This window comes from Pseudomonas sp. B21-056, from assembly GCF_026016325.1.
Taxonomy (GTDB): domain Bacteria; phylum Pseudomonadota; class Gammaproteobacteria; order Pseudomonadales; family Pseudomonadaceae; genus Aquipseudomonas.
Genome location: NZ_CP087203.1, coordinates 2,290,253 through 2,751,625, shown reverse-complemented (window position 1 = coordinate 2,751,625; position 461,373 = coordinate 2,290,253). Strand labels below are relative to the sequence as shown.

Here is a 461,373-nt window from a genome sequence, read left to right as displayed (position 1 = left end):
TCGATGGAACTGGTCAACCTGGTGGATGCCGGCGAAATCGACATGGCAGTCATCATCCGCCCGCCCTTCTCTCTCCAGAGCGATCTGCGCTGGACAACCTTGGCCCTTGAGCCCTATCGCCTGATCGTTCCCCGCGATGTTCCGGGAGAAGACTGGTCAACACTGCTTTCCAGCCAACCCTTCATCCGGTACGACCGATCGTCCTTCGGTGGCAGGCAGGTCGATCGTTTCCTGCGGCAGATGCATTTCACCCCGCGTGAAGTCTGTGAGCTGGATGAACTGGAGGCCATCATCAAGCTGGTGGAAAATGGCGTGGGTGTAGCGCTCGTGCCGCAGACCGTGTCCCATCGGGAGTGGCCAGAAGGGATACGCGCGCTTGACCTGGGGCAACATACGTTCCATCGCGATATCGGACTGGTGCACAGGCCTGGGCAGACCTTCACCGAGCCGGTTCGGATACTGGCCCGGCTTATCAGTGATCAGGTAAAGGGCGGTTCCGAATAAGGGGCAGGCATAAAAAAACCACTCGCTCGAGTGGTTTTTTTATCAGCTATTGATCAGCCCTCGGACACATCGATCCAGATCGTCTTGATCTCGGTGTACTGGTCGTGAGCCCAGATGGACTTGTCACGCCCACCAAAGCCCGACTCCTTGTAACCGCCAAACGGTGTAGACGCGTCGCCTTCGCCGAAGCAGTTGACGGTGACGATGCCGGCGCGGATTTCCCGCGACAGTTTGATGGCATTGCGCAGATTGTCGGTGTAGACCGAAGCCGCCAGGCCGTAGACCGAATCGTTGGCCAGGGCGATCGCTTCTTCCAGCGTATTGAACGTGGTGACCGCCAGCACCGGGCCGAAGATTTCTTCCTGGAACAGCACGCTGTCGGCACCGACGCCATCCACCACCGTAGGCTGTACGTAGATGTCGGCCTCGGTGTTCCCGCCGAACACCACGCGCAGGTTTTCGCTTCCGGCTTTTACCAGGTACGAACGGACCTTCTCGAAATGCGCCTTGCTGACCATCGAACCCAGGCGGTTCTCCGGGTCCAGCGGGCTGCCCATCTTCCATTCCTGCAACTGCACCCCGATGCGCTTGAGCAATTCGTCCTTGATGTCGGCATGCACGATCAGGCGCGAGGAGGCCGAGCAGTTTTCCCCCATGTTCCAGAACGAACCATTGACGACGTGCCCGGCCACCAGGTCGAGATCGCCGACGTCGTTCATGACCACGGCCGGGTTCTTGCCACCGCACTCCAGGACGATCCGCTTGAGGTTGGAATCGGCGGCATACTTGAGGAAGAGACGGCCGGTATCGGTCGATCCGGTGAAGCTGACCATGGTCACGTCCATATGACGACCCAGTGGCTCGCCAACCTCACGACCACCGCCCGACAGCACGTTGAACACGCCGTCCGGAATGCCCGCCTGGGAAGCCAGCTCGGCGACCCGCAGCGCGGTCAGGGTGGTTTCCTTGGCCGGCTTGACCACGATTGAACAGCCTGCCGCCAGGGACGGGCCGATTTTCCAGGCCAGCATCAGCAGTGGGAAGTTCCACGGCAGGACCAGGCCGACCACGCCAATCGCCTCGCGCACCACCAGGGTCAACGCCCCCGCACCGGTAGGCGCGGTATTGTCGTAGATCTTGTCGATCAGCTCGGCGTGCCAGCGGATCATGTGGATGGCTTCGGGAATGTCGGTCAGCTGGCATTCGCGAATCGGTTTGCCGCTGTCCAGGCTTTCCATCACCGACAGCTCGACGGCGTTCTGTTCCAGCAGGTCGGCAAAACGCAGCAGCACCTTCTTGCGTGCGCCGGGGCTCAGCTTGTGCCAGCGGCCATCGTTGAAGGCTTCGTTGGCCTTGGCCACGGCGTAATCGACATCCTCGCTATTACACGCGGTGATTTCGGCGAGGACTTCGTCGGTGGCAGGGTTGGTGGTGGTGAAGGTCTTGCCCGACACCGACGTGTAGAACTTGCCGTCCACGAACGACTGCGTCGGCAGCGTCAGTTTTGCGGCAATAGCGCAATATTCGGCGGCGCTCAGTAAATCGCTCATTTGCTGCTCCCGATGATGTCGGCCACTTCACTTTTCAGGGTGGTGATGATGGTCTTGAGGTCGTGTTTTTCATTTTCGTAAAGGGGTTGCAGCGGCGAACGGACGCTGCCGGTACGCAGGCCGTTCAGTTCGCAACCGGCCTTGATCGACTGGACGAACTTGCCGCCCTCGAGGAAATCCATCAGCGGCATCATGGCGCTCATGATCTTGCGACCCTTGTCGAAGTCTTTCTCGATCACGCAGGCTTCATACAGGGCCACATGTTCACGCGGGATGAAGTTGGAACCGGCGCAGACCCAGCTACGCGCGCCCCAGGCAAAGAACTCCAGGGCCTGGTCGTCCCAACCGCAGGACAAGGCAATGTTGGGGAAATTGCGCGACAGGTTATGCACCTGCGCCATATCGCCCGAGCTTTCCTTGATCGCCATGACGTTCCTGGACTTCGACACCAGCTCGAAGTACTCGGTCCCCATGCTCACGCTCATGCGACCCGGGTAGTTGTAGAGCATGATCGGCAAGTCGGCAGCGCGATCGACCGTCAGCGCGTGCGCGGCGTTTTCCTGTTGGGTGGGCAGCGCGTACGGCGGCGAACCGACCAGGATGGCGTCCGCCTTGATGGCGCGAGCGCCCTTGGCATATTCCACGGAGTCTTCGGTGCGGATCGCACCGGTACCGATGATCAGTGCGGTACGGTTGCCGATGACATCCTTGGCCTTGGCCGCCAACTCGATTCGCTCTTGGGGTGTATGGGCGTAATACTCGCCGGTGGAGCCGCCAATGATGATGCCGTGGACCTTCGACTCGATCAGGTACTCGAGCACGTCAGCGAACGCAGCCTGGTCAATTTCACCAGCAGTGGTCAACGGAGTGATTGCCGGGGTGTAGATGCCTTCGAATTTCATGATTGCCTCTTCATCAATGAGGGGAGTGCTCCCCGACTCAACGTCCACCACCAGCGGTCGGAGGACATCCAGGTTGGATAAATCAGTGACTCAAAGCCGCGGCGTCGCGCAGGCTCAATGAACGGGTTTCAGGTGCGAGTGCCCAGGCAGTCGCCAGACCGATGAAGGTCACCGCCGCGGCGATGTACATGGTCGCGCCGATACCCAGGGTGTGCAGCGACACAGGTACCAGGTACGTGCCGACGGCCGCGCCGACACGGGACAGCGAGGTGCCGATGCCCATGGCGAAGGTGCGGATTTCCGTGGGAAAGATTTCGTTTGGATACACCAGTTGAAGCACCTGCGCGCCGCCAATGAACAATGCGTAGGCACCAAAAAGCGCCAGCACCACCAGTTCATTGCCGGAAGAGAACCGGGCCAACAGCAGCAAGGCCACGCCCGACCAGAGGAAGCTATGGATCAGCATGCTCCGCCGGCCCATCGTGTTGATCAGGCGCGTGGCAGCGATGCAGCCGATCACAAAGAGGAAGGTAATCGCGATCGAGCCGTAAGCAGCCCATTGCCCTTTCAGATTCAGAGCCTGCAGCACCGTCGGAGCGAATGCGTAAACGGCGAATACCGGGATGATCGAGCAGGTCCAGAACACCGAGACAAAGAACATGCGCTTGCCATAACCGGAGTGCAGCAGATCACTGAACGACATTTTCTTCTGGTCGTTTTCCTCCGGCAGATCGCGCAGCGAGTAGCCCGCGCCGTATACACGCTTGATCACCGCTTCCGCCTCGACGGCCCTGCCCTTGCTCAACAACCAGCGTGCCGATTCGGGCGTGCCCATCCTCAGGATAAACAGCGCGAGGCCAATGATTGCGGCGCTGGCCAATACATAGCGCCAGGCCTCATCACCGCCGACATTGAGGATGGCATTGCCAACCATGTAGGCAAACGCCGCACCGGCAAACCAGAGGATGGTCAGTGCCGCGAGACGCGGGCCGCGCTGCCTCTTTGGCAGGAACTCCACCAGCAACGAGGTGGCAACCGGGTATTCGATACCCACCGCCATGCCAATGGCGAAGCGCAGCGCGAACAGTACGGGGGCCGATTCGACCCATAACTGCGCCAGCGAACAGAGGATGAACAGCGACGGGCCGACGAAATAGACCTTCTTGCGGCCCAGCCGATCGGTCAACCAACCACCGATGAAGCCGCCAAAGAACACCCCGATCAACGCCGAGGCGGCAACCATGCCTTGCCAGAATTCACTCAGACTCAACGCGTCAGTAATCTGCAACATGGCGATGCCGATGATACTGAGTACATACCCGTCAACAAACGAGCCACCACCAGAGCGAACCGTCAATAACCGGTGAAAGTTGTTAAGCGGTATATCTTCAATCGATGTATTAGGACTTGTCATTATTATCTCCTGCGCTCGCCTCGGTACTTCAGCAGACAGTAGCCACCTGAAATCCGGGCGAAACAAAGCCGTCTCGATCAAAAAAGCTCAACCTGGCTGGGCATGCCAACAGGGCTCACATTCTTCAACCGATCGTTTGAATCAAGCTTTTCCATTTACCAATGTTGCGAACTAACTTTCCTTGCCGGCGCGAGTTTGTCCCCACAACAGATTCATGTTGACGCCCGCCGATAGAAACGGCTCAGGCGGATTCCGGCTCGGGCCCGGGGAGTTGAGCAGGAAATCAATGAGTGGATTTGTCTTGCCTGCCAGCCAGTCGGCCAGCAACGTTCCGGTTACCGTGCCGCGGGTGATACCCAGGCCATTGCAGCAGAGCGCGCCATAGACATTGTCGGAAAGCGGCCCGAAATGCGCCTCGTGATTACGTGACATGGCCAGGGAACCGCCCCAGGTGTATTGAAAGTCGACCTCGGGGAGCATCGGGAATCGCCGGGCGAAGGATTCCTTGTGGCGCTTGATGAACCGCTGCAGGTATTTAGGGTTCGCGCGCCCATCGGTATTGAAACTGAAACTGTTGCGCACCAGCAGACGATTGTCGACGGTGCGACGCAAGGTCGTGCCGAAAGGATCGGCGGGAATGACACCCCAGTAGGGTTTGCCACCCAGGCGTGCCTGCTCGGCGCTGCTCAATGGCCGGGTCAGGCTGGCATAGGTGAAAATCGGCAGCATCCGCCCCTTGAGAAAACCGAAGCTCATGGCGAAGGCGTTGTTGGTCAGCACCAGCTTGTCGGCGATGATGCGCCCCAGTTTGTGGCTGAGAACGGTTTTGTCGCCGTATTCAACCTCAGTGATCGGGGTATTTTCATACAACGTCACATTGGAAGGCAGGCTATCGGCCAGGCCTTTTACCAGCGCAGCCGGTTGAATCAGCGCCGTGCCGGGCGTGAACAGTGCCTTGCGATAGAAGCGAGTACCGATATGACCCGGCAAGTCCTGCTGGTCGATCATCTGGTATTCCTGGCCCAGTTTGTCCAGGCCACTGCGATAGGCATCGAGCACCGCGATACCCCGATCTTCAATCGCGGCCTGATACTTGCCACACTCACGCAACTGGCAATCGATCCCATGTTGCTCGACCAGTCCCTTGAGGATGTTCTGGCCGGTGAGGTTCAACTCAAGGCTGATCCTGGCCGTGGCGATATCACCGATGTAGTCGGCGGCACCGATATCGTGCGGCAGATCGATGGCGAATCCGGCATTACGTCCCGAAGAGCCGAAACCCACTTCCTGCGCCTCGACCAGGACAATCTCATCGTCCGGAAAATTCAGCGCCAGCTGACGTGCCGCGGCCAACCCGGTAAAGCCTGCGCCCAATACCACCCAGCGGGCGGTGCGAGTGCCGGAGTGCGATGGCCGAGCCACGCGAGGCTTGCTGAGATGAAACCAGCCGCAACTTGAGTCGTCTGCCGGCGTGTTGGTGACTGTTAGCATTTATACGACCTGGACTCTTGTAGTTGTTAGTCTGAACCTCCCCTTTCGGCGCGGCTCGATAGCAGCGCCGATGCAACCAGGGTCCTGCGTGTCAATACGTCAGTGTTACATCCAGCCCTTCCGGTGCCGCATATTCGGACATCCGGCGACGGGACAATTCCATGTGCGCACGAGCGATATCGCCCGCCAACGCAACTTCGTGGCTTTCAATCGCGGCAATCATCTCGTCATGCTGTTGGGCGGCGATTTCCAGATCGGCCTGCATATCCACAGTGGTGGGATGGCGATAGAAAATCTTGCCCAGGCGCGCATGATCGATCAGCAAGCGTTGCAAGCTCGGCATCAAATAAGGGTTATGGGCCATCCGCCCGATCTGCAGGTGAAACTCATCGTTGTAAAGCACCCGGTTCTCGACGTGCTTCTGTTCAATGGCCTCGCGAAACAGTCGCTGGATACGCTTGAGCTCGGCGATTTCCGCGGATGTCGCGTGCGTGGCGGCGAGCTGGGTGGTGGCGCAGTAGATCAGCGGCGCGGCGAGAAAGAAGCTGCGCAGCGACTGGTAGTTCATGGACGACACACGCGCCGCCCGATTGGCTTCCAGCTCGATATAACCTTCGGCCGCCATCTGCCGCATCAGTTCGCGCACGGGGGGACGGGACAGGCCGAACTCCTCGCACAAGGCCAGCTCGTCGACCACCGCACCCGGTGCCAGCTCCATGCTCAGGATGCGCCGACGCAATGCATCGCCCAACACAGCCTTGCGATCGATTGGCGCTTCTGCGGCGACTGGCTGGCCAGCTTGATTGACAACCTTCATAGAAACCTTCGTACCCGTTGAGTGAGCTAGGTCTACTACCTGTAATCCGACTATAAAACAACAAAATACATTGTGTCTACAATTGAAATACACATAATTCTGCGTTCCATCGGACGTCCTCAGGAAGCGTTGAACCTCCGATAAATCGGGGCTTTGCGCTTCGTTCAAGCGAATGTCCAAATGCGCCATCAATCGGTTCGGAAACGACCTGCCAGGTGATCTACTTGACCAGCCTGACCTCCTTTGACGGGCGATAACCAAAATAAGAGCTGTAGCACTTGCTGAAGTGGCTCGGGGAAACGAAACCACACGCCACCAGGACCTCGACCTGGGACAACTCGGTATGTTGCAGAAGCCTGCGTGCTTCGGTGATACGCAGTTCCATGTAATACCGTTGTGGCGTCGTTCCCAATTGCTCCTTGAACAGCCGCTCCAGTTGACGCCGTGACCGGCCGGCATAGACGGCCAGTTGCTCCAGTTCCAAAGGCTCCTCGAGGTTGGCGTCCATCAACTTCACCACCTCGCGCAGCGGTGCACTCAGGCAGACATTTTCAGTCGGCTTGATGCGCCGGTAGCGTGACTCTTCGAATGACAGGATGTCCTCGATCCCCTCGACCAGCGCTTTGTCGTGAAGCCCCTTGATCCAGTCCAGTGCCATGTGGAAAGCCCCGGAGGGACTGGACGCGGTAAGGCGGTCCCGATCGATCACATAAGGCTCGCTGCTGACCTGCGTCGCCTTGCAGAATTCCGCAAGCGCGGGCCGGTGTTCGGGATGAATGGCGCACCGGTAGCCGTCCAGCAGCCCGGCGCGCCCCAGGAACCACGCGCCATTCCACAAGCCGGCCAGGCCGATCTCCAGCTCGGCGGCGGTCCTGAGCAGATGGACCAGTTCTTCCGATGCCTTCAGTTCCGTCCGGTAGCCACCACAGATGACCAGCAGATCCAGGTCCTTGATCAGCGAGCAATCGATACGGGTGTCCGGCCGGATGACCAGGCCCAGATCGCTGATGACCTCCCCTTCGCTCAGACCGAAAGTCCGCGATGAGAACAGCTTGGGGCGCAACAGGTTCGCCGTGACAATCGTATCCAGGGCCTGAGTGAATGCCGGCAGCGAGAAATGTTCGAGCAGCAGAAACCCCACGCGCACCATCCGGCTCATCTTGTCGGGGTTTTCATTCAGATAGCGGAAATTCTTGCCTTTCATGCCTCCGCTAAATTGGCGTCGTTCGATCAATTTCTGCCTACTCTTCTACGTGACGAATACGATGTCGGGTGTGTTGCGGGTCAAGCGAGCTGGAAACCGTGACGCAACGGATCCTTGTCATCGACAAAGATCGTGTTGTGCCCGGTGATCTGCGCCCAGCCTCCAATGCTCGGCCTGATGCCTTCAAACGGCCCGACGCTGACCGATGCTTCGACGCGACCCTCGAAGATGGTTCCGATCAGGCTTTCATTGCGGAACGTGTCGCCCACCTTCAGCCGCCCCTTGGCGAACAGTTGGGCCATGCGCGCCGACGTACCGGTGCCACCCGGAGACCGGTCGATCGCCTTGTCGCCATAGAACACCGCACCGCGCCCATCGGCTGCGGTGCCCTGTCCGTCGTCGCACCAGATCACATGGTGAACACCTTCGATCCTGCTGTTCTCGGGGTGCACAGGAACGGATACATGCGCCAGGGCCGCGCGCAGTTTCTGGCTCATGCCAACGATGTCCGCCGTCGTCATGCCCGTCAGGCCGGCCCAGTTCGCCTGCGGTTCGACCACCGCGTAGAAATTGCCACCGTAGGCAATGTCCACGACGAGCTCGCCAACCCCCGGCACCTCGACCCGCACGTCGGCGCTGTGCAGATAGCTGGCCACGTTGAACAGGCGGATGGCGTCGACAAATTCGCCATTGAGGGTGTAGTCGACATCCACGCGACCGGCGGGTGTCTCGATGGCCAACTTGCCGGGCTCGCGTGGTGTGACCAGCCCCTCTTCGATCACGACGGTCGACAAGCCGATGGTGCCCGCGCCGCACATGGGCAGACAGCCGCTGACTTCGATGAATAACGCCCCGAAATCGCAATCATCGCGCGAAGACGGATAGATGATGACGCCGGACATGATGTCGTGGCCCCTGGGCTCGAACATCAACGCCGTGCGCACCCAGTCATGCTCACGCACGAAGATCTCACGGCGCTCCGCCATCGATACGGACGGCAACAGAGGCCCGCCGCCCGTCACCACCCGAACCGGATTCCCGCAGGCATGGGAGTCGACACAAAAAAAGCTACGTCTCATCGGGGCGACTCTCTCAGAGCGTGCGTGGGGAATGACGCTGCAACGCGCCACGGGACAGTCGGTCCAGCAACAGCGCCACGGCGACGATTGCCAGGCCGGCTCGCAACCCGAGCCCCATCTCCATCCGGGTAAGGCCGCGAGTCACTTCCGCCCCCAGGCCACCCGCCCCCACCAGGCCCGCCAACACCACCATGGCGAGGGACAGCAGGATGCATTGGTTCAACCCGACCAGCAGCGTGGGAGCCGCTGTCGGCAGTTCGATCTTGAACAGGATCGACCTCGGGGATGCACCAATGGCCTGGCCCAGTTCCAACAGGTCTTTGGGCAGTTGCTTGAAGGCCAGCGTGGTCAACCGGAGCATCGGCGGGATGCCGTAGACGATCGTCGCGATGATCGCGGGCACGCGTCCGAGACTGAACAGCATGACCGCAGGGATCAGGTAAACCCAAGGCGGAACGGTCTGCATGATGTTGAGGATCGGCAGGAACGCCTCATCAACCCGCTTCACCCGTGCCGCCAGCACACCCAGCGGGAAGGCAATCGCCACCGAGATCAACACCGCCACGGAAACCAGTGCAATGGTCTGCATGGAGGCAACCCAGAGTCCCGAGAACAGGCAGAACGCCAACATCGCGGCGGCAAACAACGCCACTTTCTTGTTGGTGAAAAAGAATGCCAGGGCGACGACAATGCCGATCAGCACGTAGGGGTTGGGGGCCAGCAGCACGCCCTCCACGGCGCCCAGGACCGCTTCGATGACCTGGCTGATCCCTTTGAAAAAACCGTGAAGATTGGCGTTCAGCCAGTCCACGCCGGGGGCCAGGAATTCACCTGGAGAAAACTGGATTTGCGTGGTCATTGGGAATCTCCCATCCGGGATCGCGCAGCGCTTTGCGCCAATCGATCCAGGATCATGGTCAGGATGACGATGGCAATGGCGGCGTTGATCGACTTGGCGATATCCAACGTGCGGACGGCACCATAAATGGCTTCACCCAGGCCGCCGGATCCGACGATGCCGGCAATGACGACCATGCCGAACGCCATCATCAGGCTCTGATTGACCCCGGCCATGATGCTCGGCATGGCGAAGGGCAAGCGGATCTTGAAGAACATCTGCCAACCGGTGACGCCGCTGGCGTCTCCCAACTCGATGAACTCCCGGGGCGTCATGCGAATCCCCAGGGAGGTCAAGCGCATGGCCGGTGGCACCGCGACGATGAACGTCGCCAGCAGCGCGGTGGCCGGGCCATAGCCGAGCAAGGCAATGGCCGGCAGCAGATAGATGTAGGGCGGCAGGGTTTGCACCAGGTCCAGGCAAGGGTCCACGACGCGATCGATGGACGGTGCCAGGCCTGTGAGTACGCCCAACGGAATGGCCACGACCAACGCCAACACGGTCGCTGCCAGCACCAAGGCCAGCGTACTGACCGTCTCCGGCCACAAACCGATGACGTCGCAGAACAGCAACGCCAGCCCGGTGAGAATTGCAAACCGGATGCCGACCATGCGCCAACCCATCAGGGCCAGGATGCCTGCGACGACATAATACGGCGGATAGGCCACGCACCACTGCACGGCGTGGTAAACACCCGTCAGCAACCCATTGGCCGCATCGAACAGGAATTCGCCGTGATCCGATAGCCATTCCAGGCTGGCATCGACAGTCGAATCGAACTGGGCGGAAAAGTCTGGCGTGCTCATGTCGACGCCTCCAGCTCCGTGACAGTCGACGTTGCGAAGTCATTCGCAATACCCTGGACGCCGCGCAGCAGATCACGGATCGTGACGATCCCCACCACCACGCCGTTATCGACCACCGCGAGTGCGTCGCGATCGGATTTCACCGTCAAGCCGATGAGTGCGTCGATATCCGCGTCGACCGTGGTTTTGGCGAACCTTGCGATATCACATCCGGGGTTCGCCGCCTGATACACCTCGACCGGCGTCATGACCGACTGGGCCTTGACCAGGTGCAGCCTGGAAATCCCCGCCACGAATTCGGCGACGTAGTCGTCAGCCGGGTTGAGGACGATCTCCTCGGCGGTACCGACCTGGATGATCACACCATCCTTCATGATCGCGATGCGATCCCCGATGCGGATGGCCTCCTCCAGGTCGTGAGTAATGAATACAGCGGACTTGCCCAGTTCCTTGGTCAGTTGGCGGAACTCATCCTGCAACTGCCGACGAATCAATGGATCAAGGGCACTGAAAGGTTCGTCCATCAGAATCACTTCCGGATCGGCGGTGATCGCACGCGCCAGCCCGACCCGTTGTTGCATGCCACCGGACAACTCGCTCGGATAGCGGGACGTCCAGTCGCTCAAACCCACCTTGGCCAATGCCTGTTCGGCCACCTTGTAGCGCTCGGCCTTGCCCACGCCCTGCACTTCCAGGCCGAAGGCGGTGTTTTCCAGGACCGTCCGGTTAGGCAACAAAGCCACGCTTTGAAAAACCATGCCGATATGACGCGCCCTGACTTCCCGCAGTTGCGCAGCAGTGAGGGACGACAGATCCTTGCCCTTGACGAGGACCTTGCCCGCACTCGGCGTGATGAGTTTGTTGAGAAGCCTGATCAGTGTAGATTTGCCGCTGCCGGACAAGCCCATGATGCAAAAGATTTCTCCACGTCGAACCTGGAGATTGACGTCGGATACCCCGACCACGCAGCCGTAGTTCTGCAGGATTTGAGTCTTGGTCAGCCCCTGCTTGACGACGGCATCCATCGCCGCAGGTGCGTTCTTACCGAAGATTTTCCAGACGGACTGGCAATCCACCAGCACTTCGTTCGTGTCTATTTTGGGCGTTGTCATTTTCGTAACCCGTCGGACCAGTTGTGCCTGGTCTCTCTGATGAATCAAAAGGCGGCAGTAGCGTAAAACCAATGTGTGGCCTGTGCGGCCCGACTCCATGGACCCGGGCGCACAGGCCTGCTCATTGTTATTTCTTCACGTTTTCCCAACGCTTCAGCAGATCGGCATGACCGTCGGTCCAGCCTTTGATGGCCTGTTCCATGGTCTTGCCATCCTTGACTTCACCGTTGATCGCGGTGATATCGCCAATCGGCACATACACGCTGGCCATCAGCTCACGCGCTTGCGGATAGCTCTTGGAGAAATCCTTGTGGCCGATCCAGTAGTAACCTTGTGGTGGCGGGAAAATGCCTTTTGGATCCTTGAGGAACTTCAGGTCAAACTTCTGCGCCATCCACGAAGGTTCCCAGATCGCTACCGCGACCCATTCCTTGCGATCGACAGCCGATTTCAGAGCAGCGGTCATCGCAGCGGTACTGCCTTCGAGCAACTTCAACTTGATGCCGTAGGCACTGACTGCATTGGTCGCGTCGTTCATCAAGCCCGAACCCGGCTCGATACCGATGATCTTTCCACCAAACTTGTCAGCGTTGGCATTAAGTTGGTCGAGAGAGTCGATATCGACATATTTCGGTACGGCAATGGCCTGGTACAGTCCATAGGAAACAGGCGACAGTTTTTCCAGACGGTTCTTGTTTTTGTTCCAGTAGTCGTTCGCGGCGTAATCCGTTTGAGAAGCCAGGACCTGGATATCACCCTTGCTCAAGGCGGCGTAGGCAATACCCCATTCGGAAAACTCAACGACTTTTACCGTGTAACCGGAATCCTCAAGTACTTTCTTGGTAATACCGGTAATGGGCGTCAAGTCCTCCCAGGACAGCGTACCCATGGTGATGGTTTTTTCTTCAGCGTGGACAGGCATCATGACCATGCCCAACATCGCGACCGCGCAGACGGCCTTCCAGATTTTTTTCATGGTGTTCCTCGATCAACGTTTAAACTTATTATATTGGCCTCCAGACAACAGAAACCCGTGGATACAACAACAAGTTCACCCTCTGTTCCAGCTATTATTGCCTGTCAATCCAGGACTGGATTGACACTCAATTCCCTCGCCTCTTCGGCATCAAAGTTCGTATCGTTCCTTCGCTCATCCAGCGCGGCCCAATATCATTTAATCTGGAATGACAGGTCTGCGCTCATTCCATGAGGAGCAATAAACATTTCCATGTTTTCCCGAGAAAGTTCCCAGTGTTCAAACACCAGATCGACGACTGCACTTTCATCACGGTTTTCAATCGCCACGATAAAAGCGTCGTGATGCTCGGCAGAAAGTTCCAGGCGTTGTTCCATATCCGCATCACGGGGACGGAAGAAAGTGTGACCGATACGGGCATGATCAATCAGCAATCGTTCCAGGCTGGGTTCCAGGTACTGGTTGCCTGACATCTCACCCATGATGGCGTGGAACCGGTTGTTCTCGACCACCATCATCAGTGCATCACGGGACACCGTCGCCGCACGAAAACGCCGCTGGGTTTCCTTCAGCTCAGCCAGTTGATGAGCCTTGAAGTTGAGCACGGCCAGACGGCCGATCGCGGCATAGACCATGGGCGCGACCAGGAAAAAATTGCGCAAGGTCGAGTGGTTCATGGGAATCACCCGGGCACCGCGGTTCTCCCTGATCTGGATATACCCCTCGCCGGCAAGACGCCTGAAAACTTCCCGTACCGGAGTCCTGGAGAGGCCGTAGCGCTCGCTGATGGCAACCTCGTCCAGCACCTCGTCCGGATCCAGCTCCATCGTGAGAATCTGACGCTTGAGGTCGTCATAAAGTGTGCTTTTGCCGTTTTTCACGATGACCTCCCGAGGCAGTCAAATAAGCGTACGGCTTCTTGTTGAATCCAGCCTCGCACGGGTGGCCAGCATCGTCAACGCTTTTGTATTTTGTATGTATACACAGAAAATACTGTAAAAACACACATAGAAAATAGAGATATTCCTTTAAAAACAGCCAGTTATGTTAGTAATGCTCGCCATCCAAGGTCGTTAACAGGAATGTTTCCTGTCGCAATTTGAATGTCCTGGTCATTGAGGTTCGACGCAGTCCTCAGGGGTGGTTGTCCGAGAACGCCGCCACGCGGGCCGTGTGCGACACGTCGTCTTCAGGTAAACGCAGCCCACAATGGACGGGAGCGGCACACATATGGACAAACGGCCTGGACGGCCGCAAGCGTCCTTCCTTGATAGCCGTTGCCCGCAACCGTATGATTCAGCGATTCCCACACCAGAGGCCTCGACCGCATGAGCCGTCCCGGAGATCGACTAGCTGGACGCGTTGCCATGATCTCGGGCGGAGCCAATGGTGCCGGCGCGGCCTCCTCCCGATTGTTTGCGCGCGAATCTGCCAAGGTCGCCATCGTCGACAGGGATGCCGAGGCGGGCCGAAAGCTGGAACAGGAACTCCTCGCCCAGGGCCTGGCGGCGTTCTTCGTCGAAGCGGATGTTTCCAAACCCGATCAAGCCGAGCACGCCGTCACCGCAACCATCGCGAAATTCGGGCAGATCGACATTCTGTTCAACCACGCCGGCACCATCATCGTGAAACCCTTCCTGGAGTTTTCCATCGACGAATGGGACGAGATGATGGAAAACAATGCCAAGAGTGCGTTCCTGATGACCCGCCTGGTCCTGCCGGACATGCTCAAGCGTGGTTATGGCGTGCTGATCAGCACCAGCTCTTCCGGCGTCAAGGCGATTACCCATCTGGAATCGCTCTACTGCGCATCGAAATCGGCCATGCACCAACTGGCACGCGCCATCGCCGTCGAGTACCGGGACAAAGGCATCCGCAGCAATACCATTTGCCCCAGCTTCGTTCGCACCCGCCACGGCGAACACGAAATCGCGCAGTTGCGCGCCTATGGCGTCTTCGCCTCGGAACAGGATCTGAACATCATGCAGGGAAGGATTTGTGAGCCGGAGGAAGTCGCCAACGTGGCGCTGTTCCTGGCCAGCGAGGAGTCGAGCTTCATCAACGGAGCCGAGATTTTCGTGGACAACACGTTCACGGCCATTTGACGGATGCTCTGGGGCCTTCAAGCAGTCGAGCAGCAATCCGCCTACGGCCTGACGGTCGAGGTACTGCGCCGTCATGTCCACCTCGGGCTGCTGTTGCCCGGCGAAAGACTGCCGCCGGAAAGAACCCTGGCCGACCAGTTGAGCGTCTCGCGGGTTACCTTGCGAGAAGCGCTTCGGGTGATGGAAACCGAGGGCTACTTCGTGGTGCGTCGGGGCGCGAGCGGCGGTGCGTTCGTCAACGACCTTGAAGTGCTCCGGGAGATATCGTCCCGCCGCCTGAGCCGCGACCCGGCGATGGTCATGCGCATGCTCGAGTTTCGGGAGGCCGTCGAACCCACTGCTGCCCGGCATGCCGCGGCTCGCCGCACGCCGACCGATCTTGCCGCCCTGGAGTCAGCCTTCAGTGCAATCAAGGCAGCCGATAACTCGGCCATGCTACGGCGCGCCGAATCCATGTTCTACCTGGCCCTCGGTGCCGCTTCCCATAACCCGCTGCTGTCCAAATCCATCGAAGACGCCCAGCTCGCAGTCTTTGTGCTTCCCGCCATCGAACCCGATCTGGACGCGGTCCGGAAGCTGTTGGAAGCGATCAAGGCGCGCAACGGCGATCAGGCGCAGGACGCCTCTCGCGCACTGATCGCCACCGACAGGGTTCGGCTGGGCGACATAGTCGGTTTTGTCTAGAAAAATCCCTTCCCGTCATATTTCTCTTTTATTACAGTCAGTTAAGGCCATCACCTGGCCGGTGCCTTTACGCCCGTTTACCTGATAACGACACCCTTCCCGTTGCCGATTGACAGGCATTTTTCGCGATGGTCTATTGGTATTAACTCCAGACCAATAGACCGATAGCAAAAATTCCAACGGCACAACGGGAGTGATCGATGAGAAACAAACCAAGATTGGATCAACAGAAAGTCCTGATTACGGGGGGCGCCGGCGGCATGGGGAAAGCCGCCGCCGTGATGTTTGCCGAGCAGGGAGCGGAGCTGGCGATCATCGACAGGGATCTTGTCGCAGGCACCCAGGTGGTCGAGAGCATTCGCGCACAGGGCGGCAAAGCGAATTTCTTCCAGGCCGACGTCGGCAACGCCGAACAGTTGATCGCCGCCATCGATGCCGCAACCGAGGCATTGGGCCGGATCGATGCATTGTTCAATCACGCCGGCACCATCGTCGTGAAGCCCCTGCATGAAACCAGCGTCGAAGAGTACGACGACCTGATGGCGATCAACGCCCGGTCGGCCTTCATCGCCTGCCGCGCCGTATTACCCGGGATGCTGGCACGCGGCAAGGGCAGCATCGTCATCACCTCTTCCATCGGCGGCGAAAAAGGCTTTGCCCTGGAAAGCGTGTACTGCATGACCAAGGGTGCCGTCCTGCAACTGGCGCGTTCCATCTCGGCCGAATACCGCGACCAGGGCATTCGTTGCAATGCGATATGCCCGGGTTTCGTGCGTACCGCCCACGGCCTGCGCGAACTCGACCAGCTCGATTCCCAGGGACAGACCTGGGAAGACTCGGGGCTGGCAAACACCCAAGTGCGAATCTGCGAAGCCAAAGAAGCCGCCGCGGCCGCGCTGTTCCTGCTCTCCGACGAAGCCAGTTTCGTCAACGGCGCCGCGCTCTATGTCGATAACGGCTGGTACTCGAAAGGCTGACCCCACCCGCCCCTACCTCATACGCCTGAACGCGTTTAGGGAGTTGAACATGTCAAACGCTACCAAACCCGGTTCCTCAGTGGACCAAAGTGAAGACGCACGGCTGTTGGCGCTGGGTTACCGCCCGGAGTTTCGTCGTGTCCTCGGATTGTTCGCCGACTTTTCCCTTGGCTATTCCTACATGAGCCCGATGGCCGGGGTGTTTGCACTCTTCGCCACCGCCATGATCGCCGCCGGCCCGCCCTTCTTCTGGACCATGCTCGCGGTGCTGGCGGGCCAGGTGTTCGTCTGCCTGGTGTTCGCCGAAGCGGCATCGGCCTATCCCATTGCCGGCGGTATCTACCAGTGGGCACGGCGCCTGGGTGGCGAACGCTGGGGGTTCCTGACGGCCTGGATGTACCTGTTTGCCCTGGTCGGCACCGGTGCCGGTATCGCCGCCGGAGGTGCACCGTTCCTGGCGATCATCCTGGACGTACCGGTCTCGCCGCAATTCAACGCACTGGCCGGCATCTCCATTGCGATGATCGCGATCCTGGCCAACTTTGCCGGCACCCGCGTATTGGCGAAGCTGACTGAAATCGGCGTCTGGGCCGGGTTGATCGGCCTGGGGATCTGTGGCGGCTACATGCTCATCTTCGGCCATGTGCAGCCCATCTCGATCCTGTGGGACAACTTCGGGCGCGGTGACGGCAACTACACCGCTGCATTGTTCTTCGCCAGCCTGATCGGCGTCTGGATCTTCTACGGCTTCGAAGCCTGCGGCGACCTGGCCGAAGAAGTCAGCGGCGCCTCGAAGGCCGTGCCTCGCGCCATGCTGCTGACGATCGTCTGTGGCGGTGGTTCGGCATTGCTCATGACGCTGGGCCTGCTGTTGGCGGTCCCGGACATCAGCGCGGCCGCCGACGGCTCGCTGGCCGACCCCATCGGTGCCGCCCTGTTGCAAGTGATGGGCCCCCTGGGCATGAAGTTGACGCTGGTGTGCCTATTGGCGGTGGTGGTCAGTGCGGTCACCTCGGTCATCGCCTCGGCCAGCCGGCTGTTCTTCTCCCTCGGTCGCGACAACATGATTGTCGGCGCCAGTGTCCTGGGACGCCTGAGCACCCGCCGTCGCCAGCCTGTCGCAGCCCTCTGGGCCACCGCGGTCACCACTTTGCTGATCCTGTCGATCGGTTTCGTGTCGAGCAACGCCGCCACCCAGATCATCAGCTTCACCACCACCGGCATCTACCTGTCGTTCCAGATGGTGGTGATCGTCTCGCTGATCGCCAGCCTCCGTGGCTGGCGTCCCGACGGTGACTTCCGGCTGGGGGCCAGCGCCATCGTGGTCAAATCCATTGCCCTGCTGTTCGGCGTTGCATCGATCATCAACCTGGCATGGCCGCGCACACCCGAGGCCGGCTGGCTCAGCAACTGGCTGATCGTGATTTCGATCGGGGTGATCATGGTGTTGGGCCTGATCCAGATGCTGACCCTGGACATGACTCCATCGGTACAAACCAGACCAGAGGCCGGCAGCCAGGACGCTTGCAGATAACATTCTCAAGCTGCAAAAAAACCCCGATGTACGCCTGCTGTTACCGGCGCGCATCGGGGTTTCCTTTGACCGCTTACCGGTCAGGGTCGTGAATGACTTCAGCGCACTACTGCAAGGGAAGGACTGCTGACGCCTGGCGCTTCATGTGCGTTGACCATGGCTTCCGCCAGCCGCCGCAGCGTCACGGCACCAATGGGTTTGCCCGATGCATCGACCACGCAAACCTCTCCATCCGGTGCCGATGCCAGCTTGCGCATCGCGTCCTCGACGGTGGTGCCCGCGGTGATCGTCAGGCCGCTCGAAGGCGCGCCCGCGGACGGTTGCACCATGACGGTTTCGACTTGCAGCACGCGCCCCCGGTTGACCTCCTTGACGAAGTTCGCGACGTATTCATCGGCAGGCCGCAGGACGATATCCTGGCTGGAGCCCTGCTGGATGACCTCGCCATCGCGCAGGATCGCAATCTGGTCACCCAGGCGCAACGCTTCATCCAGGTCGTGGGTGATGAACACGATGGTCTTCTTGATCTCCTTCTGCAGGTCCAGCAGCACGGTCTGCATATCCACGCGGATCAGCGGGTCAAGGGCCGAATAGGCTTCGTCCATCAGCAGCACCGGCGCGTCGTTGGCCAGCGCCCGGGCCAGGCCCACACGTTGCTGCATGCCGCCCGAGAGTTGGTTGGGATAGCGCTTCTCGAAACCTTTGAGCCCTACCCGTTCGAGCCAGCGCATGGCGATATCGATACTCTTGGAGCGCGGAAGCTTCTGGATATCGAGGCCATAGACAGTGTTTTCGAGCACGTTGCGATGGGGCAGCAAGGCGAACTTCTGGAACACCATCGCCGTCTGCAACCGGCGGAACTCGCGCAGGTCACTCTGGTTCATCTTGGCGACATCCACGCCGTTGACCAACACTTCACCTGCCGTCGGATCGATCAACCGGTTGATGTGGCGGATCAACGTGGACTTGCCTGAACCGGACAGCCCCATGATCACCTGGATCTCCCCGGAGCGCATTTCCAGATTGATGTCCTTCAGGCCGAGGACGTGGCCGTAGCGCTCGATCAGCTCGGTTTTCGTCAGGCCTTTTTTCACCGCCTCGATGTGCTTGGCCGCATCGGGGCCGAAGATCTTGTACAGGTGACGGATCTTGATGCCGTCGAAGTGTTGATTAGCCATGGACGATCTCCCGGTGTTTCTGGAGCCTGTGCCCATAGGCCTGGCTGACGCGGTCGAAGATGATAGCGATGCCGACGATGGCAAGGCCGTTGAAGATACCGAGGGTGAAATACTGGTTGGCAATGGCCTTGAGCACCGGCTGGCCGAGGCCTTGCACGCCGATCATCGAGGCAATGACCACCATCGCCAGGGCCATCATGATCGTCTGGTTGATGCCCGCCATGATGGTCGGCAACGCCAGCGGCAACTGCACGTTCTTGAGTTTCTGCCAGTTGGAGGAACCAAAGGCATCGGCGGCTTCGAGCACGTCCTTGTCCACCAGGCGAATGCCGAGATTGGTCATGCGGATCATCGGCGGAATCGCATAGATCACCACCGCGATCAGGCCGGGCACCCGACCGATGCCCAACAGCATGACCACGGGAATCAGGTAGACGAAGCTCGGCATGGTCTGCATGACGTCGAGCACGGGATTGACCATCCTCTGGAAACGCTCCGAACGGGCCATGAGAATGCCGATCGGCAAGCCCATGACGATCGACAGGATGGTGCAGACGAAGATCATCGAGATCGTGCGCATCGAGTCGTCCCACATGTCCAGGTAGCCGATGGCGAGCAGCGTGACGAGCGCACCCAGCACGACCTTCACACTCCGGCTTGCAGCCCAGGCGATGGCCAGGACGATGAGAATGATGATCGGCCACGGCGTCTGTGTCATGAACTGCTCGGACAGCAGCAAGAACTTTTGCAGGGGTGCGAAGAAGCTTTCAATGCCGTCGCCGTAGCCGCGTGTGAATGACCGGAACCCATCGTCGATAGCCTGTTTCAGGCTACGGAGGGAGTCATCGTTCATATGAGGAAACTCATGAAACCAGCTCATTTTTGATACCTTTTTCCAATATTGCCGGGCTCATTCCTGTTGCTTCCCGGCCGTGATGACGCAGTGGCCGGAGCCACTGCGTCACGCTGCAAACTACAAGGCTGACTTGATCTTCCCGGCGGCTTCAGGCGACACCCACTTGGCCCACACATCCGGGTTCTTCTTCAGGAACTCCTTCGCGCCGTCGGCACCCGTGGCCTGGTTGTCGGCCATCCAGGCCAGCATGCGGCTGACCATTGCGTTCGGCCAGGAACGGTGCTGGAGGTATTCGTAGGCTGGGCCGGAACGACTGGCGAACGACTTGGTCACGATGGTGTTGACCTCATCGGCTGGCCACTCGTTAGGCTTTGGATCCGGGCACTTTTCCACCTTGTTGCAGCGGTTCCACTCGGTCGCGTCGTAAGGCGCGCCGGAAGGAAGGCGCACCATCTCGTACTTGCCGAGCAGCGACGTGGGCTCCCAGTAGTAGCCGATCCAGCCCTTCTTGCGCTCATAGGCGCGCACGAGCGAGCCGTCGTGTCCGGCTGCCGAGCCGGTATCGACCAGGTTGAAGCCCGCTTCCTTGGCCTTGTAGGCCTTGTAGTATTGGCTGGCGATGATGGTACCGCCCCAGCCTTGCTGACCCGCGGACCAGGCACCTTTCGAGCTGTCCTCCGGATCCGGGAACAGTTCGGGATGCTTCAGTGCATCGGCGATGGTCTTGATGTCGGGGTGAGCATCGACAATGAACTTGGGAATATAGATGCCCTGTACACCCCCTTCAGCCAGGGATTTGCTGGCGATCAGCAACTTGCCTTCTTCAATGTTCTTCTGGGTGATCGGTGGGCGCAGGCTGGTCCAGGACTCGGGGGCCACGTCCGGCTTGCCCTTTTCAGCCATGGAGGTCAGGGTCGGCACGGTATCCCCCAGCACGACGCTGGCATCACAGCCATAGCCGTTCTGCAGGATGAATTTGTCCACTTCGGCCAGCAGCTCGGCCGATGCCCAGTTCATGCTGGCGATGGTGACAGCGCCGCATTGCGCGGCATTGGCAGCCGATACACCGGCAGCCAGGCCGAACACCAGGGGCGTGGCGAAAAGGAACTTCTTGACCCCACCTCCTTTCTTGCTGGCTGCGCCCGCCCCGGCGCAAGGTGTCTGGCTGTTGAAGGACACGTCGTTTGTTTTTTTCATTTGCGGTCACCCTCTTGTGTTTTTGTTAACAGTGCATCTAGAACAATTTCACAAGCAGCGCTCCATGCTGCATTCGCCTGGTGCAGGTCCAGCATCTCGAGGCCAAGCGCCGTATAGGTGCCCGACGTGGCAATGGACTTGCCGAGATTGGCGAAAGACTGGTCTTCTCGAAGCCTGGCGTATGCAATGCAGTCGCTCAGGCTGCCGAGAATCAACTGCCTGCTCTGAGCCGGATCGAAGCCCTTGTCGGCGATCCAGCGATGCAGGTCATGCAGGAGGAAATAGAACCAACCGTTCATGCAGGCCGCGACGGTCGCCAGTTCGAACTGGTCTTCGCGCTCCACCGGAACCAACGTTCCCAGTGAGTCGAACAGCGCCGTGATCTCTTTCGACGGTGGGTTCAGGACCACGTTGGTGCTGTTGGTTTCGGCGGCATAGGAGAGCATCGAACGAATGGTCTTGTCGGTGCCGAACAAGCGCATCAACTCGCGATGACTGACGCCCGAGATGAAGGACACCAATTGGTGCCGGGGGCCGATATCGACGCTATGGGCGAGCGATTCCAATTGGTCGGGACGAACACCCAGCAGCAGAATGCGCGAGGCATCGACCACCGCCTGATTGTCCGCCAGTACGTCGCAGTCGTAATCCCTGGCGAGACTTTCCGCCCGTTCCACATTGCGGGGGCTCAAATAGATAGGGGCCGAGAAACCACCTCTGCGCAAGCCTCTCACCACCTTCTCGGTGAGAGCACCCACCCCGAGCACGCCGATCGCCTTCATCAGTTCACCTGTTTTTCTTGTTGTTGATTTTCCGGACGGACCGGGCCTTGCTCTGCCCTACCGGGTCACGGCACCGGAACGCAAGCAAACAGAAGGGAGTGGCGGCTCCTGACCAGGTGGCCGCTGGGACAATCGTCAGCAGGGAGTTCTTGTATTTTCATGATCGACTCTCCATCGCATGAGTCGATTTTGAGACCGCGGCAATTTGCCGCCTATAAGGAAAAGGACGATTGCCAGCAGGATTTGTACTGTGGCGAGGGATCTTGCTCCCTCGCCACAAATTGTTGCCTGCTGGGTATCAGCGCTGAGCCCAGCCCTGGATCTCAATCAGGTAATCGGCACTGGCCAATTGCGAGCCGACACAGGCCCGCGCTGGCTGGTGCGCGCCACCGACCCAGGCGTCGTACACCACATTCATCGCCTCGAAATCCTTCATGTCGGCCAGCCAGATCTGTACGCGCATCAGGCCTTCCCGACCGACATCGGCCTTTGCCAGCAACGCGTCGAGCTGCGCCAGCACATCCCGCGTCTGTCCGGCGATGCCGACTGAACAGTCGTTGGCGACCAGGCCGGAGGTTTCGACCCGATCACCGGCGATGACCAGCTTACTGGCGCGGTGGGATGCATCAATTCGAGTGATCATTCGCGTATCCCTTTAGAAAATCACATAGGTCTTGCGGAACTGCTCGCGAATGTCCCAGATGCCTTCGCAGTTGGCCGGGAAGAACACCGCGTCGCCGGCATGCAACTCGACGGGCTCGCCGCCATCCGGGGTGAAGATGCACCAGCCGGAAATCACGTGGCTGAATTCGCGGTTCATAATGTGCCGGCGGAAAACACCAGGGCTGCATTCCCAGACACCGACCGAGGCGCCGGACGCTTCGAGTGTGCTGTCCTGCCCCAGGCGCGACTGGGCGACGACATCGCCGATAGGCAGCTTGGCCGGGGCCAGCTCGCCCATGGGGGATTGTTCGGCCTGTTTGATTACGGTTGGTTTGATGGACATTTGCAGGGTTCCTCGTAAGTGTTCAGGGGTGCCCCAATATCACTGGCCAGTATCGGGGCGGTTGATCATCAATCAGCTTTCCCGACCCGCCCGGTACTGTCCCCAGCGCAGGTTGGTATTGATGCCCAAGGAGAGCAGTGGCTCCGGTGGATTCGCATTCGGACCTTCGGAGCACCGCAGAAACTCGATCAGGTCGTTGCTCTTGCCGGCCAACCAATCGGCCAGCAGCGTGCCCGTGCCGGTACCCCGGGTGATGCCCAGGCCATTGCAACCGAGGGCGCCGTAGACATTGCGTGCCAGCTCGCCGAAATGCCCGGCATGGTTACGGGTCATGCACAGCGCACCGCCCCAGGTGTATTCGAACCCGACGTCGGGCAGCATGGGGAAGCGCCGCTCGAAGGACTTGCGCTGCGCCTGCTGCGCTTTCGCGAGCAGGCCCGGGGTGGTCTTGCCGTTGGGGTGGTAATCGAAACTGTTGCGCACCAGCAGGCGTTGATCAGGCGTGCGGCGCAGCGTACTGCCGAAAGGGTCGGCGGGGATGATGCCCCACTGCTCCTTGCCACCTAAGCGCGCCTGCTCTTCTTCAGTGAGCGGGCGGGTCATGCTGGCGTAGGTGAAGATCGGCAGCAGTCGCCCCTTGAGAAAACCGAACTGCGTGGCGAAAGCGTTATTGGCGAGCACCAGCTTGTCGGCCACGACGGTGCCCTTGGCGTGGGTCAGCACGATGGGATCGGCATATTCAACCCCTGTCACCGCGCAGTTCTCGAAGAGTGAAACGTTGTCGGGCAGGCTGTCCGCCAACCCCTTGACCAGGCTCGCGGGTTGTAAAAGCATCGTGCCGGGCGTGTATAACGCCCTGCGGTAGAACGACGTGCCCAGATGCGCCGGCAGGTCCTGGCCTTCGATGATCTCGAACGCCTGGCCGAGTTTTTCCAGCCCGCCCCGGTAGGCCTCCAGAATCCTCAGGCCCTTGTCCTCGACCGCCGCCTGGTATTTGCCCACCCGGCTCAACTGACAGTCGATGCCGTACCGGGAAACCAGCGACGCCAGGAGATCCTGGGCGTACAGGTTCAGCTTCAGGTGCATGCAGGCGATGGCTGGATCGCCGATGTAGTCAGGCGCGCCGATATCGTGAGGCAGGTCAATCGCAAAGCCCGAGTTGCGCCCCGAAGTGCCGAAGCCGACCTCCTGGGCTTCCATCAGAACGATTTCATCGGTGGGAAAGTTCAGCGCCAACTGCCTCGCCACGGCCAGCCCGGTGAAGCCTGCCCCGACAACGGCCCAACGGGCGCGAACCTGGCCGCTGCGGGCAGGACGCGGGGCTCTCTGCTTGCTGAGGTGGAACCAGCCGCAGGCGTCGTTATCGGCGGGTATTTCTTTTATTTTCACGGCGTTGAGGTCTCCAGATCGTATAGCGATTCTGGAGCGAGCCCGTTTTCAATCCTATAACGATAATGACGATTGCCAGCAGGTTTCCTCCCTCAGAGAAGCAAAAACGTTGACCTCCGGACCTATCCTGCCGAGCCGCGCCCCCGAACCTCCCATCAGCTGTCCCTCCCGTTATATGGCCGTCGCACAATCGGATGCGATAGTGAAAAACCGCTCATGAATGCTTCATAGAACAACGAGGTAGCAAGCAAAATGGCCAAGGCCGCCGATGTGGTTGTGCAATGTCTGGAGAACGAAGGCGTCGAGTATGTGTTCGGCATTCCCGGCGAAGAAAACCTCGACCTGCTGGAGTCCCTGCGCAAGTCGAAGATCAAGCTGGTGCTGACGCGCCACGAGCAGTCCGCCGGTTTCATGGCCGCCACCTACGGCCGACTGACCGGCAAGACCGGGGTCAGCCTGTCGACCCTGGGGCCTGGCGCGACCAACCTGGTCACCGCCAGTGCCTACGCGTATCTGGGCGGCATGCCAATGATGATGATCACCGGCCAGAAGCCGATCAAGAAGTCCAAGCAGGGCCGCTTCCAGATCATCGATGTGTGCGGCATGATGGCGCCCATCACCAAGTACACCCACCAGTTCGCCTCGGCCGATAACATTCCGGCCCGCATGCGTGAGGCGTTCCGCCTGGCCGAGGAAGAGAAACCGGGCGCCGTGCACCTGGAGTTGCCGGAAGACATCGCCGCCGAGCAGACCGACAGCCTGCCGATCCCGCCGAGCCTGCACCGTCGTCCGCTGGCCGAGCACAAGGCCGTCGAAGCCGCCGTCGAAAAACTCAAGACCGCCCGCAGCCCGATCCTGGTGATCGGTGCCGGCGCCAACCGCAAGATGACCGCCAAGGTCCTCAAGCAGCTGATCGACCAGACCGGCATCCCGTTCATCACCACCCAGATGGGCAAGGGTGTGGTCGACGAGCGCCACCCGCGCTTCCTCGGCAACGCCGCGCTGTCGTCCGGCGACTTCGTCCACCGCGCCGTTGAAGCTGCCGACCTGATCATCAACATCGGCCACGACGTGATCGAGAAGCCACCGTTCTTCATGGTCCGGGGCGGCACGGAAGTCATCCACATCAACTTCCGCTCGGCGGAAGTTGATGCCGTGTACTTCCCGCAGATCGAAGTGATCGGTGACATCGCCAACGCCGTGTGGCAGATCGGCGAAGCCCTGGGCGACACCTCGCATTGGGATTTCACCCGTTTGATGGCGATCCGTGAGGCGAACGAAACGCAGATCGTCGAAGGCGCCGACGACGACCGCTTCCCGGTCTACCCGCAACGCCTGGTTGCCGACGTCCGTCGCGCCCTGCCGTCCGAAGGCATCGTGGCCCTGGACAACGGCATCTACAAGATCTGGTTCGCCCGCAACTACAAGGCGCACAAGCCCAACACCGTGCTGCTGGACAATGCCCTGGCGACCATGGGCGCCGGCCTGCCATCGGCCATGGCTGCGCATCTGGTACACCCGGATCGCCCGGTCGTTTCGGTGTGCGGTGACGGCGGTTTCATGATGAACAGCCAGGAACTGGAAACCGCGGTGCGCCTGAAGATGAACCTGACAGTGATCATCCTGCGCGACGACGGCTACGGCATGATCCGCTGGAAGCAGGCCAATATGGGCTTCACCGACTTCGGCCTGGACTACGGCAACCCGGACTTCGTCCAGTACGCCCAAGCCTACGGCGCCAAGGGTCACCGGGTGGAGAGCGCCGAGGGTTTCCTGCCGCTGCTGCTAGATTGCCTGAACACGCCAGGCGTACACGTGATCGATTGCCCGGTGGACTACTCCGAGAACGATCACATCCTCAACACCGAGCTCAGAACGCGTAGCGCGCAAGTCTGACCCCCTCGATCCGTTCACAGAACCGAACCCGTGGCGAGTCAGCGCCCTCGCCACGCATGACCAGGAACGCCCCATGCAACTCAAAGACACTTCGCTGTTCCGTCAGCAAGCCTACATCGACGGAACCTGGGCCGACGCCGACAGCGGCCAGACCCTCAAGGTCAGCAACCCGGCCACCCTCGAAACCATCGGCACCGTGCCAAAGATGGGCGCCGCCGAAACCCGTCGCGCCATCGAAGCCGCCGACAAGGCGCTACCGGCCTGGCGTGCACTGACCGCCAAGGAGCGCGCCGGCAAACTGCGGCGCTGGTTCGAATTGATGATCGAACACCAGGATGATCTCGCGCGCCTGATGACCCTCGAACAGGGCAAGCCATTGACCGAAGCCAAAGGCGAAATCGTCTACGCGGCTTCGTTCCTGGAATGGTTTGCCGAAGAAGCCAAGCGCGTCTATGGCGATGTGATTCCCGGTCACCAGCCCGACAAGCGCCTGATCGTGATCAAGCAACCGATCGGCGTGACCGCCGCCATTACCCCGTGGAACTTCCCCGCCGCGATGATCACCCGCAAGGCCGGCCCGGCACTGGCCGCCGGCTGCACCATGGTGCTCAAGCCCGCCTCGCAGACGCCCTACTCCGCCCTGGCTCTCGCCGAGCTGGCGGCACGCGCCGGTATCCCGAACGGTGTCTTCAACGTCGTCACCGGCAGCGCCGGGGACGTGGGTGGCGAGCTGACCAGCAACCCGATCGTGCGCAAGCTGTCCTTCACCGGTTCGACCGAAATCGGTCGCCAGCTGATGGCCGAATGCGCCAAGGACATCAAGAAGGTCTCCCTGGAGCTGGGCGGCAACGCGCCGTTCATCGTGTTCGACGACGCGGACCTGGATAAGGCCGTCGAAGGCGCGATCATTTCCAAATACCGCAACAACGGCCAGACCTGCGTCTGCGCCAACCGCCTGTACATCCAGGATTCGGTGTACGACGCGTTCGCCGAGAAACTCAAGGCCGCGGTCGCCAAGCTCAAGATCGGCAACGGTCTGGAAGACGGCACCACCACCGGTCCGCTGATCGACGAGAAAGCCGTCGCCAAGGTCCAGGAACACATCGCCGATGCCGTGGGCAAAGGCGCGACCGTACTGGCCGGTGGCAAGCCGATGCAAGGCAATTTCTTCGAGCCGACCATCCTGACCAACGTCCCGAAAACCGCCGCCGTGGCCAAGGAAGAGACCTTCGGTCCGCTGGCGCCGCTGTTCCGCTTCAAAGACGAAGCCGAAGTGATCGCGCTGTCCAACGACACCGAGTTCGGCCTGGCCTCGTACTTCTATGCCCGCGACCTGGCTCGTGTATTCCGTGTGGCCGAGGCCCTGGAATACGGCATGGTCGGCGTCAATACCGGGTTGATCTCCAACGAAGTCGCGCCGTTCGGCGGCATCAAGGCTTCGGGCCTGGGCCGTGAAGGCTCCAAGTACGGCATCGAGGACTACCTGGAAATCAAATACCTCTGCCTCGGAATCTGACGACCCGGGAAGCCCGAAACAGGTGGCAAAACGCCTTCGCAGGCGCTGTCCGGCACGTTCCGTCCGCCAGTAGGAACCTCCTATAAGCCGTCAGACCTGTTATATGGCCCTATCAGGCGAGGTGCGATAGTACCGGCCACCGATCACACACAACTCTAAAAAAGATACTCCCTGCTTATTGCACGAGCGTCGCACTGCGAGGCTTCTACAATAAGCAGGCATGCCTAAGCGTTAAGGAGGCAAGCATGCCTGACAATTACAAGATTTCGCTGGAAGACGCACCGCTGAACAGTTTCCACAAGAAGCTCGCCGTCTATTCGTCCGGCGCTCCATTCCTGGACGGCTACATCCTCAGCATCATCGGCGTCGTCATGGCGCAGATCAGCCAATCGCTGCAAATGAGCACCCTGCAAGAGGGCATGGTTGCAGCGGCGGCGCTGGTGGGCATGTTCCTCGGCGGCTTCGTCGGTGGTCTGTTTACCGACAAGCTTGGCCGCAAGACCCTGTACGTACTGGTGCTGGTTGCACTGGCAGTGTTCTCGCTCGCCCAGTTCTGGGTGACCACCGCCTGGTCGCTGATTGCGTTGCGGTTGCTGCTGGGCATTGCCATCGGCGCGGACCATCCACTGGCAACCTCCTTGCTGGCCGAGTTCCTGCCCAAGAAACAGCGCGGCTCCATCCTGGCGAGCCTGGTCCTGATGTGGTTCGTCGGTGCCGCCGTGGCCTATGTGGCCGGTGAACTCATCCTCAGGAGTGGCGAGCCCGATGCCTGGCGCTGGGCGCTGGCGAGTGCAGTGGTTCCGGCCGTGCTGTTCCTGATCATGCGCGCAGGCACCCCGGAATCGGCGCGCTGGCTGCTGAGCAAGGGCCGCACCCAGGACGCGGACCAAGTGATCAAGAAGGTCTATGGCAACCAGTACTCCATCGCCAATCTTCCGGAAAAGGCCCCGACCCGCAAGATCTCGGTCTGGTCACTGTTTCATTCGACCTACGGCAAGCGCATCTTCTTCGTCAGCATCTTCTGGACCTGCTCCATCATTCCGCAATTCGCCATTTATGCCTTCGCACCGCGCATCCTGAACGCCATGGGCCTGACCGGTGACATGGCCGCCTGGGGCGCAGTGGCAATCACGGTCATGTTCGTTTTCGGCTGCCTGGCAGGCGTGAAGCTGATCAATCCCTTGGGTCGGCGCAACATGCTCATGCACAGCTTCTTGTGGTCGGGCCTCGCCCTGCTGGCGCTGGGGCTGTTCCCGGAAGGTTCGGCGCAACTGACACTGATCCTGTTCGGCAGCTATGCCCTGTTCATCGGCGGCGCCCAGGTTCTGCAATACGTCTATCCGAACGAACTGTTCCCGACCGAGATCCGCGGCTCCGCCGTCGGCCTGTCGACCTCGCTTTCGCGGATCGGCGCCGCAGTCGGCACCTATCTGGTACCGCTGTCGCTGACCTCCATCGGGATTGCCAACACCATGATCGTCGCCTTCGGCATCTCCATGGTCGGCCTCTTTTTCACCTGGCTGATGGCACCGGAAACCCGCTCCCTGGACCTGCAACAGGCCAGCGCCGCGAGCTACTGACACCCTGAGCGGCAAGGGTCGTGCATGCACGGCCATTGCCGTAAGAACAACTGGAAGCCCTGGGCTTTCGCACATTGTGAGCAGGTAGAAACATGACCTTCAAAAGAACCATTCACGCAGTCGATACCCACGCCGGCACGCCAATGCGCGTGGTCACCGGCGGGATCCCTCACATTCCCGGCAATACCGTCCATGACAAGATGAAATGGATGGAAGCCAACGATGACGGGCTGCGCAAGCTGCTGCTGCGTGAGCCCCGTGGCTATCCGGCGCACTGCTGCAACATCATCGTTCCGCCCGGCCACCCGGAAGCCGATGCCGGCTACATCATCCTGGAGCAGATCGAATACCCGGTGATGTCCGGCGGCAACACCATTTCAGTGGTCACGGTGCTGCTGGAAATGGGCATGCTGCCAATGAAGGAACCGGTCACCGAGCTGACCCTGGAAGCCCCCGCCGGCCTGATCCGCATCCGCGCCGAGTGCAAGGACGGCAAGGTCAAGGGTGTCACCTTCAAGAACGTCCCCGCCTTCGCCGCTCACCTGGACGCAGTCATCGATGTACCGCACTTGGGCAAGGTCACCGTGGATGTGGGCTGGGGCGGCATGTTCTACGTCATTGCCGACGTTCGCCAGTTCAAAGGCCTGGAGCTGATCCCGCAGCACGGCGCCGAGATTGCCCGGGTTTCTTCGATGATTCGCCAGGCGGCCATCGAGCAGTTGCCGGTCGCGCACCCTGATTACCCAGGTGTAGGCATCACCATTTCCCAACTGTCCGGCCCGAGCGAAGACCCGAAAGCCGATTGGAAGAACGCCGTGACCATGGCCTCCGGCGCCTTCTCCTGGGACGATCCGACCACCTGGACCGGTGCACTGGATCGCTGCCCTTGCGGCACCGGCACGTGCGCCAAGATGGCTACCCTGCACGCCAAGGGCGAGTTGCCGCTGAACCAGGATTTCCGTCACCAGAGCCTGATCGGCAACATCTACACCGGGCGCCTGCTGGAAGAGACCAGCATCGGCGATAAAAAGGCCGTGGTGCCGACCATTACCGGCAAAAGCTGGATCTATGGCCTCAACACCCTGGTGCTGGAACACGACGATCCGTTCCCGGAAGGCTTCACCATCGGCGACATCTGGGCCTGATCCGTTACACCGCTGTTTCGCGGAGTGCCTGAACGGGGCTCCGCTCCTCTCCATCCAACCTTTGGGCGCGCATCAGTCTGTACCGATGGCGCTCTTTTTTTTGACCGGCCTTTTTTTGCAGGTCTTTTTGAAAGGAACGCGCGATGCGAATCATCCCGGCTCAGGACATCCGTGCATCGATCAACTGGGGCGACATACTGGATGCCCTGCGCACGGCTCACCTGGGGGAACGCCCCCTCGGTGACAGCTTCTTCATCGGTGACGCCGACTATGGCCTGCTCAGTCGGGGCGTGGTCCTGCCGGGCCTGGGTGCCGGCATCAAGGTTGCGTCCATGTACCCGGCCAACAGCCGCGCAACCCCTGCCCTGCCGACCGAACATGCGGCGTTCGTGGTCATCGACGAAGTATCCAGGGCCATCAGCGCGATTCTGGACGGACCTGAAATCACCCGCTGGAAAACCGCCGCCGACTCCGCCCTGGCCGCACAGCGCCTGAGCCGGGAAGACAGCTCGGTCCTGCTGGTACTGGGCGCAGGCCCCATTGCCCAGGCACTGATCCAGGCCTATCTGCACATTCGTCCCTCGATCAATGAAGTTCTGCTGTGGAACCGCACGGCGTCCAAGCTCTGCGATTTCCATGACGAACTCAGCGGGCAAGGCCTGAACGTGAGCATCGTGAGCGACCTCGACGCTGCTGTGCGCAAGGCCGACATCATCACCTGCGCCACCAGCAGCACCACGCCTCTGGTTCGCGGGGAATTCGTCCGCCCCGGCACTCATGTCGACCTGGTAGGCGGCTACCGTGCCGACATGCGCGAGGCCGATGACGAAGCATTGAAAGGCGCACGCATCTTCGTCGACGATCACTCGACATCAGCCTGCTCAGGGGACATCCAGGGGCCGCTGCAAACAGGCGCTATTACCGAGGCGCAGATTGAAGGCGACCTGTTCGCTCTTTGCCAGGACACGTCGTTCTCGCGCCAGGCCAGCGACAGGACGGTCTACAAGAATGCCGGCGGCGCGCACCTGGACCTGATCGTTTCGCAGTATGTCATCGAGAAGTTGAAAACCTAGATATGACCCTAATGCTGTTCACCTAAGACTTGCCCGGTTCATTGTGGCGAGGGGATTTATCCCCTCGCCACAGGTTCATCGTTTTTCTTAAGTGAACAGCATTAGGCCATGACCCTGGTGGACTCAGCAGGTCCTACCTCGCCCGCACCGCATAGATCCCGCCGGCGAGGATCAGCAGCCCGCCGGCAATGGTATGCAGATCGGGAAATTCACCGAAAACCAACAACCCCACCAACGTCGCAAAGACCAGCAATGAGTAATTGAACGGTTGCAGGACGGCGGCCGGGGCAAACTCCAACGCCTTGATCAGCAACAGGTGCCCTGTCATCCCGGCGACTGCATACACCCCGAGCAGGCCCCACTGCACAGGCGTTGGGGCCTGCCACGCGGGAATCCCGAAGCAGGTGGAAGCGATGGCGCCGATCACCGCCATGTACAGCATATTGGTAGCGAATGAATCGGTCTGGCTTATACGTCGGGACAGCAGGTTGTACACGGCAAAAGTTGTCGCCGCCAGCAACGGAATCAACGCCGCCGGATCGAAAATGCCGAAACCGGGCCGCAGGATGACCAGGGTACCGACGAAGCCCACCAGCGCGGCGACCCAGTGGCGCAGGCCAATGAACTCGCCGAGAAAGACACCTGCCAACGCCAGGGTCAACAACGGGAACACCGCGAAAAGCGCATGGCAATCGGCAAGCCCGAGGTACTTCAGCCCCCAACCGAAAATCGCCGCCTCGCCCAGCGCCAATAGCGAACGCACGACCTGGAGCCTGGGGAGTTTGCTACGCACCGCGCCGCGTAACTCGCCTTTCCATGCCAGGTAGCCAACGACACACACCACGAACACCCAGTAACGCACCATCAGCAGTTGCGCGACGGAGAACTCCTTGACGAGGAATTTGGTGATCCCATCCTGGGAAGCGAACACCAGCATCGAAGTCAGGCACAGAGCGATTCCGCGACTGTGATGAGTCGAGGCCGCCTCGGCAAACTGTCTGGACATGAATAAAGCCACCTCAGCCCCATAGGAGGGCGCAAAAAAAAATGCTGCATTCCCTTTCGGGTTTGCAGCATAAACGTGTGAAGCCTACCGCATTCAGCTCAGTTGATAACTGGTTTTCACTCGGGTGAAGAATTCACGGGCATAGGTCCCCTGCTCCCGTGGCCCGTAGCTGGAGCCACGGTTACCACCGAACGGTACGTGGTAATCCACCCCCGCCGTGGGCAGGTTGACCATGACCATGCCGGCGCTGGAGTTGCGTTTGAAGTGCTCGGCATGCTTCAGGGAAGTGGTGACGATGCCTGCCGAGAGCCCGAACGGCGTGTCTTCGGCAGCCGCAAACGCCTCCTCGTAGTTGCGCACCTTGAGGACGCTCAGCACTGGCCCGAAGATTTCTTCGCGATAGATGCGCATCTCCGGCGTCACATCGACGAACAGCGCCGGCTCGAGGAAGTAACCGCCACCTTCGCGCACCAGACGCTCGCCACCGCAAGCCAACGTGGCGCCTTCGGCAATCCCCGAACGGATGAAGTCCAGGTCGACTTCCAGCTGTTTCGCATCCGCCACCGGGCCGATATCGGTCGAAGCGTCCAGCGCATCGCCAACTTTCAAGGCCCGGGTGCGCTCGGTCAGGCGTGCGATGAACTCGGGGTAGATCCCCTCGGTCACGATCAGCCGCGAACTGGCGGTGCAACGTTGGCCGGTGGAGAAGAACGAACCCTGGAGCGCGACGTCCAGCGCCACTTCCATGTCCGCATCGTCCATGACGATCAGCGGGTTCTTGCCACCCATTTCCAGTTGCACCTTGGCCATGCGCTCCACGGCAATGGCCGCGATCTGGCGACCGGTCTGCTCCGAACCGGTAAAACTGATGGCCTTTACCAACGGATGGCGCATCATCGCATCACCGACGCTGCGACCCGGACCGATCAACATGTTGAACACGCCCGCAGGCAGGCCGGAACGAGAGATGATCTCGGCCAGTGCCCAGGCCGACGACGGCACCATTTCCGCCGGTTTGAACACCACGCAGTTGCCGAAGCACAGGGCCGGGGCAATCTTCCAGGCCGGAATGGCAATGGGGAAGTTCCAGGGACTGATGATGCCCACTACGCCCACCGGTTGACGGCTGGTGTCGATGCCGACACCAGGACGAACCGATTCGTACTTCTCGCCCGATGCCCGCAATGCTTCCTGGGCGTAGAACTTGAACGAACGTCCGGCACGGTCCACCTCGCCCATCGCCTCGCGCAGCACCTTGCCTTCCTCGCGCGCCAGCAAACGACCGAGCTCTTCACGACGCGCCAGGATCTCGCTGCCGATGCGGTCCAGCACGTCGGCGCGCAGCTGCGGATTGCTGGCAGCCCAGGCAGACGCCGCGGCATTGGCAGCCTCGACGGCAACGTGGGTCAGTTGTTCGTCGGCACGGGCGAAACGATCGACGATGTCGCGCGGGTCGGACGGATTGCGGTTTTCCAGGATCTGCTCGGCACCGCTCGGCTCGACGAACGCGCCGTTTACAAAGCTGCTTTTGAGGGGGCTGGTCATCGTGCGGCTCCTGAGCGCAAGGCTGGGCTATGTGTCGAGTTGACGAACTGGGCAATGTTGCCGAGTGCCTGGTTGATCAATCCTTGCATGGCGTCCTGGCTGCTCCAGGCCACATGGGGGTTGAGGATGAAATTGGGGTGGTCGATCAGCCGGAAGATCGGATTGTCCGGCTGCGCCGGCTCCTGCTCGAGGACATCCACCGCGGCGCCGCCGAGCTGGCCGCGCTCCATGGCGTCGATCAACGCGGCCTCGTTGACCACACCACCACGACCGGTGTTCACGATCACCGCATCCGGCTTCATCTGCGCCAACTGCGCGGCACCGACCAGATCTCGTGTCTCCTCGGTGAGCGGGCAGTTGATCATCAGCACATCGCTGTTGCGCAACAGCTCATCCAGGGAGACGAAACCCGGCCCGGAATAACGTCCGCCACGGTCATGAAAGCTCACCTTCATGCCGATGGCCTTGCCCAGTTCGGCGACACGCTTGGCAATCGGGCCATTGCCGACGATGCCTAGCAGGCGGCCACGCAAATCGCGAATCGGGAAGTCGAAGTAGATGTTCTTCGGCTCATGGGTACCGGCATGCACCTGTTGCATCAGGCGGTGGTAGCTGGATGCCCGGCGAAACAACTCGAACATCATGGCGACGGAATGTTCGGCCACGGTGTTGGTGGCATAACCCGGCACATTGCCAACCTTGATGCCGCGGGCCTGGCAGTAGTCCACGTCGACGATGTCGGTGCCGGTCAGCGCCAGGGAAATCATCTGCAAGTCCGGCAACTGGGAAAGATGCTCCTCGCGCAGGGGGACACTGCAGGTCAGGGCGACGGTCGCCCCTTTCAGGCGTTCGACCAGTTGTTCCGGTTGGGTGTAGTGATAACTCACCCACTCGTGCTCGAAGGGCAAGTCAGGGATGACGACGCCCGGCCCGATGCCCTCGTCATCGAGAAATACGACGCGATGCTTCATGAATACTTTCCTATTTTTTTTGTGCTGGGACGTAGCCGGCCGGTGCCAGCGAAGCGAGTTGCGTGGTCAGGAAACTGGCATCCTGGTTTTCGTCCTCCAGGGACTCCTTGCGCACCAGCGCGTCACGCACCATATGAGCCCCGATGAAACGGAACGGCTCTGGCGGGAACATCTTCATTTTCTGGTTCACCAGGCCACAGTTGGACCATTCGTCATTGGCATCCTCGACCAGCGACTTGATGATCCGGCTGGCAAACACCGTGGTGGCGACACCGTTACCCGAGAAACCGATACCGAACACGATGTTCGGGTGCCCGCCGAGCCGGCCGAAGTTCGGCAAGCCCTTCATGGCGCGGTCGATAGGACCGGTCCAGCTGCTCACCACCGGGACGTCCTTGAGCTGCGGATAGAAGCTGTACATCTCGGCCGCGACTTTCTCCGCTGCGGGCGTTGGCCGCTCATACAGATCACCGATCTTGCCGGCGAACGCGAACTGGCCCAGGGGCTTGCCGAATACGATGCGGCCATCGGGGGTGTTGCGGTAGTAGTTCAGCACCGTGCGCGAGTCGGTGATGCATTCGCCGCCGCTGAAACCGATCTGGTCCAGACGGTTCTTGACCGGCGCGGTGGCGACCATGTCGCTGGACATGATGGCGACCATGCGACGCAATTCCGGGAACTGCGCGCCCCAGGCGTTCATCGCCACCACCACTTTCTTCGCCTGGATCCGGCCGCCAGCGGTGTGCACCACAGGCTGCTCGCTGCGCTCCAGGTGCGTCAGCGGCGAATTCTCGTAGATCACCACGCCCAGCTTCAGGGCCACACGGCGCAGACCACGGGCCAGCATGGCCGGCTGCACGGTGGCGGCGTTGGGGTCGAAGATGCCGCCCATCATCCGTGGTGAACCGGTGCGCTGGCGCACCTGCTCCGGGGTGAGGGTCTGGAACGGGTTGACCCCGTGCTGCTCCAGGCTATCGGTCAGCACCTTCCAGGAGTTGACCTGGCGCTTGTTGCTGGCGGTCCACAGCCAGCCGTCCTTGCGGTACTGGGCATCGATATCGTGCTCACGGCAGAAACTGCCGATCTCGTCGATGGCGGACTCGGCAGCCTCACAGATCCGGCGTGCTTCCTTCTCGCCGCAGATGCTCATGACCGACAGGTACTTGGCCCACCAGTTGGTGGCGATGCCGCCGTTGCGTCCACTGGCGCCGGAACCGCAGCGGTCGCGCTCGATGATCACGATCCGCCAGGTCGGATGAGCCTGCTTGAGCCGGATGGCCGACCACAAGCCGAGATAGCCACCGCCGATGATGCAGACATCGGCCTGTTCATTACCTTCAAGCGTCGGAGCGAGATGACTGTCGAGATCGAGCGCCTGTGCATACCAGAAGCCACGGTACATATCTTGTTAACCCAATATGAGTGAATTGTTGGAAACCATGGTGCCGAGTTGGCCTGGGGGGCACTATCAGGTTCAGGACAATTGCTGGAAGGTTACTGCCGAAGAAGGTACTCAGAACCGGTGGGCGCATCCGGAACCACGCGCAAATCCCCCTGCGGGAGCGAGCTTGCTCGCGAAAGCGTCGTGCCAGTCGCCACCGAAGTCGATTGATCCACCGCTATCGCGAGCAGGCTCGCTCCCACAGGGGCTGTCGTGAGTCATAGAGGGTGCGGAAGACCGGCTGTCCGAATTCTTATACAGGTTGTGCTCCCTGTTATATTTAAGACATTCGATCAGGCCTATTCTTACCCCAGTGACAGCTGCACCCAGTGCCGATCTTGGCCCTTGCGCAGGGACGCCATCAGGTACGTGAGGACAACAATAATGAAGACAATCAGCACATACGAAACGCCCACGGACGAGAACACCGAAGTCGCGGTGAAGCCTGACCTGCGTGTCGGTTTCATTCTGATGAATCAGTTCACCCTCGTTCCGGTGGCCGGCCTGGTGGACTCCCTGCGATTCGCCGCGGATAAATCGTTCCGCAGCCAGCAGATCTTCTGCAAATGGGACTGGATGACCTGCAACGATCAGCCGATCACGGCCAGTTGCGGCATGCCGATCTCACCGACCAAACCCCTGAGCGTCATCGGCGAATACGACTATGTCGTCCTGGCCGGGGGCCTGCTGAGTGAAACCCGCGATCCGCCGGACTGGCTGCTGGACCTCCTGCGTGAACTGCATGCGGCCAAGACGCCCATCATCGCCCTGTGTTCCGGCTCTTTCGTGCTCGGCAAGGCCGGCCTGCTGGACGGACGTCGCTGCACCGTGCACTTCACCATCCGTGAAGAGTTCACGCAGCGTTTCCCCAAGGCCGAAGTGCTGGTGGACAAGAGCTATGTCGATGACGACGGCATCATCACCTGCCCCGGTGGCACGGCCATCGACCTGGCGGCCAACCTGATCAGCCACCATTGCGGCACGATCCGCGCCCAGAAAGGCCTGGAATACCTGCTGGTGGACGACGAGGAAATCCAGCGGCAGACGCCGAACGAGAAGTCCCGTGTCACCGAACTGCATGTCTACAAGAACGACATGGTCGAGCGCGCCATCAGCTACATGCGCAGCCACATGGATGCCCCCGGTTCGCTGCGCTCGGTGGCGGAAAGTGTCGGCACCAATGAACGCCAGCTCCATCGCGCGTTCATGTCCAGCACCAACGAATCACCGGCGCACTACTGGCGCAAACTGCGTCTGGACCATGCGAAAAAGCTGCTGATGAACACCAACCAGCACGTCACCCAGATCGCCTACGCCACAGGCTTTTCCGATGCGTCGCACTTCATCCTGTGGTTTCGCAAGCAGTTCGGCGAAACGCCGTGCTCGTTCCGCAAGCGCCGGCATGATGCGGAGAAGTTGATCAATACGGGACACTGAAACGAGCCGGACGAAAGCGGTCCACCACCAATCCCCTGTGGGAGCGAGCCTGCTCGCGATGAATGCCTGTCAGTCGCCTCAACATTGACAGGTCCACCGCGATCGCGAGCAGGCTCGCTCCCACAGTTTCTGCGGTGTTCACAAAAGTGCTATCCGCCATCAGTCCCTTATCTGCTCGCAAGAATCTTGAATCATCCCCACAGGCAAACGCAGGATCAGCCCTCGCCTGAAGCCCGACAATCCCTCCAGACCTCACGCATCAACTGCTTCAACATCAACGCCTCATCCCAGCGATCGGTGATATCGCGCCCGTCGGCCCCAGTAATCGCGTAGGGCGGCGGGCCGAGTTCGCAGGTGAAGGACAGGCTGGCGGGGGTGTTCGGGCGGGCCAGCCAGTCCTCGATTCCGTAGCGCCACCAGCCGAGGAATCGCTCCAGCCAGGGTCGGTGCTGGGCGAAACCCAAGGGCACCTGGACCTGTTCGCCGTTGCTGACACGGCCATGGAAGCCCCAACTGTGGCGCAGGATACGCTGGATGTATTCGTCATCTTCGGCGGCGGCTGGTTCTGGCATCTCGCGCCCCACGACGTAGTGGGACAGGTCCGCCAGCAGTTTCAGGTCGGGCATCTGCTCGAGCAGGTCCAACGTGAACAGCAAGTCATTGCTCAGGCGGTAGCGATGGGTTTCCAGGAGGATCGGAAAGTCCACCTGCTCGGCCAGGCGTTGCCAGCCCTCGATCAGTTCGACCGCCTGACTCAGCGTGCGCGGCCGGATGTCGGCTTGCAGCGTGAGATGATGACAGCCATGGCGCACGGCGACGTCGAGTGCGGCCTCCAGGTCATCCACGCTACGGGGAAAGAGCTGGCCTTCGATGTGCAGATCGAGTGCCTTGGCAGCGGCGTGCAGACGCGCAGCGTGGGAAGGCACCCAGAAATGATCGGTGATGCCGTCGAAGCCAGCGGCGGCAATTTTTTCCAGCTGCGCCTCGAGGGCAAGCGTGCATTCGCCACGGTGATCCTGCATGGCCCAGAGCGATTGAAAGATCAGGAATTCACGCATGTCAGGTCCTTAGTAATTGTTTGAGCGACACGTCAGCATCGGCCAGGGTGTCCACGGCGAGGCGGCTTCGGCTGGCGATCAGCCGCTCACACAGCTTGATGTCCTTGGCAATGCTGTTGCCCAGGCCCCAGCCGCAGGCGCCTTGCAGGCGTTGCTCGGTATCGAGGTAGAACATCAGGAAACCACCGTTTGCGAGGGCCCGGCTCGTCGTCGGTTGCGTATTTGAAATCACGCCCACGGTCTGGAGCCCCCAGTCGTACTGGTCGGACCAGAAGCCGGGGATCACCTCGAAGGGCAGTTCATGGCCCAGCAGGTTCAGGGCGGCGTGACGCCCCTGGTTTTCGGCATTGCGCCAGGTTTCCTGACGCTGAAAAACACCCTGTGGATGCAGCCGAAACTCGCAGACATCACCGGCGGCGAAGATGTCCGGCGCACTGGTGCGTAATTGGGCGTCGACGCGGATGCCCTGGCCGACGGCCAGTCCGGCGGACACCGCCAGTTCAATGTTGGGTTGCATGCCGATACCGATGACCAGCAGGTCGCACGGCAGCAGCTCGCCGTCGACCAGCTGCACCGACTCGACGCGGGTGTCGCCCTGCACCGCCTCAATGGCGACGTTCAGCCGTACCTCCACACCCTGACTGCGATGCAACGCCAGCAGCGCGTGGGACAGTCGCTCCGGCAGGACGCGGCCCGCCAGCCGTGGTCCGGCTTCAAGCACAGTGACGGCGCAACCCAAGGCTCGGGCGGTGGCGGCCACTTCGAGGCCGATGAAGCCGCCGCCGATGATCACCAGGCGCGTGCCCGGTTGCAGCCCAGCACGCAACCTCAACGCTTCGTCATGGGTGCGCAGATAAAGCACATTGGCCAGATGCTTGGGCACCCTGGGCAATCGCCGCGCCCTGCCCCCGGTCGCCAGCAACAAGCGTGCATAATCCAGCCAGCGACCGTCGGCCAACTGCAACCGGTGTTGTTGCGGATCGAGACTCTTCACCGGGTTGCCAGCCAAATGTTCGATGTCCAGTTCGGCGAGCCGGCTGCCGTCACACAGGCTGAATCCCGCCAGTTCGGCCGTGCCCTGCAACAGCCCCTTGGACAGTGGTGGACGCTCATAAGGTGGATGAGATTCATCGCCAATCAGGATCAAACGACCCGCATAACCTTCCTCGCGCAGGGTCAGCGCCGCGCGGCCACCGGCATGCCCGGCGCCGACGATAATCAGTGGAGCGTTGGCAGCATTCATGGCACAGCCTCCGCGCCGTTAAACGTCGATGCCGAGCAGGACACGCCCCGCCTCGACCCGGATCGGATAGGTCCTGAGGTTGACGCACACCGGTGCGCCCAGGGCCTTGCCGGAGCGGTAGTCGAAACGCCCGTTGTGCTTGGGGCATTCGATGACATGGTCCATCACCAGGCCATCGGCCAAGTGAATGGATTCATGGGTGCACAGGCCGGCGGTGGCGAAAAACTCATCGTCCGCGGAGCGGTAGACGGCATAGGTGTGCGGGCCGTGGTCGAAACGAATGACATCCTCTTCGTTTATTTCGCCCACGGCGCAAACGTCGATCCATTGATCGGTCATGGCGCGTTCTCTTGTAGTGGTAAAAACGGGAAGTGTCAGGCCGGTGTCGCTTCAGCCTGGGTGCTGGCGGCCGGCGCCGTGCGTTGTGGCAAAGGGCGACGGACGAAATAGCCCGGATCCTTGCGCTGCTTCCAGATGGTCGGGAGGATTTCCTTGAACGTCGCGAACAGGCTGGTATACGGCGGCGGACAATCGTGGCGGATCTCTGCGTGAAGCTGCGCCAGCGCATGAAACGGCACCATCGGATACATGTGATGCTCGAGGTGATAGTTCATGTCGAGGTAGAGAAAACGCAGCACCGGATTCATGTAGATGGTGCGGCAGTTGCTGCGATGATCGAGCACGTCTTCGGCCAGCCCGACATGCTGGGAAAGGCCGAACACATAGGACAGCCAGCCGCCATACAGCGTCGGCAGGCCGATGAACATCAGCGGCAACCAGCTCTGCAGGTACAGTGCAGCCGCCACGGTCAGTCCATAGATCACCAGCCAGATGCGCGCCGCCGTAAAGATCTTCGGCCATTCGGATTCGGGGATGAAGGTCCGCTCCTCTTCCGCCATCCGCCCGACCGCATGCCGGCAGACCGACCCCATCGTCTTGATCGCGTAGGGCATCCTGAACAGGCTGAGCACCATGTTGATCAGGCTTGGCGGGCGCGGCTCGACGATCTCCGGATCGCGACCGACGATGATGGTGTCGGTGTGGTGCCGCGCATGGCTCCAGCGCCACACATGGGGCTCGAACATGAACATGAAACTCGACACCTGGTAGACCACGTCATTCATCCAGCGAGTCTTGAACGCCGTGCCGTGACCGGTTTCGTGCCAACGGGCATTCGACGCCGTGCCGTAGAGCAGCCCATAGGCGAAGAAGAACGGCACGCAGGCCCAGGATCCCCAGAACCAGTAGCCACCGAACCCGGTGACGGCCATCGACAGCAACCAGATCGCGGTGTCGCGCAATGCCGGGCCATCGCGGCGCTGCATCAATTCCTTCATGCGTTTGCGAGAAATCGGCGATTGGTACCAGTTGGCCGATACCAGGCCTTGTTGCGCCGCCTTGGCGGCTTCGGGTCCGAGCAGTGAATAGTCCCGGCGGGCGGGTTTATCGCGGTGTCCGGAGGCTGAGTTTTGTTCGGGCATTTTATTGTTCTCCGCAAGCTTGATGGTTTTGAACACTTGCTTGATGCAGGTTCGCATCGTTGGAGAAACCATAGAGAGCGCATTGATCAGCCTCAAGCCCTTGAATTCATTCCCTATCAAGCTATCATCCAGTCCCATCGAAGCTTGATAGTTTTCTATCAAGGCGCTGTGGGGCCTGCCATGAACAACCGCACCAAACGCCCAACCATCGCCACCGTCGCCGAGCACGCCGGGTTGAGTGTCGCGACCGTGGACCGGGTGCTCAATGCCCGGGCGCCGGTCAGCCCGGCCACGGCCGAACAGGTGTTCCAGGCCGCGGAAAAGGTCGGCTATTTCGCCGCCCGGCTGATCGGCCAACGGATCCGTGAGCGCCGTCCCAGCTACCGCTTCGGCATTCTCCTGCTCGGCACCGCCCAGGCGTTCTATGGCAACGTGGCCGCTGCCATCACGGAAGCGGCGCAGCGTCAGGCCGGCGCCAATCTGAGCATTCAGTTCGAATACGTCTTCGATCGCACACCCAGCGCGATCATTGCCCAGATCGAACAACTGGCGGTGCAGTGCGACGGCCTGGCCGTGGTCAGCTTCGCGCACCCGTTGATCAACGCCTGTATTGCCCAGATCAGAACCGCCGGCGTGCCGGTGATCGCGCTGCTGTCCGATATCCATGAGATGGCCGATGAACCTTACGTCGGCCAGGATAACCATGAAGTCGGGCGCACCATGGGTTGGCTGATGGCCCACACCTGCGGCACCCATGAGGGCAGTGTCGGGGTGCTGCTCGGTGGTCATCGCTTCCTCGGCCACCAGGCCCGGATCGACGGGCTGCGCAGCTACCTGGCGGCGCATGCCCCCGGCCTGCGACTGCTGGAAGCGGTAATCAACCTGGACAATAACGACATCACCGAAGAGGCGACCCTGGACCTGCTGGCGCGGCATGACGACCTGTGTGGCTTGTGTGTGGTCGGCGGAGGTGGCGACGGCATCATCACCGCCCTGTCGCAACTGCCGAACCGGCCGTCGCTGTGCAGCATCCTGCAGGAGTCCACCGAGCTCTCGCGCCAGGCCCTGGCGCAGGGCCTGATCAGCCTGGTCATCGATTCCCAGCCGCGATTGCTGGCGCAAGCGCTGGTTGATCTACTGGTGGAATTGCAGACCGCGCCAGCCTTCGATCCGGTTCGGCATCGCATCCATATCCCGTTGCAGATCATGACCTCAGAGAATGCTCGTCCCTGAGCGGAATGCTGTTCACTCAAGACGTACCCGGTCATTGTGGCGAGGGGATTCATCCCCGCTGGGCTGCGCAGCAGCCCCAAAATCTTAGGGCCGCTTCGCGCCCCAGCGGGGATAAATCCCCTCGCCACAGGTTCATCTACTTACTTAAGTAAGCAGCCCCCTGAACGAAATGTTTCGGCGCTCAACCCGTACCGATTCATCTTGTTGTACAGCCCACCCCGGGACACGTTCAGCTGTGTGGCGGCCAGGCGGATGTTGCCCCGGGTGGCCTCGAGAGCAGCGACAATCGCGTTCATTTCATGGGCATCGAGGCCCAGGGCTGCTGGTCGCTCAGGCACACCCCTTGGAGATGACGGCCGTGCGCCCTGCCTGATTTCAAGCGGCAGATCATCCGCCTGGATCAGCTCGGTGGTCGCCAGATTGGTCGCCCGTTCGATGATGTTTTCCAGCTCACGCACGTTGCCTGGCCAGTGGTAGGCCGACAGCACATCCAACGCCTGGGGCGAGATGCCCCGCACCGACTTGCGCAATGAACGGGCACAGCGGCTGAGAAAATGCTGCGCCAGCAAAGGCACGTCCTCCAGGCGCATGCGCAGCGGCGGTACCGTCAGGTTCAGCACGTTGAGCCGATAGTAAAGATCCTCACGAAACGCCCCGTCGGCCACCGCCTGACTCAGGTTGCGGTGGGTGGCGGCGATGATGCGCACGTTCACCCGCTGGGATTTCTTCGCCCCCACACGAGTGACTTCGCCTTCTTGCAGGACCCGCAACAGACTGACCTGGGCGCCGAACGACATGTCGCCGATTTCATCGAGAAAGATCGTGCCACCGTCAGCCAGTTCGAACTTGCCGGCCGATCCACCGCGAGCCGAACCGGTGAAGGCTCCCTCGACATGCCCGAACAATTCGCTCTGCACCAGATCCCGTGGAATCGCCCCGCAATTGACCGCCACGAATGGGCCACGGCAACGCTCGCTGGCGTTGTGGATCGCCTGGGCGAACAGTTCCTTGCCGGTGCCGCTTTCACCGAAAATCAGCGTGGTCGAATCACTGCGACTGGCGATTCGGCCAAGGTGCAACGCGTCCTGGATCGCTCGGGAATTGCCTTGAATGGTGTCGAAGGTGTAGCTGGCCTGGGTGCCGATGATCCGTCGGGTGATTTCGCGGATGCGCCGATTTTCCCGCAATGAAACGATGCGTCCGCCCTGCTCCAGTGAACACACCGACACCAGGCATGCCAAGTGGCTGCGATCATGCAGCTCGAAGGTGCAGTCCAGGTCACGCAGCCCTTCCCCGCCACGCAGCAGAACCTCATCGGTCAGCTCACTTTGGCCGAGCAGTTGAAAGGGCTGGCCCAGCAGGTCGCGACCGACGCGAAACAACTGTCGGGCGTAGCCGTTGATGGCGCGGATGCAACCACGCTCGTCCAGCACGACCAAGCCTTCGTTGAGCACTTCAAGCACGGTTTGCTGTTCTTCCAGCAGCGCCTGCAACGCCATCTGCCGCGAAACGGCTTCGGCCGCGGCCTGCACGGTGCCCAGCGTGTGGAAGTGAAACCAGCCAGGCTCAGCGGTCAGGGTCAGGATCGCCAGTGTCCGCCCCTGGGCATCGCGAATCGGGGCAGCGGCACAATGCATGCGTCGCCTGCGCAGGCCAACGCCGAAGTTCTCTTCGGCCAGCACATAGACCAGGCGATCTTCCGCCAACGCCAGCCCCGTACAGTTGGTGCCCTGCACCGACTCCAGCAAGCGGCTGCCTACCGGAGTGAGATCACTGCCGCAGAAATACAACGTCGTGCCGGCGGCGTCGGTCAGGTTGATATGCCCCCTGGGGTTGTAGGCCAGCAATCCGCCCATGACCTCGGCCGCTGCGGTGACCAGCACGCGATGGGCGGCCTGGGTAGCGGCCAGTTCGACAGGATCGACAAAACGATACGCGCCATCCTCTGGATCGAGGCCGGCGCCGACGCTGCGCAGCCAGGAGTTCCAGATCACCGGCCTGACGTTGGCCGGTCGATCGGTTCGTCCATCCAGGCACGCCAGCCAGGCCTGCTCCAACGCCACGATCGGTCCCTCATTCAACGACGCCGGACCGAGCGATGTGATGTAGTCCAGATCGTGCTCACTGACTGCGATAGGCGCTGGGATCACTGTCATTTCCTATGTTCATATTTTCGACATGTCAGTATAGGCATGTCTAAAAAATCAACACTTATCTAACGCCATCAATTAAAAATCAATTATCTATCAATGACTTAACCTTTGGCATAGCCCTTGCTCCCTCTGTACCAGCGAGGAAACCCTGCTGAACAATAAAAAAGGAAGTCATTGTCATGAATACATCCAGGAACATCCGCCTCGGCCTCATCGGTGCCGGGCGCATGGGCAGTTTTCACGGGCTGACGGCGGCCCGACACATTCCCGGCGCCAGCCTGGCCGCCATTGCCGACCCGACGGCCGGCCAAGCCGCTCGCCTGGCCGCTGAGCTGGAGGTGACGCGGGTCTACAGCGACCCGCAACAATTGCTCGACGACCCCGACATTGACGCTGTGCTGATCGCCGCCCCGGCGCGCAGCCATGCCGAACTGGTGATCAGCGCCGCCCATGCCGGCAAAAGTGTGTTCTGTGAAAAACCCATGGCTATCACCCTCGACGAAGCCGACCGCGCCATCGCCGCGGCGGCCGATGCCCGGGTAACCTTGCAAGTCGGCTTCAATCGCCGGTTCGCCAGAAGCTTTCGCACCGCCCACCTGGACGTGTCGGCCGGCCGGATCGGTACGCCACAATTGCTGCGCTCACTGACCCGTGACCCGGCGCTGAACAATCCGGCCAACTCGCCGCAATGGGTGATTTTCCTCGAAACCCTGATCCACGATTTCGACACGTTGCGCTACCTCAATCCCGGCGCCGAAGTGGTCGAAGTCTTCGTGATGGCCGATGCGCTGATCGCCCCGGACTTCAAGGACAAGGGTTTGCTCGACACCGCCCTGGTGACCCTGCGCTTCGACAACGGCGCCCTCGCCACCGCCGAGGCGAATTTCCAGGCGGTGTATGGCTACGATGTCCGTGGGGAAGTGTTCGGCAGCGCCGGCATGTTGACCATGGGCGCCGTCAATGACTCCGACCTGGTTCGCTACCTCGCCAACGGTGTCCAGGCTGACACCCAACGCCTGGACACCGACCTGCTACGGGATGCCTATGTGGCCGAACTCAACCATTTCGTGCATTGCCTGCGCACTGGCGAAAAACCCCTCGCCAGCGGCGAAGACGCCCGCGCCGCCCTGGCCATTGCGCGTGCCTGTATCGAGTCGTACCAACAAGGCAAACCGGTGCGCGTGCAGGGAGGCCGCCCATGAGCTTCACGCCGTTCAAACTGGCGATCAGCGCCGAGATGGTCTTCCTCGACCTGCCCTTCACCGAGCGGGTCAAACGGATTCACGGGCTGGGTTTCAGCGCTGAAATCTGGGACTGGACGAAGAAAGACATTGCCGCCCTGATCGCCACCGGCGCTGACTTCACCTCGATGACCGGCTACATCGCAGGCAACCTGACCGACCCCGAGGGTATCCAGCATCTGCTCGACAGTGCGCGGGAGTCGCTGGCTGTCGCGGCCCGGTTGAACTGCCCCAGCCTCAACCTGCATGGCACCGGCCTGGGCGACAACGGCCTGCCGGTCAAGCCGGTGGCCCTCACCACTGGCCGCATGTGGCTGAGCGCCTGCAAGACCCTGGAGAAAATCGCCCGCCTGGGCGAAGACGCCGGCCGGGTGTTCCTGCTGGAAAACCTCAACACCGAGGTGGACCACCCCGGCACGCCGTTCGCCCGCGCCGACGATACCCTGGCGCTGATCGAAGCCGTGGGCAGCCCGCATCTGAAGCTGAACCTGGACCTTTACCATGCGCAGATCGGCGAAGGAAACCTGATCGAACTGATCCAGCGCGCCGGCAGCGCCATCGGCGAAATCCAGGTGGCCGACGTCCCTGGACGCATGGAGCCGGGGACCGGCGAGATCCATTACCCGGCCATTGCCAAAGCCTTGTTCGACATGGGATACACCGGTGTCGTCGGCCTTGAGGGCTGGGCCAGCGGCGACAGCGAGGTGGCACTCCAGCGTTTCCGGCAAGCGTTTACCCTGGATCGATGAAACGGCGGCGCCCTGGAGCATTGAATCGAGGTGCGCCGGCAACCTTCACGCCTGATCGACTCATAACAACAAAAGGAATATCACCATGCGTCGTTGCACACTGCTTCTTGCCACGCTGCTCCTCATCTTCAGCCAATGGGCCAACGCCGGTTATCGCATCGGCGTCAGCATCGCCAGGGTTGACGACAACTTCATGACCTATGTGCGCAGCGGCCTGGAGGACGCCGCCAGAAAAGACCATGTCCAGATCCAGTTCGAGGATGCCCAGGGCGACGTAGTGCGCCAGCTCAATCAGGTCCAGGGTTTCATCAACCAGAAAGTGGACGCGGTCATCGTCTTGCCGGTGGACACCGCCGCCACCAGCAACATGACCCGCGCCGCGGTCGATGCAAAGATGCCGCTGGTGTATGTCAATCGGCACCCGGACGAACGCGTGCTGCCCAAAGGCGTAGTCACCGTGGCCTCGAATGACATCGAAGCCGGGCAGCTGCAAATGCGTTACCTGGCGGAGAAACTGAACGGCAAAGGCACCCTCGCGATCATCATGGGTGACCTTGCGCAGAACTCCACCCATGACCGCACCGAAGGGGTCAAGCAGGTGCTCAAGGATTACCCCGGGATCAAGGTCGTCGAACAGCAAAGTGCCGAATGGCAACGCGCCAAAGGCATGGACCTGACCAGCAACTGGCTGCTGGCCGGCACCTCTTTCGATGCCATCGTCGCCAACAACGACGAGATGGCCATCGGCGCGGCCATGGCCTTGCAGCAGGCGGGTAAAGCCAAGGGTGAGATCGCGATTGTCGGCATCGACGGCCTGCCCGATGGCCTGGCGGCGATCAAGCGCGGGATGCTGGTCGCCTCGGTCTTTCAGGACCCCAAGGCCCAGGCCACGACGGCGCTGCAATCGGCGGTGAAAATGATCAAGGGGGAACCCGTCGAAACGGATGTCTGGGTGCCCTTTGAACTGATCAAGCCGGAACAGGTGGCGGTGTTTGAGCAGCATTACAAATAGCGTCTGAGGCTGAGCGGCATAACGTTGCTCCGTCTCCTGGAACAGGACGGCCGTTACAGAGCCTCCGAGACCGTTCGAAGGGGAATACTCACGCGTACACATACTCCCTGCCCGGGGGCGCTGTCGATGGTGAGTGTTCCGCCGAGCATGTGTCCTCGTTCGCGCATGCCAAGTATTCCAAGCGTGCGCTTGGACAGCCGTTCCGGATCGAAGCCCCTGCCGTTGTCCTTCACCTCGATCAGAATGCATTCAGCGTTGCTTTGCAGTTGAAGATCCACCTGAGTCGCTTGCGCATGACGAGCGACATTGGTCAAAGACTCCTGGATCACTCGAAAAACCGCGGTGGCGCGTTCATCATCCAGTTCCAATCGAACGTCCACAGCATTGAGCTGACAGCGAATACCCGTGTTGCGTGAAAATTCGGAGACAAGCCATTCGAGCGCCGAGGTCAGTCCCATGTCCAGCGCGGAAGGACGCAAACTGGTCGCGACGTTGCGCACGACCTGAATGATTTCGTCGATTCGGCTCATCAGCGTCTGGACGCGTTCCACCAACTGCGGCTGCTCGCTGCCGAACTGCAGGCGCAGCAACGAAACCCCTATGCGCAGCGCCGTGAGTTGCTGCCCAAGTTCATCGTGAATTTCCCTGGCAATGCGCTTGCGCTCCTCCTCCCGCGCGGTCTCACGATGGCTGGACAGTTGACGCAGTCGCGCGTGGGATTGCTTGAGTCGTTCCTCTGCCGCGCGCATGGCACTGACGTCACGCCCGACAGCGAGAATGGTGACGAGTACGCCGTGTTTATCCCGCTCAGGCACCAGGCGAAACTGGTAGCAGGCCACCTGGGTGCCCTGTTGGATCGGGACATCCAGGGACAGCTCTTCTTCGGTCGCTTTGTCGGCACGAATGATCGCTTCCAGCCGGTCTTGAAGGTACCTCGCCGCCTCCAGCCCAGGCGATACCTCGCAAGTGGTTTTGCCAGACAAAAAATCCAGAGAATGGCCAAGCACTTCCTGCGCCACGGGGTTGGCATATTGAAACCGGCATTGCAGGTCGAAGCGAGCAATCATATCCGGTGTGTTTTCTACCAGTGCGCGAAATTCCTGCTCCCGGGCATGGATGACCCGTTCTGCGTGTTTGCGCTCGGTGATGTCTCGGGCAATACCGACAACTCTCTGAAGGCGCCCACAAGCGGCCCGCACAGGAATCAACGTGGTATGAAAGGTCCGACACCCGGCGGGCAAATCGACCTCATCCTCCTCGTCGAGCGCAGCCCCCTTCTCGACACAGCGTTGATACTTTGCAATAGCGGCAGCGACTGCCTGTGGTGGCAACATTTGCTCGACCATGCTGCCGAGCAGCTCGGCCCGCCCTACCCCGACGGCACGCTCAAGGGCAGGATTGACCTCGATGCAACGCAACCCTGTATCTGTCACCTCGAGTAGAAATATCGGATCCAGGGAGTAGTTGAAAATGTCCCGGCAACGTTGCTCACTCTCCTGCAGTCGTTTTTCGGCACGTTCGTGCGCTATGGCCAGGACAGCCAGATGCTGTGCCTGGCGGGTACTGTCGCGCACCTTGAGTTCGAGGTGCTCGTGGGCGTCCTGCACCCTATCGGCCATCGTGGCAAAGGCGCGGGCCAGCTCGCCTATTTCATCCGAAGACTGGGCCGGTAGCTGCTCGGGACGCAGGCGCTCCTTGCTCGTACCGAGCAGTTGGGTTGCCTGGATCAACCGGAACAGAGGAAGCGCGACCTGCTTTTGCAGGATGGAGCGCAGAATCAATATCTCGACCAGCAGAGTCAGCAACCCAAGCACAACCACGATGATCAGGTTATCGGTAATGGCCGGTGTCATCAGCGATCGTGGGTAATGGACCGCGAGCGCCCAGGGGGTATCGGGAATGAGGCCCACCGCGACAATCTCATCCGGTGTATGGATGATCCGCGCGTGCCCGGGCACCAGCGCAGGAACGGCTTCGATCAATGGGTAATACTGAGCCATCTTGAGCGACCGGATGGAGGCATGGCCCGCAGTGCTTTTGACTTGCTCCATGGCATCTGGGTGGTAGATCAGCGTGCCTTCGTCGTCAGCGATGAACAGCGTGCTGTACGCGCCTTGCATCGCAGGCTTGGCAGTGCGCATCATCAGGTCACCCAACAGGACATCGACGCAGGCCAGGATATGGTGCTTGCCGAAAGTATCGACGGCATCGGGCGTGGCGATGGTCGTCATCCAGGCATTGTTGGAATAATCCCAGTACATCCGCGTAAACAGCGTGTCGTTTCCAGGCGAAGAGAAACCGCGCGCATAGAATTCATAGGTTTCGAGCTTGAGGGCATCCGGCCCCGCATAGCTGAATACCTTGGCAATATCGGCGTCTTGGTAAATGGGGAAACCTTTTTCAGGCACCACACCGTAAAAATTGAAGAGTCGGCCCTGACTGCTGGAGCCGTATTTGTAGGACAGCAGATAAGACAGGGCAAACCGCGCCCGGGTATCGTCGTTGGGCGCAATGTCCGGCGCGTAGGTCGCTGACATCCCGGCAAAACGACGCCCGTCAGCCAGCGGCTGGCCTTCGAACAACAGCGGACGCTGTGTATAGGAGCCATCTTCGTGGCGATAGAAAATCTGCTGAAAGTCGTCCACCAGTCTGGACTTCATGCCTGGTAGCGCCAGGGTTTGCTTGAACTCCTTCAGGAAGTTGCGCTGCAGATCCTTGATTTCCCGGAACGGCAAGGATTCGCGCTGCAAAGTCTGCTCGGTAGCCAGGAGCAATTGCTCGGTCACGTCCCGTTCGATCATCGTGGAGTTGACGTAGTAGGAAATCACCCCCGCGCTCAGCGACACCAGGCCGACGCGCAATATGGCAAGACGCAGCGCACGCGTAGCGAGTGAACGCTTATGAGATACGACCCCAGGAGTTTCTCGTGTCATCTACCGATTTCCTTTGTCCCGTCTCTCTTGTTTGCTTTCTCTGCATTGCTATCGGCACCGAATGCATTTGCTGAAAGTCAGCTGTCATTCTCCACCCAGCCGATTCGCATGGTTCACCAGGTTTTCCAGATTGCAGAGCTCGATGGACCTATACCCCTGAACGAGCAACCCCAAACCCTCCAACCTGGCAAGTGCAGCATTGATGCTCTGGCGGGTGCTGCCCATCATCTGAGCCAGGTGCTCCTGGGAAACACTCAGTTGCAGGGATGGATTCTGCATGCGCGATCCGAACCCATGGGCCATGAGCCATAGCCGCCTGGCCAGTCGGTGGTGAAGTGCACCTGGTTCGCCAATGACCTGATAGGCCACTCGCAGTTTGTTGGTGCTCAGGCGTGCGATATCCCGCCAATGCTTCGGGTTCTGGTCCAGCCATTGGGTGAAGGATTGCATGGGAATGCAGAGGATCTGAGAGTCCACATCGGCAATTGCGTCGCGAATATAAGGACTGCCGTCAATCAGCGAAATATCACCGAACCAGTGACAGGGCTCCAGATATACCAGCAGCGAGGGGGAACCATCATGCAGTGCACTGCTGAACCGGACGGCGCCCTCGACGACACAGAAAAGGGCATGCCGTGCGGACTCGCCGTCTCGGTAAACGGCTTCTCCGGCAAGGCATCGGAGCAACCTGGCATCGCGAACCAAAGCGAGTTTCAGGTCGCTGGCACAGGAGGAAAACCACTCATCCCTGTCCAGTACGGCCAGTAAGGAATGGATGTCGGGTGGTGCGTCCATGGCATGGACTCAAAATTCAATTTTTTGACAGACTGCTCTCTTTGCCCATCATAGCCTAGTCCCCGCCGACAAAAACAAGTGCCGTATCGCCCGATGGAAGCGCCTCGCTGGCTGACCCTGGGTTGTTTGGCTCCCTGGTTTGTTGTTCAACCAGATCCGCTCACCTGAGAAGGAAAAACAACAATGAAGAACGCCGCCGACTCAAGCTACAAGCGCGCGCTCGCGCGTGGCGACCTCGAGGCACCCTTCGACACCATCATCATCGGCTCCGGAGCCGGCGGGTTAACCGCAGCCGCGCTGCTGGCCCTGGACGGCAAGAGGGTTCTGGTGCTTGAGCGCCATGCTGTTATCGGCGGCTGTCTACAGGTGTTCAAACGCCCCGGATTCGAGTGGGATGTCGGCCTCCACTATGTCGGCGAAGTTCATCGCCCCGGCACGCTGCAGCGCCTGTTCGACAAAGTCACCCGGGGGCAATTGAAATGGCAGAAGATGCCTGACATCTACAACACAATTGCCGTTGGTGAGACCCTGTTCGAGTACCACGCCGGGAGCGCCGCCTTCAAGGAGCGGATGAAGGCATACTTTCCGGAAGACGCAGACGCGATCGATCGTTACATCGAACTGGTGAACGAGGCCAGTCGGCCGGCGGGCGAGTTTCTTGCGGTGCGGGCGATGCCAGGGCATTTCGCGGATAAGGCATTCGATCATGTCGCCCCGCGCTTCATGCCGCTGGCCGAAAAAACCACCCTGGAGGTCCTGCGTTCGATCACCCGCAACGAGATGTTGATCGCCGTACTCTGCGGGCATTTTGGCGACTATGCGAGCTTGCCCAGTATCGCCTCCTTCTGCGTGCACGCTGCGGTCATTCGTCACTATCTCGATGGGGCAAGCTACCCCATCGGCGGCGCGCAAGTCATCGCAGACCTGATCTCGGAGACCATCCACGCTGCGGGCGGCAAGGTACTGGCGGGGGCCGATGTCGTGGCGGTCGTCGAGCACGCTGGCAAGGTCGTCGGTGTGCGCATGGCGGGAGGCGAGACACTCGAGGCGCCGCAGGTTATCAGTGGCGTCGGCATCCGCCAGACACTGAGCTTGCTTGAAAGCACAAGCCAGGATGTCAGCGACATGAGCGCCAAGGCGCAAGCCATGCCAAGTACCCTGCCGGCCGTTGTGCTCAACGTGGGGCTGGATGCCGACAACGCTGAGCTGGATGTCGGGCCAGCCAATATGTGGATTCACAAGAGCGCCAGGCAGACCGAAGACTGGCAGCATTACATCGAAGATGCCGCGCACCGCTCGATGCCGCTGCATTTCATCTCGCAACCTTCAGCCAAGGACCCGACCTGGACCCAGCGTTATCCCGATCGCAGCACGATGGATATCTGCAGCTTCACCGACTGGAACCTCTGGAAACCTTTCACGGGTACGCAGTGGAAGCGTCGCGGTGACGCGTATGAAGATCTCAAGGCGCGCCTTACCGAGGAAATGCTCGAGCAAGTCTATCGTTTCTATCCGAAAGCGCAGGGCCACGTGGTACATGCCGAGCTGGCCACGCCGCTTAGCTTCAACGATTTCCTGGGTCGCACGCGTGGCGATTTCATGTCTTTCGCGCCGACGCCGGAGCGCTACCAGCAACGCTGGACCCGCGCTTTCAGCCCGGTGAAAGGGCTACTCTTCACCGGCCAGGATATTGCGATGGGTGGCGTCAGCGGCGCCATGGTCGGCGGATTGCTGGCGGCATCGGCCGCACTGGGCCGGGACATGTTTCGTGAGCTGTGATAACACGCCGAACCCACCTCAACCGAACTTCACCCTGCGGAGCCCGCCATGATTGGAGTGACTGTTTCATACCCACCCAGCGAAGCGGTCTGGTTCGATCACAGGTATTACCAACAAACGGCCCGATGCTCATGCCGGAAGGCCTTCTTGTGTCGAGGACTGGCTCAACGCACGCAGTATCACGGAGTCGCTGGCCATTAATCCTCGGCCGATATCCAGCAAGATCACCTGGTAATCGTTGAACGTGACGGTGCCGAGAAGGAATCCGTTTTTGATCGTGTTGCCGGGGGTCGTGGGAACCTGGATTCGCGTTAGAGGGACCTCCAGTATCTGGCCGACGGCATCTGCCAGAACGCCGACCTTTTGCAGGTGATCGCCAACGGTCACTTCGAGGATGACGATTCGGGTACTCGAGCCAATCCTGATCGGCCGTCCACCAAGCTGCACACCCAGATCAATCACCGGCACCAGTGAACTGCCTTGTCTGATCGCCTTGCGAAAATGTGCTGCCTGGCCTTGCTTGCCGATGAGTGGAGTGGCCTCTACAACGGTCTCGACACTGGCTGTGCAAATCGCGAACGACACACCATCGAGCGAAAAGCAAAGGTACTGCCTGTTGGGTGTCGTTCTATTACCGATCACCCGTGGATCCAGAGTGATGCGGGTAAGCGTCTGCTTTTTTTCGAGCATGAGCGCAGTCATGTCAGCCAGGTACTGCACCTTGTCGGCAAGTTGCGCAAAGTCTCCATCAAGTCTCTTGTCAGGGCTCACTCCGTTGGCAGTGCTGGCCGGTTCGGCCTGGCCATCTGTGGACGGATAGCGCCGGTAGTAAATGATCAACATAACCAGCATCACACTACCGGGAGCGATCGCCAGCCAGAACCAGGCGGAGAGCTTCGCCCAACCAGTGAGTGTAGACAGCGCGGCCGTCAGCAGTAACACCAGAACCAGCACCAGCGCAGCGTAACCACCAGCCAATCCGGGGAGAGACTTGAGGTCGTTGAAATACTTCATTGCAGGCGTCACCTTGAGAAGAGGACTACGGTTGTTCACGCATCAACTGATAGGTCTTGCGCCAGGTACACGGCGCGCTGTCGGGATTTCTGTCGTGTTCAACTGGCTCACAGCATTACTCCTGGAAGCGCACGAAACCGGCCGGCACGACCAGATCCCGGGTTCTGGCGGGCGTCCTGTCCGGAGTAACCACGGACGAGGCCGGTTTGACTCGCGGAGCAGGCGCGTGGCGCTCGCTGTCACCGTTGCCGGCGAGGGTAAAAAAGCTCATCAGTTGCTGCAGTTGCTCGGCCTGGCCGCTCATTTCCTCGGCAGTGGCCGCCAGCTCCTCGGAAGCCGAGGCGTTCTGCTGGGTGATCTGGTTGAGCTGGTTCATCGCAGTGTTGATCTGGCCGACGCCAGAGGACTGTTCTTCGGAAGCCGCGGAGATTTCCTGCACCAGGTCGCTGGTCTTGGCGATGCCGGGAACGATCTCGTCGAGCAGCGTGCCGGCGCGTTCGGCCAACGCGACCGAACCCTTGGCCACTTCACCGATCTCCTGGGCCGCGACCTGGCTGCGCTCGGCCAACTTGCGCACCTCGGCAGCCACCACGGCAAAGCCCTTGCCATGCTCGCCGGCCCGAGCAGCCTCAATGGCAGCGTTGAGCGCAAGCAGATTGGTCTGGTAGGCAATGTCGTCGATGATGCCGATTTTCTCGGCAATGCTCTTCATCGCATTGACCGTATCCTTCACCGCCTCGCCGCCTTCGCGGGCCTGTCTGGCGGCGTTGCCTGCCATGCCATCGGTGACACGGGCATTGTCGGTGTTCTGCTCGATGGAGGCGGACATCTGCTCCACCGACGCAGAGGTTTCCTCGACGCTCGCGGCCTGTTCGCTGGAGGCCTGGCTCATTGACTGCGCGGTGGCGGAAACCTCTTCCGAGGCGCTGCTCAAGGCGTTGGCCGAACCGCGTACCTCGCCGATGATCTGTGAAAGCTTCGCTACCATCCCTTGCAGGGCACCTTTCAACTGACCGGTCTCATCGCGGCTGTTGACTTCAATAACAACGCCCAGGTCACCTGCCGCCAGGCGATTGGCGGCCTGTACCGACTCCTTCAACGGACGCGTAATCGAACGGGTAATGAAGAGCGCACTCAGCCCGCCCAGCAAGATGGCGGTGCCGAGCAAGATGAAGGAAAGCAAGCGGATTCGGTCGTACTCAGATTGTTCCTGTCTGTCGTTTTCGGCGAACGCGGCTTCCTGCATGTCAATCATTGTGTTCAGCTGCTTTGAATACTCTCCCTGAACCTGCGCCATTTTACCGTAGAGCAATTCGACGGCCTGATCATTCAAGTTTGCGGCACCGAGTTCGATCACGCGATCAACGATCTGGCGATAGTTCTCCCTGGACTCTTTCAGGGCCTTGAACAAGTCCCTCTCCTCAGGCTCATTCACCAACTTCTCCAGGGTATCCATCCGTACGGCCTGCTCCTGGCGGTTCGCCTGAAGGTCTTTCAGAAGTTGCTGCAGTTGTTGTGGGTCGGTCTTGATAATCAGGTCGCGAACCAGGAGGTTGGTGTCGCCCAGACCACTATCGATATCGTTGCTGATTTGTACCTTCGGGTAAGCATTGTCTGTGATGTCGCTTACGATCAGGTGCACGTTCGACAGGCCACTCATACTCATGACGACCAGCGCCAGCATCAGCAGAAGCACGAAGGCGTAGCCCAAGCCGATCTTGGTACCGACCTTCATGTTTAAGAAACTACTCATTGTTGAACCTTTTTCTGTGTATCAAATAGAAATGCCGTCGATGACGAACAACTCGCGCAGGCGGATGCGCGGCGTGGTGCCCTGCCCCCGCCCTCGCCGATCAGTTCATCCAGCAGATACGGGACGCCAGTAGTCTCGTGCCGAAAAAATTAGTATCAAATTGCTACCCCGCAATGATGCAGGGCAGGCGCAACGGGCAACCATCGGGGCATGCCGTTTTTTGGGTAGGCTCTCCAGTGCGTGCCGTAGGGGTAGCCTTACTTTGCATAGCCATGGGCTGGCGGCACTGTGGCGAAACTGGCGGAGGAGTCGACCAAGGTCCGGTCGGGGGGGAAATCTATAGGGTATCGGCCAGCACTGCCCGGTTGCGCCCCTGGACCTTGGCACGTTGTTTCAGCAACGCGGGTTCATCGTCAAGCGAGCGGCGTTGCGCCTGCCCGCGTTTCTTCGAACATCACTGCTCAGAGCAGCCGTTGGCTTATCGCGTAGCGGACGATATCGGCCGTGCTGGTGAACCCCATCTTTTCCATCAGCCGAGCCTTGTGGGTACTGACGGTCTTGTGGCTGATGGCCAACTCCGTGGCGATTCGCGAGACGCTGAGGCCTTGGGCAAGCAGGCGCATGATCTGCAACTCACGGTCGGTAAGCCCGTCATGTTGATTGCACGGACCCAGGCCGCTGGCGGCAAAAGCCATCTGTTCAGCCAGGCCGGCGTCAATATAGCGCCCGCCCGCCGCTACACGGCGAACGGCTGCCAGCAGCGCCTCGGGATCGCGGTCTTTCGTCAAATAGCCCGATGCGCCCGCCCTGAACGCACGCTGGGCGATCTGCACTTCGTTGTGCATGCTCAGCACCAGGATCGGCAGTTGTGGATAGTGGCAACGGACCCGCGCCACCAGATCGTCGCCGCAGATGCCGGGCATGCTCATGTCGAGCAGCAACATGTCGATGTCACTCTGGCGTAGTTGTTCGAGCAATGCGGCACCGTTTTCCGCCTCGGCGGCGACACGCAGATCGCCGGCCAGGGCAAACAGCTGTTTCAGACCTTCGCGCATGATGGCGTGATCGTCGGCAATCATCATTCGGATCATAAGAGCGCTGGACCTACTTGAAAGGGAATGTTCACCCGCACGCGTGCGCCCTGCCCGGGTGTGCTGTCTATCGTAACCGTGCCGCCAACCATGTGCCCGCGCTCACGCATGCCGAGCATCCCGAGTGTGCCCTTGGGCAGTTGCGCGGGATCGAAGCCTTTGCCGTTGTCGCGCACCTCGATCTGGAGATGCTCGGCGTCCTGCTCCAGATGAATTTCTACCCGGCTGGCCTGGGCATGCCGGCAGACATTGGTCAGGGACTCCTGGATCACCCGAAAAATCGCCGTGGCGCGTTCATCATCGAGCAGCAGTCGAGCCGACGGCGCGCTCAGCCGGCAGTCGATGCCGGTGTTCTGGCTGAACTCGGAAACCAGCCATTCCAACGCCGAAGTCAGGCCCATGTTCAGCGCCGAGGGTCGCAGGCTGGTAGCGACGTTGCGCACCACCTGGATGATTTCATCGACCCGGGTCATCAGCACCTGGACCCGATCCACCAGCAGCGGCTGCTCAGCACCGAATTGCAGGCGCAGCAAGGAAATGCCCATGCGCAGGGCGGAAAGTTGTTGCCCTAGCTCGTCGTGAATTTCCCGAGCAATGTGTTTGCGCTCCTCCTCTCGCGTGGTTTCGCGATGACTGGAGAGCAGGCGCAATTGTGCATGGGAGTCTTTCAGGCGCCGCTCGGCGGCACGCTCGGCACTGACATCACGGCCAACGGCAAGGATACTGACGAGCCGCCCGGACTGATCGCATTCCGGAACCAGGCGTGCCTGGTAGCAGGCTGCCTCCGCGCCTTGGGCTACCGGCGTATCCAGGATAAATTCCGCTTCGCTGGCCTCGCCGGTTCGAAGAATGTCTTCGAGCTTGCGCTGGAACGATCGCGCAGCCTGCGAAAGAGGCGAAACTTCGCTGGAGGTCTTTCCGAGCAGGTATGCCTGCGATCGGCCGAGCAAGCTTTGTGCCGCCGGGTTGGCATAGAGAAAGCAACACTGCGGATTGAAACGGGCGATGACATCCGGGGTGTTTTCCACCAGGGCGCGGAATTCCTGTTCACGAGCATGCAGGACACGCTCCGCGTGCTTGCGTTCGGTGATGTCACGGCAGATGCCGACAATACGCTGAACGCTGCCGAACGCGGTACGTATCGGAATCAACGTCAAATGGAAGACGCCAGGGCCCGTGGACAGCTCGTACTCGACTTCCTCATCAATCGCAATGCCACCATCAACGCATCTGCGATACCGCGCGATGGATTCAGCAGCGACAGACGGTGAAAGCGATTGCTCGATCGTCTTGCCGAGCAGCTCAGCGCGCTCGCGGTCCAACCTGCGTTCCAGGACCGGGTTGACTTCAATGATACGGAAGCTGTCCTTTGCGGCGACCTCCAGCAAGAACATGCAATCCGGTGAACTGTCGAAGATCTGCCGGTAGCGTTGTTCGCTCTCGAGGAGCAGGCGCTCATGGTGTTTCAGGGCGGTGATGTTGTAGCCCTCGACCAGCACGCTGACTACCGCTCCGTCCACACCACGTTCGGCAATCATTTGAACGGCGTGCACGACGATGGCCGCGCCATCCTTGCCCGGCCATTCGAGCACGGTTTCCACACACGTCCCAGTGGCTATCACCTGACATAACAACGCCCGGTACTGCGCCACCGACATGCTCGCGGTCCAACTCTCCTCAAGGGGCACCTGCAACGCGCGGGTCGCTGGTATATCTGTCTCTCGCTCAAAGGCCGGATTGACATAGATACGCTGGCAATTGAGGTCGTAGCGAATGATCAGGTTCTGGGAGTTCTCCGCCAACGCGCGGAACTGTTGCTCGCTGGTGAGCAACTTTGTCTCCATCCGTTTGCGTTCACTGATGTCGCGGGCGAGCCCCAAGCAGTAGTTCTGGCCGTCGAACTCCAGATAGGTGATGCTGACCTCGACCGGAAAAATACGCCCGTCGCGGGTTCGGTTCCGACTTTCAAATATTTCTGGAGGATGTTCCGGATTGGGGTCCCAGCCTTCCAGGATCTGCTCATTGGTCACATCAGGATCTATGTCCGCTATCGTCATGCCGAGCAGAACATCACGAGCGAAGCCCAGACTTCGACAAGCTTCATCATTGACGTAGCACACACGGCCCTGATGGTCGAACAGGTAGGCGGCCTCGCGCATATGGCTGAGGGTGAAATCCAGCAGCGACAGGCGCTCCTCGCTTTTGCGCAAGGCCAGTTCGGTACGTTTACGCTCGCTGATGTCATGCAGGAAGCCGAACCAGATAATTGAACCGTCCGTCTCCAGGCTCGGTTTGGATCGCCCCTCCAGCCAGATCTCACCCTTGATCGGATGGCGTACACGATATTCACACTGCCAGGGAGAAAGCGTGCGTCCCGATTGGACAATTGACTCCTGGACCCGGGCGACGTCCTCCGGATGGATGCGCTCAAACAGAATAGTAGCGTCGCGCATCAACTCGTCTGCCGTCAGACCGTAGTATTCCTCGTAGCCCGGAGAAGCCCAAGGCATTGAAATATCACCCTTCGGACCTAAACGAAAAATGCCGATGATGCCCGGTGCGGTCTCCACGATCCGTTGCAGCCACTGATTCTGCTGCATGGACCGCCCCAGACTCTGCGGGTCTTCAAGTGGGACGATTTCAATAAGCAGGTGCTCATCAACGGCAACCAGTCTGCTGCGCACGGGCAACAGGCTGCCGTCCATGTGCCGCAGTTCCAGGCACCGGTCGGTGAGTACGGCCGATAAACCCGGGCCATCCATGCTCTGCTGGCGATTAACCTCAGCACAATGAATCAGCACCTGGAAGTGAATACCGGGCAAATTCCGCGGAACGTGGCCAAGCAGCTCGGCGAAAACGTTGTTAGCCTTCAATATCCGACCCTGGTCATCAAGGAGAACCAGAGCGCAGGACACCAGGTCGAACATGGCTTGGGCCAGTTGGGATTGCGCCGTCCATGGGGTTGAAACGCCCGTTTCCATAGAAAGCATCATCAGTACTTCGCTCAAAATCGCCTATAGCGAAAAAGACCTGGCGGCAGCTCGATTAGCGACGACATAGCTATCCGCCGAATTTTCAGGACCGATTATCCCGTATCAATAGATCATTTGTTATACGACCTAAGGTGTAGGATCGCCCTGCGGCGGCCTGGGGCTAGCCTTTGTTCCTTTCGGCTCGTACAAGTGATAATTGTTCTTACCGGTGCCTTTGGCGTGATACATGGCAATATCCGCGTTGCGCAGAAGCGTTGCCGTATCCGATGCATGATCAGGGCACAGGCTGATACCCAGGCTGGCGCCAACACCGATCCGTCGACCGTCGACGACGAAGGGGCTGGACAATGTGCTGACGATACTTGAGGCGACTTCCTTGGCCTGGGCGGCGCGAGCCCCATTTTCAAGGATCACGGCGAATTCGTCGCCGCCGATCCTGCACACCACATCATCACCGCGCAGGATGCTGCGCAGACGCTCGGCGACAAGGATCAACAACTGGTCCCCGGTTTCGTGGCCAAGGGTATCGTTGACGATCTTGAAGTCATCCAGATCGATGAACAATACCGCGCAAGACGTGGCGTGGTGGATCACCCCTGCAACCGCGGTTTCCAGTCTTTCCTTGAAGTAGTGGCGGTTGTACAGTCCGGTCACCGGATCGTGATAGGCCAACTGGTTGAGCTGTCGCTCGGCCAGACGGCGTTGTTGCAACTCGGCGCTCATCTGCCTGTCGTGACATTCGAGCTGTACCATCATGTCGTTGAAGCTGCGCGCAAGACGGCCGGTCTCGTCGTTTCCGTATGCAGTGGCCCGCAGGCTGAAATCCTGTTCAGACCGCACCTGCTCGGTCAGCTGCACCAGGTTCAGTAACGGCTGCGCAATGCCTGACGCGATACGGCGCGAGAGCACCAATGACAGGAACAGGGCCACTACAGCCGCGAATCCACCGAACATGGCCTGCAGCGCCAGGCCCCGGTAGAGGGACTCCAGGCTCACCTGCACCGCGACACTGCCAATGAACTGACCATGAAGCATTACCGGTCGGCGCACCAGCAGCGAACGCCAGCCGATTTCGTCAGCCATCGGGTGATCGTCACCCGACACCACCGGCTCACGCCTATAGACAGCCAGCTCATGCCCATTGGGCAGCACAAACGCCGCCCAAGTGATATCCGGTATGTATTTCAGAGACGCAAGCGTTTCATGGGCCTCGCGAGCATCACCAAACATGATTGCCGCTGCGCCGTTGCTGCCGACCACCATGGCGTGGGCCCTCATCTCCTCTTCCAACGCCCTGCGTTGCATGATCAATTGGTAGGCCAGCAACGTCACCAACAGGACGGTCATCGCGACGCTCGTCAAAAGAAGGCCTGTTTGAGTCAACTTGTCGCGTAGCGGCCGATCCTTGAAGGGTACGGAGCTCATACCTAGGACCTGTCGGCAACGAAGCTGGCGAGCTTAAGCAGGCGGGAGCTGAAATTGAGGTGTGCGCGCCTCGCCGCCAATAGATTGATGTCGAAGACGATGCGTTGGTCCTGCCGCCGCATCTCGATCATTACGCCCCTGTCGGCAAAGCCGGCCGCATCGGTGATCGTCAGTACCGGAGTTGCGGCAAGCTGTTGGAGCAGCGTGTCGAGAGAACGCCGGTTGTGCTCGTCGATATAGAGTACCTGACAGCCAGTGAGCGATTCCCCGGGAAGAATCCATCGCATGACAATCGGTAGGCCATCCTGGGCACGCTTGCCTTGCAGGAGGGCGAGCTCGTCGTCCAGCGGTGTAGTGCCGAGCACGCAGAGCTGAAAATCGGCATCAGGCAAAGAAGGCCACTGCGCGAACAGCGCGAAATTATAAAGATAGGCAGCCTTCATGGCGCGTTCATCCACCGCAGCATCAGCCCTTGCCACCTGGCTGAGCAAATAGAGGACCGCAACAACCAAAGTGTGCAGGATACCGGTCTTCATTCGAACGAGTACCCCAGGCTCAACCACAGGCTACGCTCACCGCGCCAAGACAGATCGGCGCTGATCCCTCCCGCGAAGAGCGAGGCATCCTGGTACTGTCGGTCGAAGAGATTCCGCACCGCCGCGGTTACGTTCACCCCTGGCAGGATATTCCGACTGGTGAAGGTGAGGTCAGCTATTGCATAGCCATTCGCATCGGCCCCCGGAGCTACCAGACGGCTACCCACGTAGCGGACGGCAATGCTCGCACGCAGGCGCTCCCCAGCCAGCGGTATGGATACCTGCATCTTGCTCAGATGACGAGGCGAATTGATCAACGCACGACCCAGGTTGTCTTGCGATTGCTGCCAGGTATGACTGCCCCGAATCTGAACGTCATGCCATTGCCACTGAGCCTCGAGCTCAGCGCCTCGAGTGTCAATGCGCTCCAGCGTGGGATCCGAGAATCGATTGATTGGATCGGTGATACGGTAGCGGTAGAGAGTGCCGAGCAAGCGGAAGTCACCGCGACGATGATCAGCCACAAACTCGGTGGTAGTGACCCGCTCCGACTCGACACTCGGGAGCTCGTACAGGTTCTGCTCGTTACTGCTGGCGAAGCGGGTTGCGGTTCCATGGGACAGCGACAGGCTGGTATTAGCCAAGCCGGTGTAAAGCAACGCAGTCCGGGGGTTGGTGCGCACCTCAGAATCCTGTGCGCTATGCCGGTCGGCACGCACTCCCAGGTTCAAACTCAGGTCGTGACGCAGTGCGATCTCGTCCTGGGCATAGAGACTGAAAGTCTGGGCAGAATCCGAGATGTGATTCTCTTCATGCTCATCGCGACGGGGGAAATACCGTCGCATTTGCTGGTTCTGCTGATAGTCGTCGCGGTACTCGCTGCCCAACACCAGGCGGTGCCCAGAGAAGGCAACGCTACTGACAGTGCCGTCCAGATCCCACCAGCGCCCATCGGCGCTGATGTCTTCAAGGAAGTGGCGCCCGTCTTCAATGGGTTCGCGATAGGCGCTACGGTAAAGATAGCGGCCATGGGAGAGACGAACGGAGGAGCGAAAACTACCGAAATCGACGTCGTGACCCAGTTTCAAGAAATCGTTCCGGTCGGTGAAGTTCCAATCGTAAGCAAGGGGGATCGCCAGTTCCTGCTGGGTACGCTCGGCAAATGCGCCCTCAACGCTCCAGGCATCTTTGGAGCCCTTGATGAACAGCCGCCGCCCGCTCTGGTCGTCGCGCAGCACCCCGTCTCCGGTTGGAATATCAGGAAGATCGGCTTGAGATGACGAGGCCGAAACCAGCCATTCGGCACCATTGACCAGACGCCTGCCTCCACTGACCCTTACCTTGCGGTCCTGGCTCGAGCCAACGGTCACCGCTGCCTGACTGCCATCCAGATCACGCCCCCGGAACGTGACGACATTGATCACGCCAAGAAAAGCACCGTTACCGTACAAGGCCGATCCCGGGCCCGGCGCGTACTCGACCCGCTCGATCATCTCGGTGTCGAGCAGACCATCTTCGCCGAGGTAGATCTGGTTGAAAATATTGTCGGCCACAGGCTGGCCATCGATGCGCAGCATGACTCGCCCGGCATATTCGCCTGGCGCGCCGTAGCCTCGCCCCCCAAGAAAGGAATAGGCGCCGTTGGAGCCGACATTCAGGCCTCGCATATTGTTCAGAATCTCGCCGAGGGTCCTGTAACCGAAACGACGTATCTCCTCCGAGGTAATTACCGAAACGGCCGATGGGGCGTCAGTGAGCTGCTGAGAGAACTCGGCGGCGCCGACAACCTTGGTTTCGAGCAACTGCTCGAATGGAATACTGGTCAGATCCTCGGCTACGGCCAGCCGCGATAGCAACCATAAACCCGATACGCAAAATGACCCACGCAGACTCTTCAATGGATACCGGGGTGCCGGCAGACCGGCGAACAGGGATAACATAATCTGAACTTGACTCTTGGAGGGCTTGGAGCTGAAGTCTCTGCGCTTGGATCAACTCGTCTTCAGGGTGGCCTGTCTCGTCAGTGCTGGCCTTTGGAATCTACGAAAATTTGTCACAGCCAGACTGATCACTTTCATGCGTCCGCTCTGGCAAACAGAATAAGTGCAGAGTGCCTCTTACCGCATCGAAGTACCATCGACCCAAGTCCATATCTATCTAAGGACCATAACGCAAGAATGTAGGAATCCCGTACAAACAATACATACCCTCGCACGAATGAACGATGCTTTCGTTGCCGTCCAGTCTGATAGGTTGTGCGAATATTCTCGTTGAATAGATTGAAATTAAGTTATCTTCCTAAGAATGCCGACGCATCCTTAGGAACGATACCGAAGTGGTTAGACTTCACCCCTGGCGCCTCAACTCGGTGGCATTGCAAGGGAGCCTGCAAGCTTCTTCTCTGCAGTCGACAACTTCATCTCATTCTGGACTTTGTTCAGATCGTTGAAGCTGGAGGAAAGCTGGCTGTTCAGCGTAGCCAATTCGACCTGAAGGCTTTTCATCTTGGATTCGCGCTCCTTGTCACTCAATGATTGATCCTTCATGACCGCGCTCAACTCCTCCATTTTCTTTTGTATCTGCTCCTGAATTTCCCGGATAGCTTTGAGTACCTTCTTTACACCTTCCGGTAAATTGCTTGCGTCAATATCAGCATTTTTTCCACCTTCTTCGGCGGCCTTCGCTTTTCCTTCAAGTGAAAGCGTTACTTTGACGCTTTCCTGAGGAGCGGCCTCTGTGCTTTTGGTGGCGATCTCCGACTGTCCATTTTCAGGTGGCAAGGCCGATTTTGCGACAGAGGCCGAAGCCGTGAAACGGGTTGGGTCTGAAGCACTAATGAGCATGGATTCTCTCCTTGATCTTGCAGGTTAAGCAGCTGGGAATGGTTATAGAGATGAAGGGAGAATGCCTTTTGTCGAGCCGTAGCACCATCGGCCCAACCCCAATTTTATTCAGGGGACCCCTCCGCATCGTAGGCCTCCCCCTACAAAGCTTCCGACAAGGAGCCGTCGCGGCTCGGGTATCACACAGATAACGAAGTCAATGTTGCTGCCACGCGAATAGTCACGTGACAGCAAATTTGAACGAGGGCGTTACTTTTGTGGAGTTAGCAAGGGAAACACCGTCCACCTACACAGCAAACGCTCTGATCATCCTTGGAGTCGTTCGCTCTTAAGCCAGAACGTGCCCGTGCCAATTGGAGCGTGCCCGCGTTGGATGTCGATTTGGCAGTCTCCGTCGTAACTTGGTATTTGGCGTCCACGCTGTTCACAGAGGAGAAACTCTGGTTTGGAACTGCAAAAGCGGCCGACTGAAGTCCGAACACAGCAAACATGCCCACAAAGATGTTCCTGCTCATTGGAGTCATGATCCTTCCTTATTAAAAAATACGATTGGCGAAACACGAAGCCTGTTCTCTACTCCGTAGAGGGCTCCAGATACTTGTGCGATGAGCACAGGTTCACCATGACGCGAATCGGAGTTTCATGACATCAGAGTTGGATGATTTTCTTGTAGGGTGTCAGGCCTTACTGATAGGGCAAAGGACTACCCTATCTCTCGAACACGACGCAGCGTGAATTATGGCATGTTGCCATCTTCCATTGACTCTTTCCAGTTTGGATTCTTGATATCTCCCAAGGCTGCGAATACAACGTCGCCGACGGTCACAAGATGACATCCATTGTTCGTCGCGCCTCGAAGTGAGACATCTGCCTGACGCATACGCTTTGAGCCCACATGGAGGCGTTGGCAATGAAGCACACCCGTTTTTTCGGAAAAACCGTACTGGCCTGCACGTTCATCCTGGCGATGATCGGTTGGGGGATCGGCTTCTATGGGCCGCCGATCTACATGCAAGCAGTCATGGAGCGCACCGGCTGGCCCGTCGCCCTGGTCTCGACTGCCGTGACGCTGCACTTCCTCAGCGGCACGGTCGTCATCGCCAACCTGCCAAGACTCTACGCACGCTTCGGCATTCTCCTCATCACCCTGCTGGGCGGCATCGTCCTGGGTATCGGCGTGAACATCTGGGCCCAGGCCAACCAGCCCTGGGTGCTGTATGCCGGAGCCGTGTGCTCGGGTATCGGCTGGGTGACCCTGGGCGCTGCGGCCGTCAATAGCCTGATCGCGCCGTGGTACATCAAGGAAAGGCCCCAGGCCCTGGGCAAGGCCTACAACGGCGCGAGCATGGGCGGGGTGATCTTTTCGCCGCTGTGGGCATGGCTGATCGAGGATTTTGGCTTTGCCACGGCGGCGCTGGTGATCAGCGTCACAGCCGTGCTGCTCATCGGCACGTTCGCCTTCCTGGTTTTCAACAAAAGTCCACACAGCGTGGGCCAATATCCCGACAACCTGGACCAGCCGGAGCCCGTGACGACCAATGCCAGCGCCACGCCATGGACCGCCAGGCAGACGCTCAAGTCGGCCGGTTTCCGCAGCCTGGCAGCCGGCATGTCCCTGGGCCTGTTCGCCCAGATCGGCTTGATCGCGCACCTGTATTCGATCCTGGCGGGACGCATGGGGGTTCACGACGCCTCGTTCGCCATGGGCCTGGCCACCGCCAGTGCCATGGGCGGGCGCTACATCGCCGCACGCCTGATGATCCAAGGCATCAACCGCAGGCGACTGGCCTGCCTCGGTTATGCCATCCAGTTGCTCGGCACCCTGATGCTTCTCGGCCTGGACCTTCATCCGGCAGTGGCCTGGGTGGCCGTGATGCTGATCGGTTCAGGCATCGGCAACGCCACCTCCCTGCCGCCGCTGATCGCACAGACCGAGTTCAGCCGTGAACACACCGCCCGGGTCATCGCGCTGATGGTCGCGATCAGCCAAGCCACCTACGCCTTCGCGCCCGCGTTCTTCGGCCTGGTGCGAGCCGCCTTCAGCCCTTCGAATCAAGCCATCGTCGCCGTCGTGGCCGCCGCCGTCGTCGTGCAGATGCTCGCCATCCTGTCGTTCTACCGAGGGGTGTCCGCCCGCCCCTTCGGGATCAAACCAATCGAGCACCGCCATCAACGTTGAGCACGGCACCGTTCATGAACGTGTTGGTCATCAAGAACAGCGCCGCAGCACCGGCTTCCTCTGGCGTGCCAAGGCGATGCAGGGGCAGAGCCTGCTCCAGGGCAGCCACGTATGAGTCACGGCCTTCACCCAATGCCTTGCTGAAGATCGGTGTGTCGATCGGGCCGGGTGACAGGGTGTTCACCCGAATCGGCGCCAACTCCAGGGCCAGGCCACGGGCCAGCGCCTCCATGGCGGCCGATGCCGCGCCGATGACGGCAGTGCCATGGGCATTGGGGCGGTCGGCGAGCGCACCCGAGATGAAGGTAATCGATCCGGCCTTGGACAACCTGTCACCCAGGGTACGGATAGCGTTGATGGACGCCCAGATCCGCTCATCGAAGGCCCGGCGCAGATGATCGACGTCAGCAGTCAGGATGGTTCCGGTGACAAATGTACCGGCGAGCAGCATCAGGTGATCGACCACCGGAATGTCCGCCAATGCGGCTTCGACCGCCTCACGACGGGTCACGTCGGCCGCGCGCCATTGATCCAGGCCATGGTCTTTTGCAGCCTGCTCGGCACGGGCCGCATTCGAGCCGATGACCACGACCTTGGCGCCGGCTGCCTTCGCCTGTATCGCCGCCGCCAGGCCGATGCCCGATGTGCCGCCGAAGAGGACGACCGTACGGCCGGTGAAATTGGATGCAAGTACTGGGGTGATGGTCATGTCGGGTCTCCAGTGAACGCCTGGATGGCGTTCGATGGAGCAAGCGTAAGGCTGTGCACATGGATTGATAATTGGGGCCGAAGTCGCTTTACTAGTGCCATGAAGGCACAAATTGGTTTAGACCGTCTTACCGGACTTATCGCATTCGCGCGCGCCGCTTCCCTGGGCAGCTATACCGCTGCGGCGCGGGCGCTCTCGGTGTCCCCTTCCGCCGTCAGCAAAAGCGTGCAGCGGCTTGAAGAGCATTTTGGGCTGATGCTGTTCACCCGCACGACGCGCTCCCTGACCCTCACGCCTGAAGGGCGGGATCTTTACGAACGGGCGTTGCGAATCCTGCGGGAAGTCGAGGAGATCGATCAGGCCGCCGTCGCATCCCGCGCCGAGCCTGCTGGCGTCTTGAAAGTCACAGCGCCCCTGCCCATCGGCGTGAACATCCTGGCGCCTGAATTGCCCAGGTTCCGTGAGCAATACCCCAACCTGGCAATCGACCTGCGGCTCGGCGATCAGTATTCCGACATCATCGAACAAGGGATCGACGTGGCTATTCGCGTGGGGAACCTCAGCGATTCACGCCTGGTTTCACGCCCCCTGGGGCCTCATCGGATCGGCGCGTTTGCGTCGCCCCAATACCTCCAACGCAAAGGCATACCGGCGACCGCTGAAGATCTTGCCGAACACGAGTGCGTGAACTTTCGTTACCAGAGTACCGGGCAAAGCCTGCGCTGGCCCTATCAGGTGGGCGACAGACAGCTTGAGTGGAACCTCGACGCCGCATTCACCGTGGATGTCAGCGACGCGGTAGCGGCCATCATGGCGGCGGGAGGCGGCATCGGTATCACGCCGCACTACGTGGCTGCGCCCTATGTTCGCCGGGGAGAACTGATTCCAGTCCTGCCCCAGTTCACCGCGGAACGCTTCTCCATCACCGCCTTGTGGCCGGAAAGCCGACGCGGGAGCCCCAACGTAAAAGCCTTCATTGCCTTTCTGCTTGAGCTGTTCCCTGCTACGCCGGCCTGGGATGAGGCGGTGGCTCAGCACATCGCGAGCGCCATCCAGCAGAAGCAAGGCGACAGCCTCTAGGAAGGCGCCCCTCGATTCCACCGTCCGCGTCGCGGAAAAAAGTCGATACACCAATGGAATCAGCGCCCAGGTCGGCTATGGCGATTGAAAATGCCGAAAGCCGCCAGTCATGGGTGGCGGCTTCGGGGTATAGCACGTTACTTCAACCAAGCATCAACCGTGGCCCTGTTGGCATCGATCCAGGCTTTAGCCCCTTTTTCAGGTGTGCTGGTGCCGTTTTCATTGATCGTCGCCATCAGCTCACCCAGGGATTTCTCGTCCATCTTCCACTGCTGCAACCAGCGTTCGGCTTCTGGATGGTCGGCCTTGAATGATTGGGCTGCAATGCCGTGGATCGAATCCGTTGTCCCATAGACCTTTTTCGGATCATCGAGGTAGCGCAGGTTCTTCTTGGCCCATACCCAATGTGGTTTCCACAGCGTCACCACGATAGGTTCCTTGCGCTTCATGGCGCGATCCAGCGATTGCAGCATCGCCGCTTCGGAGGACGGCAACAGGGTGTAGTCCAGCTTGTATTCCGCCATCGCCTTGTCGGTCAGGCCCATCAACCCGGTGCCGGCATCGATTCCGAAGATGGAGGCCCTGCCGCGCCATTGAAATTCATCTTTGTGGGCATTCAACTCGTCGATGCTCTTGATATCCACGTAATCAGGGACTGCCAGCCCCAGGTTCGCTTCGCTGAGCCAGGGCCCGATCAACTGGACCTTGTCCTTGATGCTCTGATAAGCCGCGTTGTCGGTGGTTGGGAGCCACACCTCGAAAGTGACGTCAATTTTTCCTTGTGCAACGCTGTTGTAGAGGATGATCTTCCCGGCGTTCTGGAGCGTGACTTTATAGTCTTTCTCCTCCAGGAGAATTTTCCACATGTTGGCTACCGCGATGTTTTCCGCCCAACTGTTAACGCCGATGCTGATCGCCTTGGAGTCGGCCGCATTGGATGCGGCGCTGCAAATCAGACAAAAACCCAACAGCAGCGCCTTTAGTATTTTGTTCATGAATCGCCCCTCTGTTTTTTTAGTCGTTGTATGGAGCCTTATCGAAGCAGTGCTTCTTCAAACGGGAACATCGAAAGCAGTTGCGTACCGGTTTCCGTAACCAATAGTTGCTGTTCCAGCTTCACCCCTTCATTGCCGCCATCCGCGCCCATGTAACTCTCGACACAGAGCGTCATGCCAGGCTGGATCTCACCGTCATAGCCAGACGCCGGGTAGTCGGCATGGTGGTAGAGGTAGGGATACTCGCCCGTCATGCCGCAACCATGGGCAGAGAGGTAGTAGCGATTGGCGTGATATTCCGGCGGGATGTTCCAAGCCTTTTCGCTGTACTCCTTCAGCGTCATGCCTGGCTTGATGATCTCCATGTTGTGATGCACCTGCTCGTAAGCGAGCTTGTACAGGGTGCGTTGGTGATCGCTCGGGGAGCCTGGCCCCGCATGGAACGTGCGGGAAAAGTCCGAGTAGTAGCCGTGACAACCCACGACATCAGTGTCCAGCGCGATTAGCTGGTTCTCGCCGATCACGTTGTTCGAGGTTTCCTGGAACCATGGATTGGTGCGATTTCCCGCGCTCAGTAATCGGGTTTCAACGTAGTCACCATCTTGGGCGATCACCGATTGATGCAACACCGACCACAACTCATTTTCGGTGATGCCCGGGCGAATGGCTTCGCGAAGTTTACCGACAGCGATTTCCGTCGCCCGGAGAGACGCCACGATGCACTTCATTTCTTCGGGAGACTTGATGGCGCGAGCCATTTCAATGGGTTCTTGCGCGTCAACGATCCTGACACCCGCGCTCGCCATGGCTATCGATGTGCCGGCGTTCATCCGCTCCATGCCGATGGTCGCGTTAGGCCCCACCAGTTCAGTCAGGATACCCACCATCTCGACGACCCAGGCCTTCTCACGCTCGGCGATCTGGGGCCCCGCGGCGACGAAGCTGGCGGTGGAAGAAGCACGGACTTCGTCAATGGTTTCCAGGCCGTTGGCCAGGTGCTCGCAGCCGGTGAATTCGAACAGGATCGTCCGGTGCTCAGTGACGATCAGGTAACGAGAAGGCGTGTTGCGAGCGCAAAAAATCTGCATGTTTCGAGCGCCGGTTGCATAGCGGATGTTGACCGGATCCCTACAGCGGGATGGCCGCCAGTCACTCACAGAGTTGGCCGAGCGCGTAGGGCTAAGCTTGTCCCCTTGCCATCGACGTGTTCGGGCCTTGGAGGATGCTGGAGTTATCAAAGGATACCGCGCCCACCTCTCTGCACCTGACGTAGGGCTCAATTTCTCTTCGCTTGTATTCGTGACGCTACGGGAAGGGCATCAGCAGGCCGTAGCGGAATTCGAGAATGCCTTACCTGGCGTCCCCTATATCGTTCAAGCGCAACGACTGTTTGGTGATCCAGACTACCTGCTCATGGTGGTAACCGCAGATCTGCCGGCGTTTCAGAAGCTCTATGACGAGGAGCTGTCGAGACTGCCAAACGTACAGCGGTTGACCTCGACGTTAGTGATGAAGCACGTCATCACAGATCGCCCTCTACCTTTGGTATGAAATTCTCGAATTCCGGTGAATCAAGACCACTTCGCCGGCGCGCACTCCGAAGCATGGTTTCGACCTTTGCGCCAATTACTTGAGCGACACCTGCTTGCGCAACTCGTCGGCAAAATGCTGCACGGCTATTGGCACTTCGTTATTGCCAAGCCGCAGCTCGATCATCACATTCCCAAGCACAGGAAGATGGTGGGTGGTTGCATCCAATACCTGCCAGCTTGGCTGCATCAGCGCGGTCGAAGTTGCAGCAATAGCGAGGCCACTGTCGACAGCAAGCTGAACGCCTGCGACGCCAGTACACTCGAACGCGATTTCATATTCCCGCTGGCTGTCGCTTAACGCGCTCAGTATCTGGCCCCGGTATCCGCACCCATGGGGATACAGCGCCAACGGAAGGGGGGCGTCCGGCACCATCACAAACGTTTCACCCGCAACCCACTGCAGCTGGTCGCAGCGCAGGATCTCCCCATTACCATCGTTATTGCGCCGCGTGACCAACGCCAGATCCAGCTCACCTTTTTCAAGGGCGGAAAACAGGTTCTGGCTGATGTCGTTACGGATCTGCAGCCGTACATTGGGGCAACGCTGGATGAAGTCGCGAAGCACCGGTCGAAGAAACGCGTTCGCATAGTCGTCCGGAATCCCAAAGCGAACAGTGCCGCAAATTTCCTCCTTGATGAACAGATCCATCGCCTCGTTGCTCAGGGCGAGCATCTTGCGTGCGTACTGCAGAAGCAGCTCTCCGTGGCTCGTCAGTTCGGCGGTTTGATGGCCCCTGTCGAGCAGCCGCTTGCCCACCTGATCCTCGAGCTTCTTGAGCTGGATGCTGATGGCGGCCTGGGTCTTGTGCAGGCGCTGCGAGGCAAGCGAAAGGCTCTTGCACTCGGCAATGGTCTTGAAGGTATGCAGGAGGGACAGATCCAGTTGCCGCACAACAGTCGTCCTCGAATGGGGTTGAGATCAGAAAAAACGACAGCGGACTGCCCGGATGCCAGGAGCATTAAGCGAGCAAATCCTGAGGTTGTCAAACGAGGTCGGGACGAGCGGACAGGTCTGTTTCAAGGCCTGCGAATGAGCAGACACCTCGGCTTAAATTTTATTTAAGCCCGGCATTTTTTTTATTAAATATCGGCCCTCCAGACCTTCCGATACGTTATGTGCAAAGCAGTTATCAAGCTCAAGAAACACAACAAGAACTGCATTGCCCGATGACGGTGGTAGCCGATGGGCTTCGCCGAGGAATAACAAATAATGACCGAATTCGATTACGTGATTGCTGGTGCTGGCTCCGCAGGCTGTGTCTTGGCCCGTCGACTTTCCGATGCCGGTCACAAGGTTTTGCTGCTGGAAGTAGGCCCATCGGACAAGTCCTGGATCATTCGCATGCCGGCCGGGTTGCGTTCGGCCTTCAAGCCGAGCTCGAAGTACAACTGGTGGTATTACACCGAAGAACAGGCCCACCTCAACAAACGACGCATCCAGCAGCCTCGTGGTCGGGTGCTGGGTGGGTCCTCTTCCATCAATGGCATGACCTGGTTAAGAGGTCATCCGATGGACTATGACCGATGGGAAACTGAAGGCGCCAAGGGCTGGAGCTGGGCTGATTGCGCACCTTATTTCAAGAAGATTGAATCCAGCGTTGTCTCAAGCAGCTACCGCGGTCAGGACGGGCCGATCAGGGCTCAACGGCAGGAGAAACTCAGCCCGCTCAACGCAGCGTTCCTGGACGCCGGCCAGCAAGCCGGGGTTCCACTCACCAGCGACGTCAACGGTTATCAGCAAGAAGGCGTCTCACGTTTTGAAATGAGCGTCAGGGACGGCATCCGCAACAGCGCCGCGTACGGCTACCTTCACGCCATGGGCGCACATCCGAACCTGACGATCTGGCTGGGGTGTGAAGTCCAGAAAGTCACCCTGGAGGGCCGTCGCGCCACGGGCTTTGAAGTCCGCTACAAGAACCGCCTCGTCAAGGTTCGGACGCGGCGTGAAGCCATTGTGTCCTGCGGCGTTTTTGGCTCCGCCCAGTTGCTCATGTTGTCCGGTATCGGTCCCGCGGATCATCTGCGTGAGCATGGCATCGAATGCCGCGTGGATTTGCCAGGTGTCGGCCAGAACCTGCAGGACCACCTCGAGTGCCACATCCAGATCGAGACCAAAGAACCGATTTCCTTGAACCGGGAACTGCAACCCCACCGGATGTTGTGGGCAGGTGCGCAATGGTTCGGTCTGAAAAAGGGCGTTGCCTCGGTCAACCAATGTCACGTCGGAGCGTTCCTCAACAGTTCTGCGGCCACACCGCATCCGGATATCCAGTTCCACTTTTTCCCGGTGTTCTTCGACAAGAACTGGATCCCCGTGTCGACGACCTACGGGTATCGCATCGGAGTCGGCCCGATGCGCCCGACCAGCCGTGGAACGGTCAGGCTGCGCAGCGCCAAGGTGTCCGATCCGCTGCTGATCGATCCCAACTACATGGCCACGGATGAAGATTGGCGTGTCATGCGTGAAGCGATGCGACTGGGCATCGAGTTCGCCAATCAACCGGCCCTCAAGCGCTACAACCATCGCGAAGATACCCCTGGGACTCACATCCGCAGCGGCAAGGCGATGGACGAATTCATCCGCGAGGACGCGGCCAGCGCCTATCACCCATGCGGCACCTGCAAGATGGGTCAGAAGAAGGATCCCATGGCAGTGGTGGACAGCCAATTACGGGTGCTCGGCGTGGATAACCTGCGAGTGATCGACGCATCGGTCTTCCCTTCAGTCCCAAGTGCAAACATAAACGCAGCCACGATCATGCTCGCTGAAAAAGCCAGCGACATCCTGTTGAAAAGGCCTGCGTTGCAACCTGAGGCCCTGCCCTTCCACAGCCAGGTTTCTCCTTCACTCGCGCGGACATCCGCATAGCCGCTTCGCCACCAGGCAGTCAATCAGAGGAAAAGCAACATGTCACACATTACTCAGCGCCAAGCCAGCGCCAGTGAGAAAGAGCAGAGCCAGGGTTGGGAACTTTGGGAAAGTGGCGAGACGGACAGTTTCGAATACACCTACGACCAGGATGTCCAGTTCGTGGTGCAAAGCGGCAAGGCGGTTATTCACAGCACCACCCATGAGCCGGTGGCAATCAGCGCGGGCAACCACGTCACCATTGGCAAGGGTGTCGAGGCGAAGTGGGCAATCAGTGAACCCATCGTCAACCGCTACCAATACCTTTGAGGGAACAGTTTGCTGACTCAGCAAAGAAATAGCATGGCCTGCAAGCACTGCTGATTAATAAAAACACGCGCCCTGGGACAGGCTCCAATCATCTATCTGCCAAACCTAATAATTACACTTATTGGAGATTATTCGATGATCACTTTTTCGTTCACGCGAAAAGCAACTACTTGGCTGGCGGGCGCCGCACTGTTGAGTGCGACAATGCTCGCGCAAGCCGACGACCCCAAGCCTGTCGTCATTGGCTGGGTGAACTGGTCGGATGCCGAGATCACCACCAAGCTTGCGACAACGGCGCTGGAAGATCAGCTCAAGCAGCCCGTAAAGCTGGTCCAGGCCGATATCGGCATTCAATTCCAGGCACTGGCGACAGGCAAGGTCGATCTGATACCGATGGCATGGCTGACCTTCAGCCACAAGCCCTTCTGGGACAAGTATAAAGACCAACTGGAAGACCTTGGCGTGTTGTACGAGGGGCGCCTCGGCCTGGCAGTGCCTACCACGATCCCGGTCAGCGAAATCGCCAGCATCGAAGACCTCAACAAGCCTGAGGTCAGGGAGAAACTCGGCGGCAAGCTCCTCACTTCTGAAGTCGGCAACGGCCAGTACAAGACCGCCACCCGCGCCATCGCAGAATACAAGCTTGAAGGCTACAAGCTCGTTGCCTCTTCCGAAACCGGAATGCTCAACGAACTGGATCGAAACCTGAAGCGTGACAAGTGGTCGCTGATCAATGCCTGGAGCCCCCACTGGATGTTCTCCACATGGTCGCTGCGTTACCTGGATGACCCCAAGGAAGTCTACGGCAAGACCGAACAGATCCACGCTGTGGCTCGCAAGGGATTCACTCAGGACTTCCCGCAGGTCGCGAACTTCTTTGCACACTTCACCATTCCAATGAAGGACCTGGAAACGATGATGAAGCAGGCGCGTGAATCGTCGGCAGACAAAGTGGTTGCCGAATACTACGCCGCGCACAAGGACACTTATAAAGCCATGTTCCAGGCCGGACCTGCTGTAACGGCTCAGTAATACTCCCCGCAATGAGAATCTGTCGGGCCATCTTCGCGACGCGGATGGCCCGATGCAGATTCAACTCATATGACCTCGCGCTCTAATCCTCCAGTTTGCAAGGTGTTAGCCAACCTTCGAAAGCGCATGTCGATGTTCAGGATCTGGGATTCCTCACATACCGCACAACCACAAAACAGGCGATCAGGATCAGCGGCGCAATGGAGAGCATGCCCATGTAGGTGGAGCCGGACAGGTCGTTGATCTTGCCCACCATCACCGGGGCCACAATGCCGCTGAGCTGGCCGATGGAGTTGATCGCCGCAGTCCCCGTGGCAATCGCCAGACCCGAGAAGGTCGACTGCGGAATCGTCCAGAAGATCGGGATGGCGATGAAGGTGCCGGCCGTTGCCAGCAGCAAGGCAGCCATCATGGCCCAGGAGGAGTCGGAGAACAGGCAGGCCAACAGGTAGCCAACGGCGGCAGCCGCCAGGCACAGGACGAGGTAGGTTTTACGATCACCGGAACGGTCCGAGCGCCGGGTCAGCCAGACCATGCCGACGCAGGCAACGATATACGGCAAGGCCGACAGCATGCCGACCCAGAACAGGCTTTGGACGCCGGAGGATTTGATCAGGTGCGGCATCCAGAAATTGAGGCCATAGGACGCGCTTTTGATCACGAAGTAGATGAACGCCATGATCGCGACTTCCCGCGTCAGCAGCACTCGCCACAAGGACCCGAGCACGGGTTTCTGGTTGGCGTTGTCCTGCTGGAGATTGGCCGCCAGCAGGTCTTTCTCGCTACGGCTCAGCCACTTGGCCGATTCGATGTCGCGATCCAGTTTCCACAGCACCAGCAGACCCAGCACGACACAGGGCAAGCCGGACATCAGGAACAACCAGTGCCAGCCCGCCAATCCCAACACACCGTCCATCGTGCCGAGCAGGACACCTGCCACCGGACCACCGATGGCACCGGCTAACGGCACTGACAGGAACCATAGGCCGTTCATCTTCGCCAGGTGCTTCTTGGGAAACCAGCACGCCAGGTAGAACAGGATGGCCGGGCCGAAACCGGCCTCCATGACACCGATCAGAAAGCGCAGGAAGTAGAGCGTGTATTGGGTGTAGGCGAACACCAGCGCCGCGGTGGCAAGCCCCCAGGAGATCATGATGCGGCAGATCCACGCCGGCGCACCGTAGCGCTTCAGGCCCAGGCTGCTGGGCACTTCAAACAGCACGTAGCCGACGAAGAACATGCTCGCGGCCAGGCCATACGCTGCATCGGTCAAGCCCAGTTCCTGCTGCATCTGGGTCTTGGCGAAACTGATGTTGATCCGGTCGAAATAGGAGAACAGAAAGCAGATTATCGCCAGCGGCATGATGCGCCAGGCCACGCGTCGGTAGAGCAGCAGCTCGTTGATGTCTTCGCTGCGCGCAAACGGGATTTCGCCAGTCATGGCAACCATGATGTTTCTCCATTGTTGTAGTTATTGGAGAGCGGCAGCGCCTGGAGACGCTGCTGGACGGTTTAGCTGATTCGAATCAATTTGTCCCGGTAAAGCTGACCCTTGAGGACATAGTCCTCGGCGTTACGGTGCATGCCGGCGATGGCCTCGGGCGTCAGCTCGCGCACGACCTTGGCCGGCGCGCCGAGAATCAGTGAGTGGTCAGGGAACACCTTGCCTTCGGTAACGATGGCGCCGGCACCGACCAGGCAATTTCTGCCGATCACCGCCCCGTTGAGTACCACCGCCTGGATCCCGATCAGCGCACCGTCGCCGATGGTGCAACCGTGCAGCATGGCCTGGTGCCCGATGGTGACGCCCTCACCCACGGTCAATGCAAAACCGGGGTCGGCGTGCAGCACAGCGCCCTCTTGCACGTTGCTGTGCTGACCGATGCGAATCGGCTCGTTGTCACCGCGAAGAACCGCCTGGGGCCATACGCTGACGCCCTGGGCCAGGGTCACATCGCCAATGACCGTGGCGTCCTCGGCGACGAACGTCTCGGCATGGATGGCGGGGATAAGCGTGTCGTATCGATAGATCGCCATGGCAGTTTCTCCTCAGGCGTGAGCCTCTGTTTTCAGGACACCGGCGGCACACAGCTGGGCAATGTGTGCATCGCTATAGCCCAGTTCGCGCATGACCTGATGGGTATGCTCGCCGATGCGCGGAATCGATCGACGGGGTTGCAGGCGTTCGCCGTCCAGGGACAGGGGCAGCAATGGCATGGCGGTGAACGACCCGTCTTCAAGCTCCAGGTTCGCCAGCCCACCGCTTTGCAGCAGGTGGGGATCTTCGAACAACTCTTCCGGACGACGAATCGGCGCGAAGGGAATGCCGTGGGCTTCGAGCTGTGGCGCCAGGGCCTGGGCATCCAGGGTCGCAAAGACTTCAGCCAGATGAGCCAGCAACCGTGGGCGTTGCAGCACCCGGTCGTTGTTGGTGGCAAGCGTCTGGTCATCGAACAACGCGGTTTGCCCCAGCAACTGGCAGAGCGCATGCCACTGCCCTTCGCCGGTGGCGGCGACAAACATCTGCTCGCCGTTGGCGAACTCGAACACATCGTAAATGGCCCAGGCGCTGATGCGGTTCGGCATCGGTGCGGCCGCCTCGCCGGTCACGATGTATTGCTGCATATGCTGGGCCGCCAGCAACACGCAGTTTTCATACAACGCGCTTTGCACCTCCCGGCCGACGCCGGTGACGTTACGCTCGTTGAGCGCGGCCAGCACGCCGATGGCGCCGAACATGCCGCCCATGATGTCGTTCACCGAACTGCCCGCCCGCAACGGTCGCCCCACGGGACCAGTCATGTAGGCCAGGCCCGCCATCATCTGCACGACTTCATCCAGGGCCAGGCGATGGTCATAGGGACCGCTCAGGAAGCCTTTATGCGAGGCATAGATAATGCGCGGGTTACGCTCGCGAATCGCCCCGTAGCCAAAGCCCAGTTCCTCCATGCGGCCGGGTTTGAAGTTCTCGATGAACACGTCGGCGGTGTCGATGAGCTCCAGCACGGCAGCGCGCCCCTGGGGCGTGTTGACGTCGATGGCAATGCATTGTTTGTTGCGGTTGAAGGTGCGAAAGAACCCGGCACCGGCTCCCAGCAGGCGACGTGTCCCGTCGCCACGGATCGGCTCGATCTTGATCACCTCGGCACCGAGATCCCCCAGGATCATCCCGCAGGTCGGCCCCATCACCATGTGTGAAATTTCGACGACACGAATGCCGTCCAATGGAAGTCTGGACATGACTGTTTTTCCTCGATCGGACCGGTTCAGGCGCGGCGGACAGCGGACGGGTAATTCAGCGGCAGGCCGGCGCGGGCGATGCAGCCGTAGAGGGCTTCGTCCGGCAGCGCGGCACGCAAGACTTCCCGCGACTCGATCAGTGCAGCCAGATCGATGCCGGTGTCGTAGCCCATGCTTTGCAACATGAACACCAGGTCTTCGGTGACGGTGTTGCCGGACGCACCCGGTGCGAACGGGCAGCCACCCAGCCCGGCCAACGATGAATCGAGTTCGGTGATGCCTTGTTGCACCGCCACCAGGCTGTTCGCCAGCGCCAAGCCCCGTGTGTCATGGAAATGCGCGGCCCTGAGCTTGTCGCCGGCAATGGCGCGAACCGCCTGCAAGGTAATTTCTACCTGGGCGGGATTGGCGTAGCCGGTGGTATCGCCGAGGGACACCAGGTCGCAGCCGGCCTCAAGGACGTGCCCGATCAATTCACAAAGGTCGCCCAGGGGCACCTCGCCCTGGCGGGTACAGCCGAATGCGACGGACATCCCGGCAATCACCTGGACCTGATGCAAGCCCAGCTCGCTACGCAACTGGCACATGCGCGCCAGTTCCTCGACCATTTCCAAGGGCGTACGGCGCACATTCGCCAGGCTATGGGCGGCGCTGACCGACACCGGCGCAATGATGCGATGGGCGCCGGACTCGAGGGCATCGCGGCAGCCACGCAGGTTCGGCGCCAGCACCGAGACCACCAGTTCCGGGTAACCCAAGGCATGGGCCACCACTTCCCTGGCATCGGCCATCTGCGGCAACAGCTTGGCGGGAACGAACGACGCGACTTCCATATGGCGCACACCGGCGGCATAGGCGGCGTCGATCCATTGGCATTTGGCGCGGGTCGGCATGATGGCTTGCAGGCTCTGCAAACCATCGCGCATGCCGACTTCGTTGATGGTTATTGTTGTCATGAACAGGCTCTCACAGGCGGAAGCGTGATTTCAGACTAGAGAGCCCGGGGTTTGATGAAAAGACGCCATTGGCGCGTTGATCCATCGTCAACCGCGATGGATAGGATCGGTCGTGGAAGGACGTGGCGGTGAGCGTGACAGCAGGTGGTCCAGGAGCCGACGCGCCGACAGCGACAAGGCCTCACGATCACGCACGCAGATCACAAATTCGCCCCGCGCCCACGCGTCAGTCAGGGGAATGATGCGCAGGTCGAACAGTTGCGTGTAGCGCTGCACCGCTTCGAGCGGGATCACCGCGACACCCAGTCCGAACTGGATCAGCCGAAACGCGGCGTCGAACGATGACACGTAGGAGCGGAATCGCAGCTCCCGACCATGCTTCTGCGCATCCTCGCGCATGAAGGTATTGATCGTGGCAAAGGCCGACATGCCCAGGTGCTCAAAATCCAATGTCTCTTCGAACGCTACGCTGGAGCGATCGGCCAGGGAATGACCGGCGCCCACCACCACCGCGAGATGGTCCAGGCGGTAAGGCAGGAACTCCAGGTTGCCCACGGCCATCGAGCGTCGACAGATACCCAGGTCGGCGGAGCCCTCGGTGACGCCACGCACCACATCAGGGCTTATACGCTCTTCGATGTCGATCTGGACGCCTGGATGCTTCAACATGAAGTCAGACAGTTCTTCCGGCAGAAACTCCATGATCGACGAGACGTTCGCCCATATGCGGACATGCCCGCGTGCACCCTCGGCGTATTCGCTGAGCTCGCTGTCGAGCCGCTCCATGGCCCGCGTCAGGGACCGGGCATGCCGCAGCAGCGCCAGGCCGGCCGGCGTCGGTTCCACCCCGCGCTTGCTGCGCTTGAGCAGCGGCGTAGCGAAGCGTGCCTCGATGTCGGAAAGTCGCTTGCTGACCGCCGAGGGCGCGATGAACGCCCGTTCGCTGGCCCGTGCGATCGTCCCCTCCTCGCAGACCAGGATGAACAGGTGCAAGGACAAATGATCCAGGTGCTGCGTCATGTCCACCCCTCAAGTCGCAACGTGGCACGCACCAGGCGCTGCTCTTCGCTTTCGATTTCCCTGAGGTTGTCGCAGATGCTCTGGATATGCGCAACGGCGGCCTTGCGCGCTTGCTCGGGAAGCCGCCCGGTCACCGCGTTGTAGAGCCGTGCATGTTGGCGGTCGATCTGGCGCTTCTGTGGTTCGCGGTGATAGAGGTTGTTGACCGAGGCGAACACCGTATTGAGCAGCAGGTCCGTCAGCGAGCGCAAGGTCTGCACCAGCACCGGATTGTGCGACGCCTCGCAGATCGCCAGATGAAACGCATGATCGAGCCGGGCGTGTTCAGAGGGCTCCAGTGAGCGGGCGTGGGCATCGAGCAACGCTTCGTAGCTGCGGGTGATCAGAACGAAATCGGCCTCCGTGCCGCGCAAGGCCGCCAACCGCGCGGACTCGCCTTCGAGCAGGCTGCGGACCTCGAACAGATCGTAAAGCGTGCGGGGCTGTGAGCTGAACAGGTGCATCAACGGTGACGCGGCGCTATTGCCCGACAGGTCGGCGACAAATGAACCCTTGCCCTGCTCGGTCGTGATGATCCCGCGCGCGCGCAGCAGCTTCAGCCCTTCGCGCAATGCCGTGCGTGAAACACCGAGCTTTTCCGTCAACCGACGCTCCGACGGCAACAACTGTCCCGTCTTGAGTACACCGTCCACGATCAGGCGCTCGATGCGCTCGCACACTACGTCGGCCACTTGCAGATTACGCCGGGCCTGGGTGTCGTCCATTGCGCCTCCAACTGGTATGACCAGCCAAGCCATGCCTTTCAGGCATGCTTACCGATCAGTTCAACTCATTGTTTTTAAATGTCTTATAAAAAATATCAAAAAAACAGCCTGTCAAAAACTGGTTCGACCATATCAACAATGGATAGACAGTAGATCGCCCCGGACCAATGATGCAAGTCAGAACCTGACCTCAAATAAAAACAACCGAGTGTCGCCGGCCGACTATGAACATTCTCTACGATGAACGCGTTGATGGCGCCCTGCCTGCCGTGGATAAAGCCACGCTGCTGCAGGCCTTGCAGGCGCGCTTGCCGGACCTTGAGATCCTGCACCAGCGCGAAGAACTCATGCCCTATGAATGCGACGGGCTTTCCGCCTATCGCACCACCCCCCTGCTGGTGGTCTTGCCCCGCCATCTCGACGAGGTCCGGGGCGTGCTGGCGCTGTGTCATGAACGGCGGGTGCCTGTCGTCGCCCGGGGTGCCGGGACCGGTTTGTCCGGCGGTGCGCTGCCATTGGAAAAGGGTGTGCTGCTGGTGATGGCGCGCTTCAACAACATTCTGCACATCGACCCGGCCGCCCGTACCGCACGGGTCCAGCCCGGGGTGCGCAACCTGGCGATTTCCCAGGCGGCCGCGCCGTTTGGCTTGTATTACGCGCCGGATCCGTCCTCACAAATCGCCTGTTCCATCGGCGGTAACGTTGCGGAAAATGCCGGCGGCGTGCATTGCCTCAAATATGGCCTGACCGTGCACAACCTGCTCAAGGTCGACATCCTCACCGTCGAAGGTGAGCACCTGACCCTGGGCAGCGATGCGCTCGATTCGCCGGGGCTGGACCTGCTGGCGCTGTTCACCGGTTCCGAGGGCATGCTCGGGGTGATCACCGAAGTCACGGTCAAGCTGCTTCCCAAACCCCAGACCGCAAAGGTGTTGCTGGCGGCGTTCGACTCGGTCGAAAAGGCCGGCCGCGCGGTGGGTGACATCATTGCCGCAGGCATCATTCCCGGCGGACTGGAAATGATGGACAACCTGGCGATCCGTGCCGCCGAAGACTTCATCCACGCCGGTTACCCGGTGGAGGCCGAAGCCATTCTGTTGTGCGAACTCGATGGTGTGGAAGCCGACGTCCATGATGACTGCGACCGCGTGCGCCAGGTGCTGGAGCTGGCCGGCGCCACCGAAGTGCGCCAGGCCCGCGACGAGGCCGAACGCGTGCGTTTCTGGGCCGGGCGCAAGAATGCGTTTCCAGCAGTGGGCCGCCTCTCGCCGGATTATTACTGCATGGACGGGACCATCCCGCGCCGGGAGCTGCCCGGCGTGTTGCACACCATCGCTGCGTTGTCGGCCGAGTACGGCCTGCGGGTCGCCAACGTGTTCCATGCCGGTGACGGCAACATGCACCCGCTGATCCTGTTCGATGCCAACCAACCGGGCGAACTCGATCGCGCCGAAGCCCTGGGGGGCAAGATCCTCGAGCTGTGCGTGAAAGTCGGCGGCAGCATCACCGGTGAGCACGGGGTGGGCCGCGAGAAAATCAATCAGATGTGCGCCCAGTTCAACAGCGATGAGTTGACCGTGTTCCACGCCGTCAAAGCGGCCTTCGATCCGAGCGGCCTGCTCAACCCCGGCAAGAACATTCCGACGCTGCACCGCTGCGCCGAGTTTGGCGCCATGCATGTGCACCTGGGGCAACTGCCCTTCCCTGAACTGGAGCGTTTCTGATGCACAGCGCACTCGATAGGGACGCCAGCGATACGTTGCTCGAACAGGTCAACCAGGCCTTGGAAAACGCCACGCCGCTACGGATCCAGGGAGGTGATAGCAAGGCCTTCCTGGGACGTCCGATGGCAGGTGAAAAACTCGACACCCGCGCCCACCGGGGCATCGTCAGCTACGACCCGACGGAACTGGTGATTACCGCTCGTTGCGGTACGCCCCTACAGGAATTGTCCGACGTGCTGGACGCCTCGCAGCAAATGCTGCCCTGCGAACCGCCCTCCTTCGGCGACGCCACGGTGGGCGGCATGATTGCCAGCGGACTCTCCGGGCCGCGCCGCCCGTGGGCCGGTTCGGTGCGGGACTTCGTCCTCGGTTCGCGGGTTATCACCGGCCAGGGCAAGCTCCTGCGCTTCGGTGGCGAAGTCATGAAGAACGTCGCCGGTTACGACCTGTCACGCCTGATGGCCGGCAGCTTCGGCACCCTTGGGGTGATCACCGAGGTGTCGCTCAAAGTCCTGCCCAAACCTCGGCAAGCCTTGAGTATCAGCCTGGAAATGGACCGCGATCGCGCCTTGCTGCGCCTGGCGGAATGGGGCCAGCAGCCGCTGCCGATCAGTGCCGCCTGCCACGATGGCCAACGCCTGCACCTGCGGCTCGAGGGTGGCGAAGGCTCGGTGGCGGCGGCCCATGACCGATTGGGCGGCGAGTTACTGGACGCCGCGTATTGGGATGATCTCAACGAACATCGCTTGAGCTTCTTCGCTGAGGACTTGCCACTGTGGCGCTTGTCCGTGCCGCACAACACAGCGTGGCTGCCCTTGCCCGGCAAGCAACTGATCGACTGGGGTGGGGCCCAGCGCTGGCTCAAGTCCGGCGCCGAAGCCACGTTCATTCGCCAGATCGTCGAAGGCGTCGGCGGCCATGTGACCTGTTACGGCCATGGCCTGATCGACAGTCCATTCCAACCGCTGCCTGATGCGCTGATGCGTTATCACCGGAACCTGAAGCAACGGCTCGACCCACAGGGGATCTTCAACCCCGGTCGCCTCTACGCGGAGCTTTGAACCATGCAGACCACCTTGAGTGAAGAGGCCCGCCAACTGCCCCGCGCCGAAGAGGCCGAAAGTATCCTGCGCACCTGCGTGCACTGCGGTTTCTGTAATGCCACGTGCCCGACCTACCAGTTGCTCGGCGATGAACTGGATGGCCCGCGAGGGCGCATCTACCTGATCAAGCAAGTGCTCGAAGGCAACCCGGCCACGGCGAAGACCCAGCAGCACCTGGATCGGTGCCTGTCGTGCCGCAACTGCGAAACCACCTGCCCTTCCGGGGTCGACTACCACAACCTGCTGGACATTGGCCGCGCCGTGGTCGATGCGGCGGTCGGACGCCCTCTCGGCCAACGCCTGTTGCGCGAGGGGCTGCGTGCGATCGTGCCCAACCCAGGCGTGTTCAAAGGGCTAGTGGGTGGTGGCCGGGTGTTTCGGCCATGGCTGCCCGACACCCTGCGCGAAAAGGTGCCTCGCCAGGTACCTGCCGCCAAACCACGACCGGTGACCCGCCATGCCCGGCAGGTGCTCATGCTCGAAGGCTGCGTGCAACCAAGCCTGTCGCCCAATACCAACGCGGCCGCCGCCCGGGTCCTGGATCGACTGGGGATCAGTGTGACCCCCGTTGCCGAGGCCGGCTGCTGCGGCGCCGTGGACTATCACCTGGACGCCCAGGCCGTGGGCCTGGATCGTGCCCGTCGCAACATCGATGCGTGGTGGCCGGACATCGAGAACGGTGCCGAAGCCATCGTGCAAACCGCTAGCGGTTGCGGCGCGTTCATCAAGGACTACGGGCACTTGCTCGGCAGCGATCCGGCCTATGCCGAGAAGGCGAAAAAAGTCAGCGCCCTGGCCAAGGACCTGGTTGAAGTGCTGCGCGAAGAACCGCTGGAACCACTGAGCATCCACAGCGACCAGCGCCTGGCCTTCCACTGCCCCTGCACCTTGCAGCACGCGCAGAAACTGGGCGGCGCCGTTGAGGCGGTGCTGACGAAACTGGGCTTCAACCTCACGCCCGTGCCCGACGGCCACCTGTGCTGCGGCTCGGCGGGCACCTATTCGATCACCCAACCCGAACTGTCCCGACAACTGCGCGACAACAAACTCAACGCCCTGGAAAGCGGGCGCCCCGACGTGATTGTCACCGCCAATATCGGCTGCCAGTCCCACCTCGACGGTGCGGGTCGGACCCCGGTCCGGCACTGGATCGAGTGGGTCGAAGCCGCATTGCCTTAACCGCCCCCTGGAGTCACCCATGAGAAGCAAAGCCATACTCGGCCAGAACGAAGTCAGCCGGATCCTCGCGGCCGCCCGCGACGAAGCGCACGGCAATCAATGGGCCGTCACCATTGTGATTGTCGATGACGGCGGTCACCCGCTGGCCCTGGAGCGCCTCGATGGTTGCGCGCCCATTGGTGCCTACATCGCCACCGAAAAAGCCCGCACATCGGCCCTCGGTCGGCGTGAATCCAAAGGTTATGAAGAGATGGTCAACGGTGGACGCCAGGCCTTCCTGTCGGCGCCGCTGCTGACGTCCCTGGAAGGTGGCGTCCCGATCATTGTCGACGGCCAGGTGATCGGCGCCGTCGGCGTGTCCGGGGTCAAGGCCGAGCAGGACGCCCAAGTCGCCAAGGCCGGCGCGCAATGCCTGAACTGAAGAGGGCGCAGTCAGCGCCCGATAGACACTGTGTGATGGAGATAGCCAAGTGACCGATTTCGTCAACTGCCAAGGCCTGAAGGTGGCCCCTGCCCTGCAACGCTTCGTTGATTGCGACGTGCTGCCTGGCACCGGCCTGGACCCGCAAGCGTTCTGGAGCGGCTTCGCCGCGCTGGTGCATGAACTGGCGCCGATCAACCGCGCGCTGCTGGCTGAACGTGATCGCCTGCAAGCCGAACTGGACACCTGGCATCGCGCTCATCCGGGGCCGGTGACGGACATGTCGGCGTACCGCGACTTCCTGACCCGCATCGGTTACCTGCAACCGCAACCTGACAGCGTCAAGGTCGGCAGCGACCCTGTCGACACGGAAATCAGCGTGCAGGCAGGACCACAACTGGTGGTACCGGCCGCCAACGCCCGCTATGCGCTGAATGCGGCCAATGCCCGCTGGGGGTCGCTGTACGACGCGCTCTATGGCACCGATGTGATCGCCAACGACGGCGGTGCCGAGCCGGGACCGACCTACAACCCTGTGCGCGGTGCAAAGGTCATCGCCTTCGCCAGCGACTTCCTCGATCAGGCGTTCCCTTTGAGCAGCGGCTCCCATGCCGACGTGACGCGTTACCAGATCGAAGCCGGAACATTGCAGGCCACGTTGGAAGACGGCCGCCAGATCGGCCTGTCGGACCCCAGGCAGTACATCGGCTACCAAGGCTCGCTCACTGACCCTGCGGCCATTTTGCTGAAGAATAACGACCTGCACGTAGAGATCCAGATCGATCGGCAGAGCGTCATCGGCAAGACCGACACCGCCGGCGTCAAGGACCTGCTGATCGAAGCGGCCCTCTCGACCATCATCGATTGCGAAGACTCGGTGGCGGCGGTCGACGCCGATGACAAGGTCCAGGTGTACCGCAACTGGCTGGGCCTGATGAAAGGTGATCTCAAGGAAGACCTGGAGAAAAACGGCCGCACCCTCACCCGTTCCCTGAACCCGGACCGCGAGTACACCACGGCCGATGGCCGCACGCTGACGTTGCACGGACGTTCGTTGCTGTTCATTCGCAACGTCGGCCACCTGATGACCAGCCCCGCCATCCTCGACAATGACGGACTGGAAATCCCGGAAGGGATTCTCGACGGCGTCATCACCAGCCTGATCGCCCTGCATGACCTGCAACGCCGCGGCAATTCCCGCACCGGCCGCGTCTACATCGTCAAGCCGAAAATGCACGGCCCCGCCGAAGTGTCCTTCGCCGACCAGTTGTTCAGCCGCATCGAGGACCTGCTCAAGCTCCAACGTCACACCCTGAAAATGGGCATCATGGACGAAGAACGCCGCACCAGCGTCAACCTCAAGGCCTGCATTGCGGCCGCAGCCGAACGGGTGGCCTTCATCAACACCGGTTTCCTGGATCGCACCGGCGATGAGATGCACACCGCCATGCAAGCCGGCGCGATGCTGCGCAAGGGTGACATGAAAAGCACGCCGTGGATCAGCGCCTACGAGCGCAACAACGTCCTCGTCGGCCTCGACTGCAACCTGCGCGGCCGGGCGCAGATCGGCAAGGGCATGTGGGCGATGCCGGATCGCATGAGCGACATGCTCGAACAGAAGATCGCCCATCCGCAAGCAGGCGCAAACACCGCCTGGGTGCCCTCGCCCACGGCCGCGACACTGCACGCGCTGCATTACCATCAGGTCAATGTGCGGCAGGTGCAAACGGCACTGGAAGACGTCGATCTGGATGGGATCAGCCAGGCGTTGCTGGAAGGCCTGCTGAGTGTCCCGGTTAGCGCCGACAGGCCGTGGACAGCGGAAGAAATCCGCCAGGAAGTCGAGAACAATGCCCAAGGCCTGCTGGGCTATGTGGTGCGCTGGGTCGAACACGGCATCGGCTGTTCGAAGGTGCCGGATATCCATGACGTGGGACTGATGGAGGATCGGGCAACGCTGCGCATTTCCAGCCAGCACATGGCGAACTGGCTGCGTCACGGGGTGATCAGCCGGGATGAGACCCTGGACATCCTGCAACGCATGGCACGGGTGGTGGATGAGCAAAACAAGGGCGACCGTCTCTACAAGCCGATGGCGCCCGAGTTCACACAATCACTCGCGTTCCAGGCCGCCTGCGCCTTGGTATTCGAAGGCTGCGACCAGCCCAACGGGTACACCGAGCCGCTCCTGCACAGGTTCAGGCAGACGTTCAAGGGGTTGTAATCCGGATCTTGGCCAGCGCGCTCAAGCGCAAGCCCGATGCCCCCATGGCAATATCAGACGGTACCTAGTGCCCGCATCAGGACTGCCAGGACTAACCCTTCCAGGATGACAGCTTCACGCCCTGTCAGGCGCTATAGACCGGATATCGCTCGCACAGCGCTGCAACCTGGCGAGCGATACGAGCCTCTACGTCGCTATCGCCAAGGCTGTCGAGGATGTCGCAGATCCAGTTCGCAAGAGCGCCGCATTCGAGTTCCCGAAACCCACGGGTGGTCACCGCAGGCGTTCCGATCCGCAGGCCGGAGGTTACGAACGGCGATTGTGGATCGTTCGGAACGGCGTTCTTGTTTACCGTGATATGAGCCCGGCCCAAGGCAGCATCGGCATCCTTGCCCGTCAGGCATTGGCGGATCAGACTCACCAGGAACAGATGGTTATCGGTGCCACCGGAAACCACGTCATAACCACGCTGGATGAATATGTCCGCCATCGTCCTGGCGTTCTTGATGACCTGCTCCTGATACGTTCTGAAACCCGGCTCCAGGGCCTCCTTGAAGCACACCGCCTTGGCTGCAATCACATGCATCAGCGGGCCACCCTGACCGCCGGGAAAGACCGCGGCGTTGAGTTTTTTCCACAGGTCTTCATGCCCCTTGGCGAGGATCAAACCGCCACGAGGTCCGCGCAGCGTCTTGTGCGTCGTCGTGGTAACCACATGAGCATGGGGCAGCGGATTCGGATACAGACCAGCCGCGACCAGTCCGGCAACATGAGCCATGTCAACGAACAGATATGCCCCGACCTTATCGGCAATCGCACGAAAGCGCGGGAAATCCAGGGTTTTCGAATAGGCTGAGAAGCCGGCAATGATCATCTTCGGCTGATGCTCTAACGCCAGCCGTTCGACTTCGTCGTAATCAATCACGCCAGTCACCGTATCGATACCGTACTGCACCGAATGGTAAAGCCTCCCGGAAAAACTGACGCTGGCGCCATGGGTAAGATGTCCGCCGTGAGCCAGGCTCATGCCCAACACCGTGTCCCCCGCCTGAAGGAGTGCGAGGTAGACAGCCGCGTTGGCCTGGCTACCGGAATGCGGTTGGACATTGGCGTAATCAGCACCAAAAAGCGTCTTTGCCCGATCGATGGCCAGTTGCTCGACCTGGTCGACATGCTCGCAACCGCCGTAGTAGCGCTTGCCAGGATAACCCTCAGCGTACTTGTTGGTCAGGCCGCTGCCCTGGGCTTCCATGACTCGCCGGCTGGTGTAGTTCTCCGACGCAATCAGCTCGATATGCAGCTCCTGACGGCGTTCCTCGGCGTCGATGGCCCTGCACAGTGCGTCGTCGTAACCCTGGATTTGATCGTGCTGGCTGAACATAGCGGGTTTCTCCTACTACTTTTTCTTGTTGTTGTCGGGTCCAGGAATCGAACACGCCGGAGCGGGTCGAGGAAGACCACTAATGTCTGGAAGATCGGAAAGGGAGGATGCGATCAGTTGAGATAGGCAGTAAAAGCATTGACACCGGCCTGCGCCACCATCTCATCCTGATCAGGGGTACCGGAGCTGCAGCCGACGCCACCGACGATGAACTCCTGCATGAACAGCGGCAGCCCGCCAGCGACGATGGAAAATCGCCCTTGGTTGCTGGTGTTGATGCCGAACGCCGGTTTACCCGGCACGCTGATGTCGCCATAGGAACGCGTCGACTTGCGGGCAGCAGCGGCCGTGAAGGATTTGCTGATGGCGATATCGATACTGGTGACGCGCGCGCCGTCCATGCGCTGGAACATGATCAGATGACCGGCATCATCGGTAATGGCAATGTCCATATCAACGGCCAGTTCCCGGGCTTTAGCCAGGCAAGCCTGCATGATGTGATGAGCATCGGCCAATGTCAGTCGGGGTACCATTTTCATTTGTCTTCACCTCAAAGTTGATGTCTGCAAACAACCGGGTTCAGATGCCTCACCCATGAACCCAGGCCAGCTCACAGCCCGGGCCGGCATCAATCGAAGTCGCCCAGGCGTCGAACGCCTGGGCATGTGCTATCGGGAAAGGGATTACTTGGTCAGCCAGGCATTGAAGCGCTCATTGAGTTCATCAGCGTGATCTCCCCACCATTCGGCATTCATTTGCACGGCCGTCTTGAAGTTTTCCGCAGAGGTCGGCAGATGTGGCTGCATCTCGGCACTGACCAATGCCTGTGAGGATTTACGCGTCGGCCCATAGGCGATGTATTGGCTTTGCTGCGCCAGAACCGGTGTGCTGGTGGCGAACTTCAGGAACTCCATTGCCCGTGCCTTGTTCTTGCTGCCTGCCGGCACGGCCCAGACGTCCATGTCGTACAGTTGTCCATCCCAGATAATCTTGAACGGCTGTTTCTCTTGAGTCTGGGCAGCCCAGATACGTCCATTCCATGCCGAGGTCATCACGACTTGCCCGTCAGCAAGCAGTTGTGGCGGCTGTGCGCCCGCTTCCCACCAGATCACCTGGCTCTTGATCGTGTCCAGTTTTGCAAAAGCACGCTCGATCCCGGCCTCGGTTTCCAGCACCGAATAGACTTCCTTGCGAGGTACCCCGTCGGCCAACAGTGCCCACTCCAACGTCCCCTGGGGAGACTTGCGCAGGCCACGTTTGCCAGGAAATTTATTGATGTCGAAGAAATCCTTCAGGGCGACAGGCTGCTCACCCTTGAAGGCGTTTACGTTGTAGGCAACGACTGTCGACCAGATGATGCTCGCCACGGCACAATCGGTCACAGCCCCCGAGATGAAGTCCACATCGGCAGGGGCCCCGTTCGCTCCCGGCTCCAGATCCTTGCTCGGATTGATGCGTTCGAACAGCCCCGCGTTACAGGCTCGTACTGCGTCCGGCAGCTCCATATCGACAACGTCCCACGTGACGCTTTTGGTCTCGACCTGGGACTTAAGCTGGGCGATGCCACCGGAGTAATCTTCCAGCGTGGTCTTCACGCCGGTCTTCTCGCTGAATGGTTTGATAGCCGCCTTGGTTTGAGCGGCCGCCAACGAGCCACCGTAGGTGACAATCGTCAAGTTATCTTGTGCCATCGCCGATACGCAGGCGAGGCTTGTCAGCGCGCACATCAACATCTTTTTCATAGTGTTTTCTCAGAGTTCAGATCAGTGATTGATTCCGCGGATGCGGAGCGAACGGCGACGCAGGACTTCGATGGACAACAACAGCAGGACAGACAAAGCGATCAACAACGTTGCAGCAGCGAGAATCGTGGGGCTGATCTGCTCACGCATCCCGGACCACATCTGACGAGGGATGGTGCGTTGCTCGACGCCCCCTAGAAACTGAACGACTACGGCCTCGTCGAACGAAGTGATAAAGGCGAACAGCCCCCCTGAAATGATCCCGGGACGGATGAGCGGGAACGTCACCCTGAAAAACGTGTAGGTGGTGGAGGCCCCCATGCTGGCGGCGGCGCGAGTCAGGGAATGATCAAACCCAACGAGCGTCGCGGTGACGGTCAGAATGACGAAGGGCGTACCCAGGACGGCATGCGAGAGAATCAACGCGAACAGGCTCTGGCCGATCCCCAGTTTGCTGTAGAAAAAGTACATGCCGGCGGCTGAAATGATCACTGGAACGATCATCGGGGAAATCAGGATGCCGGTGAGCAGGCGCTTGCAGGGCAGGTCGGAGCGACTCAGCCCGATAGAGGCAAGTGTCCCCAGCGCTGTTGCAATCACCGTTGCACCCGCCGCCACCAGGAAGCTGTTCTTGATTGACAGTATCCAAAGCGGGTCGTTGACCAACTGCCGATACCAGCGCAGGGAAAACGCCTCAGGATCCAGGTGCAGCATGTCCGTGGTGAAACTGAAGTAGGGTTCCACGTTAAAGGACAAGGGGATGATCACCAGAATCGGCACGACCAGGAAAAGCAATACGAGCAAGGCAAACCCACGCACGGTGAAAAACCAGCAGCGCTCGACAGGCCCGATGTAGTTTGGAAGGCTCATGAATCACCCCAACTTCATATTGGTAATGCCTACGAATCGGTCGTAGACCCAGTACATCAGCAACACCACCACCAGAAGCAGGCTGGCGATTGCGCACGCCAGGCCCCAGTTCAATGACGTCTGCATGTGATAGGCGATGAAATTGCTGACCATCTGGCCGGTCCGGCCCCCCACCAGCGCAGGCGTGATGTAGTAACCCACCGCAAGAATGAACACGAGAATGCCTCCAGCACTGACCCCGGGCAGGGAAAGCGGGAAGTAGATTCTGAAAAATGTGCGCATCGAGCTGGCACCCATCGAGTGCGCCGCACGGATGTAGGTCTGATCGATCCCTCTCATGACGCTATAGAGGGGAAGCACCATGAAGGGCAGCAGGATATGCGTCATGGCGATGATCGTGCCGTACAGGTTGTACATCAGATCCAGGGGCTGATCGATGATGCCCAGGCTGCGCAGGACCTCATTGAAAACCCCGTTGGACTGGAGAATCACGATCCAGGCGCTCGTCCTCACCAGCAACGATGTCCAGAAGGGAAGCAATACCAGGATCATCAAGAGGTTGCTGAGGCGATCCGGCAGGCACGCCAGGAAGTACGCCAGCGGATAGCCCAGCAGAAAACAGATCACCGTGATTGCAGCACTGACGGCGAGTGTTCTCAGCAGATTGTCGACATAGATCTGCCGGCTTTCGGGCTGCTTGACGACGTCACCGTTGTCGTCGAACTGGCGATCCAGCGCGGCCAGGTAATGCACCGCGGAAATCGAAGGTGCCATCACTTTGAGCTGGGACCAGGTCGCCGTCTCTCCCCACCGCTTGTCGATGCCGATCATCAGCGGCTTGAACTCGACGATACCGGCCGGGCCCTGTTTCTCCAGCCCCCTCGCCGTCTTGTTCAAGAGCAGCTTCATACCGCTCTGGACACGGTTCAAATCGGTACCGACCCGATCCAGCTCCTGGGAGCTGAGAAGACCGAGGATCTCGCTGCCGACGATCGCAAACATCTTTTCCTCGGGCAGTGCCTGCCGATCCCACTGTTTCAACTCGACTGCACTTTTCGGCATGTAGGTGGCGAGCGTTGCGTTCTGCACGCTGCGCATCAGCATGTCGCCGATAGGCATGAGAAAGAAGACGGCGATAAACGCCAGCAATGGCAAAACCAGGAGCACGGATTTGAATTTGTTGCGACGCTCGGCCTTATCCAGGCTTTCCTTTATTGATTGACCCACCTTCGGCGGCACATACAGCCGATCCGCAGGCCCTTCAGAAATTACAGGGCGATTCATGGAGTGATCTCCGTGCAGGCGGTGACGAAAGTTAGATAACCGTGTTGAGCGCTCGACAATCATCTGCGCGCCAACCGACAGTCACGTGAGAGCCGGGAGTCGGCCGGAGCTGATTGACGCCGTTGACGACTTTCACGACGAAATCATTTTGGTCGGCGACGCTGAGGCGCAGGCGCAGGTGATCCCCGTGATAGATCAACTCCTGGATTTTCGCTGGCAGCCGGTTATCGCATTGGCCATCGGCCGGATCGAGATACACGCGCTCGGGGCGAATCGACAAGGTGGTTTTCGTTCCTCGGGCAGTGCTCGCGGACTTGGCTGCCACAGCCTTTACCCGCAGGTTCCCGACCTGTACCTGGCAATAGTCGCCATCACGCTCGACGACCTCCCCCATCAACTTGTTGTTCTCTCCGATGAAGCTCGCCACGAATGCCGTTTCAGGCTTCTCATAAAGGTCGGATGGATTGGCCAGTTGCTGGACCACTCCGTCGTTGAAGACCGCAATGCGGTCAGACATGGTGAGCGCTTCGCTTTGATCGTGGGTCACATAGACGACGGTGATCCCCAACTGTTTTGAAAGACGCTTGATCTCGTATTGCATCTGTTCACGCAATTGCTTGTCGAGCGCACCCAGCGGTTCGTCCATGAGCACCAGGTGAGGCTCGAAGATCAGTGCCCGGGCCAGCGCTACACGCTGTTTCTGACCGCCTGAAAGTTGTGCGGGCATGCGATTGCCCAAGGCGCCCATGGCAACCATCTCCAGGGACATCTTGACCTTGTCCTGGATATCGCTCGAAGACAGTCCTCGAACCTTGAGGGGGAAAGCCAGGTTCTCCGCAATCGTCATGTGCGGGAACAATGCATAGTTCTGAAAAACCATGCCGATACCGCGCTTCTGTGGCGAAATATCGTTGACCGGTTGGCGGTCGATGGAGATTTCTCCATGGGTAACGGTTTCAAAACCCGCCAGCATCATGAGGCACGTTGTCTTACCCGAGCCCGAAGGGCCAAGCATGGTGATGAATTCGCCGCGCTGAATATCCAGATTGAAGTTCTTGACCACGAGGTTTTCACCGTCGTAGCTCTTCTGGACATTGCGAAAACTCACAAAGGATTCTGCTTGCATGTGACCACCTTTCTGCAACTCTCTGATCGGCTATGTACGAAGTCGTCGTGAACGGCACTCGTACGTTTCTCTTGCTCGCGATATCGTGAGACGGAATCAATCAGGCGTATGGACGCCCGCAGCTGATCGTCGGCACGGCAAGCTCAAGAGGAATCTTTCGGCAGAAAGGGCTCAGTGCGAACCCGAAGTCGATAGGGTGTGATGGAACGGCACAAAGCTGCGAACCCGACCGGGTTGTCGACGACTTCGCCCTGGCGATGCATTTTGCATTCATTGTTGTCTCCGCGATTTCTTGCCTGGCCCGGAGCAGGATCTCCGGGCTCTGCACGACTCAATCGACTTGTTGTTATGAGATTTTCGAACCGGGTCTACTCAGCGCCGGCCCAGCTGATTCAGCACTTGATCCGACTCATTTCCGGGTCGTAGAAGGCACGAAGGCTGGCCTCGACCTCATACCGTTTCGTGGCTACTTCAATCTCGTATTTGCCTTCCTTTACCCAATCGGTCGTTGCGCCTTCATCGTTGCAAACGTAACCCATGGCAACGTTGCCGCCGATGTAGTGGCCGTACATGCCCGAGGTGGTGCGACCAACAATTTCTCCGTTCCGATAGATCGGCTCCTCGTGATAGTTGGTGGCCTCGGGATCAAGGAACTTGAACAGCACCATGCGTTTCCTGACGCCTGCGGCTTTCTGCTTGAGCAGTGCCTCTTTGCCAATGAAACCGCCCGCTTTACTGAAGTCGGAAGCAAACGACAACCCGGCTTCCAGAGGTGTGTCTTCTTCCATGACATCGTGACCAAAATGGCGATAGCCCTTCTCGATCCGCAGGGAGTTGAGCGCGTGGTAGCCGCACAACTTCAGGCCATGGGGCTCACCGGCGGCGACGATCCGGTCGAAGACATCCGGGGCGAATTCGGTAGGGATGTATAACTCCCAACCCAACTCCCCAACATAAGTGATGCGCGAGGCACGTACACGGGCGTAACCCAGTTCGATCTCCCTGGACGTAGCAAACGGGAAACCTTCGTTGGAAAGATCGTCCGTGGTCAGCGGTTGCAGCAAACTTCGGGCATTGGGGCCCATCACGCTGATCACCGCCATCGACGAAGTCACATCGGTGAACACCACATTCGCTTCTGCCAGCGTGTTGCGACGCAGCCAGGCAAGCTCACGGGCCTGGGTCCATGGTCCCGTGACGATGAGAAAGGAGTCTTTCTCAAGGCGCGTGACGGTCAGGTCCGCCTCGATACCACCGCGCTCATTGAGCCACTGGGTGTACACGATCCGCCCCGGCTCGACATCGATGTTATTGCTGCAGATGCGGTTCAGCACCGGCATTGCATCGCGCCCCTGGACGAGGATTTTTGCAAAGGAACTCTGATCGAACAGCCCGACCGCATTACGCACCGCATTGTGTTCGGCGGCCGACCACGCGAACCAGTTCTGCTTGCCCCAGCTGTAGCCGTATTCCGGCTTCTCGCCCTCGGGTGCAAAGAAGTTGGCCCGCTCCCAACCGACAACCTCGCCGTAGCAGGCATTGGCGGCCACCAGACGATCATGGAGGATACTTTTGCGAGCGTTACGCGCCGTCTCGAACTGACGGAACGGCCAATGCATGGCGTACAGCAGGCCCAGCCCCTCAGTGGTGCGGTCATACAGGTACTGGGAGTTACCCTGGAAGGGAAGATTGCGCTTGATGTCCACGTCCCACAGATCCATAGGGGCGTGACCTTTGGCAATCCATTCGGCCAACACCTTTCCAGCGCCACCCGCAGATTGGATACCCACGGAATTGAAGCCCGCGGCGACAAAATAGTTACGTAGCTCAGGTGCTTCGCCCAGGTGATAGCGGTCATCGGGGGTAAAGCTTTCCGGACCATTGAAGAAGACCTGCAATCCGGTTTTTTCCAGCGCCGGGATACGACGGATTGCCGCTTCCAGATAGGGTTCCAAATGGTCGAAATCAGGCGGCAACTCATCAAAGCTGAAGCTATCGGGAATACCTTCATGTCCCCACGGCTTGGCATTGGGTTCGAAGGTGCCGATCAGCAACTTGCCGGCGTCGGTCTTGAAGTAGTTGTAGTAATCCAGGTCACGCAGGGTCGGCAGCATGATGCCGTTGATCTGCTCCATGGGTTCCGTAACCACGTAATAGTGTTCGGCAGCATGCAGCGGAATATTGACGCCCGCCTTCTTGCCGAAATTACGCGCCCACATGCCCGCACAGTTGACGACGAACTCAGCGTCGATATCGCCCTGTGCCGTGACAACGCCGGCCGCCTTGCCATCCTTGATCTTGATATCCAGGACCTGGGTGTTTTCAATGATTCTTGCGCCGCCCATCCGAGCCCCCTTGGCGAGCGCCTGGGTGACATCGACCGGATTGACCACACCATCCAACGGCAGGTACACGCCACCGACGATGTCCTCGATGTTCAGCAGTGGCCAAAGCTCGAGTGCCTGCTCAGGGTTAACCACTTCGCACGGAAACCCACACAGTTTGGCCATTGACGCACCACGCTTGAGCTCAGTGAAACGTTCCTGGTGAGTTGCGACGCTCAACGAACCGTTGCGAACGAACCCCGTGGCCTGGCCCGTTTCGGCCTCAAGGCCTTCATACAGCCCGGCGCTGTATTTCGCCAACATGCTCATGTTGTAAGTGGCGCGCAAGGTCGGCACCAGGCCGGCAGCATGCCAGGTCGTACCGCAGGTCAACGTCTTGCGCTCCAGCAGTACAACATCCTTGATGCCCAGTTTGGTCAAATGATAGGCAACGCTGCAGCCGATAACCCCACCACCGACGATGACGACTCGAGCCGAACTCGGAACGGTATTGCTCATATAAAACTCCAGGGCCAGCCCCCACGCAGGGCCGCTGGCTCGACGATTGGGGTGTCCTTAGAACACGATGGTTTTGTTGCCGTACACGAGCACACGATCTTCAAGATGGTTTCGAAGCCCACGAGCCAATACGGTTTTTTCAACGTCTTTGCCCAATCGGACGAGATCATCGACGTTCTGTTCGTGGCTGACTCGCGCGACGTCCTGCTCAATGATCGGCCCTTCGTCGAGGTCCTCGGTCACGTAGTGACAGGTTGCGCCGATCAGCTTCACCCCGCGCCTGGATGCCTGGTGATAAGGCTTGGCGCCAATGAACGAAGGCAGGAAGCTGTGATGGATATTGATCACTTTGTGGCGATATTTTTCGCACAGGTTCTGCGGAAGAATTTGCATGTAACGCGCGAGAACGATGCAGTCTGCACGGTACTCGTCGATCAGTTGCTCGGTCTTTGCGAACCCTGCGGCTTTGTTGTCCTTGTCGACCGGTACGTATTCAAACGGAATGCCATACCACTCGACCAGACTGCGCAGATCCTCGTGGTTGGAGATCACGCAGGCGATATCACAGACCAGGTCGCCGGTTTTCCAGCGATCCAGCAAATCAGTCATGCAGTGCGAGCCCTTGCTGCACATCAACACCACTCGCTTACGCTGGTCACTGTCGACAAGACGCCAGTTCATCGCCATTTCCTGCGCGAGAGGTTCGACCTTGCGCCTCAGCACATCGATGTCAAACGGCAGGGACTCGGCACGCACCACCATGCGGCTGAAGAAACGATTGCTCTCCTCGTCCGAGAACTGCGAGGCTTCCTCGACCCACCCGCCATGACTGGCGAACAAGCCCGCCGTGCGAGTGATGATTCCCACCCGGTCAGGACAGTCGAATGCAAATGTATAGGTACGCCTGGTGGTCATTTCAGACTCCTCAAGACAGCGCGGCTTCAAGCGCTGGAACGGCTTCGAACAAATCGGCAACCAGACCGTAGTCCGCTACCCGGAAGATGGGTGCGTCCTCGTCCTTGTTGATCGCGACGATGATTTTTGAATCCTTCATGCCAGCCAGGTGCTGAATGGCGCCGGAGATGCCGACCGCGATGTACAAGTCGGGCGCAACGATCTTGCCGGTCTGACCCACCTGCAGGTCGTTGGAGACGAACCCTGCATCGACGGCCGCACGAGAGGCACCCACAGCGCCCCCCAGCTTGTCGGCAACTTTTTCCAGCATCGCGAAATTCTCACCACTGCCCATTCCGCGGCCGCCTGAGATGATGACCTTGGCGCAAGTCAGTTCGACCCGGTCGGACACGCCGAAATCGGCGCTCAGGAATTTGGACAGACCGGTATCGTGAGCAACGGAAGTGGTCTCGATGGGGGCCAGTTGCATGGCCTTTTCGGCGGCTGCGAACGCAGTGGTGCGCACGGTCATTACTTTCACGGCGTCAGAACTTTCAACCGTCGCCAGGGCATTGCCGGCGTAGTAAGGCCGAACGAAGGTGTTCGCGGAAAGAATTTCCACAACATCACTGATCTGGGCCACGTCGAGCAACGCGGCAACGCGGGGCAGCAGGTTCTTGCCATACGCCGTGGAGGCTGCAACGACATGACCATAGGCGCAGGTTTTCACCCGTTCAGTGACCAGGGCAGCGGTATTCTCCACCCCATGGTCTGCATATGCGCGAGCATCGGCAATGAGGATGCGGCTTACGCCTGCAAAAGCGGCCAGTTCCTCTGCAACGCTGCCCGCGCCCTGCCCCACCACCAGGATCTCGACTTCCGTTCCCAGGCTCGATGCAGCCGAGAGCGCGTTCAAGGTGCCTGATTTGAGAACCCCTTCGTGATGCTCGGCAATCAATAAAACGCTCATCAGATCAACCCCGCTTCGTTCTTCAGTTTCTCGACCAGTTCCTCGACGCTACCCACGCGAATACCTGCCTTGCGCTCAGGAGGCGCGGTAACCTTGATGACTTTCAAGCGAGGGGCGATATCGACGCCCAACTCGCCAGCGTCAATGATCTCCAGGGGTTTTTTCTTCGCTTTCATGATGTTGGGAAGCGAGGCGTAGCGCGGTTCATTCAAGCGCAGATCCGCAGTGATCACGGCCGGCAGGCGCAGGCTTCTGGCTTCCAGCCCACCGTCTACTTCGCGGGTTACGTTGACCCACTCACCGGTTATGTCGATTCGTGAAGCGAAGGTACCTTGAGCGCTGCCCATCAACCCGGAAAGCATCTGGCCGGTCTGGTTGTTGTCACCATCAATGGATTGCTTGCCCAGCAACACAATGCCTGGAGCCTCACGCTGGGTGACTACGTGGAGAAGCCTGGCAATCGCAAGGGGTTCGAGATCACCGCCCGCCTTGATCAGAATCGCCCGGTCCGCCCCCATTGCAAGCGCGGTTCGCAACTGCTCCTGACAAGCGTCAGGCCCCACGGAAACCGCAATGACTTCACTCGCCTGGCCGCTTTCCTTTAATTGCAGAGCCGCCTCTACAGCGATCTCGCAAAAGGGATTGATCGACATTTTCACGTTGCTTAACTCAACGTCGGATTCGTCCGCCTTGACCCGGACTTTGACGTTGGCATCTACGACGCGCTTCACCGCCACCAGCACCTTCATAGCTATCTCCAAACAGGTTCAGAACCTCTGGAGTCCGATGCTATAAGCCCCTATGGCCGCCTACAAACGATCTATATGAGGCATATAGATAAGTAGCACTTATCCATGGAAATACCTGACGCTCCCCCAGAACGAAAAAAACCCGACGCAAGCGTCGGGTAAAAGCGCACCAGGCAGAGGACAGGGCTGTTTTTTTCTTTCGCTTGTGCGGCCCAAATCCGGCCTCAATCGCATAGCGACTCTTCCTCCCCTACATGCTGGTGTAATTGGGGCCCCCGCCGCCCTCGGGTGCACGCCAGACAATGTTTTGACTCGGATCCTTGATGTCACAGGTTTTGCAGTGCAGGCAGTTCTGCGCATTTATCTGGAGTCGACTCTGCGATGCCTCCTGCACAACTTCATACACACCGGCAGGGCAATATCGTTGCGCAGGCTCGGCATAGTTGGGCAGGTTGAAACCGATGGGTATCGAGGCGTCCCTGAGGGTCAGATGACAAGGCTGGTCTTCTTCATGGTTGGTATTCGACAAGTAGACCGAAGAGGACTTATCGAAACTCAGCACGTTGTCCGGTCTCGGGTACTGAATAACCGAAGCGCTGCCTGCAAGGTCCAGGGTTGAGTGGTCGGGACGACTGTCGCGCAAAGTCCAGGGCAATGTCCCGTTGAAAAGATTCAAGTCAATCCAGGCGTATGCTGCGCCTAGCAAGTTCCCGAACCGGTGCATGGCAGGCCCGAAGTTACGTTGCTGGTGAAGCTCCTCATAAATCGATGAGGCCCTGAATTTACGCGCATACGCAGACAAGTCCTGCCCTGCCGACTCATCGACAGCAAACGCTTCATAGATCGTCTCCGCCGCCAGCATTCCAGACTTCATCGCGGTGTGGGAGCCTTTGATCTTGGCAAAATTCAGCGTGCCGGCATCACACCCGATCAGCAGCCCCCCCGGGAAGTGCATTCTAGGCAACGACTGCAAACCGCCTTTGGCAATGGCTCGCGCACCGTAGCTGATCCGAGAACCACCACGCAGATACTGCTCGTAAAGCGGGTGATGTTTAAGTTGCTGGAACTCATCAAATGGCGACAGGTGAGGATTGTGATAGTTGAGGTCCACCACCTGCCCGATTACCACCGTGCCATCTTCCAGGTGATACATGAACGCGCCACCCTGAGTATCCGATCCGGTCAAAGGCCATCCGGTGCTATGGATCACAAGGCCGGGAACATGCTGCTGCGCAGGAATGTCCCAGACTTCCTTGATGCCTAACCCATAGTGTTGAGGGTCTGAGTCGACGTCGAGGTGGTACTTGCTTATCAGCTGTTTCCCCAGGTGTCCGCGACAGCCTTCGGCAAAAACAGTCTGCTTACCGATCAGCTCGATACCTGGGGTGAAGCCCATCTTCTGCTCGCCGGTGCGACCAGCCCCCATATCGGCGGTCACAACGCCTCTGACCCTGCCCTCTTCGTCATACAGGACATCGGACGCAGGAAACCCCGGGAACACATCGACGCCCAGGGCCTCCGCTTGTTGTCCCAACCAACGGCACAGGTTACCGAGACTGACAATGTAGTTCCCATCGTTGTGCATCGTGCGGGGTACGAATACCCCAGGCACCCTGATGGACAGTCTCGAAGACGACAGATAGAAGATTTCGTCAGACTGCACCGGGGTGTTCAACGGGGCCCCCATGCTTTGCCAGTCGGGAAATAACTCGTTCAGCGCTCCAGGTTCAAAAACAGCGCCGGACATGATGTGCGCGCCAACCTCTGCACCTTTTTCGACGAGACATACACTCAGCTCCCGTCCTTCTGCTATCGCCAACTGACGCAGGCGAATCGCGGCAGACAATCCGGCGGGCCCTCCACCCACGACGACGACATCAAACTCCATGGCTTCGCGTTGCATCAAAACCTCCACAGGCATCAGAAATAGCCTTTGGAGCCCAGAGTACGAGCGACTTCGTGCCCACAACAAACAATGTATAAGCCACTAATTAATAAGTTGCGCTTATTCGTGAATACGCAAGGGGCCGTCTCTGACGGGCCCCTGTTCTTTTCAAACTCGGTCAATCAGTCCGATACATTAACGAAGCTCCGACTCCAACCAGGTGCAAAAAGCTTGAGCAGCCCCTGACAGCGGTTTGTTATGCGGCTTCAACAGGTAGAAGCCGGCGAGGCATTCGATGCTTTGATCGAGGGGTGAAACAAGCTGCCCACGCAGCCTGGATTTCTCCACGAGTTCTTCGTTGAGCAGGCACACGCCCGCGTTTTCAATGGCCATGCTTGCCGAAATCGCGTAACTGTCGACGTAGAATCGCTGGTAGTTCTCCGCCTCCCCTTGCGGATAAGTAGCCAACCAGTCGCTCCAGCCATTGGGGGTACCCAGAACATCGATCAAAGGCAGGCTGAGCAACCCTCCTGCGTTACGCAGTTTGGCGGCAACGTCGAGTGAGCAGTACGGCTTCAGCTCGGTCGAGAGAAGCTGCTGAATATCGTATTGCTGCCAGTTACCCGCACCATAACGAATCTCCAGTTCTGCACTGGTAGGTGGAGCATCGGCTTCCCAGTTGACACCGTACATACGCAGGGATATTTGCGGATACAGCGCTGCAAACCGCTCCATGCGCGGGGCCAGCCACAGTTGTGCAAAGGAGTTGTTCACACTCAACTCGAGAACACCCTGGGCAACCGAACTGAAGATGTTGTTCATCCCTTGGTGCATATGCCAAAGACCTTCCCGCACGACTGCCAGGTAAGCGCGCCCCGACACGGTCAGTTGGATGGAACGGGTTTGCCTCAGGAATAGCGCTTTGCCAAGTTTGTGCTCAAGCAATTTTATCTGCTGACTGACCGCAGACTGGCTCATGTTCAATTCAATCGCCGCCGCCGAGAAGCTCAAATGTCGCCCGACCGATTCAAAAGTCCGAAGCCAGTTGAGCTGAAGATTGGTCAATGACATTGCGGCACCTTGGCATAAGCTCTACTTATAAATGAGACTGGTATACATCGTTTGTAGTGCCTTCTCAAGCGTCTTAGCATCCCATCCAGAGGCCCGGAGTCCCGGCCACACACTCCCCAACAGCCCGTCAAGGATCCCCCCGAAATGAAATCGGAAGCCAGAGTTCTGGTGGTAGGTGGTGGTATTACCGGTGTGAGCACGCTTTATCATCTGGCCAAGTCCGGCTGGACCGATGTCATGCTGGTGGAGAAGCTGGAGCTGACGTCGGGTTCGACCTGGCACGCGGCGGGCAACCTTCCTTCGTTCAGCACCAGCCTGAACATCATGAAGCTTCAGAAAAACAGCATTGAACTGTACCGGCAACTCGCCGAGCAGACCGGGCAATCGGTCGGTCACCACCAGACAGGGTCAATCCGTCTTGCCCATACCCAGGAACGCCTGGACGAGTTCAAGCGCGTGGTCGGCCTCGCCGCACTTGCTGGGCTGGAGGGCGTCGAGGTCGTCACCAATGAACGCTTGAAGGAACTACATCCCTTCCTGGACACCACCGGGTTGTTGGGCGGTCTTTGGGATCCTTACGACGGCCATATTGACCCCACCAGTATCACCAACGCCATGGCCCAACTGGCGCGCGGTTATGGCGCGACGATCATTCGGCACAACCCCGTCACCGCGATTACACAGCTCGCGGACAAAAAATGGAAAGTGACGACCGAGCAAGGCGTGATCCATGCTGACATCATCGTCAACGCCGCAGGCTTCAGGGCGAACGAAATCGCGGCGATGATCGGCCACCAGTTTCCCATTTGCTCCCTGGAGCACCAGTATCTGGTGACCGACAATATTCCGGCCCTGTTGGATAGACCCGACCACCTCCCCCTGCTGCGCGACCCGGACATTTCCTACTACCTTCGCCAGGAAGGAAAGGGTCTGATACTCGGCCCTTACGAACATGAGCCAGTGGCCTGGGGAGTAGATGGCGTCCCCGCGACATTCGGCCAGGAACTGCTGCAACCGGAACTGTCCCGACTCGAAGACATCATCGGTGCGGCAATGGAACAGGTGGGTATCATCGGTGACGGCGGTATCAAGACCGTGATCAACGGTCCGATCGTGTACACGCCAGATGGCCTTCCCTTGCTTGGCCCGGTACACGGCTATGACAACTACTTCGCCTGCGTGGGTTTCAGTTTCGGGATTACCCAGGGCGGAGGCGCGGGGCGTTACCTCGCCCAGTGGATCATCGACGGCCACCCGGAGGTCGATCTCTGGGAGCTGGACTCCCGTCGCTTCGGCACCTATGCCGACCTTGCCTATACCGTCACCAAATCGCTGGAGCTGTACGCCAACGAGTATCAGTTGAGCTGCCCGAATGAGTATGCGATGCGCCCAGCGTGCCGTGAAATCAAGACCACGCCGATATACGAGTTGCTCAAGCACAAGAGCGCGGTGTTCGGAGCCTATTACGGTTGGGAGCGTGCCAGTTGGTTCGCACGCACTACCGAAGAGCCGGCCGAGCAATTCACCTATCGCCGTGGTAATTGGGACGCGGCGGTACGAGCGGAATGCGAAGCCGTGCAGCATCGCGTAGGCATCCTCGACCTGAGTGCCTTCACGAAATTCGAAATCTCCGGGGAAGACGCTCGTCTGTTCCTGGATCGAATCAGTCCCAATCGGGTCCCCGCTCACCCCGGGGATGTAGCGCTCGCCCATGTCCTCACGCCGTCGGGTAGTATCGCCTGGGAGTTCTCCATGACGTTGCTGGAGAATGGCACGTTTTACCTGATGTGCCCGGCAGCTTGCGAACTGTTGATTGAAGACTGGTTACGACAACGAGCGACCAAATACACTGATGTATCGATTGCGAACATCACAAGGGCCTACGGCACGCTTGTCCTGGCGGGCCCCGAAGCCCGAACGGTGCTGTCGAAACTGACCGACGCCGATCTGGGCAATGAAGCATTCCCCTGGTTTACCGGACAGGAGATCCAGATTGTGGGGGCGCCGGTGCGCGCACTGCGGATGAATTTTGTCGGGGAGTTGGGATGGGAACTGCACCACCCCATTCAGCATCAGCAGGCACTTTATGAAGCCCTCGCCTGGGCAGGAGAGCCCCATGGAATTGTCGACTTCGGGCTCCGGGCAATGGACTCGATGCGTCTCGAAAAGGGTTACCAGATCTGGGGGCGTGAGTTGAGCACCGAGTACTCGGCGCTGGCTGCCAATCTGGGCCACTTCATAAAGACCGATAAGGGTGAATTCGAAGGACGCGCTGCGGTGCTTGCTGAAAAAGAGCAGCCCGGTACGCACCGTCTGGTCCTCATGGAGGTACAAAGTGGCGCCGCCGACGCGTTGGGCAGCGAGCCGGTTTTCCATCAGGGGCGTCCCGTGGGCCTGACGACATCGGGAGGCTACGGCTACCGTGTGCAGAAAAGCCTGGCAATGGGCTTTATCAAGCGCGATTTTTCGCTCCCGGGTACTGAACTCACCCTGTGGATCCTGGGTGAAGAGCGCTCCGCGAAGGTTGTCCGTGGGTGCCTTTACGACCCTGAAGGCAAACGCTTGAAATCCTGATTATGCGACTGCCTTCATGCAGATGGAGGCAGCTATCTGACTGTTAATGGGTAGGACGAAAATGACCGTGACACACGCTTTGGATAACGCGCCCAACGCGCAGGCCACCATCATTGATGGGAAAGCATTTGCCGAAACATTGCGCAAGGATGTCGCCATCGGCGCAAGGGCCTTCCGGGAGAAACGCGGCCGGGCGCCCGGGCTGGCTGTCGTACTCGTAGGCAGCGATCCTGCGAGCCAGGTCTATGTGAGAACCAAGATGAAAAATGCCCTGGAGTCCGGAATCGATTCGTTTCCGCATCTGCTGGAGAGGGACACCTCCGAAACGCAGCTGTTGAGCTTGATCGACAAGCTCAACAATGACCGTTACGTACATGGGATTCTCGTTCAACTTCCGTTACCTGAGCATATCGATGAGTCAAAGGTCATCGCGGCCATCGACCCGGCCAAGGATGTCGACGGTTTCCATCCGGTGAATGTGGGTCTGCTGGGTCAGGGCAGAGCCAAATTGATTCCATGCACGCCGCTGGGATGCCTGATGATGCTGAAAGATCAGCTTGGCGACCTTGGCGGCAAAAAGGCGGTAATTGTCGGCAGGTCAAACATCGTTGGAAAGCCAATGGCGAATCTGCTGCTGCAGGAAAACTGCACCGTCACGATTGTCCACTCCCGCACGCGGGATCTGAACAACGAATGTCGCCAGGCCGACATCCTGGTGGTCGCCATCGGTCGGGCGGAATTCATCGACGCAACGGCGATCAAGCCGGGAGCCATCGTGGTTGATGTAGGCATCAACAGGGTCGAGAAAAATGGCGCACCGCTTCTGGTGGGCGACGTCGACTTCAACTCTGCCAGGAATGTCGCAGCAGCCATTACACCCGTTCCAGGCGGTGTCGGCCCGATGACTGTCGCCTGCTTGATGAAAAATACACTGGCGGCGGCAGAAGCCATCGAAAGCGATGCGGCTGTTCGGTTCTGAAGGCCTGCGCTACCTGCTGAGGCGGCGCCCGGCCTTGATGTGTGGTGCGAGCTCCTCCTTGGGCAAGTGGATAATGCCGAGCCGCGCCACTTCGGCATCGGCCTGATCCCACCGGCAAGCCGCAGGACTGGTCCGCGCTGCTCGACACCAAGACCTGCCCCGGCAAACGCGCCCAGTCCCAATCTGCCGCTTGCCTACGCCAAGGATCAGATGGCATCAGCTCAATGGTTATAGGCACGCTCGTTATGCTCGGCCAGGTCCAATCCCATTTCTTCCACCGATTCCTGCGCACGCAAGCCCACCAGCGCCTTGACCACTTTGAGAATGATCCAGCTGACGGCGAAACAGTAAACGGTCGTCAGTGCCACGCCTTTGACCTGCGCCATGACCTGCCCTCCCAAGGTCACGCCGTCGACCAGCCCGCCCAGCGACGGCACGCAGAACACGCCGGTGAGTACCGCACCGATCATTCCTCCGATGCCATGCAAGCCAAACACGTCGAGGCTGTCGTCGTAGCCGAAACGACGTTTCAGCACCGTAACGCTCAAGTAGCAAAACACGCCACACAACAGGCCGATGGCCAAGGCGCCACCGACGCCGACATAGGCGCAGGCCGGGGTGATTCCGACCAGGCCTGCCAGGGCACCGCTGGCCAGGCCCAAGGCGCTGGGTTTGCCAACCTTGAACCATTCGGTGAACATCCAGCCGAGAATGCCGGCGCAGGCACCCAGTTGGGTGTTGAGCATGACAATGCCGGAGGTGCCATTGAGGCCGCCGCCGGAGCCGATGTTGAAACCGAACCAGCCGACCCAGAGCATGCCCGCGCCAGTCATGGTCAGGCTCAGGTTGTGGGCCGGCATTGGCGCGTTCTGGTAGCCCTTGCGCTTGCCGAGGACCAGGCAGGCGGCCAACGCGGCGACGCCAGCATTGATATGCACGGCGGTGCCGCCGGCAAAATCGAGCACGCCCCAGTTGTGCATCAAGGCACCGGCGCCACCCCAGACCATGTGCGCCACAGGGGCGTACACCAGAGTGAACCAGAGAGCCATGAACAGCAGCGCCGCCGAGAACTTCATGCGCTCGGCGAACGCCCCGGCGATCAGCGCAGGAGTGATGATGGCGAAGGTCATCTGGAAGGTCACGAACACCCCTTCAGGAATATCCCCCACCAGGCTTTCTGCGGTCATGCCCACCAAAAAGACCCGACTCAAACCGCCGACAAAACTGTTGAAGGTCACCTGCCCTTCGATCATGCCGCTGCTGTCGACCACCAGGCTGTAGCCGTAAATCACCCATAGCACACCCACCAGGCCGGCGATGCCGAAGCATTGAGTGAACAGCGAGAGCATGTTTTTCGCCCGCACCAGACCACCGTAGAACAACGCGAGGCCCGGCAGGCACATGAACAACACCAGCACCGCGGCAGTGACCATCCAGGCGGTGCTGCCGGTATTGAGGGTGGGCGCTTCGGCGGCCTGGACCATCGGCGCGATTGCGCCGACGGATAACAGACCAAGGAGGAATTTGCTGAGAAGACGATTGACCATGTTCAAAGCTCCTGCAAAGAAAGGGATGTTTCGGCAGTGAGCAAGTGACAAATAATGGGCCTTGAAGGCCTCTTCGAATAAAGGGACGCAGAGCGTCCCGTGAGGCATCCCCACGCCAGAGCGTGGGGACGATCTTCAGTAACCCGATCCAGGCACCCAGTTGGTTCCCGCCAACGGCACCCGGGCCATGGCCGCCGACTCGACGGTCAGTGCCACCAGGTCCTCGGGGTCGAGGTTGTGCAGGTGCGATTTACCGCAGGCACGGGCCATGGTCTGCGCCTCCAGCACCAACACCCGCAGGTAGTTGGCCAGCCGGCGCCCGCCTTCCACCGGGTCCAGGCGCTTGGACAGCTCCGGGTCCTGGGTGGTGATCCCGGCCGGGTCACGGCCGTTTTGCCAGTCGTCGTAGAAACCGGCGGCCGAGCCGATCTTCTTCAGCTCCTCGTCCAGGTGTGGATGGTTGTCGCCCAGGGCGATCAACGCCGCGGTGCCGATGGCGACCGCATCCGCGCCCAGCGCCATGGCCTTGGCGACGTCGGCCCCGTTGCGAATACCGCCGGAGACAATCAACTGCACCTTGCGATGCATGCCCATCTCTTGCAACGCCTGGACCGCTTGCGGGATGGCCGGCAGGATCGGGATGCCCACGTGTTCGATAAACACTTCCTGGGTGGCCGCGGTGCCGCCCTGCATGCCGTCAAGCACGATCACGTCGGCGCCCGCCTTCACCGCCAGCTTGACGTCGTAGTACGGTCGGCTGGCGCCGATCTTCACGTAGATCGGTTTTTCCCAATCGGTGATTTCACGCAGTTCAGCGATCTTGATCGCCAGGTCATCCGGGCCGGTCCAGTCCGGGTGACGGCAGGCGCTGCGCTGATCGACGCCAATCGGCAAGGTACGCATGCCGGCGACGCGCTCGGTGACTTTCATGCCTAGCAGCATGCCGCCGCCACCGGGTTTGGCGCCCTGCCCCAGCACGATTTCGATGGCGTCGGCCTTGCGCAGGTCGTCCGGATTCATGCCATAGCGCGACGGCAGATACTGGTAGACCAGATGCTGCGACTGACCTCGCTCTTCCGGGGTCATGCCGCCGTCACCGGTGGTGGTGCTGGTGCCGGCGATGGTGGCGCCACGACCCAGGGCTTCCTTGGCATTAGCCGACAACGCGCCGAAACTCATGCCGGCGATGGTCACCGGGATCTTCAGGTGGATCGGCTTCTTGGCAAAACGGTTACCGAGGATCACATCGGTGCCGCACTTCTCCCGGTAGCCTTCCAGCGGATAGCGCGACACGCTGGCGCCGAGCAGCAGCAAGTCATCGAAATGCGGCACCTTGCGCTTGGTGCCACCGCCGCGGATGTCGTAGATGCCGGTTTCGGCGGCACGCTGGATTTCCTGGATGGTCAGGCGGTCGAAGGTCGCGGACTCGCGCAGCACTGGAGGGGCTTTTTGGCTAGTAGGGTCGCTCATGTGAATCTCCTGGATCAGTACGCGGAGGCGTTATCGACTTTGAAGTTGTACAGCTGGCGGGCCGAACCGTAACGCTTGAAATTCGCCGGGTCGGCGCTGAAACCGGCCTGGTTGAGCAGCTCCTGCAACTCTTCCAGGTGCTCGGCGCGCATCTCTTTCTCGATGCAGTCGGAGCCCAGGGACTGCACGCTGCCCTGCACGTAGATACGGGTTTCATACAGCGAATCGCCCAGCGCATCGCCGGCATCGCCGCACACCACCAGGCGACCGGCCTGGCCCATGAAGCAACTCATGTGGCCGATGCTGCCGCCGACCACGATGTCGATGCCTTTCATGGAAATGCCGCAACGGGCACCGGCATCGCCTTCGATCACCAGCAACCCGCCATGGGCAGTGGCACCGGCGGCCTGGGACGCGCTGCCCTTGATCCGCACGCTGCCGGACATCATGTTTTCCGCAACGCCGACGCCGGCGTTGCCGTGCACGGTAATGTTGGCTTTCTGGTTCATGCCGGCACAGTAGTAACCGGCGTGCCCCTGGATATCGATGCTCAGGGCCTGGTTCACCCCGACCGCGAGGTTGTGCTTGCCATTGGAATGGGTCACTACCCACTCGGGTTCTTCCAGGTGGTCGACCTGGTTGTGCAGCGCCTGATTGAGATCACGCACGGTGGCAGTGGAAAGATCGATGGTTTTCATGTGTGCTCCTTTAGGCAGACTCGCGTTCCCAGATGTACATGGTGGCCGGTGCCGGCTCCCAGACCTTGGCGTGCTCGATACCCGGCAGGCTCGACAGGGCCTGGTACTCGGAAGCCATGGCCACGTAGTCGTCAGTCTCGGCGAGGATCGCCGGCTTGCAGGCAATCGGATCGCGGATCACCGCGAAGCCATTGCGGGTGCCGATGGCGAACGTGAAGAAACCGTCCAGGTCTTCCAGGGAATGGTCCAGCGCCTCTTTCAGCGAGTCGCCTTGTTGCAGGCGCCAGGTCAGGTAACCGGCGGCCACTTCCGTGTCGTTCTCGGTCTCGAACTGAATGCCTTCGCGCTTGAGCTCCTGGCGCAGGCGGAAGTGATTGGACAGCGAACCGTTGTGCACCAGGCACAGATCGGCACCGGTGGAAAACGGGTGGCTGCCTTCCATGGTCACAGCGCTTTCGGTGGCCATGCGGGTATGACCGATGATGTGGCTGCCCTTCATTCCGGCGAGGCCGAAGCGTTGGGAAATTTCCTGCGGCAAGCCCATGCCCTTGAGGATTTCGATGCTCTGCCCGGCACTCATGATGCGCACGCTCGGCGCCAGTTCGGCCAGCGCCTGGCGCACCGGCGCTTCTTGCGCCTGGATTTTCAACACCGCGGCGCTGGCGTTCTGAAACCAGTCCAGGGAACAGCCGAGACGGCCTTCCAATGCACCCATCAAGGCGTTCCAGTCAAAGCCTTCGGTGGTCGCCTGCAAGGTCAGCTTGACCCAGCCATCGGCGACTTCATCGCCATAAATGGCGAAGCCGGCGCTGTCCGGGCCACGGTCGGTCATGGCCTGCAACATGGGTTCGAACAGCTTGCCGAGCTGGGATTCCAGCTGCGGGTTTTTCAGGTAAAGGCCTACGATTCCACACATATCAAGTCTCCTTCGGAGGCAGTGAACAGCCGACGCAGTGCCGGATGCCCGAATGGTTGTTGAGGGAACAGTCAGAAGAATTCGGTGTAGCGCTGGATCTCCCAATCGGAGACGTGGCGGCTGTACTCCACCCACTCCATGCGCTTGAGCTTGATGAACTCGCCGACAATCTGCGGCCCCAGCACTTCGCTGAACAGCGGGTCGGCTTCCAGCGCGTCACAGGCTTCCTTGAGCGATTGCGGCAAGGTCTTGATGCCCCGGGCGGCAATCTGCTCCAGGCTCAGGCTGTAGAGGTTTTCATTGCAGACGTTGTCGATTTCCAACTGACGGTCGATGCCATCGAGGCCTGCCGCGATGATCGCCGCGCTGACCAGATAAGGATTGCAGCCGGCGTCCGGCAGGCGGAACTCCAGACGGCCGTAGGGCACCCGCACCATGGCGGAACGGTTGTTGGCGCCGAAGGCGATGAAGGCCGGTGCCCAGGTGGCGCCGGACAAGGAGTTACCCACCACCAGGCGCTTGTAGGAATTGACCGTCGGTGCGGCGAAAGCGCAGAGCGCCGGGCCGTGAGCCAACAGCCCGGCGGCGAAGTGATAGGCCAGTTTCGACAGGCCCATGCCATTCGGGTCGCTGGCGTCATGGAACAGGTTCTTGTTCTCGGCGCTGCTGATCGACAGGTGAAAGTGCATGCCATTGCCGGCCCGCTTGGGGTCCGGCTTGGGCATGAACGAGCAGATCATGCCCAGGTCGTTGGCGATCTCGCCGGCGGCCATGCGGAAGAACGTGAAGCGATCCGCCGAAGTCATGGCATCGCTGTAGGTGTAGTTGATCTCGAACTGGCCGTTGGCGTCCTCGTGATCGATCTGATAGATCTCGAAATCCACTTGCTGCAAGGCTTCGGTCAAGCGCTCGAGGAACACCCGGGAACGGGACAGGCCCTTGTAGTCGTAGCAAGGCTTGTCCAGGTTGTCGCTGGCATCGACCAGTTGCAACTTGCCCTGCTCGTCGCGCCGCATCAGGTTGAATTCCGGTTCCAGGCCGGTGTTGAGGGTCCAGCCCTTCTCCTGCAAACGCTGGATCTGCTGCTGCAACACATAACGGCTGTCGTAGGGATGCGGCTTGCCATCGACATGGCCGATGCACACGACCCGGCCATAACCCGGCTGCCATGGGACGGGCGTCAGCGTAGACAGGTCCCCCCGAGCCATGAAGTCCGGACCGTGGGGCTCCATCCCCATGCCGCTGATGGCGAACCCGGCAAAACCGGCGCCCTCCTCGGCTACCGTCTTGAGCCCGCATACCGGTACCGATTTGGTCTTGGCTGCACCATGAATATCGACAAACTGTGCAAGCACGTACTTGATGCCGTGCTTGTCGATAATGCGCTGTGTTTCTGCTGGCAACATTGCTCGTCACTCCTTGCGAATGCAAAACGGTGGGTGGCTGCTGGCTCTTTTTATTTCTAAAAAGAAAGCTAGACGTTTTATTCCTAAAAGGAAAGATATTTTCTCAGCAGGAATGCAAGGGCCTTGCCAGATTCGCCAGAGGGGGTCGAATTGCCGTAGAAAGCGCTTTCGTGCGGGTTATATGGGAATATTCTTTTCCCTAAAGGAATGTTGCACGGTGCATGGACGGCACACCTGATTCGCACTTTCCTGGTGCGAAACTAATATTACCGAATAGAAAGTGTGCAGGACCTGATGACTATGCCGACCGAAACCGCCCCGCGCCTCAAGCTGGAGCAATACCTGGGCTTGCAGATCAAGCGTCAGCGCCAGGAGCAGGATCTGAAATTGTCCGATGTGGCCAAGATGGCCGATATCAGCCAGGGCATGTTGAGCAAGATCGAAAACGCCCAGGTTTCCACCAGCCTGGACACCCTGAGCCGCTTGTGCGACGTGCTGGGCCTGCCACTGTCCAAGCTGTTCGGCGAATACGACCAGCAAGGCGGCAGTGCGCTGCTGGTGAAGGCCGATCAGGGCATGGAGGTGGTGCGCCGTGGCACTGAAAAAGGCCACACCTACCATTTGCTCAACCACACCCGCGGGCCAAAGAAAAGCTTCGAGGCCTACATGGTCAGCATGGATGACGCCAGCGAGGAGTTCCCGACGTTCTCCCACCCCGGCACCGAATTCCTGCACCTGCTCCAGGGCGAACTGATCTATCGCCACGGCAACCAGCTATACCGCATGGAGGCCGGCGACAGCCTCACTTTCGAGGGCGAAATCCCCCATGGCCCCGAGCAACTGGTGCAAGTGCCGATTCGCTTGCTGTCGATCATGAACTACGGCAACGACAAGGGCTAAAGCCTTCCCCGCCCTTCCCGCCTTACTCCTGACCGGGGCCGATTTTCATCGGCCCCGGTCATTTTCCGACAGTAAAAAACTTTCTCGAAAGTCTGGACGCGCTGCGGGCATTCCCCTATAAAGTCACCACAAGGAATATTTTATTCCTCAGAAGAAAATAATCTCATGCATGAGATTGCTGTCTGCCCTGGTTTTTTCGCCCTGCGATGAGCTGCCGCCATCTTCCCGAGGACGTGTCATGCAACACGAAAAAAATCATTTCATTATCAAGATCACCTGTCCGGCGGTGTCCGGCATCGTCGCCGCCGTCACCACCTACCTGGCGGACAACGGTTGCTACATCGGGGAGATGGCGCAATTCGACGACGAGTTCAGCGGCCGGTTCTTCATGCGTGCGGTGTTCCGCTTCAACGACGGTCATCCCGGTGATATCCAGCAGATCAAGAACGGTTTCAGCGATGTCGCCAACGCCTTCGACATGAACTGGGAACTGCACGACACCCGCGAGCCGATGCGCGTGCTGTTGATGGTCAGCAAATTCGACCACTGCCTGACCGACCTGCTCTATCGCTATCACAAGGGCGAGATGGACATGACCATCACCGCCATCGTGTCCAACCACCTCGACCTGCGGCCCATGGTCGAACGTGAAGGCATCCGTTTCATCTACCTGCCGGTGACCAAAGAGACCAAGGCGCAGCAGGAAGCCGAACTGATGAAAGTCGTCGACGAGACCGGCACCGAACTGGTGGTGCTGGCGCGCTACATGCAGATTCTCTCCGACGATCTGTGCAAGCAGTTGTCGGGCCGCGCAATCAACATCCACCATTCGTTCCTGCCCGGTTTCAAGGGCGCCAAGCCCTATCACCAGGCCTATCAGCGCGGGGTGAAACTGATCGGCGCCACCGCCCATTACGTCACCAGCGACCTCGACGAAGGGCCGATCATCGAGCAGGAAGTGCAGCGTGTCGACCACGCCTATTTGCCTGACGACCTGGTCGCCATTGGCCGTGACACCGAAACCGTGGCCCTGTCCAAGGCGGTCAAGTACCACCTGGAACATCGGGTCTTCCTCAACCAGGACAGAACGGTGATTTTCCGGTGAGCGCGCCCCGACTGATTGACGGCAAGGCTGCCGCCGCCCAGGTGCTGATCCAGGTTCGCAAGGACGTGGAGAACCTGCGCGAACAAGACATTCAACCGGCGCTGGCGGTGATTCTGGTGGGCAGCGACCCGGCCAGCCAGGTCTATGTGCGCAACAAGATCCTGCGTGCCGAAGAGGTGGGCATTCGCTCCGTTGAGCATCGGCTTTGCCCCGACACCAGCACGGAACAACTGCTCAACCTGATCGCCACGCTCAATGCCGACCGCTCGATCAATGGCATTCTCCTGCAGTTGCCATTGCCGGCGCACATCGACGAGTTACGCGCCCTGGAGGCCATTGCCCCGGGCAAGGATGTCGACGGATTCCACAGTGAAAACGTCGGCGGGCTCAGCCAGGGCCGCACGGTGCTCGCCCCCTGCACCCCCAGCGGTTGCCTGTACCTGCTGGAGCAGACCTGTGGCGATCTACGCGGTAAACACGCGGTGGTGATCGGCCGCTCGAACATCGTCGGCAAGCCCATGGCCGCCTTGCTGCTCAAGGCCGACTGTTCGGTGACCGTGCTGCATTCGCGCAGCCCCGATCCACAGGCGCTGTGCCGGCAGGCGGACATTGTCATTGCCGCCGTGGGACGCCCACGGTTGATCGACGCCAGTTGGCTCAAGCCCGGCGCCGTGGTGATCGATGTCGGCATCAATCGCATCGACGACGATGGCCGTAGCCGCCTGGTGGGCGATGTGGACTTCGACAATGCCCTGCCCCATGTCTCGGCGATTACTCCGGTACCCGGCGGCGTCGGCCCGATGACCATCGCCTTCCTGATGAAAAACACCGTGACCGCCGCACTTATGCAGCAGCAGGCTCAACGCAGCCAATCGGAGGCCCTATGCCGTTCAATCTATTGAAGTACGGGCTGAGTTCGGAATACCCGGTGGAGGTCGACCTGCCGCCACCCCGAGAACTCAAGCCGAGCTATGACGTGGTGATCATCGGCGCCGGCGGCCACGGCCTGGCCACCGCTTATTACCTGTCCAGGTACCACGGCATCACGAACATCGCGGTGCTGGAAAAATCCTATCTGGGCGGCGGCAATACCGCGCGCAACACCGCAGTGATCCGCTCCAACTACCTGACCAGCGAAGGGGTGCGTTTCTACGCCGAGTCGGTGCGGATGTTCCAGGGGCTGTCCAACGAATTCGATTTCAACATCATGTACTCCGAGCGCGGCCAACTGACCCTGGCCCATACCGATGCCACCGTGCGTTCGTTCCGCCAGCGAGCCGAGGTCAACAAGCACTTCGGCGGGCGTACCGAGATGATCGATCGCCAGCAGATCCGCGAGCTGGTGCCCACCTTGAACCTCGATCCAGGTCACTTGCCGGTCATCGCCGGGCTCTGGCACATCGACGGTGCCACCGCCCGCCACGACGCCGTCGCCTGGGGCTATGCCAAGCAGGCGGCCAAGCGCGGCGTGGAAATCCATCAGCTCACCGACGTCCAGGACCTGATCATCGAGAACGGCGCCATCACCGCCGTCAAGACCAATCGCGGCACCATCAAATGCGGTTGCGCGGTGCAGGCGATTGCCGGGCACAGCTCCTTGCTGATGGCGAAAGCCGGGATCCGTTCGCCGATCCAGACCTTCCCGCTGCAAGCGATGGTCACCCAGCCGTTCAAACCTTTCCTCGATCCACTGGTGAGTTCCTCCGCGCTGCACTGTTACGTGCAGCAGACCAGTCGTGGCGAAGTGGTGTTCGGCGGCGGCTCCGATCCGTATCCGCTGTTCAACACCCGCTCCACGCTGGACTTGAAGGAAAGCCTGTTGGCCCACGCCATCGAGATGTTCCCGTTTTTGGCGAACGCCAAACTGATGCGTCAATGGGCCGGCATCACCGACATGACCCCGGACTACAGCCCGATCATGGGCCTGTCGCCAGTGAAGAATTATTACCTCGATGCCGGCTGGGGCACCTGGGGCTTCAAGGCCACGCCGATCTGCGGCAAGACCATGGCCGAGCTGGTCGCCAGCGGCGGTAAGGTGCCGGAGCTGATCAGACCCTTCGGCCTGGAGCGGTTCTCGACCTTCCAGCAAGTCAACGAAATGGGCGCCACGGCGGCCAGTCACTGACGGAGAGCGGACTATGAAAATCATGATTTGCCCGCTCAACGGGCCGCGCAACATCAGCGAATTCACCTATGGCGGCGAGTTCAAGCCAATGCCCGATCCGGTCAACTGCAGCGACGCCGAATGGGCCGACTATGTGTTCAACAGCGCCAACCTCGCCGGTGTAGTGCGCGAATGGTGGATGCACACCCCGTCCAGCTACTGGTTCCTGGCGGAACGTCATACCGTCAGCGACGAAATCCTGCGCACCTTCGACCCCAAGGAGCTGTTCAGCAGCCGTGTCGAATTCAGTGCAGCCACCCAGGAGATTGCCGGATGAACCGCCTACCCGCCCCCATGGGCCTGCTGATCGACCGTGATCGGCCACTGGATTTCAGCTTCGACGGACAACACTATCAAGGCCTGCAAGGCGACAGCATTGCCAGCGCCTTGTTGGCGAACGGCCGCTTCCTGATCTCCCGCTCGTTCAAATACCACCGCCCGCGCGGCCCGCTGACCATGGCCGGCCAGGACGCCAACAGCCTGGTGCAGCTGCCTCGCGAACCAAATGTGCTGGCCGATGCCCAGGCACTGTCTGCCGGGTTGAAGGTCACGGCGCAGAACGTCAACGGCTCGCTGGACAACGACCGTGACGCCTACCTGGGCAAGTTCTCGAAGTTCATGCCAGTGGGTTTCTACTACCGCTCCTTCTACAAGCCCAAGGGCATGTGGAAGCTCTGGGAGCCGATCATTCGCAAAAAAGCCGGCCTTGGTGTGCTCGACCTGACTTTCCAGCCCGAGTATTACGACAAGGCTTACCTGTTCACTGACGTCGCGGTGATCGGCGCCGGACCGGCGGGCCTGCAAGCGGCCCTGACGGCGGCCAATGCCGGAGCCCAGGTGTTGCTGATCGAGCAACAACCGATCCTCGGCGGTTCGCTGACCTATGCCCGCTTCGACATCGAAGGCACCCGGGCCGCAACCCTGCGCCGCGAACTGCTGTCGGCGGTGGAGCAGCACGCCAATATCCGGGTCCTCACCGAGGCCACCTGCAACGCCTGGTTCACCGACAACTACTTGCCGGTGATCCAGGGCAAGCGCCTGTACAAGGTCCGCGCCAACCAATGCCTGGTGTGCAGCGGCGCCTTCGATCAACCGGTGGTGTTTCGCAACAACGACTTGCCCGGAATCATGCTGACCAGTGCCGCGCAACGGCTGATGAAGCTGTATGCGGTCAAACCCGGCAAGCGCGCCGTGGTGCTGACGGGCAACGACGACGGTTACCTCGCCGCGCTCGACTTGCATGACCAGGGCGTGGAAGTCGCCGCCGTGGTGGATCTGCGTCATGGCCCCAGCGATGAAGACCTGTTGCAGGCATTGTCCCGGCGCAACATTCCTTGCCAGCGCGACAGCACGGTGTATGAGGCGCTGCATGAAAAAGGCCTGCGCCACGTCAACGGCGTCGACGTGCGCAAGATCACCGCCCAGGGCCAGGTGGCCGAAAACGGACAACGCATCGACTGCGACCTGCTGTGCATGTCCGCCGGCTACATGCCGGTCTATCAACTGTTGTGCCAGGCCGGCGGCAAACTGGCCTATGACGATCAGCGTGCCGAGTTCACCCTCAGTGGCTTGCCGCACAACCTCGCGGTGGCTGGCTCGGTCAATGGTCGTCACCGTCTGGACAACGTGCTCGTCGACGGCGTGAATGCCGGGACGGATGCCGCGCTCGCACTGGGCCTGGTGGTTGGCGCACAGCGCTCGCCATACAGCGGCGAGGTTCAAGTCAACTTCAACTGGCCGATCTTTCCCCATCCCAAGGGCAAGGACTTCGTCGACTTCGACGAGGACCTGCAAGTCGCCGACATCGTCAACGCCACCAAAATCGGCTACCGCGACGTACAACTGGTCAAGCGCTACTCCACCGTCGGCATGGGCCCGTCCCAGGGTCGTCATTCGGCATTGCCAACCGCGCGGTTGGTGGCCTGGGCCACCCAGCGCAACATCAGCGAAACCGGTGTCACCACGGCCCGGCCGCCGTTCGTGGCCGAGAAGCTCGCTCATGTGGCCGGCAGGGCTTTCGACCCGTACCGACAAACGCCGATGCATGCCCGGCATGTCCAGGCAGGGGCCAAGATGATGCCCGCCGGCATCTGGCAACGCCCGGCCTACTACGGCAGCGCCCAGGATCGCGAGGCCTGCATGCAAGCCGAAGCCCTGCATGTGCGCAACAAGGTCGGCATCATCGACGTCTCGACCCTCGGCGGTCTGGATGTGCGTGGCCCGGACGCCGCCGAACTGCTCAACCGGATGTACACCTTTGCCTTTCTCAAGCAGCCGGTCGGCCGTTCCCGCTATGCGTTGATGACCAATGAACACGGAGTGGTGATCGACGACGGCGTGTGCGCGCGTTTCGCCGAGAATCACTTCTACGTCACCGCCACCACCAGCGGTGTCGACCGCATCTATCAGCAGATGCTCAAGTGGAACGCGCAATGGCGCCTCGACGTGGACGTCGCCAACGTCACCGCCGCGATTTGCGCGGTCAACGTTGCCGGGCCGGACTCGCGCAAAGTGCTGGAGCAGCTCTGCACCGACCTGGACCTGAGCGCCGAAGCCTTCCCTTATCTGGCTGTGCGTCAGGGGACGGTTGCCGGCATCAAGGCACGACTGCTGCGGGTCGGTTTTGTCGGTGAACTGGGCTATGAAATCCACGTGCCGGCGCGCCACGGGCTCAAGCTCTGGGACGCCCTCATGGAAGCCGGCAAGGCCCACGACATCCGCCCGTTCGGCGTCGAAACCCAGCGCCTGTTGCGCCTGGAAAAAGGCCACGTGATCATCAGCCAGGACACCGATGGCATGACCCATCCGGCGGAAATCGACATGGGCTGGGCGGTCAGTCGCACCAAGCCGTTCTTCGTCGGCCGGCGCTCGGTGGACATCCTCGAAGCCCAGCCGCTGAAACGCAAACTGGTGGGCTTCGCCCTGCCCAAGGGCAGCCCGCAACCCCTGGAAGGTCATCTGGTGCTCAACGGCCCGGACATCAGCGGCAACGTCACCTCCTGCGAATATTCCGCAAGCCTCGGCAAGATCATCGGGCTGGCCTACGCCGCCAGCCACCAGAGCGCGCCGGGGCAGCAGATTCCGATCCGCGTCGAGGGCGGGATCGTCGTCCAGGCCACGGTGGTGCAATTACCCTTCTTCGATCCTGAAAACCAACGGCAGGAGCTTTAAGTCATGTCCAGTCTGAATGCACAAGAGATGATCAGGCCGTGCCCGGTCGTCCACCCGCAGGCCTGCACACTGGTGGACCTGACCGACCTGCCCCGGGTGGGCTTTCGCGGAGCGCAAGCGGCCGACTACCTGGAGGCTCGCGGCTTTGTCCTGCCGCAGTCCCCCAATCGGTCGGTCCTCCAGGCTGACGGTAGCCAGGTGGCACGTCTGTCACAGACCGAATACCTGCTGCTGGGCAGCGTCGAGGATCAAGGCGAGCGGATCGCCGACGAAGAAGCGCGCTGGGAACTCGACCACCGGGCCAACTACCTGCTGCCACGCCAGGACAGCCATGCCTGCTTCCTGCTGAGCGGCGCCCCCATTGCCCAGGTCATGGCCAAGCTGTGCGGCGTCGATCTGAGCCGACAGGCCTTCGACCCGGGTGCGGTGGCGCAGACTTCGGCGGCGCGGATCAATGTGATCGTCATCCATTGCGGAACCGACGACAGCCCGGCGTTCCAGATTCTCTGTGACCGGGCTTCGCGGGCCTACTTCCACGAGGCGATGCTCGATGCGCTGGAGGAGTTTTCAGCGTAGCAATAGACCTATGCTGTGGTTGTCGGGGTAAATCAAACCAAGGCATTGAAAATGGAGGGCAGCACCCCAGCGCTTTTGAGCGTATGCCAAGAAAAGCCACTCATCCGGGTGGCTTTTTTCTGAGTTCTGGAGCGGGGGACGAGACCTGTATCTGCGCTCGACACCGCACTGAAAGTGATCATCGAATTTTATAGACCCCAGGCACTACCATCGTCAGCCAGCTTTGACAGTTCTCGCACGGAGGCTTTATGCGACCGCCTCTATCGCAAGTGGATACCCTGATGTTCGTCGGTTGAATACCGTCCCATAGTAATTTGTCGACGGCATCGACTTCTGCGCAATTGGTGATGCTCCAACCTTCCAGCCTATCGCTGTTGCCAAGGAGCCTTTTTAACGTGTCATGGAGTGCAGCCAGTGTTTTTCCATGAGCGTTGACCCCTTTCTTCTTTCTGCTTGCCGGGTCGGTGATGTCGACGGCGGCGCTGATGGTGTTCGTGGTCGCGTGCTGTTGACCTCCACAAAACTCCAGGCAGACGGACTGAGAAGTAACGGCTCGGGGCGCAGCAGGGGCGGCAGGCGCTAAAGGCTCCATGTTCTTATGGATGAGGCTGCCGTAGCAACGATCATTCTTCCCTTGCAAAATGGTAGATATCTTGGGCATGCCAGGCTCGGGATCACCAAGCTGGATATCCCGGTGGGTCACCAGCCTTCCCGTGAGAGGATTCATCGCACCTGTATGGTCAATGATCACGTTTGAGTGGCAAATATTGCAGGTATAGGTGTGTCTGAACATGATTCGGTCCTTCGTCGATCCCGCGGCGTCCATCCTCGTAAAGGTATAGTTGAGCTTCGGCGAATTGGCTTTCCTGGTTGCTGACAATGCCACCTGGCTTGAATCGAACCATCAGTTACGTTAAATCTATCTTTTCCTTCGCTCAGTTATCGGAATTCTCACATGAAAACGAAAACGCCACTGCATCAGGTCAGTGATTTCGATCTCCGATTGCTGCGCGTATTCAAGACCGTGGCCGAGTGCGGCAGTTTTTCCGGTGCCGAGAGCGCGCTGGGCATCACCCGTTCGGCCATCAGCCTGCACATGGGCGACCTGGAGAAGCGCTTGGGCATGCGCCTGTGCCAACGCGGCCGGGCCGGTTTCGCCTTGACCGATGAAGGCCGCGAAGTGCTGCGCGCCGGTGAAACCGTGCTGGTGGCTATCGAGGGTTTTCGCAGTGAAGTGAACCAGATGCACCAGCAGTTGCGCGGCGACCTGAACGTGGCCATCGTCAATAACCTGGTCACCCAACCGAGGATGCGCATCACCCACGCGCTCAAGGCCGTGCGGGCCGAAGGCAGCGGCGTGCGAATCAATCTCAGCATGAGCACGCCGGGGGAGATCGAGCGGGGGCTGCTCGACGGGCGTCTGCATGTGGGGGCCTTGCCGTTGATCACACCGCTGTCGGGCCTGGACTACAACCTGCTCTACGAGGAGCGGTCGAACCTGTACTGCAGCCATGAGCACCCGTTGTTCGCCGAGGCCGCGACGGTCACCGACACCCAGCTGGCCCAGGCAGACGCCGTCATCCCCGCCTACCGGATGACCGCTGAAGCGATCGGCCTGCATCAATTGCTCAGCTTTGCGGCCTCGGCGACCGACCGGGAAGGCATTGCATTCCTGATTCTGACCGGCGCCTACATCGGCTTTCTGCCGGACCACTACGCCGCGACCTGGGTAGAAAAAGGCCTCATGACCGCCCTCGATCCCGACAGGCTTCACTTCGACTCCAAGATCGCCATCGCCATGCGCAAGGGACGTAGACAGAACCTGATCATCGAGCGTTTTCTCAATGAACTGCACCTGACGGACAGCACCGGCTGACCCGCCTGCCCCGGGCTCAGCCAAACCATTGAGCTTCCGGCTGCTTATGGATTGACGCAGGAAGCGTCTTCCTCCCATGCTGAGGGTCGAACAGCGGATTGTGCTGAAATACAAGAAGGCTGGCTTGTATGATACCGGCCAGACCAACCGGGACCTGATGATGGCAAAAGACAACGACACCGAAAGCGGCCCTCGTCGCCATAGCGGACGCTATATCTATGAAGAACTGCGCAAGCAGATCCTGACCCTGAAGCTGAAGCCCGGGGTACAGCTCGATGAAGTATCCCTGGCCGCACAGTTCGGGTTGTCCCGCTCCCCCGTCCGTGATGCTCTGGCACGCTTGATCACCGAAGGCCTGGTAGTCATTCTTCCGAACCGCACCACGCTGGTAACACCCTTCGAAATCGAAGAGTTCCCCAACTACATTTCCGCGCTTGATCTGATTCAGCGGGCCGTGACCCGCCTGGCAGCCCTCCAGCACCGCGCGGAGGACCTGGAAGCGATTCGCAAAGCGGATGAGGCGTACCTCAAGGCCGTCACCAGCGGTGACTTCCAGGCCATGTCCGAACTGAACAAAGCCTTCCACATGGCCATTGCCCATGCCGGGCGCAACCCTTATTTCATCAACTACTACGAGCGCCTCCTGGGTGAAGGGCAACGCTTGCTGCACCTGCACTTTGATCACGTCGTCAGCTCCGCCAGTACCCACCGACTGGGACGGGACCACGACGAAATCATCGAGGCCATCGCTGCGCGAGACGCGGAGGCAGCGGAGGCCGCCGCGCATGAGCACACCATGCTGTTTCAACGCCGCTTCCTCGACTACATGCAGCAGAATCTCACGGCACGCATGTCAGTGGCTTAACCCCAATGTCAGTCAGTTAAGCCACAAACCTATGGGAGCAAAGCGTGCTCCCATAGGTAACGCACGCAGACACCCTGTCGACAGCCCACCGCAATTGCACTCAACACTGCACTCAGAATTGCAATCAGTCTTTCCCCTTTCTACCTTCGGGAGCCAACGACGATGGAGGCGTCATGCCCTACATCTTGAAGTGGCCGATCAGCTCATACAGGTTGCGCATCAGCCTTTACAGGTTGAACAGGCTTCGAAAAGCGTGATGATCCACGGCGGCCGGACGGCTCAGCGGATGGAAATACCCTTGGTCAGGTTTTGCCGCATGTAATCCAGGAAGCGGTCGCGGAACAGCAGCGTGTGCTCCTGCGAAGCCGCTTCGGCGGCATCCGCTTGCCCCAGCTCAATGGCTTCGATGATGCAGTCATGGTCATGATCCGGGCTGGTCAGGGTCTGCGAGCTGACGATGAAGTCGAAGTGCAGGTGCAACAGCCGTTGCCCCTCGCCCAGCAAGCGCTCGTAGTAGCTGGTCAGGTAGGGGTTGCGAGCGGCCTTGGCGATCTCCATGTGGAACGCCTTGTTGGTCTCGGACATCTGCTGGAAGCTGCCTTTGGCCAGCGCTTGAACGTACACGTTGTTGGCCTGGTGGATGCGCGCCAGATCCTCCTCGCTACGATGGAGTGCGGCCAGGCGCGTCACCGCTCGCTGGGTCAGGTCCAGGGCGGTGATGTACTTGGGAAACTCCTCGATCTCGAAAGGCGTCACCAGGGTCGTGCGGTTCGGCAGGATCGTCACCAGCCCCTCGCTGATCAGGCGCGCCAGGGCATCGCGAACCGGCGAACGGGATACGCCGAAGTGCCCCGCCAGGGACACCTCATCCAATTGCGAACCGGGCTTGAGCTGCAATGTCAGGATCCGCTTGCGCAGCTCTTCATAGACATGGCGGCCGCCATGCCGGCGTACTTTATCGACTGTTTTTGTTTTTATTGTCATGACGCCCATTGCATTGATCTCTGCTTAAAAAGCCGGGCCCCAGGTGTCGCTGAGCATGAAACCGGCCGCCAATGGATCATCCGGGTCCACACCCAATTGCTGGATGCCATACACCCAGGCCCGCCCGGTAACCCGTGGCAGTACCGCCGGCCGGCCGGCGACGTCGGTGCGGCCCAGCAACTGGACCTGGAACTCGCCGTTGATGGTCGAGCGAGAGGTCAATCGGTCACCGACTTCCACCAGGCCACGCGCGGCCAGGGTGGCGAGGTTCGCCGAGCTGCCGGTGCCGCACGGCGAACGGTCCACCCGTCCGGGCGGCAACGTGGTGCAGGTCTGGTAGGTGCTGGCGTCCAGGCGATTGCGGAACATCACATAGGCCACTTCATTGACCGTCTCGAACAGCGGATGGCGCACGCTGACCTGGCGGTTGATCACCTCCCTGAGCGCGACACCGGCGTTGGCCAGTTCACGGGCATTTTGCGGGGCGATGCTCAAGCCGACCTGATCGACATCGATCAGCGCGTAGTAGACACCGCCGAACGCGATGTCGGCCTTGATCGTGCCGAACGCTTCGGTTTCGATGGCGACGTCCAGGTGTTCGACAAAAGCCGGGATCATGTCCAGGGACACACTCAGGCAACGGCCGTCCTCACAGCGCGCCCTGGCGGTGACCAGCCCCGCCGGGGTGTCGAGCACCACGGTGGTTTCCGGCTCCTGCATCGGCACCATGCCCAACTCCAGCAGCGCGGTGACCACGCAGATGCAGTTGCTGCCGGACATGGGGTGGGCCTTGTCGGCCTGCAACACGATGAAACCGGCCTGGGCTTCCGGCCGTGTGGGCGGCAGGAGCAGGTTGACCGACATCTGCAGGCAGCCACGGGGCTCCAGCACCACCAGTCGCCGCAGGCTGTCGTCGACTTCATTGATGTAGTTCATCTTGTCCAGCATGGTCTCACCGGGGATGCCCACCACCCCGCCGGTGATGACCTTGCCGATCTCGCCTTCGCAATGGACATCCACCAGTTGCAGCGTTTTTTTCCAGCGCATGACGGCCTCCTTACTTGATGTACCAGCCCCAGGGCTGATCGCTGTCGAAGCGGGTGATCTGCTTGGTTTCCAGGTAGTTGTTCAACCCCCACTCGCCCAGCTCGCGACCGATGCCACTCTGCTTGTAGCCACCCCACGGCGCTTCGGTGAAAGTCGGCTGCGAGCAGTTGATCCAGACGATCCCGGCGCGCAGTTTGCGGGCCACGCGGTCGGCACGTTCCAGGTCCCTGGACATCACCGCTGCCGCCAGGCCGAAGCGCGAGTCGTTGGCCGAACGCAGGGCCTCCTGCTCATCGTCGAACGGCCGCACGCAAACCACTGGGCCGAAGATTTCCTCGGTCCAGATCCAGCTGTCCTCGGCGACATCGGCAAAGACTGTCGGTTGCAGGTAGAAGCCCTTGTCGAACCCGGCCGGGCGCTCGCCGCCACAGACCAGCCGTGCGCCCTCCTCCTTGCCCCGGGAAATCGCCGCGCGGACCTTGTCGTACTGGCCCTGGCTGACCAGCGGACCAAGCAGCACGCCGTCCTGTTGGCCATTGCCGATGACGATTTTCGCCGCCTCGGCCTTGAGGCGATGCAGCAGCGGCTCGTAGAGATCGCGCTGTACCAACACGCGTGAAGTAGCCGAGCAGACCTGGCCCTGGTTCCAGAAAATGCCGAACATGATCCATTCGACAGCCGCTTCGAGGTCACTGTCATCGAAGATGATGAACGGCGACTTGCCCCCCAGTTCCAGGCTGATGTTCTTGATGTCCCGTGCCGCCGCCTGCATGATCCGGCTGCCGGTAGGCACACTGCCGGTGAAGGCCAGCTTGTCGATACCGGGATGCTCGGCCAGAGGCGCGCCGGCGTCCGGACCCAGGCCCGGCACGATGTTGAGCACACCCGCAGGCAGCCCGGCCTGGTCGGCGATACGCGCCAGTTCCAGGGCTGTGAGCGGGGTCAGTTCCGAAGGCTTGAGCACCATGCAGCAACCGGCGGCCAGGGCCGGGGCGACTTTCCAGGCGGCCATCAGCATCGGGAAGTTCCACGGGATGATAGCCCCCGCCACGCCGATGGCCTCCTTGCGCGCCACACTGCTGAAGCGGTCGTCCGCCAAGGGCACCGGTTGTTCGGCATGGCCGTCGAGGTCTTCGGCCAGATCGGCATAGAAATCGAAGCAGCCGGCGGTGTCGCCGATGTCCCATAGGGCTTCCGGCAACGGCTTGCCGTTGTCACGCACCTCCAGCTCGGCCAGCTCCTGCTGACGCTCGCGGATGCCCTGGGCGATACGCCGCAACACCACGGCACGCTGGGCACCGCTGGTCTGCGACCAGGGACCTGCATCGAAGGCCTGGCGTGCGGCCTTGACGGCCAGGTCGATGTCTTCGGCAGTGGCGGCAGCCACTTCGGCAATCAGGGCCTCGCTGCTGGGGTCGAAGGTCTGGAAGGTGCCTTTGCGGACCGGGGTGACCCACTGGCCGTTGATATACAGCTGGTTGTACGTGTTCATGCATGTCCTCCAATCAGGGCGAAGCGCTTGGCACTGAAGGGCTTCAGATTTTGTGCGGTGGGCCTGCCTGCGGCCATGTCGGCGATCAGCCGGCCAGTGGTCGCCCCCAGGGTCAGGCCAAGCTGGCCGTGACCGAACGCCATGTAGACGTTGGTCAGCCGCTCGGAACGGTCGATGATCGGTTTGGTGTCTGGCAGGAAAGGCCGGTAACCGACGCCGTATTGCAGGTTGTCGGTGTTGAGTTGCGGCAGCACGCGACGGGCCTTCTCCAGGATGATATCGGCGCGCTTGAAGTTGGGCTCGGCACCGGCGGCGGCGAACTCGATAGTGCCGCCGATCTGCAGTCCACGGGTCATGGGGCTGAAGCAGAAACCGCCATCGGCATAGATCACCGAATGGCGGAACTCCACGCCCGACTGCGGCAGCACCACCTGGTAGCCGGCGATGCCCGCCAGGGGCACGCTGACGCCCAACTGGCTGAAGAACTCCCGGGAACCGGTGCCTGCGGCGACCACGACATGCTGCGCGGCAATTCGTGCGCCGTCGGCCAGGGTCACGCCGGTGGCGCGATCGTCCACGCTGTCGATGCGCTTGACGAGTTCACGAACCCGAGCGCCGCCTTGTTCGATAAAGCTCTGGGTCAAGGCAGCGATGAAACCTTCGGTGTCGCTGACGGCGCGCCAATCGGGAAACAGCAGGCCGTGCTTGAATTTTCCGGCCAGGCTGGGTTCCAGGTCGGCAATCTCGTCCGCGCCCAATTCCTCGGACTGGAAGCCCAAGGCTTTTCTCAATTCCAGATGGGGACGCTCATGGGCAACGCCATCCGCCGAGTCGAACACCTCGATGATCGGACGCTGGCCGAGCAGGGTCTTGTCTGGGCAAGCCTCCAGCAGCGGCGCGTAGTCTTCGTAGACATGTTCGGTCAGGGTCGCCATGTCGCCGGCGATCTCGACGATCCTGGCATGGCGGGCGCAGGCCAGGAAACGCAGGAACCAGGGCAGGATCCCCGGCAGTGCGCTGGGACGCAAGGCCAATGGTCCCTTCTGGTCCATCAGCCAGCCAGGGATCTTTTTAAGAATACCGGGTTTGGACAACGGGATGACTTCACTGACCGCCATCTGGCCGCAGCTCCATTTCGCCGTGCTGTCCCCCGGAGCGGCAGGGTCCACGAGGATCACCCGGTGCCCCTCGCGTTGCAGATAGAGAGCACAACAGACCCCGACGATGCCCCCGCCGATGACGACCGCCTGTTGTTGAGTGGATGTTTGTGGAGAATTCATAGAGTGCTCTCTTGATGCAAGTGTCGTTAAGTCTTTGCCGCCGTTGAGCGAATAAAAAGTCGTGCAGCAATTTGTGGCGAGGGGATTCATCCCCGCTGGGCTGCGTAGCAGCCCCATTGAGGCTGATCTCAGTTCAACCTGACACACCGCGGAAGCCCGTTTTGGGGCCGCTACGCAGCCCAGCGGGGATAAATCCCCTCGCCACAAGAGCGGAGCACAACCCTACCTCCTTTGACTGCCGCGCCAGTCCGGAGTCATCTCAACCCTGAGCCACTTCAAACACCCGGCGGAACTCGGCTTTTTCAGCGTCGGTCAGCGGCAGCAGTGGCGCGCGGGCGTTGCCGGCCTGGAAGCCTGCCAGCTCGGTGCCGTACTTGACCTTCTGCACGAACTTGCCACTTTCCAGGTTAGACATGATCGGGAACAGATTGCGCATGACATTCTGCGCACCGGCCAGGTCGCCCGCGGTGAACTTCTGATAGAAGTCGACGACTTTTTCCGGGAAGACGTTGGCCGGGCCACAGATCCAGCTGGTCGCGCCCCAGATGAAGAAGTCCAGCGCCTGATCGTCGGAACCGCAGGACAGTTGAATTTTGCCTTTGTAGTTCTCGCCGATCTCGATACCGCGCAGCAGGTTGCCGCTGCTTTCCTTGATGCCGACCACACGCGGATGATCCTTGAGCGCTTGCATCACGTCGAAACCGACCTCGACGTTGGTGCGCACCGGGTAGTTGTACAACACGACGTTGATCTGCGGGAACGCTTCGAGAATCGCGTTGTAGTGGCTGAGCAGCTCTTCCTGGGAAGGCAGCGCGTAGTACGGCGGAGCAATCAGCAGGTTGTTGTAGCCGGCGTCCACCGTCTGCTTGACCTGCTCCAATACTTCACGGGTGCAGGAGCCGTTGGCACCGGCAATCAGGGTCCCGCGATCACCAACCACTTCCTTGACCGTCGCCAGGATCTGGCGACGTTCCTCGTTGGTCAGCGCGTAGTATTCACCGGTGGAGCCCAACGGTACGAAACCATGGACGCCCGCTTTCAACTGGTGCTCGATGATGTCGGCGAGCATCGTGTGGTCGACCGCACCGGATTTATCGAAAGGGGTCACGAGCGCAGGCAGGATGCCTTTGAGTTCAAGCATGTTGATTCTCCTGAAAGAGAGTGGGGTTAGTAGGCATAACGCCGGAGCATGCGGGCTTCGACCACACCGACCAGACGCGTCAGCGGGAAAGCCACGAGGAAATAGATCACCGCGACGGCCGAGAGGAACTCCACCGGCCGGGCCGTGCTGTTGGAAATGTTCTGGCCGACGAACATCAGGTCCGCCACGCCGACCGAGGAGATCAAGGCACTCTCCTTGAACAGGCTGACCACGTTCGACAGCAACGGCGGGACCGCACGCAACAGGGCCTGGGGGAAAATCACGTAGACCACCTTCACCCGCGGGGTCAGCCCCAGGGCGGTACAGGCGTCATGCTGCTCGCTGGCAATGGATTTCAGCGCGCCACGAAAGGTTTCGCAGGTGATCGCCGCCATGTACAGGGTCAGGGAGATCAGCACCGAGACATAGGGAGGAATGTCCAGGCCGAACACCACCGGCAGGCAGAAGAAAATCCAGAACAGCTGGATCAGCAACGGCGTGCCACGGAAGAACTCCACGAACAGCGTGGTGGGCAGGGTCAGCACCCGGACACGGCTGTTGCGCAGCAGGCTGAGGACAAACCCGCCCAGGCTGCCGATGATGGCGCAACTGAGGGTGAAAGCCAGGGTCAGCGCGAGGCCCTTGAGCAGCACCTGCCAATAGGAAAGAACGATGGAAAAGTCGAGCGTCATGGCGTTCTCCTCAGCGTGCCGTCGCTGCATCCTGGCGACGCTCGACGTACTGCACCAGTTGGGCAATCGGCAGCGACAGGACGAAGTAGATCAAGGCGATCAGGGTGTAGGTCTCCAGCGGGCGGTACGCCTCGGTGGCCAGGCTCTTGCCCACGTACATCAGGTCCGAGACCGCGACGATGGCGACCAGGGCGCTCTGTTGCAGCGTGCCGATGCCGTTGGTCATCAGCACCGGCAACGCACTGCGCAAGGCTTGGGGCAGTACCACGTAGAAGGTTCGATGAAACGGTCGCAAACCCAGGGCCACGCAGGCATCCAGATGTTCGCGAGGCACCGCCTGGACGCCGGCCCGATAGGCTTCGGCATTGAAGGCGGTGAGGTTCAGGCCCAGCGCCAGGAAGCCCATGGCAACCGGATCGATGAACACGTTGAACAGCATCGGCACGCAGTAGAAGAACCAGACAATCTGCAGCAACGCCGGGGTGCAACGGAAAAACTCGATGAACAATTGCGCAGGCCAGCGGATGAAGAACCAACGGCTCATGGCCAACAGGCACAGGCCGAAACCGAGCACCATGCCGATGAGGTTGGAGACCAGCGCCAGCTCCAGGGTTACTTTCAAACCCTCCCACAAGGCGCCGAAACTGCCGTTGAGGAAATGAAAGTCGAATTGATAGTTCATGGCGTCAGCCCCTCAGTCCAGGTGCAGGACTTTTTCCAGGAATTCGCGGGTACGGGCTTCTTTGGGCTGGGTGAAAATCTGCTCCGGCGGCCCCTGCTCCACCACCTTGCCGTTGGCACAGAACACCACCCGGGTCGCGATGTGACGGGCGAAATGCATGTCGTGAGTGACGATGATCATCGCCATCTTCTGCTCCGCCAGCTGCAGCATCACGTTCTGCACTTCGATGACCATTTCCGGATCGAGGGCCGAGGTGACTTCATCGAACAACATCAGCTTGGGTTCGAGCATCAGCGCACGGGCAATCGCCACGCGCTGTTTCTGTCCACCGGACAACTGGCTCGGATAGGCGTTGAGTTTGTTTTCCAGGCCAAGACGCGCGAGATAGGCGCGGGCCTTCTCGGTGGCCTGGGCCCTGGACAGGCCATGGACCTTCATCGGCGCCAGGGTCAGGTTGCTCAATACCGACAGATGCGGGAACAAGGTGTAGTGCTGGAAGACCATGCCAATCTGGGTATGCAAGGCCGCGTCCAACGGTTTGCCTTGGCGCTTGCTGCCGCAAATGTAGGGCTTGCCCTGGAAATCGATGGTGCCGTCCTGGATCCCCTCCAACCCCATCAACACCCGCAATAGCGAACTCTTGCCGCTGCCGCTCGGGCCAATGATCACCAGCCTGTCGTCGGCACGCATGTTCAGATTGAGGTTGTCCATTACCACAAGCTGCTCGCCGTAGGACTTGCAGACACCGCGAAGCTGGATGAAGTCGCCGACAGAAGCCGCATTATTGGCGTGCGCCGGCTGTGGCTGGGCAGCCACCAGATGAGGAGTGTTCATGAAAGTGCCTCCAGGAGAGCTGCCCCGCTGGGCAGCCCTCGGATTGAGCAGGGATTACTGAGCTTTGTTGGCGGCGTTGACCTGCGCGGAGGCCTTGTCGACCAGCGCATCGATCTCGCCCGCCTCGCGGCGCTGACTCAGGTAGATGTTCAGCACCTGGAGGTCGGCGGGTGAAACGTCGCGACGGATAGCGAAGGAAACCCCTTGCTTGGCAATGGCCGGCTTGGGCATGACTTCCTTGGACCAGTCGGGGTTGGCCAAGGCAAACAGATGGTTGGTATCGCTGGCGTCGGCCAGCACATCGGCACGCTTGGACATCAGGGCCAGGCGGGTTTCATCCGAACCCGGCAGACGCACGATGGTCGCTTGCTTGATCAGGGCCGAAACCGCTTTGTCCGCGGCACTGCCGGACATCACGGCGATGGTCACGCCGGCCTTGTCATAGTCGGCAATCGCGGTGCCGGCACCGGTCAGCTTGGGGTTGTCCTTGTTGACCAGCAGCGAGATCTGGTAGTCGGTAGCCGGCACGGTGAAGGCCACCGCCAAGGCGCGTTCCGGCGTCTGGTTCAGGGCCATGGACAAATCCCACTTGCCGCTCTGCAACCCTGCCACCTGGTTGTCCCAGACCGTATCGACGAACTCGACCTTGACCTTGAGCACCTTCTCGCCGAAGTCACGGCACAGGTCCACGAAATAACCGCTGTACTGGGCCGATGCGGCATCGCGCATCACATAAGGCGCCGCCACCGCCGCGCCGCAACGCAGCACACCGGCTTTCTGCACATCTTTCCAGATCTGGGATTCAGCGGCCTGGACAGACGTCAGGGCGAGCGTGGCACCCAGGGCCGTGGCACCGAGAATTGCACTGCGGATGGAGCGAGTAAGGAACCGAGTCATTTTAAATCTCTCCGTAACATTGTTGTTTTAGGCAGAAGAGGTTTTCACTGCATGTTTTTATGTGTGTTCGTTTGTGCGCATTGCTGCATACAGATTAGAACCGGCGAAAAGAAGGTGTCAACAGGCTCGATAAAACTTTTTTCAGGGCCGATTAACGATAAGGCGAGCCGTTGAATCGATTGGCTCGGCGGGTACCAGGGAAGACAGAGATTGATGCCGCGCAGGGTCAGCGGGGTGTGGGAGAGCATCCGGGCAGCCGGTGCAGCTTCCAGTCGAAATGAAAAAGGCAATGCCCTCGCCGTCTGTGCTGGAATGGCGAGCTTGGGTACCTTCTGTAGGCCTACGGTCTTCGAGAATCATTCGATAACAGGGCACGACGATATCGATGGCCAGTTATTCGTCCGCAGACACCCGTCGAAAGCACCGACGTGGATCAAGGAAGGGTTTAGGAATGGGTGAGCTTTTCAATACGTTAAATAAAGCAAATATAGATTTAACTCACCCATAATTACGATACAAGCTAGGGCATCCTATCCAGTAGTGCTCGTCGATATAGAGCACCCGGCAGTCGGTGAGCGGACTGCTGGGCAACCCGCCCTCGAACCGTAACCCGGCACTAAAAGCACCGGGGCACGATAGTTACTGATGAGTCTTGATTGTGGTCCAGGTGCGCGTGCGAATCCGTTCAACTGACGCCGGCATCGGCTCCAGGGGGAACAGCGTCTTGCGTGCCTCGTCCGGTATGTACATGGCGGGATTGTTGCGTATCTCGGCATCCACCAGCGCGGTGGCATCCTTGTTCGGATTGGGGTATCCGATCCTGTTGCTGATCCGGGCGATCACGTCCGGGCGCAGGATGTAGTTGATGAACTCATAGGCTTCTTTTGTATGCGGAGCATTGCTCGGCACCATCATCACGTCCGACCACACCGGCGCGCCCTCCTTGGGCAACGCCATCGCGACCTTGACGCCCTTGCCAGCGGCATCGGCCAGTTGCTTGGCCAACGCCACGCCGCCGGACCAACCCACGGCTACGCAGACATCGCCGTTGGCCAGGTCCATGCCGTAGCGCGATGAACTGAAGTAGTTGATGTAGGGGCGAATCTTCAGCATCGCCGCCTGGGCCTGCGGATAGTCCTCACGCTTCTGGCTATTGGGGTCGAGCCCCTTGTAATGCAAGGCGATGGGGACAATCTCGTTGGCCGCATCCAGGAAGCCGACCCCGCAACTGGCCAGTTTGGACAGGTTCTCTTCGTTGAAAATAATGTCCCAGGTATTCATCTGCACATCGGCGCCGAGCACGTTGCGAACCTTGTCGACGTTATAGCCAATCAACGTGGTGCCCCAAAGATACGGCACGGCGTAGCGGTTACCGGAGTCACCAACGGCTTCCAGGGACTTCATGAACTCGGGGTCCAGGTGCTGCCAGTTGGGCAACTGGCTGCGATCGAGGGGCTGGACGGCACCGGCGGCGATCAGGTGGCTGACGTTGGAGCTGCTCGGATACACCACGTCATACCCGGAGTTGCCGGTCAGCAGCTTGGACTGCAGGGTCTCGACACTGTCGAAAACGTCATAGATCGGGCGGATGCCGGTCTCTTCCTGGAAGCTTTTCAGGATTTCCGGCGGCAAGTACTCGATCCAGTTATAGATCCGCACCGTGCGCTCGTCGGCCATGGCAGCGCCACTGACCAGGCAGGAAACCAAGCCACTCAGCAATGTGTTGCGCAAAAACTTGTTCATGAGGAAACACTCCTGCGCGGCCGCGAAGGCTCGCGACACTTAATAGCGATAGGTAAAAGAGAATTCCAGCGCACTGAACTTCTGATCGTCGCCAAACACCTGCTTGGCCGCTGCCATCGGCTTGACCCAGTTATAGGACAGCGACGTCAACAATGCTTTCGAAGGTGCCCAATCAAGGAAAACGACACTCTCATCGGCAAAACGCCGCGCACTGACCGCAGTCCCCATGTAGTTTTTTTCGTCCAGCCAGAATTGATAGTGGATCGCCCCCAGGGTCAGTGCTTCGTTGAGGTGGGTCCTGAGGGAAAACTGCTGAACGTTTTCGTTGCTGTTGAACAGCAGGTAGTTGCCGACGACATCGCCCACCAACCAGGTTCCCCAGTCGACATAGCCTTTGCTGAGCGGGTCCCAGGACTTCTGGCGATTGTCCGCGAGGTTGTCGTCACCGGAAAAACTTGTGTAGCGGTAACCGATGATCGGCGTCAACGGCAAGGTATCGAAGGCGTAGTCCGCCTGCCCGTACCAGGCCTTGGCATCGTAGTCGACGCCTTCGCCATTGCCGCGTTGCAACGCATATTCGGCATTGAGTGTCAGCGCCGGCAGGCCCGGCACCTTGGCGTTGAGCGCCCGCAGGTTATAGACCTGCATGCCGTCCCGGCGCAGCGGCGTGGCGCCCTTTGGGCCGAGGGAATTGACCTTCATGGCCATGGCCCCCAGCGTCACCTGGTCGTCGAGGTTGTAATCCAGGTTGGCCCCGGTCATCCGGAAGTCGCCCAGATCATCGTCGGTGCGCAAGGTGAATGCCTGGGTTTTCAGCGCGCCATGCTCCCAGGCCAGCACCGCCGAATCCTTGAAGGCGCTTCTCGGCGCAAGCCAGTAGGCGCCGTCCTTGAGCTGGTCGAGGTTGCCGTCCATGACGATGAAGCCGGTGCCGATCATGTAGTTCTGGCGGCCGGCGGTGAATGTCCACTCTCCGGCCCGGAAACCACCGTAGAGTTCTTCGGTGGCCACCTCGCCATCGGAACTGCGGGTGAAACCGCCGGCATCGCCATCACCGAAGGTCGTCGCCCCGACCAGCGAGCCGCCGGCCAGCAGGCTGAAGTCCGGCTCCAGGGCGTATTCCAGCTTGACGCCGGGCTTGACGTAGAACTCCTGCCAGTCGATTTTGCTGCCGCCATTCTTGCGGTTGCGCATGTCGACACGGCCAGCGCCAAAGTTGACGTTGCGCGTGGAAATGGCCGCACCGCCGGCGGTGACGTTGACTTCACCCTTGAGGTTGCCGTCCTCGAAGGTGTAGCCCGCCAGCGCGGCCTGGGTGGTCAAGGGGAGTCCGAACGCTAAGAGCGTACGAGACAGACGCGTCTTGGTAACCATGTGAAGCTCCTGTGTGAGTTATTGTTGTTACAGGGCAGAATGGCGGCGCAAAGCGTCGCCAACACCTGGCCGGGCCAGGTGAACGGAACGCACGATTTCTTGTAGTTGGAGGACGTCAGTCGCTTAGATGCATCGCGATGGCACGCAGCATGCGCACGCTGTCGGCATCGAAAGGGCCGACGGCTTCATTCAGCGAAGACTGCTTGACGATCACCACGCCGGATGGCTTGTCGATGAACAGGTATTGGCCGTGAATGCCACCGGCCATGAGCGCCTGGCTGTGGTCGTTGAAGACGTACCACTGGCTGCGGTAGGAGGCGCCGGGGGTCCAGGCTTCAAAGTCGGGGGATGTGGCGTAGATCGCCGGGTCGGCGCCGGCGGCGATGCGAGCGACCGTCTCGGCCGAGAGCAACTGGCGCCCGTCGTGACAACCGTCATTGGCCAGCAGGCGCCCGAAACGCGCCATGTCGCGCAAGGTGGCGTTAAAACCGGCACCGGCCACGCTGCGACCCCACGGGTCGGCCATGAAGTAGCCGTCGCGCTCACATCCCAGTTGGCTCCAGACATCTTCCAGCAGGTGATGGCAGGCCTTGCCGCTGGCGCGCTCCATGACCCAGGCCAGGGCTTCGGTAGTAGCCGTCACGTAATGAAAGAAACCGCCGTGGTCGCCCTGCTTTCGAAGCGACGGCAGGAATTGGTACAGCGACTCGAACTGGGCGTACTGCGTGGGTGCCGGTTGAAAACCGCAGGCATAACCGTACTGGGAACTCTCTGAGTCCGGGTCCTCGTACACCTCGCTGTAGTGGATGCCCACGGCCATGTCGAACAACTGACGCACGGTTGCGTCCGCGTATGCGCTGCCTTTGAATTCCGGCACGTAGTGGGCGGCGGGGAGCGCTGGATCCAGCACACCGTCGCTGACCAACTGTTCGCCCAGGGTGCCGATCAACGATTTGGTGACCGAGAACATGACATGCCGGTCCTGGGGCTCCTGGCCGTTGAAGTAGCGCTCAAACAGCACGGTGTCGCCCTGCAGGACCACAAAGGCGTCGGTCTGGCTGGCCACCAGATGCTCGAGCACGCTGATGCTCAAGCCGCACTCGCTGTTGAAGTGCAACTCATCCAATGCTTGGGGTGCCTGTTTCAACAGGCTGGCGGCTCCGCCTCCTGCCCGCACATCGATGGAAGGCCGCAGACGCGACAGATTGCGAAACCCCCATTGATTGAACGGCGGTTGCATCCAGTTCTTCCAAGTGACTCTGTATTGCGGTTCAGGTGGGAAACCTTGCATCAGCGAGGGTGCGGTACGTGTGTCGGAGGACGACTCATGAGTCTCCACGTAGAGACTGGCCAGTGAAGGCGCGGTGTTCTGATTCATCAGGTTGGTCCCTGAAAAAATGACTCTGCGTTAAAGCAGATGCAGGCAAATAATTAATCCTCATTTATTTTTTAGTCAATAAATTTTTTAAATCTGGAAAAACAGACCACAGTCCGGCACTCTATGCCGATTGCGCCTTTGACGCTGGATGAGGATGACCGTGAGCGGACTTCGAGAACGCCAGAAAGCCCAACGCCGCCAAGCTATCAGCCAGGCAGCCGTTCAACTGTTCGAACTACAGGGCTTTCAGAACACCACCATTGAGCAGATCGCCAGCCAGGCTGGTGTCTCGGCACCCACGGTATTCAAGTACTTTGGCAGCAAGCAGGAGATACTCCTGGAAATGCTCCAGGAAGCTGACGAACGCGCGCTGCGAGACACACGTAGACTGATCCCCGACATCGAGGATCCAGTCGACACCCTTTGCCACCTTGAAAAACTGTTGACGGGCTATTCCCTGGAGGTCCTGCCAGCAAGCTTATGGCGCGAACTACTGCCACTGATTCTCAGCGGTGGGGATACTGGACTGCCCCAGCGCTACAGGGTCATGAACGATGCCTTACGCGGGGCAATCGCCGACCTGCTGCTGGATCTCCAGAAGGCCGGCAAATTGCGCGCAGACCTGGATGTAGACCTCACAGCCTTCCTGCTCAATGATTACTCGCATCTGCAACTGTTGCGCCTGGTGAGTCAGGACAAACCGGATATCGAGTCTCACTCGTTGCAGGTGCGGCGCGTCACCACCCTGCTATTCCATGGCATGCGCATCTGAGCGAGGCCGTGAAACAGGCAAGCGCCCAGGCTTGCCGGCCCTGACAACCTAGCGAGCATGAAGCTCGACAGCAACGTTTCCCTGCTCGGAAAGTTGAGTGAGGCGCACATCAACAGCGATGAACTGCTGGATCACCGCGGCGTTCATTCGGATGTGATTGCTCAAGCGCTCCGTTGTCAGTTTGCCAGCGCCGGCAATGGCCATCGGCAACATCAACTGATCCGCCAGGCGATGCCCAACCGCTGCATTCGATTGAGCCCACGCAGTGAATTCGTCTACCGCCACGTCAGCTACCTGCTCCGCGCGCTCACGCTCTTGCCCGATGCTCGCGAACACCTCGGTAACGCCAGCTTTCGTGGCAATGATCGACACCACATTACCGGGTCCCGCCTGGTCACCCAGATCGGTTACAGACAGTTCGCGCCGCTCAAGCTTCAGCCTTGCCGAGAGTCGATCGAGTTCTCGATTCCCAATCGAGACAGGAATGCCTGAAACCAGCGCTCCAGCCGAAACGATTGTGACGGGGTCTTGCCCCCCGTCCAGCTCCAGTGGCTTGAGGGTCGAAGGTCGGATAGTGGCTTCAATCTGCCCCCCTCCGCAGGGAACAAAACCATGCTTGATTAGCGCCAACTCCACTTGTGCGCCCATGCGCCGGATCAAAGGCAGCCACGCCTGCTCTATGAAATCGAAAGGCGGAGCCGCTGGATTATGGGTTCCGCCTGTAATCCGGACTGTACTCGGCCCATGAGCTTGCAACAGTGCGGGTAACAGCGTCTGCAATACCAGCATCGTGCTACCCGCCGTACCGATCGCGAACGAATATTCCCCAGCCTTCACGGCCCCAGGACGGAACTCAATAGCTGTCGAATTGAGTTCCGCTCCATGGATCTCAGCGCCGCAGATCTCAGCCGCCGCCCGTACTGCGGTCAGGTGCTGGCGCAACAAACCGGGACGGGAGCGCTTGCCGCGTATCCCTGTCATCCGGAACGCCTGGCCGGTGATCATGGAGAGGCTGAGGGCGGTACGAAGCACCTGCCCTCCTCCATGGGTGCCGTCGATGAGAATCAGATCCTGGCTCATCGGCTCACCCCTTCACGCATACGACTTGGCGCAAGGTATGGACCACTTCAACCAGATCGCGCTGGGCCGCCATTACCGCATCAATGTCCTTGTAAGCCATCGGGATCTCGTCGATGACCGCCGCATCCTTACGGCACTCGACATGGGCGGTCGCCCGCACCTGGTCCGCAACCGTGAACAGCGCCTTCGCCTTGGTACGGCTCATCACCCGACCCGCACCGTGCGAACAACTGCAAAAGGCTTCCTCGTTTCCCAGGCCGCGCACGATGAAACTCTTTGCGCCCATCGACCCGGGAATAATCCCCATCTGCCCCTTCTGCGCCGAGACGGCGCCTTTACGGGTGAGAAGAATGTCCTCCCCGAAGTAGGTGCCCCGCTCCACGTAGTTGTGGTGACAGTCGACGGCGATCAGCCGCGACTCAAAGGGTTTGGTGATAACCGATCGCACGGCATCCAGCACCGCCAGCATCATGACCGCGCGGTTCTGCCTGGCAAAATCCTGGGCCCATTCAACAGCCTCAACGTAGTCATCGAAGCTGGATGTTCCTTCCCGCAGGTAGGCCAGGTCCCGGTCAGGCAGGTTCACCCTGTGGCTGCGCATTTCCTCGCGGGCCTTCTCGATGAAATAGGTACCGATCATGTTCCCTACGCCACGGGAACCGGTATGCAGCATCACCCACACATGCTCGGCTTCGTCCAGGCACACCTCGACGAAGTGGTTACCTGTACCCAGCGTTCCGAGGTGTTTGCGGTTGTTGGATTTTTCAAGGCCAGGATGCTTTTGGGTAATGAGGTCGAAACGCCCTTCAAGTGCTGACCAGGCCTGATCAACGATCGCCGGTGCGGTTTCCCAGGCCCCTTTGTCACGACCACTATGCCCCGAGGTGCGTCCGTGCGGAACAGCCTTCTCGATTGCAGAACGCAGGCCGAACAGATGATCGGGAAGGTCGCTGGCGCGCAGCGAGGTGCGGACAGCCGACATCCCGCAACCGAGGTCGACCCCGACGGCGGCGGGAATGATCGCGCCCTTGGTAGGAATCACGCTCCCGATAGTCGAGCCCTTGCCTAAATGAACGTCGGGCATGACAGCCATGTGCTTGAACACGAACGGCATCTGCGCAGTGTTCATCAGTTGCTGCTTGGCCTCTGGCTCAACAGGGACGCCCCGGGTCCACATTTTGATGGGCTTGCCGTTTTCAACTTCAAGCAGCTCGAAGGTTTGAGTGGTCATTGTTTTTCGCTCCTGTGATTTCTGTTTGGAGCCCTATAGCGAGCGGCATGCCAACGCTACGACTGGCGGATTATTTTTCTTCTATCCAGTTGATACTAAAGGATTTTAGTTAAAGCCCTGTTGATTCCGAGAGGTTGACACTGTCCACTATCAGACCGGATAAATATACTCAGTTATCGTTACCTATCTTTTGAGATATTCAGCAATGCAGGTCAAAAAGACAGTCGCCATTGGAATCCTTGGATCAAAGCTCGACCGCGTCGGCAAGGGGGAGCAGCGCTGCAACAAATGGCGTCCCACCCCCTCGCTTTGCCAACAGCCCGACCTGGTGATTGATCGCCTTGAACTAATTCACGGTGAAGCGCGCCGGGACACCGATCTCGCCCTGAAAGTGGCGGCTGATATTGCCCAAGTCTCGCCAGAAACCGAGGTTCGCCTGCACACCATGGCGATGCGAAACGCCTGGGACTTCGAAGAGGTTTACGCCGCATTACATGACTTCGCAGCTGACTACCCCTTTGACACAGAGGGTGAGGATTATCTCGTTCACATCACAACGGGTACCCACGTCCAGCAAATCGTATGGTTCCTGCTGGCCGAATCCCGGCATATCCCCGCCAGGCTGATCCAGACACAGCCAAGTGGCTTGCGGGATGATGACTCGGCGCCGGCAGGCAAACACGTTATCACCGACCTCGATCTTCAGCGCTACGACCAGATCGCAAAGCGATTCCAAGCGGAGCGACTGGAAGGTACAGAACTGCTCAAGTCCGGCATTGCGACCCGCAACGCGGCGTTCAACCGGACGATAGAACAGATCGAACGGGTCGCCGTGCGATCCCGGGCGCCGATTCTGATCAGCGGCCCTACCGGGGCAGGCAAGTCTTTTCTCGCACGACAGATCTACGAACTCAAACGGGGTCGACATCAGATCGAGGGGCCGTTCGTCGAAGTGAACTGCGCCACGTTGCGCGGTGATACTGCCATGTCGACGCTGTTCGGCCATACGAAAGGCGCGTTCACCGGCGCCCAACAGGCTCGTGAGGGCTTGTTACGCTCGGCTCACAAGGGCGTCTTGTTCCTCGACGAGATCGGAGAATTACCGCTCGACGAGCAGGCGATGCTCCTGAAAGCGATTGAGGAGAAGAGGTTCTTGCCGATGGGGTCTGACAAGGAGGTCGAGTCTGGCTTCACGCTGATAGCGGGCACCAATCGAGACCTGCACGAACGCGTTGTTGAAGGCCGGTTTCGCGAAGACCTGTTGGCCAGAATCAACGTCTGGACTTTTGTGCTGCCCGGGCTCGCCGGCCGGAGCGAGGACATCGAGCCGAACATCGATTTCGAACTGCAGCGGTATGCCCGAGACCACGGCCACATGGTCCGCTTCAACACCGAAGCCCGGCGCCGATATCTGTCCTTTGCTACCACCAGGAATGCCGCCTGGCCAGGAAACTTCCGACAGCTCTCTGCTTCGATCACTCGCATGGCCACACTGGCTGATAGCGGCCGCATCGACATGGCGCTGGTGGAGGACGAGCTGGAACGACTGCGCCTGGATTGGCGGATACCAACCACCTCGGACCCACTGTCCGAGCACTTGGCAAAAGCCGGCCTTGAGATCGACTTGTTTGATCGCCTTCAACTGGAGTCGGTCCTGAAGGTCTGCAGCACAGCGTCAAGCCAGGCGGATGCCGGTCGCAAGCTTTTTTCACAGAGCCGATCAGCCAAGGCCTCGAGTAATGATTCCGATCGAATCCGAAAATTCCTGGCCAGGTTCAACATCACCTGGAGCCAAATCCAGGAGCTTCTGGTGCATCGTCATGGGGGAAGTTGATACGTCACTTTTTTCAATGCCGAGTAAAGCGTCACGCATCGAGTAGGAGGACCGGCAAACATCCTCAACCGAGGGACGGTCATGAGCTGCAATGCACCTTGATAATGCTGCCCGAGGTCACTTTATGCCTGGGCTTGGCCACTCGAATAACCTTGTGGTTACCATCAGCAGTCGTCTCAACGAGCATGCCGTCCATGACCTCCATCACGCTGCGTCCGGCAGCTAGCGCATTGATATAAGCTGAATTGACCGCGCCTTCAGCCAAACCGGATGCACGTTTCCCATCACGGTAAGGCGACGGCACCGTTCCCCATGCAACGGCTCGACGCCTAAAGCTTGTGACTCCCCAATGCCAGATAGCGCTCCGGCGATACCTTGCGAAGTCGAGCCGCCAGATACACGCCAGCCAGCAGGGCCGCGGGAATGATCGCGCAGAGACCGTACGACAAGGCCTGGCTGGCGCCTGTCAGCACATCGAAATGCATCACCGCGATAACCATGACCGCCAATAGCGCAAGGCAAGAGAAACCGGGGAAGATCCGGCCACGCCAGACTCCCAGCTTGAGCTCTGGGTGGCGGCGGGAAAAGGCACATACCGCTGCGGAAGTCAGCGCCATCAGCAAGATCACGCAAAGCGTCGCAAGGTTGGACAGCCAGGCAAACAGTTGCAGGATCGGATCGGCATCCATGGCGGCGAAAATCAACACGACCACGGCGGAGATCAGGCTTTGCAGCGCCGACCCCATATGAGGGCTCTGGTGGACGCGATGAGTCGTCCCCAACTGGCGCGGCAACAAGCCGTCACGTCCGATGGCATAGAAATAACGGGCGGCTGCGTTATGAAAGGCCAGCAGCCCGGCATAGATACTGACCATGAACAGCACCCGGATAATCTGGGTCAGGTACGGGCCGACAAAGTGATCGGACATACCGTAGATAAAGGTCGTGGGGTCCTGCAACGCCTGCAGCATCGGCACGATCTTGTCCGCGCCCACCCCCACCACCATCGACCAGACCGACAGCGCGTAGAACCCACCGATCAGCAATACCGAGCAGTAGGTGGCAACCGGGATGGTCCGTTGCGGGTTCCTGGCCTCTTCGCCATAAATAGTGGTGGCCTCGAAGCCGATGAACGCCGCGAAGCAGAACAGCAAGCCGATCGAGGGTGTGCCGCTGAGCACATGGCTGCGATCAAACGCGTCGAGATTGATTCCGCTGTCACCACCGGATTTCAGAATGGCGAAATCCAGCGCCAGAATCGCCAGGTACTCGGCAATCACAATGACCGACAGTACCCGGGCGGACAGATCGATTTTGCGATAACCCAGAATCGCGACGCTGGCCATCGCCATCAGCGAGTAGGACCACCAAGGCAACACCAGACCGAAGACGCTGGCCATGGTCCCACTGACTACACCACCGAACATGCCGTACAGCCCCACCTGGAGGATGTTGTAGGCAAACATCGCCAACACCCCTGCCGCGCCACCCGCCAGCCCACCCAGGCCCCGGGAGCTGAACGCATAGAAGCCACCGGCATTGGTGACGTGCCGGGACATGGTGGTGTAACCCACCGAGAACATCAGCAAAACCGCCAAGGCCAGAATCAGCAACGCCGGCGTACCGGCGCCGTTACCCAGCATGATGCCGATGGGAAAGCCACCGGCGATGACACTCAGCGGACTCGCCGCCGACACCACGAAGAAGATGATGAAGCCCACACCCAGGGCGCCACGCTTGAGCTCCGTGGAGCTGTTGACCGGCATAAGTACACTCATGTTCTTGACCTTATTGTATGAGGCAGTCGCTGTAGGATCGATGCAGTCATCCACTCACCGGCACCGAATGGCTTGTGTTCACATGCTGGAGCGATCCTATGCCTGCCCATCAACGTCCCACTAACCCAAATCGGTCATCAGACAGCGCTTCCCATGAAAATCCCGGACATGCCTTTCAATACTGTGGCGAGGGAATTTATCTCCTCGCCAAAGGGGTTGTTGTGGGACTTGAATGCGCGCTCAGGCAAGGACGCAATCGGGAATGGTTGCGCGCTTGGTATGGGACGGCAGCTCTGCGAACAGCTCCTGGTATTGCGCCGCGAAGTGGCTGAGGTGATAGAAGCCCCATTGGGCCGCGGCATCGCCGATCGAGAGATGCGACGCCTGGGTGGACATCAAGGTGCGGCGCACGCCATTGAGCCTGACGGAACGCAGGTAGTTCAGCGGCGTCGTCTCGGCCACCGCACGAAAGCTGTTCTGCACGGTACGCCGACTCACCTGGAGTCGCTGGCACAATTCGTCCACGCTGGGCACGTTGTTCATTTCAGCGGTGGTCAGGCGGTGGCATTTCTCGACGATAAAGCTGCGGGTGGAGCTTGTGGTGCGCTGGTACTTGTCGCAGGCCGGATCGGTCATGAGCTGCAGCATTTCGCCGAGCATGGCCTGTTCCAATTCCTGTTCCCATACATTGTCGAGCTCTTCGCTCGCCAGGGCCTGGGAGAATAACGCCAGCAATCGACGACGCGCCTGTGCAAAGTGTGAGGTGGAAACCCTGATCACCGGTTGACGCAGCAACTGGCTGATTTCCTTTGCCGAAGCCGTTTGCGCCAGCGCCTGCTCGAACAATTCACGCTCGAAGGTAATGGACAGCAGTTCCATGCCCATCGGCATATGGAACATGAACTCTTCGCCACCGTGAAGAAAGAACAGGCTGCTGTCATCCACCTCACGCCCTTGCATCCGAATCGCACCTGGGACGTTGATCGGCACCGCGAAGCACATTTTGCCCCGAGGGGCCACGCCGTGCTGCACGACACGCTGATTGATCTGCTCGCGAAAGATGTGGCAATGGGCAGTGGTCAACTGCATGAGCGTACTCTCGGCCGAACCGGCGGTGAGCTGACTGTAGTCTTGACTCCACTCCTGGACGGTAGCGGCATGGAGCTGAACGTCGCGAAAGTGGTTTACATGGATATTTCTCATAATATGAGAAAGCCTCTCAAATATTATTGTTTTTATCCTTACTTATTTGCCGATATTCGCAAAATAAAGGAATTAAGCAAAATTCCATAACGGAATATCACTTGCCACCTTCAGCGCGGTTCACCCATGTGCCGATTCGGGCTACCGCCTGGAGACGCACGCTAGAGATGATCGGCCCACTCCAACCGACATCCAGAGAGACCGTCATGAGTGAAGCCAAACTTGAATCCCTCCACTTCGCGGATGCCCCGCGGATTATTTCGAGCACCCTCCCCGGTCCAATGACCCGCGAGGCCCTGGCGCTGTCGGCGCGTACCGAGTCCATGGCCCGCGGCGGTGGACGCATGCCGGTGGCCATGGACCGGGCGTTCGGCGCGACCTTCAAGGACCCGGACGGCAACACCTACATCGACCTGTCCGCCGGCGTGGGCGTCAGCAGCGTAGGCCGCTGCCACCCGAAAGTGGTGCAGGCCATCCGTGAACAGTCCGAAGTGTTGATGCACGCCCTGGAAGTCAACAGCACCCGACGCACCGAGCTGGCAGCCAAGATATCCGAGATCGCGCCCGATGGCTTGCGCGGCGATTGCACCACCTTCTTTACCCAAAGCGGCAGCGATGCATTGGAGGCCGCGGTCAAGTTCGCCAAGCGCATCACCGGGCGACACCAGATCATTGCCTTCCACGGAGGCTACCACGGCGTGTGGAACGCATCGGGCGCGCTGACGACAGGTACGGCCTACCGCAAGGGCTATGGCGCCATGATGGGCGGTGTCATTCACGCGCCCTACCCTTACGCCTATCGTTTCCCCTTCGACACCACCCATAAAAGCGCCGAGCAGATCGCCGGCGACTACGTCGACTACCTGCTGAACACCCCCTACACCGCCGCCGATGACGTGGCCGCCGTGATCGTCGAGCCGGTGCAGGGCGAAGGCGGCTACGTGCCGCCCTCGCCTGAGTTCCTGCAGCTCCTGCGCAAGGCCTGCGACCGCAGCGGCGCGCTGCTGATCGTCGACGAAGTGCAGTCTGGCGCCGGGCGTACCGGCAAGATGTGGGCGGTCGAGCACTCGGGCGTGAAGCCTGACATGCTCACTTTTGGCAAAGGTATCGGCAGCGACCTGCCCATGGCGGGCCTGATCATGCGCTCGGACCTGGCTGCCGCGATTCCTGACGGCTCGGTGCCCAATACCTTCGCTGCCAACTCGTTGTCCGCCGCCGTGGCGCTGACCAATATCAGCATCCTGCAGGATCCGGAGCTCGACCTGCTCAACCGTGCGCACACCCTGGGGCTGGAGGCGCAAGAGCGGATCCGTGGCTTCAAGAGCCCGTTCGTGGGTGAAGTGCGCGGGCGCGGCCTGATGATCGGCATCGAACTGGTGGAAGACCCGGCCACCAAGGCCCCTCTGGAAGGCGCCAGGATCGGCCAACTCATGGGTTACCTGCTGAACCACGGCGTGCTGATGATTCCCTGCGGTCGCTACAGCAACGTGATGCGTGTCATGCCCTCGCTGACGATCTCGCGCTCGCTGTTCTTCAAGGCGCTGGACATCTTCGGCGACGCCCTGGCCTCCCTCAAGGCATGAAACGGGTCTACCTGACCATTGCACAACATTCGTGGATCCAAACATGACACAGCATCTGAATCACTTCATCGAAGGCGGCTCCTTCGAGGCCTCCGACGGCCGTCGAACGAACCTGATCAACCCCGTGACGGAACAGGTCTACGGCAGCGCCGCGCGCGGCACGGCCGAGGACGTGAGCCGTGCCGTGGCGGCCGCCCGCAATCAGCTTGAACGTGGCGCCTGGAGCCAGCTCGACGGCGCCCAGCGTGGCCGGTTGCTGCTGAAACTGGCGGACCTGGTGGAGCGCGACACCGACTTGCTCGCCGACATGGATGCCGACGCCATCGGTCGCTCGCCGATCGAACCGCGTCGCCTGGATATCCCCAACGTGCTCGCCAACCTGCGTGCCGCCGCCGGTTGGGCCAATCAGCTCGAAGGCCGCACCATCCCCTCCGGTGGCTACTTTGGCACCAGGACCCTTTCATACACGGTACGCGAGCCGGTGGGGGTGGTCGGGGCCATCGTGCCTTGGAATTCACCGCTGATGATTACGGTCTGGAAACTCGCCGCGTTGCTGGCGGCAGGTTGCACCGTGGTGATCAAGCCATCGGAAGAAACACCGCAGTCGGCCCTGCACCTGGCGGCCCTGGCCCAGGAAGCGGGCTTTCCCGACGGTGTGATCAACGTGGTCACCGGCTACGGCAAGGAAGTCGGCCGCGCCCTGTGCGAGCACCCGGATGTCGCCAAGATCAGCTTCACCGGCAGCCCCGAGGCCGGACGCGAGATCCAGCGCACCGCCGGTGTGCTGTTCAAGCGCGTGGCTTTGGAACTGGGCGGTAAGAGCCCACAGATTGTCTTCGACGACGCCCCCTTCGACGATGCGCTGTTTGGTTGTACCCTCGGCCTGTTCGCCAACCAGGGCCAGGTCTGTGCCGCCGGCTCACGCATCCTGGTCCAACGCAGCCTCGCAGAGCGCTTCGCCGCCGCGCTTGCCAATGCCGCGTCTGCCGTCAAAGTGGGTGATCCCCGGCAGCCCGATGTGCAGATGGGACCGGTGGCCAAGAAGGCGCAGTTCGATCGGGTCAACCGCTACATTCAACTGGGCATCGAACAAGGCGCTACGCTGCTGGCCGGCGGAGTATCGAACCCTGAGCAAGGCTGGTTCGTGCGGCCGACGATCTTCGCCAATGCCCGCAATGACATGGCAATCGCCCAGGACGAGATTTTCGGTCCGGTCGGCACGGTGATCGCCTTCGACACTGAAGATGAAGCTGTCGCGCTGGCCAATGACTCCACCTATGGCCTGGCGGCCACGGTGTGGACGAACGACCTGGTGCGAGCGCACCGCGTCGCCGCCGCGGTGAAGGTCGGTGCCGTGGGCGTCAACTGCTGGAGCCCGCTGGATGCCAACCTGCCCTGGGGCGGCGTCAAGGACAGCGGTATTGGCCGTGAAGGAGGGTTTGGCGGCGCACTGGCCTACACCGAGGAAAAGGTCATCACCGTGCTGCTGCCTGCCTGAAAACGATAGTGCATTGAACGAACCACCCTCCAAACCTTGTGAGGCGCCGGGGGTGGACGTTCAGAAGTGCATACCTGATGTTTTTGACGATTGATGAGGCGACTGCGATGAACACCACAAATCAAGAGATAATTGATCGGTATCCGACGTCCCTGCTGCTGTTGCACTGGGTACGCGCCGTGCTCGTAGCCGGCCTCCTCTGGGCAGGCTGGCATATGACCGGGATGAATGACGAAGTGGCAAGCAAGTACGAGCTCTATTACCCCTGGCACAAATCCTTCGGGGTGTTGACGTTCCTGGTCGTGCTGGTTCAGATCGCCCTGCGCTACATGACGCCCAGGTTGCCGAAGCCGCTGCACACGCTGACCGGGCCTGAACAGGTGATGTCAAACCTTGTGCAACGGGCCATGTATGGGCTGCTCGTGATCGTGCCGTTGATGGGTTACTCCATGTCCAGCACTTACACCATGAGCGACGGGGTGTTCTTTTTCGGGGTCAACCTACCGGAGCTCCTGTCGAAAAATGACGATTGGTTCGTCGTGTTCCAATGGCTGCACAAAGTCCTCGCGTATACCCTGCTTGGCCTGATCCTGCTGCACATTGCGGGCGCCCTCAAGCACCGGTTCCTCGACCGTGATCCTCGAAAAGACGTGCTGCGTCGCATGATTTGACTGGATAAGGCGTGGGCGCAAGACGTCCACGCCTTTATGTGCAAAGCGCTAGCCGACCATCACCTTCCGGCCCTGGGCGTCTCCGAGGGCGACTCACCGAATAGCTCCTTGTAATGCGTAGCGAAGTGGCTCAGGTGAAAGAATCCCATCGCCACGGCGATCTCACCGACGTTCTGCGTGTTTGCCTGGGTGCTGATCAAACGCCGCCGTACTGCATTGAGCCTCAGGTTGCGCAGATATTCGACCGGACGTATCCCGGTCACTGCCTGGAAGCTGTTTTGCAGGGTCCTGCGGCTGACCCGCAGTTGCTCGCACAAATCGAGAATGCTCAGTGATGTATCACCGCTGTCGCCGACCAGCTCCTGGCAGCGCTTGACCAGATAGGCGCTGACCGCAAAGTTACCGCGCCGACCCCGGACTTCGTCCGAGGCATGGCTGAACAGATCGAGGAAGGCGTTGAGCAGGACGTCCTCGAGCATTTTTTCCGAGGCCGGATTCACTGCGTCTGCCTGTGCCAAAAGGTGACGAAACAGCGGATGAATGCTCTGTTGTACCCGCAGCAGGACCGCTTCATCCACGCTGACCTGGGAGACGTTTTTCAAGCGCTTGAGCTGGTCCTCTGGCAATTCATAGGCCGCCAGCCTGGCGAACCGCACCATGTCGACATTGATCGCGAAGAAGCGCGTCCCTTGCGGGGCATGCAAGACAAAGTCTTCTTCATCGCGCAACAGCACCACGTTGTGAGCGTCGACCTGATGCCCCTGGACCACCGGGGCGCTGCCCAGCGACATGGCAATGCACAGGCGTCCCTTTGGCGCGCAGCCGCGCTGCACAACGCGTTTGTCCAGCACTTCCTGGAAGATCTGAAAGCGCTCGGCGCAAATGTGCTGCAGCTCACTGGAAAGACAGCCGCGACCAAGTTGGTCATAGACCTGCTGCCAGCCCAGGATCGAACCGGCATGCTGTTGAGGATCATTGAAGGTACGGACTTCGGCGAGCATGATCAGTGTTCCTCGCTGGCCGGCATTTTTTCTACCGGCCGTTCATAAGGTGCTCGATCGTCCATGACAGCGAAAGGGTCTACGGGGCGCCAGCGCCGGCCTGGAAAATCAAAGCCAGTTCCGTGCCAAGCATGTGCAGACGGTACTCGGCGGGCAGGATGTCCATCGGCGGCAGCAATGCGCCGGACAGTACGACCTGTCCCGCTTCAAGGTGCTGCCCGTCCGCCAGCAATCGCCGGATCAGCCAGCAGAGATTGACCTGGGGTGTGTCTTCCCGCGCGTGGGTATCACCGCTACCGCAGGCCACCCCGTCTCGTTCCAGGCAATAGCTCAGATGGGGCATCTGGCCCGGCTCGAACTCAATGCACGGGCCCACGCAGTACAACGCCGCCGCCGCGTTGTCGGCCAGAAACGCCCCGACGCCGAAGCTCCAGCCCTGCCATCGACAATCGGCGATCTCGAAGGCCGGGGCGACCGCTGAGACACAGGCCAGGATTTCCTCGTCGCTGTGCTCGCCCGGCTCCAGGGTGCGCCCCAGGAAACACGCCAGCTCGATCTCCAGCTTGGGCTGGATCAGACTCGCCAGGTCCACCGAACGGCCTGGCTCGACAACCATGGCGTCGGTAAGGGCACCCAGCACTGGTTCGTCGATACCCATCCGCTTCTGCGCTGCGCTACCAGCGAAGGCCACCTTCCAGCCGCTCAGTTGCTCGCCACGGGCCTGACGCTGATGCAACGCTTCGCGCTGCATGGCGTAGCCTGTCGGCAGGTCGAACGCCTCGGGGCGCAAGGCCGGCAGCGCCTGCGCCGACACTGTTGCCTGGTGGAGCTGGCCCAGCAGTTCATCCCACTGCTTCATGAGAGTTGCTCCGCCAGTTTGCGCAGTACGCCGTCCAGTCGCTCAGGCGTGGTAATTGCGGCAACGAAGCGGTCCGGCCGCACCACCACGACGCAATCCCGCACCTTGGCAAACCATTCTCCGAGACGGTTATCGACGTCCTCGACGCAGATGGCTTGGGGGGCGGACAACGGTTGGTTACGGCCTTTTCCGCTACGGGAACGGTTGATCTGAATGAAGCGGGTGTCCCAGCGCGCCCAGTAGGCCCTAGTTTCCTCGCTGAGGGGCTCGCTCGGATTGACCCGATAGCCCAGCACCGCATAGGAGTGGCCCAGCACCTCGTCCAGACGCCGTCGCTGGCCTTGCTCATCTTCGATGGTCGGTTGGATGAACAACTGCCCTACGAGGTCATCTTCGTGCAGTTCCGCACGTTCGTGATGCACCAGGCCCTTGGTAATGGTCGCCTTGGGTTTGAACTTGAATTCCAGCAAGTGCGAGCGCAGGTTGTCGACGCTGTTGACGGCCTGGAACAGCCAGTCCCGCACGCCCGCCATCAGCGGATTGGTCAGGCCCAGCACCGCGCCCATGTTGTCGGCCAGGGCAATGAGGTCGGTCGCATGCCCGCGCCGCTCCTGATCATAACTCGCCAGAATCGATGCCGAGGCGCGTCCCTGGATGATGGCGGCGATTTTCCAGGCGATGTTCGCGACATCCCGCAGGCCCGAGTTGAGCCCCTGCCCGGCCCACGGCGGGGAAATGTGCGCCGCATCCCCCACCAGTGCCACGCGCCCCTCGACAAACCGCGCCGCGACCCGGGAGTTATGGGTGTAGGCGCGGATGCGGATGATTTCCAGTTGATCGACAGCATTGCCGATGTGCCCGCGGATCAGCTCGCGGATGGTCGCTTCCTCGCACATCGTGTTTTCATCTTCGCCCTCCAGGAGCATGAACTCCCAGCGGCGTTGCTGATACGGCAGGTAGATGCAGACGAAGGGCCGTTGAGGATCGGCATGCAAGGCCGTATAGGGCGCATCCAGGGTGTCGTTGGCCGTATCGACCACCACCCATTTGCGCGGATGGGTCAGGCCCAGCAATTCGATGCCGAGTTTCTTGCGCACGCTGGAACGCCCGCCATCGGCGCCGATCACGTATTGCGCCTGCAACTGGTACAGCTCGCCCTGGGCATCGCGCACCTGCAACGTCACCCCTTGCGCATCCTGCTCCAGATCGAGCATTTCGTGCCCCTGGCGCAACTCGACGCCCGGATGCCGGCCCAGTTGTTCGCGCAGCGTCCCTTCCAGCAACTGCTGCATGAAGATATTACGCATCGGCCAGCCATAGTGGGCGGTGCTCGGCTTGACTTCGGCAAAGCACACGCCGCGGGCGTTGTAGTAGCGCAAGGGCACGTTGCAGATCATGTCCCGCGTAGCCAGCTCGGCGATGTCGATGCCCTGCAACACACGCAGCGCCTCATCATCCATGCCCACCGCTCGGGGATACGGCAGTATGCCGTCCGCCAGCTCGAGGACGACGCAGTCGATGCCGTACAGCCCCATGTAATGCGCGGCGGTGATCCCGTTCGGGCCTCCGCCCACGATGACCACCTGGGTTTTGTCCTGCTTCATCACGCTTCACCGCTTCGTTGTTGTGGTTGTAGGTGTTGGCCGTGCAAGTAGTCCCTGACGACACGGTTGAACGCCGTTCCCTGGTCATCATGGACGTAATGACTGGCGTCGGCGATCTCCGTGGTGTGCACCCGCGGATTGGCGACCTTCATCGCCTCCAGGGTCGCCGCCGGAAGAAAGTCGGAGCGCCCGCCACGGATGAACAGCGTCGGACAATCCAGCGCCCGCACCGCCGGCCACAGGTCCGTCGGTGTGATACTCAGGCGCGCCTGGGCAATGCCCTGTTGATCGTGACGCCACTCGATGCCTTCGAGGGTTTCTTTCATGGAATACGTCAACCTGGACGCCAGCGCTTCCAGGGACAGCCCCGGACGCGCCTTTTGCCAGAACTGAGCGGCACTTTCCCAGTCGGGAAAACACAGGGGCGTGTCGCTCATCTCGCGGCGAATGCGCTCGGCACCGTCGCCGCTGATCGAGGAACCGGGGCCGATGTCCTCGATCACCAGCGCCTGGAGCCGCCCCGGGTTAAGCCGGGCATACTCCAGCGCATTGGTACCACCGAGGGAGTGCCCCACCAGGACAAACTGCTGCAACCCCAGGTGTGCCACCAGGTCTTCCAGATCGCTGACGTAGGCCTCGGTCCGGTAGGTGCTGGCAGGCGCCCACTCACTGTGTCCACGACCGCGCTGGTCCAGGGCATAACAACAATAGTGCTCACCCAACGCATCGGCCAGGGCTTGCCAGGTCTGGGCATAGGATCGCAGCCCATGGAGCAGCACCACCGGGATGCCTGACGGGCTGCCCCAGGACAGATAGTGCAGGCGCATCCCCGTTCGATTGCTGAAGAAATGGCTGTTTGTGGACATTCGCTTGGCTCCCACGGTCAACGCCCTCAATACAAGCCGTCGTTGCCCTTGACGTCCTCGGCTTGCAGGCCGCCCAGACGCGCATGCAAACGCCCACGGGTGGCGAAGGCCCAGATGATGACCAGTTCGTCAGCCGAAGGACCGTCGCCAAACGAAAGCGAAATGCTGTCGTAGTGAGAGCGCACATACAGTGCATCCTTATGAGCCAGCGGCACGTCGATGGTCACGCCAGGGCCACCGCGCTTGCCGGTGGACGGTACCCAGGACTTACCGCCGCCCAGGGCGACGCGAATCGGATCCGCCGCCGGATTGGTCAGCAGCGCATTGCCATGCTCGTACTCACCCTGGCTGCCCACCAGGCACGCCTTGCCGTAGCTGACGATCTCGTGCTCGCCGGCCAGTGCCTGGATGCGCCGACCGAACTCCTGGCCCAGCAAGGGTGACGGCTCGATCAACTCGGCCAGGCTTTCGCTGTAGCGTCCGGCATAGGGGTTGGCGATCACGGCGCCAATGGCGTATTTGAACAACGGTTCGCCGTCGGCCAGCCGGCCACTTTCGTTGGCCAGGGTTTCTTCGACAAAGCTGTACCATTTGCGGATGTGGTAAGTGGCGAAGTTTGCGGTTTTCATTGATCGGTGCTCTTTCAAAGTGGATCGAGATCGAACTTGCGGCTCGGCGCGCCGGCGGCCTTGAAACGGGCCTTGCCGCGCTCATCGTCGTGTTCGGTTTCGAGGAAGAATTCCATGCGGTTGCCGTCGGGGTCGTTGAAGTACACACCGTTGCCGATTTCGTGATCGGTGATTTTCACCACTTCGATCCCCTTGCCGAGCAACATGCCGTAGAGCTGGCGCAGTGTGGTCATGTCACCGGCGATTTCCAGCCCGTAGTGCTGCAGTCCCAGGCCGCCCTGATGGGCCCCCGGCTCGGCACGGAGCAACGCGATGTCGTGGTGCTTGGCACCGAACGCCATCATGATCCAGCTGTCCCCCCGGGCACTTTCATGCATGCCCAGAACATCGGCGTACCAGCGTGCCGATGTTTCCGGGTCGCGCACGAACAGCGACAGGTGAGTACGAACGACCTCGACTTTCATCGCGCGATACCTCAGTTCTTGATGATGGATTGATGCCCGGACTTGATCTGCGCCACCGCCGGTGTCCAGAGCACATCGGCGATTTCACTGAACTCACGCCACTGCTTCTGCCAACCGTCACCGCCGTTCTCGGAAGTGAACAGGTGCCCGTACTTGGTGCCGGCGACGATCTGGCGCGGGTCAGCCGGGTTGCAGGCAATCGCCCAGATGCACGAGTTGGGTTGTTGCGACAGTGGCAACACCTCCCAACTGACCGCCGCATCGCGGGAGATCAGCACCTTGCTGGTGGTACCGGGGGTGCCGTCGGAAATGCTCAGGTACAGCGTGCTCTCACTGCCCAGCGGTGCGTTCATGGCCCGCACGTAGTACAAGCCGAAGGTTTCGCGGGCCACGATGCCGGTCCAGGTCTGTCCTTCATCGAGGCTGCGGTAGACCGCGTTGACGCACACCACCACGATGACCTTCTGCCCGTGGTTGGGCAGCACCAGGATGTTGTGAACGTCCGAGTTGAAGTCCCACAACAGCCGGTCGTCGACACGGGTCCAACTGTCGCCGCCATCGCGGCTATGGAACAGACCGCCCTCCTCCAGGCCGAACCAGAGCTGGTTACGATCGGTCGGGTCGTAGGCGAAGGCCAGCAAGCGCGGCCGACTGACACCCTCGCAGAACTCTGGAATGTCTACCGGGGCACGGTCCCAGCTCTGGCCGCCATCGAGGGTGCGCCAGAGCACGGCACGGGAAGGTGCGCCCGTACCGACGAAAATACGCTGGGCATCCGCAGGGTCCACGGCGACCTTCCACACGGTCTGGCCGTTGAACGGCGAGTCCACCCGCTGCCAGTGACCACCGGTGTCATGGCTGACGCACAGGCCGACGTCGGTGCCGGCGTAGATCACTTCGGGCGTACCGGGATGGACGCTCAGGGACCGGGTGATTGCATCGAACTCCAGGTCCTGTCCCAGGCCCAGGCGGTGCCAGGTGCGGCCGTCGTCGGCGCTGCGGATCACCGCCTGCCCGATGGTGGCGACCAAAAGGGTTCCGTTACTCATCGCTGCTGCTCCTCAAATGAAGATGCCACGTGTCAGGCCGCCATCGATGCCGATGGACTCGCCCGTCACCGCGCCGGCCTTGGGCGATGCCAGGAAGCCGATCAGCCAGCCCATTTCGATGGGCGCCAACGTGCGGCGGATCGGCGTCGCGTCGATGTAGCCCTGCTCGACCTGCCCCGGCGTCTTGCCCTGCTTGATCCCTTCGCGTTCGTACAGCTCCTGGATGTGCGGGGTGTCCACCACACCGGGGTGGATCAGGTTGACGGTGATGCCGGCAGGGCCGAGCTGATCGGAGAGCGTCTTGGTCATGTGGGCGATGGCCAGGTTGCGCATCCCCGAAAGCACCTTACTGCCGCGACCGGTCAGGCCACCGATGTTGATGATGCGACCGAAGCCGCCCGCCTTCATGTGCGGCGTCACAGCCTTGGCACAACGGAAATAACCGATGACCTTGGTGTTGAGGTCCGAGAGCAGCTCATCGTCGCCCGCATGTTCGATGTCATTGCGCACCACGCCGGACGGCGCCGCGGCACCGTTGACCAGGATGTCGATACGGCCGAAGTGCTTGTGGGCGGCCTGCACCATATCGGACACGGCCGACATCTGGTTGGTGTCACAGTACAGCGGCAGCACTTCGTTGCCGGTCTCTGCGCTGATTTCCTCGGCAGCTTGCTCGAGGTATTCCATGCGCCGCGCGCAGATCACCACCTTGCAACCTTCCTGGGACAGAAAGCGTGCGACTTCCTTGCCGATGCCCATGCCACCGCCGGTGACGATGGCCACGCGGCCTTGTAATTCCAGATCCATAGCAGTTCCTCTTGTGATTGTTCGGCTCAGGCGAGATCGACAAAGACACTTTTGGTTTCGGTGTAGGCATCGATCACGTTCTTGCTCATTTCCCGTCCCCACCCGGATTGTTTGTAACCACCGAATGGCGAGGCCGGGTCGACGACGTTCCAACAGTTGATCCACACCGAGCCGGCCTTCAGCTGCGCGGCCACGCGATGGGCAGAGCGCAGGTCGCGGGTCCAGAGACCGGCCGCCAGGCCGTAGGGCGAGTCGTTGGCCCGCAGGACCAGCTCATCGACTTCGGTCCAGCTCATGACGGTCAGCACCGGGCCGAAGATTTCCTCACGGGCAACGCAGGCCCGCTCGGCACGGTCAAGGAACACGCTGGGCTGGATGAAGTGGCCGCGCTCCAGGTGGGCCGGACGGTCGCCGCCGCAGATCAGCTCGGCGCCTTCTTCCTGGCCCCGTTGCAGGTAGCCACGGACCGAGCCCAGTTGGCGGGCCGACACCAGCGGCCCCATGCTGTTGGCCGGATCCAGCCCGGGGCCCAACACATGGGCGGCGGCGTGGCGCTGGAGTTCTTCCAGTACCTGGTCGAGGACGCTGGCGTGCACGTAGAGACGTGAACCAGCGGTGCACACCTGTCCCTGGTTGTAGAAAATGCCATCGGCGGCACCCTTGGCGGCGCGCACGATATCGGCGTCCGGCAAGATGATGTTGGGCGACTTGCCCCCCAGCTCCAGGGAGACCTTTTTCATGTTGCCGGTGGCCGCTTGAGCGATCAGCCGACCGACCTGGGTCGAACCGGTAAAGGCGATCTTGTCCACATCCGCATGCCCGGCCAGCGGCGCGCCGGTATGGGCACCAAGCCCGGTGACCAGGTTGACCACCCCGGCCGGGAAGCCGGCGGCTTCGATCAACTGCACCAGACGAATCGCAACCAGGGGCGTCTGTTCCGCCGGCTTGAGCACCGCGACGCAACCGGTCGCCAGCACCGGGCCGAGCTTCCACACGCACATGGTCAGCGGGAAGTTCCACGGCACGATCAGCGCGCAGACGCCCACGGGCTCCCGCACGGTGTAATTGAGCATCGGTGCGCCGCTGGCGGGCGACACCGGATGCGTGCTGCCTTCGATCTTGGTCGGCCAACCGGCAAAGTAGCGGATGATGTTGGCCGCACTGGCTGCCTCACCACGGGCGTTGGCAATCGGCTTGCCGTTCTCCAGCGTGATCAACTGGGCCAGTTCTTCGCGGTGCTGATCCAGCAATTCCGCCAAGCGGAACAGCAACAGGCCCCGCTGGGCCGGTGAATGCTGCGCCCACGGTCCGGTGAAGGCAGCGCGAGCTGCCGCGACCGCAGCGTCGACATCGCGTTCGTCGCCCTCGGCCACTTCAGCCACGCTGGATTCGCTGGCCGGGTTTTCCACGGCAAACCGGCGACCGCCGGCGGCGTCCTGCCAGGTGCCGCCAATGAACAGGCGGCCGGGTTGCGATAGGAACTTCTCGACGGCAGGCAACAATTGGATCTGGCTCATATCCCCTCCTTCACAGCGCCATTTCAATCAGGCAAGGACCGCCATCGGCGGCAGCATTGGCCAAGGCGCGTTGCAATTCGGCATTGGTGTGTACTGTGCTCGCCGCCAGGCCGTAGCCCTTGGCCAGGGCCTTCCAATCGATACGAGGACGGTCGAGCACGGTCAGGCTCAGCGCTTCGGGACCGAGGTCGGTCATGCCAAACCGGCGCAATTCGTTCTGCAGGATCGCGTAGCGATGGTTGGCCGCGATCAGGATCACCACCGGCAGCTGTTCGCGGGCGATGCTCCACAGGGTTTGAATGGTGTACTGGGCACTGCCGTCCGATTGCAGGCAGAACACCCGGTTGCCCCGCTCGGCCAGCGCTGCGCCGAACCCCACCGGAATGCCCTGGCCGATGGCGCCCCCGGTGTTGGTCAGCACCCGGTGCCGCGCGGCACGGGCCGAAGCGGTGAAGAACGGGTAACCGCAGGTGCCACCTTCGACCGAGACAATGCAGTCGTCCGGCAGCGAGGCGGCCAACACCTGCCCTATCGACTGCGGGGTCAGCTCAGCGGTGGCGGGCGGCAACTCGACCCCCATCGGCGTCGGCACGAAGGCCGGTGCTTCCAATGCGTCGGCCAGCGCGGTGAGCGCACCGGCAACGTCATCCCCGACGTCAGCCAGGTAAAGCAGGCGATCACGTTCGGCCAGGCGAGAAGGAATACCTTCGTAACCGAAATAACTGATCGGTTCCGGGATACCGGCACACACCACCGCGTCGTATTGGTCCAGGACGCCGATGGCCACCTCGGGGAAATAGGGCAAGCGGTCCAGGTCCGGCAGGCCGCCGCCGCGATAGCTCATGCGCGGGAAGGTTTCGGCGAACAGATGCACACCGGGCAGTTGCGCCAGGCGCCCTGCCGCTTCAAGGCCTGCGACCGACAAGCCCTGGTCGCCGACGACGAACACCAGGCGCTGACCATTGCGCAGCGCCTGGGCGACGGCTTCGATCCGATCACCGGCAAACCGCCGAACCGGTGCGTGCAAGGTCGTGAAGGCCCGTTCCTGCGCCACTTCGTTGGCTTGCAGGTCCATCGGCAGGATCAGGCTGGCGATCTGGCCCTTGGCTTGCCAGGCAGACCGCACGGCCTCCTGGAAATCTTCGCCAATGCCCGATGCCGTGCGCGAGGTACGCACCCAACCGGAGACACTCCCGGCCAGTGCCTGGATATCACTGGCGAGCGGCGGATCGTAGTTGACGTGCCATGACGCGTGATCGCCGATGACGTTGACAATCGGCGTGTTGGCGCGACGGGCGTTGTGCAGGTTGGCAATGCCGTTGGCGAAACCAGGCCCCAGGTGCGTCAAGGTCATCGCCGGCTTGCCGGCAATCCGCCCGTATCCGTCCGCGGCGCCGGTGCACACACCTTCGAACAGTGACAGAACCGGCTTGAGGGCCGGAGCGCTGGCCATGGCGGCCACCAAGGGGATTTCGGTCGTTCCGGGATTGGCAAAGCAGTACTCGATACCGCTCGCCACCGCCGCCTTCACTATCAATTGCGCGCCATTCATTTCCAGCCCTCTTGTTCGAGCGTTTGCAATGGCTGAGATTTATCACACACAAAAACCAACATAACAAGCACTTTATTTTCATAAAACTCGTATTTTGAGATTAATGTGTATTTATTGAGCGTACAAACTGGCAAATACGCTTGCATTTCTCAAGCCCTGGGGTAACGTGGCAGCGCATCTGTCAGCCGCTGAGCAGGCTTTCCATCCCAGGCGCGTCTACCTATAGTGCTCACCAAACGGCCAGCCACGCGCCCTTCCCCTTTAGGAGCCAAATGAGCAGTCTGAGTAAAATGTTGAGTGTCCTGGACCTGTTCGGCCCGCAACGGCTGAAGATCGACCCCGACACCATTGCCGAGCACATGGGCCTTTCACGGGCGACCGTGTATCGCTACGTCAAGGACCTGTGCGACGCGGGTCTGCTGAGCCGGGTGGACGCCGGCAGCTACGGCCTGGGGCCTCGGATCATCGAGCTGGACTGGATGATGCGGCAGTACGACCCGATCCTCGTAGCCGGTCGCGAGCTGATGCACCAGCTGTCCGAAGAAACCGGCCTGGCGGTGTTCGCCAGCGTTTTCTATGACGGTCACATCATCAACACCTACATTGCCGAGCCCACCGACACCTACCAATTTGCATTCGGTCGCGGCCAACCGCTGCCGTTTTTTCGCGGTGCGCAGTCCAAGGTCCTGATCGCCTTTCAGAAGAGCCGGCGCCTGCAACGCCTGTACGACGAGCACATGGCCAACGACCCGGAAAACCCCTATGACTGGGCAAGCTTTTCCAAAGCGGCGAAGAAGATCCGCAAGGACGGTTACTGCCTGACCCACGACGAACTCAACCAGGGGCTGACCGGTATCGCGGCGCCGATCATCAATCCCGGGATCGACGAGGTGGTGGGCAGCCTTTCTGCGGTCGGCAGCAGCCAAAGCTTCAAGCTGCTGCGCCAGGAAACGGTGGTTGAAATGGTGATGGACACCAGCCGGCGTATCGCCGAAAAAATGCAACACCCACCCGCTCCTCTCCAGCGCTAGGCTGCGGCGCGACTCATAACCGCAGCCCCTGCATCAAAATGGAACAGCCACGGTCACCTGGCTGTACAGGTTGGTGCCGTTGCCTGTCGCTTGATTACCGCCGCTTGTCGAGTCCCGGTCCGGTTTGTAGAGACCTACGAGCGGGGTGATGATCAGGTGTGGATTGACGGCCCACTCGGCATAGACATCCAGCTCCCGGGCATCGAGGTTCAACGCATTGCTTTTACGCACCGTGTTGAAGTCGAAGAACAGCACGCCGAGGGTCAGGTTTTCCAGCGGCGTCGCCTTCAGGCCGACGTGGTGAATGGCCGTATTGCTGTTGAATGGCCCGGCGTAGTTACCGGCGACTTCGCCCTGGAACCAGGTCCCGTAGCCGGTACTCTGGCCGGTAAACAGCGAGTCCCATTTCTGCGAGTAGCGGGTATAGCGGTACGTCAGCTTCGGCGCCCAGGCCACGTCCGCAAAGGTGTATCCGGCCTCGGCGTACCAGGCTTTCTCGGGACCGGCGTCCTTGTCTTGCCAGGCGTATTCAAACGCCAGGCTGGCGTTCTCGATGCCAGCATCCCCCTCACCGCGAACGCTGTAGATATCCATCCCTTCGCGTTGCTTCTGAAAATCACTGGCCCAGCGGTCATTCACGTCAAGGCCATGCACCCACGTCAGCCCTAGCGTTCCGGCCTTGGCGGTGTAGTCCAGGGTCGCGGCGGCCAGTTCGGTTTCGGCCTGGGCGCGGTTGTCGGACTTGAGCCACGCCACGCTGCCATGCACGCCGTCCTGCCCGCCCAGGCGCACCACGGCGGTTTGATCGAAAGCGTGTCGGGCGGCCAGGTAATAGGCACCACCTCGGTTCAGGCGTCCATCGGCGGGGCCTTTGCCCAGGTTCGGTCCGTCATCGTTGATCAAGAATCCCCTGCCCAGCTTGACCACCTGGCGCCCGCCCGAGATGTCGACGCCGTCCTGGCCCAACAGCGGGAACAGATCGGCGGAACGCCAGCCCAGATAGGCATCTTCAATTTTCGTGGTCCGTTCGGTTCCCAGGCTGTTTCCTGCTGCGTCACCGTCCCCCCAGGTCGCGGAACTCACCAGGCTGAATGCACCGTAGGCGGTTCCATGGCCGGCCAAGGCCTGGTCGCCACTCAAGCCATATTTGATGAAACCTTCCCGCCAGGTGGATCCGCCCGGCGTACCGTCGTAGTTCTTGCGGCTGTTGAAATGGCCGAATACCGCCAGCACGTCGGCGTTGAGATGACTGTCGTCGTCGGCATACAGCTCATAGGCCTGGGCCTGGCCCATGGTGCAGAACGCCAATGTGCAGGCGAGACTGCCGCCGAAAAACTCAATACGCGATGGATACCGCATGGCTGAAGCTCCTTGTGGTGCGCCTTTCAAAGGCTGTCTTGGTGATTCGTGAAGCCGGCGCAGCTCACTGCGCCGGCTTTGCAGGGTCAACGGCAGGTGGCGAAAGCGCTGTCGAGGGCCTGAACCATTGCGCCAGCTTCTTCAGAGGTGAGGGTCAGCGGCGGCGACAGGACGATCTTGTTGCCTATCGGGCGCACCAGCACACCGCCACGGCGCGCTTCGTCGGCAATGCGACTGGCAAGGCCCGTCGCCGGATCGAGGGGTTCGCGGGTAGCCTTGTCGACCACCAGGTCGAGGGCAATCATCAATCCCTTGCCCCGAACCTCGCCGACCAGCGCGTAGCGATCGGTCATCGGTTGCAATTGCTCCAGCAACTGGGCACCGATTTTCCCGGCGTTGCCCGGCAAGTCCTCGGACTCGACAATATCCAGCACCGCCAGGGCCGCGGCACACGCGGTTGGATGGCCGCTGTAGGTGTAGCCGTGCATGATCACACTGCTGAACCCCGGCCCGTTCTCGATGGTATCGGCGATGCGTTGGTTGAACACCGTGGCCCCCATTGGGATGTAACCGGCGGTGATGCCTTTGGCCAGGCACAGCACGTCCGGCGCGACGCCCCAACCACGACTGCCGAGCATGCAGCCGGAGCGCCCGAACCCCGTCACCACTTCATCGGCAATCAACAGGATGCCGTGGCGATCGCAGACTTCACGCAGTCGCTTCCAGTAGTTCGCCGGCGGCACGATGACGCCACCCGCCCCCTGCACCGGTTCGGCGATCAGCGCTGCGATAGTCTGCGAGCCCAACAGCGCGATCTGGTCTTCCAACTGGCGGATGCAATGGGCGGTCAGCTCTTCCGGATCGCGGCAATCCCAGGGGTTGCGATACAGCCACGGCGTATCGAGCAAATGGCAACCCGCGAGCAATTGCCCGTGGTTGTAGTGATAGACACCGTTGCCGCCCACCGAGGTGCCGCCCATGTGCACGCCGTGGTAGCCGTTGCGCAACGACAGGAAACGGGTACGCCCCGGCTCGCCGCTGGCGATCCAGTACTGACGGGCCATTTTCAATGCCGTCTCCACCGCATCCGAACCGCCGGCGCTGAACAGCACCCGGGCCATGTTCTCCTGGGCAAACATCGCGATCAGTCGCTCAGCCAGGTCGAATACCCGCGGATGGGCGATGCCATCGAACGTCTGGTAATACGCCAGTTCGTCCAGTTGCGCGGCAATGGCGGCCTTCACCGAAGCCCGATTGTGGCCCACGTTCACGTTCCACAAACCGCCAACACCATCAAGCATGCGATGGCCGTCGATGTCGGTGATGTAGTTGCCGTCGCCTTTGGCGATGATCAGGGTTTTCGAGCGCTGCGCCGGTGCCGCGGAACTCATCGGGTGCCAGAACTTCTTCTGCGCGGTCTTGTATTTCTCATACATGATTCAAGTCCTCACTCAGTTTCACGGGTGCGTACAAACAGCAGTTGCTGGCCTGTGAACTCCAGCAACCCTTCAAGGCCGAACTCGACACCGAACCCGGACATCTTGCTGCCGCCAAAAGGCGTATTCGGCTGGATCTGCGCATGGCAGTTGACCCAGGCCACGCCGCTTTCCAGGCGACTGGCCAAGGCCTGTGCCTGCTTGACGTCGCTGCCCCATACCGAGCCCCCCAAGCCCATGTCGCTGGCATTGGCGCGACGCAGGACATCCTCGACATCCTGATAGGCAATCAGCGGCAGCACTGGACCGAACTGCTCTTCATCGACCAGGCGCTGCCCGTCCGTCACATCGGCCACCAGGGTCGGCGGATAGAAAAAGCCCGGCCGATCCAGACGTGCACCGCCGCACAGCACGCGAGCCCCATGGGCGCGGGCGTCGGCCACCAGTGCCTCGACCAGTTCCAGCTGTTCAAGGTTCTGCACCGGACCGAAGGTGACCCCGGGTTCCAGGCCGTCGCCCACCACCTGACGCGCTGCGATCTGCACCAGCGCATCGGCAAAGGCCTCGTACTGGGACTGGTGGATATACAGGCGCTTGAGGGCGGCGCAGGTCTGGCCCATGTTCAGGAAAGCCGCCTGGAAAATCTCCTCGGCCACGGCCTCCACCGACGTACCGGGCAAGACGATGGCGGCATCGTTGCCCCCCAGCTCCAGCGTCAGGCGCTTGAGATTGCCGGCGGCGCCACGCATCACGCTCTGGCCGGTGGCGGTCGAGCCGGTGAATACGACCTTGTGGATGCCGGCGTGGGCGGTGATCGCACTGCCGAAACCCTGCTCGCCCGTCACGACGTTGATCACGCCCTTGGGCACATGACGGGCGATGATGTGCACCAGGCTCAGGGTGCTCAAAGGCGTGAGGCTGGACGGTTTGCTGATCACACAATTGCCCGCACGCAGCGCCGGCATGATGTGCCAGATGGCGATCATGAACGGCCAGTTCCAAGGGGTGATCGAAGCCACCACGCCCAACGGCTTGCGGTGCAGCTCGATGCGCTGGGTCGGGGTTTCTTCCACCGGCTCCACCGGAATCTGCTGTTCGGCGGTGTACCGCGTCCAGGCCACCGCACCCATGACTTCGAAGAGCGCGAGCGCCATTGGCTTGCCCTGCTCCAGAACAATCAGACGGGCCAATGCCTCGGCCTGTGCTTCGATGTCCGCCGCGATGCCCAGCAAGCGTTCCCTACGGTCTTCGTGAGTGCTGTGACGCCACTCGCTGAAGGCCGCCTGCGCCGCGTCGACCGCCAGGTCCAACTGGGCCAGGGAGCCGGCGGGGCATCGGGCGAAGGCGCTGCCGGTGGCCGGGTTGATGACATCGAAGTCACCCTTTTCACCGCTGACCGCCACCCCGTTGATGAGCATTTGATAATCGTGCATCAGTACCTCCCTTTCGCGCGCAGACGGGCCGTCCCGTACCACGCGGACCGGTATTTTTCGTGAGAGTTGAACAGTGCCGCGCAAGGCCCTAGAGCTTGTGGCTACCCAATGCCATGAACCGCTCGGGCGACACCCTGCGCAGCCGGACCGCCAGGCATACACCGACGATCAGCGCAACGGGGATGATGGCGCAGAGGACATAAGACAGCAGCGCGCTGGCCCCGGTCAGCACATCGAAATGAATCACCGCAAGCGCCAGGACCACCAGCAACGCCAGGCAGGAAAACACCGGCAAGATCCGCCCGCGCCAGAGACCGAGCTTCAGTTCCGGGTGACGCCGGAAGTAGACCACTACCGCAGCCGAGGTCAGCGCCATCAGCAGGATCACGCACAAGGTCGCCAGGTTGGAGAACCAGGCGAACAGTTGCAGGATCGGATCGGCATCCAGCGCCGCGAAAATCAGCACCACCACGGCAGCGATCAGGCTTTGCAGCGCCGAGCCCATGTGCGGACTCTGGTGAACCCGGTGGGTCGTGCCCAGTTGGCGAGGCAGCAGGCCGTCACGCCCGATGGCATAGAAATAACGGGCCGCGGCATTGTGGAACGCCAGCAGTCCGGCATAGATGCTGACCATGAACAGGATGCGGATGACCTGGGTCAGGTGTGGTCCGACAAAGTGATCGGACAGGCCATAGATGAACGTGGTCGGGTCCTGCAAGGCCTGCAACGTCGGGACAATCTTGTCTGCCCCCACGCCAACCACCATTGCCCAGACCGACAAGGCATAGAAGCCGCCGATCATCAGCACCGAGCTGTAGGTGGCAATCGGAATGGTGCGGTGCGGATCGCGGGCCTCTTCACCGTAGATGGTGGTGGCCTCGAAGCCGATGAAGGCGGCGAAGCAGAACAGCAGGCCAATCGACGGGGTCCCGCTGAACACGTGGCTGCGGTCGAACGAGTCGAGATTGATGCCACTGTCGCCGCCGGTCTTGAGAATGGCGAAATCCAGGATCAGGATGGCCAGGTACTCGGCGATGACCACCACCGAAAGTACCCGCGCAGAGAGGTCGATCTTGCGATAGCCAAGAATCGCCACGCTCGCCATGGCCAGGAGCGAATAGCACCACCATGGCAAGTCGAGGTTGAAGACACTGGCCATCGTGCCGCTGACGACGCCGCCGAACATGCCGTACAGGCCCACCTGAAGGATGTTGTAGGCAAACATCGCCAACACCCCCGCCGCGCCGCCGGCCAGACCGCCCAGGCCACGGGAAGTAAAGGCGTAGAAGCCGCCCGCATTGGTCATGTGCCGGGACATGGCGGTGTATCCCGCCGAGAACGCCAGCAGCACCAGCAGGGCCAGGATCAACAGGGCCGGCGTACCGGCACCGTTACCCAGCATGATGCCGATGGGAAAGCCCCCGGCGATGACGCTCAGTGGGCTTGCCGCCGATACCACAAAGAAAATGATGAAGCCGACGCCCAGGGCGCCTCGCTTCAACTCCGTCGAGCTGCTGATCGGAAAAGATACGCTCATTTTTTTAACCTTATTGTATGAGGCTGCTGTTGCAGGATCGGGGCACGCCAGCTTCACCGTTCCGCACACGCTGGTTGTGTGTTGCCGGAATCGATCCTATGCCCTCGCCAAAAGCGTTCGCTATCCCAAATCGGCAGCATCGGAAGCCATGCCCCAAGGCGGTGCGCCCCCGTATCGAGCACGCCGCAATGGCTGCCGATTCGGGCTAACGGGGCGGACATTGCATCCTTCAAGATGACCTCGCCCGCCCTTGAACCAAGCGCCGGGTACCCAACAATAACAATCAGGTGGGACGCGCCCGTCCAACGCCAACCCAGGCCTTGGCTGCATGCGATCTGAAGCCGCCAGCAGGAAGTCTCAGCATGTTCTTCACTCGTCTCACTATTCAGTGGCGGATCACGCTCTTGAGTGGGCTCTCCCTGCTGGCGGTCGTCGGCGCGTTGACCGGCGCTTCCCTGTACCAGAACCAACAGGGCGCAAAACTGTTGAAGCACCAGAGCAGTCTGCTTCTCGGCCAATCCGCCCTGGAACGCTTGCAGGCCCAAGCCCTTGCCCACGGCCAACGGGTGGAGCGCTTCTTCAACGAAACAGCGCTGTACGGGGAAGGATTCGCCCAGGAGGTTCTTCAACTGCGCGCCCAGACCCTGGACGGGCGGTTGACCGCGGCACAACTGCGCCAGGCACTGATCGGCGCCACCCGCCAGGCTCTGCTCAAACGCGAGAAGATCCTCGGGCTGTACGTCGTGTTATTGCCCGATGCGCTGGCCGGGGAAGACGCGGGTTTCTCGGGCCAGCGGAGTGTGGCGGGTAACGAGACAGGCCGCTTCGCCTTGTATTGGTCGCAAAGCCAGCCTGGGCACTTGGTCCAGGAAGTGCTCAGCGAAACCCAGATCATTGCCAACGCTGCGCCGCCAGGCAGCGAGCCGGGAAACGCCTGGTACTTCTGCCCGCAGACGGAGCGGCGCACTTGCGTGACAGAACCCTACGAGGTTGAAGTCGAGGGCCGGAAAACCCTCATGAGCAGTATCTCGATCCCGCTGATGGACAAGGGCCAGACCATCGGCGTCGTGGGCATGGACATCAGCCTCGATACCCTGCAGAAACTCGCCGCCAGCCTGGCCGATGACTTGTATCCAGGCCACAGCGAGATCAGCATTCTGTCACCGTCGGGGCAGCTTGCCGGCCACAGTGGCAGCGTATCGGACACTTCTGTCGACGTGCGCCAGAGCGTGCAGACCGTCACAGACGGCGCCCCCTGGCAGTTGCAGATTCGTGTTCCCGAGGCCCTGGTGCAAGCGCCGGCCTTGCAGATGCAGGCCCGGTTGGATGAAAGACAGCAACATGCAAACTGGGTCAATCTTGGCCTGGGATTGCTGGCCGGCGGCCTCGGGTTGTCACTCATCTGGCTGACCGCCTACGGCGTGACCCGCCCCCTGCTCACCGTCGCCGACATGCTCGATGCCATCGTCGAGGGCGACGGCGACCTCACCCGGCGCCTGCCCGACGACCGCAGCGACGAACTGGGCCAACTGGCCAACGGGTTCAATCGCTTTCTCGCCAAACTGCAACCCATCATCCGCGATATCCAGCAAGCGTCCCAAGACACCCGGAACACCGCCGACACGTCCTCGCAGGTGGCCCAGGAAGTGAGCACAGGCATGTCCAGGCAGTACCGGGACGTCGAGCTGGCCGCCACCGCCCTGCACGAGATGAGTGCCAGTGCCCAGGAAGTCGCCCGCCATTCCCACCAGGCGGCCGATGCAGCCATCCGCGCCGAAAGTGCGAGCCGATCAGGCCGGGCGTTGTTCGCCAACGCCGTCAGCAGCATCGGGACCCTTGACCAAAGCCTCGAAACCACCCTCGGCCAGGTGCAGACCCTGGCCGACAACAGTCAGCAGATCGACCAGGTGCTGGACGTGATCTGTGCCATCGCCCAGCAGACCAACCTGCTGGCCCTCAATGCTGCGATTGAAGCGGCCAGGGCCGGCGAACAGGGACGTGGCTTCGCGGTGGTAGCGGACGAGGTTCGACACCTGGCCAGCAACACCCAGAATTCGGTCGAACACATCCGCAGGGTGATCGAAGCGTTGCAACATCTCAGCCAGGAAGTGGTGCACAACACTCAACTCAGCCGCGAACTGGCCAGGGGCAGCGTGGTTCAGGTCGAACAAACCCAGGTGGCGCTGCGGCACATCAGCGACGCCGTGGAAGTGATCGAACAAATGAACCAGCAAATCGCCAGCGCCGCCCTGGAGCAAAGCTCAGTGGTCGAAGACCTCAGCCATCGCGTCAGCGACATCCGCATGATCAGCGAAACATTGACCAGCCGGATGCAGGACGCCTCGCAAGCCAGCCTCCAGCTCTATGAGATGGCGGACCATCAGCAGCAACGGGTGGGGCACTTTCGTACCTGAAAAGGCCGATGTCCGATCTCACTTCGCCGTGAGTCCGTATCACTTCTGGTTCGACTGCCAGTCGTCCGGCACCACGGCAATCACGTCGATCTCCATCAACCATTGCGGCTGGCCCAGGCCGGAAATCACCAATCCGGTCGAAATCGGGAAGACACCTTTGAGCCACTTGCCGATCTCCTGATACACAGGCTCGCGATAACGTGGGTCGATGATGTAGGTGGTGGTCTTGACGATATGCGACAGGTCCGAGCCGGCCTCTTCGAGCAATTGCTTGACGTTCTTCATCGCCTGCTCGGCCTGGGCACGCGGATCGCCCAGCCCGACCAGATTGCCTTCGAAATCGGTGCCGATCTGGCCGCGCACGTAGATCGTGTTGCCCGCGCGAACCGCCTGGCACAGATCGTTATCCAGTGACTGGTTAGGGTAAGTCTCTTTGGTGTTGAACATGCGGATGCGGGTGTGGGTCGGTTGTGCCATGTGCGGCTTCTCCAAAACAGAATGCTGGCCGCGCGGCGCTCAGAGAGCTGCGCGCGGGGTATCAGGCGCCGACGGGGCGCGCAATCACCGAGGCGGACCGTTCGGCCTCGCGCTGCGCTGCATCGCGATACTCGAGGTAGGTCCGTTGGGTCGCGATGTGGTCGGCGACGTACTTCGCATCGTGCCAAACGCCCCAGATGAATGAAGATCCACGCCGCGATTGCCACGGCAACCCCAGGAAATAGATACCTGACTCGCTGCACACACCGCGCTGGTGGACTGGCTTACCCTTGGCGTCGAACGCATCGACTTTCAACCAGCTGTAATCAGTGGCATAGCCGGTGGCCCAGATGATCGTGGTGATGCCCGCCTTGAGCAGATCCAGCTCGAGAATCGGGTTACTGACGCATTCAGGATCAGGGAACACACGACGGGCTTCGGGTTCGAGCGGCAGTTGCAGCCCGTTGCGCTCAATGTACGCATCGGCCGCATCGAGCACCGCCAGGTAGTTTTCGTCGCCCCGCGCCAGGTTGTCGGCCAGGTCCGGCTGGAACGTCACGATGCCATTGTCGAACGAGCGGGTCACACCGACGAGTTTCATTCCGCGCTCGGCCAGCTCGCGAAAGTCCACGGTACGCCCGCCATGGGCGCCGCTGACGGCAATCGTGACGTGCTCGCGACCCGGCTTCATCGTCGCCTGCTCCCACTCCCCCAACACCCCCAACCACCAGCAGAAATCCCGATTGCGGTATGCACGTGGAGGACGATCGTGCTGGCCCACCGAGAGGTAGACCTCGCGACCGGCACGCTGCAGTTCATCCGCGATCTGGGTACCGGAAGACCCGGCGCCCACCACCAGGATGGCACCCTCAGGAAGCTGTTGGGGATTGCGGTACTGGGCAGAGTGGATCTGCGTGAGATGCTCGTCTTTCGGGGCGATAGCCGGGATCACCGGGCGCTGGAAAGGCCCCGTTGCAACGACCACACGATTGGCCTGTATCACGCCTTCGGATGTCTGGACCATAAAACCCGGACGACCGACATTGCGCTCGACCCGGCGTACCTCGACGCCGGTGCGAATCGGCGCCTTGAACTTGCGCGCATAGGCTTCGAAGTAATCAGCGACCCGCTCTTTCGGGGCAAAACTGTCGGGGCTCAGGTCGTCAAACTCAAGCCCCGGAAAACGATCGTGCCAGGCCGGCCCATTGGCCACCAGCGAGTCCCAGCGTCCGGTGCGCCACGCCTCGGCAATCCGGCTGCGTTCGAGGACCAGGTGAGCGACTCCCAGTTTGCTCAAGTGTTCGCTCATGGCAATGCCAGCCTGGCCTGCGCCGATCACGAGCGTATCGATTTCAATGTTTCCAGCTGTCATACCTGTGTCCTTCACGAAGGCGGGTGTGGGCGCATTCTGTGCAGGATCAGGCGATAGCGAAATGATGATTTTTGTCGTCGCAGAGCAGGAAAAAACTAGGGGTTGGATGAGGCGCCATCAAGGCAGCGCCTTGCCTCATCCAGTCAGCATCCCATGACACATCAATCCCAGCACACTGCGCATGTGCGTCGCATGGGCTTCGCGGTCAGGCACCGATTCGGTCGCCAGCCGAATGAACGCCAGGTTTGCGTACTGGTTGAACAAGGTGGCGGCCACGTCGATATCCACCGACTCACGGACCTTGCCCAGCTTCTGGAAATGTACGAGCAGCGCCTTGGCCTCTTCAACGACGGCGGCATTCCAGGGCTGGAAGGCCTGGGACAGTTCACCGGTAAACAGGAACGGTGCCAGTTCACGCCACAACGAGGTCGGCATTGCGCGCAACTGATAGCGAGTCATCAAGCCTTCGAGTTCGCAGAGGGCGTCGAGTGGGTCGGAGTTTTCGTCCAGATTCGCCCTCGCCTCACCCATTGCCTGTTCATCAGGCGCTTTCAACAGGGCCACCAGGATCTCTTGCTTGCCGCCGAAATAGTTGACCACCGTAGGCGAGGAGACCCCTGCCTGCTTGGCGATCTGGTCCAGCGTAGTGGCGCCAAAACCATTGGCTTTGAATAACGCCAGCGCGGCCTCGACGATGTTCTGTCGGCGCTGTTCTTTTTGTCGCTCTCTGAGTCCTGTCATGGTGCCCCAGGCGTGGTTTCTCGATAACTCGCAGGTTACGGATAATAATTTCGATCAACAAATATTTTCTTTACAAAAATATTTTTAGATGCCAAAACTTAATCCGCGCCCTGCCCCGTCCCTACCCTGAATGCAGGCCGCGGCGTCATCATCCTGGAGAAGCGCAATGTCCATCGAACTCGATCCAATCCGTACCACTCGTGATTACCAGGCGTCCGACGCCGCCCATCACATTCACGCCTTCGTCGATCAGAAAGCCCTGAACGAAGAAGGTCCGCGGGTGATGGTCAGGGGTGATCGGCTGTCGCTGTGGGACAACGACGGCAATCGCTACCTGGATGGCATGTCGGGCCTGTGGTGCACCAACCTGGGTTATGGGCGCAAAGACCTGGCCGACGCCGCCAGTGCACAGCTGGCGCAGTTGCCCTACTACAACATGTTCTTCCACACGACTCATCCGGCGGTGATCGAACTGTCCGAGCTGCTGTTCAGCCTGCTGCCTTCGCACTACAGCCATGCGATCTATACCAACTCCGGCTCCGAGGCCAACGAGGTGCTGATCCGCACCGTGCGCAAGTTCTGGCAAGTAATGGGCAAACCCGAGAAGAAGGTCATGATCGGCCGCTGGAATGGCTACCACGGCTCAACACTCGCGGCGACGGCGCTGGGGGGCATGAAGTTCATGCACGAAATGGGCGGCACGATTCCCGACGTTGCCCACATCGACGAACCGTACTGGTTCGCCCATGAAGGCAATCTGAGCCCTGAAGAATTCGGCCTGCGCGCAGCGCGTCAACTGGAAGACAAGATTCTCGAACTGGGCGCCGACAAGGTAGCGGCCTTCGTCGCCGAACCCTTCCAGGGCGCGGGCGGGATGATCATTCCACCGCAGACTTACTGGCCGGAGATCCAGCGCATCTGCCGCCAGTACGACGTGCTGCTGTGCGCCGACGAAGTGATCGGTGGCTTTGGCCGCACCGGCGAATGGTTCGCCCACCAGGCATTGGGCTTCGAGCCCGACACGCTCTCCATCGCCAAGGGCCTGACCTCCGGTTATATCCCCATGGGCGGGCTGATCCTGTCGCGACGCATGGCCGAAGCGTTGGTGGAAAAAGGCGGCGTATTCGCCCACGGCCTGACGTACTCCGGCCATCCGGTTGCCGCCGCAGTGGCGATCGCCAACCTCAAGGCCTTGCGCGACGAGGGTGTGGTGACCCAGGTTAAATCCGACACCGGGCCTTACTTGCAGAAATGCCTGCGTGAAGTATTCGACAATCATCCGCTGGTCGGTGAAGTCCAGGGCGTAGGCCTGGTGGCGGCGCTGCAGTTCGCCGAAGACAAGGCCACGCGCAAACGCTTCGTCAACGAGAACGACATCGCCTGGCGCTGCCGTACCCTCGGTTTCGAGGAAGGCATCATCATTCGTTCGACACTGGGCCGCATGATCATGGCTCCGGCGCTGGTCGCGACCCGTGCGGAACTGGATGAACTGGTCGACAAGACCCGCATCGCGGTGGATCGCACCGCGCGAGAATACGGGCGCCTGTAGGCAGGCGCTGTAGCCTCAAGTGCCGCTTGAGAAGTTTTTACGTAGTCAGGCTCCACAAAAAACCTCGTTTCGCCCACTGCAGCGCGTCGACACAATGCAGTCATGTACCGTCCCCGTCCGGCAGCGTCGCACACGCTGCCCGGACAGCGGACGGAAGGTCAGGACGAAACAGGACGAACACACCATGACGTTTTCCATCGTCGGCCGTTGCGCCGAAACAGGGCAGTTGGGCATCGCCATAAGCTCCTCCAGCATTGCCGTGGGCGCCCGTTGCCCGTGGCTGCGCCCGGGCGTCGGGGCAGTTGCCACGCAGAACATCACCCTCCCTGCCCTTGGCCCCCAGGTCCTCGACCAATTGGAAAGCGGCCTGTCCGTGGCCCAGGCGCTGGACAGGGCGCTGACCAGCAATGGCTACAGCCAGTTTCGCCAGTTGACCGCCATCGATCACCTCGGCCAGACCGCCCACTTCAGCGGCAGCGAAACCTTGGGCACACACCATGCGCTCGCCGGCGAGCAATGCGTCGGTGCGGGCAACATGCTTGCCGATCGCGCGGTCATCGAGACGCTGGTGCAGACCTTTGAAACCAGCGGCGGCCAATTGGCCGATCGGCTGATTGCAGCGATGCAGGCAGCTGTGGCGGCCGGGGGTGAAGCCGGCCCGGTGCATTCGGCGGCGCTGGTGGTGGTGGGTGAGCTGACCTGGCCGATCGTTGATCTGCGGGTGGATTGGGCTGACGAAGATCCGGTCGGCAAGCTGGTACAACTGTGGGCCGATTACAGCCCACAGATGCAGGATTACATTACCCGTGCCCTCGACCCGACCAAAGCCCCTCGTTACGGCGTGCCCGGCGATGAATAAAGTACCGATGACTCACCTGGGGTTGCGCGCATGAGCCGTAGCCGGGAACTGCTGGCCGCTCTGGTGGGCTTCGATACCACCAGCCGCGAATCGAATCTGCACCTGATCGCCTTCGTTCGCGATTATCTGGCGCAGTTCGATGTGCCCTGCGAACTGATCTACAACGAGCAGCGCAGCAAGGCCAATCTGTTTGCCACGATCGGCCCGGCTGATCTGCCGGGTATCGTGCTGTCCGGTCACACCGATGTGGTGCCGGTGGACGGCCAACCCTGGAGCGTGGCACCGTTCGAGCTAAGCGAGAAAGACGGCAAGCTGTTCGGACGCGGCACGGCCGACATGAAAGCCTACATCGCTTGTGTCCTGGCGGCGGTGCCTGGGTTGCTGGCAGCGCCCTTGCGGATGCCGGTGCACATCGCGCTGTCCTATGACGAAGAAGTCGGCTGTCTCGGCGTCCGTTCGTTACTGGCCGAGCTTGAGCTACGCCCGGTCAAACCGCTGCTGTGCATCATCGGCGAACCCACCGAACTCAAACCGGTGCTTGGGCACAAGGGCAAGCTGGCGATGCGCTGCGACGTAGCGGGCGCGGCCTGCCATTCGGCCTATGCGCCCCAAGGCGTCAACGCCATCGAATACGCAGCCGAGTTGATTGCGCAACTGGGACGCATCGGCTCGACCCTGCGCGCCGGACACTTGCAGGACGCGCGCTTCGATCCGCCTTTCACCACCGTGCAAACCGGACTGATCAGTGGCGGCAAGGCGTTGAATATCGTACCAGCCGATTGCCGGTTCGATTTTGAAGTGCGTGCACTGCCGGCCCAAGACCCGCTCAAGGTCGCCCAACAGTTGCAGCAGTACGCAAAGGAACAATTGCTGCCGCGTATGCGCGAAGTCGATCCGGGCAGTGACATTCGCTTCCACGAGCTGTCGGCATACCCGGGGCTCGCCACCGACGCCAGAAGCCAGGCAGCGCAGTTGATTGCGCAGTTCTGTGGCTCAGCAGCGTTCACGACCGTTGCGTTCGGCACCGAAGGTGGACTGTTCGACGCCATCGGCATTCCTACCGTGGTGTGCGGCCCTGGCAGCATGGATCAAGGGCATAAGCCGGATGAGTTCGTGAGCCTCGAACAACTTGAAGGATGCGATGAGATGTTGCGCCGGATGATTCAGATCCTGGGTGCCAACTCTTCCCGGCAATGATCCACAAACAGCTGCGCCGGTTTGGTCAATGGCGCGCGGCGAAGCCAGGCGGCTGACAGCCCCGAGCCGGTGACCTGTTCGGCCAGCGGCACGCACACCACTTTCTGTCCATCATAGGTGTAGTCGGATTTGGGGCGGGTCACCAGAATCGAGAAGCCGAAACCGCGTCCCACCATACCCCGCACCATCTCGATCGACGGTGAGCTGAACTGGATATGTGGGCTCAAGCCGCGCTCTTCGAAGATGCTGACAAAATAGGTCCGGCTCGGCTGTACATCGAGCAATACCATGGGTTCGAGCACCAGATCGTTGAGCGAAACCTTCGCCTGATTGGCGAAGCGATGGCCTTCGGGCAACAACGCATAGGGCTGCTGCGGCGCCATCAGCGGCGCGGTTTCGATCGTGCTGTCCAGGTCATGCTCATAAAGGATCGCCAGATCGATGCTGCCCGAGGTCAGCGCCTGCACCAGTTCCTGTTGCTCGCCATCGCGCATACGAATTTCCACCCCCGGCCAACGGTCGCGGAAACCGGAAATCAGCCGCGGCAGGTACAACGGTGCGACGGTTTCGAAACAGCCGATGTCAATCTGACCCGCAACGATATCGTTGTCCGCCAGGGCGTTCTGCTCGAATTCATGGGCCACGCGCAGCAGTTCCTGAGCCTTGCGATAGAACCGCGCGCCACCAGGGGTCAGTGACACGCCTTGGGCGTGGTGCCTGATGAACAACTGCACGGCGAAGCTCTCTTCCAGGTGCTTGATCGCGGTCGAGACCGAAGGCTGCGCGATGTAGAGCTTGCGCGAGGCCTCGGCGACGCTGCCGCACTCCACCGTGGTGACGAAGTACTTGAGTTGTCGCAGATTGTAAGCGGCCATAGCTACCTCGAACTGGGTGAACCGGAGTACCGGGTCCTGCGCGTTATTCTGCGATGTTCACAGCAGCGAGGAAACAAGCAAATTGCTGCCCAATGAAGCTAAAAAAGCGATCCTCGAACAGCCTGTGGGGCATCAACAAGGACGCCTTTCAGGCGAGCTTTTTTATCGATAGCAACGACATTTTTACTAGTTTCCCGTCGTCTTCCATTCCACCACTATCGGCCCCACCGATTGTGAACATGGCCCTGGAGGCCATTCAGGAGTGTGCAGTGACGGACTTGAAAAGCTGGCAACATCTGGCTGATAGCCAACGGTTTATCAGCAGCGCCATGATCGCGGGCCAGTCTCACCAGGCCTATAGCGGTGAAACCTTTGCAGTGATCAATCCGGCCACCAATGCCTTGCTGGCCAATGTGGCCGCGTGCTCGGATGCCGACGTCGACAAGGCGGTCCAGATCGCTCGCCAATGCTTCGAAACCGGCCCCTGGGCGCGCATGCACCCCAGGGAACGCAAAGCCATCCTGCTGCGCCTGTCCGAATCGATCCTGGCCCATCGCGAAGAACTGGCGTTGCTTGACTCCCTGAGCATGGGCAAACCGGTGATGGACGCCTATGGCATCGACGTGCCGGGGGCGGCCCATGTATTTGCCTGGTATGCCGAAAGCCTCGACAAACTGTACGACCAAGTCGCACCGACCGGTCCCGGCACGCTGGCGACCATCACTCGCGTACCCCTGGGGGTGATCGCTGCGGTGGTGCCGTGGAATTTCCCGCTGGACATGGCGGCCTGGAAACTCGCCCCGGCGCTCGCCGCCGGGAACAGCGTGATCCTTAAACCCGCCGAACAATCGCCCTTCTCGGCCTTGCGCCTGGCTGAACTGGCGCTGGAAGCGGGCGTACCGGAGGGTGTGTTCAACGTCATCACCGGCCTCGGTGAACAGGCAGGACGTGCGCTGGGCCTGCACCCGGATGTCGATGCGCTGGCCTTCACCGGCTCCACCCAGGTGGGCAAATACTTCATGCAGTACGCCGCGCAATCCAACCTCAAGCAGGTGTGGCTGGAGTGCGGTGGCAAGAGCCCGAACCTGGTGTTCGCCGATTGCCAGGATCTGGATCTGGCAGCGGAGAAAGCTGCGTTCGGCATTTTTTTCAACCAGGGAGAAGTCTGCTCGGCCAACTCACGGCTGTTGGTGCAACGCTCGATCCACGATGAGTTCGTCGAGCGCCTGATCGAGAAAGCGCAGCACTGGCAGCCCGGCGACCCATTGAATCCCGCCAGCAAAATGGGCGCTATCGTCGACGCCACCCAGGCCGCCCGCATCATGGATTACATTGGCGAGGCGAGCGACAGCGGCGCACGACGGGTGACGGGCGGTGAGCGAGTCATCATCAACGGCTCGGATAACTTCATCCGTCCAACACTGTTCACTGACGTCACGCCGGACATGCGCTTGTCCCGCGAAGAAGTATTCGGCCCGGTGTTGGCGATCACCCGGTTCGACAACGAAGACCAGGCCGTGCAGATGGCCAACGAGCACATCTATGGACTCGCAGCATCGGTGTGGAGCGACGACCTCAATCGCGCGCACCGGGTCGCCAGCCGCCTGAATGCGGGAACGGTTTCGGTCAATACCGTCGACGCGCTGGACGTCAGCGTGCCGTTCGGTGGTGGCAAGCAGTCCGGCTTCGGCCGCGACCTGTCGCTGCATTCCTTCGACAAATACACACAACTGAAGACCACCTGGTTTCAACTGCGTTGAGCCATGGCATAGCACTTGGACGCTCTCATGAAAACCGAATATGACTACATCATTGTCGGCGCCGGTTCGTCCGGTTGCGTCCTGGCGAACCGTTTGAGCGCCGATCCCGACCTCAGCGTCTGCCTGATCGAGGCCGGCGGCCACGACAACAGCCTGCGCATCCAGACGCCCGCCGGAACCATCACGTTGTACAAAAGCAAAAAGTACAGCTGGAACTTCTTCTCGGCGCCGCAACAGCATCTCAATGGCCGAACCCTGCACACGCCGCGCGGCAAGGCGCTGGGCGGCTCCAGCTCGATGAACAGCATGATCTACATTCGCGGCCACGCCAGTGATTACGATCGCTGGGCCCAGGCCGGTTGTTCCGGGTGGGACTGGGACAGTGTGCTGCCCTACTTCAAGCAATCGGAAAACAACCGGCTCGGCCAGGACCCACGCCTGCATGGCACAACAGGCGAGCTGCACGTCGAGGCGGCACGCGATCCCAATCCGGTGTCGCGACTGTTCGTCAAAGCCGCGCAGCGCGTGGGCATCCCTCTCAACGACGACTTCAACGGCGAAACGCTCGAAGGCTGTGGCCTCTACAACCTGACGCAGAAAAACGCCCGGCGCCTGTCAAGCTATCGCGCGTTTGTCGCTCCCGTGCTTGATCGCCCCAACCTCACCGTGATCACCGATTGCTCAGTGCAGGCCTTGATGCTCCAGCAGCGAGTGGCCAAGGGCGTGAAGGTGATATCGGACGGCAAGACTCTCGTCCTGGGTGCGAACCGCGAGGTCATTCTGTCGGCAGGATCACTGGGCAGCCCGAGCCTGTTGCTGGCGTCAGGCATCGGGCCTGCGAGCGAACTGCAGAGTGCCGGGATCAGGGTTGAACATGACCTGCCCGGTGTCGGCAAGAACCTGCAGGATCACCTCGACGGGCTCATCACCGTTCGCTCGAAAAGCCCGCTGACTCTGGGTTTTTCACTGGGCGCCTTGCCGAGCATTATCCTATCGCCGCTGCGTTATCTGTTGCGCAGAAAAGGTTGGCTGACGACCAATTATGTAGAGGCTGGAGGCTTCGCCCGTACGCCGTTGGCCAAGGCCCTGCCCGACGTGCAATTTCATTTCGTGCCAGGCTATCGCAGCCATCGCGGACGGCTGTTCGAGTGGGGACACGGTTATGCCGTGCACACCTGCGTACTAAGGCCCAGGAGCATCGGCGAGATACGCCTGGACCGGGAGGCCAGACCGGTCATCGACTTCAACTTCCTCTCCGATCCCGAGGACGCCAGGGTATTGATCGAAGGCCTGAAACTGGCACGCAGGATCCTCGCCGATCAACCGTTCGATGGCATTCGGGGCAAGGAGATACTGCCCGGTGCCCACGTGCAGACGGACGAACAGCTGATGACCTACGTGCGGAAGTATGCGGCAACGGTGTTCCACCCGGTGGGCACCTGCAAGATGGGAATCGACGCCATGAGTGTGGTCGGGCCGGACCTGAAGGTGCACGGCATTCAGGGACTGCGTGTGGTCGATGCCTCGATCATGCCGACATTGATCAGCGGCAACACCAATGCGCCCTGCATCATGATCGGCGAGAAGGCGGCGGACCTGATCCTGGGCCGGACCACGGGCTCTTGAAGGCTTGAAATGACTTGAGAAAAACGCCGCTTTTCGCACCAGGAAGCGGCGTTGAACATTGCGCGCGCCCCAGGTTTGAACGCGATTCAGAGCCCCTCCTCCACCCCAGTTTTTTCCTCATCAGCGACCACATATTTACTAATTTTCCTATCCCCCGACATCGGCCACCATCAACCCTGCCCCACAGAGGCGAGAAGGTCCGCAAGAGGCCATGAATGCCTTGTTTTCACCTGGCTCCACTGCCCCGAGAAATAACGAACTAAAACCACGATTCCGGGAGTGTCAAATGATCAAGTCTTTTGTATCGCGTTGCGTGCGTCCGCTGGCCCTGACTGCAATCGCTGTCGGCGTTGCCGGTGGCGCTCAGGCCGGCACCCTGTCCATCGGACACACCACCTGGGTGGGCTACGGCACCCTGTACCTGGCCAAGGATCTGGGCTACTTCAAGGAGCAGGGCCTGACCGTCGAGTTGCCGACCATCGAAGAAGCCTCGATGTACATGGCAGCCCAGGCCTCGGGCAAGTTGTCCGGTTCGGCCTCGACCCTCGATGAAATCCTCAAGTACCGCCCGCAGTTCTGCTTCAAGGCGGTGGCCGCGCTGGATGACAGCCATGGCGGCGACGGTGTGCTGGTGGGCAAGGACGTCGACAGCCTGCAGGACCTCAAGGGCAAGGCCGTTGCGGTCAACGAAGGTTCGGTATCGCAGTTCTGGCTCAACTACCTGCTGAAAAACGCCGGCATGAAGATGAGCGACCTGACGATCCAGAACATGACCGCCGACGACGCGGCCACCGCCTTCATCGCCGGGCGCGTACCTGCCGCAGTGACGTGGGAACCGCACCTGACCACCGTACGCGACAAGCAGAAAGGCAAGGTGCTGGTGGACAGCAGCACGACGCCCGGCGTGATCGTCGATGTCGTGGCACTGAGCTGCGATGTGATCGACAAACAACAAGCGGACGTCAAGGCGCTGGTCAGCGGCCTCTACAAGGCCGTGCAGTACACCAAAGACCACCCGAAAGAGGCCTACGCGATCATGGCCAAAGGTGTCGGCGGCTACCTCGCTGACCCGGTTGAACTGGAAGCCGCCGCCAAAGGCGTGCGTTTCTACGACCAGGCCATGAGCGAGAAACTGCTGGGCAGCAACGGCACTCAGGGCGACGCCGCCACGGTCATCAAGCTGGCCAACGAAACCGCCAGCGAGTTGCAGGGCAAGCCGTACAACGTGAGCTACAGCGACCTGATCGACAACCGTTTCATCAGCCCGAAATAAACCAGGAGCACCTCATGTCCAAGCGTAATTCGTGGCTCAACCGCTGCCTGACGCCCAAGACCAGCTTGCCTGTGCAGGTGGTCTGGAGCGCCAGCGGTCTGGCCTGGATCCTGATGATCGGCCTGTGGGCCTTTCTTTCCTACGGCGAGGTGGTGCCGGCGATGTTCCTGCCGACACCGGGCGCGGTCTTCGATGCGGCCATGCGCCTGGCCCATGACGGCACCCTCGGTCCGCATGTGTGGGCCAGCGTGGAAGTGGTGATGGTCGGGTTCATCGTTTCATCGGTGGTCGCGGTGCCGATCGGTCTGATGATGGGGAGCTTCAGGGTGGTGCAGGCGTTCCTCGAGCCACTGGTCAACTTCATCCGCTACCTGCCGGTCACCTCGTTCGTGCCGCTGTTCATCCTGTGGATCGGCATCGGCCTGGAACAACGTGTGTCGATCATCATTTTCGGCGTGTTCTTCCAGCAACTGGTGATGATCGCCGATGTCTCCAAAGGGATTTCCAAAGACCTGATCAACGCCTCGTACACCCTCGGCTCCAGCCGCACGGATGCGGTGTTGCACGTCATCGCCCCGGCTTCGCTGCCCGGCGTATTGGATACCCTGCGCGTCACCATGGGCTGGGCCTGGACCTACCTGGTGGTGGCCGAGCTGGTCGCGGCCTCCAGCGGCCTGGGTTACCTGAGCCTCAAGGCCATGCGTGGTTTTCAGGTCGATGTGATTTTCCTGGCGATCGCGGTCATCGGCCTGTTGGGCCTGATCACCGATCAACTTTTCCGACTTCTGCGCTTGAAGGTGGCCGCATGGGCTCAGTAACCGCAACTTCGCCGATTCCGCTACGGCCAACGGCAGTGACCGCGCCTGCCACACCGCGTCTGCAGGTCGACAACGTCACCCTGCAATACAAGACGCCGTCAGGCGACACGTTCACGGCGCTGGACAAGGTCTCTTTCGACGTCCCCGATCAACAGTTCGCGGTGCTGGTCGGCCCATCGGGTTGTGGTAAATCCAGCCTGCTGTACCTGACCGCGGGCCTGGCAGAGCCGACTGCTGGCGACATCTACGTCGGCGGTCAACAAGTCGATGGGCCCGGTGCCGATCGCGGCATGGTGTTTCAGGGCTACACCCTGTTCCCGTGGCTGACCGTGCGCAAGAACATCGAGTTCGGCCTCAAGCGACGTGGCATGCCCGCCGCCGAGCGTAAGGACATCGTCGAGTTCTATCTCAACGAAGTCGGCCTGCTGCGCTTTGCGGACAACTATTCCAAACAGCTTTCCGGCGGGATGATGCAGCGGGTGGCGATCGCTCGTGCCCTGGCCAACGACCCGCAGATCCTGTTGATGGACGAACCGTTTGGTGCGCTCGACAGCCAGACCCGCCTGCAAATGCAACAACTGCTGCTCAAGGTCTGGGACCACAGCAAGAAGACCGTATTGTTCGTCACCCATGACATCGACGAGGCGATCCTGCTGGGCGACCGGATATTCGTGATGGGCGCACGCCCCGGCCGGATCAAGGAAGTACTCGACGTGCCCATCGGCCGCCCGCGCAACCTCGACATGGTCATGGATCCGGAATTCATTCGCATGAAGCGCAACATCTTTCATCAGCTTCATGACGGGCCGGAGGATCATGCCGATTGATCCGCACAGGGAGCCCCTGCATCAGGGATTCCACGCTCAAGCGCCAGAGGAGTGGGAAGCTTGCCTTCCCATTCAACGACGGCCCACCCACTCTTACCATGCTCCTCACTCAACACTTGAGGTTTGCGCTTAAAAAATCGATCAACACCCTGAGCGACGGCGGCATGCGATGGCGTGACAGATACACGGCGTAGATGCTCAGCCGCTCAGCTTCAAAGTCAGGAAGCACCTCGACCAATCGGCCCTCGTCCAGGGCCTTTGACACTGCAAACCTTGGCAGCATGGCGATGCCAGCTCCTCCCGATGCAGCCCGCATGAGCACCAACGCCTCGTTCGTGCTGAAGTTCCCTTGAACCGCTACGGCAGACTCTTCACCGCCAGCGTTGAAACGCCAAATGCTTTGCCCGAAATATGCGTAGGTGAGGCAATTGTGTGCCGCCAGGTCCTGTATCTGCACAGGAATACCGTGAGCGTCGAGATACGCTCGGCTTGCGCAAAGTACCGAGGAACATTCACCGAGCTTTCTTGCAATTAGCTGGGGATCGGGCGAGTTGGTGATACGGATCGCAAGGTCGATGGCGTCCTCTGCCAGATTGACGGTTCGGTCAATGACCTGAAGATCGATCGACATGGCCGGAAACTCTGACAGGAACGCGACGAGGGTGTCGGCCAGACAATATTCGGCAAAAATCGAGGACGCCGTCACTCGCAAAAGCCCTTTGGGTGTTCCATCCAGGAATGACGCCGCCAGCGCTACTTCCTGCGACAGCGCAAGGAACTCCTTGCACACCGGGACGATCTGCTCGCCTGCCGCCGTCAGGCTCAACTTGCGGGTCGTGCGATGCAGCAGCCTCGCTTGAGCCCACTCCTCCATGGCCGCGATGTACCTGGAGGCCATTGCCCGCGATATCTGCAAATGCTCTGCCGCAGCCGAGATGCTGCCGCGAGCGACCGTTTCTACCAAGACTTGCGCCGCGAACACTCTGTCCATTTGCTTGATCCATGCAACAAACCGTCTACTTTAATCGGCTATTTCTCCGCAGGCCAAGCCAATAGTGTAGGGGCCTGGCGAATTACAGGAGCCATGCCCATGGCCGAGTTCAAGATACATTACCTGTTCGACCCCCTTTGCGGCTGGTGCTACGCCAGTGCTCCAGCTCTCGCAAGCCTGGCGCATAAGTTTCCAGATGCTCTGGAACTCAACCCGACCGGCCTGTTCTCTGGCGAAGGCGCTCGACAGATCACACCAGCCTTCGCGACACACGCTCGGACCAATGACCAGCGCATCACCGCGATGACAGGACAGCCATTCAGCCCACGCTACTTTCAGCAGATTCTGGGTGGTAACAACGTGCGATTTGACTCGATGGTCATGAGCATGGCACTGACGGCGGTTAGGGAGATCGACGGTGCTCTGGAACCCGTTCTGTTTCATCGTCTGCAATCGGAGAGATACGTCGCAGGCCAGGATACCTCGTCCCCGGAAATAGTGGCCCGTATCGCCGTTGAGCTATTGAACGGTGAAGGCCATGACATCAGTGAAAGCGAGTTTTCAGCCCTCCTCACACACGGGAAACAGCTGGCGAAGCAGACAAGGCAGCGCATGGAGAATGCCCAGGCCTTGATGAGTCGAGTGAAAGCCAGCGGGGTGCCGCTGTTGCTTGTCCAGGTCGGTGAAACACTTCACCCACTCAATGGCATGGATCTGTATGCAGATCCCGCCTATCTGATAGAGAAGATCAAACACATCGTTTCAACGGCCGCGTAGTCGACCGTGCGACAAGTTGCACCCTTATCAATATCCAGGCAAATCCGGGAAAGAAATCATGACTAACGTTGCAATCGTTTACTTCAGTGGCTACGGCCACACCGCAAAGCAGGCTGAAGCGGTCCAGCGTGGCGCCGCCTCGGTTCCAGACACGTCCGTGACCCTGCTGCGCATTGACGAGAACGGCAATGTTCCAGAGGGCAGCTTCGAACTGCTCGCCCAGCAAGATGCGATCATCTACGGATCACCTACCTACATGGGCGGTACGGCATGGCAATTCAAGAAATTCGCCGATGCGTCCTCCAAACTCTGGTTCCAGCAAGCACTGAAGGACAAAGTAGCAGCTGGCTTCACCAACTCTGCGTCGGTCAACGGTGACAAACATTCCACCCTTCAGTATCTGTTTACGCTGTCTCAACAACACGGCCAGGTATGGGTGGGGTTGGGCCTGCACCCTTCCAATAAAAAGGAAAATGGCCCTGCTGACACTAACTGGAGTGGCGGCTTTGCAGGTGCGATGGCTATTTCTCCATCAGACGCATCAGCTGAAGAGGCACCTCGCAGTGGCGACCTGAAAACAGCCGAACTGCTGGGTGAACGCGTGGCGCAGTTCGCTGGAAGACTGGCTCGGTAATCATTAAAGATGGTTCGACAGGAGGTGGGGTCGGCACTTCGATTAACCCCGCCTCACAATCCAGACCAGGACGGTGGATAAGCCGTCCGCTCATGGATGTTTTCAATCAGTACGGAGGCGATGATGGCGATCTGAAGAGACCGGCCAACAACCCGTTCAGCCCACGCTTTAGTTCTGGAATACCCCTTTGTAGAAGACTGCACTCAACGATTCCACTATTCCCCAACCAATCATTTCATGTTCAGTTGAGCATTGGGTTGAGAGCATCAGCTTTAAGACAGCGCGAATCGAAAAGTCACATCTCAGCTGGCTGAGAATAGTCTGCTGTGGCGCTGCTGATAGCGCCACAAAACACATAGTGACAGCGACAGAATCAAATAGCCCAGCCCACCTTCAAGCCCTCGTAAACCGCTTCTTCAACACTTCGTGGTGCCAAGCAGTCGCCCGCTCGGTGGATTTCCACTCCGTCATCAAGCTGCTCCACCAAGTCGTCAACCGATTGATGCCCGGAACATAGAACCAAGGTGTCCACATCCTCGAAAATAATGGGCTCACCGCTGGCGGTATGCTGCATGTACACAGTTGAATCATCGAAGCCGTAAAGGCGGGAGTACGTGGTGACCGGGATCTGCAGCTTGTGCATTTCACCCACCATGTTGTCCCGAACATAGAGAGGAAGGATTTCACCCACGTTGGTACCGTTCACCGCAAGCTGCACATTGTGCCCGCCTCGGACCAGTACTTCGGCGACACCCGGGCCGATCCAGTCACAACGCCAGTCCACCACCAGCACCGACCGGCCGATCTTCACCTCGTTACGCAGCACCTGCCAGGCATCGACCACTTGCAGTTCACCGCCGACCTCATAATGTGGGTGGTAAGGCTTCGCCCCGGTAGCCACCACGATTGCTTGCGGTGCAAAGGATCTGACGAGATCTGCGGTCACCGTCATGTTCTTCTGCACCTTCACACCTGCAAGTTCCATTTCACGTTGAAGGTTGGTGCTCGCGCCCCCGAACTCGCTGCGTCGCGGCAGTAGCTGGGCAAGTAGAACCTGGCCACCAAGCTGCGAGGTTGCCTCGAACAAGGTCACGTCGTGGCCACGCTGCGCAGCTGTCACGGCGGCCTTCATACCTGCCGGGCCTCCCCCTATGACCATTACCTTCTTGCGGACAGCTGCAGGGCTTATTTGGCCATAAGCCAGTTCCCGGCCAGTCTCCGGTCGCTGGATACAAGAAATCGGGAAACCTTTATGGAAGTGGCCAATGCAAGCCTGATTGCATGCAATGCATGCGCGGATATCGTCAGCCCTGTTTTTGTAGATCTTGTTCGGCATATCAGGATCACAAATCAGCGCTCGAGTCATGCCACAAAGGTCTGCCTGGCCCCGCGCCAGGATAAGTTCCGCCTCTTGCGGAGCATTGATACGCCCTGTCACAAACAACGGAACTGAGATTTTCGATTTGAATTGTCCCGCTTGCCTGGCCAGGTATGCCGGCTCGATGGCCATCGGGGGAACGATATGCACTGCCCCGCCAAGCGACGCAGATGTCCCTGCGACCAGGTGCACATAATCCAAGCGGTCCTGAAGCAGCTCGGCAGCCTCCCTTGATTCGTCCTCGGTGAGGCCCTCAGGATCAAATTCACCCGCCGAGATACGCAGGCCAACAATGAACTCATCGCTGGTGCGACTACGCACCGCCTCGATGATTTCATCAATGAAACGCAGACGCCTGACGATGTCGCCATTGTACTCATCAGTACGCCTGTTAACCCGGGGGTTCAGGAACTGGGACGGCAGATAGCCGTGGCTGGCAACGATTTCCACCCCATCGAGACCAGCGCTTTCGAGCCGCTGTGCAGCCTCTCCGTATCCACGGACGATCTCATCGATCATTTTCTGATCGAGCGCACGGGGCATCACATGAAAGCGTTCGTTAGGCGTCGACGACGCCGAATAGGCGACCGCCAACGGCCCCTCACTCGACTCCATGATTTCCCGGCCGGGATGGAAGATCTGCGACAGCACAACCGTCCCATTGGCATGGCAGACATCCGCGATGCGCCGGTAACCTGGGATACAGGCATCATCCGTCGCCATTAGTACATGGGAGGTATAACGGGCGCTTTCATGCACCCCCGCTACTTGCAGGATGATGAGACCGACCCCGCCCTCAGCCCGGGCCCTGTGATAGGCGACAAGCTGGTCATTGACCAGGTTATCGGTGGGCATGGAAGTGTCGTGCCCGGTAGACACGATACGGTTCTTCAGTCGCCTCCCACGCACTTCAAAGGGAGAAAGCAGATGTTGATAAGCATTGTTCACGGAAGACATTTTTTATTTTACCTATGGGCCATCAGGCACAGCGCCTAGCTGTTGTTCCAGTTAACTGGATACAGGGCATAAAAAACCTTGGCTTTCTTACCTGAATACACCACCGGGCTTTTTTCCGGGATCCATATCACGTCCCCCGCCTTGGCATTAATGGTTTCGTTTCCAACAGTCAGGACAAACTCCCCCTCGAGCACGACGATCAGTTCGTCGTACAGGACCGTCCAGGAAATAAAGGCATCATCGAAACAGGCAACGCCAGCCCCCATCGTCTTACTTTCATCGGTGCCGACCAAACGGCAGATCGCCGCTTTACTTTGAACTTCACCGCCATAAGCTGAGAACTGCATTTCCCGGGCTTTAAAATGAATATGTTCTGACATGACCCCACCTCTTCAACTGATGTTTGGCTTCAATGCTTGATCATCACGTGACGAACCGAGGTGTAGTCTTCAAGACCATACATGGACAGGTCTTTACCGTATCCGGATTGTTTCTGGCCGCCGTGCGGCATCTCGCTGATGAGCATGAAATGGGTATTTACCCAAGTACAGCCGTACTGCAGGCGTGATGAAACGCGATGCGCCCGCCCGAGATCCTTCGTCCATACCGAGGACGCGAGACCGTAGAGGGAGTCATTCGCCCACTCTAGAACTTCCTGTTCAGTGCTGAAGCGAGTCACCGAAACAACAGGGCCGAAAACCTCCCGTTGAACGATCTCATCGTCTTGCCGGGCATCGGCAACTACAGTTGGCTCAAAGAAGAACCCTGGTCCATCGACCGCACGACCACCTGTGGTAATGCGAATGTGCGGCAATGCAGCGGCGCGTTCTACATAGCTTCGGACATGCTCACGATGCTGGGCTGTGATCAGGGGGCCTAGCTCTACATTCTCATCATCCTGCAGCCCGCAACGCAGGGTCCGCACTGCCTCCGTCAATCTAGAAACAAACTGATCGTAGACCCCGTCCTGGACATACAACCGAGACGCGGCGCAGCAGTCCTGGCCAGCATTGTAGAAACCGAACGAGCGAATGCCGTCCACCGCCGCATCTATATCCGCATCATCAAAGATGATGACTGGCGCCTTGCCTCCCAGCTCCATATGCATGCGCTTGATGTCATGGCTGGTGTTCGAAATGATGCGCGCACCGGTGGCTACCGAGCCCGTCAGCGAGACCATTTTGATCAAAGGGTGGTTGGTCAAGGATGCGCCCACTGACTCACCGCGACCATACACGACGTTCAGGACGCCATCTGGAAGAACGGTACTTACCAGTTCGGCCAGGCGAAGCGCGGTGAGCGGCGTCTGTTCGGAAGGTTTAAGCACTACCGTATTGCCTGCGACTAAAGCCGGGGCAATCTTCCATGCCATCATGGTCAGCGGGTAATTCCACGGCGCGATGGATGCGATTACTCCAATGGGGTCGCGGCGGATCATCGAAGTATGACCTGCCAGATACTCCCCGGCTGCGCTGCCCGTCAAACAGCGGGCGGCCCCTGCAAAGAAGCGGAATACATCCGATATGTTGGGTAACTCATCATTGAGCACGGCGCTATAGGGCTTGCCGCAATTGAGCGACTCAAGGCGAGCCAGCTCTTCAGCATTGTCGTCAATCAGGTCAGCGATTTTTAGCAGTAATGCAGAACGATCCTTCGGCGTAACTTCAGACCAGCCCCAAAAAGCATGTTCCGCGGAGACTACGGCAGCCGTGACCTGTTCAACGGTAGCCTCGGGGATCATGATCAGGGTTTCACCGGTAGACGGATTCAACACCATTTGGGGTTCACCTTGCCCCATCACCAGCTGACCATTGATAAGTAGCTTCGTCTGCATAAAATCCACCTGTATTTATTATGAAGTCAAACTTGCACAGCCACGCCCTCCCCTTTAATCAGCGAATATCTGCTGGGGCCACTCGAATTAACATCAAGCATCAGGACGTGCGGTATTACTTATATATTCTTGTGCTCAGGACGGGCTAAGCCCCCCCTGTGAGCGGCGGTCTCGCGTGTTAGTCGGGTTAACACCCAGGCAAGCGTTGCAGTACTTCTAACCGTTTATAGCCCGCGTTACTTTTCTATTGAGAAAACCAACGTTCATGGCCACACACGAGAGAACTGCATGAAATTGTCAAAACAAGGAGAAGCACCGTGAAAATTTACACATTTTTTCACGGCGCAGGCAAGGCTTTTTCGCAGAATGTCTGGCCTATCGAACAATTCCGTTAAAATTCAATTGGTTACTAGAACACCAAGGACAGCCTTGGCACCCGGCGCGAAACGAATCGGCTCCGGCTTGGCGCCACGTACTGCTTACCGCTGTGAAAACACCCAAACGATCTTCGTCGGAACACGCCCTGTATTCACATAGCTGTGAGGGGTCGTGGAAACGAACTGGAAACTGTCCCCTGCCTCGAGCTTGAAGATCTCTCCATCAATCATCAATTCCAGCTCGCCTTCAAGGACATAACCCCCTTGTTCACCGCTGTCCTTCATCATGTCGTCACTGGACTTCGCACCTGACGCGAGCTCGGTGAAGAGCATGTGGAATTTCCCTGAGATGTCGGGTGACAACAACTCGTCCGAAATGCCACCGCGATAATCGAGCGCCGATCGCTCGCTCCTTTTGACGATGAATCTGTTTGCCAGCTGCTCCTTCTTGGCAGTGAAGAAGCTCAGGTAGTCCACCTCAAGCAGCTCTGCAATGGCACCGATGTCCTCAATGCTCGGGCGGGAAAGACCACGCTCGATCTGGGACACGAACCCAACGGAACGGCCGATGGTATCGGCAACTTGTTGAAGACTAAGGCCTTTCTTTTTACGCAGGTATTTGATCCGTAGTCCTGCGACGTGATCGCTCATCAGCTACTCCAGTGCTTGCATTTGGGGGCGAGTATAGGGAGGAACAGTGCCCCCAAGCTAGCCTGATCCCTGCTCAACGGCCGTTCTTGATAGCACCGCTGTATCGAGCGGTGCCGGTAGGAAAACAGGATCGAAGCACTTCGTGAAAATAGTTGATTTTTTTCACGGCGAGTATCACAGTGCTCCCACAGAGGGCGTAGAACGTCTCGCTCAGCGATCTTCTGGAGCCCTCTCAGGATGAACCGGGGTTGGAGCAACGCGCAGGGCAACTGCCGCGCCAAAGGCTGGTTGAGGATAAGCCTTGAGAAAAGCCTACCCGCCCTGGCCATGATAAAAACAATGTGAACTTGTGAGATTAGAATAATGAACGACAAGTGTCTGCATCGTATTGTTGGATTCACCCACTCTGAAGTTACTCCTGCGAAAGACATTATCAACCATTCCGGGGTGTTATCGGGACAGTACGCATCAACGACATGGATGCACTACTCGGATGAACAGAAAGGTTTCATGTCGGGCCAATGGGAAGCTGAGGCTTGCCGAGAACAATTTCATGCCGAACAGACCGAGTTCTGCCACATCCTGTCGGGCATCGTCCGACTAACCGACGAACAGGGCAGAATGGATGAGTTCAAGGAAGGCGAGTCCTTCGTCATTCCTGTTGGCTTTTCAGGTGTTTGGGAAAACGTAGGCACCGTTAAGAAGCTTTTCGTCATAGCTTGACGATTTATCCTTGGAGTCCGGATCTCAAATGGCTCTATTCGGTGGCGCGTAGCTCACCTTTATTAGATGAATTATTACTTGGTCAATTACTTCAAAGGAGGACAGCTTTGTCAGCTTCCTTTGCTGCGCGCCCTTTGCCCGGCCTTTCAACTTGGTCCAGGTAAACCTATGCCGGACACGGTAGAACTTAAACGACAGCACTTTCAAGACTGCTAATACCAACTGACGGAAAACTCACACTCTTCAGGATGAGAGCCTGCATCCAGGCGTCGCTGCGCCTTGGTTAAGCGTTAAAAGCGAGCATAAAACAATAAAGTTGCAGCACAACCATGAGAGGAAAAACAATGAAAAGAAAACTAACAATGGCGGCGCTTCTGATACTTGCAAGCTACACCGCTCACTCTGTGGCATTTGCAGAGGAGGAATGTACATTATGCACAAACACAGAAAGTGGAACCGTCCAGGGTCATCGAGAAGACGGTGTCGTCTCCTATAAAGGCATTCCATACGCGGCTGCACCTAGAGAGGATTTGCGCTTTCGCCCACCACAGCCTGTGAAACCCTGGGATGGCATACTGGATGCCGCAGCCTACAAACCCAACTGTCCCCAGGTGAAGGACCCTCTGGAGGAATACCCGAATAAAGGGCGCACTGTAACAATGGGAGGTGAGACAGTTGAAGTTTATGATAACGAAGACTGCTTGTACCTGAATGTATGGACTCCTGCTGCCGATCAGAAAAAACGTCCCATCATGGTCTTTATCCACGGTGGTGCTTTTGTGGTAGGTAGTGCATCTTCTGACTTCTATAATGGCAAAAAACTTGCAAACCGCGATGTGGTGGTCGTTACATTCAACTACAGGCTCGGTCTTTTTGGTTTTCTGGAATTAGGTGAGCTGGACAGTCGCTACAGTGGAAGTGGTAATAACGGTCTCGGAGACCAAATCGCCGCCATCCAATGGGTGAAGCGTAACGCCTCGTCATTTGGCGGGGATCCCGACAACATCACCGTCTTCGGTGAGTCGGCGGGTAGCGCATCGGTTACGGCGCTGCTGGCCACCGAGAAGCCTGCCAATCTTTTCAAAAGAGCCATTGCCCAAAGCGGTGCGGCCAATATTATCCATTCGCCGGAAGTCGCACGACAGGCCAGCAAAGACATACTGGCTGCCGGCAAGTTCGATACCATGGACAAGCTGCTTGAATCATCCGCCGAGGAACTCTTGAGTGCACAGCAGACCGCTTACGCACAGTCCGAAATTGGCGATCGGCTGTTCGCTCCGTTTATAGACGGTCATGTCATTAAAGATAATCCAAATACCTTGATTAGCGCCGGCAACGCAAAAGGAATCAGCCTGATGGCTGGAGCGAACCAGAACGAGATGAACTATTGGTCCATCTACGACAGCAAGCTGCGAAACATGTTCACGGATGAAACGGATTTCGGCCCAGCGTCGCCCTTAATAGCCGAGCACTACCGTAAGGCCTTAGAGGACAAGCTACACGGCACATTGGACGAACGGTATTCGGCCATTATGAAAGAAACCAACCAGTCCAAACTTCGCCAGGCACAAAATGATGACTTCATCATGATTCAGCCCATGAGAAAAATGGTGGAATATCAGCAGCCGCACAATCCTAATGTATACCTCTATCGGTTCAAATGGAAAATCCCAGAGAAATATCTTCCGGCAGAAAGCCCAGACCTGGGCGCGGTCCATGCGTTAGAGATCCCTTTTGTCTTCGGTAATCTCGATTTCTCCTGGGTCCCAGGGGGCCAAAAATATAGCGAAGATCCTAATACAAATGCGAAGAAGCTCAGCGAGCAAATGATGACTGCATGGACCAACTTCGCACGTACAGGTAACCCTAACGGAAATGGAGTACCTGCCTGGCCTGAGTATGACCTGAGCCACAGACGGACCATGATCTGGGACAACTTCTCAAGCTCCACGATTGATCCGGACTCTGATCGCCGAAAACTCTGGGACCAGGAAGTATTCAATCCGCTTTGATTGGCACGGGCATCAACCAAACACTTGCCTATCACTAAAAAAATAAAAATGGTATTCACATGATCTGTAAAAAAGTACCCCTCGCAGCAACCCTCTTGGCTCTCTTTGACCCAACGCATGTGCTGGCCATGCCAATCGGCGGCGGGTTTGATCTGGGCATCGACGTAACGGCGACGAGCGATTACCGCTACTTCGGTATTTCCCAGACACAAGGAGACCCGGCCTTGCAGGTCGGAGCTACCTTGACCTCCCCGATTGGGGCTTATATAGGTACCTGGGTAACGAACGTCGACTTTGGCAGGACGGCTAAATCGAAGACGGAACAAGACTATTATGCAGGCTGGTATATCCCGATCACCGACAGTTTTTCGATTGACGTTGGTTGGCTCAAATACACCTACGACAAGAACAGTGAGTCCAACCAGGCCTCCTATTACGCCATCGCAACTTATGAAGGCCTCAAACTGACCTATCAGTACACGAATGAGCTGCTCCAAAAGGGATCTAGCAATTACACGGCATTAGCGTATGAATACCCACTGACTGATGACAGCCGGATAAATGTTCGCTATGGCATCCTGGACTACAAAGACAATCTGATCTTGTCTGGAAGTGGTAAGGCAAGATCGAAATATGCGGAATGGGAAGCCAGAGTCGAAAAGGACTATTGGGAGGCTACGTGGAGTGCAAGCCTGGTTGATACAGATTTATCAGCTACGGAGTGCACAAGCCTCTCGGGGTATGACGACCTCTGTAGCGCCGAGCTGGTATTGAGTGTCACGAAAAAATTCTAGGGTAGCGCTTATGCGCCCCTAGTTTCTTTGGACGGTAAAACTCTTATGATTTCAGGGCGGGCAACCGCCCTTTTTAGTCAAGCCAGTGAACAGCCAGGGACGTGCGTCTGATTCAAACTACCGAATTTGCAGTTTGCTCAGCGACACCAGTGAATGCCCTGCAAGAAGGGATTGAGCACTTGACCTATGAGTTGCGATTGACCTCATAGGTCAACTGGCACCATCAACGATTTGTCTTGATTCTGCTCCAGGCCCTTGTCATCTGCCGCACGATCTTATCCGGGTGAACATCGGTGACAAAAAGCGTGTCGAGGGTGCTGGCACTTGGGTAGGATGCCTTGCTATTCCTCACCGCAGGATCCATCAGCGCGTCGGCTCCGGGATTGGGATTGGCATACCCGACGTAATCGCTGACCTTGGCAATGACAGCAGGTTGCAGCAGGAAGTTAATGAAAGCGTGTGCTTCCTGGATATTCTTTGCACCAGCCGGAATCGCCAGCATGTCGAACCAAAGGCTCCCGCCTTCCTTGGGGACGACATACTCAATGTCGGTTTTCAAACCTGCTTCCTTGGCCCGAGCCTGGGCCTGGATGGCGTCGCCAGAGAATGCGGCCGCCACGCAGATATTGCCGTTAGCCAGGTCCGAGATAAACTTCGATGAATTGAAGTAAGTCACATAGGGACGCACGGCCATGAACTTGGCCTCGGCTTGTTTATAGTCATCTGGATTTTTACTATTGGGGTCCAGGCCCAGATAGAGCAACATGGAAGGAATCATTTCATCTGCCGAATCCTGGAATGAAACGCCACAAGACGCCAGCTTTTTCATGTTTTCCGGCTCAAAGAGAACAGCCCATGAGTCAATGTGATCGACCCCAAGTACCGCTTTCACCTTTTCGACGTTATAAGCAATACCACTGGTCCCCCACAAATAGGGCACACCGTATGCGTTTCCTGGGTCGTTGAGTTCAAGACGATGCATCAATACCGGATCTATATTCTTTAAATTGGGGAGCAATGCCTTGTTTAGCTTCTGAAAAGCACCGGCACCGATCAGTTTCTGCATCACATGGTTTGAAGGCACCACGACATCATAGCCGGTATTCCCGGCAAGTAATTTTGCCTCTAGAGTGTCATTGGAATCGAATACGTCATAAATCACATCTGTCTTGGTCTCGGCGGTAAAATCCGCCCGCGTCGTTTCGCCAATATAATCAGTCCAGTTGTATACATGCACGACCGATTGAGCCGCTGCCTGTTGTAAAAGGCCGAGGGCTACTATGAAGGCGACAGTTTTACTCAGTATAGAGGGTGCAAGTTTCATGAGACTCTCCTTACGCTTGAGTCAGTGTGTGTGTTGGACGGGGGAACTTATACCTAGACAAAGTCCGAGCGATCACCCGCCATACGGGCTTTTAGGTAATATTGCAGGTGCCCTGCCCAAGTCAGCGGCAGTCGACTCCAAGGTAATCCGGGTATGGTGCGGTGTTTGATGGCGGCAAAAACATCAAAATTCCTGGGGCAGCCAAGCAGTTTTTCTACAGCCAGATCGGCAGCCATACTTGCGCAGTTCATGCCATGGCCATTGAACCCTTGCAGTACCAGACGCCCGTCTTTACGTTCTCTGATATCAGGCAACTGATTGACGGTTACATCCAGCCAGCCACCCCAAATATAATCGACTTCGATAGCTGCCAACCGGGGGAATATTTTGGTCAGCTCTTTGCGTATGTGCCGCAGATCAGCTTGTCGTGGACTCTGTGTGGTACCGATCGAACAGCCGAACAGCAGACGATTATCTGTGCTCTTGCGAAAGTAGTGATTGAACGGATGCGTATCAAATATCGGTTCTTCACCAATCAACGCAGCCTCCTCCTGTCGCAATGGGCGGGTAATCAACTGATAGGTTCCGACCTTAAGCACTGCTGGGGCAAGCTGCCTTTCCAAATCACCGGTAAATGCATTGCAGGCCACGACTACCCGATCAGCAATAACCTTGCCTTCGGCCGTTGCAACTTCCCATCGACCGGACTGTTGTCGCATGCCTTCCACGCGACTGTATTCATAAAGCTTGGCGCCTATATTTTCCGCTGCCTCAGCGAGGCCAATCGTATATGCCAATGGATTGAGTTTCCCGCCGCGTGGGTCACGGAGCCCACCATAATAGGCAGGTGAAGTGACATAGGCCGTTAACGCATCGGTATCGAGTAACTGCAGATTGATGTAGTTGTAATTTCGGGCCAAATGGTCGGCTTCATCTTGAAGAGCACGATAGTGTGCCGGGCGGATCGCCGCAGTAATCTGGCCACGTTGCGCGTCACATGAAATCCCATAACGACTTACATTGCTGAATACCCGATCCACTCCCACTGCGGCCAACTTGAATAGCTTGGTGGATAATGCCATGCCGTGGCTGGCTTCAATATCTGCCAAGCGAGGGGCAAACCCGCGAATTATTTGACCTCCGTTCATGCCGGAGGCGCAGCAACCGATTTTATCTGCTTCAAGTAAAACGCAAGAAACCCCCTCCTCGGCCAAACGCAGAGCGGTACTCACTCCAGCGACTCCGCCGCCAACAATGCATACCTCTGTTTGCTGTTCTCCGATCAACTTTTCATAATGTCTGCGCTGTACGGTGGTTTCGTAAAAATTAAAAAAAGCGGTCATGACGAATCTCTATAGGGTCACCATCTGATGGGCAGTAGCTTTAAGCATTTATAGGGCAGTGCTTCGTGAACTCGCGTCCGCGCATAAACTTGGAGAATAAACGTATTCCATGTCGCCTCTCTCAAGCGCATGTATTAGTTAACACTGGAGCCTGACAGGCGACATTACGATTGCCTTCTAAAAAAACGCCCCCCCTGCCCTGTGAATTGCCGGGTCCGACCTGTCCGCTAGGTCGAGCCACATGAACAATATGACACTTTTGTTCATGTGGCAAAATTTTCTTTTGAGCTTCATTAGGGCCCTGCGCGGACGTATGACGGGGCTCAAGCGCCAGCGGGACAGGGTCCTGAGGGATCACCGTGCCGACGCAACGAGGGAGTTTGGTACGAAAACATGAGGAGTTCAGTGAGCAAAGGGATCGATGCAAGGCACCTCTTTCGCTGCCAGAGCGTGCAACAGGCGCAGGCGAAAGGGTGACTCACGCATTCGCGTTGAGCGGATAGAGCATTCGGTGATGAGCAGGCATTCGAGCGAGTGCCAGCGCGGCGACGAGGCGAAGCCAGCGACTTACGATGAGTCCTGGCGGACTAGCTGTAGATCAACACCACACGCGTCATGGAGGAACTTCGATTGGCGTAACGGCAAGGGATGCCACCGGGGATTTGGAACCCCCCCTTCGCACCGATGGTGAGCACCTCATCGCCGACCCAGATGGTCAACTCACCCTCGAGCACATATCCGCATTGCTCCGAATCCTCGGTGATGCCTCGCTCACCAAAGTCAGCACCCGGCTCGAGATGGGTCTCGAACATCACCATCTTTCCAGAGAGACTCGGCGAGACGACAAAATCCGTCACCCCGCGAGCGTACCGAAGCGATCGGCGCTCGTCTGGTTGGGTGACCCATCGCTGCAGCGGCTGCTTGGCAGGTTGCGCGAAGATCTCGATCGACACCCCCATGGCAGCCGCTATCGCTGTCAAATCTTCAACGGTCGGCTGTGACAGACCACGCTCAATTTGAGAAATGAACCCGGTAGACCTGTCGATCGCAGAGGCCAACTGACGAACTGTCATTCTCTTACGCTTTCGCAGGTCGCGGATGATGTCAGCCAAAACGGTAGCGTTGGAATTGTTCACAGTTGGAAACCTGAAAATGGGAGCACGATTATCCATATTCGGCATGAAACTTCAAAAAGGCTGAACGTCCCAGGAGCCTTGATGCAACCTGCCCCCAAGCCGCATCAAGAGGGTTGTGTCGCTCAGCATGAAAAATATTGCTTGTTTTCATGAAAAGCGCCGCCTATATTTTCATGAAAATTATAAAGTATTTTCATGGAGAGCCCCATGTTTTGCCAGTCAACCGACCACGTTTCCAGCTACTACGCCCATAGCTGCTCCGACAGACTAACGCTTCGTCCCGCGCTTGAAGGCGACCAAAGCAGTGAGGTCGTCGTTATTGGTGCAGGCTTCAGCGGCCTGCATACCGCGTTGCGCTTGGCACTGGCGGGCAAGCGGGTGACCGTTCTGGAAGCCAGTCGGGTGGCCTGGGCAGCTTCTGGAAGAAACGGAGGACAGGCCATTCTTGGGTGGTCATGTGATATGCCACCGCTTGAAGCGGCACTGGGTTACGAACGTGCGCGAAGGCTGTGGGACAGCATGCGCTGGGCTGCACGGGAGATACGCGAGCTCCCTGTTCGCCAGGGTTTTGATATCGACTATCGCCCCGGTCATCTCTGGACATCCGTGCTGAAACGACGGGTCAGCATGCTCACGGATTGGCAGCAGGAGGCGAGCCACAAGTGGGGCCACGACGGCTTGAAGTTCATCTCACGACAGAACTTGCCTGACTGGGTTGCCAGTGATCGATACCAAGCCGGGTTGCTCGATCCTGAAGGCGGTCATTTGAATCCGCTCAAACTTGCCCTGGGCCTGGCTGACGCCATTGAACAAGCCGGAGGTTCGATTCACGAACGAAGCAAGGCACTGAGTTTCCGTGAAGAAGATGGGCACTACGTCGTCTTGACAGAACGAGGGCGGATCCAGGCAGACGTACTGGTCCTGGCATGCAACGCGTATCTGGATGAGCTCTGCCCCAAGCTATCGCGCCGGGTGCTCTCGGCAGGCAGCTATCAGGTGGCGACCGCTCCGCTGCCGAAAGCAGTAGCAGCGTCGTTGATACCCTCGAATGTTTGCGTCACCGACAATCAATTTATTCTCGATTACTTCCGTCTGACTCCAGACAACCGCTTGCTCTTTGGCGGCGGTACAACTTATCTCGGCGGGTTGCCGAAGGATATCGCCGCGGCGACAAGGCCTTTCCTTGAGCGCGTATTCCCACAACTTGGAAAAGTACCTATCGAGTTTGCCTGGGGCGGTCATCTCGATTTGACATTCAACCGCACACCCGACATCGGCAAAAGTGGTCAGCTTTATTGGATGCAGGGCTACTCGGGACACGGTGTGCTGCCGACCCTGGCGGCTGCGCGTGCGGTTTCAAATGCCATCTTGGGGGACAAGGATGACCTCACGCTATACCAAGGTTTGTACAACAGGAACTTTCCGGGTGGTAAGGCTTTGGCTGCACCTATCGAAGCAATCGGCAAGACCTGGTATCGGCTGCGGGACGTGCTTTGAACGTTGCGAGAGAACTTGTCATGGATAAACAAGCCGAGATTCCCGATCTGCCAAGGCGCATCCACGAACTGCGCAAGCACAAGAAGTACACACTGGAAGATCTTGCCAGATGCATCGGTCGCTCGGTGGGTTTTGTTTCTCAGATAGAAAGAGGACTTTCCCAGCCGACGGTCGCCGATCTCACGGCAATCAGCGAAACCCTTGGGGTGCCCACGACCTATTTCTTCAACGACTCACTGCCACAGGAATCGCCATGGGTGACGCGTCCCTATGAACGCCGCACCCTTCATTACGCTAACGGCATCTCCGATATTTTGCTTTCACCGACTATGACTGCAGCGTTCTCTATGCTCGAAACGACCCTGCAACCAGGAGCCAGCAGCGGTGAGCGGCAGTTAAGTGATAGCTCAGAGCAAGGGGGTTATGTTTTGGAGGGTGAGCTGACACTGCTACTTGGTATCAGCGAAGAACAGATCGTCTTGCAGGTTGGCGATACTTTCCAGCTTCCCAGCCGGACACAATGCCGCTATTGCAACTCAAGCAAGAGCACGACCCGAATCCTTTGGATTTATACATAACAAGCAAAACACACAGAGGAATAGTTTCATGACGTCCCCCTACCCTGACCTGATGACTGAAATCAGAGATTTTCGATTACATCATCCTGACATTCGCTACGTCGATTTGATTTGCCTCGATATACCCGGCCATTTCTACGGTAAGCGATACCCAATGGACATGCTGGAAAAAGTGGCGGCAGGAGGCTCTCTTAAACTACCTCAAAACTGCATACAGCTAGGTCTGCAGGGTGGTGTCTATGAAATTGGCGATTATTTTTTCAAAGATGGCGACCCTGATGCAGAACGTCGCTTGGTACCCGGCACCCTGAAAGTCGTCAGTTGGGAAGCGCAACCACTGGGCCAGATGCTGATCACTTCTGACGGTACTGCAGCGCCGATCGTATTCGAGCCGAGGGAAGTGCTGGCAAGGGTACTCGAACGGCTTCGTGGCAAAGGCATTCATCCGGTGGTGGCATTCGAGTTGGAATTCTATCTTTTCGATAAGCATCTGCGAGATGGGCATCCACAGTATCCGCGCGATCAGCTGTGCAATGATGCGGATGATCAACCCAACATGCACATCGACCGGCTATCCCGCTTCGCCCCGGTATTGGGTGAGATGGTGGAAGCGGCTCGTTCACAAGGCGTTGATGCCACTGTCATTACCGCCGAGCATGGCCCTGGCCAATTCGAGATCAATTTCGGTCATCTCGACGATGGCCTGCGTGCCGCCGACTGGGCCGCCCTGTTCTGCCGCAGTACCCGAGGCGTGGCGCTTAAACACGGTTATCGCGCCAGTTTCATGGCCAAGCCCTACCTGCAGCACCCGGGAAGTGGCATGCATGTGCACGTGAGCGTGTATGACGAGGCGGGTTTGAATCTGCTGGCGGACGATGACCAGCGGTCACTTGGGCATGCGGTTGCGGGTTGCCTTGAGCTGCTGCCTGGTTGCATGCCTGTTTTCGCGCCGAATATAAATGCGTTACGCCGCTTTGGCGGGTCAGTCAATATCGCCAATCGGGCGAGCTGGGGTATGGAAAGTCGTGATGCCTCGCTAAGGATTCCCGACTCGGATCCACATAACCGTCGTATTGAGCATCGTCTGGCCGGGGCTGACGCTAATCCCTATCTGGTTCTGGCAGCCATTCTGGCTGGCATCGAGCATGGGTTGGAAGCCCGGCGTGAACCTATCGCGCCCGTCAATACCGATCGAAACAGTGGCGTTGAGTTCCCCTTGGACATGCTCGCATCACTTGACGGGATGCAAAGCAATCCTGACTTGCAAACTGCCTTGGGCGCAGAGTTCGTCAACGTCTATTGTGAAAACAAGCGTCAAGATCACCTCGCCTTCATGCAAGACATCAGTGCCCGGGAATATCGATGGTATCTATAAGACAGACACTCGGTCTTTCTTGAAGCACCTGACGTCAACTTATTAGCCGTACTCATGCATTGCTAAAGCCATAACACTCTCTCCAACAGCAGGTTTAATCATGAATAACGCCGTCATCAGGATAAGCACACAACAAGGACTGTCTCGCTGGCCAGACTTTGACGCCAATGTGGCGATCCGCAATAACCCCGTGCATGCCGGCTCAGTGGTCTTCGAGACGGCTACGAGTGGAATCGCTACCATCCGCACCGGCATCTGGCAGTGTGAACCCTGCATTTTAAAGGTTGAACAGACGAGCAACGAAATTTGCCTGTTGATCGAGGGCAAGGCATCCATTGTCGATGATGTCACGGGGCATACGGAAACATTCCAGGCCGGCGATGGATTCGTCCTGCGCAAGAACAGCAGAATCACCTGGGCGATCGATGAGCCCCTGAAGAAATACTACATAACCATTGAAGATTAACCTTCATCAACACCTGCTTTGAAACCGGCGAGCCTGGCAAAGTGTTTTGCCTCCTACACTGAAGTTATGAACATACTTCATCCTTACAAACCTGCTCGATCAACTTGCCCCATCAAAAGGATCACCAAGCGCCCCGGCGCGCTTCACATTCATCACCCGTAATACTTGAATATGCGATCGGGCGCTTTCGACAGTGGAAGAATCAGTGAACAACCATAAGAAAATCTTTCAATCGAGATTACCGGCCTTGCGGGAGTAACAATAAAAATGAACGTAGCCTCCAGTGCCAATAAGAATGCCTATAAGAAAGCCCTCGAGGGCGACCAGACACCCAAGCAGGTGCTGGTCAAAATCGACCGGGTCACGAAGAAGTTCGACGAGACGATTGCCGTGGACGATGTGTCCCTGGAGATCAAAAAAGGCGAGATCTTCGCCTTGCTCGGCGGTTCGGGTTCGGGCAAATCCACGTTGCTGCGCATGCTTGCCGGCTTCGAGCGGCCCACGGAGGGGCGGATTTTCCTCGACGGCGAGGACATCACCGACATGCCGCCCTATGAGCGGCCGATCAACATGATGTTCCAGTCCTACGCCTTGTTCCCGCACATGACCGTGGCGCAGAACATCGCCTTCGGCCTGCAGCAGGACAAGATCCCCAAGGCCGACATCGACGCCCGCGTGGCCGAGATGCTCAAGCTGGTGCAGATGAGCCAGTACGCCAAGCGCAAGCCGCACCAGCTCTCCGGCGGCCAGCGCCAGCGCGTGGCCCTGGCCCGTTCGCTGGCCAAGCGTCCGAAGCTGTTGCTGCTCGACGAGCCGATGGGTGCCCTGGACAAGAAGCTGCGCTCGCAAATGCAGCTTGAGCTGGTCGAGATCATCGAGCGGGTCGGCGTCACCTGCGTCATGGTGACCCACGACCAGGAAGAGGCCATGACCATGGCCGAGCGCATCGCGATCATGCACCTGGGCTGGATCGCCCAGATCGGCAGCCCGATCGACATCTACGAAACCCCGACCAGCCGACTGGTCTGCGAGTTCATCGGCAACGTCAACATCTTCGAGACCGAAGTGGTGGACGACGCCGAAGGCCACGCGGTGCTGACCTGCAAGGACCTGGACCGCAACATCTACGTGGGCCACGGCATCAGCACCTCGGTGCAGGACAAGTCGGTGACCTACGCCATTCGCCCGGAAAAACTGCTGGTGACCGTCGAGCAGCCGACCTGTGAGCACAACTGGTCCAGCGGCAAGGTCCATGACATTGCCTACCTGGGTGGGCATTCGGTGTTCTACGTCGAGCTGCCGAGCGGCAAGCTGGTGCAGTCCTTCGTCGCCAACGCCGAGCGCCGTGGCCAGCGGCCGACCTGGGGCGACCAGGTGTTCGTCTGGTGGGAAGACGACAGCGGCGTGGTGCTTCGCTCATGAACATGCGCAAATTCAAACGCCGACTCGATCGAATAACGCCCGGTGGCCGTCAACTGGTCATCGGGGTGCCCTTCATCTGGCTGTTCCTGTTCTTCATGCTGCCGTTCTTCATCGTCCTGAAGATCAGCTTCGCCGAAGCCGACGTGGCCATTCCGCCGTACACCGAGATCTACAGCTACGTCGACCAGAAGCTGCAGGTGCTGCTCAACTTCGCCAACTACGCGATGCTCAGCGAGGATGAGCTGTACATCGCCGCTTACCTGGGCTCGTTGAAGATGGCCCTGATCAGCACCGCGCTGTGCCTGCTGATCGGTTACCCGATGGCCTACGCCATCGCCAATGCCCGCAAAGAGACGCAGACGGTGCTGGTGCTGCTGATCATGATGCCGACCTGGACCGCGATCCTGATCCGCGTCTACGCGTGGATGGGCATCCTCAGCAACAACGGTCTGCTCAATGGTTTCCTGATGAGCATGGGCTGGATCAGCGAACCGCTGCAGATCCTCAACACCAACCTGGCGGTCTATATCGGCGTGGTCTACTCCTACCTGCCGTTCATGATCCTGCCGCTGTACGCCAACCTGGTCAAACATGACGCCAGCCTGCTGGAGGCCGCCTCCGACCTGGGTTCGAGCACGTTCAACAGCTTCTGGAAAATCACCGTGCCGCTGTCCAAGAACGGCATCATCGCCGGCTGCATGCTGGTATTCATTCCGGTGGTGGGCGAGTTCGTGATCCCGGAACTGCTCGGCGGTCCGGAAACCCTGATGATCGGTAAAGTGCTGTGGCAGGAATTCTTCAATAACCGTGACTGGCCGGTGGCGTCCGCCCTGGCGGTGGTGATGCTGGCGATCCTGATCGTGCCGATCATCCTGTTCAACCGCAGTCAGGCCAAAGAAATGGAGGGCAAGGAATGAAGCGCTTCAGTTTTTCAAGCCTGATGCTGGTGCTGGGATTGCTGTTCATCTACGCGCCAATGGTGATCCTGGTGATCTACTCGTTCAACGCCTCGAAACTGGTGACGGTGTGGGGCGGTTGGTCGGTCAAGTGGTACGTCGGCCTGCTGGACAACAGCCAACTGATGGGCTCGGTGCTGCGTTCGCTGGAAATCGCCTGCTACACGGCGGTGGCCGCGGTGGCCCTGGGTACGCTGGCGGCCTTCGTGCTGACCCGCATCACCCGCTTCAAAGGACGCACGCTGTTCGGCGGCCTGGTCACCGCGCCGCTGGTGATGCCGGAAGTGATCACCGGTCTGTCGCTGTTGCTGCTGTTCGTGGCCATGGCGCAGATGATCGGCTGGCCCCAGGAGCGTGGCATCGTCACGATCTGGATCGCCCACACCACGTTCTGCGCGGCCTATGTGGCGGTGGTGGTTTCGTCACGCTTGCGTGAGCTGGACCTGTCCATCGAAGAGGCGGCCATGGACCTCGGTGCGCGGCCGTGGAAGGTGTTCATCCTGATCACCATCCCGATGATCGCGCCGTCGCTGGCGGCCGGGGGCATGATGTCGTTCGCGTTGTCCTTGGACGACCTGGTGCTGGCGAGCTTCGTCTCGGGCCCGGGCTCGACGACCCTGCCGATGGAAGTGTTCTCGGCGGTGCGCCTGGGCGTGAAGCCGGAGATCAACGCCGTGGCGAGCCTGATCCTGCTGGCGGTGTCGCTGGTGACCTTCCTGGTCTGGTACTTCAGCCGCCGCGCCGAAGAAAACCGCAAGCGGGCGATCCAGCAAGCCATCGAGGAAAGTGCTGCCGATTCCTGGAAGCAGCCGGAAGTCCGTCGGGCGGTGGCTGCTGCGCAGGTCTGAAGGTGGCGGTGTGGCGAGGGAGCTTGCTTCCTTGCCACAGGTTTTTTGGTTGAACCTGAAACCGCTATCGCGAGCTCGCTCCCACAGGATCGCTACAAAGCGAACCTGAATCAGGATACAGGCCATCGCGCCCTAACGCGCACAACCTCCTACATCTGCAGGATGCCAGCACCGCTTATCGGTCTCATCATTGGATCGCTCATCAGGCGATTCCATTTGCACGCGCCTATCCAACAAAAATACTTCAGAGGCTACCTATCATGACTGACTTGTCTCGACCCGTGGCTGCTGGGCTGAAAAGGATTGAAAGCAATCAAGATCGGGCCGTCGAGCTATTGGCGACCAAAGGCTTCAGCGATGTAGGCCTACGGGAAATGACCGCCTCGCTGGAGGTGACAGCGGGCGCGTTCTATCACCACTTTTCGGGCAAGGACGAGTACTTTTCCTTCCTCATTGAGGCGCACTACGCCGACTTCCTGATGACGGTCATGCGCTCCAACAGAACAGTTCACCGCATCAGTGCAGCCATTGATGCGATCCTGCGCCTGCAAGCCCGCAGACCGTGGTATTTCAAACTCGCTGCACGTGAGGCAGACAGGCTGCTGCAGCTTCCGGGTGCCAGCGAAGTCATGTTATTGCGGCAGAAAATAAATCGGAGTTTGCTGAAGGCGTTGGGCGATCCCGAAGTTCAAGGCGATCCAGGCAGCGCCTGCCTCAACTTGCTGGAACACCTGTTGATCTGGACCGCTGACTCACATCTGCCGCCGCGCGAGCACAGAGCCGTTGTGGAGCGAGTGTTGATAGCCGGGATCATGCCGAGTGCAATGACGTCTGGCACCTAACCAGCGGGGACAGACCTGGGGCTGGAAATGACGGGGCTCAAACTCGGAAAAACTGACCTCAGACCTTGAAGCCCCCCATGAGACTGTGCTGTTTTTCCGCCAGCGCCGACAGTTCTACGCTTGCCTGAGCGACCTCATCAGCATTCCCTACGACACCACTCGCAACGAGCCCGATGCTCGTGATATTCCGGTTGATGTCTTCTGCTACAGCACTTTGCTCTTCTGCAGCACTGGCGATTTGAGCATTCATATCGCTGATGACTGAAACAGCCTGAGCGATGGTTTGCAGGGCATTTTTGGCTTCATCGGCCTGCTGCAGACTGGACTCAGTCCGATTCTGGCTTTGCTGCATGACTTGGACCACCTGCTGTGTTCCCTGCTGCAACTGAGAAATCATCAGTTGTATCTCATCAGTGGCTTGCCGTGTGCGCTGCGCAAGCTGCCTGACCTCATCGGCTACTACCGCAAAACCGCGGCCTTGATCGCCTGCCCGAGCGGCCTCGATGGCTGCGTTCAGGGCGAGCAGATTCGTCTGCTCGGCGATACCACTGATGGTTACCAGAATGGCACTTATGCTCTCGCTCTCACCGGCCAGCAGTTCAACAACTGCGACGGCCCGCTGCATCTCCTGAGCGAGCTGCAAGCTTGCATCAGCGGCGGATTGAACGATCCGTTTACCTTCTTCAGCCGCATGATCAGCATGGCTGGCTGCCTGTGCTGCCATCGTAGCGCTACGGGCTACATCCTGGGCTGTAGCCGTCATCTCGTGAACGGCAGTCGCCACCAACTCTATTTCAGCAAGTTGCCGCTGGACTTCAGAACTCGTGTCCGCGGCGATGCCTGCAGTATTCCGGGACGATTCCTTGAGACCGCTGACTGACGATGCAACCTGAGAAATCATCGACTGGAGCTTTGAAAGAAACGCATTGAAGCCACTGGCGATCGCGCCCAGTTCGTCGCCTCTATCGGAAACCAGGCGTCGGGTTAAATCGCCTTCGCCTTTAGCAATATCATCCAGCATGGCAACCATCTGGCGCATGGGATGAGCAATGCCGAAACTGATCAGCCAGATCACGGCTATACCCGCCAGCGAGACAATCAGCCCAATGATACTCATCCCCCAAATGTCGTCAGAGCGCTGCTCGCCCAACTGGATTTCCAACTTGTGCATATCGGCCATGACGACGTTCATGGGCAGGTTGAGCGTCAGTAGCCAGGGGGCTTTGGCCCCTTCGACACTAAAGGGCACTATCAAATAGAGACGGCCGTTATCGCGATCCAGTTGGAATATGCTTTGGTGGTTGGTCAATGCCTGGACCAGTCCCTGCAAGGGAGTGCCGAGTACCTCCTGGCTTGGGCTACCCAGATGCTTGTCATCGGCACTGAAACCGACAACCCGACGGTTGCTGGATAACAGCGCCATCTCTCCAGCGCCCTCGTAGAGCTCCTGGTTTGCCTGGACAATCAGTCGCTGAATGAACTCGAGCGAGAGACTAGCCCCCGCCACCCCTCGAAAATGACTATCCACCATGATCGGGGCATTGAAGCTCGACATCAAAACAGTCTTACCCGCCACTTCGTATGACGCAGGATCGATTGCACAGGGTTGCAAACTTTCCCGTGGGCACAGGTAATACTCTCCCTCGCGCACCCCGGCGGTAAGAAGATTTTGACTTTCGAGTTCGTCTCCGAGGGTGGAAAGCTGTGGAATGCCGGAGGCATCTCGATACCACCATGGCGTAAATCTGCCGGACGAATCGGTGCCTGGCGTATCGGTATGAAGCGCGTCTTGATCGAATGCTCCGGGCTCCCAAGCGGCGTAGAGATCAATCAGCTTCGGATTGTCCAGCAGAATGCCATGGGTTAGTTCGGCCATGTCCTTTCGCAGCCCAGAGGTATCGGTGCCCCCCTGCTCCCTCGCTTTACTCAAAGATGCATTGGCCAGAGCAACTGTTTTTGCAATCGTCATTGGATAAGCCAGTTCGCCTTGTATTTGAGCGACCTTTGCGACCGCTAACGACCTTAGGCGATCTTCTATCACCTTTTCCAGAAGGCTTTCAGCGCGAGTTTGCACCAGACTTTGCGTTTTGGAGCCAGCGTGTATTGCGTACATAACCAATGCGGCGACAACCGCAAGTACACTGACCCCGGCCAGCATCGCGACGGAATGCTGAATGGACTTGAACTTCATTTGAACTCCACCTAATCAACCAACAGGGCGCTAAACTGCGCCGGAAAAGAAATGCATATCGCCGAAAAGAAACCAGAGGGACAGGTGGTGTTGGGCTCCAGAGCGCATGGAGTGCAGCAAGTCACCAGTGTTGTAAACTGTTCCGCCGAGGCCTGGTGAGCGCCATCCGCTTTCAGGCTGCCACCATTCACTTTCCGAAAGTGCAATGTACAGTTCTTCAGGACTATGGTGATGCTCAGGATAAGTTATGTGTGGACTCATAACTGTTACCCCAAGAGTCAGGTTGCCGAGCGTCGCTAATCCACTCCGGCCAAAGATGATTGCATTCAGGTGACCGGCCTGGAATTCGGGCAACTCCGTCGAGAGCGGTTTTTTATACCACTCTAACGCATCGGCGATCATCGAAATGCAGCTCGCCATCGCCCCAAGCTTCTCAAAGGAACCTGCAAGCTCTTTTCCGGCTGTTTCAATAGTAGCTTTGGCCATCGCTGAATATTGACTCTCCGGCCTGCATAAAACAGCCTCATTAACGGATATGTCTAACTCTTCAAGACGAAGCCGCGTTGCAACATCCGGAACTGTTGAGCACAGATGTGAATGAATAAGGTCAACCAGGCACGTCAACTCGAAATTTAAGTCCACCGTCATTGCGCTCGGCCCTGTTTATTTACCGTTTTTGATCTTGTTCCACGTTCTGGTTTGACCCGGCTTATTGAGTGCGCTTGAAGGACAAACCACGGTTAGGCAGTTAGACAGGAATACAACGATCATCAGCGATAACGCCTGGTTACCTGAGTTTGGCAGTAGCTGGATCGAAGCACAGGAGATATCTGTCCATATCGGAAAGGTACAGCGGTGATGGTGAAGATCAGACTTCATGAGTCCTTCCTCAAGGCTGGACGTATGCCCTTATTTTTATGCAGCCACTGTGGAACGAGCCGTGAAAAAAATCAAGATTTATCATGAAAAAAAATATTGTTTTTCATATGAGACTGTTCCGTAGCCTCGAACTGCTTGCCCACGTCCTCGTCGGCGCTGGCTGCGCCATTTCCGTAAGCGTTCACGTATCTGGCTACTGGCATCACGATCGTTACGGTCGCGGCCGGGGAAACCGCAATCGGTATTGCCCCGGGCTTTCCCCCGTCCACTTCTTGAACGCGCGATGAAACGCACTCGGCTCCTGAAACCCCAACTGCTCAGCAATTTCGCTGATGCTCGCCTCGCCCTCGCGTAATCGTTCAAACGCCACGCCGCGCCGCACCTCATCTTTGATCTCCTGATACGAACAGCCTTCGCGTTCCAGTTTCCGGCGTAAGGTACTGGGGCTCAGGTGCAGCTCCAGGGCGAAGGCCTGCAAGGTCGGCCATTCGCTGTAATGGCTGTGGCGCAGACGCTGATGAATCTGAGATGCCACCCCATGCTGGTTGCGGAAGCGGATCACCAGCCATTGTGGTGCGGTGCGCAAAAACCCTTTCAGCGAGGCCAGGTCTTGAACCACCGGCAACCGCAGGTAGTGACTGGCGAATTCGATTTCGGTGTGGTTGGCACCGAAGGTCAGGTTGGGGCCCCAGAGCAACGCATCATCACGCAGCGACAAGCGCTGATGACGAAAGTCCGCACGATCGATGGGAATTCGTCTCCCGCCCAGCCAACACAACAGACTGATGATCAACACCAAAAACGTTTCTTCGCCCAACCGGCCAAGCTCGCTACTTGGCGAATGGGTCTGCAAGCTGATGACCGCACGCTTGCCGCGCACACTCAACGTACCGCGGAAATCACTCAGGAACAGGGCGAAGTTGGCCAGGCACTGACGCATGGCTTTTTCCAGCGTGGGTTCCTGAATCAACGCCCGACAGATCAAGGCAAAACTTCCCGGCGGCATACCATGGGAGTCCAACTGGAAAAATTCGTCGTTCAATTCTCGAATCTGCACCAGCCACAACGCGGCGAAAGCCGTGGCCGCCACCCGTGCCGTTGGCTGATCTATCAGTGTCGGGTCGATGCCCACCTGCTCAAGGAGTGACCGCACACGCTGCGGCTTCTCACGCAGCGCATGGATCATGGGATACATGAAGTAGACCGCCACCGAATCCGTTTCCCGCATGTTTCGAATGCCTCTCCAGTCGCATCTGCACATGGCAAAAAGCGCCATTTTTCATGAACAGTTTCGGCATAGGCCAGTGCCCCTGCTGATTCTAAACTCATGCCCAACCAAAAAGCCTATTCAGGGAACCAGATGAATCTACAGAACATTGGCGTCATCGGCGCCGGCACCATGGGCAACGGCATCGCCCAAGTCTGTGCCCTGGCCGGCCTCAACGTCATCCTGATCGACATTTCCGAGAATGCCTTGCAGAAGGCAATCGCAACTGTCGAAAAAAACCTCGATAGGCAGATCACCAAGAACACACTGTCGCAAGAGCAAAAACTCGCGGCCCTCGACAGGATTCGCACCCGTTGTGATTACACCAGCCTGCACAACGTGCAAATGGTGATTGAAGCCGCCACCGAAAATCTCGACCTGAAACTGCGCGTGCTGCAACAGATCGCGGCGCAGGTCAGTGCCGATTGTGTAATCGCTTCGAACACCTCTTCGCTGTCCATTACCCAACTCGCCGCCAGCGTCAGCCAGCCTGAGCGCTTTATCGGCCTGCACTTTTTCAACCCGGTGCCGGTCATGGGTCTGATTGAAGTGATTCGTGGCCTGCAAACCAGCGATGCCACCCACGCCCTGGCGCTGGACATGGCCACCGCGCTCGGCAAAACCGCAATCACCGCTGGCAACCGTCCGGGCTTCGTGGTCAACCGGATTCTCATACCGATGATCAATGAGGCGATCCTGGTGTTCCAGGAAGGCCTGGCCAGCGCCGATGACATCGACGCCGGCATGCGCCTGGGCTGCAACCAGCCGATCGGCCCGCTGGCGTTGGCGGACCTGATCGGCCTGGACACCGTACTGGCAATCCTTGAAGCCTTCTACGATGGCTTCAACGACAGCAAGTACCGCCCTGCTCCGCTGCTCAAGGAGATGGTCGCCGCCGGTTACCTGGGGCGCAAGACAGGGCGTGGCTTCCATGCCTATGCCTGAGCGTTGCTCACGCTTCGCCGAATACCGGGACAAGGTGCTGGAGCTCTTTGCCAGCAAGGGGTTCGGTCAGGTTGGTATGCGTGAACTCGCTACCTGCCTGGGACTCGCCCCCGGCTCGCTGTACCACCATTACCCCAGCAAGCAGCACCTGCTGCTCGACCTGATCGAAGAGTTCTATGACGAGCTGTTGACCGTACTGGGACACATCGAGCAAACCGCCCCGGCGAAACGCGACAGACTCAACCTCTTGATCCGCGAACACCTCACTCTGCATCAGGAAATGCCCTGGCACTTTCGTCTGGTAGAGCGCGACAGCCAATGTTTGACTGAAGAGCAACAGGAACGCGTCCGGCAACTTCGCGAGCAGTACGAACGCAAGCTGCTACTGGTGCTCGGCTTCCAACACCAATTAAGTGAACCGGGCCGGATGGCTGCCGGACATGCCATTGCCGCCTTGCTCAACAGCGCGCCCAGCTGGCTCACGCAATACTCATTGGATGAGCGAGAGCGCGATAATCTTATGAAGAACATGATCGGAGGCGCCATCGAGCGATTACTGTCTCCAAAAACTGGATAACGGCCAACTCGACACTCAAACCTTGAAAGCCCGTACATACGGTAAGTTGAACACTTTGATGGCGGCGAAAACCGAGTAATGCGGTCCCCGCAAACGAGGCCATCAAAGTCAGGAAGGGTGTAACTCCAGGTCGTACAGAGAATGCTGAACCTATGGCTGAAAGCGTCGTATGCCAAGTGCCTTACTCGAACACGGCGGCGAGTTTCCTGTGCCCACGCGCCACATTTCTGACGCAACTCATAGGCAAAAAAAGCCACTCATCTGAGTGGCTTTTTTCTGAATACTGGAGCGGGAAACGAGACTCGCATCTGGCGGCCGACTCATTGAAACTTAAGGGTTTTCTTTTATTGCCAAAGCAATAACGGACTCAATTCCGGCCTTGTTTCTGGGGTGTTTCAAGAGCGAAAAAGGGGTAATGCTAAACAAGGCTGTTGAATGCTGCCCAAAGCCAATGGACGAACGTTCATTAGCTGCCAGAGCCATTCTCACAGGATCAACAGGTAACTCCCTTCCGAAAAGCCGTCCCAACTTCCCCCGTCCATCAGTCAACTCATAACCGACAAATCGGCGACCACAAGCAATTCTTCAGACAGGCAAATCATGAGTATCTGTTCTGTTGCCCCTCTCCCGCTCAGGATCGATCGTCGCTCGCATCAGAGCTGATCATCCCTCCATGACACAGGTACCCTTCAGGCTAAAGCTTCAAACCAAGCTTTTCCATGGCCTCATGGGCCTCGATGATCATTCCGGATACCTCGGCGACTGTTACATGCAACTTGGTTGCCCGCGATCGCATGTGCTCGTAAGCCTGCGTCTCGGTCAGGTTCTGACGCTCGACCAGTACATGAATGGCTTTTTCGATCTGTCGCCGGGATTTTATAGTGAGCTCCAGCTTATCTATCTTTCCCTGCAACCGTTCCTGATAGCTGTACGAGGCTCTGGCAAGGACCAGCGTGCTGAGGATTCCAGAGGAACGAAACGGCTTGGAAATCACACCGTGAGCACGAGTATCGAGGAGCAACTTCAAAATAGTGGGACTTTCATAGTCGGAGAGCGCAATGAGTGCCGCCGACACCGAGGCGCCCGACCAGATTTTGTTTCCTTCCAGTTCCTGGCTGATCTGAAAGAGGATGACGTCGACGTCTGCAGGCGGCTCAGAGGGGAACGGCCATATGATCTTCACACGGCATCCGATTCTTTTAAGCTGCTGCATGACAATGTCGCGATCGTCACCAGGCGGGTAAACGAACGCAACGCAGATACTGCGCAAATCTTCATAGAGACGGCGAAGGCTGGAACTCATGGCGTCACCTCAACCAGAACTCAGAGAAACCGAAGGTGGACAGGTAAGGATCGGATTTGACCGGTCCTGAACCTTCCCATACGACGTCGAACTGCCCGTCATTGCGGCAGATGCCGATCCGTGGGGTCAGGGCGCAGTGGTTGTTTTCGGCATCAATGGCAATGGGGCCTTCCGGAGAGTCGAACGTTACCTTGTGGACGGCGTTGACCAACTTGCGCCTGTCCAGGCTGCCCGCTCGCTCCAAGGCTCGTGCAAACAGGTGAACCTGGGAATACGCCATCTCCGACCAGGTGCTGGTCGGTCGATCGCCAAAGCGTTTGCGCCAAAGCTCAATGAACCGTTGATTACTGTCGTTGGGCAGCGAACCGAAATAGGTGGCAGCGGTGATGTGACCTTCACACAACGGCGGCCCGATCAACCGGATTTCCTCTTCGGCCATGGAGAGGCTGGCAATGGGGATTTTTTTCGGATCAAGCCCATGCTCGCCATAAAGCTGATAGAAGGTGCGTGCCGATTGTCCAACCAGGGTCGAGAAGACAACGTCCGGCTGGGCATTGTGGATGTCATTCAAGACCTCCTTGAGCTGCTCTACTTCTGCCTCGATGGGCAGGTAGACCTCATCCACGATTTCGCCACCGTACTGTTCAACGACGTCCCTCATGATGCGGTTGGATTCACGCGGGTAGATATAGTCCGCGCCCACCAGAAAGAACCGGGTGCCCTTGTTTTGCAACAGGTACGCCGCGAGCTGGATGCTGTTCTGATTGGGAACGGCGCCGGTGTAGATGATGTTCGGTGAATATTCGAACCCTTCGTAGAACGAGCAATACCAAAGCAACGCATTATGGCGTTCGACGAGGGGTAGCACGGCCTTGCGACTGGAAGATCGCGAGCAACCAAAAATGACGTTGATTTCGTCTTCAATGAGCAGCTTGCTGGTCAAGCGCCGGTATTCTTCCGGAGAACCCTTGGGGTCATAGGCGGTTGGGATCAAAGGCATACCCAGCACACCGCCCAGCGCATTTATTTCTTCGATGGCAAGCGCAGTACCAAAAAAATGCTCGGACTCGGTGACGCCGGTGGCACCCGAACGCGAATACAAGATGCCGACAGGCCATCTCTGATCTTTAGTGACTGCTGTCCTGGTGCTTGGCATGACGCTCACCTATTGATCGAAAATGTCTTGTAGTTCGGTTGCGGATCTAGGGACCTGGATAGCCAGCATCAACAATATTCTGGCTTTCTGCGGACTTAGATCATTGGCGAAAATGACGCCTGCATCTTTCAACGTCATACCGCCTCCCATGAAGCCATACAAGGGCCTCACCCGCCCACGCGGTACCCGGGTGGCAACGACAACGGTGATACCCGATTCGATTGCATCCGAAATGGCTGCATACATATCGGCATTCACGTTGCCCACCCCCAGCGCCTGGATGACAACGCCTTTAGCGCCCGCCTGTACAGCCGCTTTTAATGATGCCCCGTCCGCTCCGGCATACATTGGCACGATGTCAACGCGAGCCAGGCTGTCATGCTCCAATGGCAGATGTTGTCGACGGCAAGATGAACGACAGAAGGTGACGGTATCGCCGTCCACTCTTCCGAGCAAGCCGGCATCGCCCGAGTTGAACGACTCGACGTCCGAGGTATGTGTTTTGCTGACTTCCCGAGCGGCATTGATCTGATCGTTCATGACGACCATCACTCCTTTGCCAAACGACTCAGGTTCAATGCATACCCTTGCGCCGCTCCTCAGGTTACGCGGACCATCGAAGTCCGGTTCAGACGCGTTACGTTGTGCACCGATGAGGACAACAGGCTTGCGGGACGCCAACGTCACGTCGAGAAACCATGCGGTTTCTTCAAGGGTATCGGTGCCATGGGAAACCAGCACACCCGCAATATCCTTGCGAGCCAATGCGGCATCAATCTCGTGATGAAGCTGGACCCAGCGCATCGGCCCCATTTCGACGGACGGCACATTGGACAGGTTGTTGACTTCCAGTCGCGCTATCTTCTCTATTCCTGGAACGGCCTTGATCAGGTCGCTGCCTGATAACGCTGGTATCGGGGCTGAGGTCAAGGGATCAACTTGCATGGCAATCGTTCCGCCTGTTGCGATGAACAGGAACGCAGGCAGATCGTCTGAACTGGACTGGGCCATGAGCGTCACACCCTCAAATGGTTGAAAATAGCCTCGATGGCACCCGGCGCGCTGGCATCGCCTTCCTCTTCGATTTCACCCTGTTTGAGAACCAGGTATCGATCCGCCACCTTCAGTGCGAACGGCACATTCTGCTCGATCAGCAGCATCGTCGTGCCGTGCAGTTGTCGCTCGTGCACCAGGGCGATGGCTATTCGCTCAATCACCGAGGGCTGCAACCCCTCAGTGATTTCGTCGAGCAAAATGACAGAGGGGCGCATCATCAACGCACGCGCCACCAGCAGCATCTTCTGTTCGCCTCCCGACAGCGTGCCGGCATACTGCTTCAGACGGTCCTTGAACACCGGGAACACGGATTCGATTGCAGCGAAACGCTCATCGAACAACGCGTCTTTCTCGAGCCCCATGCGAAGGTTGTCCCGGATGCTCAACTCGGTGAAAAGCGCTTTCTCCTGGGCGGCATAAGCGATACCCGCCTGCGCAACTCGATGCGGCGGCAGTCGCGTAATGTCGCTGTCGTTTACCTGCACAGAGCCGTGCTTCTTGGGCAGATAACCCATGATCGTCTTGAGCAACGTCGTCTTACCCATGCCGTTCTTGCCCAGCAAGGCAACCGCTTCGCCGGCCGAGACTTTGAACGACATATCCCGTATGACGACCGATGCCCTGTAACCGCTCGTGACTGCATTCAGTTCCAACGTAGCACCGTTCATACAACCTCCCGAGGAGCGAGTGCAGATCCGGCATAAATCGTCTTGACCAGATCCGAGTTGACGACTTCCTCGAAAGTCCCCTGCATGACCATTTTTCCTTGGTGCAATACCACGATTCGCGTAGCGATCTGTTCAACAAAATCCAGATCGTGCTCAACCAGCAGGCAACACAGCTTGTAGCGGTGCGCGAGCAAGGAAAGCACTGCGCCGATTTGCGTACGCTCAGTCTTGGTCAACCCTGCAGTAGGCTCGTCGAGAAGCACGATACGAGGCTCCAGCACCAGGACCATGGCCAGTTCCAACGCTTGCTGTTCACCGTGGGACAAATCGCGAGCGACCACGTCCAGCATGGTTTCCAGCCCGGTAACTCGCAACACGTCCAAGGCATAGGATGGCAGCGCCAGCGTGGCCGCCCGACTGAACAACAAGGGGCGCTCGTGAAGGGTACTCGCCATGCGCAGGCACTCGGCTACGGTCAGCGATTCAAAAATGTTGGCGTTCTGAAACTTGCGCCCGAGACCAAAACGAACGCAGGCCTCGGCCGGAAGTCGGCGGATATCGTTACCGCAGAGATGCACCGTCCCTGAAGTACGATCAGCCCCGTCACTCATGCAACGCATCAATGTGGTTTTACCGGCGCCATTGGGGCCGATCAGTCCAACCAGATCACCCGCCGCAGCCGTGAGGTTGATACCTTGCAGGACCTTGAGCGAGCCATAGCTTTTGGTTACTTCCTCCATGACAAGTGCGGGAACGTCATCCGACTCAGGAGCCGCTCTGACTTCACGTTCGACCAGCACGGGAACGCGTCGCCCACGAGCACCGAAGCCGAAGGGTTTGAGCAGCGCCGGTACGATACCCTGCGGGAGCAGAACGATGACCAGCACAAAAGACAGGCCGAGGATCAGTTGCCATAGAAACGGCACCCGGCTGCCCAGGTACGCGGTGGCAACATTGATCAGAATTGCCCCGGCCATGGGGCCCCATAACGTCCCACGCCCACCCAAGGCAACCCAGATGATCAACTCGGTCCCCAGGACGAAACCGGATAACTCGGGGGCCACTACGCCACTGAACGCGCCATAGCCAAAACCAGCGATCCCTGTAACAGCGGCAGTCACTATCAGCAGGATGATTTTGATGGACGGGACATTGATGCCCAAGTACGCACACCTGGACTCGTTGTCACGAATCGATGCCAGCACACGCCCCGCATCACTGCGTACGAAAAGCCAGGCAAAAAATCCTATCAGTGCAACGCCCCCTCCCGCGATCCAGTACCAGGCCTCCAGCGACAAGTCGAAGGTGTCATAGCCGGTCAGGCCTGAGCTGGAGCCTGTCCACTCACCACCGGAAAGCAGCAGTTGGGTCATGACGATAGGCAGCACCAACGAGATAACCGTGGCGAAGAAAGGTGACGCCCCCCGGTAGAAGGACAGCCACCCCACCAGCGCTGCGACTCCCATTGGGACAATGATCGCCAGCCCGACTGCGATGGCAATGGTGCTGGGCGACAGGCCAAAGTGCGTGAATACCAACCCTGCGGCATACGCACCGATACCAAAGAATGCCGACTGCCCGAAGGTCAGATAGCCCGTATAGCCCCACAGCACGTCCACCGTGATGACGACGATCGCAAACAGGAATGCCTTGATCAGCAGGTTGAGTACATAGCTGTCGAAAATCCATGGTCCTGCGACCAGCAAGGCGATGCCGACCAACGCCAGCACGGCCGGACGACTCCATGCGCCCTCTCGACTGGAACCGGCGGGTTGGGTGCTCACCGCGTGCAAAGTAGTGTTAGTCATGGGCGAACCCCTTTGGACGAATACGCAAGGTCAACGCCGCCAACACGGCAATCGTGAGTCCGCCCAGTACAGGGCTTGCATACGTACTGAAGAGGACCTGGCACGCGCCAAATACCGCGCACGTCACTATCAGGCTGAGCATCGAATGCCCGGAAACCATCACCAGCATGAAGGCCGAAACCAGCCAGGTGATTCCCATGCCCGGGTCAATGCTCGAGAGCGGGCTGATCAAGGCGCCTGCCAAGGTGCCCAGGCCTGCACCCAGGCTGAAGGTGATGAACCGTATGCGCCCGGCATGGATACCCAGGCCGCTGGCCAACTCCTCGTTCATGATGACCGCACGAGTCTTGACACCGAAGCGCGTGCCGTTCAGGAGCGCCGTCAGCAATGCACACAAGCCGAGTGCCAAGGGCACCAGCAGCAACCGGTAAGAGGAGTAATCCGCTCCGCCCAGCGACCAGGTTCCGGTCACGGGCACGTCTGCAAATTTCACATCCCGACCGAAGCCGATGATGATCAATTGACCGATCACGATGCCCAGGCCCCAGGTTGCCAGGATGGCATCCAAGGGGCGTTTATAGAGTGGCCGAACAATCAGGTATTCGATGATCGCGCCTACTGTCACGCCTGTGACCAGCGCCAACGGCCAGGCAAGCCAAGGACTCCATCCCAGTTGGGTCACGACAAAAGCCGCGTACCCGCCCATTGTCAGCAAGGCACCATGGGCGAAGTTGACGATTTTCATGATTCCGAAAATCATCATCAACCCCGCGGTCACAATGAACAACATGGCTATTGTTGTTGTTATATCTAGAATTAACACCATGACGTCTCCCTCCGGGGAGCCTGTACGTGAAGCGATACTGAGCGATATGGCAGTGGACTATTTCAGGTTCGGGCATTGGATACCCGGGCTGACCCCCTCCTGGGTTTCAAGGATGCGAATGGAGCCATCGCTTTGGATCTGGCCAAGGCGCATCGCCAGCGGTGTATGGCGGCTGGCATTCATCTGCACCACACCACGCGGCCCTGTAATGGATACATCTTTCAGTGCATCCACGACTGCAGCGGAGTCGGTGGAGTTGGCTTTTTCCACCGCGGCCTTATAGAGAAAGAAGGCTTCATATTGCGGCTCGGACAGCTCGTTTGGTGTGGACAGGTTCGCCGCAAATTTCTGGCCGAGGTCAGCCAGGAATTTTTTATTCTCCGGGGTATCGATACTGGTCAGGTACGAGGCGGACATATACATGCCCGTTGCGACATCCCCCATGGTCTTGCCCGTGCCTTCGTCGATGGCCAGGTTGCCGTAGGGCAGTGTCAACGCAGCCGCCTTCAACTGCTTGGCCAAGGACACGTTAGGCGCGCCCCCTGCGGTAGCACTGATAAGCGCGTCAGGTTGCGTCGAGCGAATTTTTGAAATAACGGCGGTCCAGTCACTGCCGTCCATGGGCAGGTATTCTTCGCCGATCACCTTGCCACCGTGCTGCTCGATGTACGCTTTTGTAAACTTGAGCATGCCCCGGCCAAAGGCGTAGTCGTTGCCGACAAGAAAGTAGTTCTTTGCTCCGAGTTTCTGAGTGAAGTAATCCACTACCGGAGCGACTTGCTGTTCTGGCACCCAACCGTTGGCATACATCCACTTGTTGCAAGAACGGCCCTCATAGAACGAGGTATAGATATACGGCACGCGCCCTCGAGAAATAACGGGCAGCGCAGCATTACGCGCCGCACTGCTTTCCATCGCGATAATGGCGTCTACTTTCTTTTCCAGCACCAGCGTATCAAACGCTTTCTGGGCCCCGATTGCGCCGGACGCATCGTCGACGATCTCCAACTGCACAGGGCGACCTAGTATTCCCCCCGCTGCGTTGATTTGCTCCACGGCGAGTTCGGAGGACTGGACAACAGCGGGTGCCACGACGCTGTTGGCGCCAGAGAGTCCCACCGCCACACCAATCTTGATCGGTTCAGCGGCATGACCCTGGGTTGCGACGAACGCCGTCGTGGCAAGAACAGCGATGCGGATGAGGGAATGAGTGGTGTTCATGTGAGTGTCCTCAATAGTTTTTATTGTAGATCGGGGGGTTAGTAGTGAGGCAGCGGCCAGCCCGTGCCAAGCATGGGGTCGTAGATGTCGGTACGTCGGTCACGCAGGACCGTGTTGAACGTCGTAAGATGCCGGGATTGGCGAGACGCCTTCAGGTTGATGTCGGCGTAGAGGATTTGCTGGCGGTCCGCACTGGCAGGGGCCACCAACGGCCAACCGTCGGCACCGACAATGAGGCTATTGCCAACGAAACGCTGACCGCGTTCGGTACCGACACGGTTAGCGCAAATGATGTTCAGGCTGTTGGCGTGTGCATTGGCCATGGTCAGGGTGTTGGCCATGATCATCGGGTGATCACCCTGGCCTGGCATGGGCACCCAATTGGTAGGCATGCAGACGATATCAGCGCCTTGCATGGCCAACAGCCGATACACTTCCGGGAACCAGCCGTCATAGCAGATGATCATCGCCAAACGGCCGAAGGGCGTATGGAACACAGGTAAACCCAGATCGCCGGCCTCGAAGTACAGGTGCTCGTCACCCCAGAGATGGAGCTTGCGATAAGTACCGATGTAGCCTTCAGGCCCGATCATGACGGCAGAATTGTAGAGCTTGTGCCCCACTCGCTCAGCGAGGCCGGCGATGACGTAGACGTTGCGCTGCCGAGCGATGTCTTCCCACGCCTGGATGCTGGCGCCTCCTGGTATCGCCTCTGCCAGTTCAAAGGCTTCCTCGCGACTGGAAAAGACATACCCGCTGCTGACCAGCTCGGGCAGTACCACAATCTGCGCCCCGCGAGTCGCCGCTTCGTCGATCAGCCGTAGCGACACTTCGAGGTTTGCAGCCTTGCAGCCCACCCGTGGCTCCATTTGTAAGGCGGCCACCGTGATGCTCGGGAATTCCTGGGTTTCGTCAGCAGATTGCAGAGTCGACATTTTATTTTTTCCAAAAAAAAGCCCCCGAATGCGCTTTCACGCAAATCAGGGGCTTCTATAGCCGTTATGTACCCAGCACTATTGCCGGGGGTCTGCGATTTCTGACAAGAAAAAGCGACCGATGGGGCAAACGTTACACAGCTCCTTCGAGCGATGTCAAGGTATTATTTATCGGTGCAATCGAGCGCTGCCGATGCAGTTGCGGGCCAGCGTCGACCTTGTGAACCGTTCAAAATGACTGATTGCTCCAGCCTTTTCCTGGTCAATGAATCCGCTGCACTCAGGCTTTGCGTCACAGACCGCGACTACCAGATAGCCAAGTCATAGGTCAGATAAAACCGATTATCATCGTGATTGGCCGAGTAGTCAGTACGGAAGGTCGCCCCCTTATACTCAATGCCCAGTCCTTTAAGTGTTCCACTCTGCACCACGTACTTCAGCGCAGAATCACGCTCCCATTCGCTGGCTGCTCGTCCTTTGTACTCTCCGCCACCGGCCTTGTAATATCGGGCCATGAAGGAGAGCCCCGGCAATCCCATTCCGACGAAGTCGTAATCATAGCGAAGCATGGTCGTGTGTTCGTTGGCCTGAACGAACTTACCAACATTGGCGTTGGTAAATGAGTAGACGGAGCCACCATTAATGTATGGCAATGAAGTATCACCGGTCACTTTCTGGTACCCAAGGCCCAGCGCGTGATTGCCATACCCCAGCGTCCAGAGTCCACTGAACATATCGGCGTCGATATTTCCAGCCCAGGCACTACCCGCCTTATTACTCGAAAAATAGCGGAGATCCGAAGTCAGCGAAACTGATCCGATATTCAGCTTATGGTTCAACCCAAAAAAAGCCTGGCTGTAGAAGTCCTTCATCTCGCCGTAGTAATACGAGACACTGAGCTGCTTATCTAAACTGTATCGCCCGCCGGCAAAATCAAAATCAGCGCCCTCCGCTCCGACGTAACCGGTGGGCGTAAAGTCTTGATTATCAGAAGAATTACGCAACTTCTCCTGTTCAAGATGGCCAGCCTGAATATAAAGTCCCTCTACACCTTTATATTCAACCTGGCTCCCTGTGACTGTTTGCGGCAATACACGCCCATCATTGGTTACCAATACGGGAATTTTAAGCTCGGATGTCCCCTGACTGAACATGACATCCTTATATTTTACTTTACCGGTCAAGCCAAAACTGGAGAACTCAGAGGCTGCATGGCCGTCCGAGTTAACGGGCAATAAACCGGTGTTAGCGTGCTCTGGACTGGAGTCCAAGCGAATGGCCGCAAGTCCCTGACCCTCCAGGGCGAAGCCAATGGCCCCAGGCGTGAATCCCGACTTTAAATTGAGCAGAAAGCCCTGCGCCCACTCCCGCCGATCATTAGCGCCTTCGTGATAGTCATCATTGAAATAGTAATTTCGAAATTGCACATTCGCATGCGAGTCCTCTACAAAGCCCTCAGCAAAAACTTCTGGAACCAGGCCAACTATTAATGACGCGCACAAACACTCACTACGTTTAAAAACAGAACGCATAACTTCCTCCACAGCTTTTTAGTTTTTTTTAGCAGTCGGCGAACCCGAGGAATAGAAGCAAATCCTTATTATTTTTCTAGACGCACGTTCTTCTGGACAGGACAATATTGAGGAACGTGCGAACGCACAAGAGTATGAGTGTCGCGCATATCTCTATGCAGATTCTCACTAGGCAGGTGACGCTGCGACGATGTATGACATAGAGGATTGGCAGGATGAACTTCAAGCAACTCGAAGCCCTTCAGGCGATCATCGCGACGGGGTCCACCATCGGCGCTGGTGCTCGGATGGGTTTATCACAATCAGCCGTAAGCCGGCTCCTGGCGCAGCTTGAGGAGTCGCTCGGGTTAACCCTGTTCGCACGGAAGAAAGGCCGCCTGATGGCGACCCCCGAAGCGGGTGAATTGCTGGCGGAAATAAGCAAAGTTGTGGATCAGATCCAGCGAGTCCAACGTCTGGCGGACGAGATTCGAGTCGGAGGCGTGCGCAAGACGTTGATCAAGGTTGGGGTGCCGACGAGCATGGCGCAGCAAATGATGCCCCGCGTTGTGTCCGGCTTCCTGGAGCAGCATGAAGATGCCGTAGTGGAGATCGTATCGGGCTCCTATGAAGCGATCGAACGGGCGATCCTGGACCGCTCTGCAGACCTTGGAATTGTTCGGATGCCCAGCGAACTCGCTGACTTCGAGATCAATTACAAAATCACCACCGAGGCCGTTTGTGTCATGCCCTCCGGCCATCCCCTGAGCCAGAAAACGTCTGTTGCAATCGAAGACCTGCGAAACATCCCACTCGTGCTGCTGGGACGACAACGTACGTTGCGAACCGATCTGGACCTGGCCTTTCGCGCCGCCAAACTGAGTCCCCATGTCCGGGTAGAGGTTCACTCTGCGGCAGTCGCCTGCGGTTTCGTAGCGGAGGGACTAGGGGTATCCATCATCAACTCACTGCTCGCGTCTCATTTCGACCAGCTCCCCATCGTGTCACGTCCTCTAAAACCATCGATCGAATATTCATTTGGATTGGCCTTTCACGCCAATCAACCACGGTCCAGGGTGGTGGACGATTTTGCCAGGCACTTCATCGCCTACCTGAGCGAGCACAGCGCCACATTTTCATAGCAATGAAAAGCCATAAACGCATAGGGATATCTCGATAACTCATAATCTTGCGCAGGCAAACTTCATCTTGATAAGGTCAGCCTGGATTAAATCAATCATAAAAAATAAAAACAGGAGACCGCTCATGGCTGCAACATTCGAGAATCTGATAAAGCCCAGCACGAACATATCCGCCGGCCACCTCAACAAAACCAAAGCGTACTTTTGCTTCAACTGCCAATGAGCCAGGGCCTTGTCCTGTTTTATAAAAATTAGCGCATTTGCACCAGCAAGAGTGACTTACCATGACAGCCATTACTAAAAGTAGCGCCGCCCTCGACGAAAAGATTGCTGGTGAAAAGCACTCGACGTCCAGCCGGCAGATCAATCCTGCGGTTATTTTGCTTGCCATCGTTTTCTTAGCAGTCATCTTGACCTACCTGGTTGATTCCGGAGAGTACCGACGAAAAGGCGAACTCGTATTACCGGGCACGTTTGAACAGTTGGAAAAAAATAGCGCGCTCTCACATTTATTCAGCGTGGAAGCGCGAAAAGAAGCAGATGTCAAACCCGTATCAATTGTTGAAGGGCTCATGGCAATCCCCAACGGATTGGTAAAACAATCCGGATTGATTTTCATGGTCATATTGATAGGCGGCATGTTTGGCGTTCTAAACCGATCGGGAACAATAGACTCCGGCCTGACCCGGATGCTGGCACTTGCAAGGGGAAATATCTACATATTGGTCCCGTCGATCATGCTGATACTTTCCTTGGGCAGCTCATGTCTTGGTATGGCTAAAGAATACGTGATGGTCGTGCCGCTCATGGTTGCCATGGCCCATAGAATGGGACTGCCTACAATAATTGGACTCGCCATTGTCGTCATTTCGGTGAAAATAGGATTTCTTTCTTCCATTTCCAACCCAGTGGCTCTAGGGATTGCCCAACCCATCGTTGGCTTACCTGTATTTAGCGGAATGGGAATGCGCGCCGCTACATTTGTTGTATTCATGCTAGTCGGTACTGCATTCGTCTTGATGTGCATCCGCCGTACCGGGGTAGATGTACGTGCCCATGTCATCAATGACAACACGCGCCTCTCGGCTCGGCATGTACTTACGCTCCTGACCTTATTAGCAGGCGTCAGTTTTCTGGTCTATGCCTCCAACACTTGGAAGTGGAAGTTTACCGAACTCAGTGCCTACTATATCGGGATGAGCATTCTGTTCGCCGCCATCAGCGGCGTGGGTGCGACTGCCGCCGCCGACGCGTTCCTGAGCGGAATGAAAAAAGTCATGATGGCGGGCCTTCTCATTGGATTGGCAACCGCGGTGGAAGACGTTCTTTCAACCGGAAAAATCCTCGACTCCGTGGTTAATGGACTTGCCAGCATGATAGGAGGCCATAGTCCCACAGTTTCGGCTTTTGGCATGTTTTTTGCGCAACTGGGTCTCGATGTACTGATTCCATCGACCTCAGGAGGCGCGGCGGTAACGATGCCGATTTTTGGTCCTCTTGGCCAATTAACAGGCGTGACACCACAAACAAGCGTCTACGCGTTTTTGCTGGGGCATGGGCTGACCAATATGATTACTCCTACGTCCAGTGGCTTGTTGGTATTGCTCGCCACCGCACAAGTAGGTTGGGGTCAATGGGCGCGCTTTATTCTTCCCTTATTCGTTACCTACTTCGGTATCGCACTCGTCATGCTCGCCATTGCGGTCTCCACGGGCTATTGATTCACCGGACGCGGCACTTTGAAGGTATTACTGATGAACCTTACTTCCGTATCTGGTTTTGACGCACTGAAAGTCATGCGTGATCAGCAAGTGACGGTGCGCGATGGGATTAGCCTAGCCACGGATATCTATTTTCCTCGTGATCGAAACGGCGCGCTGCCGGTCATTATCGAACGCACCCCCTACGGTAAAACCAATCCATCTCGATCAGAGCTGAGCCTTGACGGTCATCTGCTGACGCGTGAGGAAATGGCAGCGCGTTTTGCGGCGGCGGGATTTATCACTGTATTTCAAGATTGCAGAGGCCGGTACGCGTCACAAGGCGAGTTCGTTAAGTATCTGTCTGAAGGCGAGGATGGATTTGACACGTTGGTCTGGCTGCTGGAACAACCCTGGTGTAATGGCAAGATTGGCAGTATGGGACTTTCATATGCCGCGCATACCCAGTTGGCAATGGCATGCCTGAATCCCCCTGGACTCATGACCATGGTGCTCGACTCCGGTGGTTTCTCCAATGCGTATCACTGTGGGATTCGCCAAGGCGGAGCCTTCGAGCTCAAGCAGGCAACATGGGCCTATAAACAAGCGCTGCAAAGTCCAACGGCACTGGCAGATCCTAATGTGCTGAAGGCACTGGAACACGAGGACATCCGCCAGTGGTTTACATGCATGCCGTGGGTGCAAGGCGAGTCACCCTTGCGCCATGTACCGGAGTACGAAGACTATCTGCTTGAACAGTGGCGAATGGGAACCTTCGGGCCCTACTGGGAGCAGATCGGGATCAACGCTGAACACCACTACGAGAATATCCCGGACATCCCGATCCTGCACATGTCCAGTTGGTACGACGTGTATGTCGGATCCACGCTGAAGAATCGGACATCGCTGAGTGAGTCAAAGTGCGCACCACAACACCTGATCATGGGGCCGTGGTTACACGGTGATCGAAACGTGACTCACAGTGGCGATGTCGATTTTGGCCCCGCCGCAGCTTTTGATGGAAACGTCGATACCGATTGGGTGGCTTGCCGGATTCGGTGGTTTGAACGGTGGTTAACTCAAAACGACGAGCGCCAGGTCGGCGCAACAGTGAAAGTTTTCCTGATGGGCGGCGGCAGCGGCCAGCGCGATCAAGAGGGACATCTGGACCATGGCGGTCAATGGTTGAGGGGCGACCAGTGGCCGCTAATGGGCAGTCAGGAAGAAGTGTTTTATCTGCACAACAATCTCAGCCTGGGATCGCAGCCACCGGTTGAGACCCACGCATGCAGAAGCTACATCTCCAATCCCGACCATCCGGTTCCAACCATCGGCGGCGCGCTGACCTCGGGTGCCCCGGTGTTTTATGGCGGCGCTTTTGACCAACGTGAGACATCCGGTTTTTTTGCCAGCCAGGGAAACGACCTACCTCTCTGCGCCAGGCCGGACGTCCTGTCTTTTCAAACAGCGCCGCTAGAGAAGGATCTTATCGTCGCCGGCCCGATTTCCATCGAACTCTTTGTAGAAAGCGAGGGCCTGGACACGGACTTCACCGCCAAGTTGGTAGATGTATATCCTCCCTCTTCGGACTATCCACAAGGTTATGCGATGAATATTACCGATGGCATCCTGCGTTGCCGCTATCGGAATAATTGGTCGGAACCGACGCTGATGACGCCGGGGGAGCGCGTGAGGATTCGAATTGAACCGTTCGCAACTTGCAACCGTTTTGCCAAGGGGCATAGGCTTCGACTGGACATTGCAAGTAGTAATTTCCCGCATTTTGACGTCAATCCCAATAGTGGCGAACCTGAAGGCCAGGCTCTGCAAAAAACCAAAGTATTAAACACCGTGCATTTTTCCAAACAGTGTCCCTCTCGCTTGATATTAACCACCTTGGATGAATCGCAGACAACTCGATAATCACCTGTTTTCTTTGCACTGGGTTAATTAACTACTTAGCCACCCTAGTCATATAGGACGCCCACCCTTGCCTCGGAGTTAGCATGCAGACCGTGATAAACCAACTCAACCAAATTTGTGAAGAGCAACCCTACATCACCGCTTGGCACGTTAAGAATTTAGTCACTGGTGAAGTTGCACACCGCAGCGGCCATACCGCATTCGCTGCCGGAAGCACACGCAAGACATCAATATTAATGGCGGTTCTTCGAGAAGTGCATCGAGGGCATCTCGATCTGAATGAGCAAATCCTCTACGAAGATAGACTCCGTGAAGGCGTCGTATCAGGGACATTCAAATACCTGACGCCTGGATTCAGCATCAGCCTGCGGGATGCTCTGGTTCAGATGATTATCGTGAGTGATAACGTTTGCACCCGCATGGTATTGGAGCGTATCGAACTCGCTCAGATCAATGGATTCTGCCAAGCCATTGGTATGCACGATACCGTGCATCGAAATACCATTCCTCGTCCGGACTTGCCAATGGACCATAAGCTGGAAGAGGTCACTACTATTTCGGCTTTCGACCAGGGATTGCTCTACGACCTCATCCTCCAAGGCAGTGTAGATCCTGGCGCAGCTACATTGCTGGGTTGCTCCCCCGAACTGTGCACCTTTGCCTTGGAGGTCCTCAGTTGGCAAAAGCTACGCACAAAGATGGCCTCATTGCTTCCGGCAGATGCAAAGGTCGCCCACAAGGGCGGCACGGGCAAGCGGGGTCGAATGGATGGCGGCATTGTCTATCGTGACGGCGTTCCGCGGTTCATCTTCACGGGTTACACCGATCAAGTTCCCCTGATCATGCCCAACGGACTGCCCGGCTACGCGTCAGCCTTTTCAACATTAGGGCGACTCGCTCGAGTCTGTTGGGATGGCTTTCCATCAACCGGAGCGCTGGCTCATGGATAAAACACTGATCAACAGCGCTGCCACGGCCGACGCGCCGGGGAAACTTTCATCTTCCTGGCTTTCGGCCAACGTCGAAGACAACTTCACGCTTGTGGCAGTAGGAGACTTGATCATCTCCGACGCCATTCATGCTCGCATAAGCCGACGCTCCCCGGATCTTCTCGAGGTGCTGAAAAATGCTGACGTAACCTTTGGTAATTTCGAAGGTACCGCCATTGATCTTCAGCAGTACGCAGGTTACCCATCCGCGCTGTCGGGAGGCTCTTGGCTGATCAGCACACCCGCCGTAGCCGAAGATCTAAAAGAAATGGGGTTCAATCTGGTCAGTCGCGCAAACAATCACAGCACCGACTGGGGCGTTCAGGGCATGCGCAGCACTGACGAGCTTTTTCGCCGTGCAGGCATCGTCCAGGCAGGAACAGGTGAAACACTCGCCCAAGCCAGTGCTCCCGCCCTATTAAGCACCGGCGCCGGACGGGTATCGCTGGTGGCCGCAGCTTCACGCTTTGAGGCGGATGCTCGTGCCATCGACCCACTCGGGCAGATCCAGGGGCGGCCGGGCCTGAACGCACTGCGAACCACGCGATTTGTCCTGGTCTCTGAACAACGGCTGCAGCAATTGGCCGATCTGCGCGACGCGCTCCCTCAAGGGATGATGCGACGCTCTGTGCTCGCGGCCGATGCGAAAAACCAAGTGGTCACTCTGTTCGACACCAAGTATCGAGCCCGCACCAACGTTGACAAGGAGGTCGAGTTCACTTTCACACCGGATGAGCGAGACCGGCGCCGTATCCTCCAAAACATACGCCAAGCCAAACAGACCTCCGATTTTTCAGTCTTTTCGCTGCATACCCATGAACCGGGCAACTACTGCGAAACACCGCCCGACTTCATGCCGGTCATAGCCCGAGAAGCCATCGATCATGGCGCTGACACGGTGATCGGGCATGGTCCACATCAACTCCGAGGCATCGAAATCTACAAAGGCAAACCGATCTATTATTCCTTGGGTAATTTCTTTTTCATGGAGAATCAACAGTTCCCAATCACCCGAGACGAGTATGAAAAAGACCGCATAGAGCCAGGCACCCTGACAGAAGCCGAGTTTATGGAGCATCGCCGGGTACACGGCGTATTCAAGGAGCAGATCTGGTATGAGAGCGTGATCGCAGTCAATAGATTCAGTGCAGACGGGCACCTGCGGGAGGTCCTGTTGTGCCCTGTCGAAATGCACTGGCAGGACGAGCGCGACGCGGATCGGGGCATACCTCGTTTGGCACATGGCGCGGATGCGCACAGGATACTGAGCCGTCTGCAGCGCCTCTCCGCCGCCTACGGTACGACTATCGACATCGAGGGCGACCGAGGTCTGATTCGCTTGTAAATGATCGACCCGGGATGCTGTTCTCGATTGATCGCTTCTCCAATATTGGCCGCCACTTGCAGTGGCATCCTATGCTCGGAGAAGCGCCCACGACACTGCCAAGGCCCACCCTGAGATGCTCAAGTGGTTTATTGCCGACGCTTTTCGCCGCAGGACTGTTGCCCAAGGCTGTGGATGCCCGGCCTGTTTTCCTATTCCGACGAGAGCACCCCGTGACTGATCCTGCTATTCGTACTCAATGACTCAACGCCTGGCTGAAGGACGTATCGATCATCGCGGCAGTGGCCAGCGGAGCCGGCAGCGCCTTGACGCTGAACAGGAAGTCCGCAGTACTTTGCAGATCGGCGGCGGCCTGCTGGTCCACCGGGCCGACGCTCATGTGGGCCTGACGTAACCAATGACGCGAGACATCCTGGTCGAGATTGGCTTTTTTCGCCCATAGGTCGGCGTATTGGTCGGTATGGGTGTCAACCCAGGCGCGGGCTTGTTTCACGCGAGCAAGGAAGTCTGCGATCGCTTCACGCTTGCTGTCGATGGCCGGCGTCGAGGCGGCGATGGCGCTAAGGCCGGGCATCAGGTTCTTCGCCGTCAGGATCGGCCGTGCGCCGGAAAACAGAATCTGTTGCGAGATGTAGGGTTCCCACACCGGGAAGGCGTCGATGCTGCCTTGGGGCAAGGCGGCGGCCGCGTCGATGGGCATCAGCTTGATCAGTTTGACATGATTCTCGGGCAAGCCGGCCTGCTCCAGAGCACGCAGCGTCAGTTGCTGGCTCCAGGCACCGGGCCAATAGGCAATCTTCTTGCCCTTGAGGTCGGCGATGGTCTTGACCGGCGAATCCTTGGGTACCAGTAGCGCGATGGTGTCCGGGTTTTGCCGCGAGACACCGATCAACTTGACCGGCGCCTGCTTGGCGGCCAGGAACAGGAAGCCCGAATCACCGAGAAATCCCAAGTCCAGGTCACCGGTGCCGAGGGCTTCCGCCAGGGGCGCGGCGGCCTGGAAGTGTTTCCAGTCAACGCGATAAGGGGCACCCTCAAGCACACCGGAGGCTTCCACTGAAGCCCGTACGTTGTAGTAATTCTGGTCACCGACATGCAGCACAAACGACTCGGCGGCCTGGGCCAGGGGGGCGGCGAATAATGTACTGATAAGCAGATGGCGCAAGGTTCGAGAGAATGTCATGAGAGGATCCTGATTGAATTTGATAGAACATAGCGCTCTCATAAATGCGATTTGAAATTCTATTTGCGCATAAGCTCATCGTTACCTGTATCCACTATTCATGGCGCAACAGTGCAGCAACAGACTGTTGGCCCTGCAACATTTCCGAAGCTCCTCACCCCGTGGAGTGCCCGGAAAATCGCCCTTTCCCAGCTATGGCACAGAGCCTGCAATCTTCCATTCAAGCGGGATTTGCTCCTGCCTCCCGATCTTCTGGAAATAGAAACGTCGCCCTCTCGCCGCCTTGTCTGGAGCTGTTCCATGAAACCCGCCTTCCGCTTCTCCCTGGCCCGTGCCAGATTCCTGATCAGTGCCTGCATCCTGGTACTGAGCTTGCCGTCCATGACCCAGGCCGCAGAGAGCCCGCCGGCCGAGGTGCATCTGGATTACGCCTATTACTCGCCGGTCAGTCTGGTGCTCAAGCACTTTGGTTATCTGGAAAAGGCCCTGCCCCAGACCAAGGTGAATTGGGTCCTGAGCCAGGGCAGTAACCGTTCCCTGGAATACCTCAACAGCGGCGGCGTCGATTTCGCCTCCTCCGCCAGCCTGGCGGCGGTGTTGAGCCGAGCCAACGGCAGCCCGATCAAGTCGGTGTATGTCTACAGCCGCGCCGAATGGACCGCCCTGGTGGTGCGCAAGGATTCGCCGTACCAGACGGTCGCTGACCTGAAGGGCAAGAAGATCGCCGCCACCAAAGGCACCGATCCCTATCTGTTTACCCTGCGCACCCTGCAACAGGCTGGACTGAACAAAGACGACGTGGAGCTGGTGCACCTGCAACATCCGGATGGTCGCACCGCCCTGGAAAAAGGTGACGTCGACGCCTGGGCAGGCCTCGACCCGCACATGGCCGCCAGCGAAGTCCAGGCCGGATCACGCCTGTTGTATCGCAACCCCGCTTTCAACAGCTACGGCGTGGTCAGCGTCACGGAGAAATATGCCCAGGAGCACCCGCAGACCATCAAGACTGTGCTTGCCGCCTACGAACAAGCGCGTGAGTGGGCGGTAGGCCATCCGCAGGAGCTGGCCAGGTTGCTGGCCGACGAATCCGGGCTGCCATTGGAAGTGGCCAGATTGCAGTTGTCGCGCACTGACCTGGGTAACCCACAACTGAGCGCCAAGGATGTGCTGGCCTCCAAGGCTGCCGCGCCGATCCTGGTCTCCGAGGAATTGGTCCGTCGCGGGGTGAATGTGGACCAGGTGATCGAACAACTGCTCGACACCGGTCGCCAGCAGGCCGTGGCCCGTCAATAACCCAGGCGATAACCGATCCGCGCCTGGCGCGGATTCGGCATTGGCGGAGAACCACCATGAGCAGTCATAGCAAAGACCTTTCCAGCCCACGCCTGGCCCTATCACTACCGAGCAAGGCGCCCCCGTTCAACCCCGACTGGCGCTTGCGGCTCAAGGGGCTGGCGCTGCCGGTGTTGATCATCTTGATCCTGGAAATCATCGTGCGCATCGGTTGGCTGCCCTCTTACCAGATGCCGGCCCCCAGCGAGATCGCCCTTACGCTAGGCGACCTGGCCGAGGGTGCGCTGTGGAAACACATCAGCGCCAGCCTGCTACGGGTATTGCTGGGCTTCACCATCGGCGCCAGCCTGGCATTGATCTTCGCCGCCTGGGTTGGCTTGAGCCGGGAAGCCGAAGCCTACCTGGAACCCACCTTCGCCGGCCTGCGCTCGATCCCCAGCCTGGCCTGGGTGCCGTTGCTCCTGCTGTGGCTGGGCATCGACGAAACCTCGAAGGTGGTGCTGATCGCCATCGGCGCGTTCTTCCCCGTCTACCTCAATGGCGTGGCAGCAATTCGCAACATCGACCGCAAGCTGGTGGAGGTCGGCCATATGTACGGTTTCAATCGCCGCCGCCTGGTACGCCGGATTCTCCTGCCCGCCGCCCTGCCCGGCCTGTTCACCGGATTGCGCAGCGGCATGAGCCTGGCCTGGATGTTCCTGGTAGCCGCCGAACTGATCGCCGCCACCAAGGGCTTGGGTTATCTGTTGAGCGACGGCCGCGAAACCTCGCGCCCGGATATCGTGCTGGCGGCGATCATCGTGCTCGCCGTGCTGGGCAAGCTCAGCGACGGCATTCTTGCCGGCTTGGAAAAACGTTTCCTGGCCTGGCGCGACACCTTTACCGGCACCGAGGAATGAGCCATGACCCAAGCCCTGCTGGATATCCATGTCGAGCGCAAGACCTTCGCCACCACCACCGTGCTCAGTAACATCCACCTTCAACTACAACCCCGGGAAACCGTGAGCCTGCTGGGTCCCAGCGGCTGCGGCAAAAGCACCTTGCTGCGCATCGTCGCCGGCCTGGAAAAAGACTTCGAAGGACACCTGCTCTGCGACACCGAACAACTGGCCTTCGTGTTCCAGGAGGCGCGATTGATGCCCTGGCTGACGGTACAGCAGAACATCGGGTTCAGCGAAGACGACGATTACGACGAAGCCTGGGTTGCGCATCTGATCGACGAAGTCGGCCTCACAGGCTTCGCCGACGCCTTGCCCAAGGCATTGTCCGGCGGTATGGCACAACGTGTGGCGATTGCCCGCGGCCTGTATTCACGACCACGGGTGCTGTTGCTGGACGAACCCTTCAGCGCGGTGGACGCCTTCACCCGGATGAAATTGCAGGACCTGCTATTGCAACTGGCCGAGCGACACGGCATCGCTCTGCTGCTGGTGACGCACGATGTGGACGAGGCGCTGTACCTGAGCGACCGGGTACTGATGATGGATACCCGCCCCAGCAGCATTCGCCAAGAGCTGACGGTGCAACTGGAGCACCCGCGGGACCGGCGAGACCCGTCGTTGGCTCGGCTCAAGGCATTGGCCCTCGGCGAATTGCGCTGCGCCCATGTCATTTGATCAGGCGCCTCGAAAAAGAACCAAAAAGAATTAACAAATAAAAAATCAGTATTTATGGTTATAACAATAACCACGTAATCTCAACTCATCCCGCCAACGTTCACGACAGTGAAGTGCCTTATGAAACCGACTGACAACGTTATCGACTTCGTCCAGTTCCGCAAACGCAAGCAGGCCCAACAACAGGCCCGCGCCATGTGGGAAATGTACGCGCGTAATGCCGGTTACCAGACGTTCCAGTGGGTTCAAGCCACTCGGCCGACCCGGACGTACCACGCGTGAGCGCCCTGGAACCTTCGCGTTTCCTGGCGAGTTCCGACGAACCTGAAGTGAAACTGAATCACCTGGAAGCCCTGGATGAAGACCCTATCTGCGAACGGGTTGCGCAGAATCTGCAACGCCTGCGGGGCAAGCGACACCTATCTCTCGATGCCCTCGCCCGCCAGTGCGGTGTCAGCCGGGCCATGCTCGCGCAGATCGAATCCGGGCGGAGCGTGCCCTCGATCAAGGTGCTGTGCAAAATCGCCAAGGGTTTGAAAGTTTCCGTGGCTGCCTTCCTTGAGCACCGGGCTTTCGAGGGCGTGGCGGTGCTGGCGGCCAGCCAGAGCAAACGCCTGGTCAGCGCCAATGGCGCCTTTGTCAGCCGCACTCTGTTCCCTTTCGATGTCGCACGTCAGTCGGAATTCTACGAGTTGCGCTTGAGCCCGCTGGGAGAGGAACAATCCGATGGACACGCCCCCGGTGTCCAGGAAAACCTGGTGGTCTCCCAAGGCGTGCTGGAAATCAGCGTCAGCGACGAACGCTACCTGCTCTCCACGGGTGACTCGATTCTGTTTTATGCCGACCAGGCGCACCGTTACCGCAACCCGGCCGACAGCGAAGCGGTGGCGTACCTGGTAGTGACCTATCCGGAACGCCTGGACTGAAAAGCAGGTAAACCTGCGGCGAGAGAGCTTGCTCTCATCAAACAAAATATAACCCATTGTTTTAATTGCCTTTTAAGCAACATCAACCAACCTCATGCCCAGCTTGGTCGCTTTGCGTTGCAAGGCTCTGAGCTGGCGATCACGACTTTTGGCTTCAAATTCTTCCATGCCTTGCTCCACATACGGCTGTCCTTTGGTCAGCATGGCGTAGATCAATCGGGCCAGTTGATGTGCGGTCGCTTTGATCGCGCATGAGGTATCCATACGGGCCAGTCGGGCGCGATGACTGGCACCGATGAAACTCTTGTCGTTACGAGCACTGGAAGCGGCCTGCTTCAGAGCCTGTGCCGCTCGGTTAAACACTTTCGCAACCTGACCGGGTAATGGCTTTCCCCCTGATATTCGGGTGGGGGGCGCCAGCCCCATCCATGAACTGAATTGCTGCTGAGTGGGAAAGCGCGACAAGTCAGGCCCGATTTCGCTTGCCAGAACCAAAGCACTTTCAATTCCAATGGTAGGAATAGCCGTCAGATCAACCCCCATGATTTTCACAAGCGCACGATGCAGGCTGGCCTGTTCATCTGCGGAGCGATGCGGGCTGCGTAATGGCTTGGTGGGCTGCGTGGGCACATCGTTCAACACAGGGAGTCGATCTAGAGCCTCGACGATGGCCTGGTCGCATTCGGTAATTTGCCCTTCCAGAAAGTCATGGGCGGCCACTTCCTGAGCCAGGGCATGCAGATGCTCGACTCGCCAGTTCCCATGCAAACTACGGGCAATGGTCTGGTGATCTGCCTTGATACGACCGTCTCGAAAGTTGGCCAGTACTTGAGGATCGCGCTCGCCGCCGATAATGGCCTTGATGATTTTCATACCGGTCAGGCCGGCGATATTGCTGATGACATTGGCCAACTGGATGTTCATCTGGGTCAGGGCTTTTTGCATACGATTGGTTTTGGCCTGATCGCGGACCTTCATGGCACGCTGACGAACCAAGGATCGCATCGAGCAAATATCATCAGCAGGCCGAAAAGCGCCTCTGAGCAAACCATGAGTCATGAGTTGCCAAATCCACTGACAATCCAGAACGTCAGATTTACGACCGGTGATCTGGCGGGTCGCACGAGAGTTGACCAGATACACCTCAAAGCCTCTCGAATCGAGAAGTTCGAATAGGGGTATCCAGTAAACACCGGTTGCCTCCATCGCCACGACCTTGATTTTCAGTGATTCCAGCCATTCGGCCAGTTTCACCAAATCTTCGGTAAAGGTCGAAAAGCAGCGAACCGGCGGATCGCTTTGATCAGGATGAACAGCGACCCAGTGCTCACGACTGCCAATATCGATACCCGCACAATGAGGGTGAATCACTTCAAAGCGTTTCTGTTGGTTCTTGCGCGCCATGACAATTCCTCGCAGGATTGAAAGGCGCGCGGGGAGCACGGTGGCGAACGGATTCACTCTCTCATACGTGGTCACAGCTTGCTGTGCCTACAACGACTCCACGCCGATACCGTGCGGACCACTCTCCCTCTCGGGTGCTGACACACCAGTGATGGCTACGGTCTCCATCCCCGCGCGCACCTCAATCTTAGGTCGGGCGCTTGTTTGCTGCGCGACAGCGCAGCGTCGAAGACGCGGCGGCCACTCCCTCGCCACAGGGGTCCTGGTAACACTCAGCAGGTGCAGCACATCATTGGCATGCCATTGCAGCTCATCATCATCGGCATGCCGCAGTCGTTCATCATCTTCATCATCAGGTTGCAGCAGTTTTTCATCAGGTCCATGTTCATGCCGGCCATCGGCATGACTTTGCACATCATGCAATCAGCCATCACGGTGCATTCCATCACGCATTTCATCGATGGCATCGGCATGCCCATCATCGGCATAGGCATCATCATGTTCGCCATCGGCATGGCCATGCTCGCCTGGGACATGCACATCATGCTCATGTTGCCGCAGTGCATCATCATCGGCATGCCGCAGTTCATCATCATCTGCATCATCTCGGCACTGTTCTTGAACATCGCCATGTCCATGCCGGCTGCCGGCATCATTTTGCACATCATGCCGTCATCCATCATGTCGCAGGTCATGGTAGCCATCATCATCGGCATCCCCATCATCGGCATGTTGGCGTTCATCGGCATTTGCATCTGCATGGCGTTCATCATGGTGTGTTCCTTCAAGGATCGAGAGTGGACAAGACTGATGGCGCGGATTCTAAGCCTTGAGCCGAGGCCAACAAGATGGCGATCCAACAGCGGGAATGAATGCTCGAGCAGCCCTGGCGAAGTCAAGAACGCCAGATCATCCGTCATTACACACATTTCGCTTTCATTGCAGAAACCCTGTCAGTGATCAATTCGATTAAGTGGTTATGGATATGCAATCAGAGCCTATGGAAATAACCGTAAGAAATAATCGTTCTAGACAGGGCCTCGAATGATGCAAGTCCGAAAACGAACGGTCGAGCGACCCGCTCTTGGAGCAACGTCAGGCAGGCAAGGTGAAAAACAACGCCGATGTCCAGACCCGTGACTGATCCCGCTGCCGGGCGCAAATGAACAGGGGGTGTTCACGAACCCGCTCCAGGTTCAACCGGGCAAGGTCGATTGTCCCTTGCAACTCGCGAGGCAGCGACGCAGCCGTGACCCTCTCCAGGGACACCTTCAGCTCCGCACCCGGCAACTCTTCAACCACTTCCGATAGCGCCAGCAATTGCTCACCGGGCACTTCCATCCGCACCGTGGGCGCATGCACGTAAGGCTGCGGTTCCGATGGATCGCCAACCTTGATGTAGTTGTCGATACGACTGTGGATCTGCAACGTGGCGCCGGCCAGTTGCGACAGCTCGATTTCGATGCTGTCGGTATCGCCATTGGTATCGGTACGAAAGGCCAGGACCGTAGCATCCTGGCGCCAGACTGTTTGCTCGGGGTGATCGAGGCCCAACGCTTGGAAGCCATTGATGACTGCGCCGGTGATGCGAATCTCGCCGGTCCAGTAGGCCCCGCGATAACGGTCCTTGATCCGTGCACCGCCCAGGCGAAGACGGATGCGTTGCGCGGAAAAACCCAGCTCCTGATGCAGGTTGCGCGACCAGATCAGTTGATCGCCGTCGAACAGGTCTACCTGTTCCCAGCCGGCCTCTCCCAGCAGTCGATAGTCCAGCGTGGCGGTCGAATCGGCGGTGAAGACCTCGCCCATGAAATGTTCGCCCTGGCGCAGACTGGCGAACGAGCGCTCGCCGGTCGTGGCAAAGGTGCGTCGGGCACGAAGCGCCTTGCCGACACTGGCCCGGTCAAAGCCGTCGGCCAACACACCGGTCAACCCGCCACGGGAGCCAAACACCGCCGTGGCCGGGACACCACCGCCGCAACGCCCCTGGTGTTCGTCGCTATTGGCCGCGGCTCCCACCCGATAACCACGGGCCAGCGCCTCGGCGTAGACCCAATGGAACTGCCCCCAGGCCGAACCGACTTCGATCAGTCGCTCAAGCTGCGGGTGGTGCCAGTCAAGATTGCAACGGCGTCCTCCCACGTGGGGCATCATTAGATGGCCTTCGGGATCCTTGGCATAAGCGGCATACAACTCATCCACCGGCCAGGCGCCCGGCTTGATGGTACCGGCGGTGAACTCGTTCCATTCGAAGGAGCGCACCAGGCGGCCTTGATTATCGAAGGGAAACTCGGGCTTGCGGTCATGCAGGAACACCACATTGCGATCCCCGCCCGCACAGGAGTTACCGCACCACTCGGTCCCGGGGTAGCAGACGAACCGGCCCGGTTCATTGAGTTCATGGATCAGCCTGACCGCCTGGTCCCAGCGTTGCTCGGTGATATTGAAGTCGTTGGCGGTGTAGCCCAGTACATCGAGCCCGGCGACGTCGCGGCCGTAGCTGAGGTTGTACAAGGTGTCGTTGGTGCCCACGGTGTCATCGGAATGTACATGCAGGTCTGCGTAGAGAGGACGCAATGCTGTTCCCGCTGGGTCGACCGTGACAAAAGCCTGGGCCCCACGTACGGACCGCGCCTTCACCTCGGCCCTCATGCGCCACTCGCCCGGCGTGTCGAGGTCAACGGCCGCAATCCGGGCAATGGCCCAGCCTTCAGCGGCCAACGTGAACGGTTGTTGGTGCTCCACACCCTCAGGATCAACCAACGTCAGGGTGCCGTTGAGCGGCAACTGGCGGCAGGTGTTGCCCCAGGCATCATCGGCCCTGAGCAGCACGTCGAACGCCTCTGACGCACTGACCAGTCGCGGCGCGATCAACTGCAAACCGTAGGCGGGGCCCGGTACGATGTCGAGCAACGGATCACCCGGCACCTCGGCAAATTTCGAGCTGCCCAACGGGTCGATGAACAGACGGAAGCGGAAGTCTTTTTCAACGAAACTCTGCACCCGCGTGCCCGCCCCGCCCTGACGCCGATCACCCAGGCGAATGATGACCTTGTCGCCCGGATTCAGATAACCGTCGACGATATCGATGATGATTGCCTTCTGGAACGGCCGTTCATGGCCCTTCTGGTCGAAGCGCACCTTGAGGTGCTGCACGGTGGCCTGGCTCTGGCCCGGAACGAGCTCGCCGGCCTGGTACTCTGCGCTGACATAGTTGGGGCCGGCCGGGTTCGAGGTCTGGAACAGGGCCCAATCGGAGTAGAACTTGAAGGCCAGCTTGAGCCAGGCACCGTCGGCCAGACCACTGCCACCGACCTCGTAGATCAGAGTGATTTCATCCCATTGACCGGCGACCAGCGTGTCACGGTCGCACTGAATACTGCCCAGGAACGGCCGTTGCTTGTTGCGCTCGTACAGGCCCTGGGGAGCGATGTAATGCCCGGCTTCGCGGGGATCGAAAACGTTACTCACATGACACCTCGTGCAGTAGTCCACTGAAGGTTTGAAGGGGGGCCAAGACAATGGCGAGGCTTATTGCACTCGCCATTTCTGGTAATGACGCTCGATGCGCCGGAACACAAAACTCTCCATCAGCCAGGCAATCAGGCCGATCACGACGATGCCCAGCAGCACCTGGCTGCTGTTGCCGATCTGCCCACCGGTGGACACCATCCAGCCGATACCCTGAGAGGCGCCGATCATTTCCGCCGCGACCAACGCCCTCCAGCCCTGGCTGAAGCCGATGCGCAACGCGGCGGTCACAAAGGGCAACGAAGCTGGCAGATAGACGTGAGCCAGCAATTGCCAGGCGTTGGCACCCAAGGTACGTGCCGCGCGGACTTCACCGCCGCGAATGTTTTGCACGCCTTCCTGGATGGTCACCGCCATGGGAAACATCGCCGCGATGAAGATCACCAGGACGATGGAGACATAGCCCAGGCCGAAAATGATCATGATCAGCGGTGCCCAGGCGATCGGCGGGATGGCCATGAACAGGCTGTTGAGCGGCGAGCTGAAATCACGAAAGCGCGATGACAGCCCGCCCGCCGTACCCAGCACGACAGCGACGACGACCGCCGCGCAGAAACCACCCAGCTCTTCCAGGACACTGGCCCGCAGGTGTTGCCACAGCGAGCTGTCGCCTAGCCAGCGAACAGCCTCGCGGGCCACATCCCAGGGCTGCGGCAGGATGTAGGTAGGAAAGTGGCTGGCCAGGGCCACCCAGATCAACAACAGGAACGGCAGCGAAGCCCATCCCCAGTTCGGCTTTGGCAAGGACATGAAGGACTCAGTGAGTGGCTTTTTCCAGGTAAGAGGTATCCACGATCTGATCAGTCTTGAGCGTGGTATCGATAAAGCCCAGGTCGTGGGAGTAATCCATCAGGCGTTGGATGAACTGGATATCCGAGACCTGCAAGTCCGCCGACCAGCCCAGTCGCGTCCGGGCCTGGGCAACAATGGCCTCCGGCGCGATGGTCTTGCCATCCAGGCCTTGTACCGCTTCAAGCTTGAAGGCCTCGGCGATGAGCCGATTCGATTCGGCGGGATGCTCGTTGAGAAAGGCGATGGCCTTGCGATGGGCGCGCAGCAGTTTGACCACGTCATCGGGTCGCTCCTGCAAGGTTTTCGGCAAGGCGATCACCACGTACCAGGGATACTGTGGCAGCGCCTGGTTGACATCCAACAGGATCCGGCTCGAACCGCGCAGCACTGACTGGCTGACAAAAGGCTCCCAGGAAAACGCCGCGTCGACGATGCCACGTTCCAGGGCAGCGTTCATATTGCCGGGCGGCATGTCGATGATATCCAAGTCCTGGTCAGGATTGAGGCCGGCCTTTTCCTTGAGCACGTAACCGCGCAGCAGCACATCCATGCCACTGCCCTTCTTGACCCCGGCCAGCTTCTTGCCCTTGAGCGCTTCCAGGTCGGCGATCGGGCTTTTGCTATCGACAATCACGGCCGCCTGACCGTAGTTGACCTTTGCCAGGATCCGGCTTTGCAAGCCTCGAGAAAACCACTGGTATACCGGCGGTGTCCCGACGTAGGCCACATCCAGTTCACCGGCAGCCAAGGCCTGCTGGATCACCGGGCCATCGCCCAACGCCTTGAGGTCGACGTCCAGGCCCTCCTCGCGGTAGAACCCCTGCTTGTCGGCGATCAACGCCGGCGCGTTGGCCATGGCAAAGACGTAGCCGATACGCAAGGGTTTATTCTCGCCAGCCACGGCAAAAGCGCTGCCTGCCAACGTGGCAACAGACAAGGAAAAGGCAAACAGCGAACGTTTGATCATGCTGTCATCTCAAGTCGGGGGGTGGGAAAAGCCGTAGCCTGGGGTGCGCCCATGACCTGGGAAATGCGTTCCATCAGCTCATTGCGGTAATCGAGGAAGGCCGGCAAGCGGCGGGTTTGCAAATTGGAACGGGGACGCGGCAGGCGAATCTCCAGTTCGCTTTGAATACCGCCAGGGGCGATGTTCAACACGATGACCCGGTCCGCCAGGAACACCGCTTCGTCGATATCGTGGGTAATGAACAATACCGTCTGGCCGAGTTCGGCCCAGATACGCAACGTCTCTTCGTTCATGCTGTTGCGACTGATGGCGTCCAGCGCGGCGAAGGGTTCGTCCATCAGCAGCACGCTGGGTTCGAGTGCCAGGGTCCTGGCCAGGGAGACGCGCTGTTGCATGCCACCGGACAGTTGATGCGGCAACCGGTTCGCCGCCTTTTCCAGACCCACCAGACGCAGGTATTGCAGCGCTTTGATGCGCTGCTGCGCTTCGCTGGACTGGGCGCTCATCCGCAGACCAAAACGGACGTTTTCCAGGGCGCTCAGCCAGGGAAACAATTGCGCAGCCTGGAACACATAACCCAACTCCGAACGCTCGGGCCGCACTGCGGTCTGGTTGATGGTGATCTGCCCGCTTTGCGGTTGCACGAAACCCGACAACAAGTTCAGCAAGGTGGTTTTCCCGCAGCCGGATGGCCCGAGGATCGCGACGAATTCACCGGGCCTGGCATTCAGGCTGAACGAGGAAAACACCCGATGCCCATTGGGGTAACTGAAGCTGATATCAGCGACGGTCAGGGCATCGGCTTGCGGCGGTCGGTGCGGGAGGGTTTTGAGCATGGCAAGTGTCGTCAGGTCGTTTACAATGGCAATGCCTGACATAATACGTATTAATACAAGCTCGCCCAATAACCTATTTTTATAACCTTAGAAGTGACGGCCCTGCCCCACTCAGTGCCCTGGAAGCTGACAGTGTCTACGTCCATTCTTCGTGAAAGCACCACCTCGCTCTACGAACAGATCGCCCATCGGCTGCTGGAGGAAATTCAACGCGGCGACTACGAACCCAGCGGCAAGCTGCCGTCCGAGGCGCAGTTGGGCGAGCGGTTCGGGGTGAGCCGCGTCACGGTTCGCCTGGCGGTCGGCAAGCTCAGCGACGACGGCGTGGTGGAGCGCAAACAAGGCAAAGGCACGTTCGTGGCGGCCAAGCAGGTGCGCCACGGCCTGGACGCGTTGCGCAGTTTCCATGAGGCGTTGTTGCTGCAAGGACTTCAGCCGACCATGCAAGTGGTCAGCCATGCCTTGCAGGCCGTTCCAGAGGCCTTGCGGGGATTGTTTGAAAACGTTGGGGATTGTCTGCTACTGGAACGGCTGCACTCTGTCGATGGCGAACCCATCGCCCTGGGCCGCAGCCATTTACCTGCCGAGCTGGCCGAGGTGGCCTGGGCGGAAGTCGAACATCAACCGATTTATTCCATTCTCGAATCCATCACCGGCCTGCCGGTCATTCGCGCCGACCTGGCAATCCGTGCGCAAGAGGCCGACAAAAAGCTGGCCGACGCGCTGCAGATCAAACGCGGCGCAGCGCTGCTGGTCATGGAGCGCACGTCCTATTTCGCCGACGGCCGCTGCTGCGACCGTACGACGTTTTACATCCGACCGGAACGCTATGCCTTCATCCTCAGTGGCGTTTTCAAATCCACTTCGGGTAGTTGATGACCCAGGCCTGATCAATACCGGCTGTGCAATTGCATCAGCCTCAAGATTGATTACGGATACTGAGGCTCACGCCTCACCATGCAAATCTCAGTGTCCAGCTATGGAGCAGGTGTCAACCTTATTCAGGACGAGACACCCAGCCGTCCTTGTGGCCAACGAAGCCTCAATGACTTTGGCGAGTGCCTTGAACGTGAGCGTCCGCCCCAATATGACGAAACGCCTGGACGACGGCCCCGGCCAAACTGCCCGGAGCAGTCAAATGCTTATCCAACCGCGTGGTTGTTGCCGCCGTGCGCAGCGACGAACATGGCGACGGCCGATCGGCAATAGGATTCGATTTCGTTGTCGTCCTCTGCTCTCGCCTCATCGAAGCGCGCGATGATCAGGAGATCGGATCCCTTGATAAGCGCGGCGAACAGGCGGGCGGACTGGCGCGGATCAGGCACGTTCAGAACCGCCTTCGCGTGCAACTGACGCAACAGGGCCTCGATTTGCGCGATGACATAGGCGGGGCCGGCTTCGTATTGGCGCTCGCTTAACGACTTTTGATTCGTCTTGTCGGCCATGATCATGGCTTCGACACTGCGCACGTCCGGGCTCAGCAGCGTGCGAAGCAAGGATGATCCCACCTCCATGAGCTGATCTTCGGCCGAACCGTTGAAGTCTTCAAAAAGGGCCTGTGGTGCGAACGGATGGCAGTGGGCCGCAATGGCCGCGCTGAACAGCGCCTCCTTGTTCTCGAAGTGCCGATAGATGCTCAGCTTGGATATCTTCGCCCGCTGGGCGACCTTGTCCATGGTCGTCGCTTGAAAACCCAATTCCACAAAAAGCTCGCAGGCGGCGTCGACTATAGTTTGGCCAAGCGCCTCGTTGATAGGCCGGCCGCGCCGGGCCTGGCTATTTTCCGTCATAAAAATTCCAGTACTTGACAGTATTCTAATTCTTGGATTAGGGTACTCCGAAGTATCCTAAAAGCGCAAGTCACTCCCCCATAACACGGAGCCCATCACCATGAATGACGTCATCATCATCGGCGGTAGCTTTGCCGGCCTAGCCGCCGCCCTGCAGCTCGGCCGTGCCCGCCGCAAGGTCACCGTCCTCGATACCGGCCTGCCGCGCAATCGCTTCGCCGACCACTCGCATGGCCTGCTCGGCCACGACCACAAGCCACCGCTGGAGATCCTGGCCGAGGCGCGGCAGCAGCTGGCGCGCTATCCCACGGTCAGGCTGGTCAATGCCCGGGCCGAGAGCATCTCCGGCGCCATCGACGATTTCTCCGTCCTCACTGGCGATGGCGAAAGCCTCAAGGCGCGCCGCCTGATCCTGAGCTATGGCGTCGCCGACCAGATGCCTGATGTTCCGGGCTTTGCCGAAAGCTGGGGCTCTTCCATCGTGCCCTGCCCCTACTGCGACGGCTTTGAAGTCGCCGGCCGGCATTGGGGCCTCGTCTGGTCCGGCCCGCAATCGCACACTTATGTCAGGCTGTACCACGATTGGACCGACACATTGACGGTCTTGGCCAATGGTCACGAGATTCCACCCGACATCCGGGCCGATCTGGCGCGCCGCGGCATCCCTGTCGTCGATGGCCGGGTCACCGAAATCGCGCAACACGAGGACCGTAGCGCCACCGTCAAGCTCGATACTGGCCCCAATATTGCGGTCGACATCGTGTTCGCGCATCCGCGCAACAAGCCGTCCGCACGCCTGCATGAATCGCTGGGCCTCGCCACGGTCGATACGCCCCTGGGCATCGCCCTCAAGGTCGACGAGCGTCGCGAAACCAGCATGCCCGGCGTCTACGCCGCGGGCGACCTCGCGAATCCCCTCATGGCCTCGGTCACCCTGGCAATATCGCACGGTGCGACGGCGGGTATCTCCGCCCAGCAGTCGATGCTGGTTTGAAGGCTGACACACATGGAGTTCGAACACGTTACCTTCGACCTGCCACACGGCACCTTCCACGCGCTGCAGTGTGGCGATCCCGATGGGCAACCGACGCTTGTCTTGCACGGCTTCCCGGATCATCCGCCGACCGCGAGGCCCTTCCTTGCCGAGCTCGGTCGCCGTGGACGTCACGTCGTCGCCCCCTGGCTTCGCGGTTACGCGCCGTCCCCAACCGCGGGGCCGTTCGACTTCGCAGCTCTCACCAGCGACGTGCTCGCGTTGATCGACCGCTGGTCTCCGGGGCGAGCCGTGGAGTTGATTGGCCACGACTGGGGCGCCCTGATCACCTATGACGCCTGCGTCACCGCACCGGAGAAGATCGAACGCGCGGTCACGCTCGCAATCCCTCACCCACTCACGTTCATGAGTCGGCTGACGCATCCCGCTCAGTTACGCCGGAGCTGGTACATGGGGCTCTTTCAACTGCCAGGTAGCGGCTGGCTGGTCACCGCTCGCGATCTCGCCCTCATCGACCGCCTCTGGCGCCAGTGGTCGCCCGGCCTCTCGCTCGATCCTGCTCTTCAGGCGGAGCTACACGAGCACCTGCGGGCGAGCATGCCCGCGCCTCTGAAGTACTACCGGGCAATGCTGCGCCCCGGCATGCTTGGGGCGACACGTCGCCTGTCGCAGCCGATCACGGTGCCCCTATTGCAGCTTCACGGTGCCAACGACGGCTGCATCCTCCCCTCACAGGTCGACGACCGACATCGGTTCGCCGCCGCGCACGCGATGGAAGTCATCCCCGGTGCAGGTCATTTCCTGCACATCGAGGCCCCAGAGGCGATAGCGGAACGGATTGCGGTATGGGCCGAATAGCATCTTTTCCTCCCTTGCCCCGCTCAAAGGGTCGTTAGGAGAGTTTGCCCGACATTCGAAAACGTCGGCGCACATGCTTAGCGTACGTAAAAGTCCTTTTCTTGAGGGCACGTCGACAGGGCGGCTGGCCACGTCGCTAGGGACAGCCCTCTTACTGAAGTCAGGAACATATTAGCCACGATCGGCATGGCTTGATTTATCCCGAATGGCCACAAAGCAACCCAAACGGCCAACTTGCAGCCTCTCTATAGAGTTTTTTTCAATCCTGATGACACAATGGTTCCAGCCTAACCAAAAGTTGTCGTCAAACGGCATAAAATAAAAAGGTTGGTGCGAACTTAAACGGCAGGTTTACTACAATTCGGAATCCTAACAATGAAATTCCAGCCCGCACAAAGTCATATCGCAACCGCTGAGCCATTGAAGCGCCAGTTCAAAATGCATGATGCGTTCACCCTTGCGTTTGTCTTCATCTCCCCAATGGTTGCGCTTTATGCAGTCTTCGGACTGATCATACAAGCCGCAGGCCCTGCGGGCTGGTGGGTTTTCCCCATTGGACTTTGTCTACAACTTTTAATCGCACTATCATTAGGCATCATGGTTTCACGCTGGCCACTTCAAGGCGGGAGTTACCAATGGGCCCGCCGTCTAGTTGGAGATAACTACGGCTGGCTCACCGGCTGGTTTTACATTTGGACGCTGATATTTGTTTTCGCTTCCAATGGATATGCTATCGCAAGTTTCCTTCCTGCGGCATTAGGCATTGATCCATTTACCACTTCGACTCAAGTCCTTCTTTCACTCTTAATCATTTGTGTGGCAACAGGGCTCAATCTCCTCGGTCCAAATACATTGAAGCTCTTGGGCAAACTTAGCCTTGGCGCAGAGGTTATTGGCTCTCTGGGACTAGCAACGGTGTTGCTCATTTGGCACCGAAAGCATGACCTCGACATCCTGTTTACCTCGGCAGGCGCTGGTGGCGACAATTATGTGCTTGGCGGTCTGTTGGTGGCCCTGGGCTTCATAGGGTTCGGTTTGGCAGGCTTTGAATCCGTGTGCAGCATGGCAGAAGAGATTGAACAGCCTGAGAAGAATCTCCCGAAGGCCATTGTCGGCGCTCTCCTGGCCATTGGTGTGGTCGTTAGTTACTGCGCACTCGCCCTCATCCTTGCCACTCCGGATTTCGGAGCGATTGTCAGTGGGGCTATCGTCGATCCAGCAGCGTTCACCATCCAAGCCGCATTCGGTGAGCGCATCACTCAGGTGTTTTTCATCCTGGTCATCATCGGTTTCGCTGCTTCCATGATGATGGCGCAAACCAGTATTTCCCGGGTCATCTGGGCCTTCTCTCGCGACAAAATCCTGCCTGGCTCCCAGTTCCTTTCGAAGCTCTCGAAAAAACACGGCACTCCAGACAGAGCCATCACTACTGTGGGCATACTTGCCATGCTGGTGACATTGCTTGCCTTCTCCGAACGGGTATATGCAACCCTCATATCCTCTGCTACCACCAGCTTCTTCATCACTATGGGGTTTGCCGTGTTTGGCTTACTCTCACGCCTGATTATTAAAAAATGGCAGCCGGGAGCTTTCAACCTTGCGTCGATGACAGTCCCAGTCGTTTTAGGTGCGGCCTGCTGGATTGTTTTCGAAATTGCCAACTCCGCATGGCCACGCGAGGTTGCGGGTCAAAGCTGGTATGTGAACTGGGCAGTCTTCATCGCTGTATCGCTGATCGGCGTCTTCGGCGCCCTCGTCTGGCTAAGCATCCGCAAAAACCTTCGCAACTCGCGCGCTCTTTCCGAAGGACTGGATCACCTGCTGCCCGATGAGGCTCGCGCGTAGTTCCAAATGCCATGGATGGCGTCCCCCCTCAATCGCATGCGTACCGCCCAGGTAGGCAGGTGATGAATAGATAAGTGCAACACCTCCTAACTGAGCCTCCCTGGCCCTACTCGCCCCTTTTTGGCCTACCTCGCCATATCCAGCCTGCCGAACTTTGCCGAAAATCTATTCAGACTCATGGTGAAGACCTGAGGTCAGCCAGGCAGACCAAAATAGTCGGTCAATCCAGCCTACTTGTAGTTCGAATGGCAATCTCCTCGTCGCGCGACGCTGCCTGTTACGGCTTTTCGCAAGGATCCTGAAAGCATGAATAAGATGTTCGATTACCTCATTGTGGGCGGCGGCTCAGCGGGGTGCGTGCTGGCTAATCGGCTATCGGAATGCGGGCGGTTTGAGGTCTGCCTGCTTGAAGCCGGCGGCTCCGACAATTCCATTTTCATCAAAATGCCCAGCGCTGTTGCGGTACCACTTGCAACGCCAAAATTCACTTGGCCCTTTGAGTCAGAGCCTGAGAGTCATCTGAACGGACGGCGAATTTCTTCTCCTCGTGGGAGGGTGATTGGAGGCTGCTCATCCATCAATGGCATGGTGTACATGCGTGGACACCCACTTGATTTCGATGAGTGGGAAACCAATGGGGCGAAGGGTTGGAGCTACGCAGATGTACTCCCCTACTTCAAGCGTGCCGAACAGAAGGCTGATGGCGGTGACGAGTGGCGCGGTTCCAGCGGGCCTCTGAAAACACGCTATGGGAAGCTCGCGAACCCTCTTTACCGGGCATTCATTGAAGCCGCAGTTGATGCTGGCTACGCGGAATCCGAAGACCTCAATGGCTACCGTCAGGAAGGCTTCGGTCGTTTTGACATGACGGTACATAACGGACTGCGGTGGTCGACGGCAGCCGCCTACCTTAAACCCGTGCTCAAAAGAAAGAACCTACACGTGGTTTACAATGCTGTGGCCACCAAGGTGAACATCATCGACAGTAAAGCTGAAGCGGTGGAGTTCACATGCGCTGGCAGAAAGCACGTTTACGGTGCAAGACGTGAAATCGTTCTGTCGAGCGGGCCAATCAACAGCCCGAAGCTGCTCATGCTGTCCGGCGTTGGCCAGCCGTCAGAGCTCCTTGAGCATGGCATCAAACCGGTTCACAACCTTCCCGGTGTCGGAAAAAACCTCCAGGATCACATTTCTCTGTACCTGCAAGTCGAATGCAAAAAGCCCGTATCGCTCAATGCAATAAATTTCATCGATAAAGCCAGGATCGGAGTACGGTGGCTGCTCAAGCGTGACGGACTCGGCGCGAGCAACCATTTCGAATGCGGTGGCTTTATTCGTTCGCGAGCCGGTATCAAACGCCCTGACATCGAGATCCATTTCCTACCGGTTGCGGTACGGGAAAAAAGTGATCCGAAGCTCAGGGAGCATGGATTTCAAGTCGATGTCGGACCGACAAAATCCAAAAGTGTCGGACACATCACGCTTCGCTCTTCAGATCCCGCGGATCCGCCGAAAATTTCGTACAACTATCTCAGCCAGCCAGAAGACTGGTCCGAGATGCGTGCCTGCATCCGTTTGGTGAGAGAGATTATCCGGCAACCTTCGCTGGCCGGATTTGCCGGCGAAGAGATCATCCCAGGCAGCCACCTTCAGTCGGATGAAGAGCTCAATGACTTCATAGCAAGTCACGTCGAAAGCGGCTTCCACCCTTCGGGCACCTGCAAGATGGGCTGCCCAATGGATCCCGAGGCAGTAGTCGACCCCAGCCTCAAAGTGATCGGTATCGACAAGCTCAGAGTGGTTGATTCTTCGGTAATCCCGGTCATTACAAATGCGAACTTGAATGCTCCAACGATCATGATCGCGGAAAAGGCTGCCGACTTGATATTGGAGCTTGAGCCACTGAAGCCCGAGTTAGCCGATTACTACATTCCAGAAAACTGGATGACTCAGCAGCGCTAACAAAATCAGGAGAAAAGGATGTATACACTGCATTACGTTCCGGATTGGGCGTCGCTCGCCGTGCGACTGACCCTGGAAGAGTTCGATATCCCGTATAAAGCCGCCCTGATCGACAATGACTCCAATGAGCGAGACAGCGCGGCCTTCAGGAAAATGAGCCCGCTAGGGCTTGTTCCCGCTTTCTCGACACCCGATGGCGACATGTGCGAAACCCTCGCGATCTTGCTGTGGCTGGGAGACCGCCACGAGGGGGTATCACCAGTACCCAGCTCACAAGAGCGCGCTGCCTATCTCAAATGGCTGCTGTTCATCAATAATTCGATCCACAACAATATCCTGTCCTTGTTCCACCCTGAACGAGTCTCCAGCGCGTCCTGCGCTAACGAAACCATGCAGAACGCGAGAGCACAGATTCAGGTGGCTCTCGGTATTGTAGATTCAATGTTGATGAACTCTGAACCTTCCTGGATGAACGCAGAGAAGCCAACGGCACTGAACTACTACCTGGGCTTGCTGATGCGCTGGATGAACGGTTTTGAAGCCACTCATCCCGCACATATATCAAGCCGGGACTACCCTTCCCTGCATACGCTGCTTCAGAAATTGGAAAAGCGTCCTGCAGCATGTAAATGTGCTGAGTTGGAAGGCCTGGGGGAAACCATCTTTACCAATCCAACCCTGGTTTAATTCTTGTCACGCTCGTGGCGCTCATCCGGCGCCACCGCTGCCTGTTCGCGATCTGACAGATCAATCGATTCTTAAACAGAGGAAGAAACATGGCTTGGTTCTATTTAATCCTTGGCGGGATCTTTGAAGTAGGCTTTACCACCTGCATGCGTTACACCGAAGGGTTCAAGAACATACCTTGGACACTGGCCTTCTTAGTGTGTATCGGGCTAAGTATGTTTTTTCTGGAATTCGCCGCTCGCACAATTCCCCTTGGAACGGCCTATGCAATATGGACAGGAATTGGTGCGCTGGGCACCGTGGCCATTGGCATGATCTGGTTTGGCGAGCCAAGCACTACTGTCCGGATCCTACTTATCCTAGGTGTGGTCGCCTGCATTGTTGGCTTGAAAATCACCTCGGGTCACTGAATACGATGGAGGGCGCGCTCACTGCAGCGCGTCAAGCTTTTAAAACTATGGAGTTACAAAATGGAAAATGACTGGATTGGCTACGCAATATGTGCGCTGATTATTGTCAGTGGCTGCATGATCCACGGCCTTATCCCAGGCTCGTCGCGCAGCGCACCAAAGGAACATAAGTCAAAGCTTGTACAAGTGGACGAGAAGAGCTGACCCCTCTTCAGGTGGTAGCCGCAACACTTCACGCTCGCTGTTCGCCAACTCACTGTCCAACCAAACCATTATCATTTTTATAAGCGCTGTCATGTTGGCTGCTCCGAAGGATATGTCTTTCTCGCGGAGTTTGTCGCGCTCGTCAAGCACCGGCATTGATATTGGCCGTTTCGGTATTTCCATGTCCGCTTCGGCCATTTTTTTACGATTGGAGCAGGAGCAAAATCGCGCCCTCGCTCACTAAATCGAAAGCGCCCTGACTTCAATAACAAACTGGTGTGCCCGTGCAGCTATCAATTAAAAGCAAGATCGTGCTACTCGCTGGGCTGAGCCTACTCTCCGTAGTGGGAGTTCTTTTGACAATAAACAATTCACAATCGCAAAAAAGTATAGATTTCATCAAAGAAAAAACGCTGTTACTGGCAGATGATGCCGCCATAGAAAGAATGAAGGCCTACAGTGACAACCAATCCCTGAAAATCCAGGATTACTTCATTCGCACGTACCTGTATGGCGGAGGGCTCGTCAATCAGCTTTCGCAATACAAAGCAGACGCGGATAAATATTCGCTTTCTCACGAGCAGCTTAGAAGCCAACTTCACACTCAAATTCAAAAATCGTTATCAAGCAATAATTCCCTACTGAGCATTTACACGGTTTACGAAAGAAACGGTCTTGATGGTGACGACCGTAGTTTCCTGAACCGCAAAGACGTTGGCAGCATCGACAGCGGTCGATTCTCAAGCTACTGGACTCGCCGCGACGGCGCGGTATACCAGCTTCAAACCGACGAGCAAACCATGGGCGATACGACGCCCATGCTCGACGGAACGCCCTTCAACGCTTGGTACACGTGCCCCATCAACACGCTCAAGCCCTGCGTGCTGAATCCTTACATTGAAGAGCTTGGCAGCCAAAGGAACCTGATTACCTCCATCACCTTCCCCATGCTTGAAAATGACAAACCCGTTGCGGTTTTCGGCATGGACATCAGCCTACAGCGCTTACAGCAGCTCGCAACGGAGGGAGCACGGTCGCTTTTCAATGGGCGGGCGAACATCAGCATCATCAGTTCGGGTGGGTTGCTCGCAGCTGATAGCAAAAATCCGGCGCTTCTGAGCAAACCTGCCTCAGATGCCTTCGGTGCGCAGACTGCGGAAATTCTCTCCGGCTTGGACTCCGCGAGTTCGAAAGTCATTCGCGCGGCTGAAACCTTACGAATTGTCAGCCGCTTCTCTCCCATACCCGAGAGCAAACCGTGGCTGGTAGTGATCGAGATTCCGACTTCCATGCTTTTCGAGCCCTCCCGAGCCCTGGAGGTACAACTCGACCAGCAAGTTCAAACCGCCGAGCGCAACAACTTTGTCGGCGGGTTAGTTGCCGCCTTCGTAGGGTTGCTGTTGATGGGGTTCACCGCACACAGGGTGACACAACCTATAGGCACCGTTTCGTCACTGCTCAAGAGCATTGCGAGTGGAGAAGGCGATCTTACTCAGCGACTACCCAAGCGACAGAATGATGAGCTAGGCGAACTCTCGTCAGGGTTCAACCTATTCCTGGACAAGCTTCAACCCATCGTCGCCCAGGTGAAATCGTCCGTACTAGAGGCAAGAGATACCGCCCACCGCTCATCCAATATCGCCGTCAGCACCAGCGACGGCATGCAACACCAGTACCGGGAGATTGATCAGGTCGCGACGGCTTCGCATGAAATGAGTGCAACAGCCCATGACGTTGCAAAAAGCGCGTCCCAAGCAGCGGCAGCAGCTCAAGACGCAGAGTCAGCGGCACGAGCAGGCCTTGATGTCATCCACTCTACATCGGGGCGGATTGCCCATCTGGCCAGCGAAATGAACGAAGCGATGTCCCAAGTAGAAAATCTTTCTCACAGCAGCGAGCAAATTGGCTCCGTTCTTGACGTCATCAAATCCATTGCTGAACAGACAAACCTGCTCGCCTTGAACGCCGCGATAGAAGCCGCTCGGGCGGGGGATGCGGGCCGAGGATTTGCCGTGGTAGCTGACGAGGTTCGCAACCTGGCACGCCGCACGCAGGAATCCGTCGAGCAGATCCGCGAAGTCATTGAGAACCTGCAGAGCGGCACCCGCGTGGTCGTCGGAGCAATCGGCAAAAGCCACTCGGATGTCCAGGACACTGCGGAGCAGGCAACAGTGGCGCTATCCGCCCTCACCCGGATCAGTGACGCCGTTCGGATCATCAACGACATGAATCTGCAGATTGCAACCGCTGCCGAAGAGCAAAGCTGCGTGGCCGAAGAAGTTAATCGCAACGTGGCAAACGTCAGGCAGGTGACAGAATCGCTGGCCTCCCAAGCTGACGAATCGGCCCAGATCAGCAAATCTCTGAACGCTCTGGCCAGCCATCAGCAGTCCCTGATGTCCCAGTTCAAGGTTTGATGCTTTCGCTCTCTGACCAAAGGTCTTTTTTTAACACAACTGTCGTGCTATAACATTTTTAAAACGTCCCACTCCTGATTGCTCTTCACACAGCCGCGGGGAATCACGGTAGGACACCAACAAAAAATCGGAGGTACTGAGTCGATGAATCGCTCTATCGAGTATTGGCAAGCCAAAAGTGAAAGCCTGAATCCAGAAGGGAGGGCCTTCATCGATGGAAAGTATGTCGATTCGATCTCAGGAAGAACCTTCCCGTGCATCAACCCGGCAACAGGGAAAGTAATCGGCACGATCGCCGAATGTGACCGGGCGGATGTGGACCTAGCGGTTTCGATTGCCAAGCAACGTTTCGAAAGTGGCGTATGGGCCAAGCGCTCCCCTACCGAGCGCAAGAACGTCCTGCTGAAACTGGCCGCTCTGATTCAGGAAAACATGGAACAGTTGTCCATCCTCGAGTCTCTGGACATGGGCAAACCCGTCGAGGTTTCGTACGCCTATGAAATGCCAGAGCTCGCCAGTTACGTGCAGTGGATCGCTGAAGCAGTCGACAAGCTGTACGACGAAGTAGCTCCAACCGGCCTGGGCGATTTGGCGTTGATCCGCCGTGAAGCGCTGGGCGTCGTAGCGTGCGTCGTTCCTTGGAACTTTCCTCTCGACATGGCCATCTGGAAATGCGTCCCAGCGTTGGCCATGGGCAACTCGGTCGTTCTGAAACCGGCAGAGCAATCCTCTCTGACGGCCATCAAACTTGCTGAACTGGTAAAGGCTGCCGGTGTTCCAGACGGTGTTTTCAACGTAGTGACTGGCTTCGGCGAGACTGTCGGTGCATCGCTGGGCCTGCACATGGACGTAGCTTGCCTCGCATTCACCGGCTCGACCGAGGTCGGGAAATATTTTCTCAAATACTCCGCTGAATCGAACATGAAGCTCGTCTGGCTGGAATGCGGCGGCAAAAGCCCGAACATCGTCTTCGCAGATACTGAAAATCTGGATCAAGCTGCAGAGCTGGCCGCCCGCGTGTTCTACAACCAGGGTGAAGTCTGTTCCTCCCCAACCCGGCTGCTCGTAGAGGACAGCATTCACGACGAGTTCGTCGCCCGGGTCATCAAGTACGCCCAGAGCTACGAGCCAACCGACCCGCTCAACCCGAATGCACTGATGGGGGCGATGGTCGAGGATGCTCATACCCATCGAGTCATGCAATACGTTGAAGCTGGCAAAGCCGAAGCAACCCTGGCCTATGGGGGCGAGCAGGTTGTAATCAACGGCAGCTCCAACTTTATTCGCCCAACAATCTTTACCGGCGTCTCCAACGAGATGCGCGTCGCCAAAGAGGAGATCTTTGGCCCAGTCCTGAGCATCATCAAGTTCAACACTGAAGCAGAAGCAATCGAGATTGCCAACGACTCGATCTACGGTCTCATGGCCTCGGTCTTCACTTCGAACCTTTCCCGCGCCCATCGCGTTGCCGAGGCCCTGAAAGCCGGTACCGTCACAGTAAACACCGTCGACATGATCTCCCCACTGGTGCCATTCGGTGGCGTCAAGCAATCGGGTAACGGTCGCGACAACTCCCTCCATGCATTCGAAAAATACTCATCCTTGAAGACCACCTGGATCAAGTATTGAGAGGTGACGCCATGAGTCTCGATAAAGTTGTGATCATCGGTGCAGGGCAAGCGGGCTTCCAGGTTGCGGCCTCACTTCGTCAGGCTGGCTTCCAAGGGGCTGTGACCATCGTTGGTGATGAACACAACATCCCTTACCAGCGGCCGCCGCTGTCGAAGGCTTACCTGAAGAATCTTGCGGATGAAACATCGATCCAACTGCGTCCGGATAATTTCTATGCCGACAACCGCATTGAGCTGATCAAGGGAGATAAAGTAGAACACATCGACCGAGACGCCAGAATTGTGGTGACCGCCAGCGGGAAGCAACTGGCATACGACAAACTGGCGATTACCACCGGCACCCGCCCTCGCCCTCTTGACCTGCCTGGCGCGGGCTTGGCTGGCGTGCACGCTCTGCGCTCTTTCTTGCACGCCGCCGATCTGCGTGATGACATCCAGAAGTACCAGAACATTACCATCATCGGTGGCGGGTTCATTGGCCTGGAAGTAGCAGCCTGCGCTGCTGGTCTAGGTAAGACCGTAACCGTTCTGGAGTACGCGCCGCGCCTGATGGGCCGGGCGATCTCGATCATAAGCTCGGACTTCTTCAAGGCCTACCATGAGAGCCTGGGTGTTCGGATCATCACCGACGCACGCATTGAGCAGATCGTAGGCACTGATCGCGCCCAGGGCGTATGGCTGCAAGGCGGCGAGCAGATCTCTTGCGACTTGATCCTGGTGGGTGTCGGTGCAGTTCCCAACATCGAACTTGCAGAGTCGGCTGGACTGTCCTGCGAAAACGGCATCCTGGTTGACGAATTTGCCGTCACGTCCGACCCAGACATCGTTTCTGCAGGCGATTGCACAAACCACCCGAACCCTTATGCGAATGGCCGATTCCGCCTGGAGTCAGTGCAGAACGCCATTGACCAGGCGAAGGTCGCCGCCTCCAGCATTCTCGGTAACGCATCGGCTTACAACGCCGCGCCATGGTTCTGGTCGGATCAGGGCGACATCAAACTTCAAATCGTTGGCTTACCGCTGGGCACGGATCGACTGGTCGTTCGAGGTTCAATAGATCAGAAAAAATTCAGTGTCTTTCACTATCGCGAAGACAAGTTGATCGCAGTTGAAAGCATCAACTCGGCGGGTGACCACATGGTTGCCCGCAAGCTGATTACTACCGGCACCAGCCCCACGCCCGCGAAAGTTTGCGATTCAACCGTAGAACTGAAGTCGCTCCTGGCCGGCTAACGCAACTCTACCTGACAACTGGAAGAGCCTCATGACCCAAACCATAAAAATCAATGCACCGTTCAATGGCGCGCTGCTCGCAGAACTGCCCGCCTCCACCGACCAGCAAATTGAACAGGCGCTGGCAACGGCGTACGCGCTGTATCGTGATCGCAATGGCTGGCTGAAGAAAGCACAACGAATCGCGATTCTGAAAAAAGCGGCGGACATTATTGCCAGCCGCCGCGAGGATCTTGCCCGCCTGGTTGCGCGAGAGTGCGGCAAACCGTACAAGGACGCGCTGATAGAAGTTGATCGTGGTGTGGACTGCCTGCACATTTGTGTGGAGGAGCTGCGCACCAAAGCCGGATCCGTGATCCCGATGGATCTGAACGTCACGTCAGCGGGACGTATCGCTTTTACCCAGCCAGAACCCATTGGCGTCGTCGTGGGGGTCAGCGCATTCAACCACCCGTTCAACCTGGTTGTTCACCAGGCAGCGCCGGCAATTGCAGTCGGCGCTCCAGTCATCATTAAACCAGCAGCCAAAACCCCGCTGAGCGGTTATGCCTTTATCGAGATTCTTCACGAAGCAGGCTTGCCACAGGAGTGGGCGCAGATTGTTCTGCCAGACAGCAACGAGCAAGTTGCCAGGCTGGTTGCAGACCCGCGCGTCGGCTTCTTCTCGTTCATTGGTTCAGCGCCTGTCGGCTGGATGCTGCGCTCAAAACTGGCACCTGGTACCCGATGCGCCCTGGAGCACGGCGGTGTTGCTCCCGTCATCGTTGCCCACGACGCAGATCTGCCGATGGCAATTCCTCGTCTCGCCCGAGGCGGCTTCTGGCATGCCGGCCAGGCGTGCGTCTCTGTGCAACGTGTGTTCGCAGACCGCCGAGTAGCACGTGAGGTTGCCGAGCGACTTGCTGCCGCCGCGGAAAAAATGACTGTAGGTGATCCGGTGCTTGAGACCACCGACATCGGGCCAATCATCTCGCATCAGGAAAACGACCGGATCCACCAGTGGGTCCAAGATGCAGTTGCCCAGGGTGCCGAACTCATCTGCGGAGGCAAAAAGCTTTCGGATAGCTGCTACGCGCCAACGGTCCTGCTGAATCCATCTGACGACTCGAAAGTGATGCGCAAGGAAGTCTTTGGCCCGGTCATTTGCGTTTCCAGCTTCGATGACATCGACGTCGCGCTGGCGGAAGCGAACTCGCTCGATTTCTCCTTCCAGGCAGCAGTCTTCACGCAAAACCTGGACACCGCCCTGCACTGCTACAAGCACCTCGACGGCACCGCAGTGATGGTCAACGAGAACACTTTGTTCCGTGTGGACTGGATGCCTTTCGCCGGCGCCCGCCATTCCGGCCACGGCGTAGGCGGCATTCCCTACACCATGCATGAAATGCAAATCGAAAAAATGATGGTCTGGCGTTCTGACGTCCTGAACTGAGAAGAATGAAAATGAACAATAACGATCTTCTGGCCCGCCGCGACAAAGCTCTGCCTCGCGGTGCGGCAACTGCCCTACCCGTTTTCGTCAAGAAAGCCGCCGGTAGTGAGATATGGGACGTCGAAGGCAACCATTACGTTGATTTCGCATCGGGTATTGCGGTGAACAACACCGGCAACCTCCACCCCAAGGTGGTGGCAGCCATTGAAGCCCAGCTCAAGGACTACGCACATATCGGCTTCCCCGTTCTTTCGTGCGAGCCCTATGTTCGTTTGTGTGAACGCCTGATCGAGCTGGCACCGATCTCCGATGCGAAGGCCACCCTCTTTACTACCGGTGCAGAGGCTACTGAAAACGCAGTCAAGGTCGCTCGCTACTACACCGGCCGCCAAGGCGTCGTGACCTTCACCGGCTCGTTCCATGGGCGCACTCAACTCGCCTTGGCAATGACTGGCAAAGTACTTCCGTTGCGTGCTGGCGTCTCCCCTTCTCAAGCAGGCGTGTACCAGATTCCGTTTCCGATTGCCCATCACGGGACCTCCGAGCAGGAGAGTCTGAAAGCGCTCGATCATCTGTTCCGCGCAACCATTTCTCCAGACCAGGTCGCGGCCATCGTTATCGAGCCTGTGCAGGGTGAAGGCGGCTTCTACCAGGCGTCACCTGCATTCATGCAGGCGCTGCGCAAGATCTGCGACGACCACGGAATCTGCTTTGTCGTGGACGAAGTCCAATCTGGCTTCGGTCGCACCGGGAAGTTTTTCGCTACCGAACATGCGGGCGTTCAACCCGACCTGATAGCCATCGGCAAAGCCATGGGTGGCGGCCTGCCTCTGTCCGGCCTGATCGGACGCACCGAAGTGATCGACGCTCCGCCGCCAGGTTTCCTGGGTGGCACGTTTGCCGGCAACCCGCTCTCCTGCGCAGCTGCAAACGCCGTTCTGGACGTGATCGAGAGCGAAGATCTGCTGGCACGCGCCAGTCAGATTGGCCAAAAGATCCAATCCTTCCTGACCGACCTGAAAGGCACTCCCGGTACTCTGCCACTGGGTGACATCCGAGGTCTTGGGGCGATGGTCGCCTTCGAGATCGTTGCCCAAGCCGGTAGCCATACCCCTGATGCGGATGCGACCAAGCGTGTTGCCGCCAGAGCAAAAGAGCTGGGATTGCTCCTGCTTCCATGCGGCTACTACGGCAATACCATACGAGTTTCTGCCCCCTTGACGATCAGTGACGACGTTCTGGAAACGGGACTTTCCCGCCTGGCCGGCGCCCTCAAGGCCTAACCCTTTACCGAGTCGAGATAATAAAAATGGTCAAGATTACTTTCGTGCAGCCTGATGGTTCCTCCGTTGACGTCGACGCAAAAGTCGGCGGAACCGTGATGGAAGCCGCGGTGAACAACATGGTCAAAGGCATTGATGCCGACTGCGGTGGAGCATGCGCATGCGCCACCTGCCACGTCTACATCTCCGATGCGTGGAAAGAGAAGCTCCTGGCCGCTGAGGTGATGGAAAGCGACATGCTCGAGTACGCCTTCGAACCTGACGCCTCCAGTCGCCTTTCCTGCCAACTCCGGATCACCTCGGAGATGGAAGGCTTGGTGATTCGCGTACCTAGTCAGCAAAGCTGACCGGGTTCTCCCTTCTCATAAAGGAGATGAAGCCATGAGTTTCAATCAACCTTTGGGTGGCAACCAGATGCCCCGCTTTGGTGGCATTCCTACAATGATGCGTCTACCGGAAGCCAAAAGTGCTGCCGGACTGGATGCATGCTTTGTTGGTGTGCCGCTCGACATCGGCGCGTCCAACCGCTCCGGCACTCGGATGGGTCCGCGCAGCATTCGCGCCGAGTCGTGCTTGTTGCGCCCTTTCAACCTGGCAACGGGTGCGGCCCCGTTCGAAAGTCTGCAGGTAGCAGACATCGGTGATGTGGCTATCAACACCTTCAACCTTCCAGACGCCGTCAGACGCATTCAGGAAGCTTACGACATCATTCTCGAGAACGATGTGGCTCCGCTGACTCTCGGTGGCGATCACACGATCACCTATCCAATTCTGCAGTCCATCGCCAAGAAACACGGCCCAGTGGCGTTGATCCACATCGACGCTCACGCAGACGTCGGCGAGCACATGTTCGGTGAGAAGATTGCTCACGGCACGACATTTCGCCGAGCGTATGAGGATGGTCTGATCAACCCCGACCTGACTTTCCAGATCGGCCTGCGCGGCACCGGATACTCCCCGGACGACTTCAACTGGTCGCGGAGCAAGGGCTTCACCGTCGTGACGGCCGATGAATGCCAAGGCGTATCGCTCGCCCCGCTTATGGATGCGATCCGAGAGAAGATCGGCAATACGAAAGTCTATATTTCGTTCGATATTGATGGGCTCGACCCCTCCGTCGCTCCCGGCACCGGCACGCCTGAAATCGGTGGTTTGTCCGCCTTCCAAGGGCAGCAAATCATCCGTGGATGCAAAGGCCTGAACGTCATTGGTGGCGACGTCGTGGAAATTTCCCCGCCCTATGACAACTCCGGGAACACATCCCTTTTGGGCGCGAACCTTCTGTTCGAAATGCTTTGCGTCCTGCCTGGCGTCAAATTTCACAACGTCTAATAACAATCAACTTTGTGGGTAAAGACTCATGAGCCGTATCAATGTAGACAGTATCAACCTGGCGGATATGGAGTTTTGGAAGCGCCCGGATCGCGAAGAAGTTTTCGCCGCACTTCGTGAACAGAAACCAGTGAGCTGGCACGATTTCCCGGAAGGCTCTGCGGAGTACGGTTGCAAGGGGTTCTGGTCGGTCGTTCGATACGATGACATCGTTGCAGTGAGTAGCGACGCGAAGACGTTCATCAGTGGGGAGGGTACTATCGTAGGCGACCAGTCCGTTGAAGAAGCGCTTCAAGAAGGCTGGTTCCTGAACATGGATGCTCCGCGTCACTTCAAGCTTCGCCAGGTGGTGGCCCGTGCGTTCTCGCCTCAAGGCGTTACCAAAATGGCGGAGGTTGCCAAGCAGTATGCGGCCTCCGTCGTAGCAAGCGTCAAAGATCGGGGCGAGTGCGACTATGCCAAGGACGTCGCGCAAGTCTTTCCGGTAGAAGTGGTCTGCGACTTCCTGGGCGCGCCTAAGGAAAATCGCCGCCGTCTGCATCAACTGACCGTGACAGCACTGGCTGGTGACATCCTCGGTTCAAACGCCGTGGAAGCGATCACCGGCGCATTCGCAGAATTGAACGACTACGGTCGCTACCTCGCTGCCGAGAAGCGAAAGAATCCGAGTGATGACATCCTTTCGATGATTCTAGCCACAGAAGTCGAAGGCAAAAAACTGGATGACGTTGAGGCGGGCTACTTCTTCCAGCTTCTGGTGACTGCCGGGATGGAAACCACGGGCACCGTCGGCGCTCACGCCCTGAAATGCTTCCTCGAGTTCCCTGAGCAGATGAAGATCTGGGCAAACGACCCAGTCGGCGTCGCTGGCACCGGTTTCGAAGAACTTGTGCGCTGGGTGAGCCCGGTCATGCACATGCGTCGCACCGCTTCGCGCGATACCGAGATCAATGGCCAGCGTATCGCAGAAGGCGACAAAGTGGTCATGTGGTACAACTCGGCGAACCGTGACCCAAGCAAATTCGAGAATCCTTACGACTTCAACGTACTGCGCTCCCCCAACCCGCACCTGGGGTTCGGTGGCGGTGGCCGCCATACCTGCCTGGGCGCTCACCTGGCCCGTCTGGAATTGCCCTTCCTGCTGGAGGAAACACTCAAGCAGCTCAAGGACATCGAGTTGGCCGGTTCGCCAGAAATGATTCCTTCGCGCTTCATCAACGGGATCGCCTCTCTACCCATTCGCTTCAAGGCCGCCTAAGGAATTCATCATGTCGTTCAATGACAAACGAATCGTAGTCACCGGTGCCTCATCAGGCGTTGGGCAAGCGACGGCCCTTGCTCTGATGAATGCAGGTGCGTTCGTGATTGGCTTGGATGTCAAACCCGCGAATGACAACTGCAACCAGTTCATTCTCTGCGACCTGTCCAATCCGGACTCTATCGACGAAGCAGTGCTCCAGATCAAGCAGCCTATCAACGGCCTGGCCAACATTGCCGGCGTTCCCGGCAGCCTGCCAGCTGACGTTGTATTCAAGGTGAACTTCCTGGGACTGCGCTACCTGACGAATCTGCTGCTGCCCAAACTTGCCGACAAGGCCTGCGTGGTCAACGTTGCGTCCACTGCAGGTGCCGGCTGGAGGAATCGCAAGGCCGTTAGCACGAGTCTCCTGACATTGGGAGGCTGGCACCAGTGCCTGGCGAGATTCCAGGAGCTGAGTATGAATGCGGTGGCGACCTATGACTTCACGAAAGAACTTGTCATCCTCTACACAATGCTCGTAGCGAGCAACCAGCGCCACCGTGGCGTGCGCGTGAACTCTGTCAGCCCAGGTGCTGTATGCACCCCAATTCTGGCGGACTTCTACGACACCATGGGCAATGAACTTCTTCAGAGTCTGAAGCAGCAGGCGGGTGGTCGTGATGCCTATCCGGATGAAATTGCCAACGCGATTCTTCTGATGCTCGATCCGAGGGGCTTCTGGGTCAACGGCACTGACCTCATCGTGGATGGTGGGGCAGAAGTCCTGATGAACCTGGAAGGGTTGGCTATCCCTCCACTCCCCTTCAACTGAGCTGATAGCGCGCCGAGGTAGATCCCTGCCTCGGTGCTTCGCGAGCGCCTACCATGAACAAAAATCCTTGCGCACTAGCTGATGTAGACGTCAGTAGCGTTCTACATCCGTATACCGATGCCCGCAAACACCAGGAAACAGGGCCCCTAATGATCGAGCGTGGCGAGGGGGTTTACGTCTATGACTCAACAGGAAAAGCGTACATCGAGGCAATGTCCGGGCTATGGAGTGTAGCTCTCGGATTCAGTGAAGAGCGCCTGATCAAGGCGGCGGAAGCTCAGCTTCGCACCCTGCCGTTCTACCACATCTTCAATCAGAAGGCGCACGCTCCAAGTACGAAGCTTGCCCGAAAGCTATTGGATCTGGCCCCAGTACCTATGAGCAAAGTGTTCTTCACTAACTCAGGCTCAGAAGCCAACGATACGATCGTCAAGCTCATCTGGTATCGAAACAATGCGCTGGGGAAGCCGCAAAAGAAGAAGCTCATCAGCAGGTTGAATGCCTATCACGGTGTTACAGTCATGAGCGCAAGCCTGACTGGTCTACCCAATAATCATCGGGGTTTCGACTTGCCGTTGCCTCAGGTACTGCATGTCAGTTGCCCCCACTTCTACCGCTACGGCCAACTTGATGAAACTGAAGAGCAGTACGCCGACCGCCTCGCGCAAGAGCTGGAAGACCTGATCCTGAAGGAAGGTGCTGACACCATTGCGGCCTTCTTCGGCGAGCCACTCATGGGCGCCGGTGGTGTACTGGTGCCACCTCGGACGTACTGGCAGAAAATTCAAGCTGTATGCCGCAAATACGACATTCTTCTCGTTGCCGATGAAGTCATTTGCGGCTTTGGCCGTACCGGCTCGATGTTTGGCTGTGACACCTTCGACATTTACCCGGACGCTATGCTCGTCTCCAAGCAATTGTCGTCTAGCTACCAACCCATCGCGGCAGTGCTGATCAACGACCGCATCTTCGAACCTATTGCTGATCAGTCCCACCAAATCGGAACGTTAGGACATGGTTTCACTGCAACGGGCCATCCTGTCGCGGCAGCGGTTTCCCTCGAGAACATCAGGATTATCCAAGAAGACAATCTCGTCGCCCGAGCAGCAGAAATGGGCGCGCTCTTGAACGAAAAGCTTGGCTGCTTCCTTGACCATCCACTGGTAGGCGAAGTTCGGGGCCAAGGGCTGATCGCTGCTGTCGAGCTGGTTGCAGATAAGGCCACCAAGGCTCGATTCACGGTACCCGGCAAAGTCGGAGCCTATTTGAGCCAGCAAGCACAACATCACGGCCTCATCACTCGCAACATCGGTGATGCGATTGCCTTCTGTCCGCCACTGATTACAACCAAGGCGGAGATGCAGAGCATCGTTGATCGATTTGAGCGAGCGCTGAGTGACACCGAGCAATGGTACAGCTCCCAGATCGTTTGAGTACGCTACCGAATACGCGCTTTGCCCCGTTTCATACGGGGCCTTTTTCGCAGCTGACGAGGCTTCTGTAGACAGTGAGCTCAGCTCAAAGCCTGACTCATGGAGACCTACGCCAATCGGCTCATGGCGGCAGTCACCAGCCATTGAATCCGGTGAGCGGGAAACCGATCGGAATCTAACAAGAAAGAGACAAGAAGCCCGTCCGTTACCGCGACAATGAAGTCGATCTCGTCCTCAATCTGGCCTTGAATTTTGAACTCTCCACTGCTCAGGCCTTCGCCGATGTAATCGCGCAGGTGGCTCCTGAAGTTTTCGTAGACGTCATGAAATTTGCGACGCAGCTTCTCATCCTGGCGAGCAGCAGCCCAGAAAGACACTGAAATTACCGCATCATGCTCATCGCTTATCTGTGGCGTAAGCTCTTCAATTACCGCTCGCACCTTGTCCTGGGCGGTCTCGTATTCAGAAACCCGATTTTCAATCCGAAGAAAGGCGGCTTTAGAGATCTCGTCGAATGCGAAATTTATGAGCTCTTCTTTGCTGTTGAAATAATGGGCCAACGTTCCACTACTAAAACCACCCTCTCGAGCGATTCCGCGAATGGTTACGTTCGCCAATCCTTCTTTTCCGATCGAGCGAATCACTGCTCGAGTAATCTCGGTTTTTCTTAATTCGTGATCTACGATTTTAGGCATGTCAGTCAGTAACCCTATAAAAAGTGTGCATCTAATAATGGCAAAAGATGAGGGCTCAAACGGCTTAGACGCCGGCTCCTTCAGGCTTTGTAAGCACCTGGAGCCAGGCCGCTCCACCGCTGAAAGGCCCGGCGGAAACCTGCTCCATCACAGAACCCGAGTTTCTCAGCGATCTGATCTGTATGCAGCTTGCCTTCCTTGAGCATGATTTTCGCTTTCTCGAAACGCACCTCATCGAGGAGATGCCGGTAACTCGTTTTGAATACGCCCAACTGACGCCGCAAGGTGCGAGCAGAGCAATGCATTTGATCAGCTACTTCTTCCAGGGGCGCAGGGCTTTGCAAGTCTTTCTCCAAGATCGCTTTAACCTTGTGAAGCCATTCTCTCTCGGCAGCATATTCTCGATTCTGCCTACGGCACGCCTCTGTTACCTCATGGTGGGAAACTGCATCCCGCATAGGTAGAGGTTCATCGAGTAATGCTGCATCGAAAATCATCATATTGCGGGGTTGGTTGTATGAAACCCTGCATTGGAGGTAATCCTCGCAACAAGAAACGTGGCTAGCAAAAACACTGCCCTCAAAAGTCACCTCTTCAAGTGGAAAATCTTTCTCCAAAATATCACTGCAACTTCTCTTGAACGAAGCAACAGCCAGCTCTGCATAGGATATTTTCAAGTCCGTGGCGCCTGAATACCCGCCAAAAATGAGCCGTCCCTTTCCCTCCCGCTCTTCAAGCGTAAGATTGAAACCATTTGCAATGAGAGCCGGAAACTCAGAAGCCACCTTTAACGCATCTCTCAGGGTGTTGGCAGTCAGCAGGGCGTAACCGAGGAGTCCGTACACCGAAACCCGGGCATTCAGACCTATCTCCAACGTGATATTCCGATTTGGAAACATCGCATTGACGTTTCGATAGACCACATACTCATCAACGATTTTGATTTTTCGAGTCAAGTCAGCGAGCATTTCAGTGGTGATTTCACTGCCTTTCAGGGCAACGGCCGGATCACGGCCGGCTGCCCGGACTTGGGCGAGCAATTGTCTCGTATGATGCAAGGACGTCAGTGAACAGCTTTTCCAACCACTCATGTGCGTACTCTCAAGAATGCCCTGAAAACCAGCACGGCAGGCTACACGCTGCCATGCCCCCGCCGAGGAGGGACTACTTGCGCACTACCCAGCGGCCGTGGCTCCCCGCGCTGCGAACAGTTGCATCAGGGTGGCGAGTATCTCGTGTAGTCTCATGGGGCTCGGCCTTCTTAGCATTCTTGTAGGGTGAATGGCCGTATGCATGTCGGCCATTTCTGAGCATCATCTGCAGAACCTTTTTAACACGACTGTTATGCAAACAAAAGCAAGCCGACAAACGGCTCAAGCGTTGTGGCTCCGGTTGCCCGAAGAGCAGGCAAAAAAAAGCCAGGCGAGAGCCTGGCGAAAAGGTGAGAAAATGATGCATCAAAAACTTTTGCTGACCCCAACGACCAATCGGGCCGAGCAGGATTCTTTGTCCCCTTGGAACTGAAGACACTCGGTTTCTGACAGATTGGTATCGACATAACTTGCAGACCAATCGAGAGCCAGCCAATTTTTGCTGACTTTGACTTCCCATTCTCGATAGGAGTCCTTGGCGTTTCCATTAGAAGAAAAGAAACTAGGATCCTTGTAGTCAGCAAGGCCGTAACGAACATCCAATCCCAGGCCATAGGGCAGATCCTTAACTCCATACCCTACGTAGTTGTACATATAGGATTGATCGCCATAGTAATCATTCGAATAATAGCTTCCAAGCTTGAACCCATAGGCAGTCAGGACGGCATAGGTCTCGCCGGCATTCAGAATCGTTCCTTTAGGGAAAGTGTACTTGATGTATCCAACATCAATTCCGACTTTATCGCTGAATTGATGGGTATACCCCGCAAAATAATCTGCTTCGTAACGAGCGTCGATTCCGTTGATATCAACATTCGAACTCCACACTCCAGCATAGAGCCCACTCGAATGTGCAAGCGTCGCAGTGGCCTGGACCGCAGGCTTTCGTTGAGTGTAGGAGATACCACGCATTGAGTATTCAGAGAGCGCACCGACCGAGCCGATCAATTCGAAATTTTCACTCAGTGGCACAGCACTAGCGAGCGGGGTTTGAGTCAATACAGCGCCCACAATCAAGCCCAACAGCGTTCTTTTCATAGCTATTCTCAATGTTGTTGTTATGGCAGAACAGTCGAATGCAAAAGCACTCAAAGACTTAGATAATCAATTTCTAAACCTGCCCACCCACAAACTCAGAGCGGACACAGGTATAAGAAATCACATCGAAGGCGATACGCAGGATTTTATTAAGCATAGAGCACCTATTGTTATTAGGTCGTTCGCGAAAACGTGAACTTGACTGAGCCCCACGCTGAAAATTCTGCGTCAATATTTCTTCCAAAGATATATCCGAAACGGCCAATAAAAAACCAAAAGGGCCAGTTCGATACGGATATAGGGGTTATCTATATCCACGACCTATTGGTCAGATCTGATTGATACCGCTGGCAGGCTTGATCAGGTTGATGAGTGCTTTTACACACCCCGGTAGCGCTTCATATTCGCGAACCACGATGCTGCGCTCCCGGACAGCCCAATCCTCGTCGAGCTGCTTGACCGTCAGGTTCATCATTCGTTGATGCCGCAACGCCGCCGACTCAGGAATGACACCGACTCCGACGCCGGCCTCCACCATTCGACATACAGATTCAAAGCTCGATACCTGAATCCTCCACGTGAGGCTATGTCCCACATGCCGCGCCTGCTCCCTGAGAAACTCATGGAGGGTGCTTCCCTCCTGCAAACCTATTTGAGGATACTTAATCGCCTTCTCAAACTTCACAGCTTCAGCAGTTTCCTGCTCATGACCTCGAGGCAACACCAACACCAACCGGTCGGTACTGAAATGGATTATCTCGAGGTCTTTTGCGGACACAGGGCCTGCGGTAATCCCCATATCAGTCGAGCCATCCTGCACGCCTCTGACAATGTCAGGAGAGTGTCGCTCCTGAAGATCAATGGTGACCCCGGGGTAACTCGCCAAAAAACCAGCCAGCACCTCGGGGAGGAATTCGCTAACCGCCGTTGTGTTCGCGAATATCCTGATGTGGCCGGACACATCGGCCCCATATTCATCGAATTCAGTCTTGAGATAGCCGAGCTGACGCATGATCAGCCTGGCATGCGTAAGGAGTCTTTGGCCACCTTCCGTCAGACCCACTCCCCTGCTGTCCCGGTAGAGAAGCTGGGTCTTCAGTTCTCCCTCAAGGGCCTTGATTCGAGCACTGGCGGCAGCCGGTGACATGAACGAGCGCTTCGCGCCCTGCGTCAGACTAGGTGCCTCCGCAATCTGGATGAAGAGCGCCAGATCCTTGAAATCGATATTCATCAAGCGCCTCGACTGGTAGAGATCGGCGTTAGGCTACACCGAACGCCCACTTAACAGAATACCGATTCCCAGAACGCCACTCAGTCTTCATGCTCTCCATAACACCTGACGGCGATCACCGATCTTCGTCGGTGGCCACCTCCTCTAACAACAGTGCTCCACGTCCTTCACGATCATGCTGATCGACAGGTCGTTGAGACAGTGGCTTTACGGAGTACGCCCGTGACCGATTTCAGCTCTTCCCCACGTCCGCTTGACGGCATCACTGTAGTCAGCTTCGAACATGCCATCGCAGCCCCATTCTGTACTCGACAGTTGGCTGATCTGGGTGCTCGGGTCATTAAAATCGAGCGCCCGGAAGTTGGGGATTTCGCCCGGGCCTATGACAACCGTGCAAACGGCCTGTCTTCGCACTTCGTATGGACGAACCGCTCCAAAGAAAGCCTGGCCCTGGATGCCAAAAAACCTGGAGCAGACGCCATCATTATGGGCCTCCTGGCCAACGCCGATGTCCTGGTTCAGAACTTGGCTCCAGGCGCGGCTTCTCGCATGGGACTGTCCTTCGAGGCGCTGCATGAGCGCTTCCCCAAACTGATTGTTTGCGACATTTCGGGCTATGGAGAAGGTGGCCCCTACGAGCAGAAGAAGGCCTACGACCTGCTGATCCAGAGTGAGGGCGGTTTCCTTTCCGTCACCGGTGGCGCTAATGACGACGAGATCGCTAAAGCGGGATGCTCTATCGCAGACATCGCTGCTGGCATGTATGCCTATACCGGCGTGCTCTCGGCTCTCCATCTGCGCAATAAGACGGGCAAAGGCAGCCGTGTCGACGTCAGCATGCTGGAAAGCCTGGTTGAGTGGATGGGCTTCCCGTTGTATTACTCCTACGACGGTGCGACACCTCCTCCTCGTGCAGGTGCCTCCCACGCCACAATCTATCCCTATGGACCTTTCCCGGCTAGCGTCGGCGAAACCGTGATGCTCGGCTTGCAAAATGAGCGTGAATGGGCGCTGTTCTGCGAGAAAGTGCTGGAGAAACCTGAGCTTCTGCAGGACGAGCGCTTCAACTCGAATGCCAAACGTTCCGCCAACCGCGATGCCCTGAGGGCCATCATCGTTGAGAAGTTTGCAGAGCTTGGTACCCAGGAGGTGGTTACTCGACTGGACAACGCGCCGATTGCGAATGCTCAAGTCAACAACATGCACCAGGTCTGGGAGCACCCACAACTGCGCGCCCGCCAGCGCTGGGTCGAGGTGGACTCTCCACAAGGCAAACTTCCGGCCCTTCTTCCGCCAGGAGCCAACCATGCATTTCAGCCACGCATGGATGCCATCCCATCAATCGGCCAACACAGCGAATCGATCCTAACCGAGCTTGGCTATTCGAAAGATCAGATCGCTGAACTCAAAACGGTAGGTGCACTGTGACTGCCCAAAATAAACAGCTCGCCCGCAGCGCTCTCTTCGTTCCAGGCAGCCGCCCGGAGCGCTTTGCAAAAGCCCTGGCCAGCGGGGCTGACATTGTTATCGTGGATTTCGAGGACGCCGTTGAGGAGGCGTTGAAAGCCCAAGCCCGTGAGAACCTGGCCGCGTTCCTGACTGCAAATCCGCAAGCGTCCGTCGTGGTGCGCATCAATGCTGCAGACCATCACATGCACACCGATGACATCAAATTCTGCGGGCGTTATCCCGGCATCGCCGCTGTGCTGCTCCCGAAGGCCGAAACTGCAGAGCAAGTGATCACCGCAGCTGAATGCAAAAAACCGATTTGGCCATTGATCGAAAGCGCCGCAGGTGTCTCCAACCTGAATGAAATCTCGGGGGTGTGGGCTGTCCAGCGACTCACATTCGGCGCTCTCGATCTGGCATTGAATCTGGGGGTGCGTGCCTCCAGTGCAGCCGCCTATCGAGTCTTCGACCAAGTTCGCTACCAGTTGCTTCTCAACAGCACACTTCATGAGCTTGAAAAGCCTCTCGATACCGTTTTCCCGAACATTGCAGATTCGAGTGGTCTGTCCTCTTTTGCGCAAGATGCAAGAGATCTGGGCTTTGCGGGGATGCTCGCCATCCATCCCAGTCAGGTTGAAGTGATCCATCAAGTATTCACGCCGTCCGCGAGTGAAATCGACTGGGCGAAACGTGTCGTTGAGGCCGCCAGCGGAGCACCCGGTGCGTTTCGATTGGAAGGCAAGATGATCGACGCCCCCGTGATCGCCGAAGCAGAACGCATCGTGGCTTTCTACGGGGCTTGAACCCTCGCCTCCAAGAACAAATAGACGACATAAGTGGTCAGGCGAATTCCGTGTATATCACGGCCCCAAGCAATGGGAGCGGCCAATAATCTTGTATAGGCAAGCGACCCGACCCAACGCATTTCCTCCCGAAAAAACACAGGTGCTCACGTTTCACAGACGCAGGCATCGAAATTCTGAGGGGATACAGAGTCCGGCCCAGCGGTACGTCCAACGCACTTCTGGGATTTGATCAGCATGTGAGGCTGCGGTCACAAGGTTTTACTCCTCACAACTGATCGGACAAGGTGCTGTTATGGCTTTCAGCACCTTTTAGCCACCACTCCCACGCGGGTGGTGGCTTTTTTATGTGGGCCCAGCCCCGTGGCTGAAATAGGAAAGTCTCCCTGCCATCGTAGGCCACATCGATGGACACGTCAGGATGCACTTTTTGCAGCAGCAAGTTTAGCTGCCGTAAGCGCCCATCCCCCTTCACCCATCAGGTTCATCCGCTTTTCACGAAAAGGGCGAGGCCGTCGCAATCAAGGCATCGCTCCGAGCAGATCAAGTCGGACTACAGGATATGTTCAGGTGAATCGAGAGCCTGTCGAACATGAATGTATCTTACAGTGGACGGCCAATGGGTTGAGTGCGATTTTCAAAGCTTGGTTGTTGCGTTACCACCCCAATTGCTTATTGAAGCCAAGCGCGTCGTAATAGTCATGTTGCGTTAAAATTTTACCGTCCTTGAGCCGCATGAAACTGACACCCTTAAATTCGAGGGGGCGTTTAGTGGCTGGAGTTTCGGCGCTCCAGGGGCCGGTGTTGTTGCCGTTAAACTCCCATTCGAAGGCAATGCTATCGCCGTTGACTATCGGCTTGCCGAGCATTTTCCACTTCAGATCAGGTACCGCCTGCATGAATACCTGAATTACATTGGTCTTGGCGTTGTCGCGACCAACCTGGGGCGTGCCCACCGAAGCGTCAAGGAACTCAACATCATCAGAAAAGTACTCAGCCGCAGCATCCGCATTGTGAGCATTCCAAGCCTTCATATAGTCATGGATCACATCGAGAGTGTCGTTTCGGCCTGCCGAAAAACTTGTATGGCTGGTCAGAACCAGAAGCAGCCCAAACAGCAGCGAGTGGATTCGAGGCGTCATGGCATTCAACCGTTTTGTTGGGAAATGAGTTTGCCTGCCACGCTCAGCGGCAGGCATTGATGTCACCTAGCGGTTTTTCCAGGCATCCGAAGCTGGTGCCCTGCCCTTTTCATAGGGACGAAACAGGGTCATGTAAAGAACACCGACGAGGATGACGATGACACCGACAAGCGCGATGCCATAATTCACGTACCAGGGAGCATCCGGGGTACGTGGCCAGGACATGTTGACGATGGCAAACAAGCCGTAGCAGAGCGCAACGATGTTCACTACCCACCCCCAACGTCCCATGGTGAACTGGCCCTTGGGTTTCCATCCTCGAATGCGGGCGTACAGCGCACCACCGACAATCATTTGGAACGCCAGGTAGATACCGATGGCAGCAAAGCTCACCACCAAGGCAACGGCATTCTGAAGGTAGAAGCCGACGCACACGATGATCGCCGGCAGCACGCCACATACCACCAGGGCTGCGGTCGGGACATGAGTCGCAGGCGAGAGTTTCTTCAACACGTTACTGCCCATAAGCATTTCGTCTCGAGCATAGGCATAGAGCAGGCGACTGGCAGATGCCTGCAAACTCAGCACGCAGGAAACGAACGAAACCGTAATCACCGCCATGACTACCCGAGAGCCGACAGGACCGAACGCTGCGCCGAAGATTGTGGACATTGGGTCCTTGTCTTCTCCGGAAATAACTGCGGCCATGTCAGGCACTGCCAGGATCAACGCCAAGGCGGCAAAGATCGAGGCGGCGCCGCCGATCCAAATAGTCATTCGCATCGCCTTGGGAACCTGGCGGCTAGGATTTGGAGTTTCCTCGGCTACATCGCCGCAGGCCTCAAAACCGTAGTACAGGAACATTCCCGCTAACGAGGCCGTCAGGAAGGCAGGCCAATAGGCCCCATCGATAGAAATATCAAAAGTGTCGAACAATACGCTCAAGGGCTGGTGGCGTTCATAGATCAGCAGGTAACCACCGATCAACAAAGCCCCGACCAATTCGCAGAGAAAACCAAACATCGCCACCCGAGCCAACAGCTTGGTGCCACTGAGATTCAAGACCGTCGCGGTGGCCGTCAGAAATAGCGCGACCAATGTATTAGTCACCGGCGACGACTCGAAACCTAGAAGGTTAGCAATATAAGGCCCAGCCCCTAGCGCGACGGCGGCAATGGTAACGCATAGAGAAATGGCATAGATCCACCCGACCATCCAGGCCCACTTCTTGCCAACCAGACGACGAGCCCAAGGATAGACGCCACCGGAAATCGGGTACTGAGACACCACTTCGCAAAAAATCAGGCATACCAGCATCTGGCCAAACCCCACCAGCAGGTAGGACCACAACATTGGCGGCCCACCAGCAGCCAGGCACAGGCCGAACAAGGTGTAGACCCCGACCACCGGGGATAGATAAGTGAACCCAAGGGCAAAGTTCTGCCATAGACTCATACTACGTTCGAAACTTGAGGTGTACCCCAGAGCGCGGAGTTGCTCCGCATCCTGGTCCGCAGCAACCGAGGGGCTTATTGAGCTGTTCATTCCAGCATCCTTCAAAAAGGAATTTGTTTTAGTAGGCGTTGATCGGACGGTGTAATCCCGCCGGTAGCGCAGTTAAGGAGGAGCCTCAGAGTTGAATCCAGGTGGCCTTGATCTCGGTGTACTTGTCAAAGGCATGCAGGGATTTGTCACGGCCATTACCGGACTGCTTAAAGCCGCCGAACGGCGCCATCATGTCACCGCCATCATAGAGATTGACCCAAACGCTCCCGGCACGAAGGGCGCGGGCCATGTTGTGGGCTCGAGACAGGTCAGCCGTCCAGACAGCTGCCGCCAGCCCGTAAGGGGTGTCGTTGGCGATGCGTACCGCATCCTCGGCTTCGTCGAATTCGATCACGGACAGTACGGGACCAAAGATCTCTTCCCGGGCGACTTTCATCGAGTTGCTGACATTGTCGAATAGGGTTGGCTCAACATAACTGCCACCGGTTTCTACCAGTACCGCGCGCCCCCCCAGCAGTAGCCGCGCACCTTGTACCTGACCGTCGTGGATGGACTGCAATACTCCTTCCAGATGACGGCCGTCCACCAGTGCACCGACATTGGTTTCAGGACTGAGTGGATGCCCTGGTTTCCAACCCTTCATGGCCTCTACAACCATCGGCACAAAACGCTCCTTGATTGACGCCTGCACCAACAAACGTGAACCAGCGGTGCAAACCTCGCCCTGATTGAAAACAACGGCTGCTGCTGCCGCTTCGGCCGCCACCTGCAGATCGGGGGCATCGGCAAATACAATATTGGGGCTCTTGCCGCCTGCCTCGAGCCAAACTCGCTTCATATTCGACTCACCCGCATAAACCAGTAATTGCTTGGCCACTTGGGTAGACCCGGTAAATGCCAAGGTATCAACGTCACTGTGCAAGGCCAACGCCTTGCCCACGGTGATGCCATAGCCTGGCAAGACATTGAGGACACCCGCTGGTAGGCCGGCTTCCAGAGCTAGCTGTGCAATGCGGATAGCGGTCAGCGGAGAACGTTCCGAGGGCTTCAGGATTACCGAGTTGCCAGTAGCCAGCGCCGGCCCCAGCTTCCAGGACGCCATCATCAGCGGGAAATTCCACGGCACGATAGCAGCAACCACCCCAACCGGCTCACGAGTAACCAGCCCGAGCTGATCGACCGAGGTCGCTGCCACCTCATCATAGATCTTGTCGATTGCCTCACCGCACCAGCGGATACTGTCAACGGTGCCTGGGAGGTCGACAGACAGCGAATCAGAAATCGGCTTGCCCATGTCCAACGTTTCCAGCAGGGCCAGCTCTTCGGCATGAGCCTCCAACAATTCGGAAAAACGCACCATCACTGCCTTGCGCATGGCAGGTGCCTGGCGCGACCAGACGCCGGACTCAAACGCCGACCGGGCGCTGGCGACCGCCAAATCAGCATCCGCCGTATCGCAACTCGCGACCAGGGCAAGCACACGCCCGTCGATAGGGCTTATGCATTCGAAGGTTGCACCGGAGCTGGCCGACACATATTTGCCATTGATAAAGGCTCGCCCTTCGATGTTCAGCGTCATGGCTTGGGCTTCCCACTCTGATCGGGTCAACTGACTCATGGTTAAAAACGCTCCTGGTTCGGATGGACGCGATCTCGAATCGCCTTAAACATATGGAACCATATCTTTAAATTTATGAGAACCCCAAAAAAGCAATGAAAAGGTGATTTTTTTGACTTTTTATGCATTTAAATTCTAGAATCACCCGAAAAATGCCCACAAAAACAATATTAAATATGAAATAGAATTTTAAAGAGCCACATCCGGGTGCTTGACGCTACCCCGGCCATTGCCACAGGCGTAAACGGCGCCGCCCATGAAAGAATCGACGATGAGCCCTACTTCAAGCCTCATACGCCTTAACCAGGAAGGTAAAACCGAGTCTGTTACCCGTCGCCTGGTAGAAATGATCGATCTGGGTTTGTTTTCAGAAGGCGAACAGCTCCCCAATGAGAGTGTCCTGGCCACACAACTTGGGGTTGCGACGGTCACACTCCGGGACGCGCTGGCGATCTTGCGAGCACGTGGGGTTATCGAAACCCGGCGCGGACGCAGTGGCGGGAGCTTCATCTGCGCAGCGCCGCAAGCCTCGGATCAGTCTCTGTTCGATCAACTTTCTGAAATCAGCACGCTTGAGCTACGCGACCTCGCAGACGAACACGCTGCCATTTCAGGCGCAGCCGCCCGACTGGCAGCTCAGCGCGCCGGGCCTGAGCAACATGCAAGACTGAGCAGCTTTGTCGACGCCCTGGCCAACGCTCAAGAGCGGCGAGAACGCCGACGAGCCGACGCCAGATTCCATATCGAAATAGCCGTGGCAGCGCAGTCTGTGCGCCTGACACACAGCGAAGCGCGCTTGCAGGCGGAACTTGGGGAACTGTTATGGCTGCCGTTTTCCGGTCAACCGGATCCACAGACCATCGAACGGGAACACAGAGCTATCCTGGAAGCCATCGTAGCGAACGACGCCAATCTGGCCGGCGCCCTGGCAGAAGCGCATGTAACACGAGGTGTTCGCCGCCTGAGCACCCTACGACTACAACAGATGGCAGAAGGCGACTTGTGAATGGAACGAAACTTGCTGAATTATTTACTCGCAGTGCAGGTCGCCGTCGCGTACCTCGTCGACTGCAGGCATCGCAGTATCTTCTCTGAGTCATGAGGTAGAGCCATGACCAACGAAATGTCGACAAACGAGTTGTCCCAATGTGCGACGCTGATCAACGCTTCCATTAGTAACGTATTCAAGGGGCTCAACGATATAAGCGCCCAGGTATTGAGAATTTGGGAACATCTGTGTTGCACAACGGAGCGCCCCCGCCAAGGCGACCTCAAGCCATTGCTGCCGATAATCCGGCAGATCCTGAACTCGGAAAGCCTCAAGTTTCATGGCGCCGGAGTGGTCTTCGCTCCTGGTGAACTGGAAGATCGCGAAATGCATCTGGAGTGGTGGTGCCGAAACCAAAAAGCGGAGATTCAGCCTTTGACACTGAACTTCAATAGCCGTAGTGAGCGCTTCTACGATTATCTGCACATGCCCTGGTACACCCGCCCCCAGCAAACCCGACAGCCATCTATAGACGGCCCGTTTGTGGATTTGTACGGCACAGAGCAATACATCGTCGCCTTCTCGGTCCCTATTTTTTTTGCAGATCGCTTCATTGGTGTAGCTGCTGCCGATATTTCTTTGCACTCGTTGGAACCCTTACTCGTGCGCAGCCTTATGCGGGTTAGTAACGAGGCGTTGTTACTTAATGCCGAAGGTAGAGTGTTGGCGGCTAACACACCGAGCTGGCTAGCTGGTGATTTGATCCGAGGCACCCTGAGCCTGGACCAGGAACAGAGTCGCGTCCTGAGCCTTATCGACACATCGTCATATTGGAGCGTCGTGGAGCGACCTGTTCCAAGATTTTGATCAAGGGACCTATCTCGGAAAGCTCGGTGATTTCTCAAGGAACCTCCGCGACCTAGGGAAATCAGTCTGAGTAAAGCCAGGGAAACCGTGTTTTCTGCCTCTGTTCGAAAGCGCTGATTTTGTCGCGCTGCTGAAGGGTATTGCCGATGGTATCCAGCCCAGCCATAAGTCGTTGCTTATCTGGCAGAGGAACATCAAACGCCAGTCTATTTCCGCCCGGCATTTCCACGTACTGCTCGCCTAGCCTGACCGACAATCGATACCCCGGATTGGCATTGACTGCGACGATGAGATCCTCAATTTGACGCATACTCAGTTGTATCGTCAACAGACCGTTGTTGACGCAATTGGAACGGAAGATATCAGCGAAACTTTCGCCAATCACGACGCTGAATCCGTACTCTAGCAATCCCCAGACAGCATGTTCGCGCGAGGAACCGCAGCCGAAATTGCGTCGAGTCAGAAGCACCGAGGCGCCGAGATATTGCCGCTGGTTGAGTTCAAAAGAAGTGTTAACCGGTCGAAGAGTGCAATCCATGCCGAGCACTCCGCTATCGGTGTAGCGCCACTCATCAAAGACGTGAGGACCATAGCCTGAGCGACTGACGGATTTCATGAACTGCTTAGGCAAGATTGCGTCGGTGTCGACATCGTTTCGGTTGAGCACGGCGACCAGTCCATCATGGCGATCTATTGCTTTCATACCGTCCACTCCCTAACGTCGGTCAAACAGCCCGCCAGCGCTGCGGCGGCAGCCATCGCCGGACTAAGCAGATGACTGCGCCCTCCTGCCCCCTGACGGCCTTCGAAGTTTCGGTTCGACGTTGAAGCACAGCGTTCACCCGGAGAAAGTCGATCATCATTCATGCCCAGGCACATCGAGCAACCCGGGCTGCGCCATTCAAAGCCAGCCGCGATAAAAATACGATCAAGACCTTCATCTTCAGCCTGGCGTTTCACTGCACCGGAGCCAGGCACCACCAGGGCTGTCAGTAAGGTACTGGCAATACGGCGTCCTGCAACTATAGATGCGGCGATACGCAAATCTTCAATCCGCGCGTTTGTGCAGGAGCCTATAAAAACCTTGTCGATAACAAGACCTCGCAGGGCTTGGCCAGCACGTAAGTTCATATAGCTCAACGCACGTTCGAGGCTACGCCGCCTTATTGGATTGGTCTCTCGCGCCGGATCAGGGACGCTCCCATTCACCCCCACAGACATTTCAGGAGTGGTGCCCCATGTCACCATGGGCTGCAAGCGCTGAACATCTATTCGCAATTGACGATCAAAAGTGGCACCTGGATCAGATACCAGCGTGGACCAGTAAGCAACGGCCTGATCCCAATACTGTTCTTTAGGCGCCATTGGGCGACCTTTCAAATAGTTGAGGGTGACCGCGTCGACTGCGATCAGACCTGCACGAGCGCCGGCTTCAATGGCCATGTTGCACAACGTCATGCGTCCCTCCATCGACAGCGAACGGACGCTACTCCCACAGAACTCGATAACATGGCCGCTTGCTCCAGCAGTACCCAGCTCCGCGATGACTGCCAAAGCCATATCCTTGGCGTACACACCCGCTGGCAGCTCACCTTCCAGCACCACGAGTAAGGTTTTCGATCGCCGTGTCGATAGCGTTTGCGTGGCCAGTACGTGCTCGACCTCCGAGGTGCCGATACCGAAGGCCAAGGCTGCAAATGCGCCGTGAGTAGATGTGTGTGAGTCGCCACAGACGATGGTCATTCCCGGCTGCGTCGCGCCCAACTCTGGCCCCACTACATGGACAATACCTTGCCCTGGAGCACGATAAGGAAACCATGCCAACGCTCCATGCTGATCGATGTTGCGCTCCAGCGTCTGCACCTGAATCCGCGCCAGCTCATCGCTGATGGGGTTGTCCGTGCCGTCAGTTGGCACACTATGATCGGCAGTTGCGATAACGCTGGCTGAACGCCAAGTGCGACGGCCGGCCATTCGCAAACCTTCGAAAGCTTGTGGGCTGGTTACCTCGTTGATCAGATGACGGTCGATATAGAGCAGTTGGTCCTGATCAATATCTCCGGTGGGATCAACAAGATGTCCGCTCCAGAGTTTATCGTAAAGTGTTCGTGCCGTTGTCATGAAACACCGCCACCATTGCGCTTAGCGACACTCATTTTCTCGCGCAATGCGGCATCGTACTCACCCAACTGCGGCGGCGGCGTCACCGACAACGGCCGCTCATGGTCAAAGCTCAAAGGAGAACGTACAGTACGCCACAGGCTGCCATCCGGCTGAACAGCGCTGATTTCCAACTGCAGGTGCTGTGCCTGGGGATCCTGAAGCGCTTCGCTGGTGTCATACATCGGCGCGTGCGGCACATCCTCTTGCTCAAGGCGAGCGCACCACTGCGCTCGATCATGGCGGGCGAAGTTTTGCCCCAACAGCTCAATCAGTTGATCCTGGTTTTCGATCCGTACCGCCCGGGTCGAGAAGCGTTCATCTTGAAACAGATTCGGCATTTCGATGGCATTGGCCAATCCCTGCCAAAACTTCTCCGGCGATGACATGTGCAGCGCAATCCACTTTCCGTCTCGACACTTAAGCACATAAGACTGCGATACGCTGGGTCGGCTGTAGGGAGTCATCACCTCACCCTCGGCGAAGAAATGGGTGAAGGCATCGAGATTGAAATGGCACATCGATTCCAACATCGAGACCTCGACCAGCCGCCCTCTGCCAGTCTTGTTACGTTCGTACAAAGCGCCGAGAACGCCGTACGCGGCGTAGAAGCCGGTGATCGAGTCAGCCAGGGCAGGTCCTACCACACGAGGATTAGCGGGGTTGATCAGTAGATTAAGAAAACCACTTGCGGCCTGTGCCACCGTGTCGTAGGCAGGCCTTCCCGCTGCCGGACCGTCCTGGCCGAACCCGCTGATCGCGCAATAAATCAGACGCGGGTTCAAATCCATCAAGCGTTCGTATCCTGCGCCCAGTCTATCCGCCGCACCGGGTCGGAAATTCTGGATGTACACATCGGCATCACGAATGAGTTGATCGAAGAGCTCGCGCTCTTCGGCAACCTTGGTGTTGAGAGTGACGCTGCGCTTGTTGCGGTTATAAGTTTGGAAGTGCGGACTGTACAACCCGCCCTTAAAGGCTCTAAACGGATCTCCCGTTCCAGGCTGTTCAACTTTAATAACTTCCGCCCCCAGATCGGCCAGCAGCATGCCGGCGTTGGGGCCGGTGATGAATGTACCTTGCTCGATAACACGGACGCCTTCTAGGACTTTAGCCATAGATTACTCCTGGAAAATTGAAGGGATCAGTGATCGGCTTGGAAACCGGGAGGGACTTCACCGTCATACTCCGTCGCTCGGCCAGCCTGGTACGAAAGCGCAAAGCCGATCGGGCGATTCATCTCCTCAAAGAGGTGGGCGATCAATCCGGCGCTTCTCGCAAGGATAGGCACACCGCGCAGTGCCCTCAGTGGATAGTCGACCCCTAGCAATACGGCCGGGATGGCTGCTGACACGTTGAGTCGAAGATCCTTGCCTGTAACCTCAAGAATCGCCCGCTCAACCGCCTCGGCAATGCGGATGTATTCCTGACCGGCCCCGACTTGCTCCGATACGGTAAACAAAGCATCGACCCGCGGGTCGCGCGCTTTGTGCAGAGGGTGACCATAACCAGGAATAGAGCGGCGCTCTTCACGATATGCACGTACTACAGCCAGGGCCGCGTCATCGAGCGTCACGCCGGCCGCCATCTGGCGCTGGCGAACAGATTCGAACAACACGCCAGCTTGTTCGGCAGCACCAAGAATCACCGAACCACACCCCAACAGTCCGGCGGCGACCGCTCCTTGCAACGCTTCGGGAGAAGCAGCAAAGGTCATTCTCGCCGTTTGAACACTCGGCACAAGGCCATGCTCTGCGATAGCTACCAACGTCGCATCCAACACCGCCAGCGCTGCAGGGCCTGGCTTTTTACCGGTGAGCAGTAGATAGAAGTATTCCGTGAAACCCATTTTGCCGATTGCGTCATCACACAGATCGAGCCCCCGAATCACGATAGTGTCTTGATTGGCTGTGCAGATCGCAGTGCGAGGTATCGTTTCTTTGCCAATTTTCATTTTTATAGCCTGCTGTGAAAGGCGTCATTAGTCATGCACAACCCCTGTGTAATACCGACAAGCGCCAGAGCCTTGGTGAAGCAGAGAGTAGAAGCAGCCAATCACATTTAGAAGTGATAAATTTCCATAAAAATGATCGACCCCATCACTGGTAACCATTATGGAACTAAGGCATCTGCGCTATTTTGCCGCGCTGGCAGAGACGTTGAACTTCACACGAGCTGCAATGAAGTGCCACGTCACCCAATCAACGCTGTCGCACCAGATCAAGCAGTTGGAGGAGGAGCTGGGCGCTCCGCTGTTCGATCGCGTGGGCAAACGAGTGGTCATCACCGAGGCGGGCGACACCTTACTTGGACGGATCTTGCCGGCGCTGGAGCAGATAGACAGCGCCGTCAGCGAAATCCACGACACGCCGGACGAACTCACCGGACAGATACGGATTGGCGCCACCCATAGCTTCAATACCCGGTTGGTGCCCAAATGCGTCGCCAGTTTCCTGGACAGATACCCAAGCCTGAAGATCACCGTGGAGGAGTTATCTCAGGAGCGTATCGTCGAACGCCTGCAGTCGGGCGACCTGGACCTTGGTATTGCATACCGGCCGTTCGAAGAACATAACCTCTGGTTTGAACCGCTTTATAACGAAGAGCTGGTACTGGTGGTCGCAGATTGGCATCCACTGGCGTTGCGTAAGCGTGTTCGCATGGTCGAGTTACACAACCTGCGCATGACGCTTCTACCGTCTATCTACAGCACACGACTGCTGCTTGATGAGTGTTTTCGGTCGGCAGGTGCCCGGCCGCAGGTAGTTGTGGAACTGAATACCATAGGCCCCATGATCGAGCTGATTCGTCAAACCGAACTGGCGGGCATAGTCGCGGCAACCGCCGTTGCTGATCGCACCGGGCTCAGCGTGGTTCCCCTGGAAGATCCGACCCCAATGCGTACACCCGGGCTGCTCTGGTTACGTGGTGGAACGAAGAACCTGGGCAGCCAGGAGTTTTCCAAAGTCGTACGTAGACAGTTGAATCAGGATGATACGAGCGACGACTGAAGCGTCGGCACCGAGATCGGCCTGGCGCCTTGCCCCTACAGTGCATCGCCGGCCAATCAATCTACCCCATCGATTGATATTAGAGAAAATCATCATTTTCATGTGAGTTAATTGCCCCCTAACATTCTTTCCATGAACCAAAACCAATAAAAACGGGGCCCGCACATGCAACCTTCAACACCCCTCACCAATCAGCTGCCGCCAGGCATTGCCGCGCCAGTACTGCTGATGCTCCCAGGCATGGTATGCGGCCCAGCCTCCTGGCAACAGCAAGCAGAGGCCCTAGCAGGGAATGTTCAGATCGTTATCGCCGATTACGATTCTGCGGACAACATCACCGTCATGGCCCGTCAGTTACTGGCATTCTTCGATGCCCCCTTGCTGTTGGCCGGGCACTCAATGGGAGCAAGGGTTGCGCTGGAGATCTACCGCCTGGCGCCCCATCGTGTTCTAGGCCTGTGTTTGATCGCGACGGAAAGTCGTGCACGTCCAGAAGGTGAGCGAGGACAAGCTGAAGACAGTACACGGATGGGCTTGCTGAAGCTGGCCGTCGACCAGGGTATGCAAGCCATGGCCAATGCCTGGATACCTGCTCTGCTGGGCCCCAGGTCACAGAATGATAGGCGTGTACAAGACGCGTTGAGGGCGATGATCAGTGCCCACTCAGTCGAAACGCTAGCCCATCACATCGAAGCGGGCAGAACCCGCCCGGATGCCCATGCTCTCCTTTCCTCCATCACCTGTCCGACCCTGCTGATTGCCGGAGAACAGGACGTCTTGCGGCCGCCCGCCTTACTTGAAGAGATGCACCTCGCTATTACCCACTCACGTTTCCTGGTGATCGAGGGTTGCGGCCACATGCCGACGATGGAAGCGCCGGAGAGTATCAACCTCGCCATGCAGACATGGCTCACCCAATCCTTATCCCGTTAGGCAGCACTCTCAACTACAGGAGGCACTGAGATGACGACAACAACAATCAAGTCCACTCATTTGCATGTGGACGCACGGCGCGCCGCTAACCGAGTGGGCAAATTGCACCATCATGCCTTTCTGGCGAAAGACATGGAGGCCACACGTCACTTTTATGAAGACATTCTGGGAATGCCGCTGGTGGGGACCTGGGTCGAGCGTGTCAACCCAGTGACTGGCCAGCCAGACAATTACATTCACACCTTCTTCGAGCTGTCCGATGGCAGTTGCCTGGCTTTTTTTCAGTTCAAGTCTCAAGACGCTTCGCTGGAACAATCCATCAACCGCTTCGCAGACATCAACCCCTTCGCTCACCACCTGGCATTAACCGTAGCTGGGCGCGACGAAATCCAGTACTTCAAGGCCCGCTTGAGCGACGCCGGTGTACAGGCTTTCGAGACCGACCACGGCTACTGCTATTCGATCTACTTCCACGATCCAAACGGCATGCAAGTAGAGCTCACCACCCTCGTGCCACAGAGCCAGCAGATGATGGATGAGGCTGCCGTCAGCGCTCACGAAATGTTGAAGAAATGGCTCACGGAGGATGAAGTCGCGGGCAATAACGCACACCGTGGCGCAGGCTGGGTTGCCAGCGAGACGGGGTTCTGACAGCAACAATTATCATCAATGAACATAAGACAACTAACAATAATAATGGGTGATCCAGATGAAACACAGCGCTCAAGTAATCATTGTCGGTGCCGGCCCCGTGGGTCTTCTGACTGCTCTCGCACTCGCTCAGGAGAACGTTTCGGTAATCGTCCTTGAGGCAGATGCCAAGGTGTCGGACGCACCACGTGCCTCCGTCTATTTTCCATCGACGATCACCGCTCTTGATAAGTTGGGCATGCTTCAAGACGTGACTGCTGCGTCCGAGCGCGGAATATCCTTCGCTACGCGAATTCCGGAGTTCGGGTTTATTTCAGAGATTCAGCATTCGGTGATGAAGGGCATTACCTATGAGTATCAGCTTCATTGCGGTCAGGATGAACTGGCATTGATCGCCATTCGCCACGCGGAAAAAGTCGGTGTTGATATTCGTTTTAACCATAGGGTGCTGGCCCTGTCGCAAGATAGTCACGGCGTCGCATTAACCGTCATGACACCGGAGGGAGAGCAGGTTCTCAAAGCCGACTATGTGATCGGCTGCGACGGCGCACGCAGCACAATTCGGAAGCTGCTGGACCTGAGCTTTGACGGCCATACATGGCCCACTCGTTTCGTTGCGACCAACGTCTACTGTAATTTCACCAAGCATGGTTATTGTCCCGCAAACATCATGCTCGACCCAATCGACGGTGGCGTTGTCATGTCCCTGGGCAAACCCGACTTCTGGCGGGTTACCTATGCCGAAGACGGCACGCTGGCGCCCGAAACCCATCGCGAGCGGATTATGCAGCGCTATGCCCGAATCATGCCCAAGGACGAACCGTTCGAATTGGTGGCCTCGAACCCCTACACCATTCACCAACGCGCAGCCTCGTCATTTCGCGTCGGCAGAACGCTGCTGGCAGGTGATGCGGCTCACGCCACCAATCCGCTGGGTGGTCTAGGGCTTACCGGTGGACTCTGGGACGGCATGATTCTCGCTGATCTGCTGGCTGCGGTTCTGCGCAACGAATCCAAGGATGACGTCCTTGATCAATGGGCGATTGAGCGCAAGCGGGTATTTTGGGAGGTCGCCTCGGCTGGCGCGTCGGAGAACAAACGCATGGTCGAAGAGAAGGATCCGATCCAACGTCGCCTGGACATGGAACGGCTTCAGGCCACGGCTGACAACCCCGAGGCAGGACGCCAGATGATGCTGTACCCATTCAAACTGATTGGCGATGTCATCCGCCCTGGTTCACGCTGGGAGGGCACCGACCCTACTCCAAACGCCGGCATCGATCTCAGCCAGCGCCAATCGCAATTCCGCTGATCAATACCGACACACTGAACTGTCTGCATGCAACTCCACGTCGCGTAAGAGCGCGCCGTGTGCTCGCTTGAGCCTGCATTCAATGCGCGTGCATGCGGACTCTTTAACCAGTGAGATAATTAAAATGACTCGACTGAAAGATTCACGCGTCAGCACGCGCGACTTTGAACGCCTTGAAATTACTGTTCAGGGTGTTGAGCAAGTTCTGTATACGGCTGGCACTGGGCGCCCTCTGTTCTATTTTCATGGCGCCAGTACCTTTCACGGTTTTGATTTTGCCCGCGACTGGATAAATGATTTCAAAGTTTATGTTCCGTATCACCCGGGGTTCGCCGAATCCGCTGATGCCCCTCACCTGACATCCACCCTGGATTATGTTGCTCACTACAAGGGATTATTGGATGCACTGGGCCTGGCTAAAATCCACTTGGTCGGCTGCTCCTTGGGCGGCCGCCTGGCGGCTGAATTTGCTCTTACTCACCCAGAGCATATTGAAAGCCTGGCCTTGCTGTGCCCTGCCGGGCTCGATTGCCCAGAAGCACCGATGACCAATCTCGGCGCTATTTCACCTCAGGAGTTACCCAGTTACTTGGTTGAAGACACGAGCACGCTCGCGCCCTTTCTCCCAACGACGGACGACCCTGAATTCACCGCCCTCCGTGCCCGCGAATCAGCGACTGTGGGGGGACTCACGCGCCATGGGTTTCGCAGCCTGCTCATCAACTCGACGCAGGATCCTCTACCGGCTGCGACGTTGCTGGTCTGGGGTAAAAAAGACCGTGTGATCCCCGTCGACCAAGCCTACGCCTGGCTACACAAGTTCCCCGGTATTGAGCTTGAGCTACTGGAAGCCGTCGGCCACCTGCTCCTCGATGAGTCCAAGACCAGCCGCCAACTTATAGCGTCCTTCTGTAGCCGCAGCAACTGACTTAACCACTGAATCTGCGCCAAACGGTGATCTATGAAAATGCTTAAAAAAACAAAATATATTGCATTGTTCACGTTAATCTCCACTCAGGTTTATGCGGTAGAAAACGGAGTCGTCGCCTTTCCTGTCGGCGTTCACTCGGTATTAAATGGGCTCACGACTCAACCGGGTGAGAACAGGGTTTACAACTACACCGCCTTTGCTTCGGCCAACCGAATAAACGACAGTGACGGTAATAAGCTGCCGGTCAAATTCAAAGCACAAATTGCCATCGAAGCCCTGCGTCTTGACCATGGCTGGGAAACACGCCTGGCCGACTTCACTTTGTCGTCTGGTATTGTCGCGACCATGTTGAATACTTCGATCACTGTGGGTAATCAGGAATCAAACAAGTTCGGGATGGGCAACTTCACTATCAAGCCGATCATATTCGGCCTCGTCAATGAGAGCGGGACGCTGCATCAAGTCTTCTCTCCTCTGGACCTGGTGATTCCTACAGGCTCCTATGACAAGGATAGACTTGCCAATCCCGGATTCCATTACTACTCCTGGCAACCTTCCTACGGGTATACATGGTTCCCCTCTACCAACATCGAGGTCAGTGGGACGGTATCCGCCGCTATCAACAGCAAAAATAAAGAAACAGACTATAAATCCGGCGCAACCGTCCACCTCGAACAAATGATTGGCTACTCCATCTCACCAACCATCCAGTTGGGGCTCCAGGGGTATTATTATGATCAATTATCTGATGACAAACTGGACGGACAGGTGTTCCTCGACGGTAATCGCAGTCGAGCCGCGGCTATCGGCCCACAAATTCGATACTCACCCAAACCTGGCGTGGCCATGGCGTTGAAGTACCAGCGAGATGTCATCGCAGAGAATCAAAGTCAAGGCGGAAAACTCTGGTTTCAGTTCTCCTTTCCTTTCTAATTCAGACCGGACGGAATGAATTGACCTTCACTGCCAAGGCCAGCGGAGCCGGCAACTGACCCTTACGACCAGACCAACAAAAGCGGCTCCGTCAGGGCTAACAACTATTAGCAACTAGTTGCCGCTCATTAGGATCAAGCATCTGCGGTATGGTTGTCGTTCACTCTTGCGAATCGCACCCATACAGGTAGCGATGATTATTAGCTTGATCCAGTCAACATGTATGACGCGCAAAAAAAAGCCACTCATCTGAGTGGCTTTTTTTCTGAATCCTGGAGCGGGAAACGAGACTCGAACTCGCGACCCCGACCTTGGCAAGGTCGTGCTCTACCAACTGAGCTATTCCCGCGTCTTGGTGTGGCGCATTCTATAGATTCAGATTACGCCGTCAACCCTTTGATTCAAAAAAGTTTTATTTCTGTCCCACATCGGTCCGCAGATGCGGCCAAGCGGCGCGTAGGTACTGGACCATCGACCACAGCGTCAGGCCGGCGGAAATCAGCAGCAGTGCATAACCCAGCAACACCCAGAAGCTGAAGTCCGAGGGGTTGGCCAGCAGGATGACCAGAGCGAGCATTTGCGCGGCGGTTTTCCATTTGCCCAGGTTCGACACGGCCACCTGGGCGCGGGCGCCCAGTTCGGCCATCCATTCGCGGAGTGCCGAGACGACGATTTCGCGGCCAATGATCACCGCCGCCGGCAAGGTCAGCCAGAGGTTGCCGTGTTCCTGCACCAGCAGCACCAGGGCCACTGCGACCATCAGCTTGTCGGCCACCGGATCGAGGAACGCACCAAACGGTGTGCTCTGTTCCAGGCGGCGGGCCAGGTAGCCGTCCAGCCAGTCCGTCGCGGCGGCGAAGGCAAAGACCGAAGCAGAGGCCACGTAGCTCCAGTGGTACGGCAAATAGAACAGCAGTATGAAGATCGGAATGAGCAGGACGCGTAGAACGGTAAGCAGATTTGGGATATTCATCGGCACAACTGGCTGCGAGGTTGACGGGCATTCTACTCGCTATGCAGGTTTGCATAAATCGACTCTGCGAGCTTTTTACTGATACCGGGGGCTTTGGCGATCTCTTCGATGCTGGCACGAGACAGCTCCTGCAATCCACCAAAATGTTTCAACAGGTCCCGTCGCCGTGTCGGGCCAACTCCCGCCACGCCTTCCAGGGTGGAGGTGCGGCGAGTCTTGCCACGGCGGGCGCGGTGGCCGGTGATGGCGAACCGGTGGGCTTCGTCGCGGATCTGCTGGATCAGGTGCAACGCCGGAGAATCCCCTTTCAGGGTGAATTCATGGGCCGCGTCGTTCAGGTACAGGGTCTCGAAACCGGCCTTGCGCGTGGCACCCTTGGCCACGCCGAGCAGGATCAGGTCGGGAACCATCAGTTCGTTGAGCACATCGCGGGCCATGGACAGTTGGCCCTTGCCGCCGTCCACCAACAGGATGTCCGGGAGCTTGCCCTCCCCGTCCTTCAGCTTGCCGAAGCGTCGCATCAGGGCCTGGTGCATCGCCGCATAGTCATCGCCGGCGGTCACGCCTTCGATGTTATAGCGGCGGTAATCGGACTTGATCGGGCCTTCCGGGCCGAACACCACGCAGGAGGCCACGGTGGCCTCGCCGCTGGAGTGGCTGATGTCGTAGCACTCCAGCCGCTGCGGTGGTTCGTCCAGATTGAGGACGTCGGCCAAGGCATCGAACCGCGCCGCGACGTGCTGACGGTTGGCCAGGCGCGCACCCAGGGCCTGTTCGGCGTTGGTCACGGCCAGTTGCTGCCAGCGCGCGCGGGTGCCGCGCACTCGATGGCTGATGGTCAGCTCGCGACCGCGAAGCGTATGAATGGCTTCGATCAGGGTCGGGAAGTCCTCATGAACCACGTTGACGATCAATTCGCTCGGCAGGTCGCGTTCCGGGCTGCTGACGTAGTACTGGCCGAGAAACGCCGACATGACCTCGGCCACGTCTTCCTCGATACCCACCTGGGGGAAGAAGTTCTTGCTACCGAGCACACGGCCGCCACGCACGCTGATCAGGTGCACGCAGGCGCCGCCCGGGTTGATGAACGACGCGATCACGTCGACATCGCCGCTGCCACCTTCCATGCTCTGCTGGTCCTGCACACGGCGCAGCAGGCCGATCTGGTCCCGCAGTTCGGCGGCTTTTTCAAATTCGAGATTGATCGCCGCCTCTTCCATCGCGGCCGATAATTCATCGGTCAGTGCATTGCTGCGACCTTCCAGGAACATCACCGAGTGGCGCACGTCCTCGGCGTAGACCTCGGGCTCGACAAACCCCACGCAAGGCGCCTTGCAGCGTTTGATCTGGTATTGCAAGCAAGGCCGGGTGCGGTTCTTGTAATAGCTGTCTTCACACTGGCGCACGAAGAAGGTCTTCTGCAGCAGGCTCAGGCTTTCACGAATCGCACCGGCGCTAGGGTATGGACCGAAATAGCGGCCCTTGGCCTTTTTCGCGCCACGGTGGATGCTCAGGCGCGGGAACGCCCCATCGGACAGGAACACGTAGGGGTAGGATTTGTCGTCGCGCAACAGGATGTTGTAAGGCGGCCGCCATTCCTTGATCAGCGTCTGCTCGAGCAGCAGTGCTTCGGTTTCATTGGCGGTGATGGTGGTTTCGATCTGCGCGATGCGCCCCACCAGTGCGGCGGTCTTGGGGGCCAGGCCGGTCTTGCGGAAGTAACTGGCCAGGCGCTTCTTGAGATTCTTGGCCTTGCCCACGTACAGCAGGCGCGCATCGCTGTCGAACATGCGGTACACGCCGGGGCGGCCACTGCATGTGGACAGGAAAGCACTGGGATCAAACAGTTCGGTCATTATCAGGCGCTGGCATCGACCATGCCGTGGCGCACCGCCAGCAACGTCAACTCGACATCACTGCTGATCGAAAGCTTCTCGAAGATACGGTAACGGTAGGTGTTGACGGTTTTCGGCGACAGGCACAGCTTATCGGAGATGATCTGTACTTTTTGGCAGCCGACAATCATCAGCGCGATCTGGATTTCCCGCTCGGACAAGGCGTCGAAAGGCGATTCGTTGGTCGGCTGGAATGACTTGATTGCCAACTGCTGGGCAATCTGCGGGCTGATGTAACGCTGCCCGGCGAACACCAGGCGGATGGCCTGGACCATCTCGTTCAAACCGGCGCCCTTGGTGAGGTAACCCGCCGCCCCCGCTTGCAACAACCGGGTCGGGAACGGATCCTCTTCACAGACGGTTACCGCGACCACCTTGATATCCGGGTGACTGCGCAGCAGTTTGCGCGTGGCCTCAAGACCGCCGATGCCGGGCATCTTCACGTCCATGAGGACCACATCGGGTTTCAATTCACGCGCCTTGATCAGGGACTCTTCCCCGGATTCAGCCTGGCCAACCACCTGCAGACCGTCGATGTCAGCCAGCATTCGTGTAATGCCCGTACGAACGAGATCGTGGTCATCGACCACTAACACCCTAATCAAGCAGACACCTCACCATTCGGTCTTATATGGACTGCCCCACACCTTAGCAAAAAGCTTCGGGCAGACCTAGCGCCAAGGGGCATTAAAAAGTTACAGCAAATCTTCATGGGACAAGCTAGCCGAGGCCTCAAGCACCGGCGTCTCGCTGCATTCTCAGGAAACACTCATCCTCGCCCGCGACGTATAGCCCCATGCGTTCGTAGAGCTTCCTGGCCGGGTTGTCCTTGAACACCGTCAGACGCAACGCCGGCCGTCGCTCCAGCGCGACCATGTCCCAGACCTGTCCGATCGCCCAGGTACCGGCGCCCTGCCCCCGGAATGCCTGGTCGATCTGCAATTCCCGGATATACAGCGCCCGGGCATCCCGGCTGAGGCTGACAAAACCCAGGTCCTGGCCTTCACGGCTAATGATCCAGTTCTGACGAATGATCCACGCCAGGTCGAACGCCTCGTCCTGCCAGAGCAAATCATGGCGCAGGTAATACGGCAGCATGTTGGTGCAGGTCAGTTGCCGGGCGAACCCGATGTCCGTAGCCGTGGCCGCACGCCACTGGAAACCCATGAGCACCTCGTCAAGGTTCAAAACCTGAGTTTGTCATAATGCCAGCCAGACTCAACGCCATGAACAATTGCATCCCGGTGATAGAAACTTCTTATTGAACGGTCGCCCCAGGCTCGAGTAAGCTCAGGACCATTCATCGGAGACAGACCATGTTCAACGCCCTCTCACAACTTCAACCCGTCAGCGCCCCGCGCTCGGTTGCGGCTGTCCGGGTGAACGGCGTTGCTGCTCCGGTCAACTTTTATTTTGGGTATTGGTTTAGCCACTGGCGCGCCTGATACCCAACCGGCGCCCACTTTAAACGGGTCGCCTTCCAGAGTTCATAAACCCCCGGTCGGCCTCCCGACCGGGGGTTTTGTTTTTTCAGCCCCTGCCTTTTTGCAACACCGACAACTTGAGGATCGAGCCATGAACTACGCCACTTATTACCGTTACGACTTTTGCGCCTGGCGATTTACCAGCCTCCGCTCGGGACAGCCTGCCGCCTCCGATCGGTCACCTATCGGTGGCAAACCAACACTCCAGGCCAGTACGGCCAACTGTCGAACACCCCACTAGGGCCGGCGCGGGAACGAACCCGCTGCTCGCCCAGGAAGCCAGATCATGAACTCGTCCGTCTCCGCTTTGCCGCTGTCCACGCTCAACCCTGCCAATGAAGCCCTGACCCTGCGACTGCCCAGCTCGTTGCAGCTCAAGCACCAATTGCCGCTCAACCACGCGTTGAGCCAACAAGTCGACGCCCATCGCCAGGCCATCCGCGCAATCCTCGATGGCGAGGATGCTCGCTTGCTGGTCATCGTCGGCCCCTGCTCGATCCACGATCCGAAATCCGCCCTCGAATACGCCGCCAACCTGGCTCGCCTGGCCCACGAGGTGAGCGACAGCATGCTGCTGGTGATGCGCGCCTACGTGGAAAAGCCCCGCACGACCGTGGGCTGGAAAGGCCTGGCGTACGACCCCGACCTGGATGGCAGCGATGACATGGCCGCCGGCCTGACGCTGTCCCGGGAACTGATGCGTGAAATGCTGCAGCTCGGCCTGCCCGTTGCCACCGAACTGTTGCAGCCCATGGCCGCCAACTACTTCGACGACCTGCTCAGTTGGGTCGCCATCGGCGCCCGCACCACCGAATCGCAGATCCACCGGGAAATGGCCAGCGGCCTGGGCATGCCGGTCGGTTTCAAGAACGGCACCGACGGCGGGGTCGGCATCGCCTGCGACGCCATGCGCTCCGCCGCCCATCCCCACCGGCACTTCGGCGTCGACAGTCAGGGCCATCCGGCAATCATCCAGACCCAGGGCAACCCCGACACCCACCTGGTACTGCGTGGTGGGCATCGCGGTCCGAACTACGACCAGCAAAGCGTCGCGCAGATCCACAATGACCTGAGCCGCCTGAAAATCCCGGCCCGCATCATGGTGGATTGCAGCCATGCCAACAGCGGCAAGGATCCCACGCGCCAGCCACAGGTCTTCAATGACGTGTTGGCGCAGCGGCTGCAAGGTAACCACGCGCTGATCGGCATGATGATCGAGAGCCACCTGTTCGAAGGCTGCCAGGCGATCAGCCCGTCGATGCGCTACGGCGTGTCGGTGACCGACGGATGCCTCGGCTGGGAATCCACCGAGCAACTGTTGCTCCAGGCCCATCGCCAACTGATATCAGCCACCTGAGTTGCCGTGCGCGCCCTCCCTCGAGAGGGCGCGCACGTGAATCTCGACCCCGGCGAAATGCTGGCTCACATCATCCAGCCGCTCGATCTGGTACCGAACGCGCACCGATCTGCCCCGCTGACTCTGCCAATAGTCCGCCGGGACCAGGAAAGTAATCGGTTGACCGACATTGGCCTGGACAATCTCACGCTCACCGACATGGGCGTAGCTGCCGTCGCATTGCAACCAGACCAACTCGCCAATCTCGAACCCGGCATTGTCGATGATCACGGTCACCCCCTTCTCTTGCTCGTCGACGTCCAACTCCCCTTCCTTCAGCCCCAGGATCCTGGGCGCCCTAAGCGGCGGGCGCACCAGGGCGCCGATATGCAGCGACAAGGATTCGGCGCGGCGTACGGAATGCCCGCGCCTGACGACGTAAGCCAGATCCAGGTGATGCCCCAGGTGCGGAGCGATCTGCGCGTATTCCATCCAGAACGACACCTCGCGGCCGACGGCATGAGCCTCGATGTCCAGCACATCGCGCCAGAGCGCCTTGGAGTCCCTGCTGCCGATCAGGATCAGCCGGTCCCCGACAGCCATTCTCGAATAGGGCCGGATGCTCACGCAGGTGCCATCGGGCACACGCTTCGGATCGAGACTGCCGCCCACGGCATCGTTGGCAATGGCCGGCAGCAGCTGCGGGGGTACGTCGCCGATCACCAGTTGCAGGGGCTCCGAATGCATCGGGGCCGGAAGCCGTTTACCGGTAACCCGATAGGAGATCTCCAGGGAACCACTGTCGAGCTCGGCGATGTGGGGTTCGCGCACCACGAAAATGATGTCCCGGTCGACTTGTCGCTCGGTGATGGACCTGCGTATTTCATGTCGGTACGGCTCGCCGTCCGAATTGAGCCCGTGCCAGAACAGCAGCACTTCATCGCCGCACGTCATCATCGGGTAGGGTTTAAGGGTGATGGCAACCTTGCCCCAGGCGGGGTTGATCACCCCACCCTTTGCCGCCGCCAGAATGGGCGCCCGGAGTTTCGTCCGAGCGGTAAGCCGGGCGCGCCGGCCAAATGGGTCAGAGGTCATGTATAGATCCAGTCCTTGGATGAAGACGCCATCTCCAGATGAAGGCGCCTGATAGAACCATTAAAGCCTGATCATCCGGAACCCGCAGTCAGACGAGACGACAGCACGGGTGGTCCCTTGCGCTTGAGACTGTAGCTGCATGCGACAGGGGCTATCAGACGCATCCCGAAACCAAACCCATCATTCGGCCACTTTTCTGATTCTTCCCGCCTTCTTTAGTCCGTTTTCGGTCGGCCACAGCGGTTTCTTCCTACACCTCGGCGCAGGAGCCTGCTTTACAGTGGTGTCGCAAATTCAACATGAACCTCTTCGAAAAAGGTACGAACATGCAACGGAATGCAACCACTCAATTTCCTATTCTGTTGGTACATGGTTTGTTCGGGTTTGACAGGGTCGCAGGCTCCGAACTTTTCCAAGGCATCAAGCAGACACTGCGCACCGCCGGCGCCCGGGTATTCATTCCCTACCTGTCGGCAACCTACACCAATGAGGCTCGCGGCGAAGAGTTGCTGGCCCAGATCGATCGGGTCCTGAGCGGAACCGGGGCCACCCGGGTCAACCTGATCGGCCATGGCCAAGGCGCGTTGGCGGCCCGTTACGCCGCAGCAATGGCACCCGAGCGGGTCGCCTCGGTGACATCGGTCAGCGGGCCCAACCACGGCTCCGAACTGGCCGACTTCCTGCGCAAGGCCCTCACCCCCGGGCGCCTGCCCGAGCATGTGGCAAGCAGGGTCGCCACGTTGTTTGCCGACTTCATTTCATTGCTGAGCGGCCAGGCACAGCTCCCCCACAATGCCATTGCCGCACTGGCGGCACTGACCACCGAAGGCGTCGGCGCATTCAACGACAAGTACCCGCAAGGCTTGCCCAGGAGCTGGGGGAGCAAGGGCCCGGAACGGGTCAACGGCGTGCGCTACTACTCCTGGAGCGGCACGTTGCAAGACGCATCCGGCGAAGGGCCCGAGACGATGGACCCCTTCCAGGTGTTCTGCCGGGCCTTTTCCGAGTACTTCATCACCGAAGCCGGGCAGAACGACGGCCTGGTCGGGCGTTTCAGCTCGCACCTGGGCAAGGTCATCCGCTCCGACTATCCGATGGATCACATGCAAGCCATCAACCAACCGCCTGGGTGCACGCACAAGGGAACAACTGCACTGGACCTTTATGTGCGGCACGCCGAACGCCTGCGCAAAGCGGGCCTATGATCGACAGGCTCATGGTTTTGACGCATTTTTGACAACAACCCTTTAATGATTCCGGTAGGCTCTCACCCTTTAAATCCATTGAAAGGAATTTCCCATGGCCAAAGCCACTGCCCGCCACATCCTGGTGTCCAGCGAAGACAAGTGCAACGAACTCAAGGCCCAGATCGAAGCCGGCGCCGATTTCGCCGAAGTCGCGAAAGCCAACTCCTCGTGCCCGTCCAGCCGTCAGGGTGGTGACCTGGGTTCGTTCGGCCCGGGCCAGATGGTCAAGGAATTCGACACCGTAGTGTTCAGCGCCCCGATCAATGTGGTGCAGGGCCCGGTCAAGACCCAATTCGGCTACCACCTGCTGGAAGTAACCAGCCGCCAGGACTGAGGATGACGGTGGTGAGGGAGCCTGCCCCCTCACCACACAACTCCCTCGTAACATCTCCTTGACCACAGGGCTGGCGATCAGCGCGCCGCTCGCGTACAAATCGTGTCATCGATCACCCGGCTTTAAGGCTGACAATGCGACTGGCGTTCCCCTCCCTGCTCTTGACTGCCGCGCTCCTGCTGACAGGCGTTGCCGGCGTGTCTGCCGCACCGCAACACGCATTGACCGTCTATGGTGAACCGGCCAGATACCCTGAAGGCTTCAGCCATTTCGTCTACGCCAACCCCCAGGCCCCCAAAGGTGGCACCCTGCGCCGCTCGGCCATCGAGATCGGCCAGTTCGACCACGTACTACCCTATATCGATAAAGGCATCGGCGTCAGTCAGATCGACGGCATGCTCTATTCGCCCCTGGCCCAGCGTTCCCTGGATGAGCCCTACACCGTCTATGGCCTGGTCGCACAAAGCATGGAACGCGCCGACGATGGCCTGTCCCTGCGTTTCTACCTGAACCCCAAGGCGCGCTTCGCCGATGGCAAGCCCATCACCGCCGAAGACGTGCGCTACAGCTTCGAGCTATTGATGACCCAGGGCAGCCTGCGCTATCGCACCCAGTTCGCGGCCGTCAAAGGCGTCGAAGTAGAAGGCGAGCGCACCGTGCGCTTCGATTTCAAGAACAACGAAAGCCGCACCCTGGCCCTGGACATCGCCACCCTGCCGGTGTTTCCCGAGCACTGGTGGAAAACCCGCGATTTCGCCAGCGGAGGCGGTTATGAAGCGCCGCTGGGCAGCGGGCCGTACCGGGTCGGCAAGGTCGATTCCGGACGCAGCATCACCTTCGAACGTAACGCCGACTGGTGGGGCAAGGACCTGCCGGTCAGCCGCGGGCTCTACAACTTCGATCATTTCAGCATCGAGTATTTCGGCGACACCGACGTGGCGCGCCAGGTGCTGCGCGGCGGTGCCTACGACTACAACCGCGAATTCTCCGCCACGGGTTTCTCCATCGGCTACGACAGTCCGGCGCTGCGCGACGGACGCCTGCAAAAAGCCCACCTGGCCACCGAAGCCCCGCAAACGGCCCAGGGTTTCGTGTTCAATCTGCAAAAACCGGTGTTCCAGGATCGCCGGGTACGCCAGGCCCTGGCGATGCTCTGGGATTTCGAATGGAGCAACCGTCAGATGATGCGCAACCTCTATGTGCGCCAGCAGAGTTTCTTCTCCAACACCGACCTGGCCGCCCGAGAACTGCCCGACGCGAGCGAGCTGGCGATCCTTGAACCGTTGCGCGGGAAAGTCCCCGACGAGGTCTTTACCCAGGTGTTCCAGGCGCCGAAGACCGACGGCAGCGGCGTGATCCGCGACAAGCAATTGCAAGCCCTGGCACTGTTGAAACAGGCCGGCTGGAAACCCGACGGCGACCGCCTGGTAAATGCCGAAGGTGAGCCGCTGAGCTTCACTTTCCTCAACAGCCAGAACGGCATGGACCGCCTGCTGCTGCCCTACAAGCGTACCCTGGCGCAGATCGGCATCGACATGAGCATCCGTCGCATCGACCCGTCCCAGTACGTCAACCGCCTGATGAGTCGCGACTACGACATGATCGTCACCGGCTACCCGGTCAGCACCTCGCCCGGCACCGAGCTCTCCAATTACTTCGGCTCGGCGGCGGCCAACGATCCGGGCGCCAACAACTACATGGCGTTGCAGAACCCCGCTGTCGATGCCCTGATCGACGGGCTGGTCAAGGCCACCACCCAGGACGACATGCTCCGTCACGCCCACGCCCTGGACCGGGTGCTGCAATGGAATTACTACTGGATCCCCAACTACTATCCGCCGGGCAGCTCGACGGTATGGTGGAACCGCTTCGGCATGCCGAAGGTGCAGGCCGCCAATGACGAAGCCATCGAGAGCTGGTGGGAAGTCAGCACCACACCGCTAACCAACGAACAGATGACCGCCGAACACATCAGGCGTGGCACCTCTGGAGGGCGTCACTGATGTGGGCTTATGTCGCGCGGCGCTTGCTGCTGATCATTCCAACGTTGGTGATCATCCTGCTGGTGAATTTCGTCATCGTCCAGGCGGCGCCGGGCGGCCCGGTGGAACAGGCCATCGCCCACCTGCAAGGCATCGGCGGCGCCAGCGTCGGCAGTTCGGGCAACGCCATGACCGGCAGTTCCCGGGCCAGCCGCGGCCTGGACCCGCAATTGATCAAGGACATCGAGAAACAATACGGCTTCGACAAACCGGCCCATGAGCGCCTGTGGCTGATGCTCAGCAGCTACGCCCGCCTGGACTTCGGCAAGAGTTTCTTCCGTGGCGCCACGGTCACCGACCTGATCCTGGAAAAGATGCCGGTGACCATTTCCCTCGGGCTCTGGGCGACGCTGATTACCTACCTGGTGTCGATCCCGCTGGGCATTCGCAAGGCGGTGCGCCACGGTTCCGCCTTCGACGTGTGGAGCAGCACGGCGATCATCATCGGCTATGCCATGCCGGCGTTCCTCTTCGCGATGTTCCTGATCATGATGTTCGCCGGCGGCACGTCGCTGAACTGGTTTCCGGTGCGCGGGCTGGTGTCGGACAACTTCGAATCGCTGTCGACCCTGGGCAAGATCACCGACTACTTCTGGCACCTGGTGCTGCCGGTCACGTCCCTGGTGATTGGCGGCTTCGCCACCCTGACGATCCTGACCAAGAACTCGTTCCTCAATGAAATCACCCGCCAATACGTGGTCACGGCACGGGCCAAAGGCATGAGCGAACGACGGGTGCTGTATGGCCACGTGTTCCGCAACGCGATGCTGTTGGTGGTGTCGGGGATCCCCCAGGCGTTCATCAGCGTGTTCTTCGCCGGCTCGTTGCTGATCGAGGTGATCTTTTCCCTCGATGGCCTGGGCCGCATGAGCTACGAGGCGGCCGTGTCCCGGGACTATCCGGTGGTGTTCGGCTCGCTGTTCATCTTCACGTTGTTCGGCCTGCTGATCAAACTCATCGGCGACCTTTGCTACACCCTGGTGGACCCCCGCATCGACTTCGCCGCGAGGAACGCCTGATGCTGCAGTTTTCCCCCTTGGGCCGACGGCGCTTCGAGCGTTTCAAGAAGAACCGCCGCGGCTGGTGGTCGCTGTGGCTGTTCATCGGCCTGTTCATCCTGACCCTGGGCGGCGAGTTGATCGCCAATGACAAGCCACTGCTGGTGAGCTATCAGAACTCTCTGTATTTCCCGGTGTTCAAGCGCTACACCGAACAGGAATTTGGCGGCCAGCTACCGTTCCAGGCCGACTATCGCAGCAGCTACGTGCAGAACCTGATCCACAAGGACGGCGGCTGGCTGCTGTTCCCGCCGATCCCGTTCAGCGACGACACGCCCAACTACGACCTCAACCGACCGGCCCCGAGCCCGCCCACCTCGGTGAACTGGCTGGGCACCGACGACCAGTCCCGGGACGTATTGGCCCGGGTGATCTTCGGCGCCCGGGTCTCGATCCTGTTCGCCCTGGCGCTGACCACCATCAGTGCGCTGATCGGCATCGCTGCCGGGGCGTTGCAGGGTTACTACGGCGGCTGGGTGGACCTGTTGGGGCAACGCCTGCTGGAAGTCTGGTCGGGGCTGCCGGTGCTCTATCTGCTGATCATCCTGTCCGGCTTCGTCGAACCGAATTTCTGGTGGCTGCTGGGGATCATGGCGCTGTTCTCCTGGTTGGCCCTGGTGGACGTGGTCCGCGCCGAATTCCTGCGCGGGCGCAATCTTGAATACGTCAAGGCTGCGAGGGCCCTGGGGCTGACCGACCGCAAGGTGATCGTGCGGCACATCCTGCCCAATGCGATGAACGCCACCCTGAGCTACCTGCCGTTCATCCTCACCGGGGCGATTTCCACCCTCACCGCCCTGGACTTCCTCGGCTTCGGCATGCCGGCCGGCAGCGCGTCCCTGGGCGAACTGATTGCCCAAGGCAAACAGAACCTGCAAGCACCCTGGCTGGGGCTGACGGCATTCTTCACCCTGGCCCTGATTCTTTCCCTGTTGGTGTTCATTGGCGAGGCATTGCGTGATGCATTCGATCCCAGGTCCTGATCCGGACGTGCGTGACAACCTGATCGAGATCCGCGACCTGAGCGTGGCCTTCAACGACCAAACCGTCGTGCGCAACCTGTGCCTGGACATCCGCCCTGGCGAGTGCCTGGCCCTGGTCGGCGAGTCGGGCTCCGGCAAGTCGGTGACCGCCCATTCGATCCTGCAACTGCTGCCGCCAACCGAGGCCCGCACCAGCGGCAGCATTCGCTATCGCGGCCAGGAACTGGTTGGTGCCCAGGCCAGCACCCTGCGGGCGCTGCGCGGCAACCGCATCGCGATGATCTTCCAGGAGCCGATGACCTCCCTGAACCCGCTGCACAGCGTCGAAAAGCAGATCGGCGAAACCCTGATGCTGCACAAGGGCCTGGGCGGCAAAGCGGCGCGGCAACGCATCCTGGAACTGCTGGCCCTGGTCGGCATCCAGAAACCTGTCGAACGGCTCAAGGCCTACCCGCATCAACTCTCCGGCGGCCAGCGCCAGCGGGTGATGATCGCCATGGCCCTGGCTTGTGAGCCGGAGTTGCTGATCGCCGATGAGCCGACCACCGCGCTGGACGTGACGGTGCAGCGCAAGATCCTGCTGCTGCTCAAGTCACTCCAGCAACGGCTCGGCATGTCCCTGCTGCTGATCAGCCACGACCTGAACCTGGTGCGCAGCATCGCCCAGCGGGTATGCGTGATGAAGGCCGGGGAAATCGTCGAACAGGCGCCGTGCGAAACCCTCTTCAGCGCGCCGAAGCACCCCTACAGCTGTGAACTGCTGCACGCCGAACCGGAGGGTGAAGCCCTGCCCCGGGACGCGCGCGAAGACGTGCTGCAGGTCCAGGACCTGAGGGTCAGTTTCGCCCTGGGCGGCGGGTTGTTCCGGCGCAAGGAATACCTGCACGCCGTCGACGGCATCAGCCTGAATATCCAGCGCGGCAAGACCCTGGGCATCGTCGGCGAGTCTGGCTCCGGCAAGTCCACCCTTGGCCAGGCGATCCTGCGGCTGATCGAATCCGAAGGCAGCATTCGCTTCCAGGGTGAAGCCCTCGACGCTTTGTCGCAGAAAGCACTGCGGCCCTGGCGCAAGCAGATGCAGGTGGTGTTCCAGGACCCGTTCGGCAGCCTCAGCCCACGGATGTCGGTGCAGCAGATCATCAGCGAGGGCCTTGAGGTCCACAATCCGTCCAGTGCCCAGGAATGCGAAGCCCGGGTGATCCAGGCCCTCAAGGAAGTCGGCCTCGACCCACAGAGCCGCCACCGCTACCCCCACGAATTTTCCGGCGGGCAACGTCAGCGCATCGCCATTGCCCGGGCCCTGGTGCTCAAGCCGGCGCTGATCCTGCTGGACGAACCCACGTCGGCGCTGGATCGCACCGTGCAGAAACAAGTGGTCGCCCTGCTCCGTCAGCTTCAGGAGAAGCACGGCCTGACCTACCTGTTCATCAGCCACGACCTGGCGGTGGTCCGCGCCCTGGCCCACGACATGATCGTGATCAAGGACGGCAAGGTCGTCGAATGCGGCGCCAGCCATGAGGTGTTCGAGGCGCCACAACATCCTTACACCAAGGAGCTGTTGGCGGCGGCGCATCCGGGGTGGGCATAATGCGGCGCATGACTTGACACCGTGTCGCGCCCATCGCGAGCAAGCTCGCTCCCACATTGGAATGCGGACACCTGTGGGGAGCCTGCTCGCGATGGCGGCCTGACAGGCAACACACAAGGACCGGACCATGACCCCCACCGAAAACCTCAAGGACTACAAGCGCGTACGCACCCTGGCAATCCGCTCCTTGTTCGAGATCATCGAGCAGTCCAGCGAAGGCACGGTGATTGTCGACCGTGACGCGAACATCGTCTGGATGAACGAGCGCTACGCCCGGCGCTTCGGCCTGAACTCGGCCCAGGAGGCCATCGGTCGGGCCTGCGAGAGCGTGATCCCCGGCAGCCTGCTGCGCGAAGTGGTGCGGACCGGGCGGCCGATCCTGCTGGACATGCAGGACATGCCCAAGGAGCCGCTGGTGGTCATGCGCCTGCCGATCCATGACAGCGCCGGCGCGGTCATCGGCGCCATCGGTTTTGCCTTGTTCGGTGAACTGCACAGCCTGTCGCCGATGCTCAAGCGCTACCAGAGCATGCAGGAAGAACTCGCCTCGACCCGCTCCCTGCTGCGGGCGCGGCAGACCAAGTACAACTTCGCCCATTTCATCGGCACCAGCAGCGCCGGCCTTGAGGTCAAGCGCCGCGCCCGACGCAGCGCCAGCACCGACTCGCCGGTGCTGCTGCTCGGCGAAACCGGTACCGGCAAAGAGCTGCTGGCCCAGGCGATCCACAGTGCCTCGCCACGGGCGCACAAGGCATTCGTCAGCATCAACAGCGCGGCGATTCCGGAATCGCTGCTGGAAGCCGAGTTCTTCGGCACCGCGCCTGGAGCGTTCACCGGGGCCGACCGCAAGGGCCGCGCCGGCAAACTGCAGATCGCCCAGGGCGGCACGTTATTCCTGGATGAGATCGGCGACATGCCCTTGCCGCTGCAAAGCAAACTGCTGCGGGTGCTGCAGGAAAAGGAATACGAACCGGTGGGCTCCAACGAAGTGTTGCAAAGCGATGTGCGCGTGATCGCCGCCACTTCAATGGACCTGGAAGCCGCGATCAAACGCGGCGAATTTCGCGCCGACCTGTATTACCGCCTCAACGTACTGCCGATCCAGGTCCCGCCCCTGCGCGAGCGCCTGGATGACCTGCCGGCCCTGAGCGAAGCGATCCTCGAAGAACTGCGCAGCCAGCACGAACTGAACCACGACGCCCTCGACCTGCTGGGGCAACACGCCTGGCCGGGCAACATCCGCGAATTGCGCAACGTGCTGGAGCGGGCCGCATTGCTCAGCGATAACCTGCTGCTGACCGCTGCCGACATCCGCGCCGCCATCGGCACGTTCATGCCGGTGACCCGCACGGCCAGCCCAAGCCTGGAGCCGCTGGCGCAGGAAACCTTCAGCCAGGCCCGGGCTCGATTCGATCGGCAGTTGATCGAAACCACCCTCGCGCAATGCGGGGGCAAGGTGGTCGAGGCAGCGGAGCGGTTGGGGCTGGGACGGTCGACGTTGTACAAGAAGATGGTGGCGTTGGGGATTGTCGAGTCTCAATAAAGAGATATTCATTCTCCTTATCGAGATAGCGATTTTGAGTGCTTTGCACTCATCGCGAGCAAGCTCGCTCCCACAGGGGAATGCGGTAATCTCGTGGGAGCGAGCTTGCTCGCGATGAGGCCATCCGAATCAAAAAATCTCCAAATAGAGACAGCACTCTCCATATCTTCTCAAGCCAAACAACAAACCTCATATATTTCAACAAGTTACAAACCTGGCACAAAACCCGCTATAGCCCCTCCCACCGCTTCACCACAAAAATAACAATCCCAGGAGACACACCATGAGTGTGATCATTGCCTTGGCAGCCCTCGCGCTGCTGATGGTTGCCGCCTACCGTGGCTACAGCGTCATCCTCTTTGCCCCCATCGCCGCCCTCGGCGCCGTCCTGCTCACCGATCCCTCCGCCGTCGCCCCTGCTTTCACCGGGGTGTTCATGGAGAAAATGGTCGGGTTCATCAAACTGTATTTCCCGGTGTTCCTGCTCGGCGCGGTGTTCGGCAAGCTGATCGAGTTGTCGGGCTTCTCCCGCTCCATCGTGGCCGCGGCGATTCGCCTGCTGGGCACCCGTCAGGCGATGCTGGTGATCGTGCTGGTCTGCGCCCTGCTGACCTATGGTGGCGTGTCGCTGTTCGTTGTGGTGTTCGCGGTATACCCGTTCGCCGCCGAAATGTTCCGCCAGAGCAATATCCCCAAGCGCCTGATCCCGGCCACCATCGCCCTCGGTGCGTTCTCGTTCACCATGGACGCCCTGCCCGGCACGCCGCAGATCCAGAACATCATCCCCAGCACCTTCTTCAACACCACCGCCTGGGCCGCGCCGTGGCTGGGGGTGATCGGCACGCTGTTCGTGTTCAGCATCGGCATGCTGTTCCTGCAACGCCAGCGCAACAAGGCCCAGCGCGTGGGCGAAGGCTACGGCACCGAACTGCGCAACGAGCCGGAAACCGCCGAAGACATCCAACTGCCCAATCCCTGGATCGCCGTTTCGCCGCTGCTGGCGGTCGGCATCATGAACCTGCTGTTCACCCAGTGGCTCCCCCAGTGGTACGGCAAGACCCACAGCCTGGCGCTGCCGGGCATGGCGGCACCGGTGACCAGCGATGTCGCCAAGCTCACCGCGATCTGGGCGGTCCAGGCCGCGCTGCTGGTGGGCATCATCATGGTGTTGCTGTTCGGCTTCCGGGCCATTCGCAGCAAGCTGGCCGAAGGCAGTAAAAGTGCGGTAGGCGGTGCGTTGCTCGCGGCGATGAATACCGCTTCGGAATACGGCTTCGGCGCGGTTATCGCCTCCTTGCCGGGCTTCCTGGTACTGGCCGACTGGCTCAAGAGCATTCCCAACCCATTGGTCAACGAAGCCGTGACAGTGACGCTGCTGGCGGGCATCACCGGTTCCGCGTCGGGGGGCATGAGCATCGCCCTGGCGGCGATGTCCGAAACCTTCATCAGCGCCGCCCATGCCGCCAACATTCCCTTGGAAGTGCTGCACCGGGTGGCGGCCATGGCCAGCGGCGGCATGGACACCCTGCCTCACAACGGCGCGGTAATCACCCTGCTGGCGGTCACCGGGCTGACCCACCGTGAAGCCTACAAAGACATTTTCTGCATTACGCTGATCAAGACCCTCGCGGTTTTCGTGGTGATCGGCGTGTTCTATGCCACTGGCATTGTGTGAGGTTCCTATGACGATAACTCTTAGCGGCAAGACGGCCCTGGTCACCGGCTCTACCAGCGGCATCGGCCTGGGCATCGCCCTGAGCCTGGCCAAGGCCGGCGCCGACTTGATCCTCAACGGCTTTGGCGATGCCTCGGCGGTGATCGCTGAAGTGCAACAATTCGGCGGCAAGGTCGGCCATCATCCGGCCGATGTCAGTGACCCGGCGCAGATCGCCGACATGCTCGCCTATGCCGAACGGGAATTCGGCGGCGTCGACATTCTGGTGAACAACGCCGGCATCCAGCATGTGGCCGCCGTGGAAGATTTCCCGGTGGAGCGCTGGGACTCGATCATCGCCATCAACCTGTCCTCGGTGTTCCATGCCACCCGCCTGAGCCTGCCGGGGATGCGCAGCAAGGGCTGGGGGCGGATCGTCAACATCGCCTCGGTCCACGGCCAGGTCGGCTCGCTGGGCAAGGCTGCCTATGTCGCGGCCAAGCACGGGGTGATCGGCCTGACCAAAGTGGTCGGCCTGGAAACCGCCACCAGCAACGTCACCTGCAACGCCATCTGCCCCGGCTGGGTGCTGACCCCGCTGGTGCAGAAGCAGATCGACGACCGCATCGCCAGCGGCATCGACCCGCAACAGGCCCAGCATGACCTGCTGGCCGAGAAGCAACCGTCCCTGGAATTCGTCACCCCGCCGCAACTGGGGGAACTGGTGCTGTTCCTGTGCAGCGAAGCCGGCAGCCAGGTGCGTGGCGCGGCGTGGAATATCGATGGTGGGTGGTTGGCTCAGTAGCGTTGAGAAATCCCTTGTGGCGAGGGGATTTATCCCCGCTGGGCCGCGAAGCGGCCCCAATACAGCCAATACCATCTGTCTGATGCACCGAGGTGTCAGGATTTAGGGCTGCTTCGCAGCCCAGCGTTGAGAAATCCCCTCGCCACAGGATTGCATTCCACCTGACGCCCCGGCTCGCTCTATAGTTTGTGTGTACATCAAGAACAAGAGGCACCCCATGTCCGACATCCTCTGGCAACCCGACCCCGAACGCATCGCCCGGTCGCGCATGAACGCCTTTCGCCAGTTCGTCAACGAACGGCATCACCTGCAACTCAACAACTACCCCACCCTGCATGCCTGGAGCATCGACCAGCGCGAAGCCTTCTGGCAGGCCATCGTCGATTTCTTCGAGATCCGCTTTCACCAGGCGCCCACCGAGGTACTGCAAGAAGGCCCGCAGATGCCCAGTGCCCGCTGGTTCCCAGGGGCGACGCTGAACTTTGCCGAACATCTGCTGCGTCGTCGCGATGCCGAGGTGGCGGTGGTTGCCATTGATGAAAACGGCGGCCAGGAACACCTGACCTGGGCCGAACTCGCCGCCCACGTCGCCGGCCTGCAGAAAAGCCTGCAAGCGGCCGGCGTAAGCCAAGGCGACCGCGTCGCCGCCTGCATGCCCAACACCTGGCAGACCCTGGTGGGCATGCTCGCCACCACCAGCCTGGGGGCGATCTGGTCCTGCTCGTCGCCGGACTTCGGCACCCAAGGGGTGATCGACCGTTTCGGCCAGATCGAGCCCAAGGTGCTGATCACCTGCGCCGGTTACCGCTACGCCGGCAAGGTCATCGACCAACGGCCCAAGGTCAACGAAATCCTCGAACGGCTGCCCTCGTTGCAACAGCTGATCGTGCTGCCCTACGCCCTGCCGGACGCCAGCGCCGAGGATTTCAGGACCTCGGCCAGGGTTGCGCTGTGGGACGGGTTCTACCAAGCCGGCGGCGAGCCGCAATTCGTTGCCGTGCCGTTCGATCATCCGCTGTACATCCTCTACTCCAGCGGCACCACCGGCGTGCCGAAGTGCATCGTCCACGGCACCGGCGGCGTGTTGCTGCAACACGTCAAGGAACATGGCCTGCACGTCGACCTCAGCCCCGAGGATCGGCTGTTCTACTACACCACCTGCGGCTGGATGATGTGGAACTGGCTGGTGTCGGCCCTCGCTGTCGGCAGTGCGGTGGTGCTCTACGACGGTTCACCGTTTCACCCGGGCCCCGAGCGCTTGCTGGACCTGGTCGACCAGCAGCGCATCAGCGTGTTCGGCACCAGCCCCAAGTTCCTGGCCGCCCTGGAAAGCCAGGGCCTGAAGCCTCGGCAGAGCCACGACCTGGGCAGCCTCAGGACCCTGCTGTCCACCGGCTCGGCGCTGGCGCCCCATAGCTACGACTACGTGTACCGTGATTTCAAGCCCGACGTCTGCCTGGCATCGATGTCCGGCGGCACCGACATCGTCTCGTGCTTCGTCAACGGCAACCCGTTGTCGGCGGTGCGTCGCGGCGAGATGCAGGGCAAGAGCCTGGGCATGGCGGTGCAGGTCTGGAACGACGTGGGGCAGGCCGTCATCGGCGAGAAAGGCGAGCTGGTGTGCACCCGGCATTTCCCGGCGATGCCCATTGGCCTGTGGAACGACCCTCGACAGGAAAAACTCCGGGCCTCCTACTTCAGCCAGTTTCCCGGTGTGTGGGCCCAAGGCGATTACGCCGAGGAACTGCCCCACGGAGGTTTCCTGATCCATGGCCGCTCCGACGCGGTGCTCAACCCCGGCGGCGTGCGCATCGGTACGGCGGAAATCTATCGGCAGGTGGAAAAGGTTGAAGAGGTGCTGGACAGCGTCGCCATCGGCCAGCAATGGCAAGGAGATGTGCGGGTGGTGCTGTTCGTGCGCCTGCAAGAGGGCGTGGTCCTGGATGATGCCCTGGAGCAACGGATCCGCCAGGTCATCCGCGCCAACACCACGCCGCGCCATGTACCGGCGAAGATCCTCGCGGTCAGCGACATTCCGCGGACCATCAGCGGCAAAGTGGTGGAGCTGGCGGTGCGCAATGTGGTGCATGGCGAAGCGGTGAAAAACACCGATGCGCTGGCTAACCCCGAGGCGCTGGAGCAGTTTCGGGATCGGCCGGAGCTGGCCACCTAGGCACCCCACAAAACTGCTTTTCTGTGGCGAGGGGATTTATCCCCGTTGGGCTGCGAAGCAGCCCTAAATCCAGACACCGAGGTGTATCAGACAGACTGTGTTGACTGCTTTGGGGCTGCTTCGCAGCCCAGCGGGGATAAATCCCCTCGCCACAGGGGGGCCAAACCCCATCAATCCATCAACCCCCACTCCCCCGCCGCCGGATCGGCCGCAGGCGCGGCGCCCGACTCGGCATACAACTTCAACCGCAACCGCAGGTTGTTCGCCGAATCGGCGTTCTTCAGGGCTTCTTCCTCATCCAGCACCCCTTCCACCACCAGGTTGAACAGGGCCTGGTCGAAGGTCTGCATGCCCAGTTCTTCCGACTTCTCCATGATGCCCTTGAGTTCACCCAGCTCGTTGCGCCGGATCAGGTCGGCCACCGTGGGCGAGCCAAGCATGACCTCCACCGCGGCGCGGCGCTGGCCGGTACGGGTGCGTACCAGGCGCTGGGACACGAAGGCCTGGAGGTTGTTGCCCAGATCGCTCAGCAACTGCGACCGGCGTTCTTCCGGGAAGAAGTTGATCACCCGGTCCAACGCCTGATTGGCGTTATGGGCATGCAAGGTGGAGATCACCAGGTGCCCGGTGTCGGCAAAGGCCAGGGCGTGTTCCATGGTTTCCCGGTCGCGAATTTCGCCGATCAGCACCACATCCGGTGCCTGGCGCAGGGTGTTCTTCAGGGCTGCATGAAAACTGCGGGTGTCGACACCGACTTCCCGCTGGTTGATGATCGACTTCTTGTGCCGGTGGATATACTCCACCGGGTCCTCGATGGTGATGATATGACCGCTGCTGTTGCGATTGCGGTAATCGATCAATGCCGCCAGGGAGGTGGACTTGCCTGAGCCCGTCGCGCCGACGAACAGCATCAGCCCCTGCTTCTGCATGATGGTCTCCAGCAGCACCTTGGGCAGCTTCAAGTCCTCGAAGCGCGGGATGTCCAGCTTGACGTTGCGAATCACCATGGACACGTCGTTGCGCTGCTTGAAGATATTGACCCGGAATCGCCCGACACCCGACAACGAAATCGCCAGGTTCATTTCCAGTTCCCGATCGAACTCAAGGCGCTGTTCGGCGTCCATCAAAGACTCGGCGAGCCCGGCGATGTCACCGACCTTGAACACCTGGTTGCCCAACGGCTTGAGCACGCCCTCGAACTTGGCACACGGCGGCGCCCCGGTAGACAGGTAAAGATCGGAGCCTTCCTGGCTGGCCAGGATGCGTAACAAGGGATCGATTTCCATGGTCTGAAACTTCCGCGAGACATCAATGAAACAAGCTGACCCGAGCACGTACCTCTGCAGACCAACCCGCGCTTACCTCCTTCAGAGGATAGTAGACGCGACACGACAACCTGGGACTCCGTGATGAACGCAACACCCGCCGGCAGCGGCACACAGCGCCTGATCGACCGACTGGACTGGCGTTCCAGCCCGCTGGGCGCTGCCCAAGCCTGGCCCCAGAGCCTGCGCACTGCGGTGGACATCGTGCTGCACTCGCCGATGCCGATGGCCGTGCTGTGGGGGCCGCAGCTGATCCATTTCTACAACGACGCCTTCTCCCGCCTGGCTGGCGACAAGCATCCCCAGGCGTTCGGCCAGCCGACCCACACGGCATGGCCTGAACTCAAAAGCGTCAGCGAACCGATTTATCACAACGTGTTGCAAGGCCGCACGCACACCAGCCGCGACCAGCAATGGCGCCTGCCTTTCGCCGGCCGCCTCTGCGATCTCTGGCTGGACTTGACCTACAGCCCGGTGCGTGACGAAAGCGGCGCTGTCGCCGGCATCCTGGTGACGGCCATCGAGACCAGCGAGCGGCGACGCCTGGCCCTGGAATTCGAACGACGCTCCGAGGCCAGCCTCAAGGCCCAGCAGGAAAGCGAGGAGCGCCTGCAACTGGCCCTGGCGGCCGCCGATACCCTGGGCACCTGGGACTGGGATATCAGCGAAGACCGCTTCATCGCCGACGCGCATTTCGCCGTGTTGCACGGAATCGATCCCAGCCTGTCACGGCAGTTGCCCATCAGCGCCTACCTCGAAGGTGTGCACCCCGAGGACCGGGCGATGGTCGCCCGCAGCATCAAGCATTGCATCACCCATGGCACCGAATATGCCGAGGAATACCGCCTGCTGCAGCCCGACGGCGAACTGCGCTGGGTGTTCGTGCGCGGGCGCTGCTACAAGGATCGCCACGGCCGGCCCAAGCGCTTTCTCGGCGCGGCCCTGGACCTGACCGAGCGCAAGCGCACCGAGCAGGCCCTGCGCCAGAGCCAGACCGAGCTGCAACTGATCATCAACGCCATGCCGATTCTCATCAGCTACGTGGACCGTGAAGAACGGTTCCGCCTGAACAACAGCGCCTACCTGGACTGGTACGGCCTGACCCCGCAGGAACTCTATGGCAAGACCATTCGCGAAGTGATCGGCGAGGACGGCTATGCGGTCCGCGCCGAACAGATTGCCGCGGCCCTGGCGGGTAAACCGTGCAGCTTCGCCGTGGAGGCGGCCCACCGCGACGGCCGGCCACGGCATGCACTGACCAACTACCTGCCCCGCCATGGCGCGGACGGCGCCGTGAACGGTTTCTACATTTTTGTGATCGACGAAACCGAGCGCAAGAAGACCGAGGAAGCCTTGCGCAACCTCAACGAAACCCTGGAAGAACGGGTGATCGCCCGCACCCAGCAACTGGCCGAAGCCAACCACCGCCTGCAAAACGAAATGTTCGAACGCGAGCGCGCCGAAGAAGCGCTACGCCATGCCCAGAAGATGGAGGCCGTGGGCCAGCTCACCGGGGGCATCGCCCATGACTTCAACAACATGCTCACCGGCATCCTCGGCAGCCTGGACCTGATGCAGCGCTACATCGCCAACGGCCGCGCCGACGAGATCGGACGCTTTACCGAAGCGGCGGTGTCCTCGGCCAACCGTGCGGCGGCCCTGACCCATCGGCTGTTGGCCTTTTCCCGGCGCCAGTCCCTGGACCGCAAGCCGCTGGACGCCAATAGCCTGGTGCTTTCCCTTGAAGACCTGCTGAGCCGTACCACCGGTGACCACATCGCGCTGCGGTTGCAACTGGCCGATGAGCTTTGGCCGGTCAGCACCGATGCCAGCCAGTTGGAAAACGCCCTGCTCAACCTGGTGATCAACGCGCGGGACGCCATGCCCGACGGCGGCGAACTGACCGTCGAAACCGCCAATATCTACCTCGACGGCAGCGACATCAGCACCCTGGAGCCGGTCAAGGCCGGGGACTACGTGATGATTGCCGTCAGCGACAATGGCAGCGGCATGACCCCGTCCGTGCTGGCCAAGGCCTTCGACCCGTTCTTCACCACCAAGCCCATCGGCCAGGGCACCGGCCTGGGGCTGTCGATGATTTACGGGTTTGCCCAACAGTCGGGTGGGCTGCTGAACCTGGACAGCGTACCGGGCCAGGGCACACGGGTGCAGTTGTACCTGCCGCGGCTGCGCATGGCGCCCGCCGAACAGCCGACCCAGGCTTCGGCCACGGAGGCACCGGCCGCAATCGCAGGAGAAACCGTGCTGCTGGTGGAAGACGAGCCGGCGGTGCGGATGCTGGTGCTCGACCTGTTGCAGGCGCTGGGCTACACCGCCCTTGAAGCCGAAGACGCCAAGACCGCCCTGCCGCTGCTGGAGTCGGGCCAGCGCATCGACTTGCTGGTCACCGACGTTGGCCTGCCCGGCATGAATGGCCGGCAACTGGCGGAAATCGCCCGTCAGCATCGGCCCGACCTGAAGGTGCTGTTCATGACCGGTTACGCGCAGAAAGCCGCCGAACGCCAGGGTTTCCTGGAACAGGGCATGGACATGGTTGCCAAGCCCTTCACCCTTGATTTGCTGGCGAACAAGATTCGGACGATGATCAACCATGTCTCCTGAGTTGAGGCATAATCGCCCCCTTTTTTGTTCAGGTCAGCGCTGCGATGAAAGCCCAAGCCCGCCATATCCTGGTGAAAACCGCCGAAGAAGCCGAACAGCTCAAGCAACGCATCGCCAAGGGCGAGGCGTTCGACGTGCTGGCAAAGAAATACTCCACCTGCCCCTCCGGCAAACGCGGCGGCGACCTGGGTGAAGTGCGGCCGGGACAGATGGTCGGCGTGATCGACGCAGTGATCTTCAAGAAGCCGCTGCGGGTGGTCCATGGGCCGATCAAGAGCAAGTTCGGCTATCACCTGGTGCAGGTGTTTTATCGGGATTGATGCCCCATTCAGCACCGATCAAATGTGGGAGCGAGCCTGCTCGCGAAAGCGGTGGGTCAGTTGAATTGATGCTGACTGACACACCGCCATCGCGAGCAGGCTCGCTCCCACATGAGGTTCTGTGGTGGGTTCATGACCGGGGAATCAACGCCCCCGGCACCTGAATCACCCGACTCGCCAACAGATGCCCGGCCTCCGCGGCCGCCACCGGGCTCCCACCCATCAAGCGGCTCGCCAGGTACGCCGCACTGAACGAATCCCCCGCCGCCGTGGTGTCCACCACCCGTTCGACCCGCTGGCCCGGCACTTCATACGACTGGCCAGCGCACCGGATCAGGCGCGCCTCGGCGCCGCGCTTGAGCACCACTTCCGGAGTGCCAAGTTGTTCGTAGGCGGCGAACACTGCCTCGCTGTCGGCATGCCCGAACAGCGCTTGCTCGTCGTCCAGGGTCAGCAGCGCCAGCTCCACGTAAGGCAGTACGCTGCGATAGGCGGCGCGGGCGGCGTCGACCGAGGCCCAGAGCCTGGGCCGATAGTTGTTGTCGAACACTACCTTTGCCCCGCGTCGACGTGCCTCGATCAGGGTTTCGATAAGCTTGCCGCGCCCCTGCTCGCCCAGTACCGCCAGGGTGATGCCGCTGAAATACAGCACATCGTAATCCGGCAACGCCGCCAGGATCGGTGCGGCGGCCGGTGTGGTGAAACAATCGCGCACCGCCGCTTCGTTGCGCCAGTACAGAAACCGTCGCTCGCCCTCCGCATCGGTCTGGATGCAATACAAACCCGGCAAGCGGCCGGGCAGGCGCTGGACCCTGTCCAGGCCGATGTTTTCCTCGGCCCAGCTCTGGCACATGGCGTCGCTGAAACTGTCATCGCCCAGGGCCGTGACGTAATCCACCGAGGCCCTGTCGCCCAAGGCGCGGGACAGGTATACCGCGGTGTTCAGGGTGTCGCCGCCGAAGCTTTGCTGCAAGCTGCCGTCGGCGCGTTGTTGCAGTTCGATCATGCACTCACCGATCAGGGCGATGCGGGGTTTCGGGTTGCTCATGGATAATCCTGATGATTCGGTGGTGTCTGGCAGGCCGTCATCGCGAGCAGGCTCGCTCCCACATTTGAAACGCATTCCCCCTGTGGGAGCGAGCCTGCTCGCGATGGCCACGACTCGGTCCCAAGGCTAGAAACAGGTCTCCATGCTCTCGACCACCCGCAACTGCTCATCCACCAGGCACCCCACCCGCCACTTGTCGAAAGTCAGGCACGGGTGGGAAGTACCGAACGCAATAATGTCGCCGATGCGCAACTCGACCCCCGGCGCCACCGTCATGAACGCGTGCTGGTCCATCACCGCCGTCACCTTGCAGGCGCTCACGTCGTCACCGGCCACCGCGTCCGATCCGGGTTTGTAGCGCTTGAGCGGCACCGGCAGCCCTGCGTCGTAAGCCACGTCGCGCTTGCCCAGGGCAATGACCGCAAAACCCGGTTCCGGCAGCGACTGCACGTGGGCCCAGACCTCCAGGGCTGGCCGTAGACCTTCGTGCAGGTCATCGCGCCGTTCCAGTACGCAGCACTGGGCCTCCTTGTAGATGCCATGGTCGTGGGCCACGTAACTGCCGGGACGCAACACGCTGAGGAAACGCCCGTGGGCATTGCGGGCCTCGAAGGATTCGGCGATCAGGTCATACCAGGCCGACCCCGAGGCGGTGATGATCGGTTTATCGAGGGCAAACGCGCCGCTGTCCTGCAACTGCACCGCCAACCCCACCAGGGACGCGGCGAACGCGCGGATGCCAGTGACGGCGTGGTCACCGTGGATCACCCCTTCGTAGCCTTCGATACCGGTCAATGCCAGCGCCGGTTGCGCCCGGATCGCCTCGGCCAGGGCCAACACTTCGGCCTCGCTCCGGCAGCCGCAACGACCGCCGACCACGCCGTATTCGATCATCACATTCAACCGCACGCCCCGTGATGCGAAGTACGCGCCCAGGTCCGCCACGCTGTCCGGATGATCGACCATGCAGTGGAACTCGAACGTCGGGTCGGCCAGCAGATCGGCGATCAGCGCCATGTTCGGCGTGCCCACCAACTGGTTGGCCATCAGCACCCGGCGCACGCCATGGGCGTAGGCGGCACGGGTCTGCACGGCGGTGGCAAGGGTCAGGCCCCAGGCACCGGCATCGAGCTGCCGCTGGAACAGCGCCGGGGTCATGCTGGTCTTGCCGTGGGGCGCCAGTTCGGCGCCGCTGTTGCTGACGAACTGTTGCATCCAGCGAATGTTGTGCGCAAGCGCCTCGCGATGCAGCACCAGTGCGGGCAGGCTGACGTCGCGCAACAGGTGGGCGCCGACGGCAGCGGCGCCCTTCTCTACAGCAGCGTCCTGAATGGCAGAAGACATGGTCGAACTCCTCTCGCGGTCGCGGCTGACCGCTATTGTCTATTCATTGATGCGCCGGGCCAGGTTGTTCGCGCTGTCGATCAGCACCCGGCGGTAGTCGGCGTAATTGTTCTTGGCGTCGGCCCGGGGGGCGACGATGCACAGGGTCGCAATGGCCACGCCGTTGGGGTCTTTGACCGGGGCGGCGAAGCAGTGGGTGAAGGTGTCGGCGACGCTGTCGAAGGAGAAAAATCCATCGAGGCCGGCCTGGCGGATTTCCTTGAGGAACTGCTCCACCGGCAGGCGCTCGCCGTCCGGCAGGATGAAATCGTCGGGGTCGATCAGGTCGACGATCTGCTGGTCGCTCAGATGCGCCAGCAACAGGCGACCGGAGGCAGTCCAGGGAATCGGCGCGTTTTCACCGATGTCCGATGAAATGCGAAAATGCCGCTCGCCCTCCTTCATCAGCGCCACCGTGTATTTGCGCCCATTGAGCAGGCACATCTGCGCGGTTTCCCGGGTCCGGCTGACGATCTCCTGCAAGGCGTGATCGGCCTCGCGACTCAGGTCGAAATGCCGCAGGTGCGCCTGCCCGAGAAAGTACAGCTGGCGGCCCAGGTAGACGTGGCCTTCCTTGCCCACCGGTTCAAGGATGCGTCGCTCCAGCAGCGACGCCACCAGTTCGTAGACCGTGGACTTGGGGCTGCCGATGCCGCTGGCAATGTCGTTCGGGCGCAGCGGCTGGCCGATCTCCTTGAGGAAATCGAGGATATCGAACGCCCGATCCAGTCCCCGGGCCCGGCGTTTGATGGTGTCTTCGGTCATGTCGTTGGTTCCCATTCAGATGGCCGCGAGTGTACCCAGACTACAAGCTGCCCACAGCTCCCTGTGGCGAGGGGATTTATCCCCGCTGGGCTGCGGAGCAGCCCCAATAAAGCTGACTGCATGCAATCTGACACACCGCAGTGGCTTGTTGGGGGCCGCTCCGCAGCCCAGCGGGGATAAATCCCCTCGCCACAGGTGATCATTTCTTCTTGTAGGCCACACAATCGATCTCGACCTTGCAATCCACCATCATGCTCGCCTGCACACAGGCCCGGGCCGGGGCGTGTTCGGGGCTGAAGTATTCGCCGAACACCTTGTTGAAGCTCCAGAAATCCCGCGGGTCTTCCAACCAGACACCGCAACGCACCACGTCTTCCAGGCCGTAACCGGCCTCTTCGAGAATGGCGATCAGGTTCTTCATGGTCTGGTGCGTCTGCTCGACGATGCCGCCGACTATGATCTCGCCGTCCAGCGCCGGGACCTGGCCGGACACATGCAGCCAGCCATCGGCCTCGACGGCGCGGGCGAATGGCCGTGGCTGGCCGCCGCCTGCGGTGCTGCCGGTGCCGTAGCGCTTGATGCTCATGGGTGTTCTCCTTACTTGAATGGGATTAAAAACGGGTGTTCTTGAGAAATTCCGCCAGGCGCGGCGACTGCGGCCGCTCGAACAATTCCTTTGGCGGCCCCTGCTCTTCGATACGGCCCTGGTTCATGAACACGATCTTGTCGGAGACCTCGAAGGCGAAACGCATTTCGTGGGTCACCAGCAACATGGTCATGCCGTCTTCGGCCAGGCCTTTGATCACGTTCAGCACCTCGCCCACCAGTTCCGGATCGAGGGCCGAAGTGACCTCGTCGAATAGCATCAGGCTGGGGTTCATCGCAATCGCCCGGGCAATCGCCACCCGCTGTTGCTGGCCGCCGGACAACTGACCGGGAAAGTGATCGCGGCGTTCCAGCAGGCCGACCCGCTCCAACCATTTCTCGGCCAGGGCCACCGCTTCGTCCTTGTGCAGTTTCTTCACCTTGAGCAGGCCCAGGGTGACGTTCTGCAACGCAGTCAGATGGGGAAACAGGTTGAATTGCTGGAACGCCATGCCGGTCATCGCGCGGTGCCGGGCGATGACTTTTTCGGGATGGCGCACACGCTTGCCATCGACTTCGTCGTAGCCGATGGACTCGCCGTCGAGCATGATCCGCCCGCCCTGGAATTCTTCCAGCATGTTCACGCAGCGCAGCAGTGTGGTCTTGCCCGAACCGCTGGAGCCGATCAGCGTGACGACATTGCCGCGCTGCATGCTCAGGTCGACGCCCTTGAGCACTTCCAGCGGGCCGTATTGTTTGTGCAGACCGCGAATGTCCAGCAGCGGTTGGGCGTTGGAGGGAGTCGAAACGTCAGTCATGGCAAGGCCACCCGCTTTTCAATGTGCCGCCCGAGCAATTCGATGGCGTAATTGATGATGAAAAAGAGAAACCCGGCGAACAGATAGAACTCCAGGGTCATGAAGGTCCGGGCGATGATCTGCTGGGTGCTGAGCAGCAGCTCGGCAACGCCGATCACCGACAGCAGGGTCGAGGCCTTGACGATCTCGGTGGAGGAATTGACCCAGGTCGGCAGGATCTGCCGCAGCGCCTGGGGCAACAGCACATAGGCCAGAGCCTGGAAGAACGTCAGGCCGATGGCCTGGCTGGCTTCCATCTGTCCACGGGGCAACGCCTGCAAGGCACCGCGCACGATCTCGGCCACGTGCGAGCCACAGAACAGCGTCAGGCCCAGGACACCGGCCTGGAACGCACTGATCTGCCAGCCCAGCGCCGGAGCCATATAGAAACAGGCCAGCACCAGCACGAACACCGGCGTGCCGCGAATCAGGTCGACATAGAAGCGAAACGGCGCGCGCATCCAGGTGCGGCCGTAGGTCAGCACCAGCCCGGCGAACAGGCCAATCAAGGTGCCCAGCAAAATCGCCAGCACCGAACACTGCACGCTGGTCAGGAAACCGGCCCACAGCGTATCCCGGGCGACCCATAACTCATGCAACCAACTGGGGGATTCGTACATGGGACGCTCCTAACGGCGGATCGCCAGGCGCTGCTCGAAATACCGCAGCACCATGGCAATGAGATAACAGGCCGCGACATACAGGGCCGTGGTCACCAGCCAGGTTTCGATCACCCGGTAGCTCTCCACGTTGATCTTGCGGGCGTAATAGGTCAGCTCCGGCACGGCAATCGCCGCCGCCAGGGAGGTGTCCTTGAACAGCGAAATGAAGTTGTTCGACAAGGCCGGCAACACGTTGCGCAGCATCACCGGCACGGTGACATAGGCTTTCACCTGCCACTCGCCCAGGCCGATCGCCAAGCCTGCTTCGCGCTGGCCCTTGTGGATGCTCATCAACCCACCGCGGAACACTTCGGTGAGGTAGGCACCGGCGTACAACGACAGGGTGATGACGAACGACGGCAGCTTGTCCAGGCGAATGCCGAGGCTCGGCAAGGCGAAGTAGATCAACAGGATCAGCACCAGGATCGGCGTGTTGCGGATCACCGTGACATACACCGACGCCAGCACGCGCAAGACCCGGTGTTTGCTGAGCAGCGCGAATGCCATCGCCAGGCCGATCACGCAACCGATGGCGATCGACACCAGCGCCAGGCTGAGCCCCAGGCCGAGCCCCGCCAGCAAGGTGTCGAAATCGCGCCAGACGGCGGCAAAGTTCAACTGATAGTTCATGGTCGGCAATACCTTCGACGGGACGCCCGCAAGGGGCATCCCGGGCTCACGGGGTCATTTGAATTCAACGGGGAAACCGATCGCCGGCGACGGCAGCTCGACGCCGAACCACTGCTTGAACGACGCGGCGTAGGTGGGGAATTCCACGCCGGTCATGGCTTCATGCAAGGTGGTGTTGACGAAGTTCAGCCAATCCTGATCGCCGCGCTTGACCGCACAGGCGTAGGTTTGCGGGCTCCAGGCATACGCCGGGCTGCGATAGCGGCCAGGGTTCTGCACCATCAGGTACTTGACCGAGGACTGGTCGGTGGCCGCGGCATCGGCACGACCGGAGTTCACTGCCTGGTACATCAGGTCGACGCTGTCGTACTGGTCGACCTTGGCCTTGGGCAGCGCCTGGTGCACCAGCTCTTCGGCGTAGACGTTCTGCAACACCGCCACGGTGACGCCGTTGCTGGCGGCCTTGAGGTCTTCGATTTCCTTGTACTTGCTGTTGGCCGGCAGCAACAGGCCCACCCCTTCGCGGTAGTACGGCAAGGTGAAAGCGACTTGCTGGGCGCGGCTGGCGGTCACGGTGATGAACTGGCAGCTCATGTCGACCTTGTCGGTCAGCAGGTTGGGAATACGTGCATCGGAAGACTGCACCACAAACTCGACTTTTTCCGGGTCGTTGAACAGACCCTTGGCGACCATCCGTGCGATGTCGATATCAAACCCCTGCAACTTGCCATCCGCTCCCTGGAAGTGCCACGGCGCGTTGGTGCTGCCCGTGCCCACGATCAATTTCCCCCGCTGCAGCACGCTGTCCAGCTTGCTGTCGGCCGCCTGAGCGACCCCCATGGCAGCCGTCGTGGCCGCGAAGAGAAAAACACACGCTTTGAACAAGGAAGGTCGGCGATGCATGGCAAGCACTCCAGGATGGGTTTATTCCGCTATACCGGAACATGGTATGTAACAACGGAATAGACAGCAGAAAGTGTGCCACAGGCTTGATAGCCATGGGCGAGAAAAATGGAAAGTGAATGGAATCAGGGAGATGGAGAATCCAGACGTGCATGGACGACTTCGGACAGTGTCCTGGGACTGCTACCGTTGGCTACGGCGTGCGAGTAGCAAGGCCCCAAACCGGTGCCACGCCATGCTCCTTGTGGGAGCGAGCCTGCTCGCGATGGCGGTGGGTCAGCTTGAACCGATGTTGAATGTGATGCCGCCTTCGCGAGCAGGCTCGCTCCCACAAGGATCGGCGGTGCCGGGGCTACTTGCGCTTGTAGCTCTTGCTGCCCCCAGGCGTAAGGCAATACACCCCGCCCCGGGGACCGACGCAATAATTGCCGCTCCCGCACTGGCAACCATCGGCCTGCTTGAGCAACGATTGCGGTCGGGCCTCATTGCGAAGCCCCAGCACAGCGGAACAGGATTTTTTCGACGCGCTGATGGAGCCGTCGTTACACAGGAACGTATCGCCATCACACCCGGCAATCCCGCCCTTGCGCCCGGAACACGGCGTATTGGCAGCGACAGCGGACGCAGAGAAAATCAACAACAGAATGGCGACACTTGAGCGAAGCAGACCGGGCATTCCGTGGCAAGGGTTCATGGCAGCTTCCAGGCTGGTAGATGGCCCTATGCTAGCACCCAGCTGAGCTTGCCGGGCCCTTCAACTCACAAATCTTCGAACGAAACCTTGAACGTTGGATCTTTTTCACGTTCGACACAAAGAACAACCAACTCAAAATCCTCAAGCCGGTCCATCATGAGTTCATATTCCCTCGCGGGAACGCAATAAAAGACCGGCACATTGCAATTAAGGATCGCCACTGAGGATCCTTCACCAGCAGCCACAATGCCCATCGGGTCCTTCTTGAATTCAGCTACACTGGTTACAACTTGAGAAAGCACATGACGTGTCATGACAGGAGTCCTTAAATACTCTTAGTGACTTAAAAGAAGCATTCAAATCTGTGTTAGATGTTTTTCAGCGCCCACAAAACCTCACCCTCGACAACATCCGCAGATCCCCGTCGCGGTAATAATCGTCACTCCAGCTGTCATCCACCGCCAACGGCTTGACCTGCTTGAGCGCAAGCTTCTTCGCAAAATACCGAAAGCGGTAATGCTCGTAGAAACGCAGCAGTTCCAGCCCGTAGCGGTCGGCCAGGTCGGTGTCGCCCTGGATGATGAGGTAGTTTTCATCGTTATTGCTGCTGGCCGCGGCGCTGAGGTTGTGGCTGCCGCTGATGATGGTCGGCGTGTCGCTGGTGAAGTCGGTGACGATGGCTTTGGTGTGCACCAGCAGGTTGCCCTTCTGGCCTTTCATGTTTTCCCTGAGCCAGCCTTCCAGCCCGGTGTTGAGCAGCGCGGTGGCGGCGAATTCGGCGGTGCGGTCGGCATGGAATCCGGTGATGCGACTGGTGGTGTTTTGCAGGCCATAGCGCAGGACGTCGTCGTTGGGCTGGCCGAGCAAGGCGTCGAGGATCCGGTCGGGCAGGACGAAGGCGGTGACGAACAACAGGTCCTTGCGCGCGGCATTGATGATGTCGACGAAGCGGTCCAGGTCGCCTTCGCCCGTGCGCGGCGAAAACCCGACGAACAAGGGCTCCTGCGGGTCCATGGGATTGCGCTGGGTCAGCCACTGGCGCGTGGCATCGACGTCCTGCGGGGCGGCCCAGATCTGCTCGAACACCTGGCGATAGCTGTCGCTCACCCGCGGATCGTCCAGCACGTGAACGACATTGGCCTGGCGGTAGACACCGTTGGCGGTGAAATTGGTGCTGCCGCAGAGCACGGCCTCGGGGTGCAACGCACCACCGCCATCTACCTTGCTCAAGACGATGAACTTGTCGTGGAAAATGCTTTGGGTCACCCGCCCGCGCTTGTTGGCCGCCGGCAGTTTTTCGAGACTGGCTTCGTTGCGCAGCGTGGTGTCGTCGCCCGGTTCGGCGTGGTACAGCACCCGCACCTGGGCGCCACGGGTGAAAGCGGCATTCACCGCATCGACGATCACCGGCAATTCGTACTCGTAGATGGCGACATCCAGGGCCCAGGTGGCATCCAACGCCCGGTCGATGAAGCCGGTCAGGCGTCCCAGCAGACCGTTCTCCAGCCAGCGACGCGGCGCTTCGGGCCAGTCGTCGATGGACAGGTTGCGGTTGGCACTGATCAACGCGTCCAGCTCGGGAAACTTGCGCTGGAATGCCTGGCTGGCGGCCACGGCCCGATTGAAGATCACTCGCTGGTTGGCCGGTTGGCCGTTATCACTGGTGACCGTGACCTCGAGGGACTCGCCCAACTGCGGCGCATCGGGACTGCCATAGGCCAGGTGCACGCGGTAGTGGATGGTCACACCAGGATTGACGGCGTAATCGGCCCAGCGAAATTTCTGCAAAGGCGCCTTATCGCTGGGGGTGGCGTGGAACTGTGGGAAGGTGTGGGCCTTGTCGGGGAAGGTCAGGCTGTTGAACAGGAACAGCCAGGGCTTGTCGCCCTGCTGTTTCTCGATGGCAAACCCCAGCAGGCCCTTGCGCCGGGGTTCGGCCAGGTCCATGGCGAGCAGCACACCGTTGGTGCCGGCATAGGCCTTGACCCGAAAATCGTCCTGGGGGTTGGTGGCGAGTAGGCGCATGGTTCACTCCTTGTGAAGTTGCCTCAGCATAGAACAGCGATCCAGTTGGGGTTGGCAGATCGAGTACCGAGGTGATGCTATCGCGAGCAGGCTCGCTCCCACAGGGAGCCGTGATTCACAGCACATCCCATGTGGGAGCGAGCCTGCTCGCGATGGGGCCCGACCAGCCAATGGAGATCAGCCAGATACCCCATCATCGATATGCCGATACTCAGCCCCCAACTGCCCCGCCAACTGCCGAGCCCGGCCCAGCCGGATCGGACCTCGCTCGATGTCGATCAACAAACACGGGCAATCGAGTGGCGGCAGTGACAAGCCCTCCTTCACCCGGCCGTCCGTCATCAGCAACACCCGCTGCTGCTCCGCCGGATAGCGCTTGCGCCGGGCCACCAGCCAGCGCCCTGCCTCATTCAGCGCCGCCAGCAACGGCGTACCACCCGCGGCGCCCAGCCCGTCGAGCCAATCCCGAAGCCCGGCCGAGGCCTTGAGCCCCTGCACCTGCCAGTTCGGAACGCTACCGCTGGCCGTCAGCAGCGCCAACCGGGCGCGCTGCCGGTAAGCGTCGTCGAACAGCTGCGCCAGCAGGCCCTTGCCATCGCTCAAGGCCCGATGACGACGGGTCGAGGCCGACGCGTCGACAATCACCAGCCAGAGCTCATGGGACGAGCGGTGACGTGCGTGCCAACGCAGGTCTTCACGCAGGTTCGGACGACCGTTGAGCAATGTCCCCGGCCAGTTCACCACGCCGCTGGCCGCGGCTTTGCTACGGCCCTGGCGTCCCTGCTCCAACCGCCCGGCACGGGGTCTGGCATTCGCCCCCGCGAGCGAACGGGGGCGAATGCCTAGGGCTTTTTTGGCCAGCTCGGTACTTCACGCCGGGCACCGGTCGACAGCGCCTGGGCCGGCAGATCGCCCCACTGGCCCTGGCCTTCGCTCGGTTCGGCGGTACGGTCACCGGCCGAAGGGGCCTGGGACGGCGAAGGCGCCGGGGCGCAGTGCCCTCGCCGGCGGTGGCGCAAGGCAAACTCGGCGACCGCATCGATGTCCTCGGCGGCAATAACCTGCGCCCCGCGCCAGGCCGCATGGGCCCGTGCGGCCCGCAGCCAGACCAGGTCGGCGCGCAAGCCATCGACCCCGGCGGCGAAGCAACGCTCGGTGATCTGTGCCAAGGCCTGATCATCCAGGGGAATCTGCTGCAACCGTTCGCGAGCGTTCTGGCAGCGTTCGCGCAATTGGCTCTGGGCCGTCTCCCACTCAGCACAAAAGGCCGTCGGATCATTGTCGAAATCCAACCGCCGCCGAATGATCTGCCCGCGTTCGGTCGGCGCGGTATGGCCGTCGAGGGCCACGTTCAGGCCAAACCGGTCGAGCAACTGCGGGCGCAGCTCGCCCTCTTCCGGGTTCATGGTGCCGATCAGCACGAAACGCGCCGGATGCCGATGGGAAATACCGTCGCGCTCGATCAGGTTGGTGCCGCTGGCGGCCACATCCAACAGCAGGTCCACCAGGTGATCGGGCAGCAGGTTCACTTCATCGACGTACAACACGCCACCGTCGGCCTTGGCCAGCACACCGGGAGAGAACTGCGCGCGCCCTTCCCCCAGGGCGGCGTCCAGATCGAGGGTGCCCACCAGTCGTTCTTCGGTGGTGCCCAAGGGCAAGGTGACGAACTGACCGCTGGCCAGCAGATCGGCAAGGCCCCGGGCCAGGGTCGACTTGGCCATGCCGCGAGGACCTTCGATCAGCACGCCGCCGATTTTCGGATCGATGGCGGCCAGGCACAGGGCCAGTTTCAAGTCATCGGCGCCGACCACGGCGGAGAGCGGGAAATGGGGGGTGTCGGTCATGGTCGATTCTCAAAGGTGGTCGGTAAAGTCGGTTTGGAGAGAGCTTGTGGCGAGGGGATTTATCCCCGCTGGGCTGCGCAGCAGCCCCAAAATATCACTTGGTGAAACTGACACACCGAGGCGGGCCGATAGGGGATCGCGTTGCGATCCAACGGGGATAAATCCCCTCGCCACAGGTTCTGCACATGGCCAACTGACGGTGCACATCAACCATCTTCTTCGATGTCGAGCAACAGATTCTCCAACGCCTCGCGATACGCCCCCGGCGCCTGCCACATCCCCCGCTGCTGCGCTTCGAGCATGCGCTCGGTCATATCGCGCAAGGCGTCGGGGTTGTGCTGGCGGACGAAGTCCCGGGTGTCCGGATCAAGCAGGTAGGCGTCGGCCAGCAAGGCGTACTGGTGATCGTCGATCAGTTGCGTGGTGGCGTCGAAGGCGAACAGGTTGTCCACCGTCGCCGCCAGTTCGAACGCGCCTTTGTAACCGTGACGCTTGACCCCGTCGATCCACTTCGGATTCGCCGCCCGGGAACGGATGACGCGGTTGAGTTCTTCCTTGAGGGTGCGGATCCGGGGCAGGTCCGGCTGGCTGTGATCGCCGTGGTAACTGGCCGCGGCACTTCCACCGAGAGTTTCCACCGCCGCCAGCATGCCGCCCTGGAACTGGTAGTAATCGTTGGAATCGAGCAGGTCGTGCTCGCGGTTGTCCTGGTTCTGCAACACCGCCTGCACCTGGCTCAAGCGCCGGGAAAACTGATCCCGCGCGGCGGTGCCTTCATCGCCGCCGCCGTAGGCATAGCCGCCCCAGTTCAGGTACACCTCGGCCAGGTCTTCGCGGCTCTGCCACAGGCGACCGTCGATGGCACCCTGCACGCCCGCGCCATAAGCTCCGGGCTTGGCGCCGAAGATTCGCCAGCCGGCCTGTCGGGCGGCGGTGTCCGCCTCGAGGCCCGAAGCCAACAGGGCCTCCCGCTCATTCCGTACTTTGGCCGCCAGGGGGTTCATGTCCTCGGGCTCATCGAGCGCGGCTACGGCCTGTACCGCCGCATCGAACAGCCGGATCAGGTTGGCAAAAGCGTCCCGGAAGAACCCCGATACCCGCAGTGTCACATCGACCCGGGGCCGATCCAGCAGGCTCAGCGGCAGGATCTCGAAATCATCCACCCGCTGGCTGCCCGTGGCCCATACCGGGCGCACGCCCATCAGTGCCATGGCTTGGGCGATGTCGTCGCCGCCGGTGCGCATGGTGGCGGTGCCCCACACCGACAGACCGAGCTGGCGCAGGTGATCGCCTTGATCCTGCAGGTGCCGTTCGAGAATCAGGTTCGCCGACTGGAAACCGATGCGCCACGCCGTGGTGGTGGGCAGGTTGCGCACGTCCACCGAGAAGAAATTGCGTCCGGTGGGCAACACGTCCAGGCGCCCGCGACTCGGCGCACCGCTGGGGCCCGCCGGCACGAAGCGTCCGCTCAAGGCATCGAGCAGGCCGCGCATTTCCGCCGGGCCGCAGGCGTCCAGGCGCGGGGCCACAACGGACCGCAGGCTCTCGATGATGCCGCTCACGTCCTGCCAACCCGGCGCCTGCAATTGCTCGACCCCGCCTTCCAGGGCCTGCTCGATCAAGCTTGCGGCAAACAGCTCCAGGCGCTCGCGGGTATCGCCGGCGGTGCGCCAGGGCTCATCGCTGACCTGCCGCAACGCCGCGGGACAGGCGCCTGCCCACGGGTCGGCCAAGGCGCAATCCAGCGGATCGAAACCCAGCCCGAACGCCTTCGACAGCGCCCGCAGCAGACTCGACTGCGCGCCCTTGCCATCGCCCCGGGGAATGCGCAGCAACGCCAGCAAGGTGTCGATGCGCAGCCGCCCGCTGGGCGACTCGCCAAAAATGTGCAGGCCGTCGCGGATCTGCGACTCCTTCAGATCGCACAGGTAGGTGTCCAGGCGCGGCAGCCAGATCGCCGCGTCGGCGTCGGCGTCCAATTGCAGCTCGCGGTCGATGTGGGTTTCGCGCACCAGGTTGAGGATGTCCCGCTGCAGCTCCCGGGCGCGGCGCGGGTCGAGTAGTTGAGCTTCGTAATACTCGTCGGCCAGCAGCTCGAGGTTACGCAGCGGTCCGTAGGTTTCGGCGCGGGTCAGCGGTGGCATCAGGTGATCGATGATCACGGCCTGAGTGCGCCGTTTGGCCTGGGCGCCCTCGCCCGGGTCGTTGACGATGAACGGATAGATATTCGGCAAAGGACCCAACAGCGCGTCCGGCCAGCAGCTTTCCGACAACCCGACGCCTTTGCCCGGCAGCCACTCGAGGTTGCCGTGCTTGCCAACGTGAATCACCCCATGGGCACCGTAGGTGTGGCGCAACCAGAAATAGAACGCCAGGTAGCCATGGGGCGGCACCAGGTCCGGGTCGTGGTAGACCGCACTCGGGTCGACCTGATAACCCCGGGCCGGCTGGATGCCGACGAACGTCAGGCCCAGGCGCAGGCCGGCGATCATCAGGCGACCGGCGCGGAACATCGGGTCCGCCTCGGGCGAGCCCCAACGCTCCAGCACCGCCTGGCGATTGGCCTCGGGCAGTGCGTCGAACATGGCCTGGTAGGCATCGAGGGCCAGGCTTTGATGACACGGGCGCAGGTCGAGGCTGTCCAGGTCGTTGCTGACACCACCCAGCAGTTGCTGGATCAGCGCGGTGCCACTGGCAGGCAGTTCGGCGGGCAGCGGATAGCCTTCGTCCCGCATGGCGCGCAGCATATTCAACGCCGCCGCCGGGGTGTCCAGGCCGACGCCGTTGCCGATGCGTCCGTCCCGGGTCGGGTAGTTGGCGAGGATCAGCGCCACGCGCTTCTGCCCATTGGGCAGGCGCGCCAGTTCAGTCCAGCGACGGGCCAGTTGCGCGACGAAATCCATGCGCTCGGGCACCGCGCGGTAGCAGACCACATCGCTCTGGCTGCGCTCGCTGCGCCAGGCCATGTCCTTGAAGCTGATGGGGCGGCTGATGATCCGCCCGTCCAGTTCCGGCAAGGCGATGTGCATTGCCAGGTCCCGCGGCCCCAGGCCCTGTTCGCTGGCGCGCCAGCCGGGTTCGTTGTCCTGGGCGCAGATCGCCTGGATCACTGGGATGTTGCGCCGAAACGGCCGCACATGCGGCGCTTCCGGGCTCGATTGGGCAAATCCGGTGGTGTTGAGGATCACCCCCGCCTTCACCTCGTCCAGCCAGTCTTCGACCTGCGTCAGACAGCCAGGCTCCTTGAGGCTCGCCACGGCAATCGGTAACGGATTCAGCCCCGCCACTTGCAGCCGCTGGCAGAACACGTCGATGAACGCCGTGTTCGCCGCTTGCAGGTGGGAACGGTAGAACAGCACCGCCGCCACGGGTTGATCGGCCTGCCAGTCAGCTCGCCAGTCGTCGAGGCTGGCGCTGGTTTTCTGCGGGTGGTAGATCGCCGTACGCGGCAGGGCCTGCGGTTCAGCCCAGGTGTAGTCGCGACCGAACCATTGGCTGCCAAGGTTGTGAAACAGGTCCAGGGCATTGCCCAACCCGCCCTGGCGCAGAAACTGCCAGAGCCGGTCGCGATCGGCGGCGGGCACGTTGCTCAGGTCGCTGAGTTCCGGGTCCGGACGGTCGTCCCCCGGCACCAGGATCAGCTTCACCCCGCGTCCGGCCAGCTCCATCAAGCGCTCGATGCCGTAGCGCCAGTAGCCGATGCCGCCGTGCAGCGACAACAGGATGACCTTGGCGTGACGCAGCACGTCCTCGACGTAAAGGTCCACCGAGGCGTGGTTCTGCACCTGCATCGGGTTGGCGAGGCGAAATTGCGGGTAGTCGTCCGGCAACTGCCGCGCCGCTTCGGCCAGCAGCGCCAGGCTGGAGTCGCCGCTGCACAGGATCACCAGCTCGGCGGGGGTTTGCCCCAGGTCGGCAATGTTGTCGTCCGAGACGAAGCCGCCGGGCTGAGTCCTGAGCAGGTGCATGGCTTAGACGCTGAGGGCGGCGCGCAACTGCGCTTCAAGCAGCGCCGCGTCCAGCGCCTGGCCGATCAATACCAGACGCGTGACCCGCGCTTCATCGGCGCCCCATTGGCGGTCGAAATGCTTGTCGAAACGCGTGCCGACGCCCTGGATCAACAGGCGCATCGGCTTGTTCGGGATCGCCGCGAAACCCTTGACCCGCAACACGCCGTGCTGGACCACCAGTTGGGTCAGCGCGTCCAGCAACAGGCTTTCGTCGGCCTGGGGCAGTTCGATGGAGATGGAGTCGAAGGCGTCATGATCGTGGTCGTCGTCATCGCCGTCATGGTGGTGGTCGTGATGGCTGTGACGGCTGTCGATGTGTTCTTCGGAGCCGGCGCCCAGGCCGATCAGCACTTCCAACGGCAGGCGGCCGCTGCTGGCTTCGATGACCTTGACCGCCGGTGGCAGTTCTTCGGCCACTTCGAGGCGGACTTTCGCCAGGTCTTCGGGGCTGATCAGGTCGGCCTTGTTGAGGATTACCAGGTCGGCGCTCGCCAGTTGATCGGCAAACAACTCGTGCAGCGGGGATTCGTGGTCCAGGTTCGGGTCGAGCTTACGCTGGGCGTCGACCTGGTCGGGGAACGCGGCGAAGGTGCCGGCGGCCACGGCCGGGCTGTCGACCACGGTGATCACCGCATCGACGGTGCAGGCGCTGCGGATTTCCGGCCACTGAAAGGCCTGGACCAGCGGCTTGGGCAAGGCCAGGCCGGAGGTTTCGATGAGGATGTGGTCGAGGTCGCCGCGCCGGGCCACCAGCTCGCGCATCACCGGGAAGAACTCTTCCTGCACCGTGCAGCACAGGCAGCCGTTGGCCAGTTCGTAGACGCGGCCGTTAGCCTCTTCTTCGGTGCAACCGATGGAGCACTGCTTGAGGATCTCGCCGTCAATGCCCAGCTCACCGAACTCGTTGACGATCACTGCGATACGCCGGCCCTGGGCGTTGTCGAGCATGTGCCGCAGTAAGGTGGTCTTACCCGAGCCGAGGAAACCGGTGACGATGGTGACGGGGAGTTTGGCCAGTGTTTTCATCGGATGCCCTTTGGCAAAATGGCGGGCAAACGGGACGACAACCGCTGGCACAGGCGTGCGCGGAAGATTTCGCCACCGGATCACCCCGCCCGGTTGTAGTGAGAATCTGTCTCGAGGCAGGTCTCCTGGCTGACGGCGGGCCGGTCTCGGCTTTTCAAAAAAGCCCTGGCAATTCCTGCGCCTTCCCGTGCTGCGTGCACAGTGGCCTGGCAGGAACGTCACCGTTCACAGTTGCGGGGGCAGCCGCGGCTTGGACCGCGTTCCCGTCTTAGCTTCGGCGCAAACCGAAGAACCTCGAAGGCGCAAGGCTACGCAGGGTGTGCGGGCGGGTCAATGTCTGCGGGTTCGGTGGTGCATGAGCGGGCCCCATCGCGAGCAGGCTCGCTCCCACATTTGAAATGCATTCCCCTGTGAGAGCGAGCCTGCTCGCGATGGCCCCGACTCGGTTTCATTGACGCCCCACCCCCAGCCATGCTCTCCTGTGCGCCTAGTAATGGGTGCCCTTCACAGGGTGAAACGGGAAACCGGTGAATCGTGTGCTTTACTTCAAGGCCACGTCAGTCCGGTGCTGCCCCCGCAACGGTAAGCGAGCGAAGCGTCTGAACCACTGTGCCCGATGGCATGGGAAGGTGACGCTTGCAGGCAAGGCCAAGGCCCTGCCCCTCGTGAGCCCGGAGACCGGCCCATGACTCAATCATCAACAAACCCGCGGTGGGCGGGCGCTGTTCGGATCCTGACGGGCTTTGGCCCGAGGTTTCATTGCGCTCGATTTACCCACTGGCCAAGACAAGAACAGAGGGAAGCGCCATGTCGACCATCAGCACCACCGCCCGCACCGCCAGCAGCACCACGACCCTGAGCCAGCGCCTGAGCGCGGCGATCCTCGCCTCGGTCCTCGGTGCCGGCCTGGTCTATTTCGCCGGTTTCTCCCACATCGAGGCGGTGCACAACGCAGCCCACGACACCCGCCACAGCGCCGCCTTCCCGTGCCATTGAGACCTGCCGACATGATCAAGCGTATCGCGCAAACCGCCGGGTTCACGGGTCTGCTGGCCGCCCTGCTGCTGACCCTCCTGCAAAGCCTTTGGGTTTCGCCGCTGATCCTGCAGGCCGAAACCTATGAAAAAGCCCCGACCGCCGAAGCCCCTCTCGAGGTCCATCAACACGCCGACGGCGTCGCCCATACCCATGATGCCGAAGCCTGGGAGCCCGAAGATGGCTGGCAGCGTGTGCTGTCCACCACCGGTGGCAACCTGGTGGTCGCGGTGGGGTTCGCCCTGATGCTGGCGGGCCTGTACACCTTGCGCGCACCGACCCACACGTCCCAGGGCCTGCTCTGGGGCCTGGCCGGTTACGCCACCTTCGTCCTGGCGCCGACCCTCGGCCTTCCGCCGGAACTGCCTGGCACCGCAGCGGCCGACCTGGCCCAACGGCAGATGTGGTGGATCGGTACCGCAGCGTCCACGGCCGTGGGCATCGCCCTGATCGCGTTCGGCAGGCATTGGCTGCTCAAGCTGCTGGGCGTGGCGACCTTGCTGGTGCCCCACGTCATCGGTGCACCGCAGCCGGAGGTCCACTCGATGCTGGCGCCCGAAGCCCTTGAAAGCCAGTTCAAGATCGCCTCGCAACTGACCAACGTCGCGTTCTGGCTGGCCTTGGGCCTGATCAGCGCCTGGCTGTTTCGCCGTGACGGTCAAGCCCGCCACGAGGCATGAGCAGCGGGCAGGTGCTGGTGGTCGGCCTGGGCTGCCAACGCGGTTGCCCGGCCAGCGTGTTGCGAACATTGTTGGATGAGACGCTACTGGCCCATGGAATACCGCTTCAGGCGGTAGACGCCCTGGCCAGTATCGATCTCAAGCGCGACGAACCGGGGCTGCTGGAGCTGGCGAGAGAACTGGCGCTGCCGCTGACCTTCTTCAGTGGCACCCAGTTGGCCGGTTATCAGGAGAGGCTCACTCACCGCTCGCAGATCGCTTTCGAGCGCACGGGTTGCTACGGCGTCGCCGAAAGCGCGGCACTGGCCCTCGCCGAGCAACTGGGGCAGACAGCCGCCACCCTGCGAATTCCCCGCCAGAAATGCACCCAGGCCACACTGGCATTGGCGGTCGCGTCGTAAAACCCGATAATCGCGCCCCATGGATCATGAGCGATCTTCATTCAGGCATCGCTCCCCCACCTTTTTTCAGGAACCGGTCATGACCGTCTACTTCATTGGCGCCGGCCCCGGCGATCCGGAATTGATCACTGTCAAAGGCCAGCGGCTGGTGCGCAGTTGCGCGGTGATCATCTATGCCGGCTCCCTGGTACCCGCAGCCGTGCTCGAGGGCCACTGCGCCGAACAGGTGATAAACAGCGCCGAGCTGCACCTGGAACAAATCATCGAGCTGATGGAGACAGCCCATCGCAACGGCCAGGACGTGGCCCGGGTGCATTCCGGCGACCCGAGCCTGTACGGCGCCATCGGCGAGCAGATTCGTTGCCTGCGGGAACTGGACATCCCCTTCGAGATCATTCCCGGGGTCACCGCGACTTCCGCCTGCGCCGCCCTGCTGGGCGCCGAACTGACCTTGCCGGACGTGTCCCAGAGCGTGATTCTCACCCGCTACGCGGACAAGACCGCGATGCCTGCCGGAGAAGAACTGGGCAGCCTGGCGCAGCACGGAGCGACCATGGCGATTCACCTGGGGGTCAATCATCTGGAAAAGATCGTCGGTGAGCTGCTGCCCCACTACGGCGCGGATTGCCCGATTGCCGTGATTCACCGGGCGACGTGGCCGGATCAGGATTGGGTGGTGGGGACGCTGGCGGACATTGCCGAAAAGGTCCAGGCCAAGGGCTTTCGCCGCACGGCGCTGATTCTGGTGGGACGGGTGCTGGGCAACGACGTGTTCAGCGAATCATCGCTCTACCGCGCCGGGCATGCCCACCTTTACAGGCCCTGATTCGCCAGCCGGATCAACACAGAACCTGTGGCGAGGGGATTTATCCCCGCTGGGGCGCGTAGCGGCCCTCATCATACGACCTGACATACCACAAAGTCAGGATTGGGGCTGCTACGCAGCCCAGCGGGGCGGTGCGACGTTTCGCTAAATCCCCTCGCCACAATCGCCTGTCAGTAGTAAGCGTTTTCTTTCTGCGTGTGGTCGGTCACGTCGCGCACGCCCTTGAGTTCAGGGATGCGCTCGAGCAGGGTGCGCTCGATGCCTTCCTTCAGGGTCACGTCAGCCTGGCCGCAGCCCTGGCAGCCGCCGCCGAACTGGAGCACGGCGATGCCGTCTTCCACCACGTCGATCAGCGACACCTGGCCGCCGTGGCTGGCCAGCCCCGGGTTGATTTCGGTTTGCAGGTAATAGTTGATGCGCTCGTTGATCGGGCTGTCGGCGTTGACCATCGGCACTTTCGCATTCGGCGCCTTGATGGTCAGTTGGCCGCCCATGCGGTCGGTGGCGTAGTCGACCACCGCATCGTCCAGGAACGCTTCGCTGAACGAGTCGATGTAGGCGGTGAAGCTCTTGAGCCCCAACGCGGTGTCTTCGGGTTTTTCTTCCCCGGGCTTGCAGTAGGCAATGCACGTCTCTGCGTACTGGGTACCGGGCTGGGTGATGAAGATGCGGATCCCGATACCCGGGGTGTTCTGCTTGGACAGCAGGTCGGCCAGGTAATCGTGGGCGGCATCGGTAATGGTAATGGCGGTCATGGAAACTCCTCGCAGGCTTGCCGGCAGTTTACGCCAATCAGGGCGCCGGACAAAGTCCCAGTATTTTTGTCAGGAAAGCAGCCGACGGCACGGGGTTCGCCGCCGGGCCTGCCGATCAGAGGTTCTGGTAGCGGTTCATGTCCAGTACGCCGGCCTCCAAGGGCTCGGTTTCCTCGATGTAACGGCTCAGGTCATGGAAGTAGTGCCAGAACTGCGGATGACTGCGACGAATCCCCCAACGCTCGACAATCCGCTCGAACGCCTGCTCATCCTGGGCTTTTTCCATGGCATCGACGAACGCCGGGACTTGTCCGGCAGGAATGTTGAAGATGAAGTTCGGGTAGCTGCTGAGCACACCCGGGTACACCGTCAAGGTGTCCAACCCAGGCTGGTAGCGCCGCTCCTCGCCCAGCAAAAACGCCACGTTGCTGTGGGCACGGTTGCGCAGCAGGCTGTAGATTTCACGATCACCGCCGGCGGTTTCAATGCGCAGCATCGTCGCTTCCGGCAATTGGTCGATCACCCGAAGCCCCGCCGCCGGGCGCGACACCAGGCGACTGAGGGCTTGCTCGGCGTTCTGCAGGGCCGGATCGATGTTCGGGCGCGAGCAATAGGCACCGTCGCAACGGTTGATCGGATCGGGCCGCGCGTTCAACTCGCCATAGCGGACCAGCAATTGCTGGGTGAAATCGCCCTTGGGGTCGCGTTCGTCAAGCTTGAGGGCAGTCGGCTTGTCATTGTCGATGCTCTCGTAATCCAGCCACATCTTGACTTTGCCGCCGGACTGGTACCAGTCGTCGAGGTAGCCTTCCCGGGAATCGGCCGGCATCAGACGCAGGAAATTCTGTTCCGCACCGTTGCGAATCAGGTCGAAGTACAGTCGGGTCTGGGCCTGGTGGGACACGTTGCCGAACACATCAAAGTTCACCGCCAACTGATAATAAGTGCGTTCCAGCAACGGGAAGTCGAACAGCCACATGGTCTGCGGTACTTCACCGATCAGACCCTTGGTGACCGAGGCGCTGTCGAAGTGCCGGAAAATACTCAGCAAGGCGTTGTCGTTACCGGCCCACAGCGTCGACCAGCTCGGCGCCGGCAGCTCGGCATAGTTGTCCCGGCGCAAGGCTTCATATTCGTTGCGCTTGTCCCGATAGTTGAGCCATAGGCTGAGGACGCTGCCCACATCGTCGTTCTGCCCCGGCATTGCCAGCAATGGCGTGGCCTGGCCGCGATAATTCGGATCGGTGATGTACAAGTCGTGCTCGGGCGCCTGGAACAGCGCCCAGAAGTTGTCGCGGATCACATCCGTGGCGATCTGCCCCCGGCACACCGGGCCGCGGATAAAGGTGCGCACGAAATATTCGGCGTTATCGAGCATGAACTGATAGCGGGCCTGGGCCGGGATCGCTTCGAAGGTAGAGAACGGGTTCGACCGGCGCTCCGGCCCGTAGCCGGGCAACGCCGTGACTTGCCAGTTGCCCTTGTAGAACAGGCTCTTGACCCGCGCCATCTTGGCCGCACTCAGCCCGTAGGTGATGTGGGTCTTGTGCACGATCACCCCTTGCACCGGCCAGAGCCGGTAATAGATGCGGGTGCCGGGGTCGTCGTTCGGACGGCGGGTATTGATCACATCGATTGGCTGGCCGCTGGGCGTGCGCGAGCGTACCCACTGGAAAAAATGCCCCGGCTCGCCATCCTTGAAATAGATGTGCGCCAGGAACCAGTGCTCGAACAACCAGCGGGCGACCAGGCTTTCCCGGGCGCCGGGGGCGTTGAGCAGGTTTTCCCATTGCAGCACCTGCAAGGCTTCGGCGGCACTCGGGGCCAGGGCCTGCTGGTCGATGGGGGCGCCGGCGGCCAGCCAGCGCTGCAAGGTCTGGTATTGCTGGTCGGTCAGGCCGGTGACCGCCAGGGGCATGCCCTCCTTGGGGTGCGCGGCGGCGTACCCGTCGAATTGCCCCGGCATCGCGCAACTGTTTTCCCGCTCCAGGCCCAGGACAATGTCTTCCGGCAGTTTGGCGTTGGGCTGCAGCGGTGCGCCGCGGCCCAGCGCCAGCATCTGCGCCATCAACGCCGCCTGGCTGCCCTGGGCATCGAGCACCGAATAAAAGCCCTTGCGCTGCCAGGCCTTCGGGCCGGAAGCGTCATAGAACAAACGGGTCGGGGCCGCGGCCTGGCGTCGCTCGCCGTCATACACCGACAGCTTGCTCGCACCCCGAGCCGCGCCTTCGCCGCTGCCCAGGTTCAATTGGCAGGCAGAGTCGTAGCAGGCGTGGCAGGCCACGCACTTCTCCGTAAAGATCGGCTGGATGTCGCGGGTGTAGGACAGCGCTGGCGCGGGATCCTTGGCGGCTGCGGCAAAAGACAACAGCAGCAACAGACTGCCGAATAAGACGCGGTACGGCATGTCTCGGTCCCTAAGATGTATACGGCGATTCTACCGGGCCAGCACCGGCTTGCAAACATGAGCGATATTCATGCAAAAGTCGCCCGCGATCAAATCCGGCACAGGTTTGCTATGATTCCTGGCTTCGTAATGGTCTTTTTTTCCAGGTAGTCCTATGTCTGATCGCAGCGCTCGCCTCTATCTTCTCCAGCAAGCCCTCAAGGAACGCATCCTGATCCTCGACGGCGGCATGGGCACGATGATCCAGAGCTACAAGCTGGAAGAACAGGACTACCGCGGCAAGCGTTTCGCCGACTGGCCGAGCGACGTCAAGGGCAACAACGATTTGCTGGTGCTGACGCGCCCCGACGTGATCGGCTCCATCGAAAAGGCCTACCTGGATGCCGGCGCGGACATCCTCGAAACCAACACCTTCAACGCCACCCAGGTGTCCCAGGCCGACTATGGCATGCAGGGCCTGGCCTATGAGCTGAACCTGGAAGGTGCGCGCCTGGCCCGCAAGGTGGCCGACGCCAAGACCCTCGAAACCCCGGACAAGCCGCGCTTTGTCGCCGGCGTGCTCGGCCCGACCAGCCGCACCTGCTCGCTGTCGCCGGACGTGAACAACCCCGGCTACCGCAACGTGACCTTCGACGAACTGGTGGAGAACTACACAGAGGCCACCAAGGGCCTCATCGAAGGCGGCGCCGACCTGATCCTGATCGAAACCATCTTCGATACCCTGAACGCCAAGGCGGCGATCTTCGCCGTGCAAGGCGTGTATGAAGAGCTCGGCGTCGAACTGCCGATCATGATTTCCGGCACCATCACCGACGCCTCCGGCCGCACCCTCTCCGGGCAGACCACCGAGGCCTTCTGGAACTCCGTGGCCCACGCCAAGCCCATTTCCGTGGGCCTGAACTGCGCCCTCGGCGCCCGCGAGTTGCGGCCGTACCTGGAAGAGCTGTCGAACAAGGCCAGCACCCACGTCTCGGCGCACCCGAACGCCGGCCTGCCCAACGAGTTCGGTGAGTACGACGAACTGCCGGCGGAAACCGCCAAGGTCATCGAAGAATTCGCCCAGAGCGGCTTCCTTAATATCGTCGGCGGCTGCTGCGGCACTACCCCGGCGCACATCGAAGCCATCGCCAAAGCCGTGGCCGGCTACGCACCACGACCGATTCCGGAGATTCCCCGGGCTTGCCGCCTGTCGGGCCTGGAACCGTTCACCATCGATCGCAGCTCGCTGTTCGTCAACGTCGGCGAGCGGACCAACATCACCGGTTCCGCCAAGTTCGCCCGGCTGATCCGCGAAGACAACTACACCGAAGCCCTGGAAGTGGCCCTGCAACAGGTCGAGGCCGGCGCCCAGGTGATCGACATCAACATGGACGAGGGTATGCTCGATTCGAAGAAGGCCATGGTGACCTTCCTCAATCTGATCGCCGGCGAACCGGACATCTCCCGCGTGCCGATCATGATCGACTCGTCGAAATGGGAAGTGATCGAAGCCGGCCTCAAGTGCATCCAGGGCAAGGGCATCGTCAACTCCATCAGCATGAAGGAAGGCGTCGAGCAGTTCATCCATCACGCCAAGCTGTGCAAGCGCTACGGTGCCGCCGTGGTGGTGATGGCGTTCGACGAAGCCGGCCAGGCCGATACCGAGGCGCGCAAGAAGGAAATCTGCAAGCGCTCCTACGACATCCTGGTCAACGAAGTGGGCTTCCCGCCAGAAGACATCATCTTCGACCCGAACATCTTCGCCGTCGCCACCGGCATCGAAGAGCACAACAACTATGCCGTGGACTTCATCAACGCCTGCGCCTACATCCGCGACGAACTGCCCTACGCGCTGACCTCCGGCGGCGTGTCCAACGTGTCCTTCTCGTTCCGCGGCAACAACCCGGTGCGCGAGGCGATCCACTCGGTGTTCCTGCTGTATGCGATCCGCGCGGGTCTGACCATGGGTATCGTCAACGCCGGCCAGTTGGAGATCTACGACCAGATCCCGGTGGAACTGCGCGACGCCGTGGAAGACGTGATCCTCAACCGTACCCCGGAAGGCACCGACGCCCTGCTCGCCATCGCCGACAAGTACAAGGGCGACGGCAGCACCAAGGAAGCGGAAACCGAGGAATGGCGCAACTGGGACGTCAACAAGCGCCTGGAGCATGCACTGGTCAAGGGCATCACCACCCACATCGTCGAAGACACCGAGGAGTCGCGCCTGTCGTTCGCCCGCCCGATCGAGGTCATCGAAGGCCCGTTGATGGCCGGCATGAACATCGTCGGCGACCTGTTCGGTGCCGGCAAGATGTTCCTGCCCCAGGTGGTCAAATCGGCGCGCGTGATGAAACAGGCCGTGGCCCACCTGATTCCGTTCATCGAGGCGGAAAAAGGCGACAAGCCGGAGGCCAAGGGCAAGATCCTGATGGCCACGGTCAAGGGCGACGTCCATGACATCGGCAAGAACATTGTCGGCGTGGTGCTGGGTTGCAACGGTTATGACATCGTCGACCTGGGCGTGATGGTGCCGGCGGAGAAAATCCTGCAGGTGGCCAAGGACGAGAAGTGCGACATCATCGGCCTGTCCGGCCTGATCACCCCGTCCCTGGACGAGATGGTCCATGTGGCCCGCGAGATGCAGCGCCAGGACTTCCATCTGCCGCTGATGATCGGTGGCGCGACGACGTCCAAGGCCCACACAGCAGTGAAGATCGAGCCCAAGTACAGCAACGACGCGGTGATCTACGTCACCGACGCCTCCCGCGCCGTCGGGGTGGCGACCCAGTTGCTGTCCAAGGAGCTGAAACCGGCATTCGTCGAGAAAACCCGCCAGGACTACACCGAAGTACGCGAACGTACCGCCAACCGCAGCGCCCGTACCGAACGCCTGAGCTACCCCGCCGCCATCGCCAAGAAGCCTCAGTTCGACTGGAGCAGCTACCAGCCGGTCAAGCCGACCTTCACCGGCGCCAAGGTGCTGGACAACATCGACCTGAACGTCCTGGCCGAATACATCGATTGGACGCCGTTCTTCATTTCCTGGGACCTGGCCGGCAAGTTCCCGCGCATTCTCACCGACGAAGTGGTCGGCGAAGCCGCCACCGCGTTGTACGAAGATGCCCGAGCCATGCTGCGCAAACTGATCGACGAGAAACTCATCAGCGCCCGCGCGGTGTTCGGTTTCTGGCCGGCCAACCAGGTGCATGACGACGATCTGGAGGTCTACGGCGATGACGGCAAGCCAATGGCCCGCCTGCATCACCTGCGCCAGCAGATCATCAAGACCGACGGCAAGCCGAACTTCTCCCTGGCCGACTTCGTCGCGCCCAAGGACAGCGGCGTGACCGACTACGTGGGCGGTTTCATCACCACCGCCGGCATCGGCGCCGAAGAGGTGGCGAAGGCCTACCAGGAAGCCGGCGACGACTACAACTCGATCATGGTCAAGGCCCTGGCCGACCGCCTGGCCGAGGCCTGCGCCGAGTGGCTGCACCAGCAGGTGCGCAAGGAACATTGGGGTTATGCCAAGGACGAAAGCCTGGACAACGAGGCGCTGATCAAGGAGCAATACACCGGCATCCGCCCTGCCCCCGGCTACCCGGCCTGCCCGGACCACACCGAGAAAGCCACCCTGTTCCGCCTGCTCGACCCCGAGGCCAGCGAACTGAAGGCCGGCCGCAGCGGCGTGTTCCTCACCGAGCATTACGCCATGTTCCCGGCGGCGGCGGTCAGCGGCTGGTATTTCGCCCATCCCCAGGCGCAGTACTTCGCCGTGGGCAAGATCGACAAGGACCAGGTCCAGAGCTACACCGGCCGCAAGGGCCAGGAGCTGAGCGTGACCGAGCGCTGGCTGGCGCCGAACCTGGGTTACGACAGCTGATCCACAGGATCGCGGCCGGCAGCGGCCGCGATCTTTTTCCAGGGTTGTCTATGCTTGTGCCAAACCCATGGCAGACGAGGGATTTATGGACGATCCAGTCGACAACAAGCCGCCCACCCTGTTGCAGATGATGCACAGCGTACTGGCCGCCGCCTTCGGCGTGCAGAGCGGCAAGAACCGCGCCCGTGACTTCACCCACGGCAAACCGAGTCACTTCGTGATATTGGGCATCGCCTTCACGGCGATCTTCGCCCTGACGCTGTTCGGCATCGTCAAGCTGGTGGTGCATCTGGCGGGGTTGTAAGACTCTCTTTCCCTGCACATCACAACCCCTGTGGGAGCGAGCCTGCTCGCGATAGCGGTGATTCAGTCAATATTGCAGTGACTGACAGACCGCTATCGCGAGCAGGCTCGCTCCCACAGGGTTATTGCATTGGACAACCGATTACTGATGACTGACCCAGAACACCGCCGTGCCTACCACCAGGATTATCAGGAACAGAATGGCCCAGGCATCAACGGTACTGTCGCTTTTCCTTGCTTTGGTCGGATTGCTCATTGCATCGCCTCTTGTCGGTTTTTTAGGTGATTGCATAAAGACTCGACCACAGTTAAGACGATGATTGCCCATACGACAAATGTGGGTTCCGGGCCGATAGATCCCATTAGGTCATTTGGTTCTTTACATATACTCAAACATCACTTTTGCGCATAACTCAAAACAGGTATCTTGCACCGGCTCCTCTAGGAGTGCGCGGCCGTGCGCGCAGAATTGCCGAGGCAGAACCCGATTCCAGCGAGCCAATACGCAGCTGTTTCTGATCGGCCCAAGCCTGAGACCGAGACTTATATGTACGTATATGACGAGTACGATCAGCGGATCATCGAGGACCGCGTCAAGCAGTTCCGTGATCAGACCCGACGCTATCTGGCAGGCGAGCTGAGCGAAGAAGAATTCCGCCCTCTGCGCTTGCAGAACGGCCTGTATATCCAGCGTTTCGCCCCGATGCTGCGAGTGGCGGTGCCTTACGGCCAACTGACCGCGCGCCAGGTGCGCAAGCTGGCCCAGATTGCCCGCGACTATGACAAGGGCTACGCCCACATCAGTACCCGGCAGAACGTCCAGTACAACTGGCCGGCCCTGGAAGACGTGCCGCAGATCCTGGCTGAACTGGCCACCGTGCAGATGCACGCGATCCAGACCAGCGGCAACTGCCTGCGCAACGTCACCACCGACCAGTTTGCCGGTGTCGCAGCCGATGAATTGATCGACCCGCGCCCGTGGTGCGAGATCGTCCGCCAGTGGACCACCTTCCACCCGGAATTCGCCTACCTGCCGCGCAAATTCAAGATCGCCATCAATGGCTCGACCTCAGACCGCGCCGCCATCGAAGTCCACGACATCGGCCTGGAGGCGGTCTACAACGCTACGGGCGAACTGGGCTTCCGTGTGCTGGTGGGTGGTGGCCTCGGTCGCACGCCGGTGGTGGGTGCGTTCATCAATGAGTTCCTGCCCTGGCAGGACCTGCTGAGCTACCTCGACGCCATCCTGCGGGTGTACAACCGCTACGGCCGTCGCGACAACAAGTACAAGGCGCGGATCAAGATCCTGGTCAAGGCCCTGACACCTGAAGTGTTCGCCGAGAAGGTCGAAGCCGAAATGGTTCACCTGCGCGGCGGCCAGACCACCCTGACCGAAGCCGAAGTGCACCGTGTGGCCAAGCATTTCGTCGACCCGCAATACAAGGCCCTGGACAACCAGGACTTCGCCGCACTCGACAAGGAACATCCGGGGTTCACCCGCTGGCGCAGCCGCAACACCCTGGCCCACAAGAAGCCTGGCTACATCGCGGTCACCCTGTCCCTGAAGCCGACCGGTGTTGCACCGGGCGACATCACCGACAAGCAGCTGGACGCCGTGGCCGACCTGGCCGAGCGCTACAGCTTCGGTCAGTTGCGTACGTCCCACGAGCAGAACATCATCCTGGCGGACGTCGAACAAAGCCAGTTGTTCACCCTGTGGGGCGAGTTGCGCGAGCAGGGTTTCGCCACGCCGAACATCGGCCTGCTGACCGACATGATCTGCTGCCCGGGCGGCGACTTCTGCTCCCTGGCCAACGCCAAGTCGATCCCGATCGCCGAATCGATCCAGCGTCGTTTCGATGACCTGGACTACCTGTTCGACATCGGCGAGCTGGACCTGAACATTTCCGGTTGCATGAACGCCTGCGGTCACCACCATGTCGGCCACATCGGCATCCTGGGCGTGGACAAGAAAGGCGAAGAGTTCTACCAGGTTTCCCTGGGTGGCAGCGGCACCCGCGACGCCAGCCTGGGCAAGATCCTCGGCCCTTCGTTTGCCCAGGACGACATGCCAGACGTGATCGAGAAGCTGATCGACGTGTACATCGAACAACGTACCGAAGACGAGCGTTTCATCGACACTTACCAACGTATCGGCATCGACCTCTTCAAGGAACGCGTCTATGCAGCGAATCATTAAGAACAACGAGGTCATCGACGAAACCTGGCACCTGCTGCCCAAGGACGCGACCCTCGACGGTATTTCCAACTGCGACGACCTGATCGTGCCCCTGGCCTTGTGGCGTGATCACGCTCGCGCGCTCAAAGTCCGCGATGGCGGCCTGGGTGTGTGGCTGGACGCCGACGAGGAAGCGGAAGAGATCGGCGACGATGCCAATCAGCTCCAGGTCATCGCCCTGAACTTCCCGGCCTTCACCGACGGTCGCAGCTACTCCAACGCCCGCCTGCTGCGTGATCGCTACGGCTTCAAGGGTGAACTGCGGGCCATTGGCGATGTACTGCGCGACCAGCTGTTCTACATGCGCCGCTGCGGTTTCGACGCCTTTGCCTTGCGCGCCGACAAAGACCCCTACGAAGCCCTCGAAAGCCTCAAGGACTTCTCGGTGACCTACCAGGCCGCCACTGACGAACCGCTGCCGCTGTTTCGTCGTCGCTGAACCCGCTGCATGAAAAAAGCCCTGACCCGGATGTTCCGGTTCAGGGCTTTTTTATGGGCTCGATCGTTCCCACGCTCCGCGTGGGAATGCCTCAAGGGACGCTCCGCGTTCCAGCTCTGACGCGCCGCAAGCAGGTGTGACGCAGAGCGTCACGGGCTGCGTTCCCACGCGGAAGCGTCACTAGTGTCCGGTAAAAACTGAAGGGGGAGCTTGCTCCCCCTTGCTGTACCTGCCTTTGAGCGATACTCGGCTTTTTCAGACTCGATTCCGGCTATGTTCAGCAGCACTCGCTTTTCACAAATGCTCCAAGCACTCCCTCATCAGTTGTTCAAAAATGCAGTCAAACGCTGTGGCGCTGATCGTTATGCCAAGCAATTCAGCTCTTGGGATCTGCTCGTCACGCTGATCTTTGGTCAGATAACACAAGCCAGCAGCCTGCGCGCCTTGGCGACAGCATCGCAATCGCTGGAACCTCACCATTATCATCTCAACGCTCGCAGCATGGTTCGCTCAACGCTTTGTGATGCCTTGAGCAAACGCAGTTCAGAGCCTTTTCGGCTGGCCTGCGAGCACTTGCTGCAGGGCGTTGGCCGCAAGCAGCGCAAGTCCCTGGAAGCGATGGTCACGCTGATCGACTCGACCTCAATCACCTTGCGCGGTCCCGGCTTCGACGACTGGACCGCTGCGACGAAAACCCGCATAACACAAGGCCTGAAGGTGCATGTGGCAATTGATCCACGACAAACAGCACCCACTTACGTGAACATCACTGCCGCCAACGTCAATGACCTGAGTGACGCCCTGACCATGCCGCTTGAAGCAGGCATCACGTACGTTTTCGACAAGGGATACTGCGATTACAACTGGTGGCACCAGATTGATCAGGTGGGGGCGTTCTTCGTCACACGACTCAAAAAAAATGCCAATGTGAATCACGTAGAGGATCTGAACAGAGGGGAAAATGCCGACTTCATAGAGTCGGACGAAGCCGTGCGATTTGGCAAAAAACACCTGAATACACGACGGTTAAATCACTATCACGACCAAACCGTACGTCGGGTCCAGGTTCGTCGAGATGATCACGAAACGCCGCTGATCCTGGTGACTAATGATTTTTCACGCTCAGCTGAAGAAATTGCCGACCTGTACAAGCAGCGCTGGCAGATCGAGTTGTTCTTCAAGTGGATCAAGCAAAAACTCAAGCTCAAACGGTACTTCGGATTCTCTGAAAACGCGGTGCGTCTACAAATCTACAGCGCGCTGATCACATACCTTTTGCTGCTCCTGTATCAACAACGTTCGGCCTGCTCAGACTCGCTTTCAAACTTCACTATCCGGCTGGCTCATAGCTTGTTTGAGCGCCCGCTCAGCGACACACACCGCGGATATCGAAGGCAAGAACGAACAGAGCTGAAGGCTGCCCAGGGTAGCCTTCAGCTATGAAAAGGTTTTACCGGACACTAGTGACGCGAAGCGTGGGAACGATCCGAACGATCCGTTCTTACCAGAACCGCTGCTGAGTCAGGCGGCTCCACCAGCTCAACAGCAGCCGATCCACCGAGCCGCTGGCCGCCATACCGACACGTTCCTGCAGGCTTTTGCGTTCGGCATAGTGCAGGTGGTAAAGCTCGGCGCTCTTGGCGCGCTCGGCCAGGTATTCGTCGCTGGTCTTCAACTCGTCCACCAGTTGCTTGCCGAGGGCTGCGACACCCAGCCAGACCTCGCCGGTCGCCACTTCATCGATGGCCAGTTGCGGACGGTAATTGGACACGAAGTTCTTGAATAACTCGTGGGTGATGTCCAGGTCTTCCTGAAATTTCTCCCGGCCTTTCTCGGTGTTTTCGCCAAACACCGTCAGCGTGCGCTTGTACTCACCGGCCGTCAGGACTTCGAAGTCGATGTCATGCTTCTTCAGCAGGCGATTGACGTTCGGCAGCTGGGCCACGACGCCGATGGAGCCGAGGATGGCGAAAGGCGCGCTGATGATCTTCTCGCCGATACAGGCCATCATGTAGCCGCCGCTGGCCGCGACTTTGTCGATGCACACGGTCAGCGGCACGCCGGCCTGGCGGATCCGCGCCAGTTGCGACGAGGCCAGGCCATAGCTGTGGACCATGCCACCACCGCTTTCCAGGCGCAGCACCACTTCATCCTTGGGCGTTGCCAGGGTCAGCAACGCGGTGATTTCATGGCGCAGGCTCTCGGTGGCCGAGGCCTTGATGTCACCGTCGAAATCCAGCACGAACACCCGAGGCTTGGCCGCCGGTTTCTCCTTCTGTTTCTTCTGGACTTTTTCAGTCTTGCCTTCGCGCTTGCGCAGGGCCTTGAGCTGATCCTTGTCCAGCAGCGTCTGCTCCAGGCGCTCGCGCAGCCCCTTGTAGAAATCGTTGAGTTTGCTCACCTGCAACTGGCCGGCCGACTTGCGCCGTCCCTTGCTGCGCAGGGCAGCAAAACTGGCCAGCACCACCAGGATGGCGATGACCAGCGTCACGGTCTTGGCCAGAAAACCGGCGTATTCGATAAAGAACTCCACGATCACTCCTAATAGATTCTCGACTCGCCGTTCGACGGCGGACACTAAACGTTCCCAGCATACCCATGCACCTGCGTCGCTGCCAGCCGGGAAACCTGTGGTTACCTTAAGCCCGGCCCAGGCAGGACAAGGCTATAACGGACATTTCAAACAAGCGTATGTTTTTTCATTGACAGCTCACCGCCATCCTCATAACCTCGCCAAACCTTCAACGTACCGGGATGACGCGGACGTGGGCAGTATCTATCTGATTCGACATGGCCAGGCCTCCTTTGGTGCGGACGACTACGATGTCCTTTCACCCAACGGCGTGCGCCAGGCCCAGGTGCTGGGCGATCACCTGACGGAACTCGGTGTCGTGTTCGATCGCTGCCTCTCGGGTGACCTGCGCCGCCAGCAGGATACCGCCACTGGCGCCTTGGGCCGGATGGCCGCCGCCGGGCTGCCGGTTCCCGAAGTGGAGACCGACGCCGCGTTCAACGAGTTCGATGCCGACGCGGTGATCCGCGCCCTGCTGCCGGATATGCTGCCCGAGGAACCCGAGGCCCTGCACATCCTGCGCAATGCCGCGCAGAACCGCGCCGAATTCCAGCGCATCTTCGCGCTGGTGGTCGAACGCTGGCTCAGCGGCCAGTACGACCCGCCCGGGCTGGAGAGCTGGCTGGGTTTCGTCGAGCGGGTCCAGGCCGGCCTGCAACGCATCCTGGAACAGGCCGACAACAGCCACAAGATCGCCGTGTTCACCTCCGGCGGCACAATTACCGCCCTGCTCCACCTGATCACCCGGATACCGGCCCGACAGGCCTTCGAACTGAATTGGCAAATCGTCAACACCTCGCTCAACCACCTGAAATTCAGGGGGCGCGACGTGGCCCTGGCTTCCTTCAACAGCCATGCTCACCTGCAACTGCTGAAGACCCCGGACCTCATCACCTTTCGCTGAGGCCGAATTACCGTAGACCCTTGCTGTATCCAACCCGATAAGGATCGAAACCATGACCTCCGTAGTCGACGCCGTACAAAAGATGAAAGAAAAATTCAATCCAGCCGCCGCTGCCGGCCTGGACCTGGTATTCGGTTTCAACATCACCGACGAAGACAAGCAATACGCCCTGATCGTCAAGGACGGCACCTGTGAATTGCAGGAAGGCGAAAATGCCGACGCCAACTGCACACTGGTGATGGACAGCGACACCCTCAAGGGCATCGTCAGCGGTGAAACCGACGGCATGCAAGCGTTCATGGGCGGCAAACTGCGTGTCGAAGGCGACATGATGCTGTCGATGAAGCTCTCCGAGCTGTTCCCGGCCTGAGCCTGCGCACCCTTCCCGGGTGCCCTCGGCTGTAACGAATCCCGCCCCCGTGGCGGGATTCGTGTTTTTCGGGCAGGCTTGGCAACTCTTTCACTCCCGCCCTCCCCACCGGCCCGCCCATGGACATCGACCTCGCCCGCACCTTCCTGGAAATTGTCCGCCATGGCAGCCTCGCTGCGGCGGCCGACAAATTGCACGTCACCCAGACGGCGATTACCGCTCGCGTACAGAAGCTCGAAAGCCAGCTCGGCTGCGCGCTGTTCGTGCGCAACCGTGCCGGTGCGCGACTGACCAGCGACGGCGAAGCCTTTGTCGTCTACGCCAATCAGCTCGTGCAGACCTGGGAAGCAGCCCGTCGGGACCTGCCTTTGCCCGAGGGCTATCGCAATGTCCTGCACATCGGTGGCGAGGTCAGCCTGTGCAACCCCTTGATGCTCAGTTGGGCCCGTGAACTGCGCCAGCAGATCCCCGGCCATGCCTTGCGCATGGACATCCGCGACGGCGAGAAACTGCTGCAACAGTTGGAGCTGGGCTTGCTGGATGCCGCGGTGGTGTATCAACCCGAATACTGGCCGCGACTGCAGGTGGAGCAGTTGCTGGAAGAGAAATTGATCCTGGTGCGTCTGACCAGTTGCCCAGAACCCTACGTGTACATCGACTGGAGCGCCGATTTCCGTCGCCAGCACGACACCGCCCTGCCGGACAAGGCCAAGGCGGCCGTCACCTTCAACCTCGGCCCCCTGGCCTTGCAGTACATCCTGGAAAACGGCGGCAGCGGCTACTTCCGTACGCGCGTCGTGCAGAGCTACCTGGACAGCGGCATCCTGGAACGGGTGCCCAAGGCGCCGGAGTTCAACTACCCGACTTACCTGGTCTACTCCCGGGACCGGGATTCGGCGGCGTTGCAACAGGCGTTCGAGGTGTTGCGGACAATCGTCAGGAGCGGCAGCGACTGGTCCCAGCGCTGGGATCCGCTGAGTTGATGCATTCGGCTAGAGAGCGGGAGGGCCGCTTCGCGGCCCAACAGGGCGGTGCGACGTTTCGCTGAATCCCCCCGCCGCGCCACCAGGTTATTTCTGCAAATGCTCATTGATCTCGTCCTTGACCTGCAATCGCTTCTTCTTGAGCGTCTCCAAGGCAGTGTCGGACAGTGCGGGGGACGTCGGCTTTTCGGCGTCTACCACTTCGGCATCAAGTTGGGAGTATTTGAGAAGGAGCGAGTTGAGTCTTGGATTCTCGCTGCGCTTTTGCTGGATGTGGTCTTTGTCGCACTGGAGATCCTGGTACAGATCATGGGACACCGGCATGGAACACCTCCTTTTGGTGGATCGATGGCAGGCGCCTTTGAGGGCGCTCGACCATCAGGATGGCCTCGCCGATGGGGTTCTGTCGACCGTCAATCCGACCAGCGGTGACCGTTCGTCGCAACGGCCCACCATTGGATCAAACCTTTGCCCGCACGCCGCTCTCCATTGATCAGTGACCACAAGAATCGCTTTGTACAACCTGCATGGAGACTCACCAATGGACGGATTTACCCTGCGTCAACTCGGCCTGGCAGTGGCCCTGAGCACCAGCATGGGCATGGCCTGGGCCGCGACTTCCAACGACTTCGTCGACAACGCGGCGGCCGGTGGCATTGCGGAAATCGAGACCAGCAAACTGGCGCTGGAAAAAAGCGCTTCGGCGGACGTCAAGGAGTTCGCCAACAAGATGATCACCGACCACACCAAGGCGAACCAGGAGCTGATGTCCCTGGCGAAGAAACATGACATCGAAGTGCCGGACGAAACCACCCTGGTGAAGAAGGCGAAAGCCAAGATTCTCGACATGCGGGATGAATCCTTCGATGCGGCCTACGCCAACAACCAGGTCAAGGCCCACGAAGAAACCATCGCCCTGTTCAAGAAAGAAGCCGAGACCGTGACGGACGACAAGAAAGCCGGTAACACCGAACTGAAGGCCTTCGCCCAGAAAATGCTGCCGGACCTGCAGCATCACCTGGACGCAGCCAAGAAGCTTCAGGCTGCTCATCCCAGCAAGTAACCGTCCCCAGCTGCGTTGAGCGATCGTTCCCACGCTCTGCGTCACTAGTGTCCGGTAAAACCTTTTCATAGCTGAAGGCTACCCTGGGCAGCCTTCAGCTCTGTTCGTTCTTGCCTTCGATATCCGCGGTGTGTGTCGCTGAGCGGGCGCTCAAACAAGCTATGAGCCAGCCGGATAGTGAAGTTTGAAAGTGAGTCTGAGCAGGCCGAGCGTTGTTGATACAGGAGCAGCAAAAGGTATGTGATCAGCGCGCTGTAGATTTGTAGACGCACCGCGTTTTCAGAGAATCCGAAGTACCGTTTGAGCTTGAGTTTTTGCTTGATCCACTTGAAGAACAACTCGATCTGCCAGCGCTGCTTGTACAGGTCGGCAATTTCTTCAGCTGAGCGTGAAAAATCATTAGTCACCAGGATCAGCGGCGTTTCGTGATCATCTCGACGAACCTGGACCCGACGTACGGTTTGGTCGTGATAGTGATTTAACCGTCGTGTATTCAGGTGTTTTTTGCCAAATCGCACGGCTTCGTCCGACTCTATGAAGTCGGCATTTTCCCCTCTGTTCAGATCCTCTACGTGATTCACATTGGCATTTTTTTTGAGTCGTGTGACGAAGAACGCCCCCACCTGATCAATCTGGTGCCACCAGTTGTAATCGCAGTATCCCTTGTCGAAAACGTACGTGATGCCTGCTTCAAGCGGCATGGTCAGGGCGTCACTCAGGTCATTGACGTTGGCGGCAGTGATGTTCACGTAAGTGGGTGCTGTTTGTCGTGGATCAATTGCCACATGCACCTTCAGGCCTTGTGTTATGCGGGTTTTCGTCGCAGCGGTCCAGTCGTCGAAGCCGGGACCGCGCAAGGTGATTGAGGTCGAGTCGATCAGCGTGACCATCGCTTCCAGGGACTTGCGCTGCTTGCGGCCAACGCCCTGCAGCAAGTGCTCGCAGGCCAGCCGAAAAGGCTCTGAACTGCGTTTGCTCAAGGCATCACAAAGCGTTGAGCGAACCATGCTGCGAGCGTTGAGATGATAATGGTGAGGTTCCAGCGATTGCGATGCTGTCGCCAAGGCGCGCAGGCTGCTGGCTTGTGTTATCTGACCAAAGATCAGCGTGACGAGCAGATCCCAAGAGCTGAATTGCTTGGCATAACGATCAGCGCCACAGCGTTTGACTGCATTTTTGAACAACTGATGAGGGAGTGCTTGGAGCATTTGTGAAAAGCGAGTGCTGCTGAACATAGCCGGAATCGAGTCTGAAAAAGCCGAGTATCGCTCAAAGGCAGGTACAGCAAGGGGGAGCAAGCTCCCCCTTCAGTTTTTACCGGACACTAGTGACGCTCTGCGTGGGAATGCCTCAACGGATGCTCTGCGTTCGGCGCTCTTTGGGACGCGGAGCGTCCTTGGCTGCATTCCCACGCCGAGCGTGGGAACGATTTTGTACGGAAGGCCCGACCATTGAGTCGGGCTTTTTATTGATTAGCCACCATCAGTATCGATATCCGCATCCGTGCTCTCATCGGACTCAGGCCTATCCGGGTCTGGCTTGAAGCCCGGGCTGAAGGTGTTGTCATTGTCCTGGTGATGGTTCTTCTGGTCGACCTCGCTGGCGGCGCTCTGGGCCTGGTCGGTCCCGGCGGGGCTGACGGGTTGGGCGGTCGGTGGCGTCGACTGGACCTGGGGATCGATGGCCGGGTCGTTGCGCGGCGTGGGTGCCTGGTCTTGTGGCTGAGTGTGTGCAGGATCGTCGTTCATAAACACCTCATTCATGACAGGGCCGGTTGATGACCGACCTTGACTGTTCGAAGGTGTGGCAACGGTTTCGGTTCCATTTGTTTGCCGGGCCGATCACCCGCCCAGCACCGACCTGACCATGGCGGTCAGCGCCTCGGGGCCATAGGGTTTGCTCAACAAATGGGTGTCGGGGCTCAGCTGGTGATTCTGGGAAATGATGTCCCGGGTATGGCCGGAGGTGAACAGCACCGGCACCGGCGGGACCTGTATTTTCGCCCAGGCCGCCAAGTCGGAACTCTTGATCAGGCCCGGCATGACCACGTCGCTGAAGATCAGGTCCACCGACGCGCCGTCGAGCAGCAGTTGCATGGCCGCATCGCCGTTGCCAGCGGTCAGGGTGCGGTAACCGGACTGTTCCAGCAGTTCCACCGAGGCGCTGCGCACCGCGTCATTGTCTTCCACCACCAGAATCGTCTCCTGCCCGCCAGGGTGAAGCGGTGGGCGTTGGACTTCTTCTGCGGTTTCGGCCTGGTGGCTGCGAGGAAAATACATGTGCGCCCGCGTACCCTCGCCCAGGTCACTGGCAATCTCGATATGGCCGCCACTCTGCTTGACGAAACCGAACACCATGCTCAGCCCCAGCCCCGTGCCCTGACCTTCGGTCTTGGTGGTGAAAAACGGCTCGAAGACCTGGTTCAGGATATCGGGCGACATGCCGGCGCCGCGGTCGATCACCGACAGTCGTACATAGTCGCCCGGTGGGATGTCTTTGCCAGCGCAGGACGCTTCGTCGAGCACGATGTTTTCGCCAATCATGCGAATGGTGCCTTCGCCGCCCATGGCATCGCGCGCATTGATCGCCAGGTTCAACAGCGCGTTTTCCAGCTGATTGCGATCGACGTGGATGCACCAGGGCGCATCGGGCAAAGCCACTTCAATCTGGATGGTTTCGCCCAGGGTCCGTTGCAGCAACTCGACCAGATCGTCGTAGATGCGCCGCGGATTGTAGACCGCGGGTGTCAACGGTTGACGCCGGGCAAAGGCCAGCAGTTGCGTGGACAGCTTGGCGCCGCGCTCCACGGCTTCGATGGCGGCGCCGACCCGGCGTTGCACGTTGACGTTGTCCGGTTCGCGGCGAGCCAGCAAGTGCAGGTTGCCGGCAATCACCTGCAGCAGGTTGTTGAAGTCATGGGCCACGCCGCCGGTGAGGCCACCAATGGCCTCGAGCTTCTGTGACTGGCGCAACTGTTCTTCGGCTGTCAGCCGCGCTTGCACCTCGTCAGCCACCCGCCGTTCCAGGTCCCGGGTGAACTTGAGCAGCGAGGCTTCGGCGGTCTTGCGCTCGTTGATGTCGATCAGCACGCCGGGGAAACGCAGGGGCTTGCCCAACACGTCGAATTCACATCGACCGCTGGCGAGCACCCAGAGGTAATCACCGTCCTGGCGGCGTATCCGGTATTCAGCACTGTAAGGTGCACCGGTGCGCAAGGTCAGTTCGACCCGCTGGTCCAGCTCATCCCGGTCATCCGGGTGGATGCTCTGGCGGGCAACTTCGATGGGCAGTGCGTCCAGCGAACAATCCGGCGGATAGTTGAAGCTACGGGCGAAACGCTCATCACCGGAGAGCACGTCGGCCTGGACATCCCAGACGAACGAGCCGAGCAACGGCCCGGCCGAAAGCGCCAACTGGATACGTTCATTGACGGCGCGATAACTGCGTTCGGCCGCTTGTCGGGCCCGCTCGGTCAGCACATGTTCAGTGGTTTCCACCACAACCGCCAACACGCCGGCGGGTGACTGGTCCTCACCGGGTACAGGGCTGTAATAGAGGTCCATCCACACGTCTTCGGGTTTGCCATCGCGCAGCAGCACCAGCTCTTTGTTGCGATAGGACAAGGTGCCGCCGGCCAGGCAGACGTCCAGTACGTGACGATTGAAATCGGCCACTTCCGGCCAGCCCAACTCCACCGCACACCCCAGCAGGTAGGGATGGCGGCCACCGGCGAACTCGGCATAGGCGTCGTTGTAGATCATGAAGCCCTGGCGGCCCCACAACATCACCATCGGCAGAGGCGACGCCAGCAGCAATTGCACAGCGCTGCGCAAGCTGGCGGACCAGTGTTCGAGAGCGCCCAGCTCGGTCTGGCTCCAGTCAAAGGTCCGGATACGCCCGGCCATTTCACCACCCCAACCGAGGCACCCGTGTTTTTGCGACAAGAACTGCATGGGATGACTGTGAACCTCGATATGCCAGCTGGGAATCGGCCTGACACGAGTCCCTTGTGCTCAGAGCTTCGAGCGCTGCGGTTGCGTTTGGTTTCATGGGCAAGTCACGAAGTCGTCCGCATGGTCCCGGCCCCAAACAAAGTCCCTGTGGCGAGGGGATTTATCCCCGCTGGACTGCGCAGCAGTCCCAAAAACCTGACACACCAGTGTGTCAGGTTGATTGAGGTGACAGAGTTGGGGCCGCTTCGCAGCCCAGCGGGGATAAATCCCCTCGCCACAGGATTTGCTGTGATACGGCATCAATGTCAGCGGAAATCGCGGCTTTGCACGTGAATGCCCGCCAGCAATTCGGTCAGGTCGCTCAAGCGTCCGGCGATCAGGTGGCGGACCTCGCCGACGCTTTCCCAGCGACCGTCGACCCGAAGCAACTGCGAGCCCACCAGAACTTTGCGTTGGCGCTCCGCCAGGTCGCGCCAGACCACCACGTTGAGGTTGCCGAACTCATCTTCCAGGGTGACGAAGGTCACACCACTGGCCGTGCCCGGGCGTTGGCGACCGGTGACCAGCCCGGCAACGCTGACGTTGCGGCCATGCTCCACCTCCTGCAACTCCCGGGAGCTGCGACAGCGCCGGGCGCGCAGTTCAGGGCGCAACAAAGCCAGCGGATGAGGGCCCAGTGTCGTGCCGAGGGTGGCGTAGTCGGCGAACAGGTCTTCCCCCAGCGAAGGTTTGGGCAGGTTCACCGGCGGCTCTTCCTGACTGGGCAGACCGGCAAACAGACCCAGTTGTTTTTGCACGCCGGCCACTTCCCAACGAGCGCGATGGCGATCGCCGGCCAGGCCGCGCAAGGCCCCGGCATCGGCCAATTGCTCCTGGGCCCGGGCATCGAGCTGCGCGCGCTCGCCCAGGTCGGCCACGTCACTGAACGCCCGCTGCCGGCGAGCCGTTTCGATACGCCGGGCATCGTCCTCGCGAAAACCCTTGATCAGGCGCAAGCCCATGCGAATCGCCGGTTGCCGTCCTTCCAGGGGTTCGAGACTGCAATCCCAATCACTGGCGCGCACGTCCACCGGACGGATCTGCAGTTGATGGCGGCGGGCATCCTGCAGCAGTTGGTCCGGGCTGTAGAAACCCATGGGCCAGCTGTTGATCAGCGCACAGGTGAATGCCGCCGGTTCGTGACATTTGAGCCAACTGCTGGCGTAGGTCAGCAAGGCGAAGCTGGCGGCGTGGGATTCGGGAAAGCCGTAGTTACCGAAGCCCTTGATCTGCTCGAAGATCTGCGCGGCGAATTCGGGGGTGTAGCCATTTTTTTCCATCCCCTTCGCCAGACGCTCCCGATGCGGCTCCAACCCACCGTGACGTTTCCAGGCAGCCATGGAACGGCGCAACTGGTCAGCCTCGCCCGGGGTGTAATCGGCGGCGACAATGGCGATCTGCATCACCTGCTCCTGGAACAACGGAATCCCCAGGGTCCGCCCGAGCACTGCCTCCAACTTCTGCGACGGGTAGGTGACCTCCTCCTCTTTGTTTCGCCGCTTCAGGTACGGATGCACCATGCCGCCCTGGATCGGCCCCGGTCGCACGATCGCCACTTCGATCACCAGGTCGTAGAAATCCTTGGGCCTGAGCCGGGGCAACATCGCCATCTGCGCCCGTGATTCGATCTGGAACACGCCGATGGTGTCGGCACGCGAGATCATTTCGTAGGTGGCCGAATCGTCCGAGGGGATCGTCGCCAAGGTGTAGCGCTGGTCCCGATACTGATGCACCAGATCGAAACACCGTCGGATCGCACTGAGCATGCCCAGGGCCAGGATATCCACCTTGAGCAGCCCGACCGCATCCAGGTCGTCCTTGTCCCACTGGATAATGGTGCGCTCGGCCATGGCGGCGTTTTCCACCGGCACCAGGGTGTCCAGGGGTTGCTCGGAAATCACAAAACCGCCGGGGTGCTGGGACAGGTGCTGGGGAAAGCCGATCAGTTGCTGGGTCAGGCTCAGCACCCGACGCAGGATCGGGCTGTCCGGGTCGAAGCCGCCTTCGCGCAGACGCTCCACGGGCGGCGCCTCGTCGCTCCAGCGACCGCAACAGTCGGCCAACGCGTTGACCTGATCCGGCGGCAGGCCCAGGGCCTTGGCGACGTCCCGCACCGCCCCGGCACCGTGGTAACTGCTGACCACCGCCGTCAATGCCGCACGATGGCGACTGTAACGCTGGAAGACGTATTGCAGCACCTCTTCGCGGCGCTCATGTTCAAAATCCACGTCGATGTCCGGCGGCTCGTTGCGCTCCCGGGATAGGAAGCGCTCGAACAACAGGTTGGTTCGGCTCGGGTCGATTTCGGTGATGCCCAGGGCATAACACACCGCCGAGTTGGCCGCCGAACCACGGCCCTGGCAAAGGATGTTGCGCTTGCGGGCAAAGCTGACGATGTCCTGCACGGTGAGGAAGTAGCTGTCGTAGCCAAGCTCGGCGATCAGCTCCAACTCGGTGTTGATCTGCCGCCGGATCCGCTCCTCCACGCCGTTCTTCCAGCGCTCACGCAGGCCCCGCTCGGTCAGTTCCCGCAGCCACGATGCCGGATCGTGCCCCTCGGGCACCAACTCACGGGGGTATTCATAGCGCAACTGACCCAGGTCGAAGGTACAGCGCCGGGCGATCTCCAGGGTTTCATCGAGCAACCTGCGGGGGTAGAGATCGGCCAGATCCTTACGGCTGCGCAGATGGCGCTCGCCGTTGGGGTGCAGGCGCTGGCCGGCCTCGGCCACCGTGACGTGATGCCGGATGGCGGTCATGGTGTCCTGCAAGGCGCGACGGCCGCGCACGTGCATATGCACATCGCCGGTGGCGACGGCAGGTAGCGCCAGGCGGTCCGCCAGTGCCAACAAGTCGGCCAGGCGACGCCGGTCGTCCTGTCCGCAATGCAACTGGACCGACAACCACAGGCGCCCGGCGAAGACCGACTGAAGCCAGCGGCCCTGCTCTTCGCCGTCCTTGCCATCGGGCACCCACAATGCCAACAACCCCGGCCAGGTCTCGTCGAAGTCTTCCCGCACGATGCGATAGCGGCCCTTCTCGCTGCGACGGCGGGCACGGGTGATCAGCCGGCACAAGGCTTGATAGCCCTCGAGGTTTTCCACCAGCAGCACCAGTTTCGGACCGTTCTCGATCTGGATCTCGCTGCCGACGATCAACTGCAGCTTCAATTCCTTGGCCGCCTGCCAGGCCCGCACGATGCCGGACAAGGTGCACTCGTCGGTAATCGCCAGGGCCCGGTAACCCTGTTGGCTGGCCCGGCGGCACAGTTCCAATGCACTGGAGGCACCCCGTTGGAAACTGAAATTCGACAGGCAATGCAGCTCGGCGTATTCGACGTTCATGCGAACCAGCCCTGCAACCACAACGGGCCGCCCTCGCCCACCGCTCGATAAGCCCAGCCCCGCTGCCCCGCACGGGTTTCGATCAGGTAGTAATCGCGGCGCACGTCAGCGCCGTCCCACCAACCGGTCTCGATGCGCTCCGGGCCCATGAGAACCCGCGCCTGACCTTCCGGCAACGCCTGGGGTTCATCCAGCAGCCAGCCGGGACGCTGCACACCGCGGCGCACGGGGCATGCCTGGGGTCGGGGCTGAGGTGTCATCTGCCAGGCGCACTCAGGCCGATGGTCGTCGCGAACCCCCAGGCCCTGCACCGCGTTGTCCCCCAAGCGTGCTCGCAACCGTTCCCGCAGTTGCTCCCAGGGCAAGGACTGTTGCGGGCGCTCATCGAACAGTTCCAGGCGCTGGGGCACGAAGCTCGGCAGGTCCTCGGCACACAAACGAAAGCCGCGCACCGGCGCCTCGACCTGCACCTGTTCCAAACGGCCGCGGGCCAGTTCGAAGAGCATCGAGGAATCCCGTTCGGCACTGAGCAGGCCGACCTTGATGATCGTGTCCGGCAACCCGGCGTGTTCCAGGTGCAGGTCAAAACGTTGCACGCCACTGTCGCGCCCGCACAGGAAGGCCGACAGGTCACCGGTCAACCGGCGCAGCGGGAACAGCAGCGCCTGGTGGGACTGGACGTCGTAGTTGAGTTCGATGCGCACATCGAAACGGTCCGGCGGCAGGTAGAACGACAGCGCCAGGGTGCGGCTGCCGATCAGTGCGTCGAGATGCTTGAGGACCTGGGCTTCAAAACGCCGCGCCAGCGTGTGCCGGGGCAAGGCCTGGACCTGATCCAGGCAGCGCAGCCCCATGCGCGACAATGCCGTGGCAACGTCGGGAGGCAGGCCGATCCGGTCCACCGGCATCTGTCCCAGGCGTTGTTGCAGGCGCTCGGCATCCGGTACCACCAGGGCGTCATGGGCATTGGCGAGCACCCGCGCCGCCACCGGGTTGGGGGCTGCGACGATGCGATGACGAAACCCCAGCGCCGTCAGTTCGGCCCGCAGCCGTGCCTCGAAGACCGGCCAGGGCCCGAACAGGCCCAGGCTCGACTCGATCTCGAACAACACCGTGCGCGGGTAATGCACGCTGACCTGGGAACTGAACCGGTAAGCCCAGGCCGCCAGGAATTGCTGCCAGTGCTCGATCTGCGCGGCGTCGTATTCGGCGGTGGCAAAGCCTTTGCTCAGAGCCTGGGCGGCAGTCATGGTCTGGCCCGGCCGCAGGCCCAGGGCCCGGGCGGGATCGTTGACCGCTTGCAGCACCCGACGCTGGGCCGGACCGGTCAACAGCGCCAGGGGCTCCTCGGGATCGGGGCGCTGACGCAGCGCGGCGTCCAGCGCCAATTGCGGGAAGAGAATGCAGACCCAGCGCATCGCAACCTCAATGCCCTGTTTGCAGGGTGTGGGCAAAGGCAATCGGCGCCGAACGGGCCAGTCCTCCCCGACACTTGAGCACGCGCAATTGCCCGGGCCCGGCATCGATGGCGATGCGCAGGGCCGCCGGCGAGGGATTGATGGCTTCCTGGATCGAGCGCCAGGCGAACGCCAGGGTCTGGCCGGTTTCCGCGGCCACTTGCAGGCGGCGCAAGGCACGATCATCGGCCTGGCGAGGCCAGCACAGGACCGCCCCACAGCTGCCCGAACGCAGGCATTGTTCGGCGGCCCACAGGGCATCGCGCTCATCGGCGCGGATCACCGACAGTTGGCTCAGGTCCACCCCGGCGCTCTGCCAGGCCTGGGGATAGGGCACGAACGGCGGGGCCACCAGCACGATCCGTTCTCCCTGCGCAGACAGTCGCGCCAGGGTCGGCCACACCAGTTGCAACTCGCCCAGGCCCGGCGCGGCGATGAGGATTTCCGTCAGCGCCGCTTCCGGCCAGCCACCACTGGGCAACGCCGCGTCCAGCGCGGCATGGCCGGTGGGTTGCGGGCTGGCGGCCGGGGGCGCAGGCCGGCCTTTCCAGACCTGGCCGCCGTTGAACAGCGTGTCCAGCGCAACGACCGCGCCCATCAGCCTTGCCTCAACAGGCCACAGAACACCCCTTCTATCGCCAGGTCCTGGTCGGCTTCGACAATGATTGGCTGATAGGCCGGGTTGCGCGGCAGCAAGCGCACCCGCTCGCCGACTCGTTCGAAACGCTTGATGGTGACTTCACCGTCGAGCCGCGCCACCACGATTTGCCCGTTCGACGCCTGGGGCGTGCGCTGGACACCCACCAGGTCGCCGTCGAGGATGCCGTCGCCGATCATCGAGTCGCCCTGGACCCGCAGCAGGTAATCCGGCGCCCTGGTGAAGATCGCCGGGTCCAGCATCAAGCGGTCGTGGACCTCGGCATCGGCGCCGATCGGCCGGCCGGCAGCCACTCGCCCCAACACCGGCACGTCGAGCAGCTCGGGACGCGGCGGCTGGTTCAGCAAGCGGATGCCCCGGGCCTGGTGCGGATTGACTTCGATGAAACCGGCTTCGGTCAACGCCAGCACATGCTTGCGCGCCACGCTGCGGGAAGCAAAACCGAACGCCTCGCTGATTTCAGCGAGGCTGGGAGACTGGCCCTGGTCGGCGATGCGTTCGCGGATGAAGGTCAGGATGGCGGTGCGGCGGGGGGTGAGAGTCGTCATGGAGTACATTTGTACTCCTGTCGGTTTTTTCTGACAAGCGCCGCCAGTCAGTTCACAGGTCGGCTGTACCGCCGCCATCGCGAGCAAGCTCGCTCCCACAGGGGTTGGGTGGTGTACGTCGGATCTGTGAACACCCCGGAAAAAACTGTGGGAGCGAACCTGCTCGCGATAGCGGTGGGTCAGCCTGCACAGTCAGTTCTCAAGTCCGGCCAGATAAGCCCACGGGTAAATCCCGCGCTCATGCCCATCACTGAAGACCAACTGAACCCCATAGCCCTGGGCATTGACTTCAACCACCCGAATCCGCGAGTCGACCCGTACCGTCAGCCCTTGCAGGCGAAACGCCCGGCACTGGGAGCATGGGCATTGGCGGCGCAGTCCGGCGTGGTCCAGTCGTTGTTCGCGACCATCGGGCCAATTCAAGCGCAATTGTCCCTTGTCTTGGGAATTGCCAATCGCCAGCGGGTTCATCGCAACTGCTCCAGGGCAATGCGCACGGCTTTGCGCACTTCGGGGTCGCCATCGTCCTGGGCAGCCTGCAAGGCCGCCATGGCCCCCGGATCATTCAGCTCCCCCAACGCCAGGGCCGCTTCCTTGCGCAGGTTGCTGATGCGATGCCCCAGGGTATCGATCAAGGGCTGCAAGGCCGGGGCATGACGCAAACGGCCAAGGCTACGGGTGGCCCGCAGACGCACTTGCCAATAGTCGTCATCCAGGGCCTCGATCAGGGCCGGGCCGCCCTCGCTGTGGCCGACCTTGCCCAAGGTAGTGGCGGCCTCTTCGCGCACCGACCAGACCGGATCCCGCAACGCCCGGCACAACGCCGGCAAGACCTGAGCGTCCGAAGCCAGACCAAGGGCGCCGGTGGCCGCCCGGCGCACTTCGCTGTCCGGATCGTCACTGGCAAGCCTTGCCAGGGCCGGCAAGGCGTCGAGGTGCTTGAGCCAGCCCAGTACGCCAACGGCTTCGCGGCGCACACCGGCATCGCTGTCGGCCAGGGCCGTGATCGCAGCCGCTGCCGCGTCCACCAGACGCAGCTCGCGCAAGGCCCTGAACGCGGCGACGCGCACGCCGATATCCCCATGGGCCGTCCAGGGCAGGATCACCCTCCCCGCCGCTTCGCTCTTGAGCAGGCTCAGGCTCTGGGCAGCAGCAGCCTGCACGGTCGAGGACGGATCGGTCAGGGCCTGGCACAGGGCCTCGACCACCGGCGCGTCTTCCCAGGCCTCAAGCAGGCGCGCAGCTTCGGCCCGCACCTCGGCGCTGGGGTCCTGGCCCAGGCGACCCACCAGCCATGACAGGCCTTCTGGCTCTTCCAGGTCAGCCAGTTCAATCAGGGCAATACGGCGCACGCCGGGGTCGTCGTCGGTCAGCCGTGGTTGCAGGAGCAGAATGTCGTCGTTGTCAGTGCTTTCGAATAGAGAGGTCATAAGGCAAATCGCGGCAAGGAGGTTTCAGGGAGCCCGAGAGGGTTGAGGCGCGGCAATTGCCGGCCCTCTTCATGGCGCAGCAGCTCGAGGCAGTGGCGTTTCAAATGGGTGAACTCTGGATTGGTCACCAGCTCCGTCGTTCGAGGCCGGGCAAAATCCAGCCGCAGGTCCTCGATGATTCGGCCGGGACGCGGGCTCATCACCAGCAACCGATCAGCCAGGAACAGCGCCTCATCAATGTCGTGGGTGACGAACACTACCGTGGTGCGGATGCGGGTCCAGATGTCCAGCAGCAGTTCCTGCATGTGCAACCGGGTCAGGGCGTCCAGCGCGCCGAAAGGTTCGTCCATCAGCAGCAAGCGCGGGCGATTGACCAGCACCCGGGCAATTTCCACCCGTTGCTGCATGCCCCCGGAGAGCTGGTCCGGCCAATGCCCGGCAAAGCCTTCGAGCCCCACCAGCGCCAGGATTTCATCGGCGGCGCGGTATCGCTCGGCCTTGCCGAGGCCGCGCATCTTCAGGCCGAAGGCAACGTTGTCACGCACACGGCGCCAGGGAAATAACGTGTGTTGCTGGAACACCATGCCCCGTTGGGGCGACGGACCGGACACCGGCAAGCCGTCGACATTCAGGGTGCCGGTACGCGGTTGTAGATGCCCGGCCAAAGCGCCGAGCAAGGTGGATTTGCCGCAACCGGACGGTCCCAGGACGCAGACGAACTGGCCCGCTTCGATCTGGCAATCGAGGCCCTGGACGGCTTCGAAAGCCTGGGCACCCTGGCCAAGGACAATGGACAGCTGACGGATATCGATCCGTCCTTCGGGCGTTTGCATCACACTCATCAGGCTTTTCCTCGGGGTCGATGCCAAGGCGTGAACAGCCCGCCCAGGCGCTTGATCAACACACTGCTGCCCATACCCAGCACACCGATGAGCAGCATGCCGACCACGATGTCGGCGTAGTTCTGCACGGTGTAGGAAGCCCAGGTGTAGTAGCCGATGCCGTACTGGCCGGCGATCATCTCCGCCGTCACCAGGCAGAACCAGGACGTGCCCATGCCGATGGCCAGGCCGGTGATGATGCTCGGCGCGGCGCCCGGCAAAATTACTTCCAGCAGGATCGCCCAACGCCCGGCCCCCAGGCTTTTCGCCGACGCGATCAGCCGCCGGTCCACCCCTTCGACGCCGTGCACGGTGTTGAGCAGGACCGGAAACAGCGCGCCGGTGAAGGTGATGAACACCATCGACAACTCCGACGAGGGAAACATCAGGATCGCCAGGGGAATCCAGGCCACAGCAGGGATCGGGCGCAGGACTTCCAGCGGTGGCAACAGCAGGTCTTCCGCCCATTTCGAACGGCCGATGGCAAGGCCCGCGGCCACACCGATCAGCACCGCCGCGCCATAACCGGCAAAGACCCGGCCCAGGCTGCTGCCCAGGTGCCGGGCAAGGCTGCCCGACTCGCCCAGGCCGAACGCGGCCTGGGCCACAGCCATGGGCGTCGGGACATTGGCGAAGGTCACCAGGCCGAGGTCCCAGTGGCCGTTGGATGCAAGTTGCCAGAACAGCAAGCAGAGCAACAGGGAAGCGGCTCGCAGGAGCCAGCGTGCGTAAGATCGATTCAAAATTCTTCCTCTCAACCGAGGTCCCTGTGGGAGCGAGCCTGCTCGCGATGGCGTCAGATCAGCTGGAATTGATGTGACTGATAAACCGCTATCGCGAGCAGGCTCGCTCCCACAGGTCATTTGGCGGGTTATCGAGCAGCGACCGACTGGGCCGTGGCTTCGCTGAAATCCAGCACCTTGCCGCCCTGCTGCACGGCAAATTGCTCGGCCTGGCCCTTCAACAGGAACGCACTGAGCCGGCCCTTGCCATCACTGGCAAACCACGCCTGCTCGGCCAATAACTTGATCCCGCTGTCACTGGCCTGGGCATAGACCGCACGGATGGCCTTACCTTCCTGCTTGAGACTCGCCAGCGCGGCGAAGGCCGCTTGCGCCGAGGCGTAATGGCGCACTTTCGGTTCGCCACGCACCCAGATCTCGGCCACGCGACTGAAGTCGGTGATTGCCTGGCCGGTCGCGGCGTCGACAGAGCCCAGCGGTGTCTGGGCGTAGTTCGCCAGTTGCGCGGCGTAATCCAGGTTCGACGCCTTGAATGCGGCACGGATGTACTGATCATCGATGAAGGTATTGAGGTCCAGGCCGCGATCGGCTTTCTTCAACAGCTTGAGGGTGTCGATGGCGGTGCCGACGGCTTGCCGGTATTCCGGCTTCCAGGTCAGGTCGCGGGTCTGCACGCCCAGCGGTCCGTGGAACAGGTAATTGACCTCGGCATCCACCCCCGTGACCTGGGCGATCAGCTCGCTGTACTTCTCCGGCTCGGCGGCGAGCAATTGGTTGGCCTCAATGGTCGCACGCAGGTAAGCGACGACGATTTCCGGGTATTTCCTGGCATAGGCCTGGTCCACCAACGCGCCATGGAAGGTCGGCGCGCCGGCCTGGGCACCGTCGTAGATCTTGCGGGCAAAGCCCCGGCTGGGGAACAGTTCGGCAAACGGCACGAAGTCGGCGTGGGCGTCGATCTTGCCGGCCTGCAAGGCCGAGCCGGCGACTTCCGGCGGCTGGGCGATGATGTTCACGTCCTTGAGCGGATCCCAGCCCTGGGCCGCGACGGCGCGCAGCAACATGCCGTGGGCGGTGGAGGCAAACGGCACGGAAATGGTCTTGCCCTTGAGCTCGGCCAGGGACTGCACGCCCGAGGCACTGGGCACGACGATGCCGTTGCCGCTGCCCTGGGTACTGCCTGACAGCACGCTGATGAACAGGCTGTGCTTGCCAGCGGTTTCAAACGCCACGCCGTTGAACGCCCCGGGGAAATCGGCCATGGCGCCGAAGTCCAGTTTGCCGGCGACCATCTCGTTGGTCAGCGGCGCACCGCTGGTGAAGTTCTTCCACTGGATGTCGTACCGGGCATCTTTATAGGCGCCGTCGTGGGGCAGGTATTTGTCCAGCAGGCCCAGCTCACGGATCAGCAACCCGCCGGCGGCGCAGTTGATGGTGGTGTCCTGGGTGCCGATGGCGATACGGATGGTTTCTGCCTGGGCAGACAAGGTCAATGAAGCCAGTACCAGACCGGCCAACGCTGCACGCAACATGGGGATTCCCCTCGAATCATTTGTAGGAGGTTCGTCTCCGCCGTGATCTGTGCACGGTGGGAAACGAGGGGTGTTTCTGGATCAGGCGTCCGGGGGTGGCCGGATGGCTTTGTAGTGACTGGGCTGGCCTCTTCGCGAGCAGGCTCGCTCCCACATTTTTCTTCAGCGTTCACAGATTCGGCGTACACCACAGATCCCTTGTGGGAGCGAGCCTGCTCGCGAAAGCTATTCCGAGTTTCAACGCAGCAGGTAAGGAATCTCCACTTTCACCGCACCGGTCGGGCAGTCCTTTTCACACGGCATGCAGTACCAGCATTCATCGAACGCCATGTAGGCCTTCTGGGTCGCCGGGTTGATTGCCAGCAGGTCCATGGGGCAGACATCGACGCACACGGTGCAGCCTTTGTGAGCGATGCATTTGTCCTCGTCCACGGTGACGGGGGCATTGGAACGGAAAAAGATTTCCTGGGGTTGATAGGCCATGGGCGTTCTCTCTGGGTGGACGGTTCACGCCGCGCTGGCGTCGACCCGCAGCCGGTCGTAGGCCTGCAGCTCTTCGGCATCGAGGGCGATGATGTACGGCTCGACGGGTTTCTTGAATGAGGTCATCACGCCGTCGTCGCCTTTCTTCAAATGGCTGTGGCAGAACCACTCGCTGTCGTTGCGTTGCGGGTGATCGACCCGATAGTGGTACAGCCCCCAACGGCTTTCAGCGCGAAACAGCGAGGCCCGGGCGGCCATTTCGGCGCAATCGCGGATCACGCTGACCTCCATGGCACGCATCAACTCGTGAGCGTTGTGGGCCTTGATCTGGTCCAGGTCGCGCTGGATGTCGCTGAAGCGTTGCAGGCCGATCTGCATCTTTTTGGTGACCTTCGGCGGTTGCAGGTAATCGTTCACAAAGCGCCGCAGCTTGTATTCCACCTGGGCCGGCGGCAGGCCATGCTCGCGCATCAGCGGTGCGTAGACGCGGGCCTTTTCCCGTTCGATCTGCCCGGCATCCAGCGCCGAGAAGTCCTTGCCGGCGACGAAGTCTGCCGCGTTGTTGCCGGCAAACCAACCGTAGGTAAACGCACCGAGCATGTAGTTGTGCGGCACCGCCGCCATGTCGCCGGCCGAGTACAGACCCTTGACCGAGGTCTCGGCGCGCTCGTTCACCCACACGCCCGACGCCGAATGGCCGCTGCAAAAACCGATCTCGGAAATGTGCATTTCCACCATATGCGTGCGGTAGTCGGTGCCACGGTTGGCGTGGAACTGGCCACGGCTGGGCCGCTCGTTGCTGTGCAGAATTTCCTCGATGTTCTGGATGGTTTCCTCGGCCAGGTGATCGAGTTTGAGGAACACCGGGCCATTGCCGCCTTCAAGCTCCTGGTGGAACTCCCACATCATCTGCCCGCTCCAGTAGTCGCACTCGATGAAGCGTTCGCCCTTGTTGTTGGCGGTGTAGCCACCCAGGGGACCGGTGACGTAGGCGCAGGCCGGGCCGTTGTAATCCTTGATCAACGGGTTGATCTGGAAGCACTCCAGGTTCGCCAGCTCGGCACCGGCGTGATAGGCCATCGCATAGCCGTCCCCGGCATTGGTGGGGTTCTCATAAGTACCCATCAGGTAGCCGGAGGCCGGCAAGCCCAGGCGCCCCGCTGCGCCGCAGCACAGGATGACGGCCTTGGCCTTGATCACATGGAAGTCGGCGCTGCGGCAATCGAAGCCCATCACACCGTTCACCGCGCCCTCGGCATCCGTCAGCAAGCGGGTGCAGACCAGCCGGTTGGTGATGCTCACCCGCGCCCGTTTCAATTGGCGATACAGGACTTTCTTGATGTCGTGCCCTTCCGGCATCGGCAGCACATAGGCGCCCATGTGGTGGACCTTTTTCACCGCGTAGTCGCCGGTTTCATCCTTCTCGAACTTCACCCCCCAGCGGTCCAGTTGCTCTATCGTTTCGAAGCTGTGGGTCGCATAGGCGTACACCGCCGCCTGATTGACGATGCCGTCGTTGGCGATGGTGATTTCCTTGGTGTACTGCTCGGGTGTGGAGTGGCCGGGAATGATCGCGTTGTTCAGGCCGTCCATGCCCATGCTGATGGCGCCACTGCGCTTGACGTTGGCCTTGTCCACCAACAGCACGCGCAAATCACGGTTGCGCTCCTTGGCCTTGATCGCCGCCATGGGGCCGGCGGTGCCACCGCCGATGACGACGATGTCGTATTCCTGTTCCAGGGTGCTTCCAGTCACAGCGCTGTGGGTCATGCTTGCGTCCCTTTTTGCCGGTCGATCCGCAGGCGGTACTGGAAAGCATCGCCGCGGTAGTAGAGGTGTTCGAAGTCCAACGGCCGGCCCTCGGCGTCGTGGGTCAGGCGCTCGATGCGCATGATGGGCGAGCCCGGCTCGACTTCCAGGGCCTGGGTCAGGTCGCTGTCAGCCAGCACCGCATCGATGGCGAGGTCGGCGTGCCCCAGGGTCAGGGCGCAGTCGTTTTCCAGGATGAGGAAAATGTCACGGGTCACCAGGTCGGCTTTTTCCAGTCGCTCGCCGAGGGCCTTGGGCAGGTAGGTGATTTCCAGCGACACCGGCTCGCGGTTGATCAGTCGCACCCGCTTGATCTGCGTTACCGTCTCCCCTTCGACCAGTCCCAGGCGCTCGGCCACTTGTTTGTCTGCCGGGATGAACTTGAAACTGCGCAGGCGGTTGATCACCTCGAAGCCGCGCCCGGTCATGGACTCGGCCAGGCCCTGGAGGGTGCTGACGTTCTGGAACGTCTTGGGCTTGGCGACGAAGGTGCCTTTGCCGTGGATCTTGAAAATCAGCCCTTCCTTCTGCAGATCCCCCAGGGCCTGGCGCACGGTGATGCGGCTGACGCTGAACAGTGCGCCGAGCTCGCTTTCCGAGGGCATCTGGCTGCCTTGGGGGTATTCACCGTCGAGGATGCGGGCGCGCAACACGTCGCGCAGTTGGGTGTGCAGCGGAACGCTGCTGAGGGCAAGTACGTTATCGGGCATGGGCTGGATCACTTGTCATAACGAGTTATGACGTGATCTTAGGGAAACCGTCCGAGGCTTGAGAAATACCGTTTGGACATAACCTTAGATTAGAGCCGAGCTTCGGCACCCTCGTTGCGAAAAGCACTGGGGCTCATTCCGGTCCAACGCCGGAAGGCCCGGCGGAAACTGCGCACGTCGCTGTAGCCGACCTCTTCGGTGATGCGCTCGATGGACAGCTCGGGATTGGCCAGCAAGCTCAGCGTCCGGCCGCGGCGCACTTGTTCGAGCAAGGTTTCGAACGTCAGGTTGTGCTCGGTCAGGCGTCGTCGCAGGGTGCGGCTGCTCATGTTGAGGTCGCCGGCGATTTTCTCGATGTGGCTGCCCCGGGTCAGGTCCCGGGCAATCGCCCGCTCCACCGCCTGGATCAGGTCGATCTTCTGGTGGACCTCGGCCGCTTCCTGGTCCAGCAAGGCCAAGGCCTGACGCAAAGCCAGCGGGTGATGATTGGGCAGGCGCACGTCCAGCCAGCGGACGTCGATCAGCATGCGATTGTAGCGGCAACCGAAGCGCACATCCGGCCCCAGGATCCGTTGGTACTCCGAGGCGTAGGAGGGCGCCGCGTGCATGAACTCCACGGCCTGTGGCCTGAAATCCGCGCCCGCCAGCGCCCGGCCGTAGACCATCAGGCTGGCGAAGAATTCTTCGACCGCAAACACCTGGACCTCGGCGAAGGGCAAGCGGCAGGTTGCGTCGACCATGATCCGGTCCGCGGCTTCTTCGACACTGGTCACGGCGATGCCGCCGGTGGTGTGTTGATAGCGAATCCCCAGGGCAAAGGCATCGCGTAGGGTTTCGCACAGCGACAACACATGCCCCAGCAGCCCCAGGGTGCCGAGCACGTTGCGGTCGCCGACCCACAATCCCAGCCCCTGGTCCGGCAGCAGCTTGAGTGCCCGTTGAATCATGACCACGGCCTGTCGATGGGATATGCGCTGGGCGGGATCCTGCAGGTCGTCGAGGCCGAACCCCAGGCCGCGACACAGGCTGGCGGCATTGAACCCTTTGTCCGCCACGACTTCGGCCAGGGTTTGCAGCAGGAATGGCGAAACCAGCGCCAGCTCATAGGTGGGGTCGATGACTTTCATCTGCATGGCGGGGTCCGGGGCACGTTGGGAGGCGTTTTTGTAACCGGTTGTTTCATAAACGTTAGCATGTCCCCATGGAAGAGGGACGCAAAAATCTGGCCGCCCAAGTCCCCTGTGTGGCCGCCAATACCCTGCCCTGCCGGCCGCGAACGGCTTATTTGTATGGCTCGGACCTTCGGTGTACCTCCAACAATAATAATGAGCGCCTCACATGAACCCGATCCGCACGACGTTCGCCTTGCAAATGACCCTCGGCCTGGCCTGCAGCGGCGCGCTGCCCGTCCTGGCCACCGAAAACGGAGTCGACAACATCGGTCCTGGCACCGACGGCTTTTTCGTGCTGCCGCTGGAGGTCGACAGCCTTCCGGACAACATGGTCGCGTTCAACCTCTACTACAACCATTACAAGGCCCGTAAATTCAACATCAGCTCGCTGGGCGGGAAAGTGCCGGGGGTCGAAATCGAGTCCACGGCGGTGATCCCGCGCATCGACTACCTGAGCCCACTGCGGGTTGCCGGCGGGCGACTGGGAATCTACGTCGCCCAGCCCTGGCTCAAGCAGGAAGTCGCGTTGTTCGGCATGAGCGATACCCGCGAAGGCATGGGCGATACCACCATCTCACCGATCGTGCTCTGGGACATGGGCAAGAACCTGACCCTGGCCGCCGCCGTGGAAATCACCGTGCCTACCGGCGAATACAGTCCCGACCGACTGGCCAACACCAGCAATAATTTCTACACCTACAAACCGCTGTTTTCCTTCACCTGGCTGCCCACGGAAGACACCGAGGTGTCGATGAAAACCACCTACAGCTTCAATGAGAGGAACAAGGACACCGACTACCGCTCGGGGCAGATTTTCCACTTCGATTATTCCGCCAGTTACCGGCTGACCGACAACCTGAGGGTGGGGCTCAACGGCTACTACCTCAAGCAGACCACCGACGACAAACAGTTCGGTCGCACCGTGCAATTCGCCGGGCAGGACGTGGACGACGGCGTACGCGGCCAGGTCTTCGCCATCGGCCCGGCACTGCACCTGACCTTCCTCAAGTACGCCAGCGCCGAGATCCGCTGGGCCAAGGAGTTCGACGTGGAGAACCGCCCCGAAGGCGAGATGCTCTGGGCGAAGTTGAGTATTCCGTTTGAGCTATAAGCCCCTCTTCTGATCGTTCCCACGCTCTGCGTGGGAATGCAGCCAGGGACGCTCCGCGTCCCAAAGAGCCGAACGCGGAGCGTCCGTTGAGGCATTCCCACGCGGAGCGCGGGAACGATCACTACCACACCGGATCAGCCATAGACCGGCCACCTCTCGACAATCCTCCCCCCACGCACCGCCAGCAGGTCACCGAACTGCAACAGCACCGATTCGGTCTGGGTCGGCCTGAGGAACACCTGGTCCTCCACCGCCAGCCCCACCGCCTCTGAGCCGTTGGCCATTTCCTGGTTGGAACTGCGGCCATAGAGACTGTTGCTCTTCAAGCCCGGCGGGGATTCGAAGTCGGCCATCCAGTTGCCGCCGTAGAGAAAGAACGTCGCCCGCTGGTTCACATCCCACCAGGAAAAAATCCGTGACATGTCGTCCAGCGCCGGAATGTTCACCGCGCCGGTGCGCTTGAGCACCGGGGTAGCGATGTAGGCCGCCGGCACGTGCTCGCTCAAGGACGGCAGGTCGTAATGGCTGGGCTTGAGCATGGCCGTGCCCACCGACACCTCGGTACTCAGGCGTTCCTGTTCATGCAGGCGATAGCTGGGGCTGCCGGCGGTGTTGAGGGTCAGGCCCGGATGCCACAGGTCGGGATAGCGCAGCCGGACGAAATCCACCCGTGCGGTGTAGGTCGCCATGACCCGCGCCAGCAGTGTTTCAGGGCTTGCCACCACCTCCGGCACGCCCATGCCCACGAACGGGTCGTAGCCCATGAACCCGGCGAACTCCAACTGCGCCGGATGGGCTCGAATCAGTTTGAGCATCGCCTCCAGGGTCGCGTCATCGGCCACCCCGCCCCGATGCAGGCCGACATCCAGTTCAATGTTGACCCGCATGCGCGTGCCCAGCCCCTGGGCCAGGGCCTGGTATTGCTGAACGCGCTCGGGCGTGTCCAGCAGCCACTGCAACTGACGCGCAGGGTCGAACGGGCCTTTGTGAAGCTGATAGAACAGCTCGGCGGAACGCACCGGCAGCGGCTTGCCCAGCAGGATGTCGGCATCGGGAAACTGCATTGCATCATGGTTGAGAAAGGGCTGATGAAACGACATCAACCGGCGGGTCTCGGCCCGCTCGCCGATGTACTTCAGCAATTGAGGCGAAGGCAGGGACTTCTCCACCAGCCGCAACTGCTTGCCCGCACGCCGGACCGAAGCCTTCACCACCTCGATGTTGTGATCGAGGCGATCCAGGTCGATCAGCATCACCGGACGCATGGGGCCGTGGGCCTTGAGCTCGCGGTTCAACTGACGGAAATAATCACTGTACGGTCCGCCCCGGTCATCCGGCCGCAGCCAGGCCGCGGCACCGGCCAGCAACACCCCGGCGCCCAACGTTCCCTTCAGCAAACCACGACGATTGAAAGCCATCAGCTCACCCCCAGGATCGTTGAAAGATGCCCGTTGAGAAACTTTCCGCCGGGGTCCAGAGCCTGGCGCACCTGGCTGAATTCGTTCCAGCGCGGGTACAGTGCCTGGAGCGTCCTGGCGTTCAGCGAGTGCAATTTTCCCCAGTGCGGACGGCCCTGGTATTTCCAGAAAATCGGCTCGATGGCGGCGAAGAAATTGTGATGGTCCATCTGGTAATGCTGGTGCACGGAGATCGAACAACTGTCCCGTCCTTCGAACATGCTCAAGGGAATGTCGTCGGCCTTCACGTAGCGGTATTCGATGGGAAACCAGGTCCGCAGGTCTTTGTCGCGGATCAGCGCGAGGATCTCCCGCAGGCACGCCGGCCCCTGTTCGGCAGGCACTGAATACTCCATTTCGTTGAAGCGCACGGTGCGAGCGTTGGCGTAGATCTCATGGGAATCACCGACCCGGTCGTCGAAGTCGGCCACCAGTCGCAGGCTGTTAAGCAAGGATCGACGGATCGCCGGAAAGTCGCTGCCGTACTTGTCGAGTTTCTCGATCAGAGTGACGAATTCGTTGCCGCCCTCCTCCTCGGGGCTGATGGGTGGTGTGGCCGGGTCAGTGGTTTCGTTCAGGGTGATCGACAACGCATAGTCGGAATGGGTGACCACCTGCATTTCCCAGTGCTGGTTGTCGCGGGTGTTGGCCTCCACGTCCTCCAGCAGCTCTTCGGTTTTCGCCACCCATTGGCGTTCGCGCAACCGATAGGCGGCGCGGTTCTGCAAGCGCACACGGGTCACCAACCCCAGCGCTCCGAGCGACACCCGCCCCGCCTTGAACACCTCGGGATGACGGTTGGCATCGCAATCGAGCACCTCGCCGCTGGCCGTCACCAGTTGCAGGCCGACCACCTGGGACGCATACGAGCCGAAGGCCTTGCCGGTGCCGTGGGTCGAGGTGGCGATGGCACCGGCCAGGGTCTGGTAATCGACGTCGGCCATGTTCGGCAACGCCTGGCCGATGGCCTGGAGCGCCGGGCCCATACGCGACATTGGCGTGCCGCCGCCGAACTCGGCTTGCAGGCTGGCCGCATCATGCTCCAGCAGGCCGCTGAAAAAGCTCAGGGACAGCAAGGTGCCGTCGGTGGGCACCAGGGCACTGAAGGAGTGACCGGAACCCACCGGGCGGATCCGCCCTTCGGCGCGGGTCACCACGTGCACCAGTTCATCGAGGTCCTTGGGCGCCAGCCGCGCCGCCGGCAGGCAACTCTGGGCACCGGACCAGTTGCGCCACGGAATCAATCGCGGCGCCCGCATCAGGTCGGCCAGCGCGCCCTGGCTGCTGAGCGCCGTGAACGCGGCAACCACACCGGCCCGCTGCAGCCATTGGCGTCGTGAATAGTCCATCGTCTGCCCCGCTACTGGAATTGTTGGCCGGACATGAACGCGATCAATGCCAGGAACTGCTCTTCGGAACAGTGCATGCACAGGCCCATCGGCGGCATGCCGTTGTAGCCGTTGATCGCGTGGTCCAGCAGGGTATCGGCGCCCTGGGCTACCCGCGGCGCCCAGGCATTCACGTCTCCGGTCAGGGGCGCCCCGGCGCCAGGGTTGGCATGGCAGAGTTTGCAACTGCTGTCGTAGACCTGGGCCAGCGCCGCGTCGGCAGGCATGGCATTGAGGGTCGCGGGCGCAGGCGGCTTGGCCTCTTCACCGCAGCCGGCGAGCAGCGCACCAAGCAGCATGAGGGTCGCGGTATGGAACAGGACGCAAGGAGTGGTTGCCGACATAAGGCCCCTCGTGGCGGCGCTTGGCTGCGCCTTTCTTGTTGTGGGTCTGGCAGCTCCCACGTTAAGGCACGCCGGCGTGTCGGCTGAGGTCATTGGGGGCCAGAAAAGGGGGCTTGGGCGGCCACCGGAATATCGGCTTCATGATGCACTTGTGGCGAGGGGATTTATCCCCGCTGGGGTGCGAAGCGCCCCCCTGTGTAGGGCTTGATACTGTAGTGACAGATGAATTTTGGGGCCGCTTCGCGTCCCAGCGGGGATAAATCCCCTCGCCACAGATAAATCCCCTCGCCACAGATAAATCCCCTCGCCACAAAAATTCCTTTGCCACAGATCCATGTCCACCCGATTCAGATCAGGGCAACAACACCCCCTGCTCCCGCTCGCATAACTGCACCACGTAATCCCACAGCACCCGCAGGCGCACGGATCTGTGCAGTTCGCGACGGGTGCTGATCCAGTAGCTGCGGCGGATGGTTTCGGCAGGCAGCAAGGGCACCAGCGCCGGGTCGTTGCTGGCCATGTAGCATGGCAGCACGGCGATCCCCAGGCCCGAGCGTGCGGCCTGTTGCTGGGCGATGACGCTGGTGCTGTGGAACACCACCCGCGGGTTGCGGCAGAAGCTGTTGAGGAACATCAGCTCCTGGCTGAACAGCAGGTCATCGACGTAACCGATCCAGGCGTGCCGGGCCAGGTCCTCGCGACTGCGCAACGGCGGCGAGCGCTCCAGGTAAGCCTGGCTGGCGTACAACGCCAGGCTGTAGTCGGTGAGCTTGCGGGTCACCAGCAGATCGGCCGCCGGGCGTTCGAGGTGAATGCTGATTTCCGCCTCGCGGTTGAGGATGCTGACGAATCGCGGCACCGCCACCAGCTCCACCTCCAGCCCCGGATAACGCTGGAACAATCCGTCCATGCGACTGGCGAGGAACATGATGCCCAACCCCTCGGTCACCCCCAGGCGGATCTTGCCCAGAGGTGCGCTGGACTGGGTAATGTCCTCCTGGGCCAGCAACGCCACGTTCTCCATGGCCTCGGCATGCTTGAGCAACGTCTCGCCGGCCGGGGTCAGTTCATAGCCCTGGGCGTGCTGGACAAACAGCGCGGTCCCCAGGCTTTTCTCGATGGCTTCGATGTGCCGGGCCACGGTGGCATGGGTGGTGTTGAGCCGGCGCGCCGCGGTCAGCAGGCGGCCGCTGCGTTGCAGCTCCAGAAAGTAACGCAGGTCATTCCAGTCGAACATGAACGCTCCTTGCCCATCGCTGTTTATAAACGCACAGCCACTGCGCAAAAACTAACATTCTTTTAACGAAAACTAACAACTAGGATGGATCACACAAAAACAAAAAAAGAGGTCGCGGATGCAACCTGTCGTCGATGAATACGATTACGTGATCGTGGGCGCCGGCCCTGCCGGATGCCTGCTGGCCAACCGGCTTTCGGCCAACCCTCAACACCGGGTACTGCTGCTCGAAGCCGGCGGGCGCGACAACTATCCATGGATCCACATCCCGGTCGGCTATCTGTTCTGCATCGGTAACCCACGCACCGACTGGTGCTTCAAGACCGAAGCGCAACCCGGCCTGCAAGGGCGCGCCTTGAGCTATCCGCGTGGCAAGGTCCTGGGCGGCTGCTCTTCCATCAACGGCATGATCTACATGCGCGGCCAGGCCGCGGACTACGACGGCTGGGCCGCCGAGGGCAATTCCGGCTGGGCCTGGAAGGATGTGTTGCCGCTGTTCCGTCAAAGCGAAAACCACTTCGCCGGGGATTCCGACCTGCATGGCGCCAGCGGCGAATGGCGGGTCGAACGCCAGCGCCTGTCATGGCCGATCCTCGACGCCTTCCGCAATGCCGCCGAACAGAGCGGCATTGCCAATGTCGACGACTTCAACGGTGGCGACAATGAAGGCTGCGGCTACTTCCAGGTCAATCAGAAAGCCGGCGTGCGCTGGAATGCAGCCAAGGCCTTCCTGAAACCGGTTCGACAGCGCGCCAACCTGACGGTCCTCACCGAGGTCGAGGTCGATCGCGTGCTGCTGCGCGATGACCGGGCCCACGCCGTCAGCGCCCGCTGGCAAGGCAAAGGCATGACCTTCAAGGCACGCAAGGAGATCGTCCTGTGCGCCGGCGCCATCGGCTCGCCGGGGATCCTGCAGCGCTCCGGGATCGGCCCGCGCAACTTGCTGCAGCGCTTGGGGATCGGCGTGGTGCATGAACTGCCGGGCGTGGGCGGCAATCTGCAGGATCACCTGCAACTGCGGCTCATCTACCAGTTGGAAAACGCCCGGACCCTGAATCAGATCGCCGGCACGCTGTGGGGCAAGATGGGCATGGGCCTGCGCTATCTGTATGACCGCAGCGGCCCGCTGTCCATGGCGCCCAGCCAACTCGGCGCGTTTGCCCGCTCGGGGCCGGAGCAGACCTCGGCCAACCTCGAATATCACGTGCAACCCTTGTCCCTGGAACGCTTCGGCGAACCTCTGCACAGCTTCCCGGCGTTCACCGCGTCAGTCTGCGACCTGCGCCCACAGAGCCGCGGTCGGGTGGACATCCGCTCGGCCGATCCCCACGAGGCGCCGCTGATCCAGCCCAATTACCTGAGCCATCCCGAAGACCTGCGGGTCGCCGCCGACGCCATCCGCCTGACCCGACGCATCGTCGCAGCCCCTGCCCTGCAAGCCTTCAAGCCGACGGAATACCTGCCGGGCCCCAGCCTGCAGAGCGAAGAAGAACTGCACCGGGCAGCCGCCCGTATCGGCACGACGATTTTCCATCCGGTGGGCACCTGCCGCATGGGCCAGGACGGCGACGCAGTGGTGGACGCGCAACTGCGGGTCCATGGCATCAAGGGCCTGCGCATCGCCGACGCCTCGATCATGCCGCGCATCACCTCGGGCAATACCTGCTCGCCGACGTTGATGATTGCCGAGAAGGCGGCGCAGATGATGTTGGAGTCGAATGCTACAAGCACCGTCAGCACCAAGGAGACAGCAACAGTCTGAAGAACAACCAAAGTCCCTTGTGGGAGCGAGCCTGCTCGCGATGGCGATGTGTCAGTCAACCTATTCGTTAACAGGCATACCGCTATCGCGAGCAGGCTCGCTCCCACAGGGGGATGTGGAATCAAGGAATGCATCAAAGCAGGAGATGCCCATCGGCATCGACAGTGGAACAACAAAAACAATCACTGTGAGGGATACCGCAATGTCAGAGCATGTTCAGCCCCTGGAAGCCACGCGCAGCGTCGACACCAGCCGGGACACCCAGAAAGTCATCTTCGCCTCGTCCCTGGGGACGGTGTTCGAGTGGTACGACTTTTTTCTCTACGGCGCCCTGGCGGCGGTGATCAGCAAGCAGTTCTTCGCCGGTGTCAATGACACCACGGCGTTCATCTTCGCCCTGATGGCGTTCGCCGCCGGCTTCGTCGTGCGGCCATTCGGTGCGCTGGTGTTCGGGCGGCTGGGGGACATGATCGGGCGCAAATACACCTTCCTGGCAACCATCATCCTCATGGGCCTGGCGACGTTCTGCGTCGGCCTGCTGCCCAACTACGCCAGCATCGGCATTGCCGCGCCAATCATCCTGGTCGCACTGCGCATGCTCCAGGGCCTGGCCCTGGGCGGTGAATACGGCGGCGCGGCGACCTACGTCGCCGAGCACGCGCCCATCGGCAAGCGCGGCTTCCATACCAGCTGGATTCAGTCCACGGCCACCCTCGGGCTGCTGCTCTCATTGTTGGTGATCCTGGGCTGCCGCTACTTCACGGGGGATCAGTTCGAAGTCTGGGGCTGGCGCATTCCGTTCCTGCTGTCGATCCTGCTGCTGGGCATCTCCACCTGGATCCGCATGAGCCTGCATGAATCGCCGTCCTTCGTGAAAATGAAAGAGGAAGGCAAATGCTGCAAAGCGCCGATCCGCGAATCGTTCGGTCAATGGGAAAACCTCAAGGTGGTGCTGATCGCGCTGTTCAGCATCAACGCCGGGCAGGCGGTGACCTTCTATGCCGCACAATTCTACGTGCTGTTTTTCCTCACCCAGTTCCTGAAGATGGACCCGGCCCTGGCCAACAGCCTGCTGATCGTCAGCGTGGTCATCGGCGCGCCGTTCTTCATTTTCTTTGGCTGGCTCTCGGACAAGGTCGGGCGCAAGCCGGTGCTGATGATCGGCCTGCTGTTGGCGACGGCGCTGTACTTCCCGATCTTCAAGACCCTGGCCCACTACGCCAACCCGGCCATCGACCTGGCAAGCCGCCAGGCACCAATCAGCGTGGTCGCCGACCCGGCCACCTGCACCTTCCAGTTCGACCCGGTGGGCAAGGCGCGTTTCGACAGCCCGTGCGACAAGGTCAAGACCTTCCTGGTCAAGCAAGGCCTGCCCTACAGCAGCGTCGCGGCGCCGGCTGGCAGCCCTGTGCTGGTCAACGTCGGTGACGTGAAGATCGAGGGTTACGACGAGGCGGCCCTGCGCGGCGCGGTGACGCTGGCGGGCTACCCGCAAAAGGCTGATGCCCAGCAGATCAACAAGCCGATGATCGTCGCCTTGATCGTGGCGCTGATCATCATCTCGGCGATGTGCTACGGGCCGCTGGCGGCGCTGATGGTCGAACTGTTCCCGACCCGCATCCGCTACACCTCCATGTCCCTGCCCTACCACATCGGCAATGGCTGGTTCGGCGGTTTCCTGCCCACCGTGTCGTTCGCCCTGGTGGTCTACACGGGGGATATTTTCTACGGGCTGTGGTACCCGGTGATGATCACCGGCGTGAGCCTGGTGGTGGGCATGCTCTGCCTGCGGGAAACCAGGAATGTGGACCTGGATAAACTGCTGTAGGAGCTGTCGAGTGCAACGAGGCTGCGATCTTGCCCCAAACAATTGAGTCAAAGGCAAAAGATCGCAGCCTTCGGCAGCTTCTACTGTCATATCAATGGATCTGATGATCCTTCACCGTGCTCTCCACCAGGTCCAGCATCTGTCCCAACGCCCACGGCTTGGCGATGAATGCAGCGTGGTGCTTGATCCCGGCGCTTTCCGGCGTTTCGTAGCCGGACATGATCAACAGCGGTATCTGCGGCCAGCGGTCCCCGGTCAGGTTCGCCAGGTCCGCGCCATCCAACGTGCCCGGCATGGTGATATCAGTCAGCAACAGGTCGACAAAATCCGCGCTCTGCTCGAGGAATGTCAGCGCCGAATCGGCGCTTTCCCGAGGCTCCACGACAAACCCTTCGTCCTCCAGGATCTCACACAGGAATTCCAGTATCGTCGGGTCATCCTCAACAACGAGAATCAGACGCGTGGTGGCCTGTCCGTCGCCCTTCGGCATCGAATTCATAAAGTGACTCTCCTTGATCCCGCCAATTGTGTTCGCGGTTTCAGCCGCTCTGAAAGTTATGAGCGATGCCCTCGCGAGAAATTCATTCCGAGTGCAAACCGGCCGCCGAACGTCATTCCAGACACGCCGTTGCAACGCAGCGCAACGCTTTATCTGTATATCCATACAGATAAAGCTTGCTCCCGGGCCGATCCCTGACCATGCTATCGCTCCATGAAACCTGCTCAGGAAAAGGGCGTTATGCGGTTGTACCTGTGTGAAAAACCGTCCCAGGCCAAGGACATCGCCGCCGTGCTCGGCGCCACGCGGCGCGGCGACGGCTGTTGGTTGGGCGCGAACGTCACGGTGACCTGGTGCATCGGCCATCTGCTGGAAACCGCCCCGCCCGATGCCTACGATGCCCGCTACAAGCGCTGGGTGCTGGCCGACCTGCCCATCGTGCCGGCGCAATGGAAAATGACCGTCAAGCCGAAAACCGCCGGCCAGTACAAGGCGGTCAAGCGCCTGCTGGGGGAAGCGAAGGAACTGGTGATCGCCACCGACGCCGACCGCGAGGGCGAAATGATCGCCCGGGAACTGGTGGAACACTGCCGCTATCGCGGGCCGATCCAGCGGCTGTGGTTGTCGGCCCTCGACGAAGCCTCGATCCGCAAGGCCCTGGCCGCCCTCAAGCCGGGGGCCGAAACCTTCAACCTGTATCATTCGGCCCTGGGCCGCTCCCGGGCCGACTGGCTGATCGGCATGAACATGAGTCGCCTGTTCACGCTGCTGGGGCGTCAGTCCGGTTATCAAGGCGTACTGCCGGTGGGCCGGGTGCAGACACCCACCCTGCGACTGGTGGTGGACCGCGACCGCAGCATCGCCGACTTCGTGCCGGTCGCCTACTGGGCCATCGACGTGCAACTGCGCCACGCCGGTACCGCCTTCATCGCCCAGTGGCGCGCCGACCCCGACGCCTGCGACGACCAGGAGCGCTGCCTGAACCAGGCCCTGGCCCGCGACGCCGCCCAGGCCATGGACAACGCCGCCACAGCCCGGGTGACCAAGGTACGCACCGAGCGCCTGCGCGAAGCAGCGCCGCTGCCCTTCGACCTCGGGACCCTGCAGGAAGTCTGCTCGAAGAAGCTCGGCCTCGGCGCCCAGGAAACCCTGGACATTGCCCAGTCGCTCTACGAAACCTACAAAGTCATTACCTATCCCCGTAGCGATTGCGGCTACCTGCCCTTGAGCCAGCACAGCGAAGCGCCCGCCATCCTGGCCGCCCTCGCCCAGGCCGACCCGGGCCTCGCGCCGCTGCGTGAACACCTGCAACCGCAACGCAAGTCCCGGGCCTGGAACGATGCCAAGGTCAGTGCGCACCACGGCATCATCCCCACCGCTGCGGCGAAGAACCTCGACAAGCTCGCCGGCAAGCAACGGGCCGTCTATACGCTGATCCGTGCGCGGTACCTGGCGCAGTTCCTGCCCAACCATGAATACGACCGGACCCAGGCCGACTTCGACTGCGCCGGCCAGGCGCTGCGGGCCGTGGGCAAGCAGATCGTCGAACCCGGCTGGAAACGCGCCTTGCCCGAAGCATTGGCACCGGCAAAGGGCCGTGAAGTGCCCGCGCCGCAACCCCTTCCGGTGTTGACCGAGGGGCATGATTGCGCCGTGGACGAGGTCAGGCTCAAGGACCTCTGGACCCAGCCACCCAAGCCGTTCACCGAAGGCGACCTGATCAAGGCGATGAAAAACGTCGCCAAACTGGTGGAGGATCCGCTGCTCAAGCAGAAGCTCAAGGACACCACCGGCATCGGCACCGAAGCGACCCGGGCGTCGATCATCCAGGGCCTGCTCGATCGCGGTTACCTGGTGAAAAACGGCAAGGCCTTGTCCGCCACCCCGGCGGCCTTCAGCCTGATCGACGCGGTCCCCCGCGCCATTGCCGACCCGGGCACCACCGCCATCTGGGAACAGGCGCTGGACATGGTGCAAAGCGGTGAAATGAGCCTGGAGGAATTCGTGACCCGGCAAGCCGCCTGGATGAGCAAGCACATCGCCCGCTGCCAGGGCATGAGCCTGACCATCAGCGGCCCCGCCAGCCCTGCCGGACGTGGCGCAACACCGTGGAAAAACAAACGCAAGCCGACCAAGCGCAAGACCACCGGCACCCCGCGTAAAGCAGCCAAGACCAAGACAGTTTGAGGTTTAAGGATACCTTTGTGGCGAGGGGATTTATCCCCGCTGGGCTGCGCAGCAGCCCCAAATGCTGTTGTCACTACAGCATCAAGCCAAACGCAAGGGGGGTGCTTCGCACCCCAGCGGGGATAAATCCCCTCGCCACAGATAAATCCCTCGCCACAGAGTGTTCAACTCGCGCCCTCTCACCGTTTTTTCATACCCAAACCATTTTGTCCGACAATATGTAGTGATCAAAAATAATCACTACAAAACCGTTGACGCCTCCGATTTGCCCTTGCATGATGCAGACGTCTCCCCGATCGGGAGTACAGGCAACTGTTTGAGCAAGCTCGTCTGACCGCCGAGCTGTTTTTTGGATAAGGGACTGCCCACAAGGCAGATTGAAGGTGCTGACCTGGCATGACCGTCCGGTAACAAGGACGAGAAACGTCGGCGAAGGTCCTCATGACGCGCGTGGTCGACCCTCGAAAGTTGACACTGCCTGAAGGTTCTTCGCTGTTTCTCTTCGTTGTAGCGCATTTGCGTAGCAGCCCTTCGATAGCACTACACAACCGATGCACGACCCCGTCGAAGTCTGACGGACGAACGCTGACGGCCTGGTTTCGGTAGCAGGCAGGCACTTACCGAGAAGCGAAATCTTTGCGAACCACCAGACAGATCAACCAAATGGTCAAGGGGCTTACACATGAATCTGAACAATCAACCATCTATTGATGAACTGGCTCGCATGTTCGCAGCACAGAAAGACACGCTCGACAGCCATATCCTGTGGATCAGCAAGACTGGCCAGGTCCATATGGATCGTCTGTCGCCCTACGCTCACGAAGATGAGTTCGAACAGAACCAGCAAGACCTGTGCGCCCGGTTGAAGATGTACCGCCGCGGCCAAGGCTACGTGGGCAAGAAGGCTGCGGCCGACAAGGACTTTATCGGTCGCGTGCTGCAGACGCTGACCCAGGCCTGGCAGTCGATGCAACCCACGTCTGAAGTCCGGGTCATCGACCGCTTCTGCTGAGTGCACTCAAGCCAAAGGGCCCGTTCCTGAACAGGAACGGGCCCTTTTCTTTTGTCAGAACACCGACCAGCCAATCCGCTGGCTGAGCAACTCCAGCGCCGCCATGCCGGCCAGGGAGTTGCCGGCAGCGTTGAGCTCCGGCGACCAGACGCACACCGTGAAGCGCCCCGGTACCACGGCGACAATCCCGCCACCCACACCGCTCTTGCCAGGCAGGCCGACGCGATAAGCGAAATTGCCGGCCTCGTCATACAGCCCGCTGGTCGCCATGATGGAATTGACCTGCTGGGTCTGGCGGGCACTCAGGATCTGTTCGCCACTGTGCTTGCAGAATCCGTCGTTGGCCAGGAAGCAGAACGCCCGGGCCAGGTCGATGCAGCTCATCCGTAGCGCACAGTGACTGAAATAACTGCGCAGCACCGCTTCCACGTCGTTATGGAAGTTGCCGAACGATTGCATCAGGTAAGCCATCGCCGCGTTCCGGGCGCGGTGCTGGTATTCCGAATCAGCGACCTTGCCGTCCACCATCACCTGGGGATTGCCCGACAGGCGTCGCACGAAATCACGCATCGATAACGCAGGGGCGGCGAAACGCGACTGGTTGATATCGCAGATCACCAGGGCACCGGCGTTGATGAACGGGTTACGGGGGCGACCGCGCTCGAACTCCAGTTGCACCAGGGAATTGAACGGCTGGCCGGACGGTTCATGTCCCAGACGTTCCCAGATCGCTTCACCGGAGTGCTCGATGGCCTGTACCAGGCTGAACACCTTGGAAATACTCTGTACCGAAAACAGCGTTTCGGCATCACCTGCGCAATACATCTCGCCGTCGTTGCCATACACGGCAATACCCAACTGATTACCAGGCACGCTGCCCAGGGCAGGAATGTAGTTGGCCACCTTGCCCTGACCGATCAGGGGGCGAACCGCATCGAGGATCTCGTTCAACAGTGCTTGCATGTGCGCAGGGTCCAGTCATTCCCCGTTCGAGTGCGGAGATACAGACCCTAGACGTCAACAATCGGGATCAGAGCACACTGCCCGCACCTGCCACACAATCGAGCGGTCTATAGTGAAAGACCAACCGACAGGAGTCCACGATGCGCCAGATCATGCAGAAAGAACCCTGGTGGGCCTCGCCGCCCCGGCCCGGGCAGGATGAAAGCGAGCTGGAATGGGGCTGGCTGGTGATCTACAGCGAAGGCGAACCGCGTTTCGAGTTCGTCAGGGAACGCCCTTCTGACGAACAGATCCGCCACCGCAAGGGTTGTCGCGTCACCCTCTGCGCGGAATGAACCCATCCATCACGGCTTGAGGTCCGGCAACACCACCGCCCGATTTGCCAGCGCCGCCTCCACCAGGTTGCCTTCGATTTCTTCGTCCAGGTAGTACACCGGTGCCAGCACCCCACTGAGGGGATGCTTGAGGGACTTGAACCAGGCCTCATCGAACGCGGTACTCAGGCTTTTGCGAATCTGCGCCTCCATTTCCGGCCGCTCGCCTTCGTGGATGATCGCGCGGATGCCCGCCACACCCACCGAAATCAGCGCACCCGCCGCCTTCCCAGCCACGGCGGCAGCCGCACCGGCCGCACCGCGTGTGGCGAACTGGGCTTCGATCTTTTCGGCGGTGTGTTGCGCCACCGTGGCGATCACCGCATCCGACGGGCCCGAACCCGTGGCGGCGGCCTTGTTGACGTGATCGATCAGCGCAGCGTAGGCCGGCAGTGTATTCAGCGGCTCGGTGTGGACCATCTCGTACAAGGAAGCATCGCGCGCCGCCGGCGGGCCCAGGTTGATTGCAGTAATACCGTGCAGGCGCCGGTTCATCAGCTCATTCGGGACTTGATGCCTCTGTGCGATCACCCGGACCTGCTGATCGAGCAGGCGCACGTAATAGCTGGTCGCAGCGGCCCTGATGGCTTCGGGATCGATCTCCACGGCCACCGGTTCCAGCACCTGCTCGCGGTATTGCTCCTGAAGATAGAGCGCCAGGCGGTTGGAGGCAGAATCCGCTTCGCCCTTGGCGCTGGCGGCATACCAACTGACCTTCACCGCCATCCATTCCTGGGTCCAGTAGCTGCTGAACCAGGGGATGAACTCAGCCTCGGTCCGCTCGTAGACCAATACCCGCCAGTGCTCCATTGACCCCCGAGCGTAGACTTCGGTTTGCTCGATAGCGCTTTTGGACGCGGCGATGATCTGCTGGTCGACCTGCCGCCAGGTGTCCTGTGAGACCGTAACCGCACTGGCCTGCTGGCCGCGCTCTACCGTGGCGCACCCCGCCAGAGCGATCAAAACGGCCAGCATCAGCGAACGCAGCACGATCGCGCCACTCCGGATTCATGTCATCCATGGAGTTGAGTATAGGCGGCAAGCTGCTCGCGATGGCGTCAGCACATCCGGCATCGATACAGCTGACCCACCGCTATCGCGAGCAGGCTCGCTCCCACAGGGTTCTGGTGTGATCCCGGAAGCAGCGTCCATCGCAAATCCCTTGTGGGAGCGAGCCTGCTCGCGATGGCGGCGGTACAGTCACCCTCAATGCAAGCTGACCCTCAGCCCAGCGCCGTGTCGAGGAACATCATCACCGCAAACCCCATCATCAACCCCAGGGTAGCCGGGGTCTCGTGGCCGTTGCGATGGGTTTCGGGGATCACTTCGTGAGACACCACGAAGATCATCGCCCCGGCGGCCAGCCCCAGGCTGATGGGATAGGCCACGGCCACGCCCGAGGACATGCCCAGGCCGATCACCGACCCCAGCGGCTCCATCAGCCCCGAACCGACCGCGATCAACGCGGCACGCAAGGTGCTGATGCCGGTGACCCGCAGCGCCATGGCAATGGCAAGTCCCTCGGGGATGTCCTGGATGGCAATCGCGGTGGTCAGCGGCAGCCCGACCTTGAAATCGCCATCGGCAAAACTGACGCCAATCGCCATGCCTTCCGGCAAGTTGTGCAAGGTGATCGCGAGCACGAACAACCAGACGCGATTGATGCGCTCGGCCTGCGGACCGCGCCGGCCGCTCAACTCGTGTTCATGGGGCACGAAACGGTCGAGGCCGATCATCAGGGCAACGCCCAGGCCCAGGCCGACCACGACAACGAATGCCGCCAGTAACTGATTGCCGCAAATGACCTGGGCAGCTTCGATGCCGGGCAGGATCAGCGAGAACGAACTGGCGGCCAGCATCATGCCTGCAGCGAACCCCAACATGATGTCCTGGGTGCGTGACGAAATATCCCGCAGCACCACGGCCATCAATGCACCCAGGGCCGTGGCGGCAAAACCGGACGTACCGCCCAGCACTGCATAGCCCAGGTTCTGGCGGTCAGCGCCCACCAGTGCGTTGTAGCCACTGTAGAGCAGCAAGGCGGCGACCACCGCCAGCCCGAGCCAGAAGCTGATCCCCAGCAACAGGTTGTTCTGCACGGGATCCAGCCAGGTACGCCAGGGCGTGCGGATCCGGGAGGTGGGCTGGTCCATCGAATATCCTTACTGGCGCAAGCCATGCCATGCCTGATCGCTCGCGCCACGGCGGGAAACGATCAAACGGTATGATCTGGCGAGGGAGCCCTGCCCCCTCGCCGCTTTCCTACAGTTTGTCAGCTTGCATCCCCGAACCCAAGTCGGCACCTGTGGTGGGGTCGCTTTCGGGGTTGGACATCGTCCGCGCCTTCATGTCCATCAGCAGGGCTTCGTCTTTTTTACTCAGTTGTACGCTGGCCAGGCCATCGCCGCCATCCACCGCCGGCGTGGGGTCTTCGACAAACTCCCAATCGTCGCCCTGGTTCCATGGGCCGCGTACGGCCGGCTCGCCCTGGGACATGTTGAAGTACACATTGGTGAACTCCGGCATGCCGGGCAATTTACCTTGAGGGAAATTGGGCTGGATAGCGTGCAGGGCTTTTTCGAATGACAACTGGTGAGCGATTTCCCGGGTCATCAAAAAGCCCAAGGCTTCTTTCACACCCGGGTCGTCAGTGACATTCATCAGCCGCTCATAGATGATTTTTGCCCGTGCCTCGGCGGCGATGTTGGAGCGCATGTCTGCGGTCGGCTCGCCGATGGTATCGATGTAGGCTGCGGTCCAGGGCACACCGGCCGAGTTGGTCAGGGGCGAACCGGCGCCATACAGAAGACTGGTGATATGGGAATCGTTGCCGGCGCCGTTGATGTCCCGATACAACTGCCCTTCCTTTTCCACGCCTTCGGCCATCCTGCCCTTGGCGCCCTTGTTCAGCATCACGATGATCGAACCGATGATCTCCAGGTGGCTGAGTTCCTCGGTAGCGATGTCCATGAGCAAGTCCTTGCGGCCCGGATCATCCTCGGACAACGCCTGGGTGAAATAGCGCGATGCCGCCGCCAACTCGCCCTGGGCGCCACCAAACTGTTCCAGCAACAGGTTGGCGAGGCCTGGATTCGGCTCGGCCACGCGCACCGTGTACTGCAGTCGCTTGTTATGTAGAAACATGATTGTATTCCTCGATCAGGGCACAACTTATGGGCCTGCCGGCAAACGGCAGACTGACAAATGTCTGAATGAATGAAAGGAATTTAATTTACTTTTTATTCAATAAAGAAGACCAGCGGTCAACTTTTAGCAGTCGCACCATTAAATAAAGAACACGGCCAACGGCCCCAATTTTTTATGATTTAACAATACAGGCCCCGACTGGCATCAAGGGGCCTGCATGTCATGGCGTATTACGATTTACGACCACCGCCGTGGCTGTTCTCACCGCCCTTCTTGCCGGCTTCCGAAGCTTTTTCCCGGTCGTTGGCGAAATTGCCGCCTGACGCCTGGCCACCTTTGCGCCCGGCTTCTGAAGCACGTTCAGGGTCGTTGGCAAAATTGCCGCCGGAGGCTTGCCCGCCCTTGCGCCCGGCTTCCGCGGCACGCTCAGGGTCTTTGGCGAAGTTGCCGCCGGATGCCTGGCCACCTTTGCGGCCGGCTTCAGAAGCACGTTCAGGATCGTTGGCAAAATTGCCCCCGGACGCTTGCCCGCCTTTTTTCCCGGCTTCCGATGCCTTTTCACGATCGTTAGCGAAATTGCCAGGGTTGTTATTGCCTGTATTAGCCATTTCATTCACCTCGTTAGTTACTGTTAACGAACCTGTCGGCTCGTATTATTCGGAAAACCTGGCGCCGATAAGGTTTGAACAGAGTTCGGTAGACGGCGACGAACGGTCGGCACCGTGAAGTTCATTGCCAACGAACAACCCGACGCTATCGAACAAGCGGCATCCGATAAATTTACTTAAATAATTGAAGACCATTGAAGGGCCTTACATATAGCCCGACAAACTCGCTAACAGTGCGTGTCCTTGCCACTGCCCTCGCAATGGCAGTCGGGTGCCGGACAGGGTTCGCCGTTGGGATGCTGCTCTGCGCAGGCCTGGCTGCAATAGGCCTCGCCGTCGTGGTTGAACACCCGCTGCGGGTCCACCTCGCACTGGCAATCGGGGCAACCGCATTTCATTTTCGATTCGCTCATGCTGTTTCTCCTCAGGAGCCCACCAGTAACTGGACCTCGAGATTGGCGGCCGCAACACCGTGCTTGACCACGTACACCTCGGCGCTCCAGCCTTTGGTCAGGTTGCGGTAGGACTGGATGCCAAGGGCCGTGTCGCTGCTCCATTCCATGACGTCACCGACATCGATGTCATTGGTCGAACGCAGCTCGAGCACGGTGTGACCGTCCTCTGCCACGTACACGCCGACCATGGCGCTCTGTCGATTGATGGCCCGTACCTCACCGCTGGTCTGCTTCATACGCCTCCTCTGCCCGTCGGGTTGGAGAGCGGCCGGCCCGGAGAGCCGACCGCTCTCACACTCAGCGCTTGGCTTCGGTATGGGGGTTGGCGGAACGTTCGAGGAACGCCTGGGTGATCTGCGGCAAGTGGTCGCGCAGCCAATCGGCCATGGCGACTTCCTGTGGCAGGATCTGCTCGCAGGCACGCTGGGTCTCGACATCGCCGGCCGCTTTCGCCGCTTCGATCAGCACGGTATAGGAAGCGATTTCGAGGTTCTCGAACACGTAGCCACTCATCGCGCCCTTGACCACTTCATCGCTCATGGTCATGCCGCCCACCGCCTGGCCGAAAGCCATGAGCTTTCCGGCCATGTCCTTGAGCATCGACGTGCTGCCGCCCAGGCGCTGGATGCATTGTTCCACCAGTTTCTGTTGCCCGAGGGTTTCCTGCAGATGCTCTTCGATGCGGGCCTTCAGTACTGGATAGTGCTCCAGGCGCTCGGCCTGGGCCTTGAGCATTTTTTCTGCTTGCTGCTCCATGGCATGGGCGTCGTTGAGCCAGTCCAGCAGGTTCTCTTTAGGCGTTGCCATTTCCTTCTCCTTACCCGTAGTCGGCACTGCACCGCAGCGCGACGGTTCTGAAATACCGCACATAAAAGTGGATGTTCCAGGCAGTGGGAAAGTTTGAAGGAACCGCGACACAGGGCGACGAAAGGTGTTACGGACTGTGGCCCGACATAGTCCACTGTGGGAGCGAGCTTGCTCGCGATAGCGGTGGTTCAGCTTGCGTTGATGTCGAATGTGCTTCCGCATCGCGAGCAAGCTCGCTCCCACAGGCCCGTGCAGACCGGATGACTACATACCCAATCGAGCCCCCAGGTCCTGATCCTTGAGGGTATCGAACAGCGCCTGCGCCGCCGCCGAGAGTTCATGTCCCGGCTTGGTCAGCACCCCGATGGCGCGCTCCACCACCGGATCGCTGAGGGTGATGCAACGCGCGCCCAGCTCGTGCATCTGCCCGACGCACAGCGCCGGCACCGCGCTCACCCCGAGGCCGCTGGCGACCATGCGCCCGACCGTCGCAAGCTGGTGGCTTTCGAATTCCACCGGTAGCTTCATGCCCCTGGCCTGGAGATGCTCCTCGAGCATCACTCGCACGGTGGAGGGCCGTTGCAAGGTGATGAACGGTTGTTCCAGCAACGTCTGCCACTGGATTTCGCTGCGTTGGGCCAAGGGCGAATCCAGTGGCACCACCGCAACGAAACGGTCCAGGTACAACGGCGTGAATGCCAGGGATGACCCCTGCAGCGGCTCGAACGCAACACCCAGTTCGACATCACGATCGCGCACCATCTCCAGCACCTGTTCGTTGATCACATCGTTGACCGTGACGTTGACATTCGGATAGCGGACGCGGAAGGTCTTGAGGATCGGTGGCAGCAGGTTGCCGGCAAACGACGGCATCGCCGCCAGCTTCACGCGGCCGCGCTGCAAGGTGAAGCGCTGGCGCATTTCATCCTCGGCGTTGTCCCAGTCGGCAATCAGCCGTCGGGCCAGGGGCAACAGGGATTCACCCTCAGGGGTCAGCGCGACGTTGCGGGTATTGCGGCTGAACAGGCGCCCGCCCAGGCCTTCTTCCAGGGCCTTGATGGTCAGGCTCAGGGCCGATTGGGACAGGTGCAGTCGCTCGCAGGCCACGGCGAAACTCAGGCTCTGGGCCACGGCAAGGAAGGCACGGATCTGCTTGAGGGTCATGGTCGCTAAGCTCCAAGCCGCAAGAGATGCGCGGCGATTATTGAGATTTATCAATCAATCAAATCTAAAAATCAACTTAACAAATATATGACTTGGCGCAACACTGCATTCCATTGCGACCCCATCAAGAATAAAAGAGGTGTCTATGGCAGGTTTCGACAAACGCGTGAGCTCTTATGAAGAAGCCCTGGCGGGCTTGAAGGACGGCATGACCGTCATCGCCGGCGGCTTCGGCCTGTGCGGCATTCCGGAAAACCTGATCGCCGAGATCAAGCGCAAGGGCATCCGCGACCTCACCGTGGTGTCCAACAACTGCGGCGTCGACGGCTTCGGCCTCGGCGTGCTCCTGGAAGACCGGCAGATCCGCAAGGTGATCGCCTCCTACGTCGGCGAGAACGCCCTCTTCGAGCAGCAGCTGTTGAGCGGCGAAATCGAAGTCCAGCTCACCCCCCAAGGCACCCTCGCGGAAAAAATGCGCGCCGGCGGTGCAGGCATCCCCGCGTTCTTCACCGCCACCGGCGTCGGAACCCCGGTGGCCGAAGGCAAGGAAGTGCGTGAATTCCATGGCCGCCAGTACCTGATGGAAGAATCCATCACCGGTGACTTCGCCATCGTCAAAGGCTGGAAAGCCGACCACTTCGGCAACGTGGTCTATCGTCACACCGCACAGAACTTCAACCCGCTGGCCGCCACGGCGGGCAAGATCACCGTGGTCGAAGTCGAAGAAATCGTCGCACCCGGCGAGCTGGACCCGACGCAGATCCACACCCCTGGCATCTACGTCGACCGGGTCATCTGCGGCACGTTCGAGAAGCGCATCGAACAGCGCACCGTGCGCAAGTGATCCCCTGCCTCCAGCCAAAGAAGGAATAACAACATGGCACTTTCCCGCGAACAAATGGCTCAACGCGTCGCCCGCGAAATGCAGGACGGCTACTACGTGAACCTGGGCATCGGCATTCCCACCCTGGTCGCCAACTACATCCCCGAAGGCATGGAAGTCATGCTGCAATCGGAAAACGGCTTGCTCGGCATGGGCGCATTCCCCATCGAAGCCGAAGTCGATGCCGACATGATCAACGCCGGCAAGCAGACCGTCACCGCGCGCATCGGCGCATCGATCTTCTCTTCCGCCGAGTCGTTTGCGATGATTCGCGGCGGCCACATCGACCTGACCGTGCTCGGCGCGTTCGAGGTGGACGTCGAAGGCAACATTGCCTCGTGGATGATTCCCGGCAAACTGGTCAAGGGCATGGGCGGTGCGATGGACCTGGTGGCCGGTGCCGAGAACATCATCGTCACCATGACCCATGCGTCCAAGGACGGCGAATCGAAACTGCTGCCCCGTTGCAGTCTGCCGCTGACCGGCGCCGGTTGCATCAAGCGCGTACTGACCGACCTGGCCTACCTGGAAATCCAGGACGGCGCCTTCATCCTGAAAGAACGTGCCCCGGGTGTCAGCGTCGAAGAAATCGTCGCCAAGACCGCCGGCAAATTGATCGTGCCGGACCACGTCCCTGAAATGCAGTTCGCTGCCCAGTGAGGAGAGATTCGATGCAAGAAGTCGTGATTGTCGCCGCCACCCGTACCGCCATCGGCAGTTTCCAGGGTTCGCTGGCTTCCATTCCTGCACCGGAACTCGGTGCAGCGGTGATCCGCCGCCTGCTGGAACAGACCGGACTTTCCGGCGAACAGGTCGATGAAGTGATTCTGGGCCAGGTGCTGACCGCAGGCTCCGGGCAGAACCCGGCGCGCCAGGCGTCGATCCTCGCCGGGTTGCCCCATGCCGTGCCCGCGATGACCCTGAACAAAGTCTGCGGCTCGGGGCTCAAGGCCTTGCACCTCGGTGCCCAGGCGATCCGCTGTGGTGATGCCGACGTCATCATCGCCGGTGGCATGGAGAACATGAGCCTGGCCCCCTACGTGCTGCCGGCCGCCCGCACCGGTCTGCGCATGGGCCACGCGAAGATGATCGACAGCATGATCACCGATGGCTTGTGGGACGCGTTCAACGATTACCACATGGGCATCACCGCCGAGAACCTGGTGGACAAGTACGGCATCAGCCGCGAGGAGCAGGATGCCTTTGCCGCCGCCTCCCAGCAGAAAGCCGTGGCCGCGATTGAAGGTGGCCGGTTTGCCGATGAGATCACGCCGATCCTGATTCCCCAGCGCAAGGGCGACCCGGTGGCGTTCGCTACCGACGAGCAACCGCGCGCCGGGACCACTGCCGAATCCCTGGGCAAACTCAAGCCCGCTTTCAAGAAAGACGGCAGCGTCACCGCTGGTAATGCTTCGTCACTCAATGACGGGGCGGCGGCGGTGTTGCTGATGAGCGCTGAAAAAGCCAAGGCCCTGGGTTTGCCGGTACTGGCGAAGATCAGTGCCTATGCCAATGCCGGCGTCGACCCGGCGATCATGGGCATCGGCCCGGTCTCGGCCACCCGCCGCTGCCTGGACAAGGCCGGCTGGTCCCTGGAGCAACTGGACTTGATCGAAGCCAACGAAGCCTTCGCCGCCCAGTCGCTGGCGGTGGCCAAGGAGCTGAAATGGGACATGGACAAGGTCAACGTCAATGGCGGCGCCATCGCCCTGGGTCATCCGATCGGCGCTTCGGGCTGCCGGGTACTGGTGTCGTTGTTGCATGAGATGATCAAGCGCGACGCCAGGAAAGGCCTCGCGACGCTGTGCATCGGTGGCGGCCAAGGCGTGGCCCTGGCCCTGGAACGGGCGTAACCGGCAACGGGTTCAAACGGTGGCTGAGCGGACCCACGAATATCCGCGCAGCCACTGGCAACACTACCGGCGCAACTTCGGTTGCGCCGGTTTTTTTTGCCTGCTGATCGTCAGGGCGATGTTGGCTGTGAGGACGCTATCGCGAGCAGGCTCGCTCCCACAGGGGATCTGCGGTGGTCACAGCATCACGGCCACCACCGGACAATGTGGGAGCGAGCCTGCTCGCGATAGCGGTGGGTCTGTCACTTGGAGGTTGAAATGTACCGCCGCCTTCGCGGGCAAGCCCACTCCCACAGGGGATCTGCAGTGGTCACAGCATCACGGCCACCACCGGGCAATGTGGGAGCGAGCCTGCTCGCGATAGCGGTGGTTCAGCCAACAACGGGCCATCAGGCCCCCGCACCAAACCGGTCACGGCTGTTGGTCAGATGCAGCCACATGGCGGCGCGGGCGGCGTCCGGGTCCTGGCGCTTGATGGCGTTGAAGATGGCCTCGTGCTCGAGGTTGGCCAACTGCGCCAGTTTCCCCAGGTCAACCTGGCCCCTTTCGGCCACGTTCACCCGGGTCCTGGGGATCATCGCGCTGCCCAGGTGCTGCATGACCTCGACAAAACAGGTGTTGGCCGTGGCTTCGGCAATGAGCAGATGGAAGCGCCGGTCGGCTTCGACGCAGCTGTCGTTGTTGCTGAGTAACCGCTGGTAGTCATCCAGTGCCTGGCGCATCTGCTGCAAGTGCTGTTCGCTGCGGCGTTGGGCCGCCAGGGCCGCCGCCTGGGTTTCCAGGCCCAGGCGCAGTTCCAGGATGCCCCGCACCCCTGCCGCCGTATCGACGTTGAGGCGCAGCCCCGGCTCGCCGGTCGGCTCCAGCACGAAGGTACCGATGCCATGGCGCGTCTCCACCAGCCCCGAAGCCTGCAACTTGGAAATCGCCTCGCGCACCACCGTGCGGCTGACGCCATGTTCCAGCACGATGGCGCCTTCGGAGGGCAGCTTCTGCCCCGGTTTCAATTGCCCCAGCAGAATGCTCTGGCTGAGCTTCGTCACCAGGTCATGGGCCAGGTTGTGGGTACGTTTGCGCTGGGGCGCGTCGGTGTCTTGCATCGCCGGGGTTTCTCAAGTGCAGGCTGATTGATCCTACCACCAGCGGCTCGGATAAGGGTCACCAGAACACACCCATCTTGTATGACAACATACCGAATATCGCTACTTTCTTGCTCACCAACTCCTTGCCCGACCTCCCTGGGGCTCTGACTCCGATCTTTCAAAATCTCTTATTAAACCCATAAAAACCAACAAATACGGCATAAACAGGCCACCTATCCAATCCAGACAGCCTCAAAAACAACTTGTCATCGAAAAAAATCAAGTTGTATGATGTCTATCAACATCTACACCTGCTCGATGCCCCGCATAAAAACAATGAGTGGGAGAAAAACCAGTGAACACATCCAGCCTCAAGGCGAATGCCGGCGCGGATCCGGTGCTGTCGTCGGCCATTTCCAAGGTCAAGCGCCACATCCTGCCGCTGTTCGTCATCATGTTTATCGTCAACTACATCGACCGTGTGAACATCGGCTTCGTACGCGCCCATATGGAGCACGACCTGGGCATCGGTGCCGCCGCCTACGGTTTCGGTGCCGGGTTGTTCTTCATCGGCTACGCGCTGTTCGAAGTGCCCTCCAACATCCTGCTGCAAAGAATCGGCGCGCGTATCTGGCTGACCCGCATCATGCTCACCTGGGGCCTGGTGGCGGCCGGCATGGCCTTCATCCAGAACGAAACCCACTTCTACATCCTGCGCTTCCTGCTGGGTGTGGCCGAGGCCGGTTTCTTTCCTGGGGTGATCTACTACTTCACCCGCTGGTTGCCAGCCGTCGAACGCGGCAAGGCCATCGCCATCTTCCTCAGCGGCTCGGCCATCGCTTCGTTGATTTCCGGCCCGTTGTCCGGGTTGCTGCTGCAGATCAACGGCCTGGGCATGCACGGCTGGCAATGGATGTACTTCATTGAAGGGATGTTCTCTGTCGGTCTGTGCGTCTTCGTCTGGTTCTGGCTGGACTCCAAGCCCCACGACGCCAAATGGTTGAGCCGCGATGAGCAGGACGCGCTGGTAAAAACCATCGATGACGAACAACTGGCTCGCGAGGCCGCCACGCCGGTCATGCTGTCCATCGGCCAGTTGCTCAAGGATCGCCAGATCATCCTGTTCTGCCTGATCTATTTCTTCATTCAACTGACGATCTACGCCGCCACGTTCTGGCTGCCGAGCATCATCAAGAAGATGGGCGACCTCAGCGATATCCAGGTCGGGTTGTTCAATTCCATTCCCTGGTTGCTGTCGATTGTCGGCATGTACGCCTTCGCCTCGCTGTCGGCCAAGTGGAAGTTCCAGCAAGCCTGGGTGGCGGCTGCGCTGCTGATTGCCGCGGCGGGGATGTTCATGTCGACTGTCGGCGGGCCGGTCTTCGCCTTCGTCGCCATTTGCTTCGCGGCCCTGGGCTTCAAGTCGGCGTCGTCGCTGTTCTGGCCGATCCCCCAGGCCTACCTGGACGCACGGGTCGCCGCCGGGGTCATCGCGCTGATCAACTCGGTGGGCAACCTCGGCGGGTTCGTCGCCCCGACGACGTTCGGCCTGCTGGAGCAGCACACCGGCTCGATCCAGGGTGGCCTTTATGGCTTGGCGGGCACGTCCATCATCGCGGCGATCATCGTCTTTGCCGCCCGCAATACGCCCAAGCCCAAAGCCGCAACGACGCCGGCCAATCCGGCAGCCAGCCACGTCTGATCATTCGATTCGTTCAAGGATAAGCACCATGAATTCCCAAGAAGCCAGCAAAGCCCCGATCATCACCAGCATGCAGATCGTGCCCGTGGCCGGCCATGACGGCATGCTGCTGAACCTCAGCGGTGCCCATGGCCCGTTCTTCACCCGCAACGTCGTCATTCTCAAGGACAACGCCGGCCGCACCGGCGTCGGCGAAGTGCCAGGCGGCGAGCGCATTCGCCAGACCCTTGAGGACGCCCGGGCACTGGTGGTCGGCAACCCCATCGGCACCTACCAGAAGATCCTCAACAGCGTCCGTCAGGCGTTCGCCGACCGCGATGCCGGTGGCCGTGGCCTGCAGACCTTTGACCTGCGCATCACCATCCACGCGGTTACCGGGTTGGAAGCGGCGTTGCTGGACTTGCTCGGCCAGCACCTGGACGTACCGGTCGCCGCCCTGCTCGGCGAAGGCCAGCAGCGCGACGAAGTGAAGATGCTGGGTTATCTGTTCTACGTCGGTGATCGCCAGCAGACCGACCTGCCCTATCGCAGCGAGCCGGATGCCGACAATGACTGGTTCCGCGTACGCCACGAGCAGGCCCTGGACGCCGCCGCCGTGGTGCGCCTGGCCGAAGCGGCCCACTCGCGTTATGGCTTCCAGGACTTCAAGCTCAAGGGCGGTGTGCTCAGGGGCGACGAAGAGATCGAAGCGGTCACCGCCCTGGCCGAACGCTTCCCCCAGGCACGCATCACCCTGGACCCGAACGGCGCCTGGTCACTCAAGGAAGCCATCCGCCTGTGCCGTGACCAACACCGGGTACTGGCCTATGCCGAAGACCCTTGCGGGGCCGAGAACGGTTATTCGGGTCGCGAGGTCATGGCTGAGTTTCGTCGTGCCACCGGCCTGAAGACCGCCACCAACATGATCGCCACCGACTGGCGCGAGATGGGCCACGCGATCACCTTGCAGTCAGTGGACATCCCCTTGGCCGACCCGCATTTCTGGACCATGCAGGGTTCGGTTCGGGTGGCGCAGATGTGCAATGAATGGGGACTGACCTGGGGCTCGCACTCCAACAATCACTTCGATATTTCCCTGGCGATGTTCACCCACGTGGCCGCCGCCGCACCGGGTGACATCACGGCCATCGACACCCACTGGATCTGGCAGGACGGCCAGCGACTGACCAAGGCACCGCTGCGGATCGAGGGTGGCTGCGTGCAGGTGCCGAAGAAGCCGGGGCTGGGGATCGAGCTGGACATGGATCAGTTGGCCAAGGCCCATGAGCTGTACAAAGGCATGGGACTGGGGGCGCGGGATGATGCGGTGGCGATGCAGTATCTGATTCCGGGGTGGGCGTTCAACAACAAGCGGCCGTGTCTGGTGCGCTAAGACCACACGGGTGAGATTGCTGCATATGAACCCGTAGGAGCTGCCGAAGGCTGCGATCTTTTGATCTTTTGATCTTTTGATCTTTTGATCTTTCGATCTTTCGCTTGAGATTCAAGTGTCAGGGGAAAGATCGCAGCCTCGTTGCACTCGACAGCTCCTACAGGGCAATCATCATGCCTGACTGTAAAAGTTACCCCTCCGGCCGCAAGATCAACACCGCCAACGGCGGCAGGTTGAGTTCAAGGGACAGGGCCTGGCCATGGCTGGACACGGCTTCGGTGGAGGCGCCGCCGCCGTTGCCGTAGTTGGAACCGGCGTAGGTGTCGGCATCGCTGTTGAGCAGTTCCACCCAACGCCCGGCGAATGGCACGCCGACCCGATAGGCCTCGCGTGGCACCGGCGTGAAGTTGGCGACCACCAGCACCGGCCGGCCCTCCTTGCTCCAGCGCAGCCAGGCGTAGACGCTGTTCATCGCATCGTCGCCAATCAACCACTGGAACCCCTGGGGCGCGTCATCCTGATCGTGCAGCGCGGGCTCCTCGCGGTAGAGCCGGTTCAGGTCGCCTACCAGCTTCTGTACCCCACGGTGCTCGGCGTATTGCGTCAGGTACCAGTCCAGTTGCTGATCGTGGTTCCACTCGCGCCATTGGCCGAACTCGCAGCCCATGAACAACAGTTTCTTACCCGGATGGCCCCACATGAAACTGAGGTAGGCGCGCAGGTTGGCGAATTTCTGCCAGCGGTCCCCGGGCATCTTGTCGATCAGCGAGCGTTTGCCATGGACCACTTCGTCATGGGAAATCGGCAGGACGAACCGCTCGGACCAGGCGTACACCAGGCCGAAACTCAGTTCGTTGTGATGATGGGCGCGGTACACCGGATCCTGCTGGATGTAATGCAGCGAATCGTGCATCCAGCCCATGTTCCACTTGTAGGCAAAGCCCAGGCCGCCCTGTTGCGTGCTCTGGCTGACACCGGGCCACGCCGTGGACTCTTCGGCGATGACCAGCGCGCCAGGGGCTTCCAGGGCGACCACATCGTTGAGGTGGCGCAGGAAATCGATGGCTTCCAGGTTCTCGCGCCCACCGTGACGGTTGGGCACCCATTCCCCGGCCTTGCGCGAATAGTCGCGATACAACATCGACGCCACGGCATCCACACGCAGGCCGTCGACATGGAAATGCTTCAACCAGTGCAGGGCCGAAGCCAGCATGAAACCGTGGACCTCGGTACGTCCCAGGTTGTAGATGAGGGTGTCCCAATCCTGGTGGAAGCCTTCCAGCGGGTTACCGTATTCGTACAACGCCGTGCCGTCGAATTGGGCCAGGCCGTGGGTGTCGGTGGGGAAATGCGCCGGCACCCAATCGAGGATCACGCCGATGTCGGCCTGGTGGCAGGCGTTGACGAACGCGGCGAAATCGTCCGGCGAGCCGAAGCGTGCCGTCGGCGCGAACTGCGACAGCGGCTGATAGCCCCACGAACCACCGAACGGGTGCTCCATGATCGGCATCAGCTCGATGTGGGTGAAGCCCAGTTCCTTGACGTAGGGAATCAGCCGCTCGGCCAGTTCATGCCAGTTGTACTGCCGCGCCACCTCCCCGGCCTCGTCGGTTTCGCATTGCCAGGAACCGGCGTGCAACTCATAGATCGACAACGGTGCACTGGGCACCTGGCGTTCGCGACGATGTTGCATCCATTCGCCGTCCTGCCATTCGATTTTCAACGGTGAAGCGACTTTCGACGCGGTGTCCGGGGGCATCTGGCTCGCCAGCGCCACCGGGTCGGCCTTGAGCGGCAGGATGCCGTGGGCACCGAGGACTTCGTACTTGTAGGCTTCTCCGGCGCCGAGGCGCGGGATGAACAGCTCCCACACGCCCGACGGATAACGGATGCGCATCGGATGCCTGCGCCCGTCCCAGACGTTGAAATCCCCCACCACCGACACCCGTCGCGCATTCGGCGCCCACACGGCGAACCGCACACCGTCGATGCCATCGACCGTGGTCAGTTGCGCCCCCAGGCAAGAGCTGAGGTCGCGGTGGTTGCCTTCGGCGAATAGATAAAGATCCATTTCCCCCAGCAGCGGCCCAAAGCTGTAGGGGTCTTCGGCCACCTGCTCGCCACCGGCCCAGCGGGTGCGCAGCAGGTAAGCCTGGGTACGGTCGAAATGGCCGACGAACAGGCCCGGGGTGTCGCTCAGGTGCAGCTCACCCAACTCCTCACCGCCGTCACGGGCAATCACGTGCACGCTCAGCGCACCGGGCAGGTAGGCCCGGATAAACTGCCCGCCGACACCGTCGCCATGGGGCCCCAGGATGGAAAACGGATCGTGATGTTCGGCGCGCACCAGCGCGTCGATGTCACGGGGGGACGGCAGCAAAGACTCTTTGGCCTGTCCCTGTGAATCCTTGTTCGAGACACTCATGATGCTCTCCACTAAATCGGTCCGCCCAAGTCGGAAAAGGGTTCAAGCCCACTCAATAACCCGTACAGCCCGTGCAACGGCACGGGCAGCCAGGCGGGGCGATTCTCGGCTTCATAGGCCACTTCATAGGCCGCCTTCTCCAGGCCGAACAACGCCAGCGCGGCGTCTTCGCCTTCAGCATCCTTCCACTCATGGGCAAGACTAGCTGCCGCCAGTCGATATGCCTGGACAAATGCCTGGCGCGCCTCTGTCAAATAACGATCGGCTACCCGTTGCCGCGCCGCGTCGGCGTCGGCCGTGCTGTCGACGGTGTGCAAATGAATCGCCATGGCCGCCGCGTAATCGAAGGAGCGCAGCACACCGCTGACATCCTTGTACGGGCTGTGTTTGCCCCGACGCTCATGCAACGGCCGCGCCGGTTCGCCCTCGAAATCGATCAGGTAGGCATCGCCCTTGATCACCAGCACCTGCCCCAGGTGCAAGTCGCCATGCACACGGATGCGCAAGCCACCGACGGCCTTGCCGGCCAGTTCCTGCACGTGGGCCAGGACGATTTTTTTCTGCTCCAGCAAGCGTGCGACCATGGTTTGGTCCGCAGGGTTCAATTGGTTCTGGTGCTGCTTGAGCAGACGCAAGGCATTTTCCACTTGGGCGGCCACGTCGCGGCCGATGGCCTGGGCGTCCTTGGCCGTGGTTTTCTGCGGGGTGAAGTCCGGATCGTCGGTGGCCTGGGCCAATACCTGGTGCATTTCACCCAGACGCTGACCGAGCATGCCGGCGAAATCCTTCAGCTCACCCAGGGCGTTGTAGTGTTGCTCCTGCTCGGATACCGCGTCGGCCAGCTCATCACGCAAGGCTCGCTCGAGGTTGTTCTGGGTCCATTCCCAGGCGTCGCCCTGGTTGCTCAGGTAACCTTGGGCGATCATCAGCAGCGCATCCTCGCCCTGGGTGTCGCGGCGGATCACCGACCCCAGCAGCGGCGAGATATTGCTGAAACCCGCGGCGGTCAGGTAGGCACTCATTTCCAGTTCCGGGTGCACGCCGGACGCGACCTTGCGGATCAGCTTGAGCACCAGGCTGCCGCCCACCACCACCGAACTGTTGGACTGCTCTGCGGACAGGTAACGCACCTCCGGCTCGGCGCCCAGGCTCAGCGCCGCCAGCCCCTCGGTGGGCTCGAAACGCAACTCACCGTCGGTGCACGGCAGCACCGTGCCGGCCTGCATGCTGTTCAGCACCGCCCGAATGAAGCTTTCCAGGGCGAACGCATCGGTGATCAACCCCACCTGACGCACCCGGCGAACCCGGGACAGCGCCAGTTGTTGTGGCAGCGCCGCGCCCACCTGATCTTCAGCCAGCAGACCGAAGGGCAATTGATAACGCAGGGTCTGGCCGCCGCTGGTAACGTCGATTTCGCTGAGCAACACCGGGCGCTGCGGATCACCGAAGCGCACGCCATAGACGATCTCGACCTTCTCGATGGCGCTGTCCTTGCCGGCGAACCAGCGCCGGTTCTGCAACCAGCTCGGCAGGATGGTTTGCTCCAGGGTGGTGCGCGAGGGGGCTTCGAGCAATTCTTCCAGGCGTTTTTTCAACACCAGGGTAGTGAAGTCCGGCAGGCTTTGGGCCGGCTCCACGTGCCAGCTCGGCATCTGGTTTTCCGCCGCCAGGGCGAACCAGTAGAAGCCATACGGCGCCAGGGTCAGGAGGAAATTCAACTGGCCGATGGGCGGGAAGGCATTGCCCCCCAGCATCTCCACCGGAACCATGCCGGCGTAGGCCGACAGGTCCAGTTCGGCGGCCTGGGCACTGCGAGACACGTTGGCCACGCACAGGATGATTTCGTGCTTGCCATCCGGCCCGGTGTATTCACGGGTATAGGCCAGGATCCGCCGGTTGCTCGGCGAGAGCATTTTCAAGGTGCCGCGACCGAAGGCCTTGGACTGCTTGCGTACCGCCAGCATCCGCCGGGTCCAGTTGAGCAACGAATGCGGGTCGCCGGCCTGGGTCTCGACGTTGACCGACTGATAGCCGTATTGCGGGTCCATGATCGGCGGCAGCACCAGGCTGGCCGGATCGGCCCGGGAGAAACCGCCGTTGCGGTCGATCGACCACTGCATCGGCGTGCGCACCCCATCGCGGTCGCCCAGGTAGATGTTGTCGCCCATGCCGATTTCATCGCCGTAGTACAAGGTCGGCGTGCCGGGCATCGACAGCAGCAGGCTGTTGAGCAGTTCCACCCGACGGCGGTCGCGCTCCACCAGCGGCGCCAAGCGTCGACGGATGCCCAGGTTGATACGCGCGCGGCGGTCGGCCGCGTAGTAATTCCACAGGTAGTCGCGCTCCTTGTCGGTGACCATTTCCAGGGTCAGCTCATCATGGTTGCGCAGGAAAATCGCCCATTGGCAGTTGGCCGGGATCTCCGGCGTCTGGCGCAGGATGTCGGTGATGGGGAAGCGGTCTTCCTGGGCCAGCGCCATGTACATGCGCGGCATCAGCGGGAAGTGGAACGCCATGTGGCATTCGTCACCGTTCAAGCCCTGGGCATCGACATCGCCGAAGTACAACTGGGTGTCTTCCGGCCATTGGTTGGCTTCGGCCAGCAGCATGCGGTCGGGGTAATTGGCGTCGATCTCGGCGCGGATCAGCTTGAGGACATCATGGGTCTCGGGCAGGTTTTCGTTGTTGGTGCCGTCGCGCTCGATCAGGTACGGGATCGCATCCAGGCGCAGGCCGTCGATGCCCATGTCCAGCCAGTAGCGCATCACCGACAGCACGGCCTTGATGACCTGCGGGTTATCGAAGTTGAGGTCGGGCTGGTGGGAATAGAAGCGGTGCCAGAAGTATTGGCCGGCCACCGGGTCCCAAGTCCAGTTGGACTTCTCGGTGTCGAGGAAAATGATCCGGGTGCCGTCGTACTTGTGGTCGTCATCGGACCAGACGTAGAAATCCCGCGCCTTGGAACCGCGCTTGGCCTTGCGTGCCCGCTGGAACCACGGGTGCTGGTCGGAGGTGTGGTTGATGACCAGCTCGGTAATGACCCGCAGGTTGCGCTTGTGGGCTTCGGCGATGAAGCGCCGCGCATCGGCCATGGTGCCGTAGTCGGGACTGATGCCCCGGTATTCGGCGATGTCATACCCGTCGTCGCGCCGGGGCGACGGATAGAACGGCAGCAGCCAGATGGTGTTGACGCCGAGGTCGGCGATGTAGTCGAGCTTGGCGATCAGGCCAGGAAAGTCGCCGATACCGTCGTTGTTGGAATCGAAATACGATTTGACGTGTACCTGATAGATCACCGCATCCTTGTACCAGAGCGGGTCCTTGATGAAGGTGGCAGACCGCGGTTTCTTCGCCATTTGCAACTCCTGATGAATTCAATAAAAGCCGCTGGGACGGACTTGCGCTGTTCTTTGTGGCGAGGGGATTTATCCCCGCTGGGCTGCGAAGCAGCCCCAAAAAACTGCAACTCAGTCCCCACATGACACAGCGGTGCGATTCGGGGGGGGCTGCTTCGCAGCCCAGCGGGGATAAATCCCCTCGCCACAGATAAATCCCCTCGCCACAGGTGAATCCCCCCGGCACATAGCCTCAAGACGAACTGATCCGCCAGATCCCGAACGGCTGATACCCCGGGTCGATGCGCATGAACTGGTATTTGCCGTGCCAGGTCCAGCGGTGTCCGTTCATCAAATCCTCGCCCTGGGTCTGGGCGTCGTCCGGCAAGCCCATCTCCCACAACGGCAATTCGAAGTTGGCTTCCTGGGGGTTGTGCGGATCGAGGCTGACCGCCACCAGGACGAAATTGCTGCCGTCAGACGTGCGCTTGCCGAAAAACAGAATGTTGTCGTTCCAGGCGTTGTAGATTTTCAATCCCAGGTGCGTCTGCAACGCCCGGTTCTGACGGCGGATGCGGTTGAGCTGGGCGATTTCGGCAACGATGTTGCCCGGTGCGGTGAAGTCCCTCGGCCGGATCTCGTATTTCTCCGAATCGAGGTATTCCTCCTTGCCCGGCACCGGTGCCGATTCACAGAGTTCGAAGCCCGAATACATGCCCCACAGGCCCGAGCCCATGGTCGCCAGCGCCGCCCGGATCAGAAAACCCGCGCGCCCTGACTCATGGAGAAAGGCCGGGTTGATGTCGGGGGTATTGACGAAAAAATTTGGTCGATAGCACTCGCGCCACGGCGACTGGTTGAGTTCGCTGAAGTAGGTCGCCAGTTCGGCCTTGGTGTTGCGCCAGGTGAAATAAGTGTAGCTCTGGGAATAACCGACCTTGCCCAACCGGGCCATCATCGCCGGGGTGGTAAAGGCTTCGGCGAGGAAGATCACCTCCGGATGCCGGGCTCGCACATCGGCGATCAGCCACTGCCAGAACGGCAGCGGTTTGGTATGTGGGTTGTCGACGCGGAACATCTTCACGCCTTCGTTGACCCAGCCCAGCACAATGTCCCGCAGCTCCGTCCACAGGCTGGGAATCGCGTCCGCCGCATAGAAGTCGACATTGACGATGTCCTGGTACTTCTTCGGTGGGTTTTCCGCGTATTTGATCGTGCCGTCCGGCCGCCAGCTGAACCAGCCCGGGTGCTGCTTGAGCCAGGGGTGATCCTGGGAACACTGGATAGCGAAATCGAGGGCGATTTCCAGGCCATGGGCCTCGGCAGCCGCGACCAGGCGGCGGAAGTCTTCGCGGGTACCCAGTTGCGGATGGATCGCCTCGTGCCCACCCTCCTCGCTGCCGATGGCATACGGGCTGCCCAGATCGTCGGGGCCGGCGGTGAGGGAATTGTTCGGGCCCTTGCGGAAACTGCGGCCGATGGGATGAATCGGCGGGAAATACAAAACGTCGAAGCCCATGTCCTGGATCATCGCCAGGCGCGAATGCACGTCGTTGAAGGTGCCGTGGCGGCTGGGATCATCGGTGATCGAGCGGGGAAACAGCTCGTACCAACTGGCAAACTCGGCCCGTTCGCGCTCGACATCCAGCGGATATTCGGGGCTGATGCTCAGGTAAGGCCGGTGATCGGCCAGGGACATCAGGTCGGCACTGCGCGGCGTCAGGAACAGGGCCACCTGCTCGGCCGGCAACAGCCCCGAAAGCTCATGGTGTAACGCGGCCAGTTGTTCGCTCAACTCGCCATCGCTGCGCTCGGCAGCCTGTTGCACATGGTTGCGCCCTTCCTGCAATTCCAGGCTGATCGGCACGCCGGCGCCGTATTTCTTTTCCAGTTCGTAGCAGAAGCTGGCGTACTGGTCGAACCAGGCTTCGATGCAAAATACATAACGGCCCGGGGTCGGCACATGGAACTGACCGCGCCAGCCGTTATTGCCCAGGTCGGTCATGATCTCGCTGTTCCATACCTCGTCATCCAGCGCACGCCAGCGGATTCGCACGGCCAGTTTGTCATGACCATCGGTAAAGACCTTGCTGGTCACCGTGACGTCCTGCCCCGCCACAGCCTTGGCGGCGAATTGTCCGCCGTCGATCACCGGCATGGTGTTTTCAATCGCAATCCGTGGCAACAACAAGGCGTGGGACAGCGGTAGATTCGGGTTGTACGCCAGGTCGGTCGGGTGTTCGGCAGTCATCGAGCATCACTCCTTTTACGCCCCATGGACGTTGTGGCGGTAAAGGCCCAGTAGTCCTTGAAAAATGGTTCCTGAAAGAACTCACTTAAACTCCGAACCGGACCGGTGGGGAAAAGTTCAGCGGGATCTGCCCTGCGGTGATCGGGATAAAACCCGGCACAGGGTGGTCAACAACAGTAAGCACAACTCAAGCCATGCGCGTCACGGAGACCGTCCTGATGAATATTCCGATCCCGGCCGAAACCCCTGATCCCAACATCGACGACCCCACCCTGCCGCCTCCCGGGCCCGAGCCGGAGCCGGTTCCCGAGAAAGATCCGCCACTGGATCCGCAGCAACCGGTGGGCGATCCGCCGAGCGAGGCGCCGCCGGAGCGGGTTTGAAGGACAAGCTTAGTGAAGAACCTGTGGGAGTGAGCCTGCTCGCGATGACGCAATGCCTGATGACACTTCTGTGACTGATACACCGCTTCGCGAGCAGGCTCGCTCCCACAGGGGGCAGTGTTGAGGCTGGGATCACGGTTTGTCGTCCTTCTCCAGCGCCCGGACGATCACCGGCATCACACTGAACACCGCCAATGCGAGCAATGTGCTCAGCACCGCCGTCGCTTCCCGGCCCAGCCCGGCGGCGACGCCGATGGCCGCGGTCATCCACAGGCCGGCGGCGGTGGTCAGGCCTTTTACGTGGCCTTCGTCGCCATCGTTGTTCTTCAGGATGGTGCCCGCGCCGAGAAAACCGATGCCCGCGACGATGCCTTGTATGACCCGGCTCATGGCGTCGGCCTGGGAGCCGGACATCTGCGGCACCAGCACGAACAGCGCCGCGCCCAGCGCCACGAGCATGTGGGTGCGCACGCCGGCCGCCTTGCCCTTGTGTTCCCGCTCGAACCCCAGGATGCCACCGAGCAGTGCGGCCATCAGCAGGCGCACCGTGACCCGCGTCATCTGCTGGGTGTCGCCGATGTCAGCGAATTCCGATTGCAGGGTGATCCAGACCTGATGCCACCACGCTTCCATACGCCCCTCCTCATGCAGTCGATAAACCATGGACCGCAACGCACGCCAGAGGTGCGCCCGACCGCTGATCCGGCGCAACGAACCCTGGCAAGCGGGAGGCGCCTAACGTTCAGGACATCTGGAAGGAGGAACACCATGACCGTTACTATCGACCGCCAGACCTGTAGTTTCGATACCCCCAATGGCTCGAAAGACTGCTCCGCCAGCGAGCTGACGATCATCACCGACGCGGACAAGGCCATGTCGGCGGTGGAGGTCGATGGCAAGCGTATCTACATCACCGAGGCCGAAGCCGACGCCTTGACCGTGGCCGGCGCGGCCGATGAACGCAAGCACCTCAAGGCCAGCGAAAGCGGCTCGGCGATCTGACACCCACCTTCGTCGACAAATGGGCAATCTGTGGCGAGGAAATTAGCGAAACCTCGCCTCGCCAAGCTGCGCCTGTGTAGGAGCTGTCGAGCAAAGCGAGGCTGCGATCTTTCCACAGGCGCTTGAGTCTCAAGCGAAAGATCAAAAGATCAAAAGATCAAAAGATCGCAGCCTCGCTTCGCTCGACAGCTCCTACAGGGCCTCCAGCCCATCTGATCCGGTTTTTATCGAAACACCTGAGTCTGTTATGCAAACAGATCGATGCTCATAGTGCGCGGGCCAGATAAGGCTGATGAGCGACCGACCATGAGCGATAGAATCCCCGTGCAGTTGATACAGACCTTCGAACCTGCGCCTGCGAGGATCAAGGCCAGGACCACCGATAACCTGATCCACACCCGTAGCTTCAGCGGCCTGTTCCGCACCTTGCGCATCAGCGGTGCGGGTGTGTTGTTCCTGCTGTTCTTCGGCACGGTGTGGTTGAACTGGGGCGCACGCCAGGCGGTGCTCTGGGATCTTGCCGAAAGCAAGTTCCACATTTTCGGCGCAACCTTCTGGCCCCAGGATTTCATCCTGCTGTCGGCGCTGCTGATCATCGCCGCTTTCGGCCTGTTTGCGATCACCGTGTTCGCCGGCCGGGTGTGGTGCGGCTACACCTGCCCGCAGAGCTCCTGGACCTGGATCTTCATGTGGTGCGAGAAGATCACCGAGGGCGATCGCAACCAGCGGATCAAGCTGCACGCAGCGCCCTGGAGCTTGAACAAGCTGCTGCGTCGCTCGGCCAAGCACACGTTGTGGCTGGCCATCAGCCTGCTCACCGGCCTGACCTTCGTCGGTTACTTCACGCCGATCCGCCCACTGGCCGAAGAACTGCTGACCCTGCAGATGGCCGGTGTGAGCCTGTTCTGGGTGTTGTTCTTCACCGGGGCCACCTACCTCAATGCCGGCTGGCTGCGTGAAGCGGTGTGCATGCACATGTGTCCCTATGCACGGTTCCAGAGCGTGATGTTCGACAAGGACACCCTGACCATTTCCTACGACGCGGCCCGTGGCGAAGTCCGCGGCCCACGCAAGCGCGACGTGAACCCGGCCAATCTCGGCCTGGGGGATTGCATCGACTGCCAGATGTGCGTGCAGGTTTGCCCGACCGGCATCGACATCCGCGACGGCCTGCAGATGGAATGCATCGGCTGTGCGGCATGCATCGATGCCTGCGATTCGATCATGGACAAGATGGGCTACGCCCGTGGGCTGATCAAATACACCTCCGAACGCCAGTTGCAGGGTGGCAGGACTCATCTGCTGCGACCGCGGCTGATCGGTTATACCGCCGTGCTGCTGGTGATGATCGGGGCGCTGGTGGTGGCGTTGGTGGAGCGGCCGATGGTCTCCCTGGACGTGAGCAAGGACCGCGGCCTGTTCCGTGAAAACAGCCAGGGCCAGATCGAAAACATCTACAGCCTGAAGATCATCAACAAGACCCAGCAACGCCAGGACTATCAGCTTTCCCTGGTGGACGGCGACGGCTTCGTCCTGCAGGGCAAGACACGGCTGAGCCTGGCGCCCGGGGAGATCGTCGATGTACCGGTGTCGGTGGCGATGCTCAATGAACGCCCCCGCAGCGGTTCACAGGAACTGACCTTCAAGGTGGCCGACAGTGACGAGCCTGCCATCCATAGCGTGGCCAAAAGCCGTTTTGTCGCACCGATGAATCGCTGAAGCCTTAAGATGCAGAGCTGTTTTCTTGTGGGAGCGAGCTTGCTCGCGATAGCGGACTGTCTGCCCCATCAAGGTTGACGGTATGGGCCCTATCGCGAGCAGGCTCGCTCCCACAGTTGATGCGCAACCTGAACCGTTGCTGACTGGACCGGAAATGAAACGCTACGAGAAATTCGCCGACGACATCGCTGAACTGATCCGCTCCGGCATGTTGGGGCCTGGACAGCGTGTGCCGTCGGTGCGCTATGCCAGCCAGACCTACGGCATCAGCCCGTCCACGGTGTTCCAGGCGTATTACCTGCTGGAGCGACGCGGTCTGATCCGGGCCCGGCCGCGTTCCGGCTACTTCGTCAACAACCATGCGCCGAGGCCATTCTCCGAGCCGGTCATCAGCAGCCAGGTGCACGAATCCACCGAGGTCGACGTCAGCGAACTGGTGTTCTCGGTGCTGAACTCAATCAAGGATCCGAGCACCGTGCCCTTCGGCTCGGCGTTTCCCAGCCCGACGCTGTTCCCGTTGCAGCGGCTGTCCCGCTCACTGTCCAGCGCCACGCGGGATATGGACCCGCGGGTGGTGGTCACCGACATGTCGCCGGGCAATCCGCAATTGCGCCGACAGATCGCCCTGCGCTACATGGTCGGCGGCCTGATGCTGCCCATGGAAGAACTGCTGGTCACCAACGGTGCCCTGGAAGCCTTGAACCTGTGCCTGCAAGCCGTGACCGAGCCCGGCGACCTGGTGGCCATCGAGGCACCGGCGTTCTATGCCAGCCTGCAGGTGCTGGAGCGGCTCAAGCTCAAGGCCGTGGAAATTCCCGTGCATCCGCGCGACGGCATCGACCTGGATGTACTGGAACAAACCCTGGAGCGCCATCCGATCAAAGCGTGCTGGTGCATGACCAGCTTCCAGAACCCCATCGGCGCGACCATGCCCGAGGAACGGAAAAAGGCACTGGTGGCGTTGTTGCGCCGCCATCAGGTGCCGTTGATCGAGGATGATGTGTACGCCGAGCTCTATTACGGCCAGCAGGCACCGAAGCCGGCCAAGGCGTTCGACACCGAAGGGCTGGTGATGCACTGCGGATCGTTTGCCAAGAGCCTGGCACCGGGCTACCGCATCGGCTGGGTTGCCGCCGGCCGTTACGCGCAGAAAATCGAGCGCCTGAAACTCATGACCTCGCTGTGCGCCTCGATACCGGCCCAGGCGGCCATCGCCGACTACCTGCAACACGGCGGCTACGACCGCCACCTGCGCAAACTGCGCTACGCCCTGGAAGAACAGCAAAGCGCCATGCTCGCCGCCATCGCCCGCCACTTCCCGGCCCAGACCCGCGTCAGCCACCCGGCCGGGGGTTATTTCCTGTGGCTGGAGCTGCCGGAACAGATGGACTCGCTGAAACTGTTCCAGATGGCCCTGGCGCAAGGCATCAGCATCGCACCGGGCCCGATCTTCTCAGCGACGCAGCGGTTCAGGAACTGCATTCGCTTGAACTACGGCAGCCCTTGGACGGATGCATCGGAAAAGGCCATGGAGACGTTGGGGCGGATTATCCGATCGTTCTGAGGTCGGGCTATCCGCGCCGGCCCCATCGCGAGCAGGCTCGCTCCCACATTGATCTGCTGTGAACTTGAGTACAGACCGCTGAAGTTCCATTGTGGGAGCGAGCCTGCTCGCGATGGGGCCAGCACTGACGAAAAACTCAGCGTCCCCCGCCCAAATCCACAAACGTCCCGGTCGCATACGAAGCCTTGTCCGACAACAGCCAGATAATCGCTTCGGCGACTTCATCCGGACGCCCGCCCCGGGCCATGGGGATTGCTGACTCCAGTTTGCTGACCCGTTCGGGGTCACCGCTGAGGGCATGGAAGTCGGTGTAGATATAGCCCGGGCGGACCGCATTGACGCGGATGCCCTCGCCGGCCACTTCCTTGGACAGGCCGATGGTGAAAGTGTCCAGCGCGCCCTTGGACGCGGCATAGTCGACGTATTCGTTCGGGGAGCCCAGGCGGGCGGCCACCGATGACACGTTGACGATACTGCCGCCCTGCCCGCCGTGCCGCGGAGACATGCGCAGCACGGCGTGCTTGGCGCAGAGAATCGGCCCCAGCACGTTGGTCTTCATGATCTTGAGGATGCGGAACTCGGACATCTCGTCGAGCCGGGACTTGTGGGCGACCGTACCGGCGTTGTTCACCAGCGCCGTGATGCGCCCCAGCTCGGCATCGACCCGGTCGAACAGGCCGACCACCTCATCCTCGATGCTCACGTCGGCGCGCACGGCGATGGCCTGTGCGCCCTTGGCGCGGATCTGCGCGAGCACATCCTGCGCGGCGTTTTCATCGGACTGGTAGTTGATGCAGATCCGATACCCCAGCTCGGCAGCCAGTAACGCCGTAGCGGCCCCGATACCACGGCCGCCACCGGTGATCACAATGACTTTATCCACGCTGCTTCCCCTGTTTCACGGTAGACATCCGGGGCCAAGAATAGCGTTCACCTCACGCTTTTGCACAACTCCCGGCCAGGGCCTGCAGGTCCAGGCGTCCGTCCAGCAACGGCGGGCACCAGTAGTAGCCGCCGGTGATCGGCCGGCTCATGCGGTACAAGCCATCGGTAATGCCATCTTCAAGGCCACTCATGCGTCGCAGTTGCGCCTCGAAAGCGTCCAGGGAGAAACCGAACGCGAGGAACATCAGCCCGGCGCGATCGCCTTCGATCCACGGCATGGAGCGGCGCACGACGAAGGCTTGCGGCGCGAAGCTTTCCTGGGCGGTGCGTTTGACGTGGGCCGACTCCGGCGCATCGTCGAGTTCTTCGTTGTCGCTCAGCCGCCGGCCCATGATGTTGTCGCGCTCATGGGGTTGCAGGGCGGCGAAACCGTCCAGATCGTGTTGCCACTGCTGGATCGCTGCGAAACTGCCACCGCGCAGCCCGTCGGCACCCTGGGCCAGGGCCGCGGCGATGGCGGCTTCCTCATGCGGGTTCTCGGTGCCGTCTTCGTAACCCGTCAGGTCGTGGCCGGTCATGTGGCGGAAGGTTTCATTCATCTGCACCAGGCGCAACGCCGGTGCCAGCGCTGCCTCGATGGCGCGGCTGCGGTGCAACAATTCGCCGCGGTCTTCACCGTGCAGCCAGCACCACAGCGCGTGCTGGGTCGAAGGATTGTCCACGCCCACGCCCGCCAGCGCAGGAAACGCCCGCAGGCCTTCGATCTGCGCGCCCAGCGCCTGGACCAGCGATTCGCCGAGACCGATCACCCCACGACCGTCCAGTTGCAGCACCAATCTGTCGATCGCAGCCGGCAACGCCTCGACCGATTCCAGGGCGAAAAACAAGTGACGAGCCTGAGGCGGAACAGGGGTGGCGAGAATGCCGGGCTGGTAGTAACTCATGTGAACTCCTTTAGAAAGAGCGCAAGTCTACCCGGCGGCCGTGGATTTGTGGTGGTTTGCCTGCGGTCGCCGGCCCGGCTGAAAGGTTTTTTGTAGGATTGCTCTTTCGACCCCGTCGGATAGCTCGGAACCTGGCCTGACGCGAAGGGCATAAGGTTGCCTGGTCCGCGAAAACTTCCTAGAGTGCCCCTCCCACAGAGCTACTCAGCGCTCAAAACTGCCGGATGCAGAGCGGCTTGTACCCTCGCCATTCATGGAGAACGGCCAACATGCACATGACCAGATCGATACTCGCGGGCACCTTCTTGCTGGGGTGTGGAATGATGCCGGGCTTTGCCCAGGATCGCCTCGAAGACACCGTCAACGCGGTTATCGAACCCTTGATGAAACGCCAGGACATCGCCGGCATGGCCGTGGCGATCACCCTGGACGGCCACCCTCGTTATTTCAATTACGGCGTGGCCTCCAGGGAGACGAAACAGCCGGTCACCGACCAGACCCTCTTCGAAATAGGCTCGGTCAGCAAGACCTTCACCGCGACCCTCGGTGCCTATGCCCAGGCCCAGGGCAAGCTGTCCCTGTCGGACCCTGCCGGCCGCTATGCCCCCGAGTTGCACGGCAGTGCCCTGGAGAACGTCAGCCTGCTCAACCTCGCCACTTATACCGCCGGTGGGTTGCCGTTGCAGTTTCCCGACGCCGCGGACCACCCGGACCGGATGTTCGGTTACTACAAGACCTGGAAAGCGCTTTACCCGGCCGGTACCCAACGGCTCTATTCGAACCCGAGCATCGGCCTGTTCGGCTATCTGGCCGCCCGCAGCCTGGATCGCCCCTTCGATGATGCGATGGAACAGACGTTGATGCCGGGCCTGGGCCTCCAGCACAGTTACCTGCGGGTGCCGGCGGCAGAGTCGGGCCGGTACGCCCAAGGCTACGCGAAGGACGGCAAGCCCGTCCGGGTCGGTCCCGGAGCAATGGATTCCGAAGCCTACGGCGTGAAAACCAGCGCCTCGGACCTGATCCGTTTCGTCGAGGCCAACCTGCGACCGGAAAAACTGGATCCGGACCTGAAGCAAGCCATCGCCACCACCCACACCGGCTTCTACAAGGTCGGCGATATGACCCAGGGGCTGGGCTGGGAGTTCTACCCTTACCCGGTGACGGTAAGCGAGTTGCTGGCCGGCAATTCGGTGGAAATCGCCATGAAGCCGAACAAGGTCGCCCCCCTCGATCCGCCCCGTCCTGCCCCGGCCAATGCGTGGATCAACAAGACCGGATCCACCGGCGGCTTCGGCGCCTATGCGGCCTTCGTACCGGGCAAGAATATGGGCATCGTGCTGTTAGCGAACAGGAACTATCCGATCGAAGAGCGGGTGAAGGCGGCGCATCGGATTCTGATGGCGTTGGATGCGAAATAAATCGAGTTCCTGTGGCGAGGGGATTTATCCCCTCGCCACAGGGTTGGCCAGCAGATCAATCATCCAACGGCTTCGGCGCAGCCGCAGGCTTGGCTGGCTTGCCGGGTTTCGCGCCTTTCGCATCCTTGGCCGGGGCAACTTCGGGCGCGGGAGGTGGTGCAGGAGGCGTTGCTTCTTTTTCTGCCGCAGGCAGTTTGTCGACGGTGTCGAAGAGTTCCTTCAGCTCGATTGCCCCGGAATGCTCAAGCTTCTTTTCCCCGTCCTTGCCCACCAGGATGATCTTGGTCTGGGCACCGGCTCCCAGCTTGAGTGAGCGGATCAGCGCCATGGTGCTCTGGGGGTCCAGGTCCTTGCCATCGCGCTGCCCCATGGTATTGAGCACGGTGTAGAGCACCATGTTGCGCTCGGAGAAACCCTGCTTGCCCGCAGGTTCCTCCAGGGCTTTCTTCAGGCTGACCCAGGCAGGGTCCACAGTGCTGGGCGCAATGACGACCAGAGAGCGGGATCTGCCCACCTCCGCCGCCAGGGGTGAGTCACCGTCAGCGGCGAACAGGGGGCCGGCGATGGCCAGCAAGGTTGCCAAGGTCAACGACCGAATGAGCATGCGCCTCTCCTTTTGATATTCACGCTGTACTGATTGCACAGGGCGGCAATTGTTCCGCGAGAGAGTCGCCCAATGCTGCGCCGGCCTGCCATGAAGCTTAGGTCAGCGGGGTTATTGCGCAACCGTGATGCGGGAAGGAGTAAGTCGATGCGGAGGCAGACACGGATTACTGTGGGAGCGAGCCTGCTCGCGATGACGGTGGGTCAGTCGACATCAATGCTGATTGACCCACCGCTATCGCGAGCAGGCTCGCTCCCACATGGGTCATGTGAAAACTCAAAGGGCTGTGCCCCACAGTAATCAGAACGCCAGCTTGAACCCGATCATCGCCAGCATCACCGCCAGGCACGGGCGCAGCAGTTCGTCGGAGATGCGTCCCGACAAGTGACTGCCCAGGTAGATACCCGGCAACGAGCCCACCAGCAGATAGCCGAGGATGTGCCAGTCCATGTTGCCCATGCTCGCATGGCCCAGGCCGGCCACGAGGGTCAGGGGCACGGCGTGGGCGATTTCGGTGCCCACCAGGCGCTTGGTGACCAGGAACGGATAGAGAATGAACAAGGCGACGGTGCCCAGGGCACCGGCGCCGATGGAGGTCAATGCGACCATCGTGCCCAGCACCAGGCCGGTGATGACCGTGAGCACATTGAGTCGCACGCCGGAGGGGTTGTAGTGACCGCCAGCGCGATCATGGGCGAATTGCAGCAGGCGTTTCTTGAACAGGATCGCCAGGGCCGTGGCGAACAGCACGAAGCCCAGGGCCTGCTTGATGACGGCGTTCATGGCGTCCGGCGAACTGTGCAGGCTGCTGAGAAACCACAGCGTCAGCCCGACCGCCGGCACACTGCCCAAGGTCAGCCAACCGGTGATCGCCCAGTCGATATTGCGGTTCCTGGCATGCACCAGCACGCCACCGGATTTGGTAATGGCCGCGTATAGCAAGTCCGTACCCACGGCAGTCGCAGGATTGATACCGAACCACAACAGAATGGGGGTCATCAGCGAACCGCCACCGACGCCGGTCATTCCGACGATGAAGCCGACCACCAGGCCTGCTACGACTAAACCGACATTACCGAAATCCATCAAACCCGTCTCAGCATAACCGCGTGGAAAATCTCGCCGCGAGCATAGCGATTTTTCTTATAACCGCCCTATATCGATGTGATCTATCTTTATGCCTTTTTTCCTCAAGGCCTATTGAACCGGCAAGAAGTTGAGGAACAACAGGCTCTGAGCGTAGTTCAGCCCGATCCGTCGGTAACGTTCGTCCAGCATCTGCGTCAGCAAATCCAGTCGCGCGACGATTTTGCCGAACTCCACGGCAAAGCTCAGGTTGCTGCCCTCCTCCGAGATCTCGTTGGAGAACAGCAGCAGGTTGCCGTCCTTGTCCTGTCGCTGGCTCAGTATCCAGGTGGCTTTTTCGATATTGCGTGCCGCATTGCTGACAAAGCGCGGGTCGATGGTATCCGTCATGTAGAACTCGAGCCGATTGCCATGGGCAGTGACCAGCATGCTGCCGATGGCATAGATGAAGGCCCCGACCCGATCGCCGAGGAATTCCGGGCTCATGGCGTAGCTCAGGGCCGCCAGGTCCTTCTTGCCGCCCAGGGTTGGCAAGGGTTGCTGCTGCTCGATGGCCATGCGCACCTGCTTCTCCGCGGTGCGGGCATCGAGGAAGCCGGATTTGCGCAGTTCCTGGGGATTGCGCAGGTAAAGCTTGCTCATCAACAGGTAGAGGCTTTGCAGGTTGTCGTGCATCGCCAACGTGGCCATGCGATCAACGCTGGTCTGCAAGAACTCCTGGGGCCGGGCGTTGCTGAACTGCGTGACCATGTCCTGCCCTTGCTGGTGGCTGCAACCGCCGCTGAGCAGCATCAACACCCCGGCCACCAGCCCTGGACAGCGACGTCGTAACACCATCAGACAATAGGAAACACCGGCCATTGAATCTCGATCTGGGCATGGGGAAGCGGTGGGAGTCGCCGCTTCCTGGCCATGGATAGAGCGGCAAAAAGCCCAAAAGTGCAGTGCCAGGTGTGGAAGCTGACGTTTGGGCAAGACTCGCCTCGCTTAATTAGTATTACTTTTTAATTGATAATTTTCGAATTGTGGCTATAAATCCCTTCTCAACCTTCAAATAGATAGACTACTGAACAGAAAAACCCTTACTGCTGTCCGACCAAGTAACCGACTCGACCCGCGTTCAAAACAACAACAAAACCACAGGAAGGAAGGTCTACCATGCTTGAATCCAGACATCTGCTCACGGCCCTCGGAGTGTCTCTGATGATCGCCACCTCTGCCCAGGCCGCCGGCCTGACCAATGAACGCGCTGCGTTCGGCAAGACCGACGACGGCACCGCGGTGGAAAAATATGTGTTGCGCAACAGTCATGGCATGGAGGCCACGGTCATCACTTATGGCGGGATTCTCCAGTCGCTGATCGTGCCGGACAAACACGGCAAGGCCGCCGACGTGGTGCTCGGCTTCGATGATGTCCAGGGCTATCAGAAGAACGGCAACGTGTATTTCGGCGCGACCATCGGCCGCTTCGGCAATCGCCTGGCCGACGGTGCATTCGAACTGGACGGCAAGCGCTACCAGGTCCCCCAGAACGACCACGGCAACTCCTTGCACGGCGGCCCGCAAGGGTTCGATAAACGCGTCTGGAAGGCCGAGCCCCACAACGGCAAGGACTCGGTGGGCGTGACCCTGACCTACCTGTCGGCGGACGGCGAGATGGGTTTTCCGGGCGCGCTGAAGACCGACGTCACCTACAGCCTCACCGAACAGAACGAGCTGCGCATCGACTACAAGGCCACCACCGACAAACCCACGGTGCTGAACCTGACCAACCACAGCTATTTCAACCTCGCCGGTGCCGGTAACGGCGACATCCTGAAACAGGTCGCCACCCTGTACGCCGCCCACTACACACCGGTGACCGCCAAGCTCATCCCCACCGGCGAACTGGCGCCCGTGGCCGGCACGCCCATGGATTTCACCAAACCCACCGCCTTCGGCACCCACATCAAGGCTGACCACCCACAACTCAAGTTCGCCGAACCGAAGCAAGGTGGCTTCGATTTCAACTGGGTACTGGACACCAACGGTGACGTGAGCAGGCCGGCCGCCGATGTCTACGATCCGCAATCGGGGCGCCGCTTGCAGCTCTACACCACCGAGCCCGGTGTACAGCTTTACACCAGCAACTTCCTCGACGGCACGGTCAAGGGCAAGCACGGCAAGGTCTATCCGCACTGGAGCGCGTTCACCCTGGAAACCCAGCACTTCCCCGATTCGCCCAACCAGCCGAAATTCCCATCGACGCGGCTTGACCCGGGCCAGACCTACACCCAGACCATGGTGTTGAAGTTCTCTGCGAAATAACCCCTACCTGATCGCTCCCACACTGTCTGGCTGAAGTGTGGGAGCGAGCCTGCTCGCGATGACGGTGTATCCGTCGACATCAAAGCCGATTGACCCACCGCTATCGCGAGCAGGCTCGCTCCCACAGGGAACGGCGCAGGCCTCCCCGTCGATCAACCTTGAACACTTGGTCTATCCTGCTGCCACACCTCTGACGTTCAAGCACATAGGAGACAGGCATGAAGACTCTGGAGTTGGCCGGCGTGTCCGTACCCGTGATCGGCCAGGGCACCTGGCACATGGGGGAGGAACCGTCCGCCCGCAAGAAAGAAGTAGCGGCCCTGCGCCTGGGCATCGAACTGGGCATGACCCTGATCGACACGGCGGAAATGTACGCCGAGGGCGGAGCTGAAACCATCGTGGGCGAGGCAATCACCGGCCAGCGGGACCAGGTGTTCCTGGTCAGCAAGGTCTATCCCCACAACGCCAGCCGCAAAGGCATTGCGCTGGCCTGCGAACGCAGCCTGCGGCGACTCGACACCGACTACATCGACTTGTACCTGCTGCACTGGCGCGGCCAATACCCGCTGGAAGAAACCGTCGAAGCATTCGAACGCCTGCGCGAAGAAGGCAAGATCGGCCGCTGGGGCGTATCAAACTTTGATGTGGACGACCTTGAAGAACTGGCTTCGCCGGCCTGCGCCACCAATCAGGTGCTGTACAACCTCCAGGAACGGGGGATCGAATTCGATCTGCTGCCCTGGAGCCGGCAGCAGTCGATGCCGATCATGGCCTACTGCCCGGTCGGCCAGGGCGGGCATCTGCTCAAGGACCACACCCTGCGACAGATCGCCGAGCGCCACGGTGCGACGCCGGCGCAGATCGCACTGGCCTGGCTGGTGCGCCAGGACAAGGTCATCGCCATACCCAAGGCCGTGCAACCGGAACATGTGCGCTTGAACGCCGAAGCGGCAAATCTGCAATTGGCGCCCCAGGACCTGGCAGCCCTCGACCTGATCTTTCCACAACCCCAGGGCAAGCAGCGACTGGCGATGGTGTGACGACACCCCGCCTGCCAGGCTGAAGCATCAAGCGTCGGCCTGGCGGGAGGAAAGGATGAATCCGCTGACACCCAGCACCGGTCCCGGCACCAGCAACCACAGCGCATCGATACCAATACGCTCGAACAGCCAGGTGGTTGCGGCAATCGAAACAACGGTGATGGCAAAGCCGATGCTGTTCTGGATGGCCAGGGCACTGCCGACCGCATCCCGGGGACAGGCCTGCGCCGCGAGTGCGGAGAACTGCGGCGAGTCGGCCACCACCGACGCGCCCCAGACACCCAGCAGCGCCAACAGTGCCCACATCGGCAATTGGTGGGCACTCAGGACAAACAGCAGTCCACAGGCCCCCGACAGGCTCAACGCTCCCAGCGCCACCTTGGCACTGCCGGTTCGCTGGGACAACATGCCCCCCAGGATCGACCCCACCGCCCCCAGCGCCATGATGCAGAACGACAGGCCCGCCACCCCCAAGGCAGGGAAGGAAGACGCCAACGCGGTACGGCTGACGATCAACGGCACCAGCGTCCAGAACGCATACAGCTCCCACATGTGACCGAAGTAGCCCAGGGTCGCCGCCCGAAAGCGACTGATCCTGAACGCACCGAGGATCGCCCCTGCCCGCCGGGTCCTCACGGCTCCAGGGGCGGAGCCGGCGCGGGCATGGGGGCCTTCGCCCAACGCGCCGATCAGGACCGCGCCGGCAAGCGCCAGCACGGAGGATGCGGTGATGATTGCCTGCCACGGCCAATCCGCCCCCACCATGCGCAAGGCATGGGGCAGCGCGGTGCCCAGGGTCAGCATCGCCACCAGTTGAGCCAGGGCCAGGCCGGTGCGCTCCGGCGCCCAGCCGACGATCAGCTTCATGCCCATGGGGTAGATACCGGCCAACGTGATGCCCACGCAGAAGCGCAGCATGCCACCGCTCAGCAGCCCCTCCGCCAGCCAGGCAAAACCCAGGTTGAACAGCGCACCGGCGATGGCGCTGCACACGAACAGCGTGCTCGCGCGAAAACGGTCGGCAGCACCACTGAGGGACAGGCTCAACGTACCGAGGATAAAGCCCAGTTGCACGGCGTTGGTCAGCCAGCCGATGTCGGTGGACGTGGCATTCCAGGCGTGCATCAGCTCTTCGGCGGTACTGTTGGCGCTGAACCACAGTGAAGTACCGAACAGTTGGGCCACGGCAATCGTCGCCACCGGCCCCAGCGAACGGATGAGCAGGCCACGCAAACCTGACGGCGTGGCAGCTACGGAAAGAGTCATTTTCAGGTCACCAGGGCGCACGCCGCAGGATGGATGAATAGAAGGTTCACACTACATCCCCTGTGGGAGCGAGCCTGCTCGCGATAGCGGAATACCAGGCAACACTTTCGTCGACGGATACATCGCCATCGCGAGCAGGCTCGCTCCCACAGGGACAGCACTGGCAGGCATCAGCCCGCGGCAAGCCCGGCCAGCCAGAGACTGTCCCGTGGCGATGGCCGGCGATGCAGGCGCTGATCCAGCAAAGCCCTGGCCTTCTTCACTTCGCCGGCCCGCATCAACGCCACCAGCAACGTGTCCTGGACGATTTCGCGCTGGGCGCCGCTGCCCCCCAAGCGCACGGCATCATGGGCCACCGGCTCGAGGATCTTCGCACAATCAGCATAGCGCCCCTGGGCGAACGCCTGCACCGCATGACAAAGGGCCGGGACCACGGCCCCCGCGCGCAGGTTGCCATCGCGCACCAATTCACTCAGCGCGTTGGCCCGCTGCTCGAGGGCGTGCTCATCGCCGGTGACGGCCGCGAGAATAGCCATGTGGAAATCGGCAAAGGGGAAGCCCGGCTGCTGGAAGTAACCGGACGCATAGCCGGCCGCCTCGTCCCACAGGCCGGCCGGCACCTCGTGCCCGTAGGCCTGCAAGCGCCACAGGAACGAAGCGCTGTCGCTGACCACGTTGATCGGTACGCCGGTGGACACCGAAGGCGCCACTTGCTCGGTATAGATACCGAGTGCAGTTTCGGTATCGCCGCGCTCCAGCGTCACCAGTGCGCCGTGCCAGGCGATATGACCGTGCAGGATGCCGCTGCGGTCGTAGCCGGGCAGCCAGTCGCGGATGACCCCGGCCGCTTCGTCGTTGGCCCCGGACTCATGGAGCACGTGTGCTACCGCGTGCACGGCGTTGACGTTGTTGCGGCGCAGTTCCAGCGCCCGTTGGGTCAGTTCACGGCCGAGGGCGACATCACCGTTCTCGCCATGGGCCCAGCCGCGATAGGTGAGAAACCACCAGTCGTTTTCCGGGAAATGACGGGCGTGACGCTCGCACAGCTCCACCCGGGCCTGGTCATGGTCAGCCATGCCGGAGAACGCGAACAGCCCGAACGCACCCAGCGGCAGCGACAGGATCACGATATCCAGGGGCCAACGATCCGTATGTTGCAAGGCGCCGGCCAGGGCCTTGGCCGGTTGGCCATTGATGGCGAACCAGAGCACCTGCACATGGCTTCGCTCACGCTCGGTGCCGTTGGCCTGCGCCAGTTCCATCGCCTTGGCGATCCTGGCCTTGGCCTCGCTGACTTCGGCACGCACCGCGTGCAAGCGGGCACGGGCAGCATGGGCCAGGGCGAAATCCGGATCGGCTGAAATGGCTTCTTCGAGGGTTTCAGCTGCGCCAGGCCACAGGGAAAGCAACAAGTCCACACCCGTGCGATAACGCTCGGCGGCAACGTTGGACGTGGTCGAAAGGGGCAGACTGTAACGGTCGAGGCAGGTCATCGGACGCAAGGCTCCTGAGTGTTCCGGTTCAAACGAATGAGGAACATTAGACTTCAAACGCTGCTGGCAGACTTTCGACTAACTGCCACGTGATGTAGAACAGAAGACAGCCATGCATCCAACATGAACGAGATTCCAGAACCCCATGAAAATGTCTCCGGTGCCGACGGCGGACCCGACGTGACGCGGATGCTGGAGCCGAGGTATGGCTCGACTTCTACTTGGCCGCAATCTCGAACAACCAATCGCGAAAGGCCTTCAGCCTCGGCAGGCTCGAACACCCTGGACGGTAGACCACGTAATAGGCCAGGGGCGACTCGAACTTTATCTGCGGGAACAACCTGACCAGTCGCCCCGCTGCCAGGTCATCGCGGGCCATGACACTGCGAGCCAGCGCCACCCCCTGTCCATCGATTGCCCCTTGCAAGACTGCCGCCGAGTTATTGATCTTCATGCCGCGGGAGGTCGCTACACGGGTAAGGCCCAACTTTCCGACCCACGCCGCCCACGTCGGGAAATCCATATGGCTATCCATGGACAAGTCATGAATGAGTGTTTCCCGGGCAAGATCGTCCGGCGTCTGCAGACGCGTAGAATCGACCAGCAGCCTGGGCGAACAGACGGGATAGACTTCCTCATCCATCAACTTTTCCGCAACCAGTCCTGGCCAGCTCCCCGGCCCGTAACGCACGCCGATGTCGATCCTTTGGGCGACGAAATCCACAGCCCGCAGATTCGTGTCCAGGCGCACATCCATGTCGGGCCAGGCGGCATGAAAACTCTCGATGCGCGGCAACAGCCATTTGGCGGCGAATGCGGGGCTGACCGTGACCGTGAGGACGCTGCCACTCGAGTCTTCCTTGAGCCTTTCCAGGCCTAGCGTGAGCCTGTCAAAACCGGCCCGAATATCAGGCAGTGCATGTTCGGCTGCCTCTGTCGCAACAAGCCTGACCCGACCGCTGGACGCCCGATGAAAGAGCGGTGTGCCCAGCCACTCCTCCAGGGAGCGCACGAGCTGACCGACAGCGGCAGGTGTGACATTGAGCTCGGCCGCCGCGGCGGAAAAGCTCTGATGACGGGCGCTGGCCTCGAAGGCACGCAAAGCATTGAGGTGGACTGGCAGCTTCATGTCGATAAACTTTTTCTTTCTCGGAAAGACACTTTATGTGGTTTGTCGCGGCGAAGGGAAGCCACGAATAATCGGGTTCCAAGGGAGAAGCCATGTCGCGCACCTGACTTACACAACACGCGATCTCAAGGCGCACGCGTGCCCCCGAACACTCGACCTTCAAAAAAGCGGCGGATGTGCCATGCCCCTGCCCTTTTGCTGATTTCTGGAATCAAGCTCATGCTCGTCAACGCAGACTTCTCCCGCAGCGCCATCGTCGCGTCCCACAGTTACCAATGGGTGGCTTCGCCGCAAGGCGGCATCGAGCGCGTCATGCTGGATCGGCTGGGGGGCGAGACGGCCCGAGCGACCAGCATTGTGCGCTATGCCCCGGAAACTTCTTTCCCCTCGCACCCGCATCCTGGCGGCGAAGAAATCCTGGTGTTGTCTGGAACACTTTCGGAAGAAGACCAACACTACCCCGCCGGCTGGTACCTGCGAAATCCTCCAGGATCGTCCCATCAGCCCTCCAGCCATGAAGGTGCGCTCATCTTCGTCAAGCTTTGGCAGATGAAACCTGATGAGAAGGATCCGGTGCGGATCGATACAAACGATCCCCGGGCCTGGCAGCAGCAGGACAGTCGGGAAATCTGCCCGCTGTTCTCGGGAGAAGACGAACAGGTCTGCCTGCTACGTCTACAACCAGGAGATCCTCTCTTTACCCAGAGCATCGACAGCGCCGAGTTGTTGGTGCTTTCCGGCCACATTGAAACGGTGGGGCAAGCATTCGAGCGCGGCAGCTGGATACGCTTGCCACCGGGCGCCTATCCGGACATTACCGCCGGCAGCCAAGGTGCCACCGTGTATCTCAAGACCGGACATCTGCTCAACATGCCGGTGGGGATTTAAGCATGCGAAAAGCTCGAGTGGCGATTGTCGGGGCGGGCTTGAGTGGCCTGTATGCCGCCTATGCACTGCAGAAAAAAGGTGTCACGGACTATGTAGTGCTCGAAGCCCGGGACGTGCCGGGGGGACGCATCGTATCCATCCCTCCTTCCGGCGTCATGAACTCCAGACAGGACCGCTTCGACCTGGGTCCCTCGTGGTTCTGGCCTGGCTATCAACGGCAGCTGGATCGTGTCATCCAGGAACTGAAGCTGCGTCGTTACGAGCAGTATGAGACAGGCGACATGATGGTGGAGCGTTCACGCGACATACCTGCTGCTCGCACGCGCGGCTACGTGAATTCACCGCCTTCGATGCGTCTGGAGGGTGGCATGGGCGCCCTTACCGACACCTTGCGTGAGCACCTGGACTCAACGCGAATCCTCACTGGGCAAACGGTGCGCAACATGCGCCGCACAGAACATGGCATTGAATTGGATAGCACCGACTCATCAGGCCAGGTCACCATCTGGGACGTCGAACAGGTTCTCCTCGCGATGCCTCCACGCCTGGCACAGGCCACGATCGATTTTTCGCCAGCCTTGCCGGTGGAGCTCGCCCGAAGCTGGGCAGAGACCGGCACATGGATGGCCCCCCACGCCAAGTACTTCGCAATCTTCGATACACCTTTCTGGCGCGAGCAAGGACTCTCCGGCGAAGGACGAAGCGGAGTTGGCCCCCTGGTGGAGATCCATGACGCTTCGATTCCACAGGGCAGCGCCGCGCTGTTCGGCTTCATTGGTGTTCCGGCGACCGTTCGCAAGACAGTGCCTGAACACGAGTTACGATCACTTTGCCGCGCCCAGTTGGTCCGGATGTTTGGTCCACAGGCCGGTGCTCCGAAAGCCGAGTTCGTGAAAGACTGGGCAGCAGAGCCATTTACCGCCACCGAGGCTGATCTCACGGGTGCGAGTCAACATGCAGCAGCGCCCTCTGCCATGGCAGTCTCCGGGCCGTGGCGTGGATGCCTTACCGGTATCGCCAGTGAATGGTCGCCACAGTTTCCCGGCTATGTCGCCGGCGCAGTCGATGCAGCTGATCAGGGGGTACAGGGGCTGGCGAGACATTCGATTTTCGTGTACTCCAACACCTGACCTTCTGTCCGAGATCAATCATGAAGTGGGACACCATCGAAGCCCCCCACGGCCTCACCCCCCCCGCGCCCTTGAAGGTACGCGCCCAGTCCATCCCTGCGCGACACAGTTTTCCCGAGCATGCCCATGACTGGCACCAGATGGTCTATGCGATTTCCGGCGTGCTGACGGTCAATACGCACTCCGGCTCCTTCGTGATCTCGCCGGAACAGGCCGCCTGGCTGCCGACCGGACTCAGTCACAAGGTCGGCTCAATGTTCGGTGCGGAGTTTCGCAGCCTGTGGATCAGCGATCACATCCCGTCCGGCCTGCCTGGCGATCACCCCACATTGTTCGACGTGTCGCCCTTGCTCAAGGCGCTGATCATCGAAGCGGCCCGGATAGAAGATGAAGAAGACAACGACGGCTACACCGGTCGCATCACGCAACTGATCCTCGACCAACTGCGTCGCACCACCCCTATCTCCACCGCCCTGCCCTGGCCCCGTAATCAGGCGTTGGTGACGCTGTGCGAAGCCCTGTATGCCGACCCGGCGGATCCGACGGAAATGGACAGCTGGGCTCGGAAACTGGGAATGTCCGAGCGCACGCTGGCGCGCCATTTTGTCAGCGAAACAGGGATGAGCCTGCGTACCTGGCGAAGACGACTGCGCCTGTTCAGAGCCATCGAACTGCTCGGTGATGGCCTGGACGTGACCCGCACGGCCCTGGAGCTGGGCTACGGTTCCACCTCCGCGTTCATCTATGCGTTTCGCCAGGAACTGGGCAGCAGCCCGCACGCGTATATGCGTGGGGAGTCGGCGCCAGCGTGAGCTGTGATGGATCCACCACCGAATGCGTCAATCCTGCCGAGCGCGCAAAAGCCTTGTCTATGTGCTCCGGCGGAGATGGAGGACACCCAGGAATCTATTCGCCCAGATAGGCTTTCTGCACCTGCTCATTGTGAAGCAACTCTTGCGCTTGCCCTTCCAGGGCAATCCGGCCACCGTCAATCACATAGGCTCTCTGGCATGTCTGCAAGGCGAGCTTCGCGTTTTGCTCTACCAGCAGCAGCGTGACGCCGCCCTTCACCACCTCACGGATAGTCTCGAATATCTTCTGCACGATAATCGGAGCGAGCCCCATGGAGGGTTCGTCGAGCAGGAGTAATTTGGGCTTACCCATCAGGGCGCGGGAGATCGCCAGCATCTGCTGCTCGCCACCGGACATGGTGCCGGCGAGCTGGAAAGCCCTTTCCTTGAGCCGGGGGAAAATGTTGAACATGCGTTCTATGTCGGTCTCGATAGCCGTCTTGCCATCGGTACGGGAAAAGGCGCCCATTTCCAGGTTTTCGTGAACCGTCAGTTTGGGGAAGATGCCACGCCCTTCCGGCACCAGCGCCAAGCCTTCCCGTATCAAGTCGTGACTCTTGATCCTGGCATGCTCTTTCCCGTCGAAGGTAATCCGCCCTGCGGTCGGTGTCAGCATGCCGGCCAGGGTCTTGAGTGTGGTGGTCTTGCCAGCGCCGTTGGCCCCGATCAAGGCGACCATTTCACCTTCGCCCACATGAAAGTCCAGCCCCTTGATGGCCTGGATGGCGCCATAGGAAACCTTGAGATCGTTTACCTGGAGGATCTTTTTCATGTTCAAGCTACCGTCTCAGTACCCAAATATGCCTCGATCACCCGAGGGTCCTTCTGAACCTGCGCAGGCAGGCCGTCAGCGATCTTTTTGCCGAACTCCAGCACCGTCACGTGATTGCAAAGTCCCATGACCAGTTTCACGTCATGCTCGATCAGCAACACGGTCTTGCCGTCGCCCTGCATCTTGCACATCAACTGACGCAAGCCTTCGGTTTCCGAGGCGTTCATGCCGGCCGCCGGTTCATCCAGGGCGACCAGCAGCGGCTCCGTTGCCAGTGCCCGCGCGATTTCCAGTCGACGCTGGTCGCCGTATGAAAGGTTTTTTGCCAATTCGCCCGCGAAACGGCCGATACCGACGTAATCGAGCCAGTAGCGCGCCGCCTCATGAATCTCGCGCTCTTCCTGGACACAACGACGGGTGCGCAAGATAGCGCCGAACACGCCACTTTTCGTGCGGACGTGACGGCCGATCATGACGTTCTCCAGCGCCGTCATGTTGTGGAACAGGCGGATGTTCTGAAAGGTCCGGGAAATGCCGGCCTCGACCACCTTGTGAGGCTTGCTGATCCGCAGCGGCTTGCCGTTGAAATCGACCTTGCCTTCCTCGGCGTGATACAGCCCCGTCAACACGTTGAACAGCGTCGTCTTGCCCGCACCGTTCGGACCGAGCAGGCCGCGGATTTCACCGCGCCGGATACTCAGGTCGATGCCATGCAGCGCCTGTAACCCACCGAAGAACTTGCTGACGTTACGCAGTTCCAGCAGTACGTCGCTCATACCTTGTTCACCTCTTTCAGTCCGAATTCGGCTGACACGGGTTGCAGATGCTCTACGGTGCTGTCCAGCGCGGGGGGCAGAACCATTGGCTCGCTTTCATCTTCGTGCAGCTCGGCGCGGCGACGGTTCGATGGCCACAGCCCTTCGGGCCGGAACCGCATGACCAGGATCAACGCGAGGCCGAACACCAGCATCCGCAACGTTGAGGCATCGAGGACATTGCGCAGCACTTCGCGGCTGATGAAGGTCACGTTGTCCAGGACGAATGGTTGCACCCAGTTCACCAGGTCGCGGAAGACCTCGGGCATGACCGACAGGATCAGCGCACCGAGTACCACACCGCGGATCGAGCCCATGCCCCCCAGCACAACCATCGCCAGGACCATGATCGACTCCATCAAGGTGAACGATTCCGGGCTGACAAACCCTTGGTACGCGGAAAACAACGCACCTGACACCCCACCGAAGGTTGCCCCCATCGCAAATGCCAGGAGTTTGAGATTGCGTTTGTTCAGGCCCATCGCCTCGGCGGCGACCTCGTCTTCGCGCAGCGCCATCCAGGCACGCCCGATGCGGGAAACCTCCAGGCGCTTGGACAAGATGATCGAAAGGATGACCACCGCCAGAAAGAACAGGTAGTAGCTGATGACCGGCGAAACCTGCAACCCGAACAGGCTCCATTTGGCCTGCAAGGAGATGATGGCCTCGGGGGCCTGCCCACTGGCATGACTCCAGGCGCCGGCATCGACGTGCAATGGGGCAATGCCGGAAATGCCCTGCGGACCGTTGGTGATGTTTACCGGTTGGTCCAGGTTGTTCATGAAGATGCGGATGATTTCACCGAAGCCCAGCGTGACGATCGCCAGATAGTCACCGCGCAACTTGAGCACCGGTGCGCCGATCAGTACACCGCATATCGCGGCAATGACGGCGGCCAACGGAATGATGATCCATAGGGGCCAATTCATGACCCCCTCCGTCAACCCCGTCATGTTCAGGTGCGGGGATGAGAGCAGCGCATACAGGTAGGCGCCAATGGCATAGAAGCCGATATAGCCCATGTCCAGCAGCCCGGCATAGCCGATGACGATATTCAACCCCAGTGCCAGCAGTACATAGAGCATGGCAAAACCGAGAATGCGTACCCAGGTCGGCCCCAGGAACGGTATGGCGTCGACCACGAATGGCAAGGCGACGAAGGCCAGCGCGAGCAGTGCATATTGAGCGCGGATATTCTTTATCTTCATGGCAAAGCCTCCTATGCGCGGTCGGCCTGGCGCTCACCCATCAGGCCGTTGGGCCGGAAAAGCAAGACCATGATCAACACCATGAAGGCAAAAATGTCCTGATAGTTGGCGCCCAGGAATCCGCCGGTCAATTGCCCGGTATAACCTGCGGCGAGGGACTCGATCAGCCCCAGCAGAATCCCGCCCGCCATCGCGCCGAAAAGATTTCCGATGCCTCCAAGCACCGCGGCGGAGAAGGCTTTGAGCCCCAGCAACAGGCCCATGTAGGCGTCGGCCTGGCCATAGTTGACCGCGCGCATGACACCGGCCACTGCCCCCAACGATGCGCCGATTACGAAGGTGGCGGAGATCACCCGGTTGATGTTGATGCCCATCAGCCCGGCGACCTCCTGGTTCTGCGCGGTGGCCCGCATGGCCTTGCCGAGCCGGGTCTTGTCGACCAGCAACCACAGCGCAAACATGATGACCACCGAGATGATCATGATGCTCATCTGGATATTGGTAATGGTGGCGCCAAACACATCGATCGGTTGGGTTTCAACCACCTCGGGAAAGGTCTTGTAACCACGTCCCCAGATCATCATCGCCAGGTTCTGCAGAAAAATGGAGATACCAATCGCCAGGATCAGTGGCGTCAGGCGAGGAGCTTTGCGCAGCGGTCGGTAGGCAAATTTTTCCATACCTTGCGCCATCAACATGCACACGACTGCCGCAATCATGATTGCGAGCAGGAGTGTCAGCACGCCGGGGGCAAATCCGAACCCTGCAAGCATGGTCAGCACCGAAATCGTCACCATCGCCCCAACCATCACGATCTCGCCGTGGGCGAAGTTGATCAGGCCGATAATGCCGTAGACCATGGTGTAACCCAGCGCTACCAGGGCGTAGATGCTGCCGAGCACCAGACCATTGAGGATCTGCTGCAACAAGATATTGAGATTGGCGTCCACTTCGTGATTCCTCGAAACTGCGTCGTGTTCACCGCGCCGGCTTGTAGCGCCGGCGCGGTGACATTCATGGCAGATCAGAAAAAGTCTTCTTGTTATGGTCACGGGCCATGGAGGCCCGCTTGGGGTTGCTGCTCAAACTTACTCGCGCTCCACCGCCAGGGTTTTCCATTTGCCGTCTTCAAACTGGAAAATCGTCGCTGCCGCGTTCTTGAGATTGCCGGCCTCGTCAAATGCAATGGTGCCGGTGACACCTTCGTAGCTGGAGCTTTTCAGGACGGGCAGGTAAACAGCCGGATCATCCGATTGCGCCTTGACCATTGCGTTGATCGCAGCCCAGGTGGCGTCGTATGCGGCCGGCGACGATTGCACCACGCCCGTGCCGAACCTGGCCTTGAGCTTCTGCTCGAAAGCAGCGCCTTTCGGCATCTCCTGCAACGGCGTGCCGTAGTTCCAGGCGTACGCACCTTCAGCCGCGCTGCCCGCCATTTTCTTGAATTCATCGTTAGGCAGATTGCCGATGTTCATGAACCTGGCCTTGATGCCCAGGTTTTTCATCTGCTTGGCCATCGGCGCCGCCTGATAATCCAGGGCGGCAAAGAACACAGCGTCCACTTGTTGCGCTTTGGCAGTGGTCAGGATGGCGTTGAAATCGGTGGCCTTGTCGTTGGTGTACTCACGTACCACGACATTGCCGCCCGCCGCCTTGACCGCCTTGTTCACCTCATCCGCCAGGCCTTGGCCATACGCAGTGCGGTCATCGAAGATCGCAATGCGTTTGGCACCGAGTTTATTGACCAGGTAGTTGCCGGCGTAGCGACCCAGCGTGGCGTCGTCATTGACCACGCGGAACACCGACTTGATGCCTTGCTTGGTCAACGCAGGGTTGGTTGCCGAGGGCGTGATCTGAGGAATGCCGGCATCGCCATAGATCTTGGAGGCCGGAATACTGGTGCCCGAGTTGTAGTGGCCGATGACCACGGCGACCTTGGCATCCACCAGGCGCTGGGCTACCGCAGTGCCGGTGCGTGGGTCCGCCACGTCGTCTTCGGAGACCAGCTTGAACTCGGCCACCTTGTCGCCTATTTTCAGTTTTTGCTGATTGGCCTCTTCGATGGCGATGCTCACGCCATGTTCAACGTCCAGCCCCTGGTGACCGGATGGCCCGGTCAATGGCCCGGCAAAGCCTATTCGGACCTGCTCGGTGTCCGCAGCAGTGGCGATCCCGACACTGAGCGCTGAAGCCATGGCCGCAGCGAGTGCTGTGAAGATCAGGTTGTGTTTACGCATATACCCCTCCCAGAAATCATCGGACAAAACGAATTGAGCACGTTGACGTGCAAATCTTCTTTTCCATGCCCGGAGCCTTGTCACGGCACCCGGATTTTTATTCGGGACAATCTCACTGCTGGTACGGCCATCGTAGCCGACCGAGCTTGTAAGATAACAGTCAGCAGGCAACTGTCAATTGGTATATGCTGGCATCCATGAAAATGCCGGATGACCACGCCCTGTGAAGTCAGTTGTTTGATAACATACGGGGCGCGGTCAACTGCCCGGATCATCGGCCTACTGATGAAATAAACCGAGACTTTGCACTTATTTGACGGGGCCAACCCGGCGGTCAACCCTTCATCTTCCGTGATGAGCAATCAGATTCAGGAGCAACACAATGGACGCGACAACAGGTACGCGCAGGGGCAATCTTGCAGAGACGGTCATCCGTGAACTGGCCAATCGCATCGACGTGGGCACCTACGGTCCCGGCGAGAAGCTGCCTTCCGAACAGGCGCTGTGCAAAGAATTCAACGTCAGCCGGCCAGTCATCCGCGAGGCGGTCGCCTCACTGCGCCTGGGTGGGCGGTTGATCGCGCGCCAGGGTGTGGGCGTGTTCGTCGTCGAGCAGGACGTCAAGCGCATCGGCTATGCACTCAGCACCGCCGTCGATGATGTCCGCGCAGCGGCCCAGGTGCTGGAACTTCGCCTGGGCATCGAAACCGAATCCGTTGCCCGAGCCGCCGAACGCCGGAGCCCGACCAGCATGGCGGACATCACCCAGGCATTCGATCGTTTCAATGCGCTGGATGGCACCGATCTTGAAGAAGAGGCCAAGGCCGATTTCGAGTTTCACCTGGCGATCGCCCGCGCCACCAACAACCCTCATTTCACTCAGCTTCTGGAAGCATTGGGGCCGGATATCATCTTTGACCTGCACCTCAAGCACGGGCAATCCACCGGCAAGAGTCGCCAGGCACACATCAAGAAAATCGGCCGGGAACACGGCGCGATTCTTTCGGCGATTACCATGGGCGACATCAACGGTGCCCGCACCGCACTGCGCAAGCACCTTGAAGAAAGCCTTTCGCGCTATCAGCGCCTGGTGCAGAGCGGAGAGTGATCTCCGCCCTGCCGTTTCACCTGGTCAACCCAGCCCCAGGCACAGGTATTTGATCTCGACGTAATCCTCGATACCGTAGCGCGAGCCTTCACGGCCAAGGCCAGAAGATTTAATGCCGCCAAATGGCGCAACTTCTGTAGCCAGCACGCCCACGTTCACCCCGACCATGCCGTATTCCAGCGCTTCGGACACCCGCCACACCCGCCCCAGGTCACGGGCATAGAGGTAACAGGCCAGGCCAAACTCCGTCGCATTGGCCTGAGCGATCACCTCGCTTTCCGTGCTGAAACGGAACAGTGGCGCCACGGGTCCGAAAATTTCCTCCCGGGCCACACGCATATCGGTCGTGACGTCGGCCAGCAACGTTGGCTCATAGAAGGCACCACCCAATGCGTGACGCTTACCCCCGGTCATCACCCGCGCCCCGCCCTCTCGCGCTTCGGTCACCAATGTATCGACCCCGACCAACGCCCTGGCGTCGATCATAGGACCGACCTCGGTGCCCGCCTGCGCGCCATCGCCGACCACCAGCTCGTTGATTCGAGCGGCAAATTTCTCGACGAAGCGATCATAGATGCCATCCTGGATGAAGAAGCGGTTGGCGCACACACAGGTCTGACCGGCATTGCGGAATTTGGCGATGACGGCACCTTCGACCGCCGCGTCAAGGTCAGCATCGTCAAAGACGATGAAAGGCGCATTGCCTCCCAGCTCCAGGGTGACTTTCTTGACCGTGGCGGCGCACTGTTCAAAAAGCTGGATGCCAATGGGCGTGGAGCCGGTGAACGACAGCTTGCGCACGATCGGACTGGAGGTCAGTTCGCTGCCGATCGCACTGGAATCACCGGTGACCACACTCAACACACCACGGGGAATGCCGGCCCGCTCAGCCAGCACACAGAGCGCCAGCGCCGTGAAGGGCGTCTGTGAAGCCGGTTTCAGCACCAGCGTACAGCCGGCCGCCAACGCTGGCGCGGCCTTGCGGGTGATCATTGCCGCGGGGAAATTCCACGGGGTAATCGCGGCACAGACGCCTATGGGCTCTTTGGTGACGATAAGCCGCCGATCAACATGGGGCGACGGGATCACATCGCCATAAACGCGCTTGCCCTCCTCTGCATACCACTCCACATAAGCAGCCGCGAAGGCAATTTCACCTCGCGCCTCGGCCAGTGGCTTGCCCTGCTCGGCGGTCATGATCTGCGCGAGGTCTTGCTGATGATTCATGATTTCGCGAAACCAGGCTTGCAGGCGCGCTGCACGCTCTTTCGCGGTGAGTGCACGCCAGGCGGGAAGCGCGGCGTGGGCGGCGTTGATCGCACGCCGAGTTTCGCCGCTTCCCATTCGCGGTACACAACCGATCACCTCGCCGGTGGCGGGGTTGGTCACATCAATGGTCCCGGCAGTGTCAGCCGCTACCCATTGACCATCGATGTAGCAAAGTTCACGCAGCAGTTCAGGATCGGCCAGTCTCATGATGAGTGCTCGTAAAAATGGGTGAAAAAAAGGCGGGACGACGCATCCGTCCCGCCTTGGAGGAAAATCAGCGCGAAGCGAGGGCTTTTTCGCGTATCTGGCTCAAGCTCATGCGAGGGGTCAGCGCTTCCGGGTCGACCTGAATCTCGATCAGGGCTGGTTTCTGCGAGGCGATACAGCGCTCGAATGCATCAGCGAACTGTTCGGTGGCCACCACCGTTTCGGCATGGAAGCCATAAGCACGCGCCAGCAGGGCGAAGTCCGGGTTGTGCAGTTCGGTTCCAGAAACGCGACCTGGGTAGCTGCGTTCCTGGTGCATGCGAATCGTGCCGTACATGCCGTTGTTCACCACGATCACCACCAGGCGGGCGTCATAGTTGGCAGCGGTGGCCAGTTCCTGGCCGTTCATGAGGAAGCAGCCATCGCCGGCAAATGCCACGACCGTACGCGCAGGCGCGGTGATCTTGGCCGCCACCGCCGCCGGCACCCCGTACCCCATGGAGCCGTTGGTTGGACCCAACAGGGTGCGGAAGGTGCGGTGCTGATAACCGCGGTGCACCCAGCCGGTGTAGTTGCCGGCACCACAGGTGATGATGCTGTCGTGCGGCAGGCGATCATTGAGCCAGGCGATGACTTCGCTCATCTGCACCGGCCCTGGCGATGCCGGGCAGTCGAAGTTGGCACGGTAGCCACGATTGAGTTGCGCAGTCCAGGCTGCCAGCCCTTGGGGATTGACCGCTGGCAATGCCGCCACTTGCGCGGCGAAGGTTTTCATTCCGGCGTTGATTGCCAGGGTGGGCTGATAGACCCGTCCGAGTTCTTCAATACCCGCGTGCACGTGAATCAGTTTTTGTTTGGGGACCGGGATGTCCACCAGTGCATAACCGCCCGTGGTCATCTCGCCAAGACGCGCACCGATCACCAGCAGCAGGTCCGAATGCTTGACCGCCTCGACCAGTTCAGGCCCGGCAGCCAACCCCAGGTCACCCGCGTAGTTGGGCAGCGTATTGTTGAACAGATCCTGGCAGCGGAACGAAGCGGCCACCGGCAGATTCTGTTTTTCGATGAACGAACGAATGTCGTCCACTGCTCCAGCACTCCAGCCACCACCGCCCAGCACCACCAACGGGCGCTGCGCCTGACCGATCAGGCTCTGCAGTTGCTCAAGCGAAGCAGGCGAAGCGGCCGGTTCGATGACCTGTGAAGGGCCGGCATCGGCAACGCTGACCCGATCTGTCAGCATGTCTTCCGGCAAGGCCACGACCACCGGGCCGGGGCGACCGTTGATGGCGCGATGAAAAGCCTGACTGAGCAGTTCGGGCAAGCGTGCGGCATCATCCACTTCCACCACCCATTTGGCCATCTGGCCGAACATGCGGCGATAATCGATCTCCTGGAACGCTTCGCGCTCCACCTGATCCCGGGCCACCTGACCGATGAACAGGATCATCGGCGTGGAGTCCTGGAACGCAGTGTGCACCCCGACCGAAGCGTTCGTGGCACCCGGACCGCGGGTGACGAAGCAGATCCCCGGCTTACCGGTCAGCTTGCCATAGGCTTCGGCCATATAGGCCGCGCCTCCCTCCTGGCGGCAGACGATCAACTCGATATCGTCCTGCGCATCGTGCAGCGCATCGAGCACCGCGAGGTAACTCTCACCCGGCACGCAGAAAGCCCGCTCGACGCCGTTGATACGCAGCGCATCAACCAGTACCTGACCGCCTGTACGGGTTGCCGTGGAATTGTTGTCAGTCATTTTTGTTCTCCATCAGGCCACGCGGTCAGATGACCGAGTCTTCCAAAAAGGGACGGTTTTCAACTACGCGTTGATAAGACAGGGCGCTCAAATCCAGGCTGCGGTATTCGCCATAGGTGATCAGCTCACTCAAGCCCCGACCGATAGCCGGCGCCTGCTGCAGGCCGTGACCGCTGAAGCCGTTGCAGAACAGGAAGTTGCGTACTTCGTTGTGGGGGCCGACGATGGCGTTGTGATCCAGCACGCAGAAGTCGTAATGACCGGCCCAGGAGTTAACGACTTTGATCGCCTCAAACGCGGGAACACGCTCGGCGAGGATCGGCCATACCTCTTCGTCAAACTCGTCGTGCAGCACGTCGAAGTCATCGAAGGCGACTTCCGGGTCGACTTTGGGATAAGTGCCGCCAAGGTACAGATGACCTTCCGGGCGAAAAAACACACCGGTTGGATCGATGGTCAACGGCACCACGCCTTGCAGCGGCGTATGGCAATCGAAAACAAACAGTGAGCGCCGACGCGACTCGACCGGGATCTGCAAGCCGGCCATCTTTGCCACGGTGGGCCCGCGGGTACCGGCCGTGTTGACCAGGTAATCACAGCTGATGCGCTCGCCACTGGCCAGGGTCACGCCGCTGATCTGATCGCCCTTGCGCAGAACCTCGACCACTTCGTTCTCGATGTACTCGACCCCCATCGAACGCGCTTTCTTGCGAAAGCCGTTCATGATGCCGTAGTTGTCGAACCAACCCTCATCCTTCTCACCGTAGGTCCCGCCGGCCAGGCTATCGGGGTTGACCCAGGGGAAACGCCTGATCAGCGCCTCGGTGTCCATGAGCGTCACATCGGCGCCGTTGTCCAGCTGCGTCTGGTGCAGACGCTTGAGTACGTCGAAACCTTTCTGGTCGGCCAGGAACAGGTAGCCGTTTTCCTTGAAGGCCAGATCCGGCTTTTCGCCATTGACCTCCATCAGTTGCGCAAAGTCGCGGATGAACTGGGCGCCAAACCGGGAGATCTGAATGTTGATCGGGTTGGAAAACTGCACGCGAATCGAGCTGCTCGAAAGTGCAGTCGCCGACTGGGCATAGGTCCAGTCACGCTCGATGACCAGCACCGACCCGGTGAAATCCGGGTTATTGGCCAGGAAATACGCCGTGGCACTGCCGTTCACCGCACCGCCCACGATCACCACGTCGTAATGTTGTTTTGTTGCTGTCGAAGCCATGGCTCGGACCTCTTGGAGTTCGATGAATAGGCGTTACTTCGGATCTTCGAAATGACCGGCACCGGCAAAGTTGCCGCCATGAAAACGAGCGGCAGGCTCATTCGGATCCAGCGGCGGATGCTCGGCGAGCACGGCTTCGCGGTAATCGTCCGCACTGTCTTGCGGCTCGTAGCCCAAGGACGAAGCCATCCGGTTATCCCAGAGTGACTCCCGGTTGGCCGACATGCCGTAGACGATCATGTGCCCTGCACGGGGCGCATGCAGGGATCGCTCGACGATCTGGGCAAAGTCGGAGAACGACAGCCAGGTCGCCAGCATGCGACGGTCCAGCGGCTTTTCGAACGATGAGCCGATACGGATATTGACGGACTCGATGCCGAACTTGTCCCAGTAATAACGGCCCAGGTCCTCGGCGAAACATTTGCTCAAGCCGTAGAGCGAATCAGGTCGATGCGGGACGCTGGCATCGATGGTTTCGGTACGGTCGTAGAAACCGATGGCGTGATTGGAGCTGGTGTAGATCACCCGCTTCACACCTTTCTGCCGGGCGGCTTCATAGATGTTGTAGGTCCCGACGATGTTGCCGTTGAGGATCAACTCGAACGTGTTCTCAAGCGGAACCCCACCGGCATGGATGATCGCATCGACGTCTTCGGCCAACGGCAGCACGTCGGCAAAACTGGCCAGATCGCAGCGCACCAGTTCTTCGTGAGGTGCGGCTTCACCCATGTCGGCGATGTCGGTCAATCGCAGATATTCGGCATGCGCGGCCATCTCGGCACGCAGGATCTTGCCCAGGCGGCCCGCAGCCCCGGTAATCAACAATCGTTTAAAAGGCTTGCTCATCGGAAAACTCTCGAATTAGTCAGTGACGGCGACGCTTAAACCAACAAGGCCAGAGCCGCGCGCATCTGCACGATGGCCTGCTCAAGCTGTTGGCGAGACGTCGCGAAAGACAGGCGAATGTAGGGTTCAAGACCAAATGCAGAACCCGGGACCGTCGCGACCTTGCCGACACGCAGCAAGTAATTGGCGAGGTCGGTATCGGTCTCGATCACTTGCCCATCGAGTGTCCGTTTGCCGAGAAACGCCGAACATTTCGGGAAGGCATAGAACGCTCCTTCGGGCATCTGCAGCTCCAGCCCGTCAATGGCCGCCAGGCCTTCGACGACCATTGCACCCCGGGCCTGATACTCGCGATTGGCATCACGCACGAAGTCCTGGGGGCCGCTCAGAGCTGCCGCGGCAGCCAACTGGGAAATGGCCGAGGGGCATGTCGTGGTCTGCGATTGGGTTTTGTTCATCGCGACAATCAGTTCTTTCGGCCCTGCCGCATACCCCAGGCGATACCCCGTCATGGCGTAGGCTTTCGATACGCCATTGATCACCAGCGTGCGCTCGCGCAGTTCGGGACAGGCCGTCACGAACGGCACGAAAGGCTTGTCACCCAGAATGATGTGCTCATAGATTTCATCGGAGATGACCAGGATCCGCGGATGTTTCTTCAGCACCGCTCCCAATGCCGCGAACTCCTGCCGGGTATAGATCGCGCCGCAGGGATTGTTCGGCGAGTTGAGCATCAACCAGCGGGTCTTCGGCGTAATCGCCGCCTCGAGGCGTGCGGCATCGAGCTTGAAGCCATACTCCGAACCGCAAGGTATGACCTTGGGCACACCGCTGTTGAGCAGCACCATATCGGTGTAGGACACCCAGTAGGGCGCCGGCGTGATCACCTCGTCGCCCGGCTCCAGCGTTGCCAGGAAAGCATTGAACAGCAGTTGCTTGGCGCCGTTGGCAATGCAGATTTCGTCCAGGCCGTAGTGCAAGTCGTTTTCGCGGGCAAACTTATCGACGATGGCCTGGCGCAATACCTCGTAACCGTTGGGCGCGGTGTAGTGGTTGTTGCCCTCCAGCATGGCCCGATAGGCCGCTTCGATGACGTGGGCCGGCGTATTGAAGTCCGGCTCGCCAAGGCTGAGGTTGATGACCGGTTCGCCTTGCGCGAGCATTTTCTTGGCCAGGACAGATACCGCCATGCTTGGCGAACTCTTGACTGTTTTGACCCGCGAACTTTGAAATTCCATTACTTGCTCCCTTGCCCGGCTTCATAGCCATAGTCGTCACGCGCCTGTTCGACACTGATGTAGCCAAAGCGCAGATCACGCTCGACGTCCTCTCGCGGACGCCGGCGCGGGTCGCCGTAGCCACCACCGCCCGGCAAACTGAGAATCAGGCGGCGGTCCGCCGGCACGAATTGCTGGCCCTTGCCGCGCAACAACGTGCCATCATCCAGACCGACATATCCGTGGGCCCCCTCTTTGCCCCCCTCAAGCCCTCGGGCGGGATAGAGAATGCGATCAAACATGGCGCTGAAACGGAACGAGTACCCCTCGGCGGCGGACACTTCGATTTCCTGTCCCAGACCTCCGCGCAACTGACCGGCGCCGCCCGATCCATTGCGCAGCTCCTTGCGCCAGACAATGACCGGCCCGGCATGCTCGGTGGCCTCGACCGGCATGGTGTGCACACCGCTCGGGAACGCCGTGGCACTCAAGCCATCCTTGCCGGCGCGCGCGCCCATGCCACCGCTGTTGAACATCAGCATCTCGGCGTTACGCCCCTCGGGATTGCTGTCCAGGGGGCGGACACTCAAGTGCAGGTTCCACAGCGCACTGGCGCCCTCGGCCGGAACCTGGCCGTGCAGGCATTGATGCAGGGCACCGAGCACCAGGTCCGGCACGAAGTGCCCGAGCACGTGACGCACCGACACCGGCGCCGGGTGCTTGGCATTCAGGATGCACCCTTCCGGCGCCACCACATCGAACGGCGCCAGGGATGCCGAGTTGTTCGGGATCTCAGGGGCGACGATGCATTTGAGGCCATAGCAGGCATATGCCTTGGCGTAGCCCAGCGGTACGTTGATACCGAACTGGCTCATGCCGGAGGTGCCGTTGAAATCCGTGAGAATGCCATCCGGCCCGACCGTCAGCGTCACCGACAAGGTCACGGGAACGTCATAGCCGTCCAGGGTCATGCTGTTCTGGTAAGTGCCATGCGGCAGGGACTTGAAGCACTCCAGCGTCGCCTGGCGGCTGTGCTCCAGAATGAACCCGCCGATGTGTTCCAGATCATCGAGGCGGAACTCTTCGAGCATGCTCAACAAGCGCTTGTGACCGGTTTCGTTGCAGGCCGACAGGGCATAGAAGTCACCGACCACCCGATCGTTCTCGCGCACGTTGTTGCGCAGGATATTGATCAGGTCGCGGTTGACCTGGCCGCGCTCGAACAGCTTCATGATCGGAATGAACAGGCCTTCTTCGTAGACCTCACGGGCATCCGGGCCAAAACCACGGCCGCCGATATCGACGACATGGGCCGTGCTGGCAAAGTAGCCGATCAGCTTGCCCTTGTAGAACGAGGGAGAAACGATGGTGATGTCGTGCAGGTGGCCGGTGCCCTTCCAGGGGTCGTTGGTCACGTACACATCGCCTTCGAAGATGTTCTCCTGGCCGATGTCATTGATGAAATGCACCACCGCCTCGGCCATCGTGTTGACGTGCCCGGGAGTACCGGTCACCGCCTGGGCAAGCATGTTGCCGGAACGGTCGAAGACGCCGGCGGACAAATCGCCCGCCTCACGCACACTGGTCGAGAATGCCGTGCGGATCAGCGTCAGGGCCTGTTCTTCAACCACCGAAATCAGGCGATTCCACATCACCTGCATTTGAATATCGATCAAGGTATCGCTCATGGAAAAATCGCCTTCTATGCAAGGGACGCTTAGCGCCGAACGACCAGCAGGCAGCCATCAGGCTGAACGGTGGCGATGAAGGAGGAAGACACGAAGGTCGATGTTTCGCGCTCGGCAATGATGGCCGGACCATCAATGCGCGCCCCTGGTTGTAACTCCTCACGCTGGAAGATGCCGGCATCGACAAAGCCACCGCTGACGACGTCGAAGACGTTACGACGCGCAACCTCATGGGCCCGATGCGAAGCATTGATCTGATTGACCGGCCGCACCGGCATCAGCGCAGAGCTGGCCTTGACCGACCAACTGACGATCTCGATGTCGGGCCCTTCGATTGGGCGACCGAAGAACTGGGTATAAGCTGCCTCGAACAGCGCCTTGAACTGCCCGGTGTCATCACGGCTGAACCGCTTGAACGGCAGAGCTACCGGAATTTCCCAACCCTGGCCGACGTACCGCATGAATGCCGTGCATTCCAGCTCGGGCTCGCCTTCGGGCATGCCCTGGCGCAGGAAACCGATGGATTCGGACTTCATGTCATCGATCAGGGCATTGACCTGCGACGCATCGAACTCCGACAAGCGCACGAATGAACTGCGCACCGCCTCATAGCCGAACGGCGCACGTAGAAAGCCAATGGCCGATCCGACACCCGCGCCGGCCGGCACCAGGAAGCGCGATACACCCATTTTTTCGCACAGGCGCGCGGCGTGCAGCGGACCACCGCCACCAAAGGTGATCATGGTGTATTCGGCAATGTCCTTGCCACTTTCGACGGCATGGACACGCCCCGCGTTGGCCATGTTTTCATCGACCACCTCACAGACACCGTAGGCCGCTGTGACCGCCTCCATATTGAGCGGTGCAGCAATGACCCGTGCGGTTGCCGAAGCGGCGCTTTCAACGGACAAGTGCATGGCCCCACCGGCGAAGTTGTCCGGATCCAGGCGCCCCAGCAAAAGGTTCGCATCGGTGATGGTCGGCTCCAGGCCGCCACGTCCGTAGCAGGCAGGGCCTGGCTCGGACCCGGCGCTGTGCGGCCCGACCCGAATCTGGCGCATGCTGTCGATGCTGGCGATAGAGCCACCACCGGCACCGATTTCGACCATCTCTACCACCGGGATCGAGATCGGCATGCCACTGCCCTTCTTGAAGCGGTAAGTGCGTGCCACTTCAAAGGTCTTGGCAGTCTTCGGAACCTGATTTTCTATCAGACAGATCTTCGCCGTGGTGCCGCCCATGTCGAAGGACACCACCGAATCCAGCGAATATTTGCGTGCGATGTCGGCGGCGAAAATCGCACCACCGGCGGGGCCGGACTCGACCAGGCGCACGGGGAACTCCGCAGCGCTCTGTACCGAAATGATCCCGCCACCGGAGTGGATCATGAACACCGGGCAATCGGCACCGGACTGCTTGAGCGTCACCACCAGGCGATCCAGGTAGGACTTGATCAGCGGCTTGACGTAAGCATTGGCGCACACGGTATTGAAACGCTCGAACTCACGCATCTGCGGCGAGACTTCGCTGGAAATCGAGACCGAAACGTTCGGCAAGCGACGCTGCAAGGCATCGCGCAACAAACGTTCATGGGCACCATTGACGTAACTGTGAATCAGGCCAACCGCGATGCTCTCGTAGTTGCCCTCAGCCACCCGCTCGACCAGCGCATCGATATCGGACGACTCAGGTGCGATCAGCACATCACCGTGCACATCCAGGCGCTCGCGCAAGGTGTAGCGATGTTCACGCTCGATCAGAGGCGGCGGCAACGTGATGTTGATGTCGTATTGTTCGAAACGGTTTTCCGTGCGCATTTCCAGCGTGTCACGAAAACCTTCGGTGGTAATGAACGCGGTCCTGGCCCCACGCCGCTCGATCAGGGCGTTGGTCGCCAGGGTGGTGCCATGAATCAGTTGATCAATATCGGACAACTTCAGGCCGGCAGCCTCGATGACACTTTTCACACCGGTGAGGATGGCGCGCTCGGGCAGCTCGTAGTCAGTCAGAATCTTGGTTGAGTGCAATACCCCGCCTACGTCCAGCGCGATATCGGTAAAGGTCCCACCTATGTCCACGCCGACCCGGCATGAAGTAGCAGTCATCGTCGTATCCCCTGAAATTCCTGATTCATGACAAGAGGCTGTCGAGTCATGTCAAAATGTAAGTTATAAGTTGTCTTACAGGCAGTCAAGTACCGACACATACCATTCTGCTTTTTCACACACAAAATGGATGGCCGGGATCCGTAAGATCCCGGCCATTTTTCATTGCTCCCGGGTCTTGACCATACGCGCCCCGCCCACCGCCTGGGCCGTCGGGAAAACCTCCAACCGCGACACGTCCACTTGCTGCGGTAGACTCAACGCCGCCAACAGCAATGTCGCAATGTCTTGCGGCATGATCAACTCATACCCTTCGTACAACTCGGCACCGGCGGCCTGCATGCCCATGGCGGTCTTGTACAGTTGTGTCTGGACTCGTCCCGGGGCGATTTCCGTCACGCGCACCCCGCTGCCGAGCAAGTCGCAGCGCAATGCATCGCAGAACAGGCTGATGCCGGCCTTGGACGCACCATAAACCGCCGCCCCCGGATGCGGTGCACGGCCGGCACTGGAGCCAATGAAGAACAGATGGCCGTGACCACGCTCGATCATTCCAGGCAACGCCTTGCGCGTCAGGTGCAAAGGCGCCTTCAGATTGATGTCGAACATGTTGTCGATTTCTGTCGGGTCCATCTCCTGGAAAGACGCCCGCGTGGACAACACACCCGCGTTATTCACCAACACATCCACCGGGTAACGAGCCAGAAGGTCAGTGAACGCATCCGCCTGGCGTACATCCGCCTCAACGACGATCACGTCCCGCTCCGAACGTAACTGCGCCAATGCCTCGGGGCTGCGACCCACCGCAATCACCTGCAATCCCGCGTCACGCAATGCCAGGACCACGGCCTTGCCGATGCCGCTGGTGGCGCCGGTGACCAGCGCCCGACGATAAATCGCTGGAATCGATACGGCATCAGGCATAGATGTATCCCCCGCTGACAATCACGTTCTCACCGGTGGCGTAACTGTTACGGCTACTGCCCATCATCACGATCCATTCAGCGATTTCGGCGGGTTCCGCCGCACGCCCCAACGGGTTGGCGGCGGCCAGTTCGCCGAGGAAACCCAATTGCTTGGCACGCTCGGTGGCAAAACCGGCCGGCGCCACCGAGTTGACCAGGATCTGGTCCTTGGCGCAGGCCTGGGCGAAGGATTTGGTCAGGCTGACGACGGCCGCCTTGGTCGCGGCATAGTGGGCGTTCTGCGGGTGCGCCTTGAAGGCGTCGACCGAGGTGACGTTGACGATGCGACCGGTCACGGCGGGCGTCGCCACGTACGCCTGCATATGTTTCACCGCCGCCACCATCATGTGATAAGTGCCTTTGATGTTCACCGCATTTTCCAGATCCCATTCCTCGTCAGTGATCTCGAAAATGTCCTTGCGCGGATAAATCGCGGCACTGTTGACCAAGCAATGCACGCGCCCCAGGGCATCGACAATTTGCTGGAAAGCGCCATGAGCGGATACCTGCCGGGAGATATCGCCTACGGCCGTCGCCACTTCGCAACCCTCGGCGCGAAGCAGCTCGGCAGCGGCGACCATCAACGGCTCATTTCGGTCGATGATGCCGATTTTCGTCGCCCCGCGTTTACGCATCAGCTTGGCGGTTTCCAATCCCAGACCCGAAGCGCCACCGACGATTACGACCGTTTGCCCATCCATAAAACACCTCCGCGATTAGTCTTTACGTAAGATGCCTGTTGTCTTACATTTGGTCAAACCCAATTTGTCCGACAATGGTCGGCAAGCCTTCGCTCAGTCACAGGACAACGCTATGACCGCGGCCACCGTCCATTCGAAATCCGTACCCAATAATGCCCGCGACCGCCTGTTGGATGTGGCGCTGGAGCTGTTCGCCACCCACGGCTACCAGGCCATCGGCCTGCGCGATCTGGCAGGCCCTTTAGGGCTGCATGCCGGCTCGTTGTATAACCACATCGAGAACAAGCAGTGCCTGCTGTTCGAGCTGATCGAAGGTGCGGTATCCGACCTGCTGGCCGACACCAAACGGCGCATGCGGGGCGCCAGGACTCACCGCGATCGCCTTCAGCGCTTTGTCCACGCGTTCGTCGTTTTCAACCTGGCCGAGAGGCGCCGGCTGCTGCTGGTGACACGCGAATCGGTCAATCTGACTGATGAGCAACAACAGGCAATCAATCGACTCAGGAGCAACCACGCAGACCTGCTGAAGGCCATCATCTGCGCTGAATGTGGCGAAACCGACTGCATCGGTGAGCGCACAGACATGATTACAGAGGTGGTCATCGGCATGCTCTACGGACAATCCCTCTGGCAGAGCATTGAGGTCCCGGAACAAAAACTCCTGGATGTCCTGACCCACTCTGCCCTGGGCATCATCTCCAGCGGCAAAGATTAGACGATCAAGGCAGGAAAGCCCGACATGCGCGTCACAACGAACTGCCCCCCCGTTTCCGGCCCGCCATGCGACCCAACGGGAGCAAGCGCCCTGCCTGGGGTGGAGAAGTCCCGCAGCGGTTATTCGGACCGGTATCAGAAAATCAGTATCTTGTCGGCATCCACCGTCCAGTCCGCCAACTCCCCCGGCGATGAGCGCCGGACACCCGCAACCAGTTCCACGTCGGTCATGCCCCTGGCGTCCATGCCGTCGCCGCACAGCGCCACCTCCCCTTTGCGCAGGATCTTGGCCAGCACGAGTTCGAGGTTGTAGTGCCCCATCGGCACTTTCTGCCCGGCACGGGCGCAGCTCACCGCATCCGACTGCAGGTAGACCCGGACCTGGGCCTGCTTGCGCGCCGACAGCGAACCGGCCAGCCGCAATGCATTGAATGCCCGCTCCGAGCCGTAGCAGGCGTCGTTGATGATGAACAGGAAAGCGCTCATGGTGACTCCTTGGTGGCGGTTGGGGCTGCAAGGCAGCCCCGGCGTGAGCAGCTCAATGCCGCAGGATCTGGCTCAGGAACATCCGCGTGCGCTCCGACTGCGGATCGCTGAAAAAGGCCTTGGGCTCGTTCTGTTCGACGATCTGGCCCTGGTCCATGAAGATCACCCGGTCGGCAACTGCCTGGGCAAAACCCATTTCGTGGGTGACACAGAGCATGGTCATGCCCTCTTCCGCCAGCTGGATCATGGTATCGAGCACTTCCTTGATCATCTCCGGGTCCAGTGCTGAAGTCGGCTCGTCGAACAGCATGACCCGCGGGTTCATGCACAACGCCCTGGCGATGGCGACCCGCTGCTGCTGACCACCGGACAACTGCCCCGGATACTTGTGCGCATGCTCGGGGATCCGCACTTTGGTCAGGTAATGCATGGCCTGTTCCTCCGCCTGCTTCTGCGGGACCTGACGCACCCAGATCGGTGCGAGCGTGCAGTTCTCCAGGATCGTGAGGTGCGGGAACAGGTTGAAGTGCTGGAAGACCATGCCCACTTCCTGGCGGACCTCATCGATCTTGCGCACGTCGCTGGTGAGCTCGGTGCCGTCGACCACGATCCGGCCCTGCTGGAATTCTTCCAGGCGATTGATGCAACGGATCATGGTCGATTTACCCGAGCCCGACGGGCCACAGATAACGATCCGCTCGCCACGGCTGACGGTCAGGTCGATGTCGCGCAGCGCATGGTAATTGCCATACCACTTGTTCATCCCGGTGATCTGGATGGCGACCTCCCGGGAAGGTGCACGGCTTACTGTCGAATGCTGGCTTTTCATGATGCAAGGCTCCTCAGCGGTGATCGGTCTTGAGCCTTTGCTCAAGGTGTATCGAGTAACGGGACATGCCGAAGCAGAACAGGAAGAACACGCCGCCGATGAACAGGAACAGCTCCCAGTAGATGCCTTGCCACTGCGTGCTCGCGCGGATCGCCGTGGACAGGGCTATGGGGTCGAGCAAGCCGATGAACACCACCAGGGTGGTGTCCTTGAACAGGCCGATGAAAGTACTGACGATCATTGGAATGGAGATCTTCAGCGTCTGGGGCATGATCACCAGGCGCTGGGCTTTCCAGTAATCCAGCCCGAGTGCCTGCGCAGCTTCGCTTTGACCTGGAGGCAGCGCGGCCAGCCCTCCCCGGATGACCTCCGCCATGTAGGCCGTGGAAAAGACCGTGACCATGATGATCACCCGCAGGATCAGGTCGAACGAGGTGCCCGGTGGCAGGAAATAGTTGAGCAGCAGCGAGGCGGTGAACAGCAGTGTGATCAGCGGTACGCCACGGACGAACTCGATGAAGGTCACACTCATCAACCTGATCAGTGGCATCGACGAACGCCTGCCCAATGCCAGCACAATCCCCAGCGGCAAGGACATGGCTATGCCGGTGACGCCGACCACGAGGGACAGCAGAAAGCCGCCCAGATCACGGGACGACACCGGGGACAGCGCCAGGGGCATGATTTGCTCAAGCAGCATCGCGATAGACCCGGCAGCGCGCAGCCAGCCGCCTGCCACGACCATGATCGCCACGATCAGCGCAGTCGTCGCGCCGAAGCGGCGGCACAGCCTGAAGGCCACCCCGCCTGCCGCCGCAATGGCGTAGACCATCCCCGGTGCCCAGAGCGAACCTCCCCAGATCAGCCAGAACACCAGCCCCGGATAGACAACGCTGAACCACACCAGCCTGCGCGGCAGACGCTTGAACAGAATCGGACCAAGCGCAACGAACAGCAGCACGAAGGCCGCCAGTGGTCGCCAGTACTCGGCCGGCGGGTAGAAACCGAACACCAGTTGCGGCCAACGCTCACGGATCACGCCCCAACAGGCGCCCGATTCGCCATTGAGTATCCGTCGGCACTCGCCCAGTGAATCGGCCTGCCAGACCGAATTGGCCAGCCAGGGAAAGACCGCGTGCATCAGCGCCGCGAGGGCCACTAACGACAGGATGGTCAGCAGGCTGCTCCACCAGCCGTTGAACAACCGTGAGCGAATCCAGAACAGGCAGCCGCCCTGCCCCACGGGAGGCTCGGCCTGAGGAAGCAGTTGCTGGCGTGACCAGGCTATGGAGTGTTGTGTCATGTCAGCGCACCTGCAGTTTCACGCGGTTGTTGTACAGGTTCATCAAACCCGAGGTCAGCAGGCTCATGGCCAGATAGATCAGCATCATCAGCAGGATGCCTTCGAGCTCCCTGCCGGTCTGGTTGATGGAGATGCCGCCGAGTGTCGAGCGCAGGTCCATGTAGCCGACCGCAAGCCCCAGCGAAGTGTTCTTGGTGATATCCAGGTACTGCGAGGTCAGCGGCGGCACGATGACCCGCAATGCCTGGGGCAGGATCACCAGGCGCATCGTGCGCCCCGGGCGCAGGCCCAGGGCATTGGCCGCTTCGGTCTGCCCCCGGGTGATGGACTGGATGCCGCTGCGCACGATCTCGGCAATGAAGGCGCCGGTGTAGACGCTCAACCCGAGCCACATGGCGATCAGCGAATTGCGCAGTTGCAGCCCGCCCTGGAAGTTGAATCCGCGCAGCTGCGGATAACCCAGGTGAAAGCCCAGCGCATAGAGCAAAAGCACAGTGGGCAGCACCAGCACCGCCAGACGTTTGTACCAGAGCAGCGGACGCTTGCCCGTCCGGCTCTGCACGGCATCGGCATGCCGGCGCAGCCAGCGGTCCGCCAACAGGCAAAGCAGGATCAGGCCGATGATTGCCAGCGCATTGAGGCTGGGCTGGACAACGCCGAGATCCAATACACCCAGCTCTCGGGTAAAAAGAGGTTCGGGAACGTAGACGCCCCGGTTGGTCACGGCCATGGCTGTCTCAGTGATTCCTGCGCTTCGATAGCTGCTGGGCGCAGGCATCGACTGGGCCATGACCGCGCCAATGATCAGGATGCACAACAATGCGGGAACGTTGCGGAACAGCTCGATATAGGCGCCCATCAACCGTGAGACGATCCAGTTGTCCGAGAGCCGCAATACCCCGGCCAGAACGCCGATGACCGTGGCCGTGGCGCAGGAAAGAATGGCCAGGATCAATGTGTTGAGCAGCCCCACCAATGCCGCCCGACCATGGGTCATCTGGCTGTCATAGGCGATAGGTTGCTGGTTGATGTCGTAGCCGGCCGCATTCCAAAGGAAGCTGAAGGAAAAGTCCTTGCCCAGGGCCGCGAGGTTGCGGACCGTGTTGTCCAGCAGCCAGGCGGCAGCCAGCATCAGGCACATCAGCGCGATGATCTGGATCGTGTAGGAACGGTAACGCTTGTCGTGCAACAGCATGCCCAGCGAGAAGGCGGCCTGGCCGTTCTTCTTGTCGGTCATTGTCAGGGTGGACATATCTCTCTCCCGTGAAGGGAGGGCTGACCCGGATCCGATACGGCCTGGTCAGCCCTTCGCGGCAATGGTCAATCAGCGTGCCGGTGGGCACATCGGATCAGCGGAAGGGTTCGGCGTACAGCAAGCCGCCCTGATTCCATTGCGCGTTAAGACCGCGCTCAAGGCCGATGGGGGTGTTCTTGCCCAGGGAGTTGTCGAAGATCTGTGCATAGTTGCCACTGGCGGCAATGGCGCGGCTGGCCCATTGGTTATCCAGTCCCAGTTGCTCGCCGAAGTTGCCTTCGGTGCCCAGCAGGCGATTGATTTCCGGGTTGTCCGAACCACTCGACAGTTTCGAAACGTTCTCGGAAGTCACACCCAGTTCTTCGGCGGCGACCAACGCGTTAAGGGTCCAGCGCACAACGTCTGCCCACTGATCGTCGCCCTGGCGCACCATCGGTCCGAGGGGCTCCTTGGAGATCAACTCCTTGAGCACCATGTGCTCGTCCTTCGAGGCGAAACTGGCCTTGGAAGCCGCGAGTCCGGAGACGTCGTTGGTAAAGACGTCGCAGGCGCCGGCCAGGTATTTCTGTTCCCCTTCGGCAGTCGACTCGATCGGCACCGGCTCGTATTTGATGCCGTGCTTGCGCGAGTACTCGGCCAGGTTCAGCTCATGGGTGGAACCGGTCTGGACGCAGATCGAGGCGCCGTTGAGATCCTTGACCTCCTTGGCCCCCAACGCCTTGCGTACCAGGAAGCCCTGGCCATCGTAGTAGTTGATTCCGGCAAAGGTCAGCTTCAGGTCGACGTCGCGGGTGAAGGTCCAGGAACTGTTGCGTATCAACACATCCACTTCACCGGAAGCCAGGGCGGTAAAGCGTGTCTGCCCGGTGGTCGGTACGAAACTGACCGCATTGGCATCTTTCAGTACCGCTGCCGCGACAGCGCGACACAGGGCGACGTCCAGTCCTTGCCAGGCTCCCTTGGCATCCGGTGCGGACAGCCCCGTGTTGCCGGTGGATACTCCGCAATTGAGCTTTCCACGGGCTTGCACGTCCTTGACGGTTCCGGCGAAAGCCATGCCGCAAACCAGGGATGCGGCGAGGCAGACCATTGGCGCGAGGACCAGTTTTTTCATCATGTTCACCTTGTTTTTGTGATGGTTATTAAGGCGGCAGCCAGGGCATAGGTGCAGCTACACGCTCGCGTACACAGCGCGAGCGTTTGTTATTTGAAAGTGTTCGGGGTATTGCTCAGCGCTGTTGAACAGCGCGAACGATCCGCTGGATGGCTTCGTTGACCGTCACGCGGCTGCAACCCAGGTTCGCCCGCATGAATCCATGGCCCTGCTCGCCGAATTTCTGGCCCTTGTCGAGCCAGACCCGCGCCTTGGTGAGCATGAACCGGTCGAGCGCCGTGGCGTCCATGCCCAGGCCGCGACAATCCATCCAGGCCAGGTACAGCGAATCCGTGGGCACGACCTTGATCTGCGGTACAGCGGCGTGGAGAGATGCGGCAAAGTGCGCCTGGTTGCCACGCACGTAGGCCAGCATCTGCTCCAGCCAGGGCTCGCCATGGGTATAGGCCGCTTCCGCCGCGACCATGCCGAGGGCATTGACGTAGCGATAGAGATTACGGTCGTACTGCCGGACCAGTTCCTCGCGGATCCGCTTGTTGGGGATGAAAATGTTCGCGGTCTGCAACCCCGGCATGTTGAAAGTCTTGCTCGGGGCCGTGCAGGTGATGCTGTTGCGGGCGAAGGCCTCGCCCAGGGATGCGAACGGTATGTGCTTCCTGTTCGGGTTGAGCAGGATGTCCTGGTGGATCTCATCGCTGAGTACCAGCACATCGTGCCGGGCGCAGATTTCACCCATCGCCCGCAGTTCCGCCTCCGACCAGACATTGCCGGTCGGGTTATGCGGATGACTCAGGATAAACAGGCGCGTGTTGGGCTGGATCGCCGCCTCGAACTTGCGCTCGTCAAAACGGTAGCGCTCGCCATCGAAGTCCAGTGGCGCCAGCGCCAGGCGTCGACCGTTCACCTGGGCATCATCATGAAAGTGCACGTAGACCGGTGGCTGGATCAACACCGAGTCACCCGGTGAAGTGAAGGCCTGGATGGCGGTCTTCATCGTGGTGATGATGCCCGACGCCTGGAACAGCCAGTCACGGGACACGTCCCAGCCAAAACGCCGGCCCTGCCAGCCGATCACCGCGTCGACATAGGATTTGCGCGCACCGCCGGCGTAACCGAACACACCCGACTGCACGGCTTCACTCAGTGCATCGATCACCGGTTGCGGCGAACGGAAATCCATGTCCGCTACCCACATCGGCAGCGGGTCGGCGGCACACTCCTCGGGCGTGAGGAAATTGTGTCCGTAGTCCCACTTCATGGAGTTGGTGTGCTTGCGATCAATCACTTCATCGAAGGGGCAGGCCTGGGCCTGGGGTGCGACTGCTTGGGTATTCATTGTTCTTGTATCCAGCCTGACAACGGAGGGTGGCGCTCAAGCGCCTTGCGGTATTAGTAACAACAACGGATCATGAACAAAAATGGTATTACTTCATAAAACCATGAGCAGGAGACATGAATGATTGATTTCCAACCCCTGGTGATCCTGCGTGAAGTGGCCCGCACCGGGAGTGTCACGGCGGCGGCCGAACGAATGAATGTCAGCCAGTCCGCGGTCTCCCATGCCATCACCAAGTTCGAGGAACGGCACGGGACCAAAGTGTGGATGAAGGATGGTCGCAACCTGCGTTTCACCCAGGCCGGCAATTACCTGCTCGGCCTGGCCGAACGGATCCTGCCCCAGCTCGATCATGCCGAACGGGTGCTGGCGGATTTCGCTGATGGCCGCCGCGGAGCCCTGCGTGCTGGCATGGAATGCCACCCCTGCCAGAAGTGGTTGATGGGCGTCACAGGCCCGTACCTGCGGCGTTGGCCGGACGTCGACTTCGAGATCTGCACGGCTTTTCGCTTCGATGGCGTGGCGGCGTTGCTGGGCCATGAGATCGATCTGCTGATCACCCCGGACCCGATCGATCAGCCAGACCTGCTGTTCACACCCGTCTTCGACTACGAGCTGGTACTGGTGCTGCACGAAAACCACCCCCTCACCACTAACGCCTGGGCCGATCCCCATGATCTGATCGCCGAAACGCTGATCACCGTACCCGTCAGCCTGGAACGCCTGGACATCTACGGCCGCTTCCTGGTGCCGGCCAATTGCCGGCCGCATCACCGCATCACGGCCGAAACCACCGAGTTGATGTTGCAACTGACAGCGGCGGAACGAGGCATCAGCGTGTTGCCGGAATGGTTGCTGCGCGAAGAAGGCGACAAGCTGCCCCTCAAATCCCTGCGCATCGGCCCTCATGGCCTGCACAAGAGCATCCACCTGGGCGTGCGCAAGGATGAAGAACGCATCGACTACATTGCCGGCTTCCTGGATATCGCCCGGGAGCAGCAGCCGATCTATTGAGCGTCAGCTTTCGCCTGTGCCCACCGTCAGTACCATGCGAAACTTCACCTCGCCGGACTTCACCTTCTGGTAGGCCTCCCAGGCGTTCTCCAAAGGCTGGGTCTCGATCATGGCGCGCACGTCGGTCATGACACTGAAGTCCAGGGTTTTCTCGGACTCGTAGGGCGTGCCGGTGATGGCGCCCTGGACACTGCGTTCACCGCCCACCAGCGCACCGGGCATGATCGCCAGCGGCTGGCGCCCCACGCCCACCACCAGTAACCGCCCCTGCGGCGCAAGGGCCGGCATCAGCGCAGATGCCGCGGCGCTGTCGGTGATGGTGGTCAGGATCACCTGGGCCCCGCCCATCTCCTTGAGCCGGGCGACCGGTTCCTCGACATGGGTATCAATGTAGTAATGAGCGCCCAGCGCCAGGACATCTTCGGCAATATCGGCACCTCGTCCGACGGCCACGACCTTGAAGCCCATCCGGCGCGCGTATTGCAGCGCGAGGTGGCCGAGGCCGCCGATGCCTTGGATCGCCACCAGATCACCCGCCTGGGCGCCGGACTTGCGCAAGGCATTGAACGTGGCAATGCCCGCGCACAACAGCGGCGCCGCTGCCACGGCATCCAGTTCATCCGGGATCGCCACCAGGCCGGTGGCGCGGGCGGTCATCAACTCTGCGTAGCCGCCATCCCGGGAGCTGCCCATCACAGGCTGGTGACTGCACAGGTTGAAGTGCCCGCGGCGGCATTGCTCACAGACATTGCAATGGCCTCCAAGCCGCCCGACGCCAACCCGCTGGCCCACCCGCCAGTTGCCCTGGACACCTGTGCCGAGGGCCACGATCCGCCCGACCACCTCATGACCGGGCACACGCGGCAACTGCAAGTTCGCCTCCAACCCTTCGATGGCCCCGGCATCCGCGCCACAGACCCCGCAGGCCTGCACTTCGATCAATACATCGCCTGTGCCGGGCTCGGGGACTTCCCGTTCAACCAACTCCAGCACGCCCGGCCGGGTGACCTGCATCGCCTTGTAGGTGTTCTTTGCCATGTCCTGTCTATCTCCGAGCAATGAAAGAAATCAGTCCGACTGAACGGGACGGTTGATGGTGTCTGGCTCACCCTGTGGGAAATAGCTCAACAACCGATGCACCGTGCGCAACCCGAGATAGCCGATGAACAGGTTGGCACCGACAAAAATCGGTGGCGCGAGTATCCGTGCCGGTGCCACGCCTGCCGATGCGAGTTTGAGCGCGGTGATAGCGGTGGCAACGACACCAAAACTGTAGGCCCAATACGCCGGGTTGAAGGACTGCGCCCCCAGCCAGCCCCTGAGGCGCAAGCCCAGTAGCAGCTGGAACAGCCCGTACCCCCATAACATGAGCAGCCGGTGATCCGCGCTACCCGGCGACAACGCCAGGCAGGCCATGGCGCACACCGTCGGCGGGGCGAACTGGATGCCGATCAGCGGGCGTTGCGGCGCGGGTATCGTGGCCGAGTGCAAGAGCCTGTGGAGAATCAGCGACTCGAAGGCCAACCAGGAAAACAGCCCCACCCCCAGCAGCATCCAGCCCCATTCGGAACACCCCAGGGCACCCAACGCCGCCGCACCCGTGAAATTACCTGCAACGGTTGGCAGGTACAGGGTCGGCAACATATCCATCGCGTTGCGGCCACCCTTCCAGAGCGTCCCGGTGTGCCACAGGGAAAACCCGATGTGCCAGGTGAGACCGGCGCTGGCCAATGCCCACGCGAGGACAAGCGAATACGGAAGAACGGCGATGGCAATCAACAGGGTCGAGACACCCACCAAGGCAGGCGTACTGCCCTGGACAGGATGAAGAAGTTCGGTTTTTACCGCGCCGTAGTCGCGCAAAGCCTGCCAGGCATAACCGACGATCAGCACCGCCCAGACCCCAGCCGCGACCATCAGCAAGGCTTCCCCGACCGCAGCGGGCAATCCCCATACGCCCACCGCCGTGCGCCAGGCCTGTCCAAGGCCGGCCAGGCCCAGCACCGCGGCGAAGTAGGCAGCTGGAATACTGGGTCGGGCAACGCCCTGCATGGGCACTGCGGTCATACCCGTGCCCGCGACGATTCAATCCCATGCCACTTGAACATCTCCAGCCCTCGACTCTGTTATCAAAACCTGAGTTCGAGTGTGGGCAGAGGCCGCTGGCCGCACAAAGCAGATTACTTTTAGCGCATGGCAAGAAAATCTTTATCGGTGTGCAAGGCGCCCAGCCAAGCCTCCTGCCGCCGTAGAACCGACACATCACTCTCCCCCAACAACCCGGCATACACCCCCGGCGCCGTGGCGCCTTCGGTGTTGACCACCAGCACGCGGGAATCGGCATTGATGCCCAGGTCAGCCGCCAAGCCTTTACCCCCGACCACGTGCATCAGGCCGGCAAGACCGGCGACTCCCGACTCCCCCGCCACCAGCGGAATGTCGCGAGTACTGCCCGCCGCCAGTCGGCGCATGGCGGCCACGGCTTCGTCGTCTTCAATGGTCATGAAGAAATCGACACTGTTTTCCAGGAAGCGCCAGGCGAGCGGAGACGTCTCGCCACAGGCCAGGCCCGCCATCACCGAGTCGACCGAGCCGGTCGCTTTGGCCGCCCGGCCCTGGACCGCACTCTGGTACAGGCAATCGGCCTGTGCGGGTTCCACCATGACGAATACGGGGCGTTGTGCGCCGTACTGCTCCCACAGATAGCTCGCGATACCGGCAGCCAGGCCACCGACGCCGCCCTGCAGGAACACGTGGGTAACTGGCGCGTCAGCCTGCAACGCTTCAATCACTTCAGCCGAGATCGTGCCGTAGCCCTGCATGACGTCACGAGGAATGACTTCGTACCCTTCGTAGGACGTATCGGAAACCACGGTCCAGTCATTGGCGGCAGCCAATGCCGCGGCCTCCTCCACCGACTCGTCATAGTTGCCGGTAATGCGCACGATCGTGGCGCCATACGCGGCGATGGCCTCTTCGCGCTCAACACTGACGTTCGCATGCAGGACGATGTTGCACCGGCAACCCATGCTCTGGGCCGCCGCAGCCAGGGCGCGTCCGTGGTTGCCGTCGGTGGCGCTGATCACGGTGAAGTCGGCCAACGCGTCGGCATGCTTGCCTTCCAGCAGATCGCGGGCGGAGAAGTGCTGCTCAGGAAAAGTACGCAAGATCAAACGTACCAGGGCAATCGGCGCACCCAGCGCCTTGAAGCTGCCCAGTACCGAGCGCTGCGACTCGTCCTTGACCAGGACCTGCGCCACACCGAGTTCGGCGGCCAGGTCGGGCAGCGCGTACAGCGGCGTGGCCGAGGCATTCAGGCGCGACCATTGCGACAGCCACTGCCGGCTCTCGTTGGCTTTTTCGACGCTCATGATCTGGCGCAGTGCTTCGGGATAGGCTTGGCGAGTGGCCTTGGGGTTGGCGATCAACATGGGGAACTCCATCGGACAGGCAAGGATTTTCAGGCGGCGTTGAGGCGCCGTGTGACGACGTCGAGCAGCACCTGCGCGCCCTTGATCAACTGATCGTCGTCGGTGTGCTCGCGAGGGTTATGGCTGATCCCGCCGCGGCTGGGGACGAAGATCATCGCGGCCGGTGCGATGCGGGCAATCATCTGCGCGTCATGCCCGGCGCCGGAGGTCATCCGACGGTGACTGAAGCCGAAGCGCTGCGCGCTGGCCTCGATTTCATCGGCCAGTGCGGCGTTGAAAGTGACCGGCTGGAAACGCACCAGCTGTTCGGTCGAGATATCGACGCCCTCTTGTTCGGCAATGTCGCCGAGGTACCTGGACAAGCGTTTTTCGGCAGCGACCAGCTTCGCCTCGTCGGGATCACGCAGGTCAACGGTGAAGGTTGCCTTGCGCGCAATCACGTTGATGACATTCGGTTCGAACTTCATGCACCCGACGGTGGCCAGGGTGGTCCCGGTCTCGACCGCGATACGCCGCAGCTCGACCGCGATGGAACTGGCCACCAGGCCGGCGTCATGCCGCAGATGGGTAGGCGTGGTACCGGCGTGATTGGCGTTGCCCTTCACTTCAATCTGCTGCCAGGAGATGCCCTGAAGGTTTTCGACGACACCGATCAAGGTGCCCTCGGCCTCCAGGATCGGGCCTTGCTCGATGTGCAGCTCGATGTATTCATGGGGAACGATAGCGCCGGGTTCCAGGGCACCAGCGTAGCCAATGCGTTCGAGTTCGTCCCCCAGGCGCGTACCGTCAGTACCGATGGTGTCGAGTGCTTCCTCGACGGACAGGCCGCCGGCATGGACCAGCGACCCCATCATGTCGGGCTGGTAGCGCACGCCCTCTTCGTTGGTGAACGCGCCGACCGTGATGGAGCGGGCGGGCAACACGCCGGCCTCGCGGAAGGCACGAATGACCGCCAGGCCGGCGAGCACCCCGTAGCAACCATCCAGCGCACCGGCATTGGTCACTGTGTCGATATGAGACCCCATCATCAGCGGACGCTGATCACCCCGGTCACTCGCCGAGCGCAGTGTGCCGAACAGATTGCCGATCCGGTCGATCTGGATCTCCAGCCCCAGCTCACGCATCCAGCCCTGAACCCGATCGCGTCCGGCCTTTTCAGCGTCGGTCAATGCAATCCGGGTGCGCCCGCCATTCTCGGCATCGGCGCCCAACCGGCCGAGGGTTTGAATCTGCTGGAGCATGAGGGGGCCGTTGAGGTGCAGATCGTGCATCAGAGTCTCCTGGGGGTGGATCTTGGCGTCGTGAAGAAATTCTATTCCCCTAGAGTGAATGAAAATCTTGATTTTCAGGCTGAAAATGAACTTTTATTGCGTTATCGCAACCCTTGTGGGAGCGAGCCTGCTCGCGATGGCGGTGTATCAATCGGCATGACACACCGCCATCGCGAGCAGGCTCGCTCCCACAGGGACTTTGTGCAGACTGATGTTTTTCAGGTGAGCCTTCATGAACCTCGACCCGTTCGACCATGCCCTGCTGGACGCCATCCAGCGTGACGCCACCACCTCCCAACAGGACCTCGGGGAGCGGGTCAACCTGTCTTCGGCCGCCGTGAACCGGCGCCTGAAGAAACTGAACACCGAAGGCGTCGTCCTGGGGACCGTCGCCCGTGTCGACCCGGCCGCCCTGGGCTACACCTTGACGGTCATCACCGAGGTGGAGGTCGAAAACGAACGCCTTGACCTGCTCGATGCCATGAAGCGCCTCTTTCTCGCCTGCCCGCAGGTGCAGCAGTGCTACTACGTGGCGGGAGAATGCGATTTCGTGCTGATCATGCTGGTGAAGCACATGGAACAGTACACACAGTTGACCCGTGAGCTGTTCTTCGAAAGCAACAACGTCAAGCGCTTCAAGACGCTGGTATCGATGAGCAACATCAAGTCCGATCTCTACGTTCCTATCTCGTGAACGATCAAGACCTTGCACTACGCCGGTGTTGTGCTGGCGGTCATCCAACCAGGAGCGAATCACAATGTCCCTACGAGCACTGCGCACCCTGGTCGCCATCGCCCGGCATGGTTCATTTGCACGAGCCGCCGAAGCGGTGCACCTGACCCAATCGGCAGTGAGCTTGCATATCAAAGGCCTGGAAGATGAGTTCAACGCGCCGTTGTTCGACCGGTCACGACGCCTGCCGGTGCTCACCGAAGCCGGACACCTGGCGGTGGAACGGGCCAACGAGATTCTTGCGCTGTATGACAGCATCGCCGCGGACGTCGGCGAGAACAGTGAGTTGCGCGGACGCCTGCGCGTCGGGGCGATCCACACCGCGTTGGCCGGCATACTCCCAGCGGCCCTGGCAGCGCTGAGCAAGAGTCATCCGCATCTGCGCATCAACGTGATGTCCGGGATGTCAGCGGAACTGGCGACGCGGGTCGAAGCCGGTGAACTGGACGCTGCCGTGACTACCCAACCGGTCAAACCCCACCCCTACGGGCTGGTGAGTACACCGCTGTACCAGGAGGCTTTCTGGATCATCGCGCCCCCGCACCTGAAAGATCTGCCCCTGAGACAGCTGCTCCAGGAGCAGCCTTTCATCCGCTTTGACCGGCGGGCATGGGCAGGACGAAGCATCGAGCGGGAACTGCGTCGCATGCGCCTGCGGGTCCAGACAACCATGGAGCTGGACAGCCAGGAAGCAATTATCCATATGGTTTCAAGCGGGCTTGGCGTGGCCGTGGCGCCCCTGTCAACGCAAGATCTCGAACGCCTGCACGACTTGGACATACGGCCATTCGGAGAACCACAGAGTTTGCGTCAAGTGGTCCTGCTTGAACGCGAGGACCGCCCCGTCGCGCGCTTGGCAGCGGCCCTGGCACAAGCGATTCGCGCCTGCCGGAACGACCCCGCGACTGATGAGAAATAATTGACCATCGATCAATTTATTATCGTTTTTTATTCACCCTCCCTCGAAGGAATAATGCAAAACCCCGTGGCGAGGGGATTTATCCCCGTGGGCTGCACAGCAGTCTCCAGACAGGGCGTTGTTCCTCTGAATTGATCGGTGAATACAAGATGACCCTGGCGTTGCTGCTTGCCCTCTTCCCCATTGCCTTGTTGATCGCATTGGGCGCCTGGCTCAGGCAATCGAATTTCCTGGCCGACAGCTTCTGGCCCCAGGCCGAACGGCTGGGCTATTACGTGTTGTTGCCGTCGCTGTTCGTCCATGGCCTGGCGACCGCCCAGCTCGGTGACGTTCCGGTGGGCGGGATGATCCTCGCGCTGGTGTTGTCGACCGTCACGGTGGCGGTATTGCTGGTGGGGTCGCGAGGGCTCTTTACGGGTAATGACGCAGCTTTCACCTCGGTCTTCCAGGGCGGCGTGCGCTTCAATAACTATGTCGGTGTATCGGCGGCCGCCGGACTGTTCGGTGCATCGGGCATTACTTTGGCAGCGGTGGCCAACGCGGCGATCGTGCCGACGGTCAATATCCTCTGCGTGCTGGTGTTCGCCCGCTTCGGTCCCGGAGGACGATTGCCGGTAAAACTCATCGCCAGGCAATTGGCAACGAACCCGCTGATACTCGCGTGCCTGGCCGGCATCCTCTTGCAAGGGACCGGGATCGGGATACCTCGTGGACCCGAAGCCGTACTCAAGGCACTCGGCCAGGCATCATTGCCGCTGGGCCTGCTGTGTGTCGGTGCGGCCCTGGACCTGAAGACCGCGCGCAGCTGGTTGAAACCGATCGGCATGTCCTCGATCACCAAGTTCCTGATCATGCCGGCCGTCACCTTGATCGCCTGCCGCCTGATCGGCCTGCAAGGCAATGCCGCGATTGCAGTGCTGCTTTTCCAGTCCCTGCCGACCGCATCGTCTTCCTACATCATGGCTCGGCAAATGGGCGGCGATGCCCCATTGATGGCCGGCATCATCGCCGGCCAGACGCTGCTCGCCGCGCTTGCCCTGCCGGTCGCGGTGATTACGCTTTCGTCATGGGTATGACCGCTCCCGCGTGTCCTGCGTACCACTCAAGACGTTGAATCCTCCCGAAATCCAACGGCGCTGCTAGGCTGGATGTACATCGTTGCTGACCATTCAACCGGTACTCACAAAAACAATAATCTCGGGAGAAACCCATGTTCACTACAGTTCGCCAGCTCAGCCGCTACGCCTCCATGGCGCTGGCCATGACCCTCGCCACGTCCGCCCTCGCACTGGACACAGTCAAGTTCATGGCGCCGGGCTCCGTGGGCGGTGGTTACGACCAGACCGCACGGATCCTGGGCAAGGCCCTGATCGAAGCCAAGACAGCCAAATCCGTTACATTCGAGAACAAGGGCGGTGCCGGAGGCACATTGGGTCTGGCGCAGTTCGCCAACAGCACCAAGGGCGATGCCAATGCGTTGCTCGTGGTAGGGGCGATCATGGTCACCGCCGTGGAGCAGAACAAACCGCAAATCACCCTGAAGGATGTGACGCCCATCGCCCGGCTTTTCACTGAATACAACGTGCTTGCCGTCCGCCAGGACTCGCCCTACAAGAATCTGGATGATCTGCTGAAGGACTTCAAGGCCAACCCCTCCAGTATCAAGTGGGGCGGTGGTTCCAAGGGATCGATCGATCACATCGGCATCGCTGAACTGGCGGGCAAGATGGACGTCCCGGTCAACCAGGTGAACTACGTCGCTTATGCCGGGGGTGGTGAAGTCGTTGCCGCGACCTTGGGCGGGCACATCACCGTCATTACGGGTGGTTACGCCGAACTGGCGAAGTATGTCCAAGCCAAGCAGTTCCGCTTGCTGGCCATTGGCGCCCCCAACCGTGTCGAAGGCATCGACGCACCGACCCTCAAGGAAAGTGGCTATGACGTGATCATTGGCAACTGGCGGGGTGTCTACGGTGCGGCGGACCTCACGCCGGCACAGCGCCAGGAGGTCACCGACGCGGTTGTGGCCGCGACCCACAGTGATGTCTGGCAGAAAAACATCAAGGACAATGCCTGGACCCAGAGCATTCTGACCGGCGACGAGTTCGGTAAATTCGTCGAAGAGGAACATGCGCGCCTGCACGCCATGCTGGTCAAGGTCGGGCTGCTTTGACATGGACCGCGCACGCACAGTATTGCCGACACAGCTGGCAATCGGCGTCGGGGTGATCGCCATCGGCGTGATCCTGGCCATCGGCGCTTTGCGATTTCCACCCGAGATGGGCTTCGTCATCCTCGGCGCCCATGTCTACCCCTGCGCCGTCGCCGCGTTCCTGGCAGGCGTGGGTGCCGTGCTGAGTTACCAGGCGATCACGGGCGGCTTTCGTGAGCTGGCGGGCAATGGTGACGGCGTACTGCCCAACGGCAAGTGGGGAGCCGCCTGGGTGACAGCGGGCATCGTGGCGATTGCATTGCTGATCAATGTGATCGGATTCGTGCTGGCCGCCGCCCTGCTATTCGCCTGTTCGGCGCGGGGGTTCGGCAGCCGCCATCCATTGCGTGACCTCGCCATCGGCATCGCGCTGACGTTGCCGATCTACTGGTTGTTCAATGCCGGGTTGGGTGTCGCCCTTCCGCCCCTCATCAATGCCTGGATCTGAGGAGATAACGCCGTGGACATTCTCTTGAGCCTGGCCGCGGGTTTTGCTGCGGCGCTGGATCCGGTCAATTTGTTATGGGGCTTCATCGGTTGCCTGCTGGGCACCGCCATCGGGGTCTTGCCGGGCATCGGGCCGGCCCTGACGGTGGCCCTGTTGCTGCCGATTACCGCCAAGGTCGACCCTACCGGCGCCCTGATCATGTTCGCCGGAATCTATTACGGCGCACAATTCGGCGGCTCGACCACTTCCATTCTGCTCAATACCCCAGGCGAGTCGTCATCGATGATCACCGCCCTGGAGGGTAATCTCATGGCGCGCAACGGCCGCGCGGGGCCTGCCCTGGCAACGGCCGCCATCGGCTCGTTCGTGGCCGGCACTGTCGCCACCGTGCTGCTGACCCTGTTTGCGCCGCTGGTGGCAACATTGGCGCTCAAGTTCGGGCCGGCGGAATACTTCGCCATCCTGGTGTTGTCGTTCACCACGGTATCGGCGGTGCTGGGTGCTTCCATGTTGCGCGGGTTCGCGTCCCTGGGCATCGGGCTGACCATTGGCCTGATCGGCCTGGACTCGACGTCGGGAATCGCCCGCTACACCCTGGGCGTGCCGGAGTTGGTCGATGGCATCGAAGTAGTATTGGTGGCGGTCGGCCTGTTTGCCGTGGCCGAAGCCTTGTACAGCCTGCTCTATCAGAAGGAAGAAACCGTCGGGCGGCACCGGATGACCTCGTTATGGATGACCCGCGCAGATTGGAAACGCTCCGTTCCCGCCTGGATAAGAGGCACGCTGATCGGCTTTCCCTTTGGCTCCATCCCGGCTGGCGGCGCGGAAATCCCGACGTTCCTGTCCTATTCGGCAGAGCGCAAGCTGAGCAAGCACCCGCAGGAGTTTGCCGCCAGCAAGGGCCAGGGGGCCATCGAAGGCGTGGCCGGTCCTGAAGCGGCCAACAATGCCAGTGCCACGGGCTCACTGGTGCCGCTGCTGACCCTCGGCATCCCCACTTCGGCGACGGCGGCGATATTGCTGGCGGCGTTTCAGAACTACAACCTGCAGCCGGGCCCAATGCTGTTCCAGACTTCGAGCGAGCTGGTCTGGACCCTGGTCGCCTCGCTATACATCGGCAACCTGATCCTGCTGGTGTTGAACCTACCCTTGGTGGGGCTCTGGGTGAAGCTGCTGCAGATTCCCCGGCCCTATCTCAATGCCGGGATCCTGGTATTTGCCTCCATCGGCGTGTATGGCATGCGTCATTCCTCGTTCGACCTGATGCTGATGCTGGCCATCGGCTGGGCCGGCGTACTGATGCGCCGTTTCGACTTCCCCGTCGCGCCGGTGATCGTCGGCATGCTGCTGGGGCCGATGGCGGAGAAACAGCTGCGCAACGCGCTATCCATCAGCCAGGGAGACTGGACGGTGTTCCTGACACAGCCCATTTCGGCCACGGTCCTTGGGCTGACATTGCTGGTGCTGGTAGTGCCTCACCTGCTGCATATGCGCGGGATCAGGTTGCAGGAGGACGATTGAACCCCGGCGCGGACCGACACGACCTGCTCGCCTGCGCCCCCCCCTCAGAACAACCCCATCTGGCCCCCGATCAACGTCAGGAAATCATCCCCGACGAAGGGCAGGATCGCATCTGCCACTGGCTGTAGCTGTTTGCTCACGTAGTGGTCGTAGTCGATGGCGGCGCTGCGGGTTTCCAGCGGCTCGGGCCCTGCGACAGTGATGACGTAGCTGATCCAGCCACCGTTCTGGTATTGCCGAGGCCGGCCCTGGCGCTGGTTGAACTCGTCGGCAATCCGCGCCGCGCGCACATGGGGTGGGACGTTGCGCTCGTAGTCATCCAGCGGTCGGCGCAGGCGCTTGCGGTAGACCAGTCGATCATCGAACGCTCCGGCGAGGGTCTGGTGGACATAGTCGCGCAGGTAATCCTGGTAAGGCTTGCGATGGAAGATTCGCTCGTACAGTTCCTGCTGGAATTGCCGGGCCAGCGGCGACCAGTCGGTGCGCACGGCTTCAAGCCCCTTGTAGATGATCTCGTCGCTGCCGTCGGCACGGGTGACCAGCCCGGCGTAGCGTTTCTTGCTGCCTTCCTCGGCGCCACGAATCGTCGGCATCAGGAAACGCTTGAAGTGGGTCTCGAACTGCAGCTCCAAAGCACTCTGCAACCCGAACGTCTCATGCACGTATTCGCGCCACCACTGGTTGACGTGCGCCACCAGTTCGCGACCGATGCTGGCCGCCTCTTCCTGGCCGTGGGCCCGGCGCAACCAGACGAAGGTGGAGTCGGTGTCGCCATAGATCACCACATGCCCGCGGGCTTCGATCAACTGCCGGGTCTGCTGCATGATCTGGTGGCCGCGCAAGGTGATGGACGAGGCCAGCCGCGGATCGAAAAAGCGACAGCCGCTGGAACCGAGCACACCGTAGAAGGCGTTCATGATGATCTTCAAGGCCTGGGACAACGGCGCGTTGTGTTCGCGCTTGGCGGTTTCCCGGCCTTCGGCAACCCGGGCCACGATGGACGGCAGACAATGGCGGGTGCGCGAGAACCGTGCGCCGCGAAAGCCCGGCACCGACTCGCTGTCGTCCGGGTGGCGCAGACCTTCGATCAGGCCCACCGGGTCGATGAGGAACGTGCGAATGATCGACGGATACAGACTCTTGTAGTCCAGCACCAGGACCGACTCGTAGAGTCCGGGCTGGGAGTCCATGACAAAGCCGCCCGGACTGGCCTGGGGCGGACGCTGGCCAAGATTCGGCGCAACGAACCCCTGGCGGTGCATCAGCGGCATATACAAATGCGTGAAGGCCGCCACCGAACCACCGCTGCGATCCGCCGGCAGGCCGGTCACGCTGGCCCGCTCCAGCAGGAACTTGAGCAGCTCGGTCTTGGCGAAGATCCGCGTCACCAGCTCGCAGTCCTTGAGGTTGTAGCGGGCCAGGGCCGGCTTGTCCTCGGCGAACATGCGATTGATCTCGTCCATGCGCTGGTAAGGGGTGCCGATGGCCTTGCCCTCCCCCAACAGCGTCTGGGCGACGTTTTCCAGGCTGAACGAAGGAAAGCTCCAGGTGGCCGAGCGCAGGGACTCGATGCCGTCGATGATCAACCGACCGGCCGCCGCGGCAAAAAAATGGTTGTTGCGCGCACCGTGCTCGCGCCACTGCATTTCTTCTCCGCCCCGCCCCAGGCGCAACGGCACGGCCAGCCGCCGGGCATGCTCGTGCAGCACGCGCAGATCGAACTGCACCAGGTTCCAGCCGATGATCGCGTCGGGGTCGAACCGGGCGAACCAGTCGTTGAGCTTCTTCAGCAGCAGCGTGCGGGAATCACAGTATTCGAGCTGGAAATCCACGCCGCTGTCGTCGCCATTGGGTGGGCCGAGCATGTACACCTGACGCTCGCCGCAGCCTTCCAGGGCGATGGAATACAGTTCGCCCTGGGCCGTGGTCTCGATGTCCAGGGACACCAGGCGCAACGCCGGACGGTAGTCGGGAGCCGGTTTCATCTGGGCGTCCAGCAACAGACCGTCGGTGCCCGGCGTACCACTGAACCAGACCGGCGCGGTGATGAAGCGCTCCATCAGGTAGCGCTCCGGTGGCCGGATATCGGCCTCGAACACCTCCACGCCGGCCCGACGCAGGGTCGTGTCCAGGCGCATCAGTTGAGCGTGTTGGCGGCAATACAGGCCCAGCACCGGTCGATGCTCGAAATCCAGCAGGTCGAGGGGGCGCAGTTCGATGTCCTTCTCCCCTTGCAGCAGAGCCTCGACCTGGCCACGCTGCAGCTGCGGCACGAACGCCACCGACGGCTGCACCGCCAGCCGCACACGCCGGGGCCCAGCGTCCGTCGCCAGCCAGAATTCCACTTCGGTGCCCGCCGGCGTATCGCGCCAATGCCGGGTCAGGACGAAGCCCTGCTGTAAATCCACCGCTGTGACCTCGAATCTTGGGTAAGGGGTGATTCTACCCGCCATCTCTCAGGGAAACAGTGAACCTGTGTGGCGAGGGGATTTATCCCCGCTGGGCGTTGTAGGAGCTGGCGAAGCCTGCGATCTTTTGATCTTTCGCTTGGGATTCAAGCGTCAATGGAAAGATCGCAGCCTCGTTGCACTCGACAGCTCCTACAACGCCGAGCGGGGATAAATCCCCTCGCCACAATGATAAATTCGCTGCAATGGCGTTTTTGGACGACTGACCGCCGTTTTACCGCTTGCCCTGCGCCGCTGGGTCTACGATTCTTTAACAACACCTGCAAAAAACACCCCCGAGGCCCCTCCCAATGAAAACCGTCGCGCAGTTGCTCCGGATGAAGGACGAGAAGAACCAACATGTGCACACCATCTCACCGGACGACATGGTGTTGCAGGCCCTGATGCGCATGGCCGAGAAAAACGTCGGCGCCTTGCTGGTGGTGAAGAACGATGAAGTGCTGGGGATCATCAGTGAGCGCGACTATGCGCGCAAGATGGTCTTGCACGGTCGCTCGTCGGTGGGCACGAAAGTCAGCGACATCATGGTATCCCCGGTGATTACCATCGATCCGCACCAGACCGTCGAGACCTGCCTGAGCATCATGACCGAAAAGCACCTGCGGCATTTGCCGGTGGTGGAAGACGGCAAACTCGTCGGCCTGCTCTCCATCGGCGACCTGGTCAAAGAGGCCATTGCCGAACAGGCGGACCTGATCCAACAACTGGAGCAATACATTCGCGGCGAATGATCGGCTCGTCAGGTTTGCTCATTCCCAACCCACTTCTATATTGAAGGGGTTGTCCCTGCCCGAGCACCCTGATGGCCGACGCCGAGCGATTGATCATTTGCGAACATTGCGATGCGGTGTACGAGCCGATGGAGCTCGTCCCGCATCAGAAAGCCTTGTGCGTGCGATGTGGCGCGGTGATCCAGCGCTATGACGGCCTGACCATCGAAAAACGCCTGGCCTTGAGCGTGACGGCGGCGGTGCTGTGGGCCTTCGCCAACGTCTATCCAGTGATGAGCATCCGCTTCCAGGGCCTGAGCAACAGCGCCACCCTGTGGGATTCCATCGTGGCCCTGAGCCAGGGACCGATTACCTTCATCGCCCTGGTGGCGGCGGTGGCGATCATCATCGCACCGGTCCTGCAATTGGCACTCCTGCTCTGGGTGCTGAGCCATGCCCACGCCAACCGCCGGGCCCCGGGGTTCAATCTGTGCATGCGCAGCCTGGAAACCCTGCGGCCGTGGAGCATGCTGGAAGTCTGCCTGCTGGGCGCGTTGGTGGCGGTGATCAAACTCGCCGGGATGCTCGACGTGCTGCCGGGCATCGGCCTGTTCGCCCTGGCGGCCTTGAGCCTGCTGATGATCCGGATTGCCGGGCGCGACGTGCGTGACCTGTGGAGCCGCCTGTGAACAGCGAACCGCTGGCTACCCCGCCGCTGGCCGGTGATCTGAACCTGTGCCTGTGCCACGGTTGTGGCCTGGCCTGTGACATGACCGACGAGCCCGCGACCTGCCCGCGCTGCGACGCTACCCTGCACCGGCGCAAACCCGACACCCTCACCCGCACCTGGGCCTACATGCTGGCCGCACTGGTGTTCTATATTCCGGCCAACCTGCTGCCGGTGATGAACACCCGGATGCTCGGGGACGGCGCCGACAGCACCATCATCAGCGGCGTTATCGAGTTCTGGCGCAGCGGCGCCTGGGACATTGCCCTGATCATCTTCATCGCCAGCATCGCCGTGCCCGGTATCAAGTTCGTGGTACTGACGCTGCTGCTGGTCACCGTGCAACGCCGCAGCACCTGGGCCCAGCTCCAGCGGGCGAAACTGTACCGGCTGGTGGAAGTCATCGGCTACTGGTCGATGCTCGATGTGCTGGTGGTGGCCCTGGTGGCGGCGCTGGTGAAGTTCCAGGCACTGAGCGATATCGAACCGCGACCGGGAATCCTGTTTTTCGGCCTCGTCGTACTGTTCACCATGCTGTCGGCCATGAGTTTCGACCCACGACTGATCTGGGACACGCCACCCTCCGAGGAGACCATGGATGAAGTCGCAAGCCACTGACGGACCGCAACCCGCACCGGGTCGCGCCCACGTCACCACCCGCCGCTGGTCGGTGTCGCTGGTGTGGATCGTGCCGATCATCGCGGTGCTGGTGGGCCTGTCCCTGGTGGTCCACAACTGGCTGCAGGAAGGCCCGACCATCACCATCACCTTCAAGACCGGCGAAGGCCTGACCGCCAACAAGACCGCGGTGAAGTACCGCAACGTGGTCATCGGCCAGGTCACCGACGTGCAGTTGAGCGACGACCAGAAGAACGTCACCGCCACGGTCAAGCTCGCCAAGAACGCCGACACGTTCACCCATGAGGACTCGGTGTTCTGGGTGGTCCGGCCGCGTATCGGCGCCGGCGGCATCTCCGGGATCGACACATTGCTGTCCGGGGACTTCATCGGCGCCGACGCCGGGCATTCGAAGGTGCGCGCCAAGTCGTTCACCGGCCTCGAGGCTCCACCGCCGATCACCTACGGTGAACCAGGCAAGCGCTTTACGCTGCACTCCCAGGACCTCGGTTCGCTGGACATCGGCTCGTCGGTGTACTTGCGCAAGATCCCGGTGGGCCAAGTGGTGTCCTACGCCCTGGACGCCGACGGCAAGGGCGTCAATATCGAGGTCTTCATCAACGCACCGAACGACGTCTACGTCACCGAGAACACCCGGTTCTGGAACGTCAGCGGCGTGGATCTGAACGTCGGCGCCAATGGCTTCGCAGTCAGGACCGAATCGCTCTCGGCCTTGCTGGTCGGCGGCATCGCGTTCAGGGCACCGGAATACAGCCCCAACGACACGCCGGCGGCCGAAGACAAGAGCTACGAACTGTTCGCCGACCAGCAAAGCGCCCTGGCCCCGCCCAGTGGCAAGGCGCAATACCTGGCGCTGCGTTTCGATCAGGCATTGCGCGGTTTGAAGGTCGATGCGCCGGTAGAATTCCTCGGTGTAGAGGTGGGCAGGGTCGTGGCCATCAACCTGGATTTCGACGAGAAGCAGCGCAGTTTTCCGGTCAACGTCGGCGTGGTGATCTACCCCCAGCGCCTGGGCAAAGCCCACGAGAAACTGCTCAAGACGCTCAATCATGACCCGGAAGACGAAGCCGCCTCGGCCCGCCTGATCGGCAGTTTCGTCGAGCGCGGCCTGCGCGCCCAGGCCCGTAGCGGCAGCCTGTTGACCGGGCAGTTGTACATCTCGCTGGATTTCTATCCCAAGGCTGAAAAAGTCGCGTTCGACCCCGCCGCCCGCCCGGTCCGCATCCCGACCATCCCCGGCAGCCTCCAGCAATTGCAGGAGCAACTGCAATCGGTGGTCGAGCGGATCAACAAGCTGCCGCTGGAAAGCATCGCCAGCAACCTGGATGGCAACCTCGTGGAGTTGCGCAAGGGCCTGAAGCAATTCAACGGCAAGACCCTGCCGGGCGTGCAGAACACCTTGCAAGACGTCAGCAAGACCCTGCAATCGGCCAACGCCACCCTGGCCGAAGACTCGCCACAGCGCGAACAACTGACCCAGACCCTCGACGATCTCGGCCGCATGTCACGCTCGCTGCGTGAGCTGTCCGACTACTTGAGCCGCCATCCCGAATCGCTGCTGCGCGGTCGTCCCAAGGACGCCCCTCTCACATTCCCGGTGAAAGAATGAACACAGGAGCACGCGCCATGCCGCCGATGCTGAAATTCACGCTGCTCGCCGTGGCGCTGCTGCTCGGCGCCTGCCGCAGCGATCCGATTCACTACCACACCCTGAGCCCGGCCCAACCGACGGCCAAGCCGCCCTCCAGCGTCGACATCCGGGTCG

401 protein-coding genes, 1 tRNA gene, 3 pseudogenes and 2 riboswitches (2 of these 407 only partly in view) are annotated in these 461,373 nt (G+C 60.1%); of the genes and pseudogenes, 170 read left to right on the top strand and 235 right to left on the bottom strand.

Annotation, left to right across the window (positions count from 1 at the left end; genetic code table 11):
- On the top strand, positions 1-504 hold the 3' portion of the coding sequence (locus LOY67_RS12255; protein ID WP_265067418.1) for a LysR substrate-binding domain-containing protein. 375 nt of this gene lie to the left of the window's left edge; only the last 504 of its 879 coding nucleotides appear in the window; its start codon lies off the left edge, out of view; the stop codon is at positions 502-504.
- A 53-nt stretch (positions 505-557) separates the two neighbouring features.
- Here the strand turns inward: LOY67_RS12255 and LOY67_RS12250 are convergent, their stop codons facing one another.
- The 12 genes from LOY67_RS12250 to LOY67_RS12195 all read right to left on the bottom strand — a co-directional run bounded on the left by LOY67_RS12250 (position 558) and on the right by LOY67_RS12195 (position 13,634).
- Positions 558-2,054 carry an aldehyde dehydrogenase gene (locus LOY67_RS12250; protein ID WP_265067417.1) on the bottom strand — a complete coding sequence of 499 codons (1,497 nt, stop codon included), beginning with the start codon at positions 2,052-2,054 and terminating at the stop codon, positions 558-560.
- Positions 2,051-2,956 (bottom strand): dihydrodipicolinate synthase family protein, encoded by a 906-nt coding sequence (locus LOY67_RS12245; protein WP_265067416.1) that lies wholly within the window; start codon positions 2,954-2,956, stop codon positions 2,051-2,053. Before LOY67_RS12245 ends, LOY67_RS12250 begins: the two co-directional genes overlap by 4 nt.
- Before the next feature lie 82 nt (positions 2,957-3,038).
- Positions 3,039-4,370, bottom strand: coding sequence for an MFS transporter (locus LOY67_RS12240; protein ID WP_265067415.1), 1,332 nt, complete (start codon positions 4,368-4,370; stop codon positions 3,039-3,041).
- 171 nt (positions 4,371-4,541) lie between these two features.
- Entirely contained in the window at positions 4,542-5,861 is a 1,320-nt protein-coding gene (locus tag LOY67_RS12235) for an NAD(P)/FAD-dependent oxidoreductase (RefSeq protein ID WP_265067414.1), read from the bottom strand.
- A 91-nt stretch (positions 5,862-5,952) separates the two neighbouring features.
- A complete protein-coding gene (locus LOY67_RS12230) occupies positions 5,953-6,678 on the bottom strand; it encodes a GntR family transcriptional regulator (RefSeq protein ID WP_265067413.1) in 726 nt (241 codons plus the stop codon).
- A gap of 220 nt (positions 6,679-6,898) precedes the next feature.
- The gene (locus LOY67_RS12225) at positions 6,899-7,882 is read right to left on the bottom strand and encodes a GlxA family transcriptional regulator (RefSeq protein ID WP_265067412.1); all 984 of its coding nucleotides are present in this window, start codon (positions 7,880-7,882) and stop codon (positions 6,899-6,901) included.
- Between the two features lie 80 nt (positions 7,883-7,962).
- Positions 7,963-8,961, bottom strand: a complete 999-nt coding sequence (locus LOY67_RS12220; RefSeq protein ID WP_265067411.1) for a 4-hydroxyproline epimerase — start codon at positions 8,959-8,961, stop codon at positions 7,963-7,965.
- Positions 8,962-8,974: 13 nt separating this feature from the next.
- Complete coding sequence (locus tag LOY67_RS12215) at positions 8,975-9,820, bottom strand: ABC transporter permease (RefSeq protein WP_265067410.1); 846 nt, start codon at positions 9,818-9,820, stop codon at positions 8,975-8,977.
- On the bottom strand, positions 9,817-10,665 hold the full coding sequence (locus LOY67_RS12210) for an ABC transporter permease (protein WP_265067409.1): 849 nt from the start codon (positions 10,663-10,665) through the stop codon (positions 9,817-9,819). Before LOY67_RS12210 ends, LOY67_RS12215 begins: the two co-directional genes overlap by 4 nt.
- Entirely contained in the window at positions 10,662-11,777 is a 1,116-nt protein-coding gene (locus LOY67_RS12205; protein ID WP_265067408.1) for a quaternary amine ABC transporter ATP-binding protein, read from the bottom strand. The genes LOY67_RS12210 and LOY67_RS12205 overlap by 4 nt, the downstream gene beginning before the upstream one ends.
- A gap of 127 nt (positions 11,778-11,904) precedes the next feature.
- A complete protein-coding gene (locus LOY67_RS12200; RefSeq protein ID WP_265067407.1) occupies positions 11,905-12,753 on the bottom strand; it encodes a glycine betaine ABC transporter substrate-binding protein in 849 nt (282 codons plus the stop codon).
- Positions 12,754-12,947: 194 nt separating this feature from the next.
- On the bottom strand, positions 12,948-13,634 hold the full coding sequence (locus tag LOY67_RS12195; RefSeq protein ID WP_265067406.1) for a GntR family transcriptional regulator: 687 nt from the start codon (positions 13,632-13,634) through the stop codon (positions 12,948-12,950).
- Between the two features lie 447 nt (positions 13,635-14,081).
- Here LOY67_RS12195 and LOY67_RS12190 point away from each other — a divergent pair, with 447 nt between their 5' ends.
- The 4 genes from LOY67_RS12190 to LOY67_RS12175 all read left to right on the top strand — a co-directional run bounded on the left by LOY67_RS12190 (position 14,082) and on the right by LOY67_RS12175 (position 18,053).
- The gene (locus LOY67_RS12190; protein WP_265067405.1) at positions 14,082-14,858 is read left to right on the top strand and encodes an SDR family NAD(P)-dependent oxidoreductase; all 777 of its coding nucleotides are present in this window, start codon (positions 14,082-14,084) and stop codon (positions 14,856-14,858) included.
- Positions 14,859-14,861: 3 nt separating this feature from the next.
- On the top strand, positions 14,862-15,542 hold the full coding sequence (locus tag LOY67_RS12185) for a FadR/GntR family transcriptional regulator (protein WP_265067404.1): 681 nt from the start codon (positions 14,862-14,864) through the stop codon (positions 15,540-15,542).
- 200 nt (positions 15,543-15,742) lie between these two features.
- Positions 15,743-16,519, top strand: coding sequence for an SDR family NAD(P)-dependent oxidoreductase (locus tag LOY67_RS12180; protein ID WP_265067403.1), 777 nt, complete (start codon positions 15,743-15,745; stop codon positions 16,517-16,519).
- 49 nt (positions 16,520-16,568) lie between these two features.
- Positions 16,569-18,053 carry an amino acid permease gene (locus tag LOY67_RS12175; RefSeq protein ID WP_265067402.1) on the top strand — a complete coding sequence of 495 codons (1,485 nt, stop codon included), beginning with the start codon at positions 16,569-16,571 and terminating at the stop codon, positions 18,051-18,053.
- A 98-nt stretch (positions 18,054-18,151) separates the two neighbouring features.
- Here the strand turns inward: LOY67_RS12175 and LOY67_RS12170 are convergent, their stop codons facing one another.
- The 7 genes from LOY67_RS12170 to LOY67_RS12140 form a co-directional block, all read right to left on the bottom strand.
- Positions 18,152-19,231 carry a quaternary amine ABC transporter ATP-binding protein gene (locus LOY67_RS12170; RefSeq protein ID WP_265067401.1) on the bottom strand — a complete coding sequence of 360 codons (1,080 nt, stop codon included), beginning with the start codon at positions 19,229-19,231 and terminating at the stop codon, positions 18,152-18,154.
- Positions 19,224-20,084: an ABC transporter permease gene (locus tag LOY67_RS12165; RefSeq protein WP_265067400.1), complete on the bottom strand. Its 861-nt coding sequence runs from the start codon at positions 20,082-20,084 to the stop codon at positions 19,224-19,226. Before LOY67_RS12165 ends, LOY67_RS12170 begins: the two co-directional genes overlap by 8 nt.
- A 120-nt stretch (positions 20,085-20,204) precedes the next feature.
- Positions 20,205-21,284, bottom strand: a complete 1,080-nt coding sequence (locus LOY67_RS12160) for an ABC transporter substrate-binding protein (RefSeq protein WP_265067399.1) — start codon at positions 21,282-21,284, stop codon at positions 20,205-20,207.
- Positions 21,281-22,066, bottom strand: a complete 786-nt coding sequence (locus tag LOY67_RS12155) for an NAD(P)-binding domain-containing protein (protein WP_265067398.1) — start codon at positions 22,064-22,066, stop codon at positions 21,281-21,283. Before LOY67_RS12155 ends, LOY67_RS12160 begins: the two co-directional genes overlap by 4 nt.
- Before the next feature lie 298 nt (positions 22,067-22,364).
- The gene (locus LOY67_RS12150) at positions 22,365-22,709 is read right to left on the bottom strand and encodes a RidA family protein (protein WP_265067397.1); all 345 of its coding nucleotides are present in this window, start codon (positions 22,707-22,709) and stop codon (positions 22,365-22,367) included.
- Positions 22,710-22,721: 12 nt separating this feature from the next.
- Positions 22,722-23,072 carry a cupin domain-containing protein gene (locus LOY67_RS12145; RefSeq protein WP_265067396.1) on the bottom strand — a complete coding sequence of 117 codons (351 nt, stop codon included), beginning with the start codon at positions 23,070-23,072 and terminating at the stop codon, positions 22,722-22,724.
- A gap of 72 nt (positions 23,073-23,144) precedes the next feature.
- Positions 23,145-24,461: an NAD(P)/FAD-dependent oxidoreductase gene (locus LOY67_RS12140; protein ID WP_265067395.1), complete on the bottom strand. Its 1,317-nt coding sequence runs from the start codon at positions 24,459-24,461 to the stop codon at positions 23,145-23,147.
- Positions 24,462-24,713: 252 nt separating this feature from the next.
- On the opposite strand from LOY67_RS12140, the gene LOY67_RS12135 reads away from it, so the two are divergent.
- From LOY67_RS12135 to LOY67_RS12115, 5 genes are all read left to right on the top strand, one after another.
- Positions 24,714-26,357 (top strand): acetolactate synthase large subunit, encoded by a 1,644-nt coding sequence (locus tag LOY67_RS12135; protein WP_265067394.1) that lies wholly within the window; start codon positions 24,714-24,716, stop codon positions 26,355-26,357.
- A 73-nt stretch (positions 26,358-26,430) separates the two neighbouring features.
- Entirely contained in the window at positions 26,431-27,873 is a 1,443-nt protein-coding gene (gene gabD / locus LOY67_RS12130; protein WP_265067393.1) for an NADP-dependent succinate-semialdehyde dehydrogenase, read from the top strand.
- A 245-nt stretch (positions 27,874-28,118) separates the two neighbouring features.
- Positions 28,119-29,453, top strand: coding sequence for an MFS transporter (locus LOY67_RS12125; protein ID WP_265067392.1), 1,335 nt, complete (start codon positions 28,119-28,121; stop codon positions 29,451-29,453).
- A gap of 92 nt (positions 29,454-29,545) precedes the next feature.
- The gene (locus LOY67_RS12120; RefSeq protein WP_265067391.1) at positions 29,546-30,598 is read left to right on the top strand and encodes a proline racemase family protein; all 1,053 of its coding nucleotides are present in this window, start codon (positions 29,546-29,548) and stop codon (positions 30,596-30,598) included.
- A 143-nt stretch (positions 30,599-30,741) separates the two neighbouring features.
- Positions 30,742-31,671 (top strand): ornithine cyclodeaminase family protein, encoded by a 930-nt coding sequence (locus LOY67_RS12115; protein WP_265067390.1) that lies wholly within the window; start codon positions 30,742-30,744, stop codon positions 31,669-31,671.
- A gap of 133 nt (positions 31,672-31,804) precedes the next feature.
- Here LOY67_RS12115 and LOY67_RS12110 read toward each other — a convergent pair whose 3' ends face one another.
- The 4 genes from LOY67_RS12110 to LOY67_RS12095 form a co-directional block, all read right to left on the bottom strand.
- Complete coding sequence (locus LOY67_RS12110; RefSeq protein ID WP_265067389.1) at positions 31,805-32,677, bottom strand: DMT family transporter; 873 nt, start codon at positions 32,675-32,677, stop codon at positions 31,805-31,807.
- 93 nt (positions 32,678-32,770) lie between these two features.
- Complete coding sequence (locus tag LOY67_RS12105; RefSeq protein WP_265067388.1) at positions 32,771-34,222, bottom strand: aldehyde dehydrogenase family protein; 1,452 nt, start codon at positions 34,220-34,222, stop codon at positions 32,771-32,773.
- Positions 34,219-35,193: a D-2-hydroxyacid dehydrogenase gene (locus LOY67_RS12100; RefSeq protein WP_265067387.1), complete on the bottom strand. Its 975-nt coding sequence runs from the start codon at positions 35,191-35,193 to the stop codon at positions 34,219-34,221. Before LOY67_RS12100 ends, LOY67_RS12105 begins: the two co-directional genes overlap by 4 nt.
- Before the next feature lie 10 nt (positions 35,194-35,203).
- Positions 35,204-36,595 carry an NAD(P)/FAD-dependent oxidoreductase gene (locus LOY67_RS12095; RefSeq protein ID WP_265067386.1) on the bottom strand — a complete coding sequence of 464 codons (1,392 nt, stop codon included), beginning with the start codon at positions 36,593-36,595 and terminating at the stop codon, positions 35,204-35,206.
- Between the two features lie 423 nt (positions 36,596-37,018).
- On the opposite strand from LOY67_RS12095, the gene LOY67_RS12090 reads away from it, so the two are divergent.
- Positions 37,019-38,071, top strand: coding sequence for a GlxA family transcriptional regulator (locus LOY67_RS12090; protein WP_265067385.1), 1,053 nt, complete (start codon positions 37,019-37,021; stop codon positions 38,069-38,071).
- A 215-nt stretch (positions 38,072-38,286) separates the two neighbouring features.
- On the opposite strand, the gene LOY67_RS12085 is transcribed toward LOY67_RS12090, so the two are convergent.
- From LOY67_RS12085 to LOY67_RS12070, 4 genes are read right to left on the bottom strand one after another with little or no spacing between them, the layout of a single operon-like run.
- Positions 38,287-39,129: a sugar phosphate isomerase/epimerase family protein gene (locus tag LOY67_RS12085; protein WP_265067384.1), complete on the bottom strand. Its 843-nt coding sequence runs from the start codon at positions 39,127-39,129 to the stop codon at positions 38,287-38,289.
- A 1-nt stretch (position 39,130) separates the two neighbouring features.
- Positions 39,131-40,372 (bottom strand): NAD(P)/FAD-dependent oxidoreductase, encoded by a 1,242-nt coding sequence (locus LOY67_RS12080; RefSeq protein ID WP_265067383.1) that lies wholly within the window; start codon positions 40,370-40,372, stop codon positions 39,131-39,133.
- A gap of 18 nt (positions 40,373-40,390) precedes the next feature.
- The gene (locus tag LOY67_RS12075) at positions 40,391-40,711 is read right to left on the bottom strand and encodes a MocE family 2Fe-2S type ferredoxin (protein ID WP_265067382.1); all 321 of its coding nucleotides are present in this window, start codon (positions 40,709-40,711) and stop codon (positions 40,391-40,393) included.
- Positions 40,712-40,746: 35 nt separating this feature from the next.
- Complete coding sequence (locus LOY67_RS12070; protein WP_265067381.1) at positions 40,747-41,853, bottom strand: fatty acid desaturase family protein; 1,107 nt, start codon at positions 41,851-41,853, stop codon at positions 40,747-40,749.
- Positions 41,854-42,033: 180 nt separating this feature from the next.
- Between LOY67_RS12070 and LOY67_RS12065 the strand changes: the two genes are divergently transcribed.
- Positions 42,034-43,086 (top strand): LacI family DNA-binding transcriptional regulator, encoded by a 1,053-nt coding sequence (locus tag LOY67_RS12065; protein WP_265067380.1) that lies wholly within the window; start codon positions 42,034-42,036, stop codon positions 43,084-43,086.
- Between the two features lie 140 nt (positions 43,087-43,226).
- Here LOY67_RS12065 and LOY67_RS12060 read toward each other — a convergent pair whose 3' ends face one another.
- Positions 43,227-45,242 (bottom strand): sigma-54 interaction domain-containing protein, encoded by a 2,016-nt coding sequence (locus LOY67_RS12060; protein ID WP_265067379.1) that lies wholly within the window; start codon positions 45,240-45,242, stop codon positions 43,227-43,229.
- A 176-nt stretch (positions 45,243-45,418) separates the two neighbouring features.
- On the opposite strand from LOY67_RS12060, the gene LOY67_RS12055 reads away from it, so the two are divergent.
- From LOY67_RS12055 to LOY67_RS12045, 3 genes are all read left to right on the top strand, one after another.
- Positions 45,419-46,441: a Gfo/Idh/MocA family oxidoreductase gene (locus LOY67_RS12055; RefSeq protein ID WP_265067378.1), complete on the top strand. Its 1,023-nt coding sequence runs from the start codon at positions 45,419-45,421 to the stop codon at positions 46,439-46,441.
- On the top strand, positions 46,438-47,229 hold the full coding sequence (locus LOY67_RS12050) for a TIM barrel protein (RefSeq protein WP_265067377.1): 792 nt from the start codon (positions 46,438-46,440) through the stop codon (positions 47,227-47,229). Before LOY67_RS12055 ends, LOY67_RS12050 begins: the two co-directional genes overlap by 4 nt.
- Before the next feature lie 85 nt (positions 47,230-47,314).
- Positions 47,315-48,241 (top strand): sugar ABC transporter substrate-binding protein, encoded by a 927-nt coding sequence (locus LOY67_RS12045; protein ID WP_265067376.1) that lies wholly within the window; start codon positions 47,315-47,317, stop codon positions 48,239-48,241.
- A 53-nt stretch (positions 48,242-48,294) separates the two neighbouring features.
- Here LOY67_RS12045 and LOY67_RS12040 read toward each other — a convergent pair whose 3' ends face one another.
- Together LOY67_RS12040 and LOY67_RS12035 are read right to left on the bottom strand one after the other, a co-directional pair.
- Positions 48,295-51,174, bottom strand: a complete 2,880-nt coding sequence (locus LOY67_RS12040) for a PAS domain-containing protein (RefSeq protein WP_265067375.1) — start codon at positions 51,172-51,174, stop codon at positions 48,295-48,297.
- A gap of 84 nt (positions 51,175-51,258) precedes the next feature.
- Complete coding sequence (locus tag LOY67_RS12035) at positions 51,259-51,969, bottom strand: Crp/Fnr family transcriptional regulator (protein WP_265067374.1); 711 nt, start codon at positions 51,967-51,969, stop codon at positions 51,259-51,261.
- 183 nt (positions 51,970-52,152) lie between these two features.
- Between LOY67_RS12035 and LOY67_RS12030 the strand changes: the two genes are divergently transcribed.
- Positions 52,153-53,748: a phytoene desaturase family protein gene (locus LOY67_RS12030; protein WP_265067373.1), complete on the top strand. Its 1,596-nt coding sequence runs from the start codon at positions 52,153-52,155 to the stop codon at positions 53,746-53,748.
- Positions 53,749-53,877: 129 nt separating this feature from the next.
- Here LOY67_RS12030 and LOY67_RS12025 read toward each other — a convergent pair whose 3' ends face one another.
- From LOY67_RS12025 to LOY67_RS11990, 8 genes are all read right to left on the bottom strand, one after another.
- Entirely contained in the window at positions 53,878-54,762 is an 885-nt protein-coding gene (locus LOY67_RS12025; RefSeq protein ID WP_265067372.1) for a chemotaxis protein CheW, read from the bottom strand.
- Between the two features lie 115 nt (positions 54,763-54,877).
- The gene (locus tag LOY67_RS12020; protein ID WP_265067371.1) at positions 54,878-56,515 is read right to left on the bottom strand and encodes a methyl-accepting chemotaxis protein; all 1,638 of its coding nucleotides are present in this window, start codon (positions 56,513-56,515) and stop codon (positions 54,878-54,880) included.
- Between the two features lie 461 nt (positions 56,516-56,976).
- Positions 56,977-57,606 carry a response regulator gene (locus LOY67_RS12015; RefSeq protein WP_265067370.1) on the bottom strand — a complete coding sequence of 210 codons (630 nt, stop codon included), beginning with the start codon at positions 57,604-57,606 and terminating at the stop codon, positions 56,977-56,979.
- The gene (locus LOY67_RS12010; protein WP_265067369.1) at positions 57,603-60,599 is read right to left on the bottom strand and encodes a PAS domain S-box protein; all 2,997 of its coding nucleotides are present in this window, start codon (positions 60,597-60,599) and stop codon (positions 57,603-57,605) included. Before LOY67_RS12010 ends, LOY67_RS12015 begins: the two co-directional genes overlap by 4 nt.
- 126 nt (positions 60,600-60,725) lie before the next feature.
- On the bottom strand, positions 60,726-61,946 hold the full coding sequence (locus LOY67_RS12005; protein ID WP_265067368.1) for a sensor domain-containing diguanylate cyclase: 1,221 nt from the start codon (positions 61,944-61,946) through the stop codon (positions 60,726-60,728).
- Between the two features lie 80 nt (positions 61,947-62,026).
- Positions 62,027-62,560, bottom strand: coding sequence for a YfiR family protein (locus LOY67_RS12000; protein ID WP_265067367.1), 534 nt, complete (start codon positions 62,558-62,560; stop codon positions 62,027-62,029).
- Complete coding sequence (locus tag LOY67_RS11995) at positions 62,557-64,500, bottom strand: TonB-dependent receptor plug domain-containing protein (RefSeq protein ID WP_265067366.1); 1,944 nt, start codon at positions 64,498-64,500, stop codon at positions 62,557-62,559. Before LOY67_RS11995 ends, LOY67_RS12000 begins: the two co-directional genes overlap by 4 nt.
- A gap of 420 nt (positions 64,501-64,920) precedes the next feature.
- Positions 64,921-65,403, bottom strand: coding sequence for a chemotaxis protein (locus LOY67_RS11990; RefSeq protein ID WP_265067365.1), 483 nt, complete (start codon positions 65,401-65,403; stop codon positions 64,921-64,923).
- A gap of 910 nt (positions 65,404-66,313) precedes the next feature.
- Between LOY67_RS11990 and LOY67_RS11985 the strand changes: the two genes are divergently transcribed.
- Positions 66,314-67,582 (top strand): MFS transporter, encoded by a 1,269-nt coding sequence (locus tag LOY67_RS11985; protein WP_265067364.1) that lies wholly within the window; start codon positions 66,314-66,316, stop codon positions 67,580-67,582.
- On the opposite strand, the gene LOY67_RS11980 is transcribed toward LOY67_RS11985, so the two are convergent.
- Positions 67,551-68,291 (bottom strand): SDR family oxidoreductase, encoded by a 741-nt coding sequence (locus LOY67_RS11980; RefSeq protein WP_265067363.1) that lies wholly within the window; start codon positions 68,289-68,291, stop codon positions 67,551-67,553. The two genes, LOY67_RS11985 and LOY67_RS11980, sit on opposite strands and share 32 nt — an antisense overlap.
- A gap of 24 nt (positions 68,292-68,315) precedes the next feature.
- Between LOY67_RS11980 and LOY67_RS11975 the strand changes: the two genes are divergently transcribed.
- A complete protein-coding gene (locus LOY67_RS11975) occupies positions 68,316-69,371 on the top strand; it encodes a LysR family transcriptional regulator (protein ID WP_413776185.1) in 1,056 nt (351 codons plus the stop codon).
- Positions 69,372-69,508: 137 nt separating this feature from the next.
- On the opposite strand, the gene LOY67_RS11970 is transcribed toward LOY67_RS11975, so the two are convergent.
- Together LOY67_RS11970 and LOY67_RS11965 are read right to left on the bottom strand one after the other, a co-directional pair.
- Positions 69,509-70,366 (bottom strand): glycine betaine ABC transporter substrate-binding protein, encoded by an 858-nt coding sequence (locus tag LOY67_RS11970; protein WP_265067361.1) that lies wholly within the window; start codon positions 70,364-70,366, stop codon positions 69,509-69,511.
- Between the two features lie 38 nt (positions 70,367-70,404).
- Positions 70,405-71,454 (bottom strand): M24 family metallopeptidase, encoded by a 1,050-nt coding sequence (locus tag LOY67_RS11965; RefSeq protein ID WP_265067360.1) that lies wholly within the window; start codon positions 71,452-71,454, stop codon positions 70,405-70,407.
- 25 nt (positions 71,455-71,479) lie between these two features.
- Here LOY67_RS11965 and LOY67_RS11960 point away from each other — a divergent pair, with 25 nt between their 5' ends.
- Positions 71,480-71,917: an Lrp/AsnC family transcriptional regulator gene (locus LOY67_RS11960; RefSeq protein WP_265067359.1), complete on the top strand. Its 438-nt coding sequence runs from the start codon at positions 71,480-71,482 to the stop codon at positions 71,915-71,917.
- 75 nt (positions 71,918-71,992) lie between these two features.
- Here LOY67_RS11960 and LOY67_RS11955 read toward each other — a convergent pair whose 3' ends face one another.
- Positions 71,993-72,850: a LysR family transcriptional regulator gene (locus tag LOY67_RS11955; protein ID WP_265067358.1), complete on the bottom strand. Its 858-nt coding sequence runs from the start codon at positions 72,848-72,850 to the stop codon at positions 71,993-71,995.
- 318 nt (positions 72,851-73,168) lie between these two features.
- On the opposite strand from LOY67_RS11955, the gene LOY67_RS11950 reads away from it, so the two are divergent.
- The 3 genes from LOY67_RS11950 to LOY67_RS11940 all read left to right on the top strand — a co-directional run bounded on the left by LOY67_RS11950 (position 73,169) and on the right by LOY67_RS11940 (position 76,168).
- Positions 73,169-74,827 (top strand): choline dehydrogenase, encoded by a 1,659-nt coding sequence (locus tag LOY67_RS11950; RefSeq protein ID WP_265067357.1) that lies wholly within the window; start codon positions 73,169-73,171, stop codon positions 74,825-74,827.
- Between the two features lie 39 nt (positions 74,828-74,866).
- Entirely contained in the window at positions 74,867-75,136 is a 270-nt protein-coding gene (locus LOY67_RS11945; RefSeq protein ID WP_265067356.1) for a cupin domain-containing protein, read from the top strand.
- A 135-nt stretch (positions 75,137-75,271) separates the two neighbouring features.
- Complete coding sequence (locus LOY67_RS11940) at positions 75,272-76,168, top strand: glycine betaine ABC transporter substrate-binding protein (RefSeq protein ID WP_265067355.1); 897 nt, start codon at positions 75,272-75,274, stop codon at positions 76,166-76,168.
- Positions 76,169-76,304: 136 nt separating this feature from the next.
- Here the strand turns inward: LOY67_RS11940 and LOY67_RS11935 are convergent, their stop codons facing one another.
- The 6 genes from LOY67_RS11935 to glcC all read right to left on the bottom strand — a co-directional run bounded on the left by LOY67_RS11935 (position 76,305) and on the right by glcC (position 82,148).
- Positions 76,305-77,618, bottom strand: a complete 1,314-nt coding sequence (locus LOY67_RS11935) for an MFS transporter (protein ID WP_265067354.1) — start codon at positions 77,616-77,618, stop codon at positions 76,305-76,307.
- A 62-nt stretch (positions 77,619-77,680) separates the two neighbouring features.
- Entirely contained in the window at positions 77,681-78,205 is a 525-nt protein-coding gene (locus LOY67_RS11930) for a gamma carbonic anhydrase family protein (protein ID WP_265067353.1), read from the bottom strand.
- A gap of 12 nt (positions 78,206-78,217) precedes the next feature.
- Positions 78,218-79,408: a CaiB/BaiF CoA transferase family protein gene (locus tag LOY67_RS11925; RefSeq protein ID WP_265067352.1), complete on the bottom strand. Its 1,191-nt coding sequence runs from the start codon at positions 79,406-79,408 to the stop codon at positions 78,218-78,220.
- A gap of 26 nt (positions 79,409-79,434) precedes the next feature.
- The gene (locus tag LOY67_RS11920; protein WP_265067351.1) at positions 79,435-80,364 is read right to left on the bottom strand and encodes a hydroxymethylglutaryl-CoA lyase; all 930 of its coding nucleotides are present in this window, start codon (positions 80,362-80,364) and stop codon (positions 79,435-79,437) included.
- 87 nt (positions 80,365-80,451) lie between these two features.
- Positions 80,452-81,384 (bottom strand): LysR family transcriptional regulator, encoded by a 933-nt coding sequence (locus tag LOY67_RS11915; RefSeq protein WP_265067350.1) that lies wholly within the window; start codon positions 81,382-81,384, stop codon positions 80,452-80,454.
- Positions 81,381-82,148: a transcriptional regulator GlcC gene (gene glcC / locus LOY67_RS11910; RefSeq protein ID WP_265067349.1), complete on the bottom strand. Its 768-nt coding sequence runs from the start codon at positions 82,146-82,148 to the stop codon at positions 81,381-81,383. Before glcC ends, LOY67_RS11915 begins: the two co-directional genes overlap by 4 nt.
- A gap of 224 nt (positions 82,149-82,372) precedes the next feature.
- Here glcC and glcD point away from each other — a divergent pair, with 224 nt between their 5' ends.
- Genes glcD through LOY67_RS11885 form a run of 5 tightly spaced genes read left to right on the top strand, consistent with a single transcriptional unit; the run spans position 82,373 to position 88,799 of the window.
- Positions 82,373-83,872 carry a glycolate oxidase subunit GlcD gene (gene glcD, locus LOY67_RS11905; RefSeq protein ID WP_265067348.1) on the top strand — a complete coding sequence of 500 codons (1,500 nt, stop codon included), beginning with the start codon at positions 82,373-82,375 and terminating at the stop codon, positions 83,870-83,872.
- On the top strand, positions 83,872-84,933 hold the full coding sequence (glcE, locus tag LOY67_RS11900; protein ID WP_265067347.1) for a glycolate oxidase subunit GlcE: 1,062 nt from the start codon (positions 83,872-83,874) through the stop codon (positions 84,931-84,933). Before glcD ends, glcE begins: the two co-directional genes overlap by 1 nt.
- A gap of 3 nt (positions 84,934-84,936) precedes the next feature.
- Positions 84,937-86,154 (top strand): glycolate oxidase subunit GlcF, encoded by a 1,218-nt coding sequence (gene glcF, locus LOY67_RS11895; protein WP_265067346.1) that lies wholly within the window; start codon positions 84,937-84,939, stop codon positions 86,152-86,154.
- Positions 86,155-86,173: 19 nt separating this feature from the next.
- Positions 86,174-86,575 (top strand): heme-binding protein, encoded by a 402-nt coding sequence (locus LOY67_RS11890; protein WP_265067345.1) that lies wholly within the window; start codon positions 86,174-86,176, stop codon positions 86,573-86,575.
- Positions 86,576-86,624: 49 nt separating this feature from the next.
- Complete coding sequence (locus LOY67_RS11885; protein ID WP_265067344.1) at positions 86,625-88,799, top strand: malate synthase G; 2,175 nt, start codon at positions 86,625-86,627, stop codon at positions 88,797-88,799.
- A 124-nt stretch (positions 88,800-88,923) separates the two neighbouring features.
- On the opposite strand, the gene glyA is transcribed toward LOY67_RS11885, so the two are convergent.
- From glyA to LOY67_RS11825, 12 genes are all read right to left on the bottom strand, one after another.
- Entirely contained in the window at positions 88,924-90,180 is a 1,257-nt protein-coding gene (gene glyA / locus LOY67_RS11880; RefSeq protein ID WP_265067343.1) for a serine hydroxymethyltransferase, read from the bottom strand.
- Positions 90,181-90,293: 113 nt separating this feature from the next.
- Positions 90,294-90,719 carry a GlcG/HbpS family heme-binding protein gene (locus LOY67_RS11875; protein WP_265067342.1) on the bottom strand — a complete coding sequence of 142 codons (426 nt, stop codon included), beginning with the start codon at positions 90,717-90,719 and terminating at the stop codon, positions 90,294-90,296.
- A gap of 144 nt (positions 90,720-90,863) precedes the next feature.
- Complete coding sequence (locus LOY67_RS11870) at positions 90,864-91,922, bottom strand: ABC transporter substrate-binding protein (protein ID WP_265067341.1); 1,059 nt, start codon at positions 91,920-91,922, stop codon at positions 90,864-90,866.
- 21 nt (positions 91,923-91,943) lie between these two features.
- A complete protein-coding gene (locus LOY67_RS11865) occupies positions 91,944-92,792 on the bottom strand; it encodes an ABC transporter permease (protein ID WP_265067340.1) in 849 nt (282 codons plus the stop codon).
- 3 nt (positions 92,793-92,795) lie between these two features.
- Positions 92,796-94,139: an ABC transporter permease gene (locus LOY67_RS11860; protein WP_265067339.1), complete on the bottom strand. Its 1,344-nt coding sequence runs from the start codon at positions 94,137-94,139 to the stop codon at positions 92,796-92,798.
- Positions 94,108-95,202, bottom strand: coding sequence for an ABC transporter ATP-binding protein (locus LOY67_RS11855; protein ID WP_265067756.1), 1,095 nt, complete (start codon positions 95,200-95,202; stop codon positions 94,108-94,110). The genes LOY67_RS11860 and LOY67_RS11855 overlap by 32 nt, the downstream gene beginning before the upstream one ends.
- A gap of 392 nt (positions 95,203-95,594) precedes the next feature.
- Positions 95,595-98,045, bottom strand: coding sequence for a GcvT family protein (locus LOY67_RS11850; protein ID WP_265067338.1), 2,451 nt, complete (start codon positions 98,043-98,045; stop codon positions 95,595-95,597).
- A 57-nt stretch (positions 98,046-98,102) separates the two neighbouring features.
- Positions 98,103-98,960: a formyltetrahydrofolate deformylase gene (gene purU, locus LOY67_RS11845; protein ID WP_265067755.1), complete on the bottom strand. Its 858-nt coding sequence runs from the start codon at positions 98,958-98,960 to the stop codon at positions 98,103-98,105.
- A gap of 10 nt (positions 98,961-98,970) precedes the next feature.
- Positions 98,971-99,909 (bottom strand): electron transfer flavoprotein subunit alpha/FixB family protein, encoded by a 939-nt coding sequence (locus LOY67_RS11840; protein ID WP_265067337.1) that lies wholly within the window; start codon positions 99,907-99,909, stop codon positions 98,971-98,973.
- Complete coding sequence (locus tag LOY67_RS11835; protein WP_265067336.1) at positions 99,909-100,658, bottom strand: electron transfer flavoprotein subunit beta/FixA family protein; 750 nt, start codon at positions 100,656-100,658, stop codon at positions 99,909-99,911. The genes LOY67_RS11840 and LOY67_RS11835 overlap by 1 nt, the downstream gene beginning before the upstream one ends.
- A gap of 250 nt (positions 100,659-100,908) precedes the next feature.
- Entirely contained in the window at positions 100,909-102,561 is a 1,653-nt protein-coding gene (locus LOY67_RS11830; protein ID WP_265067335.1) for an electron transfer flavoprotein-ubiquinone oxidoreductase, read from the bottom strand.
- Positions 102,562-102,738: 177 nt separating this feature from the next.
- Complete coding sequence (locus LOY67_RS11825; RefSeq protein ID WP_265067334.1) at positions 102,739-103,614, bottom strand: LysR family transcriptional regulator; 876 nt, start codon at positions 103,612-103,614, stop codon at positions 102,739-102,741.
- A 144-nt stretch (positions 103,615-103,758) separates the two neighbouring features.
- Between LOY67_RS11825 and LOY67_RS11820 the strand changes: the two genes are divergently transcribed.
- Both LOY67_RS11820 and folD (LOY67_RS11815) read left to right on the top strand, forming a co-directional pair.
- On the top strand, positions 103,759-106,188 hold the full coding sequence (locus LOY67_RS11820; protein WP_265067333.1) for an FAD-dependent oxidoreductase: 2,430 nt from the start codon (positions 103,759-103,761) through the stop codon (positions 106,186-106,188).
- Between the two features lie 61 nt (positions 106,189-106,249).
- Complete coding sequence (gene folD, locus LOY67_RS11815; protein ID WP_265067332.1) at positions 106,250-107,167, top strand: bifunctional methylenetetrahydrofolate dehydrogenase/methenyltetrahydrofolate cyclohydrolase FolD; 918 nt, start codon at positions 106,250-106,252, stop codon at positions 107,165-107,167.
- Between the two features lie 221 nt (positions 107,168-107,388).
- On the opposite strand, the gene LOY67_RS11810 is transcribed toward folD (LOY67_RS11815), so the two are convergent.
- From LOY67_RS11810 to glnT, 5 genes are all read right to left on the bottom strand, one after another.
- Positions 107,389-108,714 carry an ammonium transporter gene (locus LOY67_RS11810; RefSeq protein WP_265067331.1) on the bottom strand — a complete coding sequence of 442 codons (1,326 nt, stop codon included), beginning with the start codon at positions 108,712-108,714 and terminating at the stop codon, positions 107,389-107,391.
- Positions 108,715-108,849: 135 nt separating this feature from the next.
- Positions 108,850-110,184 carry an FMN-binding glutamate synthase family protein gene (locus LOY67_RS11805; RefSeq protein ID WP_265067330.1) on the bottom strand — a complete coding sequence of 445 codons (1,335 nt, stop codon included), beginning with the start codon at positions 110,182-110,184 and terminating at the stop codon, positions 108,850-108,852.
- A gap of 14 nt (positions 110,185-110,198) precedes the next feature.
- Entirely contained in the window at positions 110,199-110,882 is a 684-nt protein-coding gene (locus LOY67_RS11800; protein ID WP_265067329.1) for a protein glxC, read from the bottom strand.
- Positions 110,883-110,892: 10 nt separating this feature from the next.
- A complete protein-coding gene (locus LOY67_RS11795) occupies positions 110,893-111,798 on the bottom strand; it encodes a class II glutamine amidotransferase (RefSeq protein ID WP_265067328.1) in 906 nt (301 codons plus the stop codon).
- A gap of 71 nt (positions 111,799-111,869) precedes the next feature.
- On the bottom strand, positions 111,870-113,204 hold the full coding sequence (gene glnT / locus LOY67_RS11790; RefSeq protein WP_265067327.1) for a type III glutamate--ammonia ligase: 1,335 nt from the start codon (positions 113,202-113,204) through the stop codon (positions 111,870-111,872).
- A gap of 300 nt (positions 113,205-113,504) precedes the next feature.
- Here glnT and LOY67_RS11785 point away from each other — a divergent pair, with 300 nt between their 5' ends.
- The 7 genes from LOY67_RS11785 (at position 113,505) to LOY67_RS11755 (ending at position 121,120) form a co-directional block, all read left to right on the top strand.
- A complete protein-coding gene (locus LOY67_RS11785) occupies positions 113,505-114,104 on the top strand; it encodes a helix-turn-helix domain-containing protein (RefSeq protein ID WP_265067326.1) in 600 nt (199 codons plus the stop codon).
- Positions 114,105-114,342: 238 nt separating this feature from the next.
- Positions 114,343-115,209, top strand: a complete 867-nt coding sequence (gene purU, locus LOY67_RS11780; protein ID WP_265067325.1) for a formyltetrahydrofolate deformylase — start codon at positions 114,343-114,345, stop codon at positions 115,207-115,209.
- Entirely contained in the window at positions 115,206-116,111 is a 906-nt protein-coding gene (folD, locus tag LOY67_RS11775) for a bifunctional methylenetetrahydrofolate dehydrogenase/methenyltetrahydrofolate cyclohydrolase FolD (RefSeq protein ID WP_265067324.1), read from the top strand. Before purU (LOY67_RS11780) ends, folD (LOY67_RS11775) begins: the two co-directional genes overlap by 4 nt.
- Positions 116,093-117,334 (top strand): FAD-dependent oxidoreductase, encoded by a 1,242-nt coding sequence (locus tag LOY67_RS11770; RefSeq protein WP_265067323.1) that lies wholly within the window; start codon positions 116,093-116,095, stop codon positions 117,332-117,334. The genes folD (LOY67_RS11775) and LOY67_RS11770 overlap by 19 nt, the downstream gene beginning before the upstream one ends.
- A gap of 13 nt (positions 117,335-117,347) precedes the next feature.
- Positions 117,348-117,650 carry a sarcosine oxidase subunit delta gene (locus LOY67_RS11765; RefSeq protein ID WP_265067322.1) on the top strand — a complete coding sequence of 101 codons (303 nt, stop codon included), beginning with the start codon at positions 117,348-117,350 and terminating at the stop codon, positions 117,648-117,650.
- Positions 117,647-120,544, top strand: a complete 2,898-nt coding sequence (locus tag LOY67_RS11760) for a 2Fe-2S iron-sulfur cluster-binding protein (RefSeq protein ID WP_265067321.1) — start codon at positions 117,647-117,649, stop codon at positions 120,542-120,544. The genes LOY67_RS11765 and LOY67_RS11760 overlap by 4 nt, the downstream gene beginning before the upstream one ends.
- A gap of 3 nt (positions 120,545-120,547) precedes the next feature.
- Positions 120,548-121,120, top strand: a complete 573-nt coding sequence (locus tag LOY67_RS11755) for a sarcosine oxidase subunit gamma (RefSeq protein WP_265067320.1) — start codon at positions 120,548-120,550, stop codon at positions 121,118-121,120.
- 178 nt (positions 121,121-121,298) lie between these two features.
- Here LOY67_RS11755 and LOY67_RS11750 read toward each other — a convergent pair whose 3' ends face one another.
- On the bottom strand, positions 121,299-121,913 hold the full coding sequence (locus tag LOY67_RS11750) for a hypothetical protein (RefSeq protein ID WP_265067319.1): 615 nt from the start codon (positions 121,911-121,913) through the stop codon (positions 121,299-121,301).
- A 162-nt stretch (positions 121,914-122,075) separates the two neighbouring features.
- Between LOY67_RS11750 and LOY67_RS11745 the strand changes: the two genes are divergently transcribed.
- Positions 122,076-122,996, top strand: coding sequence for a LysR family transcriptional regulator (locus tag LOY67_RS11745; RefSeq protein ID WP_265067318.1), 921 nt, complete (start codon positions 122,076-122,078; stop codon positions 122,994-122,996).
- A 76-nt stretch (positions 122,997-123,072) separates the two neighbouring features.
- On the top strand, positions 123,073-123,861 hold the full coding sequence (locus LOY67_RS11740; protein WP_265067317.1) for a GntR family transcriptional regulator: 789 nt from the start codon (positions 123,073-123,075) through the stop codon (positions 123,859-123,861).
- A gap of 279 nt (positions 123,862-124,140) precedes the next feature.
- On the opposite strand, the gene LOY67_RS11735 is transcribed toward LOY67_RS11740, so the two are convergent.
- The 12 genes from LOY67_RS11735 to LOY67_RS11680 all read right to left on the bottom strand — a co-directional run bounded on the left by LOY67_RS11735 (position 124,141) and on the right by LOY67_RS11680 (position 137,405).
- Positions 124,141-124,845: a GntR family transcriptional regulator gene (locus LOY67_RS11735; RefSeq protein ID WP_265067316.1), complete on the bottom strand. Its 705-nt coding sequence runs from the start codon at positions 124,843-124,845 to the stop codon at positions 124,141-124,143.
- A 24-nt stretch (positions 124,846-124,869) separates the two neighbouring features.
- Entirely contained in the window at positions 124,870-125,892 is a 1,023-nt protein-coding gene (locus LOY67_RS11730) for a proline racemase family protein (RefSeq protein WP_265067315.1), read from the bottom strand.
- A 10-nt stretch (positions 125,893-125,902) separates the two neighbouring features.
- Complete coding sequence (locus tag LOY67_RS11725; RefSeq protein ID WP_265067314.1) at positions 125,903-127,384, bottom strand: aldehyde dehydrogenase family protein; 1,482 nt, start codon at positions 127,382-127,384, stop codon at positions 125,903-125,905.
- A complete protein-coding gene (locus LOY67_RS11720) occupies positions 127,381-128,664 on the bottom strand; it encodes an NAD(P)/FAD-dependent oxidoreductase (protein ID WP_265067313.1) in 1,284 nt (427 codons plus the stop codon). Before LOY67_RS11720 ends, LOY67_RS11725 begins: the two co-directional genes overlap by 4 nt.
- Positions 128,665-128,923: 259 nt before the next feature.
- Complete coding sequence (gene dapA / locus LOY67_RS11715) at positions 128,924-129,805, bottom strand: 4-hydroxy-tetrahydrodipicolinate synthase (RefSeq protein ID WP_265067312.1); 882 nt, start codon at positions 129,803-129,805, stop codon at positions 128,924-128,926.
- A gap of 26 nt (positions 129,806-129,831) precedes the next feature.
- Positions 129,832-130,497, bottom strand: coding sequence for an amino acid ABC transporter permease (locus tag LOY67_RS11710; RefSeq protein ID WP_265067311.1), 666 nt, complete (start codon positions 130,495-130,497; stop codon positions 129,832-129,834).
- Positions 130,498-130,507: 10 nt separating this feature from the next.
- Complete coding sequence (locus LOY67_RS11705) at positions 130,508-131,179, bottom strand: amino acid ABC transporter permease (protein ID WP_265067310.1); 672 nt, start codon at positions 131,177-131,179, stop codon at positions 130,508-130,510.
- A 12-nt stretch (positions 131,180-131,191) separates the two neighbouring features.
- The gene (locus LOY67_RS11700) at positions 131,192-132,013 is read right to left on the bottom strand and encodes an amino acid ABC transporter ATP-binding protein (protein ID WP_320110016.1); all 822 of its coding nucleotides are present in this window, start codon (positions 132,011-132,013) and stop codon (positions 131,192-131,194) included.
- 54 nt (positions 132,014-132,067) lie between these two features.
- Entirely contained in the window at positions 132,068-132,910 is an 843-nt protein-coding gene (locus LOY67_RS11695; RefSeq protein WP_265067309.1) for a substrate-binding periplasmic protein, read from the bottom strand.
- Positions 132,911-133,549: 639 nt separating this feature from the next.
- Entirely contained in the window at positions 133,550-134,653 is a 1,104-nt protein-coding gene (locus tag LOY67_RS11690) for a polyamine ABC transporter substrate-binding protein (RefSeq protein WP_265067308.1), read from the bottom strand.
- A 39-nt stretch (positions 134,654-134,692) separates the two neighbouring features.
- Positions 134,693-136,027: an alginate export family protein gene (locus LOY67_RS11685; protein ID WP_265067307.1), complete on the bottom strand. Its 1,335-nt coding sequence runs from the start codon at positions 136,025-136,027 to the stop codon at positions 134,693-134,695.
- 115 nt (positions 136,028-136,142) lie between these two features.
- Entirely contained in the window at positions 136,143-137,405 is a 1,263-nt protein-coding gene (locus tag LOY67_RS11680) for a serine hydrolase domain-containing protein (protein ID WP_265067306.1), read from the bottom strand.
- A gap of 160 nt (positions 137,406-137,565) precedes the next feature.
- On the opposite strand from LOY67_RS11680, the gene LOY67_RS11675 reads away from it, so the two are divergent.
- Complete coding sequence (locus tag LOY67_RS11675) at positions 137,566-138,177, top strand: TetR/AcrR family transcriptional regulator (RefSeq protein WP_265067305.1); 612 nt, start codon at positions 137,566-137,568, stop codon at positions 138,175-138,177.
- 48 nt (positions 138,178-138,225) lie between these two features.
- Here LOY67_RS11675 and rtcA read toward each other — a convergent pair whose 3' ends face one another.
- Together rtcA and LOY67_RS11665 are read right to left on the bottom strand one after the other, a co-directional pair.
- Positions 138,226-139,257, bottom strand: a complete 1,032-nt coding sequence (rtcA, locus tag LOY67_RS11670) for an RNA 3'-terminal phosphate cyclase (protein WP_265067304.1) — start codon at positions 139,255-139,257, stop codon at positions 138,226-138,228.
- A 4-nt stretch (positions 139,258-139,261) separates the two neighbouring features.
- On the bottom strand, positions 139,262-140,488 hold the full coding sequence (locus LOY67_RS11665) for an RtcB family protein (protein WP_265067303.1): 1,227 nt from the start codon (positions 140,486-140,488) through the stop codon (positions 139,262-139,264).
- A gap of 205 nt (positions 140,489-140,693) precedes the next feature.
- Here LOY67_RS11665 and rtcR point away from each other — a divergent pair, with 205 nt between their 5' ends.
- Positions 140,694-142,322: an RNA repair transcriptional activator RtcR gene (gene rtcR, locus LOY67_RS11660; protein WP_265067302.1), complete on the top strand. Its 1,629-nt coding sequence runs from the start codon at positions 140,694-140,696 to the stop codon at positions 142,320-142,322.
- Between the two features lie 79 nt (positions 142,323-142,401).
- Here rtcR and LOY67_RS11655 read toward each other — a convergent pair whose 3' ends face one another.
- From LOY67_RS11655 to LOY67_RS11645, 3 genes are all read right to left on the bottom strand, one after another.
- Positions 142,402-142,587: a hypothetical protein gene (locus LOY67_RS11655; RefSeq protein ID WP_265067301.1), complete on the bottom strand. Its 186-nt coding sequence runs from the start codon at positions 142,585-142,587 to the stop codon at positions 142,402-142,404.
- A gap of 64 nt (positions 142,588-142,651) precedes the next feature.
- Positions 142,652-144,100 carry an APC family permease gene (locus LOY67_RS11650; RefSeq protein ID WP_265067300.1) on the bottom strand — a complete coding sequence of 483 codons (1,449 nt, stop codon included), beginning with the start codon at positions 144,098-144,100 and terminating at the stop codon, positions 142,652-142,654.
- A gap of 240 nt (positions 144,101-144,340) precedes the next feature.
- A complete protein-coding gene (locus tag LOY67_RS11645) occupies positions 144,341-145,303 on the bottom strand; it encodes a helix-turn-helix domain-containing protein (RefSeq protein ID WP_265067299.1) in 963 nt (320 codons plus the stop codon).
- A 206-nt stretch (positions 145,304-145,509) separates the two neighbouring features.
- Here LOY67_RS11645 and LOY67_RS11640 point away from each other — a divergent pair, with 206 nt between their 5' ends.
- From LOY67_RS11640 to LOY67_RS11630, 3 genes are all read left to right on the top strand, one after another.
- Complete coding sequence (locus tag LOY67_RS11640) at positions 145,510-146,886, top strand: aspartate aminotransferase family protein (RefSeq protein ID WP_265067298.1); 1,377 nt, start codon at positions 145,510-145,512, stop codon at positions 146,884-146,886.
- Positions 146,887-146,929: 43 nt separating this feature from the next.
- A complete protein-coding gene (locus tag LOY67_RS11635; RefSeq protein WP_265067297.1) occupies positions 146,930-148,384 on the top strand; it encodes an aldehyde dehydrogenase family protein in 1,455 nt (484 codons plus the stop codon).
- Between the two features lie 107 nt (positions 148,385-148,491).
- Positions 148,492-149,055 (top strand): cytochrome b, encoded by a 564-nt coding sequence (locus LOY67_RS11630; protein ID WP_265067753.1) that lies wholly within the window; start codon positions 148,492-148,494, stop codon positions 149,053-149,055.
- Between the two features lie 59 nt (positions 149,056-149,114).
- Here the strand turns inward: LOY67_RS11630 and LOY67_RS11625 are convergent, their stop codons facing one another.
- The 10 genes from LOY67_RS11625 to LOY67_RS11580 form a co-directional block, all read right to left on the bottom strand.
- Complete coding sequence (locus tag LOY67_RS11625) at positions 149,115-150,056, bottom strand: helix-turn-helix domain-containing protein (protein WP_265067296.1); 942 nt, start codon at positions 150,054-150,056, stop codon at positions 149,115-149,117.
- 79 nt (positions 150,057-150,135) lie between these two features.
- Complete coding sequence (locus LOY67_RS11620; RefSeq protein ID WP_265067295.1) at positions 150,136-150,915, bottom strand: 2-keto-4-pentenoate hydratase; 780 nt, start codon at positions 150,913-150,915, stop codon at positions 150,136-150,138.
- The gene (locus LOY67_RS11615) at positions 150,912-152,519 is read right to left on the bottom strand and encodes a bifunctional 3-(3-hydroxy-phenyl)propionate/3-hydroxycinnamic acid hydroxylase (protein ID WP_265067294.1); all 1,608 of its coding nucleotides are present in this window, start codon (positions 152,517-152,519) and stop codon (positions 150,912-150,914) included. The genes LOY67_RS11620 and LOY67_RS11615 overlap by 4 nt, the downstream gene beginning before the upstream one ends.
- Positions 152,519-153,385: an alpha/beta fold hydrolase gene (locus tag LOY67_RS11610; protein WP_265067293.1), complete on the bottom strand. Its 867-nt coding sequence runs from the start codon at positions 153,383-153,385 to the stop codon at positions 152,519-152,521. The genes LOY67_RS11615 and LOY67_RS11610 overlap by 1 nt, the downstream gene beginning before the upstream one ends.
- Before the next feature lie 26 nt (positions 153,386-153,411).
- On the bottom strand, positions 153,412-154,014 hold the full coding sequence (locus LOY67_RS11605) for an amino acid synthesis family protein (RefSeq protein ID WP_265067292.1): 603 nt from the start codon (positions 154,012-154,014) through the stop codon (positions 153,412-153,414).
- 14 nt (positions 154,015-154,028) lie between these two features.
- On the bottom strand, positions 154,029-154,478 hold the full coding sequence (locus LOY67_RS11600; protein WP_265067291.1) for a VOC family protein: 450 nt from the start codon (positions 154,476-154,478) through the stop codon (positions 154,029-154,031).
- A gap of 11 nt (positions 154,479-154,489) precedes the next feature.
- On the bottom strand, positions 154,490-155,527 hold the full coding sequence (locus LOY67_RS11595) for a YCF48-related protein (protein WP_265067290.1): 1,038 nt from the start codon (positions 155,525-155,527) through the stop codon (positions 154,490-154,492).
- Positions 155,528-155,539: 12 nt separating this feature from the next.
- Positions 155,540-156,334: an SDR family NAD(P)-dependent oxidoreductase gene (locus tag LOY67_RS11590; RefSeq protein WP_265067289.1), complete on the bottom strand. Its 795-nt coding sequence runs from the start codon at positions 156,332-156,334 to the stop codon at positions 155,540-155,542.
- Between the two features lie 26 nt (positions 156,335-156,360).
- The gene (locus tag LOY67_RS11585; protein WP_265067288.1) at positions 156,361-157,851 is read right to left on the bottom strand and encodes an aldehyde dehydrogenase family protein; all 1,491 of its coding nucleotides are present in this window, start codon (positions 157,849-157,851) and stop codon (positions 156,361-156,363) included.
- A gap of 10 nt (positions 157,852-157,861) precedes the next feature.
- Positions 157,862-159,403: an acetolactate synthase large subunit gene (locus LOY67_RS11580; RefSeq protein ID WP_265067287.1), complete on the bottom strand. Its 1,542-nt coding sequence runs from the start codon at positions 159,401-159,403 to the stop codon at positions 157,862-157,864.
- A gap of 272 nt (positions 159,404-159,675) precedes the next feature.
- Between LOY67_RS11580 and LOY67_RS11575 the strand changes: the two genes are divergently transcribed.
- Positions 159,676-160,434, top strand: coding sequence for an IclR family transcriptional regulator (locus tag LOY67_RS11575; RefSeq protein WP_265067286.1), 759 nt, complete (start codon positions 159,676-159,678; stop codon positions 160,432-160,434).
- Between the two features lie 33 nt (positions 160,435-160,467).
- Here the strand turns inward: LOY67_RS11575 and LOY67_RS11570 are convergent, their stop codons facing one another.
- The 4 genes from LOY67_RS11570 to LOY67_RS11555 form a co-directional block, all read right to left on the bottom strand.
- On the bottom strand, positions 160,468-161,793 hold the full coding sequence (locus LOY67_RS11570) for an alginate export family protein (RefSeq protein WP_265067285.1): 1,326 nt from the start codon (positions 161,791-161,793) through the stop codon (positions 160,468-160,470).
- A gap of 86 nt (positions 161,794-161,879) precedes the next feature.
- On the bottom strand, positions 161,880-163,229 hold the full coding sequence (locus LOY67_RS11565; protein WP_265067284.1) for an aminotransferase class III-fold pyridoxal phosphate-dependent enzyme: 1,350 nt from the start codon (positions 163,227-163,229) through the stop codon (positions 161,880-161,882).
- An 11-nt stretch (positions 163,230-163,240) separates the two neighbouring features.
- Positions 163,241-164,662, bottom strand: coding sequence for an aldehyde dehydrogenase family protein (locus LOY67_RS11560; protein WP_265067283.1), 1,422 nt, complete (start codon positions 164,660-164,662; stop codon positions 163,241-163,243).
- A gap of 88 nt (positions 164,663-164,750) precedes the next feature.
- Positions 164,751-166,199: an APC family permease gene (locus LOY67_RS11555; RefSeq protein WP_265067282.1), complete on the bottom strand. Its 1,449-nt coding sequence runs from the start codon at positions 166,197-166,199 to the stop codon at positions 164,751-164,753.
- Positions 166,200-166,561: 362 nt separating this feature from the next.
- On the opposite strand from LOY67_RS11555, the pseudogene LOY67_RS28465 reads away from it, so the two are divergent.
- Positions 166,562-167,755: pseudogene (locus tag LOY67_RS28465) on the top strand (HAMP domain-containing protein); the annotation flags it as partial.
- Between the two features lie 102 nt (positions 167,756-167,857).
- Positions 167,858-168,613, top strand: coding sequence for a methyl-accepting chemotaxis protein (locus tag LOY67_RS28460; protein WP_413776211.1), 756 nt, complete (start codon positions 167,858-167,860; stop codon positions 168,611-168,613).
- A 39-nt stretch (positions 168,614-168,652) separates the two neighbouring features.
- Here the strand turns inward: LOY67_RS28460 and LOY67_RS11545 are convergent, their stop codons facing one another.
- The 3 genes from LOY67_RS11545 to LOY67_RS11535 form a co-directional block, all read right to left on the bottom strand.
- The gene (locus LOY67_RS11545; protein ID WP_265067280.1) at positions 168,653-169,090 is read right to left on the bottom strand and encodes a RidA family protein; all 438 of its coding nucleotides are present in this window, start codon (positions 169,088-169,090) and stop codon (positions 168,653-168,655) included.
- Between the two features lie 61 nt (positions 169,091-169,151).
- Complete coding sequence (locus LOY67_RS11540; protein WP_265067279.1) at positions 169,152-170,462, bottom strand: flavin-containing monooxygenase; 1,311 nt, start codon at positions 170,460-170,462, stop codon at positions 169,152-169,154.
- Positions 170,463-170,597: 135 nt separating this feature from the next.
- Positions 170,598-171,203: a TetR/AcrR family transcriptional regulator gene (locus tag LOY67_RS11535; protein WP_265067278.1), complete on the bottom strand. Its 606-nt coding sequence runs from the start codon at positions 171,201-171,203 to the stop codon at positions 170,598-170,600.
- A 166-nt stretch (positions 171,204-171,369) separates the two neighbouring features.
- On the opposite strand from LOY67_RS11535, the gene LOY67_RS11530 reads away from it, so the two are divergent.
- The 3 genes from LOY67_RS11530 to argE all read left to right on the top strand — a co-directional run bounded on the left by LOY67_RS11530 (position 171,370) and on the right by argE (position 174,808).
- Positions 171,370-172,752 carry an aspartate aminotransferase family protein gene (locus LOY67_RS11530; RefSeq protein ID WP_265067277.1) on the top strand — a complete coding sequence of 461 codons (1,383 nt, stop codon included), beginning with the start codon at positions 171,370-171,372 and terminating at the stop codon, positions 172,750-172,752.
- A 184-nt stretch (positions 172,753-172,936) separates the two neighbouring features.
- On the top strand, positions 172,937-173,611 hold the full coding sequence (locus tag LOY67_RS11525) for a DUF1028 domain-containing protein (protein WP_265067276.1): 675 nt from the start codon (positions 172,937-172,939) through the stop codon (positions 173,609-173,611).
- Between the two features lie 30 nt (positions 173,612-173,641).
- Positions 173,642-174,808 (top strand): acetylornithine deacetylase, encoded by a 1,167-nt coding sequence (argE, locus tag LOY67_RS11520; protein WP_265067275.1) that lies wholly within the window; start codon positions 173,642-173,644, stop codon positions 174,806-174,808.
- On the opposite strand, the gene LOY67_RS11515 is transcribed toward argE, so the two are convergent.
- Positions 174,775-175,683, bottom strand: coding sequence for a LysR family transcriptional regulator (locus tag LOY67_RS11515; RefSeq protein ID WP_265067274.1), 909 nt, complete (start codon positions 175,681-175,683; stop codon positions 174,775-174,777). The genes argE and LOY67_RS11515 overlap by 34 nt on opposite strands.
- A 239-nt stretch (positions 175,684-175,922) precedes the next feature.
- Between LOY67_RS11515 and LOY67_RS11510 the strand changes: the two genes are divergently transcribed.
- From LOY67_RS11510 to LOY67_RS11490, 5 genes are all read left to right on the top strand, one after another.
- Positions 175,923-177,443 (top strand): aldehyde dehydrogenase, encoded by a 1,521-nt coding sequence (locus LOY67_RS11510; RefSeq protein ID WP_413776184.1) that lies wholly within the window; start codon positions 175,923-175,925, stop codon positions 177,441-177,443.
- A gap of 27 nt (positions 177,444-177,470) precedes the next feature.
- On the top strand, positions 177,471-179,069 hold the full coding sequence (locus LOY67_RS11505; RefSeq protein WP_265067272.1) for a GMC family oxidoreductase: 1,599 nt from the start codon (positions 177,471-177,473) through the stop codon (positions 179,067-179,069).
- 286 nt (positions 179,070-179,355) lie between these two features.
- On the top strand, positions 179,356-180,342 hold the full coding sequence (locus LOY67_RS11500) for an ABC transporter substrate-binding protein (protein WP_265067271.1): 987 nt from the start codon (positions 179,356-179,358) through the stop codon (positions 180,340-180,342).
- Between the two features lie 14 nt (positions 180,343-180,356).
- Positions 180,357-181,160: an ABC transporter permease gene (locus LOY67_RS11495; protein WP_265067270.1), complete on the top strand. Its 804-nt coding sequence runs from the start codon at positions 180,357-180,359 to the stop codon at positions 181,158-181,160.
- Complete coding sequence (locus LOY67_RS11490) at positions 181,148-181,987, top strand: ABC transporter ATP-binding protein (RefSeq protein ID WP_265067269.1); 840 nt, start codon at positions 181,148-181,150, stop codon at positions 181,985-181,987. The genes LOY67_RS11495 and LOY67_RS11490 overlap by 13 nt, the downstream gene beginning before the upstream one ends.
- 109 nt (positions 181,988-182,096) lie before the next feature.
- Here LOY67_RS11490 and LOY67_RS11485 read toward each other — a convergent pair whose 3' ends face one another.
- Entirely contained in the window at positions 182,097-182,978 is an 882-nt protein-coding gene (locus LOY67_RS11485; protein ID WP_265067268.1) for a LysR family transcriptional regulator, read from the bottom strand.
- 99 nt (positions 182,979-183,077) lie between these two features.
- Between LOY67_RS11485 and LOY67_RS11480 the strand changes: the two genes are divergently transcribed.
- Entirely contained in the window at positions 183,078-183,755 is a 678-nt protein-coding gene (locus LOY67_RS11480) for a DsbA family protein (RefSeq protein WP_265067267.1), read from the top strand.
- Between the two features lie 58 nt (positions 183,756-183,813).
- Positions 183,814-184,389: a flavodoxin family protein gene (locus LOY67_RS11475; RefSeq protein WP_265067266.1), complete on the top strand. Its 576-nt coding sequence runs from the start codon at positions 183,814-183,816 to the stop codon at positions 184,387-184,389.
- A gap of 373 nt (positions 184,390-184,762) precedes the next feature.
- On the opposite strand, the gene LOY67_RS11470 is transcribed toward LOY67_RS11475, so the two are convergent.
- The 4 genes from LOY67_RS11470 to LOY67_RS11455 all read right to left on the bottom strand — a co-directional run bounded on the left by LOY67_RS11470 (position 184,763) and on the right by LOY67_RS11455 (position 189,586).
- Positions 184,763-186,724 carry an FAD-dependent oxidoreductase gene (locus tag LOY67_RS11470; protein ID WP_265067265.1) on the bottom strand — a complete coding sequence of 654 codons (1,962 nt, stop codon included), beginning with the start codon at positions 186,722-186,724 and terminating at the stop codon, positions 184,763-184,765.
- Positions 186,725-186,759: 35 nt separating this feature from the next.
- Complete coding sequence (locus LOY67_RS11465) at positions 186,760-187,104, bottom strand: cupin domain-containing protein (protein ID WP_265067264.1); 345 nt, start codon at positions 187,102-187,104, stop codon at positions 186,760-186,762.
- 29 nt (positions 187,105-187,133) lie between these two features.
- The gene (locus LOY67_RS11460; protein ID WP_265067263.1) at positions 187,134-188,558 is read right to left on the bottom strand and encodes a gamma-aminobutyraldehyde dehydrogenase; all 1,425 of its coding nucleotides are present in this window, start codon (positions 188,556-188,558) and stop codon (positions 187,134-187,136) included.
- Positions 188,559-189,037: 479 nt separating this feature from the next.
- On the bottom strand, positions 189,038-189,586 hold the full coding sequence (locus LOY67_RS11455) for a cupin domain-containing protein (protein WP_265067262.1): 549 nt from the start codon (positions 189,584-189,586) through the stop codon (positions 189,038-189,040).
- A 363-nt stretch (positions 189,587-189,949) separates the two neighbouring features.
- Between LOY67_RS11455 and LOY67_RS11450 the strand changes: the two genes are divergently transcribed.
- The 3 genes from LOY67_RS11450 (at position 189,950) to LOY67_RS11440 (ending at position 193,115) form a co-directional block, all read left to right on the top strand.
- Positions 189,950-190,309 carry a cupin domain-containing protein gene (locus tag LOY67_RS11450; RefSeq protein WP_265067261.1) on the top strand — a complete coding sequence of 120 codons (360 nt, stop codon included), beginning with the start codon at positions 189,950-189,952 and terminating at the stop codon, positions 190,307-190,309.
- A 344-nt stretch (positions 190,310-190,653) separates the two neighbouring features.
- Positions 190,654-192,321, top strand: coding sequence for a carboxylesterase/lipase family protein (locus LOY67_RS11445; RefSeq protein ID WP_265067260.1), 1,668 nt, complete (start codon positions 190,654-190,656; stop codon positions 192,319-192,321).
- Positions 192,322-192,380: 59 nt separating this feature from the next.
- Positions 192,381-193,115: a TorF family putative porin gene (locus LOY67_RS11440; protein ID WP_265067259.1), complete on the top strand. Its 735-nt coding sequence runs from the start codon at positions 192,381-192,383 to the stop codon at positions 193,113-193,115.
- A gap of 223 nt (positions 193,116-193,338) precedes the next feature.
- On the opposite strand, the gene LOY67_RS11435 is transcribed toward LOY67_RS11440, so the two are convergent.
- The 3 genes from LOY67_RS11435 to LOY67_RS11425 all read right to left on the bottom strand — a co-directional run bounded on the left by LOY67_RS11435 (position 193,339) and on the right by LOY67_RS11425 (position 196,918).
- A complete protein-coding gene (locus LOY67_RS11435) occupies positions 193,339-194,439 on the bottom strand; it encodes a polyamine ABC transporter substrate-binding protein (RefSeq protein ID WP_265067258.1) in 1,101 nt (366 codons plus the stop codon).
- 53 nt (positions 194,440-194,492) lie between these two features.
- Positions 194,493-195,782, bottom strand: a complete 1,290-nt coding sequence (locus LOY67_RS11430) for an NAD(P)/FAD-dependent oxidoreductase (RefSeq protein ID WP_265067257.1) — start codon at positions 195,780-195,782, stop codon at positions 194,493-194,495.
- A 587-nt stretch (positions 195,783-196,369) separates the two neighbouring features.
- Positions 196,370-196,918: a helix-turn-helix domain-containing protein gene (locus LOY67_RS11425; RefSeq protein ID WP_265067256.1), complete on the bottom strand. Its 549-nt coding sequence runs from the start codon at positions 196,916-196,918 to the stop codon at positions 196,370-196,372.
- 207 nt (positions 196,919-197,125) lie between these two features.
- Here LOY67_RS11425 and LOY67_RS11420 point away from each other — a divergent pair, with 207 nt between their 5' ends.
- From LOY67_RS11420 to LOY67_RS11385, 8 genes are all read left to right on the top strand, one after another.
- Positions 197,126-198,415, top strand: coding sequence for an NAD(P)/FAD-dependent oxidoreductase (locus LOY67_RS11420; protein WP_265067255.1), 1,290 nt, complete (start codon positions 197,126-197,128; stop codon positions 198,413-198,415).
- Positions 198,416-198,435: 20 nt separating this feature from the next.
- Positions 198,436-198,993 (top strand): helix-turn-helix domain-containing protein, encoded by a 558-nt coding sequence (locus LOY67_RS11415; protein WP_265067254.1) that lies wholly within the window; start codon positions 198,436-198,438, stop codon positions 198,991-198,993.
- A gap of 28 nt (positions 198,994-199,021) precedes the next feature.
- Positions 199,022-200,368 carry a glutamine synthetase family protein gene (locus LOY67_RS11410; RefSeq protein WP_265067253.1) on the top strand — a complete coding sequence of 449 codons (1,347 nt, stop codon included), beginning with the start codon at positions 199,022-199,024 and terminating at the stop codon, positions 200,366-200,368.
- Between the two features lie 100 nt (positions 200,369-200,468).
- A complete protein-coding gene (locus LOY67_RS11405) occupies positions 200,469-200,834 on the top strand; it encodes a cupin domain-containing protein (protein ID WP_265067252.1) in 366 nt (121 codons plus the stop codon).
- Between the two features lie 267 nt (positions 200,835-201,101).
- Positions 201,102-202,256 carry an ABC transporter ATP-binding protein gene (locus tag LOY67_RS11400; RefSeq protein ID WP_265067251.1) on the top strand — a complete coding sequence of 385 codons (1,155 nt, stop codon included), beginning with the start codon at positions 201,102-201,104 and terminating at the stop codon, positions 202,254-202,256.
- Entirely contained in the window at positions 202,253-203,173 is a 921-nt protein-coding gene (locus tag LOY67_RS11395; RefSeq protein ID WP_265065129.1) for an ABC transporter permease subunit, read from the top strand. Before LOY67_RS11400 ends, LOY67_RS11395 begins: the two co-directional genes overlap by 4 nt.
- Positions 203,170-204,060, top strand: a complete 891-nt coding sequence (locus tag LOY67_RS11390) for an ABC transporter permease subunit (RefSeq protein WP_265067250.1) — start codon at positions 203,170-203,172, stop codon at positions 204,058-204,060. Before LOY67_RS11395 ends, LOY67_RS11390 begins: the two co-directional genes overlap by 4 nt.
- Before the next feature lie 260 nt (positions 204,061-204,320).
- A complete protein-coding gene (locus tag LOY67_RS11385) occupies positions 204,321-204,902 on the top strand; it encodes a TetR/AcrR family transcriptional regulator (protein WP_265067249.1) in 582 nt (193 codons plus the stop codon).
- Between the two features lie 58 nt (positions 204,903-204,960).
- Here LOY67_RS11385 and LOY67_RS28455 read toward each other — a convergent pair whose 3' ends face one another.
- The 4 genes and pseudogenes from LOY67_RS28455 to LOY67_RS11370 all read right to left on the bottom strand — a co-directional run bounded on the left by LOY67_RS28455 (position 204,961) and on the right by LOY67_RS11370 (position 209,200).
- The gene (locus tag LOY67_RS28455; RefSeq protein ID WP_413776209.1) at positions 204,961-205,803 is read right to left on the bottom strand and encodes a methyl-accepting chemotaxis protein; all 843 of its coding nucleotides are present in this window, start codon (positions 205,801-205,803) and stop codon (positions 204,961-204,963) included.
- Between the two features lie 15 nt (positions 205,804-205,818).
- Positions 205,819-205,941 (bottom strand): annotated as a pseudogene (locus LOY67_RS28450) (HAMP domain-containing protein); the annotation flags it as partial.
- Positions 205,942-207,123: 1,182 nt separating this feature from the next.
- Complete coding sequence (locus LOY67_RS11375; protein WP_265067247.1) at positions 207,124-207,741, bottom strand: dimethylsulfoniopropionate lyase; 618 nt, start codon at positions 207,739-207,741, stop codon at positions 207,124-207,126.
- A gap of 442 nt (positions 207,742-208,183) precedes the next feature.
- Positions 208,184-209,200, bottom strand: coding sequence for an AraC family transcriptional regulator (locus LOY67_RS11370; protein WP_265067246.1), 1,017 nt, complete (start codon positions 209,198-209,200; stop codon positions 208,184-208,186).
- A gap of 132 nt (positions 209,201-209,332) precedes the next feature.
- On the opposite strand from LOY67_RS11370, the gene LOY67_RS11365 reads away from it, so the two are divergent.
- Together LOY67_RS11365 and LOY67_RS11360 are read left to right on the top strand one after the other, a co-directional pair.
- Complete coding sequence (locus tag LOY67_RS11365; protein WP_265067245.1) at positions 209,333-210,184, top strand: 3-hydroxybutyryl-CoA dehydrogenase; 852 nt, start codon at positions 209,333-209,335, stop codon at positions 210,182-210,184.
- Positions 210,171-210,761: a TetR/AcrR family transcriptional regulator gene (locus tag LOY67_RS11360; RefSeq protein ID WP_265067244.1), complete on the top strand. Its 591-nt coding sequence runs from the start codon at positions 210,171-210,173 to the stop codon at positions 210,759-210,761. Before LOY67_RS11365 ends, LOY67_RS11360 begins: the two co-directional genes overlap by 14 nt.
- A gap of 694 nt (positions 210,762-211,455) precedes the next feature.
- On the opposite strand, the gene LOY67_RS11350 is transcribed toward LOY67_RS11360, so the two are convergent.
- From LOY67_RS11350 to LOY67_RS11310, 9 genes are all read right to left on the bottom strand, one after another.
- Positions 211,456-212,064, bottom strand: a complete 609-nt coding sequence (locus tag LOY67_RS11350) for an ANTAR domain-containing response regulator (RefSeq protein WP_265067243.1) — start codon at positions 212,062-212,064, stop codon at positions 211,456-211,458.
- A gap of 4 nt (positions 212,065-212,068) precedes the next feature.
- Positions 212,069-213,220, bottom strand: a complete 1,152-nt coding sequence (locus LOY67_RS11345) for a transporter substrate-binding domain-containing protein (RefSeq protein WP_265067242.1) — start codon at positions 213,218-213,220, stop codon at positions 212,069-212,071.
- A 9-nt stretch (positions 213,221-213,229) separates the two neighbouring features.
- On the bottom strand, positions 213,230-214,231 hold the full coding sequence (locus LOY67_RS11340; protein ID WP_265067241.1) for an asparaginase: 1,002 nt from the start codon (positions 214,229-214,231) through the stop codon (positions 213,230-213,232).
- A gap of 5 nt (positions 214,232-214,236) precedes the next feature.
- Positions 214,237-214,944, bottom strand: coding sequence for an ABC transporter ATP-binding protein (locus tag LOY67_RS11335; RefSeq protein ID WP_265067240.1), 708 nt, complete (start codon positions 214,942-214,944; stop codon positions 214,237-214,239).
- The gene (locus LOY67_RS11330; RefSeq protein WP_265067239.1) at positions 214,941-216,752 is read right to left on the bottom strand and encodes an ABC transporter permease subunit; all 1,812 of its coding nucleotides are present in this window, start codon (positions 216,750-216,752) and stop codon (positions 214,941-214,943) included. Before LOY67_RS11330 ends, LOY67_RS11335 begins: the two co-directional genes overlap by 4 nt.
- Positions 216,745-217,578, bottom strand: a complete 834-nt coding sequence (locus LOY67_RS11325) for a branched-chain amino acid ABC transporter permease (RefSeq protein ID WP_265067238.1) — start codon at positions 217,576-217,578, stop codon at positions 216,745-216,747. Before LOY67_RS11325 ends, LOY67_RS11330 begins: the two co-directional genes overlap by 8 nt.
- Positions 217,579-217,635: 57 nt before the next feature.
- Positions 217,636-218,799, bottom strand: a complete 1,164-nt coding sequence (locus LOY67_RS11320; protein ID WP_265067237.1) for a substrate-binding protein — start codon at positions 218,797-218,799, stop codon at positions 217,636-217,638.
- A 38-nt stretch (positions 218,800-218,837) separates the two neighbouring features.
- Complete coding sequence (locus tag LOY67_RS11315) at positions 218,838-219,734, bottom strand: nitrilase family protein (RefSeq protein ID WP_265067236.1); 897 nt, start codon at positions 219,732-219,734, stop codon at positions 218,838-218,840.
- A 305-nt stretch (positions 219,735-220,039) separates the two neighbouring features.
- Entirely contained in the window at positions 220,040-221,266 is a 1,227-nt protein-coding gene (locus LOY67_RS11310) for an OprD family porin (protein WP_265067235.1), read from the bottom strand.
- Between the two features lie 215 nt (positions 221,267-221,481).
- Between LOY67_RS11310 and LOY67_RS11305 the strand changes: the two genes are divergently transcribed.
- The 5 genes from LOY67_RS11305 to LOY67_RS11285 all read left to right on the top strand — a co-directional run bounded on the left by LOY67_RS11305 (position 221,482) and on the right by LOY67_RS11285 (position 228,344).
- Positions 221,482-222,387: a LysR family transcriptional regulator gene (locus LOY67_RS11305; protein ID WP_265067234.1), complete on the top strand. Its 906-nt coding sequence runs from the start codon at positions 221,482-221,484 to the stop codon at positions 222,385-222,387.
- Positions 222,388-222,671: 284 nt separating this feature from the next.
- Entirely contained in the window at positions 222,672-224,108 is a 1,437-nt protein-coding gene (locus LOY67_RS11300; RefSeq protein WP_265067233.1) for a YfcC family protein, read from the top strand.
- A gap of 33 nt (positions 224,109-224,141) precedes the next feature.
- On the top strand, positions 224,142-226,010 hold the full coding sequence (locus tag LOY67_RS11295) for a CocE/NonD family hydrolase (protein ID WP_265067232.1): 1,869 nt from the start codon (positions 224,142-224,144) through the stop codon (positions 226,008-226,010).
- Positions 226,011-226,093: 83 nt separating this feature from the next.
- On the top strand, positions 226,094-226,960 hold the full coding sequence (locus LOY67_RS11290) for a serine hydrolase (RefSeq protein WP_265067231.1): 867 nt from the start codon (positions 226,094-226,096) through the stop codon (positions 226,958-226,960).
- The gene (locus LOY67_RS11285) at positions 226,953-228,344 is read left to right on the top strand and encodes a CapA family protein (RefSeq protein WP_265067230.1); all 1,392 of its coding nucleotides are present in this window, start codon (positions 226,953-226,955) and stop codon (positions 228,342-228,344) included. The genes LOY67_RS11290 and LOY67_RS11285 overlap by 8 nt, the downstream gene beginning before the upstream one ends.
- A 235-nt stretch (positions 228,345-228,579) precedes the next feature.
- Here the strand turns inward: LOY67_RS11285 and LOY67_RS11280 are convergent, their stop codons facing one another.
- The gene (locus LOY67_RS11280) at positions 228,580-229,527 is read right to left on the bottom strand and encodes an ABC transporter substrate-binding protein (protein WP_265067229.1); all 948 of its coding nucleotides are present in this window, start codon (positions 229,525-229,527) and stop codon (positions 228,580-228,582) included.
- A 300-nt stretch (positions 229,528-229,827) separates the two neighbouring features.
- Between LOY67_RS11280 and LOY67_RS11275 the strand changes: the two genes are divergently transcribed.
- From LOY67_RS11275 to LOY67_RS11255, 5 genes are all read left to right on the top strand, one after another.
- Entirely contained in the window at positions 229,828-230,820 is a 993-nt protein-coding gene (locus tag LOY67_RS11275; RefSeq protein WP_265067228.1) for an aliphatic sulfonate ABC transporter substrate-binding protein, read from the top strand.
- 56 nt (positions 230,821-230,876) lie between these two features.
- On the top strand, positions 230,877-231,719 hold the full coding sequence (locus LOY67_RS11270; protein ID WP_265067227.1) for an ABC transporter permease: 843 nt from the start codon (positions 230,877-230,879) through the stop codon (positions 231,717-231,719).
- Between the two features lie 3 nt (positions 231,720-231,722).
- Positions 231,723-232,436, top strand: a complete 714-nt coding sequence (locus LOY67_RS11265; protein WP_265067226.1) for an ABC transporter ATP-binding protein — start codon at positions 231,723-231,725, stop codon at positions 232,434-232,436.
- A 120-nt stretch (positions 232,437-232,556) separates the two neighbouring features.
- Positions 232,557-232,718, top strand: coding sequence for a hypothetical protein (locus tag LOY67_RS11260; RefSeq protein WP_265067225.1), 162 nt, complete (start codon positions 232,557-232,559; stop codon positions 232,716-232,718).
- 53 nt (positions 232,719-232,771) lie between these two features.
- The gene (locus tag LOY67_RS11255) at positions 232,772-233,362 is read left to right on the top strand and encodes a helix-turn-helix domain-containing protein (RefSeq protein WP_265067752.1); all 591 of its coding nucleotides are present in this window, start codon (positions 232,772-232,774) and stop codon (positions 233,360-233,362) included.
- A 72-nt stretch (positions 233,363-233,434) separates the two neighbouring features.
- Here LOY67_RS11255 and LOY67_RS11250 read toward each other — a convergent pair whose 3' ends face one another.
- The 6 genes from LOY67_RS11250 to LOY67_RS11225 form a co-directional block, all read right to left on the bottom strand.
- The gene (locus tag LOY67_RS11250) at positions 233,435-234,766 is read right to left on the bottom strand and encodes an IS110 family transposase (protein WP_265064183.1); all 1,332 of its coding nucleotides are present in this window, start codon (positions 234,764-234,766) and stop codon (positions 233,435-233,437) included.
- A 272-nt stretch (positions 234,767-235,038) separates the two neighbouring features.
- Positions 235,039-235,539 (bottom strand): hypothetical protein, encoded by a 501-nt coding sequence (locus tag LOY67_RS11245; RefSeq protein ID WP_265067224.1) that lies wholly within the window; start codon positions 235,537-235,539, stop codon positions 235,039-235,041.
- Positions 235,540-235,861: 322 nt separating this feature from the next.
- A complete protein-coding gene (locus LOY67_RS11240; protein ID WP_265067223.1) occupies positions 235,862-238,237 on the bottom strand; it encodes a hypothetical protein in 2,376 nt (791 codons plus the stop codon).
- 60 nt (positions 238,238-238,297) lie between these two features.
- Positions 238,298-239,047, bottom strand: a complete 750-nt coding sequence (locus LOY67_RS11235; RefSeq protein WP_265067222.1) for an ABC transporter permease — start codon at positions 239,045-239,047, stop codon at positions 238,298-238,300.
- Between the two features lie 7 nt (positions 239,048-239,054).
- Positions 239,055-240,056, bottom strand: a complete 1,002-nt coding sequence (locus LOY67_RS11230) for an ABC transporter substrate-binding protein (protein WP_265067221.1) — start codon at positions 240,054-240,056, stop codon at positions 239,055-239,057.
- Positions 240,053-240,892 carry an ABC transporter ATP-binding protein gene (locus LOY67_RS11225; protein ID WP_265067220.1) on the bottom strand — a complete coding sequence of 280 codons (840 nt, stop codon included), beginning with the start codon at positions 240,890-240,892 and terminating at the stop codon, positions 240,053-240,055. Before LOY67_RS11225 ends, LOY67_RS11230 begins: the two co-directional genes overlap by 4 nt.
- 132 nt (positions 240,893-241,024) lie before the next feature.
- Here LOY67_RS11225 and LOY67_RS11220 point away from each other — a divergent pair, with 132 nt between their 5' ends.
- Positions 241,025-241,768: a GntR family transcriptional regulator gene (locus tag LOY67_RS11220; protein WP_265067219.1), complete on the top strand. Its 744-nt coding sequence runs from the start codon at positions 241,025-241,027 to the stop codon at positions 241,766-241,768.
- A 266-nt stretch (positions 241,769-242,034) separates the two neighbouring features.
- Here the strand turns inward: LOY67_RS11220 and LOY67_RS11215 are convergent, their stop codons facing one another.
- On the bottom strand, positions 242,035-242,682 hold the full coding sequence (locus tag LOY67_RS11215) for a TetR/AcrR family transcriptional regulator (RefSeq protein ID WP_265067218.1): 648 nt from the start codon (positions 242,680-242,682) through the stop codon (positions 242,035-242,037).
- Between the two features lie 100 nt (positions 242,683-242,782).
- Here LOY67_RS11215 and LOY67_RS11210 point away from each other — a divergent pair, with 100 nt between their 5' ends.
- From LOY67_RS11210 to LOY67_RS11130, 18 genes and pseudogenes are all read left to right on the top strand, one after another.
- Positions 242,783-243,676 carry an NAD(P)/FAD-dependent oxidoreductase gene (locus LOY67_RS11210; protein WP_265067217.1) on the top strand — a complete coding sequence of 298 codons (894 nt, stop codon included), beginning with the start codon at positions 242,783-242,785 and terminating at the stop codon, positions 243,674-243,676.
- A gap of 12 nt (positions 243,677-243,688) precedes the next feature.
- Complete coding sequence (locus LOY67_RS11205; protein WP_265067216.1) at positions 243,689-244,534, top strand: alpha/beta fold hydrolase; 846 nt, start codon at positions 243,689-243,691, stop codon at positions 244,532-244,534.
- A 375-nt stretch (positions 244,535-244,909) separates the two neighbouring features.
- Positions 244,910-246,379, top strand: coding sequence for an APC family permease (locus LOY67_RS11200; protein ID WP_265067215.1), 1,470 nt, complete (start codon positions 244,910-244,912; stop codon positions 246,377-246,379).
- A 306-nt stretch (positions 246,380-246,685) separates the two neighbouring features.
- Positions 246,686-248,341 (top strand): choline dehydrogenase, encoded by a 1,656-nt coding sequence (locus LOY67_RS11195; RefSeq protein WP_265067214.1) that lies wholly within the window; start codon positions 246,686-246,688, stop codon positions 248,339-248,341.
- 18 nt (positions 248,342-248,359) lie between these two features.
- On the top strand, positions 248,360-249,028 hold the full coding sequence (locus LOY67_RS11190) for a glutathione S-transferase family protein (protein ID WP_265067213.1): 669 nt from the start codon (positions 248,360-248,362) through the stop codon (positions 249,026-249,028).
- Positions 249,029-249,117: 89 nt separating this feature from the next.
- Positions 249,118-249,438 (top strand): DMT family transporter, encoded by a 321-nt coding sequence (locus LOY67_RS11185; protein WP_265067212.1) that lies wholly within the window; start codon positions 249,118-249,120, stop codon positions 249,436-249,438.
- Between the two features lie 60 nt (positions 249,439-249,498).
- Positions 249,499-249,642, top strand: a complete 144-nt coding sequence (locus LOY67_RS11180) for a hypothetical protein (protein WP_265067211.1) — start codon at positions 249,499-249,501, stop codon at positions 249,640-249,642.
- A 446-nt stretch (positions 249,643-250,088) separates the two neighbouring features.
- Positions 250,089-251,201, top strand: a pseudogene (locus tag LOY67_RS28445) (HAMP domain-containing protein); the annotation flags it as partial.
- 102 nt (positions 251,202-251,303) lie between these two features.
- Positions 251,304-252,059 (top strand): methyl-accepting chemotaxis protein, encoded by a 756-nt coding sequence (locus LOY67_RS28440; protein WP_413776208.1) that lies wholly within the window; start codon positions 251,304-251,306, stop codon positions 252,057-252,059.
- Positions 252,060-252,203: 144 nt separating this feature from the next.
- The gene (locus LOY67_RS11170; RefSeq protein ID WP_265067209.1) at positions 252,204-253,688 is read left to right on the top strand and encodes an aldehyde dehydrogenase; all 1,485 of its coding nucleotides are present in this window, start codon (positions 252,204-252,206) and stop codon (positions 253,686-253,688) included.
- An 11-nt stretch (positions 253,689-253,699) separates the two neighbouring features.
- Complete coding sequence (locus LOY67_RS11165; protein ID WP_265067208.1) at positions 253,700-254,923, top strand: NAD(P)/FAD-dependent oxidoreductase; 1,224 nt, start codon at positions 253,700-253,702, stop codon at positions 254,921-254,923.
- A gap of 31 nt (positions 254,924-254,954) precedes the next feature.
- The gene (locus LOY67_RS11160) at positions 254,955-256,355 is read left to right on the top strand and encodes an aldehyde dehydrogenase family protein (RefSeq protein ID WP_265067207.1); all 1,401 of its coding nucleotides are present in this window, start codon (positions 254,955-254,957) and stop codon (positions 256,353-256,355) included.
- An 11-nt stretch (positions 256,356-256,366) separates the two neighbouring features.
- The gene (gene gabT / locus LOY67_RS11155; protein WP_265067206.1) at positions 256,367-257,638 is read left to right on the top strand and encodes a 4-aminobutyrate--2-oxoglutarate transaminase; all 1,272 of its coding nucleotides are present in this window, start codon (positions 256,367-256,369) and stop codon (positions 257,636-257,638) included.
- Between the two features lie 26 nt (positions 257,639-257,664).
- Entirely contained in the window at positions 257,665-257,985 is a 321-nt protein-coding gene (locus tag LOY67_RS11150) for a 2Fe-2S iron-sulfur cluster-binding protein (RefSeq protein WP_265067205.1), read from the top strand.
- A gap of 34 nt (positions 257,986-258,019) precedes the next feature.
- Complete coding sequence (speB, locus tag LOY67_RS11145) at positions 258,020-258,970, top strand: agmatinase (RefSeq protein WP_265067204.1); 951 nt, start codon at positions 258,020-258,022, stop codon at positions 258,968-258,970.
- A gap of 28 nt (positions 258,971-258,998) precedes the next feature.
- Positions 258,999-260,228: a cytochrome P450 gene (locus tag LOY67_RS11140; RefSeq protein ID WP_265067203.1), complete on the top strand. Its 1,230-nt coding sequence runs from the start codon at positions 258,999-259,001 to the stop codon at positions 260,226-260,228.
- 10 nt (positions 260,229-260,238) lie between these two features.
- The gene (locus tag LOY67_RS11135; RefSeq protein ID WP_265067202.1) at positions 260,239-261,042 is read left to right on the top strand and encodes a coniferyl-alcohol dehydrogenase; all 804 of its coding nucleotides are present in this window, start codon (positions 260,239-260,241) and stop codon (positions 261,040-261,042) included.
- Positions 261,043-261,095: 53 nt separating this feature from the next.
- Entirely contained in the window at positions 261,096-262,475 is a 1,380-nt protein-coding gene (locus LOY67_RS11130) for an aspartate aminotransferase family protein (RefSeq protein ID WP_265067201.1), read from the top strand.
- A 107-nt stretch (positions 262,476-262,582) separates the two neighbouring features.
- On the opposite strand, the gene LOY67_RS11125 is transcribed toward LOY67_RS11130, so the two are convergent.
- The 4 genes from LOY67_RS11125 to LOY67_RS11110 all read right to left on the bottom strand — a co-directional run bounded on the left by LOY67_RS11125 (position 262,583) and on the right by LOY67_RS11110 (position 266,590).
- Positions 262,583-263,170: a TetR/AcrR family transcriptional regulator gene (locus tag LOY67_RS11125; protein WP_265067200.1), complete on the bottom strand. Its 588-nt coding sequence runs from the start codon at positions 263,168-263,170 to the stop codon at positions 262,583-262,585.
- A gap of 80 nt (positions 263,171-263,250) precedes the next feature.
- Positions 263,251-264,261: an AraC family transcriptional regulator gene (locus LOY67_RS11120; RefSeq protein ID WP_265067199.1), complete on the bottom strand. Its 1,011-nt coding sequence runs from the start codon at positions 264,259-264,261 to the stop codon at positions 263,251-263,253.
- 366 nt (positions 264,262-264,627) lie between these two features.
- Positions 264,628-265,359 (bottom strand): TorF family putative porin, encoded by a 732-nt coding sequence (locus LOY67_RS11115; RefSeq protein ID WP_265067198.1) that lies wholly within the window; start codon positions 265,357-265,359, stop codon positions 264,628-264,630.
- Positions 265,360-265,687: 328 nt separating this feature from the next.
- The gene (locus LOY67_RS11110; RefSeq protein ID WP_265067197.1) at positions 265,688-266,590 is read right to left on the bottom strand and encodes a LysR substrate-binding domain-containing protein; all 903 of its coding nucleotides are present in this window, start codon (positions 266,588-266,590) and stop codon (positions 265,688-265,690) included.
- Positions 266,591-266,812: 222 nt separating this feature from the next.
- Here LOY67_RS11110 and LOY67_RS11105 point away from each other — a divergent pair, with 222 nt between their 5' ends.
- Entirely contained in the window at positions 266,813-268,018 is a 1,206-nt protein-coding gene (locus tag LOY67_RS11105) for a CaiB/BaiF CoA transferase family protein (RefSeq protein WP_265067196.1), read from the top strand.
- The gene (locus LOY67_RS11100) at positions 268,015-268,842 is read left to right on the top strand and encodes an HpcH/HpaI aldolase/citrate lyase family protein (protein WP_265067195.1); all 828 of its coding nucleotides are present in this window, start codon (positions 268,015-268,017) and stop codon (positions 268,840-268,842) included. The genes LOY67_RS11105 and LOY67_RS11100 overlap by 4 nt, the downstream gene beginning before the upstream one ends.
- A gap of 656 nt (positions 268,843-269,498) precedes the next feature.
- On the opposite strand, the gene LOY67_RS11095 is transcribed toward LOY67_RS11100, so the two are convergent.
- From LOY67_RS11095 to LOY67_RS11085, 3 genes are all read right to left on the bottom strand, one after another.
- Positions 269,499-270,041 (bottom strand): ester cyclase, encoded by a 543-nt coding sequence (locus LOY67_RS11095; RefSeq protein ID WP_413776182.1) that lies wholly within the window; start codon positions 270,039-270,041, stop codon positions 269,499-269,501.
- A 9-nt stretch (positions 270,042-270,050) separates the two neighbouring features.
- Positions 270,051-271,529: an APC family permease gene (locus tag LOY67_RS11090; RefSeq protein ID WP_265067194.1), complete on the bottom strand. Its 1,479-nt coding sequence runs from the start codon at positions 271,527-271,529 to the stop codon at positions 270,051-270,053.
- Positions 271,530-271,614: 85 nt separating this feature from the next.
- Positions 271,615-273,108: an aldehyde dehydrogenase gene (locus LOY67_RS11085; RefSeq protein WP_265067193.1), complete on the bottom strand. Its 1,494-nt coding sequence runs from the start codon at positions 273,106-273,108 to the stop codon at positions 271,615-271,617.
- A 271-nt stretch (positions 273,109-273,379) separates the two neighbouring features.
- Here LOY67_RS11085 and LOY67_RS11080 point away from each other — a divergent pair, with 271 nt between their 5' ends.
- Both LOY67_RS11080 and LOY67_RS11075 read left to right on the top strand, forming a co-directional pair.
- The gene (locus LOY67_RS11080; RefSeq protein WP_265067750.1) at positions 273,380-274,114 is read left to right on the top strand and encodes a FadR/GntR family transcriptional regulator; all 735 of its coding nucleotides are present in this window, start codon (positions 273,380-273,382) and stop codon (positions 274,112-274,114) included.
- Positions 274,115-274,219: 105 nt separating this feature from the next.
- Positions 274,220-274,963, top strand: coding sequence for a cache domain-containing protein (locus LOY67_RS11075; RefSeq protein WP_265067192.1), 744 nt, complete (start codon positions 274,220-274,222; stop codon positions 274,961-274,963).
- 61 nt (positions 274,964-275,024) lie between these two features.
- Here the strand turns inward: LOY67_RS11075 and leuD are convergent, their stop codons facing one another.
- The 4 genes from leuD to LOY67_RS11055 are packed head-to-tail and all read right to left on the bottom strand — an operon-like array spanning position 275,025 to position 279,077.
- Complete coding sequence (gene leuD / locus LOY67_RS11070) at positions 275,025-275,666, bottom strand: 3-isopropylmalate dehydratase small subunit (protein WP_265067191.1); 642 nt, start codon at positions 275,664-275,666, stop codon at positions 275,025-275,027.
- Complete coding sequence (gene leuC / locus LOY67_RS11065; RefSeq protein WP_265067190.1) at positions 275,663-277,084, bottom strand: 3-isopropylmalate dehydratase large subunit; 1,422 nt, start codon at positions 277,082-277,084, stop codon at positions 275,663-275,665. Before leuC ends, leuD begins: the two co-directional genes overlap by 4 nt.
- Positions 277,081-278,241 (bottom strand): CaiB/BaiF CoA transferase family protein, encoded by a 1,161-nt coding sequence (locus tag LOY67_RS11060; protein ID WP_265067189.1) that lies wholly within the window; start codon positions 278,239-278,241, stop codon positions 277,081-277,083. The genes leuC and LOY67_RS11060 overlap by 4 nt, the downstream gene beginning before the upstream one ends.
- A 26-nt stretch (positions 278,242-278,267) precedes the next feature.
- The gene (locus LOY67_RS11055) at positions 278,268-279,077 is read right to left on the bottom strand and encodes a citryl-CoA lyase (protein WP_265067188.1); all 810 of its coding nucleotides are present in this window, start codon (positions 279,075-279,077) and stop codon (positions 278,268-278,270) included.
- 160 nt (positions 279,078-279,237) lie between these two features.
- On the opposite strand from LOY67_RS11055, the gene LOY67_RS11050 reads away from it, so the two are divergent.
- The 6 genes from LOY67_RS11050 to LOY67_RS11025 all read left to right on the top strand — a co-directional run bounded on the left by LOY67_RS11050 (position 279,238) and on the right by LOY67_RS11025 (position 284,894).
- Positions 279,238-280,134 carry a LysR substrate-binding domain-containing protein gene (locus tag LOY67_RS11050; RefSeq protein ID WP_265067187.1) on the top strand — a complete coding sequence of 299 codons (897 nt, stop codon included), beginning with the start codon at positions 279,238-279,240 and terminating at the stop codon, positions 280,132-280,134.
- Positions 280,135-280,299: 165 nt separating this feature from the next.
- On the top strand, positions 280,300-281,067 hold the full coding sequence (locus tag LOY67_RS11045) for an alpha/beta fold hydrolase (RefSeq protein ID WP_265067186.1): 768 nt from the start codon (positions 280,300-280,302) through the stop codon (positions 281,065-281,067).
- Between the two features lie 30 nt (positions 281,068-281,097).
- Positions 281,098-281,718, top strand: a complete 621-nt coding sequence (locus LOY67_RS11040; protein ID WP_265067185.1) for a VOC family protein — start codon at positions 281,098-281,100, stop codon at positions 281,716-281,718.
- A gap of 58 nt (positions 281,719-281,776) precedes the next feature.
- On the top strand, positions 281,777-283,030 hold the full coding sequence (locus LOY67_RS11035; RefSeq protein WP_265067184.1) for an FAD-dependent oxidoreductase: 1,254 nt from the start codon (positions 281,777-281,779) through the stop codon (positions 283,028-283,030).
- Positions 283,031-283,154: 124 nt separating this feature from the next.
- Positions 283,155-283,958 (top strand): alpha/beta fold hydrolase, encoded by an 804-nt coding sequence (locus LOY67_RS11030; RefSeq protein ID WP_265067183.1) that lies wholly within the window; start codon positions 283,155-283,157, stop codon positions 283,956-283,958.
- 33 nt (positions 283,959-283,991) lie between these two features.
- Positions 283,992-284,894: a transporter gene (locus LOY67_RS11025; protein WP_265067182.1), complete on the top strand. Its 903-nt coding sequence runs from the start codon at positions 283,992-283,994 to the stop codon at positions 284,892-284,894.
- A 273-nt stretch (positions 284,895-285,167) separates the two neighbouring features.
- Here LOY67_RS11025 and LOY67_RS11020 read toward each other — a convergent pair.
- From LOY67_RS11020 to LOY67_RS11000, 5 genes are all read right to left on the bottom strand, one after another.
- A tRNA-Gly gene (locus LOY67_RS11020) sits at positions 285,168-285,243 on the bottom strand.
- Positions 285,244-285,306: 63 nt separating this feature from the next.
- Entirely contained in the window at positions 285,307-285,867 is a 561-nt protein-coding gene (gene pgsA, locus LOY67_RS11015; protein ID WP_265067181.1) for a CDP-diacylglycerol--glycerol-3-phosphate 3-phosphatidyltransferase, read from the bottom strand.
- A 32-nt stretch (positions 285,868-285,899) separates the two neighbouring features.
- Positions 285,900-287,723 carry an excinuclease ABC subunit UvrC gene (gene uvrC / locus LOY67_RS11010; protein WP_265067180.1) on the bottom strand — a complete coding sequence of 608 codons (1,824 nt, stop codon included), beginning with the start codon at positions 287,721-287,723 and terminating at the stop codon, positions 285,900-285,902.
- A gap of 2 nt (positions 287,724-287,725) precedes the next feature.
- Positions 287,726-288,367, bottom strand: coding sequence for a UvrY/SirA/GacA family response regulator transcription factor (gene uvrY, locus LOY67_RS11005; RefSeq protein ID WP_024781217.1), 642 nt, complete (start codon positions 288,365-288,367; stop codon positions 287,726-287,728).
- A 127-nt stretch (positions 288,368-288,494) separates the two neighbouring features.
- Complete coding sequence (locus LOY67_RS11000; RefSeq protein WP_265067179.1) at positions 288,495-288,929, bottom strand: GNAT family N-acetyltransferase; 435 nt, start codon at positions 288,927-288,929, stop codon at positions 288,495-288,497.
- A gap of 149 nt (positions 288,930-289,078) precedes the next feature.
- Here LOY67_RS11000 and LOY67_RS10995 point away from each other — a divergent pair, with 149 nt between their 5' ends.
- Entirely contained in the window at positions 289,079-289,207 is a 129-nt protein-coding gene (locus LOY67_RS10995; RefSeq protein WP_265067178.1) for a hypothetical protein, read from the top strand.
- Between the two features lie 325 nt (positions 289,208-289,532).
- A complete protein-coding gene (locus LOY67_RS10990) occupies positions 289,533-290,603 on the top strand; it encodes a 3-deoxy-7-phosphoheptulonate synthase (protein ID WP_265067177.1) in 1,071 nt (356 codons plus the stop codon).
- On the opposite strand, the gene LOY67_RS10985 is transcribed toward LOY67_RS10990, so the two are convergent.
- The gene (locus tag LOY67_RS10985) at positions 290,592-291,677 is read right to left on the bottom strand and encodes a hypothetical protein (RefSeq protein WP_265067176.1); all 1,086 of its coding nucleotides are present in this window, start codon (positions 291,675-291,677) and stop codon (positions 290,592-290,594) included. The genes LOY67_RS10990 and LOY67_RS10985 overlap by 12 nt on opposite strands.
- Before the next feature lie 326 nt (positions 291,678-292,003).
- Here LOY67_RS10985 and LOY67_RS10980 point away from each other — a divergent pair, with 326 nt between their 5' ends.
- From LOY67_RS10980 to LOY67_RS10935, 10 genes are all read left to right on the top strand, one after another.
- Positions 292,004-292,882, top strand: a complete 879-nt coding sequence (locus tag LOY67_RS10980; protein WP_265067175.1) for an esterase/lipase family protein — start codon at positions 292,004-292,006, stop codon at positions 292,880-292,882.
- Between the two features lie 94 nt (positions 292,883-292,976).
- Positions 292,977-293,258: a peptidylprolyl isomerase gene (locus LOY67_RS10975; protein WP_016774509.1), complete on the top strand. Its 282-nt coding sequence runs from the start codon at positions 292,977-292,979 to the stop codon at positions 293,256-293,258.
- A gap of 134 nt (positions 293,259-293,392) precedes the next feature.
- Positions 293,393-295,261: an extracellular solute-binding protein gene (locus LOY67_RS10970; protein ID WP_265067174.1), complete on the top strand. Its 1,869-nt coding sequence runs from the start codon at positions 293,393-293,395 to the stop codon at positions 295,259-295,261.
- Positions 295,261-296,319 (top strand): microcin C ABC transporter permease YejB, encoded by a 1,059-nt coding sequence (locus LOY67_RS10965; protein ID WP_265067173.1) that lies wholly within the window; start codon positions 295,261-295,263, stop codon positions 296,317-296,319. The genes LOY67_RS10970 and LOY67_RS10965 overlap by 1 nt, the downstream gene beginning before the upstream one ends.
- A complete protein-coding gene (locus LOY67_RS10960; protein ID WP_265067172.1) occupies positions 296,319-297,341 on the top strand; it encodes an ABC transporter permease in 1,023 nt (340 codons plus the stop codon). Before LOY67_RS10965 ends, LOY67_RS10960 begins: the two co-directional genes overlap by 1 nt.
- Before the next feature lie 7 nt (positions 297,342-297,348).
- Positions 297,349-298,929, top strand: a complete 1,581-nt coding sequence (locus LOY67_RS10955; RefSeq protein ID WP_265067749.1) for an ABC transporter ATP-binding protein — start codon at positions 297,349-297,351, stop codon at positions 298,927-298,929.
- A 127-nt stretch (positions 298,930-299,056) separates the two neighbouring features.
- Positions 299,057-300,472 carry a sigma-54 interaction domain-containing protein gene (locus LOY67_RS10950; RefSeq protein ID WP_265067171.1) on the top strand — a complete coding sequence of 472 codons (1,416 nt, stop codon included), beginning with the start codon at positions 299,057-299,059 and terminating at the stop codon, positions 300,470-300,472.
- A 283-nt stretch (positions 300,473-300,755) separates the two neighbouring features.
- Positions 300,756-302,147 (top strand): GntP family permease, encoded by a 1,392-nt coding sequence (locus tag LOY67_RS10945; RefSeq protein WP_265067170.1) that lies wholly within the window; start codon positions 300,756-300,758, stop codon positions 302,145-302,147.
- Between the two features lie 13 nt (positions 302,148-302,160).
- Positions 302,161-302,931 (top strand): 3-hydroxybutyrate dehydrogenase, encoded by a 771-nt coding sequence (locus LOY67_RS10940; protein WP_265067748.1) that lies wholly within the window; start codon positions 302,161-302,163, stop codon positions 302,929-302,931.
- Positions 302,932-303,148: 217 nt separating this feature from the next.
- Positions 303,149-305,104, top strand: coding sequence for an acetoacetate--CoA ligase (locus LOY67_RS10935; RefSeq protein WP_265067169.1), 1,956 nt, complete (start codon positions 303,149-303,151; stop codon positions 305,102-305,104).
- A 170-nt stretch (positions 305,105-305,274) separates the two neighbouring features.
- On the opposite strand, the gene LOY67_RS10930 is transcribed toward LOY67_RS10935, so the two are convergent.
- On the bottom strand, positions 305,275-306,390 hold the full coding sequence (locus tag LOY67_RS10930) for a PilT/PilU family type 4a pilus ATPase (RefSeq protein WP_265067168.1): 1,116 nt from the start codon (positions 306,388-306,390) through the stop codon (positions 305,275-305,277).
- Between the two features lie 123 nt (positions 306,391-306,513).
- Between LOY67_RS10930 and LOY67_RS10925 the strand changes: the two genes are divergently transcribed.
- Both LOY67_RS10925 and LOY67_RS10920 read left to right on the top strand, forming a co-directional pair.
- Entirely contained in the window at positions 306,514-309,051 is a 2,538-nt protein-coding gene (locus LOY67_RS10925) for a PAS domain-containing protein (RefSeq protein ID WP_265067167.1), read from the top strand.
- A gap of 44 nt (positions 309,052-309,095) precedes the next feature.
- On the top strand, positions 309,096-309,371 hold the full coding sequence (locus LOY67_RS10920) for a peptidylprolyl isomerase (RefSeq protein WP_003182808.1): 276 nt from the start codon (positions 309,096-309,098) through the stop codon (positions 309,369-309,371).
- A gap of 130 nt (positions 309,372-309,501) precedes the next feature.
- Here the strand turns inward: LOY67_RS10920 and LOY67_RS10915 are convergent, their stop codons facing one another.
- From LOY67_RS10915 to cobW, 15 genes are all read right to left on the bottom strand, one after another.
- Positions 309,502-310,419, bottom strand: a complete 918-nt coding sequence (locus tag LOY67_RS10915; RefSeq protein WP_265067166.1) for a sugar kinase — start codon at positions 310,417-310,419, stop codon at positions 309,502-309,504.
- A gap of 126 nt (positions 310,420-310,545) precedes the next feature.
- Positions 310,546-311,763 carry an amino acid deaminase gene (locus LOY67_RS10910; RefSeq protein WP_265067165.1) on the bottom strand — a complete coding sequence of 406 codons (1,218 nt, stop codon included), beginning with the start codon at positions 311,761-311,763 and terminating at the stop codon, positions 310,546-310,548.
- A 39-nt stretch (positions 311,764-311,802) separates the two neighbouring features.
- Entirely contained in the window at positions 311,803-312,567 is a 765-nt protein-coding gene (locus LOY67_RS10905) for an IclR family transcriptional regulator (RefSeq protein WP_265067164.1), read from the bottom strand.
- Between the two features lie 199 nt (positions 312,568-312,766).
- Complete coding sequence (locus tag LOY67_RS10900; RefSeq protein WP_265067163.1) at positions 312,767-313,153, bottom strand: RidA family protein; 387 nt, start codon at positions 313,151-313,153, stop codon at positions 312,767-312,769.
- Positions 313,154-313,178: 25 nt separating this feature from the next.
- Entirely contained in the window at positions 313,179-313,970 is a 792-nt protein-coding gene (locus LOY67_RS10895; protein WP_265067162.1) for an amino acid ABC transporter ATP-binding protein, read from the bottom strand.
- Positions 313,967-314,629, bottom strand: coding sequence for an amino acid ABC transporter permease (locus LOY67_RS10890; RefSeq protein WP_265067161.1), 663 nt, complete (start codon positions 314,627-314,629; stop codon positions 313,967-313,969). Before LOY67_RS10890 ends, LOY67_RS10895 begins: the two co-directional genes overlap by 4 nt.
- Positions 314,630-314,638: 9 nt before the next feature.
- Positions 314,639-315,301, bottom strand: a complete 663-nt coding sequence (locus tag LOY67_RS10885; protein WP_092327511.1) for an amino acid ABC transporter permease — start codon at positions 315,299-315,301, stop codon at positions 314,639-314,641.
- Between the two features lie 54 nt (positions 315,302-315,355).
- Positions 315,356-316,204, bottom strand: a complete 849-nt coding sequence (locus LOY67_RS10880; protein ID WP_265067160.1) for a transporter substrate-binding domain-containing protein — start codon at positions 316,202-316,204, stop codon at positions 315,356-315,358.
- Positions 316,205-316,556: 352 nt separating this feature from the next.
- Positions 316,557-316,880: a hypothetical protein gene (locus LOY67_RS10875; RefSeq protein ID WP_413776206.1), complete on the bottom strand. Its 324-nt coding sequence runs from the start codon at positions 316,878-316,880 to the stop codon at positions 316,557-316,559.
- An 83-nt stretch (positions 316,881-316,963) separates the two neighbouring features.
- On the bottom strand, positions 316,964-317,212 hold the full coding sequence (locus LOY67_RS10870; RefSeq protein ID WP_265067158.1) for a type II toxin-antitoxin system Phd/YefM family antitoxin: 249 nt from the start codon (positions 317,210-317,212) through the stop codon (positions 316,964-316,966).
- Between the two features lie 64 nt (positions 317,213-317,276).
- The gene (locus tag LOY67_RS10865; protein ID WP_265067157.1) at positions 317,277-318,923 is read right to left on the bottom strand and encodes a phospholipase D-like domain-containing protein; all 1,647 of its coding nucleotides are present in this window, start codon (positions 318,921-318,923) and stop codon (positions 317,277-317,279) included.
- A 177-nt stretch (positions 318,924-319,100) separates the two neighbouring features.
- A complete protein-coding gene (locus LOY67_RS10860; RefSeq protein ID WP_265067156.1) occupies positions 319,101-319,712 on the bottom strand; it encodes a vWA domain-containing protein in 612 nt (203 codons plus the stop codon).
- Positions 319,713-319,765: 53 nt separating this feature from the next.
- Positions 319,766-320,770 carry an ATP-binding protein gene (locus tag LOY67_RS10855; protein WP_265067155.1) on the bottom strand — a complete coding sequence of 335 codons (1,005 nt, stop codon included), beginning with the start codon at positions 320,768-320,770 and terminating at the stop codon, positions 319,766-319,768.
- 206 nt (positions 320,771-320,976) lie between these two features.
- Positions 320,977-324,738, bottom strand: coding sequence for a cobaltochelatase subunit CobN (gene cobN / locus LOY67_RS10850; RefSeq protein ID WP_265067154.1), 3,762 nt, complete (start codon positions 324,736-324,738; stop codon positions 320,977-320,979).
- Positions 324,739-324,741: 3 nt separating this feature from the next.
- Positions 324,742-325,806 carry a cobalamin biosynthesis protein CobW gene (cobW, locus tag LOY67_RS10845; RefSeq protein WP_320110015.1) on the bottom strand — a complete coding sequence of 355 codons (1,065 nt, stop codon included), beginning with the start codon at positions 325,804-325,806 and terminating at the stop codon, positions 324,742-324,744.
- 97 nt (positions 325,807-325,903) lie between these two features.
- A riboswitch (cobalamin riboswitch) is annotated at positions 325,904-326,118 on the bottom strand.
- A 166-nt stretch (positions 326,119-326,284) separates the two neighbouring features.
- A riboswitch (cobalamin riboswitch) is annotated at positions 326,285-326,508 on the top strand.
- Positions 326,509-326,613: 105 nt separating this feature from the next.
- Here cobW and LOY67_RS10840 point away from each other — a divergent pair.
- The 4 genes from LOY67_RS10840 to cobM all read left to right on the top strand — a co-directional run bounded on the left by LOY67_RS10840 (position 326,614) and on the right by cobM (position 328,748).
- Positions 326,614-326,802, top strand: a complete 189-nt coding sequence (locus tag LOY67_RS10840; RefSeq protein WP_265067152.1) for a CbtB-domain containing protein — start codon at positions 326,614-326,616, stop codon at positions 326,800-326,802.
- A gap of 11 nt (positions 326,803-326,813) precedes the next feature.
- Entirely contained in the window at positions 326,814-327,521 is a 708-nt protein-coding gene (locus tag LOY67_RS10835; protein ID WP_265067151.1) for a CbtA family protein, read from the top strand.
- The gene (locus LOY67_RS10830; protein WP_265067150.1) at positions 327,518-327,922 is read left to right on the top strand and encodes a cobalamin biosynthesis protein; all 405 of its coding nucleotides are present in this window, start codon (positions 327,518-327,520) and stop codon (positions 327,920-327,922) included. Before LOY67_RS10835 ends, LOY67_RS10830 begins: the two co-directional genes overlap by 4 nt.
- A 79-nt stretch (positions 327,923-328,001) precedes the next feature.
- Positions 328,002-328,748 (top strand): precorrin-4 C(11)-methyltransferase, encoded by a 747-nt coding sequence (cobM, locus tag LOY67_RS10825; protein ID WP_265067149.1) that lies wholly within the window; start codon positions 328,002-328,004, stop codon positions 328,746-328,748.
- 170 nt (positions 328,749-328,918) lie between these two features.
- On the opposite strand, the gene nfuA is transcribed toward cobM, so the two are convergent.
- Both nfuA and LOY67_RS10815 read right to left on the bottom strand, forming a co-directional pair.
- Complete coding sequence (nfuA, locus tag LOY67_RS10820) at positions 328,919-329,503, bottom strand: Fe-S biogenesis protein NfuA (RefSeq protein WP_024781251.1); 585 nt, start codon at positions 329,501-329,503, stop codon at positions 328,919-328,921.
- A 115-nt stretch (positions 329,504-329,618) separates the two neighbouring features.
- The gene (locus tag LOY67_RS10815; RefSeq protein WP_265067148.1) at positions 329,619-331,910 is read right to left on the bottom strand and encodes a fatty acid cis/trans isomerase; all 2,292 of its coding nucleotides are present in this window, start codon (positions 331,908-331,910) and stop codon (positions 329,619-329,621) included.
- 154 nt (positions 331,911-332,064) lie between these two features.
- On the opposite strand from LOY67_RS10815, the gene metH reads away from it, so the two are divergent.
- From metH to LOY67_RS10790, 5 genes are all read left to right on the top strand, one after another.
- On the top strand, positions 332,065-335,775 hold the full coding sequence (gene metH / locus LOY67_RS10810; protein WP_265067147.1) for a methionine synthase: 3,711 nt from the start codon (positions 332,065-332,067) through the stop codon (positions 335,773-335,775).
- An 85-nt stretch (positions 335,776-335,860) separates the two neighbouring features.
- On the top strand, positions 335,861-336,079 hold the full coding sequence (locus tag LOY67_RS10805; RefSeq protein ID WP_250965358.1) for a DUF2970 domain-containing protein: 219 nt from the start codon (positions 335,861-335,863) through the stop codon (positions 336,077-336,079).
- A gap of 546 nt (positions 336,080-336,625) precedes the next feature.
- Positions 336,626-338,278, top strand: a complete 1,653-nt coding sequence (locus LOY67_RS10800) for a nitrite/sulfite reductase (RefSeq protein WP_265067146.1) — start codon at positions 336,626-336,628, stop codon at positions 338,276-338,278.
- Positions 338,262-338,756, top strand: coding sequence for a DUF934 domain-containing protein (locus tag LOY67_RS10795; protein ID WP_047703631.1), 495 nt, complete (start codon positions 338,262-338,264; stop codon positions 338,754-338,756). The genes LOY67_RS10800 and LOY67_RS10795 overlap by 17 nt, the downstream gene beginning before the upstream one ends.
- 273 nt (positions 338,757-339,029) lie before the next feature.
- Positions 339,030-340,199, top strand: coding sequence for an IS4 family transposase (locus tag LOY67_RS10790; protein WP_265064268.1), 1,170 nt, complete (start codon positions 339,030-339,032; stop codon positions 340,197-340,199).
- Positions 340,200-340,257: 58 nt separating this feature from the next.
- Here LOY67_RS10790 and sohB read toward each other — a convergent pair whose 3' ends face one another.
- A complete protein-coding gene (gene sohB, locus LOY67_RS10785) occupies positions 340,258-341,289 on the bottom strand; it encodes a protease SohB (protein WP_265067145.1) in 1,032 nt (343 codons plus the stop codon).
- A 232-nt stretch (positions 341,290-341,521) separates the two neighbouring features.
- Between sohB and LOY67_RS10780 the strand changes: the two genes are divergently transcribed.
- From LOY67_RS10780 to LOY67_RS10770, 3 genes are all read left to right on the top strand, one after another.
- Positions 341,522-342,232 (top strand): histidine phosphatase family protein, encoded by a 711-nt coding sequence (locus LOY67_RS10780; RefSeq protein ID WP_265067144.1) that lies wholly within the window; start codon positions 341,522-341,524, stop codon positions 342,230-342,232.
- Between the two features lie 52 nt (positions 342,233-342,284).
- Positions 342,285-342,602 carry an SCP2 sterol-binding domain-containing protein gene (locus LOY67_RS10775; RefSeq protein WP_265067143.1) on the top strand — a complete coding sequence of 106 codons (318 nt, stop codon included), beginning with the start codon at positions 342,285-342,287 and terminating at the stop codon, positions 342,600-342,602.
- Between the two features lie 119 nt (positions 342,603-342,721).
- A complete protein-coding gene (locus LOY67_RS10770) occupies positions 342,722-343,585 on the top strand; it encodes a LysR family transcriptional regulator (protein ID WP_265067142.1) in 864 nt (287 codons plus the stop codon).
- Positions 343,586-343,672: 87 nt separating this feature from the next.
- On the opposite strand, the gene LOY67_RS10765 is transcribed toward LOY67_RS10770, so the two are convergent.
- The gene (locus tag LOY67_RS10765; protein ID WP_265067141.1) at positions 343,673-343,909 is read right to left on the bottom strand and encodes a YdcH family protein; all 237 of its coding nucleotides are present in this window, start codon (positions 343,907-343,909) and stop codon (positions 343,673-343,675) included.
- A 217-nt stretch (positions 343,910-344,126) separates the two neighbouring features.
- Here LOY67_RS10765 and LOY67_RS10760 point away from each other — a divergent pair, with 217 nt between their 5' ends.
- On the top strand, positions 344,127-344,648 hold the full coding sequence (locus LOY67_RS10760) for a DUF4142 domain-containing protein (protein WP_265067140.1): 522 nt from the start codon (positions 344,127-344,129) through the stop codon (positions 344,646-344,648).
- 65 nt (positions 344,649-344,713) lie between these two features.
- Here LOY67_RS10760 and LOY67_RS10755 read toward each other — a convergent pair whose 3' ends face one another.
- The 16 genes from LOY67_RS10755 to LOY67_RS10680 all read right to left on the bottom strand — a co-directional run bounded on the left by LOY67_RS10755 (position 344,714) and on the right by LOY67_RS10680 (position 363,368).
- Positions 344,714-345,883 carry an IS4 family transposase gene (locus LOY67_RS10755; RefSeq protein WP_265064268.1) on the bottom strand — a complete coding sequence of 390 codons (1,170 nt, stop codon included), beginning with the start codon at positions 345,881-345,883 and terminating at the stop codon, positions 344,714-344,716.
- Positions 345,884-346,120: 237 nt separating this feature from the next.
- The gene (locus LOY67_RS10750; RefSeq protein WP_265067139.1) at positions 346,121-346,396 is read right to left on the bottom strand and encodes a hypothetical protein; all 276 of its coding nucleotides are present in this window, start codon (positions 346,394-346,396) and stop codon (positions 346,121-346,123) included.
- A gap of 93 nt (positions 346,397-346,489) precedes the next feature.
- Positions 346,490-348,601: a PAS domain-containing sensor histidine kinase gene (locus tag LOY67_RS10745; protein WP_265067138.1), complete on the bottom strand. Its 2,112-nt coding sequence runs from the start codon at positions 348,599-348,601 to the stop codon at positions 346,490-346,492.
- A gap of 305 nt (positions 348,602-348,906) precedes the next feature.
- Positions 348,907-352,005 (bottom strand): error-prone DNA polymerase, encoded by a 3,099-nt coding sequence (locus LOY67_RS10740; protein ID WP_265067137.1) that lies wholly within the window; start codon positions 352,003-352,005, stop codon positions 348,907-348,909.
- Complete coding sequence (locus LOY67_RS10735; RefSeq protein ID WP_265067136.1) at positions 351,981-353,402, bottom strand: Y-family DNA polymerase; 1,422 nt, start codon at positions 353,400-353,402, stop codon at positions 351,981-351,983. The genes LOY67_RS10740 and LOY67_RS10735 overlap by 25 nt, the downstream gene beginning before the upstream one ends.
- A 7-nt stretch (positions 353,403-353,409) precedes the next feature.
- The gene (gene imuA / locus LOY67_RS10730; protein ID WP_265067135.1) at positions 353,410-354,039 is read right to left on the bottom strand and encodes a translesion DNA synthesis-associated protein ImuA; all 630 of its coding nucleotides are present in this window, start codon (positions 354,037-354,039) and stop codon (positions 353,410-353,412) included.
- The gene (gene lexA, locus LOY67_RS10725; protein ID WP_265067134.1) at positions 354,039-354,656 is read right to left on the bottom strand and encodes a transcriptional repressor LexA; all 618 of its coding nucleotides are present in this window, start codon (positions 354,654-354,656) and stop codon (positions 354,039-354,041) included. Before lexA ends, imuA begins: the two co-directional genes overlap by 1 nt.
- A gap of 183 nt (positions 354,657-354,839) precedes the next feature.
- Positions 354,840-355,118 (bottom strand): DUF971 domain-containing protein, encoded by a 279-nt coding sequence (locus tag LOY67_RS10720; RefSeq protein ID WP_265067133.1) that lies wholly within the window; start codon positions 355,116-355,118, stop codon positions 354,840-354,842.
- Positions 355,115-356,077 carry a HEAT repeat domain-containing protein gene (locus LOY67_RS10715; protein WP_265067132.1) on the bottom strand — a complete coding sequence of 321 codons (963 nt, stop codon included), beginning with the start codon at positions 356,075-356,077 and terminating at the stop codon, positions 355,115-355,117. The genes LOY67_RS10720 and LOY67_RS10715 overlap by 4 nt, the downstream gene beginning before the upstream one ends.
- The gene (locus LOY67_RS10710) at positions 356,074-356,919 is read right to left on the bottom strand and encodes an ABC transporter ATP-binding protein (RefSeq protein ID WP_265067131.1); all 846 of its coding nucleotides are present in this window, start codon (positions 356,917-356,919) and stop codon (positions 356,074-356,076) included. Before LOY67_RS10710 ends, LOY67_RS10715 begins: the two co-directional genes overlap by 4 nt.
- A complete protein-coding gene (locus tag LOY67_RS10705) occupies positions 356,919-357,701 on the bottom strand; it encodes an ABC transporter permease (RefSeq protein WP_265067130.1) in 783 nt (260 codons plus the stop codon). Before LOY67_RS10705 ends, LOY67_RS10710 begins: the two co-directional genes overlap by 1 nt.
- Before the next feature lie 128 nt (positions 357,702-357,829).
- Positions 357,830-359,233, bottom strand: coding sequence for an ABC transporter substrate-binding protein (locus LOY67_RS10700; protein ID WP_265067129.1), 1,404 nt, complete (start codon positions 359,231-359,233; stop codon positions 357,830-357,832).
- Between the two features lie 237 nt (positions 359,234-359,470).
- Positions 359,471-359,716, bottom strand: coding sequence for a ferredoxin family protein (locus LOY67_RS10695; RefSeq protein ID WP_003180418.1), 246 nt, complete (start codon positions 359,714-359,716; stop codon positions 359,471-359,473).
- A gap of 24 nt (positions 359,717-359,740) precedes the next feature.
- Complete coding sequence (locus LOY67_RS10690; RefSeq protein ID WP_265067128.1) at positions 359,741-361,486, bottom strand: fumarate reductase/succinate dehydrogenase flavoprotein subunit; 1,746 nt, start codon at positions 361,484-361,486, stop codon at positions 359,741-359,743.
- Positions 361,483-362,235 carry a GntR family transcriptional regulator gene (locus tag LOY67_RS10685; protein WP_265067127.1) on the bottom strand — a complete coding sequence of 251 codons (753 nt, stop codon included), beginning with the start codon at positions 362,233-362,235 and terminating at the stop codon, positions 361,483-361,485. Before LOY67_RS10685 ends, LOY67_RS10690 begins: the two co-directional genes overlap by 4 nt.
- An 89-nt stretch (positions 362,236-362,324) precedes the next feature.
- Positions 362,325-363,368, bottom strand: a complete 1,044-nt coding sequence (locus LOY67_RS10680; protein ID WP_265067126.1) for an AraC family transcriptional regulator — start codon at positions 363,366-363,368, stop codon at positions 362,325-362,327.
- A gap of 205 nt (positions 363,369-363,573) precedes the next feature.
- Between LOY67_RS10680 and LOY67_RS10675 the strand changes: the two genes are divergently transcribed.
- Positions 363,574-364,518, top strand: a complete 945-nt coding sequence (locus tag LOY67_RS10675) for a transporter (RefSeq protein WP_265067125.1) — start codon at positions 363,574-363,576, stop codon at positions 364,516-364,518.
- Positions 364,519-364,652: 134 nt separating this feature from the next.
- Here the strand turns inward: LOY67_RS10675 and LOY67_RS10670 are convergent, their stop codons facing one another.
- From LOY67_RS10670 to LOY67_RS10655, 4 genes are all read right to left on the bottom strand, one after another.
- Complete coding sequence (locus LOY67_RS10670; RefSeq protein WP_265067747.1) at positions 364,653-365,861, bottom strand: DSD1 family PLP-dependent enzyme; 1,209 nt, start codon at positions 365,859-365,861, stop codon at positions 364,653-364,655.
- Between the two features lie 74 nt (positions 365,862-365,935).
- Entirely contained in the window at positions 365,936-367,234 is a 1,299-nt protein-coding gene (locus LOY67_RS10665; RefSeq protein ID WP_265067746.1) for a D-arabinono-1,4-lactone oxidase, read from the bottom strand.
- A gap of 101 nt (positions 367,235-367,335) precedes the next feature.
- Positions 367,336-367,707 (bottom strand): c-type cytochrome, encoded by a 372-nt coding sequence (locus LOY67_RS10660; RefSeq protein WP_265067124.1) that lies wholly within the window; start codon positions 367,705-367,707, stop codon positions 367,336-367,338.
- 352 nt (positions 367,708-368,059) lie between these two features.
- A complete protein-coding gene (locus LOY67_RS10655; RefSeq protein WP_265067123.1) occupies positions 368,060-368,944 on the bottom strand; it encodes a LysR family transcriptional regulator in 885 nt (294 codons plus the stop codon).
- A gap of 118 nt (positions 368,945-369,062) precedes the next feature.
- On the opposite strand from LOY67_RS10655, the gene LOY67_RS10650 reads away from it, so the two are divergent.
- Positions 369,063-370,706 (top strand): GMC family oxidoreductase, encoded by a 1,644-nt coding sequence (locus LOY67_RS10650; RefSeq protein ID WP_265067122.1) that lies wholly within the window; start codon positions 369,063-369,065, stop codon positions 370,704-370,706.
- Between the two features lie 202 nt (positions 370,707-370,908).
- Positions 370,909-372,534, top strand: a complete 1,626-nt coding sequence (locus tag LOY67_RS10645) for an MFS transporter (RefSeq protein WP_265067121.1) — start codon at positions 370,909-370,911, stop codon at positions 372,532-372,534.
- 91 nt (positions 372,535-372,625) lie between these two features.
- On the opposite strand, the gene LOY67_RS10640 is transcribed toward LOY67_RS10645, so the two are convergent.
- The gene (locus tag LOY67_RS10640; RefSeq protein WP_265067120.1) at positions 372,626-373,033 is read right to left on the bottom strand and encodes a response regulator; all 408 of its coding nucleotides are present in this window, start codon (positions 373,031-373,033) and stop codon (positions 372,626-372,628) included.
- Positions 373,034-373,273: 240 nt separating this feature from the next.
- Here LOY67_RS10640 and LOY67_RS10635 point away from each other — a divergent pair, with 240 nt between their 5' ends.
- Positions 373,274-375,220: a DNA topoisomerase III gene (locus LOY67_RS10635; protein WP_265067119.1), complete on the top strand. Its 1,947-nt coding sequence runs from the start codon at positions 373,274-373,276 to the stop codon at positions 375,218-375,220.
- A gap of 682 nt (positions 375,221-375,902) precedes the next feature.
- Positions 375,903-376,232, top strand: a complete 330-nt coding sequence (locus LOY67_RS10630; RefSeq protein ID WP_265067118.1) for a hypothetical protein — start codon at positions 375,903-375,905, stop codon at positions 376,230-376,232.
- A 54-nt stretch (positions 376,233-376,286) separates the two neighbouring features.
- On the opposite strand, the gene glsB is transcribed toward LOY67_RS10630, so the two are convergent.
- Positions 376,287-377,195, bottom strand: a complete 909-nt coding sequence (glsB, locus tag LOY67_RS10625) for a glutaminase B (RefSeq protein WP_265067117.1) — start codon at positions 377,193-377,195, stop codon at positions 376,287-376,289.
- A 140-nt stretch (positions 377,196-377,335) separates the two neighbouring features.
- On the opposite strand from glsB, the gene LOY67_RS10620 reads away from it, so the two are divergent.
- Positions 377,336-377,530 carry a hypothetical protein gene (locus LOY67_RS10620; protein WP_265067116.1) on the top strand — a complete coding sequence of 65 codons (195 nt, stop codon included), beginning with the start codon at positions 377,336-377,338 and terminating at the stop codon, positions 377,528-377,530.
- A gap of 9 nt (positions 377,531-377,539) precedes the next feature.
- Here the strand turns inward: LOY67_RS10620 and LOY67_RS10615 are convergent, their stop codons facing one another.
- The 8 genes from LOY67_RS10615 to LOY67_RS10580 form a co-directional block, all read right to left on the bottom strand.
- A complete protein-coding gene (locus LOY67_RS10615; RefSeq protein ID WP_265067115.1) occupies positions 377,540-378,559 on the bottom strand; it encodes a hypothetical protein in 1,020 nt (339 codons plus the stop codon).
- A 233-nt stretch (positions 378,560-378,792) separates the two neighbouring features.
- Positions 378,793-379,722 (bottom strand): ZIP family metal transporter, encoded by a 930-nt coding sequence (locus LOY67_RS10610; RefSeq protein WP_265067114.1) that lies wholly within the window; start codon positions 379,720-379,722, stop codon positions 378,793-378,795.
- 109 nt (positions 379,723-379,831) lie between these two features.
- The gene (locus tag LOY67_RS10605) at positions 379,832-380,713 is read right to left on the bottom strand and encodes a manganese catalase family protein (protein ID WP_265067113.1); all 882 of its coding nucleotides are present in this window, start codon (positions 380,711-380,713) and stop codon (positions 379,832-379,834) included.
- A 233-nt stretch (positions 380,714-380,946) separates the two neighbouring features.
- A complete protein-coding gene (locus LOY67_RS10600) occupies positions 380,947-381,324 on the bottom strand; it encodes a general stress protein (RefSeq protein ID WP_265067745.1) in 378 nt (125 codons plus the stop codon).
- Between the two features lie 227 nt (positions 381,325-381,551).
- The gene (locus LOY67_RS10595) at positions 381,552-381,737 is read right to left on the bottom strand and encodes a metallothionein (protein WP_265067112.1); all 186 of its coding nucleotides are present in this window, start codon (positions 381,735-381,737) and stop codon (positions 381,552-381,554) included.
- 11 nt (positions 381,738-381,748) lie between these two features.
- Entirely contained in the window at positions 381,749-382,015 is a 267-nt protein-coding gene (locus tag LOY67_RS10590; protein ID WP_265067111.1) for a hypothetical protein, read from the bottom strand.
- A 61-nt stretch (positions 382,016-382,076) separates the two neighbouring features.
- On the bottom strand, positions 382,077-382,586 hold the full coding sequence (locus LOY67_RS10585) for a ferritin-like domain-containing protein (protein ID WP_265067110.1): 510 nt from the start codon (positions 382,584-382,586) through the stop codon (positions 382,077-382,079).
- A 264-nt stretch (positions 382,587-382,850) separates the two neighbouring features.
- Positions 382,851-383,750, bottom strand: a complete 900-nt coding sequence (locus LOY67_RS10580; RefSeq protein WP_265067109.1) for a LysR family transcriptional regulator — start codon at positions 383,748-383,750, stop codon at positions 382,851-382,853.
- A 145-nt stretch (positions 383,751-383,895) separates the two neighbouring features.
- On the opposite strand from LOY67_RS10580, the gene LOY67_RS10575 reads away from it, so the two are divergent.
- The 3 genes from LOY67_RS10575 to LOY67_RS10565 are packed head-to-tail and all read left to right on the top strand — an operon-like array spanning position 383,896 to position 386,486.
- Positions 383,896-384,594, top strand: a complete 699-nt coding sequence (locus LOY67_RS10575) for a CoA transferase subunit A (RefSeq protein WP_265067108.1) — start codon at positions 383,896-383,898, stop codon at positions 384,592-384,594.
- Between the two features lie 33 nt (positions 384,595-384,627).
- Entirely contained in the window at positions 384,628-385,293 is a 666-nt protein-coding gene (locus tag LOY67_RS10570) for a CoA transferase subunit B (protein ID WP_265067107.1), read from the top strand.
- Between the two features lie 11 nt (positions 385,294-385,304).
- Positions 385,305-386,486 (top strand): acetyl-CoA C-acetyltransferase, encoded by a 1,182-nt coding sequence (locus LOY67_RS10565; protein ID WP_265067106.1) that lies wholly within the window; start codon positions 385,305-385,307, stop codon positions 386,484-386,486.
- Positions 386,487-386,875: 389 nt separating this feature from the next.
- Here LOY67_RS10565 and LOY67_RS10560 read toward each other — a convergent pair whose 3' ends face one another.
- Positions 386,876-387,586 carry a FadR/GntR family transcriptional regulator gene (locus tag LOY67_RS10560; protein WP_265067105.1) on the bottom strand — a complete coding sequence of 237 codons (711 nt, stop codon included), beginning with the start codon at positions 387,584-387,586 and terminating at the stop codon, positions 386,876-386,878.
- A gap of 337 nt (positions 387,587-387,923) precedes the next feature.
- Here LOY67_RS10560 and LOY67_RS10555 point away from each other — a divergent pair, with 337 nt between their 5' ends.
- Positions 387,924-389,270 carry an MFS transporter gene (locus LOY67_RS10555; RefSeq protein WP_265067104.1) on the top strand — a complete coding sequence of 449 codons (1,347 nt, stop codon included), beginning with the start codon at positions 387,924-387,926 and terminating at the stop codon, positions 389,268-389,270.
- A 28-nt stretch (positions 389,271-389,298) separates the two neighbouring features.
- On the top strand, positions 389,299-390,642 hold the full coding sequence (gene gudD / locus LOY67_RS10550) for a glucarate dehydratase (protein WP_265067103.1): 1,344 nt from the start codon (positions 389,299-389,301) through the stop codon (positions 390,640-390,642).
- Between the two features lie 190 nt (positions 390,643-390,832).
- On the opposite strand, the gene glgB is transcribed toward gudD, so the two are convergent.
- The 3 genes from glgB to LOY67_RS10535 all read right to left on the bottom strand — a co-directional run bounded on the left by glgB (position 390,833) and on the right by LOY67_RS10535 (position 398,653).
- Positions 390,833-393,067 (bottom strand): 1,4-alpha-glucan branching protein GlgB, encoded by a 2,235-nt coding sequence (gene glgB / locus LOY67_RS10545; RefSeq protein WP_265067102.1) that lies wholly within the window; start codon positions 393,065-393,067, stop codon positions 390,833-390,835.
- Positions 393,068-393,078: 11 nt separating this feature from the next.
- Positions 393,079-396,423, bottom strand: a complete 3,345-nt coding sequence (gene treS / locus LOY67_RS10540; RefSeq protein ID WP_265067101.1) for a maltose alpha-D-glucosyltransferase — start codon at positions 396,421-396,423, stop codon at positions 393,079-393,081.
- A 232-nt stretch (positions 396,424-396,655) separates the two neighbouring features.
- Positions 396,656-398,653: an alpha-1,4-glucan--maltose-1-phosphate maltosyltransferase gene (locus LOY67_RS10535; RefSeq protein WP_265067100.1), complete on the bottom strand. Its 1,998-nt coding sequence runs from the start codon at positions 398,651-398,653 to the stop codon at positions 396,656-396,658.
- Between the two features lie 218 nt (positions 398,654-398,871).
- On the opposite strand from LOY67_RS10535, the gene LOY67_RS10530 reads away from it, so the two are divergent.
- Positions 398,872-399,036: a hypothetical protein gene (locus LOY67_RS10530; protein ID WP_265067099.1), complete on the top strand. Its 165-nt coding sequence runs from the start codon at positions 398,872-398,874 to the stop codon at positions 399,034-399,036.
- Positions 399,037-399,168: 132 nt separating this feature from the next.
- Here LOY67_RS10530 and LOY67_RS10525 read toward each other — a convergent pair whose 3' ends face one another.
- A complete protein-coding gene (locus LOY67_RS10525; RefSeq protein ID WP_265067098.1) occupies positions 399,169-399,669 on the bottom strand; it encodes an MgtC/SapB family protein in 501 nt (166 codons plus the stop codon).
- Between the two features lie 135 nt (positions 399,670-399,804).
- On the opposite strand from LOY67_RS10525, the gene LOY67_RS10520 reads away from it, so the two are divergent.
- The 3 genes from LOY67_RS10520 to mapR all read left to right on the top strand — a co-directional run bounded on the left by LOY67_RS10520 (position 399,805) and on the right by mapR (position 403,321).
- Positions 399,805-400,038 carry a DUF3203 family protein gene (locus LOY67_RS10520; protein ID WP_265067097.1) on the top strand — a complete coding sequence of 78 codons (234 nt, stop codon included), beginning with the start codon at positions 399,805-399,807 and terminating at the stop codon, positions 400,036-400,038.
- Positions 400,039-400,344: 306 nt separating this feature from the next.
- Positions 400,345-401,757: a cytochrome c oxidase accessory protein CcoG gene (gene ccoG, locus LOY67_RS10515; protein ID WP_265067096.1), complete on the top strand. Its 1,413-nt coding sequence runs from the start codon at positions 400,345-400,347 to the stop codon at positions 401,755-401,757.
- Positions 401,758-401,911: 154 nt separating this feature from the next.
- Positions 401,912-403,321 carry a GntR family transcriptional regulator MpaR gene (gene mapR / locus LOY67_RS10510; protein WP_265067095.1) on the top strand — a complete coding sequence of 470 codons (1,410 nt, stop codon included), beginning with the start codon at positions 401,912-401,914 and terminating at the stop codon, positions 403,319-403,321.
- Positions 403,322-403,457: 136 nt separating this feature from the next.
- Here mapR and LOY67_RS10505 read toward each other — a convergent pair whose 3' ends face one another.
- Both LOY67_RS10505 and LOY67_RS10500 read right to left on the bottom strand, forming a co-directional pair.
- Positions 403,458-404,204 (bottom strand): SDR family oxidoreductase, encoded by a 747-nt coding sequence (locus tag LOY67_RS10505; protein WP_265067094.1) that lies wholly within the window; start codon positions 404,202-404,204, stop codon positions 403,458-403,460.
- A 52-nt stretch (positions 404,205-404,256) separates the two neighbouring features.
- Complete coding sequence (locus tag LOY67_RS10500; protein WP_265067093.1) at positions 404,257-405,150, bottom strand: Dyp-type peroxidase; 894 nt, start codon at positions 405,148-405,150, stop codon at positions 404,257-404,259.
- Positions 405,151-405,419: 269 nt separating this feature from the next.
- On the opposite strand from LOY67_RS10500, the gene ampC reads away from it, so the two are divergent.
- Positions 405,420-406,568 carry a class C beta-lactamase gene (gene ampC / locus LOY67_RS10495; protein WP_265067092.1) on the top strand — a complete coding sequence of 383 codons (1,149 nt, stop codon included), beginning with the start codon at positions 405,420-405,422 and terminating at the stop codon, positions 406,566-406,568.
- 55 nt (positions 406,569-406,623) lie between these two features.
- On the opposite strand, the gene LOY67_RS10490 is transcribed toward ampC, so the two are convergent.
- The 3 genes from LOY67_RS10490 to LOY67_RS10480 all read right to left on the bottom strand — a co-directional run bounded on the left by LOY67_RS10490 (position 406,624) and on the right by LOY67_RS10480 (position 409,095).
- Positions 406,624-407,172 (bottom strand): DUF4174 domain-containing protein, encoded by a 549-nt coding sequence (locus LOY67_RS10490; RefSeq protein WP_265067091.1) that lies wholly within the window; start codon positions 407,170-407,172, stop codon positions 406,624-406,626.
- A 300-nt stretch (positions 407,173-407,472) separates the two neighbouring features.
- Complete coding sequence (locus tag LOY67_RS10485; protein WP_265067090.1) at positions 407,473-408,258, bottom strand: sulfite exporter TauE/SafE family protein; 786 nt, start codon at positions 408,256-408,258, stop codon at positions 407,473-407,475.
- 111 nt (positions 408,259-408,369) lie between these two features.
- A complete protein-coding gene (locus tag LOY67_RS10480; RefSeq protein ID WP_413776205.1) occupies positions 408,370-409,095 on the bottom strand; it encodes a hypothetical protein in 726 nt (241 codons plus the stop codon).
- 321 nt (positions 409,096-409,416) lie between these two features.
- Here LOY67_RS10480 and LOY67_RS10475 point away from each other — a divergent pair, with 321 nt between their 5' ends.
- Both LOY67_RS10475 and LOY67_RS10470 read left to right on the top strand, forming a co-directional pair.
- Complete coding sequence (locus LOY67_RS10475; protein ID WP_265067088.1) at positions 409,417-410,565, top strand: aldose epimerase family protein; 1,149 nt, start codon at positions 409,417-409,419, stop codon at positions 410,563-410,565.
- 218 nt (positions 410,566-410,783) lie between these two features.
- Positions 410,784-411,605: an aldo/keto reductase gene (locus LOY67_RS10470; RefSeq protein ID WP_265067087.1), complete on the top strand. Its 822-nt coding sequence runs from the start codon at positions 410,784-410,786 to the stop codon at positions 411,603-411,605.
- Between the two features lie 27 nt (positions 411,606-411,632).
- On the opposite strand, the gene LOY67_RS10465 is transcribed toward LOY67_RS10470, so the two are convergent.
- The 3 genes from LOY67_RS10465 to gcvA form a co-directional block, all read right to left on the bottom strand.
- On the bottom strand, positions 411,633-412,871 hold the full coding sequence (locus LOY67_RS10465; RefSeq protein WP_265067086.1) for an MFS transporter: 1,239 nt from the start codon (positions 412,869-412,871) through the stop codon (positions 411,633-411,635).
- 170 nt (positions 412,872-413,041) lie between these two features.
- Positions 413,042-414,364: a tetratricopeptide repeat protein gene (locus LOY67_RS10460; protein WP_265067085.1), complete on the bottom strand. Its 1,323-nt coding sequence runs from the start codon at positions 414,362-414,364 to the stop codon at positions 413,042-413,044.
- Positions 414,365-414,581: 217 nt separating this feature from the next.
- Positions 414,582-415,493 carry a transcriptional regulator GcvA gene (gene gcvA / locus LOY67_RS10455; protein WP_265067084.1) on the bottom strand — a complete coding sequence of 304 codons (912 nt, stop codon included), beginning with the start codon at positions 415,491-415,493 and terminating at the stop codon, positions 414,582-414,584.
- A gap of 219 nt (positions 415,494-415,712) precedes the next feature.
- Between gcvA and LOY67_RS10450 the strand changes: the two genes are divergently transcribed.
- Genes LOY67_RS10450 through LOY67_RS10435 form a run of 3 tightly spaced genes read left to right on the top strand, consistent with a single transcriptional unit; the run spans position 415,713 to position 418,323 of the window.
- Complete coding sequence (locus LOY67_RS10450) at positions 415,713-416,381, top strand: cupin domain-containing protein (RefSeq protein ID WP_265067083.1); 669 nt, start codon at positions 415,713-415,715, stop codon at positions 416,379-416,381.
- A gap of 2 nt (positions 416,382-416,383) precedes the next feature.
- Positions 416,384-417,511: a flavin monoamine oxidase family protein gene (locus tag LOY67_RS10440; RefSeq protein ID WP_320110014.1), complete on the top strand. Its 1,128-nt coding sequence runs from the start codon at positions 416,384-416,386 to the stop codon at positions 417,509-417,511.
- 20 nt (positions 417,512-417,531) lie between these two features.
- A complete protein-coding gene (locus LOY67_RS10435) occupies positions 417,532-418,323 on the top strand; it encodes an AraC family transcriptional regulator (RefSeq protein WP_265067082.1) in 792 nt (263 codons plus the stop codon).
- A 94-nt stretch (positions 418,324-418,417) separates the two neighbouring features.
- On the opposite strand, the gene LOY67_RS10430 is transcribed toward LOY67_RS10435, so the two are convergent.
- The 5 genes from LOY67_RS10430 to LOY67_RS10410 form a co-directional block, all read right to left on the bottom strand.
- Entirely contained in the window at positions 418,418-419,134 is a 717-nt protein-coding gene (locus tag LOY67_RS10430) for an ABC transporter ATP-binding protein (protein ID WP_265067081.1), read from the bottom strand.
- A 2-nt stretch (positions 419,135-419,136) separates the two neighbouring features.
- Positions 419,137-419,910 (bottom strand): ABC transporter ATP-binding protein, encoded by a 774-nt coding sequence (locus LOY67_RS10425; protein WP_265067080.1) that lies wholly within the window; start codon positions 419,908-419,910, stop codon positions 419,137-419,139.
- Positions 419,907-421,157 carry an ABC transporter permease subunit gene (locus LOY67_RS10420; protein ID WP_413776176.1) on the bottom strand — a complete coding sequence of 417 codons (1,251 nt, stop codon included), beginning with the start codon at positions 421,155-421,157 and terminating at the stop codon, positions 419,907-419,909. Before LOY67_RS10420 ends, LOY67_RS10425 begins: the two co-directional genes overlap by 4 nt.
- An 11-nt stretch (positions 421,158-421,168) precedes the next feature.
- On the bottom strand, positions 421,169-422,107 hold the full coding sequence (locus LOY67_RS10415) for a branched-chain amino acid ABC transporter permease (RefSeq protein WP_265067079.1): 939 nt from the start codon (positions 422,105-422,107) through the stop codon (positions 421,169-421,171).
- Positions 422,108-422,245: 138 nt separating this feature from the next.
- Entirely contained in the window at positions 422,246-423,394 is a 1,149-nt protein-coding gene (locus tag LOY67_RS10410; RefSeq protein WP_265067078.1) for a branched-chain amino acid ABC transporter substrate-binding protein, read from the bottom strand.
- Positions 423,395-423,776: 382 nt separating this feature from the next.
- Here LOY67_RS10410 and LOY67_RS10405 point away from each other — a divergent pair, with 382 nt between their 5' ends.
- Positions 423,777-424,502 (top strand): FadR/GntR family transcriptional regulator, encoded by a 726-nt coding sequence (locus tag LOY67_RS10405; protein ID WP_265067077.1) that lies wholly within the window; start codon positions 423,777-423,779, stop codon positions 424,500-424,502.
- Positions 424,503-424,526: 24 nt separating this feature from the next.
- Here LOY67_RS10405 and LOY67_RS10400 read toward each other — a convergent pair whose 3' ends face one another.
- From LOY67_RS10400 to LOY67_RS10360, 9 genes are all read right to left on the bottom strand, one after another.
- On the bottom strand, positions 424,527-425,978 hold the full coding sequence (locus LOY67_RS10400; protein WP_265067076.1) for an NAD-dependent succinate-semialdehyde dehydrogenase: 1,452 nt from the start codon (positions 425,976-425,978) through the stop codon (positions 424,527-424,529).
- 67 nt (positions 425,979-426,045) lie between these two features.
- Entirely contained in the window at positions 426,046-427,734 is a 1,689-nt protein-coding gene (locus LOY67_RS10395; protein WP_265067075.1) for a thiamine pyrophosphate-binding protein, read from the bottom strand.
- A gap of 25 nt (positions 427,735-427,759) precedes the next feature.
- Entirely contained in the window at positions 427,760-428,956 is a 1,197-nt protein-coding gene (locus tag LOY67_RS10390) for an NAD(P)/FAD-dependent oxidoreductase (protein ID WP_265067074.1), read from the bottom strand.
- Positions 428,957-428,989: 33 nt separating this feature from the next.
- Positions 428,990-429,802: an NAD-dependent epimerase/dehydratase family protein gene (locus LOY67_RS10385; RefSeq protein ID WP_265067073.1), complete on the bottom strand. Its 813-nt coding sequence runs from the start codon at positions 429,800-429,802 to the stop codon at positions 428,990-428,992.
- A 35-nt stretch (positions 429,803-429,837) separates the two neighbouring features.
- Entirely contained in the window at positions 429,838-431,040 is a 1,203-nt protein-coding gene (locus LOY67_RS10380) for a pyridoxal phosphate-dependent aminotransferase (RefSeq protein ID WP_265067072.1), read from the bottom strand.
- Positions 431,040-432,707, bottom strand: coding sequence for a hydantoinase B/oxoprolinase family protein (locus LOY67_RS10375; RefSeq protein ID WP_265067071.1), 1,668 nt, complete (start codon positions 432,705-432,707; stop codon positions 431,040-431,042). The genes LOY67_RS10380 and LOY67_RS10375 overlap by 1 nt, the downstream gene beginning before the upstream one ends.
- A gap of 29 nt (positions 432,708-432,736) precedes the next feature.
- A complete protein-coding gene (locus tag LOY67_RS10370; protein ID WP_265067070.1) occupies positions 432,737-434,812 on the bottom strand; it encodes a hydantoinase/oxoprolinase family protein in 2,076 nt (691 codons plus the stop codon).
- A 162-nt stretch (positions 434,813-434,974) separates the two neighbouring features.
- Positions 434,975-435,736, bottom strand: a complete 762-nt coding sequence (locus tag LOY67_RS10365; RefSeq protein ID WP_265067069.1) for an SDR family oxidoreductase — start codon at positions 435,734-435,736, stop codon at positions 434,975-434,977.
- Positions 435,729-436,478 (bottom strand): SDR family NAD(P)-dependent oxidoreductase, encoded by a 750-nt coding sequence (locus LOY67_RS10360; RefSeq protein WP_265067068.1) that lies wholly within the window; start codon positions 436,476-436,478, stop codon positions 435,729-435,731. The genes LOY67_RS10365 and LOY67_RS10360 overlap by 8 nt, the downstream gene beginning before the upstream one ends.
- Positions 436,479-436,590: 112 nt before the next feature.
- Between LOY67_RS10360 and LOY67_RS10355 the strand changes: the two genes are divergently transcribed.
- Positions 436,591-437,193 carry a TetR/AcrR family transcriptional regulator gene (locus LOY67_RS10355; protein ID WP_265067067.1) on the top strand — a complete coding sequence of 201 codons (603 nt, stop codon included), beginning with the start codon at positions 436,591-436,593 and terminating at the stop codon, positions 437,191-437,193.
- Between the two features lie 134 nt (positions 437,194-437,327).
- On the opposite strand, the gene LOY67_RS10350 is transcribed toward LOY67_RS10355, so the two are convergent.
- The 6 genes from LOY67_RS10350 to LOY67_RS10325 form a co-directional block, all read right to left on the bottom strand.
- The gene (locus LOY67_RS10350; protein ID WP_265067066.1) at positions 437,328-437,678 is read right to left on the bottom strand and encodes a DsrE/DsrF/TusD sulfur relay family protein; all 351 of its coding nucleotides are present in this window, start codon (positions 437,676-437,678) and stop codon (positions 437,328-437,330) included.
- A gap of 52 nt (positions 437,679-437,730) precedes the next feature.
- Positions 437,731-438,441: an amino acid ABC transporter ATP-binding protein gene (locus LOY67_RS10345; protein ID WP_265067742.1), complete on the bottom strand. Its 711-nt coding sequence runs from the start codon at positions 438,439-438,441 to the stop codon at positions 437,731-437,733.
- Between the two features lie 79 nt (positions 438,442-438,520).
- The gene (locus LOY67_RS10340) at positions 438,521-439,810 is read right to left on the bottom strand and encodes an amino acid ABC transporter permease (RefSeq protein ID WP_265067065.1); all 1,290 of its coding nucleotides are present in this window, start codon (positions 439,808-439,810) and stop codon (positions 438,521-438,523) included.
- Position 439,811: 1 nt separating this feature from the next.
- Positions 439,812-441,062 (bottom strand): amino acid ABC transporter permease, encoded by a 1,251-nt coding sequence (locus tag LOY67_RS10335; protein ID WP_265067064.1) that lies wholly within the window; start codon positions 441,060-441,062, stop codon positions 439,812-439,814.
- 97 nt (positions 441,063-441,159) lie between these two features.
- Positions 441,160-442,179, bottom strand: a complete 1,020-nt coding sequence (locus LOY67_RS10330) for an amino acid ABC transporter substrate-binding protein (protein WP_320110012.1) — start codon at positions 442,177-442,179, stop codon at positions 441,160-441,162.
- A gap of 115 nt (positions 442,180-442,294) precedes the next feature.
- The gene (locus LOY67_RS10325) at positions 442,295-443,515 is read right to left on the bottom strand and encodes a MalY/PatB family protein (RefSeq protein WP_265067062.1); all 1,221 of its coding nucleotides are present in this window, start codon (positions 443,513-443,515) and stop codon (positions 442,295-442,297) included.
- A gap of 120 nt (positions 443,516-443,635) precedes the next feature.
- Between LOY67_RS10325 and LOY67_RS10320 the strand changes: the two genes are divergently transcribed.
- Positions 443,636-444,529, top strand: coding sequence for a LysR substrate-binding domain-containing protein (locus LOY67_RS10320; protein ID WP_265067061.1), 894 nt, complete (start codon positions 443,636-443,638; stop codon positions 444,527-444,529).
- A 3-nt stretch (positions 444,530-444,532) separates the two neighbouring features.
- On the opposite strand, the gene LOY67_RS10315 is transcribed toward LOY67_RS10320, so the two are convergent.
- From LOY67_RS10315 to LOY67_RS10300, 4 genes are all read right to left on the bottom strand, one after another.
- Complete coding sequence (locus LOY67_RS10315; protein WP_265067060.1) at positions 444,533-445,567, bottom strand: alcohol dehydrogenase; 1,035 nt, start codon at positions 445,565-445,567, stop codon at positions 444,533-444,535.
- Positions 445,568-445,597: 30 nt separating this feature from the next.
- Positions 445,598-446,596 carry a dicarboxylate transporter/tellurite-resistance protein TehA gene (tehA, locus tag LOY67_RS10310; protein WP_265067059.1) on the bottom strand — a complete coding sequence of 333 codons (999 nt, stop codon included), beginning with the start codon at positions 446,594-446,596 and terminating at the stop codon, positions 445,598-445,600.
- A 119-nt stretch (positions 446,597-446,715) separates the two neighbouring features.
- On the bottom strand, positions 446,716-447,960 hold the full coding sequence (locus tag LOY67_RS10305) for a diaminopropionate ammonia-lyase (RefSeq protein WP_265067058.1): 1,245 nt from the start codon (positions 447,958-447,960) through the stop codon (positions 446,716-446,718).
- 29 nt (positions 447,961-447,989) lie between these two features.
- The gene (locus LOY67_RS10300; RefSeq protein WP_265067057.1) at positions 447,990-449,231 is read right to left on the bottom strand and encodes a Zn-dependent hydrolase; all 1,242 of its coding nucleotides are present in this window, start codon (positions 449,229-449,231) and stop codon (positions 447,990-447,992) included.
- Between the two features lie 232 nt (positions 449,232-449,463).
- On the opposite strand from LOY67_RS10300, the gene LOY67_RS10295 reads away from it, so the two are divergent.
- The 6 genes from LOY67_RS10295 (at position 449,464) to LOY67_RS10270 (ending at position 455,064) form a co-directional block, all read left to right on the top strand.
- Positions 449,464-449,925: an Lrp/AsnC family transcriptional regulator gene (locus LOY67_RS10295; RefSeq protein ID WP_265067056.1), complete on the top strand. Its 462-nt coding sequence runs from the start codon at positions 449,464-449,466 to the stop codon at positions 449,923-449,925.
- 64 nt (positions 449,926-449,989) lie between these two features.
- Positions 449,990-450,883, top strand: coding sequence for a LysR family transcriptional regulator (locus LOY67_RS10290; protein ID WP_265067055.1), 894 nt, complete (start codon positions 449,990-449,992; stop codon positions 450,881-450,883).
- Positions 450,884-451,032: 149 nt separating this feature from the next.
- Positions 451,033-451,959: an AEC family transporter gene (locus tag LOY67_RS10285; RefSeq protein ID WP_265067054.1), complete on the top strand. Its 927-nt coding sequence runs from the start codon at positions 451,033-451,035 to the stop codon at positions 451,957-451,959.
- 134 nt (positions 451,960-452,093) lie between these two features.
- On the top strand, positions 452,094-453,056 hold the full coding sequence (locus tag LOY67_RS10280) for a Bug family tripartite tricarboxylate transporter substrate binding protein (RefSeq protein WP_413776175.1): 963 nt from the start codon (positions 452,094-452,096) through the stop codon (positions 453,054-453,056).
- Position 453,057: 1 nt separating this feature from the next.
- Positions 453,058-453,543, top strand: a complete 486-nt coding sequence (locus LOY67_RS10275) for a tripartite tricarboxylate transporter TctB family protein (RefSeq protein ID WP_265067053.1) — start codon at positions 453,058-453,060, stop codon at positions 453,541-453,543.
- Positions 453,544-453,555: 12 nt separating this feature from the next.
- Entirely contained in the window at positions 453,556-455,064 is a 1,509-nt protein-coding gene (locus LOY67_RS10270) for a tripartite tricarboxylate transporter permease (protein ID WP_265067052.1), read from the top strand.
- A gap of 44 nt (positions 455,065-455,108) precedes the next feature.
- Here the strand turns inward: LOY67_RS10270 and LOY67_RS10265 are convergent, their stop codons facing one another.
- Positions 455,109-457,472, bottom strand: a complete 2,364-nt coding sequence (locus tag LOY67_RS10265) for a DNA polymerase II (RefSeq protein WP_265067051.1) — start codon at positions 457,470-457,472, stop codon at positions 455,109-455,111.
- 350 nt (positions 457,473-457,822) lie between these two features.
- On the opposite strand from LOY67_RS10265, the gene LOY67_RS10260 reads away from it, so the two are divergent.
- From LOY67_RS10260 to LOY67_RS10240, 5 genes are all read left to right on the top strand, one after another.
- Positions 457,823-458,263, top strand: a complete 441-nt coding sequence (locus LOY67_RS10260) for a CBS domain-containing protein (RefSeq protein ID WP_265067050.1) — start codon at positions 457,823-457,825, stop codon at positions 458,261-458,263.
- A gap of 71 nt (positions 458,264-458,334) precedes the next feature.
- Entirely contained in the window at positions 458,335-458,931 is a 597-nt protein-coding gene (locus LOY67_RS10255) for a paraquat-inducible protein A (protein ID WP_265067049.1), read from the top strand.
- Between the two features lie 11 nt (positions 458,932-458,942).
- Complete coding sequence (locus LOY67_RS10250; RefSeq protein WP_265067740.1) at positions 458,943-459,587, top strand: paraquat-inducible protein A; 645 nt, start codon at positions 458,943-458,945, stop codon at positions 459,585-459,587.
- Entirely contained in the window at positions 459,568-461,217 is a 1,650-nt protein-coding gene (locus tag LOY67_RS10245) for an intermembrane transport protein PqiB (RefSeq protein WP_265067048.1), read from the top strand. The genes LOY67_RS10250 and LOY67_RS10245 overlap by 20 nt, the downstream gene beginning before the upstream one ends.
- 17 nt (positions 461,218-461,234) lie before the next feature.
- On the top strand, positions 461,235-461,373 hold the start of the coding sequence (locus LOY67_RS10240) for a membrane integrity-associated transporter subunit PqiC (protein ID WP_265067047.1). It continues 398 nt past the right edge of the window; 139 of the gene's 537 nt are visible here — the first part of the coding sequence; its start codon is at positions 461,235-461,237; its stop codon lies off the right edge, out of view.

Bases quoted from the DNA above. Each gene is read 5' to 3' on its own strand.
- LOY67_RS10355 (WP_265067067.1), top strand. From the start codon at position 436,591: ATGACCGCGGCCACCGTCCATTCGAAATCCGTACCCAATAATGCCCGC.
- LOY67_RS10595 (WP_265067112.1), bottom strand. From the start codon at position 381,737: ATGAGCGAATCGAAAATGAAATGCGGTTGCCCCGATTGCCAGTGCGAG.
- LOY67_RS11370 (WP_265067246.1), bottom strand. From the start codon at position 209,200: ATGCGGGAAACGGATTCGGTGGCGGTCTACTTCATGTATCCCATGATC.
- LOY67_RS10935 (WP_265067169.1), top strand. From the start codon at position 303,149: ATGTCCGACATCCTCTGGCAACCCGACCCCGAACGCATCGCCCGGTCG.
- LOY67_RS11825 (WP_265067334.1), bottom strand. From the start codon at position 103,614: ATGTCATTGACCAATCTTCAGCTCAACTGGCTTCGGACTTTTGAATCG.
- LOY67_RS11565 (WP_265067284.1), bottom strand. From the start codon at position 163,229: ATGTATGAGAAATACAAGACCGCGCAGAAGAAGTTCTGGCACCCGATG.
- LOY67_RS10855 (WP_265067155.1), bottom strand. From the start codon at position 320,770: ATGACCGACACCCCCCATTTCCCGCTCTCCGCCGTGGTCGGCGCCGAT.
- LOY67_RS10275 (WP_265067053.1), top strand. From the start codon at position 453,058: ATGGACCGCGCACGCACAGTATTGCCGACACAGCTGGCAATCGGCGTC.
- LOY67_RS10770 (WP_265067142.1), top strand. From the start codon at position 342,722: ATGGACATCGACCTCGCCCGCACCTTCCTGGAAATTGTCCGCCATGGC.
- LOY67_RS11225 (WP_265067220.1), bottom strand. From the start codon at position 240,892: ATGCTCAAAACCCTCCCGCACCGACCGCCGCAAGCCGATGCCCTGACC.
- LOY67_RS11305 (WP_265067234.1), top strand. From the start codon at position 221,482: ATGAACTTCAAGCAACTCGAAGCCCTTCAGGCGATCATCGCGACGGGG.
- LOY67_RS10585 (WP_265067110.1), bottom strand. From the start codon at position 382,586: ATGGCAACGCCTAAAGAGAACCTGCTGGACTGGCTCAACGACGCCCAT.
- LOY67_RS11035 (WP_265067184.1), top strand. From the start codon at position 281,777: ATGAAACACAGCGCTCAAGTAATCATTGTCGGTGCCGGCCCCGTGGGT.
- LOY67_RS12230 (WP_265067413.1), bottom strand. From the start codon at position 6,678: ATGAAGGTTGTCAATCAAGCTGGCCAGCCAGTCGCCGCAGAAGCGCCA.
- LOY67_RS11390 (WP_265067250.1), top strand. From the start codon at position 203,170: ATGAAGCGCTTCAGTTTTTCAAGCCTGATGCTGGTGCTGGGATTGCTG.
- LOY67_RS10975 (WP_016774509.1), top strand. From the start codon at position 292,977: ATGGCCAAAGCCACTGCCCGCCACATCCTGGTGTCCAGCGAAGACAAG.
- LOY67_RS10890 (WP_265067161.1), bottom strand. From the start codon at position 314,629: ATGTACGAATCCCCCAGTTGGTTGCATGAGTTATGGGTCGCCCGGGAT.
- LOY67_RS10835 (WP_265067151.1), top strand. From the start codon at position 326,814: ATGATCAAGCGTATCGCGCAAACCGCCGGGTTCACGGGTCTGCTGGCC.
- nfuA (WP_024781251.1), bottom strand. From the start codon at position 329,503: ATGACCGCCATTACCATTACCGATGCCGCCCACGATTACCTGGCCGAC.
- LOY67_RS12065 (WP_265067380.1), top strand. From the start codon at position 42,034: ATGAACAACCGCACCAAACGCCCAACCATCGCCACCGTCGCCGAGCAC.
- LOY67_RS10410 (WP_265067078.1), bottom strand. From the start codon at position 423,394: ATGCGTAAACACAACCTGATCTTCACAGCACTCGCTGCGGCCATGGCT.
- LOY67_RS28455 (WP_413776209.1), bottom strand. From the start codon at position 205,803: ATGATTTCTCAGGTTGCATCGTCAGTCAGCGGTCTCAAGGAATCGTCC.
- LOY67_RS11930 (WP_265067353.1), bottom strand. From the start codon at position 78,205: ATGGCGATCTATCGATACGACACGCTTATCCCCGCCATCCATGCCGAG.
- LOY67_RS10880 (WP_265067160.1), bottom strand. From the start codon at position 316,204: ATGCATCGCCGACCTTCCTTGTTCAAAGCGTGTGTTTTTCTCTTCGCG.
- LOY67_RS12155 (WP_265067398.1), bottom strand. From the start codon at position 22,066: ATGAAGGCGATCGGCGTGCTCGGGGTGGGTGCTCTCACCGAGAAGGTG.
- LOY67_RS10245 (WP_265067048.1), top strand. From the start codon at position 459,568: ATGAAGTCGCAAGCCACTGACGGACCGCAACCCGCACCGGGTCGCGCC.
- LOY67_RS11365 (WP_265067245.1), top strand. From the start codon at position 209,333: ATGAATCTACAGAACATTGGCGTCATCGGCGCCGGCACCATGGGCAAC.
- LOY67_RS11495 (WP_265067270.1), top strand. From the start codon at position 180,357: ATGTCCAAGCGTAATTCGTGGCTCAACCGCTGCCTGACGCCCAAGACC.
- LOY67_RS12070 (WP_265067381.1), bottom strand. From the start codon at position 41,853: ATGCCCGAACAAAACTCAGCCTCCGGACACCGCGATAAACCCGCCCGC.
- LOY67_RS11725 (WP_265067314.1), bottom strand. From the start codon at position 127,384: ATGAACACGTACAACCAGCTGTATATCAACGGCCAGTGGGTCACCCCG.
- treS (WP_265067101.1), bottom strand. From the start codon at position 396,423: ATGGCGAAGAAACCGCGGTCTGCCACCTTCATCAAGGACCCGCTCTGG.
- LOY67_RS10345 (WP_265067742.1), bottom strand. From the start codon at position 438,441: ATGAACAAGTGGTATGGCAATTACCATGCGCTGCGCGACATCGACCTG.
- LOY67_RS10660 (WP_265067124.1), bottom strand. From the start codon at position 367,707: ATGTCGGCAACCACTCCTTGCGTCCTGTTCCATACCGCGACCCTCATG.
- LOY67_RS11405 (WP_265067252.1), top strand. From the start codon at position 200,469: ATGAATAACGCCGTCATCAGGATAAGCACACAACAAGGACTGTCTCGC.
- LOY67_RS11275 (WP_265067228.1), top strand. From the start codon at position 229,828: ATGAAACCCGCCTTCCGCTTCTCCCTGGCCCGTGCCAGATTCCTGATC.
- LOY67_RS11060 (WP_265067189.1), bottom strand. From the start codon at position 278,241: ATGGCTAAAGTCCTAGAAGGCGTCCGTGTTATCGAGCAAGGTACATTC.
- LOY67_RS11750 (WP_265067319.1), bottom strand. From the start codon at position 121,913: ATGTTCAGACACACCTATACCTGCAATATTTGCCACTCAAACGTGATC.
- LOY67_RS10605 (WP_265067113.1), bottom strand. From the start codon at position 380,713: ATGTTTCTACATAACAAGCGACTGCAGTACACGGTGCGCGTGGCCGAG.
- dapA (WP_265067312.1), bottom strand. From the start codon at position 129,805: ATGCTTGAACTCAAAGGCATCCTGCCTGCGCTCGTGACCCCTTTCGAT.
- LOY67_RS11530 (WP_265067277.1), top strand. From the start codon at position 171,370: ATGTCCATCGAACTCGATCCAATCCGTACCACTCGTGATTACCAGGCG.
- lexA (WP_265067134.1), bottom strand. From the start codon at position 354,656: ATGTACTCCATGACGACTCTCACCCCCCGCCGCACCGCCATCCTGACC.
- leuC (WP_265067190.1), bottom strand. From the start codon at position 277,084: ATGACAACGGCACGAACACTTTACGATAAACTCTGGAGCGGACATCTT.
- LOY67_RS11300 (WP_265067233.1), top strand. From the start codon at position 222,672: ATGACAGCCATTACTAAAAGTAGCGCCGCCCTCGACGAAAAGATTGCT.
- LOY67_RS11650 (WP_265067300.1), bottom strand. From the start codon at position 144,100: ATGAGTGTACTTATGCCGGTCAACAGCTCCACGGAGCTCAAGCGTGGC.
- LOY67_RS12165 (WP_265067400.1), bottom strand. From the start codon at position 20,084: ATGAACGATGACTCCCTCCGTAGCCTGAAACAGGCTATCGACGATGGG.
- glcF (WP_265067346.1), top strand. From the start codon at position 84,937: ATGCAGACCACCTTGAGTGAAGAGGCCCGCCAACTGCCCCGCGCCGAA.
- LOY67_RS11860 (WP_265067339.1), bottom strand. From the start codon at position 94,139: ATGATTGTCGAGCGCTCAACACGGTTATCTAACTTTCGTCACCGCCTG.
- LOY67_RS10900 (WP_265067163.1), bottom strand. From the start codon at position 313,153: ATGAGCATCAAGCGCTACGGCACCGGCAGCACCGCAGGCGGCGGCCAG.
- LOY67_RS11830 (WP_265067335.1), bottom strand. From the start codon at position 102,561: ATGCAACGCGAAGCCATGGAGTTTGATGTCGTCGTCGTGGGTGGAGGG.
- LOY67_RS11535 (WP_265067278.1), bottom strand. From the start codon at position 171,203: ATGACAGGACTCAGAGAGCGACAAAAAGAACAGCGCCGACAGAACATC.
- LOY67_RS11285 (WP_265067230.1), top strand. From the start codon at position 226,953: ATGGATAAAACACTGATCAACAGCGCTGCCACGGCCGACGCGCCGGGG.
- LOY67_RS10795 (WP_047703631.1), top strand. From the start codon at position 338,262: ATGCAGCGAATCATTAAGAACAACGAGGTCATCGACGAAACCTGGCAC.
- tehA (WP_265067059.1), bottom strand. From the start codon at position 446,596: ATGACCGCAGTGCCCATGCAGGGCGTTGCCCGACCCAGTATTCCAGCT.
- LOY67_RS11960 (WP_265067359.1), top strand. From the start codon at position 71,480: ATGTTGACCGGATCCCTACAGCGGGATGGCCGCCAGTCACTCACAGAG.
- rtcR (WP_265067302.1), top strand. From the start codon at position 140,694: ATGCAGGTCAAAAAGACAGTCGCCATTGGAATCCTTGGATCAAAGCTC.
- LOY67_RS10750 (WP_265067139.1), bottom strand. From the start codon at position 346,396: ATGAACGACGATCCTGCACACACTCAGCCACAAGACCAGGCACCCACG.
- LOY67_RS11000 (WP_265067179.1), bottom strand. From the start codon at position 288,929: ATGGGTTTCCAGTGGCGTGCGGCCACGGCTACGGACATCGGGTTCGCC.
- LOY67_RS11990 (WP_265067365.1), bottom strand. From the start codon at position 65,403: ATGCTCATTAGTGCTTCAGACCCAACCCGTTTCACGGCTTCGGCCTCT.
- LOY67_RS10280 (WP_413776175.1), top strand. From the start codon at position 452,094: ATGTTCACTACAGTTCGCCAGCTCAGCCGCTACGCCTCCATGGCGCTG.
- LOY67_RS11540 (WP_265067279.1), bottom strand. From the start codon at position 170,462: ATGACAGCTGGAAACATTGAAATCGATACGCTCGTGATCGGCGCAGGC.
- LOY67_RS11185 (WP_265067212.1), top strand. From the start codon at position 249,118: ATGGCTTGGTTCTATTTAATCCTTGGCGGGATCTTTGAAGTAGGCTTT.
- LOY67_RS11315 (WP_265067236.1), bottom strand. From the start codon at position 219,734: ATGTCGACTCTGCAATCTGCTGACGAAACCCAGGAATTCCCGAGCATC.
- LOY67_RS10420 (WP_413776176.1), bottom strand. From the start codon at position 421,157: ATGAAGATAAAGAATATCCGCGCTCAATATGCACTGCTCGCGCTGGCC.
- LOY67_RS12200 (WP_265067407.1), bottom strand. From the start codon at position 12,753: ATGAAAAAAATCTGGAAGGCCGTCTGCGCGGTCGCGATGTTGGGCATG.
- LOY67_RS10700 (WP_265067129.1), bottom strand. From the start codon at position 359,233: ATGTTGCGTGCAGCGTTGGCCGGTCTGGTACTGGCTTCATTGACCTTG.
- LOY67_RS11870 (WP_265067341.1), bottom strand. From the start codon at position 91,922: ATGAAAAAGATGTTGATGTGCGCGCTGACAAGCCTCGCCTGCGTATCG.
- LOY67_RS11025 (WP_265067182.1), top strand. From the start codon at position 283,992: ATGAAAATGCTTAAAAAAACAAAATATATTGCATTGTTCACGTTAATC.
- purU (WP_265067755.1), bottom strand. From the start codon at position 98,960: ATGACCACCAGGCGTACCTATACATTTGCATTCGACTGTCCTGACCGG.
- LOY67_RS11610 (WP_265067293.1), bottom strand. From the start codon at position 153,385: ATGTCCACAAACAGCCATTTCTTCAGCAATCGAACGGGGATGCGCCTG.
- LOY67_RS10460 (WP_265067085.1), bottom strand. From the start codon at position 414,364: ATGACCTGCCTCGACCGTTACAGTCTGCCCCTTTCGACCACGTCCAAC.
- LOY67_RS11865 (WP_265067340.1), bottom strand. From the start codon at position 92,792: ATGAGCCTTCCAAACTACATCGGGCCTGTCGAGCGCTGCTGGTTTTTC.
- LOY67_RS10875 (WP_413776206.1), bottom strand. From the start codon at position 316,880: ATGCCCGGTCTGCTTCGCTCAAGTGTCGCCATTCTGTTGTTGATTTTC.
- LOY67_RS10870 (WP_265067158.1), bottom strand. From the start codon at position 317,212: ATGACACGTCATGTGCTTTCTCAAGTTGTAACCAGTGTAGCTGAATTC.
- LOY67_RS11200 (WP_265067215.1), top strand. From the start codon at position 244,910: ATGAAATTCCAGCCCGCACAAAGTCATATCGCAACCGCTGAGCCATTG.
- LOY67_RS10945 (WP_265067170.1), top strand. From the start codon at position 300,756: ATGAGTGTGATCATTGCCTTGGCAGCCCTCGCGCTGCTGATGGTTGCC.
- LOY67_RS10395 (WP_265067075.1), bottom strand. From the start codon at position 427,734: ATGACTGACAACAATTCCACGGCAACCCGTACAGGCGGTCAGGTACTG.
- LOY67_RS11160 (WP_265067207.1), top strand. From the start codon at position 254,955: ATGACCCAAACCATAAAAATCAATGCACCGTTCAATGGCGCGCTGCTC.
- LOY67_RS11500 (WP_265067271.1), top strand. From the start codon at position 179,356: ATGATCAAGTCTTTTGTATCGCGTTGCGTGCGTCCGCTGGCCCTGACT.
- LOY67_RS11600 (WP_265067291.1), bottom strand. From the start codon at position 154,478: ATGAAAGTCGAGGTCGTTCGTACTCACCTGTCGCTGTTCGTGCGCGAC.
- ccoG (WP_265067096.1), top strand. From the start codon at position 400,345: ATGAGCGATAGAATCCCCGTGCAGTTGATACAGACCTTCGAACCTGCG.
- LOY67_RS10690 (WP_265067128.1), bottom strand. From the start codon at position 361,486: ATGACCCACAGCGCTGTGACTGGAAGCACCCTGGAACAGGAATACGAC.
- LOY67_RS12180 (WP_265067403.1), top strand. From the start codon at position 15,743: ATGAGAAACAAACCAAGATTGGATCAACAGAAAGTCCTGATTACGGGG.
- LOY67_RS11585 (WP_265067288.1), bottom strand. From the start codon at position 157,851: ATGAGCCAGATCCAATTGTTGCCTGCCGTCGAGAAGTTCCTATCGCAA.
- LOY67_RS10775 (WP_265067143.1), top strand. From the start codon at position 342,285: ATGACCTCCGTAGTCGACGCCGTACAAAAGATGAAAGAAAAATTCAAT.
- LOY67_RS10380 (WP_265067072.1), bottom strand. From the start codon at position 431,040: ATGGAATTTCAAAGTTCGCGGGTCAAAACAGTCAAGAGTTCGCCAAGC.
- LOY67_RS12190 (WP_265067405.1), top strand. From the start codon at position 14,082: ATGAGCCGTCCCGGAGATCGACTAGCTGGACGCGTTGCCATGATCTCG.
- LOY67_RS11165 (WP_265067208.1), top strand. From the start codon at position 253,700: ATGAGTCTCGATAAAGTTGTGATCATCGGTGCAGGGCAAGCGGGCTTC.
- folD (WP_265067332.1), top strand. From the start codon at position 106,250: ATGACCGTGACACACGCTTTGGATAACGCGCCCAACGCGCAGGCCACC.
- LOY67_RS10865 (WP_265067157.1), bottom strand. From the start codon at position 318,923: ATGCGCCTACTCGCCACCAACCCCCAGGACGATTTTCGGGTCAAGGCC.
- LOY67_RS10930 (WP_265067168.1), bottom strand. From the start codon at position 306,390: ATGGAAATCGATCCCTTGTTACGCATCCTGGCCAGCCAGGAAGGCTCC.
- argE (WP_265067275.1), top strand. From the start codon at position 173,642: ATGAGCCGTAGCCGGGAACTGCTGGCCGCTCTGGTGGGCTTCGATACC.
- LOY67_RS10365 (WP_265067069.1), bottom strand. From the start codon at position 435,736: ATGCCTGATGCCGTATCGATTCCAGCGATTTATCGTCGGGCGCTGGTC.
- LOY67_RS11325 (WP_265067238.1), bottom strand. From the start codon at position 217,578: ATGGTGTTAATTCTAGATATAACAACAACAATAGCCATGTTGTTCATT.
- LOY67_RS10965 (WP_265067173.1), top strand. From the start codon at position 295,261: ATGTGGGCTTATGTCGCGCGGCGCTTGCTGCTGATCATTCCAACGTTG.
- LOY67_RS12010 (WP_265067369.1), bottom strand. From the start codon at position 60,599: ATGATGCTTTCTATGGAAACGGGCGTTTCAACCCCATGGACGGCGCAA.
- LOY67_RS10565 (WP_265067106.1), top strand. From the start codon at position 385,305: ATGCAAGAAGTCGTGATTGTCGCCGCCACCCGTACCGCCATCGGCAGT.
- LOY67_RS10340 (WP_265067065.1), bottom strand. From the start codon at position 439,810: ATGACACAACACTCCATAGCCTGGTCACGCCAGCAACTGCTTCCTCAG.
- LOY67_RS11410 (WP_265067253.1), top strand. From the start codon at position 199,022: ATGACGTCCCCCTACCCTGACCTGATGACTGAAATCAGAGATTTTCGA.
- LOY67_RS11250 (WP_265064183.1), bottom strand. From the start codon at position 234,766: ATGGCGCGCAAGAACCAACAGAAACGCTTTGAAGTGATTCACCCTCAT.
- LOY67_RS11075 (WP_265067192.1), top strand. From the start codon at position 274,220: ATGACCAACGAAATGTCGACAAACGAGTTGTCCCAATGTGCGACGCTG.
- LOY67_RS12175 (WP_265067402.1), top strand. From the start codon at position 16,569: ATGTCAAACGCTACCAAACCCGGTTCCTCAGTGGACCAAAGTGAAGAC.
- speB (WP_265067204.1), top strand. From the start codon at position 258,020: ATGAGTTTCAATCAACCTTTGGGTGGCAACCAGATGCCCCGCTTTGGT.
- LOY67_RS11490 (WP_265067269.1), top strand. From the start codon at position 181,148: ATGGGCTCAGTAACCGCAACTTCGCCGATTCCGCTACGGCCAACGGCA.
- LOY67_RS10300 (WP_265067057.1), bottom strand. From the start codon at position 449,231: ATGCACGATCTGCACCTCAACGGCCCCCTCATGCTCCAGCAGATTCAA.
- LOY67_RS11945 (WP_265067356.1), top strand. From the start codon at position 74,867: ATGTCACACATTACTCAGCGCCAAGCCAGCGCCAGTGAGAAAGAGCAG.
- LOY67_RS11925 (WP_265067352.1), bottom strand. From the start codon at position 79,408: ATGTCCAGACTTCCATTGGACGGCATTCGTGTCGTCGAAATTTCACAC.
- LOY67_RS10800 (WP_265067146.1), top strand. From the start codon at position 336,626: ATGTACGTATATGACGAGTACGATCAGCGGATCATCGAGGACCGCGTC.
- LOY67_RS11820 (WP_265067333.1), top strand. From the start codon at position 103,759: ATGAAATCGGAAGCCAGAGTTCTGGTGGTAGGTGGTGGTATTACCGGT.
- LOY67_RS10910 (WP_265067165.1), bottom strand. From the start codon at position 311,763: ATGTCTTCTGCCATTCAGGACGCTGCTGTAGAGAAGGGCGCCGCTGCC.
- LOY67_RS11080 (WP_265067750.1), top strand. From the start codon at position 273,380: ATGAGCCCTACTTCAAGCCTCATACGCCTTAACCAGGAAGGTAAAACC.
- LOY67_RS10630 (WP_265067118.1), top strand. From the start codon at position 375,903: ATGAATCTGAACAATCAACCATCTATTGATGAACTGGCTCGCATGTTC.
- LOY67_RS11835 (WP_265067336.1), bottom strand. From the start codon at position 100,658: ATGAAGGTGCTGGTGGCGGTGAAGCGCGTCGTAGATGCCAACGTCAAA.
- LOY67_RS11980 (WP_265067363.1), bottom strand. From the start codon at position 68,291: ATGACCATCACCCCAGTACTTGCATCCAATTTCACCGGCCGTACGGTC.
- LOY67_RS10925 (WP_265067167.1), top strand. From the start codon at position 306,514: ATGAACGCAACACCCGCCGGCAGCGGCACACAGCGCCTGATCGACCGA.
- LOY67_RS11400 (WP_265067251.1), top strand. From the start codon at position 201,102: ATGAACGTAGCCTCCAGTGCCAATAAGAATGCCTATAAGAAAGCCCTC.
- LOY67_RS10560 (WP_265067105.1), bottom strand. From the start codon at position 387,586: ATGCAAGACACCGACGCGCCCCAGCGCAAACGTACCCACAACCTGGCC.
- LOY67_RS11515 (WP_265067274.1), bottom strand. From the start codon at position 175,683: ATGGCCGCTTACAATCTGCGACAACTCAAGTACTTCGTCACCACGGTG.
- LOY67_RS10790 (WP_265064268.1), top strand. From the start codon at position 339,030: ATGTTCAGCAGCACTCGCTTTTCACAAATGCTCCAAGCACTCCCTCAT.
- LOY67_RS11395 (WP_265065129.1), top strand. From the start codon at position 202,253: ATGAACATGCGCAAATTCAAACGCCGACTCGATCGAATAACGCCCGGT.
- LOY67_RS12085 (WP_265067384.1), bottom strand. From the start codon at position 39,129: ATGCGTGAATTCCTGATCTTTCAATCGCTCTGGGCCATGCAGGATCAC.
- LOY67_RS10375 (WP_265067071.1), bottom strand. From the start codon at position 432,707: ATGAGCGATACCTTGATCGATATTCAAATGCAGGTGATGTGGAATCGC.
- glgB (WP_265067102.1), bottom strand. From the start codon at position 393,067: ATGAGTGTCTCGAACAAGGATTCACAGGGACAGGCCAAAGAGTCTTTG.
- LOY67_RS12025 (WP_265067372.1), bottom strand. From the start codon at position 54,762: ATGAAGTATTTCAACGACCTCAAGTCTCTCCCCGGATTGGCTGGTGGT.
- LOY67_RS12045 (WP_265067376.1), top strand. From the start codon at position 47,315: ATGCGTCGTTGCACACTGCTTCTTGCCACGCTGCTCCTCATCTTCAGC.
- LOY67_RS11935 (WP_265067354.1), bottom strand. From the start codon at position 77,618: ATGGTTGCCATGACTGGCGAAATCCCGTTTGCGCGCAGCGAAGACATC.
- LOY67_RS11295 (WP_265067232.1), top strand. From the start codon at position 224,142: ATGAACCTTACTTCCGTATCTGGTTTTGACGCACTGAAAGTCATGCGT.
- LOY67_RS12185 (WP_265067404.1), top strand. From the start codon at position 14,862: ATGCTCTGGGGCCTTCAAGCAGTCGAGCAGCAATCCGCCTACGGCCTG.
- LOY67_RS12120 (WP_265067391.1), top strand. From the start codon at position 29,546: ATGACCTTCAAAAGAACCATTCACGCAGTCGATACCCACGCCGGCACG.
- LOY67_RS10905 (WP_265067164.1), bottom strand. From the start codon at position 312,567: ATGACCGAAGACACCATCAAACGCCGGGCCCGGGGACTGGATCGGGCG.
- LOY67_RS11135 (WP_265067202.1), top strand. From the start codon at position 260,239: ATGTCGTTCAATGACAAACGAATCGTAGTCACCGGTGCCTCATCAGGC.
- glnT (WP_265067327.1), bottom strand. From the start codon at position 113,204: ATGTTGCCAGCAGAAACACAGCGCATTATCGACAAGCACGGCATCAAG.
- LOY67_RS11745 (WP_265067318.1), top strand. From the start codon at position 122,076: ATGAAAACGAAAACGCCACTGCATCAGGTCAGTGATTTCGATCTCCGA.
- LOY67_RS11640 (WP_265067298.1), top strand. From the start codon at position 145,510: ATGAGTGAAGCCAAACTTGAATCCCTCCACTTCGCGGATGCCCCGCGG.
- LOY67_RS11545 (WP_265067280.1), bottom strand. From the start codon at position 169,090: ATGGCACAACCGACCCACACCCGCATCCGCATGTTCAACACCAAAGAG.
- LOY67_RS11330 (WP_265067239.1), bottom strand. From the start codon at position 216,752: ATGACTAACACTACTTTGCACGCGGTGAGCACCCAACCCGCCGGTTCC.
- LOY67_RS10465 (WP_265067086.1), bottom strand. From the start codon at position 412,871: ATGACTCTTTCCGTAGCTGCCACGCCGTCAGGTTTGCGTGGCCTGCTC.
- LOY67_RS11040 (WP_265067185.1), top strand. From the start codon at position 281,098: ATGACGACAACAACAATCAAGTCCACTCATTTGCATGTGGACGCACGG.
- LOY67_RS11360 (WP_265067244.1), top strand. From the start codon at position 210,171: ATGCCTATGCCTGAGCGTTGCTCACGCTTCGCCGAATACCGGGACAAG.
- LOY67_RS12020 (WP_265067371.1), bottom strand. From the start codon at position 56,515: ATGAGTAGTTTCTTAAACATGAAGGTCGGTACCAAGATCGGCTTGGGC.
- cobN (WP_265067154.1), bottom strand. From the start codon at position 324,738: ATGCACCTGCTCAGGACTCAGCCCGGCGGCTTCGTCTCGGACGACAAC.
- LOY67_RS10685 (WP_265067127.1), bottom strand. From the start codon at position 362,235: ATGCCCGATAACGTACTTGCCCTCAGCAGCGTTCCGCTGCACACCCAA.
- LOY67_RS11755 (WP_265067320.1), top strand. From the start codon at position 120,548: ATGTCCAGTCTGAATGCACAAGAGATGATCAGGCCGTGCCCGGTCGTC.
- LOY67_RS11430 (WP_265067257.1), bottom strand. From the start codon at position 195,782: ATGACCGCTTTTTTTAATTTTTACGAAACCACCGTACAGCGCAGACAT.
- LOY67_RS11270 (WP_265067227.1), top strand. From the start codon at position 230,877: ATGAGCAGTCATAGCAAAGACCTTTCCAGCCCACGCCTGGCCCTATCA.
- LOY67_RS11375 (WP_265067247.1), bottom strand. From the start codon at position 207,741: ATGACGGTGGACTTAAATTTCGAGTTGACGTGCCTGGTTGACCTTATT.
- uvrC (WP_265067180.1), bottom strand. From the start codon at position 287,723: ATGACCGAACTGTTTGATCCCAGTGCTTTCCTGTCCACATGCAGTGGC.
- LOY67_RS10680 (WP_265067126.1), bottom strand. From the start codon at position 363,368: ATGCAGATGAAAGTCATCGACCCCACCTATGAGCTGGCGCTGGTTTCG.
- LOY67_RS11180 (WP_265067211.1), top strand. From the start codon at position 249,499: ATGGAAAATGACTGGATTGGCTACGCAATATGTGCGCTGATTATTGTC.
- LOY67_RS11470 (WP_265067265.1), bottom strand. From the start codon at position 186,724: ATGTCTTCCGTGAACAATGCTTATCAACATCTGCTTTCTCCCTTTGAA.
- LOY67_RS11140 (WP_265067203.1), top strand. From the start codon at position 258,999: ATGAGCCGTATCAATGTAGACAGTATCAACCTGGCGGATATGGAGTTT.
- imuA (WP_265067135.1), bottom strand. From the start codon at position 354,039: ATGGGCGCGGTCGTTGCGCTGGACACGCTGTTCAACGGCGGCCAGGTC.
- LOY67_RS11730 (WP_265067315.1), bottom strand. From the start codon at position 125,892: ATGCGCTGGAAAAAAACGCTGCAACTGGTGGATGTCCATTGCGAAGGC.
- LOY67_RS11995 (WP_265067366.1), bottom strand. From the start codon at position 64,500: ATGTTATCCCTGTTCGCCGGTCTGCCGGCACCCCGGTATCCATTGAAG.
- glcD (WP_265067348.1), top strand. From the start codon at position 82,373: ATGAACATTCTCTACGATGAACGCGTTGATGGCGCCCTGCCTGCCGTG.
- LOY67_RS10765 (WP_265067141.1), bottom strand. From the start codon at position 343,909: ATGCCGGTGTCCCATGATCTGTACCAGGATCTCCAGTGCGACAAAGAC.
- LOY67_RS10575 (WP_265067108.1), top strand. From the start codon at position 383,896: ATGGCAGGTTTCGACAAACGCGTGAGCTCTTATGAAGAAGCCCTGGCG.
- LOY67_RS12050 (WP_265067377.1), top strand. From the start codon at position 46,438: ATGAGCTTCACGCCGTTCAAACTGGCGATCAGCGCCGAGATGGTCTTC.
- LOY67_RS11465 (WP_265067264.1), bottom strand. From the start codon at position 187,104: ATGTCAGAACATATTCATTTTAAAGCCCGGGAAATGCAGTTCTCAGCT.
- LOY67_RS11575 (WP_265067286.1), top strand. From the start codon at position 159,676: ATGAGCAGTCTGAGTAAAATGTTGAGTGTCCTGGACCTGTTCGGCCCG.
- LOY67_RS11760 (WP_265067321.1), top strand. From the start codon at position 117,647: ATGAACCGCCTACCCGCCCCCATGGGCCTGCTGATCGACCGTGATCGG.
- LOY67_RS11230 (WP_265067221.1), bottom strand. From the start codon at position 240,056: ATGATCAAACGTTCGCTGTTTGCCTTTTCCTTGTCTGTTGCCACGTTG.
- LOY67_RS11090 (WP_265067194.1), bottom strand. From the start codon at position 271,529: ATGAACAGCTCAATAAGCCCCTCGGTTGCTGCGGACCAGGATGCGGAG.
- LOY67_RS11320 (WP_265067237.1), bottom strand. From the start codon at position 218,799: ATGAACACCACTCATTCCCTCATCCGCATCGCTGTTCTTGCCACGACG.
- LOY67_RS11245 (WP_265067224.1), bottom strand. From the start codon at position 235,539: ATGATGAACGCCATGCAGATGCAAATGCCGATGAACGCCAACATGCCG.
- LOY67_RS11920 (WP_265067351.1), bottom strand. From the start codon at position 80,364: ATGACAACAATAACCATCAACGAAGTCGGCATGCGCGATGGTTTGCAG.
- LOY67_RS10570 (WP_265067107.1), top strand. From the start codon at position 384,628: ATGGCACTTTCCCGCGAACAAATGGCTCAACGCGTCGCCCGCGAAATG.
- LOY67_RS11150 (WP_265067205.1), top strand. From the start codon at position 257,665: ATGGTCAAGATTACTTTCGTGCAGCCTGATGGTTCCTCCGTTGACGTC.
- LOY67_RS28440 (WP_413776208.1), top strand. From the start codon at position 251,304: ATGCAACACCAGTACCGGGAGATTGATCAGGTCGCGACGGCTTCGCAT.
- LOY67_RS10805 (WP_250965358.1), top strand. From the start codon at position 335,861: ATGGACGATCCAGTCGACAACAAGCCGCCCACCCTGTTGCAGATGATG.
- LOY67_RS10480 (WP_413776205.1), bottom strand. From the start codon at position 409,095: ATGGTGTTACGACGTCGCTGTCCAGGGCTGGTGGCCGGGGTGTTGATG.
- LOY67_RS11440 (WP_265067259.1), top strand. From the start codon at position 192,381: ATGATCTGTAAAAAAGTACCCCTCGCAGCAACCCTCTTGGCTCTCTTT.
- LOY67_RS11965 (WP_265067360.1), bottom strand. From the start codon at position 71,454: ATGCAGATTTTTTGCGCTCGCAACACGCCTTCTCGTTACCTGATCGTC.
- LOY67_RS12205 (WP_265067408.1), bottom strand. From the start codon at position 11,777: ATGACAACGCCCAAAATAGACACGAACGAAGTGCTGGTGGATTGCCAG.
- LOY67_RS10675 (WP_265067125.1), top strand. From the start codon at position 363,574: ATGAACCCGATCCGCACGACGTTCGCCTTGCAAATGACCCTCGGCCTG.
- LOY67_RS11205 (WP_265067216.1), top strand. From the start codon at position 243,689: ATGGAGTTCGAACACGTTACCTTCGACCTGCCACACGGCACCTTCCAC.
- LOY67_RS11635 (WP_265067297.1), top strand. From the start codon at position 146,930: ATGACACAGCATCTGAATCACTTCATCGAAGGCGGCTCCTTCGAGGCC.
- LOY67_RS10715 (WP_265067132.1), bottom strand. From the start codon at position 356,077: ATGACCTCTCTATTCGAAAGCACTGACAACGACGACATTCTGCTCCTG.
- cobM (WP_265067149.1), top strand. From the start codon at position 328,002: ATGACCGTCTACTTCATTGGCGCCGGCCCCGGCGATCCGGAATTGATC.
- LOY67_RS10400 (WP_265067076.1), bottom strand. From the start codon at position 425,978: ATGAGACTGGCCGATCCTGAACTGCTGCGTGAACTTTGCTACATCGAT.
- LOY67_RS10520 (WP_265067097.1), top strand. From the start codon at position 399,805: ATGACCGTTACTATCGACCGCCAGACCTGTAGTTTCGATACCCCCAAT.
- LOY67_RS11770 (WP_265067323.1), top strand. From the start codon at position 116,093: ATGCCGTTCAATCTATTGAAGTACGGGCTGAGTTCGGAATACCCGGTG.
- gcvA (WP_265067084.1), bottom strand. From the start codon at position 415,493: ATGAAGCTGCCAGTCCACCTCAATGCTTTGCGTGCCTTCGAGGCCAGC.
- LOY67_RS10635 (WP_265067119.1), top strand. From the start codon at position 373,274: ATGCGGTTGTACCTGTGTGAAAAACCGTCCCAGGCCAAGGACATCGCC.
- LOY67_RS10760 (WP_265067140.1), top strand. From the start codon at position 344,127: ATGGACGGATTTACCCTGCGTCAACTCGGCCTGGCAGTGGCCCTGAGC.
- LOY67_RS12210 (WP_265067409.1), bottom strand. From the start codon at position 10,665: ATGAGCACGCCAGACTTTTCCGCCCAGTTCGATTCGACTGTCGATGCC.
- LOY67_RS11235 (WP_265067222.1), bottom strand. From the start codon at position 239,047: ATGTCCTTGCCAAAGCCGAACTGGGGATGGGCTTCGCTGCCGTTCCTG.
- LOY67_RS12225 (WP_265067412.1), bottom strand. From the start codon at position 7,882: ATGAAAGGCAAGAATTTCCGCTATCTGAATGAAAACCCCGACAAGATG.
- LOY67_RS10580 (WP_265067109.1), bottom strand. From the start codon at position 383,750: ATGACCCTCAAGCAGATCCGTGCCTTCCTTGCCGTGGCCCAGAGCCTG.
- LOY67_RS10645 (WP_265067121.1), top strand. From the start codon at position 370,909: ATGTCAGAGCATGTTCAGCCCCTGGAAGCCACGCGCAGCGTCGACACC.
- LOY67_RS12115 (WP_265067390.1), top strand. From the start codon at position 30,742: ATGCGAATCATCCCGGCTCAGGACATCCGTGCATCGATCAACTGGGGC.
- LOY67_RS11555 (WP_265067282.1), bottom strand. From the start codon at position 166,199: ATGAGCGTATCTTTTCCGATCAGCAGCTCGACGGAGTTGAAGCGAGGC.
- LOY67_RS10840 (WP_265067152.1), top strand. From the start codon at position 326,614: ATGTCGACCATCAGCACCACCGCCCGCACCGCCAGCAGCACCACGACC.
- LOY67_RS11570 (WP_265067285.1), bottom strand. From the start codon at position 161,793: ATGCGGTATCCATCGCGTATTGAGTTTTTCGGCGGCAGTCTCGCCTGC.
- LOY67_RS10500 (WP_265067093.1), bottom strand. From the start codon at position 405,150: ATGAGTTACTACCAGCCCGGCATTCTCGCCACCCCTGTTCCGCCTCAG.
- LOY67_RS10470 (WP_265067087.1), top strand. From the start codon at position 410,784: ATGAAGACTCTGGAGTTGGCCGGCGTGTCCGTACCCGTGATCGGCCAG.
- LOY67_RS11620 (WP_265067295.1), bottom strand. From the start codon at position 150,915: ATGAAGCAGTGGGATGAACTGCTGGGCCAGCTCCACCAGGCAACAGTG.
- LOY67_RS12080 (WP_265067383.1), bottom strand. From the start codon at position 40,372: ATGAATGCTGCCAACGCTCCACTGATTATCGTCGGCGCCGGGCATGCC.
- LOY67_RS12040 (WP_265067375.1), bottom strand. From the start codon at position 51,174: ATGACACGAGAAACTCCTGGGGTCGTATCTCATAAGCGTTCACTCGCT.
- LOY67_RS12215 (WP_265067410.1), bottom strand. From the start codon at position 9,820: ATGACCACGCAAATCCAGTTTTCTCCAGGTGAATTCCTGGCCCCCGGC.
- LOY67_RS10330 (WP_320110012.1), bottom strand. From the start codon at position 442,179: ATGAAAAAACTGGTCCTCGCGCCAATGGTCTGCCTCGCCGCATCCCTG.
- LOY67_RS11475 (WP_265067266.1), top strand. From the start codon at position 183,814: ATGACTAACGTTGCAATCGTTTACTTCAGTGGCTACGGCCACACCGCA.
- LOY67_RS11985 (WP_265067364.1), top strand. From the start codon at position 66,314: ATGAAGCACACCCGTTTTTTCGGAAAAACCGTACTGGCCTGCACGTTC.
- LOY67_RS11420 (WP_265067255.1), top strand. From the start codon at position 197,126: ATGTTTTGCCAGTCAACCGACCACGTTTCCAGCTACTACGCCCATAGC.
- LOY67_RS11290 (WP_265067231.1), top strand. From the start codon at position 226,094: ATGCAGACCGTGATAAACCAACTCAACCAAATTTGTGAAGAGCAACCC.
- LOY67_RS10610 (WP_265067114.1), bottom strand. From the start codon at position 379,722: ATGGACCAGCCCACCTCCCGGATCCGCACGCCCTGGCGTACCTGGCTG.
- LOY67_RS11720 (WP_265067313.1), bottom strand. From the start codon at position 128,664: ATGAATTCTCCACAAACATCCACTCAACAACAGGCGGTCGTCATCGGC.
- LOY67_RS10665 (WP_265067746.1), bottom strand. From the start codon at position 367,234: ATGCGGGCGCCGCGATTGATTCCGTGGCGCAACTGGTCCGGTGCCCAG.
- LOY67_RS11435 (WP_265067258.1), bottom strand. From the start codon at position 194,439: ATGAAACTTGCACCCTCTATACTGAGTAAAACTGTCGCCTTCATAGTA.
- LOY67_RS10815 (WP_265067148.1), bottom strand. From the start codon at position 331,910: ATGCCGTACCGCGTCTTATTCGGCAGTCTGTTGCTGCTGTTGTCTTTT.
- LOY67_RS11740 (WP_265067317.1), top strand. From the start codon at position 123,073: ATGCTGAGGGTCGAACAGCGGATTGTGCTGAAATACAAGAAGGCTGGC.
- LOY67_RS10920 (WP_003182808.1), top strand. From the start codon at position 309,096: ATGAAAGCCCAAGCCCGCCATATCCTGGTGAAAACCGCCGAAGAAGCC.
- LOY67_RS10985 (WP_265067176.1), bottom strand. From the start codon at position 291,677: ATGACCTCTGACCCATTTGGCCGGCGCGCCCGGCTTACCGCTCGGACG.
- glcC (WP_265067349.1), bottom strand. From the start codon at position 82,148: ATGGACGACACCCAGGCCCGGCGTAATCTGCAAGTGGCCGACGTAGTG.
- mapR (WP_265067095.1), top strand. From the start codon at position 401,912: ATGAAACGCTACGAGAAATTCGCCGACGACATCGCTGAACTGATCCGC.
- LOY67_RS10970 (WP_265067174.1), top strand. From the start codon at position 293,393: ATGCGACTGGCGTTCCCCTCCCTGCTCTTGACTGCCGCGCTCCTGCTG.
- LOY67_RS11915 (WP_265067350.1), bottom strand. From the start codon at position 81,384: ATGACGCAGCACCTGGATCATTTGTCCTTGCACCTGTTCATCCTGGTC.
- LOY67_RS10640 (WP_265067120.1), bottom strand. From the start codon at position 373,033: ATGAATTCGATGCCGAAGGGCGACGGACAGGCCACCACGCGTCTGATT.
- LOY67_RS11045 (WP_265067186.1), top strand. From the start codon at position 280,300: ATGCAACCTTCAACACCCCTCACCAATCAGCTGCCGCCAGGCATTGCC.
- LOY67_RS11795 (WP_265067328.1), bottom strand. From the start codon at position 111,798: ATGTGTGGAATCGTAGGCCTTTACCTGAAAAACCCGCAGCTGGAATCC.
- LOY67_RS11125 (WP_265067200.1), bottom strand. From the start codon at position 263,170: ATGCCTAAAATCGTAGATCACGAATTAAGAAAAACCGAGATTACTCGA.
- cobW (WP_320110015.1), bottom strand. From the start codon at position 325,806: ATGAAAACACTGGCCAAACTCCCCGTCACCATCGTCACCGGTTTCCTC.
- LOY67_RS12015 (WP_265067370.1), bottom strand. From the start codon at position 57,606: ATGATCCGAATGATGATTGCCGACGATCACGCCATCATGCGCGAAGGT.
- gabD (WP_265067393.1), top strand. From the start codon at position 26,431: ATGCAACTCAAAGACACTTCGCTGTTCCGTCAGCAAGCCTACATCGAC.
- LOY67_RS10650 (WP_265067122.1), top strand. From the start codon at position 369,063: ATGCAACCTGTCGTCGATGAATACGATTACGTGATCGTGGGCGCCGGC.
- LOY67_RS10655 (WP_265067123.1), bottom strand. From the start codon at position 368,944: ATGTTCGACTGGAATGACCTGCGTTACTTTCTGGAGCTGCAACGCAGC.
- LOY67_RS11855 (WP_265067756.1), bottom strand. From the start codon at position 95,202: ATGCAAGCAGAATCCTTTGTGAGTTTTCGCAATGTCCAGAAGAGCTAC.
- LOY67_RS10475 (WP_265067088.1), top strand. From the start codon at position 409,417: ATGCTTGAATCCAGACATCTGCTCACGGCCCTCGGAGTGTCTCTGATG.
- LOY67_RS11170 (WP_265067209.1), top strand. From the start codon at position 252,204: ATGAATCGCTCTATCGAGTATTGGCAAGCCAAAAGTGAAAGCCTGAAT.
- LOY67_RS11525 (WP_265067276.1), top strand. From the start codon at position 172,937: ATGACGTTTTCCATCGTCGGCCGTTGCGCCGAAACAGGGCAGTTGGGC.
- LOY67_RS10885 (WP_092327511.1), bottom strand. From the start codon at position 315,301: ATGAACTATCAGTTGAACTTTGCCGCCGTCTGGCGCGATTTCGACACC.
- LOY67_RS11345 (WP_265067242.1), bottom strand. From the start codon at position 213,220: ATGCCAAGCACCAGGACAGCAGTCACTAAAGATCAGAGATGGCCTGTC.
- LOY67_RS10755 (WP_265064268.1), bottom strand. From the start codon at position 345,883: ATGTTCAGCAGCACTCGCTTTTCACAAATGCTCCAAGCACTCCCTCAT.
- LOY67_RS11260 (WP_265067225.1), top strand. From the start codon at position 232,557: ATGAAACCGACTGACAACGTTATCGACTTCGTCCAGTTCCGCAAACGC.
- LOY67_RS10950 (WP_265067171.1), top strand. From the start codon at position 299,057: ATGACCCCCACCGAAAACCTCAAGGACTACAAGCGCGTACGCACCCTG.
- LOY67_RS10830 (WP_265067150.1), top strand. From the start codon at position 327,518: ATGAGCAGCGGGCAGGTGCTGGTGGTCGGCCTGGGCTGCCAACGCGGT.
- LOY67_RS12170 (WP_265067401.1), bottom strand. From the start codon at position 19,231: ATGGCTAATCAACACTTCGACGGCATCAAGATCCGTCACCTGTACAAG.
- LOY67_RS11630 (WP_265067753.1), top strand. From the start codon at position 148,492: ATGAACACCACAAATCAAGAGATAATTGATCGGTATCCGACGTCCCTG.
- gudD (WP_265067103.1), top strand. From the start codon at position 389,299: ATGAATTCCCAAGAAGCCAGCAAAGCCCCGATCATCACCAGCATGCAG.
- LOY67_RS11850 (WP_265067338.1), bottom strand. From the start codon at position 98,045: ATGAGCAATACCGTTCCGAGTTCGGCTCGAGTCGTCATCGTCGGTGGT.
- LOY67_RS12035 (WP_265067374.1), bottom strand. From the start codon at position 51,969: ATGGACGCACCACCCGACATCCATTCCTTACTGGCCGTACTGGACAGG.
- LOY67_RS10620 (WP_265067116.1), top strand. From the start codon at position 377,336: ATGCGCCAGATCATGCAGAAAGAACCCTGGTGGGCCTCGCCGCCCCGG.
- LOY67_RS10440 (WP_320110014.1), top strand. From the start codon at position 416,384: ATGCGAAAAGCTCGAGTGGCGATTGTCGGGGCGGGCTTGAGTGGCCTG.
- LOY67_RS11095 (WP_413776182.1), bottom strand. From the start codon at position 270,041: ATGCCTGCCGCTGAGCGTGGCAGGCAAACTCATTTCCCAACAAAACGG.
- LOY67_RS11055 (WP_265067188.1), bottom strand. From the start codon at position 279,077: ATGAAAATTGGCAAAGAAACGATACCTCGCACTGCGATCTGCACAGCC.
- glyA (WP_265067343.1), bottom strand. From the start codon at position 90,180: ATGTTCAGCCAGCACGATCAAATCCAGGGTTACGACGACGCACTGTGC.
- LOY67_RS10485 (WP_265067090.1), bottom strand. From the start codon at position 408,258: ATGGATTTCGGTAATGTCGGTTTAGTCGTAGCAGGCCTGGTGGTCGGC.
- LOY67_RS10600 (WP_265067745.1), bottom strand. From the start codon at position 381,324: ATGGCTAATACAGGCAATAACAACCCTGGCAATTTCGCTAACGATCGT.
- LOY67_RS10285 (WP_265067054.1), top strand. From the start codon at position 451,033: ATGACCCTGGCGTTGCTGCTTGCCCTCTTCCCCATTGCCTTGTTGATC.
- LOY67_RS10590 (WP_265067111.1), bottom strand. From the start codon at position 382,015: ATGAAGCAGACCAGCGGTGAGGTACGGGCCATCAATCGACAGAGCGCC.
- LOY67_RS10450 (WP_265067083.1), top strand. From the start codon at position 415,713: ATGCTCGTCAACGCAGACTTCTCCCGCAGCGCCATCGTCGCGTCCCAC.
- LOY67_RS12110 (WP_265067389.1), bottom strand. From the start codon at position 32,677: ATGTCCAGACAGTTTGCCGAGGCGGCCTCGACTCATCACAGTCGCGGA.
- LOY67_RS11350 (WP_265067243.1), bottom strand. From the start codon at position 212,064: ATGAGTTCCAGCCTTCGCCGTCTCTATGAAGATTTGCGCAGTATCTGC.
- LOY67_RS10350 (WP_265067066.1), bottom strand. From the start codon at position 437,678: ATGAGCGCTTTCCTGTTCATCATCAACGACGCCTGCTACGGCTCGGAG.
- glcE (WP_265067347.1), top strand. From the start codon at position 83,872: ATGCACAGCGCACTCGATAGGGACGCCAGCGATACGTTGCTCGAACAG.
- LOY67_RS11480 (WP_265067267.1), top strand. From the start codon at position 183,078: ATGGCCGAGTTCAAGATACATTACCTGTTCGACCCCCTTTGCGGCTGG.
- LOY67_RS12105 (WP_265067388.1), bottom strand. From the start codon at position 34,222: ATGACCAGCCCCCTCAAAAGCAGCTTTGTAAACGGCGCGTTCGTCGAG.
- LOY67_RS12100 (WP_265067387.1), bottom strand. From the start codon at position 35,193: ATGAAGCATCGCGTCGTATTTCTCGATGACGAGGGCATCGGGCCGGGC.
- LOY67_RS10255 (WP_265067049.1), top strand. From the start codon at position 458,335: ATGGCCGACGCCGAGCGATTGATCATTTGCGAACATTGCGATGCGGTG.
- LOY67_RS11765 (WP_265067322.1), top strand. From the start codon at position 117,348: ATGAAAATCATGATTTGCCCGCTCAACGGGCCGCGCAACATCAGCGAA.
- LOY67_RS11460 (WP_265067263.1), bottom strand. From the start codon at position 188,558: ATGCAGACGAAGCTACTTATCAATGGTCAGCTGGTGATGGGGCAAGGT.
- LOY67_RS11210 (WP_265067217.1), top strand. From the start codon at position 242,783: ATGAATGACGTCATCATCATCGGCGGTAGCTTTGCCGGCCTAGCCGCC.
- LOY67_RS11695 (WP_265067309.1), bottom strand. From the start codon at position 132,910: ATGACTCGGTTCCTTACTCGCTCCATCCGCAGTGCAATTCTCGGTGCC.
- LOY67_RS11485 (WP_265067268.1), bottom strand. From the start codon at position 182,978: ATGGACAGAGTGTTCGCGGCGCAAGTCTTGGTAGAAACGGTCGCTCGC.
- LOY67_RS28460 (WP_413776211.1), top strand. From the start codon at position 167,858: ATGTCCAGGCAGTACCGGGACGTCGAGCTGGCCGCCACCGCCCTGCAC.
- LOY67_RS10530 (WP_265067099.1), top strand. From the start codon at position 398,872: ATGAATATTCCGATCCCGGCCGAAACCCCTGATCCCAACATCGACGAC.
- LOY67_RS11050 (WP_265067187.1), top strand. From the start codon at position 279,238: ATGGAACTAAGGCATCTGCGCTATTTTGCCGCGCTGGCAGAGACGTTG.
- LOY67_RS10695 (WP_003180418.1), bottom strand. From the start codon at position 359,716: ATGGCCTATCAACCCCAGGAAATCTTTTTCCGTTCCAATGCCCCCGTC.
- LOY67_RS12005 (WP_265067368.1), bottom strand. From the start codon at position 61,946: ATGACCGTCCTGTTGGTGACGTTGCTGGCCTACCAATTGATCATGCAA.
- LOY67_RS10915 (WP_265067166.1), bottom strand. From the start codon at position 310,419: ATGAGCAACCCGAAACCCCGCATCGCCCTGATCGGTGAGTGCATGATC.
- LOY67_RS10995 (WP_265067178.1), top strand. From the start codon at position 289,079: ATGTTCAACGCCCTCTCACAACTTCAACCCGTCAGCGCCCCGCGCTCG.
- LOY67_RS11265 (WP_265067226.1), top strand. From the start codon at position 231,723: ATGACCCAAGCCCTGCTGGATATCCATGTCGAGCGCAAGACCTTCGCC.
- LOY67_RS12125 (WP_265067392.1), top strand. From the start codon at position 28,119: ATGCCTGACAATTACAAGATTTCGCTGGAAGACGCACCGCTGAACAGT.
- LOY67_RS10490 (WP_265067091.1), bottom strand. From the start codon at position 407,172: ATGCTCATTCGGTCGTTGACCTTGGCAACCTTGCTGGCCATCGCCGGC.
- leuD (WP_265067191.1), bottom strand. From the start codon at position 275,666: ATGAAAGCAATAGATCGCCATGATGGACTGGTCGCCGTGCTCAACCGA.
- gabT (WP_265067206.1), top strand. From the start codon at position 256,367: ATGAACAATAACGATCTTCTGGCCCGCCGCGACAAAGCTCTGCCTCGC.
- LOY67_RS11875 (WP_265067342.1), bottom strand. From the start codon at position 90,719: ATGAAAATGGTACCCCGACTGACATTGGCCGATGCTCATCACATCATG.
- LOY67_RS11690 (WP_265067308.1), bottom strand. From the start codon at position 134,653: ATGAACAAGTTTTTGCGCAACACATTGCTGAGTGGCTTGGTTTCCTGC.
- LOY67_RS11595 (WP_265067290.1), bottom strand. From the start codon at position 155,527: ATGAGTAACGGAACCCTTTTGGTCGCCACCATCGGGCAGGCGGTGATC.
- LOY67_RS11335 (WP_265067240.1), bottom strand. From the start codon at position 214,944: ATGAACGGTGCTACGTTGGAACTGAATGCAGTCACGAGCGGTTACAGG.
- LOY67_RS10325 (WP_265067062.1), bottom strand. From the start codon at position 443,515: ATGAATACCCAAGCAGTCGCACCCCAGGCCCAGGCCTGCCCCTTCGAT.
- LOY67_RS11805 (WP_265067330.1), bottom strand. From the start codon at position 110,184: ATGAGCGACCCTACTAGCCAAAAAGCCCCTCCAGTGCTGCGCGAGTCC.
- LOY67_RS10405 (WP_265067077.1), top strand. From the start codon at position 423,777: ATGGACGCGACAACAGGTACGCGCAGGGGCAATCTTGCAGAGACGGTC.
- LOY67_RS11625 (WP_265067296.1), bottom strand. From the start codon at position 150,056: ATGCTCGCCGAAGTCCGTACCTTCAATGATCCTCAACAGCATGCCGGT.
- LOY67_RS11685 (WP_265067307.1), bottom strand. From the start codon at position 136,027: ATGGTTACCAAGACGCGTCTGTCTCGTACGCTCTTAGCGTTCGGACTC.
- LOY67_RS11665 (WP_265067303.1), bottom strand. From the start codon at position 140,488: ATGACCACTCAAACCTTCGAGCTGCTTGAAGTTGAAAACGGCAAGCCC.
- glsB (WP_265067117.1), bottom strand. From the start codon at position 377,195: ATGCAAGCACTGTTGAACGAGATCCTCGATGCGGTTCGCCCCCTGATC.
- LOY67_RS11190 (WP_265067213.1), top strand. From the start codon at position 248,360: ATGTATACACTGCATTACGTTCCGGATTGGGCGTCGCTCGCCGTGCGA.
- LOY67_RS11680 (WP_265067306.1), bottom strand. From the start codon at position 137,405: ATGAATCAGAACACCGCGCCTTCACTGGCCAGTCTCTACGTGGAGACT.
- LOY67_RS10960 (WP_265067172.1), top strand. From the start codon at position 296,319: ATGCTGCAGTTTTCCCCCTTGGGCCGACGGCGCTTCGAGCGTTTCAAG.
- LOY67_RS12245 (WP_265067416.1), bottom strand. From the start codon at position 2,956: ATGAAATTCGAAGGCATCTACACCCCGGCAATCACTCCGTTGACCACT.
- LOY67_RS12250 (WP_265067417.1), bottom strand. From the start codon at position 2,054: ATGAGCGATTTACTGAGCGCCGCCGAATATTGCGCTATTGCCGCAAAA.
- LOY67_RS10315 (WP_265067060.1), bottom strand. From the start codon at position 445,567: ATGGCAAAGAACACCTACAAGGCGATGCAGGTCACCCGGCCGGGCGTG.
- LOY67_RS12090 (WP_265067385.1), top strand. From the start codon at position 37,019: ATGAAGACAATCAGCACATACGAAACGCCCACGGACGAGAACACCGAA.
- LOY67_RS12235 (WP_265067414.1), bottom strand. From the start codon at position 5,861: ATGCTAACAGTCACCAACACGCCGGCAGACGACTCAAGTTGCGGCTGG.
- LOY67_RS12060 (WP_265067379.1), bottom strand. From the start codon at position 45,242: ATGACAGTGATCCCAGCGCCTATCGCAGTCAGTGAGCACGATCTGGAC.
- LOY67_RS11130 (WP_265067201.1), top strand. From the start codon at position 261,096: ATGAACAAAAATCCTTGCGCACTAGCTGATGTAGACGTCAGTAGCGTT.
- LOY67_RS11645 (WP_265067299.1), bottom strand. From the start codon at position 145,303: ATGAGAAATATCCATGTAAACCACTTTCGCGACGTTCAGCTCCATGCC.
- LOY67_RS10535 (WP_265067100.1), bottom strand. From the start codon at position 398,653: ATGACTGCCGAACACCCGACCGACCTGGCGTACAACCCGAATCTACCG.
- LOY67_RS10385 (WP_265067073.1), bottom strand. From the start codon at position 429,802: ATGAGCAAGCCTTTTAAACGATTGTTGATTACCGGGGCTGCGGGCCGC.
- LOY67_RS10525 (WP_265067098.1), bottom strand. From the start codon at position 399,669: ATGGAAGCGTGGTGGCATCAGGTCTGGATCACCCTGCAATCGGAATTC.
- LOY67_RS10895 (WP_265067162.1), bottom strand. From the start codon at position 313,970: ATGACTGACGTTTCGACTCCCTCCAACGCCCAACCGCTGCTGGACATT.
- LOY67_RS10370 (WP_265067070.1), bottom strand. From the start codon at position 434,812: ATGACTGCTACTTCATGCCGGGTCGGCGTGGACATAGGTGGGACCTTT.
- LOY67_RS12240 (WP_265067415.1), bottom strand. From the start codon at position 4,370: ATGACAAGTCCTAATACATCGATTGAAGATATACCGCTTAACAACTTT.
- LOY67_RS12055 (WP_265067378.1), top strand. From the start codon at position 45,419: ATGAATACATCCAGGAACATCCGCCTCGGCCTCATCGGTGCCGGGCGC.
- LOY67_RS11940 (WP_265067355.1), top strand. From the start codon at position 75,272: ATGATCACTTTTTCGTTCACGCGAAAAGCAACTACTTGGCTGGCGGGC.
- LOY67_RS10295 (WP_265067056.1), top strand. From the start codon at position 449,464: ATGAACCTCGACCCGTTCGACCATGCCCTGCTGGACGCCATCCAGCGT.
- LOY67_RS10745 (WP_265067138.1), bottom strand. From the start codon at position 348,601: ATGCAGTTCTTGTCGCAAAAACACGGGTGCCTCGGTTGGGGTGGTGAA.
- LOY67_RS11970 (WP_265067361.1), bottom strand. From the start codon at position 70,366: ATGAACAAAATACTAAAGGCGCTGCTGTTGGGTTTTTGTCTGATTTGC.
- LOY67_RS10720 (WP_265067133.1), bottom strand. From the start codon at position 355,118: ATGAACCCGCTGGCGATTGGCAATTCCCAAGACAAGGGACAATTGCGC.
- LOY67_RS11605 (WP_265067292.1), bottom strand. From the start codon at position 154,014: ATGAAAACCGCAAACTTCGCCACTTACCACATCCGCAAATGGTACAGC.
- LOY67_RS10360 (WP_265067068.1), bottom strand. From the start codon at position 436,478: ATGGATGGGCAAACGGTCGTAATCGTCGGTGGCGCTTCGGGTCTGGGA.
- LOY67_RS10735 (WP_265067136.1), bottom strand. From the start codon at position 353,402: ATGCGCTGGGTCTGCATTCTCTTCCCGCAATTGGCGCTGGACGCCGCG.
- LOY67_RS11415 (WP_265067254.1), top strand. From the start codon at position 198,436: ATGGATAAACAAGCCGAGATTCCCGATCTGCCAAGGCGCATCCACGAA.
- LOY67_RS11280 (WP_265067229.1), bottom strand. From the start codon at position 229,527: ATGACATTCTCTCGAACCTTGCGCCATCTGCTTATCAGTACATTATTC.
- LOY67_RS11785 (WP_265067326.1), top strand. From the start codon at position 113,505: ATGCCGACCGAAACCGCCCCGCGCCTCAAGCTGGAGCAATACCTGGGC.
- LOY67_RS12000 (WP_265067367.1), bottom strand. From the start codon at position 62,560: ATGAAGACCGGTATCCTGCACACTTTGGTTGTTGCGGTCCTCTATTTG.
- LOY67_RS11800 (WP_265067329.1), bottom strand. From the start codon at position 110,882: ATGAAAACCATCGATCTTTCCACTGCCACCGTGCGTGATCTCAATCAG.
- LOY67_RS11975 (WP_413776185.1), top strand. From the start codon at position 68,316: ATGGCGTTCGATGGAGCAAGCGTAAGGCTGTGCACATGGATTGATAAT.
- LOY67_RS12075 (WP_265067382.1), bottom strand. From the start codon at position 40,711: ATGACCGATCAATGGATCGACGTTTGCGCCGTGGGCGAAATAAACGAA.
- LOY67_RS11710 (WP_265067311.1), bottom strand. From the start codon at position 130,497: ATGACGCTCGACTTTTCCATCGTTCTTTCCTATTGGCAGGTGCTGCTC.
- LOY67_RS11310 (WP_265067235.1), bottom strand. From the start codon at position 221,266: ATGCGTTCTGTTTTTAAACGTAGTGAGTGTTTGTGCGCGTCATTAATA.
- LOY67_RS12145 (WP_265067396.1), bottom strand. From the start codon at position 23,072: ATGTCCATCAAACCAACCGTAATCAAACAGGCCGAACAATCCCCCATG.
- LOY67_RS12030 (WP_265067373.1), top strand. From the start codon at position 52,153: ATGAAGAACGCCGCCGACTCAAGCTACAAGCGCGCGCTCGCGCGTGGC.
- LOY67_RS10320 (WP_265067061.1), top strand. From the start codon at position 443,636: ATGATTGATTTCCAACCCCTGGTGATCCTGCGTGAAGTGGCCCGCACC.
- LOY67_RS11510 (WP_413776184.1), top strand. From the start codon at position 175,923: ATGGCCCTGGAGGCCATTCAGGAGTGTGCAGTGACGGACTTGAAAAGC.
- LOY67_RS12095 (WP_265067386.1), bottom strand. From the start codon at position 36,595: ATGTACCGTGGCTTCTGGTATGCACAGGCGCTCGATCTCGACAGTCAT.
- LOY67_RS12220 (WP_265067411.1), bottom strand. From the start codon at position 8,961: ATGAGACGTAGCTTTTTTTGTGTCGACTCCCATGCCTGCGGGAATCCG.
- LOY67_RS10425 (WP_265067080.1), bottom strand. From the start codon at position 419,910: ATGAGCGACGTACTGCTGGAACTGCGTAACGTCAGCAAGTTCTTCGGT.
- LOY67_RS11615 (WP_265067294.1), bottom strand. From the start codon at position 152,519: ATGAAGCAGGACAAAACCCAGGTGGTCATCGTGGGCGGAGGCCCGAAC.
- ampC (WP_265067092.1), top strand. From the start codon at position 405,420: ATGCACATGACCAGATCGATACTCGCGGGCACCTTCTTGCTGGGGTGT.
- LOY67_RS10980 (WP_265067175.1), top strand. From the start codon at position 292,004: ATGCAACGGAATGCAACCACTCAATTTCCTATTCTGTTGGTACATGGT.
- LOY67_RS11810 (WP_265067331.1), bottom strand. From the start codon at position 108,714: ATGGTCAATCGTCTTCTCAGCAAATTCCTCCTTGGTCTGTTATCCGTC.
- LOY67_RS11560 (WP_265067283.1), bottom strand. From the start codon at position 164,662: ATGCACGATTATCAAATGCTCATCAACGGGGTGGCGGTCAGCGGTGAA.
- LOY67_RS11450 (WP_265067261.1), top strand. From the start codon at position 189,950: ATGAACGACAAGTGTCTGCATCGTATTGTTGGATTCACCCACTCTGAA.
- LOY67_RS11735 (WP_265067316.1), bottom strand. From the start codon at position 124,845: ATGACAATAAAAACAAAAACAGTCGATAAAGTACGCCGGCATGGCGGC.
- LOY67_RS11085 (WP_265067193.1), bottom strand. From the start codon at position 273,108: ATGAGTCAGTTGACCCGATCAGAGTGGGAAGCCCAAGCCATGACGCTG.
- LOY67_RS11340 (WP_265067241.1), bottom strand. From the start codon at position 214,231: ATGGCCCAGTCCAGTTCAGACGATCTGCCTGCGTTCCTGTTCATCGCA.
- LOY67_RS10990 (WP_265067177.1), top strand. From the start codon at position 289,533: ATGAACTCGTCCGTCTCCGCTTTGCCGCTGTCCACGCTCAACCCTGCC.
- LOY67_RS12160 (WP_265067399.1), bottom strand. From the start codon at position 21,284: ATGAAAAAAACAAACGACGTGTCCTTCAACAGCCAGACACCTTGCGCC.
- LOY67_RS10710 (WP_265067131.1), bottom strand. From the start codon at position 356,919: ATGAGTGTGATGCAAACGCCCGAAGGACGGATCGATATCCGTCAGCTG.
- LOY67_RS11890 (WP_265067345.1), top strand. From the start codon at position 86,174: ATGAGAAGCAAAGCCATACTCGGCCAGAACGAAGTCAGCCGGATCCTC.
- LOY67_RS11030 (WP_265067183.1), top strand. From the start codon at position 283,155: ATGACTCGACTGAAAGATTCACGCGTCAGCACGCGCGACTTTGAACGC.
- LOY67_RS11115 (WP_265067198.1), bottom strand. From the start codon at position 265,359: ATGAAAAGAACGCTGTTGGGCTTGATTGTGGGCGCTGTATTGACTCAA.
- LOY67_RS10335 (WP_265067064.1), bottom strand. From the start codon at position 441,062: ATGTCCACCCTGACAATGACCGACAAGAAGAACGGCCAGGCCGCCTTC.
- LOY67_RS10435 (WP_265067082.1), top strand. From the start codon at position 417,532: ATGAAGTGGGACACCATCGAAGCCCCCCACGGCCTCACCCCCCCCGCG.
- LOY67_RS10305 (WP_265067058.1), bottom strand. From the start codon at position 447,960: ATGTTGATCGCCAACCCCAAGGCCACTCGCCAAGCCTATCCCGAAGCA.
- LOY67_RS11215 (WP_265067218.1), bottom strand. From the start codon at position 242,682: ATGACGGAAAATAGCCAGGCCCGGCGCGGCCGGCCTATCAACGAGGCG.
- LOY67_RS11120 (WP_265067199.1), bottom strand. From the start codon at position 264,261: ATGAGTGGTTGGAAAAGCTGTTCACTGACGTCCTTGCATCATACGAGA.
- purU (WP_265067325.1), top strand. From the start codon at position 114,343: ATGCAACACGAAAAAAATCATTTCATTATCAAGATCACCTGTCCGGCG.
- LOY67_RS10260 (WP_265067050.1), top strand. From the start codon at position 457,823: ATGAAAACCGTCGCGCAGTTGCTCCGGATGAAGGACGAGAAGAACCAA.
- pgsA (WP_265067181.1), bottom strand. From the start codon at position 285,867: ATGAATATCCCAAATCTGCTTACCGTTCTACGCGTCCTGCTCATTCCG.
- LOY67_RS11195 (WP_265067214.1), top strand. From the start codon at position 246,686: ATGAATAAGATGTTCGATTACCTCATTGTGGGCGGCGGCTCAGCGGGG.
- LOY67_RS11505 (WP_265067272.1), top strand. From the start codon at position 177,471: ATGAAAACCGAATATGACTACATCATTGTCGGCGCCGGTTCGTCCGGT.
- LOY67_RS11705 (WP_265067310.1), bottom strand. From the start codon at position 131,179: ATGAACTATCAATTCGACTTTCATTTCCTCAACGGCAGTTTCGGCGCC.
- LOY67_RS11950 (WP_265067357.1), top strand. From the start codon at position 73,169: ATGACCGAATTCGATTACGTGATTGCTGGTGCTGGCTCCGCAGGCTGT.
- LOY67_RS11700 (WP_320110016.1), bottom strand. From the start codon at position 132,013: ATGAACACTCCTCATCTGGTGGCTGCCCAGCCACAGCCGGCGCACGCC.
- LOY67_RS11580 (WP_265067287.1), bottom strand. From the start codon at position 159,403: ATGAATGGCGCGCAATTGATAGTGAAGGCGGCGGTGGCGAGCGGTATC.
- LOY67_RS12150 (WP_265067397.1), bottom strand. From the start codon at position 22,709: ATGATCACTCGAATTGATGCATCCCACCGCGCCAGTAAGCTGGTCATC.
- LOY67_RS11840 (WP_265067337.1), bottom strand. From the start codon at position 99,909: ATGAGCGTTTTATTGATTGCCGAGCATCACGAAGGGGTTCTCAAATCA.
- LOY67_RS11110 (WP_265067197.1), bottom strand. From the start codon at position 266,590: ATGAATATCGATTTCAAGGATCTGGCGCTCTTCATCCAGATTGCGGAG.
- LOY67_RS11455 (WP_265067262.1), bottom strand. From the start codon at position 189,586: ATGAGCGATCACGTCGCAGGACTACGGATCAAATACCTGCGTAAAAAG.
- LOY67_RS11445 (WP_265067260.1), top strand. From the start codon at position 190,654: ATGAAAAGAAAACTAACAATGGCGGCGCTTCTGATACTTGCAAGCTAC.
- LOY67_RS10390 (WP_265067074.1), bottom strand. From the start codon at position 428,956: ATGGCTTCGACAGCAACAAAACAACATTACGACGTGGTGATCGTGGGC.
- LOY67_RS10430 (WP_265067081.1), bottom strand. From the start codon at position 419,134: ATGAAAAAGATCCTCCAGGTAAACGATCTCAAGGTTTCCTATGGCGCC.
- rtcA (WP_265067304.1), bottom strand. From the start codon at position 139,257: ATGAGCCAGGATCTGATTCTCATCGACGGCACCCATGGAGGAGGGCAG.
- LOY67_RS12135 (WP_265067394.1), top strand. From the start codon at position 24,714: ATGGCCAAGGCCGCCGATGTGGTTGTGCAATGTCTGGAGAACGAAGGC.
- LOY67_RS11385 (WP_265067249.1), top strand. From the start codon at position 204,321: ATGACTGACTTGTCTCGACCCGTGGCTGCTGGGCTGAAAAGGATTGAA.
- LOY67_RS11590 (WP_265067289.1), bottom strand. From the start codon at position 156,334: ATGGATCTGGAATTACAAGGCCGCGTGGCCATCGTCACCGGCGGTGGC.
- metH (WP_265067147.1), top strand. From the start codon at position 332,065: ATGTCTGATCGCAGCGCTCGCCTCTATCTTCTCCAGCAAGCCCTCAAG.
- LOY67_RS10290 (WP_265067055.1), top strand. From the start codon at position 449,990: ATGTCCCTACGAGCACTGCGCACCCTGGTCGCCATCGCCCGGCATGGT.